The following is a 446,465-nucleotide window of genomic DNA, read 5'->3' as shown; positions in this document are numbered from 1 at the left end:
CTGGGGGCCGTCGGTGCGCTGGCGGCGCGCAGCCTGCAGATGCTGCTGGCCTATCTGGTGGTGGTCTCCGCCGGCACCCTGTTGGCCGCGGTGGCCATCGGCACGCCGCAGGCGCATGCCGCGGCGCTCTATTACCTGCTGCACAGCACCTGGGTGGTGGGCGGCCTGTTTCTCCTCGCCGACCTGATCGCCCGCCAGCGCGGCGACAAGGCCGGCGCCCTGGTGCAGGGGCCGGCGCTGGAAAATCCCGGCCTGCTTGGCGGGCTGTTCTTCCTCGGTGCCATCGCGGTGGTCGGCCTGCCGCCGCTGTCCGGCTTCCTCGGCAAGCTGCTGCTGTTGCAGGCGCTGCCGTCGCCGGCGCTGTGGGGCGTGCTGCTGCTCGGCGGTTTCGCCGTGCTGGTGGCGCTGAGCCGGGCCGGCAGCACGCTGTTCTGGCGCGTCGGCCTTAGCAGCCTGGACAGCGCCGAGCTGGACCCTGGCCGCCTGTGCGCCTGCCTGCTGCTGCTGGCCTGCGCGCTGCTGCTGGTGCTGCTGGCGGCGCCGCTGCTGGATTACGCCCAGGCGGCGGCCGCGCAGCTGCATGACCTGCCGCTGTACCGTTCGATCATCGTGGAGGCCGCACCATGATGCGACGACTCCTGCCACACCCGGCGCAGAGCCTGCTGCTGCTGTGCACCTGGCTGCTGCTGGTCGACTCGATCGCCTTCGGCCACTGGCTGCTGGGTGGTTTCCTCGCCATCGTCATTCCGCTGCTGCTGGGGTCGCTGCTGGTCGAGCATCCCAAGGCGTGGAGGCCCTTGCAGCTGCTGCGCTACCTGCTGATGGTGATCGGCGACATCCTGGTCGCCAACTTCCAGGTGGCGCGCCTGACCCTGGGGCGGGTCGGCGAGTTGCGCCCGGCCTTCGTCGAGGTGCCGATCGAGCTGGACAACGAGCTGGCCATCAGCATTCTGGTCAGCGTGGTGTCGATGACGCCGGGCTCGCTGGCCGCCGACCTCAGCCATGATCGCCGTACCCTGCTGGTGCACGGCCTCGACGTGCCGGACGTGCAGGCCATGATCGACGAGATCAAGCAGCGCTACGAGGCGCCGCTGAAGGAGATTTTCCCATGCTCGGCTACGTGATCCCGGCCTGCCTGGCCATGCTCGGCGCCGCCCTGCTGCTGGCCGTGGCGCGTCTGGTCAAGGGCCCCAGCCTGCCGGACCGGGTGCTGGCGCTGGACACCCTGTACATCAACGCCATCGCCCTGATCATCCTCTACGGCATCTGGCGCGGCACCGAGCTGTTCTTCGAGATCGCCCTGCTGATCGCCGTGCTCGGCTTCGTCAGCACCGTGGCGGTGGCCAAGTACATGCTGCGCGGAGACATCATCGAATGAGCCTGTGGCTGGAAATCCTCGTCAGTCTGTTCCTCCTGCTCGGCTGCGGCTTCGTCCTGGTCGGCGCCATTGGCCTGTACCGCCTGCCGGACTTCTTCACCCGCCTGCACGGGCCGACCAAGGCCACCACCCTGGGCATCGGTGGCATGGTGGTGGCCTCGCTGCTGTTCTTCTCCTTCGGCGAGAAGGGCTTCAGCCTGCATGAGCTGCTGATCAGCCTGTTCCTGTTCATCAGCGCCCCGGTCAGCGCCTACATGCTGGCCAAGGCTGCAGTGCTGCAGCAGCTGCCGCTGGAGCCGAAGACGCGCGGCAAGCCCTGGGAGCAGTAGGGCGCGCCCGCACAGTTTTGCTGCGCCGCTGTGCCTGTCGCCGAGCGGGGCCGCCTTCTAGACTGAGCTTTTCGACTGGAGGTGCGCATGGCCCGGCAGGGATCGTTGTTCGCCATGGCCTGCCTGGTGCTGGCCATGGCCCTGTGGGGCAGTTCGTTCATCGCCCTCAAGTTCGCCTTCGCCGAGTTGCCGCCGATGTGGGTGATCTTCGGCCGCATGGCCCTCGGCAGCCTGGTGTTCCTGCTGGCCTGGCGCTGGCGCGGGCGCCTCGACTACCGGCCCGGTGACTGGCGCTACCTGCTCGCCCTGGCCGCCTGCGAGCCCTGCCTGTACTTCATCTTCGAGGCCCTGGCGCTGCAGCACACCAGCGCCGCCCAGGCCGGCATGATCACCGCGCTGCTGCCGTTGCTGGTGGCCATGGGCGCCTTCGTCTTCCTGCGCGAGCGGGTGGCCGCCAGCACCTGGGCCGGCTTCCTGCTGGCGGTGCTCGGCGCCATCTGGCTGAGCCTGGCCGGCGAGGCCGACGCCAGCGCGCCGGCGCCGCTGCTGGGGAATTTCTACGAGTTCCTCGCCATGCTCTGCGCCACCGGCTATACCCTGCTGCTGAAGTTCCTCTCCGAGCGCTACTCGCCCTTCATCCTCACTGCCATGCAGGCCCTGGTCGGCTCGCTGTTCTTCCTGCCCCTGGCGCTGCTGACCGAGCCGCTGCCGAGCCAGTTCAGCGCGCTCGGCGTCGGCTCGGTGGTCTACCTCGGCCTGGTGGTCACCGTGGGCGCCTACGGCCTGTACAACTACGGTGTCAGCCGCCTGCCGGCCAGCCAGGCGTCCGGCTTCACCAACCTGATCCCGGTGTTCACCCTGATCTTCGCCGCCGTGCTGCTGGGCGAGCGCCTCAATACCGAGCAGTACCTGGCGGCCGGCCTGGTGTTCGCCGGCGTGGCGCTCAGCCAGTGGCGCAGCCGCGCGCCGGCGCCGGCCGGCATCCTGGATTGAGGCGGCGGCCATGAGCGATGAACGCCAGTGGATTCGCCAGGCGGTACGCATCATCGAGGCGGACTTCCAGCGCAGCGCCGACACCCACCTGATTCCCCTGGCGCTGCCGGGGCTGCCGGGCGTCGAGCTGTACTTCAAGGACGAGTCCAGCCATCCCACCGGCAGCCTCAAGCATCGCCTGGCCCGCTCGCTGTTCCTCTATGCCCTGTGCAACGGCTGGCTGCGCCCCGGCGCGCCGGTGATCGAGGCTTCCAGCGGCTCCACGGCGATCTCCGAGGCCTACTTCGCGCGCCTGCTGGGGCTGCCCTTCATCGCCGTGGTGCCGGCTGCCACCGCCCGCGAGAAGCTGGCGCAGATCGCCTTCCATGGCGGCCAGACCCATCTGGTCGAGGACCCCACGCGCATCCACGAGGAGTCCGTGCGCCTGGCCCGCGAGAGCGGCGGCCACTTCATGGACCAGTTCACCTACGCCGAGCGCGCCACCGACTGGCGGGCGAACAACAACATCGCCGAGTCGATCTTCCAGCAGATGCGCCACGAGCGCTGCCCCGAGCCGGCCTGGCTGGTGTCCAGCCCCGGCACCGGCGGCACCCTGGCCACCCTGGGCCGCTACGTGCGCTACCGCCAGCACGCCACCCGCGTGCTGTGTGCCGACGCCGAGCGCTCGGTGTTCTTCGCCAGCTATGTCAGCGGCGATCGCAGCCTGACTTTGGACTGCGGCTCGCGCATCGAGGGCATCGGCCGGCCACGGGTGGAGCCCTCGTTCATGGCCGATGTGCTGGACGCCGCCTGCCAGGTGCCGGACGCCCTGTCGCTGGCCGCCATGCACTACCTGGCGCGGCGCCTCAACCGGCGGGTGGGGGCGAGCAGCGGCACCAACCTGGTCGGCGCCCTGCTGGTGGCGCGGCGGATGGTCGAGGCGGGCGAGTCCGGTTCGGTGGTGGCCATCCTCTGCGACGGCGGCGAGCGCTACGCCACCAGCTACTACGACGAGGCCTGGCTGGCGGCACAGGGCTATGACCTGGCGCCGCTGACCGCGGCGGTGGCGGCCTGCGCCGAACAGGGCCAGGCGTTGCCGCCGCTGCCCTGCCTGTTCCGCTAGCGCCCCGCGCGGGGCGTGCGGATCACTGCTCCTGCCAGGGCGCCGGCGCGCCGACCAGGCGGCCCATGGCGCCGTGGATGCCCAGCTCGCGCAGCACGTTGAGCTCGCCCTCGGTTTCCACCATCTCGGCGATCAGCGGCAGGTCGATGCTGTTGGTGGCGCGGAAGATCGCCTCGATGAACACGCGTTTGTCGTCTTCCTGGTCGATGGCGCGGATGTAGCTGCCGTCGATCTTCAGGTAGGCCAGGCCGAGGTGGGTCAGGTTGCCGATCAGGCTGAAGCGCCCGCCGAAGTGCTGCAGGCCCAGGTGATAGCCGGTCTCGCGCACTTGCTGGCTGAGCCTTTCCAGCTCGGCCGGCGGCGGCAGGTAGCGCTCGTCCAGCTCCAGGGTCATGAGTTCGCCCTGCTGCGGATGGGCCCTGAGCACTTCCAGCAGCCTGGCCTGGCTGGCGCCGTCGCGCAGGGTGGCGGCGGACAGGCTCAGCGCCAGCGGCTGCGGGTACTTGGCCAGGTGCGCCAGGCTGTGTTCGAGCATGGCCAGGTCGAAGCGTGCCGCCCAGCCCAGGCGCTCGATCCAGGGCAGGAAGCGGCCGGCGGCCACGGCCTCGCCCTGCGGGTCGAGCAGGCGCGCCAGGACCTTGCGGTGCAGCAGCTGGCGGGTGTCGGCGCAGGTCGCCACCGGCTGGAAGTACAGCTGCAGCTTGCCCTGGGTGAGGGCCTCGTCGATCCATTTGCGCCAGTCGTGCTGGCCCTGGCCGGGCAGGGCATTGAAGTCGTCCAGGCGTTCCCAGGGCTTGCCCGGATTGGCCTGGGCCTGGGCCAGGGCCTGGTCGGCGCGGCCGATCACCGCGCTGACGTCCTCGCCCGGCTTGAATGCGGCGATGCCCAGGTGGGCGACCGGGGTGCAGTCGCTGGCGCCGGTCTGGCGCAGGCTCTCCAGGCTTTCGCTGAGATCCTGGGCGAGGCGGTCGGCGTCGTCAGCGGCCAGGCCGGGGGCGAGCAGGGTGAACTCGCCGCCGCGGCTGCGCGAGCCCAGCCAGTCCGGCTTGCCGTGCTGTTCCAGCAGGCGCTTGAGGATCTCGCCGATGGCGCCGATCAGCGCGTCGGTTTTCTGCCCGCCGAGACGCTGGTTGAGGCCGCCGAGGTCGTTGACCCGCAGGAACATCAGGTAGCCCTCGGCGTTCTGCTCGGTGACCGCCAGCTGGCTGGCCAGCTTGATGTCGAACAGGCGGCGGTTGGCCAGGCCGGTGAGGTTGTCCTGATAGGCCTCCTCGCGCAGCTTCTCGCTGCGCGCGGCTTCCTCGGCGAACAGCTGCTTGAGCTTCTCCACCATCTGGTTCATCGCCAGCACCACGCGCTTGAGTTCGGGGGTGCGCGGCACGCGGGGCAGGGTGAGGAATTCGCGGCGGGTGATGGCTTGGGCCTGCTGCACCATGTTGTCCAGCGGGCGCAGCTGGGTGCGCAGCAGCCAGCCGCCGAGGATGGCGCTGACCACCCCGCACAGTAGCAGCCAGAGCAGGCTGCCGATGGCGCTGTCCCACAGCTTGGCCAGGGCGAACTGCGGGTGGCTGAGCACCTCGACCCGCGCCGCCTGTTCCCAGCCGCGCATGATCAGCGCGTCGCCGCCCTGCGGGTCGAGGTCGACCAGGTCGACGAACCAGGCCGGCACCTTGTCCGAGGTGGTGGTGGTGCGCCGCTCGACTATCACTTCCTCGCTGGGGATGCGTACCACGCGGATGGTGGCGAAGTAGCCGCTGTCGAAGATCGAGCTGACCATCAGCTCGATCATCGCCGGGTCGTCGACGTGCGGGGTCATCGACAGGCCCAGCGCCGTGGCGGCGTCCTGGGCGTGCGAGCGCAGCTGGCTGAGCAGCTGCTCGCGCGAGGTCTCCACCCCGGCGATGAAGCTGCCGGTGAAGGCCACCACGAGGAACAGGCAGATGGCGAGAAACAGCTGTTTCAACAGGGACATGGTCTTCTCCTAACCTTCGCCGATGTCGAAGCCTTCGGCGCGCATCTTTTTCAGCAGATCCTGCCAGCGCGACAGTTTCTTGGTGTCGCTCTTGCGGCCGGTCTGCCCCGGCAGGTAGAGCCCCTCGGCATTGAAGGCGTAGACCGGCAGCAGGTCCTTGCGCTGGGAGGCCGGGCGGATCTCGCCGATCAGGTTGTCCAGCACCAGCGGCTCGGCGCCGGGGCTGGCGTAATAAGTCAGCACCATGTGCGCCTGGTTGTAGCGCAGCGCCTTGACGTAAGTGATGCGCAGCTTGTCGCTGGGGACGCCGAGACGGCGCAGGGTGAAGTACTTGGCGATGGAGTAGTCCTCGCAGTCGCCGGCGCCCTTGACCAGGGCCTCGATGGGGGTGGCCCAGTAGTCGTTCTGGCGCCAGTTGCGGATATCGTCGGAGAAGCGGAACTGGCGGTTGAAGAAGCGGTTGACCGTGGCCAGCTTCTCGCTCTCGGAGAGCTGGCCGCTGCTGCGGATCAGCTCATCCCAGGCCTCGATGCGGCCCTTGGCTATGCCGAGGTTGCCGTAGCGCTGCTCGGCCTTGCCGATGATCAGCGGAAAGTCCCAGCTGGCCTTGGCTGCCATCGCCAGCAGGAGGCCGAGCGCGGCACCGAGCAGCAGCCGGCCCGCCGGTAGGCGCGGGACTCGTCCCTGAATGCTCGGCCGCAGCTGCATGAAGGTTCTCTCCGCGGAAAGTGCTGAGAGTGTAGGCACTGCATCACGCTTTTGCCGCCTGCTGGCAGCGCCGCTCAGCGGCTGGGCAGGGTCTTCTGGTGCAGGATGTAGAGGCTGACCAGCACCGCGCTGGTGAGCATGAAGGCGCGCGCCCAGGGCAGCGGCACCAGGTAGCAGGACAGGCCGATGCTCGCCCACATCAGGCCGATGGCGTAGACCTTGCCCTTGAGCGGGATGCCGTTGCCTTCCAGGTAGTCGCGAATCCACGGGCCGAGGTGGCGGTGGTTGACCAGCCACAGGTAGAAGCGCCGCGAGCTGCGCACGAAGCAGGCGGCGGCCAGCAGCAGGAAAGGCGTGGTCGGCAGCACCGGCACGAAGATGCCGATCACCCCCAGCACCACGCTCAGCCAGCCGACCGCCAGCAGCGCGTAGCGCACGCTGCGATGGCGGTTCTGCGGGATGTCGGCGTGCGCCATAAGCGCGGCTTAGTGATGACGGGGCTTGAGCAGTGCGGGTTTCTCTTCCGGCGCCTGGCACAGCAGGAACAGGGCGGTGAGCAGCTCGGGAATCTGCTCGACCATGCTGTCCACCAGCTGGCGGTCGCGGGCAATCTCGGCGAATTCGGGCTGCTCGTCGAACAGGCCGGAGGCGACCATGATCGGCAGCAGCAGCTCGCTGACTTCGTCCTCGGCATCCTCGAACCACACGGCTTCGCGCAGGAACACGCCTTCCATGAAGCCGATGCACCAGCCGCGCAGCTCGGAGTCGTCCGGATCGTCGCCGAGGTCGAGCTCGCAGGGGATTTCCGGCTCGTCGTCGCTGGCCAGCTGGCGGGCGATGTGGGCCTTGAGCAGCTGCAGGGTGATCTCCACTTCCTCGCGCTCGATGTCGCTGCGGTAGTGCGGCGGCTCGGCGAACAGGGCGTCGATCCACTCGCGCTCGGGCACCTGCTCGGGGCAGATCGACAGGGCGGTCAGGTAGCCGTGGGCGGCCACGTAGTCCAGGGCCTCCTCGTGCAGGTCATCGGCATCGAGGAAGGCTTGCAGGCGGGACAATTGCTCGGCGAAGGACATCGTGGGACTACCTTGAGTGAGTAAACATCGGGATTCTAGTCGCCCATGCCGGCAAAAGCACGGCCGACGGGCGATGGCCTGCCGCCGGCGCGCCTCGCGTATACTGCGCGGCTCGCAACGGAGACCGGCATGCTCGACCAACAGGCCCTTGGCATCCTCAAAGACGTATTCGGCTACGACGCCTTTCGCGGCAACCAGGCGGCGATCATCGAGCGCGTGGCCGCGGGCGGCGATGCCCTGGTGCTGATGCCCACCGGCGGCGGCAAGTCGCTGTGCTACCAGGTGCCCGGCCTGCTGCGCGAAGGCCTGGCGGTGATCGTCTCGCCGCTGATCGCGCTGATGGACGACCAGGTCGCCACCCTCGACGAGCTGGGCGTGGCCGCGGTGGCGCTGAATTCGACCCTGAGCGCCGACGAGCAGCGCGAGATCGCCGAGCGCATCCGCCGCGGTGAGATCAAGTTCCTCTACCTGGCCCCCGAGCGCCTGGTACAGCCGCGCATGCTGGCCTTCCTGCAGCGCCTGCAGGTGGCCCTGTTCGCCATCGACGAGGCGCACTGCGTGTCGCAGTGGGGCCACGACTTCCGTCCCGAATACCTGCAGCTGGGCCAGCTCGCCGAGCTGTTCCCCGGCGTGCCGCGCATCGCCCTGACCGCCACGGCGGACAAGCGCACCCGCGAGGAGATCGCCCAGCGCCTGCACCTGGAGAACGCCGAGCGCTTCCTCTCCAGCTTCGACCGGCCGAACATCTTCTACCGCATCCAGCCCAAGGATCAGCCGCGCAAGCAGCTGCTGGCCTTCCTCGCCGCGCGCAAGGGCGATGCCGGCATCGTCTACTGCCTGTCGCGCAAGAAGGTCGAGGAGGTCGCCGACTTCCTCAGCGCCCAGGGTTATCCGGCGCTGCCCTACCACGCCGGCCTGCCCAACGAGCTGCGCGCCTACCACCAGAAGCGCTTCCTCAACGAGGAAGGGCTGATCATGGTGGCGACCATCGCCTTCGGCATGGGCATCGACAAGCCCAACGTGCGCTTCGTCTGCCACCTCGACCTGCCCAAGTCGCTGGAAGCCTACTACCAGGAGACCGGTCGCGCCGGCCGCGACGGCTTGCCGGCGGATGCCTGGATGGCCTACGGCCTGCAGGACGTGATCTTCCTCAAGCAGATGCTCGCCGGCTCCGAGGGCGACGAGCGGCACAAGCGCGTCGAGCAGCACAAGCTCGATGCCATGCTGGCCCTGTGCGAGGAGACGCGCTGCCGCCGCCAGGCCCTGCTGGCCTACTTCGACGAGGTGCTGGAGCAGCCCTGCGGGCACTGCGACACCTGCGTCGACAACGTGCAGACCTGGGACGCCACCGAGCCGGCGCGCCAGGCCCTGTCGGCGATCTATCGCAGCGGCCAGCGCTACGGCGTCGGCCATCTGGTGGACATCCTGCTGGGCCGCGAGAACGACAAGATCCGCGCTGCCGGCCACCAGCACCTGCCGGTGTTCGGCATCGGCAAGGCGCTGGCCGAGGGCGACTGGCGCACCCTGTTCCGCCAGCTGGTGGCGCGCGGCCTGGCCGACGTCGACCTGGACGGCTACGGCGGCCTGCGCCTGACCGATGCCTGCCGTCCACTGCTGCGCGGGGAAGTGACCCTGGAGCTGCGCCGCGACCTCAAGCCGCAGCAGGCGGCCAAGGCCAGCGGCAGCAGCGCCAGCCAGCTGGTGCGCGGCGAGGAGCGCGAACAGTGGGAGGCGCTGCGCGCCCTGCGCCGCAAGCTGGCGGAGGAGCACGGCGTGCCGCCCTACGTCATCTTCCCCGACTCGACCCTGCTGGAGATGCTGCGCAGCCAGCCGCGCAACCTGTCCGAGATGGCCCGGGTCAGCGGCGTCGGCGCGCGCAAGCTGGAGCGCTACGGCGAGGCCTTCCTCGAAGTGCTGGCCGGCGGCGAGTCCGCCGAGGCGCCCAGGGTGGTCAGCGACCTGCGCCACGAGCTGGTCAGCCTGGCCCGCGCCGGCATGACCCCGGCGCAGATCGCGGCTCAGCTCAACTGCGGCGAGAAGAGCGTGTACAACCTGCTGGCCGAGGCCATCGGCCGCCAGCAGCTGTCCCTGGAGCAGGCGCTGGACCTGCCGGAGGAGCTGCTCGGCGAGATCCAGGATGCCTTCCTCGATGGCGAAGGCGAGCTGCCGCCGGTGGCGGCAGTGGTCGAACAGTTCGCCGGGCGGGTAGAGGAGGGCGTGTTGCACTGCGTGCGCGCCGCCCTGCAGGCCGAGTTCGAGGTCTGACCGCGAGCGTTAACGAATGGTTACGCCAAATCACCGGCGACAAACTTGTGACGTGCGTCTCAAAACGTTAGGGTGCTCCTGACGATTTCTTTGCGAGGTACAGGTGGCGCCGCATCCAGAATGGTTGGCCGAAGTCCGCTCCAGCCCCTATGCCGACCAGTTGGCACGGGGCTTCCGCCGCCTGCGTTTCGGCGCCGGGCTGGAGCGCGAATACCGCGACTACCTGCTGCGCGACAGCTTCGAGCTCAAGCGCACGGCCCTGGCCTTCGCCCTGGTGGTCTGGCTGGCCTTCGCCGGGGTCGACATCTTTATGGTCGACGGCTCCCTGCTGCTCGCCATGCTGGCCATCCGCCTGGTGGTGGCCCTGCTGTTGCTGGCCCTGGCCTGGAACATGGCGCATAGCGGCCTGTCGCCACGGCAGACGACCATGATGCTGGTGGGCATGCTGGCAATGGGCATTGGTACCGCGGCCATCATCACCCTCGGCCACAGCCAGGATCCCTTCTTCCCCTACGAAGGTCTGCTGCTGGTGTGTATCGCCGGCTACTTCCTGGCCGGCCTGCGCCTGGTCGAGGCCGCCAGCGCCTCGCTGCTGGTACTGCTGATCTATGGCCTGCTCGAATGGCTGGGCGGACTGGCGCCGGAGCGCCTGTACAACAACCTGCTGTTCCTGGTGTGCGGTAACCTGATTGGCGCGGTGGGCTGCTACGTGCTGGAGCTGAAGTCGCGCGAGCACTTCCTGGTCAGCCACCTGATGGGCCAGCTGGCGCACCAGGACAGCCTCACCGGGTTGCACAATCGGCGCAGCTTCGACCGCGAGCTGCCGCGCCTGTGGCGCCAGGCCCAGCGCGAGGGCAAGCCGCTGGCCCTGTTACTGTGCGATGTCGATCACTTCAAGGCGTACAACGACCACTACGGCCACCAGGCCGGCGATCGTGCCCTGCAGCAGGTCGGTACGGTGCTGCTGAGCGCCGCCCGGCGCCCGCTGGACATGGCCGTGCGCCTCGGCGGCGAGGAGTTCGCCGTGCTGCTCTACGGCATCGGTGCCGAGGAGGCGCGCCAGCGTGCCGAGGCCCTGCGCCAGGCCCTGCAGGCTTGCGCCATCGCCCATGCCGGCTCGCCCACGGCGGCGGTGCTGACCCTGTCCATTGGCGTCTCCTGCCTGCAGCCGCAGGCCGAGGAGGACCCCTTCAGCCTCTGCGGCCATGCCGACCGTGCCCTCTACGAGGCCAAGGCCTTCGGCCGCAACCAGGTGGTGACCTGAAGCGCCACCCGGGCTGGCGCCAACGGTCCCTGTGATGTCGCCGCGCGGCTGCTAGGATCGTGGCTTTCCACTGCCGGCAGTACTCATGGAACGACTGATCCAGGCCAACGGCCAACCCCACTACGGCATCTTCCCGGCGGCGCCGGGCGAGGTGAACTGGCGCGACTTCGACTTCCGCTCGCCGATGGGGCGGCGCCTCGGTGCCCTGGCCAAGTGGCGGCGCTACCACCAGTTCCAGTACTTCGGCATCGTCAGCGACGAGCTGATCGGCGGCTGCGCGCTGGCCGACATCAGCCTGCTCGGCGCCGGCTTCGTCTACCTGTTCCACCCGGCCAGCGGGCGCATGCTCGAGCGTCAGTTCAGGCGCCCGCTGGGCCTCGGCACGGCGTTCTCGCCGCGGCCCAACGCCGGCGTCTGCGAGCTGCGCAGCGGCGCCAACCGGCTGCGCCTGAGCAACCAGGGCCCGGACAAGCACCTGCTGGTGGAACTGGACGACGGCACGCGCATCGAGGCGAGCTTCTCCGAGCAGCAGTTGCAGCCCATGTGCATCTGCACGCCAACGGCGGTCAACGGCTGGGTCTACGCGCAGAAGGTGGCCGGCGTGCGCTGCCACGGCCAGGTGCACAGCGCCCTGGGCGACTTCGACCTGACGGCGCTGAATGCCTTCGCCCACCACGACTGGTCGGCCGGCTACATGCGGCCGGAGACGAACTGGAACTGGGCCTGCCTGTCCGGTGCGCTGGGCGGCACGCGGGTCGGCCTGAACCTGTCGTGCGGGGTCAACGAGACCAGCTTCAGCGAGAACTGCTACTGGCTGGATGGCGCCTTGCTGCCGGTCGGCGGCGTGCATTTCCAGTTCGACCGCGACGACCCGCTCAAGCCCTGGCAGATCCTCTCGGCTGACGGCCAGGTCGAGCTGCAGTTCCACGGCCATGGCCTGCACCGCGAGCAGCTCGACCTGGGCCTGCTGGCCAGCAACTTCAAGCAGGTGTTCGGGCGCTTCCAGGGCACCCTGCGCCCGCCGGGGCGCGCGCCGCTGCGCATCGACAACCTGTGGGGCTTCGTCGAAGACCAGTATGTCAAATGGTAACGGCGGGCTTGGCGACGGGCTTTTCAGGAGTTATGGTTAGTTGACTAATAATTAGGTTTTTCTGCTGTCCGCCGGGAACAGGGGATGCGGGCAGCGGCGAGGACCAGCGAGAGTCAACTATGCAGAACTTTGCGCAACACAGTTTCGGTATGCAACTGGCCCAGCTTTCCCGCGCCTGGCGCGCCGAGCTGGATCGTCGACTGTCCGGCCTGGGCCTGTCCCAGGCACGCTGGCTGGTGCTGCTGCACCTGGCCCTGCTCAAGGAGCCGCCGACCCAGCGCGAGCTGGCGCAGACGGTGGGTGTCGAGGGGCCGACCCTGGCCCGCCTGCTCGACGGCCTGGAGGCCCAGGAGCTGGTGCAACGCATCGCCGTGCCGGAGGACCGCCGCGCCAAGAAGGTGGTGCTCACCGACAAGGCGCGGCCGCTGATCGTGCAGATCGAGAGCATCGCCCTGCAGCTGCGCAAGGAGCTGTTCGCCGGCGTCAGCGAGGAAGATCAGCGCCTCTGCCAGCAGGTGCACGCACGTATCCTGGCCAACCTGGAAAAGTCCTGATGGGCAAGCCGCACGTGGTGATCAGCTACTGCACCCAGTGCCAGTGGCTGCTACGCGCCGCCTGGCTGGCCCAGGAGCTGCTCAGCACCTTCGCCGACGAACTGGCCATGGTCAGCCTGGAGCCGGGCACGGGCGGGGTGTTCCGCATCACCTGCGACGGCGTGCAGCTGTGGGAGCGCAAGGCCGATGGCGGCTTTCCCGAGGCCAAGGTGCTCAAGCAGCGCCTGCGCGACCTGATCGACCCGCAGCGCGACCTCGGCCACAACGACCGCTAGGCCTGTCGGCTCCGGTGCGGCGCCGTTGCGGGTGCGAGCTAGCCCAGATCCTCCACGCTGGCGGCGCGCTTGCTCAGGCGCGCCGAGATCAGCGTGGCGAGCAGGATCAGGCTGCCGCCGAAGAGCATGCGCAGGGTCGGCTGCTCGCTGAACAGCCACCAGGCGAAGGCGATGCCGTAGACCGGCTCCAGGGCGAACACCACCGAGGCGCTGCGCGCGTTGAGCACGCGCAGGCTGGCGACGAACAGGCTGTGTGCCAGGGCCGTGCAGAGCAGGCCGAGCAGGGCGATCCACAGCCAGTCCAGGGCCCGCACCGTGGGCAGTGCCGACCAGGCCAGCGGCAGGCTGACCAGGGCGATCGCCAGGTTCTGCCAGAGCGCCGCCTGGGCCGGCTTGACCCCGGCCGTGGTGGCGCGGTTGGACACCGAGACCATGGCGAACAGCAGCCCGGAGAACACCGCCCAGGCCAGGCCCAGGGTGGCGTCGCTGCCGAGGTCGAAGTGCGGGGTGACCAGCACCAGGCCGAGGCTGACCAGGCCGACCACGCCCCATTCGGCCAGGCGCACCTTCTCGCGGAACAGCAGCCCCTCGAGCAGCACGGTGAAGGCCGGGAAGCTGGCGAAGCCGAGCGTGGCCACCGCCACCCCGGACACCTTCACCGCGATGAAGAAGGCCCACCAGTGGCCACCCAGCAGCAGGCCGGCGCCGGCCAGGGCCAGGCGCCTGTTCCAGCTCAGCCGGGCCACCGCCTCGCCGAGGCGGGTCAGTGGCAGCAGGGCCAGCACGGCGAACAGGGCGCGGCCGAAAACGATGACCACTGGGGCGGCCAGGGCCAGCTTGCCGAAGATGCCGGACAGGCCGAAGAACAGGGCGCCCAGGTGCAGGGCGAAGAGGGCGGTGCGGTGCTGCATGGGACTTCCAGACTGCAGGATTAAGAAAAGTGGGGTTTTCCGGGGGCCGGACGAGGCGCCATGGCGTCACCGCCTGGCGCCTGCCATCGCTCAGGCCAGGCGGGCGCCGTTGGGCAGGGGCTTGTCGAAGCTGGCCAGCACCACTTTGCCATCGCTGTCGTAGACGCCGGTCACCAGCACTTCCGAGCGCACCCCGGCGACCCGCTTGGGGGCGAAGTTGCACACGCACAGCACCTGGCGGCCGACCAGTTCCGCGGCGTCGTAGTGGGCGGTGAGCTGGGCGCTGGAGGTCTTCACCCCGAGGTCGCCGAGGTCCACTTCCAGCACATAGGCCGGCTTGATCGCCTTGTCATTGGGGCGGGCGCTGAGCAGGGTGCCGACGCGCAGTTCCACGCGCTCGAAGTCCTGCCACTCGATGATCTGCATCGCGAAATTCTCCTGATGGCTCGGAGCAGTCTAGGCGCGGCGGCAGGCGCCGGTCTGTCGCGCTACTCGCGGGCGTTGTCGCGCGACTCGCGGCGCAGCTGGCTGGGGGTGACGCCCAGTTCGCGCACCAGGGCCGCGGTGAAGGCGCTCTGCGAGGCGTAGCCGACCCGCGCGGCGATCTCGCCGACCGCCAGACGGCTGCCGAGCAGCAGGCGGCGGCCGAGCTGCAGGCGGCGCAGGCGTACATGCTCCATCGGCGTGCGGCCGGTCTCGGCGAGGAAGCGCGTATGGAAGCGCGCCGCCGACAGGCCGCACAGGCGCGCCAGGTCGGCCACCTGCAGCGGGTGGGCGCAGTGCCGGTCGATGTGCGCGTCGAGGCTGGCCAGCGGCAGGCCCGCCGGCGCCGCCAGCGCCGGGGCGCCGCTGAGGCTGGCGAGGAGCAGGGCGGCGCCCTGCTGGGCGATCACCGCGTCGTCGATCGGGCTGGCCGCCAGCCAGTCGACCAGCTGGCTCTGCGCCGGGCTCAGCTGCACCCGCCCCGGGGTCTCCAGCAGGCGCCGGCTGGCCTCGGCATGGTGGCCTAGGCGCTGCTGCAGCCAGCCATCCTGCGGCACGTCCAGCACCAGGCAGCGGCTTCCGGCCGGGCTGGCGCAGGCGTGGTGGGCCGCGGGCGGTACCACGGCCAGGCTCATGCTGGAGACCTGGCAGCCGCGCCCGGCGACCTCGAAGTCGAGCCGGCCGGAGAGACCGAAGACCAGCTGGGCGTGGTCGTGGCTGTGGGCGATCTGCTCGTGGTGGTAGTGGCGCAGCGAGAGCAGCTGGGACATGGCGGAACTCCTGATCGAGCGGTCAGTGTACATCGCGCCGGCGGGGGTGGCTTGTCATGCAATGGTCATCGCGTCGTCACGGACGCTTCACCGCCGCGGCGCACGCTTGGCCAAACCCAGCCGGAGGCCGCCCATGAGCATCGCCGAGCGCAGCAAGCCCAGCCGCAAGCAGCACGTCCGCACCCTGTGGATTTCCGATGTCCACCTGGGAACCCGCGATTGCCAGGCCGAGCGCCTGGCTGCCTTCCTCAAGCGCTACCAGGCCGACCGCATCTACCTGGTCGGCGACATCATCGACGGCTGGAAGCTGCGCGGCGGCATCTACTGGCCGCAGGCCCATACCAACGTGATCCGCCGCCTGCTGACCATGAGCAAGCGCGGCACCGAGGTGATCTACGTCACCGGCAACCACGACGAATTCCTGCGCCGCTACTCGACGCTGATGCTCGGCAACATCCAGCTGGTCGACGAGGCCGTGCACGAGACGGCCGACGGCCGCCGCCTGCTGGTGATCCACGGCGACCAGTTCGACGTGATCACCCGCTACCACCGCTGGTTGGCCTTCCTCGGCGATTCGGCCTACGAGCTGACCCTGACCCTCAACCGCTGGCTCAACCACTGGCGCGAGCGCTGGGGCTACGGCTACTGGTCGCTGTCGGCCTACCTCAAGCACAAGGTCAAGTCGGCGGTGAACTTCATCAGCGACTTCGAGGAAGCCATCGCCCACGAGTGCGTCAGGCGCGGCCTCGACGGCGTGGTCTGCGGGCATATCCACCACGCCGAGATCCGTCCGGTGGGCGGCGTGGAATACATGAACTGCGGCGACTGGGTGGAGTCCTGCACGGCGCTGATCGAGCACCTGGATGGCAGCATCCAGCTCTACCGGCTGGCCGAGGACCAGGCGCAGGCCGCCGAAGTGGCAGCCATCGGGCAGGCCGCATGAGGATCCTCATCGTCAGCGATGCCTGGCATCCGCAGGTCAACGGCGTGGTCACCAGCCTGCAGGCGCTGGTCGGCGAGCTGCGTGCTCTCGGGCACCTGGTCAAGCTGCTGTCGCCGCAGGACTTCAGGCACCTGCCGTGTCCCAGCTACCCGGAGATTCCCCTGGCCTGGGACCTGTGGCGGGTCGGCGCGGCGATCCGCGACTTCCGTCCGGACTGCGTGCACCTGGCCACCGAGGGCCCGCTGGGCTGGGCCGCGCGGCGCTGGCTGAGGCGGCGCGGGCTGGCCTTCTCCAGTGCCATCCACACGCGCTTTCCCGAATATGTACACACCCGTTGGCCGTGGATTCCGCTCGCCTGGGGCTATGCCTACCTGCGCCGCTTCCACCGGCCGAGCCAGGCCGTGCTGGTCAGCACCGAGCGCCTGCGCCAGGAGTTCGCCGGGCAGGGCCTGCAGCGCCTGGCGCTGTGGCGCAAGGGGGTGGACAGCGCGCTGTTCCAGCCGCGCCCACAGGGCGCCGGCGCGCCGGTGTTCCTCTACGTCGGCCGGCTGGCGGCGGAGAAGAACCTGCGCGCCTTTCTCGACCTGCAGTTGCCCGGCGAGAAGCGCCTGGTCGGCGATGGCCCCGAGCGCGACGAGCTGCAGCGCGACTATCCACAGGCCAACTTCCTCGGTTACCTGCAGGGCGAGGCGCTGGCCGCGCAGTTCGCCGCCGCCAGCGTGCTGGTATTCCCGTCGCGCACCGACACCTACGGCCTGGTGATGCTCGAGGCCCTGGCCTGCGGCACGCCGGTGGCGGCCTTCCCGGTGGCCGGGCCGCTGGATGTGCTGGAGGCGGGGGTGAGCGGGGTGATGGACGAGGACCTGGGCCAGGCCTGCCTGGCCGCGCTGGCGCTGGATCGACGGCGCTGCGCCGAACAGGCCGCGCGCTCGTCCTGGCGTGCCTCGGCCCTGGAGTTCCTGGCCAGCCAGCCGCTGCTGGATGGCGAGCCGCTGGCCGAGGACGACTGGCAGCCGGCGCGCGCCTGAGCCTGGATGCGGGGCATGAAAAAGCCGCCCTCGGGCGGCTTTGTCGTTACAGGATGACCTTGTCGCGCAGCTTCTCGGCGGCCTGGTTGAGGGCCTGGATGACCTTCTCCTTGTCGTAGTTCTGGATGCCGTTGGTATCCAGGTACATGGAGAAGCCGGGCAGCTCGTGTTCGACGTAGCTGGAGCGGGCACCCAGGTCACGGCGGAAGTCCACCACCTGGTAGATCTGCACCGGCCGGCTGAAGCCCTTGACCGCGATCTGGCCCTTGTCGCGGCACATGATCACGTCCTTGATCAGCGAGTAGGTCTCGTGGGAGATGAGGATCTCGCCGGCCTCGGAGGAGCTTTCCAGGCGGCTGGCCAGGTTCACTTCGCGGCCGATGATGGTGTAGTCCATGCGCGTGTCGGCGCCGAAGTTGCCCACCGTGCAGTAGCCGGTGTTGAGGCCCATGCGGATCTCCAGCGGCTTGGTGATGCCCTGGGCGCGCCACTGCTGGCGCAGCACCTTCATGTGCTTGCGCATGGCGATGGCCATGGACACCGCGTTCAGCGCGTCCTTCTTGGCGCCCTGGCTGCTCGGGTCGCCGAAGAACACCAGCACGCTGTCGCCGACGAACTTGTCGATGGTGCCGCCGTACCGGAGGGCGATCTTCGACATCTCGTTGAGGTAGTTGTTGAGCAGGTCGGTGAGCTGCTCGGCCTCCAGCTCCTCGGACAGCTCGGTGAAGCCCTTGATGTCGGAGAAGAACACGGTGAGCTTCTTGCGCTGGGTCTCCAGGCGCACGTGCTTCTTGCCGCTGAAGATCATTTCCCAGACCTGCGGCGACAGGTACTTGGCCAGGTTGCGCGCCAGGCGTGCGGCCTTTTCCTGCTCGCGCTTGATCTCGCTGCGCGCCTGGGTCAGGCGCATGCCCTGCTCGTGCACGAAGAAGGCGGCGATGCAGATGTACAGGGTACTCAGCAGGATGCTGACCACCGCCACCAGGGTCGGCGTGGCGGTATTCAGCTCGGGGCGGATCAGCGCCGTGTTGAGTGCCATGCTGCCGGCCGCCACCAGCACGGCCAGGCCCATCTGGCGCAGACCTCCGGCGATCAGCGAGCTGAAGCACAGGGTCAGCAGGAACATCAGCGCCGGCACCGTCGAGAAGCCCATCAGCACGGCGGCGGCGCCGGCGTGCAGGGCGTCGAGGAACAGCAGGGTCAGGCGGGTCTGCTGCGGGTGGTCTTGGCGAAAGCGGTTGCCCAGGTGGTGGGCCAGGTGCGGGTAGAGCAGGGCATAGGGCACCATCCACAGGATGGCGTAGCCGAAATGGTTGGTGTAGGTGCCGGCAGCAATGGCCGCGGCAGGGGCGATGTACGCCAGCACCCGCGAGTAGTATTCGCGAAGCAACGGAGCAGGCTGCGCCCTGGGTGTTTCCTGGACGTTGGATTTCATCAAGTACGGACTATCCCTGCTGGATTTCTGACGCCTCTGGTGGGCGTCTGTTGGACTCTGCAAGAGCCAGGCCAGGCGGGATCATAACGGCGCGCGGCGCGCGGGGCCAGCGCAGCCTGCCGGAAGGCGGCCCCGGGCGGCGTGCGCCGCCGGGGCGTGGCGGGCCTCAGAAGCGGATGCGCCCGGTGAAGGCATCCTTGAGCATCACCCAGTCGCCCATGAAGCTGTACAGCGGATACTTGAAGGTGGCCGGCTTGTTCTTCTCGAAGACGAAGTGGCCGACCCAGGCGAAGCCATAGCCGGCGAAGGGCAGTGCCAGCAGCCACAGCCACTGCTGGGTGGCCAGGGCATAGCCGAGGATCGACAGCACCAGCAGGCTGCCGACGTAGTGCAGGCGGCGGCACACGTCGTTGCTGTGCTCCTGCAGGTAGTAGGGATAGAACTCGGCGAAGCTGTGGAAACGTTCGGTGGTTTCGGCGCTCATGGCGTACCTCCTGTCATTGTTGGCCGCAGTGTAGGCGAGCTGTCTCCTGCGGCCAGTGACATACAGTGCCAGTTTAGTATCCTCGTGGCGCCATTTCGTGCCGACCAACCCATAAGAACAATCGATGAGCGAACGTACCACTTCATCCAGCTGGGCATCCGGCATCGTCGCGGCCCTGGAGCTGGGCGGTGTCGATTGCCGCAGCCTGTTTGCCCGTCTCGGCCTCGACTATGCGGCGCTCGCCGATGCCGATGCGCGCTTCCCGCAGGATGCCATGACCCGCCTCTGGCACCTGGCGGTGGAGGCGTCGGGCAATCCGGCCATCGGCCTGAACATGGCCAAGGTGGTGCGCCCCTCGTCCTTCCATGTGGTCGGCTATGCGCTGATGTCCAGTCGCAACCTGCTGGAGGGCTTCACCCGCCTGGTGCGCTACCAGCGCATCATCGCCGAGGGCTCGGACCTCAGCCTGCGCCCGCTGCCGGACGGCTACGAGCTGGTGCTGGCGATTCATGGCGACCGCCTGCCGCCGGCGCGGCAGAGCGCCGAGGCCTCGCTGGCCTACTCGCTGGCGTTCTGCCGCTGGCTCACCGGCAAGCCGATCACGCCCCTGCAGGTGAGCTTCCAGAGCCCGCCGCCGGCCGATCTCGAACCCTTTCGCCAGGTGTTCCAGGCGCCGCTGCGCTTCAATGCCGAGCACTATTCGCTGCTCTACGCGCGGGCCGACCTGGAGACCCCGCTGCCCACCGCCAACGAGGCGCTGGCGCAGCTGCACGACCGCTTCGCCGGCGAGTACCTGGCGCGCTTCTCCGGCAGCCGGGTGACCCATCAGGCGCGCCAGGTGCTGTGCCGCCTGCTGCCGCAGGGCGAGCCCAAGCGCGAGGCGGTGGCCCAGGCCCTGCTGCTGTCCGAGCGCACCCTGCAGCGTCGCCTGCAGGAGGAGGGCACCAGCTACCAGCAGCTGCTCGACGACACCCGTCGCGAGCTGGCCGAGCAGTACCTGGCGCAACCCAACCTGACCCTGCTGGAAGTCGCCTACCTGCTCGGCTTCGCCGACCCCAGCAATTTCTTCCGTGCCTTCCGCCGCTGGTTCGATGCGACTCCGGGCGAGTATCGCGCGCGGTTGTGAGTGTGGCTGTAGCCCGGATGCAATCCGGGACAGCGGCCTCCCCGGATTGCATCCGGGCTGCATGGCTGCATGGCTGCATGGCTGCATGCTCACACGCATTTTCGATCTGACGAAAAATTCGCTTCGCCCGTCGCGAGCGCGCCTTGGCCAGGCTCGGCGCATCAGTGGCGCCAGAAGGCGGGGAACAGCAGGACCAGTACGGTGAGGATCTCCAGGCGCCCCAGCAGCATGCCGATGGTCAGCAGCCACTTGGCCAGGTCCGGCAGGCTGGCGTAGTTGCCCGCCGGGCCGACCACCTCGCCCATGCCCGGGCCGACGCCGGAGACCATGGCCGCCGCGCCGGTCAGGGCGGTGATCCAGTCCACCCCGCACATGGCCACCGCCAGCGCCAGGCTGGCGATGGTGATGGTGTAGAAGAAGGCGAAGGCGAGGATCGAGCGGACGATGTCCTCGTCCAGGCGGTGGCGGTTGTACTGCTGCTTGATCACCGCGCGCGGGTGGATCAGCTGGCGCAGGTTGGCCTTGAGCAGGATGTAGGCGACCTGGAAGCGGAAGATCTTCAGGCCGCCGGCGGTGGAGCCGGAGCAGCCGCCGACGAAGCCCAGGTAGAAGAACATCATGCTGGCGAAGGGACCCCACAGGTGGTAGTCGCCGACGGCGAAGCCGGTGGTGGTCATCACCGAGGTGATGTTCACCGCCACCAGGCGCAGCGTATCCAGCCAGTGCAGTTCGCTGGTGCTCCACTTCCAGCAGGCCAGCATCAGCCAGCTGGCCAGCAGCAGCATGAAGAAACCGCGCACCTGCTGGTCGCGCAGCAGGGCCTTGTAGTTGCCGCGCAGGGTGGCGACGTAGAGCACGAAGGGCAGGCTGCCGAGGATCATCACCAGCACCGCGACCCAGTGCACCGCCGGCTGGTCCCAGTGGCCGAGGGAAGCGTCGGAGGTGGAGAAGCCGCCGGTGGCGATGGCCGACATGGCGTGGTTGATGGCGTCGAACAGGTTCATGCCGGCCAGCCAGAAGGCCAGCACGGCCAGGCTGCTGAGGCCGACATAGGCCAGCACCATGTACTTGGCGACCATGTGCGAGCGTGGCATGACCTTGTCCGAGCGGTCCGAGGACTCGGTCTGGAACAGGCGCATGCCGCCGATGCGCAGCATCGGCAGGATGGCCACGGCCATGGCGATGAAGCCGATGCCACCGAGCCAGTGCAGCAGCGAGCGCCAGATCAGGGTGCCCGGCGACATGCTGTCCAGGCCGCTGAACACGGTGGCGCCGGTGGCGGTGATGCCGGACATGCTCTCGAAGTAGGCGTCGGTGACGCTGGCACGCTCGGCGAAGAGGAACGGCAGGGCGGCGAAGATCGACACCATGATCCAGCTCGAAACCGTCAGCATGTACATGTCGCGCGGGCGCAGCTGGGTCTGCTGCGGGCGCCCCTGGGCGACCATGGCCACGCCGGCCACCGCGGTGATCAGGCTGGACCAGAGGAAGGCGTTGATGCCCTTGGGCTGCTCGAAGACCAGCAGGGTGGCCACCGGCACCAGCATGCTCAGCGCCAGGGTGATCAGGAAGATGCCGTTGACGAAGGCGAGGATGCGCAGGCTGGACAGGGACATCGGCTCAGTGCTTCCAGAAGCTGCGGGTGACCAGCACCAGCACGGTGAGGATTTCCAGGCGGCCGAGCAGCATGCCGAGGGTCAGCAGCCACTTGGCGGAGTCCGGCAGGCTGGCGAAGTTGCCGGCCGGGCCGATGATCGGGCCGAGGCCCGGGCCGACGTTGCACACCGCGGTGGCGGCGCCGGTCAGCGCGGTGACCCAGTCCAGCCCGACCAGGGTCAGGGCCAGGGCCAGCACGCCGATGGTGATGGTGAAGAAGAAGGAGAAAGTGATCAGCGAGCGGACGATCTCCTCGTCCAGGTTGTGGTTGTTGTACTGCTGCTTGATCACCGCGCGCGGGTGCACCAGCTGCATCAGGTTGGCCTTGAGCAGCACGTAGGCGACCTGGAAGCGGAAGATCTTCAGGCCGCCGGAGGTGGAGCCGGAACAGCCGCCGACGAAGGTCAGGTAGAAGAACAGCAGTACCGCGAAGCTGCCCCAGGTGGTGTAGTCGCCCAGGGCGAAGCCGGTGGTGGTGACCACCGAGGTGACGTTGACCGCGACGATGCGGAAGGCGTCCAGCCAGCTGTGCTCCGAGTGCAGCCACAGCCAGGTACCGAACACCAGCCAGGTCAATACCAGGAAGCCGATGAAGCCACGTACCTGATGATCCTTGAACAGTGCCCGGCGGTTGCCGCGCAGGGCGGCGACATAGAGCATGAAGGGCAGGCCACCGAGAATCATGAACAGCACCGCGACCCAGTGCACCGCCGGCTGCTGCCAGTTGGCCAGCGACGAGTCAGAGGTGGAGAAGCCGCCGGTGGAGATCGACGCCATCGAGTGGTTGATCGCGTCGAAGGGCGTCATGCCGGCGGCCCAGAAGCCCAGGAAGCCCAGCCCGGTAAGAACCAGGTAGATCAGCAGGATGTACTTGGCGGCCATGTGCGAGCGCGGCATCACCTTGTCGCCCCAGTCCGACGACTCGGTTTGGAACAGGCGCATGCCACCGACTCGCAGCAGCGGCAGGATGGCCACTGCCATGCCGATGAAGCCGATGCCGCCCAGCCAGTGCAGCATCGAGCGCCAGATCAGGATGCCCGGCGACATGTGGTCCAGCCCGACCAGCACGGTGGAGCCGGTGGTGGTGACGCCGGACATGGTCTCGAAGAAGGCATCGGTGTAGCTGATGTGGGCGATGATCACCATCGGCAGGGCGGCGAAGCAGCACACCACCACCCAGCTGGCGGTGGTCAGCAGGTACATGTCGCGCGGGCGCAGCTGCACGTGCTTGGGCTTGCCCGGCAGGACCATGGCCAGGCCGGCGACGAAGGTGATCAGGCTGGACCAGAGGAAGGCGTTGAGGTCGTCGGTGCGCTCGAAGGCCAGCAGGGTGAGCATGGGGATGACCATGCTGACCGCCAGGGTGATGAGAAAGATACCGATGATGAAGCCGATGGTGCGCAGGGTCGGCAGGGCCATGAAAGGGGCTCGGGCTGCAGGCGAGGGCGCCATTCTACTCTGGCCGACCGGGCTGTAAATCCGTCGCCGGGGGCTTCACAGCTTCGCGCCGATTCATAGAATAGGCCCTCGGGTGCCGGCCCCTCACCGGTTTTCGAAAACCATCCAGCCATGTCCGAAGCCAATCCTTGCATCGCGTGCGGCGCCTGCTGCGCGCACTTCCGCGTGTCCTTCTTCTGGGGCGAGTGCCAGTCTGCCGGTGGCAGCGTGCCCGACCAGCTGGTCGAGCAGATCGGCCCCCACCATGTCGCCATGCTCGGCACCACCGCCAAGCCGACGCGTTGTGTCGGCCTGCTCGGCGAAGTCGGCGGCGCCACCCGCTGCACGCTCTACGAGCAGCGCTCCAGCCCCTGCCGCGAGTTCACCGCCAGCTGGGCTGACGGCCAGCACAACCCGCGCTGCGACGCCGCCCGCGCCGCCTACGGCCTGCCGCCGCTGGAGCCGCCGTTGATGCCGGAGCAGGTCGCGTAATCGGCTAGAATGCCGGCCTGTCCGTTCAGGAGTCGCCCATGCAAGCCCTCGATCTGTTGCTCAACCGCGTTTCCGTGGGTCGCCTGCTGGAGCCGGCGCCCGATGCCGCTCAGCGCGAGCTGATGTTCCGTGCCGCCCTGCGTGCGCCGGACCACGGCCAGCTGCGGCCCTGGCGTTTCCTCACCGTCGAGGGTGAGGCCCGCACCCGCCTGGGCGAGCTGTTCGCCCAGGCGCTGCTGGCGGGTAACCCTGAAGCCAAGCCGGAGGCGCTGGACAAGGCGCGAGCCATGCCGCTGCGCGCGCCGCTGCTGGTGGTGGCGATCGCCCGCCTCGGTGAGCACCCCAAGGTGCCGCAGGAGGAGCAGGTGCTGTCCGCCGGCTGTGCCGCCCATGGCCTGTTGCTCGCCGCCCAGGCGCTGGGTTTCGGCGCCATCTGGCGCACCGGCGAACTGACCCACAACCCCAGGGTGCGCGATGGCCTCGGCCTCAGCGCCAGCGAGAGGATCGTCGGCTTCCTCTACCTCGGCAGCTTCGAGGGCGAGCGGCGCACGCCGCCGGCCCTGCAGCCGGCCGATTTCGTCAGCGCCTGGAGCTGATCTGCACCTGGGCGACGGCCACCAGGCTCAGCAGGTGGCCGTCCGCTTCCACGAAGCGCCCCTCCAGTTCGCTGCCGGCCGGCCAGTCGTGGTGCAGGTCGAGCAGCAGGCGCAGGCGCGCGTGCCCGTCGGCGCCCTCCAGCAGCTCGGCATCCTGGAAGTAGAAGCGCTGCAGCACCAGCGGGTAGAGCGCCTTGAACAGGCTCTCCTTGAGCGAGAAGGTCAGCGTCACCCGGGCGGCGAAGGCCTCGGGCGGCAGCTGTGAGGCCCGCTGCAGTTCGCCGGGCGTGAGGATTTCCCCGGCCAGGCGGCTGGCGCGCTCGACGCTCAGGGGCTTCTCCAGGTCGATGCCCAGGCCGCGCCAGTCCAGCTCTCTGGCCACCAGGGCGGCCGCCTTGCCGCCCCCGTGGGTGATCGAGCCGACCGTGCCGGCGGGCCAGACCGGCACGCCCTCTTCGTCGCGCTCCGGTACCAGCGGCTGGCCGCACAGCTGGCGCAGGGCCTCGCGCGCACACAGGCGGCCGGCCAGGTACTCGCCCTGGCGCTTGGCCACGCCGCGCACCGGCGCTATGCCCTGGCGCACGAAGTCATCGGCCTGCAGCCGTGTCGGATCGAACTGCGCCCACACCAGGCGGCTGGCAGGCAGCAGCTCGGGCAGGGCGGGCAGCAGTTGGCAGAAGGCGGGCAGCGTCATGGCGGCATTCTGCCGTGGCCGGGCGGGACGGGCCAGCCGTTTACATTTCGTTGCACGGCAACAACGAAGTGCTACAGAGCAAACGCTTGGTTCTGGTAAGAATGGGACATGCGTTCCAAGTGAACGCTGGTGAGGTTGTAGCCCCGGCTGGCGTCGCGCCGCCGTGGTTTTACTCTACTGATCGAGTACGGGAGCCCAGTCGGACTCCCGTTTTTTTTGCCCGGTACCGCGGGCGGCTCAGAAGACTTCCTTGAACAGCGCCTGCATGTCGGCCCAGGAGCGCTCGTCGGCTTCCTTCTGGTAGCCCAGGTCGAGGCCGTGGCCCTGGTGCGCGTCGGCGCCGGGGTTGCTGAAGCCGTGCTTGGCGCCGGGCAGTTCGACGAAGCGGTAGTCGGCGCCGGCCTGGTCCATCTCGGCCTTGAACGCGGCGATCTGCTCGGGGGTGATGAAGCTGTCGGCGGCGCCATGCTCCACCAGCACCTTGGCCTTGACGCTGCCCGGCGTCGCCGGGGTGGCGGTGACCAGGGCGCCGTGGAAGCTCACCACCGCGGCCAGCGGCAGGCCCTGGCGAGCCATGTCCAGCACCACCTTGCCGCCGAAGCAGTAACCGATCGCGGCCAACCTGGCGGCATCGGTCTGCGGCTGTGCCTTGAGCAGGTCGAGGCCGGCCTGGAAACGCGCCTTGGGCGTGGCGGGGTCGGCCAGGGCGGCATTCATGAAGGCCTTGGCGTCGTCCGGGTGGCTGGTGTTCTTGCCATCGCCGTACATGTCCACGGCCAGGGCGCTGTAGCCGAGGGCGGCGAGGTCGCGGGCGCGGCGCTTGGCATAGTCGTTGAGGCCCCACCATTCGTGCACCACTATCACTCCCGGGCGCTGGCCGGCGATGCTGTCGTCCCAGGCGTGGTAGCCGACCAGGCGGGTACCGTCGGCGGCCGTGTAGGCGATCTCGCGGGTCTGGATTTCGGCTTGGGCCGCTCCGCTCAGGGCGCCGAGGCAGAGCAGGCCGAACAAGGCTTTGCGCATGGTGTGTCTCCGTTCTGCAGACAAGGTGGACTGGCCAAGATAGACCAAGGTGGAAGATTAGCCAGCTATCGTTCGTGACTTTCTGTGCTAGCCTGAGGCCCTGTTCCGGCTCGTCCGTTCGAGAGTCACGATGTCCGCATCCTCCCACCTGGTGCGCGGTAGCCCCGGCTACCGGCGTGCCACCCTGGCGCTGTTCTGTGCCGGCTTCGCCACCTTCGCCCTGCTGTACTGCGTGCAGCCGCTGCTGCCATCGCTGGCCGAACATTTCGCCGTGTCGGCGGCGAGCAGCGCCCTGGCCCTCTCGCTGACCACCCTGAGCCTGGCCCTGTGCCTGCTGCTGGCCGGCGCCCTGGCCGAGAGCTGGGGGCGCAAGCCGGTGATGGTCGCCGCCCTGGGCCTGGCGGTGGCGCTGGGCCTGGCCTGCGCCTGGGTGCGCGACTGGCACCTGCTGCTGCTCCTGCGCGCATTGCTCGGCCTGGCCCTGAGCGGCCTGCCGGCCCTGGCCATGGCCTATGTCGGCGAGGAGTTCGACCCCGAGGCGCTGCCGGCGGCCATGGGCCTGTATATCGGCGGCACCGCGCTTGGCGGCATGCTCGGGCGTCTGCTGGCGGGGTTGCTGGCCGACCTCGGCGGCTGGCCACTGGCACTCGGCGGTATCGCCGGGCTGGGTGTGCTGGCGCTGCTGCTGTTCCTCTGGCTGTTGCCGCCGTCGCGGCATTTCCACGCCCAGCCGCTGTCGCTGCGCGGGCTGCTCGGCAACTTCGCCGGGCACCTGGGCCACCCGCCGCTGCGCGAGCTGTTCCTCCAGGCCTTCCTGCTGATGGGCGGCTTCGTCGCCCTGTTCAACTATGTCGGCTTCCGCCTGGCGGCGCCGCCGTTCTCGCTGTCGGCGACGCTGATCGGCCTGCTGTTCGTGGTCTACCTGGGCGGCATCCTCAGCGCCGGCTGGGCCGGGCGCCTGGTGGCGCGGCATGGGGCGCGGCAGGTGCTGCAGGGTGGCATCGGCATCATGCTGCTGGGCGTCGCCCTGTGCGCCGCGCCCTGGCTGTGGGCGGTGGTGCTGGGCCTGGCGCTGTTCACCCTGGGCTTCTTCGCCGCCCATGCGGTGGCCAGCGGCCAGGTCGGCCAGCGTGCCCGAGGGGCGCGGGCGCAGGCCTCGTCGTTGTACCTGTGCGCCTACTACCTGGGCTCCAGCCTGGTCGGCTATGCCGCGGGCTGGGTCTGGCAGCGGGGCGGCTGGCTGGCGCTGCTCGCCGCCCTGGCCGGGTTATTTCTCCTGGCGCTGTGGCGCTCCCGCCGCCTGTGAACCGGGTGGTGTGATGCCCATCGACACGTAGATGCTGGTGAACCTGTCCATGCCCATTTCCGCCGGCTTGACCCATTCCACCGGCACGTAGAGCAGGCCGCCGCCCACCGGCACCGGCGCGGTGGGCACCAGGATGGCGTGGTAGGCGCGGCCGTCGATCTCGATCGGCTCGGGATTGGGCAGCAGCGCCAGCACGGCGGTGCCGTCACCGCCGAAGAAGCACCAGACCGGGCGCATGGCGGCCAGGTCGGCGTTGTCCTTCTGGTCGAGCAGGCCGACGAAACGATCGGCCAGGCCGTACAGGTTGCCGAGCAGTGGGATGCGCCGCAGGGTGCGGTCGAACAGGCGGCGCAGCGGGCCCTTGAGGCCCAGCTGCACGGCCAGGCCGAGCGGGTAGAGCGCCACCACCAGGGCCAGGGTGCCGAGCAGCCAGGCCAGCTCCGGGCTGCTGACGAAAGGCTGGCCGAGCCCGGCGAACAGCTTGCCGATGAAGCTGGTCGGGCCGATCAGCTGGTTCAGCAGGCTCACCAGCCAGCCCAGCAGGGCCAGCGACAGCGCCAGCGGCAGCAGGGCGAGCAGGCCGGCCAGCCAGGTGGTGGCGAGGGAATGGAAGCTGCGTTTGAACATGGCGAAGGCATCCGTGGGCGAGGGCGCGACAAGGCTATGCGATTGCGCGGCGGCCGTCGCGTTTTCGTTCAGCATTGGTTCAGCAAGGGTTCAGGAGCGGTTCAGGGCCGCGCCGGCAACATGGTTCCCGAGTTCAGCCACTGTCCCAACGCGGAGAAAACATCATGAAAAACACCCTGAGCAAACTCGCCCTGGCCACCACCCTGACCTGCGCCGCCGTCGGCGCCAATGCCGCCGACAGCTTCGTCGGCCTGACCTGGGGCCAGACCGACAACAACATCCAGAAGTCCCATGCGCTCAACCAGAATCTGGACAACCCCAAGCTGGACAAGGTGATCGACGGCAGCGGCACCTGGGGCGTGCGCGCCGGCCAGATGGACCAGGACGGCCGCTACTACCTGACCTACGAGAATCTCTCGGACAAGGACCAGGGCTACAAGCACCGCCAGCAGAACCTGCTGGGCAGCTACGACGCCTTCGTGCCGCTGGGCGACAACGGCACCAAGCTCTACGGCGGCGCCACCCTCGGTCTGGTCAAACTGGAGCAGGAAAGCCGCGGCTTCAAGCGCGACAGCGACATCGGCTACGCGGCCGGCCTGCAGGCGGGTATCCTGCAGGAGCTGAACCAGAACACTTCGATCGAGGCCGGCTACCGTTACCTGCGCACCAATGCCAGCACCGAGATGGCCCCGCACGGCGGCGGCAAGGTCGGCTCGCTGGACCTGCACAGCAGCAGCCAGGTATTCCTCGGCGCCAGCTACAAGTTCTGACCTACCAGGGAGAAGGCCGGGCGCACAGCCCGGCCTGTCGTGAGGGAGAGCCAGCATGAAGATTCTTGTGGTCGAGGACGAGGCGCTGCTGCGCCACCACCTGCACACCCGCCTGGGTGAGCGTGCGTTCGTGGTCGATGCCGTCGCCGATGCCGAGGAGGCGCTGTACCGCGCCCAGGAATTCAACCACGACATCGCCATCGTCGACCTCGGCCTGCCCGGCATGGGCGGGCTGGACCTGATCCGCCAGCTGCGTGGCCAGGGCCGCAGCCTGCCGATCCTGATCCTCACCGCCCGCGGCAACTGGCAGGACAAGGTCGAGGGCCTGGCCGCCGGTGCCGACGACTACCTGGTCAAGCCGTTCCAGTTCGAGGAGCTGGAGGCGCGCCTGCACGCGCTGCTGCGCCGTTCGGTCGGCCTGGTGCAGTCCAGCGTCGAGGCCGGCCCGCTCAGGCTCGACCTCAACCGCAAGCAGGCGCTGGTCGATGAGCAGCCGCTGGCGCTCACCGCCTTCGAGTACCGCATCCTCGAATACCTGATGCTGCACCCGCAGCAGGTGGTGTCCAAGGACCGCCTGATGGAGCAGCTGTACGAGGGCGACGACGAGCGCGACCCGAACGTCATCGAGGTGCTGGTCGGGCGCCTGCGCCGCAAGATCGAGGGTGCCTGCGCGTTCAAGCCGATCGACACGGTGCGCGGCCAGGGCTACCTGTTCACCGAGCGTTGCCGATGATCCGCTCGCTGCGTGTGCGCCTGATGCTCGGTGCCGCCGCCCTGGCGGTGCTGTTCATGGCGGCCCTGCTGCCGCTGGTGCAGGGCGCGTTCCGCAACGCCCTGGAGAACGTCATCGAGCAGCGCCTGGCGGCCGACGCCGCCACCCTGATTTCCGCCGCGCGCATCGAGGGTACGCGCCTGAGCATGCCCGCGCGCCTACCGGACGAGGAGTTCAACCAGCTCGAATCGCGCCTGCTCGGCTTCATCTACGACCGCGACGGCCGCGAAGTCTGGCGCTCGCCGTCCACCGCCGACGAGCAGATCGACTACCGCCCGAGCTACGACGGCGACGGCCATGACTTCCTGCGCCTGCGCGACGCGCGCGGCGAGGAGTTCTTCGTCTACGACCTGGAGGTGGACCTGCTGCGCGGTCAGGCCGCCGCCTACAGCATCGTCACCATGCAGCCGGCCAGCGAATACCAGGCCATGCTCGACAGCCTCGGCCGCCAGCTGCGCCTGTGGCTGGGCGGCGCGTTGCTGGTGCTGCTCGGCCTGCTCTGGCTGGGCCTGACCTGGGGCTTCGGCACCCTGCGTGGCCTGAGCCGCGAGCTGGACGAAGTGGAAGGCGGCAACCGTGACCACCTGAGCCGCGAGCATCCCAGCGAGCTGCTACGCCTGACCGACTCGCTGAACCGCCTGCTCGACGGCGAGCGGCGCCAGCGCGAACGCTACCGCGACTCGCTCGGCGACCTGGCGCACAGCCTGAAGACCCCGTTGGCGGTGTTGCAGGGCGTGGCCGAAGGGCTGCGCGAGCGCGAGCCGGCGCAGGTGCTGCAGAGCCAGGTGGAACGCATGAGCCAGCAGGTGGACTACCAGCTGCAGCGCGCCAGCCTGCGCAAGAGCGGCCTGGTGCGCCACCGCGAGCCGCTCGCGCAGGTGCTCGATACCCTGTGCGGCGCGCTGGACAAGGTCTACCGCGACAAGCGCGTGCAGCTGCAACGCGATTTCCCCGCCGAGCTGTGCGTACCGATGGAGCGCGGCGCGCTGTTCGAGCTGCTCGGCAACCTGCTGGAGAACGCCTACCGCCTGTGCCTGGGGCAGATCCGCGTCAGCGCGCGGATCGGCGCCGAGGGCTGCGAGCTGGTGGTCGAGGACGACGGCCCCGGCATCCCCGCCGACCAGCGCGCGCGCATCCTCCAGCGCGGCGAACGCCTGGACAGCCAGCACCCGGGGCAGGGCATCGGCACCGCCGTGGTGGTGGACATCCTCGACAGTTACGACGGCCAGCTGCAGCTGGAAGACTCCAGCCTGGGCGGTGCCTGCTTCAGGATGCACCTGCCGGGCTGAGTGGTGGCCCGCCGGCCGGGCCTATACTGCCTGGGGCGTGGCCGCCGCAAGGCGGCGCTCCGTCAGCATCCGCACCAGGGAGACCGCCAGCATGACCTTGCGCATCAACGATCCCGTGCCCGACTTTGCCGCCGAAACCGACCAGGGCCCGATCCGTTTCCATGAGTGGATAGGCTCGGGCTGGGCCATCCTGTTCTCCCATCCCAAGGATTTCACCCCGGTCTGCACCACCGAGTTCGGCGTGGTCGCCCAGCTGGCGGAGGAGTGGCGCAAGCGCAACACCAAGGTCATCGGCGTTTCGGTGGATGGCGCCGAGGCCCACCGCCAGTGGAAGGGTGACATCGAGTCCTTCTGTGGCGCCCCGGCGCACTTCCCGATCATCGCCGACGAGGGCCTGGCGGTGTCCAAGGCCTTCGACATGCTGCCGGCCGAGGCCTACCTGCCGGATGGGCGCACCGCCGCGGACACCGCCACGGTGCGTTCTGTGTTCATCATCGGGCCGGACAAGAAGCTCAAGCTGTCCATGACCTACCCGATGTCGGTCGGCCGCAACTTCGCCGAAGTGCTGCGCGCCCTCGACGCCCTGCAGCTGACCTACAACGTGCCGCTGGCCACCCCGGCCAACTGGGCGGTAGGCCAGGACGTGATAGTCGCGCTCGCCCTCAACGACCAGCAGGCCCGCGAGCAGTACGGCGAGATCGACATCAAGCTGCCCTACCTGCGCACTACCAGGGCGCCGCACTAGTGGCGGCGACCCCTCTACCGCTCAGCAGAGAGGGCGTGAGAGCGTAAGGCAGCTTCGTGCGCCACCGGGGCGCTCAGTCGTCCTGGGGGAGCCACTGCGGGTTCCACACCAGCTCCCAGAGATGCCCGTCCGGGTCCTGGAAGTACCCGGCGTAGCCACCCCAGAAGGTGTCCTGTGCGGGTTTGACGATGCGTGCCCCGGCCGCCTGCGCCCGTGCCATCAGGGCATCCACCGCGGCGCGGCTGGCCAGGTTGTGCCCCAGCGAGAAATTCGTCGGGCTGCCGGGGCCGAGCGGCAGCCCGCAGTCCCGGGCCAGGCTCCGGCGCGGCCACAGGGCCAGGCGCAGGCCGGACTGCAGCGCGAAGAAGGCCACCGCGCCATGCTCGAACTCCTGGCCGACGATGCCGTCCGTCAGCAGCCCTAGTCCGTCCCGGTAGAACCGCAGCGAGCGCTCCAGGTCATCAACGCCCAGCGTAATCACGGAAAGGCGAGCCTTCATCATCTGTCCCTCTGGCGTACCACGCTTATCGTGGAGTCCTGCCGCGCCTGGTTCCACCCAGGCCGCGCCAGATCCATCGGGCAAGCCACAGCGGCAAGAGCAGCACTGCCAGCCAGCCCAGCACCAGAACCGCGGGCTCGAGCCAGCCGGGCAAAATACCGGCGTGCGGCCCGGCCAGCACCAGTACGCCGAACAGGGCGAGCGCCGCCACCAGCACCAGGGCCAGGAGATAGCCGAGCAGGGTCGCCAGGATGCGCACTGCCGTGATCATCCCTAGGCCAGCAACAGCGCGACCGCCCAGTACAGGGCAATGCCGAGCTGCACGCCGAACGCCGCGAAGCGCGCGGTGACGGCCGCCGCCGAAAGGGAGGCGAGGTGGATGACGGACTGCACGATACGGGCTGCCAGCAACCCATAGGCGAGCGGGTCGGTGACTACGGCCTGGCCGGCCACCACCGCGAGTAGCAGCAGGCCGCCGAAGACGGGCAGCCCCTCCAGGCAGTTCGCATGGGCCCGGGCGAGCCGCTGCATGAAGGGCGACAGGTTGGAGTTCTCGGGATTGAAGCCGTTGGCGGCGACCTTGCCGCTCAGCACCAGTTGGGAACGGATGGCCTCCATCAGCAGCAGGAGCAGCAGGGTCCAGGTGATGAAGCCGAGCAGCGCGAGCAGTGAGGGTGACATGGGCGACTCCGGGGCGGTGGCTCTCGATGGAGATTAGGCGTTGGCAGAGGCGAAGGTGGGGAGCGCGTGCCGCGACGAGTCGAGGGGTTTATTCCTTGGTTCGATGCTGGAAAACGATATTGCTCTTGCGTCTAACGTTTGGTTAAGGGGCCGGCTTTAGCCGGTCCCGAGTGAGCAAAGCGAACGACTTGAATCATTTGTTAGGGAACTTCAGCGCAGAGGTGTTTTTTTGTTAATTTTCGAGTCCTCTAAGCATTGCTTTAATAGCAGTTGCTCCCCGCCGTAAATTTCTAATATTTCTGAGCGTTTTTTGTTGGTTTTGACGTTAAGACAGACGCATGAGAAGCCGTAATTTCCATTTGTACGGACAAATTCCTTTTGGTCAATTGTTGGGATTTTGTCCATTGAGGCTTCGTCTATAAAACCTCGACCTTGTGTTGATATCGTCCACTCAGAGTCGCTATCAATTAGCCATAGGTTTGCTGGTGTGGGATTTTCTAGCCAGCCACAGCGCTTTTCGGCTGAGATGGCGCAGAGAGGTAATGCGAGGAGTAGGATTGAAGCTGCGCGGTGCAATTTAATGTTTTCCCTGACGTTTGGTTAAGGGGCCGGCTTTAGCCGGTCCCGAGTGAGCGAAGCGAGCGACTTGAACCAGTTGTTAGGCGCTCCGCAGCGTGCGTTGAAACCACTCATACATAACTGCCATAGCCAGCTTTGCATCCTCCTCAAGAATTGAGACGGGGTGTGCCTTGCCTGCTAAGAACCTTGCACCAAATGAATGAGGGTGGTCATGGGCCTTGCGGTGCGTAAAAGGATTACGTAGTTCCCTGAGGTGGTCAGTGCGATCCAACAGATCACTTGGCAGTGGCAGATGATTGCGTGCGGACTTGATCATTAGCTCTAAAGTCCGTCGTTCTTGTGCTGATGCGAAACTTTCAAGCTCTTCGCTAAGGGTTTGTTCTATGAAAGAAGTGGCAAGAAGTAATGCGCCAATGAAATGGCCGGAAATAAAGCAAAGTCTTGCTTCTTCCATCATGTGGAGGACGGTGATCTCACCTGTTATCGCTCCAGTATTTGAAATATGTTGAGCTAGCCACTCAATTCGCTCCGCTCGTGCATTACGAGACAATTCGTCTGCTCGCAAAAGCGCCTCGATTAGATTCTCACGGGCTGCTGGTACTGTCATCGGAGTGCCTAACGTTTGGTTAAGGGGCCGGCTTTAGCCGGTCCCGAGTGAGCGAAGCGAGCGGCTTGAACCGGTAGTTAGAAGGCATCACAGCACATCGTTGATTAAAAATAAGCCTTCAAACTGCTCTTTTTTGTCTTCGGGGCCTTGGTCCAGCAAGCCAATGCGGACTAAGCCATAAACAATTTCACCAATATCCATTGATGAAGATATGCCCCAAGAGCTCAGTGTTTCTTTGGGAGCTTCAAATACTTCCTTGGCGTGAAGGACATAGCAGTGTGCAAAATTGAAGGCGCTTACATGGTAGGTGAGCCCAAGATTAGCAGGCGGCGCGGGAATGTTTTCATGATATTCAGGTGCACACTGGTATGCCTCAAGCGCGAACTCATAAGCCTCGCGGTTGTACTTTGTTTCTCCAAGCGCCTCTAGTTTTTCGGTGATATGGATTTGGTATTCGATTGTGCTGTACCAGTTGTCCATGATGGTTTCTAACGCTTAAATAACCGGCTAAAAAAGCCATCGGCTTTTTTTGTCCGGTTGATTTTTTTGTTAGGTTGCCATTTCTCGGTACCAAATCTGGCATCTTGGAGATATTTTGACCATACATCAACACCAAGCTCTTTTGATAGATTAGTGATTATTTGCTGTGCTCTATTCTCTACTTCGTTTGCTTTATTAAAAAATACCTCAAACGGGACAGATACGTTTGCATATTCTTCATCGCAGTCAGGATCGGATTGTCTTATATGAACATTCTCTCCAATGCGAACGGCCTCTATTTGCCATCCCTGATCCATATCTATATATGGCTCTTCAGGGTTGCCCTTTAACCATGAAAAAAGCTGCTGCATTTCAGATAGGCTGTCATACCATGGAAAGGAAACATGTACATCCTCTTCCGTATTCCAGAGCCAAAGTCGCAACCAAAAATACTGCCTTATCTCGTTGAATGGCTTGTTTCGACCTACCGATTTCTCAATGAGATTTTTGTAGTAAGAGGCGAGTTCATTCGTGTGTCCAATGGCTTCACTTGTTCTTGCCATCATTGGAACAACGCGTTCAAAGGGAGGTAGTTTGACAGTCTCACGATATTTCTCGTCTTGGAATTGCTCATGGCTATTTGGATCGCCAATATAAAAGTTATCGTGCAACTGAAAGCACACTTCAAGATCAAGGCAATCAATGTTCTTTGATTGTTTTACCCAATCTAATTCTTGCTCGATATTCATTGGTAACCTAACTATAAGTAGACGACACAAATGGCGTAATTTTTTCCGCCACTTGTGTCGCATAACATTCCTTGCCCTTGGCTAAGCCCCTGTTTTCCCTTGTGGCTGCTACGGCAAACACGACGGCTTTGCCGATTGGAAAAAGACAGGCTGCGGGGCAGGGCCGATATCTGTTTCATCTGCGACGCTACTGGCTCGCCTAGCGGCTGTCCATCGGGGGGGCGCCCAGTATCGCGCTCGGGTCCAGGTAGAAGATTTTCTTCCAGCCCTGGCTGCTGTCGTCCCAGCGCCAGGGATAGGGCAACAGGGTGACGACCGAGTAGTGCAGATGGGGTGGCTTGCCTTGGGCGTTGCCGGTGCTGCCGACTGTGCCGAGTAGGCTGCCGGGTCGCACCGGTTGGCCGGGCAGGGCGCTGTAGCTGTCGAGGTGGGCGAAGTAGTGCAGGCGCCACTTCGGGCCGAGCATCAGCATGACCTTGCCGCCCATCTGGATTTCGCCGCGAAACAGCACCAGGCCGTAGCTGGGGGCGACGAGCGGAGTGCCGGTGGCGGCGAAGATGTCGATGCCCTTGTGCGTGCCGGAGCGGCCCCAGGGCTCGAACCAGAAGCTCTGTGGGTGCCAGTCGCGGGCGCTGGCACCCTGCACGGGGATTTTTGGCCATTCCGGGGCCAGCAGCCAGGCCAGCGCGAGGCCGAGCAGCAGGTGACGTTTGCGGAGTTTCTTCAGGTTCATGGAGGCGCGTCCTTGCGGCGGGTGTTGGGGCGTGCGGCTAGCCGTCCTGGTGGGCGCGGTAGGCGCCGGGGGTGAGCCCGGTCCATTTCTTGAAGGCGCGGTGGAAGGCCGAGGGCTCGGAGAAACCGAGCTGTTCGGCGAGGGCGTTGATCGACAGTTCGTCGCGGCCCAGGTGGTAGATGGCCAGGTCGCGGCGCAGGTGGTCCTTGAGCTCCTGGAAGCTGCTGCCTTCCTCGCGCAGGTGGCGGCGCAGGGTCTGCGGGCTGATGTGCAGCTGCGCGGCGACGCTTTCCAGGTCCGGCCAGTGCGCGCAGTCGCGGCCGAGCAGGCGGCGGATGCGGCTGGTCAGGCTGTCGCCGCCGTCGGGGCGGGCCAGCAGGTCGGCCGGCGAGTGTTCGAGGAACTGCTTGAGGGTGCGCTCGTCCTGCAGCAGCGGCATGCCCAGGTAGCGGGTGTGGAACAGCAGGCTGGTGCTGCCCGCCTCGAAACGCCGTGGGCAGGGGAACAGCAGGTCGTACTCGCCGCTGTGGGCCGGCTCGGGGTAGGCGAAGCTGGCTTCTTCGAGGCGGATGCGCTGGCCGATCAGCCAGCTGCCGAGGCGGTGCCAGATCACCAGCAGGCTCTCGGTGAGGAAGTGGTCCGGGTCCCACAGGGCCGAGCTGTCCAAGGTCAGGCGCACCCGTTCGCCCTCGCGCTGCAGGGCCACGCGCGGCGCCTCGGGGAACAGGCCGTAGAACAGCATGCCGCGTACCAGGGCCTTTTCCAGGCTGTGGCAGTGGATGATGGCGTGGCACATCATGGCGAAGGTGCCGCGCTTGCTGGGGATGGCGCCGAAGCCCATGTACTCGTCGTCGAGCAGCGCCCACAGGCCCTGGATCAGTTGCGAAAATTGTTGCGGGTCGAGGCGCGCGCGCGGCTCGTCGAGCAGTGCCGGCTGGATGCCGACCTCGCGCAGCAGGCCGCCACAGTCGCGGCCCTGGCGCTCGGCGCCGCGCAGGGCGGCACGGATGAAGTGGCTGGCGATGGTGCGTTCGCGCATGGGCGGGCTCGTCGAGGGCGTCGGCGGATGTTAGGCGTTCGCCTTCGACGAGAACAAGACCACCCCTGTGGCGGCGTGATGGTTTGTCGGGGGCAGTCATCTACTGCGCCCCGTTACCCTGTGCAGCAAAGGCCGTTAGCGGAAGATTTCCACCTGCTCGCCGTTGAGCCGCGCCGGCCAAACCGGCAGCTGCTGGTCCGGGTACTCCAGGCAGCTGCCGTCGCGCAGGCGGTAGTGCTGCTTGTACAGCGGCGAGGCGATCACCAGCTCACCCTGCAGGTGACCGAGGATGCCGCGGCCGATCACGTTGGCGCCGGACTTGGGGTCGCAGTTGCCGATGGCGAACACCTGCTGCTCGGTTTGCGGCAGGTAGAACAGGGCCACCTGCTGGCCATCCAGCAGGGCGACCACGCCGGAGCCCGCCACCAGGTCGGCGGCGCTGCACAGCGGTTGCCAGCTGGCTTCGAGGTTGAGTGCGGTGTTCATCAGACGGCCTCCTCGGTCACGGGGATCAGTTGCAGTTCGTCTTCGCGCGCCGGGCGGCGCTGGCCGCGTTCGCGGACGAAGTGGATGTCCGGATCGCCGCCGTGCTCGTTGACGAAGGTGCGGAAGCGCTTGAGCTTCTCCTCGTCCTTGAGCGCGTTGGCCCATTCGCATTCGTAGCGGTCGACCACCAGCTGCATCTGCGCCTCCAACTCGGCGGCCAGGCCCAGGCTGTCGTCGATGACCACGGCCTTGAGGTAGTCCAGGCCGCCTTCCAGCGACTCGCGCCACACCGAGGTGCGCTGCAGCTTGTCGGCGGTGCGGATGTAGAACATCAGCAGGCGGTCGATGTAGCGGATCAGGGTGGCGTCATCCAGGTCGGTGGCGAACAGCTCGGCGTGGCGCGGGCGCATGCCGCCGTTGCCGCATACGTAGAGGTTCCAGCCGTTCTCGGTGGCGATCACGCCGATGTCCTTGCTCTGCGCCTCGGCGCACTCGCGGGTGCAGCCAGAGACGGCGAACTTGAGCTTGTGCGGCGAGCGCAGGCCCTTGTAGCGGTGCTCGATGTCCAGGGCCATCTTCACGCTGTCCTGCACGCCGTAGCGGCACCAGGTGCTGCCGACGCAGCTCTTCACCGTGCGGGTGGACTTGCCGTAGGCGTGGCCGGTCTCGAAGCCGGCGGCGATCAGTTCGCCCCAGATGTCCGGCAGCTCGTGCAGCTGAGCACCGAACAGGTCGATGCGCTGACCGCCGGTGATCTTGGTGTAGAGGTCGTACTTCTTCGCCACCGCACCGATGGCGATCAGCCCGTCCGGGGTGATCTCGCCGCCGGGGATGCGCGGCACCACCGAGTAGGTGCCGTTCTTCTGCATGTTGGCCATGAAGGTGTCGTTGGTGTCCTGCAGCGGCACCAGCGACGGGTTCATGATCGGCTGGTTCCAGCAGGAGGCGAGGATCGAGCCCACCGCCGGCTTGCAGATGTCGCAGCCGACGTGGCCCTTGCCGTGCTTGGCCAGCAGTTCCTCGAAGCTCTCGATGCCTTCGACGCGGACGAAGTGGTAGAGCTCCTGGCGGGTGTAGGCGAAGTGTTCGCACAGGCTCTTGTCGACTTCCACGCCGCGGGCGGTCAGCTCGTGCTCGACAACCTGCTTGAGCAGCGCCGCGCAGCCGCCGCAGCCGGTGGCCGCCTTTGTGCAGGCCTTGATCCCGGCGATGTCGCTGCAGCCGCCGTCGATGGCCGCGCAGATCGCGCCCTTGCTGACGTTGTGGCAGGAGCAGATGGTGGCGCTGTCCGGCAGGGCGTCGGCGCCCAGCGCCGGGGCGCCTTCGCCGGCGGGCATGATCAGGCTGGCCGGATCTTCCGGCAGCTGGATGCCGTTCTGCGCGTACTGCAGCAGGGTGTCGTAGTAGCTGTTGTCGCCGACCAGCACGGCGCCGAGTACCTGCTTGCCATCGGCGGACACGACCAGACGGCGGTAGCTGGCCGTGGCCTCGTCGATGTAGCGGTAGCTCTTGGCACCGGGCATGGCGCCGTGGGCATCGCCGATGGAGCCGACGTCCACGCCGAGCAGCTTGAGCTTGGTCGACATGTCCGCGCCGAGGAAGGGCTGGCCCTCCTGGCCGCACAGCTGCGCCGCCACTAGGCGCGCCATCTGGTAGCCGGGGGCGACCAGGCCGAAGATGCTGCCGTTCCACGCCGCGCATTCGCCGATGGCGAAGATGTGCTCGTCGCTGGTCAGGCACTGGTCGTTGATGGCGATGCCGCCACGCGGGCCCAGCTCCAGGCCGCAGGCGCGGGCCAGGGCGTCCTGCGGGCGGATGCCGGCGGAGAACACGATCAGGTCGGTTTCCAGGAAGTCATCGCCGGCGAAGTTCATCCGGTAGCGGTACTCGCTGCCGGCGCTGATGCTCTGGGTGGCCTTGGACAGGTGCACGCCGACGCCCAGGTCCTCGATGCGCTGCTTCAGCGCCGCGCCGCCGAAGTCGTCCAGCTGCACCGGCATCAGGCGCGGGGCGAATTCCACCACATGGGCTTCCAGGCCCAGGGACTTCAGCGCATTGGCCGCTTCCAGGCCGAGCAGGCCGCCGCCGACCACCACGCCGCGGCGCTTGCCCTTGGCCGCGGCACGGATGCCGTCGAGGTCGTCCAGGGTGCGGTAGACCAGGCGCGAGTCGCCCTCGGCGCCTTCGATCGGCGGCACGAAGGGGTAGGAGCCGGTGGCCAGCACCAGCTTGTCGTAGCCGAAGCGGCCCTGGGCGGTGACCACCTCGCGCCGGGCGCGGTCGATCTCCAGCACTTGGCTGCTCAGGTGCAGGGTCAGGCCTTCCGCTTCATAGAGGGAGGCGGCGCTCATGGCCAGGGACTCGGCATCGCGGCCGCCGAAGTACTCGGACAGATGCACGCGGTCGTAGGCGCGCTGCGCCTCCTCGCCGAACACCTCGATACGGTAGTGCGCCAGGGCGCCGCCCGCGAGCAGTTGCTCGACGCAGTGGTGGCCGACCATGCCGTTGCCGACGACGATCAGTCGTTGCTTGTCAGTGGAGGCGTCTGTGCTGTTCATAGCGTTTCCCGGCCAAAGCTCATCAGGTTTTTCCGCGGCAAATAAAAAGGCGCCTGAAACCTTGCGGTCTCAGGCGCCTTTGCCTGTTCTGTGCGGTGCCTACGTGGGCACCCTGACGTCCATCGCGCGATCGCCATTGATCGACTGGACGGCCCGGATGTAGCGGGCTCGCTGGGGCTTATGCACTGCCTGTGCCAGATGCCTTTATTGTTCTCAAGTATCTGATATTAGTGGATTTATTCTGGTTGTTCGGGTGGCCGATGCGAGGCGGGCAAGACCCAAAACGATGCGCGAAAAGGGTGCGCTGCCCTATTGTGAATCGCTCGCCTGGCAGGACGGGCAGGGGCAATGCGGTCTCGGCGCTCTGTTCCATGACGCTCGGCGAAGGGCCGCCGCCGGCCTGGCGGATTTCCGCCAAAAAAGCCCGGGCGAGTGCGCTTGTGATTAATCAAGTAATTGATAATAAAGGATTTATTGTTCTTTAGCGGTATGGCACAGCGCTTGCGATAGGTGCGTCAGCCCCCAGGTCGGGGCGCTTACAAGAAATCCCTCCCGTGCAGGAGGGCTAGCACTTTGAGTAGCCGAGCGATCACCCCACCAGGGTGGCCGAGGCGGCGAGCGAGGAACTGCCATGACCCGCAAACCCTTCTACAAGAGCCTGTATGTCCAGGTCCTGGTGGCCATCGCCATCGGTATCCTGCTCGGCCACTTCTATCCGGAAACCGGGGTGGCGCTGAAGCCGCTCGGCGACGGCTTCGTCAAGCTGATCAAGATGGCCATTGCGCCGATCATCTTCTGCACCGTGGTCAGCGGCATCGCCGGCATGCAGGACATGAAGGCGGTGGGCAAGACCGGCGGCTACGCGCTGCTGTACTTCGAGATCGTTTCCACCCTGGCCCTGGTCATCGGCCTGGTGGTGGTCAACCTGGCCGAGCCGGGCGTGGGCATGCACGTCGATCCGAGCACCCTGGACGCCAGCAGCATCGCCGCCTACGCCAAGGCCGGCGAGGCGCAGAGCACCGTGGCCTTCCTGCTCAACGTGATCCCGTCCACCGTGGTCGGCGCCTTCGCCAACGGCGACATCCTGCAGGTGCTGTTCTTCTCGGTGATCTTCGCCTTCGCCCTGCAGCGCATGGGCGACTACGGCAAGCCGGTGCTGGAGTTCATCGACCGCATCGCCCAGGTGATGTTCGGCATCATCAACATGATCATGAAGGTCGCCCCGATCGGTGCCTTCGGCGCCATGGCCTTCACCATCGGCCAGTACGGCGTCGGTTCGCTGGTGCAACTGGGCCAGCTGATGCTGTGCTTCTACATCACCTGCGCCTTCTTCATCCTTGTGGTGCTGGGTGGCATCGCCCGTGCCCACGGCTTCAGCATCCTCAAGTTCATCAAGTACATCCGCGAGGAACTGCTGATCGTGCTGGGCACCTCGTCCTCCGAGTCGGCCCTGCCGCGCATGCTGACCAAGATGGAGAAGCTGGGGGCGAACAAGTCGGTGGTCGGCCTGGTGATCCCCACCGGCTACTCCTTCAACCTCGACGGCACCTCGATCTACCTGACCATGGCTGCCGTGTTCATCGCCCAGGCCACCGACACGCCGATGGACATCACCCACCAGCTGACCCTGCTGGCGGTGCTGCTGATCGCCTCCAAGGGCGCCGCGGGAGTGACCGGTTCCGGCTTTATCGTGCTGGCCGCCACGCTCTCGGCTGTGGGCCATCTGCCGGTGGCCGGCCTGGCGCTGATCCTCGGCATCGACCGCTTCATGTCCGAGGCCCGCGCCCTGACCAACCTGATCGGTAACGGCGTGGCCACCCTGGTGGTCGCCAAGTGGTGCAAGCAGCTCGACGAGAGCACCCTGCAGCGCGAACTGGCCGAGGGCGGCAAGCCGCTGGTCGAGGCCGTCGCTGCCCGCGAAACCGCCTGATGCCCTTTCTCGGTCGCCCCTGACAGCGGGGCGGCACTCTCCTGGCCCGTCCTCGCGGCGGGCTTTCTTTGTGCGAGACAAAGCATGACGGCCCTCACAGCCCTGAGCGATGATTGCGGCGCCGCCTCGCGCCTTCGGGCATAACTGTCGGCCTGTGCAACGACTCTGGAATGGATGCCATGTCGACCGCCCCGCACCCGACCCCGTCCGGGGTTGCGCGCCTCGCACCGACCTCCTGCCTCTATTGTTGAACCGCCCCGGCGCTGGCCGGCGCGGCATTCTGCGTTTCTGCTCGACCCGAGAGCCTTTCAGGCGATGACCACCCCGGCATCGCCTGTTTTTTTGCCGTTCGCAAACTGACCGGGAAGACTCATCCCCGTGGCGGCTTTTCCTCGGCCGCGGCACTGGCTAAGCTCGGCCTTCCGCACATGCAGCAGAGGCTTACCCATGTCGCAGCAACGGCCGGCCGCCGATATCGCCCGAATGATCCTCGATGGCTTCGACGACTATCGCGCGCACTTCCGCGAGATCACCAACGGTGCCCGCGCCCGTTTCGAGCAGGCCCAGTGGCAGGAGGCCCAGCGCGCCTCGGCGGCGCGCATCAACCTGTACGAGGAGAAGGTGGCTGAGGTCAGCGAGCGCCTGCGCCAGGCCTTCAGCGATGAGCTGCTGCTGGACATCGACCTGTGGCCGCTGGCCAAGAGTGCCTACATCGGCCTGATCGACCTGCGCAACGACGACGAGCTGGCCGAGACCTGGTACAACTCGATCTTCTGCGGCCTGTTCAGCCATGACCAGATCAGCGACGGTTGCATGTTCATCCACACCACCCGGCCCTCGCTGCGCCCCCACGAGCGCACGCCGCAGACCCGCAGCTACCATCCGCGTGGCGACCTCAACCAGGCGCTGCGGCAGATCTTCACCGACTACAGCTACAGCGTGCCCTTCGAGGACCTCGACCGCGACCTGGCCAGGCTGGAGCAGCAGCTGCGCGCCAACCTGCCGGACTGGGTGTGCAAGGACCAGGAGCTGACCATCGAGCTGTTCTCCTCGACCCTGTACCGCAACAAGGGCGCCTACCTGGTCGGGCGCATCTTCACCCCCGACGAACAGTGGCCGCTGGTGTTCCCGCTGCTGCACCGCGAAGGGCAGGGCGTGCAGATCGACACCCTGATCACCGACGAGGCGGAAGTGTCGATCATCTTCTCCTTCACCCGTTCCTACTTCATGGTGCGGGTGGAGATCCCGGCGGAGTTCATCGGCTTCCTCAAGCGCATCCTGCCGGGCAAGCACATCGCCGAGCTGTACACCTCGATCGGCTTCTACAAGCACGGCAAATCGGAGTTCTACCGTGCGCTGATCAACCACCTGGCGGGCACCGACGACAAGTTCATCATGGCCCCCGGCGTGCGCGGCATGGTGATGAGCGTGTTCACCCTGCCGGGCTTCAATACCGTGTTCAAGATCATCAAGGACCGCTTCTCGCCGTCGAAGAACGTCGACCGCAACACGGTGATCGAGAAGTACCGCCTGGTCAAAAGCGTCGACCGGGTCGGGCGCATGGCCGACACCCAGGAGTTCTCCGACTTCCGCTTCCCGCTGGCCAAGTTCGACCCCGAGTGCCTGGCCGAGCTGCTGGAGGTGGCGCCGTCCACCGTGCAGATCGAGAACGGCGATACCGTGCTGATCCGCCACTGCTGGACCGAACGGCGCATGACCCCGCTGAACATCTACCTGGAGCACGCCAACGAGGCCCAGGTGCGCGAGGCGCTGGAGGACTACGGCCTGGCCATCAAGCAGCTGGCGGCGGCCAACATCTTCCCCGGCGACATGCTGCTGAAGAACTTCGGCGTCACCCGTCACGGCCGCGTGGTGTTCTACGACTACGACGAGATTAGTTACCTGACCGAGGTGAACTTCCGGCGCATCCCGCCGCCGCGTTACCCGGAGGACGAGATGTCCGGCGAGCCCTGGTACTCGGTGGGGCCGAACGACGTGTTCCCCGAGGAGTTCCCGCGCTTCCTGTTCGCCGATCTCGGCCAGCGCCGCCTGTTCAACCAGCTGCACGGCGATCTCTACACCGCCGAATACTGGCAGGGGCTGCAGGAGGCGATCCGTGCCGGCAAGGTGATCGACGTGTTCCCCTACCGGCGCAAGGCGGACCTGATCGTCTGAGCCGTCCGCGGCTATAGCCATACCGTTTGTCGGGAGATTGTCGGGGCAGTGGTGGCCTTATGCCGGTTTGGTACGGATGTGCTAGACCTGAGATGTGTAAGACCTGGAAGTAATAACCACCACCCCCATATTTCCCCAAGGACGGTCTGCCTATGCGCCAGAACCTGCCCGTGACCCAGCGCGAGCGCACCTTCACCGATGCCGAGCGCCTGATTTCCACCACCGACCTCAACAGCAAGATCACCTACGTCAACGACGCCTTCGTCGCCATCAGCGGCTTTTCCCGTGAGGAACTGGTCGGCCAGCCGCACAACATCGTGCGTCACCCGGACATGCCGCCGGGGGTGTTCGGGCACATGTGGGACACCATCAAGCAGGGCAAACCCTGGATGGGCATCGTCAAGAACCGCTGCAAGAACGGTGACCACTACTGGGTCAGCGCCTATGTCACGCCCATCTATGAAAACGGCAAGCTGGCCGGCTACGAGTCGGTGCGCTCGGTGCCCAGCGAGGCGCAGAAGCGCCGTGCCGAGGCCCTATACGCCCGCCTGCGCGCCGGCAAGCCGCCGGTGCCGATGATCGAATACTGGACCTACGACCTGCTGCGCTCCTGGCCGCTGATTCTGGCCGGGCTGGTCATAGTGGCTAGCCATTCGCTGCTGAGTGGTCCCTGGCTGTTGGCCTTCATCGTCGCGGTGATGTTCGCCCTCGGCTCCTACCAGCTGTACAGCAAGCGCCAGCTGATCCGGCGCACTCTGGCCGAGCATCCCAAGGCCTTTACCAGCGCCCTGGTGGCCCTGACCTACAGTGACAACCGCGGTGCCCAGGCCCTGCTGGACATGGCCATGATCAGCGAGGAGGCGCGCCTGCAGACCGCCCTCACGCGCCTGGAGGACGCCGGCGAGAACGTGCGCCGGCGCGCGGCGCAGTCCGCCGAGCTGTCGCGCTCCGGCGCCGACCTGCTGGAGCAGCAGCGCAGCGAGACGGACCAGTCGGCCACGGCGATCAACCAGATGGCGGCGACCATCCAGGAGGTGGCGCACAACGTGCAGAACACCTCGCATGCGGCCGAGGAGGCCGACCGTCTGGCCCTGCAGGGGCGCGACCTGGCGGGCGGCAGCCTGCAGGCCATGCGGCAGATGGCCGATGCGGTGCACGAGATCGGCCAGGCGGTCAACGAGCTGGCCGCCTCGACCCAGTCCATCGGCAGCGTCGCCGACGTGATCACCTCCATCGCCGAGCAGACCAACCTGCTGGCGCTCAATGCCGCCATCGAGGCGGCACGCGCCGGCGAGCAGGGCCGCGGCTTCGCCGTGGTGGCCGACGAGGTGCGTGCGTTGGCCGGGCGTACCCGCGAGTCCACCGAGCAGATTCACCAGATCATCTCTTCCCTGCGCAATGGCGCGGACAAGGCGGTGAACACCGCCAGCCGCGGCGAGGAAATCTCCCGCGACAGCGTGCGCAGCGTCGAGGCGGTGCGTGAGGCGCTGGACGGCATCAGTCAGGCGGTGAGCCGCATCACCGGCATGAGCCAGCAGATGGCCGCCGCTTCCGAGCAGCAGGCGCATGTCGCCGAGGACATCAGCCGGCAGATCACCCGCATCGCCCAGCTCTCCGACCACAGCGCCGGCCAGGCCCAGCAGGGAGTCGGCATCAGCCAGGAGCTGGAGCAGATGGCCGAGTACCTGCATAGCCTGGCGGAGCGCTTCAACCGCTGATCCGGGCGCTATGGCACACTGCGCGCCCGGAGGAATGCCGCCATGTCCCGAGCGCGCTGCGAGCGCTGTGCCCGCCCGCTGAAACACTGCCTGTGCCACCTGATTCCGCGTCTGCCGAGCCGTACCCGGGTGCTGATCCTGCAGCACCCGGACGAGGTCGGCCACGCGCTGAACACGGCCCGCCTGGCGGCGCTGGGCCTGGAAAACGCAGAACTGCAGGTGGGTGAAGTGTTCGCCGATCTGCACTTCGATCCCGCCTACCGCGCCTGCCTGCTGTTTCCCGGTGAGACGGCGCAGGTACTGCCGCTGGCGCCGTCAGCGGCCGATGCGCGTCCGCTGCTGCTGGTGGTGCCCGATGGCACCTGGCGCAAGGCGCGCAAGCTGCTGCACCTCAATCCGCAGCTGGCGCAGTTGCCGCGTGTCTGCCTGCCGTCCGGGCTGAGTTCGCGCTACCGCCTGCGCAAGGCGCCGGCGGAGGGCGCGCTGGCGACCATCGAGGCGATAGTCGCGGCGCTCGAGTTGCAGGAGGCGCCGGCCTGTTTCGCCGAGCTGCTGCGCCCGTTCGAGGCGCTGATCGAGGGGCAGATCGCGGCGATGGGCGAGGACACCTACAGGCGCAACCACCTGCGCCAGCCCTGACTGGCCAAAGCCGCGGACGCCTGCTGCGAACTCACCAAACAGAACGGGCGCCCTTGGGCGCCCGCTGTGTCGTCACTGATCGTCGAAGAAGCGTTCGTGCCAGTCCACCAGCTTCTGCGGCGCGCCGAGTTTGTCGCCGTAGATCACCGAGTAGGACAGCACGTTCTGCACGTACTGGCGGGTCTCGTCGAAGGGGATGTTCTCCACCCAGACATCGAAGGACAGGTGGTCGGCGCCGCGCAGCCATTGGCGCACGCGGCCGGGGCCGGCGTTGTAGGCAGCCGAGGCGAGCACCCGGTTGCCGTTGAACTGGCCATGTACCTGGCTCAGGTAGGCGGCGCCGAGCTGGATGTTCTTCTCCGGTATCAGCGCCTGCTGCGGGTTGCCCAGCGGAATGCCGAACTTGCGCGCGGTCTCCTTGGCGGTGGCCGGCATCAGCTGCATCAGGCCCATGGCGCCGACCGGCGAGCGGGCGTCGGCCATGAAGGCGCTCTCCTGGCGGGTGATGGCGAATACCCAGCTGGAGTGCAGGCCGCGCAGCCTGGCCTGCTGGGTCAGGCTGTTCTTGTGCGCCATCGGGAAGCGGATGTCCAGGTCGTCCCAGTACTGCGCCTGGCTGATGGTGCGGATCGCCGGGAAGTACCAGCCCTTGTCGTAGGCCAGGCGGGCCTGGGCCACCAGTTCCTCGCGGCTGAACAGGCGGCTGACGTGGTACCACTCGCGGCGGCCGTCGACGATCTGGCCGCGGTCGTGGAATTCCAGGGCGCGGCGGATGCCGGCGGTGTTGCGCACCCTCTGCATCAGCTGCGGGTCGATGGCCATCGGCTTGTGGTTGAGGCTGTAGGGCACCTCGATGCGATCGGCGGCGAGGAAACCGTAGAAGTCGCGTTCCTTGGCCAACGGCTGGTACAGGGCGATGGCCTGCTGGCCCTGTGGTTGCGCCAGTTGCAGGCTGCGCGCCTGCCAGTAGCGCCAGCGGCTGGTGCCGGCCAGGTCCGCCGGCAGGCGGCTGGTCAGCTGGTAGGCCTCGTCCCAGCGGCCGTGGCGCAGCAGCAGGCGGGCGCGCCATTCGGACACCGTGTTGTCGCGCAGCTCGGGGTCGTACTGGGCCATGACCTGCAGAGCGCGGATATCGAAGCGCTTGGCCAGGGTCAGGCCGATTTCGCGGGCGATGGCGACCTTCTCCTCGGCGGAGAAGGGCAGTTTGGCGGCATAGACCTGCAGCAGGTTGAGGGCCTTCTCCGGATCCTGGCGTGCCAGGCGGCGCAGGCCGAGGCCGGCGGCGTCGGCCATGTGGCGGTCGGCCGGGGCGAAGCGCGCGGTCTGGCTCATCATCTGCGGCTTCTGCGCCGCCTCGAGCATCAGCTGGCCCTGCTTGCCCAGGCTCGGCAGGCCCTTCACCAGATAGCTGGCCAGGCCGTAGTTGCGCGCCTCGGCGGCCAGCTTGGCGCGCTGCCAGCGGCGCTCCTCGGTGAGCTGGCCATCGGCGCGCCAGGTGTTGAACAGGGTGTCACAGGCTTCGGGCTGGGATTTGCCGACCAGCCACAGCTTCTCCGCCGCGGCGCGCGCCTCGGCCTGCAGCCCCTGCTTGTAAAGGTACTGGCCGTGCAGGCAGTCCAGTTCGGTGAAGTTGAGCCTGGGGTCGTAGTGGTTGGCGAAGGTCTGCCATTCGCCGCGCTCGGCCAGCCAGCGCAGCCAGCGCAGCTTCATCCAGCCGGCCTGGGGCAGGTCGCCGTGCTCGGTGAGGAAGGCCTCGATCTCGTCGTTGCTGGCCCATTTCAGACGTGCGGTCAGCTCCTCGTAGGCCAGGTAGGGCTCCAGTGGATAGTCGCGCAGGGCGCTGGCGTAGCGCAGGTAGGGGCCCTTGTCGCCCTTGGCCAGGGCACGCTTGGCTTCGTCGTACATCTGCCGTTGCTGGGCCAGGCTGGCGGCCTGGGCGCTGGACAGGGCGAAGGTGCAGGAGAGCAGGGCGGAAAGCAGGCAGAACAGAGGGCGGCGCATGACACATCCGGGCAGAAGAAACGAAGACGAGCGCAAGGCTCTCGATAGGGCTAGCTTAGCCTTTTGCGCAAGGCGCGAGAATGCTTGGCGCTTTGCCGCAGCCTGTGCGCCCTGCAACTCGGTTAGAATGCGCGCCCCGTCTCACTAGGTACCCCCCATGACCCTGCTCAAGTTCTCCGACGTTTCCCTGGCCTACGGCGCCATGCCGCTGCTGGACGGGGTCTCCTGGCAGATCGCGCGGGGCGAGCGGGTGTGCATCATCGGGCGCAACGGCACCGGCAAGTCGAGCATGCTGCGCCTGGTCAAGGGCGACCAGATGCCCGACGACGGCGAGATCTGGCGCGCTCCGGCGCTGAAGATCGGCGAGCTGCCACAGGAGCTGCCGCGCGCCGACGAACGCACGGTGTACGACGTGGTCGCCGAGGGCCTGGCCGATGTCGGCCGGCTGCTCGCCGAATACCACCACCTGAGCCTGCACATCCAGGGTGACGATGACCTGAGCAAGCTGACCCGGGTTCAGCAGGAGCTGGAGGCGAAGGATGGCTGGCGCCTGCAGCAACTGGTGGAGAGCACCCTCAGCCGCCTGCAGCTGCCGGCGGACAAGACCCTGGCTGAGCTCTCCGGCGGCTGGCGCCGGCGCGTGCTGCTGGCCCAGGCGCTGGTGGCCGAACCGGACCTGCTGCTGCTCGACGAGCCGACCAACCACCTCGACATCGGCGCTATCGCCTGGCTGGAAGAGGCGCTGCTGGGCTTCGGCGGCGCCGTGCTGTTCATCACCCACGACCGTTCCTTCCTGCAGAACCTGGCCACGCGCATCCTCGAACTGGATCGCGGCCATCTGATCGACTGGAACGGCGACTACGCCAGTTTCCTGGTGCACAAGGAGCAGCAGCTGGCGGCTGAGGAGAGCGCCAATGCGCTGTTCGACAAGCGCCTGGCCCAGGAAGAGGTGTGGATTCGCCAGGGCATCAAGGCCCGCCGCACCCGCAACGAGGGCCGCGTGCGTGCGCTCAAGGCCATGCGCCAGGAGCGCAGCGAGCGGCGCGAGCGCCAGGGCAAGGCGAGCATCCAGCTGGAGGCCGCGGAGAAGTCCGGCAAGCAGGTGATAGTGGCGGAAAATGTCAGTTTTGCGCATCCAGGGGGAGCGGCGCTGATCCGCGACTTTTCCCTGGTGCTGCAGCGCGGCGATCGCATCGGCCTGCTCGGCGCCAATGGCACCGGCAAAACCACCCTATTGAAACTATTGCTTGGCGATCTGCAGCCTACTAGTGGCACGATAGTGGCAGGGACCAAGCTGGAAGTGGCGTATTTCGATCAGTTGCGCCATCAGTTGGACCTGGAAAAGACGGTGATCGACAACCTCGCAGAAGGTCGCGACTTCATCGCCATCGATGGTCAGAGCCGTCATGTACTGAGCTACCTCGGCGATTTCCTGTTCAGCCCGCAGCGTGCGCGCACGCCGGTCAAGGCGCTGTCCGGGGGGGAGAGGGCGCGCCTGCTGCTGGCCAAGCTGTTCAGCAAGCCGGCCAACATGCTGGTGCTGGACGAGCCGACCAACGACCTGGATGTGGAAACCCTCGAGCTGCTCGAGGAGGTGCTGCTGAATTTCCCCGGTACCGTGCTGATGGTCAGCCACGACCGGGCCTTCCTCGACAACGTGGTGACCAGCACCCTGGTCTTCGAAGGCGAGGGCAGGGTGCGCGAGTACGTCGGCGGCTACCAGGACTGGTTGCGCCAGGGCGGCTCGCCCAAGCTGTTGGGAGTCGGCGAAACCAAGCCGGCCAAGACCGAAGCCAGCGCGCCGGCAGAAGCGGCGCCGGCGCAGGAAAGTGCAGCGGCCCCGGCCGCGAAGAAGAAGCTCAGCTACAAGCTGCAGCGTGAGCTGGATGCCATTCCCGGGCAGATCGACGCCCTGGAGGCCCAGCTGGCGGAAGTGCAGGCACAGATCGCCGACCCGGCGTTCTACCAGCAGGCCCCGGCCATCACCGGAGTCGCCCTGGAGCGCCTGCAACGCCTACAAGAAGAACTGGACCAACTGCTGGAGCGTTGGGCCGAACTGGAAGCCTGAGAGGCCCGCTGCTGATACGTCGCCCGTGGGTGACGGAGCCACGGCGGGACCGCATTAAGCCTGTCGGAGACATGCATGGCGATTGAGTACCGCATCACTCTGGATGACAACCATCAGTTCAGCTACAGGATCGAGCTGGACCGTCAGTACGACCCCCGGAGTGCGGAAGAAACCCCCAAGTGGACGCGCCTGGAACACAACCAGTGCAGCAACTGCCCACTGAAGAGAGACGAGTTCAGCCGTTGCCCGGCGGCGGTCGACCTGCACCGGGTGATCGAGGATTTCCATGGTCTGCCGGCCTTCAAGAAGGCCCAGGTGTGGGTGCGCACCCCTGAGCGCGAGTACAGCAAGCAGGTCGGCCTGGAAGAAGGGCTGCGTTCTCTGCTCGGCGTGATCATGGCCACCAGCGCCTGCCCGGTGCTGGGCAAGCTCAAGCCGATGGCGCAGAACCACCTGCCGTTCGCCAGCAGCCAGGAGTTCATCCTGCGCACCATCTCCCTGTACCTGACCCGGCAGTACTTCAACTTCCGCGAAGGGCGTCGCCCTGACTGGGAACTGAAGGGGCTGGTCAAGCAGTTCCAGCAGCTGCAGCTGGTCAACCAGGCCTTCTGGCAGCGCATTCACGATGTCTGCGAGGGCGATTCCAACCTCAAGGCCTTCCTCACCTTCTTCTCCATGTCGTCGAGCATGACGGTGTCCATGGAGACGCAGCTGCAGAAGATCCGCCCGCTGGTGATGAGCGCCGGCGAAGTCCAGGAATAACGGACCAGGCCCGTTGCCGGGCCTTTCCTCACTCCTTGGGTTTTTTCAGGCGTACCGCCAGCACGTCGCAGGGGGCGCCGTGCAGCACGTCGTTGGCGGTGGAGCCGAGCAGCAGGGCCAGGCCGTGGCGACCGTGGCTGCCGACCACGATCAGGTCGCAGCCCTGTTCCTCGGCCAGTCGATGGATTTCCTGGCGCGGCTGGCCGTAGGCCAGGTGGCGCTGTTCCGCGCCCAGCTGCGGGTAGCGCCCGGCGAAGGTGTCGAGCCGCTCGCGGGCCTGGTCGAACTGTTGCTGCTGCAGCATCGACAGGTCCATCGGCACGTCGCCGCCGAAGGCCATGGCCATCGGCTCCACGATGTGCACGAGCGAGGTCTTGGCGCCGCTGCTGGCGGCAATGGCCAGCGCGCGCTCGGCAACCGGGTGGCATTCATCGGTCAGGTCGACGGCGATCAGGATGTGCTGGTAGGGCATCTGAGTCTCCTCCACTCCAATGGTCGTACTTGCAGTATGGCGTTGCTCCCTTCATAACACAGGCTTTTCCATAAAGTGACCCAAATGACCTGGTGGATAGTGCTTCTGATGGTCGCCGTCGCCCTCAGCCCGCTGGTCTGGTTGCGGCCCTCGCGCCGGCAGAGCGGACAGATGGCGCAGCGCCTGGCGGCGCGCCGAATGGGGCTGGGCATGCAGCTCAGCCAGCAGGAGTGGCCGCACTGGCTGAGCGGTTCGGCACCGGACAACTGCGCGCAGTATTACCGGGGGCGGCGTGCCGGGCGCAGCGATAGCTGGAGCTACTGGCAGACTGCACCCGGGCAGTGGTGCAACCAGTGGCGCGAGCCTTGCGTCGACGCCGTGCTGCTGGCGCATCTGCAGACCCTGCCGGCCGATGTCTACAAGGTCGAGGCTGGGCCGCAGATGGTGGCGTTGTACTGGGGGGAGCGAGGTGGCGAAGCGGAGCTGCAGAGGATTGCCGAGCTGCTCGCCGCCCTGGCCTGAGTGATAGTGCAGAGGCTCTAGCGCGGGGTTTGCATGGGTTTTTCGTGGCTTTTCGAGTGAATCCGGTCACTCTGTGACGTTGCGCTCATTTGGGGCGCCCGTGACGGGCAATTGACAATTGCCGGGTTTTCACTGAATGTACGCCCACCCAAATCAAACGGGCGTATGAATCGAGCGTTTCGCCTCTCAAGGCAGCGCCTTTACAGCCCGATTATCGCGTCGGCGGGTGTGTCGGATCGATTGGGGCTATGCTCGACGGCTCTATGCCTAGAGCGGCCCCGGCCGGTTGGCTCCGATGTGTACAGTCCAGCTTCCATACCGTGGAGATCAGTTGATGATTTACGAAGGTAAAGCCATCACGGTTAAGGCTCTTGAGGGCGGCATCGTCGAATTGAATTTCGACCTCAAGGGTGAGTCCGTTAACAAGTTCAACCGTCTCACCCTGACCGAGCTGCGTCAGTCCGTGGATGCCATCAAGGCCGACGGTTCGATCAAGGGCGTAATCGTCACCAGCGGCAAAGACGTGTTCATCGTCGGCGCCGACATCACCGAATTCGTCGACAACTTCAAGCTGCCCGACGAAGAGCTGGTTGCCGGCAACCTCGAAGCCAACAAGATCTTCAGCGATTTCGAAGACCTGGCCGTTCCGACCGTCATCGCCATCAACGGCATCGCCCTGGGCGGCGGTTTCGAGATGTGCCTGGCCGGCGACTACCGCGTTGCCGCCGAGAGCGCCAAGATCGGCCTGCCGGAAGTCAAGCTGGGCATCTACCCGGGCTTCGGCGGCACCGTGCGCCTGCCGCGCGTGATCGGTACCGACAACGCCATCGAGTGGATTGCTTCCGGTAAGGAAAACAAGGCTGCCGACGCCCTGAAAGTGGGTGCCGTCGACGCCGTGGTTGCCGCCGACAAGCTCAAGGACGCCGCTCTGGACCTGGTCAAGCGCGCCATCTCCGGCGAGCTGGACTACAAGGCCAAGCGTCAGCCCAAGCTGGAAAAGATCAAGCTCAACGCCATCGAGCAGATGATGGCCTTCGAAACCGCCAAGGGTTTCGTCGCTGGCCAGGCCGGCCCGAACTACCCGGCTCCGGTCGAAGCCATCAAGACCATCCAGAAAGCCGCCAACTTCGGTCGCGACAAGGCCCTGGAAGTCGAGGCCGCTGGCTTCGTCAAGCTGGCCAAGACCTCCGTTGCCGAGAGCCTGATCGGTCTGTTCCTGAATGACCAGGAACTGAAGAAGAAGGCCAAGCAGCATGACGAGATCGCTCGCGACGTGAAACTGGCTGCCGTACTCGGCGCCGGCATCATGGGTGGCGGCATCGCCTACCAGTCGGCCTCCAAGGGCACCCCGATCCTGATGAAGGATATCCGCGAAGAGGGTATCCAGATGGGTCTGAACGAGGCCTCCAAGCTGCTCGGCAAGCGCGTCGAGAAGGGCCGCATGGCTCCGGCCAAGATGGCCGAGGCACTGAACGCCATTCGCCCGACCATGTCCTACGGTGACTTCGGCAACGTCGACATCGTGGTCGAGGCCGTGGTCGAGAACCCGAAGGTCAAGCAGATCGTGCTGGCCGAGGTGGAAGGCGTGGTGAAGGAAGATGCCATCCTGGCCTCCAACACCTCCACCATCTCGATCAACCTGCTGGCCAAGGCCCTCAAGCGTCCGGAAAACTTCGTCGGCATGCACTTCTTCAACCCGGTGCACATGATGCCGCTGGTTGAGGTCATTCGTGGCGAGAAGTCCAGCGACGTGGCCGTTGCCACCACCGTGGCCTACGCCAAGAAGATGGGCAAGAACCCGATCGTGGTCAACGACTGCCCCGGCTTCCTGGTCAACCGCGTGCTGTTCCCGTACTTCGGTGGCTTCTCCAAGCTGCTGGGCTTCGGCGTCGACTTCGTGCGCATCGACAAGGTCATGGAGAAGTTCGGCTGGCCCATGGGCCCGGCCTACCTGTCCGACGTGGTCGGCATCGACACCGGCCACCACGGCCGTGACGTGATGGCCGAAGGCTTCCCGGACCGCATGGGCGTTGAAGGCAAGACCGCCGTCGACGTGATGTACGAAGCCAACCGCCTGGGCCAGAAGAACGGCAAGGGCTTCTACGCCTACGAGACCGACAAGCGCGGCAAGCCGAAGAAAGTCTCCGACCCGGCCGCCTACGAGCTGCTGAAGTCGATCGTCGTCGAGCAGCGCGAGCTGAGCGATGAGGACATCATCAACTTCATGATGATCCCGCTGTGCCTGGAAACCGTTCGTTGCCTGGAAGACGGCATCGTCGAGACCGCAGCTGAGGCCGACATGGGCCTGATCTACGGTATCGGCTTCCCTCCCTTCCGCGGTGGTGCTCTGCGTTACATCGATTCCATCGGTGTGGCCGAGTTCGTCGCCCTGGCCGACAAGTACGCCGAGCTGGGCGCCCTGTACCACCCGACCGCCAAGCTTCGTGAAATGGCCGCCAAGGGCCAGAAGTTCTTCGGTTAATCGCGCAGCGAACAGAGCGAGAGTAGAAATATGAGCCTGAATCCGAGAGACGCAGTCATTGTCGACTTCGGTCGTACCCCGATGGGTCGTTCCAAGGGCGGCATGCACCGCAACACCCGTGCCGAGACCATGTCGGCACACCTGATCAGCGGCGTCCTGGCGCGTAACACCAAGCTGGACCCGGCTGAAGTCGAAGACGTGATCTGGGGTTGCGTCAACCAGACCCTGGAGCAGGGCTGGAACATCGCGCGCATGGCGTCGCTGATGACCCAGATCCCGCACACCAGCGCCGGCCAGACCGTCAGCCGTCTGTGCGGTTCCTCCATGAGCGCCCTGCACACCGCCGTGCAGGCCATCCAGACCGGCAACGGCGACGTGTTCGTCGTCGGCGGTGTGGAGCACATGGGCCACGTCGGCATGATGCACGGCGTCGATCCGAACCCGCACCTGTCCCTGTATGCCGCCAAGGCTTCGGGCATGATGGGTCTGACCGCCGAGATGCTGGGCAAGATGCACGGCATCAGCCGCGAGCAGCAGGATGCCTTCGGTGAGCGTTCTCACCGTCTGGCGCACAAGGCCACCGTCGAAGGCAAGTTCAAGGATGAAATCATCCCGATGCAGGGCTACGACGAGAACGGCTTCCTCAAGGTGTTCGACTTCGACGAAACCATTCGTCCGGAGACCACCCTGGAAAGCCTGGCGGCCCTGAAGCCGGCGTTCAACCCGAAAGGCGGCACCGTGACTGCGGGTACTTCCTCGCAGATCACCGACGGCGCTTCCTGCATGATCGTCATGAGCGCCCAGCGCGCCAAGGACCTGGGCATCCAGCCGATGGCCGTGGTTCGCGCCATGGCCGTGGCCGGTGTCGATCCGGCGATCATGGGCTACGGTCCGGTTCCGTCCACTCAGAAGGCACTCAAGCGTGCCGGCCTGACCATGGACGACATCGACCACGTCGAACTGAACGAAGCCTTCGCTGCCCAGGCTCTGCCGGTGCTGAAGGACCTGAAACTCCTCGACAAGATGGAGCAGAAGGTCAACCTGCACGGCGGCGCCATCGCTCTGGGCCACCCGTTCGGCTGCTCCGGTGCGCGTATCTCCGGCACCCTGCTGAACGTGATGAAGCAGAACGGCGGTACTCTGGGCGTATCCACCATGTGCGTGGGTCTCGGCCAGGGCATCACCACCATCTTCGAACGCGTCTAAGCGTTAGTCGATGCGAAGACCGGGGCCTTGTGCCCCGGTTTTTGTTTTTCAGGAGAACTCCCATGCAACTGCAACCCGGTCTCTACCGTCACTACAAGGGCCCGCAGTACCGCGTGTTCGGTACCGCGCGCCATTCGGAAAGCGAGGAGTGGCTGGTGGTCTATCAGGCGCTCTATGGCGATTTCGGCCTGTGGGTGCGGCCACTGGAGATGTTCTGTGGCACGGTCGAACTGGACGGCGAGACGGTGCCGCGCTTTGCTCTGATCGAGGCCGAACCGGCAGTGATCGGGCAGGGGGCTGCCGGGAATCGCGCTTGACCGCAACTCGACAGCCACTATATATAGCGGTGCCTTGATAGGCTCCCGCCGCTTATTCTTTCTTTTTCGTATTCAGGAATTCTCCAGTCCATGGGCAAATCGCTGGTCATCGTGGAATCCCCGGCCAAGGCCAAGACCATCAACAAGTACCTGGGCAACCAGTTTGTGGTGAAGTCGAGCATCGGCCATATTCGTGACCTGCCCACCAGCGGTTCCGCCAGTGCCAGCAAGGAGCCGGCCAAGCGCGGCAAGGCCGCGGCTGCCGAGGCGCCGGCCCTATCGCCCAAGGAGAAGGCCAAGCGTCAGCTGTTCGCGCGCATGGGCGTCGATCCCGAGCATGGCTGGAAAGCCAAGTACGAGATCCTGCCCGGCAAGGAGAAGGTGATCGAGGAATTGCGCCGCCTGGCCAAGGATGCCGACACCATCTACCTCGCAACCGACTTGGACCGCGAAGGGGAGGCCATCGCCTGGCACCTGCGCGAGGCCATCGGCGGCGACGACAGCCGCTACAAGCGCGTGGTGTTCAACGAGATCACCAAGAAGGCCATCCAGGAGGCCTTCTCCCAGCCCGGCGAGCTGGACATCAACCGGGTCAATGCGCAGCAGGCGCGCCGTTTCCTCGATCGCGTGGTGGGCTACATGGTCTCGCCGCTGCTGTGGGCCAAGATCGCCCGTGGCCTCTCCGCCGGTCGCGTGCAGTCGGTGGCGGTGAAGCTGGTGGTGGAGCGCGAGAAGGAAATCCGCGCCTTCGTCCCGGAAGAATACTGGGAAGTGCACGCCGACCTGGGCACCGCCAAGAGCGACAAGGTGCGCTTCGAGGTGGTCCGCGAGAACGGTGAGGCCTTCAAGCCGCTGAATGAAGCCCAAGCCATGGCGGCGCTGGAGAAGCTCAAGGCCTCCAGCTACAGCGTGGTCAAGCGCGAGGACAAGCCGACCTCGAGCAAACCGTCCGCGCCCTTCATTACCTCCACCCTGCAGCAGGCGGCGAGCAATCGTCTCGGCTTCGGCGTGAAGAAGACCATGATGATGGCCCAGCGTCTCTACGAGGCCGGCTACATCACCTATATGCGTACCGACTCGACCAACCTGTCGAACGACGCCATCGACATGGTGCGCGGTTTCATCGACAGCGAGTTTGGCCAGAAATACCTGCCGGCCAAGCCGAACCTGTACTCCAGCAAGGAGGGCGCCCAGGAGGCGCACGAGGCGATTCGCCCGTCCGACGTCAACCTGCGCCCGACCCAGTTGTCCGGCATGGAGCGTGACGCCGAGCGTCTGTATGAGCTGATCTGGCGCCAGTTCGTGGCCTGCCAGATGCCGCCGGCCGAATACCTGTCCACCAGCGTCAGCGTGGCGGCCAGTGGCTTCGAACTGCGTGCCAAGGGCCGCATCCTCAAGTTCGACGGCTACACCCGCGTGCTGCCGCAACAGAGCAAGCCGGGCGAAGACGACGTACTGCCGGAGATGAAGGAAGGCGAGGCGCTCAAGCTGCTCAAGCTCGACCCCAGCCAGCACTTCACCAAGCCGCCGGCGCGCTTCTCCGAAGCCAGCCTGGTCAAGGAGCTGGAGAAGCGCGGCATCGGCCGCCCGTCCACCTATGCGGCGATCATCTCCACCATCCAGGAGCGCGGCTACGTCACCGTACACAACCGTCGCTTCTATGCCGAGAAGATGGGTGACATCGTCACCGAGCGCCTCGACGAGAGCTTCGCCAACCTCATGGACTACGGCTTCACCGCCGCCATGGAGGAGCATCTGGACGACGTGGCCCAGGGCGAGCGCGACTGGAAGCACCTGCTCGACGAATTCTATGGCGACTTCAAGAAAAAGCTCGAAGTGGCTGAGACGGCGGACAAGGGCATGCGTGCCAACCAGCCGACTCCGACCGATATCGCCTGTCGCGACTGTGGCCGGCCGATGATGATCCGTACCGCCTCCACCGGTGTATTCCTCGGCTGCTCCGGCTATGCGCTGCCGCCGAAGGAGCGCTGCAAGGCCACCCTCAACCTGATCCCGGGCGACGAGATCGCCGCGGACGACGAGGGCGAGTCTGAGTCCCGCGTGCTGCTGGGCAAGCACCGCTGCCCGATCTGCAGTACGGCCATGGACGCCTATCTGCTGGACGAGACCCGCAAGCTGCATATCTGCGGTAACAACCCGGACTGCGCCGGCTACGAGATCGAGCAGGGCCAATACCGCATCAAGGGCTACGAAGGTCCGAGCCTGGAGTGCGACAAGTGCGGCAGCGAGATGCAGCTGAAGACTGGTCGTTTCGGCAAGTTCTTCGGTTGCACCAATGCCAGCTGCAAGAACACCCGCAAGCTGCTGAAGAACGGCGAGGCGGCGCCGCCGAAGATGGATGCGGTGCCGATGCCTGAACTCAAGTGCGAGAAGGTCGACGACACTTACGTGCTGCGTGACGGAGCTTCCGGCCTGTTCCTCGCCGCCAGCGGCTTCCCCAAGAACCGCGAGACCCGCGCACCGCTGGTGCTGGAACTGATCCCGCACAAGGACGAGATCGATCCCAAGTACCACTTCCTGCTGGAAGCTCCTGCCAAGGATCCCGATGGCCGTCCGGCGGTGATCCGCTACAGCCGCAAGACCAAGGAGCAGTATGTGCAGAGCGAGGTGGACGGCAAGCCCACCGGCTGGCGCGCTTTCTTCGATGGCGGCAAGTGGAAGGTCGAAGACAAGCGCTGATCTCTGTTGCCCTCTGATACCGGGTGCCCATGCACCCGGCATGTTCCGCTCTCGCAGTCGAGGAGTAGGTCATGGCTCACGAGCCCTATACCCGCACCAATCAGAAGATCTTCTTCGCCGGCCTGGCGCTGGAGAGTCTGCGCAAAGCCGAGGCCGGCGAGGCCATGAATGCCCAGGCGCTGATGCAGTCTGAGCGCGAGGCCGTGCTGTTCCATCTCTATGGGGCCGTGCTGGGGCTGTGTCACGAGATTGCTGACTACTACAAGCTGGCGGAGGCTCGCGCGCCTCGTGTCGAGCTGCTGCTGAATCAGGAGGTCCTGCAGCGTTCCCCGACACCCGAGCTCGCCGAGCTGATGGAGATCGCCGCTCAGCCGGAGAGCTGGCTGGCGCGGCTGTTGGCCGCCTATGCCGCGCTGTTCGAGCCGCCGCAGACACCGAAGACGGCCAAGGTCGACCCGACCCTGCCGCTGATCCAGACGGTCAGCCTGGAGGCCGAGGAGGCGCCTCGGCTGGGGCATGCGGAGCTGGAAGGCTGGCGCCAGCAGCTCAAACAACTGGTGCTGCGTTACCGTGAGTCACTCAGCGAGTGCTGAAGTCCTGCTGCTGAGCGGTTGCGCGGTAATCATGCAAGGCTCTAGCGCGCATATTACAGGCAGCTAGAGCATCCCGTGGCCAGCGCTTCCGTAGGCCTCCCGTCGGCCTGCGGGCTAGGGCCTGCGGGCGGGTGCTGTTACACTGGCTGTCTGCTAGGAGAACCACACCATGTCCACTTCCTTCCTCGAAATCGTCGAACTGCCCGATGGGCGCATCATCCTGCGCCGTGCCGAGGATGAGGAAGTGCTGGTGACCCTGGATTTCTCGGCGGATGCCAAGGCCTTCCTGCAGGGGCATCACGTCGAGGTGGCCAAGGCCATGCTCAATGTCGGCGTGCAGATGGCCGGTCGTCTGGCCGAAGGCGACATGGAACAGGACGAGCAGCCACGCGTGCTGCACTGATCCACAGCTGCCCATTGGTGCAGCTGATTCGATTCCCTCGTTAGTCCAAGCGGATATTTAGACTCTGCGCGCTGCCCAGACGGGCGGCGCTGGTGAGGGTTGCGCGCTGCCCGGCTTGCAGGCTGATCCAGCTCACCACCGTATGGCTGCGCCCCAGGCGCAGAGCCTCGCGAGCCAGCTCCAGAGCGTCCTGGCCGGCGCGTGGCTGCAGCACCAGCAGTCGGTCGAGGTTGAGGCCGATGCTGCGCAGCCAGATGGTGGTGATGGAAGCGGGCGGGGCAACCAGGGTCAGCCAGCGGGCGTCCTGGTTCTGGCTCAGCTCGCGCAACACCGGGCCGAGCAGGTGGCGGCAGTTGCCGGGTGAGCCGGACAGGCGCAGCTCGCTGAAGGGTTCAGGTTCATCGATCCAGGGCGTTTCCAGTGCATCTTCGAGTAGTGGTGCCATGCTGGCACCCAGGAAGGCTTCAAACAGCGGGAGTTGCGAACGATTCAGCGACTGCGGGAACTGCATGAAGCTCTCCTTGATGCTTAGCGGCGGATCACGCCGACACTCAGGCCTTCGATCACCAGGTCCTGTTCTTCCAGGTCCACCTCGATGGGGGCGAACTCCGGATTCTCGGCGATCAGCAGGACCTTGTTGCCGTTGCGCTGGAAGCGCTTGACGGTGACCTCGTCGTCGATGCGCGCCACCACGATCTGGCCGTTGCGGGCCTCGCGGGTGGTATGCACGGCCAGCAGGTCACCGTCGAGGATGCCGATGTCCTTCATGCTCATGCCGCGCACACGCAGCAGGTAGTCGGCCTTGGGGTGGAAGAACTCCGGGTTGATCTTGCAGGAGTCCTCCACGTTCTGCTGGGCGAGAATCGGGGCGCCGGCGGCGACCCGGCCGATCACCGGCAAGCCTTCTTCCTCGGCGGCAGCCGGCTCGAAACCGGGGATGCGGATGCCGCGCGAGGCGCCCGGGGTCATCTCGATGGCGCCCTTGCGGGCCAGGGCCTTGAGGTGCTCCTCGGCGGCGTTGGGCGATTTGAAGCCCAGCTCCTGAGCGATCTCGGCGCGAGTCGGTGGGTAGCCGTTGTCCTCCAGGCAGCGCTTGATGAAGGCGAGGATTTCGGATTGTCGCGGCGTCAGTTTGAGCATGCTGGTGGTCTGTCTGTTTATACAGTTGCTGTGATTATATACAGTGATTCTTGACTGGCAACCCTTCTTTCATCTCTGTGGCGAAAGCGCCATTACTCCTGCCTCGCTGAGCGGGTTGGGATTTTCCCTGCCTGGCCTATGGTTAAATGCGTGACTGACCAGCCATGAATGGGCCTGCCAGACTTGACAGGGCAGTAGCCTGAAACGTATGTTTCAAACAAGTGTTTGTCAGGTGAGGGTGTCATGGCTCAATCAGAAACTGTTGAGCGCATTTTGGATGCTGCCGAGCAGCTGTTCGCGGAAAAGGGCTTCGCCGAGACCTCTCTGCGTCTGATTACCAGCAAGGCCGGCGTCAACCTGGCGGCCGTGAACTATCACTTCGGCTCCAAGAAGGCGCTGATCCAGGCGGTGTTCTCGCGTTTCCTCGGGCCCTTCTGCGTCAGCCTGGAGCGCGAGCTGGATCGTCGCCAGGCCAAGCCGGATGGCAAGGCCAGCCTCGAAGAGCTGCTGGAGATGCTGGTGGAGCAAGCCCTGGCGGTGAAGCCGCGCAGCGGCAATGACCTGTCCATCTTCATGCGCCTGCTGGGCTTGGCCTTCAGCCAGAGCCAGGGGCACCTGCGCAAGTACCTGGAAGAGGTGTACGGCAAGGTCTTCCGCCGCTACATGCTGCTTCTCAATGAGGCAGCGCCCAAGCTGCCGCCGCTGGAGATCTTCTGGCGCGTGCATTTCATGCTCGGTGCGGCGGCCTTCAGCATGTCCGGTATCAAGGCCCTGCGGGGCATGGCGGAGAACGACTTCGGCGTGGACACCTCGATCGAGCAGGTCATGCGCCTGATGGTGCCCTTCCTTGCCGCCGGCATGCGCGCCGAGAGCGGGGTGAGCGACGAAGTGCTGGCCAACGCCCAGTTCAAGCCGCGCAACAAGGCGCAGGCGGCCGCCAAGGCCGTCTGACGCTGTGCCCAAGCGGGCCGATGGGCTAAGCTAGCGGCCCATGCGCCCGCTCGATTTCCTGCACATCTCCATTGCCGATCAGCGCCTGTACGGCTTTGCCGACGGGCAGTTGGTCGTGCGCCTGCCGGTTTCCACCGCACTGAACGGTGCCGGCGAGCGCAGTGGCTCCAACTGCACGCCGCGTGGTCGCCATCAGGTGCGCGCGAAGATCGGCGAAGGCCTGCCCGAGGGCGCCGTGCTGCGCGGGCGACGCTGGACCGGCGAAGTCTGGTCGGAGGCGCTGGATGCGCAGTTCCCCGGTCGCGACTGGATTCTTACCCGCATCCTCTGGCTCAGCGGTTGCGAGCCGGGCTTCAACCGGCTAGGGCAGGTCGATACCTTTCGCCGCTACATCTATCTGCACGGCACGCCGGACAATCAGCCCATGGGTGTGCCGCTGTCGCACGGCTGTGTGCGTCTGCGCAACGCCGATCTGTTGAACCTCTTTCCCCGCGTGCCGTCTCACTGCGCGGTGATGATCGACGAAGCGCCGTGCCCGCAGTGGGCCACGGCCGATCTCGTTTAAGGACTTCTCTGTGACGACCCTGTTTGGTTCCCTGATGCTGGACATCCACGGTACCTGGCTGACCGCCGAGGACCGCCGGATTCTTCGCCAGCCCGAGGTGGGCGGCCTGATCCTGTTCGCCCGCAATATCGAAGATCCGCGCCAGGTGCGCGAGCTGTGCGCGTCCATTCGCGCCGTACGCCCCGACCTCTTGCTGGCGGTGGACCAGGAAGGCGGCCGCGTGCAGCGCCTGCGCAACGGTTTCGTGCGCCTGCCGGCCATGCGTGCCCTGGCCGACAACGACAACGCCGAGCAGCTGGCCGAGCACTGCGGCTGGCTGATGGCCACCGAGGTGCTGGCCGTGGGCCTGGACCTCAGCTTCGCCCCGGTGCTGGATCTCGACCACCAGCGCAGCGCCGTAGTCGGCAGCCGCAGCTTCGAGCGCGATGCCGAGCTGGCCACGCGCCTGGCCGGCGCCTTCATCCGCGGTATGGACGCGGCGGGGATGGCCGCCACCGGCAAGCACTTCCCCGGCCACGGCTGGGCCGAGGCCGATTCGCACGTGGCCATCCCGGTGGACGAACGCAGCCTGGACGAGATCCGTGCCAGGGACCTGATCCCGTTCCAGCGTTTGAGCCAGCAGCTGGCGGCGGTGATGCCGGCGCATGTCATCTACCCGCAGGTGGACGCCGGCCCGGCCGGATTCTCGCGGCGCTGGCTGCAGGACATCCTGCGCGGCGAGCTGGGCTTCGACGGCGTGATCTTCAGCGACGACCTGTCCATGGCTGGCGCCCATGTGGTGGGCGATGCCGCCAGCCGTATCGAGGCGGCGCTGAGCGCCGGCTGCGACATGGGCCTGGTGTGCAACGACCGCGCCTCGGCCGAGCTGGCCCTCGGCGCCCTGCAGCGCCTCAAGGTGCAGCCGCCCAAGGGCCTGGCGCGTATGCGCGGGCGTGGCTTCGCCCGTACCGACTACCGCGAGCAGCCGCGCTGGCTGCAGGCCGTTGCCGCGCTGCGCGCCGCGCAGCTGATCGACTGATTAAGGAAGCAGCATGACCATCTACGCCATCATCGGCGGCACCGGCCTGACCCAGCTGGAAGGCCTGACCCTCAAGCAGGCGCAGAACATCGACACGCCTTACGGTGCCCCCTCTGCCCCGGTGCTGCGTGGCGAGTACGCCGGCCACGAGGTGCTGTTCCTCGCTCGCCACGGCCACCCGCACCGCATCCCGCCGCACCAGGTGAACTACCGCGCCAACCTCTGGGCGCTGAAGCAGGCCGGCGCCGAGGCGATCCTCGCGGTCAACGCAGTGGGCGGCATCCATGCGGCCATGGGCAGCGGCCACCTGTGCGTGGCGCACCAGGTGATCGATTACACCTGGGGCAGGGCACACACCTTCTTCGAGGGCGAGATCGATCACGTCACCCATATCGACTTCAGCTATCCCTATGACGAAGCGCTGCGCGGCAAGCTGATCGAAGCGCTGCAGGTGCTCGCCTACCCGCACAGCAGTCACGGCGTATATGGCGCCACCCAGGGGCCGCGCCTGGAGACGGTGGCGGAGATCGCCCGCCTGGAGCGCGACGGCTGCGACATCGTCGGCATGACCGGCATGCCCGAGGCGGCCCTGGCTCGCGAGCTGGAGCTGCCCTATGCCTGCCTGGCGCTGGTGGTCAATCCGGCGGCCGGCAAGTCCAGCGGCATCATCACCATGGCCGAGATCGAGGCCGAGCTGGCCCGTGGCATCGACAAGGTGCGCGCCGTGCTGGGGCATGTGCTGAGCGCCTGAGTCATCAGGCCGGAATAAAAAAGCCCTGCACTGCGGGGCTTTTTTCATGGGGCGGCGCAATCAGGGCTGGGTGACTTTCACCAGCACGCCGAGGCCGCCGTTGTCCAGGTAGGTCAGCTCGTTCAGCTTGAGGCGGGTCTTTTGCCGCACGCGCTCGCTGCCGGTGAGCAGGCCGTCGGCGTCGAAGCGGTTGATCCAGAAGTCGGCCTCGAGGTCGACCAGGCGCTGCTGTTCGCTCAAGGACACCACGCCCTCCACCGGGAAGTGGCCGAACTGCTCGTCACCGGTGCTCAGTGCTGCCTTGCTCGGCGCGGCGGTCAGGTTCTGCGCCCAGGCCTTGTGCAGCAACACCTGGTAGCCGTTGCCCGGGTTGAGCTTGGCGGCCTCATCGTTCAGCGCGGTGCCGCGCTCGTTGCCGGCGATGGGGCTGGCGCCCACGGCCCAGTCATCCGGCGCCGGCTGGCTGGAGGAGAGGGCCTCGCCGGCCTGGCGGAAGACGATCACTTCGATCTGGAACAGGCCGTCGGCGAAGGCCTGCGGGGCCAGCAGGCAGAGCAGCAGGAGGAGAGGGCGAAGCACGCGCATGGGTCAGTCCTTTCAGGCGGATTGCGGGGCGAGGCGCTCCAGCAGCGCCTCCAGGGTATTGAAGCGTTCTTCCGGGCGCTCCATGGGCACCTGGAGCTTGAACAGGGTGGCGCCCTCGAATTTGTAGCGAGCCGGCGCGCTCTGGATCAGCTTGATCAGGGTCAGCGGGTCGACGCAGGTGTTGGCGGCGAACTCGATGCGCCCGCCCTGGGGGCCGGCGTCGATCTTGCGGATGCCGAGCTTCTCCGCCTGCAGCTTGAGCAGGGTCAGGCGCATCAGGTTCTTGGTCGGCTCCGGCAGCAGGCCGAAGCGATCGATCATCTCTACCTGCAGCTCCTTCAGGGCGTCCTCGTCGGCGGCCGAGGCGATGCGCTTGTAGAGGATCAGACGGCTGTGCACGTCCGGCAGGTAGTCGTCGGGGATCAGCGCCGGCACCCGCAGGTTGACCTCGGTGCCGCCCCCCAGCGGTTGCTCCAGGTTGGGCTGCTCGCCCTTGCGGATGGCTTTGACGGCCCGTTCCAGCATTTCCATGTAGAGGGTGAAGCCGACCGCCTGGATCTGCCCGCTCTGGCCGTCGCCGAGCAGTTCGCCAGCGCCGCGGATTTCCAGGTCGTGGGTGGCCAGGACGAAGCCGGCGCCGAGGTCCTGGGCATTGGCGATGGCTTCCAGGCGCTTCTGCGCGTCTTCGGTCATGCCCTTGCGCGGCGGCGTCAGCAGGTAGGCGTAGGCCTGGTGGTGGCTGCGGCCGACGCGGCCGCGCAGCTGGTGCAGCTGGGCCAGGCCGAACTTGTCGGCGCGCTCGATGAGGATGGTGTTGGCGCTGGGCACGTCGATGCCGGTCTCGATGATGGTCGAGGCCACCAGCACGTTGAAGCGCTTGTGGTAGAAGTCGCTCATCACCCGTTCCAGGTCGCGTTCGTGCATCTGCCCGTGGCCGATGCCGACGCGCGCCTCGGGCACCAGGGCCTGCAGGTCGGCGGCGCACTTCTCGATGGTCTTCACGTCGTTGTGCAGGTAGTACACCTGGCCACCGCGCAGCAGTTCGCGCAGCAGCGCTTCCTTGATCACCGAGTCGTGCTGCTCCATGACGAAGGTGCGCACCGACAGGCGCCGCGCCGGCGGGGTGGCGATGATCGACAGGTCGCGCATGCCCGACACCGCCATGTTCAGGGTGCGCGGAATCGGCGTGGCGGTGAGGGTGAGGATATCCACTTCGCTGCGCAGGGCCTTGAGCTGCTCCTTCTGGCGCACGCCGAAGCGGTGCTCCTCGTCGATGATCACCAGGCCGAGGTTGTGGAACTTCACGTCGTCCTGCAGCAGCTTGTGTGTGCCGATAACGATGTCGATCTTGCCTTCGGCCAGCCTGGCCACCGCCTCGTTGACTTCCTTGGCGGTCTTGAAGCGGCTCATCACCTCGACCGTCACCGGCCAGTCGGCGAAGCGGTCGCGGAAGCTGTTGTAGTGCTGCTGGGCGAGCAGGGTGGTGGGCACCAGCACCGCCACCTGCTTGCCGCTGTGTACGGCGATGAAGGCGGCGCGCATGGCCACCTCGGTCTTGCCGAAGCCGACGTCGCCGCACACCAGGCGGTCCATCGGCTTGCCGGCCAGCATGTCCTCGCGTACCGCGTCGATGGCGGCCTGCTGGTCCGGCGTCTCCTCGAAGGGGAAGCCGGCGCTGAAGGTGGCGTAGTCGGCGGCCGGGTCCTTGAACGCATAGCCCTCGCGGGCGGCGCGGCGGGCGTAGATATCGAGCAATTCCGCCGCCACATCGCGCACCTGCTCGGCGGCCTTGCGCTTGGCCTTCTGCCAGGTTTCCGAGCCCAGACGGTGCAGCGGCGCCAGGGCATCGTCGCTGCCGGTGTAGCGGGCGATCAGGTGCAGGTTGGCCACCGGCACGTAGAGCTTGGCTTCCTCGGCGTACATCAGGGCGAGGAACTCGGCGGCCTGGCCGTCGAACTCCATGGTCACCAGGCCCAGGTAGCGGCCCACGCCGTGGTCGATGTGCACCACCGGCGCGCCTTCGCGCAGCTCGGTGAGGTTCTTGATCACGTTGTCGCCACCGTCGCGCGATTTCTCGCGGCGGCGGCGCTGCATCACCCGTTGGCCGAACAGCGGGCTCTCGGCGACCAGGGCCAGGTCGTCGAGCAGCAGGCCCTCGTCCAGCGGTGCGATACAGATGGCCAGACGCTCGCGGCTGGCGGTGAACTCGTGCCAGTTGGCCACTTCCAGCGGCTTGAGCTTGAGGCGGGCGAGCAGCTCCAGCAGTACCTCGCGACGGCCGGCGGATTCGGCGCAGAACAGCACGCGGCCTGGATATTCCTCGATAAAGCGGCGCAGGGCGGCCAGCGGCTCGCTGGCCTTGGCCTGGATCGCCAGGTCGGGCAGGGGGCGGGCGTCGAAACGCTCGCGACCGACGCCGACTTCCACGTCCTCATGGCTGACCACCACGCGTGGCCAGTGCTTCAGGCGGGCGAAGCAGTCCTCCACCGGCAGGAAGATGTCGGCCGGCGGCAGCAGCGGGCGCTCGGGGTCGACGCGGCGGTCCTCGTAACGGTTGCGCGCATCCAGCCAGAACTGCTCGGCGGCCTGCTCGATGCCCGGCAGGGAGAACACCTGCGTGTCGCCCGGCAGGTAGTCGAACAGGGTGCCGGTCTCCTCGAAGAACAGCGGCAGGTAGTACTCGATGCCGGCCGGGGTGATGCCCGAGGCCAGGTCCTGGTAGATCGGGCAGCGGCGGAAGTCGACGTCGAAGCGCTCGCGGAAGCGCCCGCGGAAATCGGTGACGGCTTTCTTCTCCAGGGGAAACTCGCGGGCCGGCAGCAGACGGATCGACTCCACCTTGTCCACCGAGCGCTGGGTCTCCGGGTCGAAGGTGCGCAGGGTCTCGATCTCGTCGTCGAACAGGTCGATGCGGTAGGGCGTCTCGCTGCCCATGGGGAACAGGTCGATCAGCGCGCCGCGCACGGCGAACTCGCCATGCTCGTAGACGGTGTCCACGCAGCGGTAGCCGGCGGCTTCCAGACGGGCGCGCATCTCCTCGACGTCGAGCTTCTGGCCGACGTCCAGCAACAGGCCCGAGCCAAGCAGGAAACGGGTCGGCGCCAGGTGGTGCAGGGCAGTGGCGATCGGCACCACCAGCACGCCGTGTTTGATCTCCGGCAGGCGATAGAGGGTGGCGATGCGCTGGGAGATGATGTCCTGGTGCGGCGAGAAGACGTCGTAGGGCAGGGTTTCCCAGTCCGGGAAGTGCAGCACCGGCAGGTCCGGGGCGAAGAACGCCAGCTCTTCCTGCAGGCGTTCGGCGCTCTGGCTGTCAGCGGTCAGCAGCAGGGTGAAGCGTTTGGCGGCGCTTGCCGCCTCGGCGATGGCCAGGCTCAGCGCGGCGCCGGGCAGGTTGCCCCAGTGCTGTTTGCCGGCGGCGCCGGGCAGTTTCGGCAGTTGCAGTACGGACACGGGTGTCGCGGCCCCAGGCGAAAAGAAGGGGGCGATTGTAGCGAGGCGAGGTGGCGGCTGTCAGTGGCGACAGGCGCGCATTGCTCGGGGCTGAGCCAAGGCATATCATGTAGCCCCTTTTTTCAGCCCCTACATGTGGAAGGTATTGCTCGTGACTCAGAAGCCCGACCAGTGTCTCGGTGAGTGGATCGACCGTGAAGCCCTCGCGGAAGCGATGATTCCGTTGATCGGCCAGCTCTACCGCAACAACAACGTCGTGACCTCGATCTACGGCCGTGGCCTGATCAACCGCTCGGTGATCGATATCCTCAAGGCCCACCGTTTCGCCCGTCACCGTCTGGACGGCGAGAACGAACTGTCCGTGCATGACACCTTCCCCATCCTCAAGACCATGAGCGAGCTCAAGCTGGGCGCCGCTTCCGTGGACCTGGGCAAGATGGTCGCCAAGTTCAAGGCCGAAGGCGCCGGTCGCAGCATCGAGCAGTTCACTAAGGACGAGCTGGCCGACGTGGCTGGCAAGCAGAACGGCGCCGGCCGCGAAGGCACCGACGTCGTGCTGTACGGCTTCGGCCGCATCGGCCGCCTGCTGGCGCGCATCCTGATCGAGAAGACCGGTGGTGGCGACGGCCTGCGCCTGCGCGCCATCGTCGTGCGCAAGGGCGCCGAGAACGACCTGGTCAAGCGCGCCAGCCTGCTGCGTCGCGATTCCGTGCACGGCCCGTTCGACGGCACCATCACCATCGACGAAGCCAACAACACCCTGACCGCCAACGGCAACCTGATCCAGGTCATCTACTCCAACGACCCGGCGTCCATCGACTACACCCAGTACGGCATCAAGAACGCCCTGCTGGTGGACAACACCGGCAAGTGGCGTGACGCCGAAGGCCTGGGCCAGCACCTGAAGTGCCCGGGCATCGACCGCGTGGTGCTGACCGCGCCGGGCAAGGGCGCGCTGAAGAACATCGTGCATGGCATCAACCATGGTGACATCACCGCCGACGACAAGATCATCTCCGCCGCCTCCTGCACCACCAACGCCATCGTGCCGGTGCTGAAGGCCGTGAATGACAAGTACGGCATCGTCAACGGCCACGTCGAGACCGTTCACTCGTACACCAATGACCAGAACCTGATCGACAACTTCCACAAGGGCAGTCGTCGTGGCCGCAGTGCCGCGCTGAACATGGTGATCACCGAGACCGGTGCCGCCACCGCTGCCGCCAAGGCCCTGCCGGTGCTGAAGGGCAAGCTGACCGGCAACGCCATCCGCGTGCCGACGCCGAACGTGTCCATGGCCATCCTCAACCTGAACCTGGAAAAGGCCACCACCCGCGAAGAGATCAACGAGTACCTGCGCCAGATGGCCATGCACTCCGAGCTGCAGAAGCAGATCGACTTCGTCAATTCGCAGGAAGTGGTGTCCACCGACTTCGTCGGCTCGCGCCACGCCGGTGTGGTCGATGCCGAAGCCACCATCGCCAACGACAACCGCGTCGTGCTGTACGTGTGGTACGACAACGAGTTCGGCTACAGCTGCCAGGTCGTGCGTGTGATGGAAGACATGGCTGGGGTCAACCCGCCGGCCTTCCCGTACTAAGCGCCAGGGCAGGATGCAAAACGGGAGCTTCGGCTCCCGTTTTGTTTTTCAGCGTTCGGCCAGCAACTGCTCGCGCAGTTCGTCGGACAGGCCGTTCGGTGCCAGCCAGATGCCCAGGTAGGCGCTGGCCAGCTCGTCGCTGTCGCTGTGGAAGGCGCGGCTGCCGTTGATCTCCAGGCTCAGCCCGGCTCCCGGGGCGTAGCTCAGGGCGTAGCGGTCGCCGGGGCGGATGTCGCGGAAGCTGGCGTGCAGCGCGTCGATCATCGGGCGCAGGGCGTCCAGCCGGGCCGCTGGGTGCTGGCGCTCCAGGGTGACCCAGGCGGCCTTGATCACATCCGCGCGGGCGATGTCGCGGTAGTAGTACAGCTCCAGGCGCTGGTTGGCCTTCTGGCCGCTGGCCTGCTGGGGGCTGGTGCCGGCTTCCGTGTAATAGGCGGCGGAGTAGACATCGGCCCACAGGTAGGTGAGCAGGGCCTGGTTCTTGCGCTCCAGGGTGGTGCCGGCCTGCTGCTGGCGTTCAGCAAAGGCGGCTTCGCGCAGGCGGTCCGCGCTGTTGGCGTGGCTGGTGGTGGCGATGCTCAGCAGGAGCAGAAGCACGAGTCGGCGCATGGACAATTCTCCTGTAGGGTTTATCGCTTTTTTGCGCGACCTGGCCGAAGCGTCAAGACCGCTGCTGTTGCTTGGTGTTACGACTTGCTGGTCGAAGTTGAGACCGATTGGTGGGCAGCTCGCGCTTATGTCCTTATAATCCCGAGGCTTTTCGCTCCGGAATATCCTGGGGGCATGGCTGTGCCAGGCTCTCGCCCGCGGCTTTCTCCCGGTTTTCCGGCTGTGTTCGAACCCTGTGGAAACACTGAATCGGTGTTTGGATCACTCAATGATAAAAATCAAACGCGGGCTGGATCTGCCCATTAGCGGTGCACCCGAGCAGCGTATCGACGCTGCCCGTGCCGTGCGCAGCGTAGCCTTGATGGGGTGCGACTATCACGGAATGAAGCCGACCATGGCGGTCCAGGTCGGCGACCGGGTCAAGCTCGGTCAGGTCCTGTTCTCCGACAAGAAGAACCCGGGCGTGCACTTCACCGCGCCGGGTGCCGGCGTGGTCGCTGCCATCCATCGCGGCGAGCAGCGCGTGCTGCAGTCGGTGGTGATCGACCTGGAGGGCGATGACGCCGTCGAGTTCGCCCGCTACGACGCCGCCCAGCTCGCCAGCCTTGAACCCCAGGCGGTGCGCGACAACCTGCAGCAGTCCGGCCTGTGGACCGCGCTGCGCAGTCGTCCGTTCAGCAAGGTGCCGGCCATCGATGCCGTGCCCAGCTCGATCTTCGTCACCGCCATCGACAGCCATCCGCTGGCCGCCGATCCGGCCGTGGTGATCGCCGAGCGCCCGGCCGACTTCGAGAACGGCCTCAAGGTCCTGGCGCGCCTGGCCAAGGTGTTCCTGTGTCGGGCCGAGGGCGTCAGTCTGGCCGGCGAGGGTGTCGCCGGGGTGCAGGCCGAAGCCTTCGCCGGTCCGCATCCGGCCGGCCTGCCGGGCACCCATATCCATTTCCTCGATCCGGTTTCCAGCAGCAAGAGTGTCTGGCAGATCGGCTATCAGGACGTGATTGCCATCGGTGCGCTGTTCACCAGCGGCAAGCTGGACGTCACCCGCGTGGTCGCCCTGGGTGGCCCGGTGGTCGACAAGCCGCGCCTGCTGCGCACGCGCCTGGGCGCCAGCCTGGAAGAGCTGACCGCCGGCGAGCTGCAGGCCGGGCACAACCGGGTGATTTCCGGCTCGGTGCTGGGCGGTCGTACCTCGCGTGGCGCCTTCGCCTTCCTCGGTCGCTACCACGTGCAGGTCTCCTGTCTGCACGAGGGGCGCGAACGCGAGCTGCTGCACTACCTGCGCGCCGGGGTGAACAAGCACTCGGTGCTGAACATCTTCGTCTCCAAGCTGATGGGCGGCCGCAAGCTGGCCATGGACACCAGTACCAACGGCAGCCCGCGCGCCATGGTGCCGGTGGGCAACTACGAGTCAGTAATGCCGCTGGACATCCTGCCCACCCAGCTGCTGCGCTATCTGATCGTCGGCGACACCGAGATGGCGCAGAAGCTCGGCTGCCTGGAGCTGGACGAAGAAGACCTGGCCCTGTGCACCTACGTGTGCGCCGGCAAGTACGAGTACGGCCCGATCCTGCGGGACAACCTGACTCGCATCGAGAAGGAGGGCTGATTCATGTCCTTGCGTAAATTCCTCGACAAGATCGAGCACAACTTCGAGCAAGGCGGCAAGTACGAGAAGTGGTACGCCCTGTACGAGGCGGTCGACACCTTCTTCTACCGCCCCGGCAGCGTGACCAAGAGCACCGCCCACGTGCGTGACGGCATCGACCTCAAGCGCATGATGATCACCGTGTGGCTGTGCACCTTCCCGGCGATGTTCTTCGGCATGTGGAACATCGGCTACCAGGCCAACAGCATCTTCGCCGGCAACGCCGAGCTGCTGGCGGCCCAGGACGGCTGGCGCTTCGGCCTGATCGGCGCGCTGGCGGGCTTCGACCCGACCAGTGTGTGGGACAACTTCATCCAGGGCGCGGCCTTCTTCCTGCCGGTGTACCTGACCACCTTCATCGTCGGCGGCTTCTGGGAGGTGCTGTTCGCCTCCATCCGCCGGCACGAGGTCAACGAAGGCTTCTTCGTCACCTCCGTGCTGTTTGCCCTGACCCTGCCGCCGGACATCCCGCTGTGGCAGGTGGCCCTGGGCATCAGCTTCGGCGTGGTGATCGGCAAGGAAGTGTTTGGCGGCACCGGCAAGAACTTCCTCAACCCGGCTCTGGTCGGGCGGGCCTTCCTGTTCTTCGCCTACCCGGCGGACATGTCCGGCGACATGGTGTGGACCGCGGTGGACGGCTATGCCGGCGCCACCGCCCTGTCCGTGGCCGCCGCCAGCGGCATGGAGCAGGTTGCGGCCAACGGCCTGACCTGGACGAATGCCTTCATCGGCCTGGAGCAGGGCTCCATGGGCGAAACCAGCACCCTGGCCATCTTCATCGGCGGCGCCTTCCTGCTGCTGACCAAGATCGCCTCCTGGCGCATCGTCTCCGGCGTCATGCTCGGCATGATCGCCATGAGCACCCTGTTCAACGCCATCGGCTCGGACAGCAACCCCATGTTCGCCATGCCCTGGTACTGGCACCTGGTGGTCGGCGGCTTTGCCTTCGGCATGATCTTCATGGCCACCGACCCGGTCTCGGCGTCCATGACCAACACCGGCAAGTGGCTGTTCGGCGCGCTGATCGGCGTCATGGTGGTGCTGATCCGCGTGGTCAACCCGGCCTTCCCGGAAGGCATGATGCTGGCGATCCTGTTCGCCAACCTCTGTGCACCGCTGATCGACCACTTCGTGGTGCAGGCCAACATCAAGCGGAGGCTCGCCCGTGGCTAACAAGGAATCGACTGTACGTACCCTCACCGTCGCGGTGCTGGTGTGCCTGGTCTGCTCGGTGTTCGTCGCCGGCGCGGCCGTGGCGCTCAAGCCTGCGCAGGTGGAGAACCGCCAGCTGGACAAGCAGCGCAGCATCCTGGCCATCGCCGGCCTGGGCGAGGCGGGCATGTCCGCCCGCGAAGTGAAGGCGCTGTTCGCCGAGCGCATCCAGGCCCGCGTGGTGGACCTGGACAAGGGCGCCTTCAGCGACGCCCAGGACCCTGCCAGCTTCGACCCGCTCAAGGCGGCCAAGGACCCCAAGCTGTCCCTGGCCCTGTCCGGCGAGCAGGACATCGCCTCGATCAAGCGTCGCGAGAACTTCACCACCGTCTACCTGGTGGAGAAGGACGGCGCGCTGGACACCCTGATCCTGCCAGTGCGCGGCTACGGCCTGTGGTCGACCCTGTACGGCTTCATCGCCGTCAAGGGTGACCTCAACACCGTGGTCGGCTTCGGCTTCTACCAGCATGGCGAGACCCCCGGTCTCGGCGGCGAAGTGGACAACCCGAAGTGGAAGGCGCTGTGGTCCGGCAAGACCCTGTTCGACGAGCAGGGCCAACTGGCCGTGGAGATCATCAAGGGCAGCGTCGATGCGCAGTCGGCCAGGGCCACCCACCAGGTCGACGGCCTGGCCGGCGCCACCCTGACCAGCAAGGGCGTCAACAACCTGCTGCATTTCTGGCTCGGCGAGAGCGGCTTCGGCCCGCTGCTGGCCAACCTCAAGAAAGGGGAGGCGTGAGCATGTCGCAACCCACCATCAAAAGCGTACTGCTCGACCCGATCGTGCATAACAACCCCATCGGCCTGCAGATCCTCGGCATCTGCTCGGCGCTGGCGGTGACCTCCAACCTGAAGACCGCGCTGGTGATGTCGGTTGCCCTGACCCTGGTGACCGGCTTCTCCAACCTGTTCATCTCGCTGATCCGCAGCCAGATCCCCAGCTCGATCCGCATGATCGTGCAGATGGTGATCATCGCCTCGCTGGTGATTGTGGTGGACCAGATCCTCAAGGCCTTCGCCTTCAGCCTGGCCAAGCAGCTGTCGGTGTTCGTCGGCCTGATCATCACCAACTGCATCGTCATGGGCCGCGCCGAGGCTTTCGCCATGCAGAACCCGCCGCTGCTGTCGTTCTTCGACGGCATCGGTAACGGCCTGGGCTACAGCGCCATGCTGATCGTCCTCGGGGTGATCCGCGAGCTGTTCGGTGCCGGCAAGCTGCTCGGCTACAGCGTGCTGCCCACCGTCAGCGACGGCGGCTGGTACCAGCCCAACGGCATGCTGCTGCTGCCGCCTTCGGCGTTCTTCCTGATCGGCCTGATCATCTGGGCGCTGCGCAGCTGGAAGCCGGCACAGAAGGAGGCTCCGGCCTTCCGCATGGCCCCGCAGGTTTCGGATAAGGAGGCCTACTGATGGAGCATTACCTCAGCCTGTTCGTGAAGGCCGTGTTCATCGAGAACATGGCGCTGGCCTTCTTCCTCGGCATGTGCACCTTCATCGCCATCTCGAAGAAGGTGGAAACCGCCATTGGCCTCGGCATCGCTGTGGTGGTGGTGCAGACCATCACCGTGCCGGCCAACAACCTGATCTACACCTACCTGCTCAAGGAAGGTGCGCTGGCCTGGGCCGGGCTGCCGGAGGTGGACCTGTCCTTCCTCGGCCTGCTCAGCTACATCGGGGTGATCGCCGCCCTCGTGCAGATCCTCGAGATGCTCCTCGATAAGTTCGTGCCCAGCCTGTACAACGCGCTCGGCGTGTTCCTGCCGCTGATCACGGTGAACTGCGCCATCATGGCCGGCTCGCTGTTCATGGTGGAGCGCGACTACAACCTGGCCGAGAGCGTCACCTACGGCCTCGGTTCCGGCTTCTCCTGGGCCCTGGCCATCGCCCTGCTGGCCGGCATCCGCGAGAAGCTCAAGTACAGCGATGTTCCCGAGGGCCTGCAGGGCTTGGGCATCACCTTCATCACCATCGGTCTGATGTCGCTCGGCTTCATGTCGTTCGGCGGCATTCAGCTGTAAGGAGCACCTGATGGGTTTCGAAATCGCATTGGCCATCGGCATGTTCACCGCCATCGTCCTGGCGCTGGTGGTGATCATCCTGGCGGCCCGCGCCAAGCTGGTCTCCAGCGGCGACGTGAACATTGTCATCAACGGCGAGCGCACCCTGACCGTGCCGGCCGGCGGCAAGCTGCTGCAGACCCTGGCGGCGAACAACGTGTTCCTGTCCTCGGCCTGTGGTGGCGGCGGCACCTGCGCGCAGTGCAAGTGCATCGTCGAAAGCGGCGGCGGCGAGATGCTGCCGACCGAGGAGTCGCACTTCACCAAGCGCGAGGCCAAGGCCGGCTGGCGCCTGTCCTGCCAGACCCCGGTCAAGCAGGACATGCACATCGAGGTGGAAGAGTCGGTGTTCGGCGTGAAGAAGTGGGAGTGCACGGTGGAGTCCAACCCCAACGTCGCCACCTTCATCAAGGAGCTGACCCTGCGCCTGCCGGAAGGCGAGAGCGTGGACTTCCGCGCCGGTGGCTACGTGCAGCTGGAATGCCCGCCGCACGTGGTCAACTACAAGGACTTCGACATCCAGCCCGAGTACCGTGGCGACTGGGACAAGTTCAACCAGTGGAAGTACGTGTCCAAGGTCGACGAGACGGTGATCCGCGCCTACTCCATGGCCAACTACCCGGACGAGAAGGGCATCGTCAAATTCAACATCCGCATCGCCTCGCCGCCGCCGGGCAAGGACCATCTGCCGCCGGGCCAGATGTCGTCCTGGGTGTTCAACCTCAAGCCGGGCGACAAGGTCACCGTGTACGGCCCGTTCGGCGAGTTCTTCGCCAAGGACACCGACGCCGAGATGATCTTCATCGGCGGTGGCGCCGGCATGGCGCCGATGCGCTCGCACATCTTCGACCAGCTCAAGCGCCTCAAGTCCAAGCGCAAGATCAGCTTCTGGTATGGCGCACGCTCGCTGCGTGAAGCGTTCTACGTCGAGGAGTACGACCAGCTCGCCGCGGAGAACCCCAACTTCGAGTGGCACCTGGCGCTGTCCGATCCGCAGCCGGAAGACAATTGGCAGGGGTTGAAAGGCTTTATCCACAACGTGCTCTACGAGCAGTACCTCAAGGACCATCCGGCCCCCGAGGATTGCGAGTTCTACATGTGCGGCCCGCCCATGATGAACGCCGCCGTGATCAAGATGCTGCTGGACCTGGGCGTCGAGCGCGAGAACATCCTGCTGGACGATTTCGGTGGTTAAACCCGCGTTGTTCGCCCTGCTGGCCAGCGTCCTGCTGGCCGGTTGCGGCGAGAAGATCGAGGAGTTCGGCGGCCCGACCATGGGTAGCCACTACTCGCTGAAATATGTGGCGGGCGAGGGTACGCCTGAGCCTGCCGCCCTCAAGGCTGAAGTCGAGGGCCTGCTGGCCGAGGTGGACCAGCAGATGTCCACCTGGCGCGCCGATTCCGACCTCTCCGCGTTCAATCGCCTGCCGGCCGGCAGCTGCCGCGCCATGCCTGCGTCGGTGCTGGAGCTGGTGCGTTTCGGCGAGCGGCTGTCCGCCGACAGTGGCGGTGCCTTCGACCTGACCCTGGAGCCGCTGCTCGACCTCTGGGGCTTCGGCCCGCAGTCGCGTGGCGAGCGGGTGCCGACGGCCGAGGAAATCGCCGAGGTGCGCCTACGCACCGGTCATCAGCACCTGCGCATCGACGGCGACCAGCTCTGTAAGGACGCCGCCGTGCAGCTCGACCTCAACAGCATCGCCGCCGGCCATACGGTCGATCGCATCGCCGCGCGCCTGGCCGAGCTGGGCGTGCAGAGCTACCTGCTGGATGTCACCGGCGAGCTCAAGGCGGCCGGGCGCAAGCCGGACGGCAGCGCCTGGCGCGTGGCCATCGAGGCGCCGCGCGACGATCGCCAGGTGGCGCAGAAGGTGCTGGCGCTGGATGGGCTGGGCGTCTCGACTTCCGGTGACTACCGCAACTATTTCGAACGCGACGGCAAGCGCTACTCGCACACCCTCGACCCGCAGACCGGCGCACCGATCAGCCACCGCCTGGCGGCGGTGACGGTGGTCGATGCGCAGACCCTGCGTGCCGATGGGCTGTCTACGCTATTGATGGTACTGGGCCCCGAGCGTGGCTATGCCTTCGCCGAACAGGCGCAAGTGGCGGCCTTCTTCGTCACCCGTACCGACCAGGGTTTCGCCACACGCGCGACGCCCGCTTTCGAGCGCCATTTCGGCGCAGGAGAAACGCCATGACCTGGTTGCTGGTATTCGGTCTCATGCTGCTGGTGGTGCTGGGCATGGCCGTCGGCGTGCTCATGGGGCGCAAGCCCATCGCCGGTTCCTGCGGCGGCATCGCCAACCTCGGCATCGAGAAGGAATGCTCGATCTGTGGCGGCAGCCGCGAGAAGTGCGAAGAGGTCAATCGCGAACAGAAAGGCGATGTAGTGGACGCAAAGCTCGCCTACGACGCGACCAAGCGCTAATGTGCCGGGCAAAACGGCCCGGCTAAGCTGGGACGATGACAAGAAAGTGCCGCTAAGGCACCTGCAGGGCGCCTCGGGCGCCCTGAGCAGTTCTGAAAGGAGTAAGCATGGCGGTCTACAACTACGACGTGGTGGTGCTCGGTTCCGGCCCGGCGGGCGAGGGCGCGGCGATGAACGCGGCCAAGGCCGGGCGCAAGGTGGCGGTGGTCGACAACCGCCCGCTGGTCGGCGGCAACTGCACCCACCTCGGTACCATCCCGTCCAAGGCCCTGCGCCATTCGGTACGGCAGATCATGCAGTACAACACCAACCCGCTGTTCCGCCAGATCGGCGAGCCGCGCTGGTTCTCCTTCCCCGATGTGCTGAAGAGCGCCGAGCGGGTGATCGCCAAGCAGGTCGCCTCGCGCACCGGCTACTACGCGCGCAACCGCATCGACGTGTTCTTCGGCACCGCCAGCTTCGCCGACGAGCAGACCGTGGAAGTGGTGTGCGCCAGCGGCGTGGTGGAAAAACTGGTGGCCAAGCAGATCGTCATCGCCACCGGCTCGCGCCCCTACCGCCCGGCGGATGTGGACTTCAACCACCCGCGCATCTACGACAGCGACACCATCCTCAGCCTGACCCATACGCCGCGCCGCATCATCATCTACGGCGCCGGGGTGATCGGCTCCGAGTACGCCTCGATCTTCAGCGGCCTCGGCGTGCTGGTCGACCTGATCGACAACCGCGACCAGCTGCTCAGCTTCCTCGACGACGAGATCTCCGACGCACTGAGCTACCACCTGCGCAACAACAACGTGCTGATTCGCCACAACGAGGAGTACGAGCGCATCGAGGGCCTGGAGAACGGCGTGATCCTGCACCTCAAGTCGGGCAAGAAGATCAAGGCCGACTGCCTGCTGTGGTGCAACGGCCGTACCGGCAACACCGACAAGCTGGGCCTGGAGAACATCGGCATCAAGGTCAACAGCCGCGGGCAGATCGAGGTCGACCAGTTCTACCGCACCCCGATCAGCAACATCTTCGCCGCCGGCGACGTGATCGGCTGGCCGAGCCTGGCCAGCGCCGCCTATGACCAGGGCCGTTCGGCAGCCGGCAGCGCGGTGGAGAACGACAGCTGGCGCTTCGTCGACGACGTGCCGACCGGCATCTACACCATCCCGGAGATCAGCTCGATCGGCAAGAACGAGAAGGAGCTGACCCAGGCCAAGATTCCCTACGAGGTCGGCAAGGCCTTCTTCAAGGGCATGGCCCGCGCGCAGATCTCCCACGAGCCGGTGGGCATGCTGAAGATCCTGTTCCACCGTGAGACCCTGGAGATCCTCGGCGTGCACTGCTTCGGCTACCAGGCCTCGGAGATCGTGCATATCGGCCAGGCGATCATGAACCAGAAGGGCGAGGCGAATTCCATCAAGTACTTCGTCAACACCACCTTCAACTACCCGACCATGGCCGAGGCCTACCGGGTGGCGGCGTTCGACGGTCTCAACCGGCTTTTTTGAGCGGCTCCGACCGGTGGCCTGAACCGGTCGGGGATGACCCCCTCGGCGACTCCCGCAGCTGGCGCTGGCCGAACCGGGAGAGCTTCTGACCAGGCACGATGCTGCAAGAAAAAACCGGCCCAAGGGCCGGTTTTTCTTTCTCCCCTCTCCCGCTGGCGGGAGAGGGGCTGGGGGAGAGGGCGAGCTATCGACCCTCTCCCTGACCCTCTCCCATAAATGGGAGAGGGAATGTACACGCGGGCTAATAGGCTTCGGGAACAGTCCGTAGCCCGGATGCAATCCGGCAGCGGAGCCGCCTGCTAGCGCTTGAGCGTATCCACCGCCAGCCCCGGGAAGTCGGTGATGATGCTGTCCACGCCGAAGTCGGCCAGGCGGCGCATCAGGGCTGGCTCGTTGACCGTCCATACCGACACATGCAGGCCGGCCTTCTGCGCCTTGAGCAGGCGTTCCGGGGTGCACAGGGTCCAGTTCAGCGCGAGCATCGAGCAGCCGTGGTGGGCGGCGACCTTGAGCGGGTCGAGCCAGTTGTACTCGGCCACCAGGCCGCGCGACAGCTCCGGAGCCAGGCGGCGCAGGGCGCGCAGCACCTCGCGCGAGCTGCTGGTGACGGTGACCCGGTCCTTGATGCCGAAGCGCTCGGCCAGCGCCTGAATGGCCAGCACGGTGCGCGCCGCGCGTACCCGCGAGGCGCTTTTGACTTCCAGCTGCCAGTGCTCGAACGGGCATTGCTCGAACAGGGTGGCAAGCGTGGGGATGGGGCAGGGCGTCTTCCAGCCCGGCCCGCCCTGGCGGGCGTCGAGTTTCACCAGTTCCTCGGCATCGTGCTCCACCACCTTGCCGCGGCGGCCGGTGGTGCGCTTGAGGGTCGGGTCGTGGATCACCATCAGTTCGCCGTCACGCGACAGGTGCAGGTCGAGCTCGCAGCGGGTGACGCCGTGCTCCAGGCAACGCTGGAAGCTGGCGAGGGTGTTTTCCGGCGCTTCGCCCTTGGCGCCGCGGTGGCCGTAGATCAGGGTCACTGTCGTTCCTTGGAAATGGCATGGCGCTGCTGGTGGTGCAGCACGCTGTTGATCACATGGTCGTATTCGAAATAGACGCTGAAACTGCGGTAGTCCCAGCGGGTGATGGGAGGCTGGCCCACCGGCGGATGTTCCTCGTCGGCCAGGCCGAAGCGCTCCAGCACCGAGCGCTTGGACTCGCCCAGCTGGGGCAGGCCAGCGACGGCCTCACCCTGCTGGCCGAGGGGGATTTCCAGAGTCTCGGCCAGGCTGGGCGGCGGCAGCAATAGGGCGCAGAGCAGGGCGGGCGCCCACTTCATCGCTGCTGTTCCTTGGCCAGGCGGCGCTCCAGGGCCTGCTTCTGCAGGATGTGCCGGGCCAGCAGCTGGCGCTGGGCATCGGTCAGCGCCTCGAACTCGGTACCGATCTCGAACTGGCCATCGGCGCGTGCCTGGCAGTGCACCACCCGGGCCCGCAGCAGCAGGCCGAGGGCCTGGGGCATCAGCACCATCTTGATCGCCAGGTGACTGCCGGCGGGCACCGCCTGGCCGTGGTTGAAGCTGATGCCGCCCTCGGAGAGGGATACCCGGCGCGGCGCACCGACATCGCGCAGCAGGCTCTGCGCCACGGCCTGGCCGAGCAGGTCGATGCGCTTGTTGATCACCTTGAGGTAGTTGGCCATGGTGCGGTCGCGCTCGCTGATATGGCGCAACAGGTGCTGCGACTCGAAGTCGGTCAGGTGCAGTTCGCTGAGCAGATTGAACAGCGGCGAGTTGTCGTGCAGCGGGTCACTGGCGTGTGCTTCGGCCCCGGACAGCAGGCTGAAATCCAGTGCGATCGTATCCTCGATACGGTAGTATTCGCGGCGATCATCGACGTCTTGATTCGACATGGCGAACCCATGGCAGCAGTGGTGGTCTGAGTGTAAAGCCGCGCGCCAAGCCCCGCCACAAGGACGTTTCTCCCTTTTCGCCAGCGAACCCCTCACTCATGTTCAGACCCCTGCCGTTCTTCATCGGCGTGCGTTACACGCGAGCCAAGCGCCGCAGCCTGTTCGTCTCCTTCATCTCCCTGACTTCCATCATCGGCCTGGCCCTGGGCGTGCTGGTGATGATCGTCGTGCTGTCGGTGATGAACGGCTTCGACCGCGAGATGCGTGAGCGCGTGCTGGGCATGGTGCCCCACGCCACCCTCGACAGCGCCACGCCGATCCAGGACTGGCGCACCATCGGCGAGGGCCTGCAGCGCCATCCGCAGGTGGCGGCCATCGCCCCCTTCACCCAGATGCAGGGCCTGCTGACCAACAACGGCCAGGTGCAGAAGGTGCTGGTCAACGCCATCGATCCGGCCGAAGAGGCCAAGGTGTCGATCATCGGCAACTACTTCCGCGAGGGTTCGCTGGATTCGCTTAAGGCCGGCGGCTTCGGCATCCTCATCGGCGACCTGGCGGCGAAGAAACTGGGCCTGGCCATCGGTGACAAGGTCACCTTCGTCGCCCCCGAGGTGGCGGTGACCCCGGCCGGCATGTTCCCGCGCATGAAGCGCTTCACCGTGGTCGGCATCTTCCACGTCGGCGCCGGCGAGATCGACGGCCACGTGGTGATGACCCATGTGCAGGACGCCGGCCGCCTGCTGCGCCTCAAGCCCGGCGAGGTGCAGGGCATCCGTCTCAAGCTGCACGACCTGTTCCAGGCGCCGCAGGTGGCCTGGGAGCTGGCCACCCTGCTGCGCGAGCAGGACTTCTATGCCCGCGACTGGACCCGTACCCACGGCAACCTGTACCAGGCCATCCGCATGGAGAAGACCATGATCGGCCTGCTGCTGCTGCTGATCGTCGCGGTGGCCGCCTTCAACATCATCTCCACCCTGGTGATGGTGGTGACCGACAAGAAGGCCGATATCGCCATCCTGCGCACCTTAGGGGCCACGCCACGGCAGATCATGGCCACCTTCATGGTCCAGGGCTCGGTGATCGGCGTGGTCGGCACCCTGGTCGGCGGCGTGCTCGGCGTGCTCGCCGCGCTCAATGTCAGCGCGGCGATCAAGGGGCTGGAGAGCCTGCTGGGCATCCAGTTCCTCAATTCCGAGGTGTATTTCATCGACTACCTGCCCTCGCAGGTGCTGGGCTCGGATGTGGCGCTGGTCTGCGGCGCCGCCCTGGTCCTGAGTTTCCTTGCCACCCTTTATCCGGCCTGGCGTGCGGCGCGCACCCAGCCTGCGGAGGCTTTGCGTTATGAGTGACAAGTCCGTGCTGAGTTGCCGCAACCTGGGCAAGAGCTACGAGGAAGGCCCGCAGACGGTCGAGGTGCTGAGCAACGTCGAGCTGGAGCTGCTGCCCGGCGAGCGCGTGGCCATTGTCGGCACCTCCGGTTCGGGCAAGAGCACCCTGCTGAACATGCTCGGCGGCCTGGATACGCCGAGCAAGGGCAGCGTCTGGCTGGCCGGCGAGGAGCTGTCGGCGCTGAACGAGAAGGCCCGCGGCCTGCTGCGCAACCGCGCGCTGGGCTTCGTCTACCAGTTCCACCACCTGCTGCCGGAGTTTACCGCGCTGGAGAACGTGTGCATGCCGCTGCTGATCGGCAAGACGCCGATCCCCGAGGCGCGCCAGCGCGCCAGCGCGCTGCTGCAGCGGGTCGGCCTCGGCCATCGCCTGTCGCACAAGCCGGCCGAGCTGTCCGGGGGCGAGCGCCAGCGCGTGGCCATCGCCCGCGCCCTGGTCAACAACCCGGCCCTGGTGCTGCTCGACGAGCCCACCGGCAACCTCGACCAGCACACCGCCCAGGGCATCCAGGAGCTGATGCGCGAGCTCAGCCGCGACTCGCGCACCGCCTTCCTGGTGGTGACCCACGACCCGCAGCTGGCCGGCCAGATGGACCGCGTGCTGCGCCTGGAAGAAGGCCGACTGGTAGCCGCCTGATATGTTCAGACCACTCTCGCTTTTCGTCGGTACCCGCTACACCCGGGCCAAGCGGCGCAACCACTACATCTCCTTCATCTCGCTGACCTCGATGATCGGCTTAGGCCTGGGCGTGCTGGCGATGATCGTGGTGCTGTCGGTGATGAACGGTTTCCAGAAGGAGATGAGCTCGCGCATCCTCGGCATGGTGCCGCATGCCGCCCTGAGTGCCGACCGTCCGCTGGACGACTGGCAGGCGGTGGCCGCCACCGCGATGCAGCACCCGCAGGTTACCGGCGCCGCGCCCTTCGCCGAGCTGGAGGGCATGTTCTCCTACAAGGGCAGCATGCAGCCGGTGCAGATCAACGGCATCGACCCGGCGGAGGAGCAGAAGGTCTCGATCATCGGCCGGCACATGGTTCAGGGCCGCCTGGAAGACCTCAAGGCCGGCGAGTTCGGTGTGGTGATCGGCGAGATCAGCGCACGCCGTTTCCGCCTGAGTGTCGGCGACAAGCTGACCCTGATCGTCCCCGAGGCGAGCAAGGCCGCCGGCGGCATCACCCCACGCATGCTGCGCCTGTCGGTGGTCGGCGTGTTCAAGGTCGGCGCCGAGCTGGATGGCAGCCTGGCGCTGATCCATATCGCCGATGCCTCCAGCATCCAGCGCATGCAGGACGGGCAGGTGCAGAGCGTGCGCATCGCCCTCAAGGACCTGTACCAGGCGCCGCAGGTGTCGGCCGCCATCGCCACGCAACTGGGCGCCGGCTTCAAGGCGATCGACTGGACCCGCACCCAGGGCAGCCTGTTCAGCGCCATGCAGATGGAGAAGACCATGATCGGCCTGCTGCTGCTGCTGATCATCGCGGTGGCCGCCTTCAACATCATCGCCACGCTGATCATGGTGGTCGCCGACAAGCGCGCCGACATCGCCATCCTGCGTACCCTGGGCGCCACGCCGGGGCAGATCATGGCCACCTTCATGGTGCAGGGCACGGTGATCGGCTGCATCGGCACCCTGATCGGCGGCGTGCTGGGCGTGACGGTCGCGCTCAATGTCAGCGGCTGGGTGGCCTGGCTGGAGAAGGCCAGCGGCGCGCACATCTTCAGCTCGGATGTGTACTTCATCAGCAGCCTGCCGTCTGACCTGCGCGGCCTGGACGTGCTGCTGATCTGCGGCGCGGCGCTGAGCATGAGCTTCCTCGCCACCCTCTACCCGTCCTGGCGGGCGTCACGCACGCAGCCGGCCGAGGCCTTGCGCTACGAGTGAAGACAAGAACGCCGCGATCATCGCGGCGTTTTTCTTCATCTACTCGGTGGCCTGCCGGCGGCGCTCGGCGCGCTTGCGCCAGTTGTGCGCTACCCACCAGCGCCAGTAGGCCATGGTCAGGCCGTAGGCGCTGGCCGCCAGCACCGTGCCACTTAGCAGGGAGCCGAGCAGGAAGGGCTGCCAATGGGTGGCCAGCTCACCGGTGATCCAGTCCCAGGTCAGTTCCTCCGGCAGCTCCACCGGTGGTATGCCCATCAGCAGCGCGCCCAGCTTGTAGGTGCAGTAGAAGATCGGCGGCATGGTCACGGGGTTGGTCAGCCAGACCAGGCCCACCGAGATCGGCAGGTTGGCGCGGATCGGGATGGCCAGGCTGGCGGCCAGCAGCATCTGCATCGGCATGGGCACGAAGGCGGCGAACAGGCCGACGGCCATGGCGCGCGATACCGAGTGGCGATTGAGGTGCCAGAGGTTGGGGTCGTGCAGCAGTGCGCCGAGAAAGCGCAGGGACTTGTGCTCGCGAACCAGGGTCGGATCGGGCATGTAGCGTTTGAACAAGCGACGCGGCATGGGCAGTCTCGAAAGGCAGAAGCGCGGCTATTATGCACCGATGCTGGCAGGGCGGCTTGGCCGCTTTGTGACAGCGGATAACCCAGGATGGGATGCGATGCGCAAGGGAATGTTCGCGCTGGCGGCGGGGCTGGCCAGCCTGCCGCTGTTGCCGGCGCTGCCGCCGACCTGGCTGCTGCTGGCGTTGCTGCCGCTGGCGCTGATGCTGTTGCCCTGGCGCAGTCATCCGGTCTCCTTTTTTCTGCTCGGCTTCGTCTGGGCCTGCTTCAGTGCGCAGTCGGCCCTGGATGATCGCCTTGCCGTGGAGCTCGATGGCCGCACCCTGTGGCTGGAGGGACGGGTCAGCGGGTTGCCGGAAGTCGCTGCGGGCGTGGTGCGCTTCCAGCTGGAAGACGCGACCGCACGGGCGCACCGCCTGCCCGCGCGCATGCGCCTGGCCTGGTACGACGGACCGCCGCTGCTGGCCGGAGAGCGCTGGCGCCTGGCGGTCAAGCTCAAGCGTCCGCGGGGCCTGGTCAACCCACAGGGCTTTGATTACGAGGCCTGGCTGCTGGCGCAGCGCATCGGCGCCAGCGGCACGGTCAAGGCCGGCGAGCGCCTGCGCCCGGCCTCGGGGCCGGCTGCCTGGCGCGATGCGCTGCGCCAGCGCCTGCTCGCCGTCGAGGCGTTCGGCCGCGCCGGCGGCCTGGCGGCGCTGGTGCTGGGCGACGACTCCGGGCTCAGTCGGGCTGACTGGCAGGTGCTGCAGGACACCGGCACGGTGCACCTGCTGGTGATCTCCGGCCAGCACGTGGCGCTGCTGGCGGCGCTGCTCTACGGCCTGGTTGCCGGGTTGGCGCGGCTCGGGCTGTGGCCGCGGGCGCTGCCCTGGTTGCCCTGGGCCTGCGCCCTGGCCTTCGCCGGGGCGCTGGGCTATGGCCTGCTGGCCGGCTTCGAGGTGCCGGTGCGCCGTGCCTGCGTGATGGTCGCCCTGGTGCTGCTGTGGCGCCTGCGTTTCCGCCACCTGGGCCTGTGGTGGCCGCTGCTGCTGGCCTTCGTGCTGGTGCTGCTGGTCGAGCCGCTGGCCAGTCTGCAGGCTGGCTTCTGGTTGTCCTTCGGCGCCGTGGCGGTGCTCGCCTGGGTGTTCGGTGGGCGGCTCGGTACCTGGTCCTGGTGGCGCGTCTGGTGGCGTGCCCAGTGGACCCTGGCGCTGGGCCTGCTGCCGCTGTTCTTCGCTCTCGGCCTGCCGCTGAGCCTGAGCGGGCCGCTGGCCAACCTGCTCGCCGTGCCCTGGGTCAGCCTGCTGGTGGTGCCGCTGGCGCTGCTCGGAACCCTGTTGCTGCCCGTACCCTGGCTGGGTGAGGGGTTGCTGTGGCTGGCCGGTGGCCTGCTGGAGCTGTTGTTCCAGACTCTGGCCTGGATAGCCGCAATGCTGCCAGCCTGGTTGCCCACCGCCGTGCCGCTCTGGTGCTGGCTGCTCGGCAGCCTGGGGGTACTGCTCTGCCTGTTGCCGGCCGGTGTGCCGCTGCGTGGCTTCGGCCTGGTCATGCTGCTGGCAGTGTTGCTGCCGCCGCGCGAGCGCATTCCTGCGGGGCAGGCGGAAGTCTGGCAGCTGGACGTCGGCCAGGGCCTGGCCGTGCTGGTGCGTACCCGTGAGCACGTGCTGCTGTACGACGCCGGGCCGCGCTTCGGCGACTTCGACCTGGGCGAGCGGGTGGTGCTGCCCTCGCTGCGCCAGCTGGGTGTCGGCCGCCTCGACCTGTTGCTGCTCAGCCATGCCGACAGCGATCATGCCGGCGGTGCCGGGGCTGTGGTGCGAGGCATGGCGGTAGGGCGGGTGCTGAGCGGCGAGGCAGCGGTTCTGCCGGAGGCGTTGCAGGCCGGTGCCTGTGTCGATGGCGCCAGCTGGGAGTGGGACGGTGTGCGTTTCACCACCTGGCGCTGGTCCGCGGCGCAGGCGGGTAACCAGGCCTCCTGCCTGCTCAAGGTGGCGGCCGCAGGCGAGGCGCTGCTGCTCACCGGCGATATCGACGAGGCGGCGGAAAGGGCGCTCATGGCCGCTGGCCGGGATCTGCGCGCGGACTGGCTGCAGGTGCCGCACCATGGTAGTCGCAGCTCCTCCAGCGGCGCGTTCCTCGACGCCGTGGCACCGCGTGGCGCGCTGCTGTCGCGCGGCTGGCACAACCCCTTCGGCCATCCGCATCCGCGCGTCGTGGCGCGCTACGAGGCGCGAGATATTGCCCTGCATGACAGCGCCGAGCTCGGCGCCATCCGGCTAGTGCTGGGCGCAGGCGAGGGCATTGCCGCCTGGCGCGAGCGCCCGCGTTTCTGGCGGGAAAAATGAGAACCGGGGAGGTCTGCGCCGGCGCGACCCTATGCTAGAGTGGCGCCACTTTTCCGAGGGGGATTCACTACCGTGTGGGAGCTGGTCAAATCTGGCGGCTGGATGATGCTGCCGATCATTCTGTGTTCCATCGCCGCCGCCGGCATCATCGCCGAGCGCCTCTGGACCCTGCGGCCGAGCCGCATCACGCCGCCCCATCTGCTGGGCCAGGTGTGGCTGTGGATCAAGGAAAAGAAGCTCACCAACGACAAGCTCAAGGAGCTGCGCGCCAACTCGCCGCTGGGGCAGATCCTCGCCGCCGGCCTGGCCAACTCCAAGCATGGTCGCGAGATCATGAAGGAGTGCATCGAGGAAGCCGCCGCCCGCGTCATCCATGAGCTGGAGCGCTACCTCAATGCCCTCGGCACCATCGCCGGGGTGGCCCCGCTGCTCGGCCTGCTGGGTACCGTGCTGGGCATGATCGATATTTTCAGCGCCTTCATCGGCACCAACATGGCCAATGCCGCGCAACTCGCCGGTGGCATCTCCAAGGCCCTGATCACCACCGCCGCCGGCCTGTTCGTGGCCATCCCGGCGCTGTTCTTCCACCGCTTCCTGCAGCGCCGCGTCGACGAGCTGGTGGTCGGCATGGAGCAGGAGGCGATCAAGCTGGTGGAAGTGGTGCAGGGTGACCGTGACGTCGACCTGGGCAACGGCAGCGCGCCGGCGCCGAAGGAAGCCCGCAAAGAGGGCCGGAAGGCGTGAAGTTCCGGCGCAAACCGCGGGAGAACGTCGAGATCAACCTGGCGTCGTTGATCGACGTGGTGTTCATCCTGCTGCTGTTCTTCGTGGTCACCACCACCTTCACCCGCGAGACCCAGCTCAAGGTCGACCTGCCCGAGGCCGCCAGCGGCACGCCGCCGGAGGCCACCGAGCTCAAGCAGCTGGAAGTGCTGATCAGCCCCGAGGGCAGCTATTCGCTGAACGGCCAGGCCCTGCTGAAGAATGACCTGGAGGGCCTGATGGCGGCCCTGGGCAAGGAGTCCGGTGGCGACAACAGCCTGCCGCTGGCCATCAGCGCCGATGCCAAGACCCCGCACCAGGCGGTGATCACCGCGATGGACGCGGCCGGCAAGCTGGGCTTCTCCCACCTGCGCATCACCACGGTCGAGGCCGAGGCCAAGCCTTGAGCCTGGCCGCCCGGCTCACTGCCGCCTGGTACCAGGGCCATCCGGCCCTGACCCTGCTGCGCCCGCTGGAGTGGCTGTACCGGCGCGTGGTGCAGGGTAAGCGTCGCGCCTTCCTGGCCGGGGAGGGCGATATCTATCGCGCACCCGTACCGGTCGTCGTGGTGGGCAATGTCACGGTCGGTGGTACCGGCAAGACCCCGATGATCCTCTGGCTGATCGAGCACTGCCGGGCCCGTGGTCTGCGCGTCGGCGTGGTCAGTCGTGGCTATGGCGCCACGCCGCCGCAGCTGCCCTGGCGCGTGCGTGCCGAGGATCTGGCCGAGCAGGCCGGCGACGAGCCGCTGCTGATCGTGCAGCGCACGGACGTGCCGCTGGTGATCGACCCGCAGCGCGCCCGCGCCGTGCAGGCGTTGCTGGCGCAGGAAACCCTGGACCTGATCCTCTGCGACGACGGCCTGCAACACTACCGCCTGGCCCGCGACCTGGAGCTGGTATTGGTGGATGCCGCCCGTGGCCTGGGCAATGGTCGCTGCCTGCCGGCCGGCCCCCTGCGCGAGCCGGCCGAGCGCCTGACCGAGGTGGATGCGGTGCTGCGCAATGGCGCCGCCGAGGATGACGCGCAGGGCTATGCCCTGCAGCTGCGGCCCACCGCCCTGGTCAACCTGTGCAGCGGCGAGCGCGCTGCCCTCGATCACTTCCCGCCCGGCCAGCGGGTCCATGCGGTGGCCGGTATCGGCAACCCGCAGCGTTTCTTCAATACCCTCGAAGCGCTAAACTGGCGGCCGATCGCGCATCCCTTCGCCGACCACGCCAGTTACAGCCCCGAGGCCCTGCAGTTCAGCCCCGCGCTGCCGCTGCTGATGACCGAGAAGGATGCGGTGAAATGCCGGGCCTTCGCCGCCGCCGACTGGTGGTACCTGGCGGTGGAGGCGGCGCCCTCGGCGGCCTTCGTCGCCTGGCTCGACCGCGAACTGACCCGTCTACTGCCGGACAAGGCCTGAGCCTTACCGGCGCTCACAACGCCAGCAAGGACACCCCGATGGACACCAAACTGCTCGATATCCTGGCCTGCCCGGTCTGCAAGGGCCCGCTGCAGCTCTCCGAAGACAAGACTGAGCTGATCAGCAAGGGCGCCGGCCTGGCCTACCCGATCCGCGACGGCATCCCGGTGATGCTGGAGAGCGAGGCGCGCACCCTGACCGTCGACGAGCGTCTGGACAAGTAAATGAGCCACACCTTCACCGTAGTCATTCCCGCCCGCTACGCCTCCAGCCGCCTGCCCGGCAAGCCGCTGCAGGACATTGCCGGCAAGCCCATGGTCCAGCACGTCTGGGAGCAGGCGAAGAAGAGCTCCGCCGCCCGCGTGGTGGTAGCCACCGATGATGTACGCATCCTCGAGGCCTGCCAGGGCTTCGGCGCCGAAGTGCTGATGACCCGTGTCGACCACAACTCCGGCACCGACCGCCTGGCCGAGGTGGCGACCCAGCTCGGCCTCGCCGCCGATGCCATAGTGGTCAACGTGCAGGGCGACGAGCCGCTGATTCCGCCCGCCATCATCGATCAGGTGGCGGCCAACCTGGCCGCCAATCCGCAGGCCGGCATCGCCACCCTGGCCGAGCCGATCGAGGATGTGCAGGCCTTGTTCAACCCCAATGTGGTCAAGGTGGTCAGCGACAAGAGCGGCCTGGCCCTGACTTTCAGCCGCGCGCCCATCGCCTGGGCCCGCGACGCCTTCGCCAGGAGCCGCGACCTGCTGCCGGAGGGCGTGCCCTATCGCCGCCATATCGGCATCTACGCCTACCGTGCCGGTTTCCTGCATGACTTCGTCGCCTGGGGCCCGTGCTGGCTGGAGGACACCGAGTGCCTGGAGCAGCTGCGCGCCCTGTGGCACGGCGTGCGCATCCATGTCGACGATGCCCTGGAAGCGCCGCCGGCCGGCGTCGATACCCCGGAAGACCTGGAGCGGGTGCGCCGCCTGCTGGGGGCCTGATGCGCGTTCTGTTCGTCTGCATGGGCAATATCTGCCGCTCGCCCACGGCCGAGGGGGTATTTCGCCAGCGCCTGCAGCAGGCCGGCCTGCTCGAGCGGGTGACGGTGGATTCCGCCGGTACCGGCGACTGGCACGTGGGCAAGGCGCCGGACGATCGCTCCAGCCAGGCCGCTGCCGCCCGTGGCTATGACCTGTCCGGCCTGCGCGCGCGCCAGGTGCAGCGCGAGGACTTCCAGCGTTTCGACCTGATCCTGGCCATGGACCATGACAACCTGGCGCGCCTGCAGGCGCTGCGTCCGGCCAGCGGCGGCGGCGAGTTGGACCTGCTGCTGCGCCGTTACGACCTGGCCCTGGACGAGGTGCCCGATCCCTACTATGGCGGCGCCGACGGCTTCGAGCAGGTGCTGGACCTGATCGAGCAGGCCAGCGACGCGCTGCTCGCCGAGATCAAGGGGCGCCTGTGAGCCTGCAACTGCAAGAAGACGTCTCCCTCAAGCCGTTCAATACCTTCGGCGTCGATGCCAAAGCCAGGCTGTTCGCCGAGGCGCGCAACGACGACGAGGTACGTGAAGCCCTGGTCGAGGCCGCGCGCCGCGGCCTGCCGCTGCTGCCCATCGGTGGCGGCAGCAACCTGCTGCTGACCGCCGACGTCGAGGCCCTGGTGCTGCGCATGGCCAGCCGTGGCCTGCGCATTCTCGAAGACGATGGTGCGCGGGGGCTGGTCGAGGCCGAGGCCGGCGAGCCCTGGCATCCCTTCGTGCTGTGGAGTCTGGAGCAGGGGCTGAGCGGACTGGAGAATCTCAGTCTGATTCCCGGCACCGTCGGCGCCGCGCCGATGCAGAACATCGGCGCCTACGGCGTGGAGATCAAGGACGTCTTCGCCGGACTGACCGCGCTGGATCGCCAGACTGGCGAGCTGCGCGAGTTCGATCTTGAGGAATGCGCCTTCGCCTACCGCGACAGCCTGTTCAAGCAGCAGCCGGGGCGCTGGCTGATCCTGCGGGTGCGCTTTGCCCTCAGTCGCCAGGCGCGCCTGCACCTGGACTATGGCCCGGTGCGCCAGCGCCTGCAGGCCGAGGGTATCGAGCTGCCGATGCCGAGCGACGTCAGCCGCGCCATCTGCGCCATCCGCCGCGAGAAGCTGCCCGACCCGGCGGAGCTGGGCAATGCCGGTAGCTTCTTCAAGAACCCGGTGGTGGCGGACGAGCTGGCCGGGCGTATCCGCGCCGAGCATGCCGACCTAGTCGCCTATCCGGCGGGCGTGGGGCAGAGCAAGCTCGCCGCCGGCTGGCTGATCGAGCGGGCAGGGTGGAAGGGCTTTCGCGAGGGGGACGCCGGCGTGCACCGCCTGCAGGCCCTGGTGCTGGTCAACCATGGACAGGCTACGGGGGCGCAGCTGCTCGACCTGGCCCGGCGCATCCAGGCGGATATCGAGCAGCGCTTCGGCGTGCGCCTGGAGATCGAGCCGAACGTGCTGTAAGCGGGGCGCAGAAATGAAAAAGGGGATGCCGAAGCATCCCCTTTTTCGTTACCGCAGGTCTCAGACCTGCGGCTTGGCCTCGTCAGCATCCGTCTGCGGGGCGGGCTCGGCGACCAGTTCGGCAGGCGCCTGCTCGTCGGCGCTGTTCACAGCAGCCGGCTCGGCGTTCACCTCTTCGGCAACCACCGCAGCGGGTTCGGCAACGACTTCCTCGACAGCGGTTTCCGCCGGGGCGGTCTCGGCCGGGGCGGCCTCGACTACCTGGACAGCCACTGCGGCGGCAGCGGCCGCTTCGGCAGCCAGGCGGGCCGCTTCCTGCTGGCGACGGCGCACTTCGCGCGGATCGTTGGGCGCGCGGCCACCGCTGGCCTGGGCCGGGGCAGGAGTCGGCGCGACCTCTACCGGTGCGGCCGGAGCTTCCACAACCGTGGCTTCCACGACTGGAGCGGCGGGTGCCGGCTCGACCGGGGCGATCTCGGCAGTCACGGGCTCGCTGGCGACCACCGGTGCGACGGGCGCCTCGGCGACCACGCTGGCTTCGGCCGGCTGCACCTGCTCGGCCAGCGGAGCCTGTTCCGGCTCGGCCTGAGCCTGTTCGGCGACCACGGCGACCACGGCAGCGGCGGCCACGACAGTGCCTTGCTCGGCGCTGGCCTCGGTGCCCTCTGCGGTCTCTTCGCCTTCTTCGCCGATCAGGTTGCCGTCGGCATCGCGCTGGCGCTCGCGGCGGTTGCTGCGGCGACGTTGGCCACGGGAGCGGCGACGCGGACGCTCGCCGCCTTCACCGGCTTCCTGGCCGTCTTCCAGCTGCTCGACGTTCTCCAGCACTTCTTCCTCGGCGGCCTCGGCGCTCAGCGCCTCGCTGCGCGGTTGGCGCTCTTCGCGCGGCGGACGCGGCTGGCGCTCCTCGCGCGGCGCTCGTTCGGCACGCGGCTCCTGGCCTTCGCCGGTGGCGGCGTCCAGCGGCTCGCGCAGTTCGCGACGGCGCTCCTCGCGCGGCTCGCGGCCCTCGCGCGGCTGGCGCTCGCGGCGGTTTTCCTGGCCTTCGCCACGCGGCTCGCGTGGTTCGCGGGCCTCGCGCGGCTGACGCTCTTCACGCGGCTGGCGCTCCTCGCGCGGGGCGCGCGGCTGGCGTTCCTCGCGTGGCTCGCGGGCTTCGCGCGGCTGACGCTCTTCACGCGGCTTGCGCTCTTCGCGTTCGCCACGCTCGCTGCGGTCGCGGTTGCCACGGCCGTCGCGGCGGTTCTGCGGGCGGCCGTTGCGGCGCTCGTCGCCACGCGGCTTGCGCTCGGCAGGCTTGGCTTCGGCGGTCGGCTGCTGCTCTTCTTCCTTGCCGGCGAACAGGCTCACCAGCGACTTGACCAGGCCCTTGAACAGGCTCGGTTGCGGCGTCGGGGCAGCCGGTGCCAGCGGGGCGGCCGGGGTCGGTGCGGCCGGGCGCGGCGGGGTTGCCTTCAGCGCGGCTTCCTGGCGCACCAGGGTGCGGGTGGCGCTGACCGGCTGGGCGTCTTCGACTTCCGCCGGGGTCATTTCGTAGCTGGACTGGCCGCTCAGCACTTCCGGGCTGTCGTCGCGCAGGCGCTGGACTTCGAAGTGCGGGGTTTCCAGATGATCGTTCGGCAGGATCACGATGCGCGCACGGGTGCGCAGCTCGATCTTGGTGATGCTGTTGCGCTTCTCGTTGAGCAGGAAGGCGGCAACCGGGATCGGCACCTGGGCGCGAACCTCGGCGGTGCGGTCCTTCAGGGCCTCTTCCTCGATCAGACGCAGGATGGCCAGCGACAGCGACTCGACGTCACGGATGATGCCCTGACCGTTGCAGCGCGGGCAGACGATGCCGCTGGTCTCGCCGAGGGACGGACGCAGGCGCTGACGGGACATTTCCAGCAGGCCGAAGCGCGAGATGCGGCCGACCTGAACGCGGGCGCGGTCGGCTTCCAGGGCTTCGCGGACTTTCTCTTCCACGGCGCGCTGGTTCTTGGCAGGGGTCATGTCGATGAAGTCGATGACGATCAGGCCGCCGATGTCGCGCAGGCGCAGCTGGCGGGCGATTTCCTCGGCCGCTTCCAGGTTGGTCTGCAGGGCGGTTTCCTCGATGTCGCCGCCCTTGGTGGCGCGCGCCGAGTTGATGTCGATGGACACCAGGGCCTCGGTCGGGTCGATGACGATGGAGCCGCCGGACGGCAGCTTCACTTCGCGCTGGAAGGCGGTCTCGATCTGGCTCTCGATCTGGAAGCGGTTGAACAGCGGCACGCTGTCCTCGTACAGCTTGATCTTGCTGGCGTACTGCGGCATGACCTGCTGGATGAAGGCCAGGGCTTCTTCCTGGGCCTCGACGCTGTCCACCAGTACTTCGCCGATGTCCTGGCGCAGGTAGTCGCGGATGGCGCGGATGATGACGTTGGATTCCTGGTAGATCAGGAACGGGGCGGCGCGGTCCTGGGAAGCTTCCTTGATCGCGGTCCACAGCTGGATCAGGTAGTCCAGGTCGAGCTGCAGCTCTTCGCTGGAGCGGCCGAGGCCGGCGGTGCGCACGATCAGGCCCATGTCGGCCGGGGCGTTGAGGCCGTTCAGCGCCTCGCGCAGTTCGTTGCGCTCTTCGCCTTCGATGCGGCGCGAGATGCCGCCGGCGCGCGGGTTGTTGGGCATCAGCACCAGGTAGCGGCCGGCCAGGCTGATGAAGGTGGTGAGGGCGGCGCCCTTGTTGCCGCGCTCTTCCTTCTCGACCTGGACGATGACTTCCTGGCCTTCCTTCAATACTTCCTTGATGTTGACGCGGCCGCCTTCGGGCGACTTGCTGAAGTATTCGCGGGAGATTTCCTTGAGCGGCAGGAAGCCGTGGCGCTCGGCGCCGAAGTCGACGAAAGCCGCTTCGAGACTGGGCTCGACGCGGGTGATGCGGCCCTTGTAGATGTTGGCCTTCTTCTGCTCGCGCGCGCCGGACTCGATGTCCAGGTCGTAGAGCTTCTGGCCGTCTACCAGGGCGACACGCAACTCTTCGGGCTGAGTTGCGTTGATCAGCATTCTTTTCATGTTGTACCAATGGTTTCCGGGGCTGCCGGAAACGGCGTTTGGCACACACGACTCTCACGGTCGGTGTCAGGGCGCGTTCAGGAGTGGTCGTAAATCACTCCAGTGTCCAGCGGTCAGGCCAATAGGGCCGGGCCGCGACTACGCTCCTGTTTGCTGTGGTGACAGAAGCACTCAGTCAGGGGAGGAATCAACCGGTCGGTGCGGACGAATCTGAAGCGTCTGGGTAATGCCTGTAGCTACGCTGTCCGACGGTTGTGCATCTCCACCCTACACGTATCGCTGAAATCGGGTGCCGCTCGCAGAATCCGCAGCGGGTTTGCATTACCGCAGGCTGGGCCTGCGCGTCTGTCGAGCCTGGTCGCGACTGCTGCGCTCAAGGCTCTTGTGGCTCAAGGCTTTGTTTCCGGGGGTGTTCGCGCTCTAGTTGCGGCGAAAGTCCCGTCGGACGGCCTCACGTCCTGAAAGGGTTGCGCTCGGCAGGGGTGGCAAGGTTGTCGGTCACCCGCTGGCCGGGCCGCTTTTGGCGGCGTTCGCGACTATAGCAGCAATGATTAAGTGCTTCAATTCCATAAAAAATTGTTATGATTGACAAATGACTACTCCCGCCTCTCCGACTTCCGGCGTCCAGCTGCTCGAAGTCGCGCCTGAGCTCGCCGGCCAGCGCATCGACAATTTCCTTCGCACCCAGCTCAAGGGTGTGCCCAAGACCCTTATCTATCGCATCCTGCGCAAGGGCGAGGTGCGGGTGAACAAGGGTCGGATCAAGCCCGAATACAAGCTGCAGGCCGGCGACGTGGTGCGCGTGCCGCCGCTGCGCCTGGCCGAGCGTGATGAGCCGGCGCCGCTGGCGCAGAGTCTGCTGGAGCGCCTGGAGGCGGCCATCGTCTACGAGGACAAGGCGCTGATCGTGCTGAACAAGCCGGCCGGCATCGCCGTGCATGGCGGCAGCGGCCTCAATTACGGGGTGATCGAGGCGTTCCGCCAGTTGCGCCCGGATGCCAAGGATATCGAGCTGGTGCATCGCCTGGATCGTGACACCTCCGGCCTGCTGATGATCGCCAAGAAGCGCAGCATGTTGCGCCACCTGCACGAGGCGCTGCGCGGCGACGGTGTGGACAAGCGCTACATGGCGCTGGTGCGCGGCAGCTGGCCGACCTCGAAGAAGAAGGTCGCCGCGCCCTTGCTGAAGAACAACCTGCGCTCCGGTGAGCGCATGGTCGAGGTCAATCCCGAGGGCAAGGAGGCGCTCACCGAGTTCCGCGTGCTGCGCCGCTTCGGCGAATTCGCCACCCTGGTCGAGGCCAGTCCGATCACCGGGCGCACCCACCAGATCCGCGTGCACGCCAAGCATGCCGGGCATTCGATTGCCGGTGATGCCAAGTATGGCGACGAAGACTTCACCCGCGAGATCCGCGAGCTGGGTGGCAAGCGCCTGTTCCTGCACGCCTATCAGCTCAAGCTCGAGCTGCCGGATGGCCAGCGCCTGGAGCTGGAGGCCGAGGTCGACGAGATGTGGGCGCAGACTCTGGAGCGTCTCGGTGCCTGACTATCAGCTGTTGATCTTCGACTGGGACGGCACGCTGGTCGACTCGATTGGTCGCATCGTCGAGTCCATGCGGCGTGCCGCCGATACCTGTGGTCTGCCGCAGCGCAGCGACGAGGCGATTAGGGGCATCATAGGCCTGGGCCTGCCGGAAGCTATCCAGACGCTCTACCCGGAGCTGCGCGAGGCCGTCCTGGTCGAGCGTTTTCGCGAGGGGTACAGCGAGCATTACCTGGCGCTGGAAAACGAGCCTTCGGCCCTGTTCGACGGGGTCGAGGAGTCACTGGAAGCCTTTCGCGAGCAGGGCTACCGTCTGGCGGTGGCCACCGGCAAGAGTCGCCGCGGCTTGCAGCGGGTATTGCAAGGGCGGGGCTGGCTGGATTATTTCGATGTCACCCGCTGTGCCGATGAAACGGCCAGCAAGCCGCACCCGCGCATGCTGCACGAGATTCTCCAGCATTGCGCCGTGGCGCCTGCGCGAGCACTGATGGTCGGCGATTCGGTCTTCGACCTGCAGATGGCGCGCAATGCGGGGATGGACTCGGTGGCGGTGGGCTTTGGCGCGCAGCCGCTGGAGAGCCTGCGTGCCCACGGGCCGCGCCTGGCGATCAGCGAGTTTTCCGAATTGCGTGCCTGGCTGCAAGGGTGCGCATCAGTTGCAACTGTCGAGGTGGGCGAGTATGTCGGATGAATTGAGGGCGTCGGGCGACGAGAAGGCCTGGAACCTGCTGGAAAAGACCCTGCAGGCGAGCGTCATCGAGCAGCGTCGTGCCCGGCGCTGGGGCATCTTCTTCAAGCTGCTGGTATTCGTTTACCTGTTCGTCACCCTGCTGCTGTTCTCGCCGCTGCTCAAGCTGAGCAAGTCCGCGTCCGCGTCCGTGGCCGAGAGCCATACGGCGTTGATCGAGGTGCGCGGCATGATCATGGCGGAGGAAGAGGCCAGTGCTGACAATATCGTCAGCAGCCTGCGCGCGGCCTTTGAGAACGAGAAGACCAAGGGCATCATCCTGCGCATCAACAGCCCGGGCGGCAGCCCGGTGCAGTCCGGCTACATCTATGACGAGATCAAGCGCCTGCGTGGCGAGTATCCGGATATCAAGGTCTATGCGGTGATCAGTGATCTGGGGGCCTCCGGTGCCTACTACATTGCCAGTGCCGCCGATCAGATCTACGCCGACAAGGCCAGTCTGGTTGGCTCCATCGGTGTCACTGCGACCACCTTCGGCTTCGTCGGGGTGATGGAGAAGGTCGGGGTCGATCGGCGCGTTTACACCTCCGGTGAGCACAAGGCCTTCCTCGATCCCTTCCAGCCGCCCAAGGAGGAAGAGACCCGTTTCTGGCAGGGTGTGCTGGAAACCACCCACAAGCAGTTCATCGACAGCGTGAAGAAAGGGCGTGGCGAGCGGCTCAAGGTCGACCAGCATCCGGAGTTGTTCTCCGGGCTGATCTGGTCCGGCGAGCAGGCCCTGGCGCTGGGCCTGGTGGACGCGCTGGGCAGCAGCAGCTATGTGGCGCGCGAGGTGATAGGCGCCAAGGACATAGTCGACTTCACTCGCGAGGAAAGCCCGCTGGATCGTTTCACCAAGAAGCTCGGCGCCAGCGTGGCCGAGCACCTGGCGCTATGGATGGGCTTCCAGGGGCCGACCCTGCGTTGAGTGGCGCAATGAAAAAGCCCGGCCAATGCCGGGTTTTTTCATTGATAGAGAGGGTTCAGGGAATGGCCACGCCTTCTTCTGCAAGCATGTGCACCAGGCGGATCAGGGGCAGGCCGACCAGGCTGGTGCCGTCCTCTCCTTCGGTGGCGCGGAACAGGCTGACGCCCAGGCCCTCGGCCTTGAAGCTGCCGGCGCAGTCGTAGGGTTGTTCGGCCTGCAGGTAGCGGGTGATCTGCTCTTCGCTCAGTTGGCGAAAATGCACGGTAAAGGCAATAGCGTCCACCTGGCAGCGTCCGCTGGCGCTGTTGAGCAGGGCCAGGCCGGTGAGGAAGGTCACGCTGTTGCCGCTGGCGGCCAGTAGCTGGCTGCGGGCGCGGCTGAAGTCGTGGGGCTTGCCGAGGATCTGCCGGTCCAGCACGGCGACCTGGTCCGAGCCGATGATCAGGTGCGCGGGGTGCAACTCGCCGAGGGCGCGGGCCTTGGCTTCGGCTAGGCGCCGCACCAGGGCTTCGGCGTCCTCCCCGGGGAGTGCCGTCTCGTCGATGGCGGGCGAGGCCCAGGTGAAGGGGTGGCGCAGGCGCGCCAGCAGTTCACGACGGTAGGGTGAGCTTGAGGCAAGCACCAGGGGCAGCATGGGGCGATCTCCGGGACGGGCGGCGGATTTTAGCGGCCGGCGCAGGCGACGGACAGGGCGGAAATTCCTTTGACAGGGGAGGGGTGCATCCCTAGAATACCGCGCCTATGTCGAATGGGCCGATTCCACCTCACGTTGATCCGCGCAAACTCGCCGATCGCGGTGTCACTCTCGAAGGGGAGATGCCGCTGGCCAGTTTCGAGCGACTGTGCGACTCGCTGGAAGATGATTCCGGCAAGGTGCGCGCGAAGCTGGTCTTCGAACGTGGCGAGCGTCGAGCTGTGAGTATTCACAGCGAGCTCGAGGTTGAGGTCAAGATGGTTTGCCAGCGTTGTCTGGAACTGGTCGCCCTGCCGATCCGCAGCGAGTGTCATTACGCGGTGGTGAAGGAAGGTGCGGATACCCAGTCGCTGCCCAAGGGCTATGACGTGCTGGAAGTGGGTGAAGATCCGTTGGATCTGCTGACGCTGGTCGAAGATGAGCTGTTGCTCGCTTTGCCCATCGTTCCGGCCCATGCCCCTGAGGATTGCCAGCAGCCGGCCGGTGCTAAAGAGCCCGAGTCGAGCGAGGACGAGGTATCGCGGTCCAACCCGTTCAGTGTTTTGGCGCAGTTAAAGCGTGACCCAAACGTTTAGGAGTTATTGAGTTATGGCTGTTCAGCAGAACAAAAAATCCCGCTCTGCCCGCGACATGCGCCGTTCCCACGACGCTCTCGAGGCCAACGCTCTGTCCGTCGAGAAGAGCACCGGTGAAGTTCACCTGCGTCACCACGTGTCGCCGGAAGGCTTCTACCGTGGCCGTAAAGTGATCGACAAGGGCGCTGACGAGTAATCCTTGTCCGCTCCGCTGATCGCGATTGATGCAATGGGTGGGGACTTCGGTCCCCACTGCATTGTTCCAGCCTGCGTCGCCAGTCTGGCTGAATTCCCCTCGCTGCACCTGGTCCTCGTCGGCCAAGCTCCCGTCCTCGAAGAACTGATTGCCCGTCATCCGGGTGTCGACCGCGCGCGTCTGCAGGTCGAGCACGCCAGTGAGGTGATCGGTATGGACGAGCGTCCCACCCATGCCCTGCGCGGCAAACCCGATGCCTCCATGCGAGTCATGCTCGAGCTGGTGCGCAGCGGTCGGGCCAGGGCCTGCGTCAGTGCCGGCAATACCGGTGCGCTGATGGCCCTCTCTTTATATGTGCTCAAGCCCCTGCCGGGCATCGATAGGCCGGCGATGGTCACTGCCGTGCCCACGGCCAGAGGCGTATGCCATCTGCTCGACCTGGGGGCCAACGTCGACTGCAGCGCCGAGCAGCTCTACCAGTTCGCCGTGATGGGGGCCGTGGCTGCCGAGGCCCAGGGCGTGCAGTCGCCGCGGGTTGCCCTGCTCAATGTCGGGACCGAGAACATCAAGGGCAACCAGCAGGTCAAGCTGGCCGCCAGCCTGTTGCAGCAGGCGCAGGGCCTGAACTACATCGGTTTCGTCGAGGGCGATGGCCTGTACCGGGGCGAGGCCGATGTGGTGGTGTGCGACGGTTTCGTCGGCAATATCCTGCTGAAATCCAGCGAGGGCCTGGTGTCGATGATCTCCGCGCGGATCGAGGCGCTGTTCAACGAGGGTATCGTCTCCCGCCTGGCCGGTGCCGTGGCCATGCCGCTACTCAAGCGCCTGCAGGGCGAACTGGCACCGGCGCGGCACAACGGTGCCAGCTTCCTCGGGCTGCAGGGCATCGTGGTGAAGAGCCATGGCGCGGCCAGTGTCGAGGGCTTTCAGAGTGCCATTCGGCGGGCCGTCATCGAAGTGCGCGAGAATCTGCCGCAGCGCCTGCATGGCCGCCTCGAGGATCTGCTGCTCTGACGAGCGGCTCCGCCATGTGTCCTGCCGCTGCCCGGGTCCGTCTTTTGAGCGCGCGTAATCGCTATTTTGGCAAAACCGGGCGCGCCTGCCTGTGACCGCTGGCGTGGCGGCTCCATCCAATCTGCAGTTCCCGGCGCGCCATGCTGCGCCACTTCCATCGACTAGATAAGGGAAAGTTTTGATGTCCGCCTCCCTCGCATTTGTCTTCCCTGGCCAGGGTTCGCAATCGCTCGGCATGCTCGCCGAGCTGGGCGCCCAGCAGGCGCTGATCCGCGATACCTTCGGCGAGGCCTCCGAGGCACTCGGCTACGACCTCTGGGCGCTGACCCAGCAGGGGCCGGAGGAGCGCCTGAACGAAACCGACAAGACCCAGCCGGCCATTATGACTGCCTCCGTTGCCCTCTGGCGCCTGTGGCTGGCCGAAGGCGGCGCCCGCCCGGCCTTCGTCGCCGGCCACAGCCTGGGTGAGTACTCGGCGCTGGTGGCCGCCGGAGCCATCGAATTCCGCGATGCGGTCAAGCTGGTCGAGCTGCGTGGCCAGTTGATGCAGCAGGCCGTGCCGGCCGGGCAGGGCGGCATGGCTGCCATTCTCGGCCTGGAGGATGCCGACGTGCTGGCCGCCTGTGCCGAGGCGGCGCAGGGCGAGGTGGTCAGTGCGGTCAATTTCAATGCGCCGGGTCAGGTGGTGATCGCCGGCAGCGCTGCTGCGGTCGAGCGTGCCATCGAAGCCTGCAAGGCGCGGGGCGCCAAGCGGGCCATGCCGCTGCCGGTCAGCGTGCCGTCGCATTGCGCGCTGATGCGCCCGGCAGCCGAGAAGTTTGCCGCGGCGGTCAACGGCCTGGCCTGGCAGGCACCGCAGATCGCCCTGGTGCAGAACGTCAGCGCCGCCGTGCCGGCCGACCTCGAAACCCTCAAGCGCGACCTGCTGGCCCAGCTGTACAGCCCGGTGCGCTGGGTCGAGAGTGTGCAGTTCCTTGCCGAGCGCGGCGTCACCGAACTGGTCGAGTGCGGCCCGGGCAAGGTGCTGGCCGGCCTCAACAAGCGCTGCGTCAAAGGTATCAATACCCACAATCTGGAAACCCCGGACGCCTTCGCCGCCGTGCGTGCGGCGCTGGCCTGAGTCACAAGGAGAGAAACATGAGTCTGCAAGGCAAGGTTGCACTGGTCACCGGCGCCAGCCGTGGTATCGGCCAGGCCATCGCGTTCGAGCTGGGTCGCCAGGGCGCCACCGTGATTGGTACTGCCACCAGCGAGGCCGGTGCCGCGCGCATCGGCGAGGCGCTCAAAGAGCAGGGCATCCAGGGTGCCGGCCTGATGCTGGATGTGTCCAACAGCGAGTCGGTGGATGCCGTTCTGGAGCAGATCCAGAAGGACTTCGGCGCCGTGGCCATCCTGGTCAACAACGCCGGCATCACCCGCGACAACCTGATGCTGCGGATGAAGGACGAGGAGTGGTTCGACGTCATCAACACCAACCTCAACAGCCTGTTCCGCCTGTCCAAGGCCGTGCTGCGCGGCATGACCAAGGCGCGCTGGGGCCGCATCATCAACATCGGCTCGGTGGTCGGTGCCATGGGCAATGCCGGACAGGCCAACTACGCGGCGGCCAAGGCCGGCCTGGAAGGCTTCAGCCGCGCCCTGGCCCGTGAAGTGGGCTCGCGCGCCATCACCGTCAACTCGGTAGCGCCCGGCTTCATCGATACCGACATGACCCGCGAGCTGCCGGAAGCCCAGCGCGAGGCGCTGCTGACCCAGATTCCGCTGGGCCGCCTGGGCCAGGCCGAGGAGATCGCCAAGGTGGTGGGCTTCCTCGCTTCCGACGGCGCAGCCTACGTCACGGGTGCCACGGTGCCGGTGAATGGCGGCATGTACATGAGCTGAATGTGACTCGGCCCTTCGGGAAATTGTCATAAAAGCCGTCTAAAGTCCGTTACAAAAGTGCAACCGGCGGAAGACGGCAGTTCGGAAGGGCCCGGGAAACCGGCTTGAAAGTTAGAAAACCCTTTCTATACACTGCAGCCCAGCTGCACGGAATTTTTCCATAGGAGTGAAAACTAGACATGAGCACCATCGAAGAACGCGTCAAGAAAATCGTCGCCGAGCAACTGGGCGTCAAAGAAGATGAAGTGACCAACAGCGCTTCCTTCGTCGAAGACCTCGGCGCCGACTCCCTTGACACCGTCGAGCTGGTGATGGCTCTGGAAGAGGAATTCGAGACCGAAATTCCGGACGAGCAGGCTGAGAAGATCACCACCGTTCAGGAAGCCATCGATTACATCACCGCGCACGCCTAAGCGCCGTAATCGCCGGTTTTCGGCCCAGAAAAGCCGCACTGCCCTCCAAGGCGTGCGGTTTTTCTTTATCGGGCCGGCAAGATTCAACAAGAAAGAGGATTGAGCAGTGTCGCGTAGACGCGTCGTGGTTACCGGTATGGGCATGCTGTCGCCGCTGGGTACCGATGTGGCCAGCAGTTGGCAGGGCATTCTGGCGGGCCGCAGTGGTATCGGCCTGATCGAGCACATGGACCTGTCGGCCTATTCCACCCGCTTCGGCGGTTCGGTGAAGGGCTTCAACGTCGAGGAGTACCTGTCGGCCAAGGAGGCACGCAAGCTCGACCTGTTCATCCAGTACGGCCTGGCCGCCAGCTTCCAGGCCATGCGCGATGCCGGCCTGGAGGTCACCGACGGCAACCGCGAGCGCATTGGCGTGGCCATGGGTTCCGGTATCGGCGGCCTGACCAATATCGAGAGCAACTGCAAGTCCCTGTTCGAGCAGGGGCCGCGGCGCATTTCGCCGTTCTTCGTGCCCGGCTCGATCATCAACATGATCTCCGGCTTCCTGTCGATCCACCTGGGTCTGCAGGGGCCGAACTACGCCATCGCCACCGCCTGCACCACCGGCACCCACTGCATCGGCATGGCCGCGCGCAACATCGCCTACGGCGAGGCCGACGTGATGGTCGCCGGCGGCGCCGAGATGGCCACCTGTGGCCTGGGCATGGGCGGCTTCGGCGCGGCCCGCGCGCTGTCCACCCGCAACGACGAGCCGGCCAGGGCCAGCCGCCCCTGGGACAAGGGTCGCGACGGTTTCGTGCTGTCCGACGGCGCCGGCGCCCTGGTGCTGGAAGAGCTGGAGCATGCCAAGGCGCGTGGCGCGACCATCTATGCCGAGCTGGTCGGCTTTGGCATGAGCGGCGATGCCTTCCACATGACCGCGCCGCCGGAAGACGGCGCCGGTGCTGCCCGCTGCATGAGCAATGCCCTGCGCGATGCCGGCCTCAATCCGGACCAGGTGCAGTACATCAACGCCCATGGCACCTCCACTTCGGCCGGCGACAAGGCCGAGGCCAGCGCGGTGAAATCGGTGTTCGGCGAGCATGCCTACAGGCTGTCGGTCAGCTCGACCAAGTCCATGACCGGTCACCTGCTGGGCGCCGCCGGTGCGGTGGAGGCGATCTTCAGCGTGCTGGCCCTGCGCGACCAGGTGGCGCCGCCGACCATCAACCTGGATGAGCCGGACGAGGGCTGCGACCTCGATTTCGTCGCTCACCAGGCCAAGCCGCTGGCGATCGACGCGGTGCTGTCCAACTCCTTCGGCTTCGGCGGCACCAACGGTTCGCTGGTGTTCCGCCGCTTCAACGGCTGATGCTGAGCTGGGTCGACGGCCGCCCGGCCACGGAGCTGCCCCTGGGTGACCGTGGTCTGGCCTATGGCGATGGCCTGTTCGAGACCATCGCCGTGCGCCGTGGTCGCGCCGTTTTGCTGCCGCGTCACCTGGCGCGGCTAGCGGAGGGTCTGCGGCGACTGGCCATCGACCTCGACCTGAGTGCGCTGGAAGCCGAGCTGCGGGCCTTCTTCGCCGAGCTGGGCGAGGGCGTGGCCAAGCTGCTGGTCACCCGTGGCGACGGCCTGCGCGGCTATGCGCCGCCGCGGCCCGCCCGGCCGAGGCGTATCCTGCTGGGCAGTCCGCTGCCCAGCTACCCCGCGGCCAATGCCGAGCAGGGCGTGCGCCTGTTCTCCTGTCGCACGCGCCTGGCCGAGCAGCCGCTGCTGGCTGGCCTGAAACACCTCAATCGCCTGGAACAGGTACTGGCCCGCGGCGAATGGCAGGACGCCGGCATCGCCGAGGGGCTGATGCGCGATACGTCCGGGCGGGTGATCGAGGGCGTGTTCAGCAACCTGTTCCTGGTCAGGGATGGGGTGCTGCTGACCGCCGAACTGTCGCGCTGCGGCGTGGCCGGGGTGATGCGCGCCGAGGTACTGGAGCAGGCCGCGCGTCTGGGTATCCCCTGCGAGATCCGCGACATTGGCTTCGACGAGCTGCTCGCCGCCGACGAGCTGTTCCTCTGCAACAGCCTCTATGGCATCTGGCCGGTGCGCGAACTGGCCGCCAGCGTCTGGCCGGCCGGCCCGCTCACCCGTAAACTGCAGGCCCTTATCCGCAGTCTTCTGGATTCCTGATTCGTGATTCGCAAGTTGCTGTTGCTGCTGGCCATCGGCCTGGCGCTGTTGGTGCTGGCCTCGGCCCTGGCCGGCTGGCGTCTGCACAGTGCCCTCAACCAGCCGCTCAGGCTGGAGGGTGAACGCCTGGTCGAGGTGGTGCCGGGCGATACCCCGGGTGGCCTGCTCAATCGCCTGGAGAGCGAGGGCGTGCTCGACGGCGCCTTCTGGCTGCGTCTGTACTGGCGCTTCAACCTGCCGGGCCAGGCCCTGCACAGCGGCGAGTACCGCCTGACCCCGCAACAGCGCGCGCGCGATCTGCTCGACCTGTGGCGCCGTGGCGAGGTGGTGCAGTACAGCCTGACCCTGGTCGAAGGCTGGAACTTCCGCCAGGTCCGCGCCGCCCTGGCACGCCAGGAGGCGCTGAAGCAGAGCCTGGCCGATCTCGACGACCAAGCGCTGATGGCGCGCCTCGACCTGGCTGGCGTCAGCCCCGAGGGGCGTTTCTTCCCCGACACCTATCGCTATGTGCGCGGCATGAGCGACCTGGACTTGCTCAGGCAGGCCCGCGACCGCCTGGACCAGGTGCTGCAGGAGGAGTGGGTCCGTCGCGCCGAGGGCCTGCCGTACCGCAAGCCCTACGACGCACTGATCATGGCCTCGATGGTGGAGAAGGAGACCGGCGTGGCCGAGGAGCGCGGGCAGATCGCCGGCGTGTTCGTCCGTCGGCTGCGCAGCGGCATGCGCCTGCAGACCGACCCGACGGTGATCTTCGGCCTCGGCGAGCGCTACAACGGCAACCTGACCCGCGCCCACCTGCTGGAGTCGACGCCCTACAACACCTATGTGATCGACGGCATGCCGCCGACCCCCATCGCCCTGGCCGGCCGCGAGGCGATCCACGCCGCGCTGAACCCGGTGGACGGGCGCAGCCTGTACTTCGTCGCCCGCGGCGACGGCAGCCATGTATTCTCGGAAACCCTGGAGCAGCACAACCGTGCCGTGCGCGAGTACCAGCTCAAGCGCCGCGCCGACTACCGTTCCAGCCCTGCGCCCAGATAAGGAAACCCCGTGAGCGGTCTGTTCATCACCCTGGAAGGCCCGGAAGGGGCCGGCAAGAGCACCAACCGCGAATACCTCGCCGCGCGCCTGCGCGAGCGGGGCATCGAGGCAGTGCTGAGTCGCGAGCCCGGTGGCACGCCGCTGGCCGAGCGCATCCGCGAGCTGCTGCTGGCGCCGAGCGACGAGACGATGGCCAGCGACACCGAGCTGCTGCTGGTGTTCGCCGCCCGCGCCCAGCACCTGGCGCAGGTCATCCGTCCGGCCCTGGCGCGCGGCGCCGTGGTGCTGTGCGACCGCTTCACCGATGCCACCTATGCCTATCAGGGCGGCGGTCGTGGTCTGAGCGAGGCGCGCATCGCCGAACTGGAGCGTTTCGTCCAGGGCGAGCTGCGCCCGGACCTGACCCTGGTGTTCGACCTGCCGGTGGCGGTCGGCCTGTCCCGCGCCGCCGCCCGTGGCCGCCTGGATCGCTTCGAGCAGGAAGGCCAGGCCTTCTTCGAGGCGGTGCGGCGCACCTACCTGGGCCGCGCCGAAGCCGCGCCCGCGCGTTACCGCGTGCTGGATGCGGTGCAGCCGCTGGAAGCGGTGCAGCGCGATCTCGATGCGCTGCTGCCGGAGATTCTGGAGCGCTGCCGTGGCTGAGGCCTATCCCTGGCAGGCGCCGCTCTGGCAGCAGCTGGCCAGCCGCCCGCGGCATGCCCATGCCTACCTGCTGCACGGCCCGGCCGGCATCGGCAAGCGTGACCTGGCCGAACGCCTGATGGCCCGGCTGCTGTGCCAGAAGCCTGACGGCCTGGATGCCTGCGGCCAGTGTAAGGCCTGCCACCTGCTGGCCGCCGGCACCCATCCGGACCTGTTCGTGCTGGAGCCGGAAGAAGCGGACAAGGCGATCAAGGTCGACCAGGTGCGCGAGCTGGTCGGCTTCGTGGTGCAGACCGCGCAGCTCGGCGGGCGCAAGGTGGTGCTGCTGGAACCGGTGGAGGCGATGAACCTCAACGCCGCCAACGCCCTGCTGAAAAGTCTGGAGGAGCCCTCCGGTGACACCGTGCTGCTGCTGGTCAGCCACCAGCCCAGCCGCTTGCTGCCGACCGTGAAGAGCCGTTGCGTGCAGCAGGCCTGCCCGCTGCCGAGTGAGGCGCAGAGCCTGGCCTGGCTGGCCCAGGCGCTGCCGGAATGCAGCGAGGAGCAGCACCGCGAGCTACTGGCCCTGGCCGCCGGCTCGCCGCTGCTGGCCCGACGCCTGCACGGCCAGGGCGTGCTGGAGCAGCGCGCGCTGGTGGTCGAGGGAGTGAAGAAGCTGCTCAAGCAGCAGGCCACTGCCAGTCAGCTGGCCGAGGCCTGGAAGAACCTGCCGATGGCCATGCTGTTCGACTGGTTCTGCGACTGGGCGCAGCTGATGCTGCGCTACCAGCTGAGCCGCGACGAGGCGGGGCTGGGGTTGGCCGATATGCGCAAGGTGGTGCAGTATCTGGCCGACAAGACCCCCCAGCATAAGCTGCTGGCCATGCAGGACTGGTTGCTGCAGCAACGGCAGAAGGTGCTGGGCAAGGCCAACCTGAACGGTGCTTTGCTTCTCGAAGCCCTGCTGGTGCAGTGGGCAAGCCTGCCCGGACCGGGCTAGAATCGAGAAATTGGATTAAGTTGCCAGGATTAGCGCATGAGTTTGCCACCGAATCTGGGACCGCGTAACGGCATCCTGTCCCTCACCATCAAGGACAAGTCGGTGCTGTATGCCGCCTACATGCCGTTCATCAAGAACGGCGGGCTGTTCATCCCCACCGCCAAGAGCTACAAGCTGGGCGACGAAGTGTTCATGCTGCTCAACCTGATGGACGAGCCGGAGAAGATCCCGGTGGCCGGCAAGGTGGTATGGATCACCCCCAAGGGCGCCCAGGGCAACCGCGCCGCCGGTGTCGGCGTGCAGTTCAACGACGGCGACAACACCGCGCGCAACAAGATCGAGACTTACCTGGCCGGTGCGCTGAAATCGGATCGCCCGACCCACACCATGTGATTGGCGGACATCGAGCTTCAAGGTAGAAGCGCCCGAATCGGGCGCTTCGTCATTTCAGAGACAGAGAAATTCCATGCTGGTTGATTCCCACTGCCACCTCGACCGCCTCGACCTGGCGGCCCATGACAGTTCCCTCGATGCGGCGCTGGCTGCCGCCCGTGCCCGTGGCGTGCAGCACTTCCTGTGCATCGGCGTCAGCGCCGCCAACGCCGGCGCGGTAAAGGCCCTGGCCGAGCGCTATGCCGACGTCGACTGCTCGGTGGGCGTGCATCCACTGGACCTGGAACAGGGCGAGGCGCCGGCACTGGACTGGCTGCTCGGCGAGCTGAACCACCCGCATGTGGTGGCCATTGGCGAAACCGGCCTTGACTACCACTACGAGCCGGAGGCGGCCGAGCTGCAGCAGCAGTCGTTCCGTCTGCACCTGGAGGCGGCGAAGATCACCGGCAAACCGGTGATCGTGCACACCCGCGAGGCGCGTGCCGACACCCTGGCGCTGCTGCGCGAGGCGGCGCTGCCGCAGGCCGGCGTGCTGCACTGCTTCACCGAGGACTGGGACATGGCCAGGGCGGCGCTGGACATCGGCTTCTACATCTCGCTGTCCGGCATCGTCACCTTCCGCAATGCCGACGCCCTGCGCGAGGTGGCGCGCAAGGTGCCGGCCGACCGCCTGCTGGTGGAGACCGACTCGCCTTACCTGGCGCCCATTCCCCATCGCGGCAAGCCCAACCTGCCGCAATACGTGCGCGAGGTGGCGGAATTCCTGGCGATGGTGCGCGGCGAGCGCTTCGAGGACCTGGCCGCGCAGACCACGGCCAATTTCCAGCGCCTGTTCCCCCTGGCCCGCGTGGCCTGATAGCTCGGTTCGCAAAAAACGCGGACAAAAAAAACCCGGGTTCTGGGGGATGAATCCGGGTCAAGACCATTAGGAGTAAAACAAGGTACGCGATCCACGGTACCTCGACTGGCGGGGCACTTGGGGGGAGATGCCGCGCACCAGTAATCCCAAGTATTGGCCAGGATTGCCCTTCGTCCAGATTGGTTGCGAGCCTTTCTTAAACGTATTTGGAATACCGCCGCAGCTGCTGAGCACTCAGCCTTGTCGCAGCTGGCTCAGCACGTCCAGGCTTTGCTCGATCACGGCGGGATCCGTGTAGAAATGCGGGGAAAAACGGATGCCTTTGCCCCGTTGCGCGCAGATCACCTGCTGTTCGCGCAGGCGCGCGAACAGCGCCTGGTGGTCCCAGTCGTCCAGGCTGAAGGTCAGGATACCGGCGCGCCGTGCCGGGTTGAGCGGGCTGTGCAGGTGGATGCCGGGGAGGCGCTGCAAGCCTTCCTGCAGCTGCAGCACCCGCTCCTCGATGAGTGCCGCCACCTGCACCATGCCCACTTCCTCGAGCAGCGACAGGCTGGCCTCCAGGGCCATGGCGCCGAGCATGTTCGGGCTGCCGCACTCGAAGCGCCGGGCGCTGCGCGCCGGCTGCCAGTCGGTGCGGCTGTAGTCGCCGGCGTGTTCCAGCATGTGCCAGCCGTATTCGTGCAGGGCCAGCCGCTCGCGCAGGTCGCTGCGGCAATAGAACACGCCGAGGCCTTCCGGGCCGAGCAGCCACTTGTGCCCGTCGGCCATGGCGAAGGCGCAGTCGCAGGCCTGCACGTCGAAGGGCTGGGCGCCGAGCTGCTGGATGGCATCCACGCACAGCAGCACGCCGCGCTGGCGGCAGGCGGCACCGAGGCGCGGCAGGTCCAGGCGCAGACCGCTGGCGTACTGCACCGAACTGATCGACAGCAGCCGCGTGCGCGGCCCGCAGGCGGCCAGCAGGGCGGCCTCCGGGTCGCTGCCACCCAGGCCGACCTGCACCACCTCGACGCCGCGCGGCTTCAGCGCCTCCCAGACGATGCGGTTGGAGGGGAACTCCTCGTCGCTGATCACCACCTGATCGCCGGCGCGCCAGTCCAGGCCGAAGGCGACGAACGACAGGGCCTCGGAGGTGTTCTTCACCAGGGCGATATCGGCCGTGCCCGGGGCGTTGAGCAGGCGCCGGAAGCGTTCGCGCAGGCGCTTTTCCACCTTCAGCCACTCGGGATAGTCGCGGGCGCCGACGCTCACATTGGCCTCGGCGAAGCGCCGCACGGCCTCGCCGGCACGCTTTGGCCAGGGGGCGACAGCGGCGTGATTGAGGTAGCGCAGGCCGGCAATCAGAGGGAATTCGTCGCTTAGATTGAGCATTGGGCCGATGATCCGTGCATTTTCGTGCTGAACAGGCATAATAATGCGCCTCGATTTTTCATCCTGTAGTCACTTTATGAACAAAGAACCTCGCAAAGTCCGTGAATTCCGCCGTCGCGAACAGGAAATTCTCGATACCGCGCTCAAGCTCTTCCTTGAACAGGGTGAAGACAGCGTCACCGTCGAGATGATCGCCGACGCCGTCGGTATCGGCAAAGGCACCATCTACAAGCACTTCAAGTCCAAGGCCGAGGTCTACCTGCGCCTGATGCTCGACTACGAGCGCGACCTCAACGCCCTGCTGCTGTCCGAGGACGTGGCCAAGGACAAGGAAGCGCTGGCGCGCGCCTACTTCGAGTTCCGCATGCGCGACCCGCAGCGCTACCGCCTGTTCGACCGCCTGGAAGAGAAGGTGGTCAAGGGCAATCAGGTGCCGGAGATGGTCGAGCAGCTGCACAAGATCCGTACTTCCAACTTCGAGCGCCTGACCCAGCTGATCAAGGGCCGTATCGAGGAGGGCAAGCTGGAGGACGTGCCGCCGTACTTCCACTACTGTGCCGCCTGGGCCCTGGTGCATGGCGCCGTGGCGCTGTACCACTCGCCGTTCTGGAGCAGCGTGCTGGAGGATCAGGATGGCTTCTTCCAGTTCCTCATGGACATCGGCGTGCGCATGGGCAACAAGCGCAAGCGCGACGGCGAAGCGCCGAACGCCTGATGCCATTCAGCCCGCCAATGATGCGTTCTTTGCCATCGGCGGCGGGCATATACTCCGGATTGAACACTGCCGGAGCTCTCCATGATCGTTGACCACCAGGGGCGGCGTTTCCGCAACCTGCGCATCAGCCTGACCGCCGCCTGCAACTATGCCTGCACCTACTGCGTGCCGGACGGCAAGCGCCTGGTCGCGGCGCAGGACGAGCTGTCCGCCGAGGCCATGGTGCGCGGCGTGGCCTACCTGATCGAGGCGGCCGGCATCGAGCGCCTGCGCATCACCGGTGGCGAGCCGCTGGTCAGCCCCAAGCTCGAGCACTTCCTGCGGGGCGTCAGCCGCCTGGGCCTGCAGGACATCAGCCTGACCAGCAACGGCCAGCTGCTCGCGCGCAAGCTACCGCTGCTGCTGGAGTGCGGCCTCAAGCGCATCAACGTGTCCCTGGATACCCTCGACCCCGAGGCCTTCCGCCGCATCGCCCGTGGCGGTGACCTGGCGACCGTACTGCAGGGCCTGGAGGAAGCGCGGGCGGCCGGGCTGAAGATCAAGATCAACATGGTGCCGCTGCGCGGGCAGAACCACGAGCAGGTGCTGCCGATGCTCGACTACTGCCTGGCGCGTGGCTTCGAGCTGCGCTTCATCGAGCTGATGCGCATGGGCCACCTGGCCCGCGAGGGCGCCAGCTTCCAGCAGCAGTTCTACGGCATGCCCGAGCTGCTGGCGGCGGTGGCCGAGCGCCATGAATTCGTCCAGGCCGAGGCACCGCTGGATGCCACCGCGCTGCGCTACGAGATTCCCGGGCGCGGCTTCTTCGGTGTGATCGCCAACGAGAGCGTGCCGTTCTGCCGCACCTGCTCGCGCCTGCGCCTGTCCTCCACCGGCTGGCTGCACGGCTGCCTGTCGTCGAGCAACCGCCACTATGTCGGCGATCTCCTCGACAAGCCGCGCCACCAGGCCCTTCCAGCCCTGCAGCGCCTGCTGGTGCGCGCCCTGGCGGACAAGCAGGACGTCGCTTTCGCCGGTGGCGTTACCGTCATGAAAATCATCGGCGGCTGACCGGCCGCCCCGTACCAAGCCAGAAACCCATGTCTGCCGAATTCCCCATCGCCTATATCGAGCCGGTGTTCCGTCCGCCGAGCGAAGCCCACTCGCTGATTCTGCCGGTGACCAACGGCTGTTCCTGGAACCACTGCACCTTCTGCGAGATGTACACCCAGCCGCAGAAGAAATTCCGTGCCCGTGACGAGGACCAGGTGCTGGAGGAGATCCGCCGCGCCGGCGAACGGCTGATCGTGCAGCGGGTGTTCCTCGCCGACGGCGACGCCCTGGTGCTGCCGACCCGGCGTCTGTTGAATATCCTGCAGGCCATTCGCGAACATATGCCCGAAGTCGAGCGCGTCTCCAGCTACTGCCTGCCGCGCAACCTGCGCAAGAAGTCGGTGGACGAGCTCAAGGAACTGGCCGACGCCGGCCTGAAGATGGCCTATGTCGGCTGCGAGTCCGGCGACGACGAGGTGCTGGCGCGGGTCAACAAGGGCGAGACCTTCGACTCCAGCCTCAGCGCCCTGGAGAAACTCGGCGCGGCCGGCATCACCCGCTCGGTGATGATCCTCAACGGCCTCGGCGGCACGACCCTGAGCGAGCAGCATGCCGACAACTCGGCGCGCCTGATGAACGCGGCCCAGCCGGAATACCTCTCCACCCTGGTGGTCAGCTTCCCCCTGGGCGAGGCGCGTTTCCGCGAGGGCTTCGCCGACTTCCAGGCGCTCGACCAGCAGCAGCTGTTCCGCGAGGTGGAGCGCCTGCTGCAGGGCCTGGAGCTGAACGACACCGTGTTCCGCAGCGACCACGCCTCCAACTACCTGGTGCTCAAGGGCAACCTGGGCGCCGACAAGGCCCGGCTGCTGGCCCAGGTACGCCAGGCCATCGAGCGGCCGGAGCAGGCCAGGCTGCGCCAGGAATGGCAACGCGGCCTGTGAGGCAGGGTTGGCGCGGAAGCTGCTATGTCTCTCTATCCGCCGGTTTTCCGTCACCGGCAGGGAGGAACTGCAATGCGTAGCCTGATTCTGCTGCTGGCGCTGTGTGCGCTCGGTGGCTGCATGAAGACCAGCGACCTGGCCGCCGGCGCCGAATACCACCTGCGCGATGCCGGCGTGCTGGATCACAGCGACACCCGCCGCTCCGCCTCCTGGCGGTTGCAGGCCGACTCCTTCGTGTACATCGCGCAGAGCCACTACAATCCGCCCGGCGGCGCGTCGCCGCGGCCCAACGTGGTGGCCGACGAGGCCTTCAAGGCCTTCGTCGAGTACTTCCCGTTGGTGCGTCGCTCGCCGACGCCGCTAGGCCTGGACGAGGCGATGAATGAGGCGCGTACCGCCGGCGCCCACTACCTGCTCTACACCCGCTTCGCCGACGCCGACGACCGCATCGGCACGGTGGAGGAGTGGGAGGACGAGGAGGCCCTCGACCGCCTCGGCGTCGACAGCGGTGTGCTGCAGCTGATGCTGATCGAGACCAACACCCGCTATCTGGTGGATACCGCGCGCATCCGCAATCGTGGCGGAATCCTGACGTTCTACGACAACCAGCCGGCCGACCAGCTGCGCGCCCCCTTCGAGCAGTATGCCCGCACCCTGCTGGGCGTCAGCCCGCGGTAGCGCCATACTGGCGGCTGGACACGAGGAGAGACACGCATGACCGATCCGGGCAAGGCCGGCGACCTGCTGGTGCAGATTCCCAAGGGCGAGGGCAAGGGCCTGCCGCCGGTGCATCTGTGGAACCCGGATTTCTGCGGCGACATCGACATGCGCATCGCCCGTGACGGCACCTGGTACTACCTGGGCACGCCGATCGGGCGCAAGCCGATGGTCAAGCTGTTCTCCACCATCATCCGCCGCGATGACGACAAGTACTTCCTGGTCACCCCGGTGGAGAAGGTCGGCATCGTCGTAGACGACGCGCCCTTCGTGGCCGTGACCCTGCAGGCGGAAGGCGAGGGTGAAGGGCAGTTGCTGCGTTTCACCACCAATGTCGACGAAGAGGTGGAGGCCGGCGCCGAGCACCCGCTGCGAGTCGAGATAGACCCCGCGACTCAGGAGCCGTCGCCCTACCTGCATGTGCGGCGCAACCTGGAGGCGCTGGTGCACCGCAACGTGTTTTACCAGCTGGTCGACCTGGCTGTGGAGCGGCAGATCGACGGACAGACCTGGCTGGGCGTCTGGAGCGGCGGCGAATTCTTCCCCATCGGGTTGCAGCCGGAATAGCTCCGCGCTTTCGCGCGTATCGCCAGAAGCCCTCGGTCGCCATACCGGGGGCTTTTTGCTGCAGGCCTACTGCGGCAGCCTGGCGATCACCTTGATCTCGAAGTCGAAGCCGGACAGCCAGGTCACGCCGAGAGCGGTCACCGTCGGGTAGGGCGCTTCGCCCCAGAACTCGGCCGCTACTTCCCAGATGGTCTCGAATTTGGAGTCGGGATCGACCATGAAGATGGTCGTGTCGACCACATCATCGAAGCTGCTGCCGGCCTCGGCCAGGATCGCGTTGAGGTTGGCAAAGGCCAGGCGTACCCGGGCCGCGAGGTCCGGTTCGGCCGAGCCATCCTTGCGGCTGCCGACCTGGCCGGAGACGAACAGGAAGCCATTGGAGCGAATCGCCGGCGAATAGCGGTGCAGCTCGTACAGGGCATGGCGGTCGGGCGGGAAAATCACATCACGGGTTGTCATCGGTCTCTCTCCATCGGTGGTTATCGATGGAGCGACTCTAGGCGCGTGCGCCAACCCGATAAACGCGCAACACTGTCCATCACTGTTTGTAGAATCCAAACAATCGGGAGTCGCGATGGACCGTTTCGATGCGATGCAGGCCTTCGCCCGCGTGGTGGAAACCGGCAGCTTCACCAAGGCCGCCGACACCCTGCACATGAGCAAGACTAGCGTCACCCAACTGGTACAGCAGCTTGAGGCAAGGCTGCGCGTGCGCCTGCTCAACCGCACCACGCGCAGAGTCAATGTCACCGCCGACGGCGCCGCCTACTACGAGCGGGTGATCCGCCTGCTGGCCGACATGGACGACGCCGAGACCAGCCTGTCCGCCGCCGCCAGCGCGCCGCGCGGCCGCCTGCGGGTGGACGTGCCCAGCCCCTTCGCCAGCCTGATCCTGATCCCGGCGCTGCCGGCCTTTCACGAGCGCTACCCGGAGATCCAGCTCGACCTGGGCGTCAGCGACCGCCATGTCGACCTGGTCGGCGACAACGTGGACTGCGTGGTCCGCGGCGGCGCCATCACCGACCAGTCGCTGGTGGCCCGGCATGTGGGCGACCTGCGCATCGGCGTGTACGCGGCGCCCGGCTACCTGGCACGCGCCGGCGTGCCCGCTCACCCGAGCGAACTGGCGGGGCAGCAGATCGTCAGCTTCCTCGGCGCCCGCACTCGTCAGGCGTTCTCCGGCATCATGCGGCGCGGCGACGAGCGCATCGCCCTGCAGGGCCGCCAGGCGCTGGCGGTGGACGACGGCAACGCCTACCTCGCCGCCGGCCTGGCCGGTCTGGGCATCCTCTGGCTACCGGAATACATGGCCAAGGCCCACCGGGCGAGCGGGGCGCTGCTGCCGCTGTTCGAGGACTGGCAACTGGAGCCGATGCCGCTCTACCTGGCCTACCCGCCCAACCGGCATGTCAGCGCCAAGCTGCGGGTTTTCATCGATTGGGTGGTGGAGCTGGCGGCAGAGCATGCGCCGCGAATTGGCTTGAGCGAGGCGCAGGGCGTGTAGCCGAGGGCCTACCCGCCGAGCGATGCATCGGCCGGCGCCCAAATCATGTTGCCTTGGCACGGAGTGGTATTCCGGTCGGCGTGGGTCGATGTTCCACCTGAGGTCAGGGGCAGCTTACGGCCAAAAGCGGACCTCCAACGTTAAGCTATTGGGGGCTCAAGCCCCTTCTAGGCTATAAGTCCGTGATTCACTGCATTCTCTAGCAGGGCGATAAAGTATCAGGCGATAGCAGAGCAGACAGATCACCCAATCGAACAGCAGGGTCCACAGATTGTGGGATAGAAAATGAGCACCCTGCATCATTCGACCCACCGAGAATACTGTTCCTAGAGCTAACGCCCCGACTAACGCTGCACCAGCGAGTCGCGGGTTCCTATCCCGTAATGCAAAGAAGAATGCAAGTAAGGAAAAGCCTGCCGATGCATGCCCTCCTGGCCAGCAGCGACCGGGTTCGGCAGTCGGAGCTCTTTTGCCGAGGAGGGGCGTGAAGACCTCATGGCCGCCAAACTCACTGAGACTCCAGGGGCACTGCACACCGGTCAGTGTTTTCAACGGACTTACAATACTGGTGGACAGTCCTAGAGCCAGAACGAGGTAGCCTAGTTGTTGTCGCCGGCTACGCAAGCGCGTGGGCAGCAGGCTTAGGATAAAGCCAGTTATTGCGAGTACGCCTAGCAGTATTACCGCTTGTTTCGCACGATCATGCAGTATGTCCTCAAGCCAAAAGCTGTGCTTTCCAATGAAACCTTCACCTGGCGTATAAAATAAACGAGCCAGGGCGAAGTCCAGCGGAGCTGGGTCGACTAATAAAAGAAGCCCCATCAGCGCTATTGGAATAGTGAGAGCAAGAGTGAAGTTGAACGGTCGCGATATCATGGATGCACTCTAATGCGGAGCCACCTCTAGTGGCACCGAGATGACTGGGTTGGCGGCTAGCGCTTGCTGAGATTTGTGGCTTCGGCAGGTTGCGCACGCCAGGCAATCAGATGCTTGGCAAACGCATGGCTGGCTCCCTGGTAGTACGCAATGTTCCGACTTAGCAACTGATCTTGTTTGTCTACTTCTTGCTCGCGACTTAGGCCCAGCGCGTCGCTATGCTTCCGCATTCCCTGGCGCGGACTCAAGATGGCCAGGTCCCGTCCATCGAATAGCCCCAGATGTTGATAGTTACCAAGTAGGGCGCGACCTGGCCGAGTCTCGTCGGCAAGTACGTTGCGCCCGTAGAAAGTCGACACATAGTCGATATTGAGTAGGCCTAGCAGAGTTGGGGCAATATCAACCTGGCTTGCCAGCGTTGACACCTCTCTGGGAGTAAGCAGCCCCGGTGCCAGAATAAATAGCGGGATGTGATAGTTAGCTACAGGCAGATCCTCCTTACCTGCACTTCCAGCCGTGTGATCAGCCACGAAGATGATCACGCTATTGTTGAACCAGGGTTTTTGGCGTGCCTGCGCAAGGAACTGGCCGATTGCATAGTCGGTGTACTTGACTGCGCCCTCGCGCCCCTCTCCAGAAGGAATGTCGATACGACCATCGGGATAGGTGTAAGGCCTGTGGTTAGATGTCGTCATCAGCTGTAAGAAGAATGGCTTGTTAGCAGCATAATCTTGGTCCGCAACCTTCAATGCCTGTATATAGAGGTCTTCATCGGCCATGCCCCAGGCATTCTGAAATTGCATGTCCTCCTCAGCCACACTGCTCTGGTCGACAATGCGATAACCATTACCGCCAAAGAAAGCATTCATGTTGTCGAAGTAGCCGCGACCTCCGTAGAGGAAAACGCTGTCGTAGCCCTTGGCCTGAAGTTGTTGCCCAAGGCTGGCATAGCCGGATTCGCGACCAATACGCTTGACGATTGAGCGTCCCGGGGTCGGCGGGATAGATAGGGTAATGGCTTCTAGCCCGCGATCAGTCCGAGTGCCGGTGGCATAGAAGTTATTGAAGAACAAGCTATTGCTGCGAAGCTGGTCAAGATTAGGCGTCAGATGGCGCGGATCACCAAAGCTCCCCAAGTACTTAGCGCTTAAGCTTTCAATAGTCACCAGGATGACATTGCGCCGCTGTTCCTGGCCTGGATTGTCGATGACACGACGAATATCGAGCGGATCCTCACCGACGAACCGAGCATTCGCTTCGCTAATCTCTTCACGCAGCAATTGGCCTGCACGCTCATCCGGTAAGGTCGAATAGAAACGTCGGTAGTCCAGCTCATTGTTGCGAAACGCGGCAAAAAACTGAAAGGGACCGTTACTAGCGAGCTCTCGCTGGTAAACATTGCCCCCCATGCCAAGCGGATAATCTTGGCCAATGACCAGGCTGACGCTGCAAGATGCCAGAGCAAGGGAGCCAAAGAATAATAGGGCTTTAGATTTTGGCTGTGGCTCCGCATTAAACACTGCAGACAGTGGTCGCTTGAGCGCTACGGTGACACCGATCGCCAGAGCGGCCAGCAGTGCAAGTAGCGGATAGATTGGGTAGGACTCAAGAATATTGTTGATCACTTCCTCGGAGTAGACCAGATAGTCCACCGCAATGAAGTTGAAACGTACGCCAAACTCGTCCCAGAACAGCCATTCGGCCACTGCAGTGAACAACATGGCAAACAGGCTGATGCTGGTGAGTGCACAGAGAACGGCTCTGTGGGTCAAGCTTCGCCAGAAGCGATTCGGGCAGAGCAGCAGATAGAGAGCCAGAGGCAATGCCGCATAAAGCAGGAAGCTCAGGTCATAGACCAAGCCGATGGCGTATAGGCGCAGAAAATCCAAGGCACCTGCATCTGCATCAGCCAAATGGGACAATAGCAGTACGGTGCGTGTAATGAAGAACACCAAAAGCCAGCTCCCCAAGAGCAGACTCAGATATCTCGGTTGTGCGTATCGAAGCTGTGGCATCGTATGATCCTGCTGGAGTAAACGAGCCGCAGTCTGCTGGTGTGAGCGTGAGAAGCACGTCAACGGGATGTGAAAAAAGCGTCAATTCATGTGTAGAGATATCGCCTATGCGCGTTCTGGTGATCGAAGACAATCGGGACATTCTTGCCAATGTGCTGGATTACCTTGAGCTCAAGGGGTACACCGTAGATTGCGCTCAAGACGGGTTGAGTGGATTGCATCTGGCCACTAGCCAACCCTTCGACCTTATCGTGCTGGATATCATGCTGCCTGGCATTGATGGGCTCCAGCTTTGCCGGCGCTTGCGAGAAGAGGCGCGAAGTGACATCCCCATCCTCATGCTGACTGCCCGGGATGCTCTGGATGATCGTCTGCATGGTTTGCGTGCCGGGGCCGACGATTATCTGATCAAACCTTTTGCACTTTCCGAGCTAGTGGCTCGTATAGAAGCCATCCTCCGTCGCGCGCATGGCAAACGTAAGCGCCTGCTGCAAGTCGCTGACCTAGTCTATGACCTCGACACCCTGAGCATCACCCGGGCGGGAAAGCCACTGAAGCTCAACCCGCTTGGTATGAAGCTGCTTGAAGTACTGATGCAGAGAAGTCCTGCAGTAGTGCGTAGGGAGTCATTAGAAGAGGCGCTCTGGGGCGATAATTGTCCAGACAGCGATAGCTTGCGCAGCCACATCCACCAGTTGCGTCAGGTGATCGATAAGCCATTTTCCGTAGCTCTGCTACATACCCAGCATGGAGTGGGCTATCGATTGGCGGAGGATACTAATGCGCACTAGGCAGCCACTGCTGCGCCGTATAGTTGCGGCCTTCGTACTGATGACGACATTGGTTAGCGGCGTATTCGCTCTGGGTATAGTCGCCATTGTGCATTTGATAGAAGAGCATCTGGTCTCTGAAGAGATGCACCGCGAGCTTCAGGAGGTCCTGCAGAACGATCTGGGTAATGGTCATTCGCCTCGTCTGGACTCCAGCACACGCTTCTATGCATCCAGCATCGCTGGGTACGCGCTTCCAAATGAATACGCCAACTTATCAACTGGTTTCTCTGAGATCGTCGATGGTGACCAGGCTTTCTATGCCTATACGCAGATCATCAACGGCGAACGCTACTTGCTTGTGCAGGAGCAACATGAGTTCGAGGCCCGCGAGAAAGCCCTGTTCAGTGTGGTGCTGGCCGGCTTTCTACTTTCGGTAGTGGGGGCCTGGGGCCTGGGGTTGTTGATGGCAAAGAGGGTCATGACCCCTGTCAGCAGGCTGGCTCAGCAAGTGCGCCATCGCGAACAATTGCATCCACTGGCCCCACCGCTGGCCCCGGAGTATGCCGACGACGAGGTTGGACAGCTGGCCGCAGCATTCGACAGCACGCTGGGCCAATTGCGCCAATCGCTCGAGCGGGAGAGGCTTTTCACCAGTGACGTAAGCCACGAACTGCGTACGCCCTTGATGGTCATCGCTAGCTCTTGCGAGCTACTTGAACAAGCCCCTCTCGAACCCCGTCAGCGTGAGCAGCTCGCTCGAATCAATCGAGCCAGTGAGGACATGCGGGACCTGGTCCAGACCTTTCTGCAGCTGGCCAGAAGCAATGACACTGTGTTTGCTGCCAGTTGCAGCCTTCAGCAAATTGCGGACGAGCAGGTCAGGCACTGGGAACCGCTAATGCACGAAAAGGGCTTGATCTTTGAGTTTCAAAGTGAGGGGCTGGATTCGGGGGCCTACAATCCGACCCTACTCCGCACCGTGCTGGCCAATCTGCTGCGTAATGCTTGGCATTACACGGAGACTGGGTATGTCCGGCTGGTCGTCGAGTCTGGCGCATTCCGCGTAGAGGACAGTGGGGCGGGCATTCCCGAGGATCAGCATGAGCAAATTTTTCGACCATTCGTCCGCGGTGAGCAGTCGCGAGGTGAGGGATTGGGGCTTGGGCTCTCTTTGGTTAAGCGAATCTGCTCACACCAAGGTTGGACTATCAGTGTTAAGGAGCTGCCCCCCAGTGGGAGTTGCTTTAGGGTGGTGTTGCAGAATCGAGCTTGACGCTTTTTTCACATTCTTTTGACGGGGCCATCATGGCCCCGTTTCTATCGTGGCGGGCATTCCCCAGGAGGATGCCAGGCCATGTCGAAAAACACCCCCATCGAGCTCGAATTTTCCCGCAAATACGATCACCAGCACTCCGTTGAATATCTGAACAAGCATCAGGATGGGCTGGCTCGACGCATATCACATTGGCGTGACCTGCAGGTAGCTCGGCAGGCATTGAGACTCGCGGGTGAGCCCAATCTGTTGTTAGACCTGCCCTGTGGCGCAGGGCGCTTCTGGCCAATGCTGGCGCAGAATAAGAATCGAGTCATTCTGGCCGCAGATAACTCGGCAGATATGTTGGCCACAGCCCGAGCCGGGCAGCCCTCCGAAATAGTGGCGCGCATCAAGACGTTCCAAACCTCTGCATTCGACATTGATCTTGGAGCTAACGCAGTCGATTGCATCTTCTGCATTCGGCTTCTCCATCACATCGAAGCAGCAGAACACCGTTTGGCCATCCTGCGAGAGTTTCACCGGGTCACGCGCGACAGTGTGATCATCTCCCTTTGGGTAGACGGAAATTACAAGTCCTGGCGGCGTCAGCGCCTTGAACGTCGCCGGGCCGCGAAGGGGCTGGAAGGAAAGAACCAAAATCGTTTTGTGGTCAGGCGCGAGGAGATCGAAGCAGAGTTCAAAGAGGCAGGGTTCAGAGTCATTGGCCATCGTGACTTCCTCCCGGGCTATGCCATGTGGCGTACCTACGTTCTGCGCAAGCTGGAGGATTAGTCGATGGGCATTCTGATCAGCCATTCGCTACCAGCCCCGCAGAGCACCGAGTTCGATCGCTGGTGGCATAGCCAAGGTGTGTGGGTAGAGCCCGCAAACAAGAGGCGTGGGGGGAAAGCGGTGTGCTGCTGTTGCAATCTCGTGATCCCAGGCGTCCGCAGCTCTATTGCAAACGCCAGGCTGGACATACCTATCGAACACTATTGCACCCCTTAGGGCAGCCCACTGTATTACGCGAGATAAAGGCATACAGGGCTTTTGCGCATCTGGGTATTCGTGTGCCGAAACTGGTGTACGGGGCTGCTCGCAAGCATGCAGGGCAATGGCAGGCGCTTTTGGTCACGGAGGCCTTGCCTGGCTTTATTAGCCTAGAGCAATGGTACGACGCTGATAAACCTGACCAGTCATTGCGGGGGTTGGTTATGAACCAAGTTGCCTCGATGCTCGCATCCCTGCACAGAGCAGGCTGGCAGCACGGCTGCTGCTACCCGAAGCATATCTTCGTCAAAATCGTGCCACGCAATACCGAGCCTCCCTTTGTTGAAACAGCAATCCTTGACCTAGAGAAGAGTCGGCGACGTCTCCGAGGCAAGGATGCTGCGCGCCATGACCTGAGCCAGTTATGGCGCCACCGCGGGCCAATCCCGGAGCCTGATTGCATTCACTTGCTACAGGAGCACGGCCGGCTTCTGGCTAAGTCTTGCCATGAAGCGGGTTCTGCCAAATGAATGATCTGGAAGCTGCCGAACTAGATGCACGCTCGCTCAAGGGACAGAAAGGGTTGACCCGTGTCGTGCGGGCTCTGGGTTATTCGATTGCAGGCCTGCTTGCGGCCTTTCGAGGCGAGGCGGCGTTTCGCCAGCTATTGCTGCTCAATACGCTGCTCATCCCTGTGGCAATAGCTCTGGATATCAGCAGTGTCGAGCGAGCGATGCTGGTTTGTGTGCTCCTGCTTGCACTGATTGTGGAGCTGATCAATTCCGCAATAGAGGCGACAGTAGATCGGGTATCCCTGGAGGTACACCCACTTTCTAAACGGGCCAAGGACATGGGAAGCGCTGCCCAGCTCATTGCCCTGATAACTATCGGAGCTGTTTGGTGCACTATCCTGGCATGATCCAGTAGGTTCCTAATGGTGTCTAGGAGCAATTAGCTCATGCTCAGGCGAGACTCTTGTCCCCCCGCGTGGGGTGGGTTAAGTGCCCCCTTAAAACAGGCATCTCACCATTCTTGGTTTCAGCGGATGTCTGCTTCTGGCCGCTAGCGGCCCCCACCACCTGGCCGCGATTCTTCCTTCAGTTCAGTACAGATCGGTGCGCCTGGTTGGCTTCACCGCCTGGATGAAGCTATAGCCCAGGCCGATATCGGTGATCACGCGGGTCAGCATGGCGGGGATGGCGATCAGCGCGTGGATCAGCATGGCCAGCGCCGCATAGGTACCGAACTCGGCGGTGCGCAGCGCCAGCGGCAGTGGATCGCGGCGGCTCTCCAGCAGCGCCTGGCGCAGGGCGGGCAGGTCGGCCCAGTGGTCGCTGTCGATCTTCTCGCGCATGGCCAGCAGGTACAGGTTGCGGCTGCGGCAGCCGCGGCGGAAGGCGCGCCACATGCGTTTCGGCTGCAGGACCAGACCGGTGGATAGGGCGATCAGGTTCATGGTGCCGAGCAGCGGCGAGTTGAGCATCGAGCCGGTGCCCAGTTCCCAGGCGCTGACTTCGCCCTCGCCGATGCGCCCGGTGCTGTAGCCGGTCACGATGTGGTGCAGGTCGTGGTACTTCAGGTAGATGTGCCGCGTCTCGATGTTCGGCAGCGGCACCAGCAGGCAGCCGGTGTAGACCGGCACCGTGCAGGCCTGGCGGTCGGCGGTGTCGCTGAAGCCGCAGCGGCGGTAGAAGGCGGCGAGTTCTTCTTTGAGGGTCATGGGTTCCATCCTTGGAACGGTTGTCAGCGTGGGTAGAGCGGTGGCAGCGGGCTGGTTTCCTGCGGGTTGGCCGCGGCCTCCAGCGGCGGCAGGTTGCGGATCGCCTTCCACAGGCTCTCGCCTTGCCACTGATTGCCGGTTTCGCTGTACAGCGCGCCATTCAGGCCGTCGAGGGCCTCGGACAGCGGCACGAAGCGCGCGGCCATGTCGGCCAGGGTTTCCGGCTGCTGGCGGGCCCAGGCATCCAGGGCCTGGCGGGTGGCGTGCGGGTCGTTGGCCAGGCAGGCGCGCTTGAGGTCGTCGAGCAGGGTGCGCGGGCTGGGGCCGCTCTGCGCCGTCGGCAGGATGGCCGGCTGGCGCCGGGCCCGCCACCACAAGCCGAAGCCCAGCAGGGTGGTCAGGCTGAGCAGGGCGCAGGCCAGCTGCCAGGGCCACAGCAGGGGGGCGTCGGCGGCGCCGGCCGTGCTCGCGGTGACCGCTGGGGCGTCGACTTCCAGCTCGGGGTTGCTCGCCACTTCCAGGGTGCGTGCCGGCAGGCTGGCGGTTTCCAGGCGATCCGCGTCGGTGTTCCACCACAGTACCCGCACTTCCGGCAGGGTCAGGCGCCCGCTCTGGCTCGGCACCAGTGCCTCGCTCTCCTCGCGGCTGCCGATCAGGCCGCGGTCGCTGCTCTCGTTGCGCAGCTGCGGCTGGTCCGGGTAGCGGCGCAGGCCGGGGCTGTCCTGCTGTGGCAGGGGCGGCAGCTGGGCGCTGGACAGACCCTCGGCGCGCAGCATGATGTTGCGCGTCAGCGAGTCGCCGACGCTGGGCTGGTCCGGCTCCGGGTTCCAGGCCTCGCTCAGGCTCAGCGCCCGCGCCGGCAGCCAGGGTGCGTCGGCCGGCCAGGCGGCCGGCCGGGCCCGGACCTGCAGGGGGATTTCCGGCGAACGCACGCGGGTCAGGCGTCCCGGGCGCGGGCCGAAGGGGTTGTAGTCGCGGTCGCGCAGCGCCGGGGTGGCGCTGAACACCTGGGCGGGGATCAGCAGCTCGCCGCTCTCCTGCGGGAAGATGGCGTAGCGCAGCTCGATCACCCCGTGGCGCACGCCGTTGACGTCGGTCTCGAAGGTGCGCGGGTCGCCCAGCTGCTCGACGCGGGCGTTGGGGATGCTCAGCGGCGTCAGGCTGCTGTCGTCGTACAGCGACACCGAGTGGTAGATGCGCAGGGTCAGCACCACCTGGGCCTGCACGTAGACGCTCTCGCGGTCCAGGCTGGCGTCGATGAAGATGGGCGCCAGCTTGCCATCGGCCGCCGTGCCGGCGCCGCCCTTGACCACCTGCAGGGTGATCGGCTGGCTCTCGGCGTCGCCCAGCCGCAGCGGCGGCACCACCACGTAGCCGCTCTGCCGCGGCAGCAGGGTGACGATCCAGCGGGTGCTGGCGCGGGTCTTGCCGTCGAAGGTGGCCAGGCGGTTCTCCTGGCGCGTGCTGACCACCTCGAACTGCTGCTTGAGCGGCTCCAGGTCGGGCATGCCGAAGACCGTGACGTCGTCCGACTCGAGGAACAGGTCGAAGGTCTCGCCCTCGTTCAGGCGTGCCCGGTCCACCGTGGCGGACAGGTTGGCGGCCAGCGCCGGCAGGCTGGCGAGGCAGAGGAGGAGGGCGCAAAGCAGGCGTTTCATCGGGACTGTTCCTGGCGCTGCTGTTGTTCGTAGAGGAATTTGCGCCGCAGCAGTTCGCCCGGGTCGTCGGGGATCTGCCGCAGCCATTGTTCCAGCGCGTCGCGCTGCTCGCCGCCGAGCGCCTCGGCGCCGCCGCTCGGGTTGTCGGCGGGCTTGCCCTGGCCGTCGCCGGCCTGCTGCTGGGGCTGCTCCGGCTGCGTCTGCGGCTGCGGGGCCGGTGGCTCGGCCGAAGGTGGCTGCGCGGGCTGTGGTTGGCCGGCGCCGGGCTGCGGCTGGCCGCCCTGCGCATTCTGCTCGGCCTCGTCCTGTTGCGGGTCGTCCTGGTTCTGCTGCTGCGTCTGTTGCTGCTTCTGCTGGCGCAGCAGCTGCTCGACTTGTGCCCTGTTCTGTTGCGCGGGCGCGAGCCCCGGGTCGCGTTCCAGGGCCTGGTCGTAGGCGTCCAGCGCGGCCTCCAGTTCGTTGCCCTTGGCCAGGGCGTTGCCACGGTTGTAGTGGGCGATGGCGCTGTCGGCACGGGCGAAGCGCTCGGCGGCGCCGGCATAGTCGCCGGCGCGGTACAGCGCCTCGCCCTGCCATTGCGGGTCCTGAAAGCGTGCGGCGGCCTCCCTGGGCTTGTCCGCCTGCAGCAGGCGCTGGCCCTGCTGGTCCGGGCGCAGCCACAGGTCGTCCCAGCCGAGGGCGTAGCTCGGCTGCGGGACCAGCGACAGCAGTAGCGGCAGGCAGAACAGCCAGCCACGGCGCCCGGCGCAGGCGGCGATCAGCAGCAGCGGCAGCAGCAGCCAGTGGCCCTGGTCGGCCCAGGCCTGCAGGCGGGTCGGCTCGGCGCCCTCGCGCAGGGCCTGGGGCCCGCCGAGCAGGTCGAGGCCCTGCAGGTCGGCGTCGTCCAGGCGCGCCTTGCGGTACAGGCCGCCCAGCTCGTCGGCGAAGCGGCGCAAGCCGGTGCCATCCAGGCGCGGCACCAGGATGGCACCGGCGGCGTCCTTGAGGAAGCTGCCGTCCTCGCCGCGAATCGGTGCGCCCTGGGCGCTGCCGATGCCGAGGATGGCCAGGCGCTCGCCACGGTTGCCGAGGGCCTGGCGGATGCCGCCGCGCTCCTCCTCGCTCAGTTCGCTGCCGATCAGCAGCAGCCGGCCGCGGCCCTGGGCGCCCTGGTCGAGCAGGGCCAGGGCCCTGGTCACTGCCAGGTCGGCGCGCCGCCCCGGCTCCGGCATGATCGACGGCTTGACCGCCTCCAGCAGGTTGCGCGCGGCGGCCAGGTCGTCAGACAGCGGCACCAGGGTATGGGCGCTGCCGGCATAGACGATGATCGCCGTCTGCGCATCGCTGCGCGCTTGCAGCAGGTCGAGCAACTTGCGCTTGGCCTGCTCCAGGCGGTTGGGTGCGGCGTCGGTGGCGAGCATCGCCGGGGTCAGTTCGAGCAGGACCACCAGCGGGTCGGCGCGCTTCTGGCTGGCCTGTTCCAGACGCTGCCAGCTCGGCCCGAGCAGGGCCAGCAGGGCCAGCAGCCAGGCCAGGCCGAGGGCGATCCACGGCAGCTTGTTGTTGCGCGCGCGGCCGCCGGACAGCAGCACGGCCTGGAAGGCGGCCGGCAGCAGCGCCTGCCAGCGCCCGCTGCGGCGCTGGCGATGCCACAGCTGCCAGAGCAGCCAGCCGAGCAGCGGCAGCAGGAGCAGCCACCAGGGGCGCAGCCAGTGCGGCCAGAGCATCTCCATCAGGCGCTCCTCGCCAGGCGCGCGGCCAGCGCCTGCCAGCGCTGCGGCCACAGCTCGCGCGCCACCAGCAGCAGGCTGACCAGCAGCGCCGCGGCCAGCGGCCAGGGGTACAGGGCCAGCGCCGGGCGCGCGCGGGTCGGCAGCTGGGCGGCCGGCTCCAGCTGGTCGAGGGTCTCTTCGATGCGTTGCAGCTCCGCGCTGGTGCGGGCGCGGAAGTAGCTGCCGCCGGTCTGCTCGGCGATCTCGATCAGGGTCGCCTCGTCCAGGTCGACCCCGGGGTTGAGCCCGAGCATGCCCATGATGCCGCTCTGCTCGGGGTCGGCGCCGATGCCGATGGTGTAGATCTTCACCTGCTGCTCGGCGGCCAGGCGTGCGGCGACCTTCGGCTCGATCTCGCCGCCGTTGTTGGCGCCGTCGGTGATCAGCACCAGTACACGGCTGTCGGCCGGGCGCTGGCGCAGGCGCTTGACCGCCAGGCCGATGGCATCACCGATGGCGGTCTGCGGCCCGGCGATGCCGATCAGCGCCTCGTCCAGCCAGGTGCGCACGGTGTGGCGATCGAAGGTCAGTGGCGACTGCAGGTAGGCCTGGCTGCCGAACAGGATCAGGCCGACGCGATCGCCCTGGCGCTCCTCGATGAAGTCGCCGAACAGCCGCTTGACCAGTTCCAGGCGGCTGATGTCCTCGCCGTCCCACTGCATGTCGGCGTGGTCCATGGAGCCGGACACGTCCACCGCCAGCAGCAGGTCGCGGCCGCTGGCCGGCAGGGGCAGCGGCTCGCCGACCCATTCCGGGCGGGCGGCGGCCAGCAGCAGGAACATCCACAGCAGGACGAAGGGCGCCTGCTGGCGCCAGGCCGGCAGGTTGGCGCGGGCGCGGCGCCCGCTGAGGCCCTCCAGCTCGGCGAGGAAGCTGACCTTGAGCGCCGCCTCGCCGCTGTCCGCCGCCGGCAGCAGCAGGCGTAGCAGCCAGGGCAGCGGAGCGAGGAGCAGGGCCCAGGGCCAGGCGAACTCAAACATGCTTGCGAATCCAGGTGTCGACGGCCTGGTTGAGGCCGTTGATGGCCTTGTCGTCGAGGCTGCAGTGGCTGCGGTAGGTGCCCTCGACCAGGATCATCCAGCGGGTCAGGCCGGCGGCCGGGCAGCGGCTGTCGAGGAACGCCAGCCAGGCACGGCCGCTGAGCACGTGGCTGTTGTCGTTGGGGTAGTCGGCACGGGCCAGGCGCTTGAGCAGGGCGTTGAGCTGCTGCAGCCAGGGGCCGGCGTGCTGGCCGTCGTAGGGGCGCACCAGGCGCGCCAGCTCGGCCAGGGCGGCCTGGCGCAGCGGGTCGAGCGGCTGCTCCTGTACCTGCAGCGCGCGCTTGCGCCTGGGCAGATAGCGGCGCAGGTACCACAGGCCCCAGAGCAGCAGCGGGATGAGCACCAGTAGCGCCCACCAGCCGGGCGCCGGCGGCCACCAGGGCACCGGCGGCGGGGCGATCGTCGGTTGCAGCTGGTCGAGCGGGTTCATGGCCGCTTGCCCGGTTGCTGGCTGCTGAGGTGTTCGCGCAGCTGTTCCACCAGTTCGCCGGCGGTGGACAGGGCCAGCAGCGGCACGCCGAGCTTCAGCGCCAGGCGCTGCCAGCGCGCGCGGCGCTGTTCGGCCAGGCCGCCGTAGGTGACGCGCAGCGCCTCGCCGCTGGTGTCCAGCTCCAGCTGCGCACCCTGCTCGATGAAGCGCAGCAGCCCGGCGTCGGGCAGCTCGTGGTCGAGCGGGTCGGACAACGGCAGCAGCAGCAGGTCGGTGTGCCGCGCCAGCAGGGTGAGCTGCTGCTCGGTGGCATCGTTGAGCGCGCGCTCGTCGCACAGGATGATCGCCAGGCTGCCCGGGCGCAGCACCTCGCGGGCGCGGCGCAGGGCCAGGCCGAAGCTGTCGCGGCCGTTCGCCGCGTCCGGGTGCAGGGCCTGGTTGGCGCGGGCCAGGCGGTTGAGCAGCTGCAGCAGGCTCTGCTTGCTGCGCCGTGGCTTGATCTCGTGGTGCTCGGCATCGCCGAACACCAGGCCGCCGATGCGGTCGTTGTGCGCCAGCGCGGCCCAGCCGAACAGGCTGGCCGCCTGGGCGGCGAGCACCGACTTGAACTGCAGGCGTGACCCGAAGAACAGCCGCCGGCTCTGCTCGACCATGATGAAGATCGGCCGCTCGCGCTCCTCGTGGAACAGCTTGGTGTGCGGCTCCTGGGTGCGCGCGGTGACGCGCCAGTCGATGGTGCGCACGTCGTCGCCGGCCTGGTACACCCGCACCTGGTCGAAGTCGACGCCGCGCCCGCGCAGCTTGGAATGGTGCAGACCGATCAGCGGGCTGCGCTTGGCCGGGGTGGAGAACAGCTGCACCTCGCGCACGCGGTGACGCATCTCGATCAGCTCGGCGAGGCTGACGCGGATGCCGGGAGGTGTGGGCTGGGCGTGCATGGGGCGCGGAACCTCAGCCTACGGCGCAGGAGTGCTCCCTCTCCCACGAGTGGGAGAGGGCCGGGGAGAAGGTAGTGTGGCCTATGACCCTCTCCCCCGCCCCTCTCCCATAAATGGGAGAGGGGAGAAAGCCGCTTTGGCCCATCTCCCGCACGCGGGAGATGGGCGGTTGGCTGTCGTGCGCGGCATCAGGCCACCGCCACCACGTCGAGGATGCGCTGGATCACCCGGTCCTGGTCGATGCCGGCGGCCTCGGCCTCGAACGACAGGATGATGCGGTGGCGCAGCACGTCGAACAGCACCGCCTGGATGTCCTCGGGGCTGACGAAGTCGCGCCCGGCCAGCCAGGCGTGGGCGCGCGCGCAGCGGTCGAGGGCGATCGAGCCGCGCGGGCTGGCGCCGTAGGCGATCCACTCGGCCAGTTCGGCGTCGTGCTTGGCCGGGGTGCGGGTGGCCATCACCAGCTGCACCAGGTATTCCTCCACGGCGTCGGCCATATACAGGCCGAGGATTTCCTGGCGCGCGGCGAAGATCGCCTGCTGGCTGACCCGGTGTTCCGGCTTGGCCTCGCCGTGCAGGGCGTCGCCGCGAGCCTGGGCGAGGATCTTGCGCTCCACGCTGGCGTCCGGGAAACCGATCTTCACGTGCATCAGGAAGCGGTCGAGCTGGGCCTCGGGCAGCGGGTAGGTGCCTTCCTGCTCGATGGGGTTCTGCGTGGCCATCACCAGGAACAGCGGCGACAGGTCGTAGGTCGAGCGGCCGATGCTGACCTGGCGCTCGGCCATGGCCTCCAGCAGGGCCGACTGCACCTTGGCCGGGGCGCGGTTGATCTCGTCGGCCAGCACCAGGTTGTGGAAGATCGGCCCCTGCTGGAACACGAAGCTGCCGGTTTCCGGGCGGTAGATCTCGGTGCCGGTGATGTCGGCCGGGAGCAGGTCGGGAGTGAACTGGATGCGGTGGAACTCGGCCTCGATGCCCTCGGCCAGCTCCTTGATCGCCTTGGTCTTGGCCAGGCCGGGGGCGCCCTCGACCAGCAGATGGCCGTCGGCCAGCAGGGCGATCAGCAGGCGCTCGATGAGCTTTTCCTGGCCGAGAATCTGGGTAGCGAGAAATTGCCGCAGCGCGACAAGCGCCTCACGATGTTCCATCGAGGATCTTCCTGGAAAGGGACTGACGGGTTGCCGAAATCACCCGATCGGGCTGCCAACTCTACTGCATCGGCGCGCTAACTGGCATGCCCCCGGCCGGCTCTGCCGACCAGTTCCGCTTCCGCGCGGCTCACACAGACCGTGCTGCCGCGGCGAAGTTCAGCGCCGCCGGCGCCTCCAGCCCCGGTAGCGGGCTGGTGCAGCGCAGCGCGCTGTTGCCGGGGCGCGGCCCGCGCACGTCGGGCGCGCCGAACAGGCGCACCGCCAGGTAGTAGGCGAAAGCCAGCGGCCAGGCCATGCCGGCCTCGCGCAGCATGCGCAGGAACAGCAGGTCGGCCTCGTGCTTGGCCACCGGGGCGGCGTTCAGGTACTGGTAGAGGGCGTCGTGCACCAGGCTGGCCGGGTGCGCCAGCGGCCAGAACACCTCGCCTGCGCAGAGCTGCCCGTCGCACAGGCGCAGCACCCGGTGCGGCTTCTCCCACCAGTCCGGGATGCCGATGATGGCCAGCCAGTAGAACGGCACCTTGGGTGTGCAGCCGTCCCAGGCGTAGGTGCTGCTGCGGCTGAAGTCGTAGCGCACTTCCTGACGCTGCAGGTCGACGCTGGAGTGCCCCGGGTTGACTACCAGCCAGCCATCGTGGAGCAGCAGCCACTCGCCATAGAAGTAGCGCCCGGCGAACTCCGGGCAGTGGCGCACGAAGGGCTGGTCGATGTAGTTGAGCCAGGGGCCGGCGTGGTCGCGGCAGGCGAAGCCCCACTTCGCCTCGCTGGCGGCGCGCGCCGCCGCGGCGCGGCGCCGGCGCTCGGCGCGGCCGGCCCAGCGCGGCAGCAGCACGCCGAGGTAGACCGGCACCCCGGCCCACAGCAGGGGCGCCACCAGCGACGGCTGCAGCCAGGCGGCCAGGCCGAGCAGGGCCAGGCCGATGGCGGTGACCAGCAGGTTGCCGAAGTGGATCAGCAGGTGGCGATGAAACGGAGACTGCATGGCTTCCCTTCCCGATTGCATAGAGCGGAACCTTATCAGCGGATGCTCCTGCATGGCGATGAACGAATATGTCGCGCCGCCGCAATCCAGCTGCCATGGGCGGCCGCTAAGCTTGCCGTGACCTCATGGTCGCCCTGCGCCTGCCGAGTCCAGTCCATCGCCTAGACTGCATGGAATCCCGGCGCCGCGCGCCCATACACGAATAACAACACCAGCGGAGCATCACCATGGCGTTCTTCACTGCTGCCAGCAAGACCGACTTCCAGCATCAACTGCAAGCGGCGCTGGCCCAGCACGTCAGCGAGCAGGTCCTGCCACAAGTGGCCCTGTTCGCCGAGCAGTTCTTCGGCATCGTCTCCCTCGACGAACTCACCCAGCGCCGCCTCGGCGACCTGGCCGGCTGCACCCTGTCGTCCTGGCGCCTGCTCGAACGTTTCGACGCCGCCAAGCCGGTGGTGCGGGTGTACAACCCGGATTACGAGAAGCATGGCTGGCAGTCCACCCACACCGCGGTGGAGGTGCTGCACGCCGACCTGCCGTTCCTGGTCGACTCGGTGCGCATGGAGCTGAACCGTCGCGGCTACAGCATCCACACCCTGCAGAACAGCGTGTTCAGCGTGAAGCGCAAGAAGGGCGGCGAGCTGCAGCAGCTGCTGGCCAAGGGCAGCAGCGGCAAGGACGTGCAGCACGAGGCGCTGATGTACCTGGAGATCGACCGCTGCGCCAACGTCGGCGAGCTGCGCACCCTGGAGAAGGCCCTGCACGAGGTGCTCGAGGAAGTGCGCCTGGCGGTCGCCGACTTCCAGCCGATGAAGGCCCGCGCCGAGCAGCTGCTGGCCTGGCTGGACAAGGCCAAGCTCAAGGTCGATGGCGCCGAGCTGGAGGAGATCAAGACCTTCCTCGCCTGGCTGCTGGACAACCACTTCACCTTCCTCGGCTACGAGGAGTTCACCGTGGTCGAGGAGAAGGACGGCGGCCACCTGGTGTACGACGAGTCTTCTCTGCTCGGCCTGTCCAAGCGCCTGCGCGTGGGCCTGAAGAAGGACGAGCTGCACATCGAGAAGGAGGCGGTGGACTACCTGCGCGGGCCGCTGCTGCTGTCCTTCGCCAAGGCCGCCACGCCGAGCCGCGTGCACCGCCCGGCCTACCCGGACTTCGTCTCGATCCGCGAGCTGGACGCCAAGGGCAAGGTGGTCAAGGAATGCCGCTTCATGGGCCTGTACACCTCGTCGGTGTACGCCGAGAGCGTCAAGCGCATTCCCTACATCCGCCGCAAGGTCGACGAGATCAGCCGCCGCTCCGGCTTCGACCCCAAGGCGCACCTGGGCAAGGAGCTGGAGCAGGTGCTGGAAGTGCTGCCGCGCGACGACCTGTTCCAGACCCCGGTGGACGAGCTGTTCAACACCGCCATCGCCATCGTGCAGATCCAGGAGCGCAACAAGCTGCGCCTGTTCCTGCGCCGCGACCCCTACGGCCGCTTCGCCTACTGCCTGGCCTACGTGCCGCGTGACGTGTATTCCACCGAGACGCGGGTGAAGATCCAGCAGGTGCTGATGGAGCGCCTGCAGGCCAGCGACTGCGAGTTCTGGACCTACTTCTCCGAGTCGGTGCTGGCGCGCGTGCAGTTCATCCTCAAGGTCGACCCGAAGAACCGCGTGCAGATCGACCCGCTGCGCCTGGAGAAGGAAGTGGTGCAGGCCTGCCGTTCGTGGAAGGACGACTACGCCAGCCTGATCGTCGAGAGCTTCGGCGAGGCCCAGGGCACCAACGTCCTGGCCGATTTCCCGAAAGGCTTCCCGGCCGGCTACACCGAGCGCTTCGCCCCGCACTCGGCGGTGGTCGACATGCAGCACCTGCTCAGCCTGTCCGACGAGCGCCCGCTGGTGATGAGCTTCTACCAGCCGCTGACCCAGGGCGAGCAGGAGCTGCACTGCAAGCTCTACCACGCCGACACGCCCCTGCCGCTGTCCGACGTGTTGCCGATCCTGGAGAACCTCGGCCTGCGCGTGCTCGGCGAGTTCCCCTACAAGCTGCGCCGCGCCGACGGCCGCGAGTTCTGGATCCACGACTTCGCCTTCACCACCGCCGAAGGCGTCGACGTCGACATCCAGCAGCTCAACGAGACCCTGCAGGACGCCTTCATCCACATCGTCAGCGGCGAGGCCGAGAACGACGGCTTCAACCGCCTGGTGCTGACCGCCGCCATGCCCTGGCGCGACGTGGCGCTGCTGCGCGCCTACGCGCGCTACCTCAAGCAGATCCGCCTGGGCTTCGACCTCGGCTACATCGCCGCCACCCTGGTCAACCACGCCGATATCGCCAAGGAGCTGGTGCGTCTGTTCCGCACCCGCTTCTACCTGGCGCGCAAGCTCTCCGCCGAGGACCTGGAGGACAAGCAGCAGAAGCTCGAGCAGGCCATCCTCGCCGCCCTGGACAACGTCGCGGTGCTCAACGAGGACCGCATCCTGCGGCGCTACCTGGACCTGATCAAGGCCACCCTGCGCACCAACTTCTTCCAGAACGGTGCCGACGGCCAGCCCAAGCACTACTTCAGCTTCAAGCTCAGCCCGCGGCTGATCCCGGAGATCCCGCGGCCGGTGCCGAAGTTCGAGATCTTCGTCTACTGCCCGCGCGTCGAGGGCGTGCACCTGCGCTTCGGCGACGTGGCCCGCGGCGGCCTGCGCTGGTCCGACCGCGAGGAGGACTTCCGCACCGAGGTGCTCGGCCTGGTCAAGGCGCAGCAGGTGAAGAACGCGGTGATCGTGCCGATGGGCGCCAAGGGCGGCTTCGTGCCGCGCAAGCTGCCGCTCGGCGGCAACCGCGACGAGGTGCTGGCCGAGGGCATCGCCTGCTACCGCATCTTCATCAGCGGCCTGCTGGACATCACCGACAACCTCAAGGACGGCAAGGTGGTGCCGCCGGAAGGCGTGGTGCGCCACGATCCGGACGACCCCTACCTGGTGGTGGCGGCGGACAAGGGCACCGCGACCTTCTCCGACATCGCCAACGGCATCGCCCTGGACTATGGCTTCTGGCTGGGTGACGCCTTCGCCTCCGGCGGCTCGGCCGGCTACGACCACAAAGGCATGGGCATCACCGCCAAGGGCGGCTGGGTCAGCGTGCAGCGCCACTTCCGCGAGCGCGGCATCGACGTGCAGAAGGACAGCATCACCGTCATCGGCATCGGCGACATGGCCGGCGACGTGTTCGGCAACGGCCTGCTGCTGTCGGACAAGCTGCAGATGGTGGCTGCGTTCAACCACATGCACATCTTCATCGACCCCAATCCGGACCCGGCCAAGAGCTTCGTCGAGCGCAAGCGCATGTTCGACCTGCCGCGCTCGTCCTGGGCCGACTACGACGCCAAGCTGATCTCCGAGGGCGGCGGCATCTTCCTGCGCAGCGCCAAGAGCATCGCCATCACCCCGCAGATGAAGGCGCGCTTCGACATCCAGGCCGACAAGCTGGCGCCCACCGAGCTGATCAACGCTCTGCTCAAGGCGCCGGTCGACCTGCTGTGGAACGGCGGCATCGGCACCTACGTCAAGTCGAGCAAGGAGAGCCATGCCGACGTCGGCGACAAGGCCAACGACGGCCTGCGCGTCAACGGCAACGAACTGCGCGCCAAGGTGGTGGGCGAGGGCGGCAACCTCGGCATGACCCAGCTCGGCCGCGTCGAGTTCGGCCTCAATGGCGGCGCCAGCAACACCGACTTCATCGACAACGCCGGCGGCGTGGACTGCTCCGACCACGAGGTCAACATCAAGATCCTCCTGGGCGAGATCGTCGGCGCCGGCGACATGACCGGCAAGCAGCGCAACAAGCTGCTGGCCGAGATGACCGACGACGTCGGCAACCTGGTGCTGGGCAACAACTACAAGCAGACCCAGGCCCTGTCCCTGGCCGAGCGCCGCGCCCGCGAGCGCCTGCCGGAGTACAAGCGCCTGATGGCGGCGCTGGAGGCGGCCGGCAAGCTGGACCGCGCCCTGGAGTTCCTGCCCAGCGACGACGAGCTCAACGAGCGCGCCGCCAACGGCCGCGGCCTGACCCGGCCGGAGCTGTCGGTGCTGATCTCCTACAGCAAGATCGACCTCAAGGAAGCGCTGCTGAAATCCCTGGTGCCGGACGACGACTACCTGGCCCGCGAGATGCAGACCGCCTTCCCGGCGCGCCTGACGCAGAAGTTCGGCGAGGCCATGCGCCGTCACCGCCTCAAGCGCGAGATCGTCAGCACGCAGATCGCCAACGACCTGGTCAACCACATGGGCATCACCTTCGTGCAGCGCCTGAAGGAGTCCACCGGCATGAGCGCGGCCAACGTCGCCGGCGCCTACGTCATCGTGCGCGACGTGTTCCGCCTGCCGCACTGGTGGAAGCAGATCGAGGCGCTGGACTACAAGGTGCCGGCCGAACTGCAGCTGCAGCTGATGGACGAGCTGATGCGCCTGGGCCGCCGCGCCACCCGCTGGTTCCTGCGCAGCCGCCGCGAGGACCTGGACGCCGCCCGCGACGTCGGCCACTTCGCCCCGCGCGTGGCCGAGCTGGCCGGGCGCCTGGACGAGCTGCTCGAAGGCCCGGCCCGCGAACAGTGGCTGGCGCGCTACCAGAGCTTCGTCGAGGCCGGCGCGCCGGAGGAGCTGGCCCGCGTGGTCGCCGGCACCAGCCACCTGTACACCCTGTTGCCGATCATCGAGGCCGCCGACGTCACCGGCCAGCCGGCGGCGGACGTGGCCACCGCCTACTTCGCGGTGGGCGGCGCGCTGGAGCTGTCCTGGTACCTGCAGCAGGTCACCGGCCTACCGGTGGAGAACAACTGGCAGGCCCTGGCCCGCGAGGCGTTCCGCGACGACCTGGACTGGCAGCAGCGCGCCATCACCATCGCCGTGCTGCAGATGGCCGAGGGGCCCAAGGACATCGAGCAGCGGGTGGCCTTCTGGCTGGAACAGCACAGGCCGCTGGTGCAGCGCTGGCTGGCCATGCTCGCCGAACTGCGCGCGGCCACCGGCACCGACTACGCCATGTACGCCGTGGCCAACCGCGAGCTGATGGACCTGGCGCAGAGCGACAAGCAGGGGGTGTGCATTCCCTGACCCGGCGCGGCCCGCAGGCATTCGCCGTGCGGGCCACTAGCCGGCGATGCCGGCCTCGGTTAGCCTGCTCGCAAATAAAAAGTCCGTCAGACCGGTGCGGGTCCGTGTTTCGGCACGGGCCTTGCGTTGGCAAGCGGACAGCGGAGAGCAGTCATGACCGACATCCTGATTCTGACCCACGTCGATTATTGTCCCCCGGGTCACCTGGCCAGCGTCCTGCAGGCCCAGCAACTCGATTTCACCGTGCTGCGCGCCGATCTCGGCGAGCTGGCGCGCGTCGACCTCGACCGTCCCCGTGCGGTGGCGGTGATGGGCGGCCCCATGAGCGTGAACGACGACCTGCCCTGGATCAGGGCGGAAATCGACGCATTGCGCCACTTCATCCAGCGTGACATTCCCCTGATCGGCCACTGCCTGGGCGGCCAGCTGATCGCCAAGGCCCTCGGCGCGGCCGTGCACCGCATGCCCTACACCGAAGTGGGCTGGCAGCCGCTGGTGCGGCGCGACAACGGCAACCCCTGGCTGGCGCACCTGCCGCGCGAATTTCCCGTGTACCAGTGGCACAGCGACACCTTCGAGCTGCCGCCTGGCGCCGAGTGGCTGCTGTCCAGCCCCTGGTGCCCGAACCAGGGCTTCGCCTGGGGCGACAAGGTGCTGGCCCTGCAGGGCCATCCCGAAGTGACGGTGGAGGTGGTGGAGAACTGGCTGCGCGACTGGTCGCACCTGCTCGACGAGACCCAGGCCAGCCAGCAGGGCCTGCGCCAGATGCTGGCCGACCTGCCGAGCCGGGTCAGCGCCCTCAACCGGGTGGCGGAGGGCTTCTACCAGCACTGGCTGCACCTGGCCTTCGGCGAGCCGGCGTTGGCCCGGGCTGTCTGATCTGTCCCGGCGTGGCGCATTTTTCCTACACGGATTCTGCGGCGTAGCCCGGGTGCAATCCGGGGAGGGCGCTGCCTGCTTCCCGGATTGCATCCGGGCTAGCACTTTCAGTCAGCCATAAAAAAGGCCGCTCGAGCAGGAGCGATCGGCAGAAGGGGAGCGCCGATCTGCGAAGCGGCGGGCCTGATGCAGCCGCCGTTCGATGCCGTGCAGTCTGCCCAGCCGCCGCCGGCAGGGGAAATCGAAGCTGCCTATGCACCCCATAGAGAGGCTGCCACGGCCTGGGGCGCGGCCGCCGGCGCGGCGCCCGATATTGCCCTGAATTGGTGCGAGGATCTCGGGGTTGTCATACAGGTTATTGAAATAGAACGATAAATTTCGTGGCACGGGCCTTGCGATGGCACTCCTGTCCGGGTGACAAGGAGTACGGCATGGCCCGCACCTTTTATGACGAGATGTACGACGCGAGCGGCGCAGTCCGCCCGCACTACCGGGAGTTTGCCCGCTGGCTGGCCGACACGCCCGCCGAAGTGCAGGCCCAGCGCCGCCGCGAAGCCGACCTGCTGTTCCACCGCGCCGGCATCACCTTCACCCTCTACGGCGACGAACAGGGCACCGAGCGCCTGATCCCCTTCGACACCATCCCGCGCAGCATCCCCGCCAGCGAGTGGCGCATCGTCGAGAGCGGCTGCATCCAGCGCGTGCAGGCGCTGAACCTGTTCCTCGCCGACCTCTACCATGACCAGCGCATCCTCAAGGCCGGCATCATCCCGGCCGAGCAGGTGCTGGCCAACGAGGGCTACCAGCTGGCCATGCAGGGCCTCGACCTGCACCGCGACATCTACGCCCATATCGCCGGCGTCGACCTGGTGCGCGACGGCGACGGCAGCTTCTACGTGCTGGAGGACAACCTGCGCACGCCCAGCGGCGTCAGCTACATGCTGGAAGACCGCAAGATGATGATGCGCCTGTTCCCCGAGCTGTTCGCCCAGCAGCGGGTGGCGCCCATCGACCACTACCCGAGCCTGCTGCTGGACACCCTGAAGAGCTCCAGCCCGATCGACAACCCATCCGTGGTGGTGCTTACCCCGGGCCGCTTCAACAGCGCCTATTTCGAGCACGCCTTCCTCGCCCGCGAGATGGGCGTGGAGCTGGTCGAGGGCGCCGACCTGTTCGTCCGCGACGACCGCGTGTTCATGCGCACCACCGCCGGCCCGCAGCCGGTGGACGTGATCTACCGTCGCCTGGACGACGCCTTCCTCGACCCGCTGGCCTTCAACCCCGACTCCATGCTCGGCGTGCCCGGCCTGCTGGCCGCCTACCGCAGCGGCAACGTGGTGCTGGCCAATGCGGTGGGCACCGGGGTGGCGGACGACAAGTCGATCTACCCCTATGTCGGCGACATGATCCGCTTCTACCTGGACGAGGAGCCGATCCTCAAGAACGTGCCCACCTGGCAGTGCCGCAAGCCCGAGGAACTGTCCCACGTGCTGGCCCACCTGCCCGAGCTGGTGGTCAAGGAAACCCAGGGCTCCGGCGGCTACGGCATGCTGGTCGGCCCGGCTGCCACCAAGGCCGAGATCGAGCTGTTCCGCGAGCGCCTCAAGGCCAACCCGGCGGCCTATATCGCCCAGCCCACCCTGAGCCTGTCGACCTGCCCGACCTTCGTCGAGAGCGGCGTGGCGCCGCGCCATATCGACCTGCGCCCGTTCGTCCTGTCCGGTCGCGAAACCCGCCTGGTGCCCGGCGGTCTGACCCGCGTGGCGCTGCGCGAGGGCTCGCTGGTGGTCAACTCGTCTCAGGGCGGCGGGACCAAGGACACCTGGGTGGTGGAGGACTGATCATGCTTTCGAGAACTGCCTCCGACCTGTACTGGATGTCGCGCTACCTGGAGCGCGCCGAGAACCTCGCGCGCATGCTCGACGTCAGCTATTCGCTGTCGCTGATGCCGCACGACGGCTGTGGCGACGGCCTCGACGAACTGGCCCTGCCGCTGCTGATCACCGGCACCCTGGACGACTACCTGACCCGCCACGGCCAGCTGCACGCCGAGCGCATGCTGCACTTCTTCGCCCTCGATGCGGAAAACCCGGCCAGTCTCTACTGCTGCCTGCAGGCCGCGCGCGCCAACGCCCACGCCGTGCGCGGGCGGATCACCGCCGACATGTGGGAGAACATCAACGCCACCTGGCTGGAGATGCGCGGCATCGCCGCCGAAGGCCTGGGGCGCTACGGCATCAGCCGCTTCTGCGAGTGGGTCAAGGAGCGCTCGCACCTGTTCCGTGGCGCCACCTTCGGCACCATCATGCGCGGTGAGGCCTACCGCTTCATCCGCCTGGGCACCTTCATCGAGCGCGCCGACAACACCCTGCGCCTGCTCGATGCCCGCTACGAGATGCTCGGCGAGGCCGCCGACGAAGTCAGCGACACCTCGGCACGCGGCTACTACGAGTGGAGCGCACTGCTGCGCGCACTGTCGTCCTTCGAGTCCTTCACCGAGATCTACCGCGGCTCGCCGCGCACCCGCAAGATCGCCGAACTGCTGCTGCTGCGCCCCGAAGTGCCGCGCTCGCTGCGCGCCTGCATGGAAGAACTCAACCTGATGCTCGCCGGCCTGCCCGGCGAAAACGGCCGCCCGGCCCAGCGCCTGGCCGCCGAACTGGACGCGCGCCTGCGCTACACCAGCATCGACGAGGTCCTCGACGAGGGCCTGCACACCTGGCTCACCGATTTCATCCTGCTCGTCCGTCAACTGGGCAGCGCCATCCACACGTCCTATCTGGAGGTCGTATGAGACTCTCGATCCGCCACGACACCACCTACCACTACGACGACCAGGTGCGCGCGAGCATCCAGTACCTGCGCCTGACCCCACAGGAGAGCGCGCGCCAGCGGGTGATCAGCTGGCAGCTCGACCTGCCGCGGCCGGTACGCGCGCAGCGCGACCCCTACGGCAACATCCTGCATGTGCTGACTCTCGACGAGCCGCACGAGGCGCTGGTGATCGGCGCGCGCGGCCAGGTGGACATAGACCCGCACTGCGAGTCTGAGCGCGACACCCGCTCGCCGCTGCCGTACCTGCGCAGCACCCGCCTGACCCAGGCCGACGACGCCCTGCGCGATTTCGCCCGCACCAGCAGTGCCGGGCGCAACGACCGCGACGGCCTGATCGGCCTGATGCACGGTCTGCACGCGCAGATGCCCTACACCCCGGGCGCCACCCGGGTGGACAGCACCGCCGCCGAGGCCTTCGCCGGCCGCGCCGGAGTGTGCCAGGACCATACCCATGCCTTCCTGGCCTGCGCGCGCAGCCTGGGCGTGCCGTCGCGCTATGTGTCCGGCTACCTATACACCGAGGACGGCGGCCACCTGGCCAGCCACGCCTGGGCCGAGGCCTGGCTGGGCGATGCCTGGTACAGCTTCGATGTGACCAACCAGCTTTCGCGGCCGGAGCGGCATCTGAAGCTGGCGGTGGGGCTGGATTATCTGGATGCCTGTCCGGTGCGCGGGATGCGGCGCGGGGGTGGCGGTGAGCAGATGCATGCGCGGGTGAATGTTGCGGCGTTGATGCAGACGCAACAACAGCAGTGAGGCGTGGCGCGCAGGGCGCGCTTTTTCTCCCCTCGCCCGCTGGCGGGAGAGGGGCGGGGGAGAGGGGGCTTCTGCCTTTGTGGGAGCGGCCTTGGCCGCGATAGGAACTGTGCCGCTGCTCGTTTGCGTGTTGGTTGAAACATCAGTTCCGCCCTGCTGGGCGGGTTCCTTTTGGCAGTCGCCCCAAAAGGAACCAAAAACGCTTGCCCCCGACATCCGGCCCCGCCTGCGGCGGGGTTCCCTCACTCCATCATTGCTCCAGGGGCCGGCTTACAAGGGCCATCCATGGCCCTTTAAGCCTCTCGCCGCATCCATGCGGCTCGCTCCCTTCCACAACGATTCCGTTCGGCCTCCTGAAGGGGGCGATTGGAGTTGCCTGAAAGTTCTGTATTCCTTTCCCGATGGTTCCCACGCTCCACGTGGGAACCCATCCCGTGACGCTCCGCGTCATAGGCCTGCGAGCAACACAAAACAAGCAATGGGCGCAGAGCGCCAACAGCCACATTCCCACGCAGAGCGTGGGAACGATCAATGCGCGCAGCGCAAAGAAAAACCACCAGGCAACTCGGAGCTCGAGTCCCCGTCAGTAGGCCGAGTGGAGGTGTTGCGCAGGGGGACGAGCCGCATGGATGCGGCGAGAGGCTTAAAGGGCCAAGGATGGCCCTTCTAAGCCGGCCCCCGGAGCGGCACCGGAGGGAGGGAAGTTTGGCGGCGCAGCCGCCAAACCCGGATGTCGGGGTGCCCTTCTCTTTGGTTACTTTCTCTTGGGCAAACAAGAGAAAGTGACTCGCCGTAAGGGCGAAAAGCGTGGAGTCAGCTGAATTGAATGTTTCGCTTAGCACCGATGGAGGGCAAGCAGAGCGTTGTCCACGCACGAATATCCAGGCTGCTTGCTTGTTAGAGCTTTTTGCAGGTGAAGACACAATACCGCGGTGATTTCCATCTCTCTCCGTACATTTTTTGGATTTCATCATTCGGATATGTCTCGTCAAATCCATCAATGGCAAATCCAGCTTCTACTAATGTGTTTATGTACGTTGATAAGGGGCGATGATGATATGGCACGCCGCTTATGGGATTTTCACTGTCTTTTGTGATGGTGAATGTCACTTCCTGAGATGCAGGAGTCATATAGTTGTATTCATTGCCCCAAAATTTTTTGTAGTCGTTATAAAAGCATGGGTGAGGGATTGAAAATATGAAATGGCCTCCTTGAGTTAAATGATCTCCTATGGATATAAAAAATCCTTTTAGGTCATCAACTACATGGGCGACCATGTGGGATATGGATACTTGATAGACTTTTGTTTTCGGTAGGTCGAATGAAGTACAATTTATTAGCTCTACTTGAGTCGAGGTCAACACATCTTTTGCTACATCAAACATGCCCTTTGAAGGCTCGATTGCTGTAATGGATATGCCTCCTTTGGACAGTTCCTTTGAGATGTGCCCAGTGCCTGCGCCGATTTCTAATATACAGCTTGGGGATAGAGCTGTGACTCGACTAATAAAGAGTGGCTTAAATACTTCGTTGAAGGTCAGGTCTAGTCCAGACTCGATTTGCTCTCGCCTTATGCGAGCAGAGTTGCACCATCTATGGGGCATTTGCTAGCTCCTTGGATTTACGGATTATATCCTTGGCCATGGCAATTATTTGAGGGCCGGAGTTGTTGTCGAATGTAGTGATCTCATGTTCGGGATGCCCGCCTCTTGCTATGGCAAGCCTTTCTGCGCCGCTTCTATGTCCGTCAACTAGGGTGAAACGTGCCTCTGGTGGAAGTTTCTCGTTTGTAACATAGAATCTGACTCCGGCTTCGCTGAGTGGGCCTCTAATGTCTGTATCAACCTCGCTTGGGGTTATTATTTCCAGGAGAGTGCCGTTTCTTGCCATTTCTATGATTGCATTTTTTATTGGCTCTGATTTTCTTAGCCATGCAACGCGATTGCTAACAACTGTTACAGAGCTTCCTGAGTTTATGAAGTTGCGCATGAACTCAAGAGTTTCGTTTTCCTTTCTATTTATTTCTACTTCCGGTAGGTATTTCATGCCTTTCTTTGCGAATATGACTATTACTCCAACTACCTCGGCAATTACGGTGATCAATAGCCAGCCTAGGTGTGGTAGTTCTCTTGCGCCTTGTTCTGAGGTTGATTGGGTCCACAGAAAAATTAAGGCGCCAATGCTGGCGAAGGCTGTTATTCCAAATATGGTTAGAAATAAGTAAATTGCGTGCTTTAGTATCTTTTGCATGTTTCCTCTTTCGTGGCTCTACTTGTTCTTGAGGCGCGTGGCTGTGTATTAATAAGATTGGTGGGTGTGTCAGCGGCTGGCTCTGTGCTTCGCCATATGCCCCAAATACCCAATCAACTCCCCCAACTCCCTATCACTCAAAACCGCCTCACTAAACCCCGGCATCCGCCCCTGCGGCCACCTCCGCAGACTCTGCGGGTCCCGAATGTACTGCCGCAAAAAATCCCCCGCGAAATACTCCGTCGGGTTATGCGGAACATTCAGATCAGGCCCGAATTGCGAATCCCCCGCGCCATTCAGCCGGTGACAGGCCAGACAGTTCTTCTGGAACACCGCAAACCCCGCCTGCACCTCGGCGCTGGCATCCGCCGCCGGCAGCAGCGCCGGAAAACGCTGCGCCACCGGCGCCAGCAGACGGAAGGTGGAGACCTGGAACGGCCACTGCTCCGGGCCGATCTGCGCGGCCTCGGGGCTCTGCCACACCAGATAGAAGGGCCCGGCACTGGGCTTGTTCTTGGCGAGTGCCGGCCAGGGCTGGGCCGGGTCTTCCACCGCCAGCCAGGCGCGAGCGCCCTTGGTGCTGAGCAGAGGGGCGGCGGGCAGTTCGGCGGCGAAGCCGTCCAGGGCCACGGCCTGCAGGTGGTCGCCGGGTTGCACGCCGTCGAGCAGCGCCGCCAGCGGCACGGCGCGGTAGGTCATGGCGCGCTTGTAGGCTACATCGGCGGCAATCTCGATCTGCTGCGCCTGCGGGTGGCTCAACAGTTGTTCGGTGCTCCAGCTGCGGCTGCCCTGCGGCAGTTCCAGCTTGAGTTCGGCGGCGTGGGCAAAGGGAGCGAGCAGGGCGGCGCCCAGCAGCAGGCGGCTCAACAGTTGGTGCATGCGGGGCCCTCGCTCTGGTTGTCGCGGGCCAGCTTGAACTGGTCGTAGCCGCCGGCGTTGATCACCTGGGTGTAGCCCAGTGCCTGCAGCTCGTCCTGGGCGATGCTGGAGCGGCGGCCGCTGCGGCAGTAGAGAACCACCGGGGTGTTCTTGTCCGGCGCCACTTCGGCGATGCGCGCGGCGATGTCGCCGTGGGGAATCAGGGTGGCGCCGGGCAGGGCACCGCTGGCGAATTCGTCCGCGGTGCGCACGTCGATCAGCACGGCACCGGGCTGGGCCAGGGCGTGCAGGGCGGCGGTGGAGTCGATGTCGCCGGCCTGGGCGGCCAGCGGGCTCAGCGCAAGGCCGAGGCAGAGCAGGAAATGGCGCATGGCAAAGACCTCGTGAGGCGTTCAAGGCTCACGCTAGCACAGTCTCTGCGGGGGTTGTTCCGTGGCCCGAGCGCTACGGCATCGGGCCACGGCGGGGAAGAATGATCAGCCGACCAGACGAGTCACGTTGGGCAGGATCAGGATGACGGCGGTGGCAAGGACGATCAGGGTCGCCTGCCGGTACTTGGCTTGTTTGAACATGATGCTACTGCCTTTGTTCTTGTTGGTGTTTTGGCCAGTGGCCTGCAGAGCTTCGCAGGACGGGGCCTGGCACCGTGGCGCGGACAAAAAAGCCGCCCCGGCAAAACCCGGCGGCGGCACCTTGCACGGTTAATCCTAGGGGCCTCGTCACACTCAGCTTAGACAACTTCGTTTCTAGCGCGGCATCGGCAGAATCACGTAGTTATTGCCTGGGGCCTTTCCCCGAGGCGCGGCCCCTGAGCCAGACAGTTCGCTGCCTGGCGCGGGATGCGCAGTGGCTGGGCGACCGCTCGTCTGAGCCCAACGGTCAATGGCCCTGAGCGCATCGGTCATTGAGTCCACGGGGCACGGGATTAAGGTTAGGCCACCCGGCATCCGCCGTTGCCATGTACCGAGGACGTCATGACCGAAGCTTATATTTTCGACGCCGTGCGCACCCCGCGCGGCAAGGGCAAGAAGGACGGCGCGCTGTACAGCGTCAAGCCGGTGGACTTGGTGGTCGGCCTGCTCAAGGCCCTGGAGCAGCGCAACCGCCTGGACACCGCCCAGGTCGACGATGTGGTGCTGGGCTGCGTGACCCCGGTGGGCGACCAGGGTGCCGATATCGCTAAGACCGCCGTGCTGGCCGCCGACTGGGCCGAGTGCGTGGCCGGCGTGCAGCTCAACCGCTTCTGCGCCTCGGGCCTGGAGGCGGTGAACATGGGCGCGATGAAGGTGCGCTCGGGCTTCGAGGACCTGGTGGTGGTCGGCGGCGTGGAGTCCATGTCGCGCATCCCCATGGGGTCGGACGGCGGCGCCTGGGCGATGGACCCGGCGACCAACCTGCACACCAACTTCGTGCCGCAGGGCGTGGGTGCGGACCTGATCGCCACCCTCGAAGGCTTCTCCCGCAGCGACGTCGACGCCTTCGCCCTGCGCTCGCAGCAGAAGGCCGCACGCGCCAGTACCGATGGCTCGTTCGCCAAGTCGCTGATCCCGGTCACCGACCAGAACGGCATCGTCCTGCTCGACCACGACGAATTCATCCGTGGCGACAGCACCCTGGAGGGCCTGGGCAAGCTCAAGCCGAGCTTCGAGATGATGGGGCAGATGGGCTTCGACGCCACCGCCCTGCGCAAGTATTCGCACGTCGAGCGCATCGAGCACGTGCACACCCCGGGCAACAGCTCCGGCATCGTCGATGGCGCGGCGCTGATGCTGATCGGCTCCGAGGCCAAGGGCAAGGAGCTGGGCCTGAAAGCCCGTGCGCGCATCGTCGCCACCGCGGTGACCAGCACCGACCCGACCATCATGCTCACCGGCCCGGCGCCGGCCACCCGCAAGGCCCTGGCCAAGGCCGGATTGTCCGTCGAGGACATCGACCTGTTCGAGGTCAACGAGGCGTTCGCCTCGGTGGTGATGAAGTTCATGAAGGACATGGGCGTGCCGGAGAGCAAGGTCAACGTCAACGGCGGCTCCATCGCCATGGGCCACCCGCTGGGCGCCACCGGCTGCGCCATCCTCGGCACCCTGCTCGACGAGCTGGAGAAGCGCGAGCTGCGCTACGGCCTGGCCACCCTCTGCGTGGGCGGCGGCATGGGTATCGCCACCATCATCGAACGAATCTGATGAGCGTCCAGCCGCTGCTGCGCTCGGCCTGGCGTTGTTGGAATCTGGCTCAGAATGCTCATTTGCTACAGCAAACTGCGCTTCTTCGCCAAATTCCGCCTAGCCAGACCTTCGCTCGCGACGCGGCTGAATCGCTCCTCGAAGCTGAGGAATGAAAAATGACTGACGCCATCCGTTACGAAAAGGGCCAGGACAATATCGTCGTCCTGACCATCGACATGCCCGGCCAGAGCGCCAACACCATGAACGCGGTGTACCGCGAGGCCATGGGCCAGACCGTCGCGCGCCTGGAGGCCGAGAAGGACGCCATCGCCGGGGTGATCATCACCTCGGCGAAGAAGACCTTCTTCGCCGGCGGCGACCTCAATGAGCTGGTCAAGGTCACCAAGGCCGACGCCAAGCCGTTCTACGACATGATCCTCAATATCAAGGGCCAGCTGCGCCGCCTGGAGACCCTGGGCAAGCCGGTGGTGGCCGCGATCAATGGCGCCGCCCTGGGCGGCGGCTGGGAAATCTGCCTGGCCTGCCACCACCGCATCGCCCTGGACAACGCTAGCGTGCAGCTGGGCCTGCCGGAAGTGACCCTCGGCCTGCTGCCGGGCGGTGGCGGCGTGGTGCGCATGGTGCGCCTGCTCGGCCTGGAAAAGGCCCTGCCGTACCTGGCCGAAGGCAAGAAGGTACGCCCGGACGCCGCGCTCAAGGCCGGCCTGATCCACGACATCGCCGCCACTCCGGAAGAGATGCTGGCCAAGGCGCGCGCCTGGATCGCCGCCAACCCGACCGCTGCGCAGCCGTGGGACGTGAAGGGCTACAAGATCCCCGGCGGTACGCCGAGCAGCCCGGCCGTGGCGCAGATGCTGGCCATCGCGCCGAGCGTGCTGCGCGACAAGACCAAGGGCTGCTTCCCGGCGCCGGAGAAGATCATGTGCGCCGCCGTCGAGGGCGCCCAGGTCGACTTCGACACCGCGCAGATCATCGAGGCGCGCTATTTCACCGAGCTGACCACCGGCCAGGTGGCGAAGAACATGATCGGCACCTTCTGGTTCCAGCTCAACGAGATCAACGCCGGCAGCTCGCGTCCGCAGGGCTTCCCGCAGTACGTGACGAAGAAGGTCGGCGTACTCGGCGCCGGCATGATGGGCGCGGGCATCGCCTACGTGTCGGCGGCCGCCGGCATCGAGGTGGTGCTCAAGGACGTGTCCGTCGAGGCGGCCGAGAAGGGCAAGGCCTACTCGGCCAAGCTGCTCGACAAGAAGGTCAGCAAGGGCCACATGACGGCGGAGAAGCGCGACGCCTTCCTCGCTCGCATCAAGCCGACCGCCAGCGAGGCCGACTTCGCCGGCTGCGACCTGATCATCGAGGCGGTGTTCGAGGATCGTGAGCTCAAGGCCAAGGTGACTGCCGCCGCCGAGGCCGCCGCGCTGGCCGATGCGGTGATCGCCTCCAACACCTCGACCCTGCCGATCACCGGCCTGGCCGGCGCGGTGCAGAAGCAGGACAAGTTCATCGGCCTGCACTTCTTCAGCCCGGTCGACAAGATGCCGCTGGTGGAGATCATCAAGGGCGCCAGGACCAGCGACGAGACCCTGGCCCGCGGCTTCGACTACGTGCTGCAGATCAAGAAGACCCCGATCGTGGTCGAGGACAGCCGCGGCTTCTTCACCTCGCGGGTGTTCGGCACCTTCACCAACGAGGGCATCGCCATGCTCGGCGAGGGCGTCAGCGCGGCGATGATCGAGGCCGAGGCGCGCAAGGCCGGCATGCCGGTGGGCCCGCTGGCGATCAGCGACGAAGTGTCGATGAGCCTGATGGACCATATCCGCAAGCAGACCGTGGCCGACCTCGCCGCCGAGGGCAAGAGCATTCCCGAGCACCCGGCGTTCGCCGTGATCGACCTGATGCTCAAGGAGTACAAGCGCCCGGGCAAGGCCGCCGGCGGTGGCTTCTACGACTACCCGGAGGGCGGCAAGAAGCACCTGTGGCCCGAGCTGAAGGCGCGCTTCGAGAAGGCTGATGCACAGATCTCCCAGGAGGACGTGCGCGACCGCATCCTGTTCATCCAGGCCATCGAAACGGTGCGTTGCGTGGAGGAGGGCGTATTGAAGTCCGTCGCCGACGCCAATATCGGCTCGATCTTCGGCATCGGCTTCGCCGCCTGGACCGGCGGGGCGCTGCAGTTCATCAACCAGTACGGGGTGAAGGACTTCGCCGCCCGCGCCCAGTACCTGGCCGAGCAGTACGGCGAGCGCTTCCTGCCGCCGGCGCTGTTGCTGGAGAAGGCCGCGAAAGGCGAGGGCTTCTGAGCCCGAAGCATCCCTGGAACCCGCAAGACCGGCCCTCGTGGCCGGTTTTGCTTTGCGCGGGATTCTGTCAGTCTTGGCCTACAGGCCACCGGGGGAGCAGGGCGGAGCGTGAGCAGACGAAGGGAAATCGCAGCGTTACTGCTGGCGGGCCTGCTGCTGGCACCCGGCCCGGCCCTCGGCGCGGACGCCCTGAATGTCTACGTCGGCCAGGGGCAGATGCCCTTCGCCGACGACAAGCCGGACAATCGCGGTCTGTTCGGCGACCTGATGGCCGAGCTGTGCCGGCGCCTGCAGCGCGAATGCCATTATCACAGCGTGCCGTGGAAGCGGGTGCAGCTGGAGGTGGCCGACGATCCCCGCGGCATAGTGCTCAACCTGGGGCGCACGGCCGAGCGCGAGCCGGGCTTCGTCTGGCTGCTGGAGGTGCTGCCGACTTCCTATGTGCTGGCCAGCCCGCGGCGCCGCTTCGACAGCCTGGGCGAGGCGCTGGCCGCCGGCCCGCTGGTGGTCATGGGTGGTACGCCCAGGGCCCAGGAGGCGCTGGCGCTGAGGCAGGCCGGGCAGACGGTGGTGGAGGTGACCGATCCGCAGCAGGCGGCGCGCATGCTGCATGGCGGGCGGGTGCTGGCCTGGTACGAGATCGACCTGCGCGTGCACTACCTGTGGCGCTCGCTCGGCTATGCGGCCGATGGGGTGCAGACCGGTGAGCCGGTGGCCTCGACCCTCAGCTATATCGCCGGCAGCCCGGTGCTGGCCGATGCTCCGGCGCTGGGGCGGGAGATGCGCCAGGCCTTCGCGGCGATGCGTGGCGATGGCAGCTGGCGGCGCATTCTCGCCCGTCACCTGGGCGACGAGCTGGCGGCGCGCCTGGCCATCCCCTGAGGTGGCTCAGGCGGCCAGCTTGCCGCCGTACTGCTGGCAGAGCAGGGCGTGGATATCCAGCTTCTCGCTGTGCCGGGTGGGCATGCGCAGGGTCAGCAGGCTGCCGTCGTCCATGTGCACGGCCGCTTCGGACTCGAAGTGCAGGCCGGTGTCGTCCAGATTGACGTAGGTCACGCCGTAGCTGTTGCGGCTGGCGAAGGCTTCGGTGATGGACATGCTGGACTCCTCGGCGCCTCAGCGGCGCCCGGCGGCCGGGTGGGCCTGGTGGGTGGTGGCCGCGGCACTGCTATGGAAAGCGGAGGCGGCGATCAGGCTGGCGATGGCGGCGAAGCTGCTCATGGGGTGACTCCTCTGTGGTGGGTGAGCACGGCTGCATCTTTGCCGAGCCGGCCCATCGACAGAAGTGAATGGTGGGCATGGTAGGTATCAAGGCCGCTGATGATTGCCGGATATCGCCTGAATGCCCCGTCGCTGTTGCGTTTGGTGACCCTTCGATGCACGCTAAACGTCTCTTCCACAACCCTCGGCCGTTTCAGGTAATCCGCTCAATGTCACTGCGCATCTGCATTCTGGAAACCGATGTACTCCGCCCCGAACTGATCGACCAATACCAGGGCTACGGCCGCATGTTCGAGCGCCTGTTCGCCCAGCAACCGCTGGCGGCGCGCTTCGAGGTGTTCAACGTGGTGCAGGGCGACTATCCGGCAGACGGCGAGCGCTACGACGCCTACCTGGTGACCGGCAGCAAGGCCGACTCCTTCGGCAGCGACCCGTGGATTCAGACCCTCAAGGACTACTTGCTGCAGCGTTACGAGAATGGCGACAAGCTGCTCGGCATCTGCTTCGGCCACCAGTTGCTGGCCCTGCTGCTGGGCGGCCGTGCCGAGCGCGCGAGCCAGGGCTGGGGCGTGGGCATCCACCGTTACGAGGTGAAGCAGCGGCCGCAGTGGATGAGCCCGGCGCTGGAGGAGCTGACCCTGCTGATCAGCCACCAGGACCAGGTCACCTCCCTGCCGGAGAACGCCACCCTGCTGGCCTCCAGCGAGTTCTGCCCGGTGGCGGCCTACTGCATCGAGGACCAGGTGCTGTGCTTCCAGGGCCACCCGGAGTTCGTCCACGACTACTCGCGTGCCTTGCTCGACATCCGCCAGAAGTGCATCGGCGAGCCGGTCTACAGCCAGGCCGTGGAAAGCCTGGTGCATGACCACCAGGGCGCCGCCGTGGCCGAGTGGATGATGCGCTTCGTGGCCCAGGGCAAGAAGGGCGTGCAGGCCGCCTGAGGTCCCGGCGCGGGGTGCGCCGCGCCGCGGCCAGCCCGCGCGCCTTGGGTGGCTACAGCCAGCCCATGCGTTTGAAGTTGGCGAACAGCCCCGCGCAGCCCAGGCCGATGACGCCGAGCACGGCGAAGTAGCCGTAGTGCCAGGTGAGTTCCGGCATGTAGTCGAAGTTCATCCCGTAGATGCCCGCCACCGCGGTGGGGAAGGCCAGGATCGCCGCCCAGGCGGCGAACTTGCGTTGCGTCACGCTCTGCCGGGAGGCCTCCAGCAGCAGGCCGATCTCGATGGCGTGGTCGGCCATCTCGCGCAGCCCGGTGAGGTCTTCCAGCAGGCGGTTGACGTGGATCGCGATGTCGCGGAAGTACGGGCGCATGTGCTTGTCGATGAACGGGAACTCCAGCTGCTGCAGCTCCTTGCAGATTTCCGCCATCGGCGCGACCTGCCGGCGCAGGCGCAGCAGGTCACGGCGCAGGCCGTGTATGCGCTCCACGTCGGCCTGCTGCAGCGGTCGGCCGAGCACCGTCTCCTCGATGTCTTCCAGTTCGCCGTGGATGCAGTCCAGCAGCGGCCGGTAGTTCTCGATCACGAAGGCCAGCAGGGCATAGAGCACGAAGTCCTCGCCGTGCTCCAGCAGCAGCGGGCGCGCCTCGCAGCGCTGGCGCACGGTGGAGTAGGGGGCCGAGTCGCCGTAGCGGGCGCTGATCACATAGCCCTTGCCGGCGAACAGCTGGGTCTCGACGAATTCCAGGCGGCCGTCCTGGCGGATCGGCGAGTAGAGCACCATGAACAGGGCGTCGCCGAAGATTTCCAGCTTGGGCCGGGTGTGCTGGGCGATGGCGTCTTCCATGGCCAGCTCGTGCAGGTTGAACTGCTCCTGCAGGGTGTGCAGCTGGCTGCTGTCCGGGTCGCGCAGGCCGATCCAGACGAAGTGCCCGGCCTGGCTGGACCAGTGGCGGCCCTCATCGAGGGCGATATCGGCGACTTTCCTGCCACGGTGGTAGGCCGCGGCGGCAACGATCTGACCCATGGGGCGTCCTCTGCATGGCGATGGCGCAGCTTAACCCATGGTCATCCATCAGGTGGAAAAAGGCCCGGACTGTGCCGGGCCTCTGGTGTCACTGCTTCGCCAGAACTCCGCGCACCTGCGGGTCGTCGATGATCTGCCGCAGCTGTTCGCGGTAGGCGATCAGGATGTTGTTCTGCGGCGAGTCGCTGGCTTTCTGCACGATTACATCGCGCTCGGTGATGTTCTTGCTCAGCACTTCGCCATTGTCGATCCGATAGACATGGATGTTGGTGTCGGTGTCGAAGTTGAAGTCCGACACCCAGTTGAGATTGATGCTGAAGTACCACTCCTTCAGTTCCAGTGCCAGCAGGGTCTTGGCATTGGCCTGCTTGAGGGCCGCCTCGGCCTCGGCAGCGCTAGGCAGATGGTCCATCTTGACGGTTTGCGCCTGCCAGCCTTTCTGCTGCAGACCATTGCTCAGGCGATGTTCGAGGAATTCGGCAAGGTCGCGCTCCTTGTCGCCTTCGGCAACGGCGAGCACTTGTGGAACGCTCCAGTCAAAGGGAATGCCGAAGGAGCCGTGGGCCACGCCGATGAACTCGCGTGGTTTGCCCTTCTGGACGCGCGTGCGGTTGTCGATGACGGTGATCAGCACGCTGTCGTCATTCTGGTAGGCCGGTTGCGGCAGTTGTTGCTCGAACGGGATGGAGGACACGCAGCCGGTGGTCATTACGGCTGCAAGCAGGGCGCCGCACAGTTTGAGGGCGGTGGAGATGCGCATAGTCGAAGTTCTTTCTGACAGATCGATGGAGTGATGCGGGGCGGTTGGTGCCCGTATCGGTGCTTGTCAGAGGCCCGTTTCATGACCGAAACGGAAATGGCTCAGGCCTCCATGCCTGCAGCTGCTATCCAGTGCAGTGGCTGCACCATAACCAAATGATGGCCATGTGCCAAGGTTATGAATGAAAAGGGTTTAATGGCGCCTTCTAGGCCTTGGCCAGCTGCTGGTCGAGCTGCTCGATGCACTCGCGCATCACCTGCTGGCAGCGTTCCATCAGCTGCGGCAGGTCGTCCAGGGTCAGGCCCAGGGTGGGGATGGCCGGCAGCGAGCGGATCAGCACCTTGCCGCTGTTCCAGCGGTTGAGCTTGAGGCGCCCGGCATAGTTGCTGACGCACACCGGGACTATCGGCACGCCTGCGGCGATGGCCATCTGGAAGGCGCCTTTCTTGAACGGCAGCAGGCCCTTGCCGAGGTTGCGCGTGCCTTCCGGGAAGACCCAGATGGAGGTGTCGCGGCTCTGCAGGGTCTCGGTGGTCTGCAGCATGGCCTGTTTGGCCTGGCGCGCATTGCCCCGCTCGATCAGCACGTTGCCGGCCAGCCAGTAGAGCTGGCCGAAGAAGGGGATCCACTTCAGGCTTTTCTTGCCGATGCTGACGGTGCGCGGCGGCACCACGCGGCCGAGCACGTAGAGGTCGTAGTTGGACTGGTGGTTGGCGATGACCACGCAGGCCTGCTCCTGGCCGAACAGGCTCTTGACCTCCGCCTTCAGTTTCAGGCGCAGCAGGCACAGGGCCGGCAGCGAGTACAGGCGCGCGCACAGGCGGCTGTTGTCCGGGTTGAACGGGCGGCACAGGCCGAGCACCAGGCCGAGTACGCCGGCGAGGAGGAAATGCAGGCCCATCAACAACATGCGCGCGAGGAAAAGCATCGGTAGGCCTTCAGGCAGACAAAAAAGGCGCGCAGTGTACGGGCGTGCACAGCTTCGGCGCAATCGACTCCGATCAGAGGTTATTACCGGGTATTTATCCGCCGATGGCCGGCGTTCCCCGCATAAAGCACGAGCCCGGCGCGGGGCCGGGCTCGTGGTGGCAAGCGTGGGGTCAGCCGAGGTGCTGCTGGTCCAGCTCGATGGCCTTGTCCAGGGTTTCCAGCAGGGCCTTGCGCACCTTCAGCTTGGTGTTCTTGTGCGCGGTCATGTTGATCTTCTTCAGCTGCTGGGCGGCGGCCACGGCAGTGGCCATCAGCTGCTCGGCCGGCACCACCTTGTCGAGGAAGCCGGCGTCCACGGCGCTCTCGGGATTGAAGATCTCGCCGTTGATCACCGAGCGGTGGAAGGCGGACTTGCGCAGGCGGTCACGGGCCAGCTCGATGCCGGCGTGGTGCATGGTCATGCCGATCTGCACTTCGTTCAGGCCGATGTTGAACGGGCCTTCCACGCCGATGCGGTAGTCGGCCGAGAGCAGGATGAAGGCGCCCTTGGCGATGGCGTGGCCCGGGCAGGCGACGATGATCGGGAAGGGGTGGGCCAGCATGCGGCGGGCCAGGGTGGAGCCGGCGGTGACCAGGGCCACGGCGTTCTGCGGGCCGGAGGTCATGACCTTGAGGTCGTAGCCTCCGGAGAGGATGCCCGGCTGGCCGGTGATGATGACCACGGCGCGATCCTGCAAGGCCTGGTCCAGGGCGGCATTGAAGGCGGCGATCACGTCCGGGGAAATGGCGTTCACCTTGCCGTTGTTGAGGGTCAGGGTGGCGATGCCGTCTTCGAGTTGGTAGCTGATCAGGTCGCTCATGGCGCAAATCCTAGTGCGGAGTGGCTGGAAGTGGCGCTGACGTTACCCAGCGCGAGGCCGGGGGTAAAGCGCTTTGGCTGACCGCAGGGTCATCCGTCCGTCGGCCTTCACCTATCGGCGCCATCAGCAAGGCCAATTGGCCGCGGTAGCGGGCCGTGGCTTAGCTTGGCGGCGAACCCGAGGAGTCCCTGTCATGCCCCGCCTGCTGCCCTTTGTGCTCCGGCTCGCGCCGCTGCTGTCGCTGATCGTCCTGACCCTGCTGGCCATCAGCCCCGCCAGCCACAGCCCGACCGGCGTGCTGCAGCTGTTCCTGTTCAGCCTGTTCGTCTCCATCGGCTTCCTGCTGTTTGGCGCCAGGCGCTTCGAGAAGCCGGGCGCCGATACCCAGCACTCCGCATAAGCGCATGAATCGCCTGAAAAAAAGTTTGCATTCGGAAAAGCCTGCGGCTACATTAGCGCGCCTCGACGGACCAGACTGGTTCGCCGAGATCCGGTGAGGTGTCCGAGCGGTTGAAGGAGCACGCCTGGAAAGTGTGTATACGGGAAACCGTATCGAGGGTTCGAATCCCTCCCTCACCGCCAGACCCTATTGCAAAAGCCCCGAAAGCTGAAAAGTTTTCGGGGCTTTTGCTTTTCAGGGCCTGCAGGTGTCGAAGAAGCGTCGAGAGTCGCTGTTATTCGTAGTGCGACCAGAGCCGCAGCACCTTGACCACCTGTTCATCCTGCAGCACCTGATAGACCAACCGATGTTGGATGTTGATGCGGCGGGAGTAGGCGCCGGAGAGGTCGCCGACCAGCTTCTCGTAGGGCGGCGGATTCTGGAACGGGTTTTCCCGGATCACTTCAAGCAGGGCCTTGGCCTTGTCTTTCAAGCCTGCAGCGGCGAGCTTCTGTGCGTCTTTCTGAGCCTGTTTCGTGTAGACGAGCTGCCAAGTCACCAGTCCAGTTCCTTAGCGCATTCGTCTGCAGGCTCGGCCATACCTTCCTTGATGGACTCGCGCATACCGGGGATGGACAGCAGGTAGAGCGTTTCCTGGATGGCTTCCCAGTCCTCAGCAGATACCAAGACGGAGTTAGTCCGCTTCCCGGAGATCATGATGGGCTGGTGCGACTCGGCGGACTGATCCATGAGTCGATAGAGGTTCGTGCGTGCTTCGCTGGCGGTGAGAATGCGCATGCTGATCGGGCTCCGTGCAGGCATACCGGAAGCGTACGCCAATTCGTACGTCATGTTAAGTCGCCTCGTCGGCAGCAGGTCGAGCCGTAATTTGTCTGGTGGTTACCCTGAGGGCTTTCCCCTCAGCAGCGTGGCAGGGCGCGTTCGTACCAGGCGCGGCTGTTGTTGACCATGCGCACCAGCCAGAGCATCAGCGGGACCTCGATCAGCACCCCGACGACCGTGGCCAGCGCCGCGCCGGACTCGAAGCCGTAGAGCACAATGGCCACGGCCACCGCCAGCTCGAAGAAGTTGGACGCGCCGATCATGGTCGAGGGGCCGGCCACGTCATGCCGCACCCTGAGGCTGCGGTTGAGAAGGTAGCCCAGGGCGGCGATGAACAGCGTTTGCAGCAGGATCGGCAGGGCGAGCATGCCGATCACCAGGGGCTGTTCGATGATGGCCTTGCCCTGGAAGGAAAACAGCAGCACCAGGGTGGCCAGCAGCGCGACGATCGAGAAGGGCGAGATCTTCGCCAGGGCCCGCTCAAAGACCTCCCGGCCCCGCCCGAGCAGCCGGGCGCGCAGCAGTTGGGCGATGGCCAGCGGGATGACGATGTACATCGCCACCGAGAGCAGCAGGGTGTCCCAGGGCACCGGGATCGACGAGACGCCGAGCAGCAGAGCGACAATGGGGGCGAAGGCGAACACCATCACCAGGTCGTTGAGTGCCACCTGGGTGATGGTGAAGTTGGCATTGCCGCTGCACAGGTTGCTCCACACGAACACCATCGCCGTGCAGGGTGCGGCGCCCAGCAGGATCAGCCCCGCCATGTAGCTGTCCAATTCCCCGGGCGGAAGCCAGTCGGCGAACAGCACCTTGATGAACAGCCAGCCGATCAGCGCCATGGAGAACGGCTTGATCGCCCAGTTGATGAAGAGGGTGACGGCCATGCCCGCCTTCTGTTCGCGCACTTCATGCAGTGCCGCGAAGTCGATCTTCATCAGCATGGGGATGATCATCACCCAGATCAGCAGGCCGACCGGGATGTTGACCTGCGCCACCTCCAGCGCACCAACCGCCTGTGCGGCCTCGGGCAGGGCCAGGCCGAGCACGGTGCCCGCCACTATGCAAAGAAACACCCACAGGCTCAGGTAGCGTTCGAAAGCGCCGAGGGGCGCGCCGGCGTTCTGTCTGGTCGCGAGTTCGCAGGGGTTGCTCATCTCTGTCGCCTGTCTCCGTTGTCTGTACGGGGTATGTGGAACATCTGCTTTACCGAATATTCGAAAAATAATATATTCGCTCCCGTTCACCTTTGACAGACATCAACATGAGCCAGAAAAAGCGTGTCCTCTTCCTCTGCGTGGCCAACTCGTCGCGCTCGCAGATGGCCGAGGCGCTGTTGCGCCACATCGACTCGGAGCACTTCGAGGCCTGCAGTGCAGGGAGCGCGCCCACGCAGGTGGATGATCGCGCCCGCAGCGCACTGGAGCAGCTTGGCATCTCCACCGCAGGACTGTTCAGCAAGTCCATCGAGCAGGTCGCGGGTGAGCCCTTCGACTACGTGATCACCCTGTGCGACAAGTCCGCCCTGGAATGTCTGGCCCTGCCGGGCGCCGGCGAGTACATCGCCTGGAACTTCGCCGACCCGGCGACCAGCACGCAGAAAGACGCCTACCGCAAGACCCTGCATGAGATCCACGAGCGGATAAAGATGTTCGTGCTGATCAAGAGCAAGCCCGCCCCGGCGGCCGTAGGCGGCGACCTGCTGTCGCCCACCGAGGTCTTCAAGTGCCTGGCCGACGAGACCCGCGCACGCATCGCGCTGCTCGTGACCCTGGAACAGGAACTCTGTGTCTGCGAGCTGACCGCGGCGCTCGAACAGGCCCAGCCGAAGATTTCCCGCCACCTGGCCCTGCTGCGCGGCTGCGGCCTGCTGGAGGATCGTCGCCATGGCCAGTGGGTGTACTACCGCCTGCACCCGCAGTTGCCGCAATGGGTCGGCGAGATCCTCAAGCAGACGCTCGACAGCAATGCTGAATGGCTGCGCCAGGACGTGCAGCGCCTCTGGCAGATGCGTGGGCGACCGGGGCGCAAGTTGGTCTGTGACTGAGGCCCGCGCCGTGGCTCTGCCGGCCTTGCCCGCCGTCGCGCCCAGGGGCCAAGCGCTGCGCCGCGGCCCTCTCTAACTCCCCTGGGAATGAATGCCATGCACAACGATCTGCCCAACATCGATGCCGAGCTGCTCGACCTGCCGGCGCCGGACAAGCTGGCCGTCGAGTCGGCATCGGCCCACCCGCCGCGTATCCTGCTGCTCTATGGCTCCACCCGCGAGCGCTCGTTCAGCCGCTTGCTGACCGAGGAGGCGGCCCGCCTGCTGCAGCATTTCGGCGCCGAGACGCGCATCTTCGACCCGCGCGGCCTGCCGCTGCCGGACGATGCGCCGGACAGCCATCCCAAGGTGCAGGAGCTGCGCGAGCTGATGCAGTGGTCGGAAGGCCAGGTGTGGTGCTCGCCCGAACGCCACGGCGCGATGACGGCCGTGTTCAAGGCGCAGATCGACTGGGTGCCGCTGGCCATGGGCGCGATCCGTCCGACCCAGGGCAAGACCCTGGCGGTGATGCAGGTCTGCGGTGGCTCGCAGTCGTTCAACGTGGTCAACCAGCTGCGCGTGCTGGGGCGCTGGATGCGCATGTTCACCATCCCCAACCAGTCCTCGGTGCCCAAGGCCTTCATGGAGTTCGACGCGGACGGCCGGATGAAGCCGTCCTCCTTCTACGACCGCCTGGTGGACGTGATGGAGGAGCTGGTCAAGTTCACTCTGCTGCTGCGCGACCGCTCCGACTACCTGGTCGATCGCTACTCCGAACGCAAGGAATCGGCACAAGAGCTTTCCAGGCGCGTCAACCAGCGCGCCCTCTGATCGAAGGAAACCCCCTAGATGAGCCATCCCTACGACCTGCTCGATATCCCCGGCCTGCCCGGCAAGCTGATCTTCACGCCCTGCCCAGGCACCAAGGACACTTCGCTCGCGGCGGCGCTGGCGGTGCTCAAGCAAGCCGGCGCTTCGGCGGTCATCACCCTGATGCCGCAGGCCGAGCTGGATGCCAATGGCGCCGAGCGGATTGCCCAGCACTGCGAGGCCCTGGGCCTCGCCTGGTACCACCTGCCGGTGGCCGACGAGCAGGTGCCGCAGGAGGATTTCGCCCAGGGCTGGAAGGCTTCCCGCCAGGCGATGCTCGAGCAACTGCGCGCCGGTCAGTCGCTGGCCATTCACTGCAAGGGCGGTTCCGGGCGTACCGGGCTGATCGCCGTGCGCCTCCTGATCGAGGCCGGTCTGCCCCGTGACCAGGCCATCACCCTGGTGCAGGCCCTGCGCCCCAGGGCCATTCAACACCCCGCACACCGCGACTGGATCAACCAGTTCGACGCGACCCACTGACGGAGTCACCGACATGACCATCAAAGTAGGCATCAACGGCTTCGGCCGCATCGGCCGCCTGGCCCTGCGCGCGGCCTGGGACTGGCCCGAGCTGGAGTTCGTGCAGATCAACGACCCGGCCGGCGACGCCGCCACCCATGCCCACCTGCTGAACTTCGACTCGGTGCACGGCCGCTGGCAGCACGAGGCAGGCAGCGACGGCGACGCCGTGGTGATTAATGGCAAGCGCATCCGCGTGACGGCTAACAAGGCCATCGCCGACACCGACTGGAGCGGCTGCGACCTGGTGCTCGAAGCCAGCGGCAAGATGAAGACGGTCGCCGTGCTGCAGGGGTATCTGGAGCAGGGCGTGAAGCGCGTGGTGGTCTGTGCGCCGGTCAAGGAGCCGGGCGCGCTGAACGTGGTGATGGGCGTCAACCAGCAGCTGTTCGACCCGGCGCAGCACCGCATCGTCACGGCCGCTTCCTGCACCACCAACTGCCTGGCGCCGGTGGTCAAGGTGATCCACGAAGCGCTGGGCATCCGCCATGGCTCGATCACCACCATCCACGACCTGACCAACACCCAGAGCATCCTCGACACGCCGCACAAGGACCTGCGCCGCGCCCGTGCCTCAGGGCTCAGCCTGATCCCGACCACCACCGGCTCGGCCACGGCCATCGCCGAGATCTTCCCCGAGCTGCGCGGCAAGCTGAATGGCCATGCCGTGCGCGTGCCGCTGGCCAACGCCTCGCTGACCGACTGCGTGTTCGAGGTCGAGCGCGCGACCAGCGCCGAGGAGGTCAACGCGCTGCTCAAGGCGGCGGCCGAGGGCCCGCTGAAGAACATCCTCGGCTATGAGGAGCGCCCGCTGGTGTCCATCGACTACCGTACCGACCCGCGCTCCTCGATCATCGATGCGCTGTCGACCCTGGTAGTCAATGGCACCCAGGTGAAGGTCTATGCCTGGTACGACAACGAGTGGGGCTACGCTAACCGCGCGGTGGAGCTGGCGCGACTGGTCGGCGCGGCGGGGTAATCGGCGATCATGAAGGCGTTGTCAGCCCTGTCTGCGGAAGTCCGCCAGTACCTGCTGGTCACCGGCAACTACTGGGCATTCACCCTCACCGACGGCGCCCTGCGCATGCTGGTGGTACTGCACTTCCACAGCCTGGGCTACACGCCGCTGCAGATCGCCGCGCTGTTCCTGTTCTACGAGATCTTCGGCGTGGTCACCAACCTGGTTGGTGGCTACCTCGGCGCGCGCCTGGGCCTGAACCGCACCATGAACCTCGGCCTGGGCCTGCAGGTGCTGGCCCTGCTGATGCTCACGGTGCCGGCCGCCTGGCTGACGGTGCCCTGGGTGATGGGCGCCCAGGCGCTGTCCGGCATCGCCAAGGACCTCAACAAGATGAGCGCCAAGAGCTCGATCAAGCTCCTGGTGCCGGACAGCCAGCAGGGCACGCTCTACAAGTGGGTGGCCATCCTCACCGGCTCGAAGAATGCGCTCAAGGGCGTCGGCTTCTTCCTCGGCGGGGCGCTGCTGGCGCTGCTCGGCTTCAGCGGCGCGGTGCTGGCGATGGCCGCCGTGCTGGCGCTGATCTGGCTGGGCAGCCTGGTGCTGCTGAAGAAGGACCTGGGCAAGGCCCGCGCCAAGCCGAAGTTCCGCGACCTGCTGTCCAAGAGCCGGGCGATCAACATCCTGTCGGCTGCCCGCTTGTTTTTGTTCGGCGCCCGCGACGTGTGGTTCGTGGTGGCGCTGCCGGTGTACCTGAGTACGGTGTTCGGCTGGGACTTCTGGATGGTGGGTGGTTTTCTCGCTGCCTGGGGCATCGGCTACGGCATGGTGCAGTCCCTCGCCCCGGCCATCACCGGCAAGCGGCGCGGCCTCGTGCCGGATGGCCGCGCGGCCTTCGCCTGGGCCCTGGCCCTGGCCGGGTTGCCGGCGCTGATCGCCCTCGGCCTGACCGCCGGCTGGCCGGCCCAGCTGGTGCTGCTGGGCGGGCTGCTGCTGTTCGGCGCGCTGTTCGCGGTGAACTCCTCGCTGCACAGCTACCTGATCGTCAGCTACGCCAAGGAGGACGGGGTGTCGCTGGACGTGGGCTTCTACTACATGTCCAACGCCCTGGGCCGGCTGATCGGCACGCTGCTCTCGGGCTGGGTCTTCCAGGCCCATGGGCTGGTCGCCTGCCTGTGGGTCTCCAGCGCCTTCGTGCTGGCCGCCGCGCTCATCTCCAGCGCCTTGCCCAGGCATGGCGACACGGCGCGGCAGGCAGGCTGATCAGGCCGGCGCCCTGGCCAGGAACTGCTCGATCTCGCCTGCCGTGCTGCGGGCCGTGCGGGTCACCCCGATCAGCGTCGCCGAGGCCGAGCCCGTCCACTCACCAGGGCCCGGGTGCCCTCGACCGCCGCCAGGCCCCAGCGGGCCGTCTTCGGCGTCGAGGCCGAGAGCCGACAACCCGGTCCGTCGCAGGAAATACGCGGTAGCCAGGCCGGCCTGGCCACCGCCGATAATCACGACATCCCACAACGCTTCAGGTTGAGCCCCCATCTCGGGCTCCTGCTGGAAAGCAGTGTGAGTCTATCGGCTCGCCGATGCGACACGTGATCGGTCATCTCCCGAATGCTCGCCCAGGTCGGTAGTGGGGGCGAATATTCACGAGCGAAAGCGCCTGCCCCTCACCGGCCCGGGCACATTGCCAGCGATTTCGTAAACCCCTTGCGGAGAGCCCAGCCGATGGGCGCCGCCGGGGCTGGCGGTTAGAATCCTCCACTCCTAGGTGTGCGCGGGTGGCAAGCGGTGGATCTTCAGCGGGGCTTCGTCCTGACCAGGCACTGGCGTGATACGCCGGAGGGGACGCAGGTCGAGTTCTGGCTGGCAACGGACGACGGCCCCCGACGCGTGCGCCTGCCGCCGCAGCCGTCGGTGGCCTTCCTGCCGGTCGTCCAGCGGGCGCAGGCCGAGGCGCTGCTGCAGGGCGAGCGCGGCGTCGAGCTGCGCGCCCTGGGCCTGCGCGACTTCCAGCAGCGCCCGGTGCTGGGCCTGTACTGCCAGCAGCACCGCCAGCTGATCGCCCTCGACAAGCGCCTGCGGGCCGCCGGGGTGGAGGTGTTCGAGGCCGACATCCGGCCGCCGGAGCGCTACCTGATGGAGCGCTTCATCACCGCGCCGGTGCTGTTCTCGGGGCAGGCGCACGGCGATGGCGGCTTGGTCGAGGCACAGCTGCGCGCCGACCCCGACTATCGCCCGCGGCTGCGCCTGGTGTCGCTGGACATCGAGACCAGCGAGCGCGGCGAGCTGTATTCCATCGCCCTGGAAGGCTGCGGCCAGCGCCAGGTGTACATGCTCGGACCGGCCAGTGGCGCGGCGTCGCAGCTGGACTTCCAGCTCGACTACTGCGCCAGCCGCGGCGAGCTGCTGGAGCGCCTCAACGCCTGGCTGGCCGAGTTCGATCCTGATGCCATCATCGGCTGGAACCTGGTGCAGTTCGACCTGCGCGTGCTGCAGGAACACGCCAAGCGCCTGCAGGTGCCGCTGCGCCTGGGCCGCGCCGGCGACGAGCTGGGCTGGCGCGAGCACCGCAGCCACAATCACTATTTCGCCGAGGCCACCGGGCGGCTGATCATCGACGGCATCGAGGCGCTGCGCTCGGCGACCTGGAGCTTTCCCTCCTTCAGCCTGGAGAGCGTGGCCCAGAGCTTGCTCGGCGAGGGCAAGGCGATCGACACGCCCTACCAGCGCATGGATGAGATCAACCGCATGTTCGCCGAGGACAAGCCGGCCCTGGCGCGCTACAACCTCAAGGACTGCGAGCTGGTCACGCGCATCTTCGCCAAGACCCGGCTGATCGACTTCCTCCTCGAGCGCGCCGCCGTCACCGGCTTGCCGGCCGACCGCAGCGGCGGCTCGGTGGCGGCCTTCACCCACCTGTACCTGCCGCCCATGCACCGCCTGGGCTTCGTCGCCCCCAACCTCGGCGAGAAGCCACCCGAGGCCAGCCCGGGCGGCTTCGTCATGGACTCGCGACCGGGGCTGTACGAGTCGGTGCTGGTGCTGGACTACAAGAGCCTGTACCCCTCGATCATCCGCACCTTCCTGATCGACCCGGTGGGCCTGGTCGAGGGCCTGCGCCAGCCCGACGACGCGCATTCGGTGGCGGGTTTTCGCGGGGCGCGCTTCTCGCGCCGCCAGCACTGCCTGCCGGCCATAGTCGAGCGCGTCTGGCAGGGCCGCGAGGCGGCCAAGCGCGAGGGCAACGCGCCGCTGTCGCAGGCGCTGAAGATCATCATGAACGCCTTCTACGGCGTGCTCGGCTCCAGCGGTTGCCGCTTCTTCGATCCACGCCTGGCGTCGTCCATCACCCTGCGCGGGCACGAGATCATGCGCCGCACCCGCGAGCTGATCGAGGCCGAGGGGCACGCGGTGATCTACGGCGACACCGACTCCACCTTCGTCTGGCTGCGCCGCGCGCACGCTGAGGACGAGGCCCGGCGCATCGGCCGCGAGCTGGTGGCGCGGGTCAACCACTGGTGGCGCGAGCACCTGGCGCACGAGTTCGGCCTGCACAGCGCCCTGGAGCTGCAGTTCGAGACCCACTACAGCCGCTTCCTGATGCCGACCATCCGCGGCGCCGAGGAGGGCAGCAAGAAGCGCTACGCCGGCCTGGTGCGGCGTGAGGATGGCAGCGAGGAGATGGTCTTCAAGGGCCTGGAGACGGTGCGCACCGACTGGTCGCCGCTGGCACAGCGCTTCCAGCAGGAGCTGTACCGCCTGGTCTTCAATCGCCAGCCGCACCGCGAGTACGTGCGCGACTACGTGCGGCGCACCCTGGCCGGCGAGCTGGACGAGCTGCTGGTGTACCGCAAGCGCCTGCGCCGGGGCCTGGGCGACTACCAGCGCAACGTGCCGCCGCACGTGCGCGCCGCGCGCCTGGCCGATGCCCACAACGATCGCCTGGGGCGGCCGCGGCAGTACCAGAACGGTGGCTGGATCAGCTACCTGATCACCCGTGCCGGCCCCGAGCCGCTGGAGGCGCTGCACTCGCCCATCGACTACGAGCATTACCTGAGCCGCCAGTTGCAGCCGGTGGCCGACGCCATCCTGCCCTTCGTCCAGGACGACTTCGCCCGCCTGCTCGATCCGCAGCTCGGCCTGTTCTAGGACGAGGTGTATCCTGGGCCGGCGAATTCGATGAGGGAGGAGGGCGCAGTGCGCTGGGACATCTTCTGCAGCGTGGTGGACAACTACGGCGATATCGGCGTGACCTGGCGCCTGGCCCGCCAGCTGGCGGCCGAGCACGGCCTGGCGGTGCGCCTGTGGGTGGACGAGCCGGCCGCCTTCGCGCGCCTCTGCCCGCAGGCCGACGCGGCGCTGGCGCAGCAGTGGCTGGCCGGCGTCGAGGTGTGCCGCTGGACGGCGGACTTCCCGCCCGTGGCGGCGGCCGACGTGGTCATCGAGGCCTTCGCCTGCACCCTGCCGGCGCGCTACGTCGAGGCCATGGCGGCGCGCGCCGAGCCGCCGCTGTGGCTGAACCTGGAGTACCTCAGCGCCGAGGACTGGGTGCCCGGCTGCCACGGCCTGCCATCGCCACAACCGGGCGGGCTGCAGAAGTTCTTCTTCTTCCCCGGCTTCGTCCCCGGCACCGGCGGCCTGCTGCGCGAGGCCGGCCTGCTGGAGCGGCGGCGGCAGTTCCAGGCCGATGCCGGGGCGCGTCAGGCCTTCCTCGCCGGGCTCGGCGTGCCACCCGTGGCCGGCGCCTGGCTGATCTCCCTGTTCGCCTACGAGAACCCGGCGCTGGGGCCCTGGCTGGACGCCCTGGCCCAAGGCGCGCAGCCGGTGCAGCTGCTGGTGCCGCGCGGGCGCATCGAGGGCGATCTGTACCGCTGGCTGGGCGTGGCCGCTGCGCAGGCAGGCGACTGCTGGCAGCGGGGCAGCCTGCACCTGCACCTGCTGCCGTTCGTCAGCCAGGACGACTACGATCGCCTGCTGTGGAGCTGCGACTTCAACGCGGTGCGCGGCGAGGATTCCTTCGTCCGCGCCCAGTGGGCCGGGCGGCCGCTGCTCTGGCATATCTACCAGCAGGAGGAGGGCGCCCACTGGGACAAGCTCGACGCCTTCCTGGCGCTGTACCGCGCCGCTCTGCCGCCGCTCGCCGGCGAGGCGCTGACTGCCTGGTGGCATGCCTGGAATGGCCGTGGCGACATGGCGCAGGCCTGGCAGGCGCTGTGCGGGCAGGCCGAGGCGCTCGCGGCACACGCACAAGACTGGTGCCGGGAGCAGGCCTCTCGTCCTGATCTCGCCGCGGCGCTGGTGCAGTTTCACCGAAATTGGCTATCATGCGCCGCCTAGAAATCTGTACCTCCATCCAAATCCGGATATTCGTATGAAAACCGCACAAGAAATGAAGGCCAACAGTGTGGCCCTGATCGACGGCCACCCGTGGCTGATTCAGAAAGCCGAATTCACCAAGTCCGGCCGTAACAGCGCCATCGTCAAGATGAAGCTGAAGAACCTGATCAACGGCTCCAAGACCGAGACCGTGTACAAGGCCGACGACAAGATGGAGCCGGTCATCCTTGAGCGCAAGGAAGTGACCCTGTCCTACATCAGCGGCGACGACTACGTGTTCATGGATCCGGAGTACAACTCCTACGAACTGCGCGCCGAAGACCTGGAAAGCGTCCTGCCGTTCATCGAAGAAGGCATGACCGACATCTGCGAAGCCGTGTTCTTCGAAGGCAAGGTGATCTCCGTCGACCTGCCGACCACCATCGTGCGCCAGATCGTCTACACCGAGAACTCCGCCCGTGGCGACACTTCCGGCAAGGTCATGAAGCCGGCCAAGCTGCGCAACGGTACCGAAGTCAAGGTCGCCGACTTCTGCAACATCGACGACTGGATCGAGATCGATACCCGCGACGGTTCCTACAAGAGCCGTACCCAGGCGCCTCAGGCCTAAGCCTCCGCCTCGTGTAGAAAACCCGGCTTATGCCGGGTTTTTTATTGCCGCGCGGAATGGGGGCGCTGCTGGTGGCGCTCTGCCCCGTGCCGGCAGGCGCTCGGGCGAATGCCGGGCCGGGCCTGGCGCCCCTCAGACCTTCAGCCCCTGCTCGCGCAGGCGCTTGTACAGGGTGTTGCGGCTCAGCCCCAGGCTGCGCGCCAAGTGCGAGATGTTGCCGCCGCAGGCCTGGTACTGGCTGGCCAGGTCGCCGGCCTCGATGAGAGGCTCGCAGGTGGGCAGGTTGTCGGCCGCGTTCTGCAGGTCGGCGAAGAAGTCGTCCGGCAGGTGCTCGGCGCGGATCGGCTGGTCCTCGGCCATGGCCAGGGCGATTTGCATCACGCTGCTCAGCTGGCGCAGGTTGCCGGGCCAGGGGTGGCGCTGGAACAGCTCCAGCACCTCGCGGCTGAGGCCGGCCCACTGGCTGGGCTCGCGGTGGTGTTCCCATACGCGCTGGAACAGCGCGGCCTTGTCGCTGCGCTCGCGCAGCGGCGGCAGCTCCAGGTTGAGGCCGCTGATGCGGTAGTAGAGGTCGGCGCGGAACAGGCCGGCGTCCACATCCTGGCGCAGCGGGCGGTTGGTCGCCGAGACCAGGCGGATGTCCACCGGGTAGGGCTCGCCGCCCCCCAGCGGCTGTACGCTGCGCTCCTGCAGTACGCGCAGCAGGCGCGCCTGCACGGCCAGCGGCATGTCGCCGACCTCGTCGAGGAACAGGGTGCCTTTGTGCGCCTTGCGGATCAGACCGATGCTGCCCTTCTGGCTGGCGCCGGTGAAGGCGCCTTTCTCGTAGCCGAATAGTTCCGACTCCACCAGTTCGGCGGGAATCGCCGCGCAGTTCACCGCGATCAGCGGCTGGCCGGCGCGCGAGCTGGCGTTGTGCAGGGCCTTGACGAACACTTCCTTGCCGGCGCCGGTCTCGCCGTGGATGAGGATCGGGATGTCCTTCTCCACCAGACGCTCGGCCTGGCGTACGGCCTTGTCTACCCGTGGATCGCCGAGGTTGATATTGGCCAGGGTGAAGCCTTCCTGGCGCGGCGCCGGGGCCGCTTGCGGGCGGAAATCGCGCGGCTGGATACGCGGCTTGCGCGGGCGCTTGAGCAGGCCGTGGAAGCGGTAGCGGCCGGCGGCGCGCAGGGCGAAGGGCAGGGTCTCCGGCTGGGTGAGCAACTGCTGCAGCGGCACGTCGAACAGGCTCTCGATGTTCACCCGTGACAGACCGACGCCGAGCAGGCTGTCGGCGCGGCGGTTGGCCGAGACGATCTGCCCGGCCTCGTCGAACACCAGCAGGCCGGCCCACTGGCTGTCCAGGTTGTCCAGGCTGGTGTTGAAGCTGAGCTGGAAGTAGTCGTCCTTGAACAGGTTGAGGATCAGCCGGTTCTCCACCGACTGGCTCATCATCTTGACCATGCCCAGGGTGTGGGCCGGCGGCAGGTAGCTGTCGCTGGAGACGTCGAGCACACCGATCATCTGCCGGCTGGCGTCGAAGATCGGCGAGGCCGAGCCGGTCATGAAGCGGTTGGCCTTGAGGAAGTGCTCGTCGCGCTGGATGTGCACCGCCTGGCCGCAGGCCAGCGCCGTGCCGATGGCGTTGGTGCCGCTGTAGCGCTCCTGCCACCAGGCGCCGGGAACGAAGCCGGCGGCCTGGGCCGGCTCGACGAAGCGGCGGTCGCCCCAGGACTGCAGCAGCTGGCCCTGGTTGTCGGCCAGCATGATCAGGCAGTTGGAGTTGGCCAGGATGTTCTCGTAGTAGGGCAGCACCTCCTGATGGGTGGTCTGCACCAGGAAATGCTGGCTTTCCAGCAGGGCGGAGACCTCGCCGGGCGCGGCCTGGCCGAAGGCCGGCTGGCTCTGGTGGGTGAGGCCGAAGTCGCGGCAGCGGCTCCAGGAGTCGCGAACGATGGCGTCGTGGCTCGGCGCCGGGGCAGTGGCAGTCATGGGTATCGCCTGATTCTTGTCTTTTTTATAGGTCCGGCTTCCGTGCTGGCCTCACCGTTACTGCAATGGGCGGGCCGGCGGGAGTGTCCTGTCCTCCCGGCCCCTGGCCGCAGACGGTCAGGGGCAAAGCGTTCGCCCAGTGTTGTTCATTGCTGTTCAAAGTCAAAGGGCAAATTGTTCAGTTGTTCAGCTTTTACTGTTCAAGGCTGTTCAGTGCGCCTGCGCGCCGAGTATCTCCGTCCTTAGATAAATTCTTATTGGTCAGTGGGTTACGAGGTATTCCCTGGCGCGCAGCGGCGCTGGCACGAATGTCGCGTTATGGCTGTGTCGGCCGCGAGGGATCTTCGCGGCGACGGGCGCAATAATTATAAGGACACGCCATGTCGTTAACGCTGGAACATGTCTGTCGCGTGGTCGACCAGCAGGTCTATATCGACGACGCCTGCCTGAGCTTCGAACCAGGCTCCTTCAACGTGCTGGTGGGCCGCACGCTCGCCGGCAAGACCTCGCTGATGCGCCTGATGGCCGGGCTGGACAAGCCCAGCAGCGGCCGCATCCTGATGCACGGCGCCGATGTCACCGGCGTGCCGGTGCGCCAGCGCAACGTGTCGATGGTCTACCAGCAGTTCATCAACTACCCGAACCTGACGGTGTTCGAGAACATCGCTTCGCCGCTGCGCCAGGCCGGCGTGGCCAAGGCCGAGATCGAGCGTAAGGTGCAGGAAACTGCGCAGATGCTGCGCATCGACAAGTTTCTCAAGCGCTACCCACTGGAACTCTCCGGCGGCCAGCAGCAGCGTACGGCCATGGCCCGCGCGCTGGTCAAGGATGCCGACCTGGTGCTGTTCGACGAGCCGCTGGTGAACCTCGACTACAAGCTGCGTGAAGAGCTGCGCCAGGAGATGCGCGAGCTGTTCCGCGCCCGCCGCAGCATCGCCATCTACGCCACCACCGAGCCCAACGAGGCGCTGGCCCTGGGCGGCACCACCACCATCCTGCATGAAGGCCGGGTGATCCAGAGCGGCAAGACCACCGAGGTCTACCACCGGCCGCAACAGGTGCTGGCCGCCGAGCTGTTCTCCGAACCACCGATCAACCTGATGCGCGGGCGCATCACCGACAGCGAGGTGAGCTTCGAGGACTTCGTGCACTTCCCGCTGACCGCCGAGTTGCGCGGTCTGGAGCAGGGCGATTACCGCTTCGGCGTGCGCCCCGGGCATATCGGCCTGGTGCCGTCCAACGACGACGACCTGGAGCTGGCGGTGATCGTCGAGCTGGCCGAGATCAGCGGCTCGGAGACCTTCCTGCACGTGCGCAGCGAGCACTTCGCCCTGGTCCTGCACCTGCAGGGCGTGCACGAGTACGACGTGGATGCGCCGATCCGCATCTACATCCCGACGCACAAGCTGTTCGTCTTTGATACCCGGGACCAACTGGTCCTGGCGCCGATCCGCCGGTCCTGAGGAACGCAGCATGGCCGAGATACGCTTGCAGAACCTGGCGCACAGCTACAGCGCCCAACCGAGTGGGCCGGACGACTACGCCATCCGCGAGATGACCCATGTCTGGGAGCAGGGCGGCGCCTACGCGCTGCTCGGCCCGTCCGGCTGCGGCAAGTCGACCCTGCTCAACATCATTTCCGGGCTGCTCAGCCCGTCCGAGGGCCAGGTGCTGTTCGACATGCGCGAGGTCAACGACCTGCCGCCGCAGGAGCGCAACATCGCCCAGGTTTTCCAGTTTCCGGTGGTGTACGACACCATGACGGTGTTCGACAACCTGGCCTTCCCGTTGCGCAACCAGGGCCTGGCCGAGTCGCGGGTGACCAGCAAGGTGCATGAGATCGCCGAGGTGCTCGACCTGCACCCGCTGCTGCACAGGAAGGCGCGCAACCTGACCGCCGACGAGAAGCAGAAAGTCTCCATGGGCCGCGGCCTGGTGCGCGACGACGTGTCGGCGATCCTCTTCGACGAGCCGCTGACGGTGATCGACCCGCACCTGAAGTGGAAGCTGCGGCGCAAACTCAAGCAGATCCACGAGCAGTTCAACATCACCATGGTCTACGTCACCCACGACCAGCTGGAGGCCTCGACCTTCGCCGACAAGATCGCGGTGATGTATGGCGGGCAGATCGTCCAGTTCGGCACCCCGCGCGAGCTGTTCGAGCGGCCGAAACACACCTTTGTCGGCTTCTTTATCGGCAGCCCCGGGATGAATCTGGTCGAGGTCACGCCCTACGCCGGCGGCGTGTGCTTCGGCCAGACCCGTGTGCCGCTGGCGCCGGCGCTGTGCCAGCGCCTGGCCGAGCTGGCCGGCCGCCCGCTCAAGCTGGGCATCCGTCCGGAATTCGTCCACGTCAGCGACGAGCCCTTCGTCGACGCCCTGCGCGGCGAGGTGCGCCATGTGGAAGACCTGGGTACCTACAAGATTCTCACCCTGGAACTGGATGGTGTGACGCTCAAGGCGCGCCTGCAGGAGGATCTGCCGGTACCGCACAAGGTGGCCTACATCGGCTTCCCGTCGCAGTGGCTGATGCTCTACGCCGACGATGTGCTGGTGGAGGTGCGCGCATGAACAAGGTGATCAACAACAAGGCCTGGTGGCTGGTGCTGCCGGTGTTCCTGCTGGTGGCCTTCAGCGCCATTCTGCCGATGATGACGGTGGTCAACTACTCGGTGCAGGACATCTTCGACGCCAGCACGCGCACCTTCGTCGGCGTCGACTGGTACCGCCAGGTGCTGCAGGACGAGCGCCTGCACGACTCGCTGCTGCGCCAGTTCATCTTCTCCGCCTGCGTGCTGCTGATCGAGATTCCGTTAGGGATAGCCATCGCCCTGTGCATGCCGACCAAGGGCCGCTGGGCCTCGGCCTGCCTGATCGTGATGGCCATCCCGCTGCTGATCCCGTGGAACGTGATCGGCACCATCTGGCAGATCTTCGGCCGCGCCGATATCGGCCTGCTGGGCTGGACCCTGAGCAAGCTGGGCATCAGCTACAACTATGCCTCCAACACCATGGACGCCTGGGTCACGGTGCTGGTGATGGACGTGTGGCACTGGACCTCGCTGGTGGCGCTGCTGTGCTATTCGGGCCTGCGCGCCATTCCCGACGTGTACTACCAGGCCGCGCGCATCGACCGCGCATCGAGCTGGGCGGTGTTCCGCCATATCCAGCTGCCGAAGATGAAGAGCGTGCTGCTGATCGCCGTGATGCTGCGCTTCATGGACAGCTTCATGATCTACACCGAGCCCTTCGTGCTCACCGGCGGCGGACCGGGCAACGCCACCACCTTCCTCAGCCAGACGCTGACCAAGATGGCGGTGGGGCAGTTTGACCTGGGGCCGGCGGCGGCGTTCTCGCTGGTGTACTTCCTGATCATCCTGCTGGTGTCCTGGGCGTTCTACACGGCCATGACCCACAACGACCAGAAGAGCTGAGGAGCCTGCCATGACCCTTCGCAAAGCCCTGGCGCTGCTGCTCTACATCCTGTTCCTGCTGGTGCCGATCTACTGGCTGCTGAACATGTCGTTCAAGAGTAATACCGAGATCCTCGGCGGCCTGACCCTGTGGCCGCAGGACTTCACCCTGGCCAACTACCAGGTGATCTTCACCGACCCGAGCTGGTACACCGGCTACCTCAACTCGCTGTACTACGTGTGCCTGAACACCCTCATCTCGCTGCTGGTGGCGCTGCCGGCGGCCTATGCCTTCTCGCGCTACCGCTTCCTCGGCGACAAGCACCTGTTCTTCTGGCTGCTGACCAACCGCATGGCGCCGCCGGCGGTGTTCCTCCTGCCGTTCTTCCAGCTGTACTCGTCCATCGGCCTGTTCGATACCCACATCGCCGTGGCCCTGGCCCACTGTCTGTTCAACGTGCCGCTGGCGGTGTGGATCCTCGAGGGCTTCATGTCCGGGGTGCCGAAGGAGATCGACGAGACGGCCTACATTGACGGCTACAGCTTCCCCAAGTTCTTCGTGAAGATCTTCATCCCGCTGATCGGCCCCGGCATCGGCGTCACGGCGTTCTTCTGCTTCATGTTCTCCTGGGTCGAGCTGCTGCTGGCGCGCACCCTGACCTCGGTGAACGCCAAGCCGATCGTGGCGGTGATGACGCGCACCGTGTCGGCCTCCGGCATTGACTGGGGCGTGCTGGCGGCGGCGGGGGTGCTGACCATCCTGCCGGGCATGCTGGTGATCTGGTTCGTGCGTAACCACGTGGCCAAGGGCTTCGCCCTGGGCCGGGTCTGAGGAGAAACGACTATGGAATGGATGGCCTGGACCCCGGTCACGGCGGCCTTCTTCGGCGGCATCGCGCTGCTGCTGGTGGGCATGACGGTATGGGAAATCCGCTCGCCCTGCGCCGAGCGCAGGGGCTTTCTGCCGATCGCCACCACCCGTGGCGACCGGCTGTTCATCGGACTACTCGGCAGCGCCTACCTGCACCTGCTGGTCGTGGGCGCGACCGACTGGAGCACCTGGATAGCCTCGGCGCTGTCCGTCGTGTGGTTACTGGTGGTGATGCGTTGGGGCTGACCGGCTGCCTGTCGTTCCGGTCGCTTTTCTATTCAAGCAAGGAGGAGTCTATGTTCGACAACAACTACAAGACCCGACATAGCATGGCGCTGGCGGCCCTGCTGACGTTGTCCGGATTGAGCGGCGCGGCCTGGGCCGATGCCTACGAAGAGGCGGCGAAGAAGTGGATCGACAGCGAGTTCTCGCCGTCCACCCTGACCAAGGAGCAGCAGCTCGCCGAGCTCAAGTGGTTCATCAAGGCGGCCGAGCCGTTCCGCGGCATGGAGATCAATGTCGCCTCGGAGACCATCGCCACCCACGAGTACGAGGCCAAGGTGCTGGCCAAGGCCTTCAGCGAGATCACCGGGATCAAGCTGAACCACGACCTGATGCAGGAAGGCGACGTGGTCGAGAAGCTGCAAACGCAGATGCAGTCCGGCAAGAACATCTATGACGGCTGGGTCAACGACTCGGACCTGATCGGCACCCACTTCCGCTACGGCAAGGCGGTGGCGATCAGCGACATGATGGCCAATGAAGGCAAGGACTTCACCTCGCCGACCCTGGACCTGGAGGACTTCATCGGCCTGTCCTTCACCACCGGGCCGGACAAGAAGCTCTACCAGCTGCCCGACCAGCAGTTCGCCAACCTCTACTGGTTCCGCGCCGACTGGTTCGAGAAACCGGAGCTGAAGGCCAAGTTCAAGGAAATCTATGGCTACGAGCTGGGCGTGCCAGTCAACTGGTCGGCCTACGAGGACATCGCCCAGTTCTTCACCGAGCACGTCAAGGAAATCGACGGCAAGCGCGTCTATGGCCACATGGACTACGGCAAGAAAGACCCGTCGCTGGGCTGGCGCTTCACCGACGCCTGGTTCTCCATGGCCGGTAGTGGCGACAAGGGCCTGCCCAACGGGGTGCCGGTGGACGAGTGGGGCATTCGCGTCGAGGGCTGCCGCCCGGTGGGCTCCAGCGTCGCCCGCGGCGGCGACACCAACGGCCCGGCGGCGGTCTACGCCACCACCAAGTACGTCGACTGGATGCGCCAGTACGCGCCGCCGGAAGCCCAGGGCATGACCTTCTCCGAGGCCGGTCCGGTGCCTGCACAAGGCAACATCGCCCAGCAGATCTTCTGGTACACCGCCTTCACCGCCGACATGACCAAGCCGGGCCTGGCGGTGGTCAACGAGGACGGCACGCCGAAGTGGCGCATGGCGCCGTCGCCCAAGGGGCCGTACTGGGAGGAGGGCATGAAGCTCGGCTACCAGGACGCCGGCTCCTGGACCTTCCTCAAGTCGACCCCGGAGAAGCAGCGCCTGGCGGCCTGGCTGTACGCGCAGTTCGTCACCTCCAAGACGGTCTCGCTGAAGAAGACCCTGGTCGGCCTGACACCGATCCGCGAGTCGGACATCAACTCCCAGGCGATGACCGACGCCGCGCCCAAGCTCGGCGGTCTGGTGGAGTTCTACCGCAGCCCGGCGCGGGTGCAGTGGACCCCCACTGGCACCAACGTACCGGACTACCCGCGCCTGGCGCAGCTGTGGTGGCAGTTCATCGCCGAGGCGGCCAGCGGCGACAAGACCCCGCAAGAGGCCCTGGATGGCCTGGCGGCGGCCCAGGACAGCATGATGGCGCGCATCGAGCGCTCCGGCGTGCAGGGTGACTGCGGCCCGAAACTCAACGAGGAGAAGGACCCGCAGTACTGGCTGGACCAGCCGGGCGCACCCAAGCCGAAGCTGGCCAACGAGAAGCCGAAGGGCGAGACCGTCAGCTACGACGAGCTGCTGAAGTCCTGGCAGCAGGCCCAGTAAGGTCAGTGCTGGAAACGAAAACGGCGCCCGCGGGCGCCGTTTTTCATGGCCGGGGCGCTTACGCGTGCAGGTGTTCCGCGGCGTACAGGGTGTTCTCCAGCAGGCAGGCGCGGGTCATCGGGCCGACGCCGCCCGGCACCGGGGTGATCCAGCCGGCGCGCTCGACGGCGACGTCGAACTCCACGTCGCCGACCAGCTTGCCGTCGGCCTGGCGGTTGATGCCGACGTCGATGACGATGGCGCCTTGCTTGATCCACTCACCCTTGACCAGGCCCGGTTTGCCGGCGGCCACCACCACGATGTCGGCCTGGGCCAGGTGGCCCGGCAGATCCTTGGTGAAGCGGTGGGTGACGGTGACGGTGCAGCCGGCCAGCAGCAGCTCCAGCGCCATCGGGCGGCCGACGATGTTGGACGCGCCCACGACCACGGCGTGCTGGCCATGCAGGTCGATGCCGGTGCTTTCCAGCAGGGTCATGATGCCCTTCGGCGTGCAGGGGCGCAGCAGCGGCATGCGCTGGGACAGGCGGCCGACGTTGAACGGGTGGAAACCGTCGACGTCCTTGTCAGGGTTGATGCGCTCGAGCAGTTGCGAGGCGTCCAGGTGGGCGGGCAGGGGCAGTTGCACCAGGATGCCGTCGATGGCGTTGTCGCGGTTGAGCTGGTCGATCAACGACAGCAGTTCGCCCTGGCTGGTGCTGGCCGGCAGGTCATGGGCCACGGAAACGAAGCCGACTTCCTCGCAGTCCTTGCGCTTGTGCGAGACGTATACCTGGGAAGCCGGGTCGCTGCCGACCAGGATCACGGCCAGGCCCGGGGCGCGCAGGCCCTGCTGGCGGCGTTCGGCGACGCGTTTGGCGATATCCAGGCGGAGGTTGGCGGCAATGGCTTTGCCGTCGATCAGTTGTGCGGTCATGACGCTTGCTTAACCATGGCGAAGAGTGAAAAAAGATCGCGTATTCTCGCACGGCAGCCCGGTCGGGCAAAGGCGCATGCGCCCCCTGTTCCCGTAACTCCTTTTCCCAGCAGGATTTTTTTCATTCTCGTGTTGACGCTGCGAGGCGGCCTCTATAAGATTCGCCCCGCTTGTCGAGCACAGCCAGCCGCTGGGTAAGATGGCAACAGCCGGAAGCGGCTGGAGCTGTAGCTTAGAAGTCTGTTCCGCAGATGATTAAGCGCCCGTAGCTCAGCTGGATAGAGCATCCGCCTTCTAAGCGGATGGTCGCAGGTTCGAGTCCTGCCGGGTGCGCCATTGGCGGCTCAGGCACAAGCAACGCAATATGGTGGGCGTAGCTCAGTTGGTAGAGCACAGGATTGTGGCTCCTGGTGTCGTGGGTTCGATTCCCATCGTCCACCCCATATTCGAGAAAGCGCCAGGCCAGAAGCCTGGCGTTTTCGTTTCAAGCGTTACCACGCGGACGTGGTGAAATTGGTAGACACACCAGATTTAGGTTCTGGCGCCGCAAGGTGTGAGAGTTCGAGTCTCTCCGTCCGCACCATCTCCCTTGTAATCCCTCCTTATATATCCCGCCGTTTCTTGCTCGTTTTGTGCAGGTGACTTCTGTAATTCGAGCCACTAGAATGCTTGCCTTTCGATTCTGGGGCCGGAACGCCGGCTTATGTCTGTGCAACGAGGAATATCCATGCAAGTTTCTGTTGAAAGCACCTCCGCTCTCGAGCGCCGCATGACCATCGGCGTGCCGGCCGAGCGCATCGAGACCGAAGTGACCAAGCGCCTGCAGCAGACTGCCCGCCGCGCCAAGGTGCCTGGCTTCCGTCCCGGCAAGGTGCCGATGAACGTGATCCGTCAGCGCTACGAAGACTCCGCGCGCCAGGAAGCCCTGGGCGACCTGATCCAGGCCACCTTCTACGAGGCCATCGTCGAGCAGAAGCTGAACCCGGCTGGTGCTCCAGCGGTCGAGCCGAAAGTGTTCGAGAAGGGCAAGGACCTCGAGTACGTCGCCACCTTCGAAGTCTTCCCGGAGATCAAGCTGGCCGGCTTCGATGGCATCGCCGTCGAGCGCCTGCAGGCCGAGGTGACTGATGCCGACGTCGACAACATGCTGGAAATCCTGCGCAAGCAGAACACCCGTTTCGAGGCCGTCGAGCGTGCCGCCGAGAATGGCGACCAGCTGAACATCGATTTCGTCGGCAAGATCGACGGCGAGGCCTTCGCCGGCGGCAGTGCCAAGGGCACCCCGCTGGTCCTGGGCTCCGGTCGCATGATTCCGGGCTTTGAAGAGGCCCTGGTTGGCGTCAAGACTGGCGAAGAGCGCGTGATCAACCCGACCTTCCCGGCCGACTACCAGAACCTCGACCTGGCCGGTAAGACCGCCGAGTTCACCGTGACCGTCAACAGCGTCTCCGCACCGCAGCTGCCGGAGCTGAATGACGACTTCTTCGCCCTGTTCGGCGTCAAGGAAGGCGGTCTGGAAGGCTTCCGTGCCGAAGTACGCAAGAACATGGAGCGCGAACTGCGCCAGGCCATCAAGTCCAAGGTGAAGAACCAGGTGATGGAAGGCCTGCTGGCCGCCAACCCGGTGGAAGTACCGAAGGCCCTGATCGGCAACGAAGTGAACCGTCTGCGCGTGCAGGCCGTCCAGCAGTTCGGTGGCAACATCAAGCCGGACCAGCTGCCGGCCGAGCTGTTCGAGGAGCAGGCCAAGCGTCGCGTGGTGCTGGGTCTGATCGTCGCCGAAGTGGTCAAGCAGGGCGAGCTGAAGGCCGACGAGGCTCGTGTGCGCGAGCTGATCGAGGAAATGGCTTCCGCCTACCAGGAGCCGCAGCAGGTCGTGGCCTGGTACTACAAGAACGACCAGCAGCTGAACGAAGTGCGTTCGGTTGTACTGGAAGAACAAGTTGTAGATACTGTCCTGCAGAAGGCCAAAGTGACCGATAAAGCGGTCTCCTACGAAGAAGCGGTCAAGCCGGCGGAAGCCCCGCAAGCTGCCTGATCCCTCGCCTCGTTAGAGCACACCATAAGCCAGCCTTCGTGCTGGCTTATGCGTCTTTAGAGACATGACTATTAGGGAGAGATCGCTAGACATGTCGCATAACTCTTTCATCAACACCATGCCTGATATCCAAGCCGCCGGCGGCCTCGTGCCGATGGTGATCGAGCAGTCCGCCCGTGGCGAGCGTGCCTACGACATCTATTCGCGCCTGTTGAAGGAGCGGGTGATCTTCCTGGTCGGCCCGGTCGAGGACTACATGGCCAACCTGGTGGTGGCCCAGCTGCTGTTCCTCGAGGCCGAGAACCCGGACAAGGACATCCACCTGTACATCAACTCGCCGGGTGGCTCGGTGACTGCCGGCATGTCGATCTACGACACCATGCAGTTCATCAAGCCCGACGTGTCCACCATCTGCATCGGCCAGGCCTGCAGCATGGGCGCGCTGCTGCTGGCTGGCGGTGCCGCCGGCAAGCGCTACTGCCTGCCGCACTCGCGCATGATGATCCACCAGCCGCTGGGCGGCTTCCAGGGCCAGGCCTCGGACATCGAGATCCATGCCCGCGAGATCCTCACCATCCGCGAGCGCCTGAACAAGATCCTCGCCGATCACTGCAAGCAGCCGATCGACGTGATCGCTAAGGACACCGACCGCGACAACTTCATGAGCGGCGAAGAGGCGGTCAAGTACGGCCTCATCGACAAGGTTCTGGACAAGCGTCCCGTCTGATCCCCCGCTTCAGCGCAGCGGCCGGGCTCGCCCGGCCGTCCCGCAGGGTTGAAAATGCCCGCAATTGCCTTCATCTTGTGTTTCATGCCTACCGTATTGGATCGATCTAATGACTGACACCCGCAACGGCGAGGACAACGGCAAGCTGCTCTACTGCTCCTTCTGCGGCAAAAGCCAGCACGAAGTGCGCAAGCTGATCGCCGGTCCCTCGGTCTTTATCTGCGACGAGTGCGTCGACCTGTGCAACGACATCATCCGCGAGGAGGTGCAGGAAGCCCAGGCCGAAAGCAGCGCCCACAAGTTGCCTGCGCCCAAGGAAATCAGCGGCATTCTGGATCAGTACGTGATCGGTCAGGAGCGCGCCAAGAAGGTGCTCTCCGTTGCCGTGTACAACCACTACAAGCGTCTGAACCAGCGCGACAAGAAGGATGACGTCGAGCTGGGCAAGAGCAACATCCTGCTGATCGGCCCGACCGGCTCCGGCAAGACCCTGCTGGCCGAGACCCTGGCCCGCCTGCTCAACGTGCCGTTCACCATCGCCGACGCCACTACCCTGACCGAAGCCGGTTACGTGGGTGAGGACGTCGAGAACATCATCCAGAAGCTGCTGCAGAAGTGCGACTACGATGTCGAGAAGGCCCAGATGGGTATCGTCTACATCGACGAGATCGACAAGATCTCGCGCAAGTCGGATAACCCGTCCATCACCCGCGACGTCTCGGGCGAGGGCGTGCAGCAGGCGCTGCTGAAGCTGATCGAGGGCACCGTCGCCTCGGTGCCGCCACAGGGTGGTCGCAAGCATCCGCAGCAGGAATTCCTGCAGGTCGATACGCGCAACATCCTGTTCATCTGCGGTGGCGCCTTCGCCGGTCTGGAGAAGGTCATCCAGGCCCGCTCCACCAAGGGCGGCATCGGCTTCAACGCCGAAGTGCGCAGCCCGGACCTGGGCAAGAAGGTCGGCGAGGCACTGCGCGAGGTCGAGCCGGACGATCTGGTCAAGTTCGGTCTCATTCCGGAGTTCGTTGGTCGTCTGCCGGTCATCGCCACCCTCGATGAGCTGGACGAGGCGGCGCTGATGCAGATCCTCACCGAGCCGAAGAACGCCCTGACCAAGCAGTACGCCAAGCTGTTCGAGATGGAGGGGGTGGACCTGGAGTTCCGCGCCGACGCACTCAAGGCCGTGGCCAAGCGTGCGCTGGAGCGCAAGACCGGTGCCCGTGGCCTGCGTTCGATCCTCGAGGGCGTGCTGCTCGACACCATGTACGAGATCCCCTCGCAGAGCGATGTCAGCAAGGTGGTGATCGACGAGAGCGTGATCGAGGGCTCCTCCAAGCCGTTGCTGATCTACGAGAACAGCGAGCCGCCGGCCAAGGCCGCGCCAGACGCCTGATGTCTGCAAGTCGCTGAAACAAAGGGCCCTCCGGGGCCCTTTGCTTTTGCGCCTTTCTCGCTTGTTTTTTCCCGGGGGTGGCCCCATCTTAGGGCCAAGGGTACTCCCGTCCGTTTACGGCCGAATGGCCGCCGTAGAGCTGAAATCATGAAGACAACCATCGAATTGCCTCTCTTGCCGCTGCGTGATGTCGTGGTCTATCCGCACATGGTCATCCCGCTGTTCGTCGGCCGCGAGAAGTCCATCGAGGCCCTGGAGGCCGCGATGACCGGCGACAAGCAGATTCTCCTGCTGGCGCAGCGCAACCCGGCAGACGATGACCCGGGTGAGGACGCGCTGTACCGCATGGGGACCGTGGCCACCGTGCTGCAGTTGCTCAAGCTGCCGGATGGTACTGTCAAGGTGCTGGTCGAGGGCGAGCAGCGTGGCGCCATCCAGAAGTTCATCGAGGTGGACGGCCACTGCCGTGCTGAGGTGCAGCTGCTCGACGAGAGCGAGGTCGCCGAGCGCGAGTCCGAGGTCTTCACCCGCAGCCTGCTCAGCCAGTTCGAGCAGTACGTGCAGCTGGGCAAGAAGGTGCCGGCCGAAGTGCTGTCCTCGCTCAACAGCATCGATGACCCGGCGCGCCTGGTCGACACCATGGCCGCGCACATGGTGCTGAAGATCGAGCAGAAGCAGGAAATCCTCGAGATCACCAACCTGGCCGAGCGGGTCGAGCACGTGTTGGCCCTGCTGGATGCCGAGATCGACCTGCTGCAGGTCGAGAAGCGCATCCGCGGGCGGGTCAAGAAGCAGATGGAGCGCAGCCAGCGCGAGTACTACCTGAATGAGCAGATGAAGGCCATTCAGAAGGAGCTGGGCGACATCGACGAGGGCCACAACGAGATCGACGAGCTGAAGAAGCGCATCGAGAACGCCGGCCTGACCAAGGAAGCCCACGCCAAGGCCAATGCCGAGCTGAACAAGCTCAAGCAGATGTCGCCGATGTCGGCCGAGGCCACCGTGGTGCGCTCCTACATCGACTGGCTGACCAACGTGCCGTGGAAGGCCGAGAGCAAGGTGCGCCTGGACCTGGCCAAGGCCGAGGATATCCTCGAGGCTGACCATTTTGGCCTGGAAGAGGTCAAGGAGCGCATCCTCGAGTACCTCGCCGTGCAGAAGCGGGTGAAGAAGCTCAAGGGCCCGGTGCTCTGCCTGGTCGGTCCGCCCGGCGTGGGCAAGACCTCGCTCGCCGAGTCCATCGCCCGCGCCACCAACCGCAAGTTCGTGCGCATGGCCTTGGGCGGCGTGCGTGACGAGGCCGAGATCCGTGGGCATCGCCGCACCTACATCGGCTCCATGCCGGGTCGGCTGATCCAGAAGCTGACCAAGGTCGGCGTGCGCAACCCGCTGTTCCTGCTCGACGAGATCGACAAGATGGGCAGCGACATGCGCGGCGACCCCGCCTCGGCGCTGCTCGAGGTGCTGGATCCGGAGCAGAACCACAACTTCAACGACCATTATCTGGAAGTCGACTACGACCTCTCGGACGTGATGTTCATTTGCACCGCCAACTCGATGAACATCCCCGGCCCGCTGCTGGACCGTATGGAGGTCATCCGCCTGCCCGGTTACACCGAGGACGAGAAGGTCAACATCGCCATCAAGTACCTCACGCCCAAGCAGGTGCAGGCCAACGGTCTGAAGAAGGGTGAGCTGGAGTTCGATGACGCGGCGATCCGCGACATCATCCGCTACTACACCCGCGAGGCCGGCGTGCGCAGCCTGGAACGGCAGATTTCCAAGGTTTGCCGCAAGGTGGTCAAGGAGCATGCCAGGGACAAGCGCATCAAGGTGCTGGTGGATGCCGAGTCGCTGGAGCACTACCTGGGCGTGCGGCGCTATCGCTTTGGCCTGGCCGAGCAGCAGGATCAGATCGGCCAGGTCACCGGCCTGGCCTGGACCCAGGTGGGCGGCGAGCTGCTGACCATCGAGACGGCCGTGGTGCCGGGCAAGGGGCAGCTGATCAAGACCGGCTCGCTCGGCGACGTGATGGCCGAGTCCATGACCGCGGCGCTGACCGTGGTGCGCAGCCGGGCCAAGAGCCTGGGTATCGCCCCGGACTTCCACGAGAAGCGAGACGTGCACATCCACATGCCGGAGGGCGCCACGCCGAAGGATGGTCCGAGTGCCGGTATCGGTCTGTGCACCGCGCTGGTTTCGGCCCTGACGCAGATTCCGGTGCGGGCCGATGTGGCCATGACCGGCGAGATCACCCTGCGCGGCCAGGTGCTGGCCATCGGCGGGCTAAAGGAAAAACTCCTGGCGGCCCACCGAGGTGGAATCAAGACCGTGATCATCCCGGAAGAGAATGTCCGCGATCTCAAGGAAATTCCGGAAAATATTAAGCAAGACCTGACCATTAAGCCGGTTAAATGGATTGACGAGGTCCTGCAAATTGCGCTGCAATACGCCCCGGAGCCCTTGCCCGATGCGGCTCCCGAGATGGTTGCAAAGGATGACACGCGCGAGACTGATTCCAAGGAGCGAATCAGCACGCATTAGCCGGAAGGCTTCCTTGACACTATTTTCGAGCCCTTGTTATAAAGCGGCTCCTATGTGTCGGCAGGTCTTTCAGCACCCGCTTTGCTTACGCCAAACAACTAAGAAACAAACTCAACAGAAATAAGGGGACTTAAGAGTGAACAAGTCGGAACTGATTGATGCCATCGCCGCATCCGCTGATATCCCGAAAGCTGTCGCTGGCCGCGCGCTGGACGCAGTGATCGAATCCGTCACTGGCGCTCTGAAGGCTGGTGATTCCGTGGTGCTGGTTGGCTTCGGTACTTTCGCTGTCAAAGAGCGTGCTGCCCGTACCGGCCGCAACCCGCAGACCGGCAAGCCGATCAAGATCGCCGCTGCCAAGATCCCGGGCTTCAAGGCTGGTAAAGCTCTGAAAGACGCCGTCAACTAAGCGTCTCTCTGGCCTTTGCCCCTCCAGGCCAGGCTAGCCTGACCTGGTACGGAGCGGAGTCCCATCCGCTCCATCAGTTATGAGAAGGCGCATCCTCGGATGCGCCTTTCTTTTATCCGGATTCAACACCCACGCTGCATGGCTGCTTGTTCAGTGCAGCCGTTTCGGGGGAAGCATGCTGCAGAACATCAGGGATAACTCCCAGGGCTGGATTGCCAAGACCATCATCGGTTTGATCGTCATGCTGATGGCCTTCACCGGCTTCGATGCCATCGTCCAGTCCACCAGCAACAGTCGTAATGCCGCCGAGGTCAACGGCGAGGAAATCACCCTGGACAGCCTCAACGCCGCGGTGGATATGCAGCGCCGCCAGCTGATCCAGCAGTTCGGCAAGGACTTCGACGCTTCCCTGCTGGACGACAAGCTGCTGCGTAATGCCGCGCTGGACAGCCTGGTCGAGCGCACCCTGCTGCTGCAGGGCGCCAAGGACGCTGGCATGGCCGTCTCCGATGCCGCACTGGACCAGATGATCGTCCAGCTGCCGGTGTTCCAGGTGGAGGGCAAGTTCGATGCCGCGCGCTTCGATCAGGTCCTGCAGCAGCAGGGATTCACCCGCATGCAGTTCCGCGAGCGCCTCAAGCAGGACGTACTGATCAGCCAGCTGCAGGCTGCCCTGGCCGGCAGCAACTTCGTCACCGACGCCGAGCTGGACGCCTTCGTCCGTCTTGACAAGCAGACCCGCGACTTCGCCAGCCTGACCCTGCCGGCCGACAGCAAGGCTATCGAGCTGACGGACGAAGAGGTCAAGGCCTACTACGACGAGCATGCCGATCAGTTCATGAGCGTCGAGCAGGTGGTGATCGAGTACGTCGAGCTGAAGAAGGAGGCCTTCTTCGCCCAGGCCGAGGCCAGCGACGAAGAGCTGCAGGCGCTGTACCAGAAGGAAATCGCCAACCTGGCCGAACAGCGCCACGCGGCGCACATCCTCCTGGAAGTGAACGACAAGCAGTCCGACGAGCAGGCCAAGGCCAAGCTGGAAGAGGCCGCCAAGCGCCTGCAGGCGGGCGAAGACTTCGCCGTACTGGCCAAGGAGCTCTCGCAGGACCCGGGTTCGGCCGACAACGGCGGTGATCTGGGCTTCGCCGGCCCCGGCGTGTATGACCCCGAGTTCGAGAAGGCCCTGTATGCGCTGAACAAGGGCGAAGTATCCGCTCCGGTGCGCAGCGAGTTCGGCTGGCACCTGATCAAGCTGCTGGATGTCCAGGCGCCCGAGGTGCCGAGCTTCGACAGCCTCAAGGCCAAGCTGGAGCGCGAGATCAAGGCGCAGCAGGTCGAGCAGCGTTTCGTCGAGGCGGCCAAAGACCTGGAGGAGGCCAGCTTCGAGGCCTCCGACCTGGCGCAGCCGGCTCAGGAGCTGGGACTGCAGGTGCAGACCAGCGGCGCCTTCGGCCGCGAGGGCGGCGAGGGTGTGGCTGCCAATCGCCAGGTGGTACAGGCCGCGTTCAGCCCCGAGGTGCTGGAAGACGGCGCCAACAGCGGCGCCATCGAGCTGGATCCGGACACTACCCTGGTGCTGCGCGTGAAGGAGCACAAGAAGCCGACGCTGCTGCCGCTGGAGACGGTTGCCGCGGGCATCCGCGAGACCCTGGCGCGCAAGAAGGCTGGCGAGGCGGCCAAGGCCGAGGGCGAGGCCCTGCTGGCCCAGCTGCGTGAAGGTGGCGCCAGTGGCAAGGAGTGGAAGGTGGTGGAAGCCGCCACCCGCAGCCAGGAGGGTGTCGAGCCCGTGGTGCTGCAGGCGCTGTTCCGCATGGCCAAGCCGGCCGACGGCAAGCCCAGCTATGCTGGCGTGGCGCTGAACAATGGCGACTACGTGGTGCTGCGCCTGGATGGTGTCGGTCAGGCCAAGGCCGAGCTGAGTGCCGAGGAGAAGACCAGCTACCGTCGCTTCCTCGCCTCGCGCGCGGGTCAGCAGGATTTCGCCGCCTACCGCGAGCAGCTCAAGGAGCAGGCCGACATCGAGCGCTTCTGACGCCGATTCCAGCCCATGAAAAAGCCCGCTGAAAGCGGGCTTTTTCGTTTCCGGGGTTGCTATCAGTCTTCGATGGCGCCCATGGCGGTGGTGTTGAAGCCGCCGTCGACGTAGAGGATCTCGCCGCTGATGCCCGAGGCCAGGTCGGAGCAGAGGAAGGCGCCGGCGTTGCCGACTTCCTCGATGGTCACGTTGCGGCGCAGCGGGGTCTGCTTCTCGTTGGCGGCGAGCATCTTGCGGAAGCTCTTGATGCCCGAAGCGGCCAGGGTGCGGATCGGGCCGGCGGAGATGGCGTTGACGCGGGTGCCTTCCGGGCCGAGGCTGCCGGCCAGGTAGCGTACGCCGGCCTCCAGGCTGGCCTTGGCCATGCCCATCACGTTGTAGTTGGGCATGGTGCGCTCGGCACCCAGGTAGGAGAGGGTGAGGATGCTGCCGTTGCGACCCTGCATCAGCGGGCGACCGGCCTTGGCCAGGGCCACCAGGCTGTAGGCGCTGATGTCGTGGGCGATCCTGAAGCCCTCGCGGGTGGTCACTTCGGTGAAGTCGCCATCCAGCTGGTCGCCCGGGGCGAAGCCGACGGAGTGGACGATGCAGTCCAGGCCGTCCCACTTCTGGCTCAGGGCCTCGAAGACCTTGGCGATCTCCTCGTCGCTGGCTACGTCGCAGGGGAAGCACAGCTCGGCGCTGGAGCCCCAGCCCTCGGCGAACTCCTCGACGCGACCCTTGAGCTTGTCGTTCTGGTAGGTGAAGGCGAGCTCGGCGCCTTCGCGGTGCATGGCGGCGGCGATGCCCGAGGCGATCGACAGTTTGCTGGCCACGCCAACGATCAGTACGCGCTTACCGGCGAGAAAACCCATGTGCGTCATTCCTCTTTCAGTTAGTCGGCGGTTGCCGGAGCCATGAACGCGGCTTCCAGCAACTGCCGGGTATAGGGGTGCTGCGGCGCGGCGAACACCTGCTCGGCCGGCCCCTGCTCAACCACCTTGCCCTGCTTGACCACCATCAGCTGGTGGCTCAGGGCCCTGACCACCGCCAGGTCGTGGCTGATGAACAGGTACGTCAGGTTGTACTTGGCCTGCAACGAGCGCAGGAGTTCCACCACCTGACGCTGGACCGTGCGGTCGAGCGCCGAAGTGGGCTCGTCGAGCAGTATCAGCGCCGGTTTCAGCACCAGTGCCCGGGCAATGGCAATCCGCTGCCGTTGCCCGCCGGAAAACTCATGGGGGTAGCGATGCCGGGTCTCCGGATCCAGTCCCACCTCCTTGAGCGCGTCGATGACGGCCTGCTCCTGCTCCTCCTCGCTGCCCATGCCATGGATGCGCAGGCCCTCGCCGACGATCTGGCCCACGCACATGCGCGGGCTGAGACTGCCGAAGGGGTCCTGGAAGACCACCTGCATCTGCCGCCGCAGCGGCCTCACGGCCTTTTGCGACAGGCCGTCCAGCGTCTGGCCCTGGAAGCGGATGGCGCCACGGCTGGCCAGCAGCCGCAGGATCGCCATACCGAGGGTGGACTTGCCGGAACCGCTCTCGCCGACTATGCCCAGGGTCTGGCCCTGGGGCAGGCTGAAGTCGATACCGTCCACCGCCTTCACATGGTCCACCGTGCGCCGCAGCAGCCCTTTCTTGATCGGGAACCACACGCGCAGGTCGTCCACCTCCAGCAGCGGCGGGCCGGCGGGGTTGGCCGCCGGTTCACCGCTGGGCTCGGCGCCGAGCAGCTCCTGGGTGTAGGGATGCTGCGGAGCGCGGAACAATTCGTCACACGACGCCTGTTCGACGATGCGACCGCGCTGCATGACACATACGCGATGGGCGATTCGTCGCACCAGGTTGAGATCGTGGGTGATCAGCAGCAGGGCCATGCCTAAGCGCGCCTGCAATTCCTTGAGCAGTTCGAGGATCTTCAGCTGCACGGTGACGTCCAGCGCCGTGGTCGGCTCGTCGGCGATCAGCAGCTCCGGCTCGTTGGCCAGGGCCATGGCGATCATCACCCGCTGGCGCTGGCCGCCGGACAGCTCGTGCGGATAGGCCTTGAGGCGCTTGGCCGGCTCGGGGATGCCGACCAGCTCGAGCAGTTCGATGATCCGCGCCTGGGCCGCCTCGCCGGTGAGGCCCTTGTGCCAGGCCAGCACCTCGCCGATCTGCTTGCCGATGCTGTGCAGCGGGTTGAGCGAGGTCATCGGCTCCTGGAACACCATGGCGATGCGGTTGCCACGGATGCCGCGCAGCTTGTCCTGGGGCAGCTGCAGCAGGTCCTGGCCACCGTAGCGGATGCTGCCGGCGGGATGGCGGGCCAGCGGGTAGGGCAGCAGGCGCAGGATGGAATGGGCGGTGACCGACTTGCCGGAGCCGCTCTCGCCGACCAGGGCCAGGGTCTCGCCCTTGCGGATATCGAAGCTGACGCCTTCGATCACCCGCTGGGCCTGGCTGCCGATGACGAACTCGACGGCCAGGTCGCGCACTTCGATCAGGTTGTTCGCATCGCTCATTTCATTTCCTCGGGTCGAAGGCATCGCGGGCGGCTTCGCCGATGAACACCAGCAGACTGAGCATCAGCGCCAGCACGGCGAAGGCGCTGATGCCCAGCCAGGGCGCCTGCAGGTTGGCCTTGCCCTGGGCCACCAGCTCGCCCAGCGAGGGCTCGCCGGCCGGCAGGCCGAAGCCGAGGAAGTCCAGCGAGGTCAGGGTGCCGATGGCGCCGGTGAGGATGAAGGGCATGAAGGTCATGGTCGAGACCATGGCGTTGGGCAGGATGTGGTGGAACATGATGCCGCCGTTGCCCATGCCCAGGGCGCGGGCCGCGCGCACGTACTCCAGGTTGCGGCCGCGGAGGAACTCGGCGCGCACCACGTCGACCAGGCTCATCCAGGAGAACAGCAGCATGATGCCCAGCAGCCACCAGAAGTTGGGCTGCACGAAGCTGGCCAGGATGATCAGCAGGTAGAGCACCGGCAGGCCCGACCAGACTTCGAGGAAGCGCTGCCCGGCCAGGTCGACCCAGCCGCCGTAGTAGCCCTGCAGGGCGCCGGCCAGTACCCCGATCAGCGAGCTGAAGAGGGTCAGCGCCAGGGCGAACAGCACCGACACGCGGAAGCCGTAGATCACCCGTGCCAGCACGTCGCGGCCCTGGTCGTCGGTGCCCAGCCAGTTCTGCGCCGAGGGCGGCGCGGGGGCCGGTACCTGCAGCTCGTAGTTGATGCTGGAGTAGCTGAAGGGGATCGGCGGCCAGAGCATCCAGCCGTCCTTGGCCGCGATCAGCTCCTGGATGTAGGGGCTCTTGTAGTTGGCCTGCAGCGGGAACTCGCCGCCGAAGGTGGTCTCCGGGTAGCGCTTGAATACCGGGAAGTAGAATTCGCCGTCGTAGCGCACGGCCAGCGGCTTGTCATTGGCGATCAGTTCGGCGCTCAGGCTCAGCACGAACAGGGCGAGGAACAGCCACAGCGACCACCAGCCGCGGCGGTGGGCCTTGAACAGGGCGAAGCGGCGTTGATTGAGCGGGGAGAGCTTCATCGATCAGTGCTCCCGGCTTTCGAAGTCGATGCGTGGATCGATCAGGGTGTACATCAGGTCGCTCAGCAGCTTGGCCACCAGGCCGAACAGGGAAAAGATGAACAGGGTGCCGAATACCACCGGGTAGTCGCGGTTGACGATCGACTCGAAGCCCAGCAGGCCGAGGCCGTCGAGGGAGAAGATCACCTCGATCAGCATGGAGCCGGCGAAGAAGATGCCCAGCACGGCGCTGGGGAAGCCGGCCACCACGATCAGCATGGCGTTGCGGAACACATGGCCGTAGAGCACGCGGCGGTCGGTCAGGCCCTTGGCGCGGGCGGTGACCACGTACTGCTTGCCGATCTCGTCGAGGAAGCTGTTCTTGGTCAGCAGGGTCAGGGTGGCGAAGCTGCCGATCACCAGGGCGGTCACCGGCAGGGCCAGGTGCCAGAAGTAGTCGAGGATCTTGCCGCCCAGGCTGAGCTCGTCGAAGTTGCCCGAGGTCAGCCCGCGCAGGGGGAACCAGTCCCAGTAGCTGCCGCCGGCGAACAGTACGATCAGCAGGATGGCGAAGAGGAAGGCCGGGATGGCGTAGCCGACGATGATCGCCGAGCTGGTCCAGACGTCGAAGGCGCTGCCGTGGCGGGTGGCCTTGGCGATCCCCAGGGGGATGGAGATCAGGTAGGTGATCAGGGTGCTCCACAGGCCGAGGGAGATGGACACCGGCATCTTCTCCAGGATCAGCTCGATCACCGTGGCGTCGCGGAAGAAGCTCTCGCCAAAGTCCAGCTGGGCGTAGCTGCTGATCATCAGCCAGAAGCGCTCGGGGGCGGACTTGTCGAAGCCGTACATCTTCTCGATCTCGGCCACCAGCTCCGGGTCCAGGCCCTGGGCGCCGCGGTAGTTGGAACCGGCCACCGAGACCTCGCCGCCGCCACCGGAGACGCGTCCGGTGGCGCCGCCGGAGGCGGCGTCGAAGCCTTCCAGCTTGGCGATCATCTGCTCCACCGGGCCGCCGGGCGCGGCCTGGACGATGATGAAGTTGATCAGCAGGATGCCCAGCAGGGTGGGGATTATCAGCAGCAGGCGGCGAACGATATAGGCCAGCATTCAGTTGGCTTCCTTGTCGACGGCGGCGGCCGGGGCGGGATGCAGGGGTTCGGTTTCCCACCAGGTCATCAGGCCCAGGTCGTACTTGGGCGTCACGGCCGGGCGGCCGAAACGCTTCCAGTAGGCGATGCGCCAGCTGTCCACGTAGTAGTTGGGTACCACGTAGTGGCCCCAGAGCAGGGCCCGGTCGAGGGCGCGGGCATGGGTGACCAGCGCCTGGCGCGAGTCGGCGCGGATCAGGCCTTCCACCAGTTGGTCGATGGCCGGGTCGCGCAGGCCCATCAGGTTGCGGCTGCCGGGGTTGTCGGCGCTGCTGGAGTGCCAGAACTCGCGCTGCTCGTTGCCCGGCGAGCTGGATTGCGGCCAGATCGCCGAGGTCATGTCGAAGTCACGCGAGCGCAGGCGGTTGATGTACTGGGAGACATCGACCCGGCGGATCTGCAGGTCGATGCCCAGCTCGGCCAGGTTGCGCTTGAACGGCAGCACCACGCGCTCCAGGTTGGCCTGGAAGTTGAGGAACTCGAAGGCCAGGGGTTTGCCGTCGGGACCGATCATCTGGTCGTTTTCGATGCGGTAGCCGGCCTCGGTGAGCAGCTGGTAGGCACGCCGGCTCTGTTCGCGGATCATGCCGCTGCCGTCGCTGACCGGCAGCTTGAATTCCTGGTTGAACACCTCCGGCGGCAGCTGGTCGCGCAGCGGCTCCAGCAGTTGCAGTTCGGCGGCGTCGGGCAGGCCGCTGGAGGCTAGCTCGGAGTTGGCGAAGTAGCTGTGGGTGCGCTTGTAGGCGCCGTAGAACAGCTGCTTGTTGGCCCATTCGAAGTCGAACAGCAGGGCGATGGCCTCGCGCACCCGGCGATCCTGGAACATCGGCCGGCGCAGGTTGAACACGTAGCCCTGCATGCCGGCCGGGTTCTCGTTGTGGATCGACTCCTGGACGAAGCGCCCGGCACGCAGGGCAGGGCAGTCGTAGCCGGTGGCCCAGTCCTTGGCCGAATATTCCAGGTTGAAGTCGAACTGGCCGGCCTTGAAAGCCTCCAGGGCGACCTGGGTGTCGCGGTAGTAGTCGACCAGGATGCTGTCGAAGTTGTACATGCCGCGAGTCACCGGCAGGTCCTTGGCCCACCAGTCCTTGACCCGCTCGAAGCGTACGCTGCTGCCGGGCGAGACCTTGCTGATGCGGTAGGGGCCGCTGCCCAGCGGCGGCTCCAGGTCGCCCTTGGCGAAGTCGCGGCTGGCCCACCAGTGCTTGGGCAGCACCTGGATCTGGCCGAGGATCAGCGGCAGCTCGCGGTTGTCCTTGTGCTTGAAGTCGAAGCGCACCCTGAGCTTGTCCTCCGCCACCACCTGGGCCACGTCGCCATAGTAGTGGCGGTACATGGGATCGCCTTTTTCCAGCAGGGTGTTGAAGGTGAAGATCACGTCCTCGGCGGTCACCGGGGTGCCGTCGTGGAAGCGCGCCCTGGGATTGAGGATGAAGCGCACGTAGCTGTTGTCGGCGGCTCTGTCGATCTTCTCGGCCAGCAGGCCGTATTCGGTGAAGGGCTCGTCCGGCGAGTGGTAGGTGAGGCTGTCGTAGATCAGCCCGACATTCACCGCATTGCCCTTGGGGATGAAGGGGTTGAGGCTGTCGAAGCCGCCGATGTCGCGCTGGCGCAGGATGCCGCCCTTGGGCGCGTCCGGATTGACGAAGTCGAAGTGCTGGAAGTTCGCCGGGTACTTGGGTGGCTCGCCGTACAGGGTGATGGCGTGCCGCGGTTCGGCCTGGGTGGCGCCGGCTAGCAGGAGCAGCGTGGCGCCCAGGGTGCGCAGGGCATGTTTCATCGAGCGATCTCCGAGGACTTCAGCCACCAGGCCCGCAGCCCCAGGGTGTAGGGCGGGGTGGTGAGGAAGGCGAAGCGGTTGCGGTAGGCCAGGCGGTGATGGCTGACGTACCAGTTGGGAATGCTGTAGTGCTGCCAGAGCAGGACGCGGTCCAGGGCGCGGGTGGCGGCGACCTGTTCCTCGCGGGTCTGCGCCGCCAGCAGCTTGTCGAGCAGGCTGTCGACCACCGGGTGGCGCACGCCCGCGTAGTTCTTGCTGCCCTTCACGCCGGCCTGGCTGGAGTGGAAGTACAGCCATTGCTCCAGGCCCGGGCTGAGGCTCTGCGGCAGGGTCATGAGGATCATGTCGTAGTCGAACTGGTCGAGGCGCTGCTTGTACTGGGCCCGGTCCACGGTGCGCAGCTCGGCCCGGATGCCGATGCTGGCGAGGTTCTCGGTATAGGGCTGGAGTATGCGTTCCAGGTTGGGGTTGACCAGCAGGATCTCGAAACGCAGGCGCTGGCCCTTGGCGTTGACCAGATGCTGGCCAGAAGGTTTCCAGCCGGCCTCGGCGAGCAGGCCCAGGGCCTTGCGCAGGGTCTCGCGCGGGATGCCGCGGCCGTCGGTGGCGGGCAGGGCGAAAGATTGGCTGAACAGGCGGGCCGGCAGTTGCTTGCGGTAGGGCGACAGCAGCAGCCACTCCTGGCCTTCCGGCTTGCCGGTGGCGGCGAACTCGCTGTTGGGGTAGTAGCTGCCGCTGCGTGTGTAGGCGCTGTTGAACAGGGCGCGGTTGGTCCACTCGAAGTCGAACATCAGGCCCAGGGCCTCGCGGACCTTGCGCTCGGCGAAGGTGGCGCGGCGCGTGTTCATGAACAGCGCCTGGGTCTGGGTGGGGATCTGGTGCGGGATCTCGGCGCGGATCACCTCGCCGCGGGCGATGGCGGGGAAGCGGTAGCCGTTGGCCCAGTTCTTCGCCTGGTGCTCGATGTAGAAGTCGAACTCGCCGGCCTTGAACGCCTCGAAGGCCACGCTGCTGTCGCGGTAGAACTCGAACTCGACGCGGTCGAAGTTGTACTTGCCGCGGTTGACCGGCAGCTGTGCTCCCCACCAGTCCTTGACCCGCTCGAACACCAGGCGCCGGCCGGGCTCGACCTGGGTGATGCGGTAGGGGCCGCTGCCCAGCGGCACCTCGAAGCTGGTGGCCTTGAAGTCGCGGTTCTTCCAGTAGTGCTGGGCCAGCACCGGCAGTTCACCGAGGCGCAGGATCAGCAGCGGGTTGCCGCCGCGCTTGAAGATGAAGCGGATGCGGTGGCGATTGAGGATGTCGACCCGCTGCACTTCCTGCAGGGTGGTGCGGTATTGCGGATGACCGTCCTTGACCAGGGTGCGGTAGGAGAAGGCCACATCGTAGGCGGTGATCGGCTGGCCGTCGTGGAAGCGCGCCTCCGGGCGCAGGTTGAACACCACCCAGCTGCGGTCCTCGCTGTATTCCACGCTCCTGGCGATCAGCCCGTAGGCCGAGGCGGGCTCGTCGCCGGAAGGGTCGTAGGCACCGGTGCCGACCATCAGCGGCTCGTTGAACTCGCTGACCCCGTACTGCAGGAAGTTGGGCGCCGCCGAGGGGCTGCTGCCCTTGAAGCTGTAGGGATTGAGGGTGTCGAAGGTGCCGTAGGCCATTACCCGCAGCGTGCCGCCCTTGGGCGCGTCGGGGTTGACCCAGTCGAAGTGGGTGAAGCTGGCCGGGTACTTGAGGGTCCCGAACTGGGCATAGCCATGGCTTTCGATCAGGTTGGCGAAAGCAGGAAAGCTCATGGCCAGGCCGAAAATCAGCGAGAGCAAAGGACGCATCGGGTGCAGGGTCCAGTCCATGGGGCTTTCTGACGCTAGGCGGGGCGTTGCCGTCGTAGCTGCGGTGCCTGCCGTGCGTTTGTTTGCCCGGTACAGTAACAGCTTGTATCCGCAGGAAAAAGAGTGCCTTTTTCACAGCATGTGCCATCAATTTGATTACACTGAAACAAATTGAAATGAGGTTGCTGACTTGGCGGAACGCAGTATCGGTTTGCAGGCATGGATAGATCGACTCAATCAGGCCGAGTTGCCTGCCCTCGCCACCGTGGTGCAGGACCTGCATCGCCTGTCGCAGGCCGACAAGGCCTCGGTACAGCAGCTGGCAGACCTGCTGCTGCGTGACGCCTCGCTCACCGCCAAGGTGCTGCGGGTCGGCAACAGCGTCTACTACAACCCCTCGCAGGAAAGCATACGTACCATCTCGCGAGCCATAGTGCTGATCGGCTTCGACAACGTGCGGTTGATCGGCATGTCGGTCAGCCTGATCGACAGCCTGCTCACCCGGGTGCCACGCGAGCAGCTGCAGGCGCTGCTGGCGCGCTCCTTCCATGCCGCCGTGCAGGCGCGCAACATCGCCGGCTACGTGCTGACCAAGAACCAGGAGGAGGTGTTCATCGCCGCCCTGCTGCACACAGTGGGCGAGCTGGCCTTCTGGGCCTGCGGTGGCGAGCAGGCCGACGAGCTGGCCGATGCTCTGGAACAGCCCAACGTGGATGCCGACGAAGCGGTGCGCCAGGTGCTCGGCACCAGCTTCCGCCAGCTCACCCAGGGCCTGGTGAAGAGCTGGAACCTGGGCGAGCTGGCCAGCTTTGCCCACGGCAGTGGCAACCAGCACGATCCTGCCGTGCGCGCCGTCAACCTGGGCGTGAAGATCAGCGAGGCGGCCCTGGAGGGCTGGGATTCTCCGGCCATGGAGAAGCTGGTGCAGCAGCTGGCAGACTTCACCGGGGTCAGTCCCGAGGATGCCCTCAAACAGGTACTGGAGAGCGCCGATGAGGCCGTCGAGGTCGCCGCCACCTTCGGTGCCAGCCAGCTGTGCCGGCTGATTCCCAATACCGACCCGGAGCAGATCAAGCTGCAGCAGCAGGAGCGCAAGGCACGCCTGCTGCAACCGGACCTGCTGGTGCTGCAGCAGGCGCTGCAGGACCTCGGCATGATGGTCAACCAGAAGGCCGATGTCGGCCTGATCCTCGACACCCTGCTCAAGGGGCTGCATCAGGGCGCCGGGCTGGAGCGGGTGATGCTGGCGGTGCTGGCCGACGGGCAGACCTGTTTCCGCGCCAAGCGCGCGGTGGGCGAGGGTACCGAGCAGTGGCTGGCGGACTTCCAGCTGCCGGCCAAGCAGGCCGAGCAGCCGCACATCTTCAGTTATGCGCTGCGCAACCGCGAAGCGATCTGGATGGGGGTTCCGGCCAGCTACAACCTGGCCGAACTGGTGACCCTGCCGATGCGCCAGCTACTCGGCCAGGGCATGTTCTTCATCGCCCCGCTGATCGCCGGCAGCCGCGAGATCGGCGTGCTCTACGCCGACAGCCGTGTGTCCGGGCGGGCGCTCAAGCACGAGCAGTTCGTCGCCTTCCAGCGTTTCACCCAGCTGACCGGGCGCTGCCTGGAAGCGCTGAGCAAGCGCTGAGGCTTCAGTTGGTGTAGAGCGTCAGGGTCTGCCCGGGCTTGAGCGAGCGCGCGTTGCTGCGTGGGTTCCAGCTCTGCAGGCGCTTGACGTCGACCTTGAAGCGCTGGGCGATCAGGTACAGCGAGTCGCCCTGCCTGACCCGGTAGTAGGTGACTTTCTGCCGCTTGCCACCACCGGCCGCCGCCACCGCCTTGCCGCCGCTACCGCCGCGGATCTCCAGGACCTGGCCCAGGCTCAGCTTGCTGCGGGCATTCAGGCCGTTCCAGCGTTGCAGGTCCTGGAGCGAAACGCGGTGGCTATTGGCGATCTGCCACAGGGTGTCGCCCCGCTTGACCTTGTAACGCTGCGGCTGGCTGCTCGGGGCCTTGGCCACCTGCTGGTGCAAGGCCGGGGCCCGCTCGCTGCCGGCCTCGGCGGGAATGCTGAGGATCTGGCCGACGCGCAGGTGATTGCTGGAAAGGCGGTTGACGTCCTTCAGGGTGTTGACCGTCAGGTGGTAGCGGTTGGCGATGCTGTGCAGGTTGTCGCCCGAGCGTACCCGGTACTCCTGCCACTGCACCGGCGCCTGGGTCTTGATCAGGGTCAGGTTGGCATTGAACAGCTCGGCCTTGTCGATGGGCACCAGCAGGTGCTGCGGGCCATCCATGGTGATGCCCTTCTTGAAGGCCGGGTTGAGGCTTTCCAGCTCCTCTTCTTCCATGTCGACCAATGCCGCCACCCGGGCCAGGTCGAGGCCCGGCTTGCTCGCCACCTGCTCGAAGTAGGGCTCGTTGGCGATCGGGTCGAGGCGCACGCCGTAGGCTTCGGGTGACAGGACGATCTGTGACAGGGCCAGCAGCTTGGGTACGTAGTTCTGGGTTTCCTGCGGCAGCGGCAGGTTCCAGTAGTCGGTCGGCAGGCCGAGCTTCTGGTTGCGCTCGATGGCACGGCTCACCGTGCCTTCGCCGGCGTTGTAAGCGGCCAGGGCCAGCAGCCAGTCGCCATTGAACATGTCGTGCAGGCGGCTCAGATAGTTCAGCGCGGCGTTGGTCGAGGCGGTGATGTCGCGGCGGCCGTCGTACCAGTTGGTCTGGCGCAGGTTGAAATGGCGGCCGGTGGAGGGGATGAACTGCCAGATGCCGACTGCATGGCTGCGCGAGTAGGCGAAGGGGTTGTAGGCGCTCTCGATCACCGGCAGCAGGGCCAGCTCCATCGGCATGCCGCGTTCTTCCAGGCGCTCGACCACGTAGTGGATGTAGCGGGTGCCGCGCTCGGAGGCGTTCTCCAGGAAGGAGGGGTTGCTGACGAACCACAGGCGCTGGTTCTCGATGCGCGGGTTGACACCGATCTCGTCCTGCAGCTTGAAGCCATCGCGCATGCGCTCCCAGATGTCCTTGGGCGCTTGCTCCTCGGTGGCCTCGTCGAGCCACTCCGGTTCCTGCTGCAGGCCTACGGCGCGATCGGTGTCCTGGCCCGGATTGTCGCTGCGGCCGGTACTCTGGCAGCCTGCCAGACCCATGCACAGGATCACCGCCAGAGCCCTTGCTCCTCGTGCCAATGCCGCTGAATCAAGGGTTCCGAAAGGTAATAAGAACATCGGTCGGTAGTACCTGCCGGCGCAAAAAAGTTCGGGGATTCTAGGAATGGCCCCGGGGGTGGTCAAGTTTTCACCAGTCCGCTGGTCGATTCTTAACCAGCCTTGAAGTTGTCCTTCCAGCTGCGCAGTGCGCTGAATACCTCGTCGGCCCTGCGCTGGCGGGGGCCGTCCCGCTCGTCGAGTTTTTCTTTAACGGATGTTTCCAGGCAGCGCAGGAAGGGGTTGGTGGCCAGCTCCAGGGCGATGGTCGATGGCAGGCTTATGCGCCCGGCGGCGCGCCAGGCGGCGACTTCGGCCAGGCGCGCGGCGATGGCGGGGTTGGCGGGCTCCACGGCGTGGGCGAAGTGCAGGTTGCTCAGGGTGTATTCGTGGGTGCAGTACACCCGCGTGGCGCCGGGCAGGGCGGCCAGGCGCTGCAGGGAGTCGTGCATCTGCTGCGGGGTGCCTTCGAACAGGCGGCCGCAACCTGCGGCGAACAGGGTGTCGCCGCAGAACAGCCAGCCTTCCTCGGCCTGGTGGTAGGCGATATGGCCCAGGGTATGGCCGGGCACCGCATATATAAGGAAGCTGCGGCCCAGCACCTCGACGCGTGCGCCCTCGTCCAGCGCCAGGTCGCGGGCCGGGATGTTTTCCCGCGCCGGGCCGCACACGCGGGCGCCGGTCGCCTGCTTGAGACGGGCGATTCCGCCGATATGGTCGGGATGGTGATGGGTGATCAGGATGTCGCTGAGCTGCCAGTCGCCATGCGCCTCCAGCCAGGCCAGCACGGGGGCGGCATCACCCGGGTCGACCACGGCGCAGCGGTGCTGCTGGTGATCCTGGATGAGCCATATGTAGTTGTCGCTGAAGGCGGGCAGGGCGTCGATCTGAAACATGCTCGGGGTCGCCAATCGAATCACAATGGCGCATCTTAAGCGGCAAAGAGCTGCTTGTGTCACGGGAGGTCCCGATGAGCGAACAACCTTTTGCCCAGGCCGACGCCGACTGGCTGAGTCTGACCCAGGCCGCCCGCCAGTGGCTGGCCTCGCCGCTCGGCGAGCAGCTGCTGGGCGAGGAGCGCAAGGCCCTGGACGAGGAACTGGCGCGCTACTTCGGCGGTTACCTGGTGCACTACGGGCCGGCCGAGGCCGAGCCGCCGAAGGCGCCGCAGATCCGCTGCAACGTGCGCCTGGGCGCGCCGCTGGCCGGCGTGCACATCGCCTGCGAGGAGCAGGCCTGGCCGCTGGGCGAACACGCTGCCGACGTGGTGGTGCTGCAGCATGGCCTGGATTTCTGCCTGTCGCCTCATGGCCTGCTGCGCGAGGCGGCGCGCAGCGTGCGGCCGGGTGGTTACCTGCTGATCTGCGGGGTCAATCCCTGGAGCACCTGGGGCCTGCGCCACTACTTCGCTCGTGACGGCTTCCGCCAGGCCCGCTGTATCTCGCCCAACCGCCTGGCGGACTGGCTCAGCCTGCTCGGCTTCGCGCTGGAGAAACGCCGCTTCGGGTGCTATCGTCCGCCGCTTTCCGCGCCGGCCTGGCAGGCGCGGCTGGCCGGGCTGGAGCGCTGGGGCGCCAGCCTGCATGCGCCGGGTGCGGGCTTCTACCTGCTGGTGGCGCGCAAGCTGGTGGTCGGGCTGCGCCCGCTACGGCCGATGCAGCGCGCCAGCATGGGCAAGCTGCTGCCGCTGCCGGTGGCCAAGGTCAGCCGGCGCGATTTCGAGAGCTAGAGCATTCAATGAGCGAAGACAAGGTCCTGATTTATACCGACGGCGCCTGCAAGGGCAATCCCGGCCCGGGTGGCTGGGGGGCGCTGATGGTCTACAAGGGCGCGGAGAAGGAGTTGTGGGGCGGCGAGCCCAACACCACCAACAACCGCATGGAGTTGATGGCGGCGATCTGCGCGCTGATGGCCCTGACCCGTTCCTGCCAGGTGCGCCTGACCACCGATTCGCAGTACGTGATGAAGGGCATCCAGGAATGGCTGCCGAACTGGAAGAAACGCGGCTGGAAGACCGCCAGCAAGGAGCCGGTGAAGAACGCGGACCTGTGGCAGGCGCTGGACGAGCAGGTCAATCGTCATCAGGTCGAATGGCAGTGGGTGCGCGGCCATACCGGCCACCCGGGCAACGAGAAGGCCGACCAGCTGGCCAACCGCGGCGTCGAAGAAGCAAGGGGAATGAAGCGTGCGTAGCGTCGTACTGGATACCGAAACCACCGGCATGCCGGTGACCGATGGCCACCGCATCATCGAGATCGGCTGTGTCGAGCTGGAAGGCCGCCGCCTGACCGGGCGCCACTTCCACGTCTACCTCAACCCCGATCGCGAGATCGACGAAGGCGCGATCGCGGTGCACGGCATCACCAACGAATTCGTTGCCGACAAGCCGCGTTTCAAGGACGTGGCCGACGAGTTCTTTGCCTTCATCGAAGGCGCCCAGCTGATCATCCACAACGCAGCGTTCGACGTCGGCTTCATCAACAACGAGTTCGCCCTGCTCGGGCAGAGCGAGCGCAGCGACGTCAGCGACTACTGCTCGATCCTCGACACCCTGCTGATGGCGCGTGAGCGCCACCCGGGCCAGCGCAACAACCTTGACGCCCTGTGCAAGCGCTACGGCGTCGATAACTCCGGGCGCGACCTGCACGGCGCACTGCTCGACGCCGAGATCCTCGCCGACGTCTACCTGACCATGACCGGTGGCCAGACCCACCTGTCGCTGGCCGGTGACGGCGGCGACGGCTCCGGCCGCGTGCTGCCCAGCCCGATTCGCCGCCTCGACCCGAACCGCGCGCCCATCCGCGTGCTGCGCGCCAGCGAGGAAGAGCTGGCCGCGCATGCCGCGCGCCTGGCCATCATCGAGAAGTCCGCTGGCGGCCCGTCGCTGTGGGCCAAGATGGAGGCGCCAGCGGAAGAGCCGGCGAGCTGAGGAGCCGCAGTCGTACGGCCAATGCGACCTTTTCTTACAGCCTTCCGCACAGGGGGTTCCGCCGCCATCGGCGAACTTCTAACCTGAAGGGATAGGTGCCCCAGAGCACCACTCCCTCAGGAAGGCACAATGTATAAAGACCTGAACTTCCCCATCCTCATCGTCCATCGCGACATCAAGGCCGACACCGTCGCCGGCGAGCGTGTCCGCGCCATCGCCGAGGAACTGGGCAAGGATGGCTTCACCATCCTCTCCACCGCCAGCTCCGCCGAGGGACGCATCGTCGCCTCCACCCACCACGGCCTGGCCTGCATCCTGGTGGCTGCCGAGGGGGCGGGGGAAAACCAGCGCCTGCTGCAGGACATGGTCGAGCTGATCCGCATCGCCCGTGTGCGTGCGCCGCAGCTGCCGATCTTCGCCCTCGGCGAGCAGGTGACCATCGAGAACGCCCCGGCCGACGCCATGGCCGACCTCAACCACCTGCGCGGCATCCTCTACCTGTACGAGGACACCGTTTCCTTCCTCGCCCGCCAGGTGGCGCGCGCCGCGCACAACTACCTCGACGGCCTGCTGCCGCCGTTCTTCAAGGCGCTGGTGCAGCACACCGCGCAATCCAACTATTCCTGGCACACGCCCGGCCACGGCGGTGGCGTGGCCTACCGCAAGAGCCCGGTGGGGCAGGCTTTCCACCAGTTCTTCGGCGAGAACACCCTGCGTTCCGACCTCTCCGTGTCGGTGCCCGAGCTGGGCTCGCTGCTCGACCACACCGGCCCGCTGGCCGAGGCCGAGGCGCGCGCCGCGCGCAACTTCGGCGCCGACCACACCTTCTTCGTGATCAACGGCACCTCGACGGCGAACAAGATCGTCTGGCACTCCATGGTCGGCCGCGACGACCTGGTGCTGGTGGATCGCAACTGCCACAAGTCGATCCTGCATTCGATCATCATGACCGGCGCCATCCCGCTGTACCTGTGCCCGGAGCGCAACGAGCTGGGCATCATCGGGCCCATCCCTCTGAGTGAGTTCAGCAAGGAGTCGATTCAGGCCAAGATCGACGCCAGCCCGCTGGCCCGCGGCCGCGCGCCCAAGGTCAAGCTGGCGGTGGTGACCAACTCCACCTACGACGGCCTCTGCTACAACGCCGAGATGGTCAAGCAGGCCCTGGGCGACTCGGTGGAGGTGCTGCACTTCGACGAGGCCTGGTACGCCTACGCCGCCTTCCACGAGTTCTACGCCGGGCGCTACGGCATGGGCACCCGCTGCGACGAGCACTCGCCGCTGGTGTTCAGCACCCACTCCACGCACAAGCTGCTGGCGGCCTTCAGCCAGGCCTCGATGATCCACGTGCAGGACGGCGGCGCGCGCCAGCTGGACCGCGACCGCTTCAACGAAGCCTTCATGATGCACATCTCCACCTCGCCGCAGTACGGCATCATCGCCTCGCTGGATGTGGCCTCGGCAATGATGGAGGGCCCGGCCGGGCGCTCGCTGATCCAGGAGACCTTCGACGAGGCGCTGAGCTTCCGCCGCGCCCTGGCCAACCTGCGGCAGAACCTGAAGCAAGACGACTGGTGGTTCAGCATCTGGCAGCCGGAGCAGGCCGGCGGCGAGGGCGTGCACACCGGCGACTGGCTGCTGCAGCCCAACGCCGACTGGCACGGCTTCGGCGATATCGCCGAGGACTATGTGCTGCTCGACCCGATCAAGGTCACCCTGGTGATGCCGGGGCTGTCCGCCGACGGCAAGCTGGCCGAGGCCGGCATTCCCGCGGCGGTGGTCAGCAAGTTCCTCTGGGAGCGCGGCCTGGTGGTGGAGAAAACCGGCCTGTATTCCTTCCTGGTGCTGTTCTCCATGGGCATCACCAAGGGCAAGTGGAGCACCCTGCTCACCGAGTTGCTGGAGTTCAAGCGTCTGTACGACGCCAACGTGCCGCTGCTCGACGCGCTGCCGTCGATCGCCCGCGAGGGCGGAGCGCGCTACGCCGGCATGGGTCTGCGCGATCTGTGCGATGAGCTGCACGGCTGCTACCGCGAGAACGCCACGGCCAAGGCGCTCAAGCGCATGTACACGGTGTTGCCGCAGGTGGCGATCAAGCCGGCCGATGCCTACGACAAACTGGTGCGCGGCGAGGTCGAGGCGGTGCCCATTGAGCAGCTCGAAGGGCGCCTGGCGGCGGTGATGCTGGTGCCCTATCCGCCGGGTATCCCGCTGATCATGCCGGGCGAGCGCTTCACTGCCGAGACCCGCTCGATCATCGACTACCTGCAGTTCGCCCGCACCTTCGACAGCCAGTTCCCCGGTTTCGATGCCGATGTGCACGGCCTGCAGCGCGACGGGGCGTGCTATACCGTGGATTGCATCAAGGAATAACGCCGGTCAGGTGACCGGGCCTGTGCAATCCGGGGGAAACATGGCTCAGGAGCAGAGCGGCAAGGGCGAGATGGGGTTCTGGACCTGCAGCGCCCTGGTGATCGGCAACATGGTGGGCTCGGGGGTGTTCCTGCTGCCCGCCAGCCTGAGTCCCTACGGCGGCCTGAGCCTGGTCGGCTGGCTGGTGTCGAGCACCGGTGCGGTGTTGCTGGCGCTGTGCTTCGCCCGCCTGGCGCGTTTCGACCCGGCCGCCGGCGGGCCCTATGCCTATACCCGCGATGCCTTCGGCAGCTTCGCCGGCTACCTGTGCGCCTGGATCTACTGGATGGCCGCCTGGATCGGCAATGCGGCGATCTCGGTGACCCTGGTCGGCTACCTGCAGGTGTTCCTGCCGGTGCTGCGCGACCCGCTGCTGATGGTCGGCACCGCCATCGGTGCGATCTGGTTGTGCACCCTGATCAACCTGCGCGGCATCCGCTCCTTCGCCGTGGCGCAGAACATCCTCACCCTGCTCAAGCTGGTGCCGCTGCTGCTGGTTGGCCTGCTCGGCTGGTTCTATTTCAATCCGGGCCACCTGAACATTCCCGAGCCGACCGCGCTGCCGGGCGGCGGCTATGTGCAGGCCATCGCCACCACGGCGGCGCTCACCCTGTGGTCTTTCATCGGTCTGGAGTCGGCCACCGTGCCGGCCGAGCACGTGCGCGATCCGCGCCGCATCATTCCGCGCGCCACCCTGTTCGGCACCCTGGTGGCGGCGGTGGTGTACATCCTCTCCAATACGGCGGTGCAAGGCATCCTGCCGCCCGATGTATTGGCCCACTCCAGCGCGCCCTTCGCCGATGCCGCGCGGGTGATGCTGGGCGACTGGGGCTACTACTTCATCGCCGGCGGCGCGGTGATCGCCTGCCTGGGCGCGCTCAACGGCTGGGTCCTGCTGCAGGGGCAGATCCCCATGGCGCCGGCGCGCGACGGCCTGTTCCCGGCGATCCTGGCCAGGACCAGCCGGCGCGGCGTGCCGGCCCACGGCATGCTCATCTCGGGGGTGCTGGTGACCCTGCTGGTGCTGGTCAATGGCCAGGGCGAGCTGGTCGAGGTGTTCAACGTGATCATCCTGCTCGGCACCATGGCCGGGGTGGTGCCCTATGTGCTGTGTGCTGCGGCGCTGCTGCACCTGCTGGCGACCAAGCCCGATGGTTTCAGCGCACGGGAGCGTGGTCGGCAGCTGCTGGTCGGCAGCTGCGCCTTCGTCTACTCGGTCTGGGCGCTCTACGGCACGGGCGAGCAGGCGGTGTTCTGGGGCTTCCTGGTGATGGTGGTGGGCATCCCGTTCTACACCTGGCGGCAGTGGCGCAACCGGCTGCAGTCCGTCACAGCCAGTGACTGACCGCCCACCAGCCCAGGCCGCCCATGACCACCGTGTAGGGCAGCGCCATCCACACCATGCGCCCGTAGGACAGACGTACCAGCGGCGCGATGGCCGAGGTGAGCAGGAACAGGAAGGCTGCCTGGCCGTTGGGCGTGGCCACGCTGGGCAGGTTGGTGCCGGTGTTGATCGCCACCGCCAGCACGTCGAAGTGCTCGCGGCTCATCTTGCCGTCGAGGAAGGCCTGCTTGACCTCGGTGATGTAGATGGTAGCGACGAACACATTGTCACTGATGGCCGAGAGCAGGCCGTTGGCAATGAACAGCATGCCCGGCTGCTGTTCGGTCGGCAGCGCCAGCACCCACTGGATGATCGGGCTGAACAGCTGTTGGTCGTGGATCACCGCGACCACGGCGAAGAACACCACCAGCAGCGCGGTGAACGGCAGGGCGTCCTGGAAGGCGCGGCCGATCTGGTGTTCGTCGGTGATGCCGGAAAACGCGGTGATCAGCACGATGACCAGCAGGCCGATCAGGCCGACCTCGGCGACATGGAAGGCCAGGCCGAGGATCAGGATCAGCGCCGCCAGCCCCTGCACCACCAGTGCCGCGCGCTGTGCCTGGGTACGGTGGGCGTCGTCCTCGCGGGCGTGCTCGGCCAGCACCTGGCGCACGGCAACCGGCAGGAGGGCGCCGTAGCCGAACCAGCGCAGCTTCTCCAGCAGCACGCAGGTGGTCAGGCCGGCGGCCAAGACCGGCAATGACACCGGCGCCACTTCGAGGAAGAACTGGCCGAAATTCCAGCCCACCTCGTGGCCGATCAACAGGTTCTGCGGCTCTCCCACCAGGGTGCACACGCCGCCCAGGGCGGTGCCCACGGCACCGTGCATCAGCAGGCTGCGCAGGAAGGCGCGGAACTGCTCCAGATCCTCGCGATGCAGTTCCACCACTTCATGGTCGCTGCTTACCCCGACCTCGTCGCGCGGGTTCTTGCCCGAGGCGACCCGGTGGTAGACGGAGAAGAAGCCGACGCCGACGCTGATGATCACCGCGGTCACCGTCAGGGCGTCGAGGAAGGCCGAGAGGAAGGCCGAGAACAGGCAGAACAGCAAGGCCAGCAGGGGCTTGGAGCGCACCCCGAGGAGCAGGCGGGAGAACAGGAACAGCAGCAGGCCTTTCATGAAGTAGATGCCGGCGACCATGAACATCAGCAGCAGGATCACCGGGAAGTTGTGTACCAGCTCCTTGTACAGGGCCTGCGGGCTGGTCAGCTGCAGCAGGATGGCCTGCAGTACCAGCAGGCCGCCGGGTTGCAGCGGGTAGCACTTGAGTGCCATGGCCAGGGTGAAGATGAACTCGCCCACCAGCAGCCAGCCGGTGACCACCGGTCCCAGGCTCCACAGGACCATGGGGTTGGCGATCAGGAAGAGGATGATCGACAGCTTGTACCAGTACGGCGAGTTACCCAGGAAGTTGTCCACGAAAGCGTGGGTCAGTGAGCGCTGCATCGGTGAATCCCCCCATTTTCAAGACCGAGCGTTCCGGCCCAGCTCTAAAAAGATCAAGTATTTATCGTATATAGTCAGAATTCTTCTTAGCTTTGCTAGCGTGTCCCAGGTCACAGTGGCCGGCATCGACATTTATGACGTGCTTGTTATAGTGGGCCGATTGCTTGCAAAACAATACATCTATAAGCGCGCCTCGGCGCGCCCTGTGCCGAGGATGATCTGCGTGTCCGATTACAAAGCCTTCCGCGTCGAACTGCAGGACAAGATCGCCCATGTGCAGATCAACCGTCCGGAAAAAGTGAACGCGATGAACGCGGACTTCTGGAACGAGATAATCGACGTCTTCCGCTGGATCGACGACACCGATGAAGTGCGCGTGGTGGTGCTGTCCGGCGCCGGCAAGCACTTTTCCTCGGGCATCGACCTGATGCTTCTGGCCCAGGCCGGCAGCGCGCTGAGCAAGGATGTCGGACGCAACGCCGAGGCCCTGCGGCGCAAGATCCTCCAGCTGCAGGCCTCCTTCAATGCCGTCGACAATTGCCGCAAGCCGGTGCTTGCCGCCATCCAGGGTTACTGCCTGGGCGGCGCCATCGACCTGATCTCGGCCTGCGACATGCGCTACTCCACTGTGGGCGCGCAGTTCTCCATCAAGGAGATCGACATGGGCATGGCCGCCGACGTCGGCACCCTGCAGCGTCTGCCGCGCATCATCGGTGACGGCATGATGCGCGAGCTGGCCTACACCGGGCGCACCATCGACGGCGCCGAGGCGCAGCGCATCAACCTGGTCAACCGTACCTTCGCCAGCCAGGAAGAGCTGCTGGCCGGCGTGTTCGACATCGCCCGCGAGATCGCCGCCAAGTCGCCGATCGCCATCCGCGGCACCAAGCACATGATCCGCTACATGCGCGACCATCGCGTCGACGACGGCCTGGAGTACGTGGCCAACTGGAACGGCGCCATGTTGCAGTCTGCCGACCTGCGCGTGGCCATGGCCGCGCACATGAGCAAGCAGAAGCCCGAATTCGCCGACTGACACCAGCCAAGAGAGGATCAGCAGACCCATGGTCACTGGCGCGACATCCCTGAGCCTGGTGCGTGACGAACTGTTCACCACCATGGAAGAGACCGAGCAGAGTCTCGAGCAGTTCATCGCCGAACGCAGCAACGGCAGCCTGCTGCAGCAGGCCGTGGAGAACCTGCAGCAGGTACGCGGCACCCTCAACCTGATCGAGCTGGCCGGGGCCGAACTGCTGGCCCAGGAAGTGCTGCAGCAGGCCACCGACATCCCCGTCGGTGCCGGCGAGGAACGCGACGGCCAGCTGGCCGCCCTGAGCAATGCCTTGTACGTTCTGCGCCGCTACTTGGAGAACGTCGACGCCCACCGCCTGGAAATGCCCGAGCTGCTGCTGCCGGCGATCAACGAGCTGCGCCAGGCCGGTGCCCAGCCGCCGCTGCCGGAAAGTTTCTTCTTCAGCGTACGCCTGGATCAGGCGCGTCCAGCCGTGGCGGCGACCAGCGCCAGTGCCGAGGACAGCCGGCGCCTGCGCCAGATGTACCAGGTCGGCCTGCTCGGCTTCATCCGTGAGGACAACCCGCAGGCCGGGCTCAAGCTGATGCTGCGTGCCCTGGTGCGCCTCGATGGGCTATTCGCCGACAAGCCGGCCGGACGCCTGTGCTGGGTCGGCGCCGCCGCCGTCGAGTCTCAGCTCGATGGCCAGCTGCTGCCGCGCAAGTCGCGCAAGCAGCTGTTCTCCCGCCTGGATCGCGAGATCAAGCAGGCCCTGGTCAGCAACGGCAGCTATGAGGCGCCGCGCAGCCTGCTCAAGGAGTTGCTCTATCTGGTGGCCCTGGCCGACAGCCGCGGCCCGCAGGCCAGCGCCGTGCGCGAGGTGTTCGGCCTGACCCCGCTGCCGTTCACCGATCATCTGCTCGACGAGGAGTACCAGCGTCTGTCCGGTCCCGGTCAGGGCGTGATGCGCTCGTTGTCCACCGCCATTCGTGAAGAGCTGGCGGGGGTCAAGGACATGCTCGACCTGATCGAGCGCGGCACAGCGCAGCCGGAGAGCTTCGGCACCCTGCATGCACAGCTGGGCAAGCTGGCCAAGACCCTGGGTATGGTCGGCCTCAGTTCGGCGGCCAATGCCCTGCAGGTGCAGCTGGCGGTGGTCGGCGCCTGGGGCGAGCACAGTCCGGCCGCCAGCGCCGATCTGCACAAGCTGGCCGAGGCCGTGCTCTATGTGGAAAGCATGGTGGCCAGTCTGGAGCGCGGCGAGCAGCGCAACCAGCGCCCGGCGCCGGCGCAGCCGGGCGACGAAGGTGAGGCCTTCGCCGCCCACCAGCTGGCCGAGGCGCGCATCGTGGTGGTCGGCGAGGCCCAGGGTGGACTGGCGCTGGCCAAGCGCGCCATCACCTCCTATCTGGAGTCCAGCGGCGATCGCATGCACCTGGCCAACGTGCCGGTCAGTCTGCAGGCGGTACGCGGCGGCCTCTGGTTCCTTGGTCAGGAGCGCGCGGCCAGGCTGATCGGCCTGTGCGGCGAGTACATCCAGACGCAGATGATCGACGCCCGGCAGATGCCCTCCGAGCAGATGCTGGAGACCCTGGCCGATGCGCTCAGCAGTCTGGAGTACTACCTCGAAGGTGGCGCCGTGCTGCGCCCCGAAACCACGCCCAGCGTGCTCGACCTGGCCGAGGAGAGCGTGCGTGCCCTGGGCCTGCCGGTAGCCGCCTGATGGCCGCTGGCTGGCAGACCACCCCACCGCTGGACAATGCCGCTGCCGGCGGCTGGGCCCTGGTGCGTGGCCCGCAGGGCTTTCTCGCCGATGCCAATGGCGTGCTGTTTCCGCGCGACTGGCTCAAGCGCGAGGATTGGCCGATCAGCGCCGAGCACGGGCTCGGCCAGTTCGATGGCCAGCCGGTGTGGCTGCTGCAGGTCGAGCAGCCCGTCGAGCTGCCCGGCGGCTTCTGGCAGGGCCTGCGCCAGTTCATGCTGCAGGCCGATTATCCGACCTTCCGCATGCTGTCCTTCGCCGAACAGGTCGCCCACTGGGATATCAACCACCGTTTCTGCGGCCACTGTGGCAGCCGCAATCGCCTGGTACCGGGCGAGCGCTGCCTGCGCTGCCCCGAGTGCGGCCTGGACAGCTATGCGCGCATCTCGCCGAGCATGATCGTGCTGGTCACCCGGGGCGACGAAGTGCTGCTGGCGCGTTCACCGCGCTTTGTCTCCGGCGTCTACAGCACCCTGGCCGGCTTCGTCGAGCCCGGCGAGTCGGCGGAGGAGTGCGTGGTCCGCGAGGTGCGCGAGGAGGTCGGCATCGAGGTCGGCCGCCTGCAGTACCTGGGCAGCCAGGGCTGGCCCTTCCCGCATTCGCTGATGCTCGGCTTCCATGCCGAGTACGTCAGTGGCGAGATAGTGCCGCAGGCCGACGAGATCGAGGACGCGCGCTGGTTCCCCATCGACCGGCTGCCGCCGCTGCCGATGTCGCGCTCGATCGCCCGCTACCTGATCGACCTTTATGTGGCGCGCCGCCTCGGCCAGCCGGAGCCCGAGCTGCTGCGCTGAGCTCAGCCGACGGCGTCGGTGAAGGTCAGGCGATTGCCGAAGGGATCGCGCAGGCTCATGTCGCGGCCGCCCCAGGGCATGGCCTCGATTCCCGGGTGCGCATAGCCGTAGTGCTTCTGCTCCAGCTCGCGGTGCAGTTCGTCCAGGTTGTCCGTGCCGATGCGCATCGCCACGCCGGGCTAGGCGTCGCCGTGGTGTTCGGAAAGGTGCAGCACGCAGTCAACGCGCGACACCTGCAGATACAGCGGCATGCCGGGCGCGAAACGGTGCTCCCAGTCGATCCGGAACCCCAGGTAGTCCAGGTAGAACTCCCGGGCCTTGGCCTCGTCGAAGATGCGCAGGATCGGAGTGCTGTTGCCGAGTCCCATGGCGAAACTCCCTGTCAGAACCAGTGCTGCCAGGCCAGGCGCGCGGTCAGGGCCAGTACCACCAGGATGAACACCGGGCGGATGAACTTCGAGCCGCCACGGATCGCCGTGCGTGCACCGAGGAAGGCGCCGGCCATCAGCGCCAGGCCCATGGCGATGCCGAGCAACCAGGCCACCTGGCCGGCGATGATGAACACCGTCAGCGCCATGGCGTTGCTGACGAAGTTCATGCTGCGCGCCACGCCGCTGGCGCGTACCAGGTCCATGGGGTAGAGCAGCAGGGTGCTGACCGTCCAGAAGGCGCCGGTGCCGGGGCCGGCCACGCCATCGTAGAAGCCCAGGCCGAAACCCTGCGGCCACTGTCGCCCTTGGGCCACCGGGGCGTCCTGCTGGCCATGGGTTTCCGGCGTCTTGCCGAACAGCAGGTAGAGGCCGCAGCCGAACACCACGGCCGGCAGCATCTGGTTGAGCCAGGCGGCCGGCAGCCAGTGGGCGATGATGGCGCCGATGGCCGCGCCGACAGCCGTGGCGAGCAGCGCATTGCACCACTGGCGCGGGTGGAACAGTTTGCGCCGGTAGAAGGTGTAGCTGGCGGTGGCCGAGCCGAAGGTAGCGCACAGCTTGTTGGTGCCGAGCACCAGGTGCGGCGGCAGGCCGGCGGTGAGCAGGGCGGGGATGGTCAGCAGGCCGCCGCCGCCGGCGATGGCATCGATGAAGCCGGCGGTGAAGGCGACGAGGGCGAGGATCAGCAGGGTGAGCGGGTCGACACCCAGCTCGAAGGGAAAGGGCATAAAAAACTCGAAGTGGGTTCAATTGTGCGGGGCTGTTGCTGGTTCCCTGCGCGGCTGCTCCGCATAATGCCGGCAAAAATTCGCAGAAGGAATCGCTCCCATGCAGCATGACGGCCTGGCCTGGTTCACCGGTCTGCTGGCCTTGCTGGCGCTGTTCATCGCCGCCCGCATCCTGTTCTCCCCCAACTGGTTCCTCGCCTGGCTGCGCGGCACCGTCGGCCTGGCCTTTCTCGCCCTGGCGCTGCTGGTCGGCGTGGTCGCCTACGACCTGCGCAGCTACGACGCACAGGTGCAGGACAAGCCGCTGGTGACCCTGAGCTTCGTTGCCGACGGCCCGCAGCGCTACCGGGTCAACCTGCTGGAAGGCGGGGAGGAGCGTGAGGTGCTGCTGGAGGGCGATCTGTGGCAGCTGGATGCCCGCCTGCTGGGCTGGAAGGGCCTGGCCGCGCTGATCGGCCTGGAGCCCGGCTACCGGCTGGAGAAGCTGTCCGGACGCTTCCTCGCCATCGAGCAGCAGCAGAATGCCCGCCATGCCCAGGTACAGCTGGCGCAGAGCCCCTATGGCATCGACCTGTGGCGCTGGCTGCGCCTGGGCCAGCGTGACTTGTTCCTGTTCGAGCCGCAGGCCGCGCGGGTCACCTACCTGCCGATCGCTGACGGCGCGATGTTCGCGGTCAGCCTCAGCCCCACTGGCCTGTTGGCCAAGCCGCTGAACCAGGCCGCCGAGCAGGCGCTCAAGGATTGGTGAGGGCCGCGCCGAGCGACTAGGCTGCAGGCATATTCCGCCGGCCAGGGGAGGCCGCATGTCGCAGTCGCATCGCCACCATACCCGCCTGGCGCGAGTGGCGCCGGGCCTCGCTGCGCTGCTGCAGTATCGCCGCGACTATCTCAAGGATGACCTGCGCGCCGGGCTGTCGGTGGCCGCGGTGGCCCTGCCGGTGGCGGTGGCTTATGCCGAGCTGGCGGGCTTTCATCCGGTCACCGGACTCTATGCCTGCATCCTGCCGATGTTGGTCTACGCCCTGTTCGGTACTTCGCGCCAGCTGGTGGTCGGGCCGGATGCGGCGACCTGCGCGCTGCTCGCCGCCGCCGTGGCGCCGCTGGCGGCGGGGGATGAGGCGCTCTACCTGTCGCTGTCGCTGACCCTGACCTTCTTCACCGGGCTGTTCTGCATCGCTGCCGGGTTGATGCGCCTGGGGGCGCTGGCCGAGTTCCTGTCGCGGCCGATCCTGGTCGGCTTCCTCAATGGCGTGGCGCTGAGCATCCTGCTCGGCCAGCTCGGCAAGATCGCCGGCTTCACCCAGCAGGCCAGCGGCATAGTGCCGAGGCTTGCCGAGTTCTTCACCCGTTACGCCGACTGGCACGGGCCGACCCTGACCCTGAGTGCCCTGAGCGTGCTGGCGATGCTCCTGTCCAAGCGCTATCTGGCCAAGTTGCCGGCGGCGCTGATCGCCATGACCCTCGCCGCCGTGGCCACTGCGGTGCTCGGCCTGGGGGCGCAGGGTGTGGCCACCATAGGGCTGATCCCCGCCGGGTTGCCGCCGCTGCATGTGCCGAGCTTTTCTCCCCAATTGTTGCCGACCCTGCTGGCCGATGCCGCCGGCCTGGCCCTGGTGAGCTTTTCCAGCATGATGCTGACCGCGCAGAGCTTCGCCGAGAAGAGCCGCTACAGCATCGACACCGACCGCGAGTTTGTCGCCCTGGGCCTGGCCAACATGGCCTCGTCCTTCTCCCAGGGCTTTGCCATCAGTGGCGCCGACTCGCGCACGGCGGTGGCCGACAGCAGTGGTGGGCGCAGCCAGCTGACCAGCGTGATCGCGGCCCTGGCCATCGCCCTGGTGCTGCTGTTCTTCACCGCACCGCTGGCCTATGTGCCGGTGGCGGCGCTTGGCGTGGTGCTGGTGTTCGGCGCCCTGTCGCTGGTCAACCTGCGCTTCCTCGCCCAGCTCTATCGCATCTCCCGGGGCGAGCTGGCGCTGTGTCTGCTGGCCACGGTCGGCGTGGTGGCGGTCGGGGCGATCCAGGCGATCCTGCTGGTGGTGGTGCTGGCGTTGCTGCGCTTCGTGCGCTCGACTTCGCGTCCGCTGGTGGAGGAGCTGGGCAGGGTGGAGGGCATGCGCGGTTTCCATGCGCTGCAGCGGCATGCGGCCGGCGAGCGCGAGCCGGGCATCCTGCTGCTGCGCTTCAATGCGCCGCTGGTGTTCTTCAATGCCCAGTTCTTCCGCCGTGCGGTGCGCCAGGCGCTGGACCAGGCCGGGCCCGGGCTGCGCTGGTTCGTCCTGGACATGCTGCCGGTGACCGATGTCGATGCCACCGGGTTGCTGGTGCTGCGCGAGTTGGTGGAGGAGATGACGGCGCGAGGGGTGACCCCGGTGATGGCCGGTCGCCGTTCCGAGTGGCAGCGCTGGCGCGAGGCGCGCGGCATCCAGGCACTGCCGCAGGTGCTGCATTTCGCCACCCTGCGCGAGGCGCAGCGGGCGTTCGCCGCGCAAAACAAAAGGCCGGGCGAAGTGCCCGGCCCTTGAAGAGGTCGCTGTGCCTCAGGAGAGGAAGCCGCCGTCCACGTTCAGCGCCACGCCAGTGGTGTAGCTGGACGCCTCGCTGGCCAGGTACAGCACAGCGCCGGCCATCTCGCTCGGGGCGGCCACGCGCTTGAGCGGGATGCGCTGCAGGGCCATGTTGAGGATGGCGTCGTTCTTGGTCAGGGCCGAGGCGAACTTGGTGTCGGTCAGGCCCGGCAGCAGGGCGTTGCAGCGGATGCCGAACTGCGCGCACTCCTTGGCGAACACCTTGGTCATGCTGATCACCGCGGCCTTGGTCACCGAGTAGATGCCCTGGAACTCGCCCGGCGAGACGCCGTTGATCGAGGCGACGTTGATGATCGAGCCGCCGCCGTTGGCCTTCATCAGCTTGCCGCCTTCGATGGACATGAAGTAGTAGCCGCGGATGTTGACGTCGACGGTCTTCTGGAAAGCGCCCAGGTCGGTGTCCAGCACGTTGCAGAACTGCGGGTTGGTGGCGGCGTTGTTGACCAAGATGTCGAGGCGGCCGAACTGCTCGCGGATGAAGGCGAAGACGTTCTGGATCTGCTCCATCTCGCCGATGTGGCAGGCGATGGCGGTGGCCTTGCCGCCGTCGGCGACGATGGCGTCGGCGACCTTCTGGCAATCGTCGATCTTGCGGCTCGAGACGATCACGTGGGCGCCCTGCTGGGCCAGCAGCTTGGCGATGGCCTCGCCGATGCCGCGGCTGGCGCCGGAGACGAAAGCGATCTTGCCGTCGAGGTCGAACAGGTGGGTCTTGGACATTCTGGTTACCTTGTCTGGGCCGGGTTAGAGGGTGGATTTGCCGATGACCTGCAGGGCCATCTGTTCCAGCAGCTTGTTCATCATGATGAACTGGGCGAAGCGCTTGTCCTTGGTCTGGCCATGGAAGAAGCGGTAGTAGATCTGCTGGACGATGCCGGCCAGGCGGAACAGGCCGTACACGTAGTAGAAGTCGAAGTTGTCGATCTGGATGCCGGCACGCTCGGCGTAGTAGTCGACGAACTGCTGGCGGGTCAGCATGCCCGGCGCGTTGCTCGGCTGGCGGCGCATCAGCTGCACGGGCGGCGGGTCGTTCGCCTCGATCCAGTAGGCGAGGGTGTTGCCCAGGTCCATCAGCGGGTCGCCGATGGTGGTCAGCTCCCAGTCCAGCACGCCGATGATCTGCATCGGGTTGGCCGGGTCGAGGATCACGTTGTCGAAGCGGTAGTCGTTGTGCACGATGCCCGGCTTGTGGTGGTCGGCCGGCATCTTGTCGCGCAGCCAGGCCTTGACCTGTTCCCAGGCCGGGGCATCAGGAGTCAGGGCCTTCTCGTAGCGGTCGCTCCAGCCTTCGATCTGGCGCTTCACGTAGCCTTCCGGCTTGCCCAGGTCGGCCAGGCCGCAGGCCTGGTAGTCGACGTTGTGCAGGTCGACCAGCTTGTCGATGAAGCTCTTGCACAGGGCGTTGGTCTGCTCGGCGCTGAAGTTCAGCTCGGCGGGCATGTCGCTGCGCAGGATGATGCCCTTGACCCGCTGCATCACGTAGAACTCGGCGCCGATCACCGACTCGTCGGTGCAGTGCACATAGGCCTTGGGGCAGTAGGGGAAACCGGCGTTGAGCTGGTTGAGGATGCGGTACTCGCGGCCCATGTCGTGGGCTGACTTGGCCTTGTGGCCGAAGGGCGGGCGGCGCAGGACGAACTCCTGCTCGGGGTATTCCAGTAGGTAGGTCAGGTTGGAGGCACCGCCGGGGAACTGGCTGATGCGCGGCGTGCCGGTCAGACCGGGGATGTGCGCCTTCAGGTACGGGTCGATCTGCGCGGCATCGAGTTCTTCGCCTTCGCGGATGCCGGTGGACTGGTCTGTCAGCGTCATGCTTATCCCTTCTGCTGATGATGGGTGCCACTAATCATTGGCTAATCTAATGTTGCCCTTAAGCAAAGCACAGCGTTATAGATTTGCGTGTTGGCCTTCGATCAAGCCACCTGATTGCCTGTGCGGCTGCTTGCGGGCGAAAAAAAACCGGGGCCCGAAGACCCCGGTTTTCCTGTGTCGCGGCCTGTGCCCTGAGGCTTATACCGGGAACAGTTCGGCCAGCTTCATGGCCAGCATCATGTCGCCTTCGGCGCGCAGCTTGCCGCCCATGAAGGCCTGCATGCCGTCGGTTTCGCCGCTGGCGATGCCGGCCAGGGTGGCGCTGTCCATGATCAGGGTGACGTTGGCGTTCGGGTTGTCGCCCTGTTGCACGTCGCAGGTGCCGTCCTTGACGATCAGCGCGTAGTTGTCGCCGTCTTCGATGTTGAACTGGAACACCAGGTCCAGGCCGGCGGCGGCGCTGGCGTTGAACTTGGACTTCATGCTGTTGATGGTGTCGGCAACGGAGCTCATGGTTTCTATCCTTTGTTATCAAGGGTTGCTGGCGGCCTTGCGGGCCGCTGTGGGCCGGTACTCAGCGATAGGTGATGAGTTCCGGGGTCTTCAACAGCTCCAGGTGCACACGGCTGTTGAAGGAAGCCAGGGTTGCCTCGTTGCCGCGGAACTGCAGGCGCGACAGCGAAGTATTGACGATCTGCCAGTTGAGCTCGAAGGCTCGCTCCGCCGGTACGCCGGTCAGCAGGTGGAGCAGGGCGGTGATGGTGCCGCCGGAGGTGAACACGGCGATGTTCTGGCCGCGCTCTGCACGTGCCAGCAGGCGCTGCAGGCCGTCGCCGACGGTATCGACGAAGCCCTGCCAGGTCTCGTGGCCCGGTTCGTCGTATGCGCCGCTGACCCAGCGGCGGATGATGCGGGCGAACAGGTGCTGGAAGGCGGCGCGATTATCCTTCGGGTTGCGCAGGATGGTCAGCGCATCCGGCTCGTCCGGCAGTATGGCCGGCAGCAGGTTGCGGATCACCGCCTCGGCGTCGAACTCGTTGAAGGCCGGATCGATCTCCAGTTCCGGCGCGTTCATGCCGGCGGCTACGCAGCGTTGCAGGGCAGAGGTGGCAGTATGCTGCTGGCGGCGCAGACTGCCGCTCAGGCAACGATCCAGTCCGATGCCGAGCTGCGCCAGGTGATCGCCCAGTACTTCGGCCTGGCGCACCCCGAGCGGCGAGAGCACGTCGTAGTCATCGGCGCCGAAGGAGGCCTGGCCATGTCGAATCAGGTAGATGCTGCCCACGTCCGCAAATATCCCGGCGGGTTGAATTCTCGCGAGGGTATTGGCAGAGCTGGGCGCCTGTCAACGAAAAAACATACGCTTGTTTGAAATGCTCGGGATGGCCGACGCACGGCTTGCCGCGGTTGGCCGACAGGCTCTGGCGCCGGTATGCTGGGCAACGAGCGGGAGCCCGGATCGGCACCCGCGACAGAATAGACGAGGGGGAACCTGTGGAGTTTCTGTTGGATTACGCGGACTTCCTGCTCCGCACCCTGACCGTGGTGATCGCCGTCATCGCGGTGCTGCTGACCATCGCTGCGTTGCGCGGCAAGGGCCGAGGCAAAGGTAGCGGCCAGCTGCAGGTACACAAGCTCAACGACTTCTACAAGGCCCTGCGCGAGCGGCTGGAGCACGAGTTGCTGGACCGGGCGCAGCTCAAGGCCCAGCGCAAGGCCGAGGCCAAACAGGCCAAGCAGGAGAAAAAGGAAAGCAAGGAAGGGCTGAGCAAGCCGCGGGTGTTCGTGCTCGATTTCGATGGCGACATCAAGGCCACGGCCACCGACAGCCTGCGCCACGAGATCACCGCACTGCTGTCCATGGCCACGGCCCAGGACGAGGTGGTGCTGCGCCTGGAGAGCGGCGGCGGCCTGGTGCATGGCTACGGCCTGGCCGCCTCGCAACTGGCGCGTATCCGCCAGGCCGGCGTGCCGCTGACCGTGTGCGTGGACAAGGTGGCGGCCAGTGGCGGCTACATGATGGCCTGCATCGGCGACAAGGTGCTCTCCGCGCCCTTCGCCATCCTCGGCTCCATCGGTGTGGTGGCGCAGCTGCCGAACATCCATCGCCTGCTGAAGAAGCACGACATCGATGTGGAGATGCTCACCGCCGGCGAGTACAAGCGTACGCTCACCGTACTGGGTGAGAACACCGAGAAGGGCCGCGAGAAGTTCCAGGAAGACCTGGACACCACCCACGAGCTGTTCAAGAACTTCGTGGCCCGCTACCGGCCGCAGCTGAATATCGACGAAATTGCCACGGGCGAAGTCTGGCTGGGCGTCTCTGCACTGAACAAGCACCTGGTCGACGAGCTCAAGACCAGCGACGAGTACCTTGCCGAGCGTGCTCGCGAGGCCGAACTGTTCCACCTGCATTTCGCCGAGAAGAAGAGCCTGCCGGAGCGCTTCGGCCTGGCCGCCAGCGTCACGCTGGACCGCCTGCTGTTGAACTGGTGGAGCCGCTTCAATCAACAACGTTTCTGGTAGGAGTAAGTCATGACCACCTTCAAGGCTCTGCTGGTCAGCGAGGAGAACGGCACCTTCGTGCCCCGTGTGGTCGAGCGTGCCGTTGCCGATCTGCCCGCCGGCGAGGTGCTGATCCGCGTACAGTACTCCTCGCTCAACTACAAGGACGCCCTGTCCGCCAGCGGCAATCGCGGCGTGACCAAGGCCTACCCGCATACCCCGGGCATCGACGCCGCCGGCGTGGTGGCGGAGTCCTCGGCTGGCGAGTTCGCTGCCGGCGACGAGGTGATAGTCACTGGCTACGACCTGGGCATGAATACCGCCGGCGGCTTCGGCCAGTACATCCGCGTGCCGGCCGCCTGGGTGATCAAGCGACCCAAGGGCCTGTCGCTGCGCGAGGCCATGCTGCTCGGCACCGCCGGCCTGACCGCCGCGCTGTGCGTGGACAAGCTGGAGCAGGCCGGGCTGACCCCGGCCGCCGGCCCGGTGCTGGTCACCGGCGCCACCGGTGGTGTTGGCTCGATCGCCGTGGCCCTGCTGGCGCGCCTCGGCTACAACGTCGCGGCCTCCACCGGCAAGGCCGGGCAGGGCGAGTTCCTGCGCCAGCTCGGCGCGCAGCAGATAGTGCCGCGCGAGGAACTGCAGGAAGGCAGCGACAGAGCCATGCTCAAGGAGCGCTGGGCCGGTGCGGTGGATACCGTCGGCGGCGAGATCCTGTTCAATGTGGTCAAGTCGCTGCGCTACGGTGCCAGCGCCGCCTGCTGCGGCCTGACCGCCGGCATGGGCTTCAAGGGCAACGTCGCCCCGTTCATCCTGCGCGGGGTCAACCTGCTGGGGGTGGATTCGGTGGAGCTGCCGCTGGTGGTCAAGGCCTCCATGTGGGACAAGCTGTCCCTGCAGTGGAAGCTGAACAATCTGGAGAGCCTGGCCGAGGAGCTGAGCCTAGAGCAGCTGCCCAAGGCCATCGAGCAGATCCTCGCCGGCCAGATGGTCGGGCGGGTGCTGGTCAATCTCGGCTGAAACGTCGAGAGGGAGAAAAGGGCCCGGCACATGCCGGGCCTTTTCGTTTCACGCCTGGCTGACGTACATGGTGATCTCGGCGCGGAACACCGGGGTGTCCTCGACGTAGGCCACCACCGGCACCTTCAGGTCACCGGTCTGGCTCCAGTCGATGGCGCTGCCGTCGGCCACGGCGCGCACGTCGCCCTTGGCCTTGGCCAGGTATTCCACCGTCATGCCGCGCGGAATCCAGCGGTAGCCGGCCGGGATGGAGGCGTCGGTCATGGTGCCGGCGGCCAGCTCTGCGGCGTTGCACAGGGCGATGGCGTGCACGGTGCCGAGGTGGTTGAGCACCTCGCGGCGCTTGGGGAAGGTCACTTCGGCGTAGCCCGGGCGCAGCTCGACGAACTGCGGGGCGATGCTGGCGAAGTAGGGGGCGACCTGGCCGATCATGGTGCTGAACTGGGCGGGACCGACCTGCTGGTACATCTGCATCATCTGACTCATGGGGGCTCCAGAAAACAGTGGCATTGAAGAGAAGTGCGCGCCCAGGCAGTATACGAATATCAGAATTAAATTCTAGAAAATTATTCTAATCTTATCGGAGGCCCCATGGCCCGCCGTTCCCGCAAGGACGAAATCCTCCAGGCCGCCCTGGCCTGCTTCACCGAATACGGGGTCGACGCGACCACCATCGAGATGATCCGCGACCGCTCCGGCGCCAGTATCGGCAGTCTCTACCACCACTTCGGCAACAAGGAGCGGATCCTCGGCGCGCTCTATCTGGCCGGCACCGGCGAGTACGCGGCGTTGCTGGAGGCCGGCTTTGCCAGGGCCGACAGCGCCGAAGCCTGCGTCAAGCTGCTGGTGACCAGCTATATCGACTGGGTGGCGGCCAACCCGGACTGGGCGCGCTTCATCTTGCACAGTCGTGGCCGGGTCGAGGCCAGCGAGCTGGGCGAGGAGCTGCGCGAAGCCAACCGCGTGCACTTCCAGCGCATCTTCGAGGCCTTGGCCGGCTATCGCGCGCAGGGCCTGTTCAAGGTCATGCCGGCCGACTGCTTCGCCTCGGTGATCATCGGTCCGGCCCATGACTTCGCGCGCAACTGGCTGGCCGGGCGGACCCAGACCCAGCTGGCCGACTGCCGCGAGCTGCTGGCGCAGGTGGCCTGGGACTCGGTGCGGGCGCCACAGTAGCCGCACATGTAGCCCGGATGTAATCCGGGAGGCAGGCGACTCCGCTCCCGGGTTATATCCGGGCTATGTCCACAAACGAAAAAGCCCCGCAGTGCGGGGCTTTCTCATGCGGCCGAACCATCAGGCGCGGCGGCGGAACAGCGGCAGCGGCTGATCGGTGGAGGCCTGGTAGACCTCGGAGAACTCTTCGAAGGCCTTGAGCGCGTCGTAGGGGTCCTTGTCCGCACGCAGGGCGAAGGCGTCGAAGCCGACCCGCTTGTAGGAGAACAGCTGGTCGCGCAGTACGTCGCCGATGGCGCGCACCTCGCCCTTGTAGCCGTAGCGGTTGCGCAGCAGGTAGGCGGTCGAGCAGTGGCGGCCGTCGGTGAAGGCGGGGAAGTTCAGGGCGATCACCTGGAAGTTGTCCAGCTGGTCGGCGATCTCCTCGATCTCCTCGCCGGCTTCCAGCCACACGCCCAGGCCGCCGTCGCGGGCCTTCAGGGCATGCGCATGCTCGCGCCACAGGGCCAGCGGCACGATCAGGTCGTCGCTGTTGCTGATGCTGTCGAGGGTGGCGTCCGCCGGCAGCAGGTGCCAGGTCTCGTCTAGCACCTGGCCGTTCTTAATGATTCGCTGCATAGACGCGCTCCTTGAACGGGTCGATTCCGATACGGCGGAAGGTGTCGAGGAAATTTTCCTCCTCGGTGCGCTGCTCGACGTAGACCTTGATCAGCTTGTCGATCACGTCGGCCATTTCCTCCTGGGCAAAGGACGGGCCGAGGATCTGGGCCAGGCTGGCTTCGCGGCCGGCGCTGCCACCGAGGGACACCTGGTAGAACTCCTGGCCCTTCTTGTCCACGCCGAGGATGCCGATGTGGCCGACGTGGTGGTGACCGCAGGCGTTCATGCAGCCGGAGATGTTGAGGTCGATGTCGCCGATGTCGAACAGGTAGTCCAGATCGTCGAAGCGGCGCTGGATGGCTTCGGCGACCGGGATCGACTTGGCGTTGGCCAGGGAGCAGAAGTCGCCGCCCGGGCAGCAGATAATGTCGGTCAGCAGGCCCACGTTGGGCGTGGCGAAGCCCTGTTCGCGCAGCTCGCCCCAGAGGGTGAACAGCTGCTGTTGCTCGACGTCGGCGAGGATGATGTTCTGGTTGTGGCTGTTGCGCACCTCGCCGAAGCTGTAGCGGTCGGCCAGGTCGGCGATGGCGTCCAGCTGCTTGTCGGTGACGTCGCCCGGGGCGGTGCCGGTGGGCTTGAGCGACAGGGTCACGGCGACATAGCCCGGCTGCTTGTGGGCGAAGGTGTTGCGCTGGCGCCAGCGGGCGAAGCCCGGGTGCTGGGCGTCGAGGGCGGCCAGTTCAGCGTCCTGGTCGCTCAGGGCCTTGTACGCCGGGTCGACGAAGTGGGCGGAGACACGCGCCACTTCGGCTTCGGTCAGGGTGGTCGGGCCATCCTTGAGGTGGGCGAACTCGGCCTCGACCTTCTCGGCGAAGACTTCCGGGGTCAGCGCCTTGACCAGGATCTTGATGCGCGCCTTGTACTTGTTGTCGCGACGGCCGTAGCGGTTGTACACGCGCAGAATGGCGTCGAGATAGCCCAGCAGGTGCTGCCAGGGCAGGAATTCCTTGATGAAGCTGCCGACGATCGGGGTACGGCCCAGGCCGCCGCCGACCGAGACGCGGAAGCCCAGCTCGCCGGCCGCGTTCTTCACCGCTTCCAGGCCGATGTCGTGCACCTCGATGGCGGCGCGGTCGCTCACGGCGCCGTTGACGGCGATCTTGAACTTGCGCGGCAGGTGGGTGAACTCGGGGTGGAAGGTCGACCACTGGCGGATGATCTCGCACCAGGGGCGCGGGTCGACGATCTCGTCCTTGGCCACGCCGGCGAACTGGTCGGTGGTGGTGTTGCGGATGCAGTTGCCGCTGGTCTGGATCGCGTGCATCTGCACGGTGGCCAGCTCGGCGAGGATCTCCGGCACGTCTTCCAGCTCCGGCCAGTTGAACTGCACGTTCTGTCGGGTGCTGATGTGCGCATAGCCCTTGTCGTAGTCGCGAGCGATCTTGGCCATCATGCGCACCTGCCGGGACGACATCAGGCCGTAGGGCACGGCGACGCGCAGCATAGGCGCGTAGCGCTGGATGTAGAGGCCGTTCTGCAGGCGCAGGGGGCGGAACTCCTCGCCGGAGAGTTCGCCGGCCAGGTAGCGGCGGGTCTGGTCGCGGAACTGCTTGACGCGGTCCTCGACGATCCGCTGATCGTATTCGTCGTATACGTACATATTCGTCCTGTGGTTCAGGCTACTGCTTAGTCAGGCTGGAAAGGCATGTTTGGCGCACGGCAACGCGCTCTCTGGTGGAGCTGGGCGAAGATAGCAGTTCATTAATATGTGCAAAAGTGATGTTTATATATATGCACTTCACTAAAAGTGATAAAGGCTCGCCGCTTGTGACGGGGGACGCTCTGGTCTTAACTACCTTGGCGAACCACCCATAACCACAACAAAGGGGGCAGCATGAGTGAGCATTCCAGTTCGGATGACAAGGACAGCGTCGTCGACGCCTGGGCGATCTTCGCCCTGATCCTGATTGCCGTGAGCACGGCGGTGTTCTGGGTCAGTCAGCAGTAGGGCGTTCGGGGTTGCTGCGAGCCAGCGGCGAGTGACCGGCGCTGGCTTTTAATCCTCAAAGGCATCGGTTGATGGCAGTGTGCCAGGCCATCCTCTGTATAATGCGCCGCGCCTTTACTGAATTCGGATTCATCATCGTGTTCCCGCGTGTTCTCTGCATCCTCGCCTTGGCGTTGTTTTCCGGCCTGGCGCATGCTTCCTCCGTGCTGTTTCTCAACCCCGGTTTCTCTCACGAGCGCTTCTGGGTCAGCTACTCCCAATATATGCAGGATGCTGCAGGCGATCTGGGCATGCAGCTGGAGGTGCTGTATGGCGAACGCGATGCGAACAACATCCTGCGGCATGCCCACCAGATACTGCAGCGTCCGCGCAAGCCCGACTACCTGGTATTCGTCAACGAGCAGTATGTCGGCCCCGAACTGCTGCGCCTGTTCGCGGACAGCGGGGTACGCCTGTTCGCCCTGCACAGCACCCTGACACCGGAGCAGCAGGCGCTGGCCGGCGGCCCTCGTGGCAAGTACGCCAACTGGATCGGCAGCCTGGTGCCGAATGACGAGGAAGCCGGCTACCTGATGGCCAAGGCGCTGATCGCCCTGGCACCTAGGAGTGGTGCCGACCTGGTGGCGTTCTCCGGGGTGAAGAACACGCCCTCGGCCACCCTGCGCGAACAGGGCCTGCACCGCGCGCTGGCCGAGCACCCGCAGATGCGCCTGCGCCAGCTGCTGTACGGCGAGTGGAAAGAGGAGCGTGCCTACGAACAGGCACAGGCGCTGCTGCCGCGCTACCCGGAAGTCGAGCTGGTCTGGTCGACCAATGACGAGATGGCCTTCGGTGTAATGCGCGCGGCCAAGGAACAGGGGCGCCAGCTGCGTTACACGGCCCTGAACAACTCCCCGCGTGCCCTGCAGGCGCGTGTCGACGAGAGCTTCAGCGTGTTGGCCACCGGGCACTTCATCCTCGGTGGCTGTGCCATGGTGATGCTGCATGATCACTCGCGTGGGCTGGATTTCGCCGAGCGCGGTGGTCTGGAGCAGATGGCGCATCTGCTGCGGCTGGTCGATGGTCAGGAGGCGCGCAGGCTGCTGAATCGCCTGCAGCGCCCCGAGATCGGTCTGGATTTCCGGCGCTTCAGCGCCACGCGGCAACCGAAGATGAAAGGCTACGCCTGCTCCATCGACAGTCTGCTGCGCTGAGGTTGGCGCTGCCGCGGCGTCACTGGTCGCGGCGGAAAGTTCCCGCTTCCGGAGTTTTTTGCAAAAACTCCGGAGTCTTTCGCAAGAAGCGGTCATCCCCCTGTCACTAGAGTCCTGCATCCCGCATTCGGGGCCTGCGCTTGCGCTGCCTCGGGGCTGGGCTACACCGAAAGAACGGAGCACCGCTGCGGCCCCCCGAATCCGTGGGATTGCGCCTGTGCTCCGCTGTCGCTTCCGGGAGGGAAGCGGCGTGATGCGGCGCCGGCAGCGGGCGTCAGTCTTCCAAGTCAGGGCCGCACGACCCTGGCCTTCAGGCTCCCGCCACAAGCGGGCGCATTTGCCAACCCCGTCGCGGTCAACACTGCGGCCATAACAACAAGCGAGAGGGCATCCTCCCATGACAGCCAGTACCCCCATGCTGATCACGTTCGTGGTGTATATCGCCGCGATGGTGCTGATCGGTCTCATCGCCTACCTGCGTACCAAGAACCTGTCCGACTACATTCTCGGTGGCCGCAGCATCGGCAGCTTCGTCACCGCGCTGTCGGCCGGCGCTTCCGACATGAGCGGCTGGCTGCTGATGGGCCTGCCGGGCGCCATCTTCGTCGCCGGTATCTCCGAGAGCTGGATCGCCATCGGCCTGATCGTCGGTGCCTACCTCAACTGGCTGTTCGTCGCCGGCCGTCTGCGCGTGCAGACCGAGCACAACGGCAACGCCCTGACCCTGCCGGACTACTTCACCAACCGCTTCGAGGACAACAGCCGCATCCTGCGCATCTTCTCGGCGCTGGTGATCCTGGTGTTCTTCACCATCTACTGCGCCTCCGGCGTGGTCGCCGGTGCCCGCCTGTTCGAAAGTACCTTCGGCATGAGCTACGAGACCGCCCTGTGGGCCGGCGCCGCCGCCACCATCGCCTACACCTTCATCGGTGGCTTCCTGGCGGTGAGCTGGACCGACACCGTGCAGGCCACCCTGATGATCTTCGCCCTGATCCTCACTCCGGTGATGGTGATGATCGCCACCGGCGGCATGGACACCACCTTCGCCGCCATCGAGCTGAAGGACGCCACCAACTTCGACATGCTCAAGGGCGCCACCTTCGTCGGCGTGATCTCGCTGATGGCCTGGGGCCTGGGCTATTTCGGCCAGCCGCACATCCTGGCGCGCTTCATGGCCGCCGACTCGGTCAAGTCGATCCCGGCTGCCCGTCGCATCTCCATGACCTGGATGATCCTCTGCCTGGGCGGCGCCGTGGCCGTCGGCTTCTTCGGTATCGCCTACTTCCAGGCCAACCCGGCACTGGCCGGCCCGGTCAGCGAGAACCCGGAGCGCGTGTTCATCGAACTGTCGAAGATCCTGTTCAACCCGTGGATCGCCGGCATCCTGCTGTCCGCCATCCTGGCCGCGGTGATGTCCACCCTCAGCTGCCAGCTGCTGGTCTGCTCCAGCGCCCTGACCGAGGACTTCTACAAGGCCTTCCTGCGCAAGGGCGCCAGCCAGAGCGAGCTGGTCTGGGTCGGTCGCGCCATGGTGCTGCTGGTCGCGGTGATCGCCATCCTGCTGGCTTCCAACCCGGAAAACCGCGTGCTGGGCCTGGTGTCCTACGCCTGGGCAGGCTTCGGTGCCGCCTTCGGTCCGGTGGTGATCCTCTCCGTGCTGTGGAAGGGCATGACCCGCAACGGTGCCCTGGCCGGCATGATCGTCGGTGCCGTCACCGTGGTGGTGTGGAAGAACTGGATCGGTCTGGGTCTGTACGAAATCATCCCGGGCTTCATCCTGGCCACCCTCGCCATCGTCATCTTCAGCCGCATCGGCAATGCTCCGTCCAGCGCCATGCACAAGCGTTTCGACGAAGCCGAGAAGGAATACCAGGACGCCCATATCTAAGGGCAGCTACCCCCCCGCGCGGCTGGCCGGTCGTCCAGTCGCGCGTTCAGCCCCGCAGCGCCCATCCCTCATCGGGCGCCGCCGGGCACCACGCACGACCCGTTAGTGCTTTACGGCCCACACCTGCTGGTGATGGGCCGTTTTTTTGCCCGCGATTGCCAGGCGCCTGGCATAGAATGCGGCGCCCAGCCGCCAGCCACGAACACCATGACTCCCGCCGCCATCGCTACCCTGCAGCAGCACCTGAGCGTCGCCTTCGGCGACTTGCCGCATGAGGCCCGTCGCCTGTTTCATGGGCGTGGCCGGCAGTGGCCGGGGCTGGAGCAGCTCACCGTCGACTGGCTGCAGGGCGTGTTGCTGGTGACGCTGTTCCGCGAGCCGCAGGCGCAGCAGCTGGCCGATCTGCAGCGGATGCTGCGCGAGTTCGCCGCCTCGCCGGCCTGGCGCAGCAGCGCTGCCGGGCACCTGCTGCTGCAGCATCGCTACCGCGCCGACAGCGCCACCGAGTACCTGCAGGGCGAGGCCATCGACGGCTGCGAGATCGTCGAGGACGGCCTGCGCTACCGCCTCGACCTGGGCCGCAAGCAGAACAGCGGGCTGTTCCTCGACATGCGCCTGGGGCGCCAGTGGGTGCGTCGGCAGGCGGCCGGGCAGGGTGTGCTCAACCTGTTCGCCTACACCTGCGGTTTCTCCGTGGCGGCCATCGCCGGCGGCGCCGCGCGGGTGGTCAACCTGGACATGTCGCGCCCGGCCCTGAGCCGCGGCCGCGACAACCACCGGCTGAACGGCCACGAGCTTTCGCGGGTGAGCTTTCTCGGCCACGACCTGTTCAACTCCTGGGGCAAGCTGCGCCGCGAAGGCCCCTTCGACCTGATCATCGTCGACCCGCCGAGCTTCCAGAAGGGCAGCTTCATTCTCAGCCGCGACTACGCCCGGATCATGCGCCGCCTGCCGGAGCTGCTGACGCCGGCGGGGCGGGTGCTGGCCTGCTGCAACGACCCGGCGATCACGCCGGATTTCCTCATCGCCGAGATGGCCCGCGAGGCTCCGGCGCTGCGCTTTGTCGAGCGCCTGGCCAATCCGCCGGAGTTCGCCGACAGCGACCCCGATGCGGCGCTCAAGGCGCTGCTGTTCTCGGCCTGATCCGCGCAAAATAAAACGCCCCGCGGGTGCGGGGCGTTCGCTGAGGCGGCGGGCGCTTATTCCTTGACCTTCATGTCCAGCGACAGGTCGCGGGCGGCCTTGGTGGCGAGAATGCCCATCAATTGGCCGATCTCGTCCTGGCGGCTGGCACTGGCGCCGTTGCCGGCGCCGCCCATCATCACGCCCGGCACCGGTGCCTGGGAGGCGGCCTCGGCCCAGACCTTGTTGATCTGTACCAGGGCATCGAGCTTGGGCTGCAGGGCGCCGTCCGCCTCGATCACCGCCTTGCGCGCGTAGGCTTCGGCATCGGCGGTGATCTTGGTGGCATCGGCGGTGATCGCCGCCTTGTCACGCAGCAGCTCGGCTGTCTGCTTCTCGATCTCGGCGCGCTGCTTCTCGCGCTCGGCGTTGATCACGGCCAGCTGCTTCTCGGTCTCGGCCTGGGTGGTCTGTTCGATCTGGTCGCGCAGGGTTTCCTGGCGGCGGGCCTCGACTTCCTTCTCGCCGCGAGCGGTGACCAGCAGCTTCTCTTCCTCTTCCTTCAGGCGGTTCTGCCGGGCCACGGCCAGTTCGGCCAGGGCCTGCTGCACCTTGACCATGCGCTGCTTGTACTGCGGGTTGGGGTCGACGTTGGTGATGCGCGCCTCGACCACTTCCACGCCGTACTTGCGGAACTGCTGCTGCTTGCGCACCGGGATGCCCTTGTCGTCCACCACCTTCTCGGTGACGAACTGGCTGGCGTTGTTGTCGCCGAAGTTGCCCTGTTCGGTGCCGGCCTGGAGGATCGCGGTCTGGCTCGGCAGGTGGCCGCGCGGGCCGCGCACTTCCTTGCGCTTGATCAGGTACAGGCCGTCGTTGAGCTGGTTCTCGAACTCGGCGGCGAACTCGCTGCGGGCGCCGGCGTAGTAGTCGTCGGCGCTCATCAGCGAGGCGGTGGCCTGCAGGGTTTCCTTGATGGCCGGCACCAGCGCGGTCTTGATGAAGTTTTCCGGGTTGCGGTACTCCTGGGCGATCTTCAGGAACTGGTCGCCGCCGGGCAGGCGAAAGCGCGCCGAGGACTCGACCTTGGCGTCGACGTTGCCGAGGAAGACGATGGGGAAGGCCTCGATGGTGGCGCCCAGGCTGTCGTTGTCGCTGCTGTCGTCGATCTCGTTGCCGGCGATCAGCACCGACTGCACGCTCAGTGCCTTCTTCCAGGGCGTGGCGCGGCCGAACCACTTGGTGGCGTAGCCGACGTCGTCGACGATCTTCTCTTCGCCGAAGATGGTCCGCACATGGGTGGCGAAGCCGGCTTCGTTGTAGAAGAAAATGCCGTTGAAGCCGATGAAACCGATGGCGGCGACCAGCACGGGCACGCCGACGTACTTGAACAGGGATTTGGGGGCGGGGGTGGCGGGGATTTCCATGATCGATCCTTGACTGCGGGAAAGGTGCGCGCATGCTGCGCAGGCTCCGCGGGAGCGTCAAGTGGCACCGTGCCGGTATGTGGCGCGTCTCTCGTCGCTCAGGCGAGCGGGAAGGGGGCCTGGTGCAAACCCTGCTCGTCGATCTGCAGGGCCCAGCCCTGGCGGTCCCAGTCGCCGAGGACGATGCGTCGGGCGCTCTGGCCGTTCACGTCGAGCTGGTGTTCGGCGGGGCGATGGGTATGGCCGTGGATCAGGGTGCGCACGCCATACTCAGCCATGATGCGCGGTACTTCGTCGGGGGTGACGTCGATGATCTCGCGGGCCTTCATGCGGGTCTGCGCGCGGCTCTCGCTGCGCAGCTTGCGCGCCAGCTTGCGGCGGGTGGTCAGCGGCAGGTGGCGCAGGATGAACAGGCTGATCGGGTTGCGCAGCAGGCGGCGCAGCTTCATATAGCCCTTATCCAGCGTACAGAGGCTGTCGCCGTGCATCAGCAGCACCGGCTCGCCATTGAAGCGCACGATGCTGGGGTCTTTCAGCAGGGTACAGCCGGCCTCGCGGCAGAAGGCGCGGCCGATCAGGAAATCGCGGTTGCCGTGCATCAGGTAGATGCGCGTGCCGGCATCGCTCAGTGAGCGCAGGGCGCGGGCGATGTCGTGCTGGAAGGGCGACATGCCGTCGTCGCCGACCCACACCTCGAAGAAGTCGCCGAGGATGTACAGGGCCTCGGCCTGGCGGGCGCGGGTCTGCAGGAAATGCACAAACGCCCGGGTGATGTCCGGGCGTTGCTCTTCCAGGTGCAGATCGGAGATCAGCAGGATCATCGAATCACTCGACGATTTCGGCCTTCTCGATCACCACGTCTTCCACCGGCACGTCCTGGTGGCCGGACTTCATGGTGGTGGCCACGCCCTTGATCTTCTCGACCACGTCCATGCCCTCGGTCACCTGGCCGAACACGGCGTAGCCCCAGCCCTGCATGGTCGGCGCGGTGTGGTCGAGGAAGCCGTTGTCGGCGACGTTGATGAAGAATTGCGCGGAGGCCGAGTGCGGGTCCATGGTGCGGGCCATGGCGATGGTGCCGACCTTGTTGGAGACGCCGTTGTTGGCCTCGTTCTTGATCGGCGCGCGGGTCGGCTTCTGCTTCATGCCCGGCTCGAAACCGCCGCCCTGGATCATGAAGTTGCTGATCACGCGGTGGAACACGGTGCCGTCGTAGTGGCCGCTCTTCACGTATTCCTTGAAGTTGGCCGCGGTTTCCGGGGCCTTGTCTTCGAACAGTTCCAGGGTGATGACGCCGTGGTTGGTATGCAGCTTGATCATGGAGTAGCACTCTCGAATTCGGGCAAGGCGGCGGGGGCAGGGTGGCGCGTTCGCGCCAAAAGGCCACGCCCGGTCGCTTTGCGGCTGTCAGGGGGTTGACGGGTTGGGTATCATACGGGCTTTGTCTTGACCGGCCTACTGTCTCGGCCGTCGCCGCCCTTCAGCTTAAGGACATCATGAGCAAGCCCACCGTCGAAAAAGCCGCGAATTTCCTGCGCCCCATCGTCCAGGCCGACCTGGACAGCGGCAAGCACAGCAAGATCATCACCCGCTTCCCGCCGGAGCCCAACGGCTACCTGCACATCGGCCACGCCAAGAGTATCTGCCTGAACTTTGGCCTGGCCCAGGAATTCGGTGGCGAGTGCAACCTGCGTTTCGACGACACCAACCCGGCCAAGGAAGACCAGGAATACATCGACGCGATCAAGGCCGATGTCGAGTGGCTGGGCTTCAAGTGGGCCGGCGAGGAGCGCTACGCCTCCAACTACTTCGACCAGCTGCATGCCTGGGCCATCGAGCTGATCAAGGCCGGCAAGGCCTTCGTCTGCGACCTGAACGCCGACGAGATGCGCGAATACCGCGGCAGCCTGACCGAGCCGGGCAAGAACAGCCCGTTCCGCGACCGCTCCGTGGAAGAGAACCTCGACCTGTTCGCGCGCATGAAGGCCGGCGAGTTCCCGGACGGCGCCCGTTCGCTGCGCGCCAAGATCGATATGGCCTCGCCGAACATCAACCTGCGCGACCCGATCCTCTACCGCATCCGCCACGCCCATCACCACCAGACCGGTGACAAGTGGTGCATCTACCCGAGCTACGACTTCACCCACGGCCAGTCCGATGCCATCGAGGGCATCACCCACTCCATCTGCACCCTGGAGTTCGAGGACCATCGCCCGCTCTACGAGTGGTTCCTGGCCAACCTGCCGGTGCCGGCCCAGCCGCGCCAGTACGAATTCGCCCGTCTCAACCTGAACTACACCGTCACCAGCAAGCGCAAGCTCAAGCAGCTGGTCGATGAAGGCCATGTGCAGGGCTGGGACGACCCGCGCATGTCGACCTTGTCCGGCTACCGTCGCCGCGGCTACACCCCGGCCTCGATCCGCACCTTCTGCGACATGATCGGCGTCAACCGCGCCGGCGGCGTGGTCGATATCGGTATGCTGGAATTCGCCATCCGCGAGGACCTGGACGCCAACGCCGCGCGCGCCATGTGCGTGCTCAAGCCGCTGAAAGTGGTGATCACCAACTACCCGGAAGGCAAGGTCGAGAACCTCGAACTGCCGCGCCACCCCAAGCAGGACATGGGCGTGCGCGTGCTGCCGTTCAGCCGCGAGATCTACATCGACGCCAGCGACTTCGAAGAAACCCCGCCGGATGGCTTCAAGCGCCTGATCCCCGGTGGCGAAGTGCGCCTGCGTGGCAGCTACGTGATCCGCGCCGACGAGGCTGTGAAGGATGCCGCCGGCAATATCGTCGAGCTGCGCTGCTCCTACGACGAGAACACCCTGGGCAAGAACCCCGAGGGCCGCAAGGTCAAGGGTGTGATCCACTGGGTGCCGGCCGCCGAGAGCGTCGAGTGCGAAGTGCGCCTGTACGACCGCCTGTTCCGCTCCGCCAACCCGGAGAAGAGCGAGGAGGGCGGCAGCTTTCTCGACAACATCAATCCGGATTCGCTGGTGGTGCTGACTGGTTGCCGCGCCGAGCCGTCGCTGGCAGGTGCCGCGCCGGAAGAGCGCTTCCAGTTCGAGCGCGAGGGCTACTTCGTCGCCGACCTGAAGGACACCCAACCGGGCAAGCCGGTGTTCAACCGTACAGTCACCCTGCGCGACTCCTGGGGGCAATAACGGCTGTCAAATTGCTGCGCTCGATCATGCTGTGTTGAAGCGAGGTTCGGAATGCTCATGTACTGCAGTACATTCCGCTTCCTCACCCCGCTTCGCCTTGCCTGATCTTCGCTCGCTGCTTTGAAAGCCGTTCTTGAGGAAATTTAAAGATGCTTTCCATCTACAACACCCTGAGCAAGACCAAGGACGTTTTCCAGCCGCTGGAAGGCAACAGCGTGCGCATGTACGTGTGCGGCATGACCGTGTACGACTTCTGCCATATCGGCCACGCCCGTGTGATGGTGGCGTTCGACGTGGTCACCCGCTGGCTGCGCGCGCGTGGCTATGACGTGACCTACGTGCGCAACATCACCGACATCGACGACAAGATCATCAAGCGCGCCAACGAGAACGGTGAGCCGTTCGAAGCGTTGGTCGAACGCATGATCGCCGCCATGCACGAGGATGAGGCGCGCCTTTCCGTGCTGCGCCCGGACATCGAGCCGCGTGCCACCGGCCATATCGCCGGCATGCACCAGATGATCCAGACCCTGATCGACAAGGGCTTCGCCTACGCGCCGGGCAATGGCGACGTGTACTACCGCGTCACCAAGTTCGAGACCTACGGCAAGCTGTCGCGGCGCAAGATCGACGAGCTGAAGATCGGCGCGCGCATCGAGGTCGACGAGATCAAGGAAGACCCGCTGGACTTCGTGCTGTGGAAAGGCGCCAAGCCGGGCGAGCCGAGCTGGGATTCGCCCTGGGGCAAGGGCCGGCCGGGCTGGCACATCGAGTGCTCGGTGATGTCCACCTGCTGCCTGGGCGAGACTTTCGACATTCACGGCGGCGGCCCGGATCTGGTGTTCCCGCACCACGAGAACGAGATCGCGCAGAGCGAGGCGGCCACCGGCAAGCTCTACGCCAAGGCCTGGATGCACGCCGGCGCGGTGCGCGTGGACGGTGAGAAGATGTCCAAGAGCCTGGGCAACTTCTTCACCATCCGCGAGGTGCTGGAGAAGTACCCCCCGGAAGTGGTGCGCTACCTGCTGGTGTCCAGCCACTACCGCAGCCCGATCAACTACTCCGAAGACAGCCTGAAGGAAGCCAAGGGCGCTCTGGAGCGCTTCTACAACGGCCTGAAAGGCCTGCCGGAGGTGGCGCCGGCTGGCGGCGAAGCCTTCGTCGAGCGCTTCGGCGCGGCCATGGACGACGACTTCAACTCGCCGGAAGCCTGCGCCGTGCTGTTCGAGATGATCCGCGAGGTCAACCGCCTACGCGAGTCGGATGAGCAGGCCGCCGCCGGCCTGGCCGCCCAGCTCAAGCAGCTGGCCGGCGTGCTCGGCGTGCTGCAGCTGGAGCCGGAGGCCTTCCTGCAGGCCGGCGCCGCCGGCAAGGTCGACGCCGCCGAAGTCGAAGCCCTGATCGCCGCGCGCCTGCAGGCCCGCGCCGACAAGAACTGGGCCGAATCCGACCGCATCCGCGACCAGCTCACCGCCATGGGCGTGGTGCTGGAAGACGGCAAGGGTGGCACTACCTGGCGCCTGGCCGAATAGGTCGGCGCCGCGCGCCATGAAAAAAGCCGCTCATTCGAGCGGCTTTTTTATGCCTGTGCATCGCGGCTTATTCGCCCTTGAAGCCCTTGGCCACCAGGTAGACCTCCCGCGAGCGCGGTCGCGAGGCTTCTGGCTTGCGCACCATCACCTTCTCGAACGAGCTGCGCACATCCTTCAGGAAAGCCTCGGAGCCTTCGCCCTGGAACACCTTGACCGCGTAGTTACCGCCGGGCTTGAGCACCTGGCGCACCATGTCGAGAGTGAGCTCGACCAGATACATCGACGAGGCCTGGTCGGCAACGGCGACGCCGCTGATGTTGGGGGCGATGTCGGAGATGATCAGGTCGGGCTGGCGGCCGTCCAGCTTGGCGAGGATCTGCTGGAACACACTGTCTTCGGTGAAGTCGCCCTGGATGAAGTCGACGTTGTCCAGCGGGTCCATCGGCAGGATGTCGCTGGCGATCACCCGACCTTGCTCGCCGACGATCTTGCCGGCCACCTGCGACCAGCCGCCGGGCGCGGAGCCCAGGTCCATGACCAGCATGCCAGGACGGATCAGCTTGTCCTTGTCGTTCAGCTCGATCAGCTTGTAACTGGCACGCGAGCGGTAGCCGTCCTTCTGTGCGCGTTTGACGTAAGGATCGTTGACGTGTTCGTTCAGCCAGCGGCTGCTGCTTTTGGAGCGTTTCATGAGGGGGCCAGGCACGGGAATCGGGTGAGATGCGCGCCGCCGCAAAGCGGGCAGGGGCGCAAAGTGGCGGCGATTATAAGCCGATAGTGCCGCGCAGGTTAAATCCACGGGCCCTGCGGCCCTGACAGCGGTGGCTGGTGGCGGCTACAATTGCTGGCCTACCCCCTCTCTATTGCCTCCTTTGCCGGAGTCACCGGCCAGGATACCGCCATGATTCGCATCACCGAACTGTCCCTGCCCCTCGACCATGCCGCCGATGAGCTGCGCGCGGCCATCGTCCGCCGCCTGGGCATCACCGACGCCGACCTGCTGAACTTCAGCGTGTTCAAGCGCAGCTACGATGCGCGCAAGAAGAACAGCGTGATCCTGTTCATCTACATCATCGACCTGGAGGTGCGCGACGAGGCGGGCATCCTGGCGCGTTTCGCCGGCGACCCGCACATCCGCCCGGCGCCGGACACCAATTACTACCCGGTCGGCCAGGCGCCGGTCGATCTGCGCGAGCGTCCGATCGTGGTCGGCTTCGGTCCCTGCGGCCTGTTCGCCGCGCTGCTGCTGGCGCAGATGGGCTTCAAGCCGATCGTGCTGGAGCGCGGCAAGGATGTGCGCCGGCGTACCAAGGACACCTGGGCGCTGTGGCGCAAGAAGACCCTGACCCCCGAGTCCAACGTGCAGTTCGGCGAGGGCGGGGCGGGGCTGTTCTCCGACGGCAAGCTGTACAGCCAGATCAAGGACCCGAAGTTCTACGGGCGCAAGGTGATGCACGAGTTCGTCCGCGCCGGCGCGCCGGAAGAGATCATGTACGTCAGCAAGCCGCACATCGGCACCTTCCGCCTGACCGGCGTGGTGGCGGCCATGCGCGAGGAGATCATTGCCCTCGGCGGCGAGGTGCGCTTCGAGAGCAAGGTCACCGATTTACTCATCGACGACGGCCAGCTCGAAGGCGTGGTGCTGGCCAGTGGCGAGACCCTGCGCAGCCGCCATGTGGTGCTGGCGCTGGGGCACAGCTCGCGCGATACCTTCCGCATGCTGCACCGCCAGGGCGTGTTCATCGAGGCCAAGCCCTTCGCCATTGGCTTCCGCATCGAGCACCCGCAATCGCTGATCGACCAGGCGCGCCTGGGCAAGTACGCCGGCCACCCGGAGCTGGGCGCCGCCGACTACAAGCTGGTGCACCACGCCAAGAACGGCCGCGCCGTGTACAGCTTCTGCATGTGCCCGGGCGGCACCGTGGTGGCGGCCACCTCCGAACCGGAGCGGGTGGTCACCAACGGCATGAGCCAGTACTCGCGCAACGAGCGCAATGCCAACGCCGGCATAGTCGTCGGCATCAACCCGGAGCAGGACTTCCCCGGCGGCCCGCTGGCCGGCGTGGAGCTGCAGGAGCGCCTGGAGTCGCGCGCCTATGAGCTGGGTGGGCGCGACTACTGCGCCCCGGGCCAGCTGGTTGGCGACTTCATCCGCGGCGTACCCTCGAGCGAGTTCGGCGAGGTCGAACCCTCCTACAAGCCCGGCGTGCGCCTGGGTGACCTGGCCCCCTCGCTGCCGGACTACGCCATCGAGGCCATCCGCGAGGCGCTGCCGGCCTTCGGCAAGCAGATCCGCGGTTTCGACCGGGCTGATGCGGTGCTGACCGGCATCGAGACCCGCACCAGCTCGCCGGTGCGCATCACCCGTGACAACGAGAGCCTGCAGAGCCTCAACCTCAAGGGCCTGTACCCTGCCGGCGAGGGCGCCGGCTACGCCGGCGGCATCCTCTCTGCGGGGGTGGACGGCATCAAGGTGGCCGAGGCGGTGGCCAAGTCGATCCTGGCGGGCCACTGATGAAGCTCGACGACATCAAGAAGCTGCAGCAGAAGAAGTACCGCGCCGAGTTCGGCCATTTCCTGGTGGAAGGCGAGCACCTGCTGCTGGAGCTGCAGAAGGCCGCCGTGCACAACCCCGCGCTGCGCGCCAGCCAGCTGTACGTGACGGCCGCCTACGAGCACTGGCAGAGTCCGTTCAAGACGCAGCTGATCGGCGAGCGGCAGATGGCGCAGATCGCCGACACCCAGACGCCGCAGGGCATCCTCGCCGTGGTGCCGCTCGCGGCGCTGGTGCCGCCGCCGCCGGCCCCGGGCGAGCGCGCCATCTACCTGCACGAGATCCAGGACCCGGGCAACCTCGGCACCATACTGCGCACCCTGGCCTGGTTCGGCGGCCTGCGCTGCCTGCTCAGCCCCGGCAGCGTCGACCCCTACAACCCCAAGGTGGTGCGTGCCAGCATGGGCGCCATCTTCCACACGCCGCTGGAACTGGACGTTGAGCTGGACACCCTGGGCGCGCGTTTCCCCTGCATCGCCTGCCTGGACATGCAGGGCGAGCCGGTGCAGTCGGCCGCCTTCAGAGCCTTCGACTGCTACCTGTTCGGCAACGAGGCACGCGGCGTGCCGCGCGAGCAGCTGGCCGCACTCGCGGCCCGGCCCTTCACCATCCCCGGCTGTGGTGCCATCGAGTCGTTGAACCTGGCCGCCACGGTCAACATGTGCGCCTTCGCCCTGAGCTCGTGAGCCGCACGGCGCGGGGCCTTGGCCCCGCGCCGTCCGCTCAGCCGCGTGCCAACGGTGGGGTGCGCGGCGGTACCCGGCGCCGCTGGCCGGTGGACTCGAAGGCCGAAGCCAGGCGCAGCAGGCTGTTGTCGTCGTAGGCACGGCCGGCGAAGGTCAGGCCCACCGGCATGCCGATATCGGCCATCAGCCCCATCGGCACCGTGACGGTCGGCACGCCCAGGTGGCGGATGGCCAGGTTGCCGTTGGCTACCCAGACGCCGTTGCTCCAGGCGATATCGGCCGATTGCGGATTGATATCGGCATCCACCGGGCCGACGTCTGCCACGGTGGGGAACAGCACGGCATCCAGCCCGAGGCCGTCCATCCAGTCTTCCAGGTCGAGCCGGCGGGTCTTCTCCAGGCCGCGCAGGCCGTCCGGCAGGGTGGCGATCTGGTCCCAGCTCTTCAGGCCGCGCTTGGCCATGTTGACGTACTCGTCCATGCCGGCGGCCAGATCGCCCTCGCGGTTGGGCAGGGTGCCCGGGTCGTGCGGGAAGATCTGCGGGCCGTCGACGTCCGCCAGCTTGTTCAGCCTGGGGTCGCCATTGGCGCGCAGGAAGTCGTCGAAGGCCCAGCCGGACAGTTCCCACAGCTCGTTATGCAGGAACTCGGGGGAGACGATGCCGCGGTTGAACACGGTCGGCGCGCCGGGGCGGTCGCCCTCGCAGTTGGACACCAGCGGGAAGTCCACTTCGATCACCTCGGCACCGGCGGCCTCCAGGGCCTGGCGCGCCGCCTCCCACAGGGCGATCACCGAGGCGCGGGTGTGGATGCGCTGGCCGGTCGGGCCTCCGATACCGGGGTTCTCGCTGGTGCCGGCGGCTTCGTCCTTGTTGATGAACATGCGCGGCACGCCCAGGCGCTTGCCCCTGAGCGCGGAGGCACCGGCGGCGAGTTCCAGGTAGGACGCCGGGCGTACCTCGGAAGGCTTGGGGATCGGCACCCAGGGCTGCAGGCGCCACAGGTCGCCACGCGTGTCCGGATCATCGGCCACCACCACGTCGAGCACTTCCAGCAGGTCGGCCATGGTCCGCGCATAGGGCACCACCACGTCCATGGTCGGCGTCAGCGGCCAGTTGCCGCGCACCGAGATCACCCCGCGCGACGGCGTGTAGGCGCACAGGCCGTTGTTCGAGGCCGGGCCGCGGCCGCTGGACCAGGTTTCCTCGGCCAGGCCGAAGGCGGCGAAGCTGGCGGCGGTGGCGGTGCCAGCGCCATTGGACGAGCCGGAGGCGAAGGGTGCGGTCAGGTACTTCTCGTTGTACGGGCTTTCGGCGCGGCCGTAGACGCCGCGCTGCATGCCGCCGTTGGCCATGGGCGGCATGTTGGTCTTGCCCAGGCAGATGGCTCCGGCGGCCCGCAGGCGCTCGATGGTGAAGGCGTCGCGCTGGGCCACCAGGTCCTTGAACGCCGGGCTGCCGGAGGCGGCGGTGAGGCCCTTGACCAGGTAGCTGTCCTTGGCGGTGTAGGGGATGCCATCGAGCGGGCCGAGGATCTCGCCACGCGCGCGGCGGGCATCGGAGGCCTCGGCTTCCTTGAGCGCATCGGGGTTGCGCACCACCACGGCATTCAGGCGGGTCGGCGTGGCAGGACCGTCGTAGGCATCGATGCGGGCGAAGTAGGCCTGGACCAGTTCGACGGCGGTGGTGCGGCCCGACTCCAGCGCGGCGCGCAGTTCGGCGATGGGCACTTCGGTGACTTCGATCATGTTGCCAACTCCTGCTACAGGTGGGGCGAGTTCCGCATCTCAGGCGCAGCTCGATTTAAATTCGATATTTATCGATAAAATACACTGCAAACCTTGCATAAATAAAGCCCTGTCGGCGCTTCGGCAGATTTCTGTCAAGGTTAGACCCGCGCGCCCAGGTTCAGGATGCGCCACTCATCGGTGGCAACCGGCGCGCCACCGAGGTCTTCTTGACGATGGCGGTGTTGCTCTCGGCATAGGCGTTGATGCGGTCCAGCAGCTCGTCCAGCTGCTCCATGGAACGCACGTGCAGGCGGGCGATAAAGCAGTCCTCGCCGGTGACCTTGTCGCACTCGGTGAACTCGGGGATGGACTGGATCAGCCGTTCCACCTCGTGCAGCCTGCCGGGCAGCGGGCGCACCCGGACGATGGCCTGCAGCTGGTAGCCGAAGTGGCGCGGATCGACTTCCACCGTGTAGCCGCGGATCACCCCACGCTCCTCCAGGCGGCGCAGGCGTTCGGCGACGCTGGGCGAGGACAGCCCGCTGATCTGCGCCAGGGCCTTGAGCGAGCGGCGCGAGTCGGCCATCAGGGCGCTGATCAGGATCTGGTCGATTTCATCGGTCATTGCAGGGGCCATTAGGTGAAATGAGAGGAACGCCTTCGCAATAAAGGCGAAGGCACGCGTACGCCTTAGATTAGCTCTGGAGCGAGTAGGGGGTGCATCCGAATAATGGACCCACTCACTGTGGAGGCTCGATCATGAACAACACCCTCAGGCGCGGCTCGCTGGAAATGCTCGCGGCCATGCTGATTTCCGGCACCATCGGCTGGTTCGTGCTGGTGTCCGGCCAGGCCGTGGTGGACGTGGTGTTCTGGCGCTGCGTGGTCGGCGGCGCCATGTTGCTGCTGGTGTGCGCGGCGCTCGGCCTGCTGCGCCGCGAGCTGCTGAGCCGGCGCGTGCTGGTCCTGGGCGTGCTCAGCGGGGTGGCCATAGTCGGCAACTGGCTGCTGCTGTTCGCCGCCTATTCCCAGGCGTCCATCGCCATCAGCACGGCGGTGTACAACGTCCAGCCGTTCATGCTGGTGGGCCTGGCGGCGCTGTTTCTCGGCGAGCGCATCACCCTGGTCAAGCTGGCCTGGCTGGGCCTGGCCTTCCTCGGCATGCTGGCCATCGTCAGCGCCCACGGCAGCGGGGCGGTGGCGGGGCAGAACTACCTGCTGGGCATCGCCCTGGCCCTGGGCGCCGCGCTGCTCTATGCCCTGGCGGCGCTGATCGTCAAGCGCCTCACTGGCACGCCGCCGCACCTGATCGCGCTGCTCCAGCTGTTCACCGGCACCCTGATGCTGGCGCCGCTGGCCAGCTACCAGCTGCCCGAGCAGGCGCAGGCCTGGGCCAGCCTGCTGACCCTGGGTATCGTCCACACCGGGGTGATGTACATGCTGCTGTACAGCGCCATCCAGAAGCTGCCGACGGCGCTGACCGGGGCGCTGTCGTTCGTCTACCCGATCGCGGCGATCTTCGTCGACTGGCTGGCCTTCGGCCACCGCCTCAGCCCGCTGCAGTGGCTGGGTGTGGCGGCCATCCTGCTGGCTGCGGCCGGCATGCAGCAGGGCTGGAGCCTGCGCCGGCGGCGCGTAGCGACCGCGTAGCGGATCAATCGTCGCGGGTCAGCACTTCCAGCAGCTCGATCTCGAACACCAGGTTGGAATTCGGTGGGATCGAGCCGACCTGGCGCTCGCCGTAGCCCAGGTGGGCCGGCACCCAGAGCTTGCGCTTGCCGCCGACGCGCATGCCCATCAGGCCAAGGTCCCAACCCTGGATCACGCGGCGCGTGCCGATCACGCACTGGAACGGCTTGCCGCGCGAGTAGGAGGAGTCGAACTCGCTGCCGTCTTCCAGCCAGCCGCGGTACTGGGTGGTGATCAGGGCGCCCTTGACCGCTTCCTTGCCGCTGCCGAGTTGCAGGTCTTCGATTCTCAGTTCGTTGCTCATGCTGATGCTCATGGTCCGTTCTGCAGGCCGCTATTGTTCAGGGATCGGGAGGCTTGGCAAGCGCCAAGGGGGACAGACTCTCGCCACTGGCTAGCCAGCTGTGGCGAGCCGGTGCCGTCGCGCGGCTGCAACTCTCTGCCTCATGAGCCTTGTCGGGGCAGGCGTGTTTTCGTTAGCGTGCCAGACTTCACGTAGCTGACCATCGGAAAGTGCAGCCTCATGACCCCAGCGCAAGCTCCGCAAGACCAGGACGTCCAGGGCTACACACTGGAGCGCAGGCTACAGGCACGCCGCCTGATGCAGATCTCCCAAGTGTCGTGCGCAGCCTTGCTGTGCATCGGCCTGCAGACCCTAGTGGCCGGGCAATGGTGGAACAGCGGCCTGGTGCTGGGGGCGCTGCTGGCTGTGCTGAGCGGGATAGTGCTGATCAGGCGCGGCCGGGTGGACAGGGCCATAGTGCTGGTGCTGTTCACGCACCTGGCGGTGATCACGCTGTCGCTCTGGCACAGCCAGGGGCTGTACAGCGGTGCGCTGCTGGGCTACCCGGTGCTGCTGATAGTGGCCGGCATGGTGGCGCCACTGCGTCTGTTCATCGGTCTGTTGCTGGCCATCCTGGCGGCGGTGGCAGGCCTCACGTTCGCCGCCCTGAGCGGTCTGCAGACCTTCACTCCGCAGCCCTTGGGCATAGGTCGTCTGGTCAATGTCAGCGCCCTCCTGGTGCTGGGCTCGGTGGCGGTATGGCTGCTGGCCAACGATCTGCGTATCACCCTGCTGCGCCTGCGCCAGGAAATCCTGCGGGTGAAGGATTCCGAGGCCAATTTCACCCACCTGGCCCAGCACGATGCCCTGACCAATCTGCCCAACCGCCTGCTGGTACGCGACCGCATGGAGCAGGCCATCGGCCACGCGCGGCGCGACGGCAAGCGGGTCGCGCTGCTGTTCCTCGACCTCGACAACTTCAAGACCATCAACGACTCCCTCGGCCACGACGCCGGCGACGAGCTGCTGCTGGAGGTGGCGCGGCGCCTGCGCGAGGCCGTGCGCGATATCGACACGGTGAGCCGCCAGGGCGGCGACGAGTTCCTCCTGGTGCTGGCCGATGTCGAGGAGTTGGCGGTGGTCTCCGCACTGGCCGCCCGCCTGCAACAGCACCTGGCCGTCCCGTTCAGCCTCAAGGGCATGCAGATCGTCAGCTCCAGCTCCATCGGCATCTCCCTGTTCCCCGATGATGGCGAGGACTTCGATACCCTGCTCAAGCATGCCGACACCGCCATGTACCAGGCCAAGGCCGCCGGGCGTAACACCTACTGCTTCTTCGACGAGCAGATGAACGCCGATACCCGTGAACGCCTGGGCCTGGAGCAGGATCTGCACCAGGCGCTGAGCCGCGCGGAGTTCGTCCTGCACTACCAGCCGATTGTCGATCTGCACGATGGCGGCCTGCTGGCGGCCGAGGGGCTGCTGCGCTGGCAGCATCCGCGGCGGGGACTGATCGGCCCCGATCTGTTCATCCAGGTCGCCGAGCAGTCCGGTCTGATCGTCGAAATCGGCGAGTGGGTGCTCGATGAGGCCTGCCGCCAGGCCATGCTCTGGCAGGCCGCCGGCCTGCCGCGCTTCGTGATCTCGCTGAACCTTTCGGCGGTGCAGTTCCGTCGCGGCAACCTGGAGCAGCTGGTGGCGGCGGCGCTGGATCGCTACGGCCTGCCGCCGGGCTGCCTGGAGCTGGAACTGACCGAATCCATCCTGCTGCAGGACTCGCCGGCCTTCATCGAACGCCTGCAGCGCCTCAAGGCGCTGGGGGTGAAGCTGTCCATCGATGACTTCGGTACCGGCTACTCCAACCTGTCCTACCTGCAGCGCTTTCGCGTGGACAAGCTGAAGATCGACCAGTCCTTCGTGCGCATGCTCACCGCCAACCCGCAGGACCAGGCGATAGTCACCGCCATCGTGCAGATGGCACGCAGCCTCGGCCTGCACACCACGGCCGAGGGCATCGAGGACGAGGCCACGCGCCAGCGCCTGGCCGATCTGGGCTGCGACCAGGGGCAGGGCTACCTGTTCGCCCGGCCCATGTCGGCGGCGGACTTCACCCTGTTTGCCCGCGGCCAGGCCGTGCCGGCCTAGTTGCCGGCCCGCAGGCCGCGCTGCAGGGCTAGGTCCCAGGGCGGCACGGGGGCGAAGCGCTGCCTGAGAAAATCCAGCAGCAGGCGCGTGCGCGTGCTGGCGTCACTGGCCAGGCGCAGGGCGTAGATGCCGCTGGGTTCGGCGGGCGGCAGGCCGTTCTCGCACAGCAGGGGCAGTAGCTCGCCGCGCAGCAGGTAGTCGCTGATCAGCCAGGTCGGCAGGTGGGCGATGCCCAGCCCGGCCACGGCACCGAACAGCAGGGTCTCGGCGTTGTTGGCGGTCATGCGCAGGCGCCCGGGGCGCAGCAGCTGCGCGCGCCCGTCGACGTCGAAGCGCCAGGCGTGCGGCGGCGACAGCGCGTCCCAGTCCAGGCCGTCGTGCTGCGGCAGCTCGCGGGCGTCGCGCAGCAGACCGCGGCGCTGGATGTAGTCCGGGCTGGCGCACAGCACCCGCACCAGGGGCGCCAACGGTGTGGCGACCAGGCGGGTGTCGGCCAGCGGGCCGATGCGCAGCACCAGGTCGACTTCGCCCAGGTGTTCGCCGTGCAGGTCGATGAAGCTGTCGATCAGCCGCAGCTGCACGTCCAGGCCTGGGTAGAGGGTGAGGAATTCGGCGATGGCCGGGGCCAGGTGGCGCCGGCCGAAGGGGGCCGGCGCGTCGATGCGGATCAGCCCCTCGGGCGCGCTGCTCAGCGACACTGCCTCGGCGCGCGCCTGCTGCAGCTCGCCGAGGATGCGCCGGGCCCGCTCGGCGAAGGCCAGGCCGGCCGGCGTGGCCCGCACCAGGTGGGTGCTGCGCTCCAGCAGCGTGCAGCCCATGGCCCGCTCCAGGCCGTCCATGCGCCGGGACACGGCGGATGGTGTGAGCTGCTGGCGGCGTGCGGCGGCGGAGAAGCTGCCGGCGTCCAGCACGTCCAGGTAGAGGCCGAGCTGCTGGGTGAGGGCGTCGGGGTTCATCGGGCTGCCTTTGCGAAAAATGCAAAGCCATTGTGCGCTGCTGTGCGTTTCCCTGCCAGGCTGCGCTGGCTAGCATGCACGCCATTGCTCCGGAGACCCGCATGAATCCCGTCGATATCCTGTTGAACCTGCTGCTCGGCCTGGCCATGGGCACCCTTGGCGGGCTGTTCGGCATCGGCGGCGGTCTGGTGGCGATCCCCGCCCTCGGCGTGCTGTTCGGCCTCGATCAGCAGCTGGCTCAGGGCACGGCGCTGGTGATGGTGGTGCCTAACGTGTTGTTGGCGCTGTGGCGCTACCACCAGCGCAACCGCATCGTGCTCAGGCACGCGCTGCTGCTCAGCGCTTCCGGCTTCATCTGCGCCTGGCTGGCCTCGCTGTATGCGGTGGAACTGCAGGCCGAGCGCATGCGCCTGGCCTTCGTCGGCTTCCTGGTCGCCCTGGCGCTCTACAACCTGCTGCGGCTGTTTATGCGCAGCAGTTCCGTGACCGGAGAGCTGCGCCAGCCCTGGCCCTGGCTGGGCGTGCTGGGCGGCGCGGCCGGCGCCCTAGGCGGGCTGTTCGGCGTGGGCGGTGCGGTGCTGGCGGTGCCGGTGCTGACCAACCTGTTCGGCGCCAGCCAGCTGGTGGCCCAGGGCCTGTCGCTGGCCCTGGCACTGCCCAGTACTGCGGTGACCTTGCTGACCTATGGCCTGCACGGGCATGTCGACTGGGCCATGGGCATCCCCCTGGCGCTGGGTGGACTGCTCAGCATCAGCTGGGGCGTGAGGTTGGCCCACGCTTTGCCGGAGCGCCTGCTCAAGGGGCTGTTCTGCGCCTTCCTGCTGCTCTGCGCGGTGCTGCTGGCGCTGGAGTAGGGCTATAGCCGGAAGCCTTCGACTATGTGTTCGGCCAGGGTGTCGATGACCTGCGACTGGCGCTGCGGGTGGCGCAGCAGGACGATGCTGGTCAGCGGCAGGGTGGGCAGCCCCTCGGCCTCGCCGAGGATGCGCATGTCCGGGGTGATCAGGCTCTGCAGCTGGGCGGTGACCGCCAGGCCGGCGCCGACCACGGCGAAGATCGCCGACAGGCTGGGGCTGGTGTAGGCGATGCGGTAGGGCCGCTCGATGGCGTCCAGCGCGTTGCAGGCCCAGGCGCGGCAGAAGCAGCCGGAATTGAACATGGCCAGCGGCATGGGGTTCTGCTCGTGGGGCGTGAAGCCCTGGGCCTCGGCCCAGACGAAGCGCTCCTGGCGCAGCAGCTGGCCGATCTCCTTGCCCGGCTCGCGGGTGACTATGGTCAGGTCCAGGTCCTGGCGTTGCAGCAGCTGGCCGGAGGTCTCGCAGTGCACCTCCACCTGCACCAGCGGGTAGGCCTGGGCGAAGCGCGAGAGGATGTCGGGCAAAAAGCGCATCACGTAGTCGTCCGGCGTGCCGATGCGCACGGCGCCAACCATGTGCGGCTCGCGCAGGGTGTTGAGCACCTCGCCGTGCAGCTTGAGGATGCGCCGCGCGTAGCCCAGCAGCACCTGGCCCTCGGGGGTGAGGCGCACCTGGCGGCCGTCGCGCTCGAACAGCGCGCGCTGCACCACGTCATCCTCCAGGCGCTTCATCTGCATGCTCACCGCCGACTGGGTGCGGTTGACCGCCTCGGCGGCGCGGGTGAAGCCACCGGTATCGGCGATGGCGACGAAGCTGCGCAGCAGTTCGGTATCGATGCTGGGGTAGTGGGCCATTCATCAATCTCCAAGATGCGTTGCATAAGAAACATTCGTTGGATTGATCTTAAGCGCGAACCGAAACTGGCGCCAACCCCACAGGGAGGGCGTGATGATGAAAGGTCAGAAAGGTTATGCGCTGGTGCGCTCGGCATCCTTCGAACGGGCCTGGCCGGCTCTCGGTCTGCAGGCGCTGCGGCTGCGTTTGCAGCGTTGGCACGAACTGGCCCGACAGCGCCGGCAGCTGGCCATGCTCGACGATGCGGCGCTCAAGGACATCGGCCTGAGCCGTGGCGATATCCTGCAGGAGAGCGAGCGGCCGTTCTGGGACGATCCGCTCAGGCGCTGAAGCCCCCGCATCGCTCGCCGGCGCCGCTTTCTGGGCGCGCCGGCGTACTGCAGATTGACTGAACAAGGAGTTCCGATGTCCCGCTACCACCTGGCCCAGCTCAATATCGCCAGCATGAAGGAGCCGCTGGAGTCGCCCGGCATGGCCGATTTCGTCAACAACCTGGCGCGCATCAATGCCCTGGCCGAGGCTTCGCCCGGCTACGTCTGGCGCCTGCAGGACGAGGCCGGCGACGCCACCGCCATCCGCCCCTTCGGCGACGAGGTGCTGGTCAACCTGTCGCTCTGGCGTGACGTGCAATCGCTCAGCGACTACGTCTACAAGTCCGCCCACACCGAGATGCTCAAGCGCCGCCGCGAATGGTTCGCCAAGGTCGAGCAGGCGCACATGGTGCTCTGGTGGGTGACGGCCGGCCATCGGCCGAGCGTGGAAGAGGCGGCCGCGCGCCTGGCGCATCTGCGCGAGCATGGCGCCACGGCCCATGCCTTCAGCTTCCGCCAGGCCTTCGCGGCGCCGGATGAGCCGGTCGCCCAGCACTGAGCGCTCGCCTGCTAGGCTTGGCGGCCATGAGCCTGTCATTGTCCCTCGCCCAAGCCCGCCGCCTGGCCCTGGCCGCCCAGGGCTTCGCCCGCGCGCCACGTGGCGCCATCGGCCTGCGCCAGCTGCGTGCGCAGGTCGGGCGGCTTGCCGTGCTGCAGATCGACTCGGTCAACGCCCTGGTGCGCTCGCACTACCTGCCGGCCTTCTCGCGCCTCGGCCACTACGACCACGCGTTGCTGGACGAGCTGGCCTGGGGCCCGCCGAAGCGCCGCAGCCTGTTCGAGTACTGGGGCCACGAGGCCTCGCTGCTGCCGCTGGAGCTCTACCCGCTGCTGCGCTGGCGCATGCGCCGGGCGGCAGGCGGGCAGGGCATCTACCGCCAGCTGGCCGAATTCGGTCGCCAGCAGCAAGGCCTCATCCGGCGTGTGCTGCAGGCGGTGCGCGAGCAGGGCGCCCTGGGCGCCGGCAGCCTCAGCACGCGCAGCGAGCGCGCCGGTCCCTGGTGGGACTGGAGCGCGGAAAAGCACGCGCTGGAGTGGTTGTTCGCCGCAGGCCTGGTGACCGTGGCCGGCCGGCGCGGCTTCGAGCGCCTGTACGACCTGCCAGAGCGGGTGCTGCCCGCCGCGCTGCTCGATCGTCCCGCTCTCGACGAGGCCGAGGCCCAGCGCCAGCTGCTGCTGCGCGCGGCCGACGCCCTGGGCGTGGCCAGTGAGCGCGACCTGCGCGACTACTTCCGCCTGGACGCGGCCGACGCCAAGCTGCGCCTCGCCGAGCTGGTGGAGGGTGGCGAGCTGCTGCCGGTCGCGGTGCAGGGCTGGAAGCAGCCGGCCTACTGTCGCGGCGAACCGAGCATTCCGCGGCGGATCGGGGCCAGTGCGCTGCTGTCGCCCTTCGACTCGCTGATCTGGGAGCGCGAGCGCACCGAGCGGCTGTTCGGCTTCCGCTACCGCCTGGAGATCTACACCCCGCCACACAAGCGGGTGTATGGCTACTACGTGCTGCCCTTCCTGCACCACGAGCGCCTGCTGGCGCGCGTCGACCTGCGCAGCGAGCGGGCGCAGGGGCGCCTGGCCGTGCATGCCGTGCATCTGGAAGAGGCAGTGCTGGGCGAGGAGGCGCTGCATGCCCTGGCCGCGCAGCTGCGTGCGCTGGCGCAGTGGCTGGGGTTGGCCGAGGTGGTGCTGAACTGCCGCTCGCCGGTGGCGGGACTGTTACGACCGCTGTTGCAGGGCTAGGCCCCGCCCGCGTTGCGCGAGCGGGGCGAGGGCTTATTGCTCGGCGGCGATACGCTGGCGGATATGCGCGGCGCGGTCGACCGAGCCCGGGTGGGAGTCGAACATGCTGCTGTCGCCGCCGCCCAGCTGGGCCAGCTTGTCGAAAGCGCTGGCCAGACCGTCCAGCGCTACGCCGCGCTGCTTCAGCAGTTCGAAGGAGAAGTCGTCGGCGGCGCTTTCCTGGGCCTGGGAGAACTGGGCGTTCACCAGCGCCTCGCCGAGGTCGCCCAGTTGCGAGGCGGACAGGGCGGAGACCGCACTGTTGCCCGAAGAGGCTGCGGCGCCACGGGCCACCGAGGTGGCGTAGGCGGCCTGCATGGCCTTCTTGGTGTGGCCGAGGGCGACGTGGCCCATCTCGTGGCCGAGCACGCCTTCCACCTCGTTGTCGTTCATCAGGTCCATCAGGCCGCTGTACACGCGCACGCAGCCGTTGGCCATGGCCCAGGCGTTGACTTCGTCGGTGAGGTAGACCTTGTAGTTGACCGGGGTGCCACCGGCCTGGCTGCCGAGGTTGGCGGCGATCCTCTCCAGGCGCCGGCTGTACTCGCTGTCTGCCGGGGCGATGGGCGCCTCGGCGTCCATCTGCAGGCAGGCCTCGTCGGCCATGCTCTTCACTTCGGCATCGCTCAGGGTGGCGGCCTGCATGGCTTGCAGGCCGGTGCTGAGCATCGCGTCCGGGCTCATGTTCTGGCAGCCGGCGAGCAGGCTGGCCAGGGCCAGGGTGGACAGGGGGAGGTGCAGTTTCATGGTCATCGTCCTTGAAGGTTGGGGCTGGTGGCCCTGAGGCATTCGGCCTCCGGCCGGCGCGCATTGTCGGCGATGCGGGGCGGTCCCGGGTGTGACCCGGGTCGCGTCATGACTCGCGGACTATCGCGCGGCGACCAGCCCTTCCTCGGTGCGCAGCTGCAGGCTCATGTCGTCGCAGCTGGCCGACCACTCGCGCAGCCAGGCCGGCATCTCCGGCGAGTTCTCGTCCAGGCCCAGGGCACGGGCGAATTCGCCGGGCGGCACGGTGCCTTTCGGAGAGCGGAACAGGCCGCGGATGACGATCACCCCCACCGTACGCCCGCCACTGACGAAGCGGTGCTCGACGAAGCTCCACTTGTCGTCCCAGCCGAGCATGCGAGTGTGGATCTCGAAGGCCTCGAACAGCTTCAGCTCGCGGCGAAACTTGCCCCAGGTGTCGCCGACTATGGGCAGTGCCCGATGGCGCAGGGCGACGCGGAAAGCGCCGCTGCGCAGCACGTAGTCCATGCGGCCGACATCGGCCAGGGTGAAATAGCGCCCGTTGGTGACATGGCGGTTGAAGTCGAGGTCCAGCGGCCACGCGCGCATGCGCACGACGGTGGTGGACAGGGCGTGGACCGGCTTGCGCCAGGGGCGGCGCAGGAGCATGAGGAGCAGGCGGAACCAGAGATTCATGAGTACGTCCGTTGGCGGGATGGCTGGAGCACTCTAGGGGCTGGCTTTGCGCTAAGGTAGGTGGATAAATGACTTTATCCATGCGAAATCTGCAAAAGCCATCATGCACGTGACCCTTCTGCTCGCCGACCACTGTTCCGCCGCCAGCGCCACCATGGCCCTGGAAATACTGCGCGCCGCCAACCTGTTCGCCGATGCCGGCGAGCCGCTGTTCGAGGTGGTGGTGGCGTCCCACGACGGCCTGCCCGTGCCTTCGCTGAGCGGCCAGGCGCTGCAGGCCGAGGTGGCGCTCGAGCAGGTGGCGCGTACCGATCTGGTGCTGATTCCCGGTTTCCTCTTTACCCTGCGCGAGGCCTTGCCCGGCTTTCATCGCTACCGCGACTGGCTGCGTCGCCAGCATGCCCAGGGCGCGGTGCTGGCGGCGATGTGCACGGCCACCTTCATGCTCGCCGAGGCCGATCTGCTGGGCGGCACCCGTGCCACCACGCACTGGGCCTTTGCCGAGCTGTTTCGCCGGCGTTACCCGGAGGCGCTGCTGGACGAACGGCAGATCCTCTGCGAGGACAACCGCCTGATCAGCAGCGGTGGCGCCAGCGCGGCGGTGGATCTGCTGCTGCACCTGGTGCGGCGCTTCGCCTCGCTGGAGCTGGCGCAGCTTTGCAGCCGCTACCTGCTGATCGACAACGTGCGCAGCGAGCAGTCTTCCTATGTGCTGTGGTCGATGCCGAAGAGCCACGGCGATGCCGATATCCTGCGGGTGCAGAACTGGCTGGACGAACACTTCGGCCAGCCGCTGCTGATCGACGAGCTGGCCGGCCGCTTCGGCTTTGGCGTGCGCAACTTCAAGCGGCGCTTCAAGGAGGCCACCGGCTATACGCCGCTGGCCTATGTGCAGACGCTGCGCCTGGAGAAGGCCAAGCAGCTGCTGGAAACCACGCGCATGAGCCTCGACAGCATCACCTTCGCGGTCGGCTATGAGGACAGCAACTCGTTCCGCCGCCTGTTCCAGCAGCGCGTCGGCCTGCTGCCGGCCGCCTACCGCAAGAAGTTCCAGGCCCGCGCCGGGTAAGCGGCGCCGCGGCTCAGGCCCTGGCCTGCTTGAGCGTCTCGGCGATCATGAAGGCCAGCTCCAGCGACTGATCGGCGTTCATGCGCGGGTCGCAGTGGGTGTGGTAGCGGTCGGACAGGCCGGCCTCGGTGATCGGCCGCGAGCCGCCGATGCACTCGGTGACGTTCTGCCCGGTCATCTCGATATGGATGCCGCCGGCCACGGTGCCCTCGGCGCGGTGCACCTGGAAGAACTGCTTGACCTCCGAGAGGATCTGCGCGAAGTCGCGCGTCTTGTAGCCGCTGGAGGCCTTGATGGTGTTGCCGTGCATGGGGTCGGAGCTCCACAGCACCTGGCGGCCTTCTTCCTTGACCTTGCGCAGCAGGCGCGGGAAGTGCGCCTCGACCTTGTCGGCGCCCATGCGCACTATCAGGTTGAGGCGGCCCGGGTCGTTGTCCGGGTTGAGGATGTCGATCAGGCGGATCAGCTCGTCCGGATCCATGCTCGGGCCGACCTTGACCCCGATGGGGTTCTCGATGCCGCGCATGAACTCGACGTGGGCGCCGTCCAGCTGGCGCGTACGGTCGCCGATCCACAGCATGTGCGCGGAGCAGTCGTACCAGCGCCCGGTGAGGCTGTCCTGGCGCACGAAGGCCTGCTCGTAGCCCAGCAGCAGCGCCTCGTGGGCGGTGAAGAAGCTGACTTCGCGCAGCTGCGGCGCGCTGTCCATGCCGACCGCGCGCATGAAGGCCAGGGTCTCGTCGATGCGGGTGGCCAACTGGTGATACTTCTCGGAGAGGGCCGAGTTGGCGATGAAGTCCAGGTTCCACTGGTGCACCTGGTGCACGTCGGCGAAGCCGCCCTGGGCGAAGGCGCGCAGCAGGTTGAGGCTGGCAGTGGCCTGATGGTAGGCCTGCAGCAGGCGCTCCGGGTCCGGCACGCGGCTGGCGGCGTCGAACTCGATGCCATTGACGATATCGCCGCGGTAGGCCGGCAGGGTCACGCCGCCGAGGGTTTCGTCATTGGCCGAGCGCGGCTTGGCGAACTGGCCGGCCATGCGCCCGACCTTGACCACCGGGCAGCCGGCGGCGAAGGTCATGACGATGGCCATCTGCAGCAGCACCTTGAAGGTGTCGCGGATCTTCGCCGCGCTGAACTCGGCGAAGCTCTCGGCGCAGTCGCCGCCCTGCAGCAGGAAGGCGCGGCCCTGGGTCACTTCGGCGAACTGGCGGCGCAACTCGCGGGCCTCGCCGGCGAACACCAGCGGCGGGTAGCCGGCCAGGGTCTGCTCCACGCGGGCCAGGTGGGCGGCATCGGGGTACTGCGGCTGCTGCTGGATGGGCTTGCCTCTCCAGCTTTCGGGACTCCAGGCGGACATCGGATTACTCACGGTCGATTCATCGGGCTGGCGGCATGTTAACTCCGCGCAGTGGGGCTGGTCAGCCGATAAGCGTGATAGAGTGGCTGAATCGACAGGAAGGGGCATCCGCTGCGGTCGGCCTGACGGCGAATACTCGGCTGCCGGCGGGGCGGCCGCGAGCGGGTGCTGAACCGGTGCGCTGGGCAGCGTTCCGGGAGACGGTGCTCTTGGCGGCACCTGGTGAATGATGAGGGCTTGACCCTCTCCCTAGCCCTCTCCCGCGAGCGGGAGAGGGGATGGTTCGTGGTTGGCTGTCGGCTCCGCGGCCCGGATCAACGCGTTGTAGCCCGGATGCAATCCGGGAAGCAGGCCACTCCATTCCCGGATTGCATCCGGGCTAGATCAGGCGCTGGCGGGCTGCAGCGCGCCTGCGGGTGCCGAGCGCGGCAGCACGTCGCGGGCCGGCAGGAAGCGGCCGTAGCGCTGCGCCTTGCCGAGGTCGTCCGGGTATTCCTGGCCGCGCTGGTAGGCGATGTGGCCGTTGATCAGGGTCAGTTCGACCGCCGCGTCGTTGCGCTTGACCACCCGCACCAGGCCGAGCACTTCCATTGGCGCCTCGGCGATGGCATCCAGCTCCGCGGTCAGGCCCTCGGGGTTGACGATCACCAGGTCGGCGCGGTCGCCGACGCGGATATAGCCGGCGTCCACGCCGATGAAGTCGGCCAGCTCGCCGCTGCAGCGGCGCACCGCCTGGCCCAGCTCCATGAAGGGCGCGCCGGCCAGCTGCGCATCACGCACGTACTTGAGGAAGCGCAGCGGGAAGTTGTACTGGGCGATGGAGCGCAGGTGCGCGCCGGAGTCGGCGAAGCCGGGGTGGGTCCAGGGGCTGGCCAGCAGCTTGCGCATGATCGGCTCGCGGTCGTTACCGTAACAGGTGGTCCACTTCAGTTCTTCACGATACTGGCAGGCCAGCTCGAAGTAGGCGTCCACCGCGTCCAGGCCACGGGCCTCGCCCAGTTGCTTGAAATTCTTGCCGACCAGGGCCGCGTCCGGGCACTCGGTCACCCAGCAGTCGGAGAAGTCGCGGTGCCACAGGCCCTTGGTGAGGATGGCCTTGACCTGCTTCTTGAACAGGGCGCGGAACTCCGGTTCCTTGACCTTGGCGTAGAGCTCGTCTGGGTCCTTGATGTTGCGCAGGATCTCGCCGGCGCCGAACTCTTCGAAGGCGTTCACGTTGAGCCCTTCCAGGCGCAGGGTGAAGGGCGCCGGCAGGGTCTGCCAACGGAAGTGGCCGCGCAGCACCTTGTTCGCCAGCCAGCCGGAGAGGCGGGTGAAGCGGTGCAACAGCGGCTGCGACTTGAGGTCCAGCGCGGTGAGCATGGTGCATTTGAGCGGCTTCCTGAACCAGCCGTGGGCCTGCCAGAGGAAGGCGAACACGTTGACCTTGGTTACCGCGTTCGGCGCGCCCTGCAGCACCGCGCCACGGCGGCGGAGAATGGCGAACAGGCGCGAGAATTCCTTCCAGCTGGCGAAGGTCGAGGGCAGCGGGCTGGACCAGGCGCGGTCGCCGTCCATCTTGTCCAGACGCGTGGTCATCACCGACAGGCCGATGCAGCCGGCGTCCAGCGCCTCTTCCAGCAACTGTTCCATGCGCTGCAGCTCGGCTTCGCTCGGCGTGATCTTCTGGGTGGCGCGCTCCAGGCCCATCACCGCCACGCGCAGCTCGGAGTGGCCGAGGAAGGAGTTGACGTTCGGCCCCAGCGGCAGCTGCTCGTAGAAGGCGCGGTAGCCGGCGGCGTCGCGCCAGCTCTTCTTCTCCTGGAGGATCGGCAGCACGTACTCGCGCGGCACCGCCTCGACGCGGGTGAACAGGTCCGAGCAGTCCTCCGGCTCGGCCAACACCATGCTTATCGAGCAGGAGCCGATGGTCACGCTGGTGACGCCGTGGCGCACCGACTCCTTCAGCGCCGGCGCGGCGATCACCTCGGCATCGTAGTGCGAGTGGATTTCCAGGAAGCCCGGGGTCACCCACTTGCCGCCGGCGTCGATCACCTGCCCGCAGCCGCTCTCGTCCAGCGGGCTGAGGCTGAGTACGTCGATGCGGCCGTCGCGGATGCCGACATGCCGCACCGCGCCGGGCGCGCCGCTGCCGTCGAAGTACAGGCCGTTCTTGATGATGATGTCGTAGCTCATAGGAGTCTCCAGGGAGCCAGCAGCAGGGTGCCGGTGAGCAGCAGCAGGCAGTAGATGGCGATGCGGAAGTGACGCTCGTCGAAGCGCCGGTGCAGGCGCTCGCCCAGCCACACGCCGAGCAGCAGCAGCGGCGCGTAGCTCGCCACCTGCGGCAGGGCCGGCAGCAGGCGGCCGTCGAGCAGGAAGGCGACGGTCAGCAGGCTATTGAGGCTGAACCAGACGCTGACCAGGGTGGCGCGCAGGCGTGCCTTGTCCAGCGCCGTGCCGGCCAGGCCGTAGACCAGCAGCGGCCCGCCCGAGGCGAACAGGCCGTGGCTGAGGCCGGCGCCTAGGGTGATCAGGCGCGTCAGCCAGGCCGGGCGCACCGGCAGCGCCTGGGCATGGCGCAGGCGCCACAGCTCGCGCCCGGCGAACCACAGGATCAGCGCGCCAAAGCCGGCCTTGAGCACCTGGGTGTCCAGGTGCGGCAGCAGCCAGTAGCCGAGCAGGGTGCCGGCGAGCATGCCGGGCAGGATGGTGCCGAGCAGCAGGCGGCGGTCGATCAGGCGCCAGTGGCGGCTGACCAGGTAGCCGGTCATGCCGATGTTCAGTGGCACCAGCACCGGCAGCAGCTGGTCGATGGGCAGCAGCAGGGCGCCGAGCGACAGGGCGATGACGATGCTGCCGAAACCGGTGATGGCCTCCAGGGTGTAGGCCAGCAGGATGAAGGCGCCGAGGGCGTAGGGAGCGAAGGCCATCAGCCCATCTCCGCGGCGAAGCGCCGGCTCATCTGCCGGTAATAGAGCGCCGGCGCCAGGCGCCAGAGCAGGCTGGCCAGCCAGCTGCCGCGGTCGGGGAACAGACGCTCGCGGCGCTGCTCCAGGCCCTTGAGGATTTCCCCGGCCATCCAGTCGGCGTCGCGAATCCGGCCTATGGTCGAGCGCGCGTGGCCGGCCGGCTTGCCGTCGGCGCCCAGGGCGTTGCGGTCGATGGGAGTGTCGAGGAAGCTCGGGTAGACCATCAGCAGGCCGATGCCGTCCCGCGCGAGCTCTGCGCGCAGGACTTCGAAGGCCTGGCCCAGCGCGCTCTTCGCCGCGCAGTAGCCGGCGCGGCCGAGCACCGGCATCCAGCCGGCCATCGAGCCGATGGCGGCGACCTGGCCACGGCTCTCGCGCAGCAGGCCGGCGGCGGCCAGGGTCAGCTCCAGCGGTGCGTGGTAGTCCACCGCCATGACCTTGCGGAACACGCCGGGGTCGGTGCGTAGGGTTGGCGAGCGGTGGGTGATGCCGGCGTTGTTGATCAGCACATCCAGACGGCCGAAGGCCGTGCGGCAGGCCTCGACCAGCTGGCCGTGCAGGGCCGGCTCGGTGATGTCGCCGGCCAGCGCCTGCACCCGCGTGCTGCCCAGTTCGGCGACCCGCGCGGCCAGGCCGGCGGCGTCGATATCGGTGAGCAGCAGGTCATCGCCACGGGCGTGGCAGGCCTTGGCCAGCGCCCAGCCGAGGCCGCTGGCGGCGCCGGTGATCAGCACCGTGCTCATGGCGTGGCCTCCCGGGCAGCTAGGGCATCTGGCGCGCTACGCGACCAGAACCAGGCCAGGCTCAGCCCGGAGACCAGATGCCAGCAGCCCCAGAAGGCGGCGATCAGCAGCATGCCGCTGGCCTGCGGGAAGAAGGTGAAGATGATCACCAAGCCCAGCGCCGAGTTCTGGATGCCGACCTCCAGGGTGATGGCGCGGCGGTCGGCCTCGGGCAGCCGGGACAGGCGTGCGCTGCCGTAGCCGATCAGCAGGGCCATGGCGTTGTGCGCCACTACCAGCCAGAAGAACAGGTGGAAGTGCTGCAGGAACTGCTGCCAGTTACGGCCGAAGGCCAGGCCGACGAAGGCCAGCATCACCAGCAGGGCGAAGATGCGCAGCGGCTTTTCCACCTTGAGGGTCAGCAGCGGGAAGCGTCTGCCGATGAACATGCCCAGCACCAGCGGCAGGCCGAGCACCAGCAGCACCATCAGCAGCAGGCCGAGCGGGTCGAGGGCGATATCGGTGAGCAGGGGCCGGGTGTATGGGTTGAGCCAGGAATAGAGCGCGAAGTTGAGTGGTGTCAGTACCCCGGCGGCGAGGCTGGAGACGGCGGTCATGCTCACCGACACGGCGACGTTGCCGCGCGCCATCCAGGTCATGATGTTGGAGAAGCTGCCACCCGGGCAGGCGGCCACCAGCTGCATGCCCAGGGCCAGTTGCGGGTCGATGCGTAGCACCCAGCAGGCCAGGCAGGTGAGGGCCGGCAGCAGGAGGAACTGAGCGAGCAGGCCGATCATCGGTGCCCTGGGTTCGCGGACGATGCGGCGGAAGTCCTCGGCGCGCAGGTCGAGGGACACGCCGAACATCATCAGCGCCAGGATGAGGTTGATCAGCAGCAGGCTGGACGGGTCGAACTGGATCTGTACGGCATCCATTTCACACCTCCCGCGCCAGCGGTGCGCCGGCCTCCGGGCCGACCTGCGCGGCGAGGTCGCGGCGCAGCTCGGCGATGTGCCGCTTGATCGCCGCGCGGTAGCTGTTCTTGTGCACGTAGTAGGCCATGCGCGGCAACTTGAGGTAGGCGTAGCCGCCGTCCAGGCGTTGGCCGGCGCGCTGCGCGGCGGTCTGGCGCAGGCGCCTGGCCGACTCACGGCCATCCAGCTGCTGGCGGATCGCCAGGGCCACCAGCTCGGCCTGCTCGGCGCGGCCCTGCCAGCCCAGGCCCGAGGCTTCGATCATGCCGAGCATGAACAGGTTGTCGTGCTGCGGGTGGAACACGTTGAGGTAGAGCTGCGGGGCGTCGGCCTCCGACGGCCAGTTCAGCTCGGCGCGGTCGATGAAGGGGTAATCCAGTTTGTATCCGGTGGCCTGCAGGATCAGGTCGTATTCGCCACGCTCGCCATTGGCAAAGGTCACCTGCCTGCCGTCTACCGCTTTAATGTCGCCACGCGGCTGGATATCGCCATGGCCGATATGGTGCAGCACCAGCGAGTTCATCACCGGGTGCGACTCGTACAGGCGGTAGTCCGGATCGGGCAGGCCGTACTGCGAGGGCTTGCCGAGCAGGGCGCGCACCAGCAGGCCGTCGATCAGCTGCTTGAGCCGGCGCGGCAGCTTGATCGCGCCGCCAAAGGTGTCGGTGGGCTTGCCGAGAATGAACTTGGGCAGGAAGTGGTAGCCGCGGCGCACCGATAGGTCGACCGATTGCGCGCGGTGCACGGCATCCACCGCGATGTCGCAGGCCGAGTTGCCGCAGCCGATTACCAGCACGCTCTTGCCAGCGAAGATCTCGGCGTTTTTATACGCGCTGGAGTGCAGCAGCTCGCCGGTGAAGGTACCGGGCAGGGTCGGCTGGTTGGGCTGGTGCAGGGTGCCGTTGGCGATCAGCACGCCATCGAAGTGCCATTCGCGCTGCTGCCCGGCGCACTCGCTGAGCAGGCGCCAGCCCTGCTCCTGCCGCTCGACGCGCAGCACGCGAGTGCTGAACTGGTAGTGCTGGCGCAGGCCGAAGCGTTCGGCGTAGTCGCGAAAGTACTGGCCGATCTGGCGATGGTGCGGGTAGGGCGGTACCTCGTCCGCCATGGGGAACTCGTCGAACTGGGTCATGCCCTTGGACGAGATCAGGTGCGCCGATTCGTACAGGGTGCTGTGCGGGTTGCTTATGTCCCACAGGCCGCCGACGTCCGAATGCAGCTCGAAGCCGACGAAGGGGATACCATGGCGCTGCAACTGACGGGCAGCGGCCAGCCCCATGGGACCGGCTCCGATGATGGCATGCATGCAAGGCTCTCTCTATGGGCTGCGCTGCTCAGGCGTGGTACAACGCGCACCTGTCACGCTCAGCCTCGTTATTCGAGCCCAGCATAGGCAGTCGCCCCTACGCCGTAACGGCTCAATCAGGACCTTTTCCGGTTAATTCGGGACCCCATGAGCAGCACGCCCTCCGTCACCGTTCACTACACCCAGGCCATCCTCCAGGCCGCCGAGCGCCTGGCCCTGCCGCTGCCCGCCGAGCTGCGCGCGCTGGGCGGCGAGGGGCGCATCGCCCTGGCCCGCCAGGACGCCCTGTGGGAGGCCTTCTGCGCCGCCGCCGGCGATGCGCTGATCGGCCTGCGCCTGGGCAATGCCCTGCAGGTGGGGCACCTGGACATGGTCGGTGCCCTGCTGATGAGCTGCGAGACCGTCGGCGAGGCCCTGGAGGCCCTGCTGGACTACTACCCGATCGTCGGCGAGGGCGGCGAGTTCAGCCTGCAGGCGGAGGCGGGCGGGGTGTGCCTGATCTATCGGCCGCTGTACAGGGTACGCCGCGAAGAGCGCGCCGAGGCGGTGCTGGCCAGCCTGGTGCACATGACCCGCTGGATCACCGGCGAGCGCGTCGGCCCGCGTGAGCTGCACTTCGCCCATGCCGCGCGCGAGGCCGAGGCGCGCTACGTCGAGCTGCTGGTCTGCCCGCTGCGTTTCGCCGCCGCCGAGTACGCCCTGCGCTTCGCCGCCGAGGACCTGCAGGTACCGCTGATCCAGGCCAATGCGCCGATGCGCGAGCACTTGCGCGCCCTGGCCGACGCCCAGCTTGAGCGCCTCGGCAGCCACAGCCTGGCGGTGCGCGTGCAGCAGCTGCTGCGGACCCAGCCACGCTGGGGCAAGGAACGCATCGCCGAACAGCTGGAGCTGAGCGGCCGCCATCTGAACCGCAAGCTGGCCGAGGAGGGCACCAGCTTCAAGCTGCTGCGCGAGCAGGTGCTGCATCGCATGGCCGAGCAGCTGCTGCGCGAGGAGCCGCGCCTGGCCGAAGTGGCCGAGCGGCTCGGCTTCTCCGACGAGAGCGCCTTCGCCAAGGCCTTCCGCCGCTGGAGCGGGCTGACGCCGGGGCAGTACCGCCAGGGGGTTGAAGGATGAATCTGCAACACGAGGAAGTCCTCCTGGAGGAGGTGCGCGACGCCTGGGGCGTGATCCGCGTGCTGGAGGTCGGCGACTACCGCTTCCTCGAGTTCGGCGAGGCCATCGAACAGAGCTGCACCTATACCCGCGACCCGGCCTGGCTGGAGTACGACTACACCCGCGCCATGCTGCTCGGCGCGCTGTGCCACGAGGCGCCGGAGAACGCCCTGTTCCTCGGCCTCGGCGGTGGCACCCTGACCCAGGCCTGCCTGAAGTTCCTCGACCTGGAGGACGTGGAGGCCATCGAGCTGCGTCCGGACGTGCCGCGCCTGGCCATGCAGTATCTGGGGCTGGCCGATGATCCGCGCCTCTACGTACGCGTCGGCGACGCCCTGGAGCTGCTGGACAGCGCCGAGCCCACCGACCTGCTGTTCGTCGACCTCTACACCGATACCGGTCCCGCGCCCGGGCACCTGGCCTGGAAATTCCTGGAGAACTGCCAGAAGCGCCTCAGCCCCGGCGGCTGGCTGGTGATCAACCAGTGGGGCAACGACGAGGGCAAGCCGCTCGGTGCCGCCCTGCTGCGCGGCCTGTTCCACCGCCATTACTGGGAGATTCCGGTGAAGGAGGGCAACGTCATCCTGCTGGTGCCGGCCGACCTTGACCAGCAGCTCGACCTGGCTGCCGTGACCGCGCGCGCCGAGGCCCTGGCGCCGCGCCTGGGCTACTCGCTGCAGCCGCTGCTGGACGTGCTGCGCCCGGCCAGCTGAGCGGCCGGCCCGGAGCTCATTCGCGCCACTCTCCGTGCGCAGTGCCGCGCCCGTTTCTCCCCGGGCGAGGGGCGGCCTTCGTTCTACCGTTCGGCCGCCATATGCAAAAACCTGCCCAACGGGAAGACTTTTCCTGTATGATTCGCGCCCGGCCAAAACTGGCCTCGTCAATACTCCACGAAGCTGTGCTTCGCTGCTGGTTCGCCCTGGCGAACTACCCTTGACGTTTCATCCATCGCGTTTTCGCAAACACCCGTCGATCGGCTGCCAGGGTGACCCAAAAGGTCCTTCACGGCGCGCGCAGCCTTTGTTCCTGGGTCTTTGCGGATGCACTTAGAGGCAGACCCATGACTCAGGAAGTAACCGGCACCTTTGCCGAGCTAGGCCTTCATCCCTCCATTCTCGCCGCCATCACCGCGGTGGGTTACGAAGAGCCGTCCCCCATCCAATCCCAGTCGATCCCGGTGATCCTGGCCGGCCACGACATGATCGGCCAGGCCCAGACCGGTACCGGCAAGACCGCCGCCTTCGCCCTGCCGATCCTGTCCAAGATCGACCCGGCCAAGCGCGAGCCGCAGGCGCTGATCCTGGCGCCGACCCGCGAGCTGGCCCTGCAGGTGGCCACCGCCTTCGAAACCTACTCCAAGCAGCTGCCCGGCGTGTCCGTGGTGGCCGTCTACGGCGGCGCGCCCATGGGCCCGCAGCTCAAGTCCCTGCGCATGGGCGCGCAGATCATCGTCGCCACCCCGGGGCGCCTGGTCGACCACCTGAGCCGCAACGACCAGCTGCTGTCGACCATCCGCCACATGGTGCTGGACGAGGCCGACGAGATGCTCAAGCTCGGCTTCATGGACGACCTGGAAGTGATCTTCCAGGCCATGCCGGAAAGCCGCCAGAGCGTGCTGTTCTCCGCCACCCTGCCGCACTCGATCCGCGCCATCGCCGAGAAGTACCTGCGCGAGCCGCAGCACGTCAAGATCGCGGCCAAGACCCAGACCGTCTCGCGCATCGAGCAGGCCCATCTGATGATCCATGCCGATCAGAAGATCAACGCCGTGACCCGCCTGCTGGAAGTCGAGGATTTCGACGCGCTGATCGCCTTCGTGCGCACCAAACAGGCCACCCTGGACCTGGCCGCCGCGCTGGAAGCCAAGGGCTACAAGGCCGCCGCGCTGAACGGCGACATCGCCCAGAACCAGCGTGAGCGGGTGATCGAGTCGCTCAAGGACGGTCGCCTGGATATCGTGGTCGCCACCGACGTGGCCGCCCGTGGCATCGATGTGCCGCGCATCACCCATGTGCTCAACGTCGACATGCCCTATGACCCGGAATCCTACGTGCACCGCATCGGCCGTACCGGCCGTGCCGGCCGCGAAGGCCGTGCCCTGCTGCTGGTGACTCCGCGCGAGCGGCGCATGCTGCAGGTGATCGAGCGCGTCACCGGGCAGAAGGTCGGCGAGGTCAAGCTGCCCAACCCGCAGCAGGTGCTGGACGCCCGCATCAAGAAGCTCACCGCCAACCTGGCGCCGCTGACCGAGGGCGCCGAGGCCAGCCACGGCGAGCTGCTCGACCGCCTGGTCGGCGACATCGGCTGCAGCCCGCGTGCCCTGGCCGCGGCCCTGCTCAAGCTGGCCACCAAGGGCCAGGCCCTGGACCTGGCCAGCGTCGAGCGCGAGCAGCCGCTGGTGCCGGGCGTCGGTGCCCCGCGCGAGCGTCGCGAGCGTGACGGCGACCGTCCGGAGCGTGGCGAGCGCAGTGGCGAGCGTGGCGACTTCCAGCGCCGCCCGATGGCCGCGCCGAGCGAAGGCAAGGTGCGCTGCCGCACCGCCCTGGGTACCCGCGACGGCATCGCCGCAAAGAACCTGCTGGGCGCCATCCTCAACGAGGGCGGCCTGCAGCGCGACGCCATCGGCCGCATCCAGATCCGCGAGACCTTCAGCCTGGTCGAGCTGCCGGAAGACGGCCTGGAGCGCCTGCTCGGCAAGCTCAAGGACACCCGCGTCGCCGGCAAGGCCCTGAAGCTGCGTCGCTATCGCGAGGACTGATAGCGTCCGCGCGAGTAAGAAGCCCCGCTTATGCGGGGCTTTTTTATGTCGCGTTGACAGCCCGCCAGGGCGCCAACAGTATTTTCCGGGTCGACAGAACCGAGTGGAATCATGTCCGCGGACAAGCCTCTGACCTTGCGCTTTGCCGGCTTCGAGCTGGACGAGGCAGACGCGCGCCTGAGCCGCGACGGCCGGCCCGTGCCCCTGCAGCCGAGGGCTCTGGCGCTGCTCTGCGCGCTGGCCCGCCAGCCGGGGCGGTTGCTGAGCAAGGATGCGCTGCTGGATGCGGTGTGGGGCCATCGGCATGTCAGCGAGTCGGCGCTCAAGGGCTGCATCAGTGCGCTGCGCCAGGCACTGGGCGATGATCCGCGCCAGCCGAGTTTCATCGAGACCGCCGCGCGTCTGGGTTACCGCTTCATCGGCCTGGCCGGGGCGAATCCGCCGGAGTCGCCGCTGATCGCCCGCGAGTCCGCATTGCAGTGCCTGCGCCAGGCCTGGCGCGGTTACACGGAGAGCCGGCGGCTGGTCTGGATCACGGGCGAGGCGGGCATCGGCAAGACTCGGCTGATCGAGACTTTCGCCGCCGAGTGTGTCGAGGGGCTGCAGGTACAGGGGCAGTGCAGCGAGCCGTTCGGCAGTGGCGAGCCCTACCTGCCCTGGCTGGAGCTGCTGGGCGAGCTGTGCCGACGCGACGAGCAGGTGCCAGCCCTGCTACGCACGGTGGCGCCCATGTGGCTGCTGCAGCTGCCCTGGCTGTGTGCCGCGGGAGAGGCCGAAGCGTTGCGCCGCGACTGCGCCGGTGCCAGCCCCGAGCGCATGCTGCGCGAAATGGGCGAGCTGCTTGCCCGCTATTGTCGCCAACGCCCGCTGTTGCTGGTGCTGGAGGACCTGCACTGGTGCGACTCGGCCAGCGTGCGCCTGCTCGACTACCTGGCGCGGCGCCGTGGCCTGCGCCAGCTCATGCTGCTGTGCAGCCTGCGTCCGGCCGAGCTGGCGGGCAGCGGGCATCCTCTCGATGGGCTGCGCCACGAGCTCAACCTGCGCGGCCTGAGCGAGGAGGTCGCCCTGCAGCCTTTTTCCCAGGCGCAGCTCGGCGACTATCTGGCCCGCCATCACCCCGCGCTGGCGGCATGCGGCGATCTGCCGGGCCTGCTGCATCGGCGCAGCGGGGGCCTGCCGCTGTTCGTCGAGAGCCTGGCCAGTGAGCTGGCCGCTGCGCCGCAGCAATCTGCCTGGCGGGTGCCCGAAAGCCTGGAAGCGGTGCTGCGGCGTCAGGCCGGGCGCCTGTCCGCTGAGCAGCTCGAACTGCTGGAGGTGGCCAGCGTGTGCGGCGGCGAGTTTGCCGTGGCTGTCCTGGCGCAGGTGCTGGGGCGCGACCCGGCGCAGATCCAGGCGGCATGCCAGGCGCTGACGACGGGACAGGCCTGGCTGGTCGAGCAGGACGCCGTGGCTCTGGCCTCTGGTGGGCTGGAAAGTTGCTTCGCCTTCCGCCACGCGCTCTATCGGCAGATGTTCTATCAGCGCCTGGCTGGCATGCGGCGGGTGAGCCTGCACCGTGCCGTGGCGGCCGCGCTGCTGCGTGGCGGGGCGGTGCCGGCCGCCGAGCTGGCCGAGCATTTCGAACAGGGGCAGGACCTGCCGGCTGCGCTGCGTCAGCTGGCGAGCGCTGCCGCCGTGGCGCTGCAGCGCTTCGCCGCGCAGCAGGCCCTGCAGTTCGTGCGTCATGGCCTGGCGCTGCTGGAGAGCCTTGAAGCTGGCGATGCCGAGCTGGAACTGGATCTGCTGCTCAAGGGGGGCGTCGCCAGTGCCCGGCTGCATGGCATGGCCTCGGCCGAGGCCAGCGAGTTCTACCAGCGGGCCCAGGAGCTGGCCACGGATCTGGCCGACTCCGCCGAGCTTGGCTGGGGCCTGGTCGGGCTGGCGCAGATGCGCTATGGCCGTGGCGAATATTTTCTCGCCCGTGCATTGGTCGAGCGGGTGGCGCGGCTGGCGCAGCAACTGGACGATCCGGCGCTGGAGATCGCGGCGTGCAATCTGGCTGGCATGCTGTGCGCGGTGCTGGGCGAGCACCAGCGCGGTCGGCAGCTGCTGGAGCGTGGCATCGAGTTGTGCGAGAGGCTCGGCGAGCGCCTGCCGAGCCAGCGCTTTTTCATCGACCCGCAGGTGACCATGCACGCTCATCTGGCCCTGCACCTGCTGCCGCTGGGCTTGTTCGCGCAGGCCGAGACTTGCTGCGCGGCCGCCCTGGCCAGAGCCCGCGCGCTGGGGCAGCCGCTATCGCTGGTGGTGGCGACCCGCTGTGCCGGCATGTTCGATCTGTTGCTTGACCGCCGCGAGGGCGTGCAGGTGCACGCCGCCAGGCTGGCACGGCTGTACGCCCGACACGGACTGGCGCAGGCCGACGGAGCGGCGCGCATCCTCTCGGGCTGGGCCATGGCGCAGGCTGGCGACGCACACGGCGGCCATGCGCGCATCCGTGAGGGCGGCGCCATTCTGCAACGCCTGGGCATGCTCGCCGGGCACGTTCAGGTGCTCGGTTTCGCTGCCGAGGCCCTGCTCGCCGGTGCCGACTGGCAGGGGGCCACGGCACTGGTGGCCGAGGCGGAGGCCCTGGCCGTGCGCCTGGACGAACGGGCGAGGCTGCCGGAGCTCGGCCTGTTGCGCGCTCGGCTTGAGCTCGCCCGTGGCGCTCCGCGGGCCGCGCAGGACGCCTTGCGCCAGGCCCTGGGACAGGCACGGGCCCAGCAGGCGCCCGGCAGCGAACTGCGGCTGCTGCTGGTCCTGTGCCGCCTGCCGCAAGCCCTGCCAGCCGATCGCGAGGCCTTGCGCGTACTCTGTCGCACCTTGCCACCCTGCGCCACGGCGCCCCTGCTGCGCGAGGCCCTGGCTCTGACCGAAAACTGACTCTTTGCTGACGACGCGCAGTCGGCGGCGTTTCACACTGAGCGCAAGGCCCGCCGCCGGCGGGCAGGGCACTGAGGAGCATTCGAGTGGAAGCACTGCTGACCTATCGCGGCGTGGTTTACCCCTGGCATTGCGATCACATGGGGCACATGAACGTCATTTGGTACACGGGCAAGTTCGACGAGGCCACCTGGGCCCTGTTCGCCCAGCTGGGGCTGACACCGGCGGCCCTGCGCGACAGCGGCCGCGGCATGGTCGCCGCGGATCAGCATATCCAGTACAGCAGCGAGCTGCTGGCCGGCGATCTCCTGAGCGTGCACACCCGCGTATTGGCGGTGGGCGGCAAGTCGATCCGCTTCCGCCACGAGATGCGCCGCGAGCCTGATGGCCAACTCGCCGCTGTCTCCACCCTGGTCGGCGTGCATATCGACACGCACCTGCGGCAGTCGCTGCCACTGCCGAAGCGGGTTCGCGAACTGGCCGAACCGCTGCTCGGCCTTGAGGAGGCGCAATGAGCCGTGAGTCTTTCGCCCTGCTTGAGCTCAAGGATGGTCGCACCCTGGGCTATCAGCAGTATGGCCATGTCGATGGGGCGCCATTGCTGGTGTTCCACGGCCTGCCCGGTTGCCGCCTGCAGGCCGGGTTGCTGGACGAACCGGCGCGCCGGCTCGGCGTGCGCCTGATCGCCGCCGATCGCCCCGGCGTTGGCCGTTCCAGCCCCAGCCCGCGGCGCAGTGTCCTGGCCTGGAGCGAAGACGTGGCGCAGCTGGCTGATCACCTCGGCCTGGTGCGCTTTGGTGTGCTCGGCATTTCCTGCGGTGGTCCCTATGCCCTGGCCTGTGCGCTGCGCTTGCGCGAGCGTCTCGGCTATGTCGGGCTGGTGGCGGGCATGGGGCCGATGGATAGCCCGGCGCTGCGCCGCGGCCAGCATCCGGCACTCCGGCTGCTGTTCGGCCTGGCCCGCCTGCATCCGGCACTGACCGCCCCTTTGCTCGGCCTCGACCGACGTCTGTTTCGGCGCGATCCGCTGCTGGCAGTGCAGCGCCTGGCGGGGATGATGACGCCGCCGGATCGGCGTTTCATCGGCGAGCACCCGGAGCTGGCCGAGCAGTTCGCCCTAAGCCTGGCCGAGGCCTATCACCCGGGCATTGCCGGGGTTCAGCAGGAGGTGCGCCTGGTCGCCACTGCACGCGGCTTCGAATTGGCCGAGATCGACATGCCGGTGTACCTGTACCAGGGCGGTCAGGATCGCAATGTGCCGCCGGCCCTGGCCGAACACATGGCGCGCGAGCTGTCACAGGCGCGCTATCGCTTCTTTGCGGAGGAGGGGCACCTGTCGATTCTGTGCAACCGCGCCGAGTTGTTCTTCGCCGACTTCCTCGCCGCCCGGGCCGGCTAAGCCTGCCGGCGCCTGTCGATGAGCACCGCGAGGGCCGCCAGGGCAATGGCCAGGCTGTAGGCGAACAGGCCCAGGTTGATGCCGAGGATCAGCTTTTCCGAGCCGTCGGACAGCACCATGGAGCCGTCGTAGTAGTCGCGCAGGGCGTAGGCGAGGAGGAAGCCGCCGGTGACGAACAGGGTGATCAGGCTGCTCAGGCGAATCTCGCTCCTGAACCAGACCAGCCACAGGCTGAAGGCGCCCAGGGCGCAGTTGGTGGCCAGCTGCCAGACCTCGTGCAGGCGGGCATGTGGTGTCCAGTGCGGGTTGAACACGTGGCTGGCGTTGATCTCGAAGATCGGCACCACCAGGGCATAGAAGACGATACCGACGGTAACCAGCAGTTTGGCGAACATGGCGAAGATTCCCGATCCTTGGACTGCGGCTACTCTACGGTTTTTCGTTCCATTCACCTAGTGCTTCGCTGCTCGGGCGGGCGCCGGACTCTGCCGCGACGTGGCTCAGGCGAGCTTGGGCTGCATCTGCTCGCGCACGCTGCGCAGCTCGCAGGCATCCTGGTTGAGGCGATGGATGACGTTGAGCAACTGCTGGCGCAGGACCTCGTCGCCGGTGCGCTCGGCGGCGCGCATCACGGCCAGGGCGGCGTCCTCGTTGTGGCTGGCGACCAGGTCGAGGGTCTTGCGGAGGGTGCGTGTCGCGCGCATGTCTGACGGCCTTGCTGGAAAATTGCCGGCAGCTTAGGCGAAGGCCATTTCCTTTTTATTTCAGTGGCTTGCCGTTCAGTCGAAACGGTAGACATCCATCCCCAGGGCGCCGTAGGTGAAGCCGCTGTGGACCAGCCCGAAACGCTCGCCGGCTCCCAGGGCGAAGAACAGCGGCAGCAGGTGCTCGTCCGTGGGATGGTTGCGTACGGCGTGCGGGGCCTGGCGGCGATAGTCGAGCAGGGCGGGGCGGTCGTCCTGCTGCAGCCTGGTCACCATCCAGTCGCGGAACTCGCCGGCCCAGGGCGTGATCACCTCGGGGCCGGCGCGCCAGTCCAGCTCGCCCAGGTTGTGGGTGATGCTGCCGGAGCCGACCAGCAGCACATCCTGTTCGCGCAAAGCGCGCAGTGCCTGGCCGATGCGAACCTGCTGGGCAGGGCCGGCATGACTGGGCAGGGACAGTTGCACGACCGGGATGTCGGCGGCGGGGTACATCAGCATGAGCGGCACCCAGGCGCCATGATCGCGCGGGCGCTGCTCGTCCAGCTCGGCCGGCAGGCCGGCGTCGACCAGCAGCTGGCGAACCTGCTGCGCCAGCTGTGGTGCACCCGGTGCGGGGTACTGCACGGCATACAGCGCGGCGGGGAAGCCGCCGAAGTCGTGCCAGGTGCGCGGCTGGGGCGCGCTGCCGACCAGCAGCCCATGGCTTTCCCAGTGCGCGGACACCACCAGCACCGCGCGCGGGCGTGGCAGCGCCGCGGCCAGGCCGGCCAGGGCGGGGCCGCTGGCACCTGGCTCCAGGGCGAGCATGGGGGCACCGTGGGAAATGAACAGGCTGGGCAGCATGGCGTTCTCCTCTGTCTGGCACCATTGTCCTACGGCCCGGCTTCGATGAATAACGCAGGTTTTGCGCCTGAGTGATCGAATCCGTGGAACGGTCGTGGCCCAGAAAGCACAAGGGCGACCCTGGGGTCGCCCTTGTCAGTGGAGGCTGCGATCAGCCGCGGCGGCGCAGGGCCTCGATGCGGTCTTCCAGCGGCGGGTGGGTCATCAGCAGGCCGGCCAGGCCGTTCTTCAGGCCACCGTTGATGCCGAAGGCGGTCATGCTGCTGGGCATGTGCACCGGCACGCCCTGTTCGGCACGCAGGCGCTCCAGGGCGGCGATCATGGCGCCAGTGCCGGCCAGGCGGGCGCCGGCGTCGTCGGCCTTGAACTCGCGGCGACGGGAGAACCACATGACGATGATGCTGGCCAGGATGCCCAGAACCAGCTCGGCGAAGATGGTCGCGATGAAGTAGCCGATGCCCTGGCCTTCCTCGTTCTTCAGGATCACCTTGTCGACGAAGTTGCCGAAGATGCGCGCGAAGAACATCACGAAGGTGTTCACCACGCCCTGGATCATCGCCAGGGTGACCATGTCGCCGTTGGCCACGTGGCCGATCTCGTGGGCCAGTACGGCGCGCACTTCGTCCGGCGAGAAACGCTCCAGCAGGCCCTGGCTGACGGCCACCAGGGCGTCGTTGCGATTCCAGCCGGTGGCAAAGGCGTTGGATTCGTAGGCGGGGAAGATGCCCACTTCCGGCATCTTGATGCCGGCCTCGCGCGACAGCTCCTCGACGGTCTGCAGCAGCCACTGCTCGTGGCGGGTACGCGGCTGGGTGATGATCTCGGTGCCGGTGCTCATCTTCGCCATCCACTTGGAGAGGAACAGCGAGATGAAGGAGCCGACGAAGCCGAAGACGGCACAGAACGCCAGCAGGCTGCCGTAGTTCTGGCCGGTGAAGCGATCGACCCCGAGCACTTTCAGGGTGACGCTGGCGATCAGCAGGACCGCCAGGTTGGTGGCCACGAACAACACTATGCGCATCATGGTGTGAAGCTTCTCCTCAGGCGAGAGACGGTCTAAGTATGCGAGCTATATAAGGTTGGCCCGTGGCGGGTTCAACCAAGGCACTATTTCAAACTATGTCGCTGGCCTGATTTAGAGCGCTTTCGAACAGCTGGCGAGTGAGGCGCGCGACCTTCTCGCTGTTGTGCTGGGCGAGTGCTTCGCGCAGCTGCCAGGCGAGGGTGGCGTGCACGCGCCGCACGCTGGGCGGCAGGGCATCGCCCTGAGGCAGGGCGTGGGCAATGCCGCGCGACAGGCGCAGGAAACCCTTCTCGGTGAGCACGGCCTGATCCAGGGCGTCGTAGGCGATGGTCGAGTCGAAGCGGATGTAGCCTTCCTCGGCCAGCCACAGCAGGGCGCCCAGGCAGGCCTGGTGGCGTTTGCTGGGCAGGCCGAACTCGTCGGGTTCCTCGCGGCCGATCAGGTCTTCCACGTACAGCGCTACCTTGCGCGGGAAGGCCTGGTAGAGCAGCAGCATTCCGCTGGCGGCATCCTTGTAGAACTCGTCGATCTGCAGGTCCATGGACTTACTGGCGGTAGGTCTTGAGGAAGTTGCCGATGCGCCCGATGGCCTGCTCCAGGTCGTCGACGCGCGGCAGGGTGACCACGCGGAAGTGGTCCGGCCAGGGCCAGTTGAAGGCGGTGCCCTGGACGATCAGCAGCTTCTCGGAGAGCAGCAGGTCGAGGACGAACTTCTCGTCGTTGTGGATCGGGCAGACCTTGGGGTCGATCTTCGGGAAGGCGTACAGCGCGCCCATCGGCTTGACGCAGCTGACCCCGGGGATGTCGTTGAGCAGCTCCCAGGCGCGGTTGCGCTGCTCCAGCAGGCGGCCGTTGGGCAGCACCAGGTCGTTGATGCTCTGGTAGCCGCCCAGTGCGGTCTGGATCGCATGCTGGCTCGGTACGTTGGCGCACAGGCGCATGTTGGCCAGGATATCCAGGCCCTCGATGTAGCTCTGCGCACGGTGTTTCGGGCCGGAGATGGCCACCCAGCCGGAGCGGAAGCCGGCCACCCGGTAGCTCTTGGACAGGCCGTTGAAGGTCAGGCACAGCACGTCCGGCGCCAGCGAGGCGGTGGAGATGTGCTGGGCCTCGTCGTAGAGTATCTTGTCGTAGATCTCGTCGGAGAACAGCACCAGGTTGTGCTGGCGCGCCACTTCCACCAGCTCCTCCAGCACCGCCTTGGAGTACACGGCACCTGTCGGGTTGTTCGGGTTGATCAGCACCAGGGCCTTGGTGTTCGGGGTGATCTTGGCCTTGATGTCGGCGATGTCGGGGAACCAGCCGGCCTGCTCGTCGCACAGGTAGTGCACCGGCTTGCCGCCGGAGAGGGCCACGGCAGCGGTCCACAGCGGGTAGTCGGGGGCCGGGATCAGCACCTCGTCACCGTTGTTGAGCAGTGCCTGCATGGACATCACGATCAGCTCGGAGACGCCGTTGCCGAGGTAGATGTCCTCGATACCGACACCTTCCACCTGCTTCTGCTGGTAGTACTGCATCACCGCTTTGCGCGCGCTGAACAGGCCCTTGGAGTCGCAGTAGCCCTGGGCGGTCGGCAGGTTGCGGATGACGTCCTGGAGGATTTCCTCGGGGGCTTCGAAACCGAACGGCGCCGGGTTGCCGATGTTCAGCTTGAGGATGCGGTGGCCTTCCTCTTCCAGGCGCTTGGCGTGCTTGAGCACCGGCCCGCGGATGTCGTAGCAGACGTTGGCGAGCTTGTTCGATTTGCTGACCTGCATGATGCTGTGTCCCGATGTGTGATGCCGCTGGCGCTGCCTGCCGGCTGTAACGCGGCAGACAGACTGGCGTCCAAAGAGGGACGCATCATACGTGCGGCCCGTGGCCCGGAAAAGATCGGGTTCGGGCTTTTTTCTGCCCCTGAGGTGTACTCCATGGAAAAGATCGAGAAACCCCTGGAAGCCTGGCGCGACGAGCTCTCCGACGCCCAGTTCCATGTTTGCCGGCTGGGCGGCACCGAGCGTGCCTTCACCGGCGAATACCACGACAGCAAGGTGCCCGGCGTGTATCACTGCGCCTGCTGCGGCGAGGCGCTGTTCGACTCGGACGCCAAGTACGACTCCGGCAGCGGCTGGCCCAGCTATTTCCAGCCGGTGAACGGCGAGGTGATCGCCGAGAAGGAGGACTTCAGCCACGGCATGCACCGCATCGAGGTCAAGTGCGCCAAGTGCGACGCGCACCTGGGCCATGTCTTCCCCGACGGTCCGCGGCCGACCGGGCTGCGCTACTGCATCAACTCGGTGGCGCTGAAGCTGGTGCCGCGCGGGTAGGGCAGGCATCCGGGCCGAGGTCCGCCCATCAGCGGGCCTTATTGGTGAGCAATTGAGTTGTATGCAATTCAATTGCTCGCTACATTCGCCGCACCTTTACCGCCAACGGAGCCACAGGCCATGAGCGACAAGCTTTTCGACATCCCGGTCACCACCATCAAGGGCGAGCAGAAGACCCTCAAAGACTTCGGCGGCAAGGCCGTGCTGGTGGTCAACACCGCCAGCAAGTGCGGCTTCACCCCACAGTACAAGGGCCTGGAGAGCATCTGGCAGCAGTACAAGGACAAGGGCCTGGTGGTGCTGGGCTTCCCCTGCAACCAGTTCGGCAAGCAGGAGCCGGGCGACGAGGGCGCCATCAGCGAGTTCTGCGAGCTGAACTTCGGCGTCAGCTTCCCGCTGTTCAAGAAGATCGACGTCAACGGCAGCGCTGCTCACCCGCTCTACGTGCAGCTGAAGAAACGCGCCCCGGGCCTGCTCGGCAGCCAGGGCATCAAGTGGAACTTCACCAAGTTCCTGATCAGCGCCGATGGCAGCCAGGTCAAGCGCTTCGCGCCGACCACCAAGCCCGAGGAGCTCACCAGCGAGATCGAAGCACTGCTGAAATGAGCCGGAGCCTCGACGGCGAAGCGCAGCTGCGGCTGGACAACCAGCTGTGCTTCAAGCTGTATGCCGCCTCGCGCGCGGTGATCCGTGGCTACAAGCCGATGCTCGACGAGCTCGGCCTGACCTACCCGCAGTACCTGGTGATGCTGGTGCTCTGGGAGTGGCAGGCCGAACCGCCCGAGCAGGCCACGGTCAAGGCCCTGGGCGAGCGCCTGATGCTCGACTCCGGCACCCTCACGCCGCTGCTCAAGCGCCTGGAGCAGCTGGGCCTGGTGCAGCGGCGGCGCTCCAGCAGCGACGAGCGCGAGCTGTGCCTGGCCCTGAGCGAGCAGGGGCTGGCGCTCAAGGCGCGGGTGTTGCCGTTGAAGGAGCGCCTGCTGTGCGACAGCGGCATCGACGTGGCGCAACTGGAGGGCCTGCGCCAGGGCCTGGGGCAGTTGCTGAGCCTGGTCAGGTCGCAGCCGTGAGCGGCAGCCAGTTGTCCAGCAGGCTGGCCAGGTCCTCGCGGCGGAAGGGCTTGGCCAGGTAGTCGTTCATGCCGGCCGCCTGGCAGCGCTCGCGCTCGTCGGGCAGGGCGTTGGCGGTCAGGGCGATGACCGGCAGGTTGGGCCAGCGTCCGCTCTGGCGGATGCGTCGGGTCGCCTCGTAGCCGTCCATCACCGGCATGTTGCAGTCCATCAGTACCAGGTCGACGGGGTGGCGCTCCAGGTGGCTGAGCGCCTCGCCGCCATGGGTGGCCACGGCCACCTCGCAGCCCAGCTTGGCCAGCATGCCCTTGGCCACCATCTGGTTCACCGGATTGTCCTCCACCAGCAGTACCCGCGCCTGGCGCGTGGCCGGCTGGCTGGCCTCGGTTGCGGTCATGGCGCTGGCCGGATGCGGCTGCAGCAGGCGCTGCAGGGCCTGGTGCAGGGCGGCACGGGCCAGCGGCCGTGCCAGTTGTTCGAAGGGCATCAGCTCGCTGGCCTGTGCCGAGGGGATGAAGGCACCGTAGGCCGATACCAGCAGCAGCGGCGTGTCCAGCTGCTGGCGCAGGCCGGGCAGGCGCTCCGGGTTGTCGCAGATCAGCAGGTCGGCCGGCCGGCCGCTCAGGCCGAGGTCGTCATCCTGGCGGCGGTAGTCCAGGCCCCAGCTGGGTAGCCAGCTGGCCAGCAGCTCGCCGAGACCACCGCCCGGTGGGCAGAGGCCCACGACCCTGCCCTGCAGCTGTGGCCAGCTGGTCGGCGGGTTGTGCTGGGGCAGCGGCAGGGTGGCGCTGAACTGGCTGCCGAAGCCTTCTTTCGACTGCAGATCGAGCTGACCCTGCATGGCCTCGCACAGGCGCCGGGTCAGCGCCAGGCCAAGGCCGGTGCCGCCGAACTGGCGGGCAATTCCGGCACCGGCCTGGGTGAAGGGCTGGAAGATGCGTTTCTGCGCGTCCTCGGGAATGCCGATTCCGGTGTCGCTGACCAGGATGCGCACGCCACCGGGGCTTGGTGCCACGCGCAGGTCGACGCGGCCGAAGCGGGTGAACTTGAGGGCGTTGGACAGCAGGTTGCTGACCACCTGGCGTACCCGGGTCGGATCGCCGAGCACCTGGGCCGGCAGCTGCGGGTCGATCAGGCAGGTCAGTTCGACATTGGGGCCGGCGTTCTGCGACAGCAGGCTGGCGGTGTCCTCCACCAGGGCGCCGAGGTCGAAGGGAATCCTCTCCAGCTCCAGCTGGCCGGCCTCGAACTTGGACAGGTCGAGGATGTCGTTGAGCAGCTCGACCAGCACCTTGCCCGAGTCGTGGGCGATCGACAGCTGCTGACGCTGTTCGGCCGTCAGCGGGCCGTCCAGCGACAGCGCCAGCATACCCAGCAGGCCGTTGAGCGGCGTGCGGATCTCGTGGCTCATGTTGGCGAGGAAGGCGGCGCGCGCCTGGGCCATTTCCAGCGCCGTGCTGCGCGCCTGCTCCAGCTCGCGGTTGGACAGGGTCAGGCGGGCGTTGGTGGCCTTCAGTTCGGCGGTGCGTGCCGAGACGATGTTCTCCAGTTCTGCCAGGTACTGGGTCAGGCGGTCCTCGGCCTCGCGGCGCTGGCTGATTTCCTGGTGGATGTTGGTTAGCTGCTGGTTGGTCACTGCCACCAGGGTGCCGATCTCGTCCTGCTCGTGGCCGTTCGGGCAGGGCACCGGAGTGAAATCGCGGCGCGGATCGCGGTCGGCCAGGGCGCGTATCACCCCGATCAGCGGCTTGGTCAGCATGGCGTAGAACAGCACCAGCAGGATCAGCGACAGCAGCAGGCTGCGGGCGAAGCCGGTGAGCAGGGTGAGCATGGCGCGGCGCAGGAAGTCGCTGCCGAAGGCGAAGGTGTCCACCTCCAGGCGCAGCACGCCGAGCGGCTCGTTGGGCGCATGGTCGACAAACAGCGGGTCCTCGAACTGGCGCCGCTCGCCGAACAGGAAATCGCTGAACACCCGGTAGCGGCTCTGCTCCGGCGGGCGGTCCACCGAGGCCAGTACCAGGCCGCTGTTGTCGATGATCTCGGCGCGCATCACCGCCGGCGAGCGCAGCAGGCCGAGCACCAGCTCCTGGGCCAGCTCGGCGTCGATGTTGTAGGAGATGCGCGCCGCCGGGTTGTGACTGATTTCCAGCAGGGAATGGATTTCCCGGTCGATGGAGGCGTCTTCGCTGGCATAATCCAGGCTGACCTGGATCAGACTCAGTAGGGTTCCCAGGATAAACGCCACCAGCACCGTCAGACTGGCCTGCTTGAACGACAGGCGGTGGGTGAGTGAGATATCCATAGGGCGCGGCGTTCTGGTCCTTTGCGGGTGCCTGCCAAGCATAGCCCATCGTGTCTGGGCGCCGGCAGGGCGGATATAAGGAGTGAGTCGTGGATTCCCGATTGAACAGTTTTCTGCAGCGGGCCGAGGGTGTGCTGCAGCGCATCGAGCCGCTGCTGCCGGCCGAGCGTGTCGAGCTGGACTGGCAGCAGGTGATCGCCGCGCGCTGGCAGCGCGAGGGGCGTGCCGGCTATCTGCAGCCGCTCAAGGTCAGCCTGGACCTGAGCCTGGACGACCTGGTCGGCGTCGATGCCCAGCGCGAGCAGCTGGCGCGCAACACCCGCCAGTTCGTCGCCGGGCTGCCGGCCAACCACGCGCTGCTGTGGGGCGCGCGTGGCACCGGCAAGTCGTCGCTGGTGCGTGCGCTGCTGGCCGAGCATGCCCGCGGCGGCCTGCGCCTGATCGAGATCGAGCGCGACCATCTGGCCGACCTGCCCAGGGTGGTGGATGCCCTGATCGGCCTGCCGCAGCGCTTCGTGCTGTTCTGCGACGACCTCTCCTTCGAGTCCGGCGAGGGCGACTACCGGGTGCTCAAGAGCGTGCTGGACGGCTCGCTGGAGCGCGCGCCGGACAACGTGCTGCTGTATGCCACCTCGAACCGCCGCCACCTGCTGCCGGAGAAGGAGAGCGACAACCTGGACAGCCGCATGGTCGATGGCGAGCTGCACCCCAGCGAGGCGATCGAGGACAAGATCGCCCTGTCCGACCGCTTCGGCCTGTGGATCTCCTTCTATCCCTTCACCCAGGAGCACTTCCTCGCCGTGGTGCGCCACTGGATCACAGTGCTGGCGCGCCAGGCCGGCCTGCAGTGGCAGTGGAGCCATGAGCTGGAAGTCCTCGCCATCCGCTGGGCGCTGGGGCGGGGCAACCGCAATGGCCGCTGCGCCTATCAGTTCGCCCGCAGCTGGGTCGGCCAGCAATTGCTGGAGGCGGCGCGATGATCGACCTGCAGCAGGCCGGAGCCGGGCGCACGGGCTATGCGCTGCTGGCCGCCCAGCTGGAGGCGTTGCTGGCCGGCGAGCGCGACTTCATCGCCAACGCCGCGCAGTTCTGCGCCTTCTTGTTCCATGAGCTGGAGGGCCTGAACTGGGCCGGCTTCTACCTGAACCGCGACGAGCAGCTGGTCCTCGGGCCCTTCCAGGGCAAGGTGGCCTGCGTGCGCATTCCCTTCGGCCGCGGCGTGTGCGGTGCGGCGGCGAGCAGCCGGCAGACCCAGCGCGTGGCCGACGTGCATGCCTTTCCCGGTCATATCGCCTGCGACAGCGCCTCCAACAGCGAGCTGGTGGTGCCGCTGGTCAAGGACGGCCGGCTGATCGGCGTGCTCGATCTGGACAGCCCGCACCTGGCGCGTTTCAGCGCCGAGGATCAGGCCGGCATCGAGCAGCTGGCGCAGCTGTTTCTCGACGCGAGCGACTGCTGAGCGGCGGGGCTGGCGCAGCTAGAGCATTTGCTCTATTTTCGCCGCCATAGCAGTCAGAGGAGCGCTCGCCTTGGTCGATGCCCTGCAGTTCGCCGCTGGCCGGTTCCATTGCCCGGTCAGCTTCTATGCCGCCCCGCAGGCTGCCCGCACCCTGATCGTGCTGCCGGCGCTGGGGGTGACCGCGCGCAAGTACGACGGCCTCGCCCAGCGCCTGGTGGCGGCCGGCCACAACGTGCTGGTAGCCGACTGGCCCGGGCAGGGCGAGAGCCGGCCACGGCCTGGCTGGCGCCACGACTACGGTTATCGCCAGCTGGTCGAGGAGTTCCTGCCCAAGCTGCTCGACCTGGCCCGCCGGCATTTTCCGGAGGCGGCGCCAGTGCTGCTCGGGCACAGCCTCGGCGGACACATCGCCACCCTCTATGCGGCGGCCAACCCGGACAGCCCGGTGCCGGTGATCGGCGTGGCCTGCGGCAATATCCACTACCGCCACTGGTCCGGTTCGCGGCGCCTGCTCACGCCGAGCGTGGCGTTGCTGTTCGGCCTGATCGTCAGCGTGCTCGGCTACCTGCCGGGACGGCGCCTGGGCTTCGGCGGCCAGGAGGCGCGCTCGCTGATGCGCAACTGGGGGCGGGTGGCCTTCAGCGGCGACTACCGTCACCTGGGGCTGGCCCTGGCACCGCCGGCGCGCAGCCGGGTGGCCTCGCTGTTCATCCAGATCGAGGGCGATCACTTCGCCCCGCCGGCCTCCACCCTCGGCCTGGCCCGGTTGATCCAGGCCGAACCGCAGCTGGCGCAGCTGGCTTCGCCCCGGCCGCCGCGGGAGAACCCGCACAGTGCCTGGCTGCGTGCCCCGCAGACGGTGGTCGAGCAGATCGACGCCTGGCTGCGCCAGGGGCTCAGCGCGGGATCAGTAGCAGCAGGCTGACCGCCAGCAGCACCAGCATGGTCAGCCCGTGGCTCACCTGGCGCAGCAGCAGGAGGCGGGCAAACAGGCCGGCGCAGTAGAGCAGGCGCAGCATGATGAAGGCGAAGCCGAGGGCGGCCACCAGCGGCCCGCCGATCTGCTCCGTGGTTTCGCCCAGGTAGAGCAGGACGATGAACAGCAGCGACTGTTCCAGGCTGTTGCCGTGGGCGCGTACGGCCTTGATCAGGTCCGGCTTGCCACCGTCGCCGAAGGCCACCTGGTGACGCATGCGCAGGCGCGAGACGTTGAGCGACAGGCCGATCAGCAGCAGGGCCAGGATGGCGGCGATGTACAGGCTGTAAGGCATGGCATTTCCTCTTGTTGGTGTTGTACGTCCAGCCTAGGGGCTGACATGCCCCCGGAGAAGCGGCAGAAACGACAAAGCCCGGCACGGGGCCGGGCGCGTCGTGCCGTCGGACTCAGGCCGCCGGGCGCTGCTGGCGCTGGTAGAGGAATTCCAGCACCGCCGTGCGGTACTCGTGGTACTGGTGGTCGTTGGCCAGGGCCAGGCGGTCGCGCGGACGCTCCAGATCGACGCGGACGATGTCGCCAATGGTGGCTGCCGGGCCGTTGGTCATCATCACGATGCGATCCGACAGCAGCACCGCCTCGTCCACGTCGTGGGTGACCATTACCACCGTGCTGTGGGTCTGGCCGACGATGCGCAGCAGCTCGTCCTGCAGGTGGGCGCGGGTGAGGGCATCCAGGGCGCCGAAGGGTTCGTCCATCAGCAGCACCTTGGGTTCCATGGCCAGCGCGCGGGCGATGCCAACGCGCTGCTTCATGCCGCCGGAGATCTCGTTGGGGTGCTTGTGGGTGGCATGGCTGAGGCCGACCATGTTCAGCGCCTCCAGCGTGCGCTCCTTGAGCCGGGCCTTGCTCTCCTTGCCGCCGAACACCCGCTCCACCGCCAGGTGGACGTTGCCGAAGCAGGTCATCCAGGGCAGCAGGCTGTGGTTCTGGAACACCACGGCGCGTTCCGGGCCGGGGCCGTCGATCTCGCGGCCGTTGCAGATCAGCCCGCCCTCGCTGGCCTCGAGCAGGCCGGCGATCAGGTTGAGCACGGTGGACTTGCCGCAGCCGGAGTGGCCGATCAGCGAGACGAACTCGCCCTTGGCGATGCTCAGGTTGACGTCACTGAGGGCCTGGAAGCGCCCCTTCTTGGTGTCGAAGTGTTTGCTGACGGCGGTCAGCTCGACGAACTTGTCCATGCACGGCTCCTTAATTCGCGTAGTCGAAGCGCTTGGCCAGCAGCAGGAGCGCCTGCTCCAGGGCCAGGCCGACCAGGCCGACGATGATGATGGCGATGAGGATGTGCTCGACGTTGAGGTTGTTCCACTCGTCCCACACCCAGAAGCCCAGGCCGATGCCGCCGGTGAGCATTTCCGCGGCGACGATCACCAGCCAGGCCACGCCGATGGCCAGGCGGATGCCGGTCATCAGGTGCGGCAGCACGGCGGGGAACAGGATGCGGGTCAGCACCTTGAACTCCGACAGCTTGAGCACGCGGGCCACGTTGAGGTAGTCCTGCGGCACGCTGGCCACGCCGGCAGCGGTGTTGAGGATGATCGGCCAGATCGAGCTGATGAAGATCACCCAGATCGAGGCGGGGCCGGCGGCCTCGAACACCAGCAGGCCGATCGGCAGCCAGGCCAGTGGCGACACCGGGCGCAGCAGGCTGATGATCGGCGCGAGCATGCCGGCGAGGAAGGCGAAACGGCCGATGGCGAAGCCCAGCGGAATGCCGATCAGCGCCGCCAGGCCGAAGCCGACACCGACCCGGCCGAGCGAGTTGAGGATGTTCCAGCCGATGCCCATGTCATTGGGGCCGTTGTCGTAGAACGGATCGGCGAACAGCTCCAGCGCCGCATACCAGGTCGACAGGGGGCCCGGCAGGCCTTCGCTGCGCGTTGCCACCAGGGCCCACAGGCCGATGAACAGGGCGATGCCGAGCAGTGGCGGGATGGCCGCCTTGCACAGGGCGGCGAGCGCCTCCGCGCCCGGCGAGGCCGGACGCGGAGGCAGGCTGGGAGCGGTAGCTTTGGCCACCGGAAGTGGCGCTTTGACAGGGGCGTTCATGCTCACTTACCTCCTCATGCCTTGATCGCGAAGGACGCGGCGTAGGCGGCCGGGTTGGAGCCGTCCCAGACCTTGCCGTCGATCAGCGTGCTGGCGCGCAGCGGGCTGCTCGGTACGGCCAGGCCGAGGGCGCCGGCTGCCTCGCTGTAGAGCTTGGTCTGGTTGACCTGGGCGGCCACGGCGGCGTAGTCCGGGTCGTCCTTGAGCAGGCCCCAGCGCTTGAACTGGGTGAGGAACCACATGCCATCGGAGTGGTAGGGGAAGTTCACGCTGCCGTCCTTGCAGAAGGCCATGGCGTGTTGGTCCTGCCAGCTGTTGCCCAGGCCGTCCTCGTAGTTGCCGAGGAAGCGCTGTTCGATGACCTCGGCCGGCGCGTTGACGTAGGCCTTGCCGGAAATCAGCTTGGCGGTGGCCTTCTTGTTTTCCGCGCTGGCCTCGATGAAGCGGCTGGCGTCGAGCAGGGCCATGATCAGGGCGCGGGCGGTGTTGGGGTTCTGCTCGACGAACTCGCGCGAGCAGCCCAGCACCTTCTCCGGATGGTCGGCCCAGATCTGCTGGGTGGTGACGGCGGTGAAGCCGATCTTGTCGTGAATCGCCCGCGCGCCCCAGGGTTCGCCGACGCAGAAGCCGTCCATGTTGCCGACGCGCATGTTGGCCACCATCTGCGGCGGCGGCACGGTGATGGTCTTGACGTCGGTGAAGGGGTTGATGCCGTGGTGGGCCAGCCAGTAGTACAGCCACATGGCATGGGTGCCGGTGGGGAAGGTCTGGGCAAAGGTCAGCGGCGTGCCGCCTTTCTTGATGTGTGCGGCGAGCTGCTCGCCGGTGGTGACGCCGGCGTCCCTGAGCTGCTTGGAGAGGGTGATGGCCTGGCCGTTCTGGTTCAGGCCCATGAGCACCGCCATGTCCTTCTGCGGCCCGGCGATACCCAGCTGGGAGCCGTACATCATGCCGTAGAGCACGTGCGAGGCATCCAGCTCGCCGGTGTTGAGCTTGTCGCGCACACCGGCCCAGGAGGCCTCCTTGCTCGGGGTGATGGTCAGGCCGTACTTGGCGGCGAAGCCCTGGGTGGCGGCGACCACCACCGAGGCGCAGTCGGTCAGCGGAATGAAGCCGATGTTCAGTGCTGCCTTCTCCGGGGCATCGGAGCCGGCGGCGTAGGCCGCGCTGCGCAGGAAGCCGGGGGCGGACAGGCCGAGGGCGGCAATGCCGCCGACCGTGCCGGCGATGGCGATGGATTGCTTGAGGAAATTGCGGCGGCTGTTGTCGACCGGTTTTTTCGAATCACGCTCACTCATGGGGTATTCCTTGTCATGGGCAATAAAAAACGGCGTACGCCAGAACGCCCGATGGGGGAGGGAGTTCTGACGGACGCCGTTGTCCGTGATCCGCGGCTCACCGCCGTTGGTGTGCTGCGCTGGAATCTGACTGTGCTTTTGCAAGGGGCTTGCCAGTTTTTCCGCAGGCTCTGTGGTCGACGGCAACGGAGGGCCTGTCATGCGCCTCGCTGGCTTGCAGATGGCTTGTGAATCAGTGGCTTAGGAGATACTGCGAGGGATGGATGAGGCTATGGCAGGCGCAGGGGCGGGAGGTGGATCTGCACCGTGCAGGAGCCTGGCCTGCACGGGCGTGAACGCTTTTGGTTCGGAACGCTGGCGCTTCAGACGCGCTGGCGCTGCGCCTCCTCGACGTATTCCTTGAGCCAGCGCAGCACTTCCACCGCTTCCCAGCGGCCAGAGTCGAACAGCGCGTAGGCCTGGCCCTGGTAGCCGACCACGTCGACCGGGCGGTGATAGCCGGCGCGCTGCAGCAGTGCCTCGATCTCGGCGAAGCAGGTGTTGAAATGCACCCGCTTGAACGGCGTCTTGCTGCCGGTGACCAGGCCCTCCAGGCGCAGCTCGTCGACCGTGGCGCGGATGCTCTCCAGCGGCATCTGGTTCACTCTGTTCTTCAGCTGCAGTACGTCCAGCATGGTCGATCTCCTCGGGTTCCAGGGCCACAAAAGAGTAAACGAAAAGCACTGTACAAATAAACACTACTGGATAATAGTACAGCTCAAGTGCCGTCGGCGCATCGCAACCGAAGTCGGAACAGGAGTCGCTTATATGCACCACAAGCTGATGACAATTCTGCTGTTGGCCGTGCTGGCCGGCTGTGCCCAGCCGCAGCTGGAGCAACCCAAGGCCAATGGTGCCTACCTGGTGATCGAAGGCGGCGCGGCCTGGGCCGTGCTGGTACGCGACGGCAAGCGGGTCGAGGAGGCCGGCAGGGTACTCGACGTGGTCAAGCTGCCGGGACAGGAGTCGAGCATCGCCGCCAGCTACGTGATCGATACCCCCAATTGCGGGCGCCTGCAGTGGCTGACCGAGCGCGGTGGCGAGGGTGAGGTGACGCGCCTGGCCCATGGCGCCGGCGAGGCCCTGGAGCGGCCTGGCTGCAGCATCGCCAGCGACCTGTCGCGGGCCTGGACGGCGCTGGATTACTCGGGCTGAAATGAAAAGGCCCCGACTCGGGTCGGGGCCTTGGCCTTCTTACACCGCTGCAGGCTTGGCCTTGCCGGTCGCGCGTTTCGGCTTGGCGGGTGGCGCCTCGAGCAGGCCGTCGGCACGGAACATCGCCTTGATGCCGCGGATGGCCTGACGGGTACGGTCCTGGTTCTCGATCAGGGCGAAGCGCACGTGGTCGTCGCCATAGTCGCCGAAGCCCAGGCCCGGGGAGACGCAGACCTTGGCCTCCAGCAGCAGCTTCTTGGCGAACTCCAGCGAGCCCAGGTGGGCATAGGGCTCAGGGATCTTGGCCCAGATGTACATGGAGGCCTTGGGTTTCTCCACCATCCAGCCGATCTCGTGCAGCCCCTTGACCAGCAGGTTGCGGCGCTCGCGGTATTGCTCGGCGATATCGCGCACGCATTGCTGGTCGCCTTCCAGGGCGGCAATGGCTGCCACCTGCAGCGGGGTGAAGGTGCCGTAGTCGTGGTAGCTCTTGATCCTTGCCAGGGCCGCAACGAGTTCCTTATTGCCGACCATGAAGCCGACCCGCCAGCCGGCCATGTTGTAGCTCTTGGACAGGGTGAAGAACTCCACGGCGATGTCCTTGGCGCCCGGTACCTGCATGATCGACGGGGCCTTCCAGCCGTCGTAGACGATGTCGGCGTAGGCCAGGTCGTGCACCACCAGCACGTCGTACTGCTTGGCCAGGGCCACCACGCGCTCGAAGAAGTCCAGCTCCACGCACTGGGCGGTGGGGTTGGAGGGGAAGCCGAGGATCATCATCTTCGGTTTCGGAATGGCTTCGCGGATGGCCCGCTCCAGCTCGGCGAAGAAGTCCACGCCCGGCACCAACGGCACCGAGCGCACCTGGGCGCCGGCGATCACCGCGCCGTAGATGTGGATGGGGTAGCTGGGGTTGGGCACCAGTACGGTGTCGCCGTGGTCCAGGGTGGCCAGCATCAGGTGCGCCAGGCCTTCCTTGGAGCCGATGGTGACTATGGCTTCGCTTTCCGGGTCGATCTCCACGTCATAGCGGTCCTTGTACCAGCGCGAGATGGCGCGGCGCAGGCGCGGGATGCCGCGGGAGGTGGAGTAGCCGTGGGTGTCTTCGCGCTGGGCGACCTGCACCAGCTTCTCGACGATGTGCGGCGGCGTGGCGCCGTCCGGATTGCCCATGCTGAAGTCGATGATGTCCTCGCCACGGCGGCGGGCAGCCATCTTCAGCTCGGCGGTGATGTTGAAAACGTAGGGGGGGAGACGATCAATGCGCGCAAAGCGGCGCTTGGCGTTGTCGGCCATGCTGTCCTCGAAGTACGTAAGCGCCCGGAACCGTCCGAGCGACGCAGGCCACCTGCGTGTGGCCTGGCGCGAAGATAAGGGTGTGGGCCTGCCGTTGTCCAGAGCAGTTCTGCGGCAATGGGGCGGAGCAGTTGTCAGAGCCTGGTTGCGATCTTCTCACCTATCCCCATCACAGTGAGTGGGGTAGGTACGGCTCGCTTTGCTCCCTCTCCCGTTTACGGGAGAGGGCTGGGGAGAGGGGCTTTGAGCCAACGCCCTCTCCCCCAGCCCCTCTCCCACGAGTGGGAGAGGGGAGTTGCCGCGTCAGAGCTGTCGCTTCAGGCGCAGCAGCAGTTCGGCCAGGGCCTGCACGTCCACGTCCCGGGTGCGCCAGGACGATAGGCTGAGGCGGAAGGCCGGGCGCCCCTGCCAGATGGTCGAGCCGAACCAGACCTCGCCGCTGGCCTGGGCTGCCTCGCGGATGGCGACGGTCTGCTCATCCGAGTCGCCGCGCACCAGTACCTGGTTGAGCACCACGCGGTTGAGCACCTGGTAGCCACCGGCGCGCAGAGCCTCGGCCAGCTCACCGGCCTGGCGGATATGGCGGTCGATCATCTCGCGCAGGCCGTCGCGGCCGAGGCTGGCCAGCGCCGCCCAGATCGCCACGCCACGGGCGCGGCGGGAGAATTCCAGGGTCAGGTTCTTCTGCGCATCCTTGCTCGCCGTGGCGTAGGCGGCATCGCTGTTCATCGCCGCGGCCAGGGCGTCGGCGTCGCGGCAGATGGCCATGGCGCTGTCATAGGGGGTGTTCAGCCACTTGTGGCCGTCGCTGGTCCAGCTGTCGGCCAGCTCCACGCCTTCGGCCAGGTGCGCCGAGGAGGAAGCCCTGGCCCACAGGCCGAAGGCGCCGTCGACATGCACCCAGGCGCCGGCCTCGCGGGCCCTGGGGATCAGCTCGGCGAAGTGGTCGAACTCGCCGGTGTTGACTTCGCCGGCCTGTAGGATCAGCAAGGTGCGCGCGTCCAGCGCCGGCAGGCGCGCCGGGTCGATACGCCCGTGCGCGTCCACCGCGGCGTAGTGCAGGCGGTTCATGCCGAAGCCGAGGATGCGCAGGGCCTTCTTCACCGTGATGTGCGCGGTTTCCGAGAGCACCACGCGGATCTCCGGCGCGCCCATCAGGCCGTCGGCGTCGAAGTCCCAGCCCAGGCGGGCCAGCAGCGTACGGCGGGCTGCCGAGAGGCAGGCCAGGGTACAGGCGGTGGCGCTGGTGCCGAAACCGACGGCACTCTCGCGGGGTAGGCCGAGGGCTTCGCAGACCCAGCGCCCGGCGACTTTCTCCAGGCGGTCGGCGGCCGGCGAGTTGTCGAACGAGGAGGCGCACTGGTCCCAGGCCAGCACCAGGCGTTCGGCGGCGGCAGCGGCGGGGAGGGTGGCGCCGATGACGAAACCAAAGTAGCGCGGGCCGTTGCTGGCCACGGTGGCCGTCGAGCCGACTTCGTCGAGCTGCCGCAGTACCTGCTCGGGCTCCTGGCCGCGCTGTGGCAGCGCCTGGTCGAAGGCGCCTAGCGCCGCAATGGCGGCGGCGTCGGGGAAGACCCTGCGCTCGGGGGTGGCGTCGAAGTAGGCGAGGGCGCGGCGGTCGGCTGCGGCGAGCAGCTGGCGTTCATCAAGGCTCATGGCGGGTCCGTGACAGGCTGGGATATGCCTTCACGATAGCCAGTGGCCGGCCGTTGTAGCAGATACACAGTTGTCTGCAGATGGTCGTACAGTAGGTCTCTGTGCCATTGCAGCGGGGGTAACAGTTGGCTTTCGGGCGGTACAGTTGTGCCGCCCGGGCGGTCAATCACCAAGCATGTCGTGCATGGCGATGATCTGCTCGGCCACCTGGATCAGCTTCTGCTGGCGACTCATGGCCTGGCGGCGCATCAGGGTGTAGGCGTCCTCCTCGTTGCAGCTCTTCATCTTCATCAACAGGCCCTTGGCCAGTTCGATGCGCTTGCGCTCGGCCAGCTGGGCGTCGCGCGCCTGCAACTGGGCACGCAGGGCCTGGTCGCTCTCGAAGCGTGCCATGGCCACGTCGAGGATCGGCTGCAGGCGCTCGGCCTGGATGCCCTCGACTATGTAGGCGCTGACCCCGGACTGGATGGCCTGGCGCATCACCTGCGGGTCGTGCTCGTCGGTGAACATGACGATCGGTCGCGGCTGGTCGCGGGTCACCAGCACCACCTGTTCCATCACGTCGCGGCCGGGCGACTCGGTGTCGATCAGCACGACGTCGGGGCGCACCGCCTCGACCCGCTCGGGCAGGTCGATGGTCAGCCCGGATTCGTCGATCACCTCGAAACCGGCCTCGATCAGCGCACTCTTCAGGCGGCCGACCTTCTTCGGCGTATCGTTGATCAGGAGTATGCGTAGCATCTGGTTTCTATCTCGATCCGTTACAGGGCGATGGCGGTGGCGCTGTCGGCGCGCGCATGAATGGCGAAGGAGCGGGCGTAGCCGGCCGGGTCGCTGCCGTCCCAGGTGCTGCCATCGAGCAGGGTGGAGCGGCGCATCGCGTGTTCCGGCACCGGGACGCCCAGGGCCTCGGCGGCGCTGCGGTAGAGGTCCAGGCGGTGGATGCGGCGGGCGATGCTGAGGTAGTCCGGATCGTCCTTGAGCAGGCCCCAGCGGCGGAACTGGGTGAGGAACCAGATGCCGTCGGACAGCCACGGCATGTTCACCTCGCCGCCGGCGAAGAAGCGCAGCGGATGGGCGTCCAGCCAGGCGTGGCCGAGGCCGTCCTGGTACTGGCCGAGGAAGCGCGGGGCGATGGCCGAGAGCGGGGCGTCGACGTACTCGCTGCCGCTGATCAGCTGCGCGGTGCCGCGCTTGTTCTCCTCGCTCTCGTCGATGAAGCGGCTGGCCTCCAGCACGGCCATGGTCAGGGCGCGGGCGGTGTTGGGGTACTGTTCGGCGAATGCGCGGGTCACGCCCAGCACCTTTTCCGGGTGGTCGGCCCAGATGTCCTGGCTGGTGGCCAGGGTGAAGCCCTGCTCTTCCTCGACCGCCAGGGCGCCCCAGGGGCCGCCGGCGCAGAAGCCGTCGATACGGGCCGCGCGCAGGTGGGCGACCATCTGCGAGGGCGGCACCACCACGGTGCTGACGTCCTCCAGCGGATGGATGCCCTGGGCCGCCAGCCAGTAGTACAGCCACATGGCATGGGTGCCGGTGGGGAAGGTCTGGGCGAAGGTGAGCTTTGCACCACCTTGGCGCACGCGTGCGGCCAGTGCCTCGGCACTGGTCACGCCAGCCTGCTTGAGCGGCTGCGACAGGTTGATGGCCTGGCCGTTCTGGCATAGGCCCATGAGGATGGCCATCTCGGTGGCCGGGCCGCCGAGCCCCTGGTCGATGCCGTAGACCTGGCCATAGAGCATCTGCGCGGCGTCCAGCTCGCCGCTCAGCAGGCGGTCGCGCAGGCCGGCCCAGGAGGCCTGGCGCTGCAGGTTGAGGGTCAGGCCGTAGGGCTGGGCGAAGCCCTGCGTCGCGGCGACGATCAGCGAGGCGGAGTCGGTGAGGGCCATGAAGCCCAGATTCAGTGCGCTCTTTTCCGGGGCATCGCTGCCCGCGACCCAGGTCAGGGCATCGCTTCGGGTGGTGCTGCTGTCGGTCATGTCTTTGTTCCGCCGTTGAACAAAAAGGCGCCGTTCCTGGCCGCCGCGGGGCGGTGGCCGGAAACGACGCCATTGTCTGTGAACTGACTCCGCCGTTGGAGAGAGTTCTGCTGACTACAACTCTGCAAGCCATATGCCAGAGACGCAAAACCCCGCCGAAGCGGGGTTTGCGCAGAGCACGGGCGAGTCAGCGTTCCAGCATCTGCCTCACGTTGGCCTGGGGGATCTGCTGCTTGCGGCCTTCGCTGTCCTCGAATTCGAGCATGCCGGTGTCCTTGTCGAATTCCGGTTTGCCGTGGCTGACCAGCATCTGGCCATCGCTGGTGGTGATGATGTACTCGCTGGCGCAGCCGACGAGGCCAAACAGGCAGAGCAGGGTGATGCAGAGGGTGCGTTTCATGGCGGGCTCCTAGGCTGGAGAGGCTATCCATGACTCTAGCCGGGCCTGGGGGCGAGCGGCTGAGCTGCATCAAGAAAAAGCCCCGCACGGGGCGGGGCTTCTTCATTCGGCTAGGCTCAGGCCTGGATGACCGGGATCTTCGCGTTGGCCGCTGCTTCGCGGTACTCGGCGATCTGGTCGAAGCTCAGGTAGCGGTAGATGTCGGCAGCCATGCTGTCGATATCCTTCGCGTAGGCCATGTACTCCTCGACGGTCGGCAGCTTGCCGATGATCGAGGAAACGGCGGCCAGCTCGGCCGAGGCCAGGAAGACGTCAGTGGCGTCGCCCAGGCGGTTCGGGAAGTTGCGGGTAGAGGTGGAGACCACGGTGGCACCGGTCTGCACGCGCGCCTGGTTACCCATGCACAGCGAGCAACCCGGCATTTCCATGCGGGCGCCGGCCTTGCCGTAGATGCCGTAGTAGCCTTCCTCGGTCAGCTGGTGCTGGTCCATCTTGGTCGGCGGAGCGAGCCACAGACGGGTCGGGATACCACCCTTGACCTTGTCCAGCAGCTTGCCGGCGGCGCGGAAGTGACCGATGTTGGTCATGCACGAACCGATGAACACTTCGTCGATCTTGCGACCCTGCACGCTGGACAGCAGGCGGGCATCGTCCGGATCGTTCGGGGCGCACAGGATCGGCTCCTTGACGTCGGCCAGATCGATCTCGATCACAGCGGCGTACTCGGCGTCCTTGTCGGCTTCCAGCAGTTGCGGCTTGGCCAGCCAGGCTTCCATGGCCTGGGCGCGACGCTCCAGGGTACGGGCATCGCCGTAGCCTTCACCGATCATCCAGCGCAGCATGGTGATGTTGGACTTCAGGTACTCGGCGATGGCGCTTTCCGGCAGCTTGATGGTGCAACCGGCAGCGGAACGCTCGGCGGAGGCGTCGGACAGCTCGAAAGCCTGCTCGACGGTCAGCTCGTTGAGACCTTCGATCTCGAGGATGCGGCCGGAGAAGATGTTCTTCTTGCCCTTCTTCTCGACGGTCAGCAGGCCCTGCTGGATGGCGTAGTAGGGGATGGCATGGACCAGGTCACGCAGGGTGATGCCCGGTTGCAGCTTGCCCTTGAAACGCACCAGTACGGATTCCGGCATGTCCAGCGGCATCACGCCGGTGGCGGCGGCAAAGGCCACCAGGCCGGAACCGGCCGGGAAGGAGATGCCCAGCGGGAAGCGGGTGTGCGAGTCGCCACCGGTACCGACGGTGTCCGGCAGCAGCATGCGGTTCAGCCAGCTATGGATGATGCCGTCGCCCGGACGCAGGGACACGCCGCCGCGGGTCATGATGAAGTCCGGCAGGGTGTGGTGGGTGGTGACGTCGATCGGCTTCGGATAGGCGGCGGTGTGGCAGAAGGACTGCATCACCAGGTCGGCGGAGAAGCCCAGGCAGGCCAGGTCCTTCAGCTCGTCGCGGGTCATCGGGCCGGTGGTGTCCTGGGAGCCGACGGTGGTCATCTTCGGCTCGCAGTAGGTGCCCGGGCGCACGCCCTTGCCTTCCGGCAGGCCGCAGGCGCGACCGACCATCTTCTGCGCCAGGGTGAAGCCCTTGCCGCTGTCGACCGGGGATTCCGGCTTCTTGAACAGGGTGGACGGGGCCAGGCCCAGCTCGGCGCGGGCCTTCTCGGTCAGGCCGCGGCCGATGATCAGCGGGATACGGCCGCCGGCGCGGACTTCGTCGAGCAGCACGTCGGTCTTCAGCTGGAAGGTGGTGACCAGCTCGTCGCTGCCGTTGCGGCGCACTTCACCCTTGTACGGGTACACGTCGATGACGTCGCCCATGGCCAGGTTGGTGCAGTCGAATTCGATCGGCAGGGCGCCGGCGTCTTCCATGGTGTTGTAGAAGATCGGGGCGATCTTGGTGCCGAAGCAGAAACCACCGGCGCGCTTGTTCGGCACGAAGGGGATGTCGTCGCCGAAGAACCACAGCACCGAGTTGGTGGCGGACTTGCGCGAGGAACCGGTACCGACCACATCACCGACGTAGGCCACCGGGTAGCCCTTGGCCTTCAGCGCTTCCATCTGCTTGATGGGGCCGACGGAGCCCGGCTGGTCCGGGTTGATGCCGTCGCGGGCCATCTTCAGCATGGCCAGGGCGTGCAGCGGGATGTCCGGGCGCGACCAGGCATCCGGGGCCGGCGACAGGTCGTCGGTGTTGGTTTCGCCGGTGACCTTGAATACGGTCAGGGTGACTTTTTCCGGTACGGCCGGGCGGTTTTGGAACCACTCGCCCTCGGCCCAGGACTGCATCACGGCCTTGGCGGCGGCGTTGCCCTTCTTGGCGCGCTCGGCGACGTCGTGGAAGGCGTCGAACATTAGCAGGGTGTGCTTGAGTTGCTCGGCGGCAACGGTGGCCAGCTCGGCATTGTCCAGCAGCTCGACCAGGGTGGTGATGTTGTAGCCACCCTGCATGGTGCCCAGCAGCTCGACGGCGCGGGTCTTGGAGAGCAGCGGGGAGCTGACTTCGCCCTTGGCCAGGGCGGACAGGAAGCCGGCCTTGACGTAGGCGGCTTCGTCCACGCCAGCGGGAACGCGATTGGTGATCAGGTCAACGAGGAAGGCTTCTTCGCCTGCCGGCGGGTTCTTCAGCAGCTCGACCAGGCCTGCGGTTTGCTCGGCGTTCAGCGGCTGGGGCACGATGCCCAGTGCGGCGCGCTCTTCTACGTGTTTGCGATAGGCTTCAAGCACAGTTATTACCCTCATCAGTGGTCGCGGTGGCCCGCAACGCTCATCCATAAAACCGTCGCCCGTCGCGCCGCTGCGCTTTGTGAGCGCACTGGCCGGCGGGTCGACAGCCTCATACTAGAAGCTGCTTTCAAAGTTTTACGCCGCAGGAAGCGAGAGAGATGAGGGCTGGCGCGGGTTCCGCTGAACCCGGCGCCAACATCGTTCCTGGCGGATAACTGTGCTCGTGACGCTTTGAAAACAGCTTCTGACGGACATCGACGCCTAGAAAGGCGGCCCGATTCTACTGGAACGGGACGCCAAAGTTAAGCGCGAACCCCGATCCAATCGGGTTCCCAGGCTACTGCTTGTCGCTTGTCTGGCAAGTCGACAAAGGTCTGGTGGGTCATGGTGACCCTGCCCGGGGGAGCCGCTATCATGGACCGCCGTTTCACAGCACCCGTTTCTCCTCGCCCATGTCCAATCAGCGCATCAAGACGCCCTGCGTCGGCCTCTGTTCCACCGTCTACGGCGACCAGGTGTGCCGCGGCTGCAAGCGTTTCCATCATGAGGTGGTGAACTGGAACGCCTATGGCGAGGACGAGAAGCGCGCGGTCTGGCGGCGCCTGGAAGTGCTGCTGGTGCAGGTGATGCAGGGCAAGGTCGAGGTATTCGATCCGCAACGCCTGCGTGCCCAGCTGGAGCAGCATCAGGTGCGTTTCGTGCCCGAGCAGTCCGAGTATTGCTGGGCCTACCAGCTGATTGCCCGCGCCTCGCGCCTGATCAGCCGCCTGGATGCCTATGGCCTGGTCCTGCTGCCGGAGTTTCGCGACTGGGAGCTGCCGGCGCTGCGCGAGGCCATCGATCGCGAGTTCTTCCTGCTCTCCGAGGCGCACTACGAGCGCTACATAGCGCCGCGCTTCCTGCGCGAGGGCGTGGAAGTCCGGGTCTGAGACGAGGCCATGAAAAAAGCCGCCCGCGGGCGGCTTTTTTCATGGGGGCGCGGCTCAGCGCTGGGCGACCAGCTCTTCCAGGTGGGCGATGATCTCGTCCGGCTTGAGCACCAGCACATCGCTTTCCAGGGCATCCAGCACCACCTCGGCGGTGTTGCCGATCAGTGCCCCGGACAGGCCGGTGCGCGCCACGGTGCCGATCACCGTGACCACCGCGCTGAGCTTGTTGGCGGTGAAGGGGATCAGCACATCGGCCGGGCCTTCCTCGACGTGCAGGCGCTCGTCGCTGACGTCGTACTCGGCCTGGAAGGCCTTGCACTGCTCGCGGTAGCGCGCCTCGATGGTCTCCTTGAGCTGGAAGGTCGGGTCGGCCGCCGACAGCATGGGCGAGGGGTGTGCGCTGATCACGTGCAGGGTGCCCTTGGCCAGGTTGGCGATGTCGTAGCCATGGCTGACGATGCCGGAGTGCAGGGTACGGTGCTCGGCGTCGCTGTTGCCGACATCCACTGCGGCCAGGATCACGCCACCGGTCCAGGGCGTGTCGGTCTTGACCATCAGCACCGGGCCCGGGCAGTAGCGCAGCAGCTTCCAGTCCTCGGGGGTGAGGATGGCCTTCTTCAGCGGGTTGTCCGGCACGTGCTGCTTGACCACCAGGCCACAGCCCTCGGCCTGCTGCACCACGATGATGGTCTGGTACAGGCTCTCGTGCCAGGCCTGCTGGATGCTCACGTCGAAGCCTTCCTGCTGCAGGGCCGCCTGGTGTTCGGTGAGGAAGGCGCTGTGGTCGCCCTTCTTGTCGCAGACCAGCAGGTGCAGGTGCGACTGGGTCACGCTGGCGATCAGCTTGGCGCGTTTCATCGCCAGGACTTCGGGATGTTGCGGGTCCATCACCACCAGAATGCTGCGTATGGCTTGCATGAGCGTCTCCCTGTGCTTGAGGTGCTTGAATGCAGCCCACTATAGAGGCGGCCGCTGGCGGCGGTCTTGACCTGCATCACGGCATCGCTGGCCCCGCGCGCCTTCCCCCGTATAATGGCCCGCCCCGGCCCAGCCTGCCAGCATCCTCTGCAGTGGATAGTTCCCCGTGACTCTGCCCGATATTCCGCAATTTCTCGCCTGTTCCACGCCTGGCGCCTGGGTCGAGGCGGCCCTGGCCGACCAGGAAACCCTGCTGATCGACCACAAGAACAACGAGTTCAAGGCGGCCTCCACCGCCATGGCGCTGATCGCCAAGTACAACCAGCAACTGGACCTGATCAACTTCATGTCGCGCCTGGCCCGCGAGGAGCTGGTGCACCACGAGCAGGTGCTGCGCATCATGAAGAAGCGCCGCATCGAGCTGCGCCCCGTGTCTGCCTCGCGCTATGCCTCGGGGCTGCGCAAGCTGGTGCGCAGCCATGAGCCGCACAGGCTGGTGGATACCCTGGTGGTCGGGGCTTTCATCGAGGCGCGCAGCTGCGAGCGCTTCGAGGCCCTGGTGCCGCACCTGGACGAGGAACTGGGCAAGTTCTATGGCGGCCTGCTCAAGTCCGAGGCCCGGCATTTCCAAGGCTATCTCAAGCTGGCCTACCAGTATGGCGAGGCGCGCGATGTCGATGCCGTCGTCGCGCGGGTACGCGAGGCCGAGCGCGAGCTGATCGAGTCGGCCGATACGGAGTTCCGCTTCCACAGCGGCGTGCCTCAGGTCTGAGGTTTTCCTGCGGGCATAAAAAAGCCGGACCTGGGTCCGGCTTTTTCGTATGTACGAGTTTCAGGCGGCGACGAAGCTGGCCTGGCAGGCGAGGGCGGCCTGGCCGCTCTGCAGCTCGCCGAGGGTGTCGCGCACCACCTGCTTGGCCAGGCAGGCGCACTTGCCGCACTGGGTGCCGACGCCGAGGCTGTCGCGCACGTCACGATAGCTGCAGCAACCGTCGTAGATGGCTTCGCGAATTTGACCGTCTGTCACACCGTGGCACAGGCAAACGTACATGCTGCAGGCTCTAGTCAGGAGGTGGAGTGGCTGTTGGCGAAGGATACTAATGTTAATGAGAATGCTTGTCAAAGATTGAAGAGAAATCTTCACTGCCGCATTGCGTTTGTTTTCGGGAACGCTGCGCCTGAGCGCTCCGGGCAGGATTGCGGGCGCTGGCCGGCTAGGCGCGGGCAACAAAAAACCGGCCTGGGCCGGTCTCTTGTCTACACGGGTGATGCCTACTGGTCGAACTCGTCCCAGCCGCCCATTTCCTTCCAGCGGTTGACGATGCCGCAGAACAGCTCCGCGGTCTTCTCGGTGTCGTAGCGCGCCGAGTGCGCCTCCTTGCCGTCGAAGTCGATGCCGGCGGCCTGGCAGGCCTTGGCCAGCACGGTCTGGCCGTAGGCGAGGCCGGCCAGGGTGGCGGTGTCGAAGCTGGAGAAGGGGTGGAAGGGGTTGCGCTTGATGTCGCAACGGGCCACTGCGGCGTTGAGGAAGCCCAAGTCGAAGCTGCTGTTGTGGCCGACCAGGATGGCGCGCTTGCAGCCATTGGCCTTGATCGACTTGCGCAGGCCGCGAAAGATCTCGGTCAGCGCATGCTCCTCGCTCACCGCCTGGCGCAGCGGGTGATCCAGCTTGATGCCGGTGAACTCCAGCGCCGCCGCCTCGATGTTGGCGCCTTCGAAGGGCTCGATGCGGAAGAAGTGGGTGTGGTCCGGGTAGAGGAAGCCGCCTTCGTCCATGGCGATGGTGGTGGCGGCGATCTCCAGCAGGGCGTCGGTGGCGCAGTTGAAACCGCCGGTCTCGACGTCCACCACCACCGGCAGGTAGCCGCGGAAACGCGCGGCCATCGGGTGGCGCGGGCCGGACGGCAGGCTGCCGTCGAGTTCGTCGTCGAACTGTTCCTCGCTCATGCCTGGTCCTCCTGCAGGCGCCAGCGCAGCTTCTCGCCGGCGCGCAGGGGAATTACGACCTGCTCGCCCAACGGCAGCTCGGTCGGGCCGACCCAGTCCTCACGGACCAGGGTGATGCGGTCGGTGTTGCGCGGCAGGCCGTAGAAATCCGGGCCGTGGCAGCTGGCGAAGCCTTCCAGCTTGTCCAGCGCGTTGCGCTGCTCGAAGGCCTCGGCGTACAGCTCGATGGCGGCGTACGCGGTGTAGCAGCCGGCGCAGCCGCAGGCCGCTTCCTTGGCGTGCTTGGCGTGCGGCGCCGAGTCGGTGCCGAGGAAGAACTTCGGGTTGCCGCTGGTGGCGGCATCCAGCAGGGCATCCTGGTGGGTGTTGCGCTTGAGGATCGGCAGGCAATAGAAGTGCGGGCGGATGCCGCCGACCAGCATGTGGTTGCGGTTGTACAGCAGGTGGTGGGCGGTGATGGTTGCGCCGACGTTGGCCGGAGCTTCGCGCACGAACTGCGCCGCGTCGCCGGTGGTGATGTGCTCGAACACCACCTTCAGGCTCGGGAAACGCGCGACCACGCGAGTCAGGTGCTCGTCGATGAAGCGCTTCTCGCGGTCGAATACGTCGACCTCGGCGCGGGTCACCTCGCCATGTACCAGCAGCGGCAGGCCGACCTCGGCCATGGCCTCCAGCACAGGGAAGATGTTGTCGATGCTGGTCACACCGGAGTCGGAGTTGGTGGTGGCACCGGCCGGGTAGAGTTTGGCGGCATGCACGAAGCCGCTGGCCTTGGCGGCCTGCACGTCGGCGGCTGTGGTCTTGTCGGTGAGGTAGAGCACCATCAGCGGCTCGAAGTGGCTGCCGGCCGGGCGAGCGGCCAGGATGCGTGCACGATAGGCCTCGGCCTCGGCGGCGGTGCGCACCGGCGGTACCAGGTTGGGCATGATGATGGCGCGGGCGAAGGTCCGCGCGACATCGCGGACGGTGTGCTGCAGGACGGCGCCATCGCGCAGGTGGATGTGCCAGTCGTCTGGGCGCAGCAGGGTAAGGCGGTCGGACATGGGAGTTCCCGGCAGGTGAAACGTGCTGCGAATGCTACCAGTTTTGCCTCGGTGGCTGTTCCCGTTTCGTGCGCCCCCTTCTGCCTTTCAAGTTTCCAGCGCCGCCGCCGATATGGGCTGTGATAGCCGCATCTCCCCTCGGAGCCGACCTTGCGCCAGCCCAGCTTCCTCCTGCTCAGCCTGCTCGCCTGCCTGCCCTGGTGCATGCCGGCTGCGGCCATTACCTTCCAGACGCGCATGGAGAAGGTGGAGTGGAAGGTCGAGGGTGACCAGTTCGAATGCCGCCTGAGTCAGCCGATTGCCGACTTCGGCAGTGGTGAGTTCGTGCGCCGTGCCGGCGAGCAGGCCACCTTCCGGGTCAAGATGAACGAGCGCTGGATGGGGGCCGGTTCGGCCACCCTGCTGGCGGCGGCGGCGCCCTGGCAGCCGGGGCGCGGCGATATCAATCTGGGGGCGCTCACTGTCGGTAGCGGCCTGGTACCTTTCAACAGCAGCCAGGAGCAGGCCGGAAGGCTGCTCACCGGGCTGATGGAGGGGCGTAGTCCGCTGGTGCGCCACCGTACCCTGCAGGGCGGCGACAGCCTGGAGGTACGGCTGCTGCCTGTGAAGTTCAACCAGGCCTACAACGATTACCTCAAGTGCACCGCCGGCCTGCTGCCGGTCAACTTCGACCAGATCCGCCAGACTCAGCTCGACTTTCCCAGTGGCGCGACGCTGGAGCCGCTGGCCCAGGCCAAGCTGGACATCATCCTCGACTTCATCAAGGCCGATCCCAGCGTCAATCGTATCCAGCTCGACGGCCACTCCGACAACAGCGGCAACCGCCTGAGCAACCGTGATCTGTCGCGGCGCCGGGCGCTGGCCGTGGAGGAATACCTCAAGGCCAATGGCATACCGGCGGAGCAGATAGTGGTGCGCTTCCATGGCGAGCGTTATCCGCTGGTGCCGAACAACAGCGAGGCCAACCGGGCGAAGAACCGCCGGGTGACCATGACCCTGTCCCGCGAGCCGGTGCCCGAACCGGCTCCCGAATCGGCCCCGCCGGCTGCCACCGAGCCTGCGCCGGCTCCGGCCGCTCCAGCGGCGCCGACGACCGCCTCCTGAGTCGCACCGACGAACAAATCTGTCGCTTTGTCGCCCGTGTCTGTCGCGCCCCTGTAAATCGGCCGTCCTGGCCGGTAGAATCCCCGGTTTTCCGTACAACCCCGTGGAGTTGATTGGCATGGCGGACGTTAAGAAGGTAGTTCTGGCCTATTCTGGTGGCCTGGACACCTCGGTGATCCTCAAGTGGCTGCAAGACACCTATAACTGCGAAGTGGTGACCTTCACCGCCGACCTCGGTCAGGGCGAGGAGGTCGAGCCGGCCCGCGCCAAGGCCCAGGCCATGGGCGTCAAGGAAATCTACATCGACGACCTGCGCGAAGAATTCGTCCGCGACTTCGTCTTCCCGATGTTCCGCGCCAACACCATCTACGAAGGCGAGTACCTGCTGGGCACCTCCATCGCCCGCCCGCTGATCGCCAAGCGCCTGATCGAGATCGCCAACGAGACCGGCGCCGACGCCATCTCCCACGGCGCCACCGGCAAGGGTAACGACCAGGTGCGTTTCGAGCTGGGCGCTTACGCGCTGAAGCCGGGCGTCAAGGTGATCGCCCCCTGGCGCGAGTGGGACCTGCTGTCGCGCGAGAAGCTGATGGACTACGCCGAGAAGCACGCCATCCCGATCGAGCGCCACGGCAAGAAGAAGTCGCCGTACTCCATGGACGCCAACCTGCTGCACATCTCCTACGAGGGTGGCGTGCTGGAAGACACCTGGACCGAGCACGAAGAAGACATGTGGAAGTGGACCGTCTCCCCGGAGAAGGCCCCAGACGCCCCGACCTATATCGAGCTGACCTACCGCAAGGGCGACATCGTCGCCATCGACGGCAAGGAAATGACCCCGGCCCAGGTGCTCACCGAGCTGAACCGCATCGGCGGCGCCAACGGCATCGGCCGCCTCGACATCGTCGAGAACCGCTACGTCGGCATGAAGTCGCGCGGCTGCTACGAGACCCCCGGCGGCACCATCATGCTGCGCGCCCACCGCGCCATCGAGTCGATCACCCTGGACCGCGAAGTGGCCCACCTGAAAGACGAGCTGATGCCCAAGTACGCCAGCCTGATCTACACCGGCTACTGGTGGAGCCCGGAGCGCCTGATGCTGCAGCAGATGATCGACGCCTCGCAGACCAACGTGAACGGTGTGGTACGCCTGAAGCTGTACAAGGGCAACGTCATCGTGGTCGGCCGCAAGTCCGACGACTCGCTGTTCGACGCCAACATCGCGACCTTCGAGGAAGATGGCGGCGCCTACAACCAGGCGGACGCGGCCGGCTTCATCAAGCTCAACGCGCTGCGCATGCGCATCGCCGCCGGCAAGGGCCGCAAGCTGTTCTGATAAGCTGAACGCCCGTGCCAGACGAACCCCGGCCACGAGCCGGGGTTCTGTTTTTACGAAGAGGTAAAACCTGATGAGACTGCTGCATACCATGCTGCGCGTCGGCGACATGGACCGTTCCATCGCTTTCTACACCGAAGTGCTGGGCATGACCCTGCTGCGTCGCAAGGACTACCCGGACGGCCAGTTCACCCTGGCGTTCGTCGGCTACGGCAACGAGGCCGAGAACAGCGTGATCGAGCTGACCTACAACTGGGGCGTGGACCAGTACGAGCTCGGCACCGGCTACGGCCACATCGCCCTGGAAGTGGAAGACGTCTACAAGGCCTGCGAGGACATCCGCTCGCGCGGCGGCAAGATCACCCGCGAGCCGGGGCCGATGAAGCACGGTACCAGCATCCTGGCCTTCGTCGAGGACCCGGACGGCTACAAGATCGAGCTGCTGTCGCCCAAGCGCAGCGACTGAAAACTGCTAGGCTTTCAAGCAATGGCTTATCAATCGAGTGGACTCTCAGGAGTTGCTCATGGCTACTGACAAGCATGCCTACCGCCTGATCCGGGCGGTGCAGGAGCTGTCGATGGCTAGGGATGTGGATCGCGTGGCGGAGATCGTCCGCCAGGCGGCCCGCGGGCTGACCGGCGCCGACGGCGCCACCTTCGTCCTGCGCGATGGCAATTGCTGTCACTACCGCGACGAGGACGCCATCTCGCCCCTGTGGAAGGGGCAGCGCTTTCCTCTGGAGTTGTGCATCAGCGGCTGGGTGATGCAGCACCGCCAGGCCACGGTCATTCCCGATATCTACCAGGACCTGCGCGTTCCCCAGGACGCCTACCGGCCGACCTTCGTCAAGAGCCTGGTCATGGTGCCGATCCGCACGCTGGACCCGATAGGGGCCATCGGCACCTACTGGGCCAGCTGGCACCAGGCCAGTGACGCCCAAGTGGAGCTGCTGCAGGCGCTGGCCGATTCCACTTCCATCGCCCTGGAGAACATTCAGGTCTATGCCGAACTGGAGCAGCGGGTAGCGGAGCGCACCGCGCAGCTGACCGAGACCAATCGTCGCCTGCAGCGCGAGATCCGCGAGCGCGAGCTGGCCGAGCAGACAGTGCGCCAGCTGTCACTGACCGACGAACTGACCGGGCTGTACAACCGGCGCGGCTTCCTCCTGCTGGCCGAGCGCGAACTGGAGGCGGCGCGTCGCCGCCAGGGGCGCTGCCTGCTGCTGTATGCCGATCTGGATTACCTCAAAAAGACCAACGACCGCTTCGGTCATGCCGCTGGCGACGCCATGCTGATCGATGCCGCTCAGCTGCTGCGCTCGCTGTTCCGCAGCACCGATGTGGTGGCGCGTCTGGGCGGCGACGAGTTCGTCGTGCTGGCCAGCGACTACAACAGTGGCGAGGATGTGCTGAAGCGTCTGCAGGCAGCGCTGCGGATGTTCCAGCGCAACACCGGTCGACAGCTGTCGCTGAGTGTCGGCCTGGCCGAATCCTCGCTGCGGCATGGGGAGGGTCTGGACAGTCTGCTCACCCAGGCCGATGCCGCCATGTATGCCAACAAGCTCGAGCGCCGCCGCCTGCAGGCGGTAGGCTGAAAGCAAAAGCCCCGCACTGGCGGGGCTTTTTAATGGGGCAAGCTCAGAGGTCGAAGTCGTAGTCGTTGAGCTGCTTCTGCAGGCGACGCTCTTCGAGGTAGTTGTCGATGATGCGGCGCTTGGTCAGGTTGGTCTTGGCGACTTCCACCACGCGCTCACCGCTGTCGTCGGCTTCTTCCACGACCAGGTCTTCGTCGAGTTCGAGGTCTTCTTTGACTGTGCTCATCGGGCCCACTCCAGATTGCGGAATGCTGATGGCGCACCTTATAGCGACAAAGCCAGGGCCGGTAAAAAAGATTTTTTCAATCGTGATATTGGCTGGATCAATGGCCAATCAATCGTCGGAAGTCTTGGCCTTGTATTCGCACAGGTCTTCGATGCGACAGCTGCCACAGCGCGGCTTGCGCGCCTGGCACACGTAGCGGCCGTGCAGGATCAGCCAGTGGTGGGCGTCCAGCAGGAACTCCCTGGGCACGAACCTGAGCAGTTTCTTCTCCACCTCCAGCACGTTCTTGCCGGGGGCGATGCCGGTGCGGTTGCTGACCCGGAAGATGTGCGTGTCCACCGCCATGGCCGGCTGGCGGAAGGCGGTGTTGAGCACCACGTTGGCGGTCTTGCGGCCGACCCCTGGCAGCGCTTCCAGATCCTCGCGGTTATCCGGCACCACGCTGCCATGCTTTTCGATCAGGATGCGGCAGGCCTCGATGACGTTCTTCGCCTTGCTGTTGTACAGACCGATGGTCTTGATGTACTCGGACAGCCCCTCGACGCCCAGGGCGTAGATGGCCTCCGGCGTGTTGGCCACCGGGAACAGCTTGGCCGTGGCCTTGTTGACGCTGACGTCGGTGGCCTGGGCGGACAGGGTCACCGCGACCAGCAGCTCGAAGGGCGTGCTGTAGGCCAGCTCGGTCTTCGGTTCCGGGTTGTCCTCGCGCAGTCGGCTGAAGATCTCGAAGCGCTTGGCGGCGTTCATTCGATCACCCCGGTGACCCGCACGCGACGGCTGGCGGCCGGTGCCGCGGGTTCCACGGCCTTGGCGCGCTCGGCCAGCTGCTCGTCGATGCGGTTCTTCAGGGCGATCAGCAGGCCGAGGACGAGGAAGGCGCCCGGCGGCAGGATGGCCAGCAGGAAGCCCTGGTAGCCGGGCAGCAGGTTGAGCTGCCAGTTGGCGGCGATGGGGCCGAACAGCAGCTGCATGTTGGCGAACAGCATGCCGGTGCCCAGCAGTTCGCGCACCGCACCGATGGCCAGCAGCACGCCGCCGAAACCGGCCCCCATCATCAGGCCGTCGAAGCTGGCGTGGGCCACGCTGTTCTTCGCCGCGAAGGCCTCGGCACGGCCGAGGATGATGCAATTGGTGGTGATCAGCGGGATGAAGATGCCGAGGATCTGGTACAGCTCGTAGGTGAAGGCCTGCATCAGCAGCTCGATGCAGGTGGTCAGCGCGGCGATGATCATGACGAAGGCCGGCAGGCGCACGGCATCGGTGACCTGGCGGCGGATCAGTGCCACCGCGGCGTTCGAGCAGGCCAGCACCAGGGCGGTGGCGATGGCCATGCCGAGGGCGTTGACCACCGAGTTGCTCACCCCCAGCAGCGGGCACAGGCCGAGCAGCTGGACCAGGCCCGGGTTGTTCTTCCACAGGCCGTTGATGGCGATTTCGCGGTAACTAGCCATTCGGAGTCTCCACGGGGGCCAGCAACTCGGCCTTGTGCTTGTCAAAGTATTGCAGCGCCTTGTGTACTGCCTTGACCACCGCGCGCGGGGTGATGGTGGCGCCGGCGAACTGGTCGAACTGGCCGCCGTCCTTCTTCACTGCCCAGCCGGCCTCGTCCGGGTCGCTCAGGGAGGTGCCGTCGAAGCTGCGGACCCACTGGCTCTTGGCCAGTTCGATCTTGTCGCCCAGGCCGGGGGTTTCGCGGTGCTGCAGGGTGCGCACGCCGGCCAGACGGCCGTCGACCTGCACCCCGACCAGCAGGCGGATTGAGCCGCTGTAGCCGTCAGGCGCGGTGACCTGCAGGATCACTGCGCTGGGCTGGCCGCCGAGGGTGGCCAGGTAGGCGGGGGTGGGGCTCTTGTTGCCGAGCAGCTCGTCCTGCACCAGGCGGCTGCTGTCGAGCAGATGATTGTCGTAGCTGCCGGCCGGCAGGATCTGCGCCAGCGCCTGCACCCTGGCCTCGCGCTCGGCGGCGGCGATGCGTTCGGCGGTGCCCTGCTGGATGGCGGCCACGGTGCCCACGGTGGCCACGGCGAACAGACCGAGCACCAGGGCGTTCTTCAGCATGGAACGGGAGATTTCCGGCAGCACGCTCATTCTCCCAGCTTGAAGCCGCGTTCGGCCTTGCGGTGGCCGTAGGTGCGCGGGCGGCTGTAGTAGTCGATGGTCGGGGCGGCCAGGTTCATCAGCAGCACGGCGAAGGCCACGCCATCCGGGTAGCCACCCCAGGTGCGGATGATGTAGACCAGGATGCCGACCCCGGCGCCAAAGATGATCCGCCCCAGGTTGCTGGTGGCACCGCTGACCGGGTCGGTGACGATGAAGAAGGCGCCGAGCATGGTCGCGCCGGTCAGCAGGTGGAACAGTGGCGAGCCGTTGGAGTCCGAGCCCGAGCCGTTCCAGAACAGCAGGCTCATGACGAACAGGGCGCCGAGCATGCCGGCCGGGGCGTGCCAGCCGATGACCTTCTTCCAGAGCAGGAACAGGCCGCCGAGCAGGAAGGCCAGGTTGACCCATTCCACCGCCTTGCCGCCGAAGCTGCCGAAGGCCGGGTTCTGTGCCCACAGCTCGTCGATGGTCAGGCTCTTGTTGGCCTTCAGCGCATCCAGGGCGGTGGCCTGGCTCCAGCCGTCGGGCAGGGCGGCCAGGCCGAGGATCTGCTGCACGCCCTCCCAGGCGCCGACGCTGTGCGGCGCCGGCCAGCTGGTCATGGGGATGGGGAAGGAGATCAGCACCACCACGTAGCCGAGCATGGCCGGGTTGAAGGGGTTCTGCCCGAGGCCGCCATACAGCTGCTTGCCGAACACGATAGCGAAGCCCACCGCCACCGCGGTCAGCCACCAGGGCGCATAGGGCGGCAGGGCCAGGGCCAGCAGCACGGCGGTGACCAGGGCGCTACCATCCTTGAGGAAGAACGCCAGCGGGCGCTTGCGGATGGCCAGGATGGCCGCCTCGCAGGCCAGGGCGACCAGGCTGGCCCAGAGCAGGTTGACCAGGGTGCCGATGCCGAACAGCCAGGTCAGGGCCAGGGCGCCGGGCGCACAGGCGGCAGCGACCAGCAGCATGACACGCTGGGTCTTGTTGCTACCCCTGGCGTGGGGCGAGGTGATGCGGGGCAGGGCCATCGGGTCTCCGGGATCAGGCTTGGTGAGCGGCCAGGGCCTGCTCGGCGGTTGCCAGGCGGGCGCGGGCGGCTTCCAGGGTGTCGCTGGCGGTAGCGTCGTCGCGCTCCAGCTTGCGCAGGTCGGCGCGAGCGAAGGCCACCTCGGTCTTCAGTGCCTTGAGTTCGGCGTCGACGCCAGGTTGCTCGGTGCGCACCAGCTCCGGGGCTGGCTTGCCGGAGGCGTCCTCGGCGGCATGCAGAGCCTGTTCGGCAACGGACAGGGCCTGGCGCAGGCGCTCTAGCTCGCTTTCCTCGGCACCTGCTTTTTCGGCCTTCTTCAGCTCGGCGCGCTTCATCGCCATCTCGACCTTGGCCTTTTTCAGCTCGCTATCGTCGATTGCCTTGGCGGCAGGGGCTGGTGCTGCGGATTGCAGTTGCTCCAGTGTTTTTTCGGCCTCGACCAGCTTGGTGCGGGTCTGTTCCAGCTCGGCCTGCTGTTCGGCGCTAGGCGCTTCGAGTTTTTCCAGCTTGCGCAGCTGGGCCTTGAGCATGGCGGCTTCGATCTTGGCTTTCTTCAGCGCATCGTCGCTGGCGAGTGCGGCGGCCGAGGGTTCAGGCGCCGCGGATTGCAGCTGCTCTAGCGCCTTCTCGGCCTCGGCCAGCTTGGCGCGGGTCTGCTCCAGCTCGGCCTGCTGCTCGGCGCTGGGCGCCTCGATCTTCTCCAGCTTGCGCAGCTGGGCCTTGAGCATGGCGGCTTCGATCTTGGCCTTCTTCAGCGAGTCGTCGTTGGCCGGTGCAGCGGGTGCCGGTGCTGCGGATTGCAGCTGTTCCAGAGCCTTCTCGGCCTCGGCCAGCTTGGCGCGAGTCTGCTCCAGCTCGGCCTGCTGTTCGGCGCTGGGCGCTTCGAGCTTTTCCAGCTTGCGCAGCTGGGCCTTGAGCATGGCAGCTTCGATCTTGGCTTTCTTCAGCGCGTCGTCGTTGGCTGGCGCTGCTGCGGTCGGCGCTGGTGCGCTGGCCTGGGCGGTTTCCAGGGCCTTCTGCGCGGCCTCGGCGGCGCTGCGCAGTTCGGCGACCTGGGCCTTGAGTTCGTCGGTGTCGTGCTGGGCCAGCTGTTTCTCGGCCTTCTTCAGCGCCACCTGAGCCATGCTGACCTCGATCTTCAGGCGCTTGAGCTGCTCGTCGGCAGCACTCGGCGTGCTGCTCGCAGGCGCCGCTGCGGCGGCTTCGGCCTGGGCCGCCTTGGCCTTGGCGGCGCGCTCGGCGCGGGCGAGGCGCTCGGCCTCCTTGCGTTCTTCCTCGCGGCGCAGGCGCTCCTGGCGCAGCTCGAAGCGCTGCTTGGAGTGCTCAGCCTTCTGCTGCTTCTGCTCCAGCTCACGGATTTCCGCCTTGGCCGCGCGGTAGTACTGCACCAGAGGGATGCTGGAGGGGCAGACATAGGCGCAGGCGCCGCATTCGATGCAGTCGAACAGGTTGTGCGCCTTGAGCTGCTCGTGCTGCTGGCCGAGGGCGAAGAAATGCAGCTGCTGCGGCAGCAGGCTGGCCGGGCAGGCGTCGGCGCACTCACCACAGCGGATGCAGGGCATGGCCGGCGGAGGCGTCGGCAGCTCGCTGGCGCTGCCGGCCAGCAGGCAGTTGGCGGTCTTGATCAGCGGCACATCCAGCGAGGGCAGGGTGAATCCCATCATTGGGCCGCCCATCACCAGACGGTTGAGCTTGCTGGTGTCCAGGCCGGCGAATTCGAGCAGCTCACCGACCGGAGTGCCGAGCAGTGCCTCGACATTGCCCGGCCGTGCCAGGGCCGTGCCGGTCAGGGTGGTGATGCGAGTGATCAGCGGCTTGCCGAGCACCACGGCGTCATGGATGGCGACGCAGGTGCCGACGTTCTGGCAGAGCATGCCGATATCGGCCGGCAGGCCGCCGCTGGGCACCTCCACGCCGGTGAGGATCTGGATCAGCTGCTTCTCGCCACCGGAGGGGTACTTGGTGGGGAATACCTTGAGCCGGTAGCTGCGCTCGGCCAGGGCCGCGCGCACGGCGGCGATGGCCTCGGGCTTGTTGTCCTCGATGCCGATCAGCACCTCGTCCGGCTGGATCAGTTGCACCAGGATGTCGATGCCGGACACCAGTTCGGCGGTGCGCTCGCGCATCAGCACATCGTCGGCGGTGATGTAGGGCTCGCACTCGGTGCCGTTGATGATCAGGGTGTGGATCTTCTGCGTCGGCCGCACAGTGAGCTTGGCCGCCGTGGGGAAGCCGGCGCCGCCCAGGCCGCTGATGCCGGCCTCGCGGATCAGCTCCAGCAACTCTGCGGACTCCAGGTGCCGGTAGTCGGCATGGGGCGTCAGGTCGATCCACTGCTCCAGGCCGTCGCTGTCGATGACGATGGCCGGTGCGGGCAGGCCCGATACATGCGGGTAGGGCTGCGGGCCTATGAAGCTCACCGTGCCGGAGGTGGGGGCATGTAGCGGCGCGCTGACGAAGGCGCTCGCCTCGGCGATCTTCTGGCCCTTGAGCACCCGCTCGCCGACCGCCACGCAGGGCTCGGCGGCGGCGCCGATATGCTGGCCCAGCGGCAGAATGAGGCGCCTGGGCAGAGGCGCCTGGGCGATGGGCGTGCGGTTGGACAGCGCCTTATGCTCGGCCGGGTGGATGCCGCCGGGGATGTCCCAGATGCGTTCGTGCGCACTCATGCGGCCTGCTCCCTGTCACTGGCGATCAGCTGGCCGGGGGGCAGCGGCAGCTGCCACTTCCAGCTCTGCACGTTGCTGCCCACCGGCAGCATGTCGATGCAGTCCACCGGGCAGGGCTCGACGCACAGGTCGCAGCCGGTGCACTCGCTGGCGATTACCGTGTGCATCTGCTTGGCCGCACCGACGATGGCGTCCACCGGGCAGGCCTGGATGCACTTGGTGCAGCCGATGCACTCGGCCTCGCGGATCACCGCCACCATCTGCGGCTTCTCGCCTTCGACGGCGTCCAGCGGCTCGGGCTCGACGTCCAGCAGGTCGGCCAGGGCGGCGATGGTGGCCTCGCCGCCGGGCGGGCACTTGTTGATCTTGTCGCCGCCGGCGATGGCCTCGGCGTAGGGCTTGCAGCCCGGGTAGCCGCACTGGCCACACTGGGTCTGCGGCAGCAGGGCGTTGATCTGCTCGGCAATGGGGTCGCCCTCGACCTTGAAGCGCACGGCGGCGTAGCCAAGGATGGCGCCGGCCAGCAGGCACAGGCCGAGCAGGGCGAGGACAGCGATCAGTACCAGGCTCATAGCTTGATCAGCCCGGCGAAGCCCATGAAGGCCAGGGACATCAGCCCGGCGGTGATCATGCCGATGGAGGCGCCCTGGAACGGCTTGGGCACGTCGGCGATGGCGATGCGCTCACGCATGGCGGCGAACAGCACCAGCACCAGGGAGAAGCCCAGGCCGGCGGCGAAGCCGTTGGCGGTGGCGGTGATGAAGGTGAATTCGGCCTTGTTGGCGTTGACCAGGGCCACGCCGAGGACGATGCAGTTGGTGGTGATCAGCGGCAGGAAGATGCCCAGCACGCGGTAGAGCAGGGGGCTGGTCTTGTGCACCACCATCTCGGTGAACTGCACCACCACGGCGATCACCAGGATGAAGCTGATGGTACGCAGGAACTCCAGGCCCAGCGGCTCCAGCACGTATTCCTGCACCAGGTAGCTGCACATGGCGGCCAGGGTGAGGACGAAGGTGGTGGCCAGCGACAGGCCGATGGCCGTCTCGATCTTCTTCGACACGCCCATGAATGGGCACAGGCCAAGGAACTGCACCAGCACGAAGTTGTTGACCAGGATGGCGCTGACCATGATCAAGGCGAGTTCGGTCATCGAAACGTCCGTCTTGGGGCAAAGGCCGTAGGAAAAGGGCGCCTATTATCGGAAAGGGCGCAGAGGCAAACAAGCCGGCATAAGCCGGCTTGTTGTTCTTGGATAAGCCTAGACGGCTTATTTGACGCGCTGGCCCGGTTTGGCGCCGCTGTCCGGGCTGAGCAGGTAGATTTCCTCGCCGCCGGGGCCGGCGGCCAGCACCATGCCTTCGCTGACGCCGAACTTCATCTTGCGCGGGGCCAGGTTGGCCACGTACAGGGTCAGACGGCCTTCCAGCTTGCTCGGGTCCGGGTAGGCGGACTTGATGCCGCTGAACACGTTGCGCTTCTCATCGCCGATATCCAGGGTCAGGCGCAGCAGCTTGTCGGCACCTTCGACGAACTCGCACTTCTCGATCAGGGCGATACGCAGGTCGACGGCGGCGAAGGCGTCGAAGTTGATCTCGGCGGCCAGCGGGTCCTTGGTCAGTTCGCCATTGCCGGTGGGCTTGCTGGCTTCGGCGGCGAGATCTTCCTTGGAGGCTTCGGTCATGGCGTCGATCTTCGCGGGTTCGATACGGGTCAGCAGCGGGTTGAACGGGTTCAGCTGGTGGTTGGCCAGCGGGGTGGCCAGATCATTCCAGCTCAGCGGGGCGACATTGAGGAAGGCTTCGGCATCGGCGGCCAGCTCCGGCAGCACCGGTTTGAGCAGGATCACCAGCTGGCGGAACAGGTTGATGCCCAGGGCGCAGATTTCCTGCACCTCGGTCTGCTTGCCTTCGACCTTGTTCAGGGCCCAGGGCGCCTTGTCGGCGATCCAGGCGTTGGCGCGGTCGGCCAGGGCCATGATCTCGCGCATCGCACGGGCGAAGTCGCGGGCCTCGTAGGCCTCGGCGATGCTCGGAGTGGCGGCCTGGAAGGCCTCCCACAGTTCCGGCTCGGGGTTGGCGGCGACCAGCACGCCGTTGTTGCCCTTATGGATGAAGCCGGCGCAGCGGCTGGCGATGTTGACCACCTTGCCGACCAGGTCGGAGTTGACCTTCTGCACGAAGTCCTCGAGGTTGAGGTCGAGATCGTCGACGCCGCGGCCCAGCTTGCTGGCGTAGTAGTAACGCAGGTACTCGGGGTTCAGGTGATCGAGGTAGGTGCGCGCCTTGATGAAGGTGCCGCGCGACTTGGACATCTTCTGGCCGTTGACGGTCAGGTAGCCGTGCACGTTGACCGCGGTGGGCTTGCGGTAGCCGGCGCCTTCGAGCATTGCCGGCCAGAACAGGGCGTGGAAGTTGACGATGTCCTTGCCGATGAAGTGGTACAACTCGGCGGTGGAGTCCTTGCCCCAGAAAGCGTCGAAGTCCAGCTCCGGGCGCTTGGAGCACAGATTTTTAAAGCTGGCCATATAGCCGATCGGCGCGTCCAGCCAGACGTAGAAGTACTTGCCCGGCTCGTCGGGGATCTCGAAGCCGAAGTACGGCGCGTCGCGGGAGATGTCCCACTCCTGCAGGCCGCCGTCCAGCCATTCGGCGATCTTGTTGGCCACCGCTTCCTGCAGGGCACCGCTGCGGGTCCACTGCTTGAGCATGGCCTCGAAGTCCGGCAGCTTGAAGAAGAAGTGCTTGGACTCCCTGAGCACCGGTACGGCGCCGGAGATGGCCGAGCGCGGGTTCTTCAGCTCGGTGGGCTCGTAGGTGGCGCCGCATTTCTCGCAGTTGTCGCCGTACTGGTCCTCGGCCGCGCACTTGGGGCAGGTGCCCTTGATGAATCGGTCGGCGAGGAACATGCCCTTCTCGGGGTCGAAGTACTGGGTCACTGCGCGAGTGGCGATGTGGCCCTTGTCGCGCAGCGCCAGGTAGATCGACGCGGACAGCTCGCGGTTCTCGTCCGAGTGGGTCGAGTGGTAGTTGTCGAAGGCCACGCCGAAGTCGGCGAAGTCGGCCATGTGCTCGGCGCGCACGTTGTCGATCAGCTGTTCGGGCGTGATGCCTTCCTTCTCGGCGCGCAGCATGATGGCCGAGCCGTGGGCATCGTCGGCGCAGACGTACACGGCCTGGTTGCCGCGCAGCTTCTGGAAGCGCACCCACATGTCGGTCTGGATGTACTCCAGCATATGGCCAAGGTGAATCGAGCCGTTGGCATAGGGCAGGGCGCTGGTGACGAGAATCTTGCGGGCTTCGGGCATGGTGATCGGGCCATCGGGTGTTACGAGGGAAGTCGGCCACTATATAGCCGCAGCGGTTTTTTTTCATCCGTGCGGGGCGCCGCCCTGGGGTAATATGCCCGCCTGTTTTGCCCTGCCTTTCGGAGTAGCCCCATGAGCGCCGTCACCCGCGAAGCGGTCGAAGCCCGCCTGCGCCAGTTCACCGACCCCCACCTGAACCAGGACCCGGTCTCCGCCGGCTGCCTGCGCGAAGTCGACATCCAGGGCGGCAAGGTCGCCGTGCGCCTGGAGCTGGGCTATGCCGCCGGGCTGTTCAAGAGCGGCTGGGCGCAGATGCTGCAGATGGCCCTGGAAGGCCTGGATGGCGTGGACTCGGCACGGGTGCAGGTGGACGTGGCCATCGCCCCGCACAAGGCCCAGGAGCAGGTGCCGGCGCTGGCCGGGGTGAAGAACATCATCGCCGTGGCCTCCGGCAAGGGCGGCGTGGGCAAGTCCACCACCGCCGCCAACCTGGCCCTGGCGCTGGCCCGCGAAGGCGCCCGCGTCGGCATCCTCGATGCCGATATCTACGGTCCCAGTCAGGGCATCATGTTCGGCATCGCCGAAGGGACGCGACCCAAGGTGCGCGACCAGAAGTTCTTCGTGCCGCTGGAGGCCCACGGCGTGCAGGTGATGTCCATGGCCTTCCTCACCGACGACAGCACCCCGGTGGTGTGGCGCGGGCCGATGGTCTCCGGCGCGCTGATCCAGCTGGTGACCCAGACCGCCTGGGACGACCTGGACTATCTGATCGTCGACATGCCGCCGGGCACCGGTGACATCCAGCTGACCCTGGCGCAGAAGGTGCCGGTGGCCGGCGCGGTGATCGTCACCACCCCGCAGGACCTGGCCCTGCTGGACGCCAGGAAGGGCGTGGAGATGTTCCGCAAGGTCAATATCCCGGTGCTGGGCGTGGTGGAGAACATGGCCGTGCACATCTGCAGCAACTGCGGCCATGCCGAGCACCTGTTCGGCGAGGGCGGCGGCGAGAAGCTGGCGGCCCAGTACGGCGTCGACCTGCTGGCCTCGCTGCCGCTGTCCATGGCCATCCGCATGCAGGCCGACGGCGGCAAGCCGACCGTGGTGGCCGACACCGAGAGCCAGATCGCCATGATCTACCAGGAAATGGCGCGCAGCGTCGGTGCGCGCATCGCCCAGGCGGGCCTGGGCGCGGCGGCCATGCCGACCATCGAGGTCAGCGACGACTGACGTTGCCCTGCGGGATGAGGGGCCTTTGAACCGGGCCCCGCCTCCCGGTAAGATGCGCGATCATTTTTCAACCACTGCTTTCAGGACGCCCGCCATGAGCATCAAATCGGACAAGTGGATTCGCCGCATGGCCCAGGAACACGGGATGATCGAGCCTTTCGTCGAGCGCCAGGTGCGCACCGAAGGCGCCGAGCGCCTGATCTCCTACGGCGTTTCCAGCTACGGCTACGACGTGCGCTGTGCCGACGAGTTCAAGGTGTTCACCAACATCCACTCGGCCACCGTCGACCCGAAGAACTTCGACGAGAAGAGCTTCGTCGATGTGAAGGGGCCGGTGTGCATCATCCCGCCGAACTCCTTCGCCCTGGCCCGCACCGTCGAGTACTTCCGCATCCCGCGCGACGTGCTGACCATCTGCCTGGGCAAGAGCACCTACGCGCGTTGCGGTATCATCGTCAACGTCACCCCGCTGGAGCCGGAGTGGGAGGGCCACGTGACCCTGGAGTTCTCCAACACCACCACCCTGCCGGCGAAGATCTATGCCAACGAGGGCGTGGCGCAGATGCTGTTCCTGCAGTCCGACGAGGCCTGCGAGGTGTCGTACAAGGATCGCGGCGGCAAGTACCAGGGGCAGACGGGCGTGACCCTGCCGAAGACCTGATTCAGCTGGCACATGAAAAAAGCCGGGCAGTGCCCGGCTTTTTCGTTTCCGCCGTCAGGGTACCAGCGGCAGTTCGCGCTTGTGCCGGGTGTTGTCGTAGGTGCGCACGATGGTGGCGTAGGCCGCCTCGCTGACCGGCTGGCCATGCAGGAAGGCGTCGATCTCGGCATAGCTCACGCCATGCGCTTCCTCGTCCGGCTTGCCCGGGCGCAGCTCTTCCAGGTCGGCGGTCGGCGTCTTCATCACCAGGTGTTGCGGCGCCCCGAGGTGCTTGGCGATGGCACGCACCTGGTGCTTCACCAGGCCGGACAGCGGGGCCAGGTCGCAGGCGCCGTCGCCGAACTTGGTGAAGAAGCCCATGACCGCCTCAGCGGCGTGGTCGGTGCCGATCACCAGGCCGTTGTTGGCATTGGCGATGGCAAACTGGGCGACCATGCGGATGCGCGCCTTGATGTTGCCGACCACGAAGTCGCGGCGGGCGTCGGAGAGCTGCTGCAGGTGGCTGACCTGCTCGCCGAGGCCGGTCACGCTGTCCTCGATGTTGACCGTGTCCTCCTCGTCGGCGCGGATGAACTTCAGCGAGTCCTGGGCGTCGTGCTCGTCGTGCTGCACCTTGTGCGGCAGGCGCACGGCGATAAAGCGATAGGCCGCATCTCCCGTCTCGGCGCGCAGCTCCTCCACCGACAGCTGGGCCAGGCGCCCGGCGGTCAGCGAGTCGACGCCGCCGCTGATGCCCAGCACCAGCACCTTGAGGCCGGAGTTCTTCAGGCAGTTCTTGATGAAGGCCTTGCGCCGCTCGATCTCGGCCACCAGGGCCGCCTCGTCGGCGAAGGGCGGTACCACGTCCAGGGCGGCGGCGATTTCGGCTTGGCGGTTGCTCATCACGGGTTCCTCGGGCAGCGCGCCGGTGCGGTATTGGCAGCGGCGCTCGTTGTATCGCGGTCGATGGCGAAGCTTACTTGGAACAGCCGGAAAAGTGCACGGCAGAGCTGCGGCAAGTGGGCTCGATGAAATGGGTGGTGGCGCCATGCCATTGTCTTGTGCGTGAACTTGTCCCGGCTCTCGGCTACTCTGCGAGAAAAGAGTTTCAGCCAGGACGGCGTCCCCCTGCTTGCCGGTTTGCGGAAGTCTTCCCATGAAACCTCGCCCCATCATCCTGTGTCTCGCCCTCGCGTGCCTGGCCAGCCGGCCCGCGGTGGCCGCCAGCCTGTCTGCCGAGCTGTTCGACGAGCAGGGGCGGCCGCTGCCTGACGTGGTCCTCAGCCTGGTGGCACAGGGCGCTTCGAACCAGCCCGGCACCGGCCTGATGGACCAGCGGGGCAAACAGTTCAGCCCGCGGGTGCTGGCAGTCCGCACGGGCACCGAGGTCAGCTTCCCCAATAGCGACGACATCCGCCACCACGTCTACTCCTTCTCGCCGGCCAAGCGCTTCGAACTGCGCCTGTACAAGGACACTCCCAGCGCCCCGGTGCTGTTCGACCAGCCCGGTGTGGTGGTGCTTGGCTGCAACATCCATGACTGGATGGTGGGCTACATCTACGTCACCGACCATCCCTGGTTCGCCGTCAGCGATGCTCAGGGGCGCCTGACAATCGACGGCCTGCCGGCGGGGAGCTACCAGGTCAACCTCTGGCACCCGCGGCTGGAGAACATGCAGGCGCTGGCCGCCGGCACCCTGCAGGTGCCTGAGCAGGGGCTCAGCAGGAGCTTTGCGCTGCCGCTGGCGGGGCCGCTGGAAACAGCGGCGCCGCCCAACCCCAGCGCTTTCGGCGAAGTCTTCAGGAAGGCCACGCGTGAAGTTCAGCCATAGCTTCCAGGCGCGCATCGCCGTCGCGCTGGTCGCGCTGCTGATGGCGGTGGTCGGTGCCCTGTATTTCTCGGTCAAGGCGGCCACCGGCGTGGCCGTGGAAAGCCAGTTGCGCGAGGAGCTCGGGGTCGGTGGGCGGGTTCTGGAGCAGCTGATCGAGCTGCGCGGGCGCCAGCTGCACGATGCGGTACAGGTGCTGGCGGCCGACTTCGGCTTCAAGGAAGCGGTGGCCAGCGGCGATCGCGAGACCATCCGCTCGGCGCTGGCCAACCACGGTGCGCGGATCAACGCCGGCGCCGTGCTGCTGCTGGGGCTCAATGGCGTGCTGCAGGTCAGCAGCGACCCGCGTATCGGCGCCGAGGCCGCCGAACGCCTGGCCGGGCAGGTGCGCGATCAGGCGCAGCAGGGCAGCCGGGTGTTCCTGCTCCCCATCGCCGGCGAGGTTTACCTGCTGGTCGAGTCCTATGTCAGCGCGCCGCTGCCCATCGCCCGGGTGGTGATGGGCTTCCATATCGACGAGGCCTTCGCCCTGGAGTTGCGCGAACTCACCCACCTGGAACTGACCTTGCTGTCGATCGAGCAGGGGCAGGCGGCCGGCTGGCTGAGCACCCTTCCGGCGGCCATGCATGGCCAGTTGCGCGAGGAGCTCATGCAGCAGCGCGGCAGCACGGGCAGCCGCATGTTGCAGGCCGCCGGGCAGCGCTACCTGGGCGAATGGCGGACCCTCGCCAGCGGTGACGGCTACCAGGTGCTGGCATTGCTGCACAAATCCCTCGACCGTGCCGAACAGACTTTCGCTCCGCTCGATCGCGCCATCCTGCTGATCGCCCTGGCCGCATTGTTCGCTTCGCTGCTGGTGGCCCTGTTGCTGGCGCGCGGCCTGGCGCAGCCGGTGCGTGAATTGGCGCGGGTCGCCGGGCGTATCGGCCAGGGCGACTACCAGACGCCCATCGCGCTGCAGCGCGGCGACGAGCTGGGCAGCCTGGCCCAGGCCTTTACCCGCATGCAGGAAGGCATCGCCGAACGCGAGCGGCAACTGGCCCATAACGCCCTGCACGATGCATTGACCGGGCTGCCCAACCGTACCCTGGCGCTCGAGCGCCTGGGCAGTGCGATCAGCGCCGGGAGGCCGACGGCCGTGCTGTACCTGGGCGTGGCCAACTTCCGCGGCATTCTGGAGAGCTGCGGCGCCGATGGCGCCGACCTGACCCTGCAGCAACTCAGTCGCCGCCTGCAGGCCACCCTGCGTCCCGGCGACAGCCTGGCCCGGCTGCTGGCCGATGAGTTGCTGCTGATGCTGGATGGCTGCGACGGGGCCGCCGCCATCGCTGCGGCGGACCGCTTGCAGCAGTTGCTGCTCAAGCCGATGCGCGTGGGCACCCTGGATGTCGTCCTGGACTGCCGCATCGGCATCGCCGCCTTCCCCGAGCATGGCAACAATCCGGACGACCTCCTGCGCCGGGCAGCCATCGCCATGCACGATGCCGCCCACCTGCCCGGGCACCTGCAGCTGTACCAGGAGGGGCGCGATGATGCCCACCTGCGTCAGGTCAGGCTGGTACGCGACCTGCGCCATGCCGCTGGCAATGGCGAGCTGCAGCTGTACTACCAGCCCAAGCTGGATATCCACGGAGGTCACGTGCATCAGGCCGAGGCCCTGTTGCGCTGGAACCACCCGCACTACGGGGCGGTCTCGCCCGGCGAGTTCATTCCGCTGGCCGAACGGACCGGCAGCATCCAGTTGCTCACCGCCTGGGTGGTCGAGGAGGCCGTGCGCCAGCTGCATGACTGGAATGGGCGCGGCCTGGGCATGCAGGTATCGCTGAATATCTCCGCCGAGGATCTGGTCAACCTGGAGCTGGCCGAGCGCGTCGGCACCCTGCTGGTCGGCCAGGCGGTGGCGGCCGAGCAACTGGTGTTCGAGATCACCGAGAGCGCCATGATGCAGGATCAGCAGCGCGCGCTGGAGGTGCTGGAGCGCCTGCGCCGACGAGGTATCCAGCTGTCGGTGGACGACTTCGGCACCGGCTACTCGTCGCTGGCCCAGCTCAAGCGCATGCCCGTGCAGGAACTGAAGATCGACCAGTCCTTCATCCGCGAACTGAGCGAGCACGGCGAGGATGCGGTGATCGTCCGCTCGACCATCGAGATGAGCCACAGCCTGGGGCTCAAGGTGGTGGCAGAGGGGGTGGAGCTCGCGCCCGTCCTCGATCTGCTGCGGCGCTGGGGCTGCGACACCGCCCAGGGTTACCTGATCGGCAAACCGCTGCCGGCGCCAGCCTTCGAGCAGTGGCTGCAGCAATGGCACGAATCCCATCTGGCGAGGGCTCTCTGAACATGCTCAGGCCTCTGGCGACACTGTTCTGCTGCCTGCTGCCGACCCTGGTCGCCGCCGAGCAGGGGCGCCTGCTGGCCACCGGCGGTTCCAGCAGCATCGATGGCGCCGCCGGCGGAGGCATAGTGCCCTGGGCGGTACTGGCCGGTTATGGCGAGCAGGGCGAGTGGGGCGGCGCAGCCTTTCTCACCCGCGTGGAAACCGGCGACTACCGCCTGGATGTGGGCGGCGCGGCGTTTGCCTACGACAACCGGGTGGAGTTGTCCTTCGCCCGCCAGCGCTTCGACCTGGGCACCCTGGCGCGCGACCTGAGGCTGCCGGACGACAGCCTCAGCCAGGATATCTTCGGCGTGAAGCTGCGCCTGTTCGGTGACCTGATCTATGACCGCCTGCCGCAGCTGTCGCTCGGCGTCGAGCACAAGCGGCAGCGGGACTTCCGGGTGCCGCGCCTGGTCGGTGCCGTGCGCGACGAGGATACCGAGGCTTACCTGGCGGCCAGCCGTCTGATCCTCGGCGGCGCCTTCGGCTACAACCTGCTGCTCAATGGCAATCTGCGCTACAGCCGGGCCAACGAACAGGGCCTGCTGGGCTACGGGGGCGACCGCCGCGACCGCCACTCGCTGCTCAAGGAGGGCTCGGTCGCGGTGCTGCTCGATCCGCACTGGGTGGTGGGCGTGGAGTACCGTGAGAAGCCGGACAACCTCTCGTTTGCCGGCGAGAACGACTGGTCCGATCTGTTCGTCGGCTACTTCCCCAACAAGCACCTGGCCGTCGTGCTGGCCTATGCCCGTCTCGGCGAGATCGCCGGCCTGGATCACCAGGATGGGGTCTACCTGTCGCTGCAGGGGAGCTTCTGAGCATGCGCCTGCTGGCGATCCTCCTAGCGCTGCTGATCGGTGCCTGCGCCGGCCAGTCGCCCCGCGACGACAGCCTGTACCGCGGGCTGGGCGAGCAGGCCGGCATCACCCGTATCGTCGAGGGCATGCTGCTCAACGCCGCGCGCAACCCGCGCATCTCCCGGCATTTCCAGGACATCGACATCGAGCGCCTGCGCGACAAGCTGGTGGAGCAGTTCTGCGTGGAGGCCGGCGGCCCCTGCGAATACACCGGCGACAGCATGGAGGAGAGCCACAAGGGGCTGAACATCAGTCGCGCCGACTTCAACGCGCTGGTCGAGGACCTGATCGAAGCCATGGAGGCGGAGGGGGTCGCCGTGCCTGTGCAGAACCGCCTGCTGGCGCGTCTGGCGCCGATGCGCGGGCAGATCATCGAGCGCTAGGGGCGGCCCGCTAGACTCCGGCCAGGCCCAACACCAGCTTGACCAGGCCGAACAGCACCAGCACGAAGAGGCCGGTGAACAGCACGCCGAGGATGATGAAGTGGCTGGGCTTGCCGCGGCTGAAGTCGCGCGCGCGGTTCTTGCCGCTCTGCACGCCGAAGGCGGCGGCCAGCACGCTCTGCAGCATCTCACGAAAGGTCAGGGGCTTGTCGTCGTTCTCTGGGCTCATGGGGCACCTCCTGGGCTCAGCTTAGCCCAGGAGGCGGCACTCATAGCTCCGCGTCCAGCGCCTGCACGCGCTTGCGCTCCAGTTCGTCGAAGCGGCTGGCCTGCAGCTCGGCGATCGCCGCCTGTAGGTCGGGCTGGCTGAGGCCGGACTCGCGCAGCCTGTTGCGCTCGGCGGCGTAGTCGGCCAGGCGCTGCTGCCAGGCGGCCTGCTGGCGATCCAGCTCCTCCAGAGCGGCGGCGGCCTCGCTGCCCAGCGTGGACTCGCGCAGCTGGCGGATCTCCTCGGCGCTGGCGCCCCGGGCCTGCAGGGCCTGGGTGGCGGCATACAGCTCGCCGTGGCGACTGCTCTCGGCACGGGCCTGGCGCACATCCTCGGGCAACTGCAGCTCCAGCTCGGCCAGCGCCTGCTGACGCTGCTGCTCGTCGAGGCCGGCCTGCTGGCTCAGCGCCAGGCGCTGCACCATGTACTCGTCCTCGGCGTTGTCGCGGGCGAAGAACACGGCGTATTCCTCGCTGTTGAAGAACTGCTGGCGCACGGCGTTGAGCGCGTCCAGGCGCTGGCGCAGGGCTCCGGCATCCAGGTCGGGGCTGGCCTCGGGCAGGCCCTGCACGGCGATGCGGTAGTCCACATAGCGGCGCAGCAGGTCGCGGGCCTGGGCCAGGGCCGGCTCCTGCAGCTGCGCGGCGAGATCGCGGTGGATGCGCGTCAGCACCTTGTCCAGGCCTTCCTCTTCGCGACCTGCCAGATAGAAGTCGAACAGGTGCAGCAGGTCCTGCGTCAGCAGCAGGTTGCCCTGGCCATCCATCTTCAGGATCACACCGTGGCGGGTGCCTTGCAGCGATGGCGGAAGCGGGCCGGGATCGGCCAGGGTGTTGGCCGGGGCTTGCTGCAGCTGCCGGTTGAGGGCGCTGGCCTGGACGCTGCGCGCATCGCTCGGCGGAGTGATGACGAGTGCTTGGGCTGGAGCGCCTGGCAGGGGGTCGGGGCGATAGAACAGCAGGGTTGCGCTGACGGCGAGGGCGCCCATGGCCAGGGCGCCCAGGATGATTCGGTTGGACATCGAACGCTCCTCGTGGCGGGCATGGCGCTGACAGGCGCCATGCCCGCGCGTATTACAGGCCGAGGTTCTTCAGGCGGTTGGCCTGGGTCTGGTACAGAGTCTTCGGATTGGTCTCGAACAGCGACACCAGGCCCAGGACCTGGTTGGTGATGTCCAGGTGGTTCATGAAGTAGTTGTCCTTCAGCACCTTGCCGAAGTGGCTGGAGCAGCGACCGGTGACACCGTCGTTGGTCTCGCTGAAGCCGAAGGCCAGGTAGGTGACGCCGAACAGCGGGTCGGAGATGTCCAGCACGTTGGTCAGCGGTGCAGTACCGCTCATGGAGTACATGCGTACCGTGTTGCCCTTGATGCTGGCGGTCTCCGGGCCCTCGCCACAGGAGGTGCTGGGAATGCCGACCGGGTAGGTCGCGTTATTGGCCGCCGCGCCGGTCTTGTTGAACTCGGCGAGCATGGCGCGTACGTCCGACGGGCTCTTCCTGTTGTTCGACAACAGGTTGACCAGATTACCCACGGCGTTGGCGAACACGTCAAAGGCTACGCCCTGCAGGCTGCTGGGCGGAGCGACGCCGGTCACCAGGTCGGCCAGCGGCGAGCCCTTGTGCGGCGAGTTGAGGGTGGTCACCGAGGCGACCAGGTCGGGGCGGGTGTTCATCACATAGCGGGCGGTGAGGCCGCCCTGGCTGTGGCCGATCAGGTTGAACTTCTTCACCGTGCCACCGGAGGCGGCGCGGATCTGTTCCAGCTGGGCGATCAGCGACTCGCCACGCTTGGCCGAGCTGTCGAAGGCGTTGATCTTCGGCACGTGCACCTTGGCGCCCTGGCTCTGCAGGGCGCTGGGGATCTTGTACCAGTAGTCGATGGTGGCGATGGTGTCGAAGGCGAAGATGCCGGGGACGAGGACGATGGGGTTCTTGGTCTGCGCCTGGGTGTTGGCCAGAGCAGGGAGGGAGGCGCACAGACCGAGGACGGCCAGTGCCGGAACGAGCAGCTTCTTCATGAGGTGTACCTGTGTGTTCGTTTTTTGTTGTTGTAACTCCGCACACAGCAGCGGAGGTGGCGGCCATGAAAGCACCGCGCGGGCGTCATCGTCTTGTAAGAACTGATGATCCTGCCGGCGACTCCGGCGCGGCAGTTGCGGCCGACATGGGCGCCTCTCAGCGGCGATTGAGTCGCTCGCCGAGGAAGTCGATCAGCACCCGTACCTTGGCGGGCAACAGGCGTGTCTCGGTAATGGCGTAGACCGGCAGGGACGGGGCTTGCCAGCCCGGCAGGACGCGCTGCAGGCGGCCGCAGGCCAGGTCCTCGGCGATCATTTCGTCCACCAGCATGGCGATGCCCTGGCCCAGCAGGGCCAGGCGGCGCAGCATGCCGACATTGTTCAGCAGGTAGCGCCCGTGGACCGCTAGGCTCAGCTGCTGCGCGCCGTTCTGCAGCACCCAGGGGGCATCCAGCATGCGCAGGCACTGGTGCTGCAGCAGCGCCTCCGGGCTGCCCGGTGGGCCCTGCCGCTCGAGGTAGGACGGGCTGGCGAACAGGCTGCGCTGCAGCGTGCCGAGCGGCCGGGCGATCAGCTGCGAGTCGGGCAGGGGGCCGATGCGAATCACCAGGTCGACCGGGTCGCGGATCAGGTCCAGGCGCCTGGGCGTGAGGTCGAGGTCGAACTGGATGTGCGGGTAGCGCTCGGCGAACTCGGCCAGCAGCGGTGCCAGGTAGACCACGCCGAAGTCGATGGGCATGGACAGGCGGATCAGACCGCTGGGATTGTCCACCAGCTCGGAGATCTCCTCATGGGCCAGGCGCGCCTCGTCGACGATGCGCCGGCAGCGTTCGTAGTAGAGGCGTCCACCCTCGGTGAGCTCGATGCGCCGGGTGGTGCGGTTGAGCAGGCGCAGGCCGATGCGTCGCTCCAGCTCGGCGATGCGTCGCGAGACCGTGGAGTTGGGCATGCCGATGGCCTCGGCGGCGCCGCGAAAGCTGTTCGCCTTGATCACTTCGACGAACAGCGCCATGTCGTTGAGCAGCTTCATGGACTCTTCCATTGCTCCATCAGTGGAGCAATCAATTCTGATTATCTGACTTTATCCTATACGGCTGCAGGAAGATGATCCGTTCACGTCAGATATTCCTCTGCGAGAATCCGGAGAACCGCCCATGCCGACTCAACTGCTCAGCCCGACCCGCCTGCATGACCTGGAGCTGCGTAATCACATGGTGATGGCGCCGATGACACGCTCGCGGGCCGATGCCGCCGGGGTTCCGCGCGCCTCCACGGCGACCTACTACGCGCAGCGCGCCAGTGCCGGGCTGATCATCAGCGAGGCGATCAACATCTCCGAGGATGCCATCGGCAGCCCGCTGACCCCGGGGCTGTACAGCGAGGCGCAGATCGCCGCCTGGCGGCAGGTCACCGAGGCGGTACATGCGGCGGGCGGCCGGATATTCGCCCAGCTCTGGCACACCGGCCGGGTCGGCCACTCCAGCGTGCGTGGCGGTGTGCTGCCGGTGGCGCCCTCGGCGGTGGCGATCCAGGGCCAGCAGCACTTCACCCTGGAGGGCATGCAGGATTACGAGGTGCCACGCGAACTCGGCCTGGACGAGATCCGCGCGATCATCGGCGATTACCGCCGCGCCGCCGAGAATGCCAAGCGGGCCGGCTTCGATGGCGTCGAGCTGCATGCGGCATTCGGCTACCTGCCCAACCAGTTCCTGGTGGATTCCGCCAACCTGCGCAGCGACGAGTACGGCGGCAGCATCGCCAAGCGCAGCCGCTTCGTGCTGGAGGTGATGCAGGCGCTGATCGACGTCTGGGGCAGCGCCCGGGTGGGCATCAAGCTGTCGCCGGTGATCCCGTTCAACAGCATGATCGACAGCGATCCCCAGGCGCTCTACAGCTACCTGCTGGGCGAGCTGAACGGCCTGCGCCCGGGCTATGTGCACCTGATGCGCGCACTGTTCCCGCTGGATCAGTTGCCCCATTGGCCGCGCGATGTGCTGGCGACCTTCGGCCCCCTGATCGACAGCCCGCTGATCGCCAACGGCGGCTATGACGCCGACAGCGCAGAGGCCGCACTCAAGGCCGGCGAGGCCGCGCTGGTGTCCTTCGGCACGCCCTTCGTCGCCAATCCCGACCTGCCGGCCCGCTATGCGCGCGGTGCCGAACTGGCCCAGGCCGATCGCGCCACCCTCTATGGAGGCGAGGACGCGGGCTACATCGACTACCCGACGCTCTGAGGGAGGGCGCCATGACTCGTCAGGGCCTCGGCAAGAGCCTGTTGGGCTTTGCCATAGTCGCCACGGTGCTGATAGTGGCGATTGCCGATGTGTTCAACGCCACCCACCTGTTCAATCCGGACTGGCCGGGGCACGCGCGGTTCCACATCGGCATGCAGTTCACCACCTTGCTGCTGGTGAGCCTGTTCTCCCTGGCCGCTCTGCTGCGGGGGCAGGTGTGGGCGGCTGCACTGGCGCCCGCCAGCTTCTGGCCGGGCCTGTTCGTCGCCTATGTGATTCCCGGCACCGACGTCTATGCCAGCGAGGCCCTGAGGGAACTGGGCGTGCCGATCAATCTGCTGCTGGCCGCGGTGCTTCTGGTGGTCACGGTGCTGGGTGTGCAGCTGTGGCGCTCGGGCATGCGCTCCTCGGCCTGAGGCGTCATCCGCGGGCCTGAGCGGCGCTGGCCAGAAAGTTCACCAGCTGCCGCGCATGGGGTGACAGCTCTTCCCAGCCTCGGATGCACAGGCGCAGTTCGCGGGTGGCCCAGGCGTCCTCCAGCGGCACGATGCGCACCGGCAGTTCCAGGGCGAAGCGGCTGGCGGCGGCCTCGGGCAGCATGGCGATACCGACGTCCTGGGCCACCAGCTGGGCGATGGCGTCGAAGCTCGGCGCGCGCACCCGGATCTTCAGTGGCATCACGTACTTCATCGCCATGCCCTCGATGAAGCGCTGCATGGCGCGCTCGGCCGGCAGGCAGACGAAGGCATAGCCGAGGGCGTCGCGCAGGGGCGCCATGTGTCGTTCAGCCAGCGCATGCTGGCGCGGCACCAGCAGCACCAGCTTGTCGTCGCGAAAGGGCAGGGAGAGCAGGCCACCGGTGGGCAGGTTGCCGTCGTACACGCCGATCTCGCACTCGCCCGCCTGCACGGCCTCGAGGATCTCGCTGCTCTTCTGCTCCACCAGCTGCAGGTCGATCTCCGGGTAGTCGGCGAGGAAGGGGCCGAGCGCGGCGGGCAGGAAGGTACTGTTGGCCACCGTGGTGGCGGCCAGCTGCAGGGTGATGCGCTCGGCACCGGCCAGCTCGCGCAGGGTGGCGCTGAGCTTTTCTGCCTCGCCCAGCACGCTGCGGCTGCGTTCCAGCACCAGGCGGCCGGCCGGGGTCGGCTGCATGCCATCGGCCCTGCGGATGAACAGGCTCAGCCCGCAGCGTTGCTCGAACAGGCGCAGGCGCGTGCTGGCGGCGGACACCGCCACCGGTACGCTGGCGGCCGCCTTGCTCAGGCTGCCGGTGGCGGCGATGGCACTGAGCAGGCGCAGGTCGGCGAGATCGAAATGCAAGGGCTTTCTCCTTTGCAGAAGGCTGTGTTCATGAAATAGCGATTCTGGCAGCCAGGCATTCTGTTCAGAATAAAGGCGGATCTTGCCTGCCGGAATCCCCATGAACGCCCTCAGCCTGCACTACCGCCTCTGGCTCAACGATGGCCGCCTGTTCGCCGTATTGTCCGCCGCCGGCTTCAGCCTCAAGGCCATCTTCGTCAAGCTCGCCTACGCGGCCGCCCCGGTGGACGCCATCACCCTGCTGGCCATGCGCATGGGGCTGGCCCTGCCGCTGTTCGCCTGGCTGCTCTGGCTGAGCCGTGGCACGGGCAACGCCCCGCTCGGGGGCATGGACGTGCTGCGCATCCTGCTGCTCGGCATGCTCGGCTACTACCTCTCCAGCCTCTTCGATTTCTACGGCCTGGAGTCGATCAGCGCGGGGCTGGAGCGGCTGATCCTGTTTTCCTACCCGACCCTGGTGTTGCTGTTCCAGGCCGTGGCCCTGCGCGAACCGCCGAGCCGGCGCACCCTGCTGGCGATGGGGCTGTGCTACGCCGGCCTGGGCATCGCCTTCGTCCATGACCTGCACCTGGGCGATGCCGGCACGCAGGTGCTGCAGGGCGCGGCCTGGGTGTTCGCCAGCGCCGTTACCTATGCGCTGTACTACTTCGGCACCGGCAGGACGGTGCAGCGCCTGGGTTCCATGCGCCTGGCCGGGCTGGCCGGCGGCGCGTCCGCGCTGATGGTGCTGGCGCACTACGGGCTCAGCCGCGACGTGACGCAACTGGCCAGCCTGCCGGGGCAGGTCTGGCTGTACGCGGCGCTGATGGCGCTGCTGTCCACGGCCCTGCCGATCTACTGGATGGCGCTGGCCGTGCAGCGCATGGGCGCCGCGCACACGGCGGCCATCGGCAACCTGGGGCCGGTGCTGACCATCCTGGCGTCCTGGGCACTGCTCGGCGAGGTGGTGTCGCTTTACCAGATGGCGGGCCTGGCGCTGGTGCTGTTCGGCGTTTCGCGGCTGCGACCGACGAAGTCTCCCTGAGCAGTACGACGCATTTGTTGCAACTTCCTGTGTCGACGGGCTTTTCCCCTCTGCACCGCTGTGATAACCCTGCGCCCACAAAAACAACAAGGGCGACAGACGTCCATGCCAGCCATCGATGCACCGGTGCTGCTGTACCTGTGGGACAAGCGCACCTTCTACCTCAGTGCCTTCAGCGAGCCGCTGCAGTTGTCGCAGGCTGCCGCCATGCTGCTGATCAGCCTGGACGACGAACTGCTGCTGCACAGCCAGGGCACCAGCCTGTACGGTCGCAGCATCCTGTTGCCGCCGGGCCTGGAGCTGATCGTGGACAGCCGTGGTTCGCGCGTGGCGATCTGCTACCTGGACGTGTTCGGCGAAGACTTCGCCCTGCTGGCGCCGCGCATGGCGAGGCAGGAAGCCGGGTTGCTGCATGGCCTGGACGAGGAGGCCTTGTGGATCAGCCGCTTCGATGCGCTGCATCGCAGCAGCGCGGGCCCCGAGGCCATCTGGGACTGGCTGGAGCGCCTGATCAACCCAGAGCGTCTGGTGCCGCCGGGGTTCACCTGCGATCCGCGCATCGTCCGCGCGGTGGAGTTGATCAAGGCCGACGTGTCGTGCAATCAGTCCATCGACTACCTCGCCGAGCGGGTCGGCCTGTCGGTGCCGCGCCTGACCCAGCTGTTCCGCCAGAAGATCGGCATCCCCATCCGTCGCTACCGCCAGTGGCACCGCCTGTTCGTCACCTGCGTCGGCGTGGCGCGCGGCATGAGCCTGACCGATGCCGCGGTGGCCGCCGGCTTCACCGATTCGGCGCATTTCAGCCATACCTTCCGCAGCATCATCGGGATGGCGCCCACCACCGTGCTGGCCCAGCCCGGCGGCATCCGACTGTACGCCGGCTGAACCCTCCAGCGCCTGGCAGCGCTTGTTCAGCTGCTCAGGCTGCGTCTGGCGAGCGTGCTATTGCAGGTGGTCGAGTAGCGCGGCGAAGTCCGGGCGCTCCTGCGTGGCCGCTTGCTGGCAGTCGGCGGCCAGCTGCTGCAGGGGTGCCGGCGGTGCGTCGCAGCGTTGCAGCAGTTCTTCCAGGAGGATGCCGAAGGCGCGGCTCTCCAGGCGCTGCAACGCCGCGCCCTGGGCGCTGCCGGGGGTGAAGAAGGACGCGGCGCCGAAGTCGCTGAGGCGGCAGTCGAGGCCGTCGACCAGCAGGTTGTGGGCATACAGGTCGCCATGCAGGATGCCGCGCCCGTGCAGGTGCGCCAGCGCGGCGGCCACGCCGCGGGCCAGGGCCCATACCTGCTCGGCGCGGAAGCGCTGCTCGGGCGCGTAGCAGTCGCGGGTGCAGCTGGCCAGCGAGGGTGGCCCGGCCAGCACGGCGAAGCGTGGCTCCAGCAGCTCCAGCAACAGGCCGTCCGGCTGGCCGGGCTGTGGCCGCAGCGGGCCGATCACCGGCAGTAGCTGCGGATGGCGACCGGCGGACAGGCAGGCGGCCATCTCGCTGTGCGGCAGGCCGTCGCTGGTCATCTGCCCCTTGAACAGCTTCACCGCCACCTCGCGCTCGCCCCAGCGCGCGCGATGGATCAGGCCGCTGGCGCCCTGGCCGAGCAGCTCGCCCAGTACCAGCTGCTCGCGCGCAATCGGCGCCTGCGGGTGGCTGGCCAGCGCGGCGGCTTCGGCACGGTCGCTGCCCGGGTTGCCGGCGAAGGCCAGCCAGGCCAGGCGCGGCAACTGCAGCAGCCAGTCGGGCAGGGTCTCCAGGCGGTTGGCGGCGATGCGCAGCAGCTCCAGCTGGTGCAGGGCGGCCAGGCTTGGCGGCAGCTGGCTCAGGCGGTTGCCGGCGAGCATCAGCTTCTGTAGGCGCGGGCGTTCGCCCAGGGCGTCCGGCAGTGCTTCGATCTGGTTATCGGTGAGGATCAGCCAGCGCAGCTTCTCTGGCAGCGCGGCGGCTGGCACCTCGCGCAGGCGGTTGGACTTGAAGCCGACCATCTCCAGCTGGGCGCAGTCGCCGAGCACTTCCGGCAGGGTCTCGAAGGGGTTGTCCGAGCAGAACAGCACTTGCAGCCGGTGTAGCCGCGACAGGTCGTGGGGCAGTGCGCGCAGGCGGTTGCCGCTGAGGTTGAGCACCTCCAGGCTGTCGGCCAGGTCGAAGATCTCCTCGGGAAACTCGCTGAGGTCGGCGGCCAGGTCCAGGCGGCGGATGCCGGTCAGCTCGCCGCGGCGCAGTTGTTCCAGGCTATGCATGTCAGTCGTTGTCCAGCAGTTGCAGGTGCAGGCGGCGCGGCAGGTGATCGGCGCCGAGGTCCGGCCCCAGATCCTGCTCGACCACGTGCCAGGGGCCGCGGACCAGCACCTGGTCGATGGCGATGCCGAGCCAGCCCCGGCCCAGCGCCGGCCAGGTGGCCTGCAGATCATTGGCGCGGTACCAGCCCAGCTCGTGCAGCTCGCGGGTGGCCTGCGACCAGGGGCTGGCGTTGAGGTCGCCGGCCAGCAGGCCGGGCAGCCCCCGCGCGGCATTGCGCTGCAGGGCGACCTGCAGGCCGAGGTTGCGCTTGTGGTGCCAGTAGGGCGACAGCGGCGGCATCGGGTGCACCAGGCTCAGGCTGACGGCCTGGGCGCCGCTGCGCAGGGTCGCCTCGATGCGCGGAATGTCGTCGCTGTCGCGCAGCACCTGGCCACCCTCCAGCGGCAGGCGCGACAGCAGGGCCAGGCCGAACGGCGAGTCCTCCGGGGCGAGCACGCGGTGCGGGTAGTCCTGCCAGCCGGCCAGTTGTCGGGCCAGGGCCGGAGTCACCTCCTGCAGCAGTACCAGATCGGCGGGCTGGGCATCGAGCCAGACGCGCAGCGCGGCGGCATCGTCGCTCTGCTGCAGATTGGCGCTGATCAGGCGCAGCTCCAGGCGCGCCTCGCCGGTTTGCGCGGGCAGCATCGGCGCCACGCTGAACCAGGGCAGCGCGAGCAGCGGCGCCAGCAGCAGCCAGCGCGGCCGGCGCGGTGCCAGCAGCACCAGGCAGCCCAGCAGCAGGGCCAGGTGCAGCCATTGCCAGTGGCTGGCCAGGTCCAGCAGCCAGGCCAGGTGTTGCGAGTGGTCCGCCAGCAGCGTCACCAGCCAGGGCGAGAGCAGCCCGAGGGCGGCGGCGAGCGGAAGCAGGCGCAGCATCAGCCGTGCAGCCGGCTGGTGTTGACGATGTCCACGGCGCGCGCGCGCAGCTGGCCGCAGCCGCCCTCGACGTCCTGGCCGGCGCTGTTGCGCACCTTGGTCAGCACGCCGCGGCTGTGCAGGTAGCGCACGATCTGCACGATGCGCTCGCCGTCCGGGCGCTGGTAGTCGTCACCCTCCAGGCTGTTGAAGGGGATCAGGTTGAGCACCGCGTACTTGCCCTTGAACAGGCGCAGGATCTCGTCCAGCTCGTCCTGGCCATCGTTGATGCCCTTGAGCAGGGTCCACTGGTACTGGATCGGGTAGCCGACCTCGCGGGCATAGGCCTCGCCCAGCTCCATCAGCTCGGCCGGGGCGATCTTCGGCGCCTTGGGCAGCAGGTGCTCGCGCAGTTCGGCCTTGGTGGTGTGCAGCGACAGCGCCAGGGCCGGCTTGACCCGCTGCTGCGGCAGGCGCTCGAACACCCGTGGATCACCCACGGTGGAGAACACCAGGTTCTTGTGGCCGATGCCGCCGTCGGTGCCCAGCACGTCGATGGCTTCCAGCACGTTGTCGAGGTTGTGCGCCGGCTCGCCCATGCCCATGAACACCACTTTCTTCACCGGCCGTTGGCGCCGCGCCAGCACCACCTGGGCGACGATCTCGGCGCTGGATACCTGGCGCAGCAGGCCGCTCTTGCCGGTCATGCAGAAGCGGCAGCCGACCGCACAGCCAACCTGGGTGGAGACGCAGACGCCGTCGCGCGGCAGCAGCACGCTCTCGACCATCTGGCCGTCGGCCAGGTCCACCAGCAGGCGCGCCGAGCCATCACCGGCGGGGTGGCTGGAGCGCACCCGGGCCAGGCCTTCGAGCTCCTCTGCGAGCTGCGGCAGGCCATGGCGCACGGAGAGGGGCAGGAAATGCTCGGTGTGCTGGCGGCGGGTGCCGGCATCCAGCGGCTTGCCCTGCAGCCAGGCACGTACAACCCGGCCGCGGTGGGCGGGCAGGGCGCCGAGGTCGGCAAGGCGCTGGTGAATGTCGGAGATACGCATGGGGCGCGCATGCTACCACCGGCCGTCAGCGAGGCGTAGGGCTGGTCGTCAGGCCTCGAAGTGCAGGGCCAGCCAGATGGCGTCCAGCGAGCACTCGGCGACCCGGTGCCGGCAGTGCGCGGGGATCAGCAGGGCATCGCCGGCTACCAGTGGCCGCTCGCCGTCGTCGAATTCGAGCCGCGCGCTGCCACGCAGCAGGGCCACCCACTCGGGCTCGGGCTGGTCGTACCAGAAGCTTTCCGGGCTGGCCTGGCCGTGGGAGACGATCTGCTCCAGCCGCAGGCCGTCCCGGCTCAGCAGTGGCAGGAACTGCTCCTGCGCCGCCGCATCGGGCACGGCCTGTAACAGGTTGAGCGTCTCCGGCGGCATGGCTTACTGCGGCTGCACGCTGATGGCCACGGCAGTGGTGACGCGCAGCACCACCTGGCGGCCGAGGTACTCGCTCTTCATCTCGACGTCCGGGCGGACCTTGATGGTGCGCTCGCTGCCGTCGGGCAGCTGCAGCGTGGCGGTGCGCAGGGTGGTGTCCATGCCCTTGACCAGCGCGGTGATCTCCACGGTTTCGGCGGCCAGCATGCCCGGCTTGTCGCCCAGCGGGGCGGTGGCCAGCATGCCGGCGGCGCCATCCTCGGCCGGCTCGCCCGGCTGGCGCAGGTAGACGATGCGCTCCTGGGCGATCACCGCCTTGACCCGATCGCCGACCTTGAGCTGGTCGAAGTTCTGCATCTGCGCGGGGGCAACCAGGGTGCGCTGGTTGCCCAGGTCGTCGCGCAGGGTGAAGGTGCGCTTGGCCGGGTCGACGGCGCTGACGCTGGCCAGCAGCTCCTCGGTCTCGAGCACGGCACCGCCCGGCACGCCCTCGGCGTAGGCGTCGGTGCGCTGGTAGTCGGTGGCCAGGTCGTCATCTGCATTGCTCTGGCAGCCGAGCAGCAGGGCAGTGGCGAGGGAAAGGCAGAGTGTGCGGCTTGTGCTCATTGGATGGCTCCTTGCTTGATGGCCTGCGACACGGCAAGTGGTTGTTGCCTCTGCAGGAGCAGCCTAGCAGCAGGCCAGCAGGGCGGTGCCGCTGGCGCGGGCGGATACGCTTCTTCCTGGTCGACTCCGCCTCAGCGGGCCGCGAGAAACTGGCCGAAGCCGGTCTGCCGTCCCAGCTCCGGCGCGATCTGCTCGTCATCCACCGCCAGCTTGCCGTTGATCAGCACATGGCTGACGCAGCCGGGGTTGCGGCAGACCATGCGCGGGATGCCGAAGCCCTGCATCTCGTCCCAGTGCTCCTGTTCCAGGTTCTGGCGCAGGCCGGCGGGGTCGAGCACCACCAGGTCGGCGCGGTCGCCGACGCGGATGTAGCCGGCGTCGATGCCCAGCCAGTCGGCCTGCTCGCCGGTCAGGCGATGCACGGCCTGCTCCAGGCTCATCACCGGGCGGCCCTCGTCATGGCTGTCCTGCACCAGCTTGAGGAAGCGCAGCGGCAGGTTGTAGAAGGCCATGTTGCGGATATGCGCGCCGGCATCGGAGAAGGTGATCAGGGTGTTCGGACTGCGCACCATCTCGCGCAGCTTGTCCTGGCGGTGGTTGCCGATCACGGTGAACCAGCGCAGCTGGCGGCCGTACTGCACCACCATGTCGAGGAACAGGTCGACCACGTGCAGGCCGCGCTCGCGTGCCACCTCGGCGAAGTTGCGGCCGACCAGCGAGGCGTCCGGGCAGCCGAGGATCACCGCGTCGCCGAAGTCGCGCTGCCACACCCGTGGAGACAGCTTGTCGGCGTAGAAGCGGCGGAAGGTGCGGCGGTACTGCTCGTCCTGCAGCAGCTGGTTGCGTTCGAGCTGGTCCTTGACGTCGAGGGCCATTTCGCCGGCGCCGAATTCCTCGAACAGCACTATATCCATGCCGTCGGCGTAGATGGCAAAGGGCGTGGGCAGCAGCTGCCAGCGGAAGTCGCCGCCCAGGCGGTTGGTCAGCCAGGCGGAGAAGCGCGCCAGCAGCGCCAGGCTGCGGTTGCCCTTGAGGTCGAGCAGGGAGATCAGGGTGGTCTTCAGCGGCTTGCGCAGCAGGCCGATGGCTTCGCCGATGTACTGGGTGATCTGCAGCGGATTGGCCGCGTTCGGCGCGCCCTGGTGTACGCGTCCGCGCCGGCGCAGCAGGCGGTTGAGGCGGCGCACCTCGCGCCAGCGCGCGTAGGTGCTGGGCAGGCTCTTCGACCATTCGCGGTCGCCGTCGATCTTGTCCCACTTCAGGCACATGGTGGACAGGCCGAGGAAGCCGCAGTCCAGCGCCTCCTCCAGCAGCGCTTCCATGCGCTGCAGCTCGGCTTCGCTCGGCGTCACCTGGCGGTCGGTGGCGCGATGCAGGCCCATCACCGCCACGCGCAGGTCGCTGTGGCCGAGGAAGCTGATCAGGTTGGGGCCCAGCGGATGGCGGTCGACGAACGCCCGCCACTGTGCGGGGCTGCTCCAGCTCTTGTGCTGACGCAGGATCGGCAACACCTTCTCGCGCGGCACCGTTTCCACCCGGGTGAAGATATCCGAGGCGTCCTCGGCCTCGCTGCACACCATGCTCAGCGAGCAACTGCCGACCAGCACCGTGGTCACGCCGTGGCGCACCGACTCGCTGAGGCTGGGCGCGACGATCAGCTCGGCGTCGTAGTGGGTGTGGGTGTCGAGAAAGCCCGGGGTGATCCACTTGCCCTGTGCGTCGATCGCCTGCGCGGCCAGGGTCGGGTCGAGCGGCTCGGCGCTGACCAGAGCGATGCGCCCGTCCTTGATGGCCAGGCTGCGGATGGCGGAGGGCGTGCAACTGCCGTCGAAATAGCGGCCGCCCTGCAGGATCAGGTCGTACTGAGCCATGGATCACCTCGGTGTGTTCTTGTTGTGCTCCGAGAGTAGGCGCCGAATCGACGGTTGACTTGTCATGACACGACAGTCGCGGCATTGTCGACTCGAAACGGCGGGGGCTGAACATGACCATTCGCTACGAAGTGCGCAGCGCAGCGCTCACCGGCCTGCCGGCCGAGGTGGCGAGCCTGGGCGGTGACCTCGATGCGCTGCTCGCCGGCGTCGGCCTCAGCCGCGCCGAACTGGATGACGGTGACTGCCTGATCGGCATCGAGCAGCTGACCCGCCTGCTGCACGAGGCCGCCGTGCGCCTGCACTGCCCGGACCTGGGCCTGCGCGTGGCGCGCCACCAGGGCGTGGAGATGCTCGGCCTGCTCGGGCGCCTGCTGGCGGGTGAGCCCGACCTGCAGGCGGCCTTTCTCGCCGCCCAGCGCTACCTGGCCCTGCACAACAAGGCTGAGCACTGGCGCCTGCTGCCGCTGGACGGGCGCGTGCAGGTAAGGCGCATCGAGCACTTCTTTGCCGTGGAGGGTGCCCAGCAGTACCGCGAGATGGCCATCGGCGCCTGCGCGCGGCTGGTGCATGCCATGGGCGGTGCCGACCTGCGCCCGCTGCGTGTGGAGTTCAGTCACAGCCCGGTGGCAGCGCCGGCGCGCTACCGCCAGCACCTGGGCTGCGAGGTGCGCTTCGACCAGGAGTTCGATGGCCTGGTGTATGACGCGGCGATCCTGCAGCGCCCGGTGTGCGCCCTCGGTGGCGCGGATGCCGGCTACCTGCGCGAGCGGCTGGATGGGCTGCAGGACAGCCTGGAGCTGCAGGTGCGCAGCCTGATCGTGCAGACCCTGGGCATGCGCCAGCACTCGCTGGGGCACATCGCCGCGCTGCTCGGCCTGCATCCGCGCACGCTGCAGCGCCGTCTGGCGGCCGAGGGGTTGAGCTTCAAGCCGCTGGTGCACCGGGTGAAGATGGACCTGGCCGGCTGGCAGGTGCACGCCTCCAGCATGCCGCTGACCCTGCTCGCCGATGTGCTCGGCTATGCCGACCAGGCGGCCTTCAGCAAGGCATTTCGCGAGGCCTATGGCATGTCGCCTTCGGCCTGGCGGCGGCTTCATCGGCCCGCGGCGACCGAGTGACGGGCAACGTGCTATCGTGCGCGCTTTTCGCGGAGGCCCCGATGAAATTCATCCACCAGCGCGAGCACCTGGAAGAAGGCGACACGGTCGTCATCCACTGCTCGCAGCCGTGCAACATCCGCCTGATGAACGATGCCAACTTCCGCAGCTTCAAGAACGGTGGCCGGCACACCTACCATGGCGGCGCCTTCGACCGCTTCCCGGCGCGCATCAAGGTGCCCAGCGACGGTTTCTGGAACATCACCCTGGACACCGTGACCCGCCGTGCCATCAGCCTGACGCGCAAGCCGCAGATGGAGTATTCGATCAAGTTCCTGCGCGGCAAGCGCCAGGGGATCTGAACGCCTCGCCCCGATCACGGCGCCTCGCCGTGCGCGCCAGGTGCATCGGGGTGGCGCCGCCGTGGCCGCAGCGGGTGCAGCAGCAGGCCCAGGCCGTCGTGCTGGTCCGGCTCCGCTGGCGCCTTGACGCCCACCCGCTGCGGCGCGCCATGCCGGCGGTAGGTGCCGAACAGCTGGTCCCACAGGGGTAGGGCGGTGCCGAAGTTGAGTGCCTCCGCCACGTTCACGCTGTGGTGCCAGCGGTGCAGTTCGGCGCTGCCGATCAGGTAGTTGAGCCAGCCCAGGGTGCCGCGGGTGTTGGCATGGGTGGCGAAGGACTGGGTCTGGCTGAACAGCCCGGCCAGGGCGATGGCCTGCGCATCGAAGCCCGTCAGCCAGAGCGGCAGCACATGCACCGTCTTGCGCAGTAGCAGGTCCAGCGGGTGGGTGGTGAAGTTGTTGGTCACGTTCAGTGCCGTGGGCCGGTGATGAACGAAGTGCACCCGCCACAACCAGCCGCCACGGTGCTTGAGGCGGTGCAGCCAGTAGTCGCCGAATTCGCCTAGCAGCGCCGCCAGCGGTACCGCCAGCCACAGCGGCAATGTGGCGGCGGGGCCGGCACCGGCCGCGTTCAGCTGCACCACCAGACCGCGGATCAGCAGGTCGGCCAGCGCGTCGGTGACCAGCAGGGCGAGGGCGAACAGGGCGTCGCGACGACGGTCGGCGGGCTGCGCGCGCCAGTCCTCGCGGTAGGGCCGGCGCCATTCCCAGAGGGCGAACCAGCCGAGGACCAGCAACAGGCCGCCCAGCAGCAGGAGCAGGTTGCCCCAGCCCATGTGCAGCGCCAGGGCGGCCCAGGCGGCGGCCAGCAGGAGGGCGCCAAGGTGGGCCCAGTTGAGGTGGGTGAGTGTGTGCATGCGGCGGTCATCCGTTGTAGGGTGTCGCCAGTTTTCCCCCGCCGGACCTGCCACCGCATTAACCTGGGTTTATGACCACCGATTCCCTGCACGATTGCCTGGCCTGTGCGCCGCAGCTGCTTGGCCAGCTCGAGCGTCAACCGCTGCTGGCCGAACGCTGGCAGACGCTGCCGCGCCGCGACTATGCGGCGGGGCAGCCACTGCTCAGGGCCGGCCAGGCGGTGGAGCAGGTCTGGTTCATCGTGCGCGGCCTGGTGCGCGTGGCGCACCTCTCGGCCCAGGGCGTCGAGCGCAACGCCGCCTTCCATGGCGAGGGCAGCTGGGTCGGCTGGGGCACACCGCCCTTCGCCACGACCAGCCCGGTGGACATCCTCGCCCTGGAGCCGACCCAGGTCCTGGAGCTGAGCTACGCCAATCTGCGCCAGTGGCAGACCGAGCTGCCGCTGGTGCAGGAGCTGCTCAGCGACGGCATTCGCGCGGTACTGGCGCGTAGCAGCCAGCGCGAGGCGGAGCTGCTGATGCTGGATGCCGAGGCGCGCTACCGGGCCTTCCTCGAGCAACGCGGCGACCTGGCGGCGCGCATCCCGCTGCACCATGTCGCCAGCTACCTGGGCATCACCAACGTGGCGTTGTCGCGCATTCGCGCGCGCATGGGCCTGGTGCGTCGCTGAGGCTCAGCGCCGCGCCACCGACATGGCGATCAGCCGCGACACCACCAGCGCCAGGTACATGACCCCGGCGAACTCCTCGATCATCACCAGCGAGCGGGCCACCGGCGTGAGCGGGATGATGTCGCCCAGGCCGACGCCGGAGAGGGTGGTGAAGCTGAGAAACAGCAGTTCCATCCAGGTTCGCGTGGCTTCCGGGTTGAGCGCGGCGCCGAAGCTGCCCGGCACCAGCAGCTGGCAGAAGGCGAACAGGTGGGCGAAGGCCCAGGCCAGCACGGTGAAGGTGGCGCCGGCGGCGTACAGCTCATCGGTGCTGGCATGCTGGTCGGCGCTCATGTAGGCGATCAGGCTGGCCGTTGCGTAGAAGTAGAACAGTGCCTCCAGCAGGGCGATCAGCGCCTCCAGCGCCGGATGGCTGAGCAGCATGTCGAGCAGGTTCAGTCCCACCACCAGCAGGGCCAGCAGCCCGGCCACCCAGGTCTGCGCCGGGCTGCGCTTGACCACCTGCAGGGCCATGCCCAGGACCAGCAGGCCGAAGGCGCCGAACAGCGCGCGGCCGATCTGGGTGCCCTCCATCCAGGGGTAGAGCAGCACGCCGAGCAGCTGCACGAACAGCAGGCCGGCAGAAGGGTGGCGGCGGACATAGGCGATGGGGGACATGGGTTGCCTGCGGTTCTGTCGAGGTTGGCTGAAGCAGTGTAGGAGTGGGCCTCAATCGAGCAACCGGGCGACCTGCGCAATGGCCTGGGCCTCGCGCTGTGCCCAGTCACCGCCGATCGCCACCCAGGGCCGTGCGTGGCGCTGCAGCCAGGCGCGGCAGTCGCGGTGGAAGCGCAGGCGCTCGGCCAGCTCGGGCTGGCAACGCTGGCCGTCGGCCTGCCATTCGACGCCCTCCGGCGACAGCAGCAGGTGCAGGTCGTAATGGCGCTGCAACAGCGTCGGCTCCAGCGAGGCGGGGCAGTCGCCGAACAGGGTACGACTCCACAGGATGTTGCTGAGCAGGTGGGTGTCGAGGATCAGCAGGTGCGGCTCCCGGGCGCGGGCAGCGTCTTCCCATTCGAGCTGGCCGCGGGCGATGGCCGGGATATCGGCCAGGCAGGTCTCGCGTTGTTCCCGGTCGATAAAATGGCGTACATATTCGCCCACCACCAACCCGCCGAAGCGTTGCTGCAGGCGCTCGGCGAGGAAGGTCTTGCCGCTCGACTCGGGGCCGGTCAGCACCACCAGCTTCATGCCGCTTGCAACCGTGCGGCGCGCCATTCGCGCAGGCCGAGCAGGGCCAGGGCGGTGAACACACCGTACAGCCCGGCCGTCAGCCAGTACTCCTGGAAGGCGAAGAAGCCGACGTAGAGCAGGTCGATCAGGACCCACAAGGGCCAGCACTGCCAGCGCTTGAGCGCCATCCACAGCTGGGCCAGCAGGCTGAAGGCGGTGAGCAGGGCGTCCGGCCAGGGATAGACGGCCTCGGTCAGGCGCGCCATGGCCAGACCCAGTGCCAGGCCGAGCAGCAGGGCGGCGCCAAGGCCGCTCAATACCTCATTGCGGCTGGCCGTGCTGACCGGTCGCCGCCCGCTGTCATCCACGCCCTGGCGCCATTGCCACCAGCCGTACAGCTGCATGGCGGCGAACACGCCGTGCAGCAACACCGCCGAATACAGGCGCGCATCGAAGAAGAACCAGGCGTAGAGCAACACCATCAGCAGGCCGATGGGCCAGCACAGCGGGTTCTGCCGCACGGTCAGCCAGACCGAGGTGATGCCGAGGGCGGAGGCGATGATTTCGAGAGGGGACATTTCTGAGATGGTTTGATTAGCTTTAGGGGATTTTAAATTCCGCTAGCTTGTTTCGTGACTTGATTGTTTTGTTGTGGTTCTTCTTAAGCCACATGTATTTCTTTGCAATTTTTCCCTGGATTGATTTTTCTTTGCCGGGCGGCAGGGATTTGTATGCGGACTTATGATTGTTAAGGTATTCGAGGATTTTTTCTCTTTGTATGCTTAAGAAGTTTCTTGTCACTTCACAGTTTTGCATGTAAAGGGTGGGGTGTTTTTTTATGGCGTTGAGGTTTGTGCTATTTGTTGCGTCGGTTTGTGCTGCCATGAATTCCAGTGTGTTGATAAAGTGCTCATCGTTTTCTTTGTAGATTAATTTGTTGTGAGAGTACATTGTGCTGAAGAGCCAATTTGCTCTTCTTATTGTATCGATTGATATGTCTTTGCTGAGGGCTATGCGAGGGTACTTTGCTATTTTGCTTTCTGCTTCGTGAGCATTGATAAGTCCTAGTCCTGAGCCAGTGTTTCCTTGTATGTCGCAGTAGCTATTGGATACTCCGCCGCGAATGAAAAAGCCCATTTGATAGAGGCAGTTTGCAATCAATAATTGGATTCGCATTATCATTATAAGCAGGGCGTTGACAGAGTGCTTTTCTAGAAGCTCTCTGTTTATGTTTGCTACTTCTTTGGGCTTCAGGGTGATTATTATGGAGTCTGAGATGATGGCGTACTTTATTTCGTATAGTTTGTAGAGGTCAAATAAATCCCTTGAATATCTTTGAATGACTTCGTGGGAGTTTTGTTTTTCAAGTATTTCTTTGTTTGAATTTAGAAAATTTATTAGCTCTTGGGCTTTTTCGTCAGAGGTGACATTTTTGTTTGCTTCGCTGAATCCTAAGAGGTCTAGAAAGAAAGTCCATTGTGTGGCCTTCATAAAGCTATCCTTGTAATCAATCTTGATACCCCAGATTCGGCGCCAGCCAGCGCTCGGTCACGGCCAGCTCCTGGCCCTTGCGCTTGCTGTAGCACTGCACCTGGTCCTGGTCGACCTTGCCGACCGCGAAGTACTGCGCCTCGGGGTGGGCGAAGTACCAGCCGGACACGGCCGCCGCCGGGAACATGGCGTAGTGCTCGGTGAGGAACACGCCGCTCTTGCCGGCCTTGTTGTAGTCGGCCTCGGGGTCGAGCAGCTTGAACAGAGTGCCCTTCTCGGTGTGGTCCGGGCAGGCCGGGTAGCCGGGGGCCGGGCGGATGCCGACGTACTGCTCGCGGATCAGCGCCTCGTTGTCCAGGGTCTCGTCCTTGGCGTAGCCCCAGTAGTCCTTGCGCACGCGCTCGTGCAGCCATTCGGCGCAGGCCTCGGCCAGGCGGTCGGCGAGGGCCTTGACCATGATCGAGCTGTAGTCGTCGCCCTTGGCTTCAAAGGCCTTGGCCACTTCCTCGGCGCCGATGCCGGCGGTGGTGATAAAGCCGCCCATATAGTCGGTCACACCGCTTTCCTTCGGCGCGACGAAGTCGGCCAGCGACAGGTTGGGCTTGCCGTCCGCCTTGATGCCCTGCTGGCGCAGGTGGTGCAGGGTGGCCAGGGGCTTGCCGTCGTCGCCGTAGACTTCGATGTCGTCGTGGCGCACCTGGTTGGCCGGCCAGAAGCCGAACACGGCGCGGGCCTTGATCAGCTTCTCGTCGATCAGCTTGTTCAGCATCGCCTGGGCGTCGTTGAACAGGCTGGTGGCGGCTTCACCGACGATTTCGTCGGTGAGGATGCGCGGGTACTTGCCGGCCAGGTCCCAGGAGATGAAGAAGGGCGTCCAGTCTATGTACTGGGCCAGCTCGCGCAGGTCGATGTCGTCCAGCACCTGCACGCCGGTGAAGCTCGGCTTGGGCGCGAGGTAGGTGCTCCAGTCGAACTCCGGCTTGTTGGCGATGGCCTCGGCGTAGCTCAGGCGCTCGGTGCGCGAGGCGCGGGCGGCGGTGCGCTCGCGCACCACCACGTACTCCTCGCGGGTCTTGCGCACGAACTCGGCCTTCAGCTCCTTGGACAGCAGGCTGGTGGCCACGCCCACGGCGCGCGAGGCGTCGGTGACGTAGACCACCGCGTCGTTGCTGTACTGCGGGTCGATCTTCACCGCGGTGTGGGCCTTGGAGGTGGTGGCGCCGCCGATCATCAGTGGCAGGGTGAAGCCCTGGCGCTGCATCTCCTTGGCCACATGGACCATCTCGTCCAGCGACGGGGTGATCAGGCCGGACAGGCCGATGATGTCGCACTTCTCCTCGATGGCGGTCTTGAGGATCTTTTCCGCCGGCACCATCACGCCGAGGTCGACCACGTCGTAGCCGTTGCAGCCGAGCACCACGCCGACGATGTTCTTGCCGATGTCGTGCACGTCGCCCTTGACCGTGGCCATGAGGATCTTGCCCTTGGCCTCGGGCTTGTCACCTTTCTCCGCTTCGATGAAGGGGATCAGGTGGGCCACCGCCTGCTTCATCACGCGGGCGGACTTGACCACCTGGGGCAGGAACATCTTGCCGGCGCCGAACAGGTCGCCGACCACGTTCATGCCGCTCATCAGCGGGCCTTCGATCACCTCGATGGGGCGCGCGCACTGCTGGCGGCACTCCTCGGTGTCCTCGACTATGTAAGTGGTGATGCCCTTGACCAGCGCGTGCTCCAGGCGCTTGTCCACCGGCAGCGCACGCCATTCCTCGCTCTCGGCCTCCTTCACCGCGCCGCCGCCCTTGTACTGGTCGGCGATGGCCAGCAGGGCCTCGGTGGCCTCGGCGTTGCGGTTGAGCACCACGTCCTCGACCTTGTCGCGCAGCTCCTTGGGAATCTCGTCGTAGATCTCCAGCTGGCCGGCGTTGACGATGCCCATGGACAGGCCGTTCTTGATCGCGTGGTAGAGGAATACCGAGTGGATGGCCTCGCGCACCGGGTTGTTGCCGCGGAACGAGAAGGACACGTTGGATACGCCGCCGGAGCTGAGCGCATAGGGCAGCTCGTCGCGGATATAGGCACAGGCCTCGATGAAATCGACCGCGTAGTTGTTGTGCTCCTCGATGCCGGTGGCCACGGCGAAGATGTTCGGGTCGAAGATGATGTCTTCCGGCGGGAAGCCCACTTCATTGACCAGGATGTCGTAGGAACGCTGACAGATTTCCTTCTTGCGCGCGGCGGTGTCGGCCTGGCCGACCTCGTCGAAGGCCATCACCACCACGGCGGCGCCGTAGCGCTTGCATAGCTTGGCGTGGTGCTTGAACTGCTCGACGCCTTCCTTCATGGAGATCGAGTTGACGATGCCCTTGCCCTGGATGCATTTCAGGCCGGCCTCGATCACTTCCCACTTGGAGGAGTCGATCATGATCGGCACGCGCGAGATGTCCGGCTCGGAGGCGATCAGGTTGAGGAAGGTGACCATGGCCGCCTTGGAGTCGAGCATGCCCTCGTCCATGTTGATGTCGATCACCTGGGCGCCGGCTTCCACCTGCTGCTGCGCCACTTCCAGGGCCTCGGCGTAGTTCTCCTCGCGGATCAGGCGGGCGAACTTGGCGCTGCCGGTGATGTTGGTGCGCTCGCCGACGTTCACGAACAGCGAGTTGCGGTCGATGGTGAAGGGCTCCAGGCCGGACAGGCGGCAGGCCTTGGGGATGTCCGGGATCACGCGCGGCGGATACTTGCTGACTGCCTCGGCGATGGCCTGGATATGCGCCGGGGTGGTGCCGCAGCAACCGCCGACGATGTTGAGCAGGCCGGATGCGGCGAATTCCTCGACCACTTCGGCCATCTGCGCCGGGGTCTCGTCGTACTCGCCGAAGGCATTGGGCAGGCCGGCGTTGGGGTGGGCCGAGACATGGGTATCGGCCTTGGCCGCCAGCTCCGCCAGGTAGGGGCGCAGCTCCTTGGCGCCGAGCGCGCAGTTCAGGCCGATGGAGATGGGCTGGGCGTGGCGCACCGAGTTGAGGAAGGCCTCGGTGGTCTGCCCGGACAGGGTGCGCCCGGAGGCGTCGGTGATGGTGCCGGAGATCATGATCGGCAGTTCCACGCCGTCCTCGTCGAACACCTGCTGCACGGCGAAGATCGCCGCCTTGGCGTTGAGGGTGTCGAAGATGGTCTCGATCAGGATCAGGTCGGCGCCGCCCTCGATCAGGCCGCGGGTGGCCTCGGTGTAGTTCTCCACCAGCTCGTCGAAGGTGACGTTGCGGTAGCCGGGGTTGTTGACGTCCGGGGAGATCGAGCAGGTGCGGCTGGTCGGGCCGAGTACGCCGGCGACGAAGCGCGGCCGGTCCGGAGTCTCGGCCGTCTTGGCGTCGGCCACCTGGCGGGCGACGCGGGCGCCGGCCAGGTTGAGCTCGTAGGTCAGCTCCTCCATGCCGTAGTCGGCCTGGGACACGCGGGTGGCGTTGAAGGTGTTGGTCTCGAGGATGTCGGCGCCGGCATCCAGGTAGGCCCGCTCGATCTCGGCGATGATCTGCGGCTGGGTCAGCAGCAGCAGGTCGTTGTTGCCCTTGACGTCGCTCGGCCAGTCGGCGAAGCGGGTGCCGCGGTAGTCGGCCTCTTCCAGCTTGTAGCTCTGGATCATGGTGCCCATGCCGCCGTCGAGGATCAGGATGCGTTCTTTCAGGGCTTGCGAAAGGGCCTGGAGGCGGGCGCTGCGGTCGGACATGGGGACTACCTGGGGTGAGCGTGTAGAAAGGCCGTGGATGATAGCAAAGCTGCATGTAATTACGGTGGTCTGGAGATTTGCATGAAAATGGCTCATGTTGGCGCGGTACGTCGGGGTTGCCGCATACAATGTCCTGACCCCGCATAAGGACATCGCCATGCCGCGCCGCTTTCTCGCCGTTCTGACCCTGCTCGCCAGCCCCTGGCTCGGTGCCGAGTCGCTGTCCTACAGCCGTGATATCCAGCCGATCTTCACGGCCAAGTGCGTGGCCTGCCATGCCTGCTACGACGCGCCCTGCCAGCTCAACCTGGGCAGCGGCGAGGGCGTGCTGCGCGGCGCCAGCAAGCAGCCGGTGTACGACGGCACGCGCACCCGCGCGCAGGCCACCACGCGGCTGTTCTTCGATGCCCGGGGCGAGGCGGCCTGGCGCGTGCGTGGCTTTTATTCGGTGCTGGATGGCCAGGCCGCGCTGGTCGCGCGCATGCTGGAGCTGGGGCGCGACAACCCGCTGACACCCAACGCCAAGCTGCCGGCGGACCTCGACCTGTCCATCGGTCGCGACAACCAGTGCCCGGCGCCCGAGGAGTTCGATGCCTACGCGAAGAAGTTCGCCCATGCCGGCATGCCCTTCGCCGTCAGCGGGCTCAGCGACGCCGAGTACGCCACCCTGCAGCGCTGGCTGGAGCAGGGGGCTGTGGTCGAGGAGCAGGCGCTGCAACCTTCGGCCACCGAACAACAGCAGATCGCCGAGTGGGAGGCCCTGCTCAACGCGCCCGGCGCGCGCGAGAGCCTGGTCAACCGCTGGCTGTTCGAGCACCTGTTCCTCGCCCACCTGTATTTCGAAGGCGGCGAGTCGGGGCACTTCTTCCAGCTGGTGCGCTCGCGCACGCCCAGCGGCCAGCCCATCGACCCCATCGCCACGCGCCGCCCCAACGACGACCCGGGCATGCACTTCCATTACCGCCTGTGGCCGATCCAGGGCGTTATCGTGCACAAGACCCACATCACCTACCCGCTTAGCGCGAAGAAGCTGGCCCGGGTACGCGAGCTGTTCTACGCCTCCGACTGGACGGTGGACGCGCTGCCGGGCTACGGCGCCCAGCACCGCTCCAACCCCTTCGAGACCTTCGCCGCCATCCCGGCCGAGGCGCGCTACCAGTTCATGCTGGATCACGCCGAGTACTTCGTGCGCACCTTCATCCGCGGGCCGGTGTGCCGCGGGCAGATCGCCACCGACGTGATCCGCGACAACTTCTGGGCACTGTTCCAGGACCCGCGCCACGACCTCTACCTGACCGATGCCGAGTATCGTGCCGAGGCCACGCCGCTGCTGGCCATGCCCGGCCAGTTCGACGAGATCGGCGACCTGCTGGGCCTGTGGCGCAGCTACCGCGACAAGCGCAACCAGTACGAGGAGCTGCGCCGCGACGCCTATGCCGAAGCGCTGCCGCCGAGCTGGTCGCACCTGTGGGCCGGCAACGACAATGCGCTGCTGTCGATCTACCGTCATCACGACAGCGCCATGGTGACCAAGGGCCTGATCGGCGCGGTACCGCAGACACTCTGGCTGCTGGATTTCCCGTTGCTGGAGCGCACCTATTACCAGCTGGTGGTCAACTTCGACGTGTTCGGCAACGTCTCGCACCAGGCGCAGACGCGCCTGTACTTCGACCTGATCCGCAACGGCGCCGAGCTGAATTTCCTCCGCCTGATGCCGCCGCAGGCACGCCAGGCCTACCTGGACGACTGGTACCAGAACAGCGGAAAGCTGAAGATGTGGCTGGACTATGCCGAGGCCGACCTGGACTCGCCGACCGCCCTCAGGCTGCCACCGCAGGGCGCCAAGAGGGCCTTCGCCGAGGCCCTGCTGGCGCGTTACGGCTCGCTGAACGCGGGGCCCGACCCGATCAACCGTTGTCGTGGCGCCGACTGCCACAGACCGGGCCTGGTGGCGGAGCTGGAGGATGCCGAGCAGGCGCTGAGCCGCCTGACCGGTCGCCCGGCCGGTGGCCTCAGGGTGATCGAACAACTGCCCGAGGCGACCCTGCTGCGCGTCGAGCTGGCCGATGGCCGGCGCGAGGTGTACAGCCTGCTGCGCAACCGCGCGCACAGCAACGTGGCCTTCATGATGGGCGAGTCGCTGCGCTACCAGCCGGCGCTGGATACCCTGACCGTCTACCCGGGCGTGCTGACCAGCTACCCGAACTTCATCTTCAGCCTGCCGGCGGCCGAGGTGCCGGCCTTCGTCGCGGCGCTGGAGCAGGCACGCGACGAGGCGGCCTTCGAGCAGGTGGTGATGCGCTGGGGCATCCGCCGCAGCCACCCCGAGTTCTGGCGGCATTTCCACGACCTGACCGTCTATATCCGCGAGACCGAGCCGGCAGAGGCGGCTGTGCTGGATATGAATCGCTACCAGAACCTCTGAGCCAAAAAAAAGCCCGCCGGAAGGCGGGCTTTTTGCTACGGGGCGTGGCGTTTAGAAATGCGCCTTGGCCAGGAAGCTGATGGCGCTCTGGTCGGTGCCGCCGAGGATTTCCGAACCGACGAAGCCGTCGTCGTCGATGCCGTACTTGTCGCTCCAGTAGTCGTACTCGACGCCGACGTAGAAGCGCTTGCCCCAGCCCATGGCCTTGGCCAGGTCGTACTTGATCTGCGGGTTGAAGTGCAGGTTGGCGTGGTAGCTGTCGTCGTTGTCCACCACCCAGTCCATGAAGCCGTCAATCACCAGGTCCGAATCGCCGACCGGGATGGTGTAGCTCCACACCGGGGTGATCTGCCAGACGTTGTCACCGTCGCGGCGGCCATCGGTGGTGCGCAGGTAGGTGTTGAGCTGGAAGTAGTCGAAGCCGGGGATGTTCAGATCCACGGCCGGGCCGAGCAGGTAGGACTCCACGTCGTCCTCGCCGAACTCGTAGGTGGCGGCCAGCAGCACATCCTTGACCGGGCCGAACGACAGGTCGGCACCGCTGAGCTTGCCCAGCGACAGGCGCGGGCTGATCTCGCCGTAGAAGGTGTGGCCGTCGCCAGCGCCGTTTTCGGCCTCGCCGTTGTACTTGATGGCATCGACGAAGATGAACAGGTCGCCGACGCTCCAGCCACTGGCATGCTCGAAGGTGATGGTCTGCTGCTTGTCCGGGTCGACGGTGAAGTCGGTGCCGTTGAGGTAGGTCAGGCTGTTGTCCTGCCATTGCAGCAGGTCGGCGGCCAGGGCCTGGCCGCTTGCGAGGGTGGCGGCCAGGCTCAGGCCGAGGGCGAAGCGGGACATCTACAACTCCGATTCTTGACTGGGTGGGCGAAAAAAGCGCGCTACTTTACCAGCCTTGCCTCGAGGCTGTTGCTGGCCAGACGGGCGGCCTGCTCGCGGGTCATGCCCAGGTCGCGCTCCAGGGCGGCGAAGTTCTCGCCGACGTAGCCGCCGAAGTAGGCCGGGTCGTCCGAGTTCACCGTCACCTTCACGCCGCGTTCGAGCATCTGCAGGATGTTGTGCTGGCGCATGTCGTCGAACACGCAGAGCTTGATGTTGGACAGCGGGCAGATGGTGAGCGGGATCTGCTCGTCGATGATGCGCTGCATCAGGCGCTCGTCCTCGATGGCCCGCACGCCGTGGTCGATACGCTCGACCTTGAGCAGGTCCAGGGCTTCCCAGATGTACTCCGGCGGGCCTTCCTCGCCGGCGTGCGCTACCGCGTGCAAGCCTTCGCTGCGGGCCTTGGCGAACACACGCTGGAACAGGCGCGGTGGGAAGCCTTGCTCCGAGCTATCCAGGCCGACGGCGACGAAGGCGTCGCGGAACGGCATGGCCTGCTCCAGGGTCGCGAAGGCGGCTTCCTCGGGCAGGTGACGGAGGAAGCTGAGAATCAGGCCATGGCTGATGCCCAGCTGTTTCTCGCCGTCGACCAGCGCCTGCCGGATGCCGCGCAGCACCACCTCGAAGAGAATGCCGCGGTCGGTGTGGGTCTGCGGGTCGAAGAAGGGCTCGGTGTGGATCACCCCCTGTTCCTGGCATTTGAGCAGGTAGGCCCAGGTCAGGTCGTAGAAGTCCTGCTCCGTGCGCAGGACGTTGGCGCCCTGGTAGTAGAGGTCGAGGAACTCCTGCAGGTTGTTGAAGGCGTAGGCGCCGCGCAGGCTGTCCACGTCGGCCCAGGGCAGGGCGATCTTGTTGCGCTCGGCCAGGGCGAACAGCAGTTCAGGCTCCAGCGAACCCTCCAGGTGCAGGTGCAGCTCGGCCTTGGGCAGGGCAGTGATCCAGTCGGTCATGGCGGTCAACTCGGGGAAATCCAGAGTGCATTCTAGCGAACCCGGCGCTGGGAATTATTCCTACTAAAATGCTAGGACTTTATCCGGCAGGGGCTATTGGCGTACACTGGCACCACGTTTGCGAGGAGTTGCCATGAGTGCCATCACCATTACCGACGCCGCCCACGATTACCTGTCCGACCTGCTGAAGAAGCAGAACACCACGGGCATCGGCATCCGCGTCTTCATCACCCAGCCCGGCACGCCCTACGCGGAAACCTGCATCGCCTACTGCAAGCCGGGCGAGCAGAAGCCGGAGGACACCGCCCTGGCGCTGAAGGAGTTCACCGCCTGGATCGACGCGGTCAGCGAGCCCTTCCTGGAAGACGCCGTGGTCGACTACGCCACCGACCGCATGGGTGGCCAGCTGACCATCAAGGCGCCGAACGCCAAGGTGCCGATGGTCAACGAGGACAGCCCGATCACCGAGCGCATCAACTACTACCTGCAGACCGAGATCAACCCGGGCCTGGCCAGCCACGGCGGCCAGGTGACTCTGGTCGACGTGGTCGAGGAAGGTATCGCCGTGCTGCGTTTCGGCGGCGGCTGCCAGGGCTGCGGCCAGGCCGACTACACCCTCAAGGAAGGCATCGAGAAGACCCTGCTGGAGCGCATCCCCGAGCTCAAGGGCGTGCGTGACGTGACCGACCACAGCAACCGCGAGAACGCCTACTACTAAGCGTTCCCGGATGCAAATAAAGGCGCCTGCGGGCGCCTTTCGTGTTTCTAGGCCGGCTGTACCTGCCTGCGGCCGCCGAGCAGCGCCAGCAGGGCCAGGCCCAGCAGCGGCAGCATGGCCAGGTTCACCGGGCTCCAGCCCAGGCCGCTGATCAGCGCGCCCGAGGCGAAGGAGGCGCAGGCCGCCACCGCGCCGTTGCCCAGTTCCATCAGGCCCTGGGCCTGGCCACGCTCGGCTGGGCTGTGGCCCTGGCCGAGCAGGGCGGTGCCGGCCACCAGCATCAGGTTCCAGCCTATACCTAGCAACAGCGAGGAGATCAGGAAGTGCGCCTGCTGCTGGCCGCTCGTGGCGATCAGCGCGCTGGCCACCAGCAGCGCTATGCCTATCTGCGCCACGCGCACGGCACCGAGGCGATCGACCAGCGGGCCGGCGACGAAGGCCGGCAGGAACATGCCGACCATGTGCCAGCGGATCACCTCGGCGCCGGCCGCCAGCGGCAGGCCGCAGAAGCTCATGGCCAGCGGCGTGGCGTTCATCACCAGGATCATCAGGCCGTGGCCGATAGCCGTGGTGGCGATGGCAGCGCGTACCAGTGGCCGGGCCAGCAGCTCGCGCATGGCCTGCAGGCCGCCGCTGTTGCCTGGCGGCAACGCGCCCTGGCGCAGGCCGGCGAGCAGAGGCAGGGCGAAGGCGGCTAGGGCGGCGAGCGCCAGGTAGGCGCCGACGAAGGGCGTGGCCAGGGCATCGCGCGCCCACAGGGTCAGCTCCGGCGCCAGCAGCGCGGCCAGCAGGCCGCCACCGATCACCCAGGCGGTGGCGCGGCCCTTGTGGGCGTCGTCCACGGCCTCCAGCGCGGCGAAGCGGTAGTACATGGCCGAGGCCTGGTACGGTCCGAGGATGAGCGCGCCCAGGCAGAACAGCCAGAAGTCTGCCAGCCATACGCCGGCGGCGCTGAGCAGGCCGCCGGCCACGCCGGCAGTGGCGCCCAGCAGCAACCCGGCGCGGCGCCCGCGGCGCTGCATAAAGCCCGACAGCGGCTGGGTCGTCAGCAGGTAGCCGAGCACCAGCAGGGCCAGCGGCAGGGTGGCCAGGGCGTTGGCCGGTGCCAATTGCAGGCCGACCAGCGAGGTCAGGGTCACGCCGATCAGGGTGCAGCTCCAGAACAGGCCCTGGGCGAGGAACAGGCGCAGCAGGGTGGGGTTGCGCAGTAGCAGCATGGCGTCAGTCTCGTGGGCAGCCGGCGGGCTTGAAGGTGCGTTCGGTGCTGGCGGGAAAGCGCGCCAGCTTGTCCGCCGGGCGTCGCGGGCGTTGCAGCAGCTCGCCGCCGCAGTTCGGGCAGCGGCCGTGCAGGCGCGACTGCGCGCAGTCGCGGCAGAAGGTGCATTCGAAGGAGCAGATCAGCGCATCCGGGCTTTCGGGCGGCAGATCGCGGTCGCAGCATTCGCAGCCGGGGCGCAGTTCGAGCATGGTGGTTCTCCGTGGCGTTCAGGCGAAACGTTCGGCGTAGTCCTGCGGGCTGACCGACAGGTGCTTGTGGAAGGTGCGGCGCAGGTTCTCCGGGTGGCGGAAGCCGGTCAGCCGCGCCACCGTGCCGATCGAGGCGCCGCTGTCCTGCAGCAGGCCGCGCGCGGCCTCCAGGCGCAACTGCTCGACGTAGCGCCCCGGGCCCATGCCCAGCTCCTGGACGAACAGGCGCGACAGGCTACGGGTCGACAGGTTGGCGCGCGCCGCCAGGGCCTCCAGTGACAGGTCGGCGGCCAGGTTCTGCGCCATCCATTCGAGCAGACCGAGCAGGCGCGGCGTGCGGCAGGCGTCCGGGGCGAGCAGGGCGCTGAATTGCGCCTGGCCGCCGGGGCGGCGGAGGAACATCACCAGGCGCCGGGCCACGGCCAGGGCCAGCGGGCGGCCGAGGTCGGCCTCGACCAGCGCCAGGGCCAGGTCGATGCCGGCGGTGACCCCGGCCGAGGTGAACACATGGGCGTCGCCGTCGCGGCCATCGGGGTCGTAGGTGTGCAGGCGGTCGCCGTCCACCTCGATGCGCGGGTGGCGGCGCAGCGCCGGCACGTCGGCCCAGTGGGTGGTGGCACGGCGGCCGTCGAGCAGGCCGGCGGCGGCCAGGATCAGGGCGCCGGAGCACACCGAGCCGAGTCGGCGTACCTGCGGTTCGGCGGCGCGCAGCCAGTCCAGCAGCGGCCGGTTGGCGCACTGCGCGGTCTCACCCAGGCCGCCGGGAATCAGCAGGGTGTCCAGCTCGGCCGGGTCGCAGTCACGCCAGGCGCGCTCGGCCACCAGCTGGAAGCCGGCGGAAGTGGCCATGGGGCCAGCCTGCTCGCCCAGCACCAGCAGGCGATAGGCCTCGGCCTGGCCCTGGCGGCGCAGCTCGACGTTGGCCGAGGCGAACACCTGCAGTGGTCCGCTGACGTCCAGGCTCATCACGTCGGGGTAGAGCAGGCTGGCGATGGTTCTCATGGCGCATCCTCGGGGAACTGGATGCAGTCTGCGCCCGCCGGCCTATGGCAACAAGGACAATAACCCCACAGATATGGACAGGCGCGCGCCAGAAAAAGCAAAACCCCCTCGCCATGTGGCAGAGGGGGTTTCTGGGGGGGCGGCAGGCCGGGTGGTATTACTCGGGCATGCTCCACGGGTCCAGCGCGTAGCCCTGGCGGCTGATCTGCTCGCGGGACTGGGTCAGGACGTCGGCCAGCTGGGCCGGGTCGGCATAGGTGCGGCTGTCCAGCTGTGCCTGGCCGAGGCGGCGGTTGGTGCGGTCGATCACCGCCAGGGTGATCACCCCGGTGCCGTCCTGGGGTTGCCAGGCGACGCACTGGAACGGCTGGAAGGCGCGGCCGGCGATGAGCAGAGCTTCGTTGACGCGGAGCGAGGTGTTCATGGGTCTGTTCTCCAAGAGTGCCCAATGTGCGATCTGGCCAGCGAAAGCACTGAATTGCCGTGGCCTGTGTTGAATGGATGGCGAAACCTGACCTTGGAGTCACATGCTGTCGTAAAAACATAGAAATATGTCGCATGTCGCCGTTTTGACGGCTCTTTTGCCTGCCCATGGAACGTCCCGGCATCCGCGTTATCCTAAAAGACGTGAACCATCCACACAGGAGTGTCCCCATGGGTTCCACCCTCAGCGGCCTGCTTAGCCTAGCCATCCTTGCCCTGGACATCTGGGCGATCATCAACGTGGTGAAGAGCAGTGCGGAAACCGGGATGAAGATCCTCTGGGTACTGCTGATCGTCTTCCTGCCGGTGCTCGGCCTGATCATCTGGGCCCTGGCCGGGCCGCGCGGCAACGTGCGCCTTTGAACGGCGGCGGGTGGAGCCCGCCGGCGGTTGTCCTTACAATGCGCGCCTTTTCATGGGCGGGCGCTGGTCCGTCCCAAACCACCAGCGACGACGGGGGCTACCCATGAGCGACTACCAGGAAACTCTTTACGACGGCTACGGCCAGCGCTTTCGCATGGACCGCCTGCTGCACGAGGTGCGCACCGAGCACCAGCACCTGGTGATCTTCGAGAATGCCCGCATGGGCCGGGTGATGGCGCTGGACGGGGTGATCCAGACCACCGAGGCCGACGAGTTCATCTACCACGAGATGCTCACCCATGTGCCGATCCTCGCCCACGGCGCGGCCAAGCGCGTGCTGATCATCGGCGGCGGCGACGGTGGCATGCTGCGCGAGGTGCGCAAGCACCGCAGCGTGGAGAGCATCACCATGGTCGAGATCGACGGTACCGTGGTGGAAATGTGCAAGGAGTTCCTGCCCAAGCACAGCTGCGGCGCCTATGAGGATCCGCGCCTGAACCTGGTGATCGACGACGGTATGAACTTCGTGGCGACCACCGCGGAGAAGTTCGACGTGATCATCTCCGACTCCACCGACCCGATCGGCCCGGGCGAGGTGCTGTTCTCCGAGAACTTCTACCAGGCCTGCCGTCGTTGCCTGAACGAGGGTGGCATCCTGGTCACCCAGAACGGCACGCCCTTCATGCAGCTCGGTGAAGTGCAGACCACCGCCAGCCGCATGGACGGCCTGTTCGCCGACTGGCATTTCTACATGGCCGCGGTGCCGACCTATATCGGCGGCAGCATGACCTTCGCCTGGGGAGCCACCGACCCCGAGTACCGCAAGTTGCCGCTGGAGACCCTGCGCCAGCGTTTTGCCGGCAGCGGCATCGTCACCCGCTACTACAACCCGGAGATCCACCAGGGCGCCTTCGCCCTGCCGCAGTACGTGCTGCACGCGGTGAACAAGCCGAGCAACGACTGACCGCAGGTCCCATGACAGAAGCCGGCGCAATGCCGGCTTCGACGTTTTCGGGCCACGGTGGACGGCGCCAGCCGCAGGCTCCATGCTTAGGCTGAGGTTTGAGGATCCGGGTATGTCGGTACGGCGTCTGTCCATTCTGCTGTTGATCTTTCTGTGCACCGGGCCGCTGTCCGCCGAGCAGCGGTCGCAGCTGCGGCTGTGCTACGAGCTTGGCGGGTTGCCGCCCTATGCCAGTTCTGCCGCACCGATCGAGCAGCCCGGCCTGATCATCGAGTTGATCCAGCAGGCCGCGCAGCAGGCCGGGCTGAGCCTGAAACTGCACCAGGAGCCCTGGAAGCGTTGCGTCCATCAAGTGCAGCAGGGGCACAGCGACGGCCTGTTCATCGCCGTCTGGCAGGCGGATCGCGATGCCTGGGGCCACTTCCCCGGGCGCGATGCGCTGGCCGGCACGCCGGTCAATAGCGCTCAGCGCCTGTGGCGGGTCGAGTACCCGGTCATCGTGCGCAGCGACGCCACGCTGCAGTGGGATGGACGACAGTTCACCGGTGTGCGGCATGGCGTCGGTGCACCGCTGGGCTATGTCGTCGCTCAGCGCCTGCGCGAGCTGGGCGTGCTGTCCAGCGAGTCACTGGCGCCGGCCAAGGCGCTCAAGCTGGTGGCGGCGGGGCGCCTGGATGGCTATGTGCTGGAACGCGAGATTGCCCAGGAGCTGATCGAGAGCCAGCAGCTGGAGGGGCAGCTGATGTTCCTGCCCCAGCCCCTGCTGGTCACCGAGTGGTATCTGCCGCTCTCGCACCAGTTCTACGCTGCCCATCCGGCGCAGGCCGAGGCCCTGTGGCAGGCCCTGGCCGAGCAGCGCGAGCGCCTGGGGGCGGAACTGGCGCGGCGCTATTTGCGTCAGCCGCCGCCCTGACGGTGTCTTATGGTTGTGCGGCCACCCGCTGGTGCAGCTGTTGCGACAGCTGATCCAGGCGTTCGCCGAGCACGACCAGTGATTCCTGTGCCTCCAGCAGTTCGGCGCTGGCCTGGCGCTGGCGCTGGCTGGCTTCGCGCTGGGCGGCGCTGTTGTCGCGTACCTGGGCCAACTGGCGATGGGCCTGGTCCAGTGCCTGGCTGTGCTGCAGGATGGCGCCCGACAGGTTGGCGGTCAGCGCGGCGTTTTCGCTCAGCGCCAGACCCACATCGCTGACTTGCTCGGCGCCGGTATTGACGATCTGCTCTGACTGGACCAGCACGTTCTGCACCGTGTCGGCGGTCTGGTTGCTGCGCTGCGACAGCGAGCGCACCTCGTCGGCCACCACGGCGAAGCCGCGGCCGTGCTCGCCGGCGCGCGCCGCCTCGATGGCCGCGTTGAGCGCCAGCAGGTTGGTCTGCTGGGCGATGGCGCTGATCATCTGCATGGACTCGGCGATGCGCTGGTTGCTGGCCTGGATCGCCTGCATGCTGTCCTGGGCCTGCTGCATGCGGCTGGCGCAGGTGTTGACCTGGCCGCTGCTGTGCTGGGTGTCCTGGCTCAGCTGCTGCATGTGCGCGGTGCTTGCGGCCAGGTGCTGCAGGACATCCTGCACCGCCAGGTCGAGCTGGTGCATGGCGTCGGCCTGCTGCTGCACGTCGCCATCGATGCTCTGGCAGCGCTGGCGCATGCTGTCGAGGGTGCGATAGAGCTGCTGCGACAGCTGGCGCAGGTCACCGGCGCTGTGGCGTACCTCGTCGAGCAGGCTGGCCAGCTGCTGGCTGCCGGCGGTGGCGGCCTTGCCGACCCGTTCCGCCTCCTCCAGGTGCTGCTGGGCGCCGTCCAGCGCCTGCTGGCGCACCCGTGCGCTGTACCACTGGGCCATCCACATGGTGAGTACCGGCAGCAGGTAGCCCGAGTACTCGTTGACCAGGGCATCGCGTGGGCTCAGCTCGAACTGCGGCAGGCTGGCCCCGGAGCGGTCCAGGCGGATCAGCCAGAACACAAACAGCAGCTGCAGCAGGCTCCAGAAGGCTGCACTGCGCCCGCCCAGCAGCAGGTAGGCGAAACCGATCACCACCAGCGGCCAGAAGATATGCGCCGAATGCAGGCCGCCGAGGTGATAGACCAGCACCATCGCGTAGCTGCTGATCAGCGCCATGGCCAGGTTGGCCGTGGCGCGCGCCGGCAGCCAGGCGTTGCGCAGCACCAGCATCGCCAGCGGCATGCCGACGATCAGCAGGAAGGAGCCCTGCATCAGGGCGTCATTGCCCAGGCGGCCCCATTTGATGCCGCTGTACAGGCCGATGACCAGGCCGCACAGGCAGAAGAAGGCAAGCATGCGGCTGAGCAGCTGCTCACCAGGAGCCAGCTCGGTTTGCGGCATGAAAGTGGCCAATAGACCTTGTTGCATGGAGATGGACTCCGTTTCTTGTAGGTTGCCGAGTGTTTCGGCGTCACGAGGAATGACTTGAATGCTGGCAAAAAGCCTTCAGGCAGATTACCTAGTCAATTACCCGGCGACGACTCCCTGGCGACGAGCGACCGGTAAAGGCTTCGACAATGGCCGATTTGCCATGCAGCCTGGCGTCAGCGCCTTGCAAGCAGCCTCACCAGAATGCCGACAGCCTGGGGATTGCGCGGATGCAATTTGCCCGGTGCTCCGCTAGGATTAGCCCCTTCTGCTTCCCAGCTGCGACGGTTTTCGATGAGTTATCAGGTCCTTGCACGTAAATGGCGTCCGCGCTCGTTCCGCGAAATGGTCGGCCAGACCCATGTGCTCAAGGCCCTGATCAACGCGCTGGACAGCCAGCGCCTGCACCACGCCTACCTGTTCACCGGCACCCGCGGGGTGGGCAAGACCACCATCGCGCGGATCATCGCCAAGTGCCTGAACTGCGAGACCGGCATCAGCTCCACGCCCTGCGGCACCTGCTCGGTGTGCCGGGAGATCGACGAGGGCCGCTTCGTCGACCTGATCGAGGTGGACGCCGCGAGCCGCACCAAGGTCGAGGACACCCGCGAACTGCTGGAGAACGTGCAGTACGCGCCGAGCCGCGGGCGCTACAAGGTCTACCTGATCGACGAAGTGCACATGCTCTCCACGCACTCGTTCAACGCGCTGCTCAAGACCCTCGAAGAGCCGCCGCCCCACGTCAAGTTCCTGCTCGCCACCACCGATCCGCAGAAGCTGCCGGTCACCATCCTCTCGCGCTGCCTGCAGTTCTCCCTGAAGAACATGCCGCCGGAGCGGGTGGTCGAACACCTGACCCATGTGCTGAGCGCCGAGAGCGTGCCCTTCGAGGAAGACGCCCTGTGGCTGCTCGGCCGCGCTGCCGACGGCTCGATGCGCGACGCCATGAGCCTGACCGACCAGGCCATCGCCTTCGGCGAGGGCAAGGTGCTGGCCGCCGATGTGCGTGCCATGCTCGGCAGCCTCGACCATGGCCAGGTCTATGGCGTGCTGCACGCCCTGCTGGAGGGCGACGCCCGTGCGCTGCTGGAAGCGGTGCGCCAGCTGGCCGAACAGGGCCCGGACTGGAACGGCGTGCTGTCGGAAATGCTCAACGTGCTGCACCGCGTGGCCATCGCCCAGGCCCTGCCGGAGGCGGTGGACAACGGCCAGGGCGACCGCGACAAGGTGCTGGCCCTGGCCCAGGCGCTGCCGGCCGAGGATGTGCAGTTCTACTACCAAATGGGCCTGATCGGCCGCCGCGACCTGCCGCTGGCGCCGGACCCGCGCGCTGGCTTCGAGATGGTGCTGCTGCGCATGCTGGCGTTCCGTCCGGCCGATACCGACGGGGCGCCGAGGTCACCTTTAAAGGACCTGGGGATCAGCAAGGCCACCGCTGATTCCAGCCAGACCCCGGTGGCCGGTGTGGCCCCCATGGCTGCGCCGGCCGCTATCGTTGCTCCGGTTGCTCCGGTTGCTCCAGCTGTTGCGCCAGTCGCGCCGGCACCCCAGCCTGTGGTGGCTCCGGCTCCGGCTCCGGCCCCTGAGGCCGTTGCACCGCTCGCAGCCATTGCCGAGGTTCCCGCTGCCGAGCCGGTCATCGCCTCTGTCGCGCCTGTGGCCGAGGTCGCACAGCCGGTCGATCTGCCCTGGGAGGCGCCTGCGCCGCAGCAACCGGTGCAGGTCGCCGAGCCCGTTGCACAGCTTGCCGAACAGCCTGCTGTGGCTCCTGCCGCTGTCGACGTGCCGGCCGAGCCGGCTCCGGCCGTTCAGACTCCCGCCGTGGCTGCGGCCGAGGAGGGCGATGACGACGAGCCACCACCCGGCGACTATGACTACTACGAGGCCGACGCCGACAGCCTCGATTACGATTTCGATGCCCCGGCCCAGCCCGAGGCCGTGGTGGCCGAGCCGCTGCCGGCCGCGCAACCCGCTACCGGCCTGGCCGCCGAGTGGCTCGACCTGTTCCCGCGTCTGGGCCTGTCCGGCATGACCGGCAGCATCGGCGCCAACTGCACGCTGGTCGAGGCCGACGGCGACGACTGGCTGCTGCACCTGGACCCGGCGCACAGTGCGCTGTTCAATGCCACCCAGCAACGTCGCCTGAACGAAGCGCTCAATCAGCACCTGGGGCGCAACCTGAAACTGCGCATCGAGCTGGTCCGCCCGGAGCAGGAGACTCCGGCCCAGGCCGCCGCACGCAAGCGCGCCGAGCGTCAGCGCCTGGCCGAGCAGTCGATCCACGACGACCCGCTGGTGCAGCAGATGATTCAACAGTTCGGGGCGAGCATTCGCCCCGACTCCATCGAACCCCTGACTCCCTGAGTCGATTAGCCGAGGAACACCATCATGATGAAAGGCGGCATGGCGGGCCTGATGAAGCAGGCCCAGCAGATGCAGGAAAAGATGCAGAAGATGCAGGAAGAGCTGGCCAACGCCGAAGTCACCGGCCAGTCCGGCGCCGGCCTGGTGAGCGTGGTGATGACCGGTCGCCACGATGTCAAACGCATCACCCTGGACGACAGCCTGATGCAGGAAGACAAGGAAGTGCTGGAAGACCTGATCGCTGCCGCGGTGAACGACGCGGTGCGCAAGGTCGAGCAGAACAGCCAGGAGAAGATGGCCGGCATGACTGCAGGCATGCAGCTCCCGCCCGGTTTCAAGATGCCGTTCTAAACCGTTTCGTAGGGTGGATAACCGCGTAGCGTTATCCACCGCACGGGTGGAAAGGCCTGTGGCCATTTTCCCCTAGACACGGCAGTCCCGTAGCCCGGATGCAATCCGGGAAAGCCTAATGCGATGTTCCCCCGGATTGCATCCGGGCTACATGTCCGTAGGAGTTCCATGAGCTTCAGCCCGCTGATCCGCCAACTGATCGATTCGCTGCGCCTGCTGCCCGGTGTCGGACAGAAGACCGCGCAGCGCATGGCCCTGCAGCTGCTGGAGCGCGACCGCAGCGGCGGCATGCGCCTGTCGCAGGCGCTGGCGGCGGCCATGGAGGGGGTGGGGCACTGCAAGCGTTGCCGCACCCTGAGCGAGGACGAGCTGTGCCCGCAGTGCAGCGACCCGCGTCGCGACGACTCGCTGCTGTGCGTGGTGGAGGGGCCGCTGGATGTGTTCGCGGTCGAGCAGACCGGCTACCGCGGGCGCTACTTCGTGCTCAAGGGCCACCTCTCGCCGCTGGACGGCCTGGGCCCGGAGGCCATCGGTATCCCCGAGCTGCTGGCGCATATCGGCGCCAGCCAGTTCAGCGAGGTGATCCTCGCCACCAACCCGACGGTGGAGGGCGAGGCCACGGCCCACTACATCGCGCAGATGCTGGCGGGCAAGAACATCGTGCTGTCGCGCATCGCTCATGGTGTGCCGCTGGGCGGCGAGCTGGAGCTGGTCGACGGTGGCACCCTGGCCCACGCCCTGGCCGGGCGCCGGCCGATCTCCGGTTGATTCAGCCGCCCGCCAGCGCCTGCAGCGCGGCGTCGTCCATCTCGTAGGCGATCCATTTCTCTACCCGGCGACCGCCCAGGCGCTGGTAGAAGGCTTCCGCGCGGCTATTGCCGGCCAGCACATCCCAGTGCAGGCGTCCGGCGCCTTGCTCCAGCCCCCATTGCGCCAGTGCGCCCAGCAGCTGCCGGCCCAGATTCTGTGAGCGCCAGTGCGCTGTCACATATAGCTCCTTGAGGCGCACGGTCGGACGCAGGTCGTAGGTGAAGGGGACGAGCAGCGCCACGGCATAGCCATGCAACTCGCCATCGGCGTCGGCGACGAAGATCCGGTACTGCGCCGCAGGGCCGAAGGCGCGCTGCACCAGCGCCTCTTCATCCACGGCGAACTCCGCCAGGCAATCCTCGAGGGCCGCCAGCTCGCGCATCAGTGCCAGCAGCGCCGGCACGTCTGTCTCGGTGGCCGTGCGGATCAGCATGCGCAGGCGATGCCCGGCTGGGCCTTGGCCTGTGCGGCGCCATCGCCGCCGACCAGGCTCAGGCCCTCGTCGAGCCAGCCGGTGACGCCGCCGAGCATCTCCTTCACCGCGTAGCCGAGGCTCGCCAGGCGCACGGCCGCGCGGTGCACGCCGTTGCAGTGCGGGCCGGCGCAGTAGACGACGAACAGGGTGTCGCGGGGAAACTCGGCCATGCGCTCGGCGCTCATCAGGCGGTGCGGGATGTTGATGGCGCCCGGCACATGGCCGGCGGCGTAGGCGGCCTTGCCGCGCACATCGACCAGCACGAAGTCGACCTGACCCTCCTGCTGGCTGGCGTGGACGTCCGAGCAGTCGGTCTCGAAGGCCAGGCGCTGGCTGAAATGCATCAGCGCGACGGCGGAAGTGGCGGCGGGGATGTGGCTGACCAGGCTCATGGTGGAACTCCTCGTGGTTGGGATGGCGCCACTGTATGAGCCGCCGCGACTCGGCTACAGTGGCGGCTCGGACAGGTATCGGAAATTTTCCGCCAATGCGCAACGACCCCGGCCTGGTGGCCATCCTCGCCTACGACGGCCTGTGCACCTTCGAGTTCGGCATCGCCGTGGAGATCTTCGGCTTGCCCCGGCCGGAGTTCGACTTTCCCTGGTATCGCCACCGCATCGTCGGCCTGGACCAGGGGCCGATGCGCGCCATGGGCGGCATCCAGGTGCTGGCCGATGCCGGCCTGGAGGCCCTGGCCGAGGCCCGCACCATCGTCATCCCCGGCTGGCGCGATCGTGCCGAGCGGCCGCCGCCGGCACTGCTGCAGGCCCTGCGCGAGGCCCACGGGCGCGGCGCGCGGCTGCTGTCGATCTGCTCCGGGGTATTCGTCCTGGCCGCCAGCGGCCTGCTCGACGGCCGGCGCGCCACTACTCACTGGCGCTACGCCGAGGAGCTGGCGCGGCGCTACCCGAACGTCGAGGTAGACCCGCAGGTGCTCTACGTCGACGCCGGCCAGCTGATCAGCTCGGCGGGCAGCGCCGCCGGCATCGACGCCTGCCTGCACCTGGTGGCGCGGGACTTCGGCAACCAGGTGGCCAACCGCGTGGCCCAGCGCCTGGTGATGGCGCCGCAGCGCGCCGGCGGCCAGGCGCAGTTCATTCCCGCGCCGGTGGCGCACTCGGCGCGGCACGACCTGTCCGCTCTGCTGGAGTGGGCGCGCCAGCGCCTCGACCAGCCGCTGGAAGTGAGCCAGCTGGCGCAGCGCATGGCGATGAGCGAGCGCACCTTTCTGCGTCGCTTCGCTGCCGCCACCGGCATGGCGCCCAAGGCTTGGCTGCAGCACGAGCGCCTGGCCCGTGCCCGCGAGCTGCTGGAAGGCGGCACGCAGAGCGTCGAGCGCATCGCCGAACAGTGCGGTTATCGCACCGTGGAGAGCTTCCGCATCGCCTTCCGCAATCACCTGGGAGTGCCGCCGAGCGCCTACCGCGAGCGTTTCGGGCAACGGGGGAAAGCCCCGCAAGGGAGCTAGGCGCGGTTCACTTCAATCCGCTGAAGGCGGGAGCCTTGGCGCGGTAGTGGGCGAGGGCGTCGACGAAGCGCTCTGCCTGCTCACGCTCGGTGATGCGGAACTCACGCAGAGTTTCGCCGCCCGGGCCGCTCAGGCGCACCAGAAAGCCCGGGCCGCGACTGCGCAGCTCGATGCCGTCGAGCGAGCCGAAGTAGATGCGCTCGCGGATGTCCTGCGGCTTGCCGCCGGTTGCATCGCGAAAGCCGAGGTAGTGGCTGTCCAGGTAGGTGGAGGCGGGTGCGCCGGGCTGCTGCATGGCCACTTCGGTGATCACCGCATAGGCCTCGCGTTCGGAAATGGCCCGTGGCTGGTAGCCCAGCGTCGTGCAACCCAGCAGCAGGGCGCTCAGGATGATGTGGATGGCGCGCATTTTTCCTCTCCCTGGCAGCGTGTTGGGGATATTCCGGCCTCCGCGCCGGTCATAGCGTCGACCGCCATCCGCTGCCATGATGGCGACCCACCGCCCCCCCGAATGACTCCCTGGAAAATCCGTGATTCCTGCTTCTGTTCGTCGCGCCGTGCTGCTCCTCGTCCTGGGGGCGCCGTTCGGCGCTTCTGCCGCCTGCCCGCCGGGGCAGATGGAGATCTGCCTCAGTGGCTGTTTCTGTGTGCCCGATGTCGAGCCAATTCGCGAGCAGGTCCTCGGCTCGGCCGCGGTGACGCTCGAGCGCTGGCTGCTGCAGTCACGCGATACGGCCCTGATGGCCGGGACCCTGCCGATGCCACTGGAGATCCGTGCACGGCTGTCGCCCTATTACGACAGTGATCTGCTCGATACGGTTCGCTACCGCGTCGGCGCGCTCGACGAGCTGGACGTGGCCAGCACCATGCTGCAGAACCCGGACATCAAGGCAGTGACCCTGGTCGACGTGGTGGTGTTCCGCAGCCAGGCGGCTGCCGAGCGCGACACCGGCCTCTGGGCCCACGAGCTGTGGCACGCCAGGCAGTACCGCGAATGGGGCTCGACCGGCTTTGCCCAGCGCTACACCCGTGACTTCGAGGCCGTGGAGAAGCCGGCTTACGACATGCAGATCCGCATCATGCAGGAGCTGATCACGTCCAGGAAACCATGACTTGAAAACCAAGCAAGCGCTCGGTTAGGGTGGCGGAAACAATAACGGGAGCCACCCGCATGTCCGCCTTCCAGGAATACTTTGACCCATCCCATCAACTGGTCCGCGACTCCGTGCGCCGCTTCATCGAGCGCGAGGTCCTGCCGCACGTGGCGGACTGGGAGGAGGCCGAGGAGTTTCCCCGCGAGCTGTACCGCAAGGCCGGCGCGGCCGGCATCCTCGGCATCGGCTATCCGGAGCAGTACGGTGGCAGCCACGAGGGCGACCTGTTCGCCAAGGTGGCGGCCAGCGAGGAGCTGATGCGCTCCGGCTCCGGCGGCCTGGTCGCCGGCCTCGGCTCGCTGGATATCGGCCTGCCGCCGGTGCTCAAGTGGGCCAGGCCGGCGCTGCGCGAGCGCGTGGTGCCCGAGGTGCTGGCCGGCGAGAAGATCATGGCCCTGGCGGTGACCGAGCCTTCCGGCGGTTCCGACGTGGCCAACCTCAAGACCCGTGCCGTACGTGACGGCGATTACTACCGCGTGACCGGCAGCAAGACCTTCATCACCAGTGGCGTGCGTGCCGACTACTATACGGTGGCCGTGCGTACCGGCGGCGAGGGTTTCGGCGGCGTCAGCCTGCTGCTGATCGAGAAGGGTACCCCCGGCTTCACTGTTGGCCGCTCGCTGAAGAAGATGGGCTGGCGGGCCTCGGACACCGCCGAGCTGTTCTTCGACGATTGCAGGGTGCCGGTGGAGAACCTGATCGGCGCGGAGAACATGGGCTTCGCCTGCATCATGGCCAACTTCCAGAGCGAGCGCCTGAGCCTGGCGCTGATGGCCAACATGACCTCGCAGCTGGCCTTGGAGGAGGCCATGGCCTGGGCCCGCGGGCGCGAGGCCTTCGGCAAGCCGATCGGCAAGTTCCAGGTGCTCAAGCATCGTCTGGCCGAGATGGCCACCCAGCTGGAAGTCTCCCGCGAATTTACCTATCGCCAGGCGGCCAAGATGGCCGCCGGCAAGAGCGTGATCAAGGAGATATCCATGGCCAAGAACTTCGCCACCGACGTGGCCGACCGCATCACCTACGACGCCGTGCAGATCCTCGGCGGCATGGGCTACATGCGCGAGTTGCTGGTGGAGCGCCTGTACCGTGACAACCGCATCCTCTCCATCGGCGGCGGCTCGAGGGAGATCATGAACGAGATCATCAGCAAGCAGCTGGGGCTCTAGCGCGAGAGTCGCAGGCCGGGGGCGGGGTTAGCGTCTATCGTTGCAGGCAGACTCCGTCACTGAGAGCTGCCCATGCGCGTGATGATCGTGGATGACGACCCCTGGCTGGCCGATCTGCTCAAGCAACTGGTATTCAGTGCCCGCCCGGCCGCCGCCGTCGACTGCTTCGGCGATGCCCAGAGCGCCTTCGATGCCTGGCAGCGCAGCCGCTACCAGCTGGTGCTGGCCGACTGGAACCTGCCGGACGACTCCGGCTTCAGCCTGCTGCAGCGCATCCGCCAGCAGGACAGGGGCACGCCGCTGGTGATGATCACCGGACGCTCCGATCGCGAGAGCGTGCTGTCGGTGCGGCCGCTGGCGATCAGCGCCTACATCACCAAGCCCTTCGACGTGCCCAAGGTCCTGGCCTGCATCGAACAGTTGCTGCCGGAAGACGCCACCCTGCTGGCCACTGCGGTATCCCGCGAGGAACTGCCCGACTACCTGGGGCGCCTCTCGGCGGCCGATCTCGACCTGCCGCTGCTGGCCGGGGTCAAGGAGCGCCTCAAGCTGGCGTGCCAGGGCGTGCCGCTGGATTTCCGCGAGCTCAGCGAGCAATGGCAGCATGATCCGGCGCTCTGCGCCTATCTGATCGCGGCGGCCAACAGCGCCGCCTACGGTGGCGGCGGTCAGGCCTGCGTCAGCCTGCCCGAGGCGCTCAAGCGCCTGGGCGGGCGTACCAGCCTGAACCTGGCCGTGGCCCTGGCGCTGCGGCAAGCCTGTGGCGAGGACGACTCGCTCCCGTCCTTGCTACTGCGCGAACATCTGGAGGCGGCGGAGCGTCTGGCCGAGCAGGTGGTGATCCTGGCCCGCCAGGCGGGCCTCGACCCTGCACCCTTGCAGGTTGCCGCACTGCTGCACCGCATGGGCGAGCTCTGCGTACTGCTGCAGAGCCAGAAGTGGGCCAGCCAGGGCAATAGCCTCGACGACCGCCTGCTCGGCCAGGCCATCGGTGACTTCGCCCAACCGTTCGCCCTCGGCCTGAAGAGCCATTGGGGCTTGCCCATGGCGCTGCGCGAACTGATCGGCGCCGTCTATGCGCTGCCGCAGGTGCAGGTGCGCCGCGAGCAGGTGCTGATGCGCCTGGCGGCGGCGCTGTGCAATGGCGAGTCGGCAGCGACTGTGGAGCGGCTCAGGCGTCTGGCCGGATTCGGTTGAACGGTGGGTGCCTGATGCTGGTCTAGTCTGTGTGGGTAGTCAGAAAGGGACTTCCGGGGAGGCCGTATGGCCGAACACCTGTTCAATGCAGCGCCGGTGATACTGATAGTCGACGACCAGCCGAGCGATGTGCTGATGCTCAGCGAGGCGGTGCGCGACCTCGGTGAGGTGCATGTGGCCAGCGACGGGCGCATGGCGTTGGAGGTGGCACGCTTCTGCAGGCCCGATCTGGTGCTGCTGGATATCCAGATGCCGCAGATGAACGGCTTCGAGATCTGCCGGGCGATGAAGGCCGACCCCAAGCTTTGCGATGCCGCCATCCTGTTCGTCACCTCGCACACCCAGAGCGAGAACGAGATCAAGGCCCTCGAATACGGCGGTGTGGACTTCATCCAGAAGCCGCTGAATCTGCCGGTGGCACGGGCCCATGTGCGGGCGCACCTGAACCTGCGGGCCGAGGCGAAGAAACTGGCCTACTACGACGCCCTGACCGGGCTGCCCAACCGCGTCCTGTTGCAGGACCGCGCCGAACAGGCCCTGCAGAAGGCGCAGCGTGGCCAGGGGCGGGTCGCCATGCTTCTGCTCGATCTGGACAATTTCAAAGGCATCAACGACTCGGTCGGCCATTCGGTAGGCGATGCCGTGCTCAAGGAGGTGGCCAGGCGCTTGAGCGAGAGCTCGCGGGTGATCGATACGGTGAGCCGCCAGGGTGGCGACGAATTCGTCATCCTGTTGCCCGATGTGCAGCGCTTCGAGGCCATCGGCGATTGCGTGGAGCGTCTGCTGGCGACCATCGCCAGGCCGATCGAGCTGGGCGGCAGCCAGTATCGACTGTCGGCCAGCATCGGCATCGGTGTGTTTCCCGACGACAGCACAGACCTCGAGGCGCTCTACCGTCACGCCGACGCGGCCATGTACCAGGCCAAGCAGGATGGTCGTAACCGCTACCGCTTCTTCTCGCAGAACATCGAGAGCAGCACCCGCGCCCGTCACCTGTTGGAGAACCACATGCGCAGCGCCCTGGAGCAGGGCGTGTTCGAGGTCTTCTACCAGACCAAGTTCGATGCCCGGCGGCGCCAGATCTGCGGCATGGAGGCGCTGATCCGCTGGCGCAGCGGCGAGGGGGCGCTGGTGTCGCCGGCCGAGTTCATCCCCCTGGCCGAGGAGACCGGGCTGATCGTGCCGATCGGCAAGTACGTGCTGCTGCAGGCCTGTACCGATGCCGGCAGGCTGCAGCGCCTGGGGCTGCCGGCCTGTGTCAGCGTGAATATTTCCGCGGTGCAGTTTCGCGAGGAGTCCTTCCTCGGCATGGTCAAGGGCATCCTCGCGCAGAGCGCCTTGCCGCCCAGCCTGCTGGAGCTGGAGATCACCGAGGGCGTGCTGGCCCACGACATCGCCGCGGCCAGCGCCACCCTCGGCGAGCTGAAGAGCATGGGCGTGCGCATCGCCATCGACGATTTCGGCACCGGTTATTCCAGCCTGTCCTACCTCAAGCGCCTGCCGATCGATGTGCTGAAAATCGATCAGAGCTTCGTCCGCGACATGCTCAGCGACCGCAGCGATGCCGCCATCATCGAGGCGATAGTGCGCCTGGGCCAGGCCCTGGATTTGGAACTGATCGCCGAGGGCGTGGAGAGCCAGGCCCAGGTCGATCGCCTGCTGGAACTGGGCTGCGATTTGATGCAGGGTTACCTGTACTGCCGGCCCATGCCGTTCGCTCAACTCAGCCAGCATCTCGCGGCCTGTGATGCAAGCGGTAACGGTCAGGCCACTCATTAAGGAATGCTTGTGCCCAACTTCCTGGCTTCGACTCCCCTGCGCCCACGTATTCTCTTTACCCTGCTGGTGGGAGCCCTGCTCACTGCACTGGCCGCCGAGCTGCTACACCGCGCCAATCGCGCACAGGCGCGCGAGGCGCTGGAGACTGCCGCCGTGCGCACCGCCGACCTGGTGGTCGAGCGCTTCCGCCTCTATCAGTACGGTTTGCGCGGCGCGCGCGGCGCGATACTCACCAGCGGCGAACAGGGCATCAGTCGCGAGCTGTTTCGTCGCTACAGCAACACCCGTGATATCGAGCGGGAATTTCCCGGCGCACGCGGCTTCGGCTTCATACGCCGGGTGCCCAGGGCGCAGGAACAGGCCTTCATCGAGCAGGCCAGGGCCGATGGCAAGGCGGACTTCGCCATTCGCCAGCTGGCGCCGCACGATGGCGAGCGCTTCGTCATCCAGTACATCGAACCGCTGGCCGGCAACCTGCCCGCGGTGGGGCTGGATATCGCCTCCGAGACCAACCGCCGGGAGGCGGCGCTGGCCTCGATGCGTAGCGGCGAGGCGCGCCTGACCGGGCCCATTACCCTGGTTCAGGCCACCGGCAAGCCGCTGCAGTCCTTCCTCATCCTGATGCCGATCTACCGCGATGCACTGACCCCGGATAGCCCGGCGGAGCGTGAGCGACAGACCTTCGGCTGGAGCTATGCGCCGCTGCTCACCGAGGAGGTGCTACGGGGCCTGGCCCTGCAGAGCGAAGGGCTGCGCCTGCGTCTGCGCGACATCACCCAGCCGGACCGGCACGAGCCGTTCTACGAGAGCCCCGCGGCCGCCAGTCAGCCGGGGGAGATCATGACCCAGCGCCTGCAGCGCGACATCCATGGGCGCCGCTGGCAGATCGAACTGGTCGCCTATCCTGCTTTCATCAAGCAGCTGCATCAAACCGCACCGCAGCAGATAGTGTTGATCGGCGCGCTGCTGACCCTGCTGCTGGCGGCCCTGGTCGGGGTGCTCGGAATCAGCCGGGAGCGCCGCCTGCAGATACTGCAGGAACAGTCGCGCCTGGCGGCCATCGTCGAGAGCTCCAGCGATGGCATCATCGGCCAGGCCCTGGATGGTCGCATCCTCAGCTGGAACCTGGGCGCGCAGCGTATCTTCGGCCATAGCGCCGAGCAGGCGCTGGGCCGCAGCTTCGCCGAGCTGACCCTGCCGCCCGAGCGTAGCGCCGAGGAAACCGACAACCTGCGCCGGGTGGCCGGCGGCGAGTCGATCCACGATTTTGATACGCAGCTGCTGGGGCGGGATGGCCAGCAGCTGGAGTTGTCGCTGTCCTCCTCGCCGATTCGCGATGCGCACGGCAGGGTGGTCGGCGTGTCCAAGACGCTGCGCGACATCTCCGCGCAGAAAGCGGCCGAGGCGCAGATCCTGCAGCTCAATGCCACTCTGGAGAGCCAGGTCGCCGAGCGTACCCGGGCATTGCACGAGCTCAATGTGCTGCTCGGCAGCGTGCTCGACTCGGCCTCGCAGGTGTCGATCATCGCCACCGACCCGCAGGGCCTGATCAGCGTGTTCAATCGTGGCGCCGAACGCCTGCTCGGCTATCGTGCGCAGGAAATGGTGGGCCTGCAGACGCCGGCGCTGATCCACCTGCCGGAGGAGATCGCCGCTCATGGCGCCGAGCTGAGCCGGCGCTATGGGCAGACCATCGAGGGGTTCCGCACCTTCGTGCATGTTCCCGAGCAGGAAGGTGTGGAGACCCGCGAGTGGACCTATGTACGCAAGGACGGCTCGCGCTTCCCGGTCACCCTGGTGGTGACCGCGATGCGCGACGACGACGGCGAGCTGCTAGGCTACCTCGGCATCGCCCTCGATATCACCCAGCGCAAGGCCGCCGAGCAGCGCCTGGCCGAGAGCCTGGAAACCACCCGGGCGGTGCTGGACACGGCGGTCAACCCGGTGTTCACCCTCGACTTCAGTGGCCTGATTCTCAGCAGCAACCCTGCGGCCCAGCTGACCTTCGGCTACGGTGCCGAGCAAATGCATAGCATGCACTTTGACGAGCTGCTCGAGGCGAAGTCGTTCCAATCCTTCGCAAGTGGTGTCAAGCAATTCTTCAGACAGGGTGAGAGCGGCGGGCAGCATGTGCTGGACCTTACCTGTGTGCGCCAGGACGGCTCGGAGTTTCCAGTCCATTTGTCCATCGGGACTATGCACAATGCAGGCAAAAGGCGTCTGGTCTGCGTGCTTACCGACCTGACCCAGCAACTGCTGCTGCGCCGCGAAGCATTGGCGGCACGCGACCAGCTGCTGCTGGCCGCCGAAGTGGCCGAGCTGGGCATATGGACCTGGAACCTGGCCGATAACCGCCTGCAGTGGAATGCGCGCATGTTCGAGCTTTACGACCAGCCGATCAGCCTTGCTCAGCAGGACCAGCTGAGCTATGCCCACTGGCGCGAGCGGGTGCACCCGGAAGATATCCAGGCCACCGAGGCCAAGCTGCAGGCCGCCGTGGCCGGCGAGGGTGTCTACGATCCGGTCTTCCGTGTTGTCCGCCCGGATGGCCGGGTGCTCTGCATCCAGGCCGGTGCGCAGGTCGAACGTGACGCCGAGGGCAATCCGCTGAAGGTCACCGGCATCAACCGCGACATCACCGCCCAGCTCGAACTGGAGTCGCGCCTGCGCGAGGCCAAGGAGCAGGCCGACGCCGCCAGCGCGGCCAAGAGTGCCTTCCTGGCCAACATGAGCCACGAGATACGCACGCCGATGAACGCGGTGCTCGGCATGCTCCAGCTGGTGCAGGCCACCGAGCTCAACCCGCGCCAGCTGGACTATGTGGAGAAGGCCCACGGCGCGGCGCAGTCGCTGCTCGGCCTGCTCAACGACATTCTCGACTACTCGAAGATCGAAGCCGGCAAGCTGCAGCTCGACCTGCATCGCTTCGAGCTCGAGCCGCTGCTGCGCGACCTGGCGGTGGTGCTGGCCGGTAACCAGGGGGGGAAGGAGATCGAGGTGATGTTCGACCTGGATGCCGAGCTGCCCAGCGCGTTGATCGGTGACAGCCTGCGGCTGCAGCAGGTGCTGATCAACCTGGCCGGCAATGCCCTCAAGTTCACCCAGCAGGGCCAGGTGGTGGTCAGCCTGCGCCAGCTGCGGCGCGATGCCCAGCGGGTCGCCGTGCGCGTGGCGGTGAGCGATACCGGCATCGGCATCAGCGCCGAGCAGCTGAGCCGCATCTTCGACGGCTTCACCCAGGCCGAGGCCTCGACCACGCGGCGCTTCGGCGGTACCGGGCTGGGACTGGTGATCTGCAAGCGCCTGATCGAGCTGATGGGCGGCGAGCTGCAGGTAGAGAGCCAGGTCGGCGAGGGCAGTCGCTTCTGGTTCGATATCGAGCTGGAGGTGGCCGAGCAGGCCAGTCTGCGCTCGGCCTGCAGCGCCCTGGATGCCAACCTGCGCCTGCTGATCGCCGATGACAACGCGGTAGCCGGCGAGCTGTTGTTGCGCACTGCTGCCTCCCTGGGTTGGCAGGCCGAGTGGGTGGCGGGCGGGCAGCAGGCCCTCGCACGCATCGACGAGTCGCTCGCGCAGGGGCAACCCTTCGATCTGGTCCTGATGGACTGGCGCATGCCCGACCTGGACGGACTCTCTGCGGCCCACATGATCGGTGAGCGCGCCAGCGACCGAGACATGCCGCTGGTGGTGATGATCACCGCCCACGGTCGCGAGGTGCTCGCCGACCGTTATCAGGAGGGACGGGCGCCGTTTTCCGGCTTCCTGACCAAACCGGTCACCCCGCAGCAGCTGGCCGCCGCGGTGCAGCGCGCGCTGGACGGCCAGCAGGCCGTCGCGGCCGCCGCCCCGCGCGCCGCGCCACAGCGTCTGGCCGGGCTGCGCCTGCTGGTGGTGGAGGACAACATGCTCAACCGCCAGGTGGCCGCCGAGCTGCTGGCCGGCGAGGGGGCGCAGGTCAGCCTGGCCGAAAACGGGCTGGAAGGCGTCGAGCGGGTGCAGCGCGAACAGCCGCCCTTCGATGCCGTACTGATGGACATCCAGATGCCGGATATCGATGGTCTGGAAGCCACCCGGCGCATCCGCCAGCAGGTGGGCACGCTCGATGTGCCGATCATCGCCATGACCGCCAACGCTTCCCGTGCCGACCGCGAGGCCTGCCTGGCGGCGGGCATGAACGATCACCTGGGCAAACCCATCGACCTGCAGCAGCTGGTGGCGACCCTGCTGCAGTGGACCGGCCGCGGCGCGGCGCTTGCTCCGCCAGGCCGCGAGGCGCAGACGGCGGGGCTGGTCGAAGGCGAAAGCTCGATTCTCGCGCGCTTCGGCGGCAATCTCTACCTGCTGCGCAGGGTGCTGCACAACTTCCAGCCGGAACTGGCCAAGCAGCTCGAGCGCCTGCATGAGCTGGCCGCGCGTGGCGAGCTGCAGGGTGTGCTGCTGCTGTTGCACACGCTCAAGGGCAGTGCCGGCACCATGGGTGCCAGCGCCTTTGCCGCACGGGTCGCCAGCCTGGAGCAACAGCTCAAGCAGGCGGACACCGAAGAGACGGCAGGCCTGCTGGCGCAGCTGGACTGGCACGAACTGGAAGTACTGCTGCAACAAAGTGTCGACGCCTTGCTGCGCCTGTTCGCCCCGGTTGCCGTGGCCGAGCCCGATAGGCTCGAACCCTTGCCGATGGAGAGCTGGCGCAGCGCCCTGCGCGAGCTGTGCGGTCTGCTGGAGCGTGGTGACCTGCAGGCCATCGAGCGGGCAGAGGCCCTCGACAGGTGTGCGCCGGCGGTTCTGCAGCCGGCCTTTGGGGTATTTCTTCAGGCCGTCGAGGCGCTAGACTTCAATAAGGCCCTGGCACTGGGGCGTGATCTGCTTGACCTGGCCCCGGGAGGCTGACTTGGAAGCATGGCTCGACCCGCGCCTGGGGCGCCCGAAACTGCTGCTGGTGGACGACCAGCCGATGAACATCCGGGTATTGCACCAGCTGTTTCGTTACGAATGCGATGTACACATGGCCACTGGGGGCGAGCAGGCCATCGAGGTGTGCAAGGCGCTGTTGCCGGACCTGATCCTGCTCGACGTGGTGATGGAGGGCATGGATGGCCATGAGGTGTGCCGGCGCCTGAAGGCCGACCCACTGACCCAGGACATCCCGATCATCTTCCTCAGCGCCAAAGGCGAGGAAGACGACGAGGCCATCGGCCTGGAGCTGGGCGCGGTGGACTACATCGGCAAGCCGTTCAATCCGACGATAGTGCGGGCACGGGTCAAGACCCATCTGACCCTCAAGCTGCAGAGCGACTACCTGCGCTCCATGGCCATGCTCGATGGCCTCACCGGTGTCGCCAACCGGCGCAAGCTGGAGAGTCGCCTGGAGGCGGCCTGGAGCCATGCCTGTCGGGAAGGTGGGCCTCTGTCACTGATCATGATCGACGTCGATCACTTCAAGAAATACAACGACCACTACGGTCACCAGAGCGGCGATCAGTGCCTGCGCCGCCTGGCCATCGCCCTGGCGGCCACGCTGAATCGCCCCTATGACCTGCTGGCACGCTATGGCGGCGAGGAGTTCGCCTGTCTGCTGCCGGATACCGACCTGGCCGGAGCCGAGCGGGTCGCGCAGAAGATGCTGGCGGCGGTCGCCGAGCTGCACATCGAGCACCTGGCTTCGGAGGTCGGGCCGCAGGTCAGCCTGTCGCTGGGAGCCGCCACCGTGCTGGCCTCGGCCGAGCGGGATGCACAGGATCTGCTGCGTTTCGCCGACGAGCAGCTGTATCTGGCCAAGAGCAGCGGGCGGGCACGTTTGTGCGCGCGCTTCTATGGGGGCTCTTAGCGCTCGCTGAGCTCGAAGGCGGTCAGGGTGAAGGTCGGAATGCCGGCATCCTGCAGTTTCTGCGAGCCGCCCAGTTCGGGCAGGTCGATGATTGCCGCAGCTTCGTGGACCTGCGCGCCGAGGCGGCGGACCAGGCGCGCGGCGGCCAGCAGGGTGCCGCCGGTGGCGATCAGGTCATCGAAGATCAGTACCCGGTCACCTTCGCACAGGCTGTCGCTGTGCACCTCCAGCAGGGCCTCGCCGTACTCGGTCTGGTAGCTCTCGGAGAGCACGTCGGCCGGCAGCTTGCCCTGCTTGCGGAACAGGATCAGCGGCTTGTTCAGCTCGTAGGCGATCACCGAGCCGATCAGGAAGCCGCGCGCATCCATGGCCGCCACATGGCTGAAGTCGGCCTCGACATAACGCTGGATGAAGCTGTCGGCGACCATGCGCTGGGCACGCGGCGACTGGAACAGTGGAGTGATGTCGCGGAATACCACGCCGGGCTTGGGGAAGTCCGGCACCGGGCGGATCAGCGACTTGATGTCGAATTCGTCGAAGATCATCGTGCTGTCCTCAGTCCGGCATGTTGCCGCCGGCCAGGGCGCACAGCTCGATGGGATCGAGGATGTGCACTTCCTTGCCTTCGGCTTCGATCAGGCCGTTCTGCTGGAAGCGGGTGAACACGCGCGACACCGTTTCCACGGCCAGCCCCAGGTAGTTGCCTACCTCGTTGCGCGACATGGCCAGGCGGAACTGGTTGGCGGAGAAGCCGCGGGCGCGGAAGCGCGCGGAGAGATTGACCAGGAAGGTGGCGATGCGCTCGTCGGCGGTCTTCTTCGACAGCAGCAGCATCATCTGCTGGTCGTCGCGGATCTCCCGGCTCATCACCCGCATCAGCTGGCGGCGCAGCTGTGGCAGTTGCACAGCCAACTCGTCCAGGCGCTCGAAGGGAATCTCGCACACCGAGGTGGTTTCCAGCGCCTGCGCCGACACTGGGTAGACTTCGCTGTCCACGCCGGACAGGCCGACCAGCTCGCTGGGCAAGTGGAAGCCGGTAATCTGCTCCTCGCCGGCATCGCTCAGGGTGAAGGTCTTCAGCGCGCCGGCACGCACGGCGAACACCGAGTCGAAGGCATCGCCCTGGCGGAACAGGAATTCGCCCTTCTTCAGCGGCCGGCCGCGCTTGACGATGCGGTCCAGCGCGTCCATGTCCTCCAGGTTCAGCGACAGCGGCAGGCATAGCGCCGCCAGGCTGCAGTCCTTGCAATGGGCCTGGTGCGAGCTGTGCACCTTGATGGTTTCTGACATCGAGAAGTCCCTGAGTGGAGAACACACACAAAGATGAAGGTTAACCCATGGGCCGCTGCCCAGGCCAGGGCGACGATGGTGGAACAGGACTGACCGTTCGCTCAAGTTATTTCCCGGGCGCCCGATAGCCAGGGCAGGGATGCGTCCGGGAGAACAGCATGTTGAGGATAGATGCGCACGGGCTCGGCGAGCGCCTGGTGCTCGGCGTGCAGCGCCAGGTGGCGCGGGCTGGCGGCGAGACGGCGGGCGAGCAGGAGCTGCGCGACGGCCTGCGGGTGAGCCTGTCCGAACTCGGGCGGGTGCGCGCCAGCGCGCAGCACAAGGATATCGACGAGGCCGACCTGCCGGACAACATCAAGGAAATCCTCAAGCTGATCCGCGCCCTGCGCCAGCAGATCGCCGAGAAGCAGGCCGAGCTGCAGGACCTGATGGCGCAGAGCGGGATGGACCCGCAACTCAAGCAGATGCGCGTGGAAGCCCTGCGCGGCGAGCTGTCCTCGCTGCAGGGCGCCCTGAGCATGGCTCAGGCCAGCCTGGTGGAGGCGCTCAAGGACAAGCGCCTGAGCGACGATCAGCGCATGCAGGCGGCCAAGCTGGCGATGGCCTGATCAGATCACCCGCGAGAAGCGCTGCTGGTTCTGCTGCTCCAGGTAGTGGTCGAACAGCATGCACAACGAGCGCACCAGCAGGCGCCCGGCCGGGCGCACCTCGATGCCCTGTTCGCCCAGGTCGATCAGGCCGTCGCGGGCCAGCTGCTGCAGCTGTGGCCAGATGGCGGCGAAGTAGCTGCGAAAGTCGATGGCGAAGCGCTGCTCGATAGTGCGGAAGTCCAGCTGGAACTGACAGATCAGCGCCTGGATCACGGCGCGGCGGATGCGGTCGTCCGCATTGCAGTGCAGGCCGCGCTGGGTGGCCAGCTGGCCGTTGCCCAGGCTCTGCTGGTAGTTGGCCAGGTCGCTGCTGTTCTGGCAGTAGAGGTCGCCGACCTGGCTGATGGCCGATACCCCCAGGCCGATCAGGTCGCAATGGCCGTGGGTGGTGTAGCCCTGGAAGTTGCGCTGCAGGGTGCCGTCCTCCTGGGCCATGGCCAGCTCGTCGTCGGGCAGGGCGAAGTGGTCCATGCCGATGTAGCGGTAGCCGGCGGCGGTGAGCTGCTCGATGCTGCGCTGCAGCATCTCCAGTTTCTGTGCCGGGCTAGGCAGCTCCTCGGCGTTGATGCGCCGCTGCGGCATGAAGCGTTCGGGCAGGTGCGCGTAGTTGAACACCGACAACCGATCCGGCTGCAGGGCGATCACCTCGGCCACGGTGCGGGCGAAGCTGTCCGGGGTCTGCCTTGGCAGGCCGTAGATCAGGTCGATGTTCACCGAACGGAACTGCAGGGTATGCGCCGCCTCGACGATGGCGCGGGTCTGTTCGAGGGTCTGCAGGCGGTTGATGGCGCGCTGTACCTCGGGGTCGAGGTCCTGCACGCCGAGGCTGACGCGGTTGAAGCCCAGCTCGCGCAGCAGGCCCATGGTCGACCAGTCGGCCTCGCGCGGGTCGATCTCGATGCCGTAGTCGCCGCTGTCGTCGTCCAGCAGGTTGAAGTGCCGGCGCAGGTGTTCCATCAGCCGGCGCAGCTCGTCGTGGCTGAGGAAGGTCGGGGTGCCGCCGCCGAAATGCAGCTGCTCGACCACCTGCCGGCGGTCCAGGTGGCGCGCGATCAGCTCGATCTCCTGCTCCAGGCGTTCCAGGTAGGGCAGGGCACGGCCGCGATCCTTGGTGATCACCTTGTTGCAGGCGCAGTAGTAGCAGATGTTGGCGCAGAACGGCACGTGCACGTAGAGCGACAGCGGGCGCAGGGCCTTGCGGCTGTCGCGCAGGGCGTGCAGCAGGTCGAAGGAGCCGACTTCACCGTGGAACTGCACGGCGGTGGGGTAGGAGGTGTAGCGCGGGCCTGGCCGGTCGTGACGGCGGATCAGGTCGGCGTCCCAGCGGATGGCATCGAGCATGGAGATATCCCTGGATTGGCGATGCGGCCAGTCTAGGGATTGCGCCGCGGCGGCTCTTGATCTGAGTCAGGCCGCTGCATCTTCGCCAGGCGTTTGCTGCGGCCCGGGACGGTGCCTCCCGCAGTGGCGCGGCGGCCTAGTGGCCCATCAGCCAGTGCTGGTGCGGTCCGGGCAGGGTCCACAGGCCGAACAGGATCACCAGCAGGCCGCCGGCGATGCGCACGCCGCGCCGGCGCAGCAGGGTGGTCAGGCGCTCGGCGGCCATGCCGGTGGCCAGCAGCACCGGCCAGGTGCCCAGGCCGAAGGCCAGCATCAGCAGGGCGCTGTCGGCCGGCGAGCCCTGGCTGGAGGCCCACAGCAGGGTGCTGTAGACCAGGCCGCAGGGCAGCCAGCCCCAGATGGCACCGAGCAGCAGGGCGCGCGGCAGGCTGCTGACTGGCATCAGGCGGCTGGCGATCGGTTGCAGGTGGCGCCACAGGTGGCGGCCCAGGCTTTCGATGCGGGTCAGGCCGCTCCACCAGCCGGCCAGGTACAGGCCCATGGCGATCAGCAGCAGGCCGGCGAGCACGCGCAGGAGCATGGCCGCCGGGCTGCTGGCCACGGCCCAGCCGGCCAGGCCGAGCAGCAGGCCGGCGGCGGCGTAGCTGAGGATGCGCCCGAGGTTGTAGGCCAGCAGCAGGCGCAGGCGGCGCGCGCGCTGCTCGGGCGGGATGGCCAGGGTCAGCGCCCCCATCAGCCCGCCGCACATACCCAGGCAGTGGCCGCCGCCGAGCAGGCCGAGGATCAGCGCGGAAACCAGCAGCGGTGCCAGATCAGCCACGCGGCTCGTCCTGCGCGTCGTCGTCCTTGTCCGCCTCGGCGATGGCAGCCTTGTGCTGCGGGTCCTCGTCGTCGAACAGGATGCTGTGGGCCGGGCTGTCGAGGTCGTCGTACTGGCCGTTGTCCACTGCCCAGAAGAACAGCCAGATGGCGAAGCCGACCAGGGCCACGGCAATCGGGATCAGAAAATAGATAGCGGACATGCTGGCTCCGGGGCCTGGCGCCACTCGCCGTCGATGGCAGAGGGCGTGCTTTCTACAGGGGTTTGATGCGGGCCAGGCGCAGGGCGTTGAGCACCACCAGCAGCGAACTGGCCGACATGCCGAGCGCCGCCCACAGCGGGGTGACCCAGCCGAGCGCGGCGAACGGCAGCACCAGGCCATTGTACAGGGTCGCCCAGGCCAGGTTCTCGACGATGATGCGCCGCGTGCGCCGGGCCAGGGCGAAGGCCTGCACCAGGCTACCCAGGCGGTTGGACAGCAGCACCGCGTCGGCGCTGGTCTTGGCCAGGTCGGTGGCGCTGCCCATGGCCACGCTGATGTCGGCGCCGGCCAGCACCGGTACGTCGTTGACCCCGTCGCCGAGCATCAGCACACGGCGGCCCTGCTGGTGCAGCTCCCTGAGCACGGCCAGCTTGGCATCCGGGGTGAGGCCGCCGCGGGCGTCGTCTATGCCCAGCTGGCGTGCCACCTCGCCGACCATGGGCGAGCTGTCGCCGGACAGCAGGATGATGTTCCAGCCCTGGGCGCGGCAGGCGGCGATCAGCTCGGGAGCATCCTCGCGCAGGCGATCACCGAGGACGAACCAGGCCAGCGGGCCGCGCTCGTCGCCGAGCAGCAGCCACTGGCCGTGCTCGCCGGGAATGCTCGGCGCCTCGCGCCCGGCCAGGGCGGCGACGTAGGACGGTTGGCCGATGCGCAGGCGGCGGCCGTCGACCATGCCCTGCAGGCCCTGGCCGGGTTCGCTGGCCAGCTGCTCGGCACCTTGGTTGCTGTGGCCGAAGGCGCGGGCGATGGGATGCTCGGAGCCGTGTTCGAGGGCGGCGGCCAGGGCCAGGCAGGCATCGGCGTCCAGCTCGCGCAGGGTCTCGATGCGCTCCAGGGTCAGGCGGCCTTCGCTCAGGGTGCCGGTCTTGTCGAAGATCACCGTGTCGATCTGCTTGAGGCCCTCCAGCACGTGGCCGCGGGTCAGCAGCAGGCCGAGCTTGTGCAGGCTCCCGGTGGCGGTGGTCAGCGCCGTCGGCGTGGCCAGCGACAGGGCGCAGGGGCAGGTGGCGACCAGCAGGGCCAGGACGATCCAGAAGGCGCGTTCGCTGTCGAGCTGCCACCAGACCAGGCCGACCACGGCGGCGAGGGCCAGGACGATCAGCAGGAACCACTGCGCTACGCGGTCGGCCAGCTCGGCCATCGGCGGTTTGTCGGCCTGGGCGCGTTCCAGCAGGCGGACGATGGCGGACAGCCGGGTATCTTCGCCCAGCGCCTCGACCTGCATGGTCAGCGGGCCCTCGACGTTGAGGGTGCCGGCGGTGACGGCGTCGCCTTCAGCGCGCGGCTGCGGCAGGTATTCGCCGGTGAGCAGCGACTCGTCGACGCTCGACTGACCGGCAAGGATGCGGCCGTCGGCCGGCAGCTGGGCGCCGGGCGGCACCAGCACGCGGTCGCCGACCGCCAGCTCGCGCAGCAGCACGCGCTGGCTCTGGCCATTGGCATCCAGGCGCAGGCAGGACGGCGGCAGCAGGCTGACCAGCTGCGCGGTGGCCGCCGCCGTGCGCTCGCGGGCGCGGCGCTCCAGGTAGCGGCCGGCGAGGAGGAACAGGGCGAACATGCCGACTGCGTCGAAATACAGCTCGCCGACCCCGGTGACGGTGGACCAGATGCCGGCCACGTAGGCGCCGCCGATGGCCAGCGACACCGACACGTCCATGGTCAGGTGGCGGGTGCGCAGGTCGCGCAGGGCGCCGCGGAAGAACTGGCCGCAGCAGTAGAAGACGATGGGCGTGGTGAGGAACAGGCTGGTCCAGCGCAGGATCTTGTCCAGCTCCGGCGACAGGTCGACATTGAACTCCGGCCAGGTGGCCATGGCCGCCATCATCACCTGCATCCACAGCAGGCCGGCGACGCCGATCTGGCGCAGCGACTTGCGATTCTCCGCGGCCAGGCGCTCGCTGGCCTCGTCGGGCTGCCAGGGATGGCCGGCGTAGCCGATGCGGCGCAGCTCGGCGAGCAGCTGGCTGAGGGGTATCTGGCTGTCGGCCCAGCGCACCTGCAGGCGCTGGTTGGACAGGTTGAGACTGACCTCGACTATGCCCGGCAGGCCGCGCAGGTGTTTCTCGATCAGCCAGCCGCAGGCGGCGCAGCTGATACCTTCGATCACCAGGCTGGTCTCGCTGACTTCGCCCTGGTGCTGGACGAAGCCCTGCTGCACCTCGTCGCGATCGTACAGCGCCAGCTCGTCCGGCAGGGCCTTGGGCAGGCTCTGCGGGTTGACCGCGTTGTCACTGCGATGCCGGTAGTAGTTGTCCAGCCCGCCGGCGACTATGGCCTCGGCCACCGCCTGGCAGCCCGGGCAGCAGAAGGCCCGCGTCTGTTCCAGGACGCGGGCCTCGAAGCGGCTGCCGGCGGGCACCGGCAGGCCGCAGTGATAGCAGGGCAGGGGACTGCTCATGAAGAACTTTATTCGCCGAGCGAGAAGCGCTGGCCGCTGGCCAGGTGCTCTTCCTCGAACAGACGCCAGTCCTTGCCGCCTTCCTGGCCGATCAGCTCGACGAAACGGCGTCCCTCGATGGCATCCAGCAGGTTGCCGGCGTAGCTGCCGTCGGCCTGGGCCTGCAGCACCACGCGGCGGTCACGCTCCGGCTGGGTCGGCGAGATCAGGTTGAGGACCAGCTGCGGCGGATTGCTGTAGCCCTGCAGCTGCAGGCTGACGGTGCCGCGCTCGTTGTCCAGCGCCAGGCTGGCCTTGAGCTGCAGGCGCTTGGCCAGGTCCTCGCGCTCCAGCGAGGTGTTGATGCCCTTGCCGACATCGTAGTAGTTGTCCGACAGCAGCCCCGGCGGGTTGCGGGTGGCGATCACCAACATGCTGGTGCCGAGCACCACGGCCAGGCCGAGGATGCCGAGGATGAACCAGACCCAGAACTCTTTGTACCAGGGGTTGACCGGGGTTTGTTGCGACGTCATGTAGGAACCTGTGTTCAGCGCACGCTGGGGCCGATGAAGCGGCTGTCGGCGTCGCTCTCGATGGACGGGTCTTCCAAGGCCTGGACCTTGAACAGGATTTCATTGGCGCTGGAGGGCAGCTTCTCCGGCTCGATGGACAGCTCCACCGGTAGCGACAGCACCTCGCCGGCGGCGGCCTTGACCTCGCGCTTGCCCTCGTAGCGCAGACCGTCGATGCCTTCGACGGAGATCAGGTAGGTCAGGTCGCGCTGGGCCTTGTTCATCAGCTTCACGGTGTAGACGTTCTCGACATGTCCCTGCTCGTTCTCGCGGAACAGCACGCGGTCCTTGAGCACGTCGACTTCTACCAGCGAGCGGCTGGCGATGGCCCAGGCGAACAGGCCCATCATGGTCACCAGGGCGACGGCGTAGCCTATCAGGCGCGGGCGCAGCAGGTGGGTCTTCTGCCCGGAAAGATTGTGTTCGGTTGTGTAGCTGATCAGGCCGCGCGGGTAGCCCATCTTGTCCATGATGCCGTCGCAGGCGTCGATGCAGGCGGCGCAGCCGATGCATTCGATCTGCAGGCCATCGCGAATGTCGATGCCGGTCGGGCAGACCTGTACGCACATGGTGCAGTCGATACAGTCGCCGAGGCCCTCGGCCTTGTAGTCGGCGGTCTTCTTGCGCGGGCCGCGGTTTTCGCCGCGGCGCGGGTCGTAGGAAACGATCAGGGTGTCCTTGTCGAACATCACGCTCTGGAAGCGCGCGTAGGGACACATGTAGATGCACACCTGCTCGCGCAGCCAACCGGCGTTGCCGTAGGTGGCCAGGGTAAAGAAGCCGACCCAGAAGTAGGCCCAGCCGTCAGCCGCGCCGGAGAGCAGGTCGGGAATCAGCTCGCGGATTGGCGAGAAGTAGCCGACGAAGGTCAGCCCGGTGACCAGGCCGATCAGCAACCACAGCGTGTGCTTGGCCGCCTTGCGGGCGAACTTGCTGGCGCTCATCGGCGCCTTGTCCAGCTTCATGCGCTGGTTGCGATCGCCTTCGGTGACCTTCTCGCACCACATGAAGATCCAGGTCCAAACGCTCTGCGGGCAGGTGTAGCCGCACCAGACGCGCCCGGCGAACACAGTGATGAAGAACAGGCCGAAGGCGCAGATGATCAGCAGCCAGGACAGCAGGGCGAAGTCCTGCGGCCAGAAGGTGGCGCCGAAGATGAAGAACTTGCGTTCCGGCAGGTTCCACCAGACGGCCTGGCGGTCGTTCCAGCTGAGCCAGACGGTGCCGAAGTAGAGCAGGAAGAGGAAGGCTCCGCCGCCGAGGCGCAGGTTGCGGAACAGGCCGGTGAAGGCGCGGGTGTAGATCTTTTCGCGGCTGGCGTAGAGGTCGACGGATTCGCCGCCCTTGGCCGGGGGAGGGGTGATGTTTCGGACGGGAATCTGTTCGCTCATCAGGGTCGTACCACGGCTGGGGTGAGTGCTCCCCCGATACTTGCCGAGGGAGTCAGAATTTCACATGCACTATGGTACGCCTGATCGAGCGTCGCCCGGGTGCGACCGGCGGTCGCGTCCGGGCGGGTGGAGCCTTACTTCTCGACTGCGGCGTCGGCCTTGCCCTGCGACAGGCTGTACACATAGGCGGCCAGCAGGTGCACCTTGTCTTCGCTGCCGACGTACTGCAGCTGGGCGGGCATGTTGCCGCTGCGGCCGTAGCGAATGCTCTGCTGCAGCTGGGCATAGCTGCTGCCGTAGATGAAGGCGCTCGGGTTGGTCAGGTTCGGCGCGCCCATGCTCGGGGTGCCCTTGCCGTCCGCGCCGTGGCAGGCGAAGCAGGTGGTGGAGAAGATCTTCTTGCCCGCTTCGATGTCGGCAGTCACGCCTTCCGGCAGCTTGCGACCGCCCAGTTCGGTGAGCACGTAGGCGGCGACGTTGCGCACGCCGTCCTCACCGATGGTCGGTGCCTGCGGCGGCATCATGCCGTGGCGACCACCGATGATGGTCTGCTTGATGTCGGCCGGCGAGCCGCCCCAGCGCCACTCGTTGTCGGTCAGGTTGGGGAAGCCGTAGGCGCCCTTGGCGTCGGAGCCGTGGCACACCGAGCAGTTGGAGGCGAACAGGCGGCCGCCCATCTTCAGGGCCTGCTCATCCTTGGCCACTTCCTCGATCGGCAGGCTGGCGTACTTGGCATAGATAGGCGCGTATTGCTTGTCGGCGCGAACCATCTCCTTTTCCCACTGGTGCACGCCGGTCCAGCCGGCTTCGCCGCTGGCGAAGGGCTTGCCGTCGCCGGCTTCGTTGTAGCCCGGCAGCAGGCCTTTCCAGGTGCCCAGGCCCGGGTACAGGGCCAGGTAGCCGAGGGCGAAGACGATGGTGCCGATGAACAGCATGAACCACCACTTCGGCAGCGGGTTGTCGAATTCCTCGATGCCGTCGAAGGCATGGCCCACGGTTTCCTCGGTGGTGTCAGGGCGCTGACCCTTGCGCACCGCGAAGATCAGCCAGGTGAGCGCGGCAATGGTGCCGAGGCTCAGTACGCTGATGTAGATACTCCAGAACAAAGTCATTCTTTATTGCTCCCAGAAGCTTGCTCGTCACGCTTGGGGGTCGGGGCGTCGTCGGCGAAGGGCAGGTTGGCCGCCTCGTCGAAGCTGGACTTGCGCTTGCTGCTGTAAGCCCAGAGCACCACGCCGACGAAGGCGATGAAGACCACCGCCGTGCCGATGCCGCGAATCATCCCGATATCCATCATGCGTTACCGTTTGTTCTTGATTGCGGTGCCAAGACCCTGCAGGTACGCGACCAGCGCGTCCATCTCGGTCTTGCCCTTGACGGCCTCGCGGGCGCCGGCGATGTCTTCGTCGGTGTAGGGCACGCCGAGGCTACGCAGAGCTTCCATCTTGGCCGCGGTGTCCTTGCCGTCGAGCTTGTTCTCGACCAGCCAGGGGTAGGACGGCATCTTCGACTCCGGCACCACGTTGCGCGGGTTGTACAGGTGGGCGCGGTGCCAGTCGTCCGAGTAGCGGCCGCCGACGCGGGCCAGGTCCGGGCCGGTACGCTTGGAGCCCCACAGGAAGGGGTGGTCCCAGACGCTCTCGCCGGCCACCGAGTAGTGGCCGTAGCGCTCGGTCTCGGCGCGGAACGGACGGATCATCTGCGAGTGGCAGCCGACGCAGCCTTCGCGGATGTAGATGTCGCGACCTTCCAGCTCCAGCGCGGTGCGCGGCTTCATGCCTTCGACCGGGGTGTTGGTGACGTCCTGGAAGAACAGCGGGACGATCTGGGTCAGGCCGCCGATGCTCACGGCGATCACCATGAACAACGACAGCAGGCCGATGTTCTTCTCGAAAATCTCGTGTTTGCTACCGGCCATCAGTGAGCGACCTCTGCAGGAATCAGGGCGGCGGCGTCGTACTTGCTCTTATCGGCAGCGCGTACGGTACGCCAGGTGTTGTAAGCCATCAGCAGCATGCCGGTGACGAAGAAGGCACCACCGATCATGCGCACCATGTAGCCGTAGTGGCTGGCTTCCAGCGCTTCGACGAAGGAGTAGGTGAGGGTGCCGTCCTCGTTGACTGCACGCCACATCAGGCCCTGGGTGATGCCGTTGACCCACATGGAGGCGATGTACAGCACGGTGCCGATGGTGGCCAGCCAGAAGTGCGCGTTGATCAGGCCGATGCTGTGCATCTGCTCGCGGCCGAACACCTTCGGGATCAGGTGGTACAGCGCGCCGATGGAGATCATCGCCACCCAGCCGAGGGCACCGGCATGCACGTGGCCGATGGTCCAGTCGGTGTAGTGGGACAGGGCGTTGACGGTCTTGATGGCCATCATCGGGCCTTCGAAGGTGGACATGCCGTAGAAGGCCAGGGATACCACCAGGAAGCGCAGGATGGGGTCGGAGCGCAGCTTATGCCAGGCGCCGGACAAGCTCATCATGCCGTTGATCATGCCGCCCCAGGACGGTGCCAGCAGGATCAGCGACATCACCATGCCGAGGGACTGGGCCCAGTCCGGCAGGGCGGTGTAGTGCAGGTGGTGCGGACCGGCCCAGATGTACAGGGTGATCAGCGCCCAGAAGTGCACGATCGACAGGCGGTACGAGTAGATCGGACGCTCGGCCTGCTTGGGCACGAAGTAGTACATCATCCCCAGGAAGCCGGTGGTCAGGAAGAAGCCCACGGCGTTGTGGCCGTACCACCACTGCACCATGGCGTCGGTGGCGCCGGCGTACATGGAGTAAGACTTGAACAGGGTCACCGGCATTTCCATGCTGTTGACGATGTGCAGCATGGCGGTGACCAGGATGAAGGCGCCGAAGAACCAGTTGCCCACGTAGATGTGCTTGGTCTTGCGCTTGATGATGGTGCCGAAGAACACCGCGCAGTAGGTGATCCAGACCAGACCCAGGAGGATGTCGATCGGCCACTCCAGCTCGGCGTACTCCTTGGAGGAGGTGTAGCCCAGCGGCAGGGTGATCACGGCCAGCACGATCACGGCTTGCCAGCCCCAGAAGGTGAAGGCGGCCAGACTGTCGGAGATCAGGCGGGCCTGGCAGGTGCGCTGGACCACGTAGTAGGACGTGGCGAACAGGGCGCAGCCGCCGAAGGCGAAGATCACCGCGTTGGTGTGCAGCGGGCGCAGACGGCCGAAGCTGGTCCACGGCAGGTTCAGGTTGAGTTCCGGCCACACCAGTTGGGCGGCGATGAACACACCGAGACCCATCCCGATGACCCCCCAGATTACCGTCATAACGGCGAACTGGCGGACCACCTTGTAGTTATAAGCAGTCTGACTGATTGCTGTGCTCATGCTAGGGGTTCCACGGTTAATGGAGTTTTATAGGGGCAAAAAACGGCGGCAAGTATGGAGAAATGAGGTACCCATTGCAACGCTAGATGCCTGTCCGATCAAGGTTTTAGCGGGCTTTGGCCCTGCTCGGAAGGCAGTTCGCGAGAGCTGCTTTCCGAACCTTTGCGTCTGAGTCGACGCCGCGCAGAAGAAGGGATCGCCTTGGATTTGTTCCTGGGTGCGACTGTCTGGCAGCTTAGACCAAGTCAAGCGAGGGAGGGTGCAACTGGTCGGCGGGTGCGACATCGGGTCGCACGAAGGAGGAGTGCGGGTGCCGGCTGGCACCCGCGGGCGGGGCATCCTTGCCCCTGAGGGTCATTCCTGGGCGAGCGACTGCTGCGGCTGTTTCTGCTGCGACAGGCTGTACACGTAGGCGGCCAGCAGATGGACCTTGTCCTCGCTGCCGACGTACTGCAGCTGCGCCGGCATGTGGCCGTTGCGGCCGTAGCGGATGGTCTGCTGCAGCTGGGCGAAGCTGCTGCCGTAGATGAAGGCGCTGGGCTGGGTCAGGTTCGGTGCACCCATGCTCGGGGTGCCCTGGCCGTCGGCGCCGTGGCAGGCGAAGCAGGTGCTGGCGAAGACCTTGCGCCCCGCCTCGATGTCGGCATGCTCGCCTTCCGGCAGCTGACGTCCGGCCAGTTCGGTGAGCACGAAGGCGGCGACGTTGCGCACGCCTTCTTCGCCGATCATCGGCGCCTGCGGCGGCATCATGCCGGTACGTCCGGCGGCGATGGTCTGCTTGATCGAGGCGGCATCGCCGCCCCAGCGCCACTGGTTGTCGGTCAGGTTGGGGAAGCCGTAGGCGCCCTTGGCGTCGGAGCCGTGGCACACCGAGCAGTTGGAGGCGAACAGACGGCCGCCCATCTTCAGCGCGCGCTCGTCCTTGGCCACTTCCTCGACCGGCAGGCTGGCGTACTTGGCGTAGATCGGGCCGTAGGCCTGGTCGGCCTTGTCCATCTCGCGCTGCCACTGCTTGACCTGGGTCCAGCCGCCCTCGTAGCCCGGCAGCTTGCCGGCGAAGTTGCCCAGGCCCGGGTAGAGCAGCAGGTAGGCGCCGGCGAACACCAGGGTGCCGAGGAACAGCATGAACCACCAGCGCGGCAGGGGGTTGTCGTATTCCTCGATGCCGTCGAAGGCATGGCCGAGGGTCTGGTCGGTCGGGCCCGGCCGCTCGCCGCTGCGGGTGGCGAAGATCAGCCACAGCAGGGCGAGCAGGCTGCCCAGGGTGAGCAGGGTGATGTACCAGCTCCAGAAAGTGGTCATGTCCTATTACCTCTTGTTCTTCAGGCTGGTGCCAAGCACCTGCAGGTAGGCGACCAGCGCGTCCATCTCGGTCTTGCCCTTGACGGCCTCGCGGGCGCCGGCGATGTCCTCGTCGCTGTAGGGCACGCCGAGGGTGCGCAGGGCCTGCATCTTGGCGGCGCTGTCCTTGCCGTCGAGGGTGTTCTCGACCAGCCAGGGGTAGGCCGGCATCTTCGACTCCGGCACCACGTTGCGCGGGTTGTACAGGTGGGCGCGATGCCAGTCGTCCGAGTAGCGGCCGCCGACACGGGCCAGGTCCGGGCCGGTACGCTTGGAGCCCCAGAGGAAGGGGTGGTCCCAGACGCTCTCGCCGGCCACCGAGTAGTGGCCGTAGCGCTCGGTCTCGGCGCGGAACGGGCGGATCATCTGCGAGTGGCAGCCGACGCAGCCTTCCTTGATGTAGATGTCGCGGCCTTCCAGCTGCAGGGCGGTGTAGGGCTTCATGCCCTTGACCGGCTCGTTGACCACGTCCTGGAAGAACAGCGGGACGATCTGGGTCAGGCCGCCGATGCTCACCGCCAGGACCATGGCGATGGCCAGCAGGCCGACGTTCTTCTCGAGTATTTCGTGTTTGCTGCTCATCAGTGGGCGACCTCAGCAGGGATCAGGGCTTCGCTGTCATATTCGGCCGGCTTGGCGGCACGCACGGTCAGCCAGGTGTTCCAGGCCATCAGCAGCATGCCGGCGAAGAAGATGGCGCCGCCCAGGACCCGCACCACGAAGCCGATATGGCTGGCTTCCAGGGCTTCGACGAAGGAGTAGGTGAGGGTGCCGTCGTCGTTCACCGCGCGCCACATCAGGCCCTGGGTGATGCCGTTGACCCACATGGAGGCGATGTACAGCACGGTGCCGATGGTGGCGAGCCAGAAGTGCGAGTTGATCAGGCCGAGGCTGTGCATCTGCTCGCGGCCGAACACCTTCGGGATCAGGTGGTACAGCGAACCGATGGAGATCATCGCCACCCAGCCGAGGGCGCCGGCGTGCACGTGGCCGATGGTCCAGTCGGTGTAGTGGGACAGGGCGTTGACGGTCTTGATGGCCATCATCGGGCCTTCGAAGGTGGACATGCCGTAGAAGGCCAGGGACACCACCAAAAAGCGCAGGATGGGGTCCGAGCGCAGCTTATGCCAGGCCCCGGAGAGGGTCATCATGCCGTTGATCATGCCGCCCCAGGACGGCGCCAGCAGCACCAGCGACATCACCATGCCGAGGGACTGGGCCCAGTCCGGCAGGGCGGTGTAGTGCAGGTGGTGCGGACCGGCCCAGATGTACAGGGTGATCAGCGCCCAGAAGTGCACGATCGACAGGCGATAGGAGTACACCGGACGCTGCGCCTGCTTGGGCACGAAGTAGTACATCATCCCCAGGAAGCCGGCGGTGAGGAAGAAGCCTACGGCGTTGTGGCCGTACCACCACTGCACCATGGCGTCGGTGGCGCCTGAGTACAGCGAGTAGGATTTGGTCAGGCTGACCGGCAGCTCCAGGTTGTTGACGATGTGCAGCATGGCCACGGTGAGGATGAAGCCGCCGAAGAACCAGTTGCCCACGTAGATGTGCTTGGTCCTGCGCTTCATCAGGGTGCCGAAGAACACCAGGGCGTAGGCGACCCAGACGATGGTGATGAGGATGTCGATCGGCCACTCCAGCTCGGCGTATTCCTTGGAGCTGGTCCAGCCCAGCGGCAGGCTGATGGCGGCCAGGACGATGACCAGCTGCCAGCCCCAGAAGGTGAAGGCGGCGAGCTTGTCGGAGATCAGCCGGGTCTGGCAGGTGCGCTGCAGCGAGTAGTAGCTGGTGGCGAACAGCGCGCAACCGCCGAAGGCGAAGATCACCGCATTGGTGTGCAGCGGGCGCAGCCGGCCGAAGCTGGTCCACGGCAGGTTGAAGTTCAGTTCGGGCCAGGCCAGCTGGGCGGCGATGAACACGCCGAGCCCCATCCCGACTATGCCCCAAACCACCGTCATAATGGCGAACTGGCGGACCACCTTGTAGTTGTAGGCCGCAGTGCTGGTTGTGTTCATGTGTTGGGCTTCCATCCACGGTTATGAAAAGCAGGGCAAGCATGGGTAATGGCAAGGTGATGGTTATTGACGGGGATCAATGCCGCGCGCGGGGATGGCTGTGGAACGGGGCGGACGGAATGTCGCAGGGCACCCTGATCCTCGCCCACGGCGCCGGCGCGCCGATGGACAGCGAGTTCATGCAGCGCATGGCCGAGCTGCTGGCGGCGCGCGGGGTGAACGTGCTGCGCTTCGAGTTTCCCTACATGGCGCAGCGCCGTTCAGGCGCAGGCAAGCGCCCGCCCAATCCGCAGGGGCAACTGCTGGACTGCTGGCGCGCGGTCTACGGCGAGGTGCGCGGCCTGGTGCCGGGGCCGCTGGCCATCGGTGGCAAGTCCATGGGCGGGCGCATGGCCAGCCTGCTGGCGGACGAGCTGGGGGCCGACGCGCTGGTCTGCCTGGGCTATCCCTTCTATGCCGCGGGCAAGCCGGAGAAGCCGCGGGTGGCGCACCTGGCCGAGCTGCGCACGCCGACCCTGATCGTCCAGGGCGAGCGCGATGCCCTGGGCAATCGCGAGACGGTCGATGGCTACCGGCTGGCGCCGGGCATCGCCATCGAATGGCTGGCGGCCGCCGATCACGACCTCAAGCCGCTCAAGGCTTCGGGTTTCACTCATGCGCAGCATTTGCAGCGGGCGGCGATGAGGGTGGCGGACTTCCTGAGGGGGTGACGGCCGCGCTGGCGGTTCGCCGCGGATAGAAAAAAGGCCGGCAATTGCCGGCCTTGTTCTGAGGATGCCCGCTTAGCGGTTGAAGCGCTCCACCAGGGAGTACTGGTCCTGGGCGGTGGTGGTCAGCGCCTCGCTGAGCTGCGCGGTGCTCTGCGCCTCGCCGGCCGTCTGGTCGGCCAGCTGGGCGATGGTGGTGATGTTCTGGTTGATCTCGTCGGCTACCGCGCTCTGCTCCTCGGCGGCGGCGGCGATCTGATTGGCCATGTCGGTGATGTTGGCCACTGCGTCGCTGATGCCCTGCAGCGCCTCGTCGGCCTTCTGCACGCGCTCCACGCCCTCGTCGGCCTGCTTGCGGCCGATTTCCATGGTCATCACCGCCTCCTCGGCGGTGCGCTGCAGCTTGGCGATCAGGCCGTGGATCTGCTCGGTGGACTCGGCCGTGCGCTGGGCCAGCGAGCGCACCTCGTCGGCCACCACGGCGAAGCCGCGGCCCATCTCGCCGGCGCGCGCCGCCTCGATGGCGGCGTTGAGGGCGAGCAGGTTGGTCTGGTCGGCGATGCCCTTGATCACGTCGACCACGCCGCCGATCTCGGTGCTGTCCTGGGCCAGGCGCGACACGGTCTCGCCGGTCTCGCCCACCGATTGCGACAGGCGCTGGATGGCCGCGCGGGTTTCCGAGGCGACATTGCGTCCCTCGCCGGTCAGGCGGTTGGCTTCCTGGGTGGCGATGGCGGCGCGCGCCACGTTGCTGGCCACCTCCAGGGTGGTGGCAGCCATCTCGTTGATCGCGGTGGCCACCTGTTCGGTTTCCACGCGCTGGCGCTCCAGCCCGGCCGAGCTGTTGTGCGCCAGTTGGTCGGCCTCGCGGGCCTGGCGGGTGAGGCGCTCGGCGGTGTCTTGCAGGCGGGTCAGGCAGGTCTTCAGGCGGGCTTCCTGGCTGAGCATGGCCATTTCCAGGCGCGCCTCGGCGCCGCGGCTGTCGGTGTACATCTGCGCGATCAGCGGGTCCGAGGTGGTCTGCTCGGCCAGGCGCAGCAGGCGCTTGACCCCGCGGGTCTGCCAGGCGATGCCGGCCAGGCCTAGCGGCACCGAGAGCAGGGCGGCGAGCAGGAAGCCCCAGGTCGAGCCCATCCAGTGGCCGATCAGGAAGCCGATCTGGCTGACCAGGATGAAGGGTAGCCAGGCCTGGGCCACCGGCAGCCAGGCGTCGCGCTTGGGAATCGCCGACTTGCCGGCGTTGATCCGCGCATAGAGCTGCTCGGCGCGGCGCACCTGCTCGGCGCTCGGCTTGACCCGCACCGATTCGTAGCCGACCACCTGGCCTTTATCCAGCATCGGCGTGACGTAGGCGTTGACCCAGTAGTGGTCGCCATTCTTGCAGCGGTTCTTGACGATGCCCATCCACGGGCGGCCCTTCTTCAGGGTTGCCCACAGGTGGGCGAACACGGCCGGCGGCACGTCTGGGTGGCGCACGATGTTGTGCGGCGCGCGCATCAGCTCGTCGCGGGTGAAGCCGCTGATGTCGACGAAGGCGTCGTTGCAGTAGGTGATCTGGCCTTTCAGGTCGGTGGTGGAGATCAGCCGCTGTTCGGCCGGGAAGGTGCGTTCGCGCTGGGTGACCGGTTGGTTGTTTTTCATTGCACGCAGGTCCGTTCTTCTTTGCTGCTTAATCGGCTCGAAGCGGGAAAAGTTGAGCCGCGATAAATGTTGGCCAGTCTATCCAGATTTGCTCCCGGTCACAGTTCTTTCGTGCCCGAGGCGGGCCGGCGGACCGCTCTGGTACGCCGGCCTGCCACCTCTCAGGCCTTGAGCAGCTGGCGCAGCACGTGGTGCAGGATGCCGCCGGCCTTGAAGTATTCGACCTCGTTCTGCGTGTCGATGCGGCACAGCACTTCCACCTCCTCGTGGCTGCCGTCCTCGCGCTGAAGGTCCAGCGCCAGGGTCATGTGCGGGCGCAGGGCGACGCCGTCCAGGCCGCCGATGGTGACCTTCTCGCGACCGCTGAGGGCCAGGGTCTTGCGGTCCTGGCCGGGCAGGAACTGCAGCGGCAGCACGCCCATGCCGACCAGGTTGGAGCGGTGGATGCGCTCGAAGCTCTCGGCGACCACCGCCTTCACCCCCAGCAGGTTGGTGCCCTTGGCCGCCCAGTCGCGGGATGAGCCGGTGCCGTACTCCTTGCCGGCGAAGATCACCAGCGGCACGCCCTCGGCCTGGTAGCGCATGGCCGCATCGAAGATCGCCAGCTTGTCGCCGCTCGGCCAGTGCCGGGTGTTGCCGCCTTCCTCGCCGCCGAGCATCTCGTTGCGGATGCGGATATTGGCGAAGGTGCCGCGCATCATCACTTCGTGGTTGCCGCGCCGCGAGCCATAGGAATTGAAGTCGGCCGGTGCCACGCCGTGCTCGGCCAGGTAGCGCCCGGCCGGGCTGTCGCGCTTGATGTTGCCGGCGGGGGAGATGTGGTCGGTGGTCACCGAGTCGCCGAGCAGGGCAAGGATGCGCGCGCCGTGGATGTCGCCCATGTGCGGCGGGTCGCCGGCGATGTCCTCGAAGAACGGCGGGTGCTGGATATAGGTGGAGTCGGCCTGCCACTGGTAGGTGGCTGCCTGCGGCACGGCGATGGCCTGCCACTGGGCGTCGCCGGCGAACACCGCCGCGTATTCCTTGCGGAACATGGCGCTGTCGACCTTGGCGATGGCCGTGGCGATCTCCGCCTGGCTCGGCCAGATGTCCCTGAGGTATACCGGCGCGCCATCCTTGCCGGTGCCCAGCGGCTCGCGGGTCAGGTCGAGGCGAACGCTGCCGGCCAGGGCGTAGGCCACCACCAGCGGCGGCGAGGCCAGCCAGTTGGCCTTGACCAGGGGGTGCACGCGGCCCTCGAAGTTGCGGTTGCCCGAGAGCACCGCAGATACCGTCAGGTCGCCGGCCTGGATGGCCTGCTCGATCGGCTCCAGCAGCGGCCCGGAGTTGCCGATGCAGGTGGTGCAGCCATAGCCGACCAGTTCGAAGCCCAGCTGGTCCAGGTGGCGGGTCAGGTCGGCGACGGCCAGGTATTCGCTGACCACCTTGGAGCCGGGAGCCAGCGAGCTCTTGACCCAGGGCTTGCGGCTCAGGCCCTTTTCCACGGCCTTCTTCGCCAGCAGGCCGGCGGCCATCATCACGCTGGGGTTGGAGGTGTTGGTGCAGGAGGTGATGGCGGCGATCACCACGGCGCCGTCCTGCAGTTCATAGCGCTGGCCGTTGTGCTCGACCCTGCTGCTGTCGCCGGCCGGCCTGGCCTGCAGGGCCAGCAGCTCGTCGAAGGCCTGGCTCACCTGCGGCAGCGGCACCCGGTCCTGCGGGCGGCGTGGCCCGGCCAGGCTGGCCTCCACCGTGCCGAGGTCGAGTTCCAGGCTGTCGCTGAACAGCGGGTCGAGGCCGGGCCGGCGCCACAGGCCCTGGGCCTTGGCGTAGGCCTCCACCAGTTGCACGGTCTGCTCGTCGCGCCCGGACAGGCGCAGGTAGCCCAGGGTGATGTCGTCCACCGGGAAGAAGCCGCAGGTGGCACCGTACTCCGGCGCCATGTTGGCGATGGTGGCGCGGTCGGCCAGCGGCAGGTCGGCCAGGCCGTCGCCGTAGAACTCGACGAACTTGCCCACCACGCCCTTGCTGCGCAGCATCTGGGTCACCGTCAGCACCAGGTCGGTGGCGGTGATGCCCTCGCGCAGCTTGCCGCTGAGCCTGAAGCCGATCACCTCGGGAATCAGCATCGATACCGGCTGGCCGAGCATGGCCGCCTCCGCCTCGATGCCGCCGACGCCCCAGCCGAGCACGCCGAGGCCGTTGATCATGGTGGTGTGCGAGTCGGTGCCCACCAGGGTGTCGGGGAAGGCCCAGGTGGCGCCGTCCTCGTCCTTGGTCCAGACGGTGCGCGCCAGGTATTCCAGGTTGACCTGGTGGCAGATGCCGGTGCCCGGCGGCACCACGCGGAAGTTGGCGAAGGCGTTCTGCCCCCAGCGCAGGAAGGCATAGCGTTCGCGGTTGCGCTGCATCTCCAGGGCGACGTTCTCGTCGAAGGCGCTGGGCGAGGCATAGCGGTCGACCATCACCGAGTGGTCGATCACCAGGTCCACCGGCGACAGCGGGTTGATCCGTTGCGGGTCGCCGCCGGCCGCAGCCATGGCCGCACGCATGGCGGCCAGGTCGACCACCGCCGGCACGCCGGTGAAGTCCTGCATCAGCACGCGCGCCGGGCGGAACTGGATCTCGTGGTCGCTGCGGTGCTGCTTGAGCCAGTCGATCATGGCCTTGATGTCGTAGGCGCTGACGCTGACGTTGTCCTCGAAGCGCAGCAGGTTCTCCAGCAGCACCTTGAGCGACAGCGGTAGGCGGGTGATGTCGCCCAGGCTGCTGGCCGCTTCGTCCAGGCTGTAATAGTGATAGGTCTGGCCACCGACCTGCAGGCTGCGACGGCAATTGAGGCTGTCCAGGGAAGGCATGGCGGGTCTCCCGCGAGGTAGGAACTCTGAAACTAGACCCTGCACGGGGCTCACGCCACTGCGTCGGGGCGCCGCCGCCACAGGACTCGGCTATCATGCGCGGCCGAAGGAGACCGTCCGATGAATACCCTGTTACTGCACTGTCGCCCCGGCTTCGAAGGCGAAGTCTGCGCCGAGATCAGCGACCAGGCCGCGCGCCTGGACGTGGCCGGCTATGCCAAGGCCAAACCGGGCAGCGCCCATGCCGAGTTCATCTGCGCCGAGGCCGAGGGGAGCGAGCGCCTGCAGCGCGGCCTGCGCTTCAACCGGCTGATCTTTCCCCGGCAATGGGCGCGCGGCGCTTTCATCGAGCTGCCGGAGAGCGACCGCATCAGCGTGCTGCTGGAGGTGCTGGCTGCCTACCCGCAGTGCGGCAGCCTGTGGCTGGAGGTGTTCGACAGCAACGAGGGCAAGGAGCTGTCGAACTTCTGCAGGAAGTTCGAGGCCCCGCTACGCAAGGCGCTGGGCAAGGCCGGGCGGCTGGTCGAGGACGCCGGCAAGCCGCGCCTGCTGCTGACCTTTCGCAGCGGCCGCGAGGTGTTCGTCGGCATCGCCCCGGCGAACAACTGCGCGATGTGGCCGATGGGCATCCCGCGCCTGAAGTTCCCGCGCGAGGCGCCGAGCCGCTCCACCCTCAAGCTGGAGGAGGCCTGGCACCACTTCATCCCGCGCGCCGAGTGGGATGCCCGCCTGGCCGCCGGCATGACCGCCGTCGACCTGGGCGCCGCGCCCGGCGGCTGGACCTGGCAACTGGTCAACCGCTCGCTCAAGGTCATCGCCGTGGACAACGGTCCCATGGCCGAGAGCCTGATGTATTCCGGCCTGGTCGAGCACCAGCGGGCCGACGGCTTCACCTTCCGGCCGCGGCGGCCGGTGGACTGGATGGTCTGCGACATCGTCGAGAAGCCGGCGCGCACCGCGGCGCTGATCGAGACCTGGCTGGGCGAGGGCCTGTGCCGCGAGGCGGTGGTCAACCTCAAGCTGCCGATGAAACAGCGCTACGCCGAAGTGCAGCGCCTGCTCGAGCGCATCGACAGCGGCCTCAAGGCACGCGGGCTGAAAGTGGCCATCGGCTGCAAGCAGCTGTATCACGACCGCGAGGAAGTCACCTGCCACGTGCGCCGGCTGTAACAGCCTAGGGTGTAGGCCCGGGATCGTTCGCTCCGGGGACGAGGCGGCAGGCCCAGTAGCTCTGCTTGTGGCCGCGGGCCTGGTACTCCGCGGCCAGGCGTTCGGCCTGCCGCCGGTCCAGCTCCGCGCGCACGACGAACTGGTTGCCGTTGTCGTCCAGGCGCATCACGCACCAGTCACGTTGCTCGTCCACCATTCGCCCTCCCGCGCTGGGCGCATCGTGGCCTTTGCGCCACAATAGCCGCCAGTTTTCCGGAGTAGCCCATGTCCCTGCAACCCGACGCCATTCTCGACGCCTGCGGCCTCAACTGCCCCGAGCCGGTGATGATGCTGCACAACAAGGTGCGCGACCTGCCGGCCGGCGGCCTGCTCAAGGTGCTCGCCACCGACCCCTCGACCAAGCGCGACATTCCCAAGTTCTGCATGTTCCTCGGCCACGAGCTGCTGGAGCAGGGCGAGGATGGCGGCACCTACCTGTACTGGATTCGCAAGAAGGCCGACTGATGGCCTACTACTTCGCCTACGGCTCCAACATGAACCCGGCGCGCATGCAGGCGCGCGGCCTGGCGGTCGAGCAGGCGCTGGCGGGGCGCCTGGGCGGCTACCGGCTGTGCTTCGACAAGCGTGCCCATGACCATCCGGGGCGAGCCTACGCCAACATCCGCCATCAGACCGGCGGGGTGGTGGAAGGCGTGCTCTATCGCCTGGCCGACGAGCACGAACTGCTCAAGCTGGATGTCTACGAGGGCACGCCGATCTTCTACAGCCGCGAGCGCATGCCGATTGACACGCAGCACGGGCCGATCGGCGCCTGGCTGTACATTGCCAACCCGGTCTGGCGCAGCGAGGGCCTGGCGCCCAGCCGCGCCTATCTCGAGCACCTGCTGGCCGGCCGGCCCTACCTGTCCGAGCCCTACTGGGCGGCGTTGGCCGCCACCCCCGCACTCGACGATTGAACCGGGACCTTACGCGCGGATATGCCGCCGCGCGCTGCGCGCCAGGCGGATGCCGAGCAGCACGGCCGCGCAGGTCAGGCCCGCCACCAGGCCCTGCCACAGGCCGCTGGGGCCGGAGGGCTGGCCCAGCCAGTCGGACAGGCCCAGTGCATAGCCCACCGGCAGGCCGATGCCCCAGTAGGCGAGCAGGGTGATCAGCATGGTCGCGCGGGTGTCCTGATAGCCGCGCAGGGCGCCGGCGGCGGTGACCTGCACGGCGTCGGAGAACTGGAACAGCGCGGAATACACCAGCAGGGTGGCGGCCATGGCGATCACCTCCGGGTCCGGGCTGTAGATCCGCGCGATCGGCTCGCGCAGCAGCATCACCAGGCTCGCCGACAGGCAGGCATAGGTCAGCGCGGTGGCCATCGCCACGCCGGCGGCGAAGCGTGCATCGCGCGGTGTGCCGCGCCCCAGCGACTGCCCCACACGCACGGTGGCGGCCATGGCCAGCGAATAGGGGATCATGAAGATCATCGAGCTGAAGTTCAGGGCGATCTGGTGCCCGGCCACCACGGTGGCGCCGAGGCCGCCGATGAGCAGGGCGATCACCGAGAAGATGCTCGACTCGGCGAAGATCGACACGCCGATCGGCAGGCCGACCGAGAGCAGGCGGCGGATCACCGGCCACTGGGGCCAGTCGAAGCGCAGGAACAGGCCGCTGGCGCGGTAGGCCGGGGCCCAGTGCACCCACCAGAGCATGCCCAGCAGGCTGCACCACATGACGATGCCGGTGGCCCAGCCGCAGCCGACGCCGCCCAGCGCCGGCAGGCCCAGCTTGCCGTAGATCAGCACGTAGTTCAGCGGGATGTTCAGCAGCAGGCCGCAGATGCCCAGCACCATGCTCGGCCGGGTGCGGCCCAGGCCGTCGCTGAAGCAGCGCAGCACCTGGTACAGCGCGGTGGCCGGGAAGCCGCAGGCGACGCCGCGCAGGTAGCCCATGGCCAGGGCGCTGAGTTCGGCATCCACGCCCATCAGGCGCAGCACCGGCTCGGCGTTCCACAGCAGCACCGCGCACAGCGTGCCGATGGCCAGCGCCAGCCACAGGGCCTGGCGCACCAGCGGGCCGTTCTCGGCCTCCTTGCCGGCGCCGAAGCGCTGGGCGACCTTGGCCGTGGTGGCCAGCAGGGTGCCGTTCATCAGCAGGAACACCGGCACCCACAGCGAGTTGCCCAGCGCCACGCCGGCCAGGTCGCGCGCGCTGACGCGGCCGGCCATCACGGTGTCGACGAAGCCCATCGAGGTGTAGGCCAGCTGCGCGATGATGATCGGCGTGGCCAGCGCCAGCAGGGCGCGGATTTCGGCCAGGGTACGGGCCGGGCGGGAGAGGGCGGGCATGGTGGGTCCAGCGGGAGATACGACAAGGCGCGCTAGTCTAGCCCTGTCCGGGTGGTCAGAAAAGCGCGGCCTACCTCCGCCGGCGCCGTACGCCTAGAATGGCGGCTCTACTGTGGAGTGCCCCATGCTGATAGTCGCCGACGAGAACATTCCCCTGCTCGACGAGTTCTTCGCCGCCTTCGGCGAGATTCGCCGCCATCCCGGCCGCGCCATCGACCGCGCCGCCCTGGGCGACGCCGAAGTGCTGCTGGTGCGCTCGGTGACCCGTGTCGACCGCGCGCTGCTGGAGGGCAGCAAGGTGCGTTTCGTCGGCACCTGCACCATCGGCACCGATCACCTGGACCTCGACTACTTCGCCGCGGCCGGCATCGCCTGGTCCAGCGCGCCGGGCTGCAACGCCCGTGGCGTGGTCGACTACGTACTGGGTTGCCTGCTGGCCCTGGGCGAACGTACCGGGCGCCGGCTGCCGGAACTGACCTACGGCGTGGTCGGTGCCGGCCAGGTCGGCGGTCGCCTGGTCGAGGTGCTGCGCGGCCTGGGCTGGGACGTGCGGGTCTGCGACCCGCCGCGCCAGGCCACCGAGGGCGGTGATTTCGTCGAGCTGGCGGAGATCCTGCGCGACTGCGATGTGCTCAGCCTGCACACGCCGCTGGACGCCGGCACCCGCCACCTGATTGGCGCCGAGCAGCTGCGCGCACTCAAGCCGGGCGCCTGGCTGATCAATGCCAGCCGCGGTGCGGTGCTCGACAATGCGGCGCTCAAGGCCCATCTGCGCGGCGGTGCCGACCTGCAGGTGGCGCTCGATGTGTGGGAAGGCGAGCCGCAGGTCGATCCGGAGCTGGCCGCGCTGTGCCAGATCGCCACCCCGCACATCGCCGGCTACAGCCTGGATGGCAAGCTGCGCGGCACGGCGCAGATCTACCAGGCCTACTGCCGGGCCATGGGCCTGGCCGAGCAGGTGCAGCTGGATGAGCTGCTGCCGCCGGCCTGGCTTGGCGAGCTGTCATTGCACGAGGACGCGGCCATCGACTGGGCGCTGGCCACCCTGTGCCGCGGGGTATACGACCCGCGCCGCGACGACGCGGATTTCCGCCGCAGCCTGGTCGGCGACGCGGCGCAGCGCAAGGCGGCTTTCGACCAGCTGCGCAAGCATTATCCCCATCGCCGCGAGATCGACGGTCTGCAGGTGCGCCTGGACGGTGATGCGCCGCATCTGGCGGCGTTGGTGGGGGCCCTGGGCTGCCGGGTGCTCTAGCCGGCCTGGCGCTGCTGCAGGCTCTGTTCCAGTTCGCGACAGGCCTGCAGGATCATCTGCTCGGTGATGGGGATTTCCCGGCCCTCGGCATCGATGATGGCGCCGCCGACCGGCTGCTGCGGGTTGAAGGGCACGACTTGGGCCTGGCTGGGCTGTTGGGTGGGCTGCATGGCCGTCTCCTGATCTGACGATGGGCCGCAGTCTAGGGTGGGCAGATGAAGGCGCGGTGACAGAACCGCGCGACTTGGATTGACGGGCGTGGCCGTTGCCGCGCCGCTTTGGAGTGGTTATGAGCGTTTTCCATCTGGGCCTGATCATCAACCCGCTGGCCGGCCTCGGCGGCCCGGCGGCGCTCAAGGGCAGCGACGGCGTCGCCGCCGAAGCCCTGGCGCGGGGCGCCGAACCGCGCGCGGCGGAGCGCACGCGCATCGCCCTGGAGTGCCTGCGGCCGGTCGCCGAGCGCCTGCAGTTCCTCACCTTTCCCGGGCCCATGGGCGCCGACCTGCTGGCCGAGCTGGGCTATGCCCACCGGGTGCTCGGCAGCCTAGGCGAGGGCCCGACCACGGCGGCGGACACCCGGGCGGCGGTGCGTGAGCTGCAGGACGCCGGCTGCGCGCTGATCCTGTTCGCCGGTGGCGACGGCACCGCGCGCGACGTGTGCAGCGCGGTGCGCGAGGAGCAGCCGGTGCTGGGCATCCCGGCCGGGGTGAAGATCCATTCCGCGGTCTATGCCATCAGCCCACGCGCCGCCGGGCAGATGGCCCTGCGCCTGATCGAGGGCGGCCTGGTGCGGCTTTCCAGCGGCGAGGTGCGCGATATAGATGAAGCGGCCCTGCGCGACGGCAGGGTCGGCTCGCGACATTACGGCGAGATGTGCGTACCGGTGGAAGGCGAGTTCATGCAGCACGTCAAGCAGGGCGGCATGGAGTCCGAGGAGCTGGTGTTGGTGGACCTGGCCGACTGGCTGGCCGAGAGCTGGGAGCAGGGCGTGCGCTACGTCTTCGGTCCCGGCTCGACCCTGCATGGCCTGGCGCAGAACCTGGGGCTGGAGACCACCCTGCTCGGCGTGGATGTGATCGAGAACGGCCAGGTGATCGCCCGCGACGTGACCGAGGCGCAGCTGTTCGCGCTGGTCGATGGCCAGCCTGCGCGCCTGCTGGTCACCGCCATCGGCGGCCAAGGCCATATCATCGGTCGCGGCAACCAGCAGATCAGCCCGCGCGTGTTGCGCGCCATCGGCCTGGAACACCTGCGGGTGATCGCTACCAAGCGCAAGCTCGGCACCCTCGAAGGCCGCCCACTGCTGGTGGACAGCGGCGATCCGGCGCTGGACGAGGCTTTTCCCGATGCCGTGCGGGTGTGGGCTGGTTACAAGGAAGAGCTGCTGTACCCGATTCGCTGAACGCGCAGCGGAGGCCCGGTGATGAAGTCGCTGTCCATTGTCACGCTGTTGCTGGGGCTGTTGCTCAGCCTGTCCGCCGGGGCGGCCATCGACCCGCAGCAGCTGGTGCAGGCCGCGCGCAGCCAGGTCGGCGTGACCCTGGGCTACGACCCGGTCTACCGTCGGCTCGACTATCCCGGCGGCGACGTGCCGCTGGCCACCGGCGTGTGCACCGACGTGCTGATCCGCGCCCTGCGCCAGCAGGGGCTGGACCTGCAGAAGAGCGTGCATGAGGACATGCGCGCGCACTTCTCCGCCTACCCGCGCAACTGGGGCCTGCAGCGCCCGGACCGCAATATCGACCACCGCCGCGTGCCCAATCTGATGACCTGGTTCCAGCGCCAGGGCATGGCCCTGAAGGTCAGCGACAAGCCGGCGGACTACCAGGCCGGCGATATCGTCACCTGGGACCTGGGGCGCGGCCTCACGCATATCGGCATCGTCTCCGATCGCACCAGCCCGGCGGGCGTACCGCTTGTGCTGCATAACATCGGGCGTGGCACGCAGGAGGAGGACATCCTGTTCGGCTTCGCCATCACCGGTCACTATCGCTTCGTGCGATGAGTTAGCATCGCGGCAGGATTTCCGGAGGTCGCGATGGCTCTACCACCCCATATCCAGGCCGGCGAGCGCGTGGTGCTGTTCGACGGCGTGTGTCGGCTGTGCAACGGCTGGGCGAAGTTCCTGATCCGCCACGACCGCGAGCGGCGCTTTCGCCTGTGCTCGGTGCAGTCCGCCGAGGGCCAGGCGATCCTGGCCTGGTTCGGCCTGCCCACCGATGCGTTCGAGACCATGGCCTATGTCGAGGGCGAGGCGCTGTTCGTGCGCTCCGACGCGGTGCTGCGCATCGTTGCCCAGCTGCCCGGCGCCTGGCGCTGGCTGGCCTGGCCGCGCATCCTGCCGCGCGCCTTGCGCGACTGGTGCTACGACCGCATCGCGCTGAACCGCTACCGCCTGTTCGGCCGCTATAAAAGCTGCCTGATGCCGGACCCGGATCACCAGGAGCGCTTCCTCGACAGCGCCGAGCCGCGCTCATGAGCCTGCTGTCCGCGAGCCGGCGTGAGGCGCTGCGCCTGGCCTGGCGCTTCGTCGTGCCCTATCGCGGGCGGGTGATCGGCGCCTTGCTGGCACTGATGTTCACCGCCGCCATCACCCTGTCCATGGGTCAGGGCATCCGCCTGCTGGTGGACCAGGGCCTGGCCACCCAGTCGCAGGCCGCGCTGAAACACTCCATCGGCCTGTTCTTCGTCCTGGTGCTGGCGCTGGCGGTCGGCACCTTCAGCCGCTTCTACCTGGTCAGCTGGCTTGGCGAACGGGTGGTGGCCGATATCCGCCGACGCGTGTTCGACCACCTGATCGAGCTGCACCCCGGCTTCTACGAGAGCAACCGCGCCTCGGAGATCCAGTCGCGCCTGACTGCCGACACCACGCTGCTGCAGACGGTGATCGGCTCCTCGCTGTCCATGGCCCTGCGCAACGGCATCATGCTGATCGGCGGGGTGATTCTGCTGTTCGTCACCAATGCCAAGCTCAGCGCCATCGTGGTCTGCTCGTTGCCGCTGGTGGTGGCACCGATTCTGATCTTCGGCCGCCGCGTACGCGCGCTGTCCAGGCAGACCCAGGACCGCGTCGCCGATGTCGGCAGCTACATCGGCGAGACCCTCGGCCAGATCAAGACGGTGCAGGCCTACAACCACCAGAGCCAGGACCGCCAGCGCTTCGCCGGCACCGTGGAGGCGGCCTTCGCCACCGCGGGCAAACGCATCCGCCAGCGCGCCTGGCTGATCACCGTGGTCATAGTCCTAGTGCTCGGCGCGGTGGGCGCCATGCTCTGGGTCGGTGGCATGGACGTGATCGCCGGGCGCATCAGTGGCGGCGACCTGGCCGCCTTCGTGTTCTACAGCCTGATCGTCGGCATGGCCTTCGGCGCCATCAGCGAGGTGATCGGCGAGCTGCAGAGCGCCGCCGGCGCCGCCGAGCGCATCGCCGAGCTGCTGCGCACGCGCAATCTGATCACCGCACCTGCGCAGGGCGAGCGGCTGCAGCTGCCCGAACGGGTGAGCGGTGCGCTGGAGCTGCGCGGTGTGCGCTTCAGCTACCCGAGCCGGCCGGAGCATCCGGCCATCGATGGCATCGACCTGGCCGTGCGCGCTGGCGAGACCCTGGCGCTGGTCGGCCCCTCCGGCGCCGGCAAGTCGACCCTGTTCGATCTGCTGCTGCGCTTCTTCGACCCGCAAGAGGGCGAGATCCTGGTCGAGGGCCTGCCGATCCAGCGTCTCGACCCGCTCGACCTGCGCCGCTGTTTCGCCCTGGTGTCGCAGAACCCGGCGCTGTTCTTCGGCAGCGTGGCGGACAACCTGCGCTATGGCCGACCCGAGGCCACGAATGCCGAGGTCGAGGCGGCCGCGCGCGCGGCGCACGCCCACGAGTTCATCGAGCGTCTGCCGCAGGGCTACCAGACCCACCTGGGCGAGGCCGGGTTGGGGCTTTCCGGCGGCCAACGCCAGCGCCTGGCGATCGCCCGCGCGTTGCTTAGCGACGCGCCGATCCTGCTGCTCGACGAGGCCACCAGCGCGCTGGACGCCGAGAGCGAGCACCTGATCCAGCAGGCCCTGCCGGAGCTGATGCGCGGGCGTACCACCTTGGTGATCGCCCACCGCCTGGCCACGGTGAAGAATGCCGACCGCATCGCGGTGATCGACCGCGGCCGCCTGCAGGCCATCGGCACGCATGGCGAGCTGGTGCTGAGCAACCCGCTGTATGCCCGGCTGGCCGAGCTGCAATTCAATACCGAGCGCCGCGAGCGCGACTGAGGAGTGGGCGTGGAAAAGGATTTCGGGGTGGTGGTGCTGGGCGGTTATGGCAACTTCGGCCAGGTCATCGTGCGCAGGCTCAGCGGCATTGCCGGCATGCGCGTCTGGGTGGCCGGACGCGACCGCGCCAAGGCCGAGGCGCTGGCCGCACAGAGCGGCAGCCAGGCGCTGCCGCTGGACATGAACGCTGCAGACCTGGTCGAGCGCCTGCGTGCCACTGGGGCGCAGATGGTGATCTCCACCGCTGGGCCGTTCCAGGGGCAGGACTATCGGGTCGCCCGCGCCGCCATCGAGGCCGGCATGCACTATGCCGACCTGGCCGATGCGCGGGCCTTCGTCTGTGGCATCGGCGAGCTGGATGAAGCAGCGCGGGCCGCCGGGGTGCTGGCCTGCGGCGGCGCCAGCTCGGTGCCGGCGCTGGCCGGGGCGGTGATCGATGAGCTGCTGCCGCGCTTCTCGCGGCTGGACAGCATCTGGCATGGCATCAGCTCTTCGGAGAAGACCCCGGGCGCCTCGACCCTGGCGGCGGTGCTGGACTATTGCGGCAAGCCGTTCCGGCAATGGCGCGATGGCCGGTGGCAAACCGTGTATGGCTGGCAGGACCTGGCCCGCCACGACTTCCCGGCGCCGCTCGGCCCGCGCTGGGTGGCCAACTGCGATATCCCCGATCTCGAACTGTTTGCGGCGCGCTATGCCGGCGTGCGCAGCGTGCGTTTCTCCGCCGGTGTCGGCCTGCGCATCACCCAGTTCGGCACCTGGGCGCTGTCCTGGCTGGTGCGTGGCAGCCTGCTGCGCAGCGCGGTGCCGCTGACCCGGTTCCTGCACCGCCGCGCCGTGTCGGTGGAGCCTTTCGGCGACGGCCGCAGCGGTATGTTCGTGCGTCTGCAAGGCTTGGACCCGCAGGGGCAGCCGCTACGCCTGTGCTGGGAACTGCTGGCCGAGCACAACGACGGCCCCAATATTCCCTGCATGGCCGCCGTGGCCCTGGCGCGCAAGCTGGCCGCCGGCACCCTGCAGGCGCGCGGCGCCATGCCCTGCCTGGGGCTGCTGACGCTGGGCGAGTACCTGGCGGAGCTGCAGGGGCTGGCGATCACCAGCGCGTTGCGCCAGCTCTGATCAGGCGTGCTTGCGCGGGCGGATGGTCGCTGCCGCGCCGGAGGAAGCGAGGATGATGGCGCCGATGGCCAGCCACTGGGTCGGGCTCAGCCGCTCGCTGAGGAAGATCAGCCCGGAGAGGGCGGCGATGGCTGGCTCCAGGCTCATCAGCACGCTGAAGGTGCGTGCCGGCATGCGGGTCAGGGCGACCATCTCCAGGCTGTAGGGCAGCGCCGAGGACATCACCGCCACGGCCAGGGCCACCGGCAGCAGGTCGAGGGAGAACAGGCCGTCGCCGACCGACCACAGCCCCACCGGGAACACCAGCATGGCTGCTACCAGGGTGCCGAAGGCCACGGTCTGCCGGCCATGGGCGGCGCCGGCTTTCTGCCCGAAGAGGATGTACAGCGCCCAGCACACCCCGGCCCCCAGGGCCAGGCCCATGCCCAGCGGGTCGAGGTGGTCGTCGGCGGCGGTATTCGGCAGCAGCAGCCAGAGGCCGAGCGCGGCCAGGGCGATCCACAGGAAGTCCAGCAGCCGCCGCGAGCCGAACAGCGCCAGGGCCAGCGGGCCGGTGAATTCCAGGGCCACGGCGATGCCCAGCGGGATGGTCTTCAGCGACATGTAGAACAGCAGGTTCATCGCCCCCAGCGACAGGCCGTAGCCAAGCAGCGAGCGCCACGCAGCGAGATTCGGCCGCGTGCGCCAGGGTTGCATGACGACGCACAGGATCAGCGCGGCCAGGCTCAGGCGCAGCGCAGTGGTGCCCTCGGGGCCGATTAGCGGGAACAGGCTCTTGGCCAGGGAAGCGCCGCTCTGGATCGAGGTCATGGCGACCACCAGCAGGGCGATGGGCAGGAGCAGGGAGGGGCGGGGCATGGCGCGTTCCGAATGATGCGGCAATAAAAAAACCGGCCACTGGGGCCGGTTTCTGCAACTCAGCCTAGCTTAGCGGTATTCGCACAGGTAGGCGGTGTCTACCGCTACCTTCAGCTGGAACTTGCTGTTGCCCGGCACGGTGAACTGGCTGCCGGCGGCGAAGGTTTCCCAGTTGTCGCTGCCCGGCAGCTTGACGGTGAGGGCGCCGGCGACCACGTGCATCACTTCCAACTGGGCGGTGCCGAACTCGTATTCGCCGGGGGCCATCACGCCGATGGTGGCCGGGCCTTCGGCCATGGCGAAACCGATGGATTTGACGGTGCCGTCGAAGTATTCGTTGACCTTGAACATGGCGGGCTCCTCGGAAGGGTCAAAAAGGCCCGCCAGTATGCCCAAGGCCGGCCTGCACGTCATCCGCCGCCAGTGAATATCAGCGGTAGCAGGCGGGCGGTATTGCGCGCGTCTTCCAGGGCGCGGTGCTGCTGCCCGCGGAACTGCAGGCCGGTCAGCTGCAGGGCGCCGTTGAGACCGACGGCACGCTTGAGCTGGCGGCTCTCGGCGAAGCGCTGCTTGAGGTTGTGGTGGGGGAGATCCTGCAGGACGCTGCGCAGGCCGTGGCGCTGCCATTCCAGCTGCAGCTGGCGGCGATCGTAGTCGCCCCAGCTGCCCCAGCCCTGCAGTCGCGGCAGGTGCGGCGCCAGCCAGCACTCGAACTGCGGCCAGACCTGGGCGAGGGGCGCGGCGGCGTCGACCTGCGCCTGGCTGATATGGGTCAGCTCGCGGCAGAAGGTGGTCAGGCAGGGGCGGCGCAACGGCCGCACGAAACGCTGGAAGGGTTCCAGTTCGTGGCCGGCGGCGTCCACCAGGGTGGCGCCGATCTCGATGATTTCCATGTCTTCCAGGGGCCAGCCGCCTTCCTCGGTGGTGGCCTCCAGGTCGATGACTAGCCACTGCTGCATGCGTCCCTCCTTAGCTGGCAGTCAGTATGGGCGGCCCGCGCCGCCGCGGCAAAGCACCGTGCACAGTTTTGCCCTGCAGCTGTGCTGGCCGGGGCCCCCCCGATAAGGGATATGCTTGGGGCATAACGAGTAAGGAGGTGAGGCATGGCAAAGGTGGCATTCATTGGCCTGGGCGTGATGGGTTTTCCCATGGCCGGGCATCTGGCGCGCGAGGGGCATGAGGTCTGTGTGTACAACCGTTCGCCGGCCAAGGCGCAGCAGTGGCAGGACGAGTTCGCCGGCACGACGGCGCCGACCCCGCGCGAGGCCGCCCAGGGCGCCGAGTTCGTGATGACCTGCGTGGGCAACGATGATGACCTGCGCAGCGTGCTGCTGGGGCCGGATGGTGCTTTCGCCGGCATGGCGCCGGCCAGCGTGCTGGTCGACCATACCACCGCCTCGGCCAATGTTGCCCGTGAGCTGGCGGTGATTGCCGCCGAGCGCGAGCTGGGCTTTCTCGATGCGCCGGTGTCCGGCGGCCAGGCGGGCGCGGAGAACGGCATGCTGACGGTGATGGTCGGTGGCGAGGAGAGCTTCTACAAGCGTGCCGAGCCGGTCATCGATGCCTACGCCAAGATGATCAAGCTGATGGGGCCGGTGGGCAGTGGCCAACTGACCAAGATGGTCAACCAGATCTGCATCGGTGGCCTGGTCCAGGGCCTGGCCGAGGCGCTGCACTTCGCCCAGTGCGCAGGGCTAGACTGTCACGCGGCGATGGAGGTGATCAGCAAGGGCGCGGCGCAGTCCTGGCAGCTGGAGAACCGTCACCAGACCATGCTGGCTGGCAAGTTCGACTTCGGCTTCGCCGTGGACTGGATGCGCAAGGACCTGTCGATCCTGCTGGAGGAGGCTCGCCGCAACGGCGCGCAGCTGCCGGTGACGGCGCTGGTCGACCAGTTCTACTCCGATGTGCAGGCCATGGGCGGTGGCCGCTGGGATACTTCCAGCCTGATCGCCCGGCTCAAGCAGCGCAGCTGATGGCGCTCGGCCCGTTCGGAGCCGGGCGGGCTACCTTCAGGCGCGGAAGATGAAGTACACGGCGCCGAGCAGGCATAGGCCGGCCCACAGGTAGTCCAGCTTCAGCGGCTGGTGCATCACGTAGACGCTGAACGGCACGAACACCGCCAGGGTGATGACTTCCTGCATGATTTTCAGCTGGCCGACCGACAGTTCGGTGTAACCGATGCGGTTGGCCGGCACCATGATCATGTATTCGAAGAAGGCGATGCCCCAGCTGATCAGCGCGGCGATGAACCAGGGCTTGGCGTTCAGCGTCTTCAGGTGTCCGTACCAGGCGAAGGTCATGAAGATGTTGGAGAGGGTCAGCAGGGCGGCGGTTTGCAACCAGACGGGCATGGGCTGGGCTCCGGGGTGAATCCGGCAAGCCTAATCAGGCGCTTTTCGTTCGGCAACCGGCTGGCTAGGCGCTAGAATCGGCGCCCTCGTTGACCTGCCTGTCGTGAGGTTGCCTCCATGCAATGTCGCACCGGGTGCGGTGCCTGCTGTATCGCGCCTTCCATCAGTTCGCCGATTCCCGGCATGCCCCAGGGCAAGCGGGCTGGCGAGCGTTGCCTGCACCTGACCGCCGAGCTGCGCTGCGCCATCTTCGGCCAGCCTGAGCGGCCATCGGTCTGCTCCGGTTTTTCCGCCGACCCGGAAGTTTGTGGGAGCAGCCGCGAGGAGGCCATCCGCCTGCTCGGCTGGCTGGAGCAGGCCACCGCCTGACCCTATCCGGCCCGCCTTCCGGGCGGGCCCAATTCTTCGAGGAGCAACAATGGTTTTCTTTCGAATGGCGGCGCTCTGCACCTTCGGCCTGCTGGTCAGCGCCCAGGTGCAGGCCGAGAGCTGGCAGCTGAGCAAGGACGAGGAGGGTATCCGGGTCTACCTCAGCGAGGTACCGGGCTCCAAGTACAAGGCTTACCGCGGCGTAACCACGATCAAGGGCGATGTCGCCAGCTTGCGCGCCCTGCAGGAGGATGTGCAGGGGTCATGCACCTGGATCCACGCCTGCGCCGAGCAGCGCCTGCTCAAGCACGAGGGGGCGCAAAGCTGGGTCTATACCCGTTTCGCGATGCCCTGGCCGGTGCAGGCGCGCGATTCGATCCTGCATGTGGTGTCGGAACAGGGTGCCGACGGCAGCCTGACCCGCCGGCTGGAAGGGCAGCCGCAGTACCTGCCGGAGGATCGGGAGCATGTGCGGGTCGCCAGCCTGCAGGGCTACTGGCGCTTCGTGCCGCAGGGTGAGGGCCAGGTCGAGGTGACCTACCAGGTGCACACCGAGCCGGGTGGCAGCGTGCCGTCCTGGTTGGCCAACAGTTTCGTGGTGGATGCGCCGTTCAATACCCTCAAGGGATTGCGCGAGCTGGCCGAGAAACGCTGAGGCCGCAAACGAAAAAGGCTGCCATTCGGCAGCCTTTTTTTTTACCCGCAAAACTTACTTGCGGTCTTCCAGCTTGACGTAGTCGCGCTTGTCGTAGCCGGTGTACAGCTGGCGCGGACGGCCGATCTTGTAGGGGCTGGAGAGCATTTCCTTCCAGTGCGAGATCCAGCCGACGGTACGCGACAGGGCGAAGATCACGGTGAACATGCTGGTCGGAATGCCGATGGCCTTGAGGATGATGCCCGAGTAGAAGTCCACGTTCGGGTACAGGTTGCGCTCCTTGAAGTACGGATCGGTCAGGGCGATCTCTTCCAGGCGCATGGCCAGTTCCAGCTGCGGGTCGTTCTTGATGCCCAGTTCGGCCAGCACTTCGTCGCAGGTCTTCTTCATCACGGTGGCGCGCGGGTCGCGGTTCTTGTACACGCGGTGGCCGAAGCCCATCAGCTTGAACGGATCGTTCTTATCCTTGGCCTTGGCGATGTACTTGTCGATGTTCTCGACGCTGCCGATCTCGTCCAGCATGGTCAGCACGGCTTCGTTGGCGCCGCCGTGTGCCGGGCCCCAGAGAGCGGCGATACCGGCGGCGATACAGGCGAACGGGTTGGCACCCGAGGAGCCTGCCAGGCGCACGGTGGAGGTGGAGGCGTTCTGCTCATGGTCGGCGTGCAGAACGAAGATGCGGTCCATCGCCTTGGCCAGCACCGGGCTGATCGGTTTGATCTCGCACGGGGTGTTGAACATCATGTGCAGGAAGTTTTCTGCGTAGTTCAGGTCGTTACGCGGGTACATCATGGGCTGGCCCATGGAGTACTTGTAGGCCATGGCGGCGATGGTCGGCATCTTGGCGATCAAGCGCATGGCCGAGACTTCGCGGTGCTGCGGATTATTGATGTCCAGCGAGTCGTGGTAGAAGGCGGAGAGGGCGCCGACCACGCCGCACATGATGGCCATCGGGTGGGCGTCGCGGCGGAAACCGTTGAAGAAGCTCTTCAGCTGTTCATGAACCATGGTGTGGTTCTTGATGACGCTGACGAACTTGGCCTTCTGCTCGGCGGTCGGCAGTTCGCCGTTCAGCAGCAGGTAGCAGGTTTCCAGGTAGTCGGACTTCTCGGCCAGCTGCTCGATGGGGTAGCCGCGGTGCAGCAGAACACCGGCGTCGCCGTCGATGTAGGTGATCTTCGACTCGCAAGAGGCGGTCGACATAAAGCCAGGATCAAAGGTGAAGCGACCCGTGGCGGTCAGGCCCCTCACGTCGACAACATCGGGACCTACGGTGCCGGTCAGTACGGGCAGCTCTACGGGGGCATTGCCCTCGATGATCAACTGCGCTTTTTTGTCAGCCATGTGTGGCCTCCTGTTTATGCTTGGAATCATCAGACAGCCCCCCACGCAGGGCCCGGGACACTATAGAGACATAAATCTGAAAGTCAATTTACTGAAACCCAGACGGCAGACGGGTTTCAGCCCTTTTTCAGGGCGCGGGGAGGGGCCTAATACGTCATTTATTTGAGCCGCGCAATCCGCTTTTGGGTGTGGGGTCTTGCGTTGTCATTAGTAACCTAACTGTCTATACTCTGCGCCCGGCCGTCAGAGGCTTTAGAGCCTTTAATAAGGCGGCTGGCACTCCCTTGGTGAGGGGTACCTGACCAGTGCACTTCCCGACAACTTGCCCTGCTTGTTAGGGGCCTCTAGTGTGAAAAAAGCCGTGAATAGCCAACGACCTGTAAACCTAGATCTCAGGACCATAAAACTCCCGATCACAGCTTATACGTCCATTCTGCACCGGGTTTCCGGTGTCATCCTCTTCCTGGGTATCGTCGTGATGCTGTTTGCTCTCGACAAATCCCTGGTGTCCGAGGAGGGCTTTGCAGAAGTCCAGGCGTGCCTGGCCAGCCCACTGGCCAAGTTGATCATCTGGGGTCTGCTGTCCGCCCTGCTGTACCACCTGGTGGCCGGTGTACGCCACCTGATCATGGACATGGGTGTCGGTGAGTCGCTGGAAGGCGGCAAGCTGGGCTCGAAGATCGTCATCGCCGTGTCGGCGGTGGTCATCGTGCTGGCGGGAGTTTGGATATGGTAACTAATGTCACCAACTTTTCGCGCTCGGGTCTCTATGACTGGATGGTGCAGCGCGTCTCTGCTGTTGTCCTTGCTGCTTACTTTCTGTTCCTGATTGGCTATCTGGTGGTCAATCCGGGGCTGGGCTATGCCGAATGGCATGCCCTGTTCTCCCACAATGCGATGCGCATCTTCAGCCTGCTGGCGCTGGTTGCGCTGATCGTGCACGCCTGGGTTGGCATGTGGACCATCACTACCGACTACCTGACGCCCATGGCTATCGGCCGTTGGGCGACCGGCGTGCGTTTCCTCGTCCAGGCGGCTTGCGGCGTGCTTCAGTTCGTCGTGTTCGTCTGGGGTGTGCAGATCCTGTGGGGTTTCTGATTCATGTCTAGCATTCGTACTCTTTCCTATGACGCCATCATCGTCGGTGGCGGTGGTGCGGGCATGCGTGCCGCACTGCAGCTGGCTCAGGGTGGTCACAAGACTGCCGTGGTGACCAAGGTCTTCCCGACCCGTTCGCACACCGTGTCCGCCCAGGGCGGCATCACCTGCGCCATCGCCTCGGCCGACCCGAACGACGATTGGCGCTGGCACATGTACGACACCGTCAAGGGCTCCGACTACATCGGTGACCAGGACGCGATCGAATACATGTGCTCCGTCGGTCCGGAAGCCGTGTTCGAACTCGAGCACATGGGCCTGCCGTTCTCCCGTACCGAGCAGGGCCGCATCTACCAGCGCCCGTTCGGTGGCCAGTCCAAGGGGCCGGACAATCCGACCCAGGCGGCCCGTACCTGCGCCGCGGCCGACCGTACCGGTCACGCCCTGCTGCACACCCTGTACCAGGCCAACCTGAAGGCTGGCACCTCGTTCCTCAACGAGTGGTACGCGGTGGACCTGGTGAAGAACCAGGACGACGCCATCGTCGGCATCATCGCCATCTGCATCGAGACCGGCGAGACCGTCTATATCCGCTCCAAGGCCGTGGTTCTGGCCACTGGCGGTGCCGGTCGTATCTACGCCTCCACCACCAACGCCCTGATCAACACCGGTGACGGTGTCGGCATGGCCCTGCGTGCCGGCGTGCCGGTGCAGGATATCGAGATGTGGCAGTTCCACCCGACCGGCATCGCCGGCGCCGGTGTACTGGTCACCGAGGGTTGCCGCGGTGAGGGTGGCTACCTGATCAACGCCCACGGCGAGCGCTTCATGGAGCGCTACGCGCCGAACGCCAAGGACCTGGCCGGTCGCGATGTGGTTGCCCGCTCCATGGTCAAGGAAGTGATCGCCGGCAACGGCTGTGGCCCGAACAAGGACCACGTGCTGCTGAAGCTCGATCACCTCGGCGAGGAAGTGCTGCACAGCCGTCTGCCGGGCATCTGCGAACTGTCCAAGACCTTCGCTCATGTCGATCCGGTGGTCGCGCCGGTTCCGGTCATCCCGACCTGTCACTACATGATGGGTGGCGTGGCCACCAACATCCATGGCCAGGCCATCACCCAGGACGCCAGCGGCAACGACAAGATCATCGAAGGTCTGTTCGCCGTGGGCGAAGTCGCCTGCGTATCGGTACACGGTGCCAACCGTCTGGGCGGCAACTCGCTGCTCGACCTGGTGGTATTCGGCCGCGCCGCCGGCCTGCACCTGGAGAAGGCGCTCAAGGAAGGCGTGGAAGTTCGTGGCGCCAGCGAGACCGACATCGAGCAGTCGCTCAAGCGTCTGTCCGGCGTCAACGAGCGCAGCAGCGGCGAAGAAGTCGCCCCGCTCAAGCGCGAGCTGCAGCAGTGCATGCAGAACTACTTCGGTGTATTCCGTACCGGCGAATACATGAAGAAGGGCATCGCCCAGCTGGCCGACCTGCGCGAGCGCATCGCCAACGTCAAGATCGCCGACAAGAGCCAGGCCTTCAACACCGCGCGCATCGAAGCGCTGGAGCTGCAGAACCTGCTGGAAGTGGCCGAGGCCACTGCCATCGCCGCCGATACTCGTACCGAGTCGCGTGGTGCCCATGCCCGTGAAGACTACGAGGAGCGTGACGACGAGAACTGGCTGTGTCACTCCCTGTACTTCCCAGGTGACAAGCGTGTGGCCAAACGCGCGGTCAACTTCGCGCCGAAGACCGTTCCGGCGTTCGAACCCAAAGTACGTACTTATTAAGGGTGGCAACCATGTCTCTTGGCAAAACCTTGCAAGTCAGCGTCTATCGCTACAACCCGGAAAAGGACGCCGCACCTTTCATGCAGGACTTCGACATCGAGATCGATGGCAAGGACCTGATGGTGCTCGACGTGCTGGCCCTGATCAAGGAACAGGACGAGGGCTTCTCCTACCGTCGTTCCTGCCGCGAGGGCGTGTGCGGTTCCGACGGCATGAACATCAGCGGCAAGAACGGCCTGGCCTGCATCACCCCGATCTCCACCGTGGTGAAGGGCAACAAGCTGGTCATTCGTCCGCTGCCGGGCCTGCCGGTCATCCGTGACCTGGTCGTCGATATGAGCATCTTCTACAAGCAGTACGAGAAGGTGCAGCCGTTCCTGCAGAACGATACTCCGGCTCCGGCCATCGAGCGTCTGCAGAGCCCGGAAGAGCGCGAGAAGCTGGACGGCCTGTACGAGTGCATCCTGTGCGCGTGCTGCTCCACCAGCTGCCCGTCGTTCTGGTGGAACCCGGACAAGTTCCTCGGTCCCGCTGCGCTGCTGCAGGCCTATCGCTTCCTGGCCGACAGCCGCGACACCAAGACCGCCGAGCGTCTGGCGTCCCTGGACGACCCGTTCAGCGTGTTCCGCTGCCGCGGCATCATGAACTGCGTCAACGTCTGCCCGAAAGGCCTGAATCCGACCAAGGCCATCGGTCACGTGCGCAACATGCTGCTGCAGAGCGGTACCTGATCCACCGCTTCACGTAACACCTGCGTCGGCGGAGCGATTCGCCGGCGCAGTAAAGCCAGGGCCCCAGCTCACAAAGCCGGGGTTCTTATTTGAAAGAAAATGACGACCAGCAGGGGCATCCGGGCTGGTACCCGGACTATCTGCGGGATCCGTAGTGGCTTACCAGGTCGCTGCTCTAGGACTATGAATGGCCCAGCTACGGCTTCTACGCCGGTGGTGTCCCCTTACCGAGGGTGACCAAGCATGCAAGAAAGCGTGATGCAGCGCATGTGGGACAGCGCCCACCTATCCGGTGGCAACGCGGCCTACGTGGAAGAGCTCTATGAGCTCTACCTGCACGATCCCAACGCTGTGCCCGAAGAGTGGCGCACCTACTTCCAGAAACTGCCGGCCGACGGCCATGCCGCCACCGACGTTTCGCACTCCACTGTCCGCGATCATTTCGTGCTGCTGGCGAAGAACCAGCGCCGCGCTCAACCGGTTTCCGCCGGGAGCGTCAGCAGCGAGCACGAGAAGAAGCAGGTGGAAGTCCTGCGCCTGATCCAGGCATACCGCATGCGCGGCCACCAGGCCTCGACGCTCGACCCGCTGGGTCTGTGGAAGCGTCCGGCACCGGCCGATCTGTCGGTCAACCACTATGGCCTGACCAACGCCGACCTCGACACCACCTTCCGCACCGGTGAACTCTACATCGGCAAGGAGGAGGCGACCTTACGGGAAATCCACGAGGCGCTGCAGCAGACATATTGTCGCACCATCGGTGCCGAGTTCACCCACATCGTCGATTCCGAGCAGCGCAAGTGGTTCCAGCAGCGCCTGGAGAGCGTGCGTGGCCGTCCGGCTTACTCGGCCGAGGTGCAGGGCCACCTGCTCGAGCGCCTGACCGCCGCCGAGGGCCTGGAAAAGTACCTGGGCACCAAGTACCCGGGCACCAAGCGCTTCGGTCTGGAAGGCGGCGAGAGCCTGATCCCGCTGCTGGACGAGATCATCCAGCGCTCCGGCTCCTACGGCACCCAGGAAATCGTCATCGGCATGGCCCACCGTGGCCGCCTCAACGTGCTGGTCAACACCTTCGGCAAGAACCCGCGCGACCTGTTCGACGAGTTCGAAGGCAAGCAGGTCGAGGGCCTGTCCTCTGGTGACGTGAAGTACCACCAGGGCTTCTCCTCCAACGTCATGACCCCGGGCGGCGAAGTGCACCTGGCGCTGGCGTTCAACCCGTCGCACCTGGAGATCGTCTCCCCGGTGGTCGAGGGTTCCGTGCGCGCCCGCCAGGACCGCCGCAACGACACCACCGGCGACAAGGTGCTGCCGATTTCCATCCACGGCGACGCGGCCTTCGCCGGCCAGGGCGTGGTCATGGAAACCTTCCAGATGTCGCAGACCCGTGCCTACAAGACCGGCGGCACCATCCACATCGTGATCAACAACCAGGTCGGCTTCACCACCAGCCGTCCCGAGGACTCGCGTTCGACCGAGTACTGCACTGATGTGGCGAAGATGATCCAGGCGCCGATCTTCCACGTGAACGGCGACGACCCGGAGGCCGTGCTGTTCGTCACCCAGCTGGCCGTCGACTACCGCATGCAGTTCAAGCGCGACGTGGTCATCGACCTGGTCTGCTACCGCCGCCGCGGCCACAACGAGGCCGACGAGCCGAGCGGCACCCAGCCGCTGATGTACCAGCAGATCGCCAAGCAGCGCACCACCCGCGAGCTGTATGCCGACAGCCTGGTGCAGTCCGGCCGTATCGCCGAGGACGCGGTCAAGGCCAAGATCGAGGAATACCGCAGCGCGCTGGACAACGGCCAGCACGTGGTCAAAAGCCTGGTCAAGGAGCCGAACAAGGAGCTGTTCGTCGACTGGCGCCCCTACCTGGGCCATGCCTGGACCGCGCGCCACGATACCCGCTTCGAGCTGAAGACCCTGCAGGACCTGGCCAACAAGCTGCTGGAAATCCCGGAAGGCTTCGTCCTGCAGCGCCAGGTTGCCAAGGTGCTGGAAGACCGCGCCAAGATGACCGCCGGCGCCATGCCGATCAACTGGGGCTACGCCGAGAACCTGGCCTACGCCACCCTGCTGTTCGAAGGCCATCCGGTGCGCATGACTGGCCAGGACGTCGGCCGCGGCACCTTCTCGCACCGCCACGCGGCGCTGCACAACCAGAAGGACGCCAGCACCTACCTGCCGCTGCAGAACCTGTTCGAAGGCCAGCCGCGCTTCCAGCTGTTCGACTCCTTCCTCTCGGAAGAGGCCGTACTGGCGTTCGAATATGGCTATGCCACCACCATGCCCAACGCTCTGGTGATCTGGGAAGCGCAGTTCGGCGACTTCGCCAACGGTGCCCAGGTGGTGTTCGACCAGTTCATCTCCAGTGGCGAGCACAAGTGGGGCCGCCTGTGCGGCCTGACCATGCTGCTGCCGCACGGCTACGAAGGGCAGGGCCCGGAGCACAGTTCCGCGCGCCTGGAGCGCTTCCTGCAGCTGTGCGCCGAGCACAACATGCAGGTCTGCGTGCCGACCACCCCGGCGCAGATCTACCACCTGCTGCGCCGCCAGGTCATCCGCCCGCTGCGCAAGCCGCTGGTGGTGCTGTCGCCCAAGTCGCTGCTGCGCCACCCGCTGGCCATCTCGACCCTGGAAGAACTGGCCGAGGGCTCGTTCCAGACCGTCATCGGCGAGATCGATCCGATCGAGGCGAAGAAGGTCGAGCGCGTCATCCTGTGCAGCGGCAAGGTGTACTACGACCTGCTGGCCAAGCGCCGTGCCGAGAACCGCGAAGACACCGCCATCGTGCGTATCGAGCAGCTCTATCCGTTCCCCGAGGACGACCTGGCCGAGGCTCTGGCGCCGTACAAGAACCTCAAGCACATCGTCTGGTGTCAGGAAGAGCCGATGAACCAGGGCGCCTGGTACTGCAGCCAGCACCATATGCGTCGCGTCGCCTCGGCGCACAAGAAGGAGCTGTTCCTGCAGTACGCCGGTCGCGACGCTTCGGCGGCCCCGGCCTGTGGTTATGCCTCGATGCACGCCGAACAGCAGGAAAAACTGCTGAACGACGCCTTTACTGTCTAACGCCTTCGCGCATCGGGGCGACGGCATGGGTCGTCGCCCCCTGAAGAAACGAATTTAAGGAAACACACATAATGGCTATCGAGATCAAAGCCCCAACCTTCCCGGAATCGGTTGCCGACGGCACCGTGGCCACCTGGCACAAGAAGCCGGGCGATGCGGTCAAGCGCGATGAGCTGATCGTCGACATCGAAACCGACAAGGTGGTGATGGAAGTACTCGCCGAAGCCGACGGCGTGCTCGCCGAGATCGTCAAGAACGAGGGCGACACCGTCCTGTCCGGCGAGCTGCTGGGTCGCCTGGGTGCCGCCGGTGCCGCCGTCGCCGCTACTCCGGCTGCGGCCGCTGCCGCTCCTGCCGCCGCAGCTCCGGCTGCCGCTGCCGCCGCCAGCGATGACGCCATCCTGTCGCCGGCCGCGCGCAAGATCGCCGAAGAGGGTGGTATCGACCCGAACGCCATCACCGGCACCGGCAAGGGCGGTCGAGTGACCAAGGAAGACGCCGTCGCCGCCGTCGCCGCCAAGAACTCCGCGCCTGCCGCTGCTGCCAAGCCGGCTGCCCCGGCTGCCGAGGCGCCGGTGTTCGCCGCCGGCGATCGCGTCGAGAAGCGCGTGCCGATGACCCGCCTGCGTGCCAAGGTCGCCGAGCGCCTGGTCGAGGCCCAGTCCACCATGGCCATGCTGACCACCTTCAACGAAGTGGACATGCACGAAGTCATGGCCCTGCGCAGCAAGTACAAGGATCTGTTCGAGAAGACCCACAACGGCGTGCGCCTGGGCTTCATGTCCTTCTTCGTCAAGGCGGCGGTCGAGGCGCTCAAGCGCTTCCCGGCGGTCAACGCCTCGATCGACGGCAACGACATCGTCTACCACGGCTACCAGGACATCGGCGTGGCCGTGTCCAGCGACCGTGGCCTGGTGGTTCCGGTGCTGCGCAATGCCGAGCTGATGAGCCTGGCCGAAGTCGAGAACGGCATCGCCACCTTCGGCAAGAAGGCCCGTGAGGGCAAGCTGTCGATCGAAGAGATGACCGGCGGCACCTTCACCATCACCAACGGCGGTACCTTCGGCTCGATGATGTCGACCCCGATCGTCAACCCGCCGCAGGCCGCCATCCTCGGCATGCACAACATCATCCAGCGTCCGGTGGCCATCAACGGTCAGGTCGTGATCCGCCCGATGATGTACCTGGCGCTGTCCTACGATCACCGCCTGATCGATGGCAAGGAAGCGGTGAGCTTCCTGGTGACCATCAAGAATCTGCTGGAAGACCCGGCTCGCCTGCTGCTGGACATCTGATTCCACGGCTGCGCAACGCGGCGGTCCTCACAAGGGGCCGCCCGGTTTTATTCGAGAAGGAATGAGTTATGACCCAGAAATTCGACGTGGTAGTGATTGGCGCGGGCCCGGGGGGCTACGTGGCCGCCATCAAGGCCGCGCAGCTCGGTCTGAAGACCGCCTGCATCGAGAAATACCAGGACAAGGACGGCAAGGTCGCCCTGGGCGGTACCTGCCTGAACGTCGGCTGCATTCCGTCGAAGGCGCTGCTGGACAGCTCCTACAAGTACCATGAGGCCCACGAGGGCTTGAAAGTGCACGGCATCGAGGCCAAGGGCGTGACCATCGACGTACCGCAGATGGTTGCGCGCAAGAACACCATCATCAAGAACCTGACTGGCGGCGTCGCCGGCCTGTTCAAGTCCAACGGCGTGACCCTGCTGGAAGGCCACGGCAAGCTGCTGGCCGGCAAGAAGGTTGAAGTCACCGGTCTGGACGGCTCCGTCCAGGTGGTCGAGGCCGAGAACGTGATTCTCGCCTCCGGCTCGCGTCCGGTGGACATTCCGCCGGCTCCGGTCGACCAGGACGTGATCGTCGACTCCACCGGCGCCCTGGAATTCCAGGCCGTGCCGAAGAAGCTGGGCGTGATCGGCGCCGGCGTCATCGGCCTGGAGCTGGGCTCCGTCTGGGCCCGCCTGGGTGCCGAAGTGACCGTGCTGGAGGCCATGGACAAGTTCCTCGCCGCCGCCGACGAGCAGATCTCCAAGGAAGCCCTGAAGATCCTCAGCAAGCAGGGTCTGGACATCCGCCTGGGCGCCCGCGTGACTGGCAGCGAAGTGAAGAAGAAGCAGGTGACTGTGACCTTCACCGACGCCACCGGCGAGCAGAAGCTGACGTTCGACAAGCTGATCGTCGCCGTCGGCCGTCGCCCGGTGACCACCAACCTGCTGGCCGCCGACAGCGGCGTGACCCTGGACGAGCGTGGCTTCATCTTCGTCAACGACCAGTGCGAAACCAGCGTACCGGGCGTCTACGCCATCGGTGACGTGGTGCGCGGTGCCATGCTGGCGCACAAGGCCTCCGAAGAGGGCGTGATGGTTGCCGAGCGCATCAAGGGCCACAAGGCGCAGATGAACTACGACCTGGTCCCGTCGGTGATCTACACCCACCCGGAAATCGCCTGGGTCGGCAAGACCGAGCAGCAGCTCAAGGCCGAGGGTGTCGAGATCAACGTCGGTACCTTCCCGTTCGCTGCCAGCGGTCGCGCCATGGCCGCCAACGACACCGCCGGTCTGGTCAAGGTCATCGCCGATGCCAAGACCGACCGCGTGCTGGGCGTGCATGTCATCGGCCCGAGCGCCGCCGAGCTGGTCCAGCAGGGCGCCATCGGCATGGAATTCGGCACCAGTGCCGAAGATCTGGGCATGATGGTGTTCTCGCATCCGACCCTGTCCGAGGCGCTGCACGAAGCGGCCCTGGCGGTGAATGGCCACGCCATCCACATCGCCAATCGCAAGAAGCGCTGATGCGTGTGGTGCCGCGCCTGGCGCGGCACCCCAATTTAAAACCACGGCGGGCGGCCCGTGGCGGCTCGCAAGAGTCGGTCGCAGGAATGCCCGTCGGACTGCTAACCAGAGCAGTCACAGGTGGCGCGGCGCCATGAGCGCAGCGTCGAAATGCGCAATACCTAAACGAAGAACGGTAGACAAGCATGAATCTTCACGAGTATCAGGGTAAGCAGCTGTTCGCTGAATACGGCCTGCCTGTATCCAAGGGCTTCGCCGTGGACACCCCGGAAGAAGCGGCTGCGGCCTGCGAAAAGATCGGTGGCAGCGAGTGGGTTGTCAAAGCCCAGGTGCATGCCGGTGGCCGCGGCAAGGCCGGTGGCGTAAAGCTGGTCAAGAGCAAGGAAGACGCCAAGGCGTTCGCCGCCAACTGGCTGGGCAAGCGCCTGGTGACCTACCAGACTGACGCCAATGGCCAGCCGGTCAGCAAGATCCTGGTCGAGTCCTGCACCGACATCGACAAGGAGCTGTACCTCGGCGCCGTCGTCGACCGCTCCAGCCGTCGCATCGTGTTCATGGCCTCCACCGAAGGTGGCGTGGACATCGAGAAGGTCGCCCACGACACTCCCGAGAAGATTCTCAAGGCCACCATCGACCCGCTGGTCGGCGCTCAGCCGTTCCAGGGCCGCGAGCTGGCCTTCCAGCTGGGCCTGCAGGGCGACCAGATCAAGCAGTTCACCCACATCTTCGTCAACCTGGCGAAGCTGTTCCAGGACCACGACCTGGCCCTGCTGGAAGTGAACCCGCTGGTGATCAAGAAGGACGGCAACCTGCACTGCCTGGACGCCAAGATCAACATCGACTCCAACGCCATGTTCCGTCAGCCCAAGCTGCGCGCCATGCACGACCCGTCCCAGGACGACGCCCGTGAGGCCCATGCGCAGAAGTGGGAACTGAACTACGTCGCGCTGGAAGGCAACATCGGCTGCATGGTCAACGGTGCCGGTCTGGCCATGGGCACCATGGACATCGTCAACCTGCATGGCGGCAAGCCGGCCAACTTCCTCGACGTGGGCGGCGGTGCGACCAAGGAGCGCGTGACCGAAGCGTTCAAGATCATCCTCTCCGACAGCAACGTGAAGGCCGTTCTGGTCAACATCTTCGGCGGCATCGTGCGCTGCGACATGATCGCCGAAGGCATCATCGGCGCGGTCAAGGAAGTCGGCGTTAAAGTGCCGGTCGTGGTCCGTCTGGAAGGTAACAATGCCGAGCTGGGGGCCAAGGTCCTGGCCGACAGCGGTCTGAACATCATCGCGGCTACCAGCCTCACCGACGCTGCCCAGCAGGTCGTCAAAGCCGCGGAGGGCAAGTAATGAGCGTCCTGATCAACAAAGACACCAAAGTCATCTGCCAAGGCTTCACCGGTAGCCAGGGCACCTTCCACTCCGAACAGGCCATCGCCTACGGCACCAAGATGGTCGGCGGCGTGACCCCCGGCAAGGGCGGCACCACCCACCTCGGCCTGCCGGTGTTCAACACCGTCAAGGAAGCCGTGGAAGCCACCGGCGCCGATGCCTCGGTGATCTACGTTCCGGCTCCGTTCTGCAAGGATTCCATCCTCGAAGCGGCTTTCGGCGGCATCAAGCTGGTCGTCTGCATCACCGAAGGCATCCCGACCATCGACATGCTGGAAGCCAAGGTCAAGTGCGACGAGCTGGGCGTGCGCCTGATCGGCCCGAACTGCCCGGGCGTGATCACTCCCGGCGAGTGCAAGATCGGCATCATGCCGGGTCACATCCACCTGCCGGGCAAGGTCGGCATCGTGTCGCGTTCCGGCACCCTGACCTATGAAGCCGTGAAGCAGACCACCGACGCCGGCTTCGGCCAGTCCACCTGCGTGGGCATCGGCGGTGACCCCATCCCGGGCTCCAACTTCATCGACATCCTGAAGCTGTTCCAGGAAGACCCGAAGACCGAAGCCATCGTCATGATCGGTGAGATCGGCGGTTCCGCTGAAGAAGAAGCCGCAGCCTACATCAAGGCCAACGTGACCAAGCCGGTGGTGTCCTACATCGCCGGTGTCACCGCGCCGCCCGGCAAGCGCATGGGCCACGCCGGCGCCATCATCTCCGGTGGCAAGGGCACTGCGGACGAGAAGTTCGCCGCCCTGCAGGACGCCGGTGTGAAGACCGTGCGTTCCCTGGCCGACATCGGCAAGGCCCTGGCCGAGCTGACCGGTTGGGAAGTCAAGAACGCCTAAGGCGCTCGCGACTGGAAGGAGGCCGCCCCCGGGCGGCCTTTTTCATTTCTGGCCGGTTCGTCAGAAAATTGTGCTGTCGCGACACTTTGTTGCGTCGCATCGACAGCCCGACCGCCGTCCGGCGCGGCTCGTCGGAAAAATCGTTAGTCTTGCAACTATTTTCCCGCCAGGCCCCACAAGGGCAGGGCGGGAGCCAAGGTCGCTGCCTGCAAACCCGGGGAGCGACGTTTCCCAATCCAGCGGAAACCCTGCCGTTTTCCCATGAATTTCTGCCTGTGGTACTTCCTGCTATGAATCGTTTGAAAAGCCTCGACCTCCTGGCCCTTGGCTTCATGACCTTCGCCCTGTTCCTGGGCGCCGGCAACATCATCTTCCCGCCCAGCGCCGGCATGGCCGCCGGTGAGAACGTCTGGTCCGCCGCCTTCGGCTTCCTCATCACCGGTGTCGGCCTGCCGCTGCTCACCGTGGTAGCGCTGGCCCGGGTCGGCGGCGGCATGGACGAGCTGACCGCGCCGCTCGGCCGCCGCGCCGGCACCCTGCTGGCGGTGGCCGTGTACTTGGCCATCGGCCCGCTGTTCGCCACCCCGCGCACCGCCGTGGTGTCCTTCGAGATGGGCGTGGCGCCGTTCACCGGCAACGAGCCGCTGCCGCTGGCCCTGTACAGCGTGGCCTACTTCGCCGCCGTGCTGTTCCTTGCCCTGAATCCGGGCAAGCTGGTCGACAGCATCGGCAAGTTCATCACGCCGCTGCTGCTCGCCGCCCTGCTGGTACTGGGTGGCGCCGCCCTGCTGGCCCCGGCTGGCGGCATCGGTGCGGTCAGTGACAGCTACCAGGCCATGCCATGGGTGCAGGGTTTCCTGCAGGGTTACCTGACCATGGATACCCTGGGTGCCCTGGTGTTCGGTATCGTCATCGCCACCGCGATCAAGGATCGTGGCGTCAGCGACAGCGCGCTGATCACCCGCTATTCGGTGGTCGCCGGCATCATCGCCGCCATCGGCTTGTCGCTGGTCTACCTGGCGCTGTTCTACCTCGGCGCCACCAGCCAGGGCATCGCCGGCGACGCGCAGAACGGCGTGCAGATCCTCACCACCTATGTCGAGCACACCTTCGGCATCTACGGCAGCCTGCTGCTGGCGGTGGTCATCACCCTGGCCTGCCTGACCACCGCGGTGGGCCTGCTGACCGCCTGTGGCGAATACTTCAGCAAGCTGCTGCCGGTGTCCTATCGCGCCGTGGTGCTGACCTTCGGTGTATTCAGCCTGCTGGTGGCCAACCAGGGCCTGACCCAGCTGATCAGCGTGTCGGTGCCGGTGCTGGTCGGCCTCTATCCGCTGGCCATCGTGCTGGTCGCGCTGAGCCTGCTGGATGGCTTCTGGTGTTCGGCGCGACGGGTGTTCGTCCCGGTGATGGGCGTGACCCTGGTGTTCGGCCTGGTCGATGCCTTCAACGCGGCAGGCCTGAAGAGCCTGGTGCCGGCTGTCTTCGCCCATCTGCCGCTGGCCGAGCAGGGCCTCGGCTGGCTGCTGCCGGTGGGGTTGACCCTGCTGGTCGCCGCGGTGCTCGACCGCCTGCTCGGCGAGCCGATCCGCCAGGCCGCCTGATACCGCGCCGGGGCTGTGCAAGGCAGCCCCGGACCCTCTGCGTCGCACCTTTTGGCGCGCTGCACCTGTTCTTTGGCGTATCTGGCACCTTTCGCCGATTGCCGCCCAACCTGACCTGCCGGACAATCGCCTGGTACTTTCCAGCAGTCCAGCCGCCATGTCGCAAACCATCTTCTTCGCCCACGCCAACGGTTTCCCCTCGGCCACCTACGCCAAGCTGTTCGACGCCCTGGCGCCGGACTACCGCGTGCGCCACCTCGGCCAGCATGGCCACGATCCGCGCTTTCCGGTGGACGACAACTGGAACAACCTGGTGGACGAGCTGATCCTGCATCTGGAGCGGGGCGACGAGCCGGTCTGGGGCGTCGGCCATTCCCTCGGCGGCGTGCTGCACTACCATGCCGCGCTGCGCCGGCCGGAGCTGTACCGCGGCGTGGCGATGCTCGACTCGCCGCTGCTCACCGGTGTCGACCGCCTGGTGATTCGCGCCGCCAAGCGCTTCGGTTTCATCGACCGGATCACCCCGGCGGGCAGGACCGTCGGCCGTCGCGAGTCTTTCGGCGACCTTGCCGAGGCGCGCGACTACTTCGCCGGCAAGAGCCTGTTCCGTCGCTTCGATCCGGACTGCCTGGATGCCTACGTGCGCCACGGTCTGCGCGAGGAGGGCGGCGGCCTGCGCCTGCGCTTCGACCCGGCCACCGAAATCAGCATCTACCGCAGCGTGCCGCACACCGTGCCGGGGCGCCCGCAGCAGCTGGCCGTGCCGCTGGCGGTGGTGCGCGGGCGGCACAGCCGGGTGGTGCTGCCGCACCACGCCCGCCAGGTCAACCGCGTGCCCAAGGGCGAGTACCACAACCTGCCCGGCGGCCACATGTTCCCTCTGGAGCGCCCGCAGGACACCGCGCGCCTGTTGCGCGAGCTGTTCGCCCGCTGGCAGGGACAGGACATGGAGCGTTCGGCATGAGCCTGAGAGTGGAGGAGACCCGTTTCAGCCTGCCGCACGTGGAGCTGGCCGCGCACCTGTTCGGCCCCGAGGACGGCATCCCGGTGATCGCCCTGCATGGCTGGCTGGACAACGCCATGACCTTCGCCCGCCTGGCGCCGAAGCTAGAAGGGCTGCGCATCGTCGCCCTGGACTTCCCCGGCCACGGCCACTCCGGCCACTATGCCAGCAACTCCAGCTACAGCATGTGGGAGTACCTGGAGGACGTGCTGCTGGTGGCCGAGCAGCTCGGCTGGCAGCGCTTCTCGCTGCTCGGTCATTCGCTCGGCGGCATCATCTCCACCCTGCTGGCGGCGGCGGTACCGGAGCGCATCGAGCGCCTGGCGCTGATCGACGGCCTGGTGCCCTACACGGCCGAGGCCGACAGCGCGCCCAAGCGCCTGGGCGATGCGCTGCGCGCGCGCCTGGGGGGGCGCGACAAGCAGAAGCCGGTCTACCCCGACCTGGACAAGGCCGTGCAGGCGCGCATGAAGGGCGTGGTGGCGGTCAGCCGCAAAGCCGCCGAGCTGCTGGCCCAGCGCGGCCTGGAGCCGGTGCCGGGCGGCTACACCTGGCGCACCGACATCCGCCTGACCCTGCCCTCGGTGATGCGCCTGACCTTCGCCCATGTCGAGCACTTCGTTCGCGCCGTGCAGTGTCCGGTCAGCCTGATCCTCGCCGAGGGCGGGCAGATGAACGTCGAGCCACGCCTCAAGGGGCTGATCGAGCAGGCGAACTTCGAGACGCACATCCTGCCCGGCGGCCATCACCTGCATCTCAACGACGAGGCCGGCGCACAGCAGGTTGCAGACTGTTTCAATCCATTCTTCCGACGCCCTTGACGCAGCCCCGGCAACTGCCGAGGCTGTGCGCATCGCTTCGGAGGTTGTCATGATCGAGCTGTACACCGCCGCCACGCCCAACGGGCACAAGATCTCCATCGCCCTGGAGGAGCTGGGCCTGCCCTACGAGGTGCACGCGCTGTCCTTCGACAGGCAGGAGCAGAAGGCCCCGGAATTCCTGCGCATCAACCCCAACGGGCGCATTCCCGCCATCGTCGACGACGGCTTCGCCGTGTTCGAGTCCGGCGCCATCCTCATCTACCTGGCCGAGAAGACCGGCCGCCTGCTGCCGAGCGACCCCAGGGGCCGCTCGCTGGCCATCCAGTGGCTGATGTTCCAGATGGGTGGGGTAGGGCCCATGCAGGGCCAGGCCAACGTGTTCTTCCGTTATTTCCCGGAGAAGCTGCAGGGCGCCATCGACCGCTACCAGCACGAGACCCGCCGCCTCTACGAGGTGCTCGACCGCCGCCTGGGCGAGGCCGAGTACCTGGCCGGTGCCTACAGCATCGCCGACATCGCCACCTATCCCTGGGTGCGCGTCCATGACTGGGCAGGCGTCGCGGTGGACGGGCTGGACCACCTGCAGCGCTGGATGGCCGCGCTCGCCGCGCGCCCGGCCGTGCAGCGCGGCCTGCAGATCCCCGCTCGCCCGCGCGACGATGCCAGCCTGGTGCAGACCGCGCAGGCCATGCTGACACGCTAAGGAGCCGCATGCGTTATCCATTTCTGATCTCTCTGAGCCTTGCCTGTGGCACTGCGCTGGCTGCTGACGTATCCGGCAGCCAGGATCTGCAGAGCCTGCCGCGCTTCCCGCGCGCCGAAATAGTCGACTACCGCGATGTTGCCAACGAGGAGAGACGCTACCCGCAGGACGGCCTGCGCCGCATCAGCGGCCAGCTGCGGGTGTCGCAGGAGGTGGTCACCGAGGGGCGGCTGCGCGCGTTGACCTACCGTCTTCCGGACGAGCACCCGCCGCGCGAGGCGCTGACGGCGGCGCGCGCGCATCTGCAGGAGCAGGGCGCCCAGCTGCTGTTCTGGTGCGAGGGACGTGACTGTGGCTCCAGCAGCCTGTTCGCCAACGCCATCTTCGGCAATGCCAAGCTGTACGGGCCGGAGGAGCGCCAGAGCTACCTGCTGCTGCGCCTGGCCGCCCCCGAGCAGGACAGCCTGCTGGCCCTGTACGGCATCACCCGCGGCAACCGCCGCTCCTACCTGCACGTGGAACAGCTGGATGCCGCCGCGCCGCTGCCGGCGCTGCTGCCGACGCCGGCCACCCTGCAGCGCCTGCTGCGCAGCAGTGGCGAGCTCAGGCTGGCGCATCTGGGCGCACCGGACGAGCAGTGGGGCGACCTGCTGGCGCGTACCCTGAGCCTGGACAGCACCCAGCGCGTGCGCCTCTCGGGCGCCGCGGCCGAAGCCTGGCGCGAGGCCCTGGAACGGCGCGGCGTGCGCAGCGGCCGGCTGCAGAGCGGCACTGCCGAAGGTGCGGGCCTGCACCTGGAACTACTACGCTGAAGGATGATGGCGAGTCGGGCCGCTTCCCGCCCGGCACTGGGGAATTCGAAGCATGCTGAACAATGATCGCCTGTTGGTGCAGATCCTCCTGCTGGCGCTGCTCGGTGCCTGCGTCTGGGTGCTGGCGCCGTTCTTCTCCGCGCTGTTCTGGGCCGGCGTGCTGGCCTTCGCCAGCTGGCCGCTGATGCGTCTACTGACGCGGGCGCTGGATGGCCGCCAGGCCTACGCCGCCGGGGTGCTCACCGCCGGCTGGATGGTGCTGGTGGCGGTGCCGCTGGTCTGGCTCGGCTTCAACCTGGCCGACCATATCCGCGATGCCACCGCGCTGTTCAAGGACTTCGAGGTCGATGGCCTGCCGGACCCGCCCGCCTGGCTGGGCGGGCTGCCGCTGGTGGGTGAGCGCCTGGTCGGTCTGTGGACGCGCATCGACAAGGAAGGTGGCGAGCTGCTGGAAACCGTGCGCCCCTACCTGGGCCAGGTCGGCAACTGGCTGCTGGCACGCAGCGCGCAGATCGGCGGCGGCATGCTGGAGCTGGCCCTGAGCCTGGTGCTGGTGTTCTTCTTCTACCGCGACGGCCCGCGCATGGCGGCTTTCGCCCAGAGCCTGCTGCAGCGCCTGATCGGCGAGCGCGCCGAGCACTACCTGGATCTGGTGGCCGGCACCGTGCAGCGGGTGGTCAACGGCGTCATCGGCACCGCAGCGGCCCAGGCCCTGCTGGCCATGATCGGTTTCTACATCGCCGGGGTGCCGGGTGCCCTGGTGCTGGGCATCATCACCTTCGTCCTCAGCCTGATTCCCATGGGCCCGCCGCTGGTGTGGATTCCCGCCACCGCCTGGCTGGTCAGCCAGGGCCAGTACGGCATGGCGGTGTTCCTCGGCGTCTGGGGCATGTTCGTCATCAGCGGCGTGGACAACGTGCTCAAGCCCTACCTGATCAGTCGTGGCGGCAACCTGCCGCTGGTGGTGGTGCTGCTCGGCGTGTTCGGCGGCATCCTGGCGTTCGGCTTCATGGGCCTGTTCCTCGGCCCGACCCTGCTGGCCGTGGCCTTCAGCCTGCTCGGCGACTGGGTGGGCAACATGCCGCCCGAGACCAAGGCGCAGGCCGAGCGTAAGGACGGGGAATAGTTGGCATCCTGCGCAGATTCCTGCCAGGCGGCCTTGGTCGGCGCGGCGCCACGGTGATAGCCTTGCCCGGCTCTCCGGCCGCGCTTGCCGGAGCCGGGCGGCCCATCGCCCAGCCTCAGACCGCGTGCGGGTCCGCAGAGGCCATACGTGGTTCAGGGAAGAAAGACCAACACTACACAACGGACACCCCACCCCATGAAAAAAACTGCAGGTATAGCCGCAGGCCTGATCCTGGCCGTCGGCGCTCTCGGCACGGCTGGCGCCTGGTACACCGGTAACCAACTGCCCACGGTGCTGGACGAGTCGATCAAGCGCGCCAACGCCGACCTGGCCAAGACCCTGCCGGCGCTGGGCCTGGATGCCTCCATCGAGCTGCTGGCGCTGGAGCAGCAGTTCTTCAGCAGCACCGCGCGCTACCGTCTGACCTTCAGCGGCTCGCTCGACGGCGAGGCGCCGCAGCAGTTCGAGCTGCTGATCAACGACCGCATCGAACACGGCCCCTTCCCGCTGTCGCGCCTCAAGGCCTTCCAGTTGATGCCGGTGATGGCGACCAGCAACTACGCGCTGGAATCGAGCCCGGCCTTGGAAAAATGGTTCGCCGCCGCCAACGGCAAGTCGCCCCTGGAAGGTCAGGCCAGCCTGGGCTATGACCGCTCCGTGGCGGGCAACCTGCGCTTCAATCCGGTCCAGGTGGCTCTGGATGAAGACAGCCAGCTGGACTTCAGTGGTCTGGACATCGACTTCGACAGCACGGCCGAGGCCAAGGCCATAGACGCCAATGGCCTGATGGACAGCCTGCGGATCAGCACCAAGCTGAGCGAGAGCCAGAACCCGCTGACCATCGAGCTCAAGGGCCTGACCCTGGACAGCCAGACCGCCAAGGGCAGCAGCGAGTTCTACCTGGGGCGCAACGAGGTCAAGCTGCAGACCGCGCAGATCCTCATCGGCGATGGTGAGCCGATCCTGCTGAGGGACATCTCCCAGCTCGACGAAACCAGCGAAGCCGACGGCAAGCTGGCCGCCCGCTCCACCTACAAGATCGGCATGGTCAGCTACCAGGGCCAGGACATCGGCGGCCTGGACATGGTCTCCAGCGTGAAGAACCTCGACGCAGCGGCCCTGCAATCGCTGCTGGCGCTGTACAGCGACATCATCAAGAGCACCGGCCAGCTGCAGCAGGCCAGCCTGGAGGCCGAGGACGAGCTGCCGCAGCTGTCCGAGGCGCAGAAGGCCCAGCTGATGGTGGACCTGGAGAAGCTGCTGGCCGCCAATCCGGGGATTGCCCTGGAGAAGCTGGCGTTCAAGACCGCCAACGGTGAAAGCAGCTTGAGCCTGGCCCTGGACTTCGCCAAGCCCGAGTCCTTCGAGTTGCCGCCGCCCGAGCTGGCCAAGCAGCTGATCACCCAGCTGGATGCCAAGGTCGCCGTGTCCAAGGCGATGATCGGTGACGTGATCGGCCTGCAGGCCACCTTCGCCGGCGAAACCGACAAGGAAGCGGTTGCCCAGCAGGCGTCGATGATGACCGAGATGGCCAGCGGCATGGCGCTGTCCACCGAGCTGGCCAAACTGGAGGGTGACAACATCGTCACCAGCCTGCATTACGCCGACGACAAGGTGGACTTCAACGGCAAGCAGATGAGCGTCGAGGAGTTCGTCGCCATGGCCTTCGCCAGTGGCGCCGGCCTGGGCATGGGTGGTGGCGCTATGGGCGAGGAAGATCCGGCCATGCAGGGTCTGCAGCTGGAGGAAGAGGGGAGCGCCGAGGCAGAGAGCTCCGTCCAGTAAGCACCACCCGGCAACGAAAAGGCCCGCTGCGATGCGGGCCTTTTTCTTTTCTGCGGCCGTTCCGGTCCGCGATCTTTACGCATTCTTTATGCGCAGCTCCCTGAGGCCAATCGCGCCTTTACGCGCGCCGGCGGAACAATGCCGGCAAGGCGGTAGAGACCGCATAACGGAGCAGAAACATGAGCATTCTCGACGGGGTGTCCCTAGGCCTGGCCCTGGGACTTTTCATTTATTTGCTGGTTGCGCTGCTGCGCGCCGGACGGCAGAGCTAGGAGGCCCCATGCAAGTCCAAGACTACTGGCTGATTCTGGCCTTCTTCGCACTTGTGCTGGTGCCGGCACCTTTCCTCGGGCGCTATTTCTTCAACGCCATGGAAGGCAAGCGCAACCTGCTGAGCCCCGTGCTGCAACCGCTGGAGCGCCTGTGCTACCGGGTGTCCGGGGTCGACCCCGAGCGCGATCAGGACTGGAAGACCTACAGCCTGGCGCTGCTGGCCTTCAGTGCTGTTTCCCTGGTGGTGCTGTTCACCATCCTCATGCTGCAGCACCTGCTGCCGTTCAATCCGCAGCAGCTGCCGGGCCTGGAGTGGAGCCTGGCGTTCAACACCGCGGTGAGTTTCGTCACCAACACCAACTGGCAGGCCTATAGCGGCGAGGCTGCACTGAGCTACTTCAGCCAGATGGTTGGCCTGGGCGTGCAGAACTTCGTCAGCCCGGCCGTCGGCCTGGCCATCCTGGTGGCCTTTGCCCGCGGCATCGCGCGCAAGTCGAGCAACGGCATCGGCAACTTCTGGGTCGATGTGACCCGCGCCGTGCTCTATGTGCTGCTGCCGCTGTGCGTGCCGCTGGCCATCTTCCTGGTCTGGCAGGGCGTGCCGCAGACCTTTATGGACTATGCCCATGCGACCACTGTGCAGGGCGCCGAGCAGACCATTCCGCTGGGTCCGGCCGCCAGCCAGATCGCCATCAAGCAGCTGGGCACCAACGGTGGTGGTTTCTTCGGTGTGAACTCGGCGCACCCGTTCGAGAACCCGACGGCCTGGTCCAACCTGTTCGAGGTGGCCTCGATCATCCTGATCCCGGCCGCCCTGGTGTTCACCTTCGGCCACTACGTCAAGGACCTGCGCCAGAGCCGCGCTATCCTGGCCAGCATGCTGATCCTGTTCGTTGCCGGTCTTGGCATCACCCTGTGGGCCGAGTACCAGCCCAACCCGGCCCTGGCGGCGCTGCCGATCGAGCAAGCCGGCTCGCTGGAAGGCAAGGAGGCGCGCTTCGGCACTGCCGCCTCGGCACTCTGGGCGGTGACCACCACGGCCGCTTCCAACGGCTCGGTCAACGCCATGCATGACAGCTTCAGCGCCATCGGCGGGCTGGCACCGATGTTCAACATGATGCTCGGCGAGGTGATCTTCGGCGGCGTCGGCGCCGGCCTGTACGGCATGCTGCTGTTCGTCCTGATTGCCGTGTTCCTGGCCGGCCTGATGATCGGCCGCACTCCGGAGTACCTGGGCAAGAAGCTGGAGGCCCGCGAGGTGCGCCTGCTGGTCGCCACCCTGCTGGTGATGCCGGTCGGTGTCCTGGTGTTCTGCGCCCTGGCGGTGAGCCTGGACGGCCCGGCAGCCTCCATCAGCAACCCGGGTGCCCACGGCTTCAGCCAGGCGCTGTATGCCTACACCTCGGGTACCGCCAACAACGGTTCGGCCTTCGCCGGCCTCCAAGCCAACACGCCGTACCACAACCTGATGATCGGCCTGGCCATGCTGCTCGGCCGCTTCGGCTACATCCTGCCGATCCTGGCCATCGCCGGCAGCCTGGCGGCGAAGAAGCGTGCGCCGCTGGACGGCAACAGCTTCCCGACCCATGGCCCGCTGTTCGTCACCCTCCTGGTACTGACCATCCTGCTGGTCGGTGGCCTGACCTTCCTGCCGGCGCTGGCCCTGGGCCCACTGGCCGAACACCTGGCGTTCTAACGGAGAACCATGATGAATGCCCCTGTAAAGGCGCAACAAGGCGCCAAGACCCCCAAAAACCAGGCCAAGACCAGTTTCGCTGCGCTGTGGAAGCCAGCTTTGAAGCAGGCCTTTGTCAAACTGGACCCGCGCCAGCTGCTGCGCTCGCCGGTGATGCTGGTGGTGGAGATCACCGCCGTGCTTACCACGATGCTGTGCTTCGTACCCAACCCTGCGGTGAGTACCGGCCTGGCCGTGCAGATCGCCCTGTGGCTGTGGTTTACCGTGCTCTTCGCCAACTTCGCCGAAGCCCTGGCCGAAGGCCGTGGCAAGGCCCGCGCCGATAGCCTCAAGGCTGGCAGCCAGGGCCTGACCGCACGGCGCAAGACCGCCGGCGAGCAGTACCAGGTGGTTGCCGCCAGCCAGCTGCGCCGCGGCGATATCGTGCGCGTCGAGGCCGGCGAGCTGATCCCCGGCGATGGCGAGGTGATCGAGGGCATTGCCGCCGTCAACGAGGCGGCCATCACCGGTGAATCCGCGCCGGTGATCCGTGAGTCCGGCGGCGACCGCTCGGCGGTGACCGGCAACACCCGCGTGGTGTCGGACTGGCTGCTGGTGAAGATCACCGCCAACCCGGGCGAGTCGACCCTGGACCGGATGATCGCCCTGGTCGAGGGTGCCAAGCGGCAGAAGACCCCCAACGAGGTGGCGCTGGACATCCTGCTGATCGGCCTGAGCCTGATCTTCCTGCTGGTGGTGGCCACCCTGCAGCCGTTTGCCCGCTATGCCGGCGGTGACCTGCCGCTGGTGTACCTGGCCGCGCTGCTGGTGACCCTGATCCCGACCACCATCGGCGGGTTGCTCTCGGCCATCGGCATCGCCGGCATGGATCGTCTGGTGCGCCTCAATGTGATCGCCAAGTCCGGCCGCGCGGTGGAGGCGGCAGGTGATGTGCATGTGCTGCTGCTGGACAAGACCGGCACCATCACCTTCGGCAACCGCCGCTGCAGCGCGGTGATCAAGGCCCCTGGTATCAATGGCAAGGAGCTGGGTGAAGCGGCACTGCTGGCTTCCCTGGCTGACGATACCCCGGAAGGTAAATCCATCGTCGAGTACCTGCGTCCACTGACCACGCTGCGAGAGCCGGCGCGCAGCGAAGTCAAGGCTATCGCCTTCAGCGCCGAGACTCGCCTGTCCGGTGTCGACTGGAACGGTCACAGCTACCGCAAGGGCGCGGTGGATGCCGTGCTGCTGTACCTCGGCATGGCCCGCGACGCAGTGCCGGCAACCCTGGCTCGCGAGGTGGAGAAGATCGCCCAGAGCGGCGGCACCCCGCTGCTGGTGGCCGGCGACGGCCAGCTGCTCGGCGCCATCCACCTCAAGGACGTGGTCAAGCCGGGCATCCGCGAGCGCTTCGCCGAGCTGCGCAGCCTGGGCATCCGCACCGTGATGGTGACCGGTGACAACCCGCTGACCGCCGCGGCCATCGCCGCCGAGGCCGGCGTCGACGACCTGATCGCCGAAGCCACGCCGGAGAAGAAGCTGCAGCGCATTCGCGCCGAGCAGGCCGAAGGCAAGCTGGTCGCCATGTGCGGCGACGGTGCCAACGATGCCCCGGCGCTGGCCCAGGCCGACGTCGGCCTGGCGATGAACGATGGCACCCAGGCCGCCCGCGAGGCCGCCAACCTGGTGGACCTGGACTCGGACCCGGCCAAGCTGCTCGACGTGGTGCAGGTAGGCAAGGAGCTCTTGGTGACCCGTGGCGCGCTGACCACTTTCTCGGTGGCCAACGACGTGGCCAAGTACTTCGCCATCCTCCCGGCGCTGTTCGCCGGCATCTACCCGCAGCTCGGCGCGCTCAACCTGATGCAACTGCACAGCCCGCAGAGCGCCATCCTCTCGGCCATCGTGTTCAACGCGCTGATCATCATCGCGCTAATCCCCCTGGCCCTGCGCGGGGTGCGGGTCAAGGCCCTGGACGCGGCCAGCCTGCTGCGCCGCAACCTGCTGATCTACGGCCTGGGCGGCATCCTCGCGCCCTTTGTCGGGATCAAGATGATCGACGCGCTGCTGGTGGCGGTGGGGCTGGTGTAGTGATTTTTCTCCCCTCTACCGCTTGCGGGAGAGGGGCCGGGGGAGAGGGTAATGGCACACAGAAGCCCTCTCCCTAACCCTCTCCCATAAATGGGAGAGGGGACTGATTCGGTGTAAACCTGAAAATTCGGAGAACCATCATGCTTAAACAACTGCGCCCGGCCATCGCCATGCTGGGCCTGATGACCCTGGTGACCGGCGTGGCCTACCCGCTGGCCGTCACCGGCGTGGCCCAGCTGGCCTTCCCCGAGCAGGCCAACGGCAGCCTGGTGCGCGATGCCCAGGGCGAGGTGCGTGGCAGCACCCTGCTGGCGCAGAACTTCGAGGGCGACCAGTGGTTCCAGCCGCGGCCGTCGGCCGGTGGTTTCGCCACCGTGGCCAGCGGTGCCAGCAACCTGGCACCGAGCAATCCGGCCCTGGCCGAACGCATCGCCAAGGACGCCCAGCGTCTGGTCGGCGAGGGTGCCGCGCCGGTGCCGCTGCAACTGGTCACCACCTCCGGCAGCGGTCTCGACCCGCATCTGTCGCCGGCCGCCGCACGCTGGCAGCTCACCCGCGTCGCCGCAGCGCGCGGCATTCCGGCAAACAGCCTGGAGCGCCTGGTCGAGCAGCACACCGAGCGCCCGCTGGTGGGCCCGGCGGTGGTCAACGTGCTGGCGTTGAACCTGGCGCTGGCGGACAATCGCGCATTCGCAGGTAACGAGAACGCTCCATGAGTGACGCGCAACGCGCCGATGCCTTGCTGGCCGAGATGCCCCGTGAAGGGCGTGGCCGGCTGAAAGTCTTCCTCGGTGCGGCACCCGGCGTGGGCAAGACCTTCGCCATGCTGCAGGCGGCGCAGGCGCAGCTGCGCCAGGGGGTCGACCTGCGCGTCGGCGTGGTCGAGACCCATGGCCGGGCGGAGACCGAAGCCATGCTCGCCGGCCTGCCGCAGCAACCCTTGCGGCGCCTGGAGTACCGCGGCGTGCCGCTGGTCGAGATGGATCTCGACGGCATCCTGGCCAACCCGCCCAAGCTAGTGCTGGTCGACGAGCTGGCCCACAGCAACGTGCCGGGCAGCCGGCACGCCAAGCGCTGGCAGGACGTGCAGGAGCTGCTCGACGCCGGCATCGACGTCTACACCACGGTCAACGTGCAGCACCTGGAAAGCCTCAACGACCAGGTGCGCGACATCACCGGCGTGCAGGTGCGCGAGACCCTGCCGGACTGGGTGCTGCAGGAGGCCGACGAGATCCTGCTGATCGACCTGCCGCCGCGCGAGCTGCTCGAACGCCTGCGCGAAGGCAAGGTCTACGTGCCGGAACAGGCGCGCGCGGCCATTGACGCCTTCTTCAGCCAGACCAACCTCACCGCGCTGCGCGAGCTGGCCATGCAGACCGCGGCGGCGCGGGTGGATGCCGACCTCAACCGCCGTTATCGCCAGCAGGGCCAGGAGGCGCCGAGCGTGCGCGGTCGCCTGCTGCTCGGCATCGACGGCGACGCCCAGGCCGAGCGCCTGGTGCGGCATGCCAGCCGGGTGGCGGAGCGGCGCCATCTGCCCTGGTCGGTGGTGCATGTGGACACCGGCGGCGAACGCGACGAGGAGCGTCTCGGCAACCTGCAGGCCGCCCAGCAACTGGCCGAACGTCTGGGCGGCGAGGTGGTGGTGCTGCGTGGTGGTTCGGTGGCCGACACCCTGGTCGAGCATGCCCGCGAGCGCCGCGCCAGCCTGATCCTGGTCGGCCGCAGCCGCCAGCGGCTGCGCCGGCGCTGGCGTTTCGGCCGCGGCCTGGCCGAGCGCCTGCTGAGCCTGGGCGAAGGCCTGGAAATCAGTGTGCTGGATACCGAGGCCGAACGCGCGCCTGCCAGCCCGCGCGTGCGCGCGGCACTGCAGTGGCGCGACTATCTGCTGGCGCCGCTGGCCACCGCCCTGGCCGTCGGCATGGCCCTGGGGATGTCGCGCCTGCTGGAGTTGCCGAACATCTCGCTGATCTTCCTCGCCGCCGTGCTGGTGGTGGCGGTGCGCAGCTCCCTGGGCCCGGCGCTGCTCTGTGCCGGGCTGTCGTTCCTGGCCTACAACCTGCTGTTCATCGAGCCGCTGCTGTCGCTGAAGATCGCCCGCCAGGAGGATGTGCTGACCCTGCTGTTCTTCCTGCTCATGGCCGGCCTCACCGGCAACCTGGCAACCCGTCAGCGCCGCCAGCTGCAGAGCCTGCGCCAGACCCAGGCGGAGACCACGGCGCTGCTTGAGCTGTCGCGCAAGCTGACCGCCGCCACCGACCGCCAGGCGGTATTGAGCGCCGCGTTGCAACAGTTCGGCCAGTGGCCGGAACTGGAGGTCAGCCTGCTGTCGCGCGCGCGCGATGGCGTATGGAAGACCGCGGCCGGCGCCCAGCGCCTGCTTGCCGAGACGGAGCGTGCCGCGGCCGACTGGGCCTGGCAGCACGAGCAGCCGGCCGGCCTGGGCACCGGCACCCTGCCGAACGGGCGCTGGTGGTGGTGGCCGCTGTCCGGCGAGGAGGGGCCGCTGGCGCTGCTCGGCGTGGCGCCCAGGGACGAGCGGCCGCTGAGCCCCGAGCGGCGCCGGTTGATCGCCGCGCTCGGCCAGCCGCTGGCCCAGGCCCTGGAGCGCGCGCAGCTGGCCGAAGACCTGGAAGCGGCGCGTCTGCACGGGCAGACCGAGGAACTGCGCAGCGCGCTGCTGGCCTCGGTGTCGCACGACCTGCGAACGCCGCTGACGGCCATGCGCGGCTCGATCGACAGTCTGCTGGCGCTCGGCGAACAGATTCCCCTGGCCGACCGTCGCGAGCTGCTGGAGGGCACCCGCGATGAGGCCGAGCGCCTAGATCGTTATATCCAGAACCTGCTCGACATGACCCGCCTCGGCCATGGCGGCCTCAAGCTCGCGCGCGACTGGGTGGCGCCGGCGGACATAGTCGCCAGCGCCGTGCAGCGTCTGCGTCCGGTGCTGGCGCCGCTGCAGCTGGATCTGCGGGTGCCGCAGCAGCTGCCGCTGCTCTATGCCCACGCGGCGCTGATCGAGCAGGCGCTGGTCAACGTGCTGGAGAATGCCGCGCGTTTCTCGCCCAGCCAGGGGCACCTGCGGCTGACGGTGGAGGCCGATGCCGAGGAGCTGCGCTTCGCCGTGGCCGACCAGGGGCCGGGCATCCCCGAGGCGGAACGGGAGAAGATCTTCGACATGTTCTACACGGCCGCCCGCGGCGACCGTGGCGGGCAGGGCACCGGCCTGGGCCTGGCGATCTGCCAGGGCATGGTCGGCGCCCACGGCGGGCGGGTGACGGTAGGCGAGGGCCTGGACGGCCGCGGAGTCTGTCTGACCCTGCATCTACCGCTGCATCCGCAACCCCTGTTGGAAGACGAATCCGCATGAACAGTATTAGCGCGAGCATCCTGGTGATCGACGACGAGGCGCAGATCCGCAAGTTCCTGCGCATCAGCCTCAGCGCCCAGGGCTACAAGGTGCTGGAGGCCGGCAATGGCCGCGAGGGGCTGGCCCAGGCCGCCCTGGCGCGGCCGGACCTAGTGGTGCTGGACCTTGGCCTGCCGGACATGGACGGCAAGCAGGTGCTCGGCGAGCTGCGCGAGTGGAGCCAGGTGCCGGTGCTGGTGCTCTCGGTGCGCGCCAGCGAGGGCGAGAAGGTGCTGGTCCTGGACGGTGGCGCCAACGATTACGTGACCAAGCCCTTCGCCATCCAGGAGTTTCTCGCCCGGGTGCGCGTGCTGCTGCGCCAGGCCGGTGCCGGCGAGCAGCAGGAGGCGGCGGTGCAGAGCGGCCCGCTGTGCCTGGACTTCGCCTACCGGCGGGTCAGCCTGGACGGTGCCGAGGTGGCGCTGACGCGCAAGGAGTACGCAGTGCTGGCCATGCTCGCCCGCCATATCGGCCGGGTGGTGACCCAGCAGCAGCTACTCAGGGACATCTGGGGGCCGAGCCATGTCGAGGACAGCCACTACCTGCGGGTGGTGGTGGGGCATCTGCGGCAGAAGCTCGGCGACGACCCGGCGGCGCCGCGCTTCATCGTCACCGAGGCTGGGGTCGGCTACCGGCTGCGAGAGCTGTAGGGCGGCTGCAGTCGGCGCGGGCTCTGCCGCGCTTTCATCTACCTGGCTTAGCCGTGCTCGCGCTCATACTTGTCCAGGGTGTCGTTGGCAATCTGCCGGCCGAGCATGATCAGCTCGGGCGCCTTGTGGAACTCGAAGAAGCGGCACACCCGCTTGGGCACGTTGATCAGGATGTCCGGCGGGTAGCCGGCGATCTTGTACTGGGCCAGCGAGGTCTGCATGGCCTCGAAGCTCTGGTTGACCAGTTCCAGCAGCGAGGCCGGGCCGACGTTGCCGAGTACCTGCGAGCTGCTGGCCGATTTTGGCACGCTGTCCTCGCCGTCTCGCGCCACCTTGGGTTCGATCCATGGATTGTGGATGTCCGCGCCTTCTTCGTCGGTTTCGCGGCGCAGGAAGGGCAGGCGGGCGCTGAGCGAGCCCATCAGCTGGTCGATCTTGCCCTTGAACGCCGCCGGCCGTTCGATCACCGGCAGGCTGTACTGCCTCTGGTTCAGGGAGTTGAGGTTGACCGCCACGATCAGGTCGCAGTGGCTGGACACCACCGGCACGATGGGCAGCGGGTTGAGCAGGCCGCCGTCGACCAGCATGCGCGAGCCCTGGGTCACCGGGGTGAACAGGCTGGGGATGGCTGCCGAGGCGCGCATGGCCTTGTGCAGGCAGCCTTCCTGGAACCAGATTTCCTGCTGGTTGGTCAGGTCGGTGGCGACCGCGGTGTAGGGAATCGCCAGGTTCTCGATATCGATCTCGCCGACGATCTCATGGATCTTGCCGAACACCTTCTCGCCGCGGATGGCGCCGAGGCGGAAGCTGACGTCGAGCAGGCGCAGCACGTCAAGGTAGTCCAGGCTCTCGGTCCATGCGCGGTATTCGCGTAGCTTGCCGGCTGCGTAGATGCCGCCGACCACCGCGCCCATGGAACAGCCGGCGATGCAGCCGATCTCGTAGCCGCGCGCCTCCAGGGCCTCGATCACGCCGATATGGGCATAACCGCGCGCACCGCCGGAACCCAGCACCAGGGCCACTTTCTTGTTCATTGCCAAATCCCCCACAGATGCTTCGAACATACCCGTCCAGAGCGGTCGCGCCAAGGACGGCTTTGCTAGAATCGCCTGCGTCGGGCACTTTGCCCGTGCATGGGTATCCAAGCCGTACACCCGTTTCCCAGGAGAGAGAAGATGACGAGAATCGCCACCCTTGCCCTGTTGGCCCTGGCCCTTACCGGTTGCGCCGCCAAGACCGCCTACCGCGACAGCTGCGCCAACCAGCTGGATGCCGCCTGGCGCGAGCTGGATCTGGCCAAGGCCGAGGGTTTCGCCGGTACCGTCAGTTACTCCAAGGCGCTGACCCTGCTGACCGGCGCCAAGACCTCGCAGCAATTCGAAGGCTACGAGAGCTGCACGCGCAATGCCGAGAAGGCACGCTTCTACATCCGCGAATCGCGCGCCGGGCGCTGAGGATGCTGCTCGATTTCACCACTCTGAGCGCGCTGGAGGCCTATCGCTGGCTGGCCGCGACAGTGACCCCGCGGCCCATCGCCTGGGTCTCCACGCGCTCGCCCGAGGGCGTCGATAACCTGGCGCCGTTCAGCTTCTTCCAGGTGATCAGCGACCAGCCGCCGACGTTGATGATCAACGTCGGCAGTCGTGATGACGGTAGCCTCAAGGACAGCCTGCGCAACGCGCGCGACACCGGCGAGCTGGTGATCCAGCTGGTGCCTTTCGCTCTGGCCGAGGCGATGAACGCCACGGCGGCGCTGTTCGGTCCGCAGGTCAGCGAGTTCGAGCACTGCGGCATCGCCCGCGAGCCCTCGTTGCGCGTCGCACCGCCGCGGGTCGCCGGCGCGCCGGTGGCCTTCGAGTGCCGGGTGGCGGAGATCCAGCCCTACCCACGGCAAGCACCGAACTGCCACCTGATCTTCGCCGAAGTGTTGCTGGCGCATCTGGACGACAGCGTGCTGGGTGAGGACGGGCGCATCGATGCGTCGCGCCTGGACCTGGTCGGTCGTCTCGGTGGCAGCGGCTACACCCGCACCCGCGAGATATTCCGCATGCAGCGGCCGTCCTGATCCGTCGCACAGTTTCGTGAGCAACTGTTTCGCGGCGCTTTGCCCGGCCCGTGCCGCCCAGTAGCATCGGCGCATTGGAACAGGAGCGAGCGATGCTGACGAAACTGGATGCGGTACTGCACGAGGTCAATCAGGTGCTGCTGGGCAAGGAGCCGCAGGTGCGCCTGGCCCTGACCTGCCTGCTGGCGCGTGGGCACCTGTTGATCGAGGACCTGCCCGGCATGGGCAAGACCACCCTCAGCCATGCCCTGGCGCGGGTGCTGGGCCTGAGCTTCCAGCGCATCCAGTTCACCTCCGACCTGCTGCCCGGCGACATCCTCGGCACCTCGGTGTTCGACAAGGACAGCGGGCAGTTCGTCTTCCATCCCGGGCCGATCTTCGCCGAGTTGGTGCTGGCCGACGAGATCAACCGCGCCACGCCGAAGAGCCAGAGCGCGCTCTTGGAGGCCATGGAGGAGGGCCAGGTGACCATCGAGGGCGCCACCCGGCCGTTGCCGGAGCCTTTCTTCGTCATCGCCACGCAGAACCCGGTCAGCTCCGGCGGTACCTTCGCCCTGCCGGAGTCGCAGCTGGACCGCTTCCTCATGCGCCTGTCGCTGGGCTACCCGGCGCGTGCCGCCGAGCGCTCGTTGCTGCTCGGCGAGGCGCGGCGCGATCTGCTGCCCAGGCTGGAGCCCATCCTCGATCATGCCGAGCTGGCGGCGATCCAGGCGCTGATCCCGCAGGTGCGCGCCAGCGACGCGCTGGTCGACTACGTGCTGCGCCTGGTCGAGGCCACCCGCAGCGAGCCGCAGTTCGCCTGGGGCCTGTCGCCGCGCGCCAGCCTGGCGCTGCTGGCGGCGGCGCGGGCCTGGGCCTTCCTCGCAGGGCGCGACTATGTGATCCCGGAGGATGTGCAGGCGGTGCTACCGGCGGTGGTCGGCCACCGTTTGCGCGAGCGTGCCGACCCGGCCGGCCACGGCGGCGGCACGCTGGTGCAGTGGCTGCTGCGCGAAGTCGCGGCGGTGTGATGGGCATCCGCGCTCGCTGGCGCCGCTGGGTCGCCCGGCGCATCCCGGCCGCCGCGCAGGTGCAGCTGAACCAGCGGCGCATCTTCATCATGCCCGACCGGGTCGGTGCGGCCTTCGCCGTGGTGCTGCTGCTGATGCTGCTGGCCGCCATCAACTACGAGAACAGCCTGGCCTATGGCCTGACCTTCCTGCTGGCGGCGGTATTCGTGATCGCCATCCTGCACACCTACCGCAATTTCGCCGGCCTGCTGCTCAAGGCCGGCGCCAGCACCGCCGTGTTCGTCGGCGAGCAGGCGCGTTTCAAGGTGCGCCTGGAGGGCGTCGAGCATGCCCACCAGGCCATCGGCCTGGGCTGGCCGCCGCAGCCGCTGCAGCAGGTCGACGTCCCCCAGGGTGGCCAGCGCGAGTGCGAGCTGAGCCTGCCGGCGCTCAAGCGCGGCTGGTTGCGGCCCGAGCGCATGCGGGTGGAGAGCCATTTCCCGCTGGGCATCCTGGTGGCCTGGAGCTGGGTCGATCTGGACCAGGCCGTGCTGGTCTATCCGCGCCCGCTGGAGGGCGAGCTGCCGCTGGCGGCCGGCGGCAGCGACGACGAGGAAGAGGAGGGTGCTCGCGCCAGCGGCCAGGGGGCCGACGACTACCAGGGGCTGCGCGGCTACCAGCCCGGCGACTCCAAGCGGCGCCTGCACTGGAAGGCCTTCTCGCGTGGCCAGGGGCTGCTGGTCAAGGACTTCGCCGCGCTCGCCGGGCGTGACCTGTGGCTGGATTTCCAGGCCCTCGGCGGTGATGCCGAGGAGCGCCTGTCGCGCCTGTGCTACTGGGTACTGCAGCTGGACGCACGGCAGCAGGCCTATGGCCTGCGTCTGCCCGGCTGCGAGCTGGCGCCGGATCATGGCGACGCCCATCGCGAGGCCTGCCTGCGCGCCCTGGCACTCTATGGGAGCAAGCCATGAGCAGGGGACAGCCGAGCGCGATCCAACCGATTCCACGCATCGCCCTGACCTGGCTGCTGGTGGCCCAGGTGCTGGTGATACTGCCGCACCTGCTGCACCTGCCGCCTTGGATCATCGGCCTGTGGCTGTTGTGCGCCGGCTGGCGCATACAGGTCTACCGCATGCGCGCGCGCTTCCCCAACGGCCTGGAGCGGGCCGGCTTGATGCTTGCGACGGCGGCCGCCGTGTTTCTCTCGCGCGGCAGCCTGATCGGCCTCGATGGCGGCGTGCTGCTGCTGGTGGCCGCCTTCATCATCAAGCTGGTGGAGCTGCGCAGCCGGCGTGACGCCCTGCTGCTCATCTTCCTCGGCTTCTTCGTGGTGGTCACCGCCTACCTGTTCGACGACAGCCTACTGGCCGCGCTCTACAGCCTGCTGCCGGTGACTGCGCTGCTGGCCGCGCTGATCGGCCTGCAGCACAGCGGCCTGGCCGAGCGCCCGGCGGCCACCTTCAAGCTGGCGGCCTCGATGTTGTTGCAGGCGGTGCCGCTGATGCTGCTGCTGTTCCTGTTCTTCCCGCGCCTGGGCCCGCTGTGGAGCCTGCCCAACCCGCAGCAGAGCAGTACCGGGCTGTCCGACAGCATGGCGCCGGCCGACGTGGCCGAGCTGAGCCGGTCGCCGGCGCTGGCCTTCCGCGCCAGCTTCAACGGGGAGATTCCGCCGCGCGAGCAGCTGTACTGGCGGGCGCTGACCCTGGAGCACTTCGACGGCCGGCGCTGGTCGCAGTCCGCGGGCAGCCGGCGCGGCGGCGCCGTGCAGTGGTCGCCGCAGGGCGAGGCGCTGGAATACAGCATCGTCATGCAGCCCAGCGGCAGGCCCTGGCTGTTCGTGCTGGACGTCGGCCTCAGCGAACTGCCGGGAGCGAGTCAGATGGACGACTTCCGCGTGGAGCTGCGCCGCCCCGTGCTGCAGAACCTGCTCTACGAGGCGCGCTCCTGGCCGACGGCGCTACGCCAGCCGGTGCTGCCCGCCGATATGGCGCGGCGTACCCTGCAACTGCCCCCCGTGGGCGATCCGCGCAGCCGCGAGTGGGCCGCGCAGCTGCGCCGCCAGCACGAGCGGCCGCAGGCGCTGGTCGCCGCGCTGCTGCAGCATTTCAACCGCGAACCCTACGGCTACACCCTCAAGCCGCCGCCGGTGGGTGAGCACAGCATCGACGAGTTCCTCTTCCGCACCCGCCAGGGCTTCTGCGCCCACTATGCCGGGGCCATGGTCTTCGTCCTGCGCGCCGCTGGCATTCCGGCGCGGGTGGTCGCCGGCTACCAGGGCGGCGAGCTGAATGCCGCCGGCAATTACCTCTCGGTGCGCCAGCTGGATGCCCATGCCTGGGTCGAGTACTGGCAGGAAGGGCGCGGCTGGGTCAGCGTCGACCCGACCTTCCAGGTGGCGCCGGAGCGTATCGAGCTCGGCTCCCAGGATGCCCTGGCGAGCGATGAGGGCTTCCTCGAGGGCTCGCCCCTGTCGCCATTGCGCTACCGCGACATCGCCTGGCTCAACCAGCTGCGCCTGGCCTGGGACAACATCAATCACAACTGGCAGCGCTGGGTGCTGGGCTACCGCGGCGAGCAGCAACTGAGCCTGTTGCAGCGCTGGTTCGGTACCCTGGAGTGGCACACCCTGGTGCCGGCCCTGGTCGGCGGCGGCGCCCTGTTGCTTGGCCTGCTGGCACTCTGGCTGTTCAAGCCCTGGCGCCGCGAGCGTGACCCGCAGCGGCGCGTGCTGCGCCGCTTCGAGACGCTGTTGCGCCGGCACGGCCTGCATCGTGCACCGGGCGAGGGCGTGCGGGCTTTCGCCGCCCGGGCGGCGCAAGCCCTGCCGCAGCAGGGCGAACTGATCGCCGCCTTCGCTGCGGCCTTCGAGGCCCAGCGCTACGCCGGCGCAGCCGCGGCGCCGGAGGACATGCGCCGCCTGCTGCGGCGCCTGCGCCGCGAGTTACCCTGGCGAGCACGACCGGCCACGGAGGATCAGAGATGAGTCAGTTCCAGCAGGTGCTGTTCGAGCAGGTGATCGTCCAGCAAGTGCGCTTGTATGCCTGCCTGGCGCGTCTGCGCGAGCAGACCGATGCCGAGGCCCTGCATGACCTGCGCATCACCCTGCGGCGTCTGCGCAGCCTGTTGCGGCCGCTGCGCCGCGAGCCGCTGTGCGCCGCCCTGGAGCGGGCCGCCGCCGCGCTGGGCCAGGCCAGCGGCCCGTTGCGCGATCTGCAGGTGCTGGCGCTGGAGCTGGAGAGCCGGGGGCTGCCCGGAGCGGCCCGTGCCCGCCGCAGCCAGCTCGCCGCCGGCCTGCCCGGGTTGCTGGGTGGGCTGGCGCTGCGACGCCTGACGATCCTGCTCGATGACTGGCCGGAGGACTGCCGCCAGGCGCGGCAAACCAATGAGTGGAGGGCCCGGGGCAGGACCGTGGCGCGCTACATGGAGCGCCAGACCGAGGCGCTGGCGCAGGCGCTGCGCGATCCGGCCCATGACCGTCACCGCCTGCGCCTGCTGATCAAGCGCCTGCGCTATTGCGCCGAAGCCTGGCCGCACCAGGCCGGACTCGCCGAGGAGGCATTGCGCGCGCTGCGCACCGCGCAGGGCGCGCTGGGTGACTGGCACGACCACTGGCAGTGGCTGCAGCGCCTGCAGGTCGAGGCGGACCTGCGCCCCTGTGCTGCCGCCTGGAGTGAATCCCTGCAGCTGGCCGAGCAGGCCGCCGACCAGGCCCTGCAGGAATTGCTCGCGCACTTTGCGCTGCGCTGAATGGGCGCCGATATGGGCGCTCGATTGGCCAGCCAGTCACTCCCGCAGTGGCGCGCTTTTCTCTAAGCTTCAGCGTGCATGACAGGAGATTGCGCATGACTTTCGCTGAACTGATCCACGCAGTACACACCCACCCGCAGCATGTCGTCGTTCCGGGCCTGTGGGGCCAGGGCCGCGCCACTTTCGGCGGCCTGGTGGCGGCCATGGTCTACGAGGCCATGCGTCTCAGGGTGCCGGCCGGGCGGCCGGTGCGCTCGCTGTCCATCACCTTCGTCGGGCCGCTGCTGATGGGCGAGCCGGTGGCGTTCGAGGTGGAAGTGCTGCGCGAGGGCAAGTCGGTCAGCCAGGTGCTCGGTCGCGCCGTGCAGAATGGCGCGGTGGTGGCCCTGGCCCAGGGCAGCTTCGGCGCCTCGCGGCAGTCCGCAGTGCGCGTCGAGGCCGAGCCGGCGCCGGCCATGAAGGCGGTGGAGGAGTGCCCCGAGCTACCTTACGTGGCCGGTGTGACGCCGGAGTTCACCCGTTTCCTGGCCATGCGCTGGGGGCAGGGCGGCATGCCGTTCAGCAACACCCCGGCGCGCCACATGGGCGGCTGGGTACGCCTGCGCAGCGACGTCAGCTATGACAGGGTGAACGAGGCCCACCTGCTGGCCCTGGTCGACGCCTGGCCGCCGGCCGTGCTGGCGCACCTGAGCAAGCCGGCGCCGGGCAGCTCGCTGACCTGGACCATCGAGTTCGTCCACCCGATCCCCAGCCTGACCACCCATGACTGGTGCCTGTACCAGGCCGAGATCGAGCATGCGCTCGACGGCTATGGGCACATCGCCGCGCGGCTGTGGACCGCCGATGGCCAGCTGCTGGCGCTGAGCCGGCAGACCACCACCGTCTTCGACTAGAGCTCGGGGAGGCCGAAGAAGGCCCGTGCCGCGGCGCTGCTGTGCGCCGCCAGCGCGGCCTGGCTCTCGCCGCGGTGCAGCGCCACTTCGCGCAGCACCTCGGTGAGGAAGGCCGGCTCGTTGTGGCCGCTCTTCGGCTTGGGCCGCAGGCTGCGCGGGAGCAGGTAGGGCGCGTCGCTCTCCAGCATCAGGCGCCCGGCCGGAATGTCGCGCATCAGCGGATGCAGGTGGGTGCCGCGGCGCTCGTCGCAGATCCAGCCGGTGATGCCGATATGCAGGTCGAGGTCGAGGTAGCCATAGAGGGTCGCCTTGTCGCCGGTGAAACAGTGCACCACGGCGGCCGGCAGCCGATCGCGGAACTGCCGCAGGATGGCGGTGAGGCGTTCGCCGGCCTCGCGTTCGTGGAGGAACACCGGCAGCTGCAGCTCCACGGCCAGCTCCAGCTGTTCCTCCAGGGCCTTTTCCTGCTGCGGGCGCGGCGAGAAGTCGCGGTTGAAGTCCAGCCCGCATTCGCCCACGGCGCGCACCGGTGCCTCGGCCAGCAGGGCGCGCAGCTGGCGCGCGCTGTCGGCGTTCCACTGGCTGGCGTCATGCGGGTGCACGCCGGCGGTACTGAACAGCTGGCGGCCGCTGGCGTCCAGTTCGCGGCAGAAATCCAGGGCCTGCTCGCTCTCTTCCAGGCTGGTGCCGGTCAGCACCAGCTGGCACACGCCGGCCGCCCGGGCGCGTTCGAGCACCGCCTGGCGTTCTCGGGCCAGGCTGGGATGGGTCAGGTTGACGCCGATGTCGATGAGTTGCATGGTGCTACCTCGCAAGCCGAGCGGGGCAGCATAGCAGAGCCTTGCTTTATGTAATAAACCAAGTAATTACAGGTGGTTATGTATGCTTGTTAATGTTTATTACCAGCTCGGGCTGGCAGATTGACGGTCGCTGTGACAACCTCCGCGCCCCTCGCGATGGAACCATCCGTCGCCGGGATGCTCTCAGTCGGCCGGGTCGTTCCTTGACCCGGCACCACCCGGAGGTCCGATGACGCGAGCGCTGCTCCTGCTGCTCTGCTGCCTGGCAGTCCTGCCGGCCCATGCGCGCCTGAGCGGCCTCGGCGGCAACCTGCCGCAGGCCACGAGCCAGCGCGACCTGGCGCAGATCCGCAAGAGCGGCGAGCTGCGCGTGCTGGTCAACCAGAGCCGCAACAGCTCCGGCGAGATCAAGGGCCAGGCCATCGGCATCGAATACCAGCGCCTGCGCGCCTTCGAGCAGTACCTCAACCGTACCGCGCGCGATGGTCGTGAGCTGCGCCTGAAACTCATCCCCAAGGCCAAGGACCAGCTGGTGGCCGCCCTGCAGAAGGGCGAGGGCGACCTGGTGGCGCCCGGTGAACTGCTCGATGCCCATCCGGGCCTCGGTATCAGCGCCAGCACGGCGATCCGCCGCGACGTACCGCTGGTGGTGGTCGGCAACCTGCGCAACCGCCACTACAAGAGGCTCGCGGACATGTCCGGGCGCAGCCTGACCCTGCCGATGGGCAGCGCCGTCGCCGATGCCCTGCGCGAGGTCAACCAGCAGCTGGCGCAACAGGGCAAGCCGCCGGTGGTGGTGGAATGGGCCGATCCCAGCCTGGCCGTCGAGGACGTGCTGGAGATGGTGCAGGCCGGCATCTACCCCTGGACGGCGGTGGAGTTGCCGATTGCCGAGCGCTGGCGCAAGGTGATGCCGCGCCTGCGCATCGAGCGCCACCTGGTGGTGGGCGCCGGGGGCGACATGAGCTGGTTCGTGCGCCGCGAGTCGCCCATGCTGCGCGCCAGCATCGACCGTTTCCTCGAGGGTTACCGCACGCCGGGCGATCAGGACTCCACCCTGCAGCGTGTCTATCGGCGCTCCTACAAGGTGCGCAATCCGTTGGCCCAGGCCGACCGGCAGCGTCTGGAGCGAGTGCGCGCGGTGTTGCAGAAGCACGGTGCGCAGCAGAACCTGGACTGGCTGCAGCTGGCGGCGGTGGCCTACAAGGAGTCCACCCTCAACCCGGCCGCGCGCGGCGCCTCCGGCGCTACCGGGCTGATGCAGATCACCCCCGCAGCGGCGCGCAGCGTCGGCGTCGGCAATATCCACGCGCTGGACAACAACGTGCTGGCCGCGACCCGCTACATGGCGTGGATTCGCCGCGAGTTCTTCTCCAGCCGGCAGATCGCCGAGAGCGAGCGCATGGCCTTCGTCCTGGCCGCTTACAACATGGGGCCGCAGCGGGTCCAGGGACTGCGCGCCGAGGCGCGGCGACGTGGGCTGAATGCCAACCAGTGGTTCTTCCAGGTGGAGCGTGTGGCGCTGGAGCAGATCGGCATGGGCGTGGTCAGCTATGTCAACAGCGTGAATAAGTACTACCTTGCTTATGACCGCGAGCGCTTTCTGCTGGAGCCCCGCAAGCAGAAGCTCAGTGTCAAAGACTGATCGAATTAATTGATTTTAATATGCGCAAAATTGCGCTTTCAATATCGCTTAATTCGAATAGTATGTGCCTCACCAACAGCACACACCCCCTCACAAGGAACTGGCACATGAACAACCTGATCAAGACCCTGATGTCCACCAACGCCGGCTATGGCATCACCCTGCTGCGTGTCGTCACCGGCCTGACCTTCGCCGCCCATGGAGCGCAGAAGCTGTTCGGCTGGTTCGGCGGCTACGGCCTGGAAGGTGTGGGCCAGTGGATGGAGAGCATCGGCATCACCCCCGGCTACCTGATGGCTCTGCTTGCCGGTAGCGCCGAGTTCTTCGGCGGCCTGGCCCTGGTGGTCGGCCTGCTGGTCCGCCCGGCGGCACTGTCCCTGCTGGTATCCATGCTGGTGGCGGTATTCGCCGTGCACTGGGCCAATGGCTTCTTCATGGCCAACAACGGCTACGAGTACGCCATGATCCTCGCCGTGATCAGCGCGGCGCTGATGGTCGAGGGCGCCGGCAAGCTGTCGCTGGATCGCCGCATCGCCGGCTGAGACGGTTGCACGGAGACAAGGCCCGCGAAAGCGGGCCTTTTTGCATTCAGGGTGTCTCCTCCCGGCTCTGCGCCAGCTGTTCAGCTGCTTCCAGGCGCAGGCGCTCGCTGTCGTCGAAGCGCTGCGCGGCCAGTTCGGCAATTGCTGCCTGTTTGTCACTTTCGCTCAAGCCGTCGTTGGCCAGCACCCTGGCCTTTTCCCGACGGTAGTCGGCGAGGCGCTGGCGCCATTGCTGGCGCTGCTGGTCCAGCGCTTCCAGGCGCGCGGTGGCCTCGGCGCCGACCAGTTGCAGGCGCAGCTGCTGGATTTGCGCGGCGCTGGCGCCCTGGGCCTGCAGGGCTGCGGTCTGCTGGCGCAGCTCGGCTTGCAGCTGCGGGGCCAGCACTGCCTGTAGCTCCTCCGGCAGGCCGGCACGCAGGCGGTCGAGCGCCTCGGCCTTCTGCCGGTCGTCCAGCGTCTGGTCGTGACGGATCGCCAGGCGCTGCAGGGTGAAGCCGTTGTAGGCCTCTTCCTCGGCGAAGAAGGCCTGGTGCGTTTCGGCGCTGAACAGGCTGGCACGCAGGCTCTGCACCGCCTGCTCGCGCTGGCGCAGGGCATCCAGGCTGGCCATCTGCGGCAGGTCCTTCTCCAGTTGCACCAGTTGGCGCTTGTATTCCAGGTACTGCTCCAGCAGCGCCAGGGCCTGGCTTTCGGCCGGCTCGTCGAGCTGGCTGCGGACATAGGCCTGTAGGCGCTCGATGGTGGCTGTGAGGCTGTCCTCGCCATAGGCGCTGAGGAAGTAGTCGAAGATGCGCCGGATATCCCGCTCGATCAGCAGGTTGCCGGCCGCATCGAGGCGGAACTGGCCATCCACCTGGGTTCCGGCGAAGGAGGGTGGCAGGGGTGCGATTTCGGCAGCCAGGGGCGGTGCTGCAGGTGCGTCGTCGAGGGTTTGCTGCAGCGCTGGCGACGGCAGCGGTGCGCCAGGCGCAGTCGATAGCGCCGCTGGGCTGGGTGCTGGAGTCAGTGGGTTGAGGGCGAGGGTGACGGCGATGCCGGCCCCGATCAGCAGGGGAACGGCCAGAAGCAAGGCTTTGTTCACGGCGAGACTCGGCGGGGGAAAACATCGGGGCCCTGTGGGCCCCGATCCATGGCTCAGAGGCCGGCCAGTTTGAGGCGGTTGGCCTGCTGGCGGTACACGGTGACCGGATCGGTCTCGAACAGGCTGGTCAGGCCGAAGGTCTGGTTGACCTCGTCGAGGTGGTTCATCCGGTAGTTGTCGCGGATTACCTTGCCCAGGTGCGAGCTGCAGCGCCCGACCAGGCCGTCGTTGGGCTCGTCGAAGGTCAGCGAGCTGGCGCCCATCAGCAGGTCGCTGACGTCGAGCACATTGGTCAGCGGGCTGGTGCCGCTCCAGGAGTAGTAGCTGACGCCATTGACCTTGTAGGCACCTTCGCCGCAGGCGCTGGTCGGGATGCCCTGCGGATACTTGGCGTTGAACGCGGCGGCGCCCTGGCTGTTGAGCGATTCGAGGGCGCCCAGGGCGTTCTGCGGGCTGGTGCTGGAGCTGCCGGAGAGGAAGTTGATCAGCGCACCCAGGCCGTTGACGATGCCGGCGACTATCGCCTCACCGGCCGAGCCCGGGGGAATCTGGCGGATGAAGTCGGCGGTGTCCGAGCCCTTGTGCGGGGCGCCGACGCTGGTCACCGAGGCCACCAGGTCCGGGCGTACGGCGGCCACGTAGCGGATGGTCGGGCCGCCATGGCTGTGGCCGACCAGGTTGACCTTGCCCTTGCCGCTGATGGCGGCGATCTCTTCCACCTGCTCCAGCAGTTCCTCGCCGCGCAGCTCGGAGGTGTTGAGCTGGCTGACTTCGGTGATGTAGACGCTGGCGCCGTCGGAGCGCAGCGAGGACGGGATGCCGTACCAGTAGTCGACGCCGAGGATGCTGTCGAAGCCGAGCATGCCGTGGGTCAGGACGATCGGGTACTTGGTCTTGGTGTAGCCGGTGGAGCCGAACAGGCCGGCTTCGGCTGTGCCGGACAGCAGCAGGCTGCTGCCGATGCAGAGGGCGAGCAGGGTTTTCTTGTTATTCATGTTTTGCTCTCGAGCGAAGGGTTGGGCACTGATCCATCCTTGCATCCAGCCATCCGGCGCTTCCCGGGCCGGTACTTCAGCAGGCTCGGTGGGGCAGGATCTGTGCCAGGAACGAGGTGGATTAGAACAAAGGCTCTAAACGGGCGTTTGTGACGAAAGCCAGCGGCGGCAAGGGTTCTGTTATCACCTAGGGGATGTTACCGAGGGAAACAGGAGCGTTTCTCGACGCCCCTGTGGGACCTGGCTTGCCGCCTGCCAGCCCACTGCGCTCACTGCTCCTGCACGCTTCCCAGTGGCCAGCGGCACAGCGCCTGATAGCGACCGTCGAGCGAGCGGTACAGGCGCAATTCCTCGACCCGCCAGGAAAAGGTGGCGGGTATCGCGGCGCAGGGCATGCGGCTGCGGCGTGCCAAGGTCAGGTGCGGGCGATAGGGGCGCGACTCCGTGGGCAGCCCGGCCAGGGCCAGCTGCTCGTTCAGGCCGCGCACCAGTTCCAGCAGGGCCGCGGGTGGCTGGCTCGGCGCCAGATGGAGCAGGCCGCCGGGCCAGCACTGCAGGCGATCCAGGCTCAGGTCGAAGCCCAGCTGGGGCAGTGGCAGGAGTGGCGGCAGCTGCTCCAGCAGGGGCAGCATGCTGGCTGGCCGCTGGCCGAGAAAGGCCAGGGTCAGGTGCAGGTTGCCCCGTGCGGTGGGCACCCCGGAAAAGCCCTGGGCCAGGCGCCAGGTGTCCAGGCGCCTGGCGACGGCCGCCGGACAGGGTAGGGCGAAGAACAGTCTGAGGCTCGTATCCGGCATGGCTTCACCTTGACAGCACTGGGCGGCATTCCTAGGATCGCACCTCATGGCGCCGATTTAAGAGCAACTTGCGGGGCGCCGCCCGGTTGGGCGAATACCGCTAAAGCGCTGGCCGGTGTCGCCTCCCACCGCAGTCCGGCGGGACTATGAGGCCGAGACTGCACCCATGAGTTGCCCACGCACCCATCTGCATTTTTCCCCCCTGCCGCGTACGACGGTCAATCGCCACCCGCATGTGTTGCTGGTCGGCAGTCATCAGGCGCGCCTGCTCAAGGGCCTGGAAGGCTGGCCCAAGCACTGGCCGGGCGCCCGCAACTTCCTGATCCGCTTCTCCGGCGCCGAGGCGCAGGAGCTGGCGCGCCTGCCTGCCGATGCCTTCGATCTGGTGGTGGTCGGCGCCGAGGCGCGCCCGGTGAGCGGCGCGCTGATCGGAGAACTGGTGCGTGTGGCCCGCCAGGGGTTGATCAGCCTGCGCTGAAATCCGGGTAGTCGATGGCGGTGATGTAGAACGCCTGCTCGCCGCCGGGCGTGTGCACGCGCACTTCGGCATCCAGCGCCTTGCCCACCAGAGCGCGGGCCAGCGGCGAATCGATGCTGATCAGTCCCTGCTTGAGATCCAGTTCGTCGGGGCCGACGATGCGGTAGCGCGACTCGCCGCCATCCTCGTCCTCCAGGGTCACCCAGGCGCCGAAGTAGACCTTGCCCGGGTCGGCCGGACGGGCGTCGACCACCTTGAGGTTTTCCAGGCGCTTGGTGAGGAAGCGCACGCGGCTGTCGATCTCGCGCAGCATCTTCTTGCCGTAGATGTACTCGGCATTTTCCGAACGGTCGCCAAGGGCGGCGGCCTCGCTGACCGCCTGGGTCACCTGGGGCCGGCGCACGTGCCACAGCTCGTGCAGTTCGGCGCGCAGGCGCGCCTCGCCTTCGGGGGTGATCAGCGGGGTGCCGGCGGTGCGGGGCGGTCGATAACGGCTCATGATGCTCGTGAAGTATTGAGGTCGGGCGATTCTACAAGCTCAGACTTCGCGCAGCACCGTCAGCGGCGAGGCGTTCAGCGCCCTGCGCGTGCCCCAGACGCCGGCGCTGCCGACCAGCAGGGCGCCGATCAGCGGCAACAGCAGCAGCCAGGGGTGCGGCTGCCATTGCAGCTCCAGCGCATAGCGATAAAGCAGGAAGCTGACCAGCTCGCAGCCGAGCGCCGCCAGCAGCCCACTGCCGGCGCCGAGCAGGCCGAACTCGGCACGACGGGCGCGCAGCAACAGGCGGCGCTCGGCGCCCAGGGCGCGCAGCAGGGCACCCTGGCGCAGGCGTTCGTCGAGGGTCGCCTGCAGCCCGGCGAACAGCACCGCCAGGCCGGCGGCGAGAACGAACAGCAGCACGTACTCCACCGCCAGGCTGACCTGGGCCATGATGCTGCGCAGCTGCTCCAGCAGCGCCTCGACCTGCAGCAGGGTGACGGCCGGGAACTGGCGCGACAGCTCCACCAGCTGCCGCTCGCTGTGCGGCGGCAGGTAGAAGCTGGTCAGGTAGGTGGCGGGCAGGTCCTGGAGGGTCTGGGGTTCGAAGATCATGTAGAAGTTCGGCTGGAAGCTGTCCCAGTCCACCTCGCGCAGGCTGGCGACCCTGGTCTCGCGCTCGAGGCCGCCCACGCTGAAGGTCAGGCGGTCGCCAAGTTGCAGGCCGAGGCTCTCGGCCAGCTTGGACTCTACCGAAACGCCGGGCAGTCCGCCGGGCGTGCCGGCCTGCCACCACTGGCCGGCCAGCAACTGGTTGCCCTCTGGCAGCTCGGCGGCCCAGGTCAGGCTGAGGTCGCGCTGGATGGCACGCTCGCCCTGGCTGTCCTTGCTGACGATGGACTTAACCGGTTCGCCGTTGATCAGCGTCAGGCGCCCGGCGACTATCGGGTAGAGCGGCGCCGGTTGTGGCGACAGCTCGGCGAGGCGGGCGGCGAAGGCATCCTTCTCGGCCGGCAGCACGTTGAGGGCGAAATGGTTGGGCGCCTGCTCGGGGAGCTGCTCCTGCCAGGTGTCGAGCAGTTCGCCACGCAGCAGGGCGATCAGCGCCATGGCCAGCAGGATCAGGCCGAAGGCCAGCGACTGGCCGGCGGCCGCCAACGGATGGCGCAGCAGTTGGCCGAGGCCGAGGCGCCAGGGCAGGGCGGCACGGGCCAGCAGGCGGCGCAGGGCGTTGAGGCCGAGCAGCAGGGCGCCGCCCAGCAGCAGGGTGGCGAGCAGGCCGCCGCCGAGCAGGCCGAGGGTCAGCTTCAGGTCCAGGCTCAGGCGCCACATGATCAGGCCCAGCGCCAGCAGGGCGGCGCCGTACACCAGCCAGGAGCTGGGCGGCACCGGCAGCAGGTCGCGGCGCAGTACCCGCAGCGGCGGCACGCGGCCGAGGGCGGCCAGCGGCGGCAGGGCGAAGCCGGCCAGGGCCACCAGGCCGGTGGCGATCCCCGCCAGCGCCGACAGCAGCCCGCCCGGCGGCACGCCCGGTGGCAGCAAGCCCTGCAGCAACTTGAACAGCACCAGTTGGCAGATCCAGCCGAGCAGGGCGCCGAGCAGGCTGGCAAGCAGGCCGAGCATGGCCAGTTGCAGGGCGAACAGCCCGAGGGCCTCGCGCCGCGACAGGCCCAGGCAGCGCAGCAGGGCGCTGGCATCGAAGCGGCGCGCCGCGAAGCGTGCGGCGGAGAGGGCAACGGCGACGCCGGCGAGCAGCACGGCGGCCAGGCTGGCCAGGTTCAGGTAGCGTTCGGCGCGGCCCAGGGCGCCACCGATCTGCCGGTTGCCGTCGCGGGCATCCTCCAGGCGCTGATGGGCGGCCAGCGTCTGTTCCACCGTCTGCCGGTAGCGGGCTAGCGCCTCGCCATCGCCGCGCCACAGCTCGCGGTAGCGCACCCGGCTGCCCGGTTGCACCACGCCGGTGGCATCCAGGTCGTCCAGGTGCATCAGCACGCGCGGGGTGAGGCTGTAGAAGTCGCCGGCGCGATCCGGCTCGTGGGTCAGCACGCGGGTCAGCCGCAGGCTCAGGTTGCCGACCTCGATACGGTCACCGACTTCGAGGTTCAGTGCAGCGAACAGCCGCGCTTCGGCCCAGGCCTCGCCCGGGCGCGGGCCGGGACCGCTTTCCTCCGCCGCATAGGGTTGCGCCGCGCTCTTCAGCTCGCCGCGCAGCGGGTAGCCATCGCCGGCGGCCTTGACGCTGGCCAGCTGGATGCCCTGGTCGCCGGCGATCACGCTGGAGAATTCGACCACCCGGGCGAGCTCCAGGCCCAGGCGTCGCCCGCTCTCCACCTGCTCCGGCGTCGCCGGTGCGCTGCCATTGAGGACCAGGTCGGCGCCGAGGAATTCGGTGGCTCGCAGCAGCATGGCACCATTGAGGCGGGCGCCGAAGTAGCCGATGGCGGTGCTGGCGGCCACCGCCACCAGCAGGGCGAAAAACAGCACGCGCAACTCGCCGGCGCGGGCGTCGCGCAGCAGTTGGCGCCAGGCCAGGACGAACAGGCGGGCAAACATCGATCAGGGCTCCACGCTGTCGACCAGGCGCCCGGCTTCCAGGCGGATCAGGCGCCGGCAGCGATGGGCCAGACGCTCGTCATGGGTGACCAGCACCAGCGTGGTGCCGCGCTCCTGGTTGAGCTCGAACAACAGGTCGCTGATGCGCTCGCCGGTGTGGCTGTCGAGGTTGCCGGTCGGCTCGTCGGCGAACAGGATCGCCGGCTCGGCAGCGAAGGCGCGCGCGATGGCCACGCGCTGCTGCTCGCCGCCGGATAGTTGCCGAGGATAGTGGCCGAAGCGCTGGCCCAGGCCGACCCGTTCCAGCAGCGAGGCGGCACGCTGGCGGGCATCGCCGCGGCCTTCCAGCTCCAGCGGCAGCATGACGTTCTCCAGCGCGTTGAGGTTGTCCAGCAACTGGAAGGACTGGAACACGAAGCCGACATGCTCGGCACGCACCCGCGCGCGGCTGTCTTCGTCGAGGGTCTGCAAGGGGTGGCCGGCCAGCTCGACCGCGCCGGCGCTGGGCAGGTCGAGGCCGGCCAGCAGGCCGAGCAGGGTCGACTTGCCCGAACCCGAGCTGCCGACGATGGCCAGGCTGTCGCCGCGCTCCAGGTCGAAGGACAGGTCGTGGAGGATGGCCAGCTCGCCTTCCGTGCTGGGAACCACTTTGATAAGGTGCCGCGCAGATAGAATGCTTGCGCTCATGGAGAGTCCGATGCGTGCATTGTGGATGAGCGGTGCGCTGACCCTGCTGCTGTGGGCACAAGGCGCACTGGCCGGCACCGTACTGGTGGTCGGGGATAGTATCAGCGCCGCTTTCGGCCTGGATACCCGCCAGGGCTGGGTCGCCCTGTTGCAACAGCGCCTGCAGGAGGGCGGTTTCGAGCACCGGGTGGTGAACGCCTCGATCAGCGGCGACACCAGCGCAGGCGGCGCCGCACGGCTGCCGGCGCTGCTTGCGCAGCATCGACCGCAGCTGGTGATCATCGAGCTGGGCGGCAACGATGGCCTGCGTGGCCAGTCGCCCGCGCAATTGCAACAGAATCTTGCGCGCATGGTGGATGCCTCCCGCGCGGCCGGTGCCGGGGTGTTGTTGCTGGGCATGCGCCTGCCACCCAACTACGGCCAGCGTTACACCCAGGCCTTTGCCCAGGTCTATGCCGATCTGGCGATGGATAAGAAGGTGGCGCTGGTGCCCTTCTTTCTCGAGGGTGTCGGCGGGGTGGCCGGGATGATGCAGTCCGACGGCATTCACCCCACGGCCGCGGCTCAGTCGCTGATGCTGGACAACGTCTGGCCGACCCTGCAGCCGTTGCTCTGAGCCTTCCCCGAGTGGCGGCTTTCGGCTATCGTGGCGGCCCCGCCCCGGAGCCCTGAATGCCGCGTCCTGCCTGGTCCCTATACGCCTACCAACTGATCGTGCCCGACGAGCAGCTCGACCTGTTCGCCTGCCGCGAGGCGCGGGTACATCTGGTGGCGCGCCAGCTGGAACTGGGCGGTTTCGCCGATCGCACCCTGTGCGGCGGATTGCTGCCGGCACTGCCGGTGATGCGCGACGTGGATCGTGACGGCCTGCGTGACAAGCGCCTGTGTCCGTCCTGCAAGGGCGCCCTCGAGGCGCACAAGCGCGGCGAACGGCTCCTGTGGCCCGACGCCTGAACCCTCCCGGCTCGCGGGGTGTCGGTGTACAATCCCGAGTCTTTCCATCAGCCATTCTTGCCAAGGATTTAAGGATGTTGCCGCTCGCCCGTTCCCTGAGCCTCGCCAGCCTGATCGTGGCCGGCCCCGTCGCCGCCCTCGAACTCCCTCTGCCGCCCCCCGGCGAAGACATCGTCGGTCAGATCCAGGTGATCAAGGCCAAGTACGAGGATACGTTCGCCGACCTGGGAACCGCCAACGATCTGGGATATCTGGAGATGGTCGCCGCCAACCCGGGCGTCGATCCCTGGCTGCCGGGCGAGGGTGCCGAAATCATCCTGCCGACCCGCTACATCCTGCCGCCGGGGCCGCGCGAAGGTATCGTCATCAACCTGGCCGAATACCGCATGTACTACTTCCCGAAAGGGCAGAACGTGGTGCACACCTTCCCGCTGGGTATCGGCCGCGAAGGCTGGGGCTCGCCCATCGCCACCACCACCATCACCGGCAAGACGCCGAACCCGGGCTGGACTCCGCCGGCTTCGATCCGGGCCGAGCATGCCGCCGACGGCGATCCGCTGCCGGCCTACGTGCCGCCGGGGCCGGACAATCCGCTGGGCCCGTTCAAGTTCAACCTGGGCACGCCGGGCTACCTCATCCATGGTTCGAACAAGAAGT

The 446,465-nt window shown here is 66.8% G+C and carries 428 protein-coding genes, 4 tRNA genes and 5 pseudogenes (2 of these 437 cut by a window edge); 245 read left to right on the top strand and 192 right to left on the bottom strand.

Annotated features, from left to right (window positions below; genetic code table 11):
• The 6 genes from AAG092_RS04070 to AAG092_RS04045 all read left to right on the top strand — a co-directional run.
• Positions 1-627: the 3' portion of a monovalent cation/H+ antiporter subunit D gene (locus tag AAG092_RS04070; RefSeq protein WP_373388653.1), read on the top strand. The gene continues 861 nt to the left of window position 1, outside the view; 627 of the gene's 1,488 nt are visible here — the last part of the coding sequence; the start codon falls outside the window, past its left edge; it ends in the stop codon at positions 625-627.
• Entirely contained in the window at positions 624-1,124 is a 501-nt protein-coding gene (locus tag AAG092_RS04065) for a Na+/H+ antiporter subunit E (protein ID WP_373388652.1), read from the top strand. The genes AAG092_RS04070 and AAG092_RS04065 overlap by 4 nt, the downstream gene beginning before the upstream one ends.
• Positions 1,109-1,378 carry a K+/H+ antiporter subunit F gene (locus AAG092_RS04060; protein WP_110682664.1) on the top strand — a complete coding sequence of 90 codons (270 nt, stop codon included), beginning with the start codon at positions 1,109-1,111 and terminating at the stop codon, positions 1,376-1,378. Before AAG092_RS04065 ends, AAG092_RS04060 begins: the two co-directional genes overlap by 16 nt.
• On the top strand, positions 1,375-1,707 hold the full coding sequence (locus AAG092_RS04055) for a Na+/H+ antiporter subunit G (protein ID WP_373388651.1): 333 nt from the start codon (positions 1,375-1,377) through the stop codon (positions 1,705-1,707). Before AAG092_RS04060 ends, AAG092_RS04055 begins: the two co-directional genes overlap by 4 nt.
• Positions 1,708-1,794: 87 nt before the next feature.
• Positions 1,795-2,700, top strand: coding sequence for a DMT family transporter (locus tag AAG092_RS04050; RefSeq protein ID WP_110682662.1), 906 nt, complete (start codon positions 1,795-1,797; stop codon positions 2,698-2,700).
• 10 nt (positions 2,701-2,710) lie between these two features.
• The gene (locus AAG092_RS04045; RefSeq protein WP_373388650.1) at positions 2,711-3,802 is read left to right on the top strand and encodes a PLP-dependent cysteine synthase family protein; all 1,092 of its coding nucleotides are present in this window, start codon (positions 2,711-2,713) and stop codon (positions 3,800-3,802) included.
• 22 nt (positions 3,803-3,824) lie between these two features.
• Here AAG092_RS04045 and lapD read toward each other — a convergent pair whose 3' ends face one another.
• The 4 genes from lapD to AAG092_RS04025 all read right to left on the bottom strand — a co-directional run bounded on the left by lapD (position 3,825) and on the right by AAG092_RS04025 (position 7,555).
• Positions 3,825-5,774, bottom strand: a complete 1,950-nt coding sequence (gene lapD / locus AAG092_RS04040; RefSeq protein WP_373388649.1) for a cyclic di-GMP receptor LapD — start codon at positions 5,772-5,774, stop codon at positions 3,825-3,827.
• Positions 5,775-5,783: 9 nt separating this feature from the next.
• Positions 5,784-6,482, bottom strand: coding sequence for a cysteine protease LapG (gene lapG / locus AAG092_RS04035; RefSeq protein ID WP_373388648.1), 699 nt, complete (start codon positions 6,480-6,482; stop codon positions 5,784-5,786).
• Positions 6,483-6,556: 74 nt separating this feature from the next.
• Positions 6,557-6,958: a YbaN family protein gene (locus AAG092_RS04030; protein WP_373388647.1), complete on the bottom strand. Its 402-nt coding sequence runs from the start codon at positions 6,956-6,958 to the stop codon at positions 6,557-6,559.
• A gap of 9 nt (positions 6,959-6,967) precedes the next feature.
• Positions 6,968-7,555 (bottom strand): YecA family protein, encoded by a 588-nt coding sequence (locus tag AAG092_RS04025; RefSeq protein ID WP_110682657.1) that lies wholly within the window; start codon positions 7,553-7,555, stop codon positions 6,968-6,970.
• Positions 7,556-7,684: 129 nt separating this feature from the next.
• On the opposite strand from AAG092_RS04025, the gene recQ reads away from it, so the two are divergent.
• From recQ to AAG092_RS04000, 5 genes are all read left to right on the top strand, one after another.
• Complete coding sequence (gene recQ, locus AAG092_RS04020) at positions 7,685-9,820, top strand: DNA helicase RecQ (protein ID WP_373388646.1); 2,136 nt, start codon at positions 7,685-7,687, stop codon at positions 9,818-9,820.
• Positions 9,821-9,923: 103 nt separating this feature from the next.
• Positions 9,924-11,084 carry a diguanylate cyclase domain-containing protein gene (locus AAG092_RS04015; RefSeq protein WP_373388645.1) on the top strand — a complete coding sequence of 387 codons (1,161 nt, stop codon included), beginning with the start codon at positions 9,924-9,926 and terminating at the stop codon, positions 11,082-11,084.
• 85 nt (positions 11,085-11,169) lie between these two features.
• Positions 11,170-12,174 carry a DUF2804 domain-containing protein gene (locus tag AAG092_RS04010; protein WP_373388644.1) on the top strand — a complete coding sequence of 335 codons (1,005 nt, stop codon included), beginning with the start codon at positions 11,170-11,172 and terminating at the stop codon, positions 12,172-12,174.
• A gap of 119 nt (positions 12,175-12,293) precedes the next feature.
• Positions 12,294-12,728 (top strand): MarR family transcriptional regulator, encoded by a 435-nt coding sequence (locus AAG092_RS04005; protein WP_110682653.1) that lies wholly within the window; start codon positions 12,294-12,296, stop codon positions 12,726-12,728.
• Positions 12,728-13,003: a SelT/SelW/SelH family protein gene (locus AAG092_RS04000; protein ID WP_110682652.1), complete on the top strand. Its 276-nt coding sequence runs from the start codon at positions 12,728-12,730 to the stop codon at positions 13,001-13,003. Before AAG092_RS04005 ends, AAG092_RS04000 begins: the two co-directional genes overlap by 1 nt.
• A gap of 38 nt (positions 13,004-13,041) precedes the next feature.
• Here the strand turns inward: AAG092_RS04000 and AAG092_RS03995 are convergent, their stop codons facing one another.
• The 3 genes from AAG092_RS03995 to AAG092_RS03985 form a co-directional block, all read right to left on the bottom strand.
• The gene (locus tag AAG092_RS03995) at positions 13,042-13,914 is read right to left on the bottom strand and encodes a DMT family transporter (protein WP_373388643.1); all 873 of its coding nucleotides are present in this window, start codon (positions 13,912-13,914) and stop codon (positions 13,042-13,044) included.
• Between the two features lie 90 nt (positions 13,915-14,004).
• Entirely contained in the window at positions 14,005-14,340 is a 336-nt protein-coding gene (locus tag AAG092_RS03990) for a tRNA-binding protein (protein WP_373388642.1), read from the bottom strand.
• A gap of 62 nt (positions 14,341-14,402) precedes the next feature.
• The gene (locus tag AAG092_RS03985; RefSeq protein WP_373388641.1) at positions 14,403-15,167 is read right to left on the bottom strand and encodes an AraC family transcriptional regulator; all 765 of its coding nucleotides are present in this window, start codon (positions 15,165-15,167) and stop codon (positions 14,403-14,405) included.
• A 133-nt stretch (positions 15,168-15,300) separates the two neighbouring features.
• Between AAG092_RS03985 and AAG092_RS03980 the strand changes: the two genes are divergently transcribed.
• Positions 15,301-16,110 carry a UDP-2,3-diacylglucosamine diphosphatase gene (locus AAG092_RS03980; protein WP_373388640.1) on the top strand — a complete coding sequence of 270 codons (810 nt, stop codon included), beginning with the start codon at positions 15,301-15,303 and terminating at the stop codon, positions 16,108-16,110.
• Positions 16,107-17,138 carry a glycosyltransferase family 4 protein gene (locus AAG092_RS03975; protein ID WP_373388638.1) on the top strand — a complete coding sequence of 344 codons (1,032 nt, stop codon included), beginning with the start codon at positions 16,107-16,109 and terminating at the stop codon, positions 17,136-17,138. Before AAG092_RS03980 ends, AAG092_RS03975 begins: the two co-directional genes overlap by 4 nt.
• Before the next feature lie 46 nt (positions 17,139-17,184).
• Here AAG092_RS03975 and AAG092_RS03970 read toward each other — a convergent pair whose 3' ends face one another.
• The gene (locus tag AAG092_RS03970; protein ID WP_373388637.1) at positions 17,185-18,573 is read right to left on the bottom strand and encodes an adenylate/guanylate cyclase domain-containing protein; all 1,389 of its coding nucleotides are present in this window, start codon (positions 18,571-18,573) and stop codon (positions 17,185-17,187) included.
• 166 nt (positions 18,574-18,739) lie between these two features.
• Positions 18,740-19,057, bottom strand: coding sequence for an Mpo1-like protein (locus AAG092_RS03965; protein ID WP_110682645.1), 318 nt, complete (start codon positions 19,055-19,057; stop codon positions 18,740-18,742).
• A gap of 124 nt (positions 19,058-19,181) precedes the next feature.
• On the opposite strand from AAG092_RS03965, the gene AAG092_RS03960 reads away from it, so the two are divergent.
• Complete coding sequence (locus AAG092_RS03960; RefSeq protein ID WP_110682644.1) at positions 19,182-20,183, top strand: AraC family transcriptional regulator; 1,002 nt, start codon at positions 19,182-19,184, stop codon at positions 20,181-20,183.
• 161 nt (positions 20,184-20,344) lie between these two features.
• On the opposite strand, the gene AAG092_RS03955 is transcribed toward AAG092_RS03960, so the two are convergent.
• Both AAG092_RS03955 and AAG092_RS03950 read right to left on the bottom strand, forming a co-directional pair.
• The gene (locus AAG092_RS03955) at positions 20,345-21,799 is read right to left on the bottom strand and encodes a TrkH family potassium uptake protein (protein ID WP_373388636.1); all 1,455 of its coding nucleotides are present in this window, start codon (positions 21,797-21,799) and stop codon (positions 20,345-20,347) included.
• Positions 21,800-21,803: 4 nt separating this feature from the next.
• Complete coding sequence (locus AAG092_RS03950) at positions 21,804-23,258, bottom strand: TrkH family potassium uptake protein (RefSeq protein ID WP_373388635.1); 1,455 nt, start codon at positions 23,256-23,258, stop codon at positions 21,804-21,806.
• A 150-nt stretch (positions 23,259-23,408) separates the two neighbouring features.
• On the opposite strand from AAG092_RS03950, the gene AAG092_RS03945 reads away from it, so the two are divergent.
• Together AAG092_RS03945 and AAG092_RS03940 are read left to right on the top strand one after the other, a co-directional pair.
• A complete protein-coding gene (locus AAG092_RS03945; RefSeq protein ID WP_110682641.1) occupies positions 23,409-23,768 on the top strand; it encodes a YkgJ family cysteine cluster protein in 360 nt (119 codons plus the stop codon).
• A 38-nt stretch (positions 23,769-23,806) separates the two neighbouring features.
• A complete protein-coding gene (locus AAG092_RS03940) occupies positions 23,807-24,364 on the top strand; it encodes an NAD(P)H nitroreductase (RefSeq protein WP_373388634.1) in 558 nt (185 codons plus the stop codon).
• Here AAG092_RS03940 and AAG092_RS03935 read toward each other — a convergent pair.
• Together AAG092_RS03935 and AAG092_RS03930 are read right to left on the bottom strand one after the other, a co-directional pair.
• Positions 24,348-25,058, bottom strand: coding sequence for a 4'-phosphopantetheinyl transferase (locus AAG092_RS03935; protein WP_373388633.1), 711 nt, complete (start codon positions 25,056-25,058; stop codon positions 24,348-24,350). The genes AAG092_RS03940 and AAG092_RS03935 overlap by 17 nt on opposite strands.
• A 237-nt stretch (positions 25,059-25,295) precedes the next feature.
• Positions 25,296-26,081 (bottom strand): dienelactone hydrolase family protein, encoded by a 786-nt coding sequence (locus AAG092_RS03930; protein ID WP_373388631.1) that lies wholly within the window; start codon positions 26,079-26,081, stop codon positions 25,296-25,298.
• A 130-nt stretch (positions 26,082-26,211) separates the two neighbouring features.
• On the opposite strand from AAG092_RS03930, the gene AAG092_RS03925 reads away from it, so the two are divergent.
• Positions 26,212-27,387, top strand: a complete 1,176-nt coding sequence (locus tag AAG092_RS03925; protein WP_373388630.1) for an MFS transporter — start codon at positions 26,212-26,214, stop codon at positions 27,385-27,387.
• Here AAG092_RS03925 and AAG092_RS03920 read toward each other — a convergent pair.
• Positions 27,349-28,014 (bottom strand): DUF502 domain-containing protein, encoded by a 666-nt coding sequence (locus AAG092_RS03920; RefSeq protein WP_373388629.1) that lies wholly within the window; start codon positions 28,012-28,014, stop codon positions 27,349-27,351. The genes AAG092_RS03925 and AAG092_RS03920 overlap by 39 nt on opposite strands.
• Positions 28,015-28,178: 164 nt before the next feature.
• Here AAG092_RS03920 and AAG092_RS03915 point away from each other — a divergent pair, with 164 nt between their 5' ends.
• From AAG092_RS03915 to AAG092_RS03900, 4 genes are all read left to right on the top strand, one after another.
• Positions 28,179-28,784 carry an outer membrane protein gene (locus AAG092_RS03915; protein ID WP_373388628.1) on the top strand — a complete coding sequence of 202 codons (606 nt, stop codon included), beginning with the start codon at positions 28,179-28,181 and terminating at the stop codon, positions 28,782-28,784.
• A 55-nt stretch (positions 28,785-28,839) separates the two neighbouring features.
• A complete protein-coding gene (locus AAG092_RS03910; RefSeq protein WP_373388627.1) occupies positions 28,840-29,517 on the top strand; it encodes a response regulator in 678 nt (225 codons plus the stop codon).
• On the top strand, positions 29,514-30,845 hold the full coding sequence (locus tag AAG092_RS03905; RefSeq protein WP_373388626.1) for an ATP-binding protein: 1,332 nt from the start codon (positions 29,514-29,516) through the stop codon (positions 30,843-30,845). The genes AAG092_RS03910 and AAG092_RS03905 overlap by 4 nt, the downstream gene beginning before the upstream one ends.
• 91 nt (positions 30,846-30,936) lie before the next feature.
• Positions 30,937-31,590, top strand: coding sequence for a peroxiredoxin (locus AAG092_RS03900; protein WP_110682632.1), 654 nt, complete (start codon positions 30,937-30,939; stop codon positions 31,588-31,590).
• 73 nt (positions 31,591-31,663) lie between these two features.
• Here the strand turns inward: AAG092_RS03900 and AAG092_RS03895 are convergent, their stop codons facing one another.
• The 11 genes from AAG092_RS03895 to nirB form a co-directional block, all read right to left on the bottom strand.
• Positions 31,664-32,092: a VOC family protein gene (locus AAG092_RS03895; protein ID WP_373388625.1), complete on the bottom strand. Its 429-nt coding sequence runs from the start codon at positions 32,090-32,092 to the stop codon at positions 31,664-31,666.
• 22 nt (positions 32,093-32,114) lie between these two features.
• Positions 32,115-32,360, bottom strand: coding sequence for a hypothetical protein (locus AAG092_RS03890; protein WP_373388624.1), 246 nt, complete (start codon positions 32,358-32,360; stop codon positions 32,115-32,117).
• 2 nt (positions 32,361-32,362) lie between these two features.
• Entirely contained in the window at positions 32,363-32,770 is a 408-nt protein-coding gene (locus AAG092_RS03885) for an MAPEG family protein (RefSeq protein WP_373388623.1), read from the bottom strand.
• 210 nt (positions 32,771-32,980) lie between these two features.
• A complete protein-coding gene (locus tag AAG092_RS03880; RefSeq protein WP_373388622.1) occupies positions 32,981-33,346 on the bottom strand; it encodes a DUF4087 domain-containing protein in 366 nt (121 codons plus the stop codon).
• 82 nt (positions 33,347-33,428) lie between these two features.
• Positions 33,429-33,956: a hypothetical protein gene (locus AAG092_RS03875; RefSeq protein ID WP_373388621.1), complete on the bottom strand. Its 528-nt coding sequence runs from the start codon at positions 33,954-33,956 to the stop codon at positions 33,429-33,431.
• A gap of 87 nt (positions 33,957-34,043) precedes the next feature.
• Positions 34,044-34,436 (bottom strand): hypothetical protein, encoded by a 393-nt coding sequence (locus AAG092_RS03870; protein WP_373388620.1) that lies wholly within the window; start codon positions 34,434-34,436, stop codon positions 34,044-34,046.
• An 8-nt stretch (positions 34,437-34,444) separates the two neighbouring features.
• Positions 34,445-35,185, bottom strand: coding sequence for a hypothetical protein (locus AAG092_RS03865; protein ID WP_373388619.1), 741 nt, complete (start codon positions 35,183-35,185; stop codon positions 34,445-34,447).
• A 199-nt stretch (positions 35,186-35,384) separates the two neighbouring features.
• Positions 35,385-35,918: a M23 family metallopeptidase gene (locus AAG092_RS03860; protein ID WP_373388618.1), complete on the bottom strand. Its 534-nt coding sequence runs from the start codon at positions 35,916-35,918 to the stop codon at positions 35,385-35,387.
• A 37-nt stretch (positions 35,919-35,955) separates the two neighbouring features.
• Positions 35,956-36,957, bottom strand: coding sequence for an AraC family transcriptional regulator (locus AAG092_RS03855; RefSeq protein WP_373388616.1), 1,002 nt, complete (start codon positions 36,955-36,957; stop codon positions 35,956-35,958).
• Positions 36,958-37,092: 135 nt separating this feature from the next.
• Positions 37,093-37,443 (bottom strand): nitrite reductase small subunit NirD, encoded by a 351-nt coding sequence (gene nirD, locus AAG092_RS03850; RefSeq protein WP_373388615.1) that lies wholly within the window; start codon positions 37,441-37,443, stop codon positions 37,093-37,095.
• Positions 37,443-40,001: a nitrite reductase large subunit NirB gene (nirB, locus tag AAG092_RS03845; RefSeq protein ID WP_373388614.1), complete on the bottom strand. Its 2,559-nt coding sequence runs from the start codon at positions 39,999-40,001 to the stop codon at positions 37,443-37,445. Before nirB ends, nirD begins: the two co-directional genes overlap by 1 nt.
• A 631-nt stretch (positions 40,002-40,632) precedes the next feature.
• On the opposite strand from nirB, the gene AAG092_RS03840 reads away from it, so the two are divergent.
• The 5 genes and pseudogenes from AAG092_RS03840 (at position 40,633) to AAG092_RS03820 (ending at position 46,463) form a co-directional block, all read left to right on the top strand.
• Positions 40,633-41,931 (top strand): dicarboxylate/amino acid:cation symporter, encoded by a 1,299-nt coding sequence (locus AAG092_RS03840; protein ID WP_373388613.1) that lies wholly within the window; start codon positions 40,633-40,635, stop codon positions 41,929-41,931.
• A 447-nt stretch (positions 41,932-42,378) separates the two neighbouring features.
• Complete coding sequence (gene aceK / locus AAG092_RS03835) at positions 42,379-44,106, top strand: bifunctional isocitrate dehydrogenase kinase/phosphatase (protein ID WP_373388612.1); 1,728 nt, start codon at positions 42,379-42,381, stop codon at positions 44,104-44,106.
• A gap of 152 nt (positions 44,107-44,258) precedes the next feature.
• Positions 44,259-44,537: pseudogene (locus AAG092_RS03830) on the top strand (PAS domain-containing protein); the annotation flags it as partial.
• A gap of 309 nt (positions 44,538-44,846) precedes the next feature.
• A pseudogene (locus tag AAG092_RS03825) lies at positions 44,847-45,824 on the top strand (methyl-accepting chemotaxis protein); the annotation flags it as partial.
• Positions 45,825-45,866: 42 nt separating this feature from the next.
• Complete coding sequence (locus AAG092_RS03820; protein WP_373388611.1) at positions 45,867-46,463, top strand: tRNA-uridine aminocarboxypropyltransferase; 597 nt, start codon at positions 45,867-45,869, stop codon at positions 46,461-46,463.
• Between the two features lie 72 nt (positions 46,464-46,535).
• On the opposite strand, the gene AAG092_RS03815 is transcribed toward AAG092_RS03820, so the two are convergent.
• On the bottom strand, positions 46,536-48,464 hold the full coding sequence (locus tag AAG092_RS03815) for a transglycosylase SLT domain-containing protein (RefSeq protein WP_373388610.1): 1,929 nt from the start codon (positions 48,462-48,464) through the stop codon (positions 46,536-46,538).
• A gap of 157 nt (positions 48,465-48,621) precedes the next feature.
• Here AAG092_RS03815 and AAG092_RS03810 point away from each other — a divergent pair, with 157 nt between their 5' ends.
• Together AAG092_RS03810 and AAG092_RS03805 are read left to right on the top strand one after the other, a co-directional pair.
• Positions 48,622-50,532 (top strand): ATP-binding cassette domain-containing protein, encoded by a 1,911-nt coding sequence (locus tag AAG092_RS03810; protein ID WP_373388609.1) that lies wholly within the window; start codon positions 48,622-48,624, stop codon positions 50,530-50,532.
• 75 nt (positions 50,533-50,607) lie between these two features.
• The gene (locus AAG092_RS03805; RefSeq protein ID WP_373388608.1) at positions 50,608-51,294 is read left to right on the top strand and encodes a hypothetical protein; all 687 of its coding nucleotides are present in this window, start codon (positions 50,608-50,610) and stop codon (positions 51,292-51,294) included.
• Between the two features lie 28 nt (positions 51,295-51,322).
• Here AAG092_RS03805 and AAG092_RS03800 read toward each other — a convergent pair whose 3' ends face one another.
• A complete protein-coding gene (locus AAG092_RS03800) occupies positions 51,323-51,766 on the bottom strand; it encodes a universal stress protein (RefSeq protein ID WP_373388607.1) in 444 nt (147 codons plus the stop codon).
• 84 nt (positions 51,767-51,850) lie between these two features.
• Between AAG092_RS03800 and AAG092_RS03795 the strand changes: the two genes are divergently transcribed.
• The 7 genes from AAG092_RS03795 (at position 51,851) to AAG092_RS03765 (ending at position 59,989) form a co-directional block, all read left to right on the top strand.
• A complete protein-coding gene (locus AAG092_RS03795; RefSeq protein WP_373388606.1) occupies positions 51,851-52,288 on the top strand; it encodes a hypothetical protein in 438 nt (145 codons plus the stop codon).
• 334 nt (positions 52,289-52,622) lie between these two features.
• Positions 52,623-54,770 (top strand): fatty acid oxidation complex subunit alpha FadB, encoded by a 2,148-nt coding sequence (fadB, locus tag AAG092_RS03790; protein ID WP_373388605.1) that lies wholly within the window; start codon positions 52,623-52,625, stop codon positions 54,768-54,770.
• Between the two features lie 30 nt (positions 54,771-54,800).
• Positions 54,801-55,976 carry an acetyl-CoA C-acyltransferase FadA gene (gene fadA, locus AAG092_RS03785; RefSeq protein ID WP_110682611.1) on the top strand — a complete coding sequence of 392 codons (1,176 nt, stop codon included), beginning with the start codon at positions 54,801-54,803 and terminating at the stop codon, positions 55,974-55,976.
• 62 nt (positions 55,977-56,038) lie between these two features.
• On the top strand, positions 56,039-56,293 hold the full coding sequence (locus AAG092_RS03780; RefSeq protein ID WP_021700518.1) for a DUF1653 domain-containing protein: 255 nt from the start codon (positions 56,039-56,041) through the stop codon (positions 56,291-56,293).
• A 90-nt stretch (positions 56,294-56,383) separates the two neighbouring features.
• Positions 56,384-58,993 (top strand): type I DNA topoisomerase, encoded by a 2,610-nt coding sequence (gene topA / locus AAG092_RS03775; protein WP_373388604.1) that lies wholly within the window; start codon positions 56,384-56,386, stop codon positions 58,991-58,993.
• A gap of 71 nt (positions 58,994-59,064) precedes the next feature.
• Positions 59,065-59,586, top strand: coding sequence for a DUF6586 family protein (locus AAG092_RS03770; RefSeq protein WP_373388603.1), 522 nt, complete (start codon positions 59,065-59,067; stop codon positions 59,584-59,586).
• Between the two features lie 169 nt (positions 59,587-59,755).
• Positions 59,756-59,989, top strand: coding sequence for a hypothetical protein (locus tag AAG092_RS03765; protein WP_373388602.1), 234 nt, complete (start codon positions 59,756-59,758; stop codon positions 59,987-59,989).
• A 40-nt stretch (positions 59,990-60,029) separates the two neighbouring features.
• Here the strand turns inward: AAG092_RS03765 and sulA are convergent, their stop codons facing one another.
• On the bottom strand, positions 60,030-60,500 hold the full coding sequence (gene sulA / locus AAG092_RS03760) for an SOS-induced cell division inhibitor SulA (RefSeq protein ID WP_373388601.1): 471 nt from the start codon (positions 60,498-60,500) through the stop codon (positions 60,030-60,032).
• A 17-nt stretch (positions 60,501-60,517) separates the two neighbouring features.
• Positions 60,518-61,129: a transcriptional repressor LexA gene (gene lexA, locus AAG092_RS03755; protein ID WP_110682606.1), complete on the bottom strand. Its 612-nt coding sequence runs from the start codon at positions 61,127-61,129 to the stop codon at positions 60,518-60,520.
• A 243-nt stretch (positions 61,130-61,372) separates the two neighbouring features.
• Here lexA and AAG092_RS03750 point away from each other — a divergent pair, with 243 nt between their 5' ends.
• Genes AAG092_RS03750 through AAG092_RS03735 form a run of 4 tightly spaced genes read left to right on the top strand, consistent with a single transcriptional unit; the run spans position 61,373 to position 64,414 of the window.
• Positions 61,373-62,080, top strand: coding sequence for a TetR/AcrR family transcriptional regulator (locus AAG092_RS03750; RefSeq protein ID WP_110682605.1), 708 nt, complete (start codon positions 61,373-61,375; stop codon positions 62,078-62,080).
• Between the two features lie 40 nt (positions 62,081-62,120).
• Positions 62,121-62,645 carry a L,D-transpeptidase family protein gene (locus tag AAG092_RS03745; RefSeq protein WP_373388600.1) on the top strand — a complete coding sequence of 175 codons (525 nt, stop codon included), beginning with the start codon at positions 62,121-62,123 and terminating at the stop codon, positions 62,643-62,645.
• Positions 62,646-62,664: 19 nt separating this feature from the next.
• Entirely contained in the window at positions 62,665-63,663 is a 999-nt protein-coding gene (gene nagZ / locus AAG092_RS03740; protein WP_373389551.1) for a beta-N-acetylhexosaminidase, read from the top strand.
• Positions 63,664-63,676: 13 nt separating this feature from the next.
• Positions 63,677-64,414 carry an S-methyl-5'-thioinosine phosphorylase gene (locus AAG092_RS03735; protein WP_373388599.1) on the top strand — a complete coding sequence of 246 codons (738 nt, stop codon included), beginning with the start codon at positions 63,677-63,679 and terminating at the stop codon, positions 64,412-64,414.
• A gap of 60 nt (positions 64,415-64,474) precedes the next feature.
• On the opposite strand, the gene AAG092_RS03730 is transcribed toward AAG092_RS03735, so the two are convergent.
• On the bottom strand, positions 64,475-64,999 hold the full coding sequence (locus AAG092_RS03730) for a CsiV family protein (protein ID WP_373388598.1): 525 nt from the start codon (positions 64,997-64,999) through the stop codon (positions 64,475-64,477).
• Positions 65,000-65,011: 12 nt separating this feature from the next.
• Positions 65,012-68,452: a transcription-repair coupling factor gene (gene mfd / locus AAG092_RS03725; RefSeq protein ID WP_373388597.1), complete on the bottom strand. Its 3,441-nt coding sequence runs from the start codon at positions 68,450-68,452 to the stop codon at positions 65,012-65,014.
• 133 nt (positions 68,453-68,585) lie between these two features.
• Between mfd and AAG092_RS03720 the strand changes: the two genes are divergently transcribed.
• Positions 68,586-70,052, top strand: a complete 1,467-nt coding sequence (locus AAG092_RS03720; protein ID WP_373388596.1) for a glyceraldehyde-3-phosphate dehydrogenase — start codon at positions 68,586-68,588, stop codon at positions 70,050-70,052.
• A gap of 48 nt (positions 70,053-70,100) precedes the next feature.
• On the opposite strand, the gene AAG092_RS03715 is transcribed toward AAG092_RS03720, so the two are convergent.
• A complete protein-coding gene (locus AAG092_RS03715) occupies positions 70,101-70,661 on the bottom strand; it encodes a chalcone isomerase family protein (protein WP_373388595.1) in 561 nt (186 codons plus the stop codon).
• 268 nt (positions 70,662-70,929) lie between these two features.
• On the opposite strand from AAG092_RS03715, the gene AAG092_RS03710 reads away from it, so the two are divergent.
• From AAG092_RS03710 to sthA, 9 genes are all read left to right on the top strand, one after another.
• Entirely contained in the window at positions 70,930-72,267 is a 1,338-nt protein-coding gene (locus AAG092_RS03710) for a Na(+)-translocating NADH-quinone reductase subunit A (protein WP_373388594.1), read from the top strand.
• 3 nt (positions 72,268-72,270) lie between these two features.
• Positions 72,271-73,479, top strand: coding sequence for an NADH:ubiquinone reductase (Na(+)-transporting) subunit B (locus tag AAG092_RS03705; protein WP_110682597.1), 1,209 nt, complete (start codon positions 72,271-72,273; stop codon positions 73,477-73,479).
• The gene (locus tag AAG092_RS03700) at positions 73,472-74,257 is read left to right on the top strand and encodes a Na(+)-translocating NADH-quinone reductase subunit C (protein WP_110682596.1); all 786 of its coding nucleotides are present in this window, start codon (positions 73,472-73,474) and stop codon (positions 74,255-74,257) included. Before AAG092_RS03705 ends, AAG092_RS03700 begins: the two co-directional genes overlap by 8 nt.
• Entirely contained in the window at positions 74,254-74,928 is a 675-nt protein-coding gene (locus AAG092_RS03695; protein WP_373388593.1) for an NADH:ubiquinone reductase (Na(+)-transporting) subunit D, read from the top strand. Before AAG092_RS03700 ends, AAG092_RS03695 begins: the two co-directional genes overlap by 4 nt.
• Positions 74,928-75,536, top strand: a complete 609-nt coding sequence (gene nqrE / locus AAG092_RS03690) for an NADH:ubiquinone reductase (Na(+)-transporting) subunit E (RefSeq protein WP_110682594.1) — start codon at positions 74,928-74,930, stop codon at positions 75,534-75,536. The genes AAG092_RS03695 and nqrE overlap by 1 nt, the downstream gene beginning before the upstream one ends.
• A gap of 7 nt (positions 75,537-75,543) precedes the next feature.
• Positions 75,544-76,770, top strand: coding sequence for an NADH:ubiquinone reductase (Na(+)-transporting) subunit F (nqrF, locus tag AAG092_RS03685; protein WP_181418778.1), 1,227 nt, complete (start codon positions 75,544-75,546; stop codon positions 76,768-76,770).
• 79 nt (positions 76,771-76,849) lie between these two features.
• On the top strand, positions 76,850-77,773 hold the full coding sequence (locus tag AAG092_RS03680; RefSeq protein ID WP_373389550.1) for an FAD:protein FMN transferase: 924 nt from the start codon (positions 76,850-76,852) through the stop codon (positions 77,771-77,773).
• Positions 77,770-78,003 carry a (Na+)-NQR maturation NqrM gene (gene nqrM / locus AAG092_RS03675; protein ID WP_110682591.1) on the top strand — a complete coding sequence of 78 codons (234 nt, stop codon included), beginning with the start codon at positions 77,770-77,772 and terminating at the stop codon, positions 78,001-78,003. Before AAG092_RS03680 ends, nqrM begins: the two co-directional genes overlap by 4 nt.
• Before the next feature lie 107 nt (positions 78,004-78,110).
• A complete protein-coding gene (gene sthA / locus AAG092_RS03670; RefSeq protein ID WP_373388592.1) occupies positions 78,111-79,505 on the top strand; it encodes a Si-specific NAD(P)(+) transhydrogenase in 1,395 nt (464 codons plus the stop codon).
• A gap of 299 nt (positions 79,506-79,804) precedes the next feature.
• Here sthA and AAG092_RS03665 read toward each other — a convergent pair whose 3' ends face one another.
• Genes AAG092_RS03665 through AAG092_RS03655 form a run of 3 tightly spaced genes read right to left on the bottom strand, consistent with a single transcriptional unit; the run spans position 79,805 to position 81,395 of the window.
• Positions 79,805-80,524 (bottom strand): glycerophosphodiester phosphodiesterase, encoded by a 720-nt coding sequence (locus AAG092_RS03665; protein WP_373388591.1) that lies wholly within the window; start codon positions 80,522-80,524, stop codon positions 79,805-79,807.
• On the bottom strand, positions 80,521-80,823 hold the full coding sequence (locus AAG092_RS03660) for a phosphodiesterase (RefSeq protein ID WP_373388590.1): 303 nt from the start codon (positions 80,821-80,823) through the stop codon (positions 80,521-80,523). Before AAG092_RS03660 ends, AAG092_RS03665 begins: the two co-directional genes overlap by 4 nt.
• On the bottom strand, positions 80,820-81,395 hold the full coding sequence (locus tag AAG092_RS03655) for a PilZ domain-containing protein (RefSeq protein ID WP_110682587.1): 576 nt from the start codon (positions 81,393-81,395) through the stop codon (positions 80,820-80,822). Before AAG092_RS03655 ends, AAG092_RS03660 begins: the two co-directional genes overlap by 4 nt.
• Positions 81,396-81,493: 98 nt before the next feature.
• On the opposite strand from AAG092_RS03655, the gene AAG092_RS03650 reads away from it, so the two are divergent.
• Genes AAG092_RS03650 through AAG092_RS03640 form a run of 3 tightly spaced genes read left to right on the top strand, consistent with a single transcriptional unit; the run spans position 81,494 to position 84,666 of the window.
• On the top strand, positions 81,494-82,744 hold the full coding sequence (locus AAG092_RS03650) for a lipoprotein-releasing ABC transporter permease subunit (RefSeq protein ID WP_373388589.1): 1,251 nt from the start codon (positions 81,494-81,496) through the stop codon (positions 82,742-82,744).
• Positions 82,737-83,420: a lipoprotein-releasing ABC transporter ATP-binding protein LolD gene (gene lolD, locus AAG092_RS03645; protein WP_203791975.1), complete on the top strand. Its 684-nt coding sequence runs from the start codon at positions 82,737-82,739 to the stop codon at positions 83,418-83,420. The genes AAG092_RS03650 and lolD overlap by 8 nt, the downstream gene beginning before the upstream one ends.
• A gap of 1 nt (position 83,421) precedes the next feature.
• Positions 83,422-84,666: a lipoprotein-releasing ABC transporter permease subunit gene (locus tag AAG092_RS03640; RefSeq protein ID WP_373388588.1), complete on the top strand. Its 1,245-nt coding sequence runs from the start codon at positions 83,422-83,424 to the stop codon at positions 84,664-84,666.
• Positions 84,667-84,705: 39 nt separating this feature from the next.
• On the opposite strand, the gene AAG092_RS03635 is transcribed toward AAG092_RS03640, so the two are convergent.
• Positions 84,706-85,233, bottom strand: coding sequence for a DUF2062 domain-containing protein (locus tag AAG092_RS03635; protein ID WP_373388587.1), 528 nt, complete (start codon positions 85,231-85,233; stop codon positions 84,706-84,708).
• A gap of 97 nt (positions 85,234-85,330) precedes the next feature.
• Between AAG092_RS03635 and AAG092_RS03630 the strand changes: the two genes are divergently transcribed.
• The 8 genes from AAG092_RS03630 (at position 85,331) to murB (ending at position 92,195) form a co-directional block, all read left to right on the top strand.
• On the top strand, positions 85,331-87,556 hold the full coding sequence (locus AAG092_RS03630) for a DNA internalization-related competence protein ComEC/Rec2 (protein ID WP_373388586.1): 2,226 nt from the start codon (positions 85,331-85,333) through the stop codon (positions 87,554-87,556).
• 72 nt (positions 87,557-87,628) lie between these two features.
• Complete coding sequence (locus AAG092_RS03625) at positions 87,629-88,300, top strand: MotA/TolQ/ExbB proton channel family protein (protein WP_373388585.1); 672 nt, start codon at positions 87,629-87,631, stop codon at positions 88,298-88,300.
• Entirely contained in the window at positions 88,297-88,725 is a 429-nt protein-coding gene (locus AAG092_RS03620; RefSeq protein ID WP_110682580.1) for a biopolymer transporter ExbD, read from the top strand. The genes AAG092_RS03625 and AAG092_RS03620 overlap by 4 nt, the downstream gene beginning before the upstream one ends.
• On the top strand, positions 88,722-89,726 hold the full coding sequence (gene lpxK, locus AAG092_RS03615; protein WP_373388584.1) for a tetraacyldisaccharide 4'-kinase: 1,005 nt from the start codon (positions 88,722-88,724) through the stop codon (positions 89,724-89,726). The genes AAG092_RS03620 and lpxK overlap by 4 nt, the downstream gene beginning before the upstream one ends.
• Before the next feature lie 38 nt (positions 89,727-89,764).
• Positions 89,765-89,950, top strand: a complete 186-nt coding sequence (locus tag AAG092_RS03610; protein ID WP_068826273.1) for a Trm112 family protein — start codon at positions 89,765-89,767, stop codon at positions 89,948-89,950.
• A complete protein-coding gene (gene kdsB / locus AAG092_RS03605; RefSeq protein ID WP_373388583.1) occupies positions 89,951-90,715 on the top strand; it encodes a 3-deoxy-manno-octulosonate cytidylyltransferase in 765 nt (254 codons plus the stop codon).
• Complete coding sequence (locus AAG092_RS03600) at positions 90,715-91,179, top strand: low molecular weight protein-tyrosine-phosphatase (protein WP_373388582.1); 465 nt, start codon at positions 90,715-90,717, stop codon at positions 91,177-91,179. The genes kdsB and AAG092_RS03600 overlap by 1 nt, the downstream gene beginning before the upstream one ends.
• The gene (gene murB / locus AAG092_RS03595) at positions 91,176-92,195 is read left to right on the top strand and encodes a UDP-N-acetylmuramate dehydrogenase (protein WP_373388581.1); all 1,020 of its coding nucleotides are present in this window, start codon (positions 91,176-91,178) and stop codon (positions 92,193-92,195) included. The genes AAG092_RS03600 and murB overlap by 4 nt, the downstream gene beginning before the upstream one ends.
• Positions 92,196-92,255: 60 nt before the next feature.
• Here murB and rne read toward each other — a convergent pair whose 3' ends face one another.
• On the bottom strand, positions 92,256-95,228 hold the full coding sequence (gene rne, locus AAG092_RS03590) for a ribonuclease E (protein WP_373388580.1): 2,973 nt from the start codon (positions 95,226-95,228) through the stop codon (positions 92,256-92,258).
• 592 nt (positions 95,229-95,820) lie between these two features.
• On the opposite strand from rne, the gene rluC reads away from it, so the two are divergent.
• The 3 genes from rluC to sppA are packed head-to-tail and all read left to right on the top strand — an operon-like array spanning position 95,821 to position 98,426.
• Entirely contained in the window at positions 95,821-96,774 is a 954-nt protein-coding gene (gene rluC / locus AAG092_RS03585; RefSeq protein WP_373388579.1) for a 23S rRNA pseudouridine(955/2504/2580) synthase RluC, read from the top strand.
• On the top strand, positions 96,767-97,462 hold the full coding sequence (locus AAG092_RS03580) for an HAD-IA family hydrolase (protein ID WP_373388578.1): 696 nt from the start codon (positions 96,767-96,769) through the stop codon (positions 97,460-97,462). The genes rluC and AAG092_RS03580 overlap by 8 nt, the downstream gene beginning before the upstream one ends.
• A complete protein-coding gene (sppA, locus tag AAG092_RS03575) occupies positions 97,452-98,426 on the top strand; it encodes a signal peptide peptidase SppA (protein WP_373388577.1) in 975 nt (324 codons plus the stop codon). Before AAG092_RS03580 ends, sppA begins: the two co-directional genes overlap by 11 nt.
• 55 nt (positions 98,427-98,481) lie before the next feature.
• Here the strand turns inward: sppA and AAG092_RS03570 are convergent, their stop codons facing one another.
• Entirely contained in the window at positions 98,482-99,060 is a 579-nt protein-coding gene (locus AAG092_RS03570; protein WP_373388576.1) for a nucleoside triphosphate pyrophosphatase, read from the bottom strand.
• A 107-nt stretch (positions 99,061-99,167) separates the two neighbouring features.
• On the opposite strand from AAG092_RS03570, the gene AAG092_RS03565 reads away from it, so the two are divergent.
• The 13 genes from AAG092_RS03565 (at position 99,168) to AAG092_RS03505 (ending at position 109,276) form a co-directional block, all read left to right on the top strand.
• Entirely contained in the window at positions 99,168-99,695 is a 528-nt protein-coding gene (locus AAG092_RS03565; RefSeq protein WP_110682570.1) for a YceD family protein, read from the top strand.
• Between the two features lie 13 nt (positions 99,696-99,708).
• The gene (gene rpmF, locus AAG092_RS03560; protein WP_021700475.1) at positions 99,709-99,891 is read left to right on the top strand and encodes a 50S ribosomal protein L32; all 183 of its coding nucleotides are present in this window, start codon (positions 99,709-99,711) and stop codon (positions 99,889-99,891) included.
• Positions 99,892-99,894: 3 nt separating this feature from the next.
• The gene (plsX, locus tag AAG092_RS03555; RefSeq protein WP_373388575.1) at positions 99,895-100,905 is read left to right on the top strand and encodes a phosphate acyltransferase PlsX; all 1,011 of its coding nucleotides are present in this window, start codon (positions 99,895-99,897) and stop codon (positions 100,903-100,905) included.
• 181 nt (positions 100,906-101,086) lie between these two features.
• On the top strand, positions 101,087-102,025 hold the full coding sequence (gene fabD, locus AAG092_RS03550) for an ACP S-malonyltransferase (protein ID WP_373388574.1): 939 nt from the start codon (positions 101,087-101,089) through the stop codon (positions 102,023-102,025).
• A gap of 17 nt (positions 102,026-102,042) precedes the next feature.
• Entirely contained in the window at positions 102,043-102,786 is a 744-nt protein-coding gene (gene fabG / locus AAG092_RS03545) for a 3-oxoacyl-ACP reductase FabG (protein WP_110682567.1), read from the top strand.
• Positions 102,787-102,965: 179 nt separating this feature from the next.
• Positions 102,966-103,199 carry an acyl carrier protein gene (gene acpP, locus AAG092_RS03540; RefSeq protein ID WP_021700471.1) on the top strand — a complete coding sequence of 78 codons (234 nt, stop codon included), beginning with the start codon at positions 102,966-102,968 and terminating at the stop codon, positions 103,197-103,199.
• Between the two features lie 106 nt (positions 103,200-103,305).
• On the top strand, positions 103,306-104,550 hold the full coding sequence (fabF, locus tag AAG092_RS03535) for a beta-ketoacyl-ACP synthase II (protein ID WP_373388573.1): 1,245 nt from the start codon (positions 103,306-103,308) through the stop codon (positions 104,548-104,550).
• Positions 104,550-105,365, top strand: coding sequence for an aminodeoxychorismate lyase (gene pabC / locus AAG092_RS03530; RefSeq protein ID WP_373388572.1), 816 nt, complete (start codon positions 104,550-104,552; stop codon positions 105,363-105,365). Before fabF ends, pabC begins: the two co-directional genes overlap by 1 nt.
• Positions 105,366-105,368: 3 nt before the next feature.
• Positions 105,369-106,406, top strand: coding sequence for an endolytic transglycosylase MltG (mltG, locus tag AAG092_RS03525; protein WP_373388571.1), 1,038 nt, complete (start codon positions 105,369-105,371; stop codon positions 106,404-106,406).
• Between the two features lie 9 nt (positions 106,407-106,415).
• Complete coding sequence (tmk, locus tag AAG092_RS03520; RefSeq protein WP_373388570.1) at positions 106,416-107,048, top strand: dTMP kinase; 633 nt, start codon at positions 106,416-106,418, stop codon at positions 107,046-107,048.
• Positions 107,041-108,027 carry a DNA polymerase III subunit delta' gene (locus AAG092_RS03515; RefSeq protein ID WP_373388569.1) on the top strand — a complete coding sequence of 329 codons (987 nt, stop codon included), beginning with the start codon at positions 107,041-107,043 and terminating at the stop codon, positions 108,025-108,027. The genes tmk and AAG092_RS03515 overlap by 8 nt, the downstream gene beginning before the upstream one ends.
• Before the next feature lie 36 nt (positions 108,028-108,063).
• A complete protein-coding gene (locus AAG092_RS03510) occupies positions 108,064-108,420 on the top strand; it encodes a PilZ domain-containing protein (RefSeq protein WP_110682561.1) in 357 nt (118 codons plus the stop codon).
• Positions 108,421-108,493: 73 nt separating this feature from the next.
• Positions 108,494-109,276 (top strand): TatD family hydrolase, encoded by a 783-nt coding sequence (locus AAG092_RS03505; protein ID WP_373388568.1) that lies wholly within the window; start codon positions 108,494-108,496, stop codon positions 109,274-109,276.
• Between the two features lie 237 nt (positions 109,277-109,513).
• On the opposite strand, the gene AAG092_RS03500 is transcribed toward AAG092_RS03505, so the two are convergent.
• Positions 109,514-110,647, bottom strand: a complete 1,134-nt coding sequence (locus AAG092_RS03500) for an aminotransferase class V-fold PLP-dependent enzyme (protein WP_373388567.1) — start codon at positions 110,645-110,647, stop codon at positions 109,514-109,516.
• A 76-nt stretch (positions 110,648-110,723) separates the two neighbouring features.
• Here AAG092_RS03500 and AAG092_RS03495 point away from each other — a divergent pair, with 76 nt between their 5' ends.
• The 5 genes from AAG092_RS03495 (at position 110,724) to AAG092_RS03475 (ending at position 114,619) form a co-directional block, all read left to right on the top strand.
• Complete coding sequence (locus tag AAG092_RS03495; RefSeq protein WP_110682558.1) at positions 110,724-111,362, top strand: TetR/AcrR family transcriptional regulator; 639 nt, start codon at positions 110,724-110,726, stop codon at positions 111,360-111,362.
• Between the two features lie 81 nt (positions 111,363-111,443).
• On the top strand, positions 111,444-112,412 hold the full coding sequence (locus tag AAG092_RS03490) for a GTP 3',8-cyclase MoaA (RefSeq protein WP_373388566.1): 969 nt from the start codon (positions 111,444-111,446) through the stop codon (positions 112,410-112,412).
• A 29-nt stretch (positions 112,413-112,441) separates the two neighbouring features.
• On the top strand, positions 112,442-113,335 hold the full coding sequence (locus AAG092_RS03485) for a radical SAM protein (RefSeq protein WP_373388565.1): 894 nt from the start codon (positions 112,442-112,444) through the stop codon (positions 113,333-113,335).
• 72 nt (positions 113,336-113,407) lie between these two features.
• Complete coding sequence (locus AAG092_RS03480; protein ID WP_373388564.1) at positions 113,408-114,013, top strand: DUF4823 domain-containing protein; 606 nt, start codon at positions 113,408-113,410, stop codon at positions 114,011-114,013.
• Positions 114,014-114,049: 36 nt separating this feature from the next.
• Positions 114,050-114,619, top strand: a complete 570-nt coding sequence (locus AAG092_RS03475) for a DUF1285 domain-containing protein (RefSeq protein WP_373388563.1) — start codon at positions 114,050-114,052, stop codon at positions 114,617-114,619.
• A 66-nt stretch (positions 114,620-114,685) separates the two neighbouring features.
• Here AAG092_RS03475 and AAG092_RS03470 read toward each other — a convergent pair whose 3' ends face one another.
• Positions 114,686-115,078, bottom strand: coding sequence for a RidA family protein (locus AAG092_RS03470; RefSeq protein ID WP_373388562.1), 393 nt, complete (start codon positions 115,076-115,078; stop codon positions 114,686-114,688).
• 115 nt (positions 115,079-115,193) lie between these two features.
• Between AAG092_RS03470 and AAG092_RS03465 the strand changes: the two genes are divergently transcribed.
• On the top strand, positions 115,194-116,123 hold the full coding sequence (locus tag AAG092_RS03465; protein WP_373388561.1) for a LysR substrate-binding domain-containing protein: 930 nt from the start codon (positions 115,194-115,196) through the stop codon (positions 116,121-116,123).
• Positions 116,124-116,279: 156 nt separating this feature from the next.
• On the opposite strand, the gene AAG092_RS03460 is transcribed toward AAG092_RS03465, so the two are convergent.
• Together AAG092_RS03460 and AAG092_RS03455 are read right to left on the bottom strand one after the other, a co-directional pair.
• Entirely contained in the window at positions 116,280-116,999 is a 720-nt protein-coding gene (locus AAG092_RS03460) for a phosphatase PAP2 family protein (protein ID WP_373388560.1), read from the bottom strand.
• Between the two features lie 56 nt (positions 117,000-117,055).
• Positions 117,056-119,014, bottom strand: a complete 1,959-nt coding sequence (locus AAG092_RS03455) for an LTA synthase family protein (RefSeq protein WP_373388559.1) — start codon at positions 119,012-119,014, stop codon at positions 117,056-117,058.
• A gap of 107 nt (positions 119,015-119,121) precedes the next feature.
• On the opposite strand from AAG092_RS03455, the gene AAG092_RS03450 reads away from it, so the two are divergent.
• The 5 genes from AAG092_RS03450 to AAG092_RS03430 all read left to right on the top strand — a co-directional run bounded on the left by AAG092_RS03450 (position 119,122) and on the right by AAG092_RS03430 (position 122,951).
• Entirely contained in the window at positions 119,122-119,805 is a 684-nt protein-coding gene (locus tag AAG092_RS03450; RefSeq protein ID WP_373388558.1) for a response regulator transcription factor, read from the top strand.
• The gene (locus tag AAG092_RS03445; protein ID WP_373388557.1) at positions 119,795-121,060 is read left to right on the top strand and encodes a sensor histidine kinase; all 1,266 of its coding nucleotides are present in this window, start codon (positions 119,795-119,797) and stop codon (positions 121,058-121,060) included. The genes AAG092_RS03450 and AAG092_RS03445 overlap by 11 nt, the downstream gene beginning before the upstream one ends.
• Before the next feature lie 81 nt (positions 121,061-121,141).
• Positions 121,142-121,834, top strand: a complete 693-nt coding sequence (locus AAG092_RS03440) for a class I SAM-dependent methyltransferase (protein ID WP_373388556.1) — start codon at positions 121,142-121,144, stop codon at positions 121,832-121,834.
• Between the two features lie 122 nt (positions 121,835-121,956).
• A complete protein-coding gene (locus tag AAG092_RS03435) occupies positions 121,957-122,562 on the top strand; it encodes a lipopolysaccharide kinase InaA family protein (RefSeq protein ID WP_373388555.1) in 606 nt (201 codons plus the stop codon).
• Complete coding sequence (locus AAG092_RS03430; protein ID WP_373388554.1) at positions 122,559-122,951, top strand: diacylglycerol kinase; 393 nt, start codon at positions 122,559-122,561, stop codon at positions 122,949-122,951. Before AAG092_RS03435 ends, AAG092_RS03430 begins: the two co-directional genes overlap by 4 nt.
• A gap of 183 nt (positions 122,952-123,134) precedes the next feature.
• Here the strand turns inward: AAG092_RS03430 and AAG092_RS03425 are convergent, their stop codons facing one another.
• From AAG092_RS03425 to AAG092_RS03390, 8 genes and pseudogenes are all read right to left on the bottom strand, one after another.
• Positions 123,135-123,752: a hypothetical protein gene (locus tag AAG092_RS03425; RefSeq protein ID WP_373388553.1), complete on the bottom strand. Its 618-nt coding sequence runs from the start codon at positions 123,750-123,752 to the stop codon at positions 123,135-123,137.
• A 23-nt stretch (positions 123,753-123,775) separates the two neighbouring features.
• Positions 123,776-125,410, bottom strand: coding sequence for a BatD family protein (locus AAG092_RS03420; protein ID WP_373388552.1), 1,635 nt, complete (start codon positions 125,408-125,410; stop codon positions 123,776-123,778).
• Positions 125,407-127,122, bottom strand: coding sequence for a VWA domain-containing protein (locus AAG092_RS03415; RefSeq protein ID WP_373388551.1), 1,716 nt, complete (start codon positions 127,120-127,122; stop codon positions 125,407-125,409). The genes AAG092_RS03420 and AAG092_RS03415 overlap by 4 nt, the downstream gene beginning before the upstream one ends.
• A 7-nt stretch (positions 127,123-127,129) precedes the next feature.
• Positions 127,130-128,141: pseudogene (locus tag AAG092_RS03410) on the bottom strand (VWA domain-containing protein); the annotation flags it as partial.
• Positions 128,134-128,631, bottom strand: a complete 498-nt coding sequence (locus AAG092_RS03405; protein WP_373388550.1) for a DUF4381 domain-containing protein — start codon at positions 128,629-128,631, stop codon at positions 128,134-128,136. The pseudogene AAG092_RS03410 and the gene AAG092_RS03405, both read right to left, overlap by 8 nt.
• Positions 128,628-129,569: a DUF58 domain-containing protein gene (locus AAG092_RS03400; protein ID WP_373388549.1), complete on the bottom strand. Its 942-nt coding sequence runs from the start codon at positions 129,567-129,569 to the stop codon at positions 128,628-128,630. The genes AAG092_RS03405 and AAG092_RS03400 overlap by 4 nt, the downstream gene beginning before the upstream one ends.
• A 188-nt stretch (positions 129,570-129,757) precedes the next feature.
• A complete protein-coding gene (locus AAG092_RS03395) occupies positions 129,758-130,717 on the bottom strand; it encodes a MoxR family ATPase (RefSeq protein WP_110682525.1) in 960 nt (319 codons plus the stop codon).
• 130 nt (positions 130,718-130,847) lie between these two features.
• Positions 130,848-131,702 (bottom strand): DUF1353 domain-containing protein, encoded by an 855-nt coding sequence (locus AAG092_RS03390; protein ID WP_373388548.1) that lies wholly within the window; start codon positions 131,700-131,702, stop codon positions 130,848-130,850.
• Positions 131,703-131,929: 227 nt separating this feature from the next.
• On the opposite strand from AAG092_RS03390, the gene AAG092_RS03385 reads away from it, so the two are divergent.
• The 5 genes from AAG092_RS03385 (at position 131,930) to AAG092_RS03365 (ending at position 141,262) form a co-directional block, all read left to right on the top strand.
• Positions 131,930-136,792 carry an NAD-glutamate dehydrogenase gene (locus AAG092_RS03385; protein WP_373388547.1) on the top strand — a complete coding sequence of 1,621 codons (4,863 nt, stop codon included), beginning with the start codon at positions 131,930-131,932 and terminating at the stop codon, positions 136,790-136,792.
• Between the two features lie 153 nt (positions 136,793-136,945).
• Positions 136,946-137,671, top strand: coding sequence for a type 1 glutamine amidotransferase (locus tag AAG092_RS03380; RefSeq protein WP_373388546.1), 726 nt, complete (start codon positions 136,946-136,948; stop codon positions 137,669-137,671).
• Positions 137,672-138,102: 431 nt separating this feature from the next.
• On the top strand, positions 138,103-139,512 hold the full coding sequence (locus tag AAG092_RS03375) for a circularly permuted type 2 ATP-grasp protein (RefSeq protein WP_373388545.1): 1,410 nt from the start codon (positions 138,103-138,105) through the stop codon (positions 139,510-139,512).
• 2 nt (positions 139,513-139,514) lie between these two features.
• Complete coding sequence (locus tag AAG092_RS03370; RefSeq protein ID WP_076578057.1) at positions 139,515-140,465, top strand: alpha-E domain-containing protein; 951 nt, start codon at positions 139,515-139,517, stop codon at positions 140,463-140,465.
• On the top strand, positions 140,462-141,262 hold the full coding sequence (locus AAG092_RS03365) for a transglutaminase N-terminal domain-containing protein (RefSeq protein WP_373388544.1): 801 nt from the start codon (positions 140,462-140,464) through the stop codon (positions 141,260-141,262). Before AAG092_RS03370 ends, AAG092_RS03365 begins: the two co-directional genes overlap by 4 nt.
• Before the next feature lie 897 nt (positions 141,263-142,159).
• Here the strand turns inward: AAG092_RS03365 and AAG092_RS03360 are convergent.
• The 4 genes from AAG092_RS03360 to AAG092_RS03345 all read right to left on the bottom strand — a co-directional run bounded on the left by AAG092_RS03360 (position 142,160) and on the right by AAG092_RS03345 (position 144,763).
• Positions 142,160-142,867, bottom strand: coding sequence for a class I SAM-dependent methyltransferase (locus AAG092_RS03360; protein WP_373388543.1), 708 nt, complete (start codon positions 142,865-142,867; stop codon positions 142,160-142,162).
• Positions 142,857-143,513, bottom strand: coding sequence for a hypothetical protein (locus tag AAG092_RS03355; RefSeq protein WP_373388541.1), 657 nt, complete (start codon positions 143,511-143,513; stop codon positions 142,857-142,859). Before AAG092_RS03355 ends, AAG092_RS03360 begins: the two co-directional genes overlap by 11 nt.
• 69 nt (positions 143,514-143,582) lie before the next feature.
• Positions 143,583-144,392, bottom strand: coding sequence for a cytochrome c (locus tag AAG092_RS03350; protein WP_373388540.1), 810 nt, complete (start codon positions 144,390-144,392; stop codon positions 143,583-143,585).
• On the bottom strand, positions 144,377-144,763 hold the full coding sequence (locus AAG092_RS03345; protein WP_110682515.1) for a rhodanese-like domain-containing protein: 387 nt from the start codon (positions 144,761-144,763) through the stop codon (positions 144,377-144,379). Before AAG092_RS03345 ends, AAG092_RS03350 begins: the two co-directional genes overlap by 16 nt.
• Before the next feature lie 603 nt (positions 144,764-145,366).
• On the opposite strand from AAG092_RS03345, the gene AAG092_RS03340 reads away from it, so the two are divergent.
• The 3 genes from AAG092_RS03340 to AAG092_RS03330 all read left to right on the top strand — a co-directional run bounded on the left by AAG092_RS03340 (position 145,367) and on the right by AAG092_RS03330 (position 149,757).
• Positions 145,367-146,572 (top strand): acetyl-CoA C-acetyltransferase, encoded by a 1,206-nt coding sequence (locus AAG092_RS03340; protein ID WP_373388539.1) that lies wholly within the window; start codon positions 145,367-145,369, stop codon positions 146,570-146,572.
• Between the two features lie 158 nt (positions 146,573-146,730).
• Positions 146,731-148,875 carry a 3-hydroxyacyl-CoA dehydrogenase NAD-binding domain-containing protein gene (locus AAG092_RS03335; RefSeq protein WP_373388538.1) on the top strand — a complete coding sequence of 715 codons (2,145 nt, stop codon included), beginning with the start codon at positions 146,731-146,733 and terminating at the stop codon, positions 148,873-148,875.
• A 108-nt stretch (positions 148,876-148,983) separates the two neighbouring features.
• Positions 148,984-149,757 carry a substrate-binding periplasmic protein gene (locus AAG092_RS03330; RefSeq protein WP_373388537.1) on the top strand — a complete coding sequence of 258 codons (774 nt, stop codon included), beginning with the start codon at positions 148,984-148,986 and terminating at the stop codon, positions 149,755-149,757.
• A 6-nt stretch (positions 149,758-149,763) separates the two neighbouring features.
• Here the strand turns inward: AAG092_RS03330 and ptrC are convergent, their stop codons facing one another.
• Positions 149,764-149,973, bottom strand: coding sequence for a type III secretion system co-regulatory protein PtrC (gene ptrC, locus AAG092_RS03325; protein ID WP_373388536.1), 210 nt, complete (start codon positions 149,971-149,973; stop codon positions 149,764-149,766).
• 332 nt (positions 149,974-150,305) lie between these two features.
• Here ptrC and AAG092_RS03320 point away from each other — a divergent pair, with 332 nt between their 5' ends.
• The gene (locus tag AAG092_RS03320; RefSeq protein ID WP_373388535.1) at positions 150,306-151,037 is read left to right on the top strand and encodes an amidotransferase; all 732 of its coding nucleotides are present in this window, start codon (positions 150,306-150,308) and stop codon (positions 151,035-151,037) included.
• Between the two features lie 52 nt (positions 151,038-151,089).
• On the opposite strand, the gene AAG092_RS03315 is transcribed toward AAG092_RS03320, so the two are convergent.
• From AAG092_RS03315 to AAG092_RS03300, 4 genes are all read right to left on the bottom strand, one after another.
• Complete coding sequence (locus AAG092_RS03315) at positions 151,090-152,061, bottom strand: magnesium and cobalt transport protein CorA (RefSeq protein ID WP_373388534.1); 972 nt, start codon at positions 152,059-152,061, stop codon at positions 151,090-151,092.
• 88 nt (positions 152,062-152,149) lie between these two features.
• The gene (locus AAG092_RS03310) at positions 152,150-152,821 is read right to left on the bottom strand and encodes a hypothetical protein (protein ID WP_373388533.1); all 672 of its coding nucleotides are present in this window, start codon (positions 152,819-152,821) and stop codon (positions 152,150-152,152) included.
• A gap of 205 nt (positions 152,822-153,026) precedes the next feature.
• The gene (locus AAG092_RS03305; RefSeq protein WP_110682508.1) at positions 153,027-153,749 is read right to left on the bottom strand and encodes a 1-acylglycerol-3-phosphate O-acyltransferase; all 723 of its coding nucleotides are present in this window, start codon (positions 153,747-153,749) and stop codon (positions 153,027-153,029) included.
• A gap of 172 nt (positions 153,750-153,921) precedes the next feature.
• Complete coding sequence (locus AAG092_RS03300) at positions 153,922-154,611, bottom strand: crotonase/enoyl-CoA hydratase family protein (RefSeq protein WP_373388532.1); 690 nt, start codon at positions 154,609-154,611, stop codon at positions 153,922-153,924.
• Positions 154,612-154,804: 193 nt separating this feature from the next.
• Here AAG092_RS03300 and AAG092_RS03295 point away from each other — a divergent pair, with 193 nt between their 5' ends.
• Positions 154,805-155,011: a hypothetical protein gene (locus AAG092_RS03295; protein ID WP_373388531.1), complete on the top strand. Its 207-nt coding sequence runs from the start codon at positions 154,805-154,807 to the stop codon at positions 155,009-155,011.
• Between the two features lie 92 nt (positions 155,012-155,103).
• Positions 155,104-155,193 (top strand) — tRNA-Ser (locus AAG092_RS03290).
• Positions 155,194-155,285: 92 nt separating this feature from the next.
• Here the strand turns inward: AAG092_RS03290 and AAG092_RS03285 are convergent.
• The 3 genes from AAG092_RS03285 to arsB all read right to left on the bottom strand — a co-directional run bounded on the left by AAG092_RS03285 (position 155,286) and on the right by arsB (position 156,990).
• Positions 155,286-155,549 (bottom strand): Txe/YoeB family addiction module toxin, encoded by a 264-nt coding sequence (locus AAG092_RS03285; RefSeq protein ID WP_373388530.1) that lies wholly within the window; start codon positions 155,547-155,549, stop codon positions 155,286-155,288.
• Entirely contained in the window at positions 155,546-155,788 is a 243-nt protein-coding gene (locus AAG092_RS03280; protein ID WP_373388529.1) for a type II toxin-antitoxin system Phd/YefM family antitoxin, read from the bottom strand. The genes AAG092_RS03285 and AAG092_RS03280 overlap by 4 nt, the downstream gene beginning before the upstream one ends.
• A 122-nt stretch (positions 155,789-155,910) precedes the next feature.
• A complete protein-coding gene (gene arsB, locus AAG092_RS03275) occupies positions 155,911-156,990 on the bottom strand; it encodes an ACR3 family arsenite efflux transporter (protein WP_373388528.1) in 1,080 nt (359 codons plus the stop codon).
• Positions 156,991-157,097: 107 nt separating this feature from the next.
• On the opposite strand from arsB, the gene AAG092_RS03270 reads away from it, so the two are divergent.
• From AAG092_RS03270 to arsJ, 5 genes are all read left to right on the top strand, one after another.
• Positions 157,098-157,880: a metalloregulator ArsR/SmtB family transcription factor gene (locus AAG092_RS03270; RefSeq protein ID WP_110682504.1), complete on the top strand. Its 783-nt coding sequence runs from the start codon at positions 157,098-157,100 to the stop codon at positions 157,878-157,880.
• 96 nt (positions 157,881-157,976) lie between these two features.
• Positions 157,977-158,690: an arsenical resistance protein ArsH gene (arsH, locus tag AAG092_RS03265; RefSeq protein ID WP_373388527.1), complete on the top strand. Its 714-nt coding sequence runs from the start codon at positions 157,977-157,979 to the stop codon at positions 158,688-158,690.
• 18 nt (positions 158,691-158,708) lie between these two features.
• Entirely contained in the window at positions 158,709-159,209 is a 501-nt protein-coding gene (locus AAG092_RS03260) for a cyclin-dependent kinase inhibitor 3 family protein (protein WP_373388526.1), read from the top strand.
• Between the two features lie 13 nt (positions 159,210-159,222).
• The gene (locus AAG092_RS03255; RefSeq protein WP_110682501.1) at positions 159,223-160,227 is read left to right on the top strand and encodes an ArsJ-associated glyceraldehyde-3-phosphate dehydrogenase; all 1,005 of its coding nucleotides are present in this window, start codon (positions 159,223-159,225) and stop codon (positions 160,225-160,227) included.
• A 9-nt stretch (positions 160,228-160,236) separates the two neighbouring features.
• On the top strand, positions 160,237-161,469 hold the full coding sequence (gene arsJ, locus AAG092_RS03250; protein ID WP_373388525.1) for an organoarsenical effux MFS transporter ArsJ: 1,233 nt from the start codon (positions 160,237-160,239) through the stop codon (positions 161,467-161,469).
• Here the strand turns inward: arsJ and AAG092_RS03245 are convergent, their stop codons facing one another.
• On the bottom strand, positions 161,470-161,739 hold the full coding sequence (locus tag AAG092_RS03245; protein WP_373388524.1) for an FAD-dependent oxidoreductase: 270 nt from the start codon (positions 161,737-161,739) through the stop codon (positions 161,470-161,472).
• A 249-nt stretch (positions 161,740-161,988) separates the two neighbouring features.
• Here AAG092_RS03245 and AAG092_RS03240 point away from each other — a divergent pair, with 249 nt between their 5' ends.
• Genes AAG092_RS03240 through efp form a run of 3 tightly spaced genes read left to right on the top strand, consistent with a single transcriptional unit; the run spans position 161,989 to position 166,147 of the window.
• Positions 161,989-164,349, top strand: coding sequence for a DNA polymerase II (locus tag AAG092_RS03240; RefSeq protein ID WP_373388523.1), 2,361 nt, complete (start codon positions 161,989-161,991; stop codon positions 164,347-164,349).
• Between the two features lie 48 nt (positions 164,350-164,397).
• Complete coding sequence (gene earP, locus AAG092_RS03235; RefSeq protein WP_373388522.1) at positions 164,398-165,537, top strand: elongation factor P maturation arginine rhamnosyltransferase EarP; 1,140 nt, start codon at positions 164,398-164,400, stop codon at positions 165,535-165,537.
• 34 nt (positions 165,538-165,571) lie between these two features.
• Positions 165,572-166,147 carry an elongation factor P gene (efp, locus tag AAG092_RS03230; protein ID WP_110682478.1) on the top strand — a complete coding sequence of 192 codons (576 nt, stop codon included), beginning with the start codon at positions 165,572-165,574 and terminating at the stop codon, positions 166,145-166,147.
• 132 nt (positions 166,148-166,279) lie between these two features.
• Here efp and AAG092_RS03225 read toward each other — a convergent pair whose 3' ends face one another.
• Positions 166,280-168,121, bottom strand: a complete 1,842-nt coding sequence (locus AAG092_RS03225) for a sigma-54-dependent Fis family transcriptional regulator (protein WP_373388521.1) — start codon at positions 168,119-168,121, stop codon at positions 166,280-166,282.
• A 380-nt stretch (positions 168,122-168,501) separates the two neighbouring features.
• Between AAG092_RS03225 and AAG092_RS03220 the strand changes: the two genes are divergently transcribed.
• The 6 genes from AAG092_RS03220 to AAG092_RS03195 are packed head-to-tail and all read left to right on the top strand — an operon-like array spanning position 168,502 to position 174,441.
• A complete protein-coding gene (locus AAG092_RS03220; protein WP_373388520.1) occupies positions 168,502-169,584 on the top strand; it encodes an ABC transporter ATP-binding protein in 1,083 nt (360 codons plus the stop codon).
• 10 nt (positions 169,585-169,594) lie between these two features.
• Entirely contained in the window at positions 169,595-170,692 is a 1,098-nt protein-coding gene (locus tag AAG092_RS03215; protein ID WP_373388519.1) for an ABC transporter ATP-binding protein, read from the top strand.
• Entirely contained in the window at positions 170,689-171,555 is an 867-nt protein-coding gene (locus AAG092_RS03210) for a carbohydrate ABC transporter permease (protein ID WP_373388518.1), read from the top strand. The genes AAG092_RS03215 and AAG092_RS03210 overlap by 4 nt, the downstream gene beginning before the upstream one ends.
• Positions 171,556-171,565: 10 nt before the next feature.
• Positions 171,566-172,366 (top strand): carbohydrate ABC transporter permease, encoded by an 801-nt coding sequence (locus AAG092_RS03205; RefSeq protein ID WP_373388517.1) that lies wholly within the window; start codon positions 171,566-171,568, stop codon positions 172,364-172,366.
• Positions 172,367-172,378: 12 nt separating this feature from the next.
• Positions 172,379-172,651 carry a DUF2160 domain-containing protein gene (locus tag AAG092_RS03200; protein WP_373388516.1) on the top strand — a complete coding sequence of 91 codons (273 nt, stop codon included), beginning with the start codon at positions 172,379-172,381 and terminating at the stop codon, positions 172,649-172,651.
• Positions 172,652-172,701: 50 nt separating this feature from the next.
• Positions 172,702-174,441, top strand: a complete 1,740-nt coding sequence (locus tag AAG092_RS03195; RefSeq protein WP_373388515.1) for an extracellular solute-binding protein — start codon at positions 172,702-172,704, stop codon at positions 174,439-174,441.
• A gap of 58 nt (positions 174,442-174,499) precedes the next feature.
• Here AAG092_RS03195 and folD read toward each other — a convergent pair whose 3' ends face one another.
• The gene (gene folD / locus AAG092_RS03190) at positions 174,500-175,354 is read right to left on the bottom strand and encodes a bifunctional methylenetetrahydrofolate dehydrogenase/methenyltetrahydrofolate cyclohydrolase FolD (protein WP_110682470.1); all 855 of its coding nucleotides are present in this window, start codon (positions 175,352-175,354) and stop codon (positions 174,500-174,502) included.
• A gap of 259 nt (positions 175,355-175,613) precedes the next feature.
• Here folD and AAG092_RS03185 point away from each other — a divergent pair.
• From AAG092_RS03185 to AAG092_RS03145, 9 genes are all read left to right on the top strand, one after another.
• Positions 175,614-175,690: transfer RNA gene (locus tag AAG092_RS03185), tRNA-Arg, on the top strand.
• A 31-nt stretch (positions 175,691-175,721) separates the two neighbouring features.
• A tRNA-His gene (locus AAG092_RS03180) sits at positions 175,722-175,797 on the top strand.
• A gap of 55 nt (positions 175,798-175,852) precedes the next feature.
• Positions 175,853-175,937: transfer RNA gene (locus AAG092_RS03175), tRNA-Leu, on the top strand.
• Positions 175,938-176,081: 144 nt separating this feature from the next.
• Positions 176,082-177,392, top strand: a complete 1,311-nt coding sequence (gene tig / locus AAG092_RS03170; protein ID WP_373388514.1) for a trigger factor — start codon at positions 176,082-176,084, stop codon at positions 177,390-177,392.
• Positions 177,393-177,483: 91 nt separating this feature from the next.
• Positions 177,484-178,119 carry an ATP-dependent Clp endopeptidase proteolytic subunit ClpP gene (clpP, locus tag AAG092_RS03165; protein ID WP_110682468.1) on the top strand — a complete coding sequence of 212 codons (636 nt, stop codon included), beginning with the start codon at positions 177,484-177,486 and terminating at the stop codon, positions 178,117-178,119.
• A gap of 109 nt (positions 178,120-178,228) precedes the next feature.
• Positions 178,229-179,509, top strand: coding sequence for an ATP-dependent Clp protease ATP-binding subunit ClpX (clpX, locus tag AAG092_RS03160; protein ID WP_373388513.1), 1,281 nt, complete (start codon positions 178,229-178,231; stop codon positions 179,507-179,509).
• A 147-nt stretch (positions 179,510-179,656) separates the two neighbouring features.
• The gene (gene lon, locus AAG092_RS03155) at positions 179,657-182,053 is read left to right on the top strand and encodes an endopeptidase La (RefSeq protein WP_373388512.1); all 2,397 of its coding nucleotides are present in this window, start codon (positions 179,657-179,659) and stop codon (positions 182,051-182,053) included.
• A gap of 136 nt (positions 182,054-182,189) precedes the next feature.
• Positions 182,190-182,462 carry a nucleoid-associated protein HU-beta gene (gene hupB / locus AAG092_RS03150; RefSeq protein WP_003087931.1) on the top strand — a complete coding sequence of 91 codons (273 nt, stop codon included), beginning with the start codon at positions 182,190-182,192 and terminating at the stop codon, positions 182,460-182,462.
• A gap of 175 nt (positions 182,463-182,637) precedes the next feature.
• Positions 182,638-184,491: a SurA N-terminal domain-containing protein gene (locus AAG092_RS03145; RefSeq protein WP_373388511.1), complete on the top strand. Its 1,854-nt coding sequence runs from the start codon at positions 182,638-182,640 to the stop codon at positions 184,489-184,491.
• A gap of 62 nt (positions 184,492-184,553) precedes the next feature.
• On the opposite strand, the gene fabI is transcribed toward AAG092_RS03145, so the two are convergent.
• The 6 genes from fabI to AAG092_RS03115 are packed head-to-tail and all read right to left on the bottom strand — an operon-like array spanning position 184,554 to position 192,739.
• Complete coding sequence (gene fabI, locus AAG092_RS03140; protein WP_110682464.1) at positions 184,554-185,348, bottom strand: enoyl-ACP reductase FabI; 795 nt, start codon at positions 185,346-185,348, stop codon at positions 184,554-184,556.
• Positions 185,349-185,368: 20 nt separating this feature from the next.
• Positions 185,369-186,982, bottom strand: coding sequence for an ABC transporter ATP-binding protein (locus AAG092_RS03135; protein WP_373388510.1), 1,614 nt, complete (start codon positions 186,980-186,982; stop codon positions 185,369-185,371).
• A gap of 1 nt (position 186,983) precedes the next feature.
• Positions 186,984-188,003: an ABC transporter permease gene (locus tag AAG092_RS03130; protein ID WP_373388509.1), complete on the bottom strand. Its 1,020-nt coding sequence runs from the start codon at positions 188,001-188,003 to the stop codon at positions 186,984-186,986.
• A 3-nt stretch (positions 188,004-188,006) separates the two neighbouring features.
• A complete protein-coding gene (locus AAG092_RS03125; RefSeq protein ID WP_373388508.1) occupies positions 188,007-189,092 on the bottom strand; it encodes a microcin C ABC transporter permease YejB in 1,086 nt (361 codons plus the stop codon).
• Positions 189,093-190,913 carry an extracellular solute-binding protein gene (locus AAG092_RS03120; RefSeq protein WP_373388507.1) on the bottom strand — a complete coding sequence of 607 codons (1,821 nt, stop codon included), beginning with the start codon at positions 190,911-190,913 and terminating at the stop codon, positions 189,093-189,095.
• Positions 190,910-192,739, bottom strand: coding sequence for an extracellular solute-binding protein (locus tag AAG092_RS03115; RefSeq protein WP_110682708.1), 1,830 nt, complete (start codon positions 192,737-192,739; stop codon positions 190,910-190,912). The genes AAG092_RS03120 and AAG092_RS03115 overlap by 4 nt, the downstream gene beginning before the upstream one ends.
• 211 nt (positions 192,740-192,950) lie before the next feature.
• Here AAG092_RS03115 and AAG092_RS03110 point away from each other — a divergent pair, with 211 nt between their 5' ends.
• A complete protein-coding gene (locus AAG092_RS03110) occupies positions 192,951-194,372 on the top strand; it encodes an HDOD domain-containing protein (protein ID WP_373389549.1) in 1,422 nt (473 codons plus the stop codon).
• A gap of 4 nt (positions 194,373-194,376) precedes the next feature.
• Here AAG092_RS03110 and AAG092_RS03105 read toward each other — a convergent pair whose 3' ends face one another.
• Together AAG092_RS03105 and gloB are read right to left on the bottom strand one after the other, a co-directional pair.
• Positions 194,377-195,948, bottom strand: coding sequence for a LysM peptidoglycan-binding domain-containing protein (locus AAG092_RS03105; protein WP_373388506.1), 1,572 nt, complete (start codon positions 195,946-195,948; stop codon positions 194,377-194,379).
• Between the two features lie 92 nt (positions 195,949-196,040).
• Positions 196,041-196,823, bottom strand: a complete 783-nt coding sequence (gene gloB / locus AAG092_RS03100) for a hydroxyacylglutathione hydrolase (RefSeq protein ID WP_373388505.1) — start codon at positions 196,821-196,823, stop codon at positions 196,041-196,043.
• Positions 196,824-196,897: 74 nt separating this feature from the next.
• On the opposite strand from gloB, the gene AAG092_RS03095 reads away from it, so the two are divergent.
• The 5 genes from AAG092_RS03095 (at position 196,898) to AAG092_RS03075 (ending at position 202,610) form a co-directional block, all read left to right on the top strand.
• Positions 196,898-197,656 carry a class I SAM-dependent methyltransferase gene (locus AAG092_RS03095; protein WP_373388504.1) on the top strand — a complete coding sequence of 253 codons (759 nt, stop codon included), beginning with the start codon at positions 196,898-196,900 and terminating at the stop codon, positions 197,654-197,656.
• Positions 197,657-197,664: 8 nt separating this feature from the next.
• A complete protein-coding gene (gene rnhA, locus AAG092_RS03090; RefSeq protein ID WP_373388503.1) occupies positions 197,665-198,120 on the top strand; it encodes a ribonuclease HI in 456 nt (151 codons plus the stop codon).
• The gene (gene dnaQ / locus AAG092_RS03085; RefSeq protein WP_021699578.1) at positions 198,113-198,856 is read left to right on the top strand and encodes a DNA polymerase III subunit epsilon; all 744 of its coding nucleotides are present in this window, start codon (positions 198,113-198,115) and stop codon (positions 198,854-198,856) included. The genes rnhA and dnaQ overlap by 8 nt, the downstream gene beginning before the upstream one ends.
• A gap of 129 nt (positions 198,857-198,985) precedes the next feature.
• Complete coding sequence (locus AAG092_RS03080; RefSeq protein WP_373388502.1) at positions 198,986-201,226, top strand: Orn/Lys/Arg decarboxylase N-terminal domain-containing protein; 2,241 nt, start codon at positions 198,986-198,988, stop codon at positions 201,224-201,226.
• A 40-nt stretch (positions 201,227-201,266) separates the two neighbouring features.
• Positions 201,267-202,610, top strand: a complete 1,344-nt coding sequence (locus tag AAG092_RS03075) for an amino acid permease (protein ID WP_373388501.1) — start codon at positions 201,267-201,269, stop codon at positions 202,608-202,610.
• On the opposite strand, the gene nhaB is transcribed toward AAG092_RS03075, so the two are convergent.
• The gene (gene nhaB / locus AAG092_RS03070) at positions 202,594-204,096 is read right to left on the bottom strand and encodes a sodium/proton antiporter NhaB (RefSeq protein ID WP_373388500.1); all 1,503 of its coding nucleotides are present in this window, start codon (positions 204,094-204,096) and stop codon (positions 202,594-202,596) included. The two genes, AAG092_RS03075 and nhaB, sit on opposite strands and share 17 nt — an antisense overlap.
• Before the next feature lie 223 nt (positions 204,097-204,319).
• Between nhaB and AAG092_RS03065 the strand changes: the two genes are divergently transcribed.
• The 3 genes from AAG092_RS03065 to nudC are packed head-to-tail and all read left to right on the top strand — an operon-like array spanning position 204,320 to position 207,664.
• The gene (locus AAG092_RS03065) at positions 204,320-205,132 is read left to right on the top strand and encodes a crotonase/enoyl-CoA hydratase family protein (RefSeq protein ID WP_373388499.1); all 813 of its coding nucleotides are present in this window, start codon (positions 204,320-204,322) and stop codon (positions 205,130-205,132) included.
• 28 nt (positions 205,133-205,160) lie between these two features.
• Positions 205,161-206,831 (top strand): ferrous iron transporter B, encoded by a 1,671-nt coding sequence (locus tag AAG092_RS03060; RefSeq protein WP_373388498.1) that lies wholly within the window; start codon positions 205,161-205,163, stop codon positions 206,829-206,831.
• Positions 206,831-207,664, top strand: a complete 834-nt coding sequence (gene nudC / locus AAG092_RS03055; protein WP_373388497.1) for an NAD(+) diphosphatase — start codon at positions 206,831-206,833, stop codon at positions 207,662-207,664. Before AAG092_RS03060 ends, nudC begins: the two co-directional genes overlap by 1 nt.
• Before the next feature lie 2 nt (positions 207,665-207,666).
• On the opposite strand, the pseudogene AAG092_RS03050 reads toward nudC, so the two are convergent.
• Positions 207,667-208,032: pseudogene (locus AAG092_RS03050) on the bottom strand (glyoxalase superfamily protein).
• A gap of 14 nt (positions 208,033-208,046) precedes the next feature.
• Positions 208,047-208,823, bottom strand: coding sequence for a TSUP family transporter (locus tag AAG092_RS03045; RefSeq protein WP_373388496.1), 777 nt, complete (start codon positions 208,821-208,823; stop codon positions 208,047-208,049).
• Positions 208,824-208,923: 100 nt separating this feature from the next.
• On the opposite strand from AAG092_RS03045, the gene AAG092_RS03040 reads away from it, so the two are divergent.
• Together AAG092_RS03040 and AAG092_RS03035 are read left to right on the top strand one after the other, a co-directional pair.
• Complete coding sequence (locus tag AAG092_RS03040) at positions 208,924-209,571, top strand: hypothetical protein (protein ID WP_373388495.1); 648 nt, start codon at positions 208,924-208,926, stop codon at positions 209,569-209,571.
• A 55-nt stretch (positions 209,572-209,626) separates the two neighbouring features.
• Positions 209,627-211,348, top strand: coding sequence for a SulP family inorganic anion transporter (locus tag AAG092_RS03035; RefSeq protein ID WP_373388494.1), 1,722 nt, complete (start codon positions 209,627-209,629; stop codon positions 211,346-211,348).
• Between the two features lie 15 nt (positions 211,349-211,363).
• Here the strand turns inward: AAG092_RS03035 and AAG092_RS03030 are convergent, their stop codons facing one another.
• The 4 genes from AAG092_RS03030 to AAG092_RS03015 form a co-directional block, all read right to left on the bottom strand.
• Positions 211,364-212,131 carry an SDR family oxidoreductase gene (locus AAG092_RS03030; RefSeq protein ID WP_373388493.1) on the bottom strand — a complete coding sequence of 256 codons (768 nt, stop codon included), beginning with the start codon at positions 212,129-212,131 and terminating at the stop codon, positions 211,364-211,366.
• Positions 212,132-212,155: 24 nt separating this feature from the next.
• Positions 212,156-213,223, bottom strand: a complete 1,068-nt coding sequence (locus tag AAG092_RS03025) for a phosphotransferase family protein (RefSeq protein WP_373388492.1) — start codon at positions 213,221-213,223, stop codon at positions 212,156-212,158.
• A gap of 198 nt (positions 213,224-213,421) precedes the next feature.
• Positions 213,422-213,736, bottom strand: coding sequence for an SCP2 sterol-binding domain-containing protein (locus tag AAG092_RS03020; RefSeq protein WP_110682446.1), 315 nt, complete (start codon positions 213,734-213,736; stop codon positions 213,422-213,424).
• 61 nt (positions 213,737-213,797) lie between these two features.
• Positions 213,798-214,508: a histidine phosphatase family protein gene (locus AAG092_RS03015; protein ID WP_373388491.1), complete on the bottom strand. Its 711-nt coding sequence runs from the start codon at positions 214,506-214,508 to the stop codon at positions 213,798-213,800.
• Between the two features lie 209 nt (positions 214,509-214,717).
• Between AAG092_RS03015 and sohB the strand changes: the two genes are divergently transcribed.
• Positions 214,718-215,749, top strand: a complete 1,032-nt coding sequence (gene sohB, locus AAG092_RS03010) for a protease SohB (protein WP_373388490.1) — start codon at positions 214,718-214,720, stop codon at positions 215,747-215,749.
• A 9-nt stretch (positions 215,750-215,758) separates the two neighbouring features.
• A complete protein-coding gene (locus AAG092_RS03005; RefSeq protein WP_373388489.1) occupies positions 215,759-216,748 on the top strand; it encodes a YhdH/YhfP family quinone oxidoreductase in 990 nt (329 codons plus the stop codon).
• 48 nt (positions 216,749-216,796) lie between these two features.
• Here the strand turns inward: AAG092_RS03005 and AAG092_RS03000 are convergent, their stop codons facing one another.
• The gene (locus tag AAG092_RS03000) at positions 216,797-217,234 is read right to left on the bottom strand and encodes a hotdog fold domain-containing protein (RefSeq protein ID WP_110682442.1); all 438 of its coding nucleotides are present in this window, start codon (positions 217,232-217,234) and stop codon (positions 216,797-216,799) included.
• 105 nt (positions 217,235-217,339) lie between these two features.
• Here AAG092_RS03000 and AAG092_RS02995 point away from each other — a divergent pair, with 105 nt between their 5' ends.
• Positions 217,340-217,924, top strand: coding sequence for a TetR/AcrR family transcriptional regulator (locus AAG092_RS02995; RefSeq protein WP_110682441.1), 585 nt, complete (start codon positions 217,340-217,342; stop codon positions 217,922-217,924).
• Between the two features lie 120 nt (positions 217,925-218,044).
• Here AAG092_RS02995 and AAG092_RS02990 read toward each other — a convergent pair whose 3' ends face one another.
• Positions 218,045-218,542 (bottom strand): DUF934 domain-containing protein, encoded by a 498-nt coding sequence (locus AAG092_RS02990; protein ID WP_110682440.1) that lies wholly within the window; start codon positions 218,540-218,542, stop codon positions 218,045-218,047.
• Complete coding sequence (locus AAG092_RS02985) at positions 218,526-220,184, bottom strand: nitrite/sulfite reductase (protein WP_373388488.1); 1,659 nt, start codon at positions 220,182-220,184, stop codon at positions 218,526-218,528. Before AAG092_RS02985 ends, AAG092_RS02990 begins: the two co-directional genes overlap by 17 nt.
• Before the next feature lie 449 nt (positions 220,185-220,633).
• Here AAG092_RS02985 and AAG092_RS02980 point away from each other — a divergent pair, with 449 nt between their 5' ends.
• From AAG092_RS02980 to AAG092_RS02970, 3 genes are all read left to right on the top strand, one after another.
• Positions 220,634-221,725 (top strand): ABC transporter substrate-binding protein, encoded by a 1,092-nt coding sequence (locus AAG092_RS02980; RefSeq protein ID WP_373388487.1) that lies wholly within the window; start codon positions 220,634-220,636, stop codon positions 221,723-221,725.
• A 397-nt stretch (positions 221,726-222,122) separates the two neighbouring features.
• Positions 222,123-223,613, top strand: a complete 1,491-nt coding sequence (gene putP / locus AAG092_RS02975; RefSeq protein WP_110682438.1) for a sodium/proline symporter PutP — start codon at positions 222,123-222,125, stop codon at positions 223,611-223,613.
• 207 nt (positions 223,614-223,820) lie between these two features.
• The gene (locus AAG092_RS02970; protein ID WP_373388486.1) at positions 223,821-224,756 is read left to right on the top strand and encodes a class I SAM-dependent methyltransferase; all 936 of its coding nucleotides are present in this window, start codon (positions 223,821-223,823) and stop codon (positions 224,754-224,756) included.
• A 56-nt stretch (positions 224,757-224,812) separates the two neighbouring features.
• Here the strand turns inward: AAG092_RS02970 and AAG092_RS02965 are convergent, their stop codons facing one another.
• The 3 genes from AAG092_RS02965 to AAG092_RS02955 form a co-directional block, all read right to left on the bottom strand.
• Positions 224,813-226,162, bottom strand: coding sequence for an SPFH domain-containing protein (locus AAG092_RS02965; protein ID WP_110682436.1), 1,350 nt, complete (start codon positions 226,160-226,162; stop codon positions 224,813-224,815).
• A gap of 98 nt (positions 226,163-226,260) precedes the next feature.
• Complete coding sequence (gene lpxH, locus AAG092_RS02960; protein ID WP_373388485.1) at positions 226,261-226,983, bottom strand: UDP-2,3-diacylglucosamine diphosphatase; 723 nt, start codon at positions 226,981-226,983, stop codon at positions 226,261-226,263.
• A gap of 4 nt (positions 226,984-226,987) precedes the next feature.
• Entirely contained in the window at positions 226,988-227,482 is a 495-nt protein-coding gene (locus tag AAG092_RS02955) for a peptidylprolyl isomerase (RefSeq protein WP_110682434.1), read from the bottom strand.
• Positions 227,483-227,658: 176 nt separating this feature from the next.
• Here AAG092_RS02955 and AAG092_RS02950 point away from each other — a divergent pair, with 176 nt between their 5' ends.
• Positions 227,659-229,326 (top strand): glutamine--tRNA ligase/YqeY domain fusion protein, encoded by a 1,668-nt coding sequence (locus tag AAG092_RS02950; protein WP_373388484.1) that lies wholly within the window; start codon positions 227,659-227,661, stop codon positions 229,324-229,326.
• Between the two features lie 149 nt (positions 229,327-229,475).
• On the top strand, positions 229,476-230,858 hold the full coding sequence (cysS, locus tag AAG092_RS02945) for a cysteine--tRNA ligase (protein ID WP_373388483.1): 1,383 nt from the start codon (positions 229,476-229,478) through the stop codon (positions 230,856-230,858).
• Between the two features lie 67 nt (positions 230,859-230,925).
• On the opposite strand, the gene rlmE is transcribed toward cysS, so the two are convergent.
• Complete coding sequence (gene rlmE / locus AAG092_RS02940) at positions 230,926-231,549, bottom strand: 23S rRNA (uridine(2552)-2'-O)-methyltransferase RlmE (RefSeq protein ID WP_373388482.1); 624 nt, start codon at positions 231,547-231,549, stop codon at positions 230,926-230,928.
• A 210-nt stretch (positions 231,550-231,759) separates the two neighbouring features.
• Here rlmE and AAG092_RS02935 point away from each other — a divergent pair, with 210 nt between their 5' ends.
• A complete protein-coding gene (locus AAG092_RS02935; RefSeq protein WP_373388481.1) occupies positions 231,760-233,373 on the top strand; it encodes an FAD-dependent oxidoreductase in 1,614 nt (537 codons plus the stop codon).
• Complete coding sequence (locus AAG092_RS02930; RefSeq protein WP_373388480.1) at positions 233,373-234,098, top strand: RNA methyltransferase; 726 nt, start codon at positions 233,373-233,375, stop codon at positions 234,096-234,098. Before AAG092_RS02935 ends, AAG092_RS02930 begins: the two co-directional genes overlap by 1 nt.
• Positions 234,099-234,135: 37 nt before the next feature.
• Here AAG092_RS02930 and AAG092_RS02925 read toward each other — a convergent pair whose 3' ends face one another.
• Positions 234,136-235,845 carry an amidase gene (locus tag AAG092_RS02925; RefSeq protein WP_373388479.1) on the bottom strand — a complete coding sequence of 570 codons (1,710 nt, stop codon included), beginning with the start codon at positions 235,843-235,845 and terminating at the stop codon, positions 234,136-234,138.
• 160 nt (positions 235,846-236,005) lie between these two features.
• Positions 236,006-236,452, bottom strand: a complete 447-nt coding sequence (locus AAG092_RS02920) for an Lrp/AsnC family transcriptional regulator (protein ID WP_110682427.1) — start codon at positions 236,450-236,452, stop codon at positions 236,006-236,008.
• A 134-nt stretch (positions 236,453-236,586) separates the two neighbouring features.
• On the opposite strand from AAG092_RS02920, the gene AAG092_RS02915 reads away from it, so the two are divergent.
• Positions 236,587-237,477, top strand: coding sequence for a DMT family transporter (locus tag AAG092_RS02915; RefSeq protein WP_373388478.1), 891 nt, complete (start codon positions 236,587-236,589; stop codon positions 237,475-237,477).
• Between the two features lie 4 nt (positions 237,478-237,481).
• On the opposite strand, the gene AAG092_RS02910 is transcribed toward AAG092_RS02915, so the two are convergent.
• The gene (locus AAG092_RS02910) at positions 237,482-237,820 is read right to left on the bottom strand and encodes an FKBP-type peptidyl-prolyl cis-trans isomerase (protein WP_373388477.1); all 339 of its coding nucleotides are present in this window, start codon (positions 237,818-237,820) and stop codon (positions 237,482-237,484) included.
• Positions 237,821-238,039: 219 nt separating this feature from the next.
• Between AAG092_RS02910 and AAG092_RS02905 the strand changes: the two genes are divergently transcribed.
• Complete coding sequence (locus tag AAG092_RS02905) at positions 238,040-239,944, top strand: putative bifunctional diguanylate cyclase/phosphodiesterase (RefSeq protein WP_373388476.1); 1,905 nt, start codon at positions 238,040-238,042, stop codon at positions 239,942-239,944.
• On the opposite strand, the gene AAG092_RS02900 is transcribed toward AAG092_RS02905, so the two are convergent.
• Positions 239,941-240,900, bottom strand: a complete 960-nt coding sequence (locus tag AAG092_RS02900; RefSeq protein WP_373388475.1) for a LysR family transcriptional regulator — start codon at positions 240,898-240,900, stop codon at positions 239,941-239,943. The genes AAG092_RS02905 and AAG092_RS02900 overlap by 4 nt on opposite strands.
• Positions 240,901-241,001: 101 nt before the next feature.
• Between AAG092_RS02900 and AAG092_RS02895 the strand changes: the two genes are divergently transcribed.
• Positions 241,002-241,754, top strand: a complete 753-nt coding sequence (locus AAG092_RS02895; RefSeq protein ID WP_373388474.1) for a sulfite exporter TauE/SafE family protein — start codon at positions 241,002-241,004, stop codon at positions 241,752-241,754.
• Positions 241,755-241,756: 2 nt separating this feature from the next.
• Here the strand turns inward: AAG092_RS02895 and AAG092_RS02890 are convergent, their stop codons facing one another.
• Entirely contained in the window at positions 241,757-242,611 is an 855-nt protein-coding gene (locus tag AAG092_RS02890; protein WP_110682422.1) for a LysR family transcriptional regulator, read from the bottom strand.
• A gap of 94 nt (positions 242,612-242,705) precedes the next feature.
• On the opposite strand from AAG092_RS02890, the gene AAG092_RS02885 reads away from it, so the two are divergent.
• The 3 genes from AAG092_RS02885 (at position 242,706) to AAG092_RS02875 (ending at position 244,717) form a co-directional block, all read left to right on the top strand.
• Positions 242,706-242,942: a DUF1127 domain-containing protein gene (locus tag AAG092_RS02885; protein ID WP_373388473.1), complete on the top strand. Its 237-nt coding sequence runs from the start codon at positions 242,706-242,708 to the stop codon at positions 242,940-242,942.
• A 75-nt stretch (positions 242,943-243,017) separates the two neighbouring features.
• Positions 243,018-243,482, top strand: a complete 465-nt coding sequence (locus AAG092_RS02880; protein WP_373388472.1) for a DUF3291 domain-containing protein — start codon at positions 243,018-243,020, stop codon at positions 243,480-243,482.
• A gap of 26 nt (positions 243,483-243,508) precedes the next feature.
• Positions 243,509-244,717, top strand: a complete 1,209-nt coding sequence (locus AAG092_RS02875) for a winged helix-turn-helix domain-containing protein (RefSeq protein ID WP_373388471.1) — start codon at positions 243,509-243,511, stop codon at positions 244,715-244,717.
• Between the two features lie 33 nt (positions 244,718-244,750).
• Here the strand turns inward: AAG092_RS02875 and AAG092_RS02870 are convergent, their stop codons facing one another.
• Both AAG092_RS02870 and AAG092_RS02865 read right to left on the bottom strand, forming a co-directional pair.
• Positions 244,751-245,503 carry a M48 family metallopeptidase gene (locus AAG092_RS02870; RefSeq protein ID WP_373388470.1) on the bottom strand — a complete coding sequence of 251 codons (753 nt, stop codon included), beginning with the start codon at positions 245,501-245,503 and terminating at the stop codon, positions 244,751-244,753.
• A gap of 120 nt (positions 245,504-245,623) precedes the next feature.
• Positions 245,624-246,178 carry a thioesterase family protein gene (locus AAG092_RS02865; protein WP_373388469.1) on the bottom strand — a complete coding sequence of 185 codons (555 nt, stop codon included), beginning with the start codon at positions 246,176-246,178 and terminating at the stop codon, positions 245,624-245,626.
• Positions 246,179-246,281: 103 nt separating this feature from the next.
• Here AAG092_RS02865 and AAG092_RS02860 point away from each other — a divergent pair, with 103 nt between their 5' ends.
• On the top strand, positions 246,282-247,247 hold the full coding sequence (locus tag AAG092_RS02860) for a GlxA family transcriptional regulator (RefSeq protein ID WP_373388468.1): 966 nt from the start codon (positions 246,282-246,284) through the stop codon (positions 247,245-247,247).
• A gap of 13 nt (positions 247,248-247,260) precedes the next feature.
• Here AAG092_RS02860 and AAG092_RS02855 read toward each other — a convergent pair whose 3' ends face one another.
• The 6 genes from AAG092_RS02855 to AAG092_RS02830 all read right to left on the bottom strand — a co-directional run bounded on the left by AAG092_RS02855 (position 247,261) and on the right by AAG092_RS02830 (position 254,557).
• Entirely contained in the window at positions 247,261-248,604 is a 1,344-nt protein-coding gene (locus tag AAG092_RS02855) for a class II 3-deoxy-7-phosphoheptulonate synthase (RefSeq protein ID WP_021701625.1), read from the bottom strand.
• Positions 248,605-248,988: 384 nt separating this feature from the next.
• Positions 248,989-250,779 carry an amidohydrolase family protein gene (locus AAG092_RS02850; RefSeq protein WP_373388467.1) on the bottom strand — a complete coding sequence of 597 codons (1,791 nt, stop codon included), beginning with the start codon at positions 250,777-250,779 and terminating at the stop codon, positions 248,989-248,991.
• Positions 250,776-251,516 carry a sulfite exporter TauE/SafE family protein gene (locus tag AAG092_RS02845; protein ID WP_373388466.1) on the bottom strand — a complete coding sequence of 247 codons (741 nt, stop codon included), beginning with the start codon at positions 251,514-251,516 and terminating at the stop codon, positions 250,776-250,778. The genes AAG092_RS02850 and AAG092_RS02845 overlap by 4 nt, the downstream gene beginning before the upstream one ends.
• Complete coding sequence (locus AAG092_RS02840; RefSeq protein ID WP_373388465.1) at positions 251,516-252,298, bottom strand: SDR family NAD(P)-dependent oxidoreductase; 783 nt, start codon at positions 252,296-252,298, stop codon at positions 251,516-251,518. Before AAG092_RS02840 ends, AAG092_RS02845 begins: the two co-directional genes overlap by 1 nt.
• On the bottom strand, positions 252,295-253,212 hold the full coding sequence (locus AAG092_RS02835; RefSeq protein WP_373388464.1) for a bile acid:sodium symporter family protein: 918 nt from the start codon (positions 253,210-253,212) through the stop codon (positions 252,295-252,297). The genes AAG092_RS02840 and AAG092_RS02835 overlap by 4 nt, the downstream gene beginning before the upstream one ends.
• A gap of 1 nt (position 253,213) precedes the next feature.
• Complete coding sequence (locus AAG092_RS02830; RefSeq protein WP_373388463.1) at positions 253,214-254,557, bottom strand: flavin-containing monooxygenase; 1,344 nt, start codon at positions 254,555-254,557, stop codon at positions 253,214-253,216.
• A 147-nt stretch (positions 254,558-254,704) separates the two neighbouring features.
• Here AAG092_RS02830 and AAG092_RS02825 point away from each other — a divergent pair, with 147 nt between their 5' ends.
• The 6 genes and pseudogenes from AAG092_RS02825 (at position 254,705) to AAG092_RS02800 (ending at position 262,773) form a co-directional block, all read left to right on the top strand.
• The gene (locus AAG092_RS02825) at positions 254,705-255,673 is read left to right on the top strand and encodes an AraC family transcriptional regulator (RefSeq protein WP_373388462.1); all 969 of its coding nucleotides are present in this window, start codon (positions 254,705-254,707) and stop codon (positions 255,671-255,673) included.
• Positions 255,670-256,425: a spermidine synthase gene (locus AAG092_RS02820; RefSeq protein ID WP_373388461.1), complete on the top strand. Its 756-nt coding sequence runs from the start codon at positions 255,670-255,672 to the stop codon at positions 256,423-256,425. The genes AAG092_RS02825 and AAG092_RS02820 overlap by 4 nt, the downstream gene beginning before the upstream one ends.
• Before the next feature lie 313 nt (positions 256,426-256,738).
• Positions 256,739-258,470 (top strand): annotated as a pseudogene (locus AAG092_RS02815) (DEAD/DEAH box helicase).
• Between the two features lie 111 nt (positions 258,471-258,581).
• Entirely contained in the window at positions 258,582-261,374 is a 2,793-nt protein-coding gene (locus tag AAG092_RS02810; RefSeq protein ID WP_373388460.1) for an AAA family ATPase, read from the top strand.
• A gap of 86 nt (positions 261,375-261,460) precedes the next feature.
• Complete coding sequence (locus AAG092_RS02805; protein WP_373388459.1) at positions 261,461-261,889, top strand: acyl-CoA thioesterase; 429 nt, start codon at positions 261,461-261,463, stop codon at positions 261,887-261,889.
• Positions 261,886-262,773, top strand: coding sequence for an alpha/beta fold hydrolase (locus AAG092_RS02800; protein WP_373388458.1), 888 nt, complete (start codon positions 261,886-261,888; stop codon positions 262,771-262,773). Before AAG092_RS02805 ends, AAG092_RS02800 begins: the two co-directional genes overlap by 4 nt.
• Here AAG092_RS02800 and AAG092_RS02795 read toward each other — a convergent pair.
• The 6 genes from AAG092_RS02795 to AAG092_RS02770 all read right to left on the bottom strand — a co-directional run bounded on the left by AAG092_RS02795 (position 262,770) and on the right by AAG092_RS02770 (position 267,101).
• Positions 262,770-263,168, bottom strand: coding sequence for a hypothetical protein (locus AAG092_RS02795; protein ID WP_373388457.1), 399 nt, complete (start codon positions 263,166-263,168; stop codon positions 262,770-262,772). The genes AAG092_RS02800 and AAG092_RS02795 overlap by 4 nt on opposite strands.
• Positions 263,169-263,273: 105 nt before the next feature.
• Positions 263,274-263,477 carry a hypothetical protein gene (locus AAG092_RS02790; protein ID WP_373388456.1) on the bottom strand — a complete coding sequence of 68 codons (204 nt, stop codon included), beginning with the start codon at positions 263,475-263,477 and terminating at the stop codon, positions 263,274-263,276.
• A 75-nt stretch (positions 263,478-263,552) separates the two neighbouring features.
• Complete coding sequence (locus tag AAG092_RS02785; RefSeq protein ID WP_110682406.1) at positions 263,553-264,320, bottom strand: class III extradiol ring-cleavage dioxygenase; 768 nt, start codon at positions 264,318-264,320, stop codon at positions 263,553-263,555.
• Positions 264,321-264,471: 151 nt separating this feature from the next.
• The gene (htpX, locus tag AAG092_RS02780) at positions 264,472-265,344 is read right to left on the bottom strand and encodes a protease HtpX (RefSeq protein ID WP_110682405.1); all 873 of its coding nucleotides are present in this window, start codon (positions 265,342-265,344) and stop codon (positions 264,472-264,474) included.
• A gap of 88 nt (positions 265,345-265,432) precedes the next feature.
• The gene (locus AAG092_RS02775) at positions 265,433-265,885 is read right to left on the bottom strand and encodes a hypothetical protein (protein ID WP_110682404.1); all 453 of its coding nucleotides are present in this window, start codon (positions 265,883-265,885) and stop codon (positions 265,433-265,435) included.
• Between the two features lie 4 nt (positions 265,886-265,889).
• A complete protein-coding gene (locus AAG092_RS02770) occupies positions 265,890-267,101 on the bottom strand; it encodes a pyridoxal phosphate-dependent aminotransferase (protein ID WP_373388455.1) in 1,212 nt (403 codons plus the stop codon).
• Positions 267,102-267,254: 153 nt separating this feature from the next.
• On the opposite strand from AAG092_RS02770, the gene msrB reads away from it, so the two are divergent.
• From msrB to AAG092_RS02755, 3 genes are all read left to right on the top strand, one after another.
• Entirely contained in the window at positions 267,255-267,650 is a 396-nt protein-coding gene (gene msrB / locus AAG092_RS02765; protein ID WP_110682402.1) for a peptide-methionine (R)-S-oxide reductase MsrB, read from the top strand.
• 120 nt (positions 267,651-267,770) lie between these two features.
• Entirely contained in the window at positions 267,771-268,256 is a 486-nt protein-coding gene (locus AAG092_RS02760; protein WP_373388454.1) for a glutathione peroxidase, read from the top strand.
• Entirely contained in the window at positions 268,253-268,720 is a 468-nt protein-coding gene (locus AAG092_RS02755; protein ID WP_373388453.1) for a MarR family winged helix-turn-helix transcriptional regulator, read from the top strand. Before AAG092_RS02760 ends, AAG092_RS02755 begins: the two co-directional genes overlap by 4 nt.
• Here the strand turns inward: AAG092_RS02755 and AAG092_RS02750 are convergent.
• A complete protein-coding gene (locus tag AAG092_RS02750) occupies positions 268,704-271,022 on the bottom strand; it encodes a response regulator (protein WP_373388452.1) in 2,319 nt (772 codons plus the stop codon). The two genes, AAG092_RS02755 and AAG092_RS02750, sit on opposite strands and share 17 nt — an antisense overlap.
• Positions 271,023-271,111: 89 nt before the next feature.
• On the opposite strand from AAG092_RS02750, the gene AAG092_RS02745 reads away from it, so the two are divergent.
• The 3 genes from AAG092_RS02745 (at position 271,112) to AAG092_RS02735 (ending at position 273,406) form a co-directional block, all read left to right on the top strand.
• Positions 271,112-272,002, top strand: a complete 891-nt coding sequence (locus AAG092_RS02745; RefSeq protein ID WP_373388451.1) for an ATP-binding protein — start codon at positions 271,112-271,114, stop codon at positions 272,000-272,002.
• Positions 271,999-272,481, top strand: a complete 483-nt coding sequence (locus AAG092_RS02740) for a GAF domain-containing protein (protein WP_373388450.1) — start codon at positions 271,999-272,001, stop codon at positions 272,479-272,481. The genes AAG092_RS02745 and AAG092_RS02740 overlap by 4 nt, the downstream gene beginning before the upstream one ends.
• A gap of 70 nt (positions 272,482-272,551) precedes the next feature.
• Positions 272,552-273,406 carry an alpha/beta fold hydrolase gene (locus AAG092_RS02735; RefSeq protein ID WP_373388449.1) on the top strand — a complete coding sequence of 285 codons (855 nt, stop codon included), beginning with the start codon at positions 272,552-272,554 and terminating at the stop codon, positions 273,404-273,406.
• On the opposite strand, the gene AAG092_RS02730 is transcribed toward AAG092_RS02735, so the two are convergent.
• The 5 genes from AAG092_RS02730 to AAG092_RS02710 all read right to left on the bottom strand — a co-directional run bounded on the left by AAG092_RS02730 (position 273,378) and on the right by AAG092_RS02710 (position 277,496).
• Positions 273,378-273,752: an MAPEG family protein gene (locus AAG092_RS02730; RefSeq protein WP_373388448.1), complete on the bottom strand. Its 375-nt coding sequence runs from the start codon at positions 273,750-273,752 to the stop codon at positions 273,378-273,380. The two genes, AAG092_RS02735 and AAG092_RS02730, sit on opposite strands and share 29 nt — an antisense overlap.
• A gap of 112 nt (positions 273,753-273,864) precedes the next feature.
• A complete protein-coding gene (locus AAG092_RS02725) occupies positions 273,865-274,656 on the bottom strand; it encodes an ABC transporter ATP-binding protein (RefSeq protein ID WP_110682394.1) in 792 nt (263 codons plus the stop codon).
• Positions 274,657-274,666: 10 nt separating this feature from the next.
• A complete protein-coding gene (ntrB, locus tag AAG092_RS02720; RefSeq protein WP_373388447.1) occupies positions 274,667-275,524 on the bottom strand; it encodes a nitrate ABC transporter permease in 858 nt (285 codons plus the stop codon).
• 14 nt (positions 275,525-275,538) lie between these two features.
• Positions 275,539-276,822: a CmpA/NrtA family ABC transporter substrate-binding protein gene (locus AAG092_RS02715; protein ID WP_373388446.1), complete on the bottom strand. Its 1,284-nt coding sequence runs from the start codon at positions 276,820-276,822 to the stop codon at positions 275,539-275,541.
• 362 nt (positions 276,823-277,184) lie between these two features.
• Positions 277,185-277,496, bottom strand: coding sequence for a transcriptional regulator (locus tag AAG092_RS02710; protein WP_373388445.1), 312 nt, complete (start codon positions 277,494-277,496; stop codon positions 277,185-277,187).
• 133 nt (positions 277,497-277,629) lie between these two features.
• Here AAG092_RS02710 and AAG092_RS02705 point away from each other — a divergent pair, with 133 nt between their 5' ends.
• On the top strand, positions 277,630-278,016 hold the full coding sequence (locus tag AAG092_RS02705) for a hypothetical protein (RefSeq protein WP_110682390.1): 387 nt from the start codon (positions 277,630-277,632) through the stop codon (positions 278,014-278,016).
• A 39-nt stretch (positions 278,017-278,055) separates the two neighbouring features.
• Here the strand turns inward: AAG092_RS02705 and alaC are convergent, their stop codons facing one another.
• The 6 genes from alaC to acnB all read right to left on the bottom strand — a co-directional run bounded on the left by alaC (position 278,056) and on the right by acnB (position 286,070).
• Positions 278,056-279,312 (bottom strand): alanine transaminase, encoded by a 1,257-nt coding sequence (gene alaC, locus AAG092_RS02700; protein WP_373388444.1) that lies wholly within the window; start codon positions 279,310-279,312, stop codon positions 278,056-278,058.
• A gap of 303 nt (positions 279,313-279,615) precedes the next feature.
• Positions 279,616-280,968: an aspartate aminotransferase family protein gene (locus AAG092_RS02695; RefSeq protein WP_373388443.1), complete on the bottom strand. Its 1,353-nt coding sequence runs from the start codon at positions 280,966-280,968 to the stop codon at positions 279,616-279,618.
• Positions 280,969-281,130: 162 nt separating this feature from the next.
• Positions 281,131-281,709, bottom strand: coding sequence for an ANTAR domain-containing response regulator (locus AAG092_RS02690; protein WP_373388442.1), 579 nt, complete (start codon positions 281,707-281,709; stop codon positions 281,131-281,133).
• Between the two features lie 20 nt (positions 281,710-281,729).
• Positions 281,730-282,944, bottom strand: a complete 1,215-nt coding sequence (locus AAG092_RS02685; protein WP_373388441.1) for a CmpA/NrtA family ABC transporter substrate-binding protein — start codon at positions 282,942-282,944, stop codon at positions 281,730-281,732.
• Between the two features lie 187 nt (positions 282,945-283,131).
• The gene (locus tag AAG092_RS02680) at positions 283,132-283,344 is read right to left on the bottom strand and encodes a YgdI/YgdR family lipoprotein (RefSeq protein WP_110682385.1); all 213 of its coding nucleotides are present in this window, start codon (positions 283,342-283,344) and stop codon (positions 283,132-283,134) included.
• Between the two features lie 116 nt (positions 283,345-283,460).
• On the bottom strand, positions 283,461-286,070 hold the full coding sequence (acnB, locus tag AAG092_RS02675) for a bifunctional aconitate hydratase 2/2-methylisocitrate dehydratase (RefSeq protein ID WP_110682384.1): 2,610 nt from the start codon (positions 286,068-286,070) through the stop codon (positions 283,461-283,463).
• Between the two features lie 452 nt (positions 286,071-286,522).
• Here acnB and AAG092_RS02670 point away from each other — a divergent pair, with 452 nt between their 5' ends.
• A complete protein-coding gene (locus tag AAG092_RS02670; RefSeq protein ID WP_110682383.1) occupies positions 286,523-286,999 on the top strand; it encodes a DUF1289 domain-containing protein in 477 nt (158 codons plus the stop codon).
• Positions 287,000-287,053: 54 nt separating this feature from the next.
• Here AAG092_RS02670 and AAG092_RS02665 read toward each other — a convergent pair whose 3' ends face one another.
• On the bottom strand, positions 287,054-287,917 hold the full coding sequence (locus AAG092_RS02665; RefSeq protein ID WP_110682382.1) for a universal stress protein: 864 nt from the start codon (positions 287,915-287,917) through the stop codon (positions 287,054-287,056).
• A gap of 166 nt (positions 287,918-288,083) precedes the next feature.
• On the opposite strand from AAG092_RS02665, the gene AAG092_RS02660 reads away from it, so the two are divergent.
• The gene (locus AAG092_RS02660) at positions 288,084-288,689 is read left to right on the top strand and encodes a tRNA-(ms[2]io[6]A)-hydroxylase (RefSeq protein WP_373388440.1); all 606 of its coding nucleotides are present in this window, start codon (positions 288,084-288,086) and stop codon (positions 288,687-288,689) included.
• A gap of 60 nt (positions 288,690-288,749) precedes the next feature.
• On the opposite strand, the gene AAG092_RS02655 is transcribed toward AAG092_RS02660, so the two are convergent.
• The 3 genes from AAG092_RS02655 to pyrC all read right to left on the bottom strand — a co-directional run bounded on the left by AAG092_RS02655 (position 288,750) and on the right by pyrC (position 290,907).
• Positions 288,750-288,968: a bacterioferritin-associated ferredoxin gene (locus AAG092_RS02655; RefSeq protein WP_373388439.1), complete on the bottom strand. Its 219-nt coding sequence runs from the start codon at positions 288,966-288,968 to the stop codon at positions 288,750-288,752.
• Positions 288,969-289,189: 221 nt separating this feature from the next.
• On the bottom strand, positions 289,190-289,864 hold the full coding sequence (rnt, locus tag AAG092_RS02650) for a ribonuclease T (protein WP_110682379.1): 675 nt from the start codon (positions 289,862-289,864) through the stop codon (positions 289,190-289,192).
• Complete coding sequence (gene pyrC / locus AAG092_RS02645) at positions 289,861-290,907, bottom strand: dihydroorotase (protein ID WP_373388438.1); 1,047 nt, start codon at positions 290,905-290,907, stop codon at positions 289,861-289,863. Before pyrC ends, rnt begins: the two co-directional genes overlap by 4 nt.
• A gap of 204 nt (positions 290,908-291,111) precedes the next feature.
• Between pyrC and AAG092_RS02640 the strand changes: the two genes are divergently transcribed.
• The 4 genes from AAG092_RS02640 (at position 291,112) to AAG092_RS02625 (ending at position 294,942) form a co-directional block, all read left to right on the top strand.
• On the top strand, positions 291,112-292,011 hold the full coding sequence (locus AAG092_RS02640) for an OmpA family protein (protein WP_373389548.1): 900 nt from the start codon (positions 291,112-291,114) through the stop codon (positions 292,009-292,011).
• A gap of 118 nt (positions 292,012-292,129) precedes the next feature.
• Positions 292,130-293,347 carry an argininosuccinate synthase gene (locus AAG092_RS02635; RefSeq protein ID WP_373388437.1) on the top strand — a complete coding sequence of 406 codons (1,218 nt, stop codon included), beginning with the start codon at positions 292,130-292,132 and terminating at the stop codon, positions 293,345-293,347.
• 73 nt (positions 293,348-293,420) lie between these two features.
• The gene (gloA, locus tag AAG092_RS02630; protein WP_110682375.1) at positions 293,421-293,813 is read left to right on the top strand and encodes a lactoylglutathione lyase; all 393 of its coding nucleotides are present in this window, start codon (positions 293,421-293,423) and stop codon (positions 293,811-293,813) included.
• Positions 293,814-293,871: 58 nt separating this feature from the next.
• On the top strand, positions 293,872-294,942 hold the full coding sequence (locus AAG092_RS02625; protein ID WP_373388436.1) for a GGDEF domain-containing protein: 1,071 nt from the start codon (positions 293,872-293,874) through the stop codon (positions 294,940-294,942).
• Between the two features lie 43 nt (positions 294,943-294,985).
• Here AAG092_RS02625 and AAG092_RS02620 read toward each other — a convergent pair whose 3' ends face one another.
• The 9 genes from AAG092_RS02620 to metG all read right to left on the bottom strand — a co-directional run bounded on the left by AAG092_RS02620 (position 294,986) and on the right by metG (position 304,259).
• Positions 294,986-295,168: a PA3496 family putative envelope integrity protein gene (locus AAG092_RS02620; protein ID WP_110682374.1), complete on the bottom strand. Its 183-nt coding sequence runs from the start codon at positions 295,166-295,168 to the stop codon at positions 294,986-294,988.
• Between the two features lie 108 nt (positions 295,169-295,276).
• Positions 295,277-295,915, bottom strand: a complete 639-nt coding sequence (nth, locus tag AAG092_RS02615) for an endonuclease III (protein WP_110682373.1) — start codon at positions 295,913-295,915, stop codon at positions 295,277-295,279.
• Positions 295,912-296,619: an electron transport complex subunit E gene (locus tag AAG092_RS02610; RefSeq protein ID WP_373388435.1), complete on the bottom strand. Its 708-nt coding sequence runs from the start codon at positions 296,617-296,619 to the stop codon at positions 295,912-295,914. The genes nth and AAG092_RS02610 overlap by 4 nt, the downstream gene beginning before the upstream one ends.
• Positions 296,612-297,250 carry an electron transport complex subunit RsxG gene (gene rsxG / locus AAG092_RS02605; RefSeq protein WP_373389547.1) on the bottom strand — a complete coding sequence of 213 codons (639 nt, stop codon included), beginning with the start codon at positions 297,248-297,250 and terminating at the stop codon, positions 296,612-296,614. Before rsxG ends, AAG092_RS02610 begins: the two co-directional genes overlap by 8 nt.
• A gap of 2 nt (positions 297,251-297,252) precedes the next feature.
• On the bottom strand, positions 297,253-298,284 hold the full coding sequence (locus tag AAG092_RS02600; protein ID WP_373388434.1) for an RnfABCDGE type electron transport complex subunit D: 1,032 nt from the start codon (positions 298,282-298,284) through the stop codon (positions 297,253-297,255).
• Between the two features lie 13 nt (positions 298,285-298,297).
• A complete protein-coding gene (rsxC, locus tag AAG092_RS02595) occupies positions 298,298-300,952 on the bottom strand; it encodes an electron transport complex subunit RsxC (RefSeq protein ID WP_373388433.1) in 2,655 nt (884 codons plus the stop codon).
• Positions 300,949-301,524: an electron transport complex subunit RsxB gene (gene rsxB, locus AAG092_RS02590; protein ID WP_373388432.1), complete on the bottom strand. Its 576-nt coding sequence runs from the start codon at positions 301,522-301,524 to the stop codon at positions 300,949-300,951. Before rsxB ends, rsxC begins: the two co-directional genes overlap by 4 nt.
• On the bottom strand, positions 301,521-302,105 hold the full coding sequence (gene rsxA / locus AAG092_RS02585) for an electron transport complex subunit RsxA (protein ID WP_110683310.1): 585 nt from the start codon (positions 302,103-302,105) through the stop codon (positions 301,521-301,523). The genes rsxB and rsxA overlap by 4 nt, the downstream gene beginning before the upstream one ends.
• 117 nt (positions 302,106-302,222) lie before the next feature.
• Complete coding sequence (metG, locus tag AAG092_RS02580) at positions 302,223-304,259, bottom strand: methionine--tRNA ligase (protein WP_373388431.1); 2,037 nt, start codon at positions 304,257-304,259, stop codon at positions 302,223-302,225.
• Between the two features lie 132 nt (positions 304,260-304,391).
• Between metG and apbC the strand changes: the two genes are divergently transcribed.
• The gene (apbC, locus tag AAG092_RS02575) at positions 304,392-305,486 is read left to right on the top strand and encodes an iron-sulfur cluster carrier protein ApbC (protein ID WP_373388430.1); all 1,095 of its coding nucleotides are present in this window, start codon (positions 304,392-304,394) and stop codon (positions 305,484-305,486) included.
• A 94-nt stretch (positions 305,487-305,580) separates the two neighbouring features.
• The gene (dcd, locus tag AAG092_RS02570; protein WP_110683307.1) at positions 305,581-306,147 is read left to right on the top strand and encodes a dCTP deaminase; all 567 of its coding nucleotides are present in this window, start codon (positions 305,581-305,583) and stop codon (positions 306,145-306,147) included.
• Positions 306,148-306,201: 54 nt separating this feature from the next.
• On the opposite strand, the gene nadE is transcribed toward dcd, so the two are convergent.
• Positions 306,202-307,029 (bottom strand): ammonia-dependent NAD(+) synthetase, encoded by an 828-nt coding sequence (gene nadE, locus AAG092_RS02565; RefSeq protein WP_110683306.1) that lies wholly within the window; start codon positions 307,027-307,029, stop codon positions 306,202-306,204.
• Between the two features lie 253 nt (positions 307,030-307,282).
• Between nadE and AAG092_RS02560 the strand changes: the two genes are divergently transcribed.
• The 4 genes from AAG092_RS02560 to AAG092_RS02545 are packed head-to-tail and all read left to right on the top strand — an operon-like array spanning position 307,283 to position 311,568.
• Positions 307,283-307,957, top strand: a complete 675-nt coding sequence (locus AAG092_RS02560; protein WP_373388429.1) for a methylamine utilization protein — start codon at positions 307,283-307,285, stop codon at positions 307,955-307,957.
• A complete protein-coding gene (locus tag AAG092_RS02555) occupies positions 307,941-310,289 on the top strand; it encodes a putative bifunctional diguanylate cyclase/phosphodiesterase (RefSeq protein WP_373388428.1) in 2,349 nt (782 codons plus the stop codon). Before AAG092_RS02560 ends, AAG092_RS02555 begins: the two co-directional genes overlap by 17 nt.
• A 2-nt stretch (positions 310,290-310,291) precedes the next feature.
• Positions 310,292-311,146 (top strand): DUF3034 family protein, encoded by an 855-nt coding sequence (locus AAG092_RS02550; RefSeq protein ID WP_373388427.1) that lies wholly within the window; start codon positions 310,292-310,294, stop codon positions 311,144-311,146.
• Between the two features lie 2 nt (positions 311,147-311,148).
• Positions 311,149-311,568, top strand: coding sequence for a group 1 truncated hemoglobin (locus AAG092_RS02545; RefSeq protein ID WP_373388426.1), 420 nt, complete (start codon positions 311,149-311,151; stop codon positions 311,566-311,568).
• Positions 311,569-311,578: 10 nt separating this feature from the next.
• On the opposite strand, the gene AAG092_RS02540 is transcribed toward AAG092_RS02545, so the two are convergent.
• The 4 genes from AAG092_RS02540 to AAG092_RS02525 all read right to left on the bottom strand — a co-directional run bounded on the left by AAG092_RS02540 (position 311,579) and on the right by AAG092_RS02525 (position 314,884).
• A complete protein-coding gene (locus AAG092_RS02540; protein ID WP_373388425.1) occupies positions 311,579-311,797 on the bottom strand; it encodes a DUF2970 domain-containing protein in 219 nt (72 codons plus the stop codon).
• 40 nt (positions 311,798-311,837) lie between these two features.
• Entirely contained in the window at positions 311,838-312,857 is a 1,020-nt protein-coding gene (locus AAG092_RS02535) for a lipase secretion chaperone (RefSeq protein ID WP_373388424.1), read from the bottom strand.
• 52 nt (positions 312,858-312,909) lie between these two features.
• Positions 312,910-313,854, bottom strand: a complete 945-nt coding sequence (locus AAG092_RS02530; RefSeq protein WP_373388423.1) for a lipase family alpha/beta hydrolase — start codon at positions 313,852-313,854, stop codon at positions 312,910-312,912.
• 157 nt (positions 313,855-314,011) lie between these two features.
• Positions 314,012-314,884 (bottom strand): LysR family transcriptional regulator, encoded by an 873-nt coding sequence (locus AAG092_RS02525; protein WP_110683299.1) that lies wholly within the window; start codon positions 314,882-314,884, stop codon positions 314,012-314,014.
• 124 nt (positions 314,885-315,008) lie between these two features.
• Between AAG092_RS02525 and AAG092_RS02520 the strand changes: the two genes are divergently transcribed.
• On the top strand, positions 315,009-316,088 hold the full coding sequence (locus AAG092_RS02520; RefSeq protein ID WP_373388422.1) for an alkene reductase: 1,080 nt from the start codon (positions 315,009-315,011) through the stop codon (positions 316,086-316,088).
• A gap of 11 nt (positions 316,089-316,099) precedes the next feature.
• Positions 316,100-316,504, top strand: a complete 405-nt coding sequence (locus AAG092_RS02515; protein WP_373388421.1) for a hypothetical protein — start codon at positions 316,100-316,102, stop codon at positions 316,502-316,504.
• 4 nt (positions 316,505-316,508) lie between these two features.
• On the opposite strand, the gene AAG092_RS02510 is transcribed toward AAG092_RS02515, so the two are convergent.
• On the bottom strand, positions 316,509-317,408 hold the full coding sequence (locus AAG092_RS02510; protein WP_373388420.1) for a LysR substrate-binding domain-containing protein: 900 nt from the start codon (positions 317,406-317,408) through the stop codon (positions 316,509-316,511).
• Between the two features lie 100 nt (positions 317,409-317,508).
• Between AAG092_RS02510 and AAG092_RS02505 the strand changes: the two genes are divergently transcribed.
• Both AAG092_RS02505 and AAG092_RS02500 read left to right on the top strand, forming a co-directional pair.
• Entirely contained in the window at positions 317,509-318,432 is a 924-nt protein-coding gene (locus tag AAG092_RS02505) for a DMT family transporter (RefSeq protein WP_373388419.1), read from the top strand.
• 105 nt (positions 318,433-318,537) lie between these two features.
• Positions 318,538-319,317 carry a helix-turn-helix domain-containing protein gene (locus AAG092_RS02500; RefSeq protein ID WP_373388418.1) on the top strand — a complete coding sequence of 260 codons (780 nt, stop codon included), beginning with the start codon at positions 318,538-318,540 and terminating at the stop codon, positions 319,315-319,317.
• 57 nt (positions 319,318-319,374) lie between these two features.
• Here AAG092_RS02500 and AAG092_RS02495 read toward each other — a convergent pair whose 3' ends face one another.
• The 6 genes from AAG092_RS02495 to AAG092_RS02470 all read right to left on the bottom strand — a co-directional run bounded on the left by AAG092_RS02495 (position 319,375) and on the right by AAG092_RS02470 (position 325,445).
• Positions 319,375-320,652, bottom strand: a complete 1,278-nt coding sequence (locus AAG092_RS02495; RefSeq protein WP_373388417.1) for a leucine-rich repeat-containing protein kinase family protein — start codon at positions 320,650-320,652, stop codon at positions 319,375-319,377.
• Between the two features lies 1 nt (position 320,653).
• On the bottom strand, positions 320,654-321,568 hold the full coding sequence (locus tag AAG092_RS02490; protein ID WP_373388416.1) for an endonuclease/exonuclease/phosphatase family protein: 915 nt from the start codon (positions 321,566-321,568) through the stop codon (positions 320,654-320,656).
• Positions 321,568-322,599, bottom strand: a complete 1,032-nt coding sequence (locus AAG092_RS02485; protein ID WP_373388415.1) for an RNA methyltransferase — start codon at positions 322,597-322,599, stop codon at positions 321,568-321,570. Before AAG092_RS02485 ends, AAG092_RS02490 begins: the two co-directional genes overlap by 1 nt.
• A gap of 48 nt (positions 322,600-322,647) precedes the next feature.
• A complete protein-coding gene (locus tag AAG092_RS02480) occupies positions 322,648-322,968 on the bottom strand; it encodes a cupin domain-containing protein (protein WP_373388414.1) in 321 nt (106 codons plus the stop codon).
• Positions 322,969-322,971: 3 nt separating this feature from the next.
• A complete protein-coding gene (locus AAG092_RS02475; RefSeq protein ID WP_373388413.1) occupies positions 322,972-323,574 on the bottom strand; it encodes a hypothetical protein in 603 nt (200 codons plus the stop codon).
• A gap of 131 nt (positions 323,575-323,705) precedes the next feature.
• Complete coding sequence (locus tag AAG092_RS02470; protein ID WP_373388412.1) at positions 323,706-325,445, bottom strand: amidohydrolase family protein; 1,740 nt, start codon at positions 325,443-325,445, stop codon at positions 323,706-323,708.
• A 113-nt stretch (positions 325,446-325,558) separates the two neighbouring features.
• Between AAG092_RS02470 and AAG092_RS02465 the strand changes: the two genes are divergently transcribed.
• Together AAG092_RS02465 and AAG092_RS02460 are read left to right on the top strand one after the other, a co-directional pair.
• Positions 325,559-326,566, top strand: a complete 1,008-nt coding sequence (locus AAG092_RS02465; RefSeq protein ID WP_373388411.1) for an AraC family transcriptional regulator — start codon at positions 325,559-325,561, stop codon at positions 326,564-326,566.
• Between the two features lie 41 nt (positions 326,567-326,607).
• Positions 326,608-326,907 (top strand): DUF1883 domain-containing protein, encoded by a 300-nt coding sequence (locus AAG092_RS02460; RefSeq protein WP_373388410.1) that lies wholly within the window; start codon positions 326,608-326,610, stop codon positions 326,905-326,907.
• A 14-nt stretch (positions 326,908-326,921) separates the two neighbouring features.
• Here the strand turns inward: AAG092_RS02460 and AAG092_RS02455 are convergent, their stop codons facing one another.
• Positions 326,922-327,803 carry a sterol desaturase family protein gene (locus AAG092_RS02455; RefSeq protein WP_373388409.1) on the bottom strand — a complete coding sequence of 294 codons (882 nt, stop codon included), beginning with the start codon at positions 327,801-327,803 and terminating at the stop codon, positions 326,922-326,924.
• Positions 327,804-327,874: 71 nt separating this feature from the next.
• On the opposite strand from AAG092_RS02455, the gene AAG092_RS02450 reads away from it, so the two are divergent.
• On the top strand, positions 327,875-328,474 hold the full coding sequence (locus tag AAG092_RS02450; RefSeq protein ID WP_110683282.1) for a Crp/Fnr family transcriptional regulator: 600 nt from the start codon (positions 327,875-327,877) through the stop codon (positions 328,472-328,474).
• A gap of 3 nt (positions 328,475-328,477) precedes the next feature.
• On the opposite strand, the gene AAG092_RS02445 is transcribed toward AAG092_RS02450, so the two are convergent.
• The 5 genes from AAG092_RS02445 to metH are packed head-to-tail and all read right to left on the bottom strand — an operon-like array spanning position 328,478 to position 334,904.
• Complete coding sequence (locus tag AAG092_RS02445; protein WP_373388408.1) at positions 328,478-329,131, bottom strand: potassium channel family protein; 654 nt, start codon at positions 329,129-329,131, stop codon at positions 328,478-328,480.
• A 51-nt stretch (positions 329,132-329,182) separates the two neighbouring features.
• Positions 329,183-329,704 carry an AAA family ATPase gene (locus AAG092_RS02440; RefSeq protein ID WP_373388407.1) on the bottom strand — a complete coding sequence of 174 codons (522 nt, stop codon included), beginning with the start codon at positions 329,702-329,704 and terminating at the stop codon, positions 329,183-329,185.
• On the bottom strand, positions 329,701-330,264 hold the full coding sequence (gene pnuC / locus AAG092_RS02435; protein ID WP_373388406.1) for a nicotinamide riboside transporter PnuC: 564 nt from the start codon (positions 330,262-330,264) through the stop codon (positions 329,701-329,703). The genes AAG092_RS02440 and pnuC overlap by 4 nt, the downstream gene beginning before the upstream one ends.
• A 22-nt stretch (positions 330,265-330,286) precedes the next feature.
• Positions 330,287-331,177 carry a hypothetical protein gene (locus AAG092_RS02430; RefSeq protein WP_373388405.1) on the bottom strand — a complete coding sequence of 297 codons (891 nt, stop codon included), beginning with the start codon at positions 331,175-331,177 and terminating at the stop codon, positions 330,287-330,289.
• A gap of 16 nt (positions 331,178-331,193) precedes the next feature.
• Positions 331,194-334,904, bottom strand: coding sequence for a methionine synthase (gene metH / locus AAG092_RS02425; protein WP_373388403.1), 3,711 nt, complete (start codon positions 334,902-334,904; stop codon positions 331,194-331,196).
• Between the two features lie 157 nt (positions 334,905-335,061).
• Between metH and AAG092_RS02420 the strand changes: the two genes are divergently transcribed.
• Positions 335,062-337,329, top strand: a complete 2,268-nt coding sequence (locus tag AAG092_RS02420; protein ID WP_373388402.1) for a fatty acid cis/trans isomerase — start codon at positions 335,062-335,064, stop codon at positions 337,327-337,329.
• 51 nt (positions 337,330-337,380) lie between these two features.
• On the opposite strand, the gene AAG092_RS02415 is transcribed toward AAG092_RS02420, so the two are convergent.
• A complete protein-coding gene (locus AAG092_RS02415) occupies positions 337,381-338,169 on the bottom strand; it encodes an outer membrane protein OmpK (protein WP_373388400.1) in 789 nt (262 codons plus the stop codon).
• Positions 338,170-338,210: 41 nt separating this feature from the next.
• On the bottom strand, positions 338,211-339,161 hold the full coding sequence (locus AAG092_RS02410; RefSeq protein ID WP_373388399.1) for an adenosine deaminase: 951 nt from the start codon (positions 339,159-339,161) through the stop codon (positions 338,211-338,213).
• Between the two features lie 133 nt (positions 339,162-339,294).
• On the opposite strand from AAG092_RS02410, the gene nfuA reads away from it, so the two are divergent.
• Positions 339,295-339,879: a Fe-S biogenesis protein NfuA gene (gene nfuA / locus AAG092_RS02405; protein WP_373388397.1), complete on the top strand. Its 585-nt coding sequence runs from the start codon at positions 339,295-339,297 to the stop codon at positions 339,877-339,879.
• A 47-nt stretch (positions 339,880-339,926) separates the two neighbouring features.
• On the opposite strand, the gene AAG092_RS02400 is transcribed toward nfuA, so the two are convergent.
• From AAG092_RS02400 to AAG092_RS02385, 4 genes are all read right to left on the bottom strand, one after another.
• On the bottom strand, positions 339,927-341,093 hold the full coding sequence (locus tag AAG092_RS02400; protein WP_373389546.1) for an MFS transporter: 1,167 nt from the start codon (positions 341,091-341,093) through the stop codon (positions 339,927-339,929).
• A gap of 7 nt (positions 341,094-341,100) precedes the next feature.
• Entirely contained in the window at positions 341,101-341,346 is a 246-nt protein-coding gene (locus tag AAG092_RS02395) for a DUF1272 domain-containing protein (RefSeq protein WP_373388396.1), read from the bottom strand.
• Positions 341,347-341,364: 18 nt separating this feature from the next.
• On the bottom strand, positions 341,365-342,348 hold the full coding sequence (locus AAG092_RS02390; protein ID WP_373388394.1) for a GlxA family transcriptional regulator: 984 nt from the start codon (positions 342,346-342,348) through the stop codon (positions 341,365-341,367).
• A 157-nt stretch (positions 342,349-342,505) separates the two neighbouring features.
• Positions 342,506-342,772, bottom strand: coding sequence for a hypothetical protein (locus tag AAG092_RS02385; protein ID WP_110683270.1), 267 nt, complete (start codon positions 342,770-342,772; stop codon positions 342,506-342,508).
• Between the two features lie 230 nt (positions 342,773-343,002).
• Between AAG092_RS02385 and AAG092_RS02380 the strand changes: the two genes are divergently transcribed.
• From AAG092_RS02380 to AAG092_RS02370, 3 genes are all read left to right on the top strand, one after another.
• A complete protein-coding gene (locus AAG092_RS02380) occupies positions 343,003-343,194 on the top strand; it encodes a PLDc N-terminal domain-containing protein (protein ID WP_373388392.1) in 192 nt (63 codons plus the stop codon).
• 103 nt (positions 343,195-343,297) lie between these two features.
• On the top strand, positions 343,298-344,158 hold the full coding sequence (gene speE, locus AAG092_RS02375; RefSeq protein WP_110683268.1) for a polyamine aminopropyltransferase: 861 nt from the start codon (positions 343,298-343,300) through the stop codon (positions 344,156-344,158).
• Between the two features lie 112 nt (positions 344,159-344,270).
• Entirely contained in the window at positions 344,271-345,071 is an 801-nt protein-coding gene (locus tag AAG092_RS02370; RefSeq protein WP_110683267.1) for an ABC transporter substrate-binding protein, read from the top strand.
• A gap of 7 nt (positions 345,072-345,078) precedes the next feature.
• On the opposite strand, the gene AAG092_RS02365 is transcribed toward AAG092_RS02370, so the two are convergent.
• Positions 345,079-345,621 carry a methyl-accepting chemotaxis protein gene (locus AAG092_RS02365; RefSeq protein ID WP_373389545.1) on the bottom strand — a complete coding sequence of 181 codons (543 nt, stop codon included), beginning with the start codon at positions 345,619-345,621 and terminating at the stop codon, positions 345,079-345,081.
• A gap of 1,197 nt (positions 345,622-346,818) precedes the next feature.
• On the opposite strand from AAG092_RS02365, the gene dnaX reads away from it, so the two are divergent.
• The 3 genes from dnaX (at position 346,819) to recR (ending at position 350,007) form a co-directional block, all read left to right on the top strand.
• Positions 346,819-348,888: a DNA polymerase III subunit gamma/tau gene (gene dnaX / locus AAG092_RS02360; RefSeq protein ID WP_373388390.1), complete on the top strand. Its 2,070-nt coding sequence runs from the start codon at positions 346,819-346,821 to the stop codon at positions 348,886-348,888.
• 24 nt (positions 348,889-348,912) lie between these two features.
• Positions 348,913-349,239, top strand: a complete 327-nt coding sequence (locus tag AAG092_RS02355) for a YbaB/EbfC family nucleoid-associated protein (RefSeq protein WP_003240957.1) — start codon at positions 348,913-348,915, stop codon at positions 349,237-349,239.
• Positions 349,240-349,407: 168 nt separating this feature from the next.
• Complete coding sequence (recR, locus tag AAG092_RS02350) at positions 349,408-350,007, top strand: recombination mediator RecR (protein ID WP_110683264.1); 600 nt, start codon at positions 349,408-349,410, stop codon at positions 350,005-350,007.
• Position 350,008: 1 nt separating this feature from the next.
• On the opposite strand, the gene AAG092_RS02345 is transcribed toward recR, so the two are convergent.
• Together AAG092_RS02345 and AAG092_RS02340 are read right to left on the bottom strand one after the other, a co-directional pair.
• Positions 350,009-350,482, bottom strand: a complete 474-nt coding sequence (locus AAG092_RS02345; protein WP_373388389.1) for an N-acetyltransferase family protein — start codon at positions 350,480-350,482, stop codon at positions 350,009-350,011.
• Positions 350,476-350,916, bottom strand: coding sequence for a rhodanese-like domain-containing protein (locus tag AAG092_RS02340; RefSeq protein WP_373388388.1), 441 nt, complete (start codon positions 350,914-350,916; stop codon positions 350,476-350,478). The genes AAG092_RS02345 and AAG092_RS02340 overlap by 7 nt, the downstream gene beginning before the upstream one ends.
• Positions 350,917-351,011: 95 nt before the next feature.
• On the opposite strand from AAG092_RS02340, the gene ftrA reads away from it, so the two are divergent.
• On the top strand, positions 351,012-351,992 hold the full coding sequence (gene ftrA / locus AAG092_RS02335; RefSeq protein WP_373388386.1) for a transcriptional regulator FtrA: 981 nt from the start codon (positions 351,012-351,014) through the stop codon (positions 351,990-351,992).
• A 7-nt stretch (positions 351,993-351,999) separates the two neighbouring features.
• Here ftrA and AAG092_RS02330 read toward each other — a convergent pair whose 3' ends face one another.
• Positions 352,000-352,401, bottom strand: coding sequence for a hypothetical protein (locus AAG092_RS02330; RefSeq protein ID WP_373388385.1), 402 nt, complete (start codon positions 352,399-352,401; stop codon positions 352,000-352,002).
• 121 nt (positions 352,402-352,522) lie between these two features.
• Between AAG092_RS02330 and AAG092_RS02325 the strand changes: the two genes are divergently transcribed.
• The 6 genes from AAG092_RS02325 (at position 352,523) to AAG092_RS02300 (ending at position 363,112) form a co-directional block, all read left to right on the top strand.
• Positions 352,523-353,104, top strand: a complete 582-nt coding sequence (locus AAG092_RS02325) for a DUF4157 domain-containing protein (protein WP_373388384.1) — start codon at positions 352,523-352,525, stop codon at positions 353,102-353,104.
• A 59-nt stretch (positions 353,105-353,163) separates the two neighbouring features.
• A complete protein-coding gene (locus AAG092_RS02320; protein WP_373388383.1) occupies positions 353,164-354,312 on the top strand; it encodes an acyl-CoA dehydrogenase family protein in 1,149 nt (382 codons plus the stop codon).
• A 72-nt stretch (positions 354,313-354,384) separates the two neighbouring features.
• Positions 354,385-355,509, top strand: coding sequence for an HDOD domain-containing protein (locus AAG092_RS02315; protein WP_373388381.1), 1,125 nt, complete (start codon positions 354,385-354,387; stop codon positions 355,507-355,509).
• Between the two features lie 66 nt (positions 355,510-355,575).
• Positions 355,576-357,288, top strand: coding sequence for an EAL domain-containing protein (locus AAG092_RS02310; protein ID WP_373388379.1), 1,713 nt, complete (start codon positions 355,576-355,578; stop codon positions 357,286-357,288).
• A gap of 9 nt (positions 357,289-357,297) precedes the next feature.
• The gene (locus AAG092_RS02305; RefSeq protein ID WP_373388378.1) at positions 357,298-362,175 is read left to right on the top strand and encodes a PAS domain S-box protein; all 4,878 of its coding nucleotides are present in this window, start codon (positions 357,298-357,300) and stop codon (positions 362,173-362,175) included.
• 1 nt (position 362,176) lies between these two features.
• Positions 362,177-363,112 carry a diguanylate cyclase domain-containing protein gene (locus AAG092_RS02300; protein WP_373388377.1) on the top strand — a complete coding sequence of 312 codons (936 nt, stop codon included), beginning with the start codon at positions 362,177-362,179 and terminating at the stop codon, positions 363,110-363,112.
• On the opposite strand, the gene AAG092_RS02295 is transcribed toward AAG092_RS02300, so the two are convergent.
• On the bottom strand, positions 363,109-363,657 hold the full coding sequence (locus AAG092_RS02295) for an adenine phosphoribosyltransferase (RefSeq protein WP_110683254.1): 549 nt from the start codon (positions 363,655-363,657) through the stop codon (positions 363,109-363,111). The two genes, AAG092_RS02300 and AAG092_RS02295, sit on opposite strands and share 4 nt — an antisense overlap.
• A 10-nt stretch (positions 363,658-363,667) precedes the next feature.
• Positions 363,668-364,402, bottom strand: coding sequence for a fumarate/nitrate reduction transcriptional regulator Fnr (fnr, locus tag AAG092_RS02290; protein WP_373388376.1), 735 nt, complete (start codon positions 364,400-364,402; stop codon positions 363,668-363,670).
• A 158-nt stretch (positions 364,403-364,560) separates the two neighbouring features.
• On the opposite strand from fnr, the gene AAG092_RS02285 reads away from it, so the two are divergent.
• Positions 364,561-365,010 carry a hypothetical protein gene (locus AAG092_RS02285; protein ID WP_373388375.1) on the top strand — a complete coding sequence of 150 codons (450 nt, stop codon included), beginning with the start codon at positions 364,561-364,563 and terminating at the stop codon, positions 365,008-365,010.
• Here AAG092_RS02285 and hemN read toward each other — a convergent pair whose 3' ends face one another.
• The 13 genes from hemN to ccoN (AAG092_RS02220) form a co-directional block, all read right to left on the bottom strand.
• Positions 365,011-366,393, bottom strand: a complete 1,383-nt coding sequence (hemN, locus tag AAG092_RS02280) for an oxygen-independent coproporphyrinogen III oxidase (RefSeq protein WP_373388373.1) — start codon at positions 366,391-366,393, stop codon at positions 365,011-365,013.
• Positions 366,394-366,529: 136 nt separating this feature from the next.
• Entirely contained in the window at positions 366,530-367,213 is a 684-nt protein-coding gene (locus tag AAG092_RS02275; RefSeq protein ID WP_373388372.1) for a sulfite exporter TauE/SafE family protein, read from the bottom strand.
• Positions 367,206-367,415 (bottom strand): cbb3-type cytochrome oxidase assembly protein CcoS, encoded by a 210-nt coding sequence (gene ccoS / locus AAG092_RS02270; protein ID WP_373388371.1) that lies wholly within the window; start codon positions 367,413-367,415, stop codon positions 367,206-367,208. The genes AAG092_RS02275 and ccoS overlap by 8 nt, the downstream gene beginning before the upstream one ends.
• 52 nt (positions 367,416-367,467) lie before the next feature.
• On the bottom strand, positions 367,468-369,876 hold the full coding sequence (locus tag AAG092_RS02265; RefSeq protein WP_373388370.1) for a heavy metal translocating P-type ATPase: 2,409 nt from the start codon (positions 369,874-369,876) through the stop codon (positions 367,468-367,470).
• Positions 369,877-369,884: 8 nt separating this feature from the next.
• Positions 369,885-370,388: a FixH family protein gene (locus tag AAG092_RS02260; RefSeq protein WP_373388369.1), complete on the bottom strand. Its 504-nt coding sequence runs from the start codon at positions 370,386-370,388 to the stop codon at positions 369,885-369,887.
• Between the two features lie 14 nt (positions 370,389-370,402).
• A complete protein-coding gene (ccoG, locus tag AAG092_RS02255) occupies positions 370,403-371,818 on the bottom strand; it encodes a cytochrome c oxidase accessory protein CcoG (RefSeq protein WP_110683246.1) in 1,416 nt (471 codons plus the stop codon).
• Between the two features lie 134 nt (positions 371,819-371,952).
• Positions 371,953-372,930 carry a cytochrome-c oxidase, cbb3-type subunit III gene (gene ccoP, locus AAG092_RS02250; protein WP_373388367.1) on the bottom strand — a complete coding sequence of 326 codons (978 nt, stop codon included), beginning with the start codon at positions 372,928-372,930 and terminating at the stop codon, positions 371,953-371,955.
• Positions 372,927-373,112 (bottom strand): cbb3-type cytochrome c oxidase subunit 3, encoded by a 186-nt coding sequence (locus AAG092_RS02245; RefSeq protein WP_110683318.1) that lies wholly within the window; start codon positions 373,110-373,112, stop codon positions 372,927-372,929. Before AAG092_RS02245 ends, ccoP (AAG092_RS02250) begins: the two co-directional genes overlap by 4 nt.
• A gap of 6 nt (positions 373,113-373,118) precedes the next feature.
• Positions 373,119-373,736, bottom strand: coding sequence for a cytochrome-c oxidase, cbb3-type subunit II (gene ccoO / locus AAG092_RS02240; RefSeq protein WP_110683244.1), 618 nt, complete (start codon positions 373,734-373,736; stop codon positions 373,119-373,121).
• Positions 373,736-375,178, bottom strand: coding sequence for a cytochrome-c oxidase, cbb3-type subunit I (gene ccoN, locus AAG092_RS02235; RefSeq protein WP_110683243.1), 1,443 nt, complete (start codon positions 375,176-375,178; stop codon positions 373,736-373,738). The genes ccoO (AAG092_RS02240) and ccoN (AAG092_RS02235) overlap by 1 nt, the downstream gene beginning before the upstream one ends.
• A 354-nt stretch (positions 375,179-375,532) precedes the next feature.
• Positions 375,533-376,480 (bottom strand): cytochrome-c oxidase, cbb3-type subunit III, encoded by a 948-nt coding sequence (ccoP, locus tag AAG092_RS02230; protein WP_373388365.1) that lies wholly within the window; start codon positions 376,478-376,480, stop codon positions 375,533-375,535.
• 6 nt (positions 376,481-376,486) lie between these two features.
• A complete protein-coding gene (gene ccoO / locus AAG092_RS02225) occupies positions 376,487-377,101 on the bottom strand; it encodes a cytochrome-c oxidase, cbb3-type subunit II (RefSeq protein ID WP_373388364.1) in 615 nt (204 codons plus the stop codon).
• Positions 377,101-378,540 (bottom strand): cytochrome-c oxidase, cbb3-type subunit I, encoded by a 1,440-nt coding sequence (gene ccoN, locus AAG092_RS02220; protein WP_373388363.1) that lies wholly within the window; start codon positions 378,538-378,540, stop codon positions 377,101-377,103. Before ccoN (AAG092_RS02220) ends, ccoO (AAG092_RS02225) begins: the two co-directional genes overlap by 1 nt.
• Positions 378,541-378,581: 41 nt before the next feature.
• Here ccoN (AAG092_RS02220) and AAG092_RS02215 point away from each other — a divergent pair, with 41 nt between their 5' ends.
• The gene (locus AAG092_RS02215) at positions 378,582-379,250 is read left to right on the top strand and encodes an alpha/beta family hydrolase (protein ID WP_373388362.1); all 669 of its coding nucleotides are present in this window, start codon (positions 378,582-378,584) and stop codon (positions 379,248-379,250) included.
• A 72-nt stretch (positions 379,251-379,322) separates the two neighbouring features.
• Here AAG092_RS02215 and AAG092_RS02210 read toward each other — a convergent pair whose 3' ends face one another.
• Together AAG092_RS02210 and acnA are read right to left on the bottom strand one after the other, a co-directional pair.
• Positions 379,323-380,888, bottom strand: a complete 1,566-nt coding sequence (locus AAG092_RS02210; protein ID WP_110683238.1) for a PAS domain-containing methyl-accepting chemotaxis protein — start codon at positions 380,886-380,888, stop codon at positions 379,323-379,325.
• Between the two features lie 161 nt (positions 380,889-381,049).
• Positions 381,050-383,725, bottom strand: a complete 2,676-nt coding sequence (acnA, locus tag AAG092_RS02205) for an aconitate hydratase AcnA (protein WP_373388361.1) — start codon at positions 383,723-383,725, stop codon at positions 381,050-381,052.
• 120 nt (positions 383,726-383,845) lie between these two features.
• Here acnA and rlmM point away from each other — a divergent pair, with 120 nt between their 5' ends.
• The gene (gene rlmM, locus AAG092_RS02200; protein WP_373388360.1) at positions 383,846-384,895 is read left to right on the top strand and encodes a 23S rRNA (cytidine(2498)-2'-O)-methyltransferase RlmM; all 1,050 of its coding nucleotides are present in this window, start codon (positions 383,846-383,848) and stop codon (positions 384,893-384,895) included.
• A gap of 4 nt (positions 384,896-384,899) precedes the next feature.
• Here the strand turns inward: rlmM and AAG092_RS02195 are convergent, their stop codons facing one another.
• Positions 384,900-385,091, bottom strand: coding sequence for a hypothetical protein (locus AAG092_RS02195; RefSeq protein ID WP_373388359.1), 192 nt, complete (start codon positions 385,089-385,091; stop codon positions 384,900-384,902).
• A 68-nt stretch (positions 385,092-385,159) separates the two neighbouring features.
• Here AAG092_RS02195 and tusA point away from each other — a divergent pair, with 68 nt between their 5' ends.
• A complete protein-coding gene (tusA, locus tag AAG092_RS02190; RefSeq protein ID WP_110683234.1) occupies positions 385,160-385,399 on the top strand; it encodes a sulfurtransferase TusA in 240 nt (79 codons plus the stop codon).
• On the top strand, positions 385,399-385,851 hold the full coding sequence (locus AAG092_RS02185; RefSeq protein ID WP_373388357.1) for a gamma-glutamylcyclotransferase family protein: 453 nt from the start codon (positions 385,399-385,401) through the stop codon (positions 385,849-385,851). The genes tusA and AAG092_RS02185 overlap by 1 nt, the downstream gene beginning before the upstream one ends.
• 9 nt (positions 385,852-385,860) lie before the next feature.
• On the opposite strand, the gene AAG092_RS02180 is transcribed toward AAG092_RS02185, so the two are convergent.
• Positions 385,861-387,228 carry an MATE family efflux transporter gene (locus AAG092_RS02180; protein ID WP_110683232.1) on the bottom strand — a complete coding sequence of 456 codons (1,368 nt, stop codon included), beginning with the start codon at positions 387,226-387,228 and terminating at the stop codon, positions 385,861-385,863.
• Positions 387,229-387,352: 124 nt separating this feature from the next.
• Between AAG092_RS02180 and pdxB the strand changes: the two genes are divergently transcribed.
• The gene (pdxB, locus tag AAG092_RS02175; protein ID WP_373388356.1) at positions 387,353-388,483 is read left to right on the top strand and encodes a 4-phosphoerythronate dehydrogenase PdxB; all 1,131 of its coding nucleotides are present in this window, start codon (positions 387,353-387,355) and stop codon (positions 388,481-388,483) included.
• Here the strand turns inward: pdxB and AAG092_RS02170 are convergent.
• Positions 388,480-388,653 carry a PA1571 family protein gene (locus AAG092_RS02170; protein WP_373388355.1) on the bottom strand — a complete coding sequence of 58 codons (174 nt, stop codon included), beginning with the start codon at positions 388,651-388,653 and terminating at the stop codon, positions 388,480-388,482. The genes pdxB and AAG092_RS02170 overlap by 4 nt on opposite strands.
• Positions 388,654-388,772: 119 nt before the next feature.
• Here AAG092_RS02170 and AAG092_RS02165 point away from each other — a divergent pair, with 119 nt between their 5' ends.
• Genes AAG092_RS02165 through AAG092_RS02145 form a run of 5 tightly spaced genes read left to right on the top strand, consistent with a single transcriptional unit; the run spans position 388,773 to position 393,853 of the window.
• On the top strand, positions 388,773-389,885 hold the full coding sequence (locus tag AAG092_RS02165; protein ID WP_373388354.1) for an ATP-NAD kinase family protein: 1,113 nt from the start codon (positions 388,773-388,775) through the stop codon (positions 389,883-389,885).
• A gap of 21 nt (positions 389,886-389,906) precedes the next feature.
• Positions 389,907-390,488: a DUF1287 domain-containing protein gene (locus AAG092_RS02160; RefSeq protein WP_373388353.1), complete on the top strand. Its 582-nt coding sequence runs from the start codon at positions 389,907-389,909 to the stop codon at positions 390,486-390,488.
• A 33-nt stretch (positions 390,489-390,521) separates the two neighbouring features.
• The gene (locus AAG092_RS02155; RefSeq protein ID WP_373388352.1) at positions 390,522-390,962 is read left to right on the top strand and encodes a thiol-disulfide oxidoreductase DCC family protein; all 441 of its coding nucleotides are present in this window, start codon (positions 390,522-390,524) and stop codon (positions 390,960-390,962) included.
• On the top strand, positions 390,959-392,737 hold the full coding sequence (locus AAG092_RS02150) for an ABC transporter transmembrane domain-containing protein (RefSeq protein ID WP_373388350.1): 1,779 nt from the start codon (positions 390,959-390,961) through the stop codon (positions 392,735-392,737). Before AAG092_RS02155 ends, AAG092_RS02150 begins: the two co-directional genes overlap by 4 nt.
• Positions 392,738-392,746: 9 nt before the next feature.
• A complete protein-coding gene (locus AAG092_RS02145) occupies positions 392,747-393,853 on the top strand; it encodes a saccharopine dehydrogenase family protein (protein WP_373388349.1) in 1,107 nt (368 codons plus the stop codon).
• Here AAG092_RS02145 and rhtA read toward each other — a convergent pair whose 3' ends face one another.
• From rhtA to AAG092_RS02130, 3 genes are all read right to left on the bottom strand, one after another.
• Entirely contained in the window at positions 393,854-394,711 is an 858-nt protein-coding gene (rhtA, locus tag AAG092_RS02140) for a threonine/homoserine exporter RhtA (RefSeq protein ID WP_373388348.1), read from the bottom strand.
• Positions 394,712-394,780: 69 nt separating this feature from the next.
• Positions 394,781-395,062 carry a pyrimidine/purine nucleoside phosphorylase gene (locus tag AAG092_RS02135; RefSeq protein ID WP_021699787.1) on the bottom strand — a complete coding sequence of 94 codons (282 nt, stop codon included), beginning with the start codon at positions 395,060-395,062 and terminating at the stop codon, positions 394,781-394,783.
• A gap of 59 nt (positions 395,063-395,121) precedes the next feature.
• The gene (locus AAG092_RS02130; protein WP_373388347.1) at positions 395,122-395,670 is read right to left on the bottom strand and encodes an exonuclease domain-containing protein; all 549 of its coding nucleotides are present in this window, start codon (positions 395,668-395,670) and stop codon (positions 395,122-395,124) included.
• Positions 395,671-395,814: 144 nt separating this feature from the next.
• Between AAG092_RS02130 and AAG092_RS02125 the strand changes: the two genes are divergently transcribed.
• Complete coding sequence (locus AAG092_RS02125) at positions 395,815-396,687, top strand: NAD(P)-dependent oxidoreductase (protein ID WP_373388346.1); 873 nt, start codon at positions 395,815-395,817, stop codon at positions 396,685-396,687.
• A gap of 36 nt (positions 396,688-396,723) precedes the next feature.
• Here AAG092_RS02125 and AAG092_RS02120 read toward each other — a convergent pair whose 3' ends face one another.
• A complete protein-coding gene (locus tag AAG092_RS02120) occupies positions 396,724-397,065 on the bottom strand; it encodes a DMT family protein (protein WP_110683221.1) in 342 nt (113 codons plus the stop codon).
• 117 nt (positions 397,066-397,182) lie between these two features.
• Between AAG092_RS02120 and AAG092_RS02115 the strand changes: the two genes are divergently transcribed.
• Positions 397,183-397,434, top strand: coding sequence for a YkgJ family cysteine cluster protein (locus AAG092_RS02115; protein ID WP_373388345.1), 252 nt, complete (start codon positions 397,183-397,185; stop codon positions 397,432-397,434).
• A gap of 49 nt (positions 397,435-397,483) precedes the next feature.
• On the top strand, positions 397,484-398,089 hold the full coding sequence (locus tag AAG092_RS02110) for an START domain-containing protein (RefSeq protein ID WP_373388344.1): 606 nt from the start codon (positions 397,484-397,486) through the stop codon (positions 398,087-398,089).
• Between the two features lie 54 nt (positions 398,090-398,143).
• On the opposite strand, the gene gltA is transcribed toward AAG092_RS02110, so the two are convergent.
• Positions 398,144-399,433: a citrate synthase gene (gltA, locus tag AAG092_RS02105; RefSeq protein WP_110683218.1), complete on the bottom strand. Its 1,290-nt coding sequence runs from the start codon at positions 399,431-399,433 to the stop codon at positions 398,144-398,146.
• Between the two features lie 349 nt (positions 399,434-399,782).
• Here gltA and sdhC point away from each other — a divergent pair, with 349 nt between their 5' ends.
• The 22 genes from sdhC (at position 399,783) to AAG092_RS01995 (ending at position 427,107) form a co-directional block, all read left to right on the top strand.
• On the top strand, positions 399,783-400,169 hold the full coding sequence (gene sdhC, locus AAG092_RS02100) for a succinate dehydrogenase, cytochrome b556 subunit (protein ID WP_181418792.1): 387 nt from the start codon (positions 399,783-399,785) through the stop codon (positions 400,167-400,169).
• The gene (gene sdhD, locus AAG092_RS02095) at positions 400,163-400,531 is read left to right on the top strand and encodes a succinate dehydrogenase, hydrophobic membrane anchor protein (protein ID WP_110683216.1); all 369 of its coding nucleotides are present in this window, start codon (positions 400,163-400,165) and stop codon (positions 400,529-400,531) included. The genes sdhC and sdhD overlap by 7 nt, the downstream gene beginning before the upstream one ends.
• A 3-nt stretch (positions 400,532-400,534) precedes the next feature.
• A complete protein-coding gene (gene sdhA, locus AAG092_RS02090) occupies positions 400,535-402,307 on the top strand; it encodes a succinate dehydrogenase flavoprotein subunit (protein WP_373388342.1) in 1,773 nt (590 codons plus the stop codon).
• An 11-nt stretch (positions 402,308-402,318) separates the two neighbouring features.
• On the top strand, positions 402,319-403,038 hold the full coding sequence (locus AAG092_RS02085; protein ID WP_110683214.1) for a succinate dehydrogenase iron-sulfur subunit: 720 nt from the start codon (positions 402,319-402,321) through the stop codon (positions 403,036-403,038).
• Between the two features lie 243 nt (positions 403,039-403,281).
• Positions 403,282-406,113 (top strand): 2-oxoglutarate dehydrogenase E1 component, encoded by a 2,832-nt coding sequence (locus tag AAG092_RS02080; protein WP_203786782.1) that lies wholly within the window; start codon positions 403,282-403,284, stop codon positions 406,111-406,113.
• Positions 406,114-406,184: 71 nt separating this feature from the next.
• Entirely contained in the window at positions 406,185-407,408 is a 1,224-nt protein-coding gene (gene odhB, locus AAG092_RS02075; RefSeq protein WP_373388340.1) for a 2-oxoglutarate dehydrogenase complex dihydrolipoyllysine-residue succinyltransferase, read from the top strand.
• Between the two features lie 68 nt (positions 407,409-407,476).
• Positions 407,477-408,913 carry a dihydrolipoyl dehydrogenase gene (gene lpdA / locus AAG092_RS02070; RefSeq protein WP_373388339.1) on the top strand — a complete coding sequence of 479 codons (1,437 nt, stop codon included), beginning with the start codon at positions 407,477-407,479 and terminating at the stop codon, positions 408,911-408,913.
• A 185-nt stretch (positions 408,914-409,098) separates the two neighbouring features.
• Positions 409,099-410,265 (top strand): ADP-forming succinate--CoA ligase subunit beta, encoded by a 1,167-nt coding sequence (gene sucC / locus AAG092_RS02065; protein ID WP_110683210.1) that lies wholly within the window; start codon positions 409,099-409,101, stop codon positions 410,263-410,265.
• Positions 410,265-411,152: a succinate--CoA ligase subunit alpha gene (sucD, locus tag AAG092_RS02060; protein WP_373388338.1), complete on the top strand. Its 888-nt coding sequence runs from the start codon at positions 410,265-410,267 to the stop codon at positions 411,150-411,152. Before sucC ends, sucD begins: the two co-directional genes overlap by 1 nt.
• A gap of 290 nt (positions 411,153-411,442) precedes the next feature.
• A complete protein-coding gene (gene brnQ / locus AAG092_RS02055; protein WP_373388336.1) occupies positions 411,443-412,756 on the top strand; it encodes a branched-chain amino acid transport system II carrier protein in 1,314 nt (437 codons plus the stop codon).
• Positions 412,757-412,913: 157 nt separating this feature from the next.
• Positions 412,914-413,720, top strand: coding sequence for an alpha/beta fold hydrolase (locus AAG092_RS02050; RefSeq protein WP_110683208.1), 807 nt, complete (start codon positions 412,914-412,916; stop codon positions 413,718-413,720).
• A complete protein-coding gene (locus tag AAG092_RS02045; RefSeq protein WP_373388334.1) occupies positions 413,717-414,580 on the top strand; it encodes an alpha/beta fold hydrolase in 864 nt (287 codons plus the stop codon). Before AAG092_RS02050 ends, AAG092_RS02045 begins: the two co-directional genes overlap by 4 nt.
• Positions 414,581-414,629: 49 nt before the next feature.
• Positions 414,630-415,283, top strand: coding sequence for a glutathione S-transferase family protein (locus AAG092_RS02040; protein WP_110683206.1), 654 nt, complete (start codon positions 414,630-414,632; stop codon positions 415,281-415,283).
• 8 nt (positions 415,284-415,291) lie between these two features.
• Positions 415,292-416,095, top strand: a complete 804-nt coding sequence (locus AAG092_RS02035; RefSeq protein ID WP_373388332.1) for a DUF4892 domain-containing protein — start codon at positions 415,292-415,294, stop codon at positions 416,093-416,095.
• A 52-nt stretch (positions 416,096-416,147) separates the two neighbouring features.
• Positions 416,148-417,221: an AI-2E family transporter gene (locus AAG092_RS02030; RefSeq protein WP_373388331.1), complete on the top strand. Its 1,074-nt coding sequence runs from the start codon at positions 416,148-416,150 to the stop codon at positions 417,219-417,221.
• A 195-nt stretch (positions 417,222-417,416) separates the two neighbouring features.
• Complete coding sequence (locus tag AAG092_RS02025; protein WP_373388330.1) at positions 417,417-419,006, top strand: YdgA family protein; 1,590 nt, start codon at positions 417,417-417,419, stop codon at positions 419,004-419,006.
• 179 nt (positions 419,007-419,185) lie between these two features.
• On the top strand, positions 419,186-419,278 hold the full coding sequence (locus AAG092_RS02020; RefSeq protein WP_061904356.1) for a potassium-transporting ATPase subunit F: 93 nt from the start codon (positions 419,186-419,188) through the stop codon (positions 419,276-419,278).
• An 8-nt stretch (positions 419,279-419,286) separates the two neighbouring features.
• Positions 419,287-420,975, top strand: coding sequence for a potassium-transporting ATPase subunit KdpA (gene kdpA, locus AAG092_RS02015; protein WP_373388329.1), 1,689 nt, complete (start codon positions 419,287-419,289; stop codon positions 420,973-420,975).
• 9 nt (positions 420,976-420,984) lie between these two features.
• Positions 420,985-423,048, top strand: coding sequence for a potassium-transporting ATPase subunit KdpB (gene kdpB, locus AAG092_RS02010; protein WP_373388328.1), 2,064 nt, complete (start codon positions 420,985-420,987; stop codon positions 423,046-423,048).
• Between the two features lie 140 nt (positions 423,049-423,188).
• Positions 423,189-423,764: a potassium-transporting ATPase subunit KdpC gene (gene kdpC, locus AAG092_RS02005; RefSeq protein ID WP_373388327.1), complete on the top strand. Its 576-nt coding sequence runs from the start codon at positions 423,189-423,191 to the stop codon at positions 423,762-423,764.
• Positions 423,761-426,418, top strand: coding sequence for an ATP-binding protein (locus tag AAG092_RS02000; protein WP_373388326.1), 2,658 nt, complete (start codon positions 423,761-423,763; stop codon positions 426,416-426,418). The genes kdpC and AAG092_RS02000 overlap by 4 nt, the downstream gene beginning before the upstream one ends.
• Positions 426,415-427,107 (top strand): response regulator, encoded by a 693-nt coding sequence (locus tag AAG092_RS01995; protein ID WP_110683198.1) that lies wholly within the window; start codon positions 426,415-426,417, stop codon positions 427,105-427,107. Before AAG092_RS02000 ends, AAG092_RS01995 begins: the two co-directional genes overlap by 4 nt.
• Positions 427,108-427,154: 47 nt before the next feature.
• Here the strand turns inward: AAG092_RS01995 and AAG092_RS01990 are convergent, their stop codons facing one another.
• Positions 427,155-428,141, bottom strand: coding sequence for a patatin-like phospholipase family protein (locus tag AAG092_RS01990; RefSeq protein ID WP_110683197.1), 987 nt, complete (start codon positions 428,139-428,141; stop codon positions 427,155-427,157).
• A gap of 141 nt (positions 428,142-428,282) precedes the next feature.
• Between AAG092_RS01990 and AAG092_RS01985 the strand changes: the two genes are divergently transcribed.
• The 7 genes from AAG092_RS01985 to AAG092_RS01955 all read left to right on the top strand — a co-directional run bounded on the left by AAG092_RS01985 (position 428,283) and on the right by AAG092_RS01955 (position 434,801).
• Positions 428,283-428,561 (top strand): hypothetical protein, encoded by a 279-nt coding sequence (locus tag AAG092_RS01985; protein ID WP_110683196.1) that lies wholly within the window; start codon positions 428,283-428,285, stop codon positions 428,559-428,561.
• A 2-nt stretch (positions 428,562-428,563) separates the two neighbouring features.
• Positions 428,564-429,172 (top strand): flavin reductase family protein, encoded by a 609-nt coding sequence (locus AAG092_RS01980; protein ID WP_373388325.1) that lies wholly within the window; start codon positions 428,564-428,566, stop codon positions 429,170-429,172.
• A gap of 92 nt (positions 429,173-429,264) precedes the next feature.
• Complete coding sequence (locus AAG092_RS01975) at positions 429,265-430,182, top strand: AAA family ATPase (RefSeq protein ID WP_373388324.1); 918 nt, start codon at positions 429,265-429,267, stop codon at positions 430,180-430,182.
• Entirely contained in the window at positions 430,182-431,132 is a 951-nt protein-coding gene (locus tag AAG092_RS01970; RefSeq protein WP_373388323.1) for a DUF58 domain-containing protein, read from the top strand. The genes AAG092_RS01975 and AAG092_RS01970 overlap by 1 nt, the downstream gene beginning before the upstream one ends.
• Positions 431,129-433,144 carry a transglutaminaseTgpA domain-containing protein gene (locus tag AAG092_RS01965; RefSeq protein ID WP_373388322.1) on the top strand — a complete coding sequence of 672 codons (2,016 nt, stop codon included), beginning with the start codon at positions 431,129-431,131 and terminating at the stop codon, positions 433,142-433,144. Before AAG092_RS01970 ends, AAG092_RS01965 begins: the two co-directional genes overlap by 4 nt.
• Entirely contained in the window at positions 433,141-433,908 is a 768-nt protein-coding gene (locus AAG092_RS01960) for a CHAD domain-containing protein (protein WP_110683191.1), read from the top strand. Before AAG092_RS01965 ends, AAG092_RS01960 begins: the two co-directional genes overlap by 4 nt.
• A gap of 95 nt (positions 433,909-434,003) precedes the next feature.
• The gene (locus AAG092_RS01955; protein ID WP_110683190.1) at positions 434,004-434,801 is read left to right on the top strand and encodes an acyl-CoA thioesterase II; all 798 of its coding nucleotides are present in this window, start codon (positions 434,004-434,006) and stop codon (positions 434,799-434,801) included.
• Here the strand turns inward: AAG092_RS01955 and AAG092_RS01950 are convergent.
• Positions 434,798-435,601: a TatD family hydrolase gene (locus tag AAG092_RS01950; RefSeq protein WP_110683189.1), complete on the bottom strand. Its 804-nt coding sequence runs from the start codon at positions 435,599-435,601 to the stop codon at positions 434,798-434,800. The two genes, AAG092_RS01955 and AAG092_RS01950, sit on opposite strands and share 4 nt — an antisense overlap.
• 229 nt (positions 435,602-435,830) lie before the next feature.
• Here AAG092_RS01950 and AAG092_RS01945 point away from each other — a divergent pair, with 229 nt between their 5' ends.
• Both AAG092_RS01945 and AAG092_RS01940 read left to right on the top strand, forming a co-directional pair.
• Positions 435,831-437,246, top strand: a complete 1,416-nt coding sequence (locus tag AAG092_RS01945; protein ID WP_110683188.1) for a transglycosylase SLT domain-containing protein — start codon at positions 435,831-435,833, stop codon at positions 437,244-437,246.
• 107 nt (positions 437,247-437,353) lie between these two features.
• A complete protein-coding gene (locus tag AAG092_RS01940; protein ID WP_110683187.1) occupies positions 437,354-437,788 on the top strand; it encodes a DoxX family protein in 435 nt (144 codons plus the stop codon).
• Between the two features lie 46 nt (positions 437,789-437,834).
• On the opposite strand, the gene AAG092_RS01935 is transcribed toward AAG092_RS01940, so the two are convergent.
• The 3 genes from AAG092_RS01935 to thpR all read right to left on the bottom strand — a co-directional run bounded on the left by AAG092_RS01935 (position 437,835) and on the right by thpR (position 440,658).
• Positions 437,835-438,869 carry a lipase secretion chaperone gene (locus tag AAG092_RS01935; protein WP_110683186.1) on the bottom strand — a complete coding sequence of 345 codons (1,035 nt, stop codon included), beginning with the start codon at positions 438,867-438,869 and terminating at the stop codon, positions 437,835-437,837.
• Between the two features lie 53 nt (positions 438,870-438,922).
• Positions 438,923-439,864 (bottom strand): triacylglycerol lipase, encoded by a 942-nt coding sequence (locus tag AAG092_RS01930; RefSeq protein WP_110683185.1) that lies wholly within the window; start codon positions 439,862-439,864, stop codon positions 438,923-438,925.
• A gap of 269 nt (positions 439,865-440,133) precedes the next feature.
• Positions 440,134-440,658, bottom strand: coding sequence for an RNA 2',3'-cyclic phosphodiesterase (gene thpR, locus AAG092_RS01925; RefSeq protein ID WP_373388321.1), 525 nt, complete (start codon positions 440,656-440,658; stop codon positions 440,134-440,136).
• 166 nt (positions 440,659-440,824) lie between these two features.
• Between thpR and AAG092_RS01920 the strand changes: the two genes are divergently transcribed.
• Positions 440,825-441,136 (top strand): hypothetical protein, encoded by a 312-nt coding sequence (locus AAG092_RS01920; RefSeq protein WP_373388319.1) that lies wholly within the window; start codon positions 440,825-440,827, stop codon positions 441,134-441,136.
• On the opposite strand, the gene greB is transcribed toward AAG092_RS01920, so the two are convergent.
• The 3 genes from greB to AAG092_RS01905 are packed head-to-tail and all read right to left on the bottom strand — an operon-like array spanning position 441,123 to position 444,854.
• A complete protein-coding gene (gene greB, locus AAG092_RS01915; RefSeq protein WP_373388318.1) occupies positions 441,123-441,635 on the bottom strand; it encodes a transcription elongation factor GreB in 513 nt (170 codons plus the stop codon). The genes AAG092_RS01920 and greB overlap by 14 nt on opposite strands.
• Positions 441,636-441,674: 39 nt before the next feature.
• Positions 441,675-444,167, bottom strand: a complete 2,493-nt coding sequence (locus AAG092_RS01910; RefSeq protein WP_373388316.1) for an ABC transporter permease — start codon at positions 444,165-444,167, stop codon at positions 441,675-441,677.
• 3 nt (positions 444,168-444,170) lie between these two features.
• On the bottom strand, positions 444,171-444,854 hold the full coding sequence (locus AAG092_RS01905; RefSeq protein WP_373388314.1) for an ABC transporter ATP-binding protein: 684 nt from the start codon (positions 444,852-444,854) through the stop codon (positions 444,171-444,173).
• A gap of 10 nt (positions 444,855-444,864) precedes the next feature.
• Here AAG092_RS01905 and AAG092_RS01900 point away from each other — a divergent pair, with 10 nt between their 5' ends.
• The 3 genes from AAG092_RS01900 to AAG092_RS01890 all read left to right on the top strand — a co-directional run.
• A complete protein-coding gene (locus AAG092_RS01900; RefSeq protein WP_373388313.1) occupies positions 444,865-445,470 on the top strand; it encodes an arylesterase in 606 nt (201 codons plus the stop codon).
• 56 nt (positions 445,471-445,526) lie between these two features.
• The gene (locus AAG092_RS01895) at positions 445,527-445,808 is read left to right on the top strand and encodes a hypothetical protein (RefSeq protein ID WP_110683178.1); all 282 of its coding nucleotides are present in this window, start codon (positions 445,527-445,529) and stop codon (positions 445,806-445,808) included.
• 74 nt (positions 445,809-445,882) lie between these two features.
• A protein-coding gene (locus AAG092_RS01890) for a L,D-transpeptidase family protein (protein WP_373388312.1) crosses the window boundary here: on the top strand, positions 445,883-446,465 show its 5' portion. Its footprint extends 371 nt past the window's final position; 583 of the gene's 954 nt are visible here — the first part of the coding sequence; the start codon lies at positions 445,883-445,885; its stop codon lies off the right edge, out of view.

The organism is Pseudomonas alcaligenes (assembly GCF_041729615.1).
Taxonomy (GTDB): Bacteria; Pseudomonadota; Gammaproteobacteria; order Pseudomonadales; family Pseudomonadaceae; genus Aquipseudomonas; species Aquipseudomonas alcaligenes_B.
The sequence above is the reverse complement of the archived record's forward strand: the minus strand, read 5'-3'. Positions and strand labels throughout refer to the sequence as shown.

Bases quoted from the DNA above. Each gene is read 5' to 3' on its own strand.
- htpX (WP_110682405.1), bottom strand. From the start codon at position 265,344: ATGATGCGCATAGTGTTGTTCGTGGCCACCAACCTGGCGGTCCTGCTG.
- AAG092_RS01955 (WP_110683190.1), top strand. From the start codon at position 434,004: ATGACTTTCGCTGAACTGATCCACGCAGTACACACCCACCCGCAGCAT.
- AAG092_RS03125 (WP_373388508.1), bottom strand. From the start codon at position 189,092: ATGCTGGCCTATATCGTTCGCCGCCTGCTGCTGATAATCCCCACCCTG.
- AAG092_RS03765 (WP_373388602.1), top strand. From the start codon at position 59,756: ATGTCCACTTCCTTCCTCGAAATCGTCGAACTGCCCGATGGGCGCATC.
- AAG092_RS03280 (WP_373388529.1), bottom strand. From the start codon at position 155,788: ATGCGCATTCTCACCGCCAGCGAAGCACGCACGAACCTCTATCGACTC.
- AAG092_RS03680 (WP_373389550.1), top strand. From the start codon at position 76,850: ATGGGTAGCCACTACTCGCTGAAATATGTGGCGGGCGAGGGTACGCCT.
- AAG092_RS02820 (WP_373388461.1), top strand. From the start codon at position 255,670: ATGAATCTGCAACACGAGGAAGTCCTCCTGGAGGAGGTGCGCGACGCC.
- AAG092_RS02125 (WP_373388346.1), top strand. From the start codon at position 395,815: ATGGCAAAGGTGGCATTCATTGGCCTGGGCGTGATGGGTTTTCCCATG.
- AAG092_RS03965 (WP_110682645.1), bottom strand. From the start codon at position 19,057: ATGAGCGCCGAAACCACCGAACGTTTCCACAGCTTCGCCGAGTTCTAT.
- AAG092_RS02310 (WP_373388379.1), top strand. From the start codon at position 355,576: ATGGCCGAACACCTGTTCAATGCAGCGCCGGTGATACTGATAGTCGAC.
- AAG092_RS02790 (WP_373388456.1), bottom strand. From the start codon at position 263,477: ATGCGCGCGACACGCACCCTCCGCAAGACCCTCGACCTGGTCGCCAGC.
- AAG092_RS03105 (WP_373388506.1), bottom strand. From the start codon at position 195,948: ATGTTCTTATTACCTTTCGGAACCCTTGATTCAGCGGCATTGGCACGA.
- AAG092_RS03570 (WP_373388576.1), bottom strand. From the start codon at position 99,060: ATGCTGCCCCTGGTGCTTGCCTCAAGCTCACCCTACCGTCGTGAACTG.
- AAG092_RS02440 (WP_373388407.1), bottom strand. From the start codon at position 329,704: ATGAAGCTGGTGGTGCTGACCGGCCCCGAGTCGAGCGGCAAGACCTTC.
- thpR (WP_373388321.1), bottom strand. From the start codon at position 440,658: ATGCCGGATACGAGCCTCAGACTGTTCTTCGCCCTACCCTGTCCGGCG.
- AAG092_RS02935 (WP_373388481.1), top strand. From the start codon at position 231,760: ATGATTCGCATCACCGAACTGTCCCTGCCCCTCGACCATGCCGCCGAT.
- AAG092_RS03925 (WP_373388630.1), top strand. From the start codon at position 26,212: ATGTCCGCATCCTCCCACCTGGTGCGCGGTAGCCCCGGCTACCGGCGT.
- AAG092_RS03935 (WP_373388633.1), bottom strand. From the start codon at position 25,058: ATGACGCTGCCCGCCTTCTGCCAACTGCTGCCCGCCCTGCCCGAGCTG.
- kdsB (WP_373388583.1), top strand. From the start codon at position 89,951: ATGAGCCACACCTTCACCGTAGTCATTCCCGCCCGCTACGCCTCCAGC.
- AAG092_RS02330 (WP_373388385.1), bottom strand. From the start codon at position 352,401: ATGCGCGCCATCCACATCATCCTGAGCGCCCTGCTGCTGGGTTGCACG.
- apbC (WP_373388430.1), top strand. From the start codon at position 304,392: ATGAGCGCCGTCACCCGCGAAGCGGTCGAAGCCCGCCTGCGCCAGTTC.
- AAG092_RS02415 (WP_373388400.1), bottom strand. From the start codon at position 338,169: ATGTCCCGCTTCGCCCTCGGCCTGAGCCTGGCCGCCACCCTCGCAAGC.
- AAG092_RS02355 (WP_003240957.1), top strand. From the start codon at position 348,913: ATGATGAAAGGCGGCATGGCGGGCCTGATGAAGCAGGCCCAGCAGATG.
- AAG092_RS03890 (WP_373388624.1), bottom strand. From the start codon at position 32,360: ATGATCACGGCAGTGCGCATCCTGGCGACCCTGCTCGGCTATCTCCTG.
- AAG092_RS03260 (WP_373388526.1), top strand. From the start codon at position 158,709: ATGAGCCATCCCTACGACCTGCTCGATATCCCCGGCCTGCCCGGCAAG.
- rsxA (WP_110683310.1), bottom strand. From the start codon at position 302,105: ATGACCGAACTCGCCTTGATCATGGTCAGCGCCATCCTGGTCAACAAC.
- AAG092_RS04045 (WP_373388650.1), top strand. From the start codon at position 2,711: ATGAGCGATGAACGCCAGTGGATTCGCCAGGCGGTACGCATCATCGAG.
- topA (WP_373388604.1), top strand. From the start codon at position 56,384: ATGGGCAAATCGCTGGTCATCGTGGAATCCCCGGCCAAGGCCAAGACC.
- rluC (WP_373388579.1), top strand. From the start codon at position 95,821: ATGACTACTCCCGCCTCTCCGACTTCCGGCGTCCAGCTGCTCGAAGTC.
- AAG092_RS02840 (WP_373388465.1), bottom strand. From the start codon at position 252,298: ATGAGCACGGTGCTGATCACCGGCGCCGCCAGCGGCCTCGGCTGGGCG.
- ccoN (WP_373388363.1), bottom strand. From the start codon at position 378,540: ATGAACACAACCAGCACTGCGGCCTACAACTACAAGGTGGTCCGCCAG.
- AAG092_RS02910 (WP_373388477.1), bottom strand. From the start codon at position 237,820: ATGAGCAACGAACTGAGAATCGAAGACCTGCAACTCGGCAGCGGCAAG.
- AAG092_RS02045 (WP_373388334.1), top strand. From the start codon at position 413,717: ATGAGCCTGAGAGTGGAGGAGACCCGTTTCAGCCTGCCGCACGTGGAG.
- AAG092_RS02695 (WP_373388443.1), bottom strand. From the start codon at position 280,968: ATGAGCCTTGATGAACGCCAGCTGCTCGCCGCAGCCGACCGCCGCGCC.
- AAG092_RS03405 (WP_373388550.1), bottom strand. From the start codon at position 128,631: ATGAACCCGCTCGACCAGCTGCAACCGACGATCGCCCCGCCGCCGGTG.
- AAG092_RS03815 (WP_373388610.1), bottom strand. From the start codon at position 48,464: ATGCGCCGCCCTCTGTTCTGCCTGCTTTCCGCCCTGCTCTCCTGCACC.
- AAG092_RS02260 (WP_373388369.1), bottom strand. From the start codon at position 370,388: ATGACGTCGCAACAAACCCCGGTCAACCCCTGGTACAAAGAGTTCTGG.
- AAG092_RS02315 (WP_373388381.1), top strand. From the start codon at position 354,385: ATGCGCGTGATGATCGTGGATGACGACCCCTGGCTGGCCGATCTGCTC.
- AAG092_RS02870 (WP_373388470.1), bottom strand. From the start codon at position 245,503: ATGAAACTGCACCTCCCCCTGTCCACCCTGGCCCTGGCCAGCCTGCTC.
- AAG092_RS02885 (WP_373388473.1), top strand. From the start codon at position 242,706: ATGATGAAAGGTCAGAAAGGTTATGCGCTGGTGCGCTCGGCATCCTTC.
- AAG092_RS02265 (WP_373388370.1), bottom strand. From the start codon at position 369,876: ATGAGCAGTCCCCTGCCCTGCTATCACTGCGGCCTGCCGGTGCCCGCC.
- AAG092_RS03745 (WP_373388600.1), top strand. From the start codon at position 62,121: ATGCGCCCGCTCGATTTCCTGCACATCTCCATTGCCGATCAGCGCCTG.
- AAG092_RS02760 (WP_373388454.1), top strand. From the start codon at position 267,771: ATGAGCGACAAGCTTTTCGACATCCCGGTCACCACCATCAAGGGCGAG.
- AAG092_RS03600 (WP_373388582.1), top strand. From the start codon at position 90,715: ATGCGCGTTCTGTTCGTCTGCATGGGCAATATCTGCCGCTCGCCCACG.
- AAG092_RS03130 (WP_373388509.1), bottom strand. From the start codon at position 188,003: ATGAAGCTCTCCCCGCTCAATCAACGCCGCTTCGCCCTGTTCAAGGCC.
- AAG092_RS03640 (WP_373388588.1), top strand. From the start codon at position 83,422: ATGTTCAGACCACTCTCGCTTTTCGTCGGTACCCGCTACACCCGGGCC.
- efp (WP_110682478.1), top strand. From the start codon at position 165,572: ATGAAAACCGCACAAGAAATGAAGGCCAACAGTGTGGCCCTGATCGAC.
- AAG092_RS02900 (WP_373388475.1), bottom strand. From the start codon at position 240,900: ATGAACCCCGACGCCCTCACCCAGCAGCTCGGCCTCTACCTGGACGTG.
- AAG092_RS03455 (WP_373388559.1), bottom strand. From the start codon at position 119,014: ATGCCACAGCTTCGATACGCACAACCGAGATATCTGAGTCTGCTCTTG.
- hemN (WP_373388373.1), bottom strand. From the start codon at position 366,393: ATGCTCGATGCCATCCGCTGGGACGCCGACCTGATCCGCCGTCACGAC.
- AAG092_RS03635 (WP_373388587.1), bottom strand. From the start codon at position 85,233: ATGCCGCGTCGCTTGTTCAAACGCTACATGCCCGATCCGACCCTGGTT.
- AAG092_RS03860 (WP_373388618.1), bottom strand. From the start codon at position 35,918: ATGAACCTGAAGAAACTCCGCAAACGTCACCTGCTGCTCGGCCTCGCG.
- AAG092_RS03465 (WP_373388561.1), top strand. From the start codon at position 115,194: ATGGACCGTTTCGATGCGATGCAGGCCTTCGCCCGCGTGGTGGAAACC.
- nfuA (WP_373388397.1), top strand. From the start codon at position 339,295: ATGAGTGCCATCACCATTACCGACGCCGCCCACGATTACCTGTCCGAC.
- AAG092_RS02755 (WP_373388453.1), top strand. From the start codon at position 268,253: ATGAGCCGGAGCCTCGACGGCGAAGCGCAGCTGCGGCTGGACAACCAG.
- AAG092_RS03370 (WP_076578057.1), top strand. From the start codon at position 139,515: ATGCTTTCGAGAACTGCCTCCGACCTGTACTGGATGTCGCGCTACCTG.
- sppA (WP_373388577.1), top strand. From the start codon at position 97,452: ATGTCGGATGAATTGAGGGCGTCGGGCGACGAGAAGGCCTGGAACCTG.
- AAG092_RS02470 (WP_373388412.1), bottom strand. From the start codon at position 325,445: ATGGCTCAGTACGACCTGATCCTGCAGGGCGGCCGCTATTTCGACGGC.
- AAG092_RS03865 (WP_373388619.1), bottom strand. From the start codon at position 35,185: ATGAATATCGAGCAAGAATTAGATTGGGTAAAACAATCAAAGAACATT.
- AAG092_RS03295 (WP_373388531.1), top strand. From the start codon at position 154,805: ATGCCCCGCCTGCTGCCCTTTGTGCTCCGGCTCGCGCCGCTGCTGTCG.
- AAG092_RS03390 (WP_373388548.1), bottom strand. From the start codon at position 131,702: ATGCAGTCTCCGTTTCATCGCCACCTGCTGATCCACTTCGGCAACCTG.
- AAG092_RS02920 (WP_110682427.1), bottom strand. From the start codon at position 236,452: ATGACCGATGAAATCGACCAGATCCTGATCAGCGCCCTGATGGCCGAC.
- AAG092_RS02635 (WP_373388437.1), top strand. From the start codon at position 292,130: ATGGCGGACGTTAAGAAGGTAGTTCTGGCCTATTCTGGTGGCCTGGAC.
- AAG092_RS03970 (WP_373388637.1), bottom strand. From the start codon at position 18,573: ATGAAATCCAACGTCCAGGAAACACCCAGGGCGCAGCCTGCTCCGTTG.
- AAG092_RS03440 (WP_373388556.1), top strand. From the start codon at position 121,142: ATGTCGAAAAACACCCCCATCGAGCTCGAATTTTCCCGCAAATACGAT.
- AAG092_RS02550 (WP_373388427.1), top strand. From the start codon at position 310,292: ATGCTCAGGCCTCTGGCGACACTGTTCTGCTGCCTGCTGCCGACCCTG.
- AAG092_RS02625 (WP_373388436.1), top strand. From the start codon at position 293,872: ATGGCTACTGACAAGCATGCCTACCGCCTGATCCGGGCGGTGCAGGAG.
- pdxB (WP_373388356.1), top strand. From the start codon at position 387,353: ATGCTGATAGTCGCCGACGAGAACATTCCCCTGCTCGACGAGTTCTTC.
- AAG092_RS03985 (WP_373388641.1), bottom strand. From the start codon at position 15,167: ATGTCCCAGCTGCTCTCGCTGCGCCACTACCACCACGAGCAGATCGCC.
- acnA (WP_373388361.1), bottom strand. From the start codon at position 383,725: ATGCCTTCCCTGGACAGCCTCAATTGCCGTCGCAGCCTGCAGGTCGGT.
- AAG092_RS02505 (WP_373388419.1), top strand. From the start codon at position 317,509: ATGAACGCCCTCAGCCTGCACTACCGCCTCTGGCTCAACGATGGCCGC.
- lon (WP_373388512.1), top strand. From the start codon at position 179,657: ATGAAGACAACCATCGAATTGCCTCTCTTGCCGCTGCGTGATGTCGTG.
- rlmE (WP_373388482.1), bottom strand. From the start codon at position 231,549: ATGAAACGCTCCAAAAGCAGCAGCCGCTGGCTGAACGAACACGTCAAC.
- AAG092_RS04010 (WP_373388644.1), top strand. From the start codon at position 11,170: ATGGAACGACTGATCCAGGCCAACGGCCAACCCCACTACGGCATCTTC.
- AAG092_RS03490 (WP_373388566.1), top strand. From the start codon at position 111,444: ATGATCGTTGACCACCAGGGGCGGCGTTTCCGCAACCTGCGCATCAGC.
- AAG092_RS02120 (WP_110683221.1), bottom strand. From the start codon at position 397,065: ATGCCCGTCTGGTTGCAAACCGCCGCCCTGCTGACCCTCTCCAACATC.
- AAG092_RS01970 (WP_373388323.1), top strand. From the start codon at position 430,182: ATGGGCATCCGCGCTCGCTGGCGCCGCTGGGTCGCCCGGCGCATCCCG.
- lapD (WP_373388649.1), bottom strand. From the start codon at position 5,774: ATGTCCCTGTTGAAACAGCTGTTTCTCGCCATCTGCCTGTTCCTCGTG.
- AAG092_RS02295 (WP_110683254.1), bottom strand. From the start codon at position 363,657: ATGATCTTCGACGAATTCGACATCAAGTCGCTGATCCGCCCGGTGCCG.
- alaC (WP_373388444.1), bottom strand. From the start codon at position 279,312: ATGGCCGACAACGCCAAGCGCCGCTTTGCGCGCATTGATCGTCTCCCC.
- AAG092_RS03730 (WP_373388598.1), bottom strand. From the start codon at position 64,999: ATGCGCGTGCTTCGCCCTCTCCTCCTGCTGCTCTGCCTGCTGGCCCCG.
- AAG092_RS02455 (WP_373388409.1), bottom strand. From the start codon at position 327,803: ATGCACACACTCACCCACCTCAACTGGGCCCACCTTGGCGCCCTCCTG.
- nirB (WP_373388614.1), bottom strand. From the start codon at position 40,001: ATGAACAGCACAGACGCCTCCACTGACAAGCAACGACTGATCGTCGTC.
- cysS (WP_373388483.1), top strand. From the start codon at position 229,476: ATGCTTTCCATCTACAACACCCTGAGCAAGACCAAGGACGTTTTCCAG.
- AAG092_RS03990 (WP_373388642.1), bottom strand. From the start codon at position 14,340: ATGCAGATCATCGAGTGGCAGGACTTCGAGCGCGTGGAACTGCGCGTC.
- brnQ (WP_373388336.1), top strand. From the start codon at position 411,443: ATGAATCGTTTGAAAAGCCTCGACCTCCTGGCCCTTGGCTTCATGACC.
- AAG092_RS04025 (WP_110682657.1), bottom strand. From the start codon at position 7,555: ATGTCCTTCGCCGAGCAATTGTCCCGCCTGCAAGCCTTCCTCGATGCC.
- clpP (WP_110682468.1), top strand. From the start codon at position 177,484: ATGTCGCATAACTCTTTCATCAACACCATGCCTGATATCCAAGCCGCC.
- AAG092_RS02990 (WP_110682440.1), bottom strand. From the start codon at position 218,542: ATGCAGCGAATCATTAAGAACGGCCAGGTGCTAGACGAGACCTGGCAC.
- ptrC (WP_373388536.1), bottom strand. From the start codon at position 149,973: ATGTCCATCACCGAAGCCTTCGCCAGCCGCAACAGCTACGGCGTGACC.
- AAG092_RS02740 (WP_373388450.1), top strand. From the start codon at position 271,999: ATGATCGACCTGCAGCAGGCCGGAGCCGGGCGCACGGGCTATGCGCTG.
- AAG092_RS03930 (WP_373388631.1), bottom strand. From the start codon at position 26,081: ATGCGCAAAGCCTTGTTCGGCCTGCTCTGCCTCGGCGCCCTGAGCGGA.
- AAG092_RS03910 (WP_373388627.1), top strand. From the start codon at position 28,840: ATGAAGATTCTTGTGGTCGAGGACGAGGCGCTGCTGCGCCACCACCTG.
- fabD (WP_373388574.1), top strand. From the start codon at position 101,087: ATGTCCGCCTCCCTCGCATTTGTCTTCCCTGGCCAGGGTTCGCAATCG.
- AAG092_RS02680 (WP_110682385.1), bottom strand. From the start codon at position 283,344: ATGAAACGCACCCTCTGCATCACCCTGCTCTGCCTGTTTGGCCTCGTC.
- fadB (WP_373388605.1), top strand. From the start codon at position 52,623: ATGATTTACGAAGGTAAAGCCATCACGGTTAAGGCTCTTGAGGGCGGC.
- AAG092_RS03020 (WP_110682446.1), bottom strand. From the start codon at position 213,736: ATGAGCTCCGTTGCCGACACCATCAACAGCATGAAGTCCAAGTTCAAC.
- lpdA (WP_373388339.1), top strand. From the start codon at position 407,477: ATGACCCAGAAATTCGACGTGGTAGTGATTGGCGCGGGCCCGGGGGGC.
- fabI (WP_110682464.1), bottom strand. From the start codon at position 185,348: ATGGGTTTTCTCGCCGGTAAGCGCGTACTGATCGTTGGCGTGGCCAGC.
- folD (WP_110682470.1), bottom strand. From the start codon at position 175,354: ATGACCGCACAACTGATCGACGGCAAAGCCATTGCCGCCAACCTCCGC.
- AAG092_RS02180 (WP_110683232.1), bottom strand. From the start codon at position 387,228: ATGCCCGCCCTCTCCCGCCCGGCCCGTACCCTGGCCGAAATCCGCGCC.
- rsxB (WP_373388432.1), bottom strand. From the start codon at position 301,524: ATGAGCCTGGTACTGATCGCTGTCCTCGCCCTGCTCGGCCTGTGCCTG.
- AAG092_RS03425 (WP_373388553.1), bottom strand. From the start codon at position 123,752: ATGACCCTCAAAGAAGAACTCGCCGCCTTCTACCGCCGCTGCGGCTTC.
- AAG092_RS03205 (WP_373388517.1), top strand. From the start codon at position 171,566: ATGACCCTTCGCAAAGCCCTGGCGCTGCTGCTCTACATCCTGTTCCTG.
- AAG092_RS02475 (WP_373388413.1), bottom strand. From the start codon at position 323,574: ATGAGCACAAGCCGCACACTCTGCCTTTCCCTCGCCACTGCCCTGCTG.
- AAG092_RS03385 (WP_373388547.1), top strand. From the start codon at position 131,930: ATGGCGTTCTTCACTGCTGCCAGCAAGACCGACTTCCAGCATCAACTG.
- fadA (WP_110682611.1), top strand. From the start codon at position 54,801: ATGAGCCTGAATCCGAGAGACGCAGTCATTGTCGACTTCGGTCGTACC.
- AAG092_RS03870 (WP_373388620.1), bottom strand. From the start codon at position 34,436: ATGGACAACTGGTACAGCACAATCGAATACCAAATCCATATCACCGAA.
- AAG092_RS02535 (WP_373388424.1), bottom strand. From the start codon at position 312,857: ATGTCCAACCGAATCATCCTGGGCGCCCTGGCCATGGGCGCCCTCGCC.
- AAG092_RS01900 (WP_373388313.1), top strand. From the start codon at position 444,865: ATGCGTGCATTGTGGATGAGCGGTGCGCTGACCCTGCTGCTGTGGGCA.
- AAG092_RS02025 (WP_373388330.1), top strand. From the start codon at position 417,417: ATGAAAAAAACTGCAGGTATAGCCGCAGGCCTGATCCTGGCCGTCGGC.
- AAG092_RS02830 (WP_373388463.1), bottom strand. From the start codon at position 254,557: ATGCATGCCATCATCGGAGCCGGTCCCATGGGGCTGGCCGCTGCCCGT.
- AAG092_RS03000 (WP_110682442.1), bottom strand. From the start codon at position 217,234: ATGAGTCAGATGATGCAGATGTACCAGCAGGTCGGTCCCGCCCAGTTC.
- AAG092_RS02705 (WP_110682390.1), top strand. From the start codon at position 277,630: ATGCACCACAAGCTGATGACAATTCTGCTGTTGGCCGTGCTGGCCGGC.
- fabG (WP_110682567.1), top strand. From the start codon at position 102,043: ATGAGTCTGCAAGGCAAGGTTGCACTGGTCACCGGCGCCAGCCGTGGT.
- AAG092_RS02165 (WP_373388354.1), top strand. From the start codon at position 388,773: ATGAGCGTTTTCCATCTGGGCCTGATCATCAACCCGCTGGCCGGCCTC.
- ccoO (WP_110683244.1), bottom strand. From the start codon at position 373,736: ATGGCCGGTAGCAAACACGAGATTTTCGAGAAGAACATCGGCCTGCTG.
- AAG092_RS03920 (WP_373388629.1), bottom strand. From the start codon at position 28,014: ATGTTCAAACGCAGCTTCCATTCCCTCGCCACCACCTGGCTGGCCGGC.
- AAG092_RS03710 (WP_373388594.1), top strand. From the start codon at position 70,930: ATGATAAAAATCAAACGCGGGCTGGATCTGCCCATTAGCGGTGCACCC.
- AAG092_RS02495 (WP_373388417.1), bottom strand. From the start codon at position 320,652: ATGCATAGCCTGGAACAACTGCGCCGCGGCGAGCTGACCGGCATCCGC.
- AAG092_RS03840 (WP_373388613.1), top strand. From the start codon at position 40,633: ATGACCCGCAAACCCTTCTACAAGAGCCTGTATGTCCAGGTCCTGGTG.
- AAG092_RS03885 (WP_373388623.1), bottom strand. From the start codon at position 32,770: ATGTCACCCTCACTGCTCGCGCTGCTCGGCTTCATCACCTGGACCCTG.
- AAG092_RS02665 (WP_110682382.1), bottom strand. From the start codon at position 287,917: ATGCAAGCCATACGCAGCATTCTGGTGGTGATGGACCCGCAACATCCC.
- AAG092_RS02795 (WP_373388457.1), bottom strand. From the start codon at position 263,168: ATGTTCGCCAAACTGCTGGTTACCGTCGGTATCGTCTTCTATGCCCTG.
- AAG092_RS03960 (WP_110682644.1), top strand. From the start codon at position 19,182: ATGAGCGAACGTACCACTTCATCCAGCTGGGCATCCGGCATCGTCGCG.
- AAG092_RS04000 (WP_110682652.1), top strand. From the start codon at position 12,728: ATGGGCAAGCCGCACGTGGTGATCAGCTACTGCACCCAGTGCCAGTGG.
- AAG092_RS03750 (WP_110682605.1), top strand. From the start codon at position 61,373: ATGGCTCAATCAGAAACTGTTGAGCGCATTTTGGATGCTGCCGAGCAG.
- kdpA (WP_373388329.1), top strand. From the start codon at position 419,287: ATGCAAGTCCAAGACTACTGGCTGATTCTGGCCTTCTTCGCACTTGTG.
- AAG092_RS01950 (WP_110683189.1), bottom strand. From the start codon at position 435,601: ATGCAACTCATCGACATCGGCGTCAACCTGACCCATCCCAGCCTGGCC.
- AAG092_RS02160 (WP_373388353.1), top strand. From the start codon at position 389,907: ATGAAGTCGCTGTCCATTGTCACGCTGTTGCTGGGGCTGTTGCTCAGC.
- AAG092_RS04065 (WP_373388652.1), top strand. From the start codon at position 624: ATGATGCGACGACTCCTGCCACACCCGGCGCAGAGCCTGCTGCTGCTG.
- AAG092_RS02110 (WP_373388344.1), top strand. From the start codon at position 397,484: ATGGTTTTCTTTCGAATGGCGGCGCTCTGCACCTTCGGCCTGCTGGTC.
- AAG092_RS02380 (WP_373388392.1), top strand. From the start codon at position 343,003: ATGGGTTCCACCCTCAGCGGCCTGCTTAGCCTAGCCATCCTTGCCCTG.
- AAG092_RS04050 (WP_110682662.1), top strand. From the start codon at position 1,795: ATGGCCCGGCAGGGATCGTTGTTCGCCATGGCCTGCCTGGTGCTGGCC.
- AAG092_RS02085 (WP_110683214.1), top strand. From the start codon at position 402,319: ATGTCTCTTGGCAAAACCTTGCAAGTCAGCGTCTATCGCTACAACCCG.
- AAG092_RS03480 (WP_373388564.1), top strand. From the start codon at position 113,408: ATGCGTAGCCTGATTCTGCTGCTGGCGCTGTGTGCGCTCGGTGGCTGC.
- ccoP (WP_373388365.1), bottom strand. From the start codon at position 376,480: ATGACCACTTTCTGGAGCTGGTACATCACCCTGCTCACCCTGGGCAGC.
- sthA (WP_373388592.1), top strand. From the start codon at position 78,111: ATGGCGGTCTACAACTACGACGTGGTGGTGCTCGGTTCCGGCCCGGCG.
- AAG092_RS02020 (WP_061904356.1), top strand. From the start codon at position 419,186: ATGAGCATTCTCGACGGGGTGTCCCTAGGCCTGGCCCTGGGACTTTTC.
- pnuC (WP_373388406.1), bottom strand. From the start codon at position 330,264: ATGTCCCCTCTCGAAATCATCGCCTCCGCCCTCGGCATCACCTCGGTC.
- AAG092_RS03780 (WP_021700518.1), top strand. From the start codon at position 56,039: ATGCAACTGCAACCCGGTCTCTACCGTCACTACAAGGGCCCGCAGTAC.
- ccoG (WP_110683246.1), bottom strand. From the start codon at position 371,818: ATGAGCGAACAGATTCCCGTCCGAAACATCACCCCTCCCCCGGCCAAG.
- AAG092_RS03805 (WP_373388608.1), top strand. From the start codon at position 50,608: ATGGCGATTGAGTACCGCATCACTCTGGATGACAACCATCAGTTCAGC.
- AAG092_RS02185 (WP_373388357.1), top strand. From the start codon at position 385,399: ATGGCCTACTACTTCGCCTACGGCTCCAACATGAACCCGGCGCGCATG.
- AAG092_RS02530 (WP_373388423.1), bottom strand. From the start codon at position 313,854: ATGAAGAAGCTGCTCGTTCCGGCACTGGCCGTCCTCGGTCTGTGCGCC.
- rne (WP_373388580.1), bottom strand. From the start codon at position 95,228: ATGAAAAGAATGCTGATCAACGCAACTCAGCCCGAAGAGTTGCGTGTC.
- AAG092_RS03655 (WP_110682587.1), bottom strand. From the start codon at position 81,395: ATGTCGAATCAAGACGTCGATGATCGCCGCGAATACTACCGTATCGAG.
- sucC (WP_110683210.1), top strand. From the start codon at position 409,099: ATGAATCTTCACGAGTATCAGGGTAAGCAGCTGTTCGCTGAATACGGC.
- AAG092_RS02880 (WP_373388472.1), top strand. From the start codon at position 243,018: ATGTCCCGCTACCACCTGGCCCAGCTCAATATCGCCAGCATGAAGGAG.
- AAG092_RS03460 (WP_373388560.1), bottom strand. From the start codon at position 116,999: ATGATATCGCGACCGTTCAACTTCACTCTTGCTCTCACTATTCCAATA.
- AAG092_RS01905 (WP_373388314.1), bottom strand. From the start codon at position 444,854: ATGAGCGCAAGCATTCTATCTGCGCGGCACCTTATCAAAGTGGTTCCC.
- AAG092_RS03135 (WP_373388510.1), bottom strand. From the start codon at position 186,982: ATGAGCGATGCGAACAACCTGATCGAAGTGCGCGACCTGGCCGTCGAG.
- AAG092_RS02855 (WP_021701625.1), bottom strand. From the start codon at position 248,604: ATGTCCGCCTGGAGTCCCGAAAGCTGGAGAGGCAAGCCCATCCAGCAG.
- AAG092_RS02860 (WP_373388468.1), top strand. From the start codon at position 246,282: ATGCACGTGACCCTTCTGCTCGCCGACCACTGTTCCGCCGCCAGCGCC.
- AAG092_RS02445 (WP_373388408.1), bottom strand. From the start codon at position 329,131: ATGTCCCCCATCGCCTATGTCCGCCGCCACCCTTCTGCCGGCCTGCTG.
- AAG092_RS03475 (WP_373388563.1), top strand. From the start codon at position 114,050: ATGACCGATCCGGGCAAGGCCGGCGACCTGCTGGTGCAGATTCCCAAG.
- AAG092_RS02135 (WP_021699787.1), bottom strand. From the start codon at position 395,062: ATGTTCAAGGTCAACGAATACTTCGACGGCACCGTCAAATCCATCGGT.
- AAG092_RS02640 (WP_373389548.1), top strand. From the start codon at position 291,112: ATGCCGGCTGCGGCCATTACCTTCCAGACGCGCATGGAGAAGGTGGAG.
- AAG092_RS03345 (WP_110682515.1), bottom strand. From the start codon at position 144,763: ATGCGCCATTTCCTGCTCTGCCTCGGCCTTGCGCTGAGCCCGCTGGCC.
- AAG092_RS01910 (WP_373388316.1), bottom strand. From the start codon at position 444,167: ATGTTTGCCCGCCTGTTCGTCCTGGCCTGGCGCCAACTGCTGCGCGAC.
- AAG092_RS02210 (WP_110683238.1), bottom strand. From the start codon at position 380,888: ATGAAAAACAACCAACCGGTCACCCAGCGCGAACGCACCTTCCCGGCC.
- AAG092_RS03145 (WP_373388511.1), top strand. From the start codon at position 182,638: ATGCTGCAGAACATCAGGGATAACTCCCAGGGCTGGATTGCCAAGACC.
- AAG092_RS03495 (WP_110682558.1), top strand. From the start codon at position 110,724: ATGAACAAAGAACCTCGCAAAGTCCGTGAATTCCGCCGTCGCGAACAG.
- AAG092_RS02905 (WP_373388476.1), top strand. From the start codon at position 238,040: ATGACCCCAGCGCAAGCTCCGCAAGACCAGGACGTCCAGGGCTACACA.
- AAG092_RS03025 (WP_373388492.1), bottom strand. From the start codon at position 213,223: ATGACGCTGACAGACCAGTCCACCGGCATCCGCGAAGGCGAAGAACTC.
- AAG092_RS03720 (WP_373388596.1), top strand. From the start codon at position 68,586: ATGTGGAAGGTATTGCTCGTGACTCAGAAGCCCGACCAGTGTCTCGGT.
- AAG092_RS03510 (WP_110682561.1), top strand. From the start codon at position 108,064: ATGAGTTTGCCACCGAATCTGGGACCGCGTAACGGCATCCTGTCCCTC.
- AAG092_RS03820 (WP_373388611.1), top strand. From the start codon at position 45,867: ATGTCCCGAGCGCGCTGCGAGCGCTGTGCCCGCCCGCTGAAACACTGC.
- AAG092_RS03035 (WP_373388494.1), top strand. From the start codon at position 209,627: ATGTCGCAGTCGCATCGCCACCATACCCGCCTGGCGCGAGTGGCGCCG.
- AAG092_RS02040 (WP_110683206.1), top strand. From the start codon at position 414,630: ATGATCGAGCTGTACACCGCCGCCACGCCCAACGGGCACAAGATCTCC.
- recR (WP_110683264.1), top strand. From the start codon at position 349,408: ATGAGCTTCAGCCCGCTGATCCGCCAACTGATCGATTCGCTGCGCCTG.
- AAG092_RS03610 (WP_068826273.1), top strand. From the start codon at position 89,765: ATGGACACCAAACTGCTCGATATCCTGGCCTGCCCGGTCTGCAAGGGC.
- AAG092_RS02600 (WP_373388434.1), bottom strand. From the start codon at position 298,284: ATGGCCCTGCCCCGCATCACCTCGCCCCACGCCAGGGGTAGCAACAAG.
- AAG092_RS01995 (WP_110683198.1), top strand. From the start codon at position 426,415: ATGAACAGTATTAGCGCGAGCATCCTGGTGATCGACGACGAGGCGCAG.
- AAG092_RS03200 (WP_373388516.1), top strand. From the start codon at position 172,379: ATGGAATGGATGGCCTGGACCCCGGTCACGGCGGCCTTCTTCGGCGGC.
- AAG092_RS02000 (WP_373388326.1), top strand. From the start codon at position 423,761: ATGAGTGACGCGCAACGCGCCGATGCCTTGCTGGCCGAGATGCCCCGT.
- AAG092_RS04005 (WP_110682653.1), top strand. From the start codon at position 12,294: ATGCAGAACTTTGCGCAACACAGTTTCGGTATGCAACTGGCCCAGCTT.
- nirD (WP_373388615.1), bottom strand. From the start codon at position 37,443: ATGAACACCGCACTCAACCTCGAAGCCAGCTGGCAACCGCTGTGCAGC.
- kdpC (WP_373388327.1), top strand. From the start codon at position 423,189: ATGCTTAAACAACTGCGCCCGGCCATCGCCATGCTGGGCCTGATGACC.
- AAG092_RS03470 (WP_373388562.1), bottom strand. From the start codon at position 115,078: ATGACAACCCGTGATGTGATTTTCCCGCCCGACCGCCATGCCCTGTAC.
- AAG092_RS03940 (WP_373388634.1), top strand. From the start codon at position 23,807: ATGCAAGCCCTCGATCTGTTGCTCAACCGCGTTTCCGTGGGTCGCCTG.
- AAG092_RS02395 (WP_373388396.1), bottom strand. From the start codon at position 341,346: ATGCTCGAACTGCGCCCCGGCTGCGAATGCTGCGACCGCGATCTGCCG.
- AAG092_RS02835 (WP_373388464.1), bottom strand. From the start codon at position 253,212: ATGGATGCCGTACAGATCCAGTTCGACCCGTCCAGCCTGCTGCTGATC.
- acpP (WP_021700471.1), top strand. From the start codon at position 102,966: ATGAGCACCATCGAAGAACGCGTCAAGAAAATCGTCGCCGAGCAACTG.
- gltA (WP_110683218.1), bottom strand. From the start codon at position 399,433: ATGGCTGACAAAAAAGCGCAGTTGATCATCGAGGGCAATGCCCCCGTA.
- lexA (WP_110682606.1), bottom strand. From the start codon at position 61,129: ATGCTCAAACTGACGCCGCGACAATCCGAAATCCTCGCCTTCATCAAG.
- AAG092_RS02080 (WP_203786782.1), top strand. From the start codon at position 403,282: ATGCAAGAAAGCGTGATGCAGCGCATGTGGGACAGCGCCCACCTATCC.
- AAG092_RS03500 (WP_373388567.1), bottom strand. From the start codon at position 110,647: ATGCTCAATCTAAGCGACGAATTCCCTCTGATTGCCGGCCTGCGCTAC.
- AAG092_RS03650 (WP_373388589.1), top strand. From the start codon at position 81,494: ATGTTCAGACCCCTGCCGTTCTTCATCGGCGTGCGTTACACGCGAGCC.
- AAG092_RS03270 (WP_110682504.1), top strand. From the start codon at position 157,098: ATGAGCCAGAAAAAGCGTGTCCTCTTCCTCTGCGTGGCCAACTCGTCG.
- AAG092_RS02490 (WP_373388416.1), bottom strand. From the start codon at position 321,568: ATGCTGCGCCTGCTTCCGCTCGCCGCCGCCCTCGGGCTGCTCTCGCCC.
- AAG092_RS02480 (WP_373388414.1), bottom strand. From the start codon at position 322,968: ATGCCGCCGGAGACGCTCAACCTGTTACAGGCCGTGCCCGATGCGGCG.
- AAG092_RS03975 (WP_373388638.1), top strand. From the start codon at position 16,107: ATGAGGATCCTCATCGTCAGCGATGCCTGGCATCCGCAGGTCAACGGC.
- nadE (WP_110683306.1), bottom strand. From the start codon at position 307,029: ATGAGCAACCGCCAAGCCGAAATCGCCGCCGCCCTGGACGTGGTACCG.
- AAG092_RS02515 (WP_373388421.1), top strand. From the start codon at position 316,100: ATGACTCGTCAGGGCCTCGGCAAGAGCCTGTTGGGCTTTGCCATAGTC.
- AAG092_RS02865 (WP_373388469.1), bottom strand. From the start codon at position 246,178: ATGAATCTCTGGTTCCGCCTGCTCCTCATGCTCCTGCGCCGCCCCTGG.
- AAG092_RS03360 (WP_373388543.1), bottom strand. From the start codon at position 142,867: ATGCCCCATAGATGGTGCAACTCTGCTCGCATAAGGCGAGAGCAAATC.
- AAG092_RS02345 (WP_373388389.1), bottom strand. From the start codon at position 350,482: ATGCTGATCCGCACGGCCACCGAGACAGACGTGCCGGCGCTGCTGGCA.
- sdhA (WP_373388342.1), top strand. From the start codon at position 400,535: ATGTCTAGCATTCGTACTCTTTCCTATGACGCCATCATCGTCGGTGGC.
- arsB (WP_373388528.1), bottom strand. From the start codon at position 156,990: ATGAGCAACCCCTGCGAACTCGCGACCAGACAGAACGCCGGCGCGCCC.
- AAG092_RS03810 (WP_373388609.1), top strand. From the start codon at position 48,622: ATGACCCTGCTCAAGTTCTCCGACGTTTCCCTGGCCTACGGCGCCATG.
- AAG092_RS02370 (WP_110683267.1), top strand. From the start codon at position 344,271: ATGTCGGTACGGCGTCTGTCCATTCTGCTGTTGATCTTTCTGTGCACC.
- AAG092_RS02430 (WP_373388405.1), bottom strand. From the start codon at position 331,177: ATGAAGGCCACACAATGGACTTTCTTTCTAGACCTCTTAGGATTCAGC.
- ccoP (WP_373388367.1), bottom strand. From the start codon at position 372,930: ATGACTTTGTTCTGGAGTATCTACATCAGCGTACTGAGCCTCGGCACC.
- greB (WP_373388318.1), bottom strand. From the start codon at position 441,635: ATGAGCCGTTATCGACCGCCCCGCACCGCCGGCACCCCGCTGATCACC.
- ntrB (WP_373388447.1), bottom strand. From the start codon at position 275,524: ATGAACGCCCCTGTCAAAGCGCCACTTCCGGTGGCCAAAGCTACCGCT.
- AAG092_RS03415 (WP_373388551.1), bottom strand. From the start codon at position 127,122: ATGGAGATGCTCTGGCCGCACTGGCTGCGCCCCTGGTGGCTGCTCCTG.
- tig (WP_373388514.1), top strand. From the start codon at position 176,082: ATGCAAGTTTCTGTTGAAAGCACCTCCGCTCTCGAGCGCCGCATGACC.
- AAG092_RS03875 (WP_373388621.1), bottom strand. From the start codon at position 33,956: ATGACAGTACCAGCAGCCCGTGAGAATCTAATCGAGGCGCTTTTGCGA.
- AAG092_RS01940 (WP_110683187.1), top strand. From the start codon at position 437,354: ATGAACAACCTGATCAAGACCCTGATGTCCACCAACGCCGGCTATGGC.
- msrB (WP_110682402.1), top strand. From the start codon at position 267,255: ATGGAAAAGATCGAGAAACCCCTGGAAGCCTGGCGCGACGAGCTCTCC.
- aceK (WP_373388612.1), top strand. From the start codon at position 42,379: ATGTCGCAGCAACGGCCGGCCGCCGATATCGCCCGAATGATCCTCGAT.
- AAG092_RS02995 (WP_110682441.1), top strand. From the start codon at position 217,340: ATGGCCCGCCGTTCCCGCAAGGACGAAATCCTCCAGGCCGCCCTGGCC.
- AAG092_RS02320 (WP_373388383.1), top strand. From the start codon at position 353,164: ATGTCCGCCTTCCAGGAATACTTTGACCCATCCCATCAACTGGTCCGC.
- AAG092_RS02970 (WP_373388486.1), top strand. From the start codon at position 223,821: ATGACTCCCGCCGCCATCGCTACCCTGCAGCAGCACCTGAGCGTCGCC.
- AAG092_RS01945 (WP_110683188.1), top strand. From the start codon at position 435,831: ATGACGCGAGCGCTGCTCCTGCTGCTCTGCTGCCTGGCAGTCCTGCCG.
- ccoO (WP_373388364.1), bottom strand. From the start codon at position 377,101: ATGAGCAGCAAACACGAAATACTCGAGAAGAACGTCGGCCTGCTGGCC.
- AAG092_RS03735 (WP_373388599.1), top strand. From the start codon at position 63,677: ATGACCATCTACGCCATCATCGGCGGCACCGGCCTGACCCAGCTGGAA.
- AAG092_RS02800 (WP_373388458.1), top strand. From the start codon at position 261,886: ATGAGCCGTGAGTCTTTCGCCCTGCTTGAGCTCAAGGATGGTCGCACC.
- dcd (WP_110683307.1), top strand. From the start codon at position 305,581: ATGAGCATCAAATCGGACAAGTGGATTCGCCGCATGGCCCAGGAACAC.
- AAG092_RS02115 (WP_373388345.1), top strand. From the start codon at position 397,183: ATGCAATGTCGCACCGGGTGCGGTGCCTGCTGTATCGCGCCTTCCATC.
- AAG092_RS03080 (WP_373388502.1), top strand. From the start codon at position 198,986: ATGTATAAAGACCTGAACTTCCCCATCCTCATCGTCCATCGCGACATC.
- AAG092_RS03115 (WP_110682708.1), bottom strand. From the start codon at position 192,739: ATGCGTCCTTTGCTCTCGCTGATTTTCGGCCTGGCCATGAGCTTTCCT.
- ccoS (WP_373388371.1), bottom strand. From the start codon at position 367,415: ATGTCCGCTATCTATTTTCTGATCCCGATTGCCGTGGCCCTGGTCGGC.
- sulA (WP_373388601.1), bottom strand. From the start codon at position 60,500: ATGCAGTTCCCGCAGTCGCTGAATCGTTCGCAACTCCCGCTGTTTGAA.
- pyrC (WP_373388438.1), bottom strand. From the start codon at position 290,907: ATGTCCGACCGCCTTACCCTGCTGCGCCCAGACGACTGGCACATCCAC.
- dnaX (WP_373388390.1), top strand. From the start codon at position 346,819: ATGAGTTATCAGGTCCTTGCACGTAAATGGCGTCCGCGCTCGTTCCGC.
- AAG092_RS03855 (WP_373388616.1), bottom strand. From the start codon at position 36,957: ATGCGCGAACGCACCATCGCCAGCCACTTCATCCGTGCCGCCCTGCGC.
- AAG092_RS02035 (WP_373388332.1), top strand. From the start codon at position 415,292: ATGCGTTATCCATTTCTGATCTCTCTGAGCCTTGCCTGTGGCACTGCG.
- AAG092_RS02825 (WP_373388462.1), top strand. From the start codon at position 254,705: ATGAGCAGCACGCCCTCCGTCACCGTTCACTACACCCAGGCCATCCTC.
- AAG092_RS03220 (WP_373388520.1), top strand. From the start codon at position 168,502: ATGTCGTTAACGCTGGAACATGTCTGTCGCGTGGTCGACCAGCAGGTC.
- AAG092_RS02710 (WP_373388445.1), bottom strand. From the start codon at position 277,496: ATGCTGGACGTACTGCAGCTGAAGAACAGAGTGAACCAGATGCCGCTG.
- AAG092_RS02030 (WP_373388331.1), top strand. From the start codon at position 416,148: ATGCTGAACAATGATCGCCTGTTGGTGCAGATCCTCCTGCTGGCGCTG.
- AAG092_RS03215 (WP_373388519.1), top strand. From the start codon at position 169,595: ATGGCCGAGATACGCTTGCAGAACCTGGCGCACAGCTACAGCGCCCAA.
- AAG092_RS02670 (WP_110682383.1), top strand. From the start codon at position 286,523: ATGTCCAATCAGCGCATCAAGACGCCCTGCGTCGGCCTCTGTTCCACC.
- nqrE (WP_110682594.1), top strand. From the start codon at position 74,928: ATGGAGCATTACCTCAGCCTGTTCGTGAAGGCCGTGTTCATCGAGAAC.
- AAG092_RS03630 (WP_373388586.1), top strand. From the start codon at position 85,331: ATGCGCAAGGGAATGTTCGCGCTGGCGGCGGGGCTGGCCAGCCTGCCG.
- AAG092_RS03225 (WP_373388521.1), bottom strand. From the start codon at position 168,121: ATGACTGCCACTGCCCCGGCGCCGAGCCACGACGCCATCGTTCGCGAC.
- AAG092_RS03915 (WP_373388628.1), top strand. From the start codon at position 28,179: ATGAAAAACACCCTGAGCAAACTCGCCCTGGCCACCACCCTGACCTGC.
- AAG092_RS02540 (WP_373388425.1), bottom strand. From the start codon at position 311,797: ATGAGCCCAGAGAACGACGACAAGCCCCTGACCTTTCGTGAGATGCTG.
- AAG092_RS02465 (WP_373388411.1), top strand. From the start codon at position 325,559: ATGACCATTCGCTACGAAGTGCGCAGCGCAGCGCTCACCGGCCTGCCG.
- AAG092_RS03950 (WP_373388635.1), bottom strand. From the start codon at position 23,258: ATGGCCCTGCCGACCCTGCGCACCATCGGCTTCATCATCGGTATCTTT.
- AAG092_RS02285 (WP_373388375.1), top strand. From the start codon at position 364,561: ATGTTGAGGATAGATGCGCACGGGCTCGGCGAGCGCCTGGTGCTCGGC.
- AAG092_RS04060 (WP_110682664.1), top strand. From the start codon at position 1,109: ATGCTCGGCTACGTGATCCCGGCCTGCCTGGCCATGCTCGGCGCCGCC.
- AAG092_RS02770 (WP_373388455.1), bottom strand. From the start codon at position 267,101: ATGCAGGTCAGCAAATCGAACAAGCTCGCCAACGTCTGCTACGACATC.
- AAG092_RS01960 (WP_110683191.1), top strand. From the start codon at position 433,141: ATGAGTCAGTTCCAGCAGGTGCTGTTCGAGCAGGTGATCGTCCAGCAA.
- AAG092_RS03485 (WP_373388565.1), top strand. From the start codon at position 112,442: ATGTCTGCCGAATTCCCCATCGCCTATATCGAGCCGGTGTTCCGTCCG.
- AAG092_RS02810 (WP_373388460.1), top strand. From the start codon at position 258,582: ATGTCCGCGGACAAGCCTCTGACCTTGCGCTTTGCCGGCTTCGAGCTG.
- rsxC (WP_373388433.1), bottom strand. From the start codon at position 300,952: ATGAGTGCGCACGAACGCATCTGGGACATCCCCGGCGGCATCCACCCG.
- AAG092_RS02170 (WP_373388355.1), bottom strand. From the start codon at position 388,653: ATGCAGCCCACCCAACAGCCCAGCCAGGCCCAAGTCGTGCCCTTCAAC.
- AAG092_RS02390 (WP_373388394.1), bottom strand. From the start codon at position 342,348: ATGAGAACCATCGCCAGCCTGCTCTACCCCGACGTGATGAGCCTGGAC.
- arsJ (WP_373388525.1), top strand. From the start codon at position 160,237: ATGAAGGCGTTGTCAGCCCTGTCTGCGGAAGTCCGCCAGTACCTGCTG.
- AAG092_RS03075 (WP_373388501.1), top strand. From the start codon at position 201,267: ATGGCTCAGGAGCAGAGCGGCAAGGGCGAGATGGGGTTCTGGACCTGC.
- ftrA (WP_373388386.1), top strand. From the start codon at position 351,012: ATGCGCAACGACCCCGGCCTGGTGGCCATCCTCGCCTACGACGGCCTG.
- AAG092_RS02460 (WP_373388410.1), top strand. From the start codon at position 326,608: ATGAAATTCATCCACCAGCGCGAGCACCTGGAAGAAGGCGACACGGTC.
- lolD (WP_203791975.1), top strand. From the start codon at position 82,737: ATGAGTGACAAGTCCGTGCTGAGTTGCCGCAACCTGGGCAAGAGCTAC.
- AAG092_RS03430 (WP_373388554.1), top strand. From the start codon at position 122,559: ATGAATGATCTGGAAGCTGCCGAACTAGATGCACGCTCGCTCAAGGGA.
- AAG092_RS01985 (WP_110683196.1), top strand. From the start codon at position 428,283: ATGACGAGAATCGCCACCCTTGCCCTGTTGGCCCTGGCCCTTACCGGT.
- AAG092_RS03905 (WP_373388626.1), top strand. From the start codon at position 29,514: ATGATCCGCTCGCTGCGTGTGCGCCTGATGCTCGGTGCCGCCGCCCTG.
- AAG092_RS02785 (WP_110682406.1), bottom strand. From the start codon at position 264,320: ATGCTGCCCAGCCTGTTCATTTCCCACGGTGCCCCCATGCTCGCCCTG.
- AAG092_RS02955 (WP_110682434.1), bottom strand. From the start codon at position 227,482: ATGATCAAGCTGCATACCAACCACGGCGTCATCACCCTGGAACTGTTC.
- putP (WP_110682438.1), top strand. From the start codon at position 222,123: ATGACAGCCAGTACCCCCATGCTGATCACGTTCGTGGTGTATATCGCC.
- AAG092_RS03040 (WP_373388495.1), top strand. From the start codon at position 208,924: ATGCAGCATGACGGCCTGGCCTGGTTCACCGGTCTGCTGGCCTTGCTG.
- AAG092_RS03340 (WP_373388539.1), top strand. From the start codon at position 145,367: ATGACCGAAGCTTATATTTTCGACGCCGTGCGCACCCCGCGCGGCAAG.
- AAG092_RS03505 (WP_373388568.1), top strand. From the start codon at position 108,494: ATGCTGGTTGATTCCCACTGCCACCTCGACCGCCTCGACCTGGCGGCC.
- recQ (WP_373388646.1), top strand. From the start codon at position 7,685: ATGCTCGACCAACAGGCCCTTGGCATCCTCAAAGACGTATTCGGCTAC.
- AAG092_RS02365 (WP_373389545.1), bottom strand. From the start codon at position 345,621: ATGCAGCAGGCCCAGGACAGCATGCAGGCGATCCAGGCCAGCAACCAG.
- AAG092_RS02690 (WP_373388442.1), bottom strand. From the start codon at position 281,709: ATGCTACGCATACTCCTGATCAACGATACGCCGAAGAAGGTCGGCCGC.
- AAG092_RS03900 (WP_110682632.1), top strand. From the start codon at position 30,937: ATGACCTTGCGCATCAACGATCCCGTGCCCGACTTTGCCGCCGAAACC.
- AAG092_RS03355 (WP_373388541.1), bottom strand. From the start codon at position 143,513: ATGCAAAAGATACTAAAGCACGCAATTTACTTATTTCTAACCATATTT.
- AAG092_RS03195 (WP_373388515.1), top strand. From the start codon at position 172,702: ATGTTCGACAACAACTACAAGACCCGACATAGCATGGCGCTGGCGGCC.
- AAG092_RS03095 (WP_373388504.1), top strand. From the start codon at position 196,898: ATGAGCGAACAACCTTTTGCCCAGGCCGACGCCGACTGGCTGAGTCTG.
- kdpB (WP_373388328.1), top strand. From the start codon at position 420,985: ATGATGAATGCCCCTGTAAAGGCGCAACAAGGCGCCAAGACCCCCAAA.
- AAG092_RS03420 (WP_373388552.1), bottom strand. From the start codon at position 125,410: ATGAAACGCCTGCTTTGCGCCCTCCTCCTCTGCCTCGCCAGCCTGCCG.
- AAG092_RS03245 (WP_373388524.1), bottom strand. From the start codon at position 161,739: ATGGGGGCTCAACCTGAAGCGTTGTGGGATGTCGTGATTATCGGCGGT.
- AAG092_RS03350 (WP_373388540.1), bottom strand. From the start codon at position 144,392: ATGCACCAACTGTTGAGCCGCCTGCTGCTGGGCGCCGCCCTGCTCGCT.
- sucD (WP_373388338.1), top strand. From the start codon at position 410,265: ATGAGCGTCCTGATCAACAAAGACACCAAAGTCATCTGCCAAGGCTTC.
- nudC (WP_373388497.1), top strand. From the start codon at position 206,831: ATGGCCGCTGGCTGGCAGACCACCCCACCGCTGGACAATGCCGCTGCC.
- AAG092_RS02130 (WP_373388347.1), bottom strand. From the start codon at position 395,670: ATGCAGCAGTGGCTAGTCATCGACCTGGAGGCCACCACCGAGGAAGGC.
- AAG092_RS02545 (WP_373388426.1), top strand. From the start codon at position 311,149: ATGCGCCTGCTGGCGATCCTCCTAGCGCTGCTGATCGGTGCCTGCGCC.
- AAG092_RS01965 (WP_373388322.1), top strand. From the start codon at position 431,129: ATGAGCAGGGGACAGCCGAGCGCGATCCAACCGATTCCACGCATCGCC.
- AAG092_RS02520 (WP_373388422.1), top strand. From the start codon at position 315,009: ATGCCGACTCAACTGCTCAGCCCGACCCGCCTGCATGACCTGGAGCTG.
- AAG092_RS03120 (WP_373388507.1), bottom strand. From the start codon at position 190,913: ATGAAACATGCCCTGCGCACCCTGGGCGCCACGCTGCTCCTGCTAGCC.
- AAG092_RS03715 (WP_373388595.1), bottom strand. From the start codon at position 70,661: ATGCGCCGACTCGTGCTTCTGCTCCTGCTGAGCATCGCCACCACCAGC.
- AAG092_RS03945 (WP_110682641.1), top strand. From the start codon at position 23,409: ATGTCCGAAGCCAATCCTTGCATCGCGTGCGGCGCCTGCTGCGCGCAC.
- AAG092_RS03395 (WP_110682525.1), bottom strand. From the start codon at position 130,717: ATGGAACATCGTGAGGCGCTTGTCGCGCTGCGGCAATTTCTCGCTACC.
- AAG092_RS03030 (WP_373388493.1), bottom strand. From the start codon at position 212,131: ATGTCCAAGACCCACCTGTTCGACCTCGACGGCAAGATCGCTTTCGTC.
- AAG092_RS02845 (WP_373388466.1), bottom strand. From the start codon at position 251,516: ATGGCCTTCGCTCCCTACGCCCTCGGCGCCTTCATCCTGCTGGCCTAC.
- rnhA (WP_373388503.1), top strand. From the start codon at position 197,665: ATGAGCGAAGACAAGGTCCTGATTTATACCGACGGCGCCTGCAAGGGC.
- AAG092_RS03300 (WP_373388532.1), bottom strand. From the start codon at position 154,611: ATGAGCGACCTGATCAGCTACCAACTCGAAGACGGCATCGCCACCCTG.
- AAG092_RS01980 (WP_373388325.1), top strand. From the start codon at position 428,564: ATGCTGCTCGATTTCACCACTCTGAGCGCGCTGGAGGCCTATCGCTGG.
- AAG092_RS02195 (WP_373388359.1), bottom strand. From the start codon at position 385,091: ATGGTGGACGAGCAACGTGACTGGTGCGTGATGCGCCTGGACGACAAC.
- AAG092_RS03375 (WP_373388545.1), top strand. From the start codon at position 138,103: ATGGCCCGCACCTTTTATGACGAGATGTACGACGCGAGCGGCGCAGTC.
- AAG092_RS02950 (WP_373388484.1), top strand. From the start codon at position 227,659: ATGAGCAAGCCCACCGTCGAAAAAGCCGCGAATTTCCTGCGCCCCATC.
- AAG092_RS03795 (WP_373388606.1), top strand. From the start codon at position 51,851: ATGACCTGGTGGATAGTGCTTCTGATGGTCGCCGTCGCCCTCAGCCCG.
- metH (WP_373388403.1), bottom strand. From the start codon at position 334,904: ATGTCCGACCGCAGCGCCCGCCTCCAGGCCCTTTCGCAAGCCCTGAAA.
- AAG092_RS03005 (WP_373388489.1), top strand. From the start codon at position 215,759: ATGACCACCTTCAAGGCTCTGCTGGTCAGCGAGGAGAACGGCACCTTC.
- AAG092_RS03315 (WP_373388534.1), bottom strand. From the start codon at position 152,061: ATGGGTCAGATCGTTGCCGCCGCGGCCTACCACCGTGGCAGGAAAGTC.
- AAG092_RS02410 (WP_373388399.1), bottom strand. From the start codon at position 339,161: ATGACCGACTGGATCACTGCCCTGCCCAAGGCCGAGCTGCACCTGCAC.
- AAG092_RS02450 (WP_110683282.1), top strand. From the start codon at position 327,875: ATGACCACCGATTCCCTGCACGATTGCCTGGCCTGTGCGCCGCAGCTG.
- lpxH (WP_373388485.1), bottom strand. From the start codon at position 226,983: ATGATCCTGCTGATCTCCGATCTGCACCTGGAAGAGCAACGCCCGGAC.
- rnt (WP_110682379.1), bottom strand. From the start codon at position 289,864: ATGAGCGAGGAACAGTTCGACGACGAACTCGACGGCAGCCTGCCGTCC.
- AAG092_RS02245 (WP_110683318.1), bottom strand. From the start codon at position 373,112: ATGGATATCGGGATGATTCGCGGCATCGGCACGGCGGTGGTCTTCATC.
- AAG092_RS03995 (WP_373388643.1), bottom strand. From the start codon at position 13,914: ATGCAGCACCGCACCGCCCTCTTCGCCCTGCACCTGGGCGCCCTGTTC.
- AAG092_RS02620 (WP_110682374.1), bottom strand. From the start codon at position 295,168: ATGAGCACAGTCAAAGAAGACCTCGAACTCGACGAAGACCTGGTCGTG.
- speE (WP_110683268.1), top strand. From the start codon at position 343,298: ATGAGCGACTACCAGGAAACTCTTTACGACGGCTACGGCCAGCGCTTT.
- AAG092_RS02155 (WP_373388352.1), top strand. From the start codon at position 390,522: ATGGCTCTACCACCCCATATCCAGGCCGGCGAGCGCGTGGTGCTGTTC.
- AAG092_RS02980 (WP_373388487.1), top strand. From the start codon at position 220,634: ATGCGCCGCGCCTTTACTGAATTCGGATTCATCATCGTGTTCCCGCGT.
- AAG092_RS03955 (WP_373388636.1), bottom strand. From the start codon at position 21,799: ATGTCCCTGTCCAGCCTGCGCATCCTCGCCTTCGTCAACGGCATCTTC.
- AAG092_RS03565 (WP_110682570.1), top strand. From the start codon at position 99,168: ATGTCGAATGGGCCGATTCCACCTCACGTTGATCCGCGCAAACTCGCC.
- AAG092_RS03380 (WP_373388546.1), top strand. From the start codon at position 136,946: ATGACCGACATCCTGATTCTGACCCACGTCGATTATTGTCCCCCGGGT.
- AAG092_RS02500 (WP_373388418.1), top strand. From the start codon at position 318,538: ATGCCAGCCATCGATGCACCGGTGCTGCTGTACCTGTGGGACAAGCGC.
- AAG092_RS03980 (WP_373388640.1), top strand. From the start codon at position 15,301: ATGAGCATCGCCGAGCGCAGCAAGCCCAGCCGCAAGCAGCACGTCCGC.
- AAG092_RS03450 (WP_373388558.1), top strand. From the start codon at position 119,122: ATGCGCGTTCTGGTGATCGAAGACAATCGGGACATTCTTGCCAATGTG.
- rpmF (WP_021700475.1), top strand. From the start codon at position 99,709: ATGGCTGTTCAGCAGAACAAAAAATCCCGCTCTGCCCGCGACATGCGC.
- clpX (WP_373388513.1), top strand. From the start codon at position 178,229: ATGACTGACACCCGCAACGGCGAGGACAACGGCAAGCTGCTCTACTGC.
- AAG092_RS02685 (WP_373388441.1), bottom strand. From the start codon at position 282,944: ATGACCGACAGCAGCACCACCCGAAGCGATGCCCTGACCTGGGTCGCG.
- AAG092_RS02525 (WP_110683299.1), bottom strand. From the start codon at position 314,884: ATGAAGCTGCTCAACGACATGGCGCTGTTCGTCGAAGTGATCAAGGCG.
- AAG092_RS02485 (WP_373388415.1), bottom strand. From the start codon at position 322,599: ATGCGTATCTCCGACATTCACCAGCGCCTTGCCGACCTCGGCGCCCTG.
- fnr (WP_373388376.1), bottom strand. From the start codon at position 364,402: ATGTCAGAAACCATCAAGGTGCACAGCTCGCACCAGGCCCATTGCAAG.
- AAG092_RS02215 (WP_373388362.1), top strand. From the start codon at position 378,582: ATGGGTAATGGCAAGGTGATGGTTATTGACGGGGATCAATGCCGCGCG.
- AAG092_RS02420 (WP_373388402.1), top strand. From the start codon at position 335,062: ATGCCGCGCCGCTTTCTCGCCGTTCTGACCCTGCTCGCCAGCCCCTGG.
- AAG092_RS02915 (WP_373388478.1), top strand. From the start codon at position 236,587: ATGAACAACACCCTCAGGCGCGGCTCGCTGGAAATGCTCGCGGCCATG.
- AAG092_RS02775 (WP_110682404.1), bottom strand. From the start codon at position 265,885: ATGGACCTGCAGATCGACGAGTTCTACAAGGATGCCGCCAGCGGAATG.
- AAG092_RS01920 (WP_373388319.1), top strand. From the start codon at position 440,825: ATGAGTTGCCCACGCACCCATCTGCATTTTTCCCCCCTGCCGCGTACG.
- AAG092_RS01895 (WP_110683178.1), top strand. From the start codon at position 445,527: ATGCCGCGTCCTGCCTGGTCCCTATACGCCTACCAACTGATCGTGCCC.
- AAG092_RS02730 (WP_373388448.1), bottom strand. From the start codon at position 273,752: ATGCCTTACAGCCTGTACATCGCCGCCATCCTGGCCCTGCTGCTGATC.
- AAG092_RS02050 (WP_110683208.1), top strand. From the start codon at position 412,914: ATGTCGCAAACCATCTTCTTCGCCCACGCCAACGGTTTCCCCTCGGCC.
- AAG092_RS02930 (WP_373388480.1), top strand. From the start codon at position 233,373: ATGAAGCTCGACGACATCAAGAAGCTGCAGCAGAAGAAGTACCGCGCC.
- rhtA (WP_373388348.1), bottom strand. From the start codon at position 394,711: ATGCCCCGCCCCTCCCTGCTCCTGCCCATCGCCCTGCTGGTGGTCGCC.
- AAG092_RS03365 (WP_373388544.1), top strand. From the start codon at position 140,462: ATGAGACTCTCGATCCGCCACGACACCACCTACCACTACGACGACCAG.
- AAG092_RS04030 (WP_373388647.1), bottom strand. From the start codon at position 6,958: ATGGCGCACGCCGACATCCCGCAGAACCGCCATCGCAGCGTGCGCTAC.
- AAG092_RS02715 (WP_373388446.1), bottom strand. From the start codon at position 276,822: ATGAGTGAGCGTGATTCGAAAAAACCGGTCGACAACAGCCGCCGCAAT.
- AAG092_RS03895 (WP_373388625.1), bottom strand. From the start codon at position 32,092: ATGATGAAGGCTCGCCTTTCCGTGATTACGCTGGGCGTTGATGACCTG.
- sdhD (WP_110683216.1), top strand. From the start codon at position 400,163: ATGGTAACTAATGTCACCAACTTTTCGCGCTCGGGTCTCTATGACTGG.
- AAG092_RS03310 (WP_373388533.1), bottom strand. From the start codon at position 152,821: ATGCGCATCTCCACCGCCCTCAAACTGTGCGGCGCCCTGCTTGCAGCC.
- AAG092_RS03705 (WP_110682597.1), top strand. From the start codon at position 72,271: ATGTCCTTGCGTAAATTCCTCGACAAGATCGAGCACAACTTCGAGCAA.
- AAG092_RS03305 (WP_110682508.1), bottom strand. From the start codon at position 153,749: ATGCTTTTCCTCGCGCGCATGTTGTTGATGGGCCTGCATTTCCTCCTC.
- AAG092_RS02890 (WP_110682422.1), bottom strand. From the start codon at position 242,611: ATGGCCCACTACCCCAGCATCGATACCGAACTGCTGCGCAGCTTCGTC.
- AAG092_RS04055 (WP_373388651.1), top strand. From the start codon at position 1,375: ATGAGCCTGTGGCTGGAAATCCTCGTCAGTCTGTTCCTCCTGCTCGGC.
- nth (WP_110682373.1), bottom strand. From the start codon at position 295,915: ATGAACGCCGCCAAGCGCTTCGAGATCTTCAGCCGACTGCGCGAGGAC.
- rlmM (WP_373388360.1), top strand. From the start codon at position 383,846: ATGAATACCCTGTTACTGCACTGTCGCCCCGGCTTCGAAGGCGAAGTC.
- AAG092_RS03060 (WP_373388498.1), top strand. From the start codon at position 205,161: ATGGTCACTGGCGCGACATCCCTGAGCCTGGTGCGTGACGAACTGTTC.
- AAG092_RS01930 (WP_110683185.1), bottom strand. From the start codon at position 439,864: ATGAATAACAAGAAAACCCTGCTCGCCCTCTGCATCGGCAGCAGCCTG.
- AAG092_RS03400 (WP_373388549.1), bottom strand. From the start codon at position 129,569: ATGCACGCCCAGCCCACACCTCCCGGCATCCGCGTCAGCCTCGCCGAG.
- gloB (WP_373388505.1), bottom strand. From the start codon at position 196,823: ATGTTTCAGATCGACGCCCTGCCCGCCTTCAGCGACAACTACATATGG.
- AAG092_RS02895 (WP_373388474.1), top strand. From the start codon at position 241,002: ATGAATCCCGTCGATATCCTGTTGAACCTGCTGCTCGGCCTGGCCATG.
- lapG (WP_373388648.1), bottom strand. From the start codon at position 6,482: ATGCAGCTGCGGCCGAGCATTCAGGGACGAGTCCCGCGCCTACCGGCG.
- AAG092_RS02340 (WP_373388388.1), bottom strand. From the start codon at position 350,916: ATGAGCCTGGTCAGCCACATCCCCGCCGCCACTTCCGCCGTCGCGCTG.
- AAG092_RS02750 (WP_373388452.1), bottom strand. From the start codon at position 271,022: ATGGATATCTCACTCACCCACCGCCTGTCGTTCAAGCAGGCCAGTCTG.
- nqrM (WP_110682591.1), top strand. From the start codon at position 77,770: ATGACCTGGTTGCTGGTATTCGGTCTCATGCTGCTGGTGGTGCTGGGC.
- gloA (WP_110682375.1), top strand. From the start codon at position 293,421: ATGAGACTGCTGCATACCATGCTGCGCGTCGGCGACATGGACCGTTCC.
- ccoN (WP_110683243.1), bottom strand. From the start codon at position 375,178: ATGAGCACAGCAATCAGTCAGACTGCTTATAACTACAAGGTGGTCCGC.
- arsH (WP_373388527.1), top strand. From the start codon at position 157,977: ATGCACAACGATCTGCCCAACATCGATGCCGAGCTGCTCGACCTGCCG.
- metG (WP_373388431.1), bottom strand. From the start codon at position 304,259: ATGCCCGAAGCCCGCAAGATTCTCGTCACCAGCGCCCTGCCCTATGCC.
- AAG092_RS02925 (WP_373388479.1), bottom strand. From the start codon at position 235,845: ATGATCGAAGTCACCGAAGTGCCCATCGCCGAACTGCGCGCCGCGCTG.
- AAG092_RS03045 (WP_373388496.1), bottom strand. From the start codon at position 208,823: ATGCCCTTTCCCTTCGAGCTGGGTGTCGACCCGCTCACCCTGCTGATC.
- AAG092_RS02850 (WP_373388467.1), bottom strand. From the start codon at position 250,779: ATGAGCTACGACATCATCATCAAGAACGGCCTGTACTTCGACGGCAGC.
- AAG092_RS02725 (WP_110682394.1), bottom strand. From the start codon at position 274,656: ATGGACAAGTTCGTCGAGCTGACCGCCGTCAGCAAACACTTCGACACC.
- AAG092_RS01990 (WP_110683197.1), bottom strand. From the start codon at position 428,141: ATGAACAAGAAAGTGGCCCTGGTGCTGGGTTCCGGCGGTGCGCGCGGT.
- AAG092_RS02655 (WP_373388439.1), bottom strand. From the start codon at position 288,968: ATGTACGTTTGCCTGTGCCACGGTGTGACAGACGGTCAAATTCGCGAA.
- AAG092_RS02985 (WP_373388488.1), bottom strand. From the start codon at position 220,184: ATGTACGTATACGACGAATACGATCAGCGGATCGTCGAGGACCGCGTC.
- AAG092_RS03660 (WP_373388590.1), bottom strand. From the start codon at position 80,823: ATGAAGTGGGCGCCCGCCCTGCTCTGCGCCCTATTGCTGCCGCCGCCC.
- AAG092_RS03800 (WP_373388607.1), bottom strand. From the start codon at position 51,766: ATGCCCTACCAGCACATCCTGATCGCCGTCGACCTGACCGATGAATGC.
- AAG092_RS02150 (WP_373388350.1), top strand. From the start codon at position 390,959: ATGAGCCTGCTGTCCGCGAGCCGGCGTGAGGCGCTGCGCCTGGCCTGG.
- pabC (WP_373388572.1), top strand. From the start codon at position 104,550: ATGCTGAGCTGGGTCGACGGCCGCCCGGCCACGGAGCTGCCCCTGGGT.
- AAG092_RS02875 (WP_373388471.1), top strand. From the start codon at position 243,509: ATGAGCCTGTCATTGTCCCTCGCCCAAGCCCGCCGCCTGGCCCTGGCC.
- AAG092_RS02965 (WP_110682436.1), bottom strand. From the start codon at position 226,162: ATGGAAATCCCCGCCACCCCCGCCCCCAAATCCCTGTTCAAGTACGTC.
- AAG092_RS03770 (WP_373388603.1), top strand. From the start codon at position 59,065: ATGGCTCACGAGCCCTATACCCGCACCAATCAGAAGATCTTCTTCGCC.
- odhB (WP_373388340.1), top strand. From the start codon at position 406,185: ATGGCTATCGAGATCAAAGCCCCAACCTTCCCGGAATCGGTTGCCGAC.
- AAG092_RS02610 (WP_373388435.1), bottom strand. From the start codon at position 296,619: ATGGCTAGTTACCGCGAAATCGCCATCAACGGCCTGTGGAAGAACAAC.
- AAG092_RS02385 (WP_110683270.1), bottom strand. From the start codon at position 342,772: ATGAACACCTCGCTCCGCGTCAACGAAGCTCTGCTCATCGCCGGCCGC.
- AAG092_RS03335 (WP_373388538.1), top strand. From the start codon at position 146,731: ATGACTGACGCCATCCGTTACGAAAAGGGCCAGGACAATATCGTCGTC.
- AAG092_RS03255 (WP_110682501.1), top strand. From the start codon at position 159,223: ATGACCATCAAAGTAGGCATCAACGGCTTCGGCCGCATCGGCCGCCTG.
- AAG092_RS03320 (WP_373388535.1), top strand. From the start codon at position 150,306: ATGTCACTGCGCATCTGCATTCTGGAAACCGATGTACTCCGCCCCGAA.
- nhaB (WP_373388500.1), bottom strand. From the start codon at position 204,096: ATGCAGCGCTCACTGACCCACGCTTTCGTGGACAACTTCCTGGGTAAC.
- AAG092_RS02560 (WP_373388429.1), top strand. From the start codon at position 307,283: ATGAAACCTCGCCCCATCATCCTGTGTCTCGCCCTCGCGTGCCTGGCC.
- tusA (WP_110683234.1), top strand. From the start codon at position 385,160: ATGTCCCTGCAACCCGACGCCATTCTCGACGCCTGCGGCCTCAACTGC.
- AAG092_RS03445 (WP_373388557.1), top strand. From the start codon at position 119,795: ATGCGCACTAGGCAGCCACTGCTGCGCCGTATAGTTGCGGCCTTCGTA.
- AAG092_RS01975 (WP_373388324.1), top strand. From the start codon at position 429,265: ATGCTGACGAAACTGGATGCGGTACTGCACGAGGTCAATCAGGTGCTG.
- AAG092_RS03210 (WP_373388518.1), top strand. From the start codon at position 170,689: ATGAACAAGGTGATCAACAACAAGGCCTGGTGGCTGGTGCTGCCGGTG.